Annotated in this window: 317 protein-coding genes, 4 tRNA genes and 1 pseudogene (1 of these 322 running past the window's edge); 150 read left to right on the top strand and 172 right to left on the bottom strand. The window is 57.2% G+C overall.

Annotation, left to right across the window (positions count from 1 at the left end; translation table 11 throughout):
• Positions 1 to 11: 11 nt before the first annotated feature.
• From CPY64_RS18910 to CPY64_RS18890, 5 genes are all read left to right on the top strand, one after another.
• Complete coding sequence (locus CPY64_RS18910) at positions 12 to 632, top strand: TRAP transporter small permease subunit (RefSeq protein WP_042484576.1); 621 nt, start codon at positions 12 to 14, stop codon at positions 630 to 632.
• Positions 629 to 1912, top strand: a complete 1284-nt coding sequence (locus CPY64_RS18905; protein WP_042484579.1) for a TRAP transporter large permease — start codon at positions 629 to 631, stop codon at positions 1910 to 1912. Before CPY64_RS18910 ends, CPY64_RS18905 begins: the two co-directional genes overlap by 4 nt.
• Before the next feature lie 33 nt (positions 1913 to 1945).
• Positions 1946 to 2629, top strand: a complete 684-nt coding sequence (locus CPY64_RS18900) for a DUF2848 domain-containing protein (RefSeq protein ID WP_042484582.1) — start codon at positions 1946 to 1948, stop codon at positions 2627 to 2629.
• A 42-nt stretch (positions 2630 to 2671) separates the two neighbouring features.
• Positions 2672 to 4027, top strand: a complete 1356-nt coding sequence (locus CPY64_RS18895; protein ID WP_042484585.1) for an amidase — start codon at positions 2672 to 2674, stop codon at positions 4025 to 4027.
• Between the two features lie 70 nt (positions 4028 to 4097).
• Positions 4098 to 5033, top strand: a complete 936-nt coding sequence (locus CPY64_RS18890) for a DMT family transporter (protein WP_042484588.1) — start codon at positions 4098 to 4100, stop codon at positions 5031 to 5033.
• 16 nt (positions 5034 to 5049) lie between these two features.
• Here the strand turns inward: CPY64_RS18890 and fmt are convergent, their stop codons facing one another.
• Together fmt and def are read right to left on the bottom strand one after the other, a co-directional pair.
• Positions 5050 to 5991, bottom strand: coding sequence for a methionyl-tRNA formyltransferase (gene fmt / locus CPY64_RS18885; protein ID WP_042484591.1), 942 nt, complete (start codon positions 5989 to 5991; stop codon positions 5050 to 5052).
• A gap of 5 nt (positions 5992 to 5996) precedes the next feature.
• Complete coding sequence (def, locus tag CPY64_RS18880; RefSeq protein ID WP_009460127.1) at positions 5997 to 6515, bottom strand: peptide deformylase; 519 nt, start codon at positions 6513 to 6515, stop codon at positions 5997 to 5999.
• A gap of 167 nt (positions 6516 to 6682) precedes the next feature.
• Between def and dprA the strand changes: the two genes are divergently transcribed.
• The 3 genes from dprA to CPY64_RS18865 all read left to right on the top strand — a co-directional run bounded on the left by dprA (position 6683) and on the right by CPY64_RS18865 (position 9404).
• Positions 6683 to 7849, top strand: a complete 1167-nt coding sequence (gene dprA / locus CPY64_RS18875) for a DNA-processing protein DprA (RefSeq protein ID WP_042484592.1) — start codon at positions 6683 to 6685, stop codon at positions 7847 to 7849.
• A 167-nt stretch (positions 7850 to 8016) separates the two neighbouring features.
• A complete protein-coding gene (locus tag CPY64_RS18870) occupies positions 8017 to 8937 on the top strand; it encodes a hydroxymethylglutaryl-CoA lyase (protein ID WP_042484594.1) in 921 nt (306 codons plus the stop codon).
• Positions 8937 to 9404: a hypothetical protein gene (locus CPY64_RS18865; RefSeq protein ID WP_026483793.1), complete on the top strand. Its 468-nt coding sequence runs from the start codon at positions 8937 to 8939 to the stop codon at positions 9402 to 9404. The genes CPY64_RS18870 and CPY64_RS18865 overlap by 1 nt, the downstream gene beginning before the upstream one ends.
• A gap of 217 nt (positions 9405 to 9621) precedes the next feature.
• Here the strand turns inward: CPY64_RS18865 and CPY64_RS18860 are convergent, their stop codons facing one another.
• From CPY64_RS18860 to CPY64_RS18825, 8 genes are all read right to left on the bottom strand, one after another.
• The gene (locus CPY64_RS18860; RefSeq protein WP_042484596.1) at positions 9622 to 10638 is read right to left on the bottom strand and encodes an amino acid ABC transporter substrate-binding protein; all 1017 of its coding nucleotides are present in this window, start codon (positions 10636 to 10638) and stop codon (positions 9622 to 9624) included.
• Positions 10639 to 10727: 89 nt separating this feature from the next.
• A complete protein-coding gene (locus tag CPY64_RS18855) occupies positions 10728 to 12008 on the bottom strand; it encodes a phenylacetate--CoA ligase family protein (protein ID WP_042484598.1) in 1281 nt (426 codons plus the stop codon).
• A gap of 161 nt (positions 12009 to 12169) precedes the next feature.
• Positions 12170 to 13003 carry an ABC transporter ATP-binding protein gene (locus CPY64_RS18850; protein ID WP_042484600.1) on the bottom strand — a complete coding sequence of 278 codons (834 nt, stop codon included), beginning with the start codon at positions 13001 to 13003 and terminating at the stop codon, positions 12170 to 12172.
• A gap of 50 nt (positions 13004 to 13053) precedes the next feature.
• On the bottom strand, positions 13054 to 14322 hold the full coding sequence (locus tag CPY64_RS18845; RefSeq protein WP_371317302.1) for an ABC transporter substrate-binding protein: 1269 nt from the start codon (positions 14320 to 14322) through the stop codon (positions 13054 to 13056).
• A gap of 137 nt (positions 14323 to 14459) precedes the next feature.
• A complete protein-coding gene (locus CPY64_RS18840) occupies positions 14460 to 15524 on the bottom strand; it encodes a branched-chain amino acid ABC transporter permease (RefSeq protein ID WP_042484607.1) in 1065 nt (354 codons plus the stop codon).
• Positions 15525 to 15536: 12 nt separating this feature from the next.
• Positions 15537 to 16466, bottom strand: coding sequence for a branched-chain amino acid ABC transporter permease (locus CPY64_RS18835; protein ID WP_009460134.1), 930 nt, complete (start codon positions 16464 to 16466; stop codon positions 15537 to 15539).
• Between the two features lie 11 nt (positions 16467 to 16477).
• Entirely contained in the window at positions 16478 to 17263 is a 786-nt protein-coding gene (locus CPY64_RS18830; RefSeq protein ID WP_009460135.1) for an ABC transporter ATP-binding protein, read from the bottom strand.
• 14 nt (positions 17264 to 17277) lie between these two features.
• Entirely contained in the window at positions 17278 to 19245 is a 1968-nt protein-coding gene (locus CPY64_RS18825; protein ID WP_042484610.1) for an AMP-dependent synthetase/ligase, read from the bottom strand.
• Between the two features lie 175 nt (positions 19246 to 19420).
• On the opposite strand from CPY64_RS18825, the gene CPY64_RS18820 reads away from it, so the two are divergent.
• The gene (locus CPY64_RS18820; protein ID WP_042484612.1) at positions 19421 to 20107 is read left to right on the top strand and encodes a Crp/Fnr family transcriptional regulator; all 687 of its coding nucleotides are present in this window, start codon (positions 19421 to 19423) and stop codon (positions 20105 to 20107) included.
• Positions 20108 to 20136: 29 nt separating this feature from the next.
• On the opposite strand, the gene CPY64_RS18815 is transcribed toward CPY64_RS18820, so the two are convergent.
• Positions 20137 to 21105 (bottom strand): Bug family tripartite tricarboxylate transporter substrate binding protein, encoded by a 969-nt coding sequence (locus CPY64_RS18815; RefSeq protein WP_042484614.1) that lies wholly within the window; start codon positions 21103 to 21105, stop codon positions 20137 to 20139.
• Between the two features lie 134 nt (positions 21106 to 21239).
• Complete coding sequence (locus CPY64_RS18810) at positions 21240 to 21944, bottom strand: YggS family pyridoxal phosphate-dependent enzyme (protein WP_042485222.1); 705 nt, start codon at positions 21942 to 21944, stop codon at positions 21240 to 21242.
• 193 nt (positions 21945 to 22137) lie between these two features.
• On the opposite strand from CPY64_RS18810, the gene CPY64_RS18805 reads away from it, so the two are divergent.
• The 6 genes from CPY64_RS18805 to CPY64_RS18780 all read left to right on the top strand — a co-directional run bounded on the left by CPY64_RS18805 (position 22138) and on the right by CPY64_RS18780 (position 27729).
• A complete protein-coding gene (locus tag CPY64_RS18805) occupies positions 22138 to 23427 on the top strand; it encodes a Glu/Leu/Phe/Val family dehydrogenase (protein ID WP_026483801.1) in 1290 nt (429 codons plus the stop codon).
• A 158-nt stretch (positions 23428 to 23585) separates the two neighbouring features.
• On the top strand, positions 23586 to 24365 hold the full coding sequence (locus CPY64_RS18800; protein WP_042484618.1) for an ABC transporter ATP-binding protein: 780 nt from the start codon (positions 23586 to 23588) through the stop codon (positions 24363 to 24365).
• An 89-nt stretch (positions 24366 to 24454) separates the two neighbouring features.
• Complete coding sequence (locus CPY64_RS18795; RefSeq protein ID WP_042484623.1) at positions 24455 to 25264, top strand: transporter substrate-binding domain-containing protein; 810 nt, start codon at positions 24455 to 24457, stop codon at positions 25262 to 25264.
• A gap of 18 nt (positions 25265 to 25282) precedes the next feature.
• Positions 25283 to 25996 (top strand): ABC transporter permease, encoded by a 714-nt coding sequence (locus tag CPY64_RS18790; protein WP_009460152.1) that lies wholly within the window; start codon positions 25283 to 25285, stop codon positions 25994 to 25996.
• A complete protein-coding gene (locus CPY64_RS18785) occupies positions 25993 to 26676 on the top strand; it encodes an ABC transporter permease (protein WP_080723747.1) in 684 nt (227 codons plus the stop codon). Before CPY64_RS18790 ends, CPY64_RS18785 begins: the two co-directional genes overlap by 4 nt.
• Before the next feature lie 63 nt (positions 26677 to 26739).
• On the top strand, positions 26740 to 27729 hold the full coding sequence (locus tag CPY64_RS18780) for an asparaginase (protein WP_042484627.1): 990 nt from the start codon (positions 26740 to 26742) through the stop codon (positions 27727 to 27729).
• A gap of 7 nt (positions 27730 to 27736) precedes the next feature.
• Here CPY64_RS18780 and CPY64_RS18775 read toward each other — a convergent pair whose 3' ends face one another.
• The 5 genes from CPY64_RS18775 to CPY64_RS18755 all read right to left on the bottom strand — a co-directional run bounded on the left by CPY64_RS18775 (position 27737) and on the right by CPY64_RS18755 (position 33994).
• Positions 27737 to 28663, bottom strand: a complete 927-nt coding sequence (locus tag CPY64_RS18775; RefSeq protein WP_042485228.1) for a pseudouridine synthase — start codon at positions 28661 to 28663, stop codon at positions 27737 to 27739.
• A gap of 109 nt (positions 28664 to 28772) precedes the next feature.
• Positions 28773 to 31391, bottom strand: a complete 2619-nt coding sequence (locus CPY64_RS18770) for a TRAP transporter permease (RefSeq protein ID WP_096917433.1) — start codon at positions 31389 to 31391, stop codon at positions 28773 to 28775.
• A 216-nt stretch (positions 31392 to 31607) separates the two neighbouring features.
• Positions 31608 to 32606 (bottom strand): TAXI family TRAP transporter solute-binding subunit, encoded by a 999-nt coding sequence (locus CPY64_RS18765; RefSeq protein ID WP_096917411.1) that lies wholly within the window; start codon positions 32604 to 32606, stop codon positions 31608 to 31610.
• A 56-nt stretch (positions 32607 to 32662) separates the two neighbouring features.
• Positions 32663 to 33559: a MurR/RpiR family transcriptional regulator gene (locus tag CPY64_RS18760; RefSeq protein ID WP_042484636.1), complete on the bottom strand. Its 897-nt coding sequence runs from the start codon at positions 33557 to 33559 to the stop codon at positions 32663 to 32665.
• Between the two features lie 156 nt (positions 33560 to 33715).
• Positions 33716 to 33994 carry an acylphosphatase gene (locus CPY64_RS18755; protein ID WP_042484640.1) on the bottom strand — a complete coding sequence of 93 codons (279 nt, stop codon included), beginning with the start codon at positions 33992 to 33994 and terminating at the stop codon, positions 33716 to 33718.
• 229 nt (positions 33995 to 34223) lie between these two features.
• Here CPY64_RS18755 and CPY64_RS18750 point away from each other — a divergent pair, with 229 nt between their 5' ends.
• The 3 genes from CPY64_RS18750 (at position 34224) to CPY64_RS18740 (ending at position 37461) form a co-directional block, all read left to right on the top strand.
• The gene (locus CPY64_RS18750) at positions 34224 to 36737 is read left to right on the top strand and encodes an EAL domain-containing protein (RefSeq protein ID WP_042484643.1); all 2514 of its coding nucleotides are present in this window, start codon (positions 34224 to 34226) and stop codon (positions 36735 to 36737) included.
• Positions 36738 to 36870: 133 nt separating this feature from the next.
• Entirely contained in the window at positions 36871 to 37167 is a 297-nt protein-coding gene (locus tag CPY64_RS18745) for a type II toxin-antitoxin system RelE/ParE family toxin (protein ID WP_035268575.1), read from the top strand.
• A 9-nt stretch (positions 37168 to 37176) separates the two neighbouring features.
• Positions 37177 to 37461 carry a HigA family addiction module antitoxin gene (locus CPY64_RS18740; RefSeq protein WP_026483809.1) on the top strand — a complete coding sequence of 95 codons (285 nt, stop codon included), beginning with the start codon at positions 37177 to 37179 and terminating at the stop codon, positions 37459 to 37461.
• Between the two features lie 110 nt (positions 37462 to 37571).
• On the opposite strand, the gene CPY64_RS18735 is transcribed toward CPY64_RS18740, so the two are convergent.
• Positions 37572 to 38939 (bottom strand): DNA recombination protein RmuC, encoded by a 1368-nt coding sequence (locus CPY64_RS18735; protein WP_042484649.1) that lies wholly within the window; start codon positions 38937 to 38939, stop codon positions 37572 to 37574.
• A 278-nt stretch (positions 38940 to 39217) separates the two neighbouring features.
• Here CPY64_RS18735 and CPY64_RS18730 point away from each other — a divergent pair, with 278 nt between their 5' ends.
• Positions 39218 to 40228 (top strand): acyltransferase, encoded by a 1011-nt coding sequence (locus CPY64_RS18730; protein WP_042484652.1) that lies wholly within the window; start codon positions 39218 to 39220, stop codon positions 40226 to 40228.
• A 198-nt stretch (positions 40229 to 40426) separates the two neighbouring features.
• On the opposite strand, the gene CPY64_RS18725 is transcribed toward CPY64_RS18730, so the two are convergent.
• Both CPY64_RS18725 and CPY64_RS18720 read right to left on the bottom strand, forming a co-directional pair.
• Positions 40427 to 41674: a D-amino acid dehydrogenase gene (locus CPY64_RS18725; RefSeq protein WP_042484654.1), complete on the bottom strand. Its 1248-nt coding sequence runs from the start codon at positions 41672 to 41674 to the stop codon at positions 40427 to 40429.
• Positions 41675 to 41780: 106 nt separating this feature from the next.
• Entirely contained in the window at positions 41781 to 42665 is an 885-nt protein-coding gene (locus CPY64_RS18720; protein ID WP_042484657.1) for a LysR family transcriptional regulator, read from the bottom strand.
• A 147-nt stretch (positions 42666 to 42812) separates the two neighbouring features.
• Between CPY64_RS18720 and CPY64_RS18715 the strand changes: the two genes are divergently transcribed.
• Complete coding sequence (locus CPY64_RS18715; RefSeq protein ID WP_042484660.1) at positions 42813 to 43481, top strand: GntR family transcriptional regulator; 669 nt, start codon at positions 42813 to 42815, stop codon at positions 43479 to 43481.
• 231 nt (positions 43482 to 43712) lie between these two features.
• On the opposite strand, the gene CPY64_RS18710 is transcribed toward CPY64_RS18715, so the two are convergent.
• Positions 43713 to 44669, bottom strand: coding sequence for a Bug family tripartite tricarboxylate transporter substrate binding protein (locus CPY64_RS18710; protein ID WP_026483815.1), 957 nt, complete (start codon positions 44667 to 44669; stop codon positions 43713 to 43715).
• A gap of 357 nt (positions 44670 to 45026) precedes the next feature.
• On the opposite strand from CPY64_RS18710, the gene CPY64_RS18705 reads away from it, so the two are divergent.
• From CPY64_RS18705 to CPY64_RS18695, 3 genes are read left to right on the top strand one after another with little or no spacing between them, the layout of a single operon-like run.
• Entirely contained in the window at positions 45027 to 46643 is a 1617-nt protein-coding gene (locus CPY64_RS18705) for an ATP-dependent acyl-CoA ligase (RefSeq protein WP_042484661.1), read from the top strand.
• A 21-nt stretch (positions 46644 to 46664) separates the two neighbouring features.
• A complete protein-coding gene (locus tag CPY64_RS18700) occupies positions 46665 to 47825 on the top strand; it encodes a thiolase family protein (RefSeq protein WP_042484664.1) in 1161 nt (386 codons plus the stop codon).
• A complete protein-coding gene (locus tag CPY64_RS18695) occupies positions 47825 to 48127 on the top strand; it encodes a PhlB family protein (protein WP_042484666.1) in 303 nt (100 codons plus the stop codon). The genes CPY64_RS18700 and CPY64_RS18695 overlap by 1 nt, the downstream gene beginning before the upstream one ends.
• Before the next feature lie 897 nt (positions 48128 to 49024).
• Here CPY64_RS18695 and CPY64_RS18690 read toward each other — a convergent pair.
• From CPY64_RS18690 to dctP, 3 genes are all read right to left on the bottom strand, one after another.
• On the bottom strand, positions 49025 to 50347 hold the full coding sequence (locus tag CPY64_RS18690) for a TRAP transporter large permease (protein ID WP_042484669.1): 1323 nt from the start codon (positions 50345 to 50347) through the stop codon (positions 49025 to 49027).
• A gap of 2 nt (positions 50348 to 50349) precedes the next feature.
• A complete protein-coding gene (locus tag CPY64_RS18685; RefSeq protein WP_042484672.1) occupies positions 50350 to 50874 on the bottom strand; it encodes a TRAP transporter small permease in 525 nt (174 codons plus the stop codon).
• Positions 50875 to 51003: 129 nt separating this feature from the next.
• Positions 51004 to 51978, bottom strand: coding sequence for a TRAP transporter substrate-binding protein DctP (dctP, locus tag CPY64_RS18680; protein ID WP_042484674.1), 975 nt, complete (start codon positions 51976 to 51978; stop codon positions 51004 to 51006).
• A gap of 206 nt (positions 51979 to 52184) precedes the next feature.
• Here dctP and CPY64_RS18675 point away from each other — a divergent pair, with 206 nt between their 5' ends.
• A complete protein-coding gene (locus CPY64_RS18675) occupies positions 52185 to 52865 on the top strand; it encodes an HAD family hydrolase (RefSeq protein ID WP_042484677.1) in 681 nt (226 codons plus the stop codon).
• Positions 52866 to 53062: 197 nt separating this feature from the next.
• Here the strand turns inward: CPY64_RS18675 and CPY64_RS18670 are convergent, their stop codons facing one another.
• The 13 genes from CPY64_RS18670 to CPY64_RS18610 all read right to left on the bottom strand — a co-directional run bounded on the left by CPY64_RS18670 (position 53063) and on the right by CPY64_RS18610 (position 63935).
• Positions 53063 to 53404 (bottom strand): hypothetical protein, encoded by a 342-nt coding sequence (locus CPY64_RS18670; protein ID WP_042484679.1) that lies wholly within the window; start codon positions 53402 to 53404, stop codon positions 53063 to 53065.
• Positions 53405 to 53408: 4 nt separating this feature from the next.
• A complete protein-coding gene (locus CPY64_RS18665) occupies positions 53409 to 54044 on the bottom strand; it encodes an ABC-type transport auxiliary lipoprotein family protein (RefSeq protein WP_042484683.1) in 636 nt (211 codons plus the stop codon).
• Positions 54041 to 54958, bottom strand: coding sequence for an MlaD family protein (locus CPY64_RS18660; RefSeq protein ID WP_042484687.1), 918 nt, complete (start codon positions 54956 to 54958; stop codon positions 54041 to 54043). The genes CPY64_RS18665 and CPY64_RS18660 overlap by 4 nt, the downstream gene beginning before the upstream one ends.
• Positions 54958 to 55755, bottom strand: coding sequence for an ABC transporter ATP-binding protein (locus tag CPY64_RS18655; protein ID WP_042484690.1), 798 nt, complete (start codon positions 55753 to 55755; stop codon positions 54958 to 54960). Before CPY64_RS18655 ends, CPY64_RS18660 begins: the two co-directional genes overlap by 1 nt.
• Positions 55749 to 56885: an ABC transporter permease gene (locus tag CPY64_RS18650; protein WP_042484692.1), complete on the bottom strand. Its 1137-nt coding sequence runs from the start codon at positions 56883 to 56885 to the stop codon at positions 55749 to 55751. The genes CPY64_RS18655 and CPY64_RS18650 overlap by 7 nt, the downstream gene beginning before the upstream one ends.
• Before the next feature lie 64 nt (positions 56886 to 56949).
• Entirely contained in the window at positions 56950 to 57774 is an 825-nt protein-coding gene (locus CPY64_RS18645; RefSeq protein ID WP_226791432.1) for an NHL repeat-containing protein, read from the bottom strand.
• A gap of 12 nt (positions 57775 to 57786) precedes the next feature.
• Positions 57787 to 59082, bottom strand: a complete 1296-nt coding sequence (locus CPY64_RS18640) for a TRAP transporter large permease (RefSeq protein ID WP_042484695.1) — start codon at positions 59080 to 59082, stop codon at positions 57787 to 57789.
• Entirely contained in the window at positions 59075 to 59566 is a 492-nt protein-coding gene (locus CPY64_RS18635) for a TRAP transporter small permease (protein ID WP_042484698.1), read from the bottom strand. The genes CPY64_RS18640 and CPY64_RS18635 overlap by 8 nt, the downstream gene beginning before the upstream one ends.
• Before the next feature lie 15 nt (positions 59567 to 59581).
• The gene (locus CPY64_RS18630) at positions 59582 to 60550 is read right to left on the bottom strand and encodes a TRAP transporter substrate-binding protein (RefSeq protein ID WP_035274876.1); all 969 of its coding nucleotides are present in this window, start codon (positions 60548 to 60550) and stop codon (positions 59582 to 59584) included.
• A gap of 37 nt (positions 60551 to 60587) precedes the next feature.
• Positions 60588 to 61262 (bottom strand): DUF4286 family protein, encoded by a 675-nt coding sequence (locus CPY64_RS18625; protein ID WP_042485238.1) that lies wholly within the window; start codon positions 61260 to 61262, stop codon positions 60588 to 60590.
• 196 nt (positions 61263 to 61458) lie between these two features.
• A complete protein-coding gene (locus CPY64_RS18620) occupies positions 61459 to 62397 on the bottom strand; it encodes a LysR family transcriptional regulator (RefSeq protein ID WP_042484701.1) in 939 nt (312 codons plus the stop codon).
• Positions 62394 to 62993, bottom strand: coding sequence for an RNA 2',3'-cyclic phosphodiesterase (gene thpR, locus CPY64_RS18615; protein WP_042484704.1), 600 nt, complete (start codon positions 62991 to 62993; stop codon positions 62394 to 62396). Before thpR ends, CPY64_RS18620 begins: the two co-directional genes overlap by 4 nt.
• Before the next feature lie 45 nt (positions 62994 to 63038).
• Positions 63039 to 63935 (bottom strand): LysR family transcriptional regulator, encoded by an 897-nt coding sequence (locus tag CPY64_RS18610; RefSeq protein ID WP_042484709.1) that lies wholly within the window; start codon positions 63933 to 63935, stop codon positions 63039 to 63041.
• A 142-nt stretch (positions 63936 to 64077) separates the two neighbouring features.
• Between CPY64_RS18610 and CPY64_RS18605 the strand changes: the two genes are divergently transcribed.
• The 3 genes from CPY64_RS18605 to CPY64_RS18595 all read left to right on the top strand — a co-directional run bounded on the left by CPY64_RS18605 (position 64078) and on the right by CPY64_RS18595 (position 66636).
• Entirely contained in the window at positions 64078 to 65646 is a 1569-nt protein-coding gene (locus tag CPY64_RS18605) for an amidase (protein ID WP_080723750.1), read from the top strand.
• 187 nt (positions 65647 to 65833) lie between these two features.
• Positions 65834 to 66082, top strand: a complete 249-nt coding sequence (locus tag CPY64_RS18600) for a GlsB/YeaQ/YmgE family stress response membrane protein (RefSeq protein ID WP_042484712.1) — start codon at positions 65834 to 65836, stop codon at positions 66080 to 66082.
• A 110-nt stretch (positions 66083 to 66192) separates the two neighbouring features.
• The gene (locus CPY64_RS18595) at positions 66193 to 66636 is read left to right on the top strand and encodes a DUF488 domain-containing protein (protein WP_042484715.1); all 444 of its coding nucleotides are present in this window, start codon (positions 66193 to 66195) and stop codon (positions 66634 to 66636) included.
• Between the two features lie 11 nt (positions 66637 to 66647).
• Here the strand turns inward: CPY64_RS18595 and CPY64_RS18590 are convergent, their stop codons facing one another.
• From CPY64_RS18590 to CPY64_RS18570, 5 genes are read right to left on the bottom strand one after another with little or no spacing between them, the layout of a single operon-like run.
• Positions 66648 to 68096, bottom strand: a complete 1449-nt coding sequence (locus CPY64_RS18590; protein WP_042484718.1) for a DUF3482 domain-containing protein — start codon at positions 68094 to 68096, stop codon at positions 66648 to 66650.
• Positions 68093 to 69502, bottom strand: coding sequence for a DUF2868 domain-containing protein (locus CPY64_RS18585; protein WP_042485244.1), 1410 nt, complete (start codon positions 69500 to 69502; stop codon positions 68093 to 68095). Before CPY64_RS18585 ends, CPY64_RS18590 begins: the two co-directional genes overlap by 4 nt.
• 15 nt (positions 69503 to 69517) lie before the next feature.
• Positions 69518 to 70015 (bottom strand): TPM domain-containing protein, encoded by a 498-nt coding sequence (locus tag CPY64_RS18580; protein ID WP_042484721.1) that lies wholly within the window; start codon positions 70013 to 70015, stop codon positions 69518 to 69520.
• Between the two features lie 17 nt (positions 70016 to 70032).
• Positions 70033 to 70992, bottom strand: a complete 960-nt coding sequence (locus tag CPY64_RS18575) for a TPM domain-containing protein (protein ID WP_080723751.1) — start codon at positions 70990 to 70992, stop codon at positions 70033 to 70035.
• A 20-nt stretch (positions 70993 to 71012) separates the two neighbouring features.
• Positions 71013 to 71633, bottom strand: coding sequence for a LemA family protein (locus CPY64_RS18570; protein WP_042484724.1), 621 nt, complete (start codon positions 71631 to 71633; stop codon positions 71013 to 71015).
• A gap of 425 nt (positions 71634 to 72058) precedes the next feature.
• Here CPY64_RS18570 and CPY64_RS18565 point away from each other — a divergent pair, with 425 nt between their 5' ends.
• From CPY64_RS18565 to CPY64_RS18550, 4 genes are all read left to right on the top strand, one after another.
• Positions 72059 to 73522 carry a DEAD/DEAH box helicase gene (locus CPY64_RS18565; RefSeq protein WP_009460248.1) on the top strand — a complete coding sequence of 488 codons (1464 nt, stop codon included), beginning with the start codon at positions 72059 to 72061 and terminating at the stop codon, positions 73520 to 73522.
• A 64-nt stretch (positions 73523 to 73586) separates the two neighbouring features.
• Positions 73587 to 74210, top strand: a complete 624-nt coding sequence (locus CPY64_RS18560) for a LysE family transporter (RefSeq protein WP_042484727.1) — start codon at positions 73587 to 73589, stop codon at positions 74208 to 74210.
• Between the two features lie 97 nt (positions 74211 to 74307).
• A complete protein-coding gene (locus tag CPY64_RS18555) occupies positions 74308 to 75921 on the top strand; it encodes a peptide chain release factor 3 (protein ID WP_042484729.1) in 1614 nt (537 codons plus the stop codon).
• 108 nt (positions 75922 to 76029) lie between these two features.
• On the top strand, positions 76030 to 76653 hold the full coding sequence (locus CPY64_RS18550) for a hypothetical protein (protein WP_042484731.1): 624 nt from the start codon (positions 76030 to 76032) through the stop codon (positions 76651 to 76653).
• 134 nt (positions 76654 to 76787) lie between these two features.
• On the opposite strand, the gene bfr is transcribed toward CPY64_RS18550, so the two are convergent.
• The 3 genes from bfr to CPY64_RS18535 all read right to left on the bottom strand — a co-directional run bounded on the left by bfr (position 76788) and on the right by CPY64_RS18535 (position 78823).
• Positions 76788 to 77267, bottom strand: coding sequence for a bacterioferritin (bfr, locus tag CPY64_RS18545; protein ID WP_035268652.1), 480 nt, complete (start codon positions 77265 to 77267; stop codon positions 76788 to 76790).
• Positions 77268 to 77537: 270 nt separating this feature from the next.
• Complete coding sequence (locus CPY64_RS18540) at positions 77538 to 77807, bottom strand: (2Fe-2S)-binding protein (RefSeq protein WP_009460253.1); 270 nt, start codon at positions 77805 to 77807, stop codon at positions 77538 to 77540.
• Between the two features lie 131 nt (positions 77808 to 77938).
• Positions 77939 to 78823, bottom strand: coding sequence for a LysR family transcriptional regulator (locus CPY64_RS18535; protein WP_042484735.1), 885 nt, complete (start codon positions 78821 to 78823; stop codon positions 77939 to 77941).
• Between the two features lie 170 nt (positions 78824 to 78993).
• On the opposite strand from CPY64_RS18535, the gene CPY64_RS18530 reads away from it, so the two are divergent.
• From CPY64_RS18530 to CPY64_RS18490, 9 genes are all read left to right on the top strand, one after another.
• Positions 78994 to 79614 carry an isochorismatase family protein gene (locus CPY64_RS18530; RefSeq protein WP_042484737.1) on the top strand — a complete coding sequence of 207 codons (621 nt, stop codon included), beginning with the start codon at positions 78994 to 78996 and terminating at the stop codon, positions 79612 to 79614.
• A 34-nt stretch (positions 79615 to 79648) separates the two neighbouring features.
• Entirely contained in the window at positions 79649 to 80650 is a 1002-nt protein-coding gene (locus tag CPY64_RS18525; protein ID WP_042484740.1) for a TRAP transporter substrate-binding protein, read from the top strand.
• A gap of 58 nt (positions 80651 to 80708) precedes the next feature.
• Positions 80709 to 81227: a TRAP transporter small permease gene (locus CPY64_RS18520; protein WP_042484744.1), complete on the top strand. Its 519-nt coding sequence runs from the start codon at positions 80709 to 80711 to the stop codon at positions 81225 to 81227.
• A gap of 1 nt (position 81228) precedes the next feature.
• Positions 81229 to 82527, top strand: a complete 1299-nt coding sequence (locus CPY64_RS18515) for a TRAP transporter large permease (RefSeq protein ID WP_052362935.1) — start codon at positions 81229 to 81231, stop codon at positions 82525 to 82527.
• Positions 82528 to 82656: 129 nt separating this feature from the next.
• Positions 82657 to 83868, top strand: coding sequence for a CaiB/BaiF CoA transferase family protein (locus CPY64_RS18510; protein ID WP_042484746.1), 1212 nt, complete (start codon positions 82657 to 82659; stop codon positions 83866 to 83868).
• On the top strand, positions 83865 to 84770 hold the full coding sequence (locus CPY64_RS18505) for a hydroxymethylglutaryl-CoA lyase (protein ID WP_042484749.1): 906 nt from the start codon (positions 83865 to 83867) through the stop codon (positions 84768 to 84770). The genes CPY64_RS18510 and CPY64_RS18505 overlap by 4 nt, the downstream gene beginning before the upstream one ends.
• Positions 84767 to 86179, top strand: a complete 1413-nt coding sequence (gene leuC, locus CPY64_RS18500) for a 3-isopropylmalate dehydratase large subunit (RefSeq protein ID WP_042484752.1) — start codon at positions 84767 to 84769, stop codon at positions 86177 to 86179. Before CPY64_RS18505 ends, leuC begins: the two co-directional genes overlap by 4 nt.
• Positions 86176 to 86814, top strand: a complete 639-nt coding sequence (leuD, locus tag CPY64_RS18495; RefSeq protein WP_042484754.1) for a 3-isopropylmalate dehydratase small subunit — start codon at positions 86176 to 86178, stop codon at positions 86812 to 86814. The genes leuC and leuD overlap by 4 nt, the downstream gene beginning before the upstream one ends.
• A 541-nt stretch (positions 86815 to 87355) precedes the next feature.
• Positions 87356 to 89482 carry a TonB-dependent receptor gene (locus tag CPY64_RS18490; protein WP_052362936.1) on the top strand — a complete coding sequence of 709 codons (2127 nt, stop codon included), beginning with the start codon at positions 87356 to 87358 and terminating at the stop codon, positions 89480 to 89482.
• A 186-nt stretch (positions 89483 to 89668) separates the two neighbouring features.
• On the opposite strand, the gene rpoN is transcribed toward CPY64_RS18490, so the two are convergent.
• The gene (gene rpoN / locus CPY64_RS18485; protein WP_042485253.1) at positions 89669 to 91054 is read right to left on the bottom strand and encodes an RNA polymerase factor sigma-54; all 1386 of its coding nucleotides are present in this window, start codon (positions 91052 to 91054) and stop codon (positions 89669 to 89671) included.
• Positions 91055 to 91070: 16 nt separating this feature from the next.
• Here rpoN and CPY64_RS18480 point away from each other — a divergent pair, with 16 nt between their 5' ends.
• The 4 genes from CPY64_RS18480 to CPY64_RS18470 all read left to right on the top strand — a co-directional run bounded on the left by CPY64_RS18480 (position 91071) and on the right by CPY64_RS18470 (position 95338).
• Positions 91071 to 91625 carry a hypothetical protein gene (locus CPY64_RS18480; protein ID WP_042484759.1) on the top strand — a complete coding sequence of 185 codons (555 nt, stop codon included), beginning with the start codon at positions 91071 to 91073 and terminating at the stop codon, positions 91623 to 91625.
• 39 nt (positions 91626 to 91664) lie between these two features.
• Entirely contained in the window at positions 91665 to 91817 is a 153-nt protein-coding gene (locus CPY64_RS19075; RefSeq protein WP_155274657.1) for a hypothetical protein, read from the top strand.
• Between the two features lie 138 nt (positions 91818 to 91955).
• Entirely contained in the window at positions 91956 to 93650 is a 1695-nt protein-coding gene (leuA, locus tag CPY64_RS18475; protein WP_042485260.1) for a 2-isopropylmalate synthase, read from the top strand.
• A 330-nt stretch (positions 93651 to 93980) separates the two neighbouring features.
• Positions 93981 to 95338, top strand: a protein-coding gene (locus CPY64_RS18470; protein WP_371317310.1) for an IS3 family transposase whose coding sequence is annotated in 2 segments (ribosomal slippage) — positions 93981 to 94460 and positions 94463 to 95338 — 1356 coding nt in all. Because the reading frame shifts where the segments join, the coding sequence is not laid out codon by codon here.
• A 66-nt stretch (positions 95339 to 95404) separates the two neighbouring features.
• Here CPY64_RS18470 and CPY64_RS18465 read toward each other — a convergent pair.
• Both CPY64_RS18465 and CPY64_RS18460 read right to left on the bottom strand, forming a co-directional pair.
• Positions 95405 to 95725, bottom strand: a complete 321-nt coding sequence (locus tag CPY64_RS18465) for a hypothetical protein (RefSeq protein ID WP_042484764.1) — start codon at positions 95723 to 95725, stop codon at positions 95405 to 95407.
• A gap of 86 nt (positions 95726 to 95811) precedes the next feature.
• Positions 95812 to 96159, bottom strand: a complete 348-nt coding sequence (locus CPY64_RS18460; protein WP_026483854.1) for a DUF1840 domain-containing protein — start codon at positions 96157 to 96159, stop codon at positions 95812 to 95814.
• 97 nt (positions 96160 to 96256) lie between these two features.
• Between CPY64_RS18460 and CPY64_RS18455 the strand changes: the two genes are divergently transcribed.
• The 4 genes from CPY64_RS18455 (at position 96257) to CPY64_RS18440 (ending at position 103320) form a co-directional block, all read left to right on the top strand.
• Entirely contained in the window at positions 96257 to 100024 is a 3768-nt protein-coding gene (locus CPY64_RS18455; RefSeq protein WP_042484766.1) for a phospholipase effector Tle1 domain-containing protein, read from the top strand.
• A 121-nt stretch (positions 100025 to 100145) separates the two neighbouring features.
• Positions 100146 to 101831: an arginine--tRNA ligase gene (gene argS, locus CPY64_RS18450; RefSeq protein WP_042485263.1), complete on the top strand. Its 1686-nt coding sequence runs from the start codon at positions 100146 to 100148 to the stop codon at positions 101829 to 101831.
• Between the two features lie 14 nt (positions 101832 to 101845).
• Positions 101846 to 102589: an SPOR domain-containing protein gene (locus CPY64_RS18445; RefSeq protein ID WP_042484769.1), complete on the top strand. Its 744-nt coding sequence runs from the start codon at positions 101846 to 101848 to the stop codon at positions 102587 to 102589.
• 89 nt (positions 102590 to 102678) lie between these two features.
• The gene (locus CPY64_RS18440; protein ID WP_026483858.1) at positions 102679 to 103320 is read left to right on the top strand and encodes a thiol:disulfide interchange protein DsbA/DsbL; all 642 of its coding nucleotides are present in this window, start codon (positions 102679 to 102681) and stop codon (positions 103318 to 103320) included.
• Between the two features lie 226 nt (positions 103321 to 103546).
• Here CPY64_RS18440 and metC read toward each other — a convergent pair whose 3' ends face one another.
• Both metC and CPY64_RS18430 read right to left on the bottom strand, forming a co-directional pair.
• A complete protein-coding gene (gene metC, locus CPY64_RS18435) occupies positions 103547 to 104743 on the bottom strand; it encodes a cystathionine beta-lyase (protein ID WP_042484772.1) in 1197 nt (398 codons plus the stop codon).
• Between the two features lie 112 nt (positions 104744 to 104855).
• Positions 104856 to 105932, bottom strand: a complete 1077-nt coding sequence (locus CPY64_RS18430; protein WP_042484775.1) for an MBL fold metallo-hydrolase — start codon at positions 105930 to 105932, stop codon at positions 104856 to 104858.
• Between the two features lie 381 nt (positions 105933 to 106313).
• Here CPY64_RS18430 and CPY64_RS18420 point away from each other — a divergent pair, with 381 nt between their 5' ends.
• From CPY64_RS18420 to CPY64_RS18385, 8 genes are all read left to right on the top strand, one after another.
• Positions 106314 to 106706, top strand: a complete 393-nt coding sequence (locus CPY64_RS18420; protein WP_009463587.1) for a MerR family transcriptional regulator — start codon at positions 106314 to 106316, stop codon at positions 106704 to 106706.
• Positions 106707 to 106787: 81 nt separating this feature from the next.
• Entirely contained in the window at positions 106788 to 107966 is a 1179-nt protein-coding gene (locus CPY64_RS18415; RefSeq protein WP_042484781.1) for an isovaleryl-CoA dehydrogenase, read from the top strand.
• A gap of 69 nt (positions 107967 to 108035) precedes the next feature.
• Complete coding sequence (gene aceK / locus CPY64_RS18410; RefSeq protein WP_042485266.1) at positions 108036 to 109847, top strand: bifunctional isocitrate dehydrogenase kinase/phosphatase; 1812 nt, start codon at positions 108036 to 108038, stop codon at positions 109845 to 109847.
• Positions 109840 to 111021, top strand: coding sequence for an acetyl-CoA C-acyltransferase (locus CPY64_RS18405; protein WP_042484783.1), 1182 nt, complete (start codon positions 109840 to 109842; stop codon positions 111019 to 111021). The genes aceK and CPY64_RS18405 overlap by 8 nt, the downstream gene beginning before the upstream one ends.
• A 72-nt stretch (positions 111022 to 111093) precedes the next feature.
• Complete coding sequence (locus CPY64_RS18400) at positions 111094 to 112701, top strand: carboxyl transferase domain-containing protein (protein ID WP_042484787.1); 1608 nt, start codon at positions 111094 to 111096, stop codon at positions 112699 to 112701.
• Between the two features lie 14 nt (positions 112702 to 112715).
• A complete protein-coding gene (locus tag CPY64_RS18395) occupies positions 112716 to 114728 on the top strand; it encodes an acetyl/propionyl/methylcrotonyl-CoA carboxylase subunit alpha (protein WP_042484790.1) in 2013 nt (670 codons plus the stop codon).
• A gap of 110 nt (positions 114729 to 114838) precedes the next feature.
• Complete coding sequence (gene gluQRS / locus CPY64_RS18390; protein WP_042484794.1) at positions 114839 to 115747, top strand: tRNA glutamyl-Q(34) synthetase GluQRS; 909 nt, start codon at positions 114839 to 114841, stop codon at positions 115745 to 115747.
• Positions 115748 to 116063: 316 nt separating this feature from the next.
• The gene (locus CPY64_RS18385) at positions 116064 to 116522 is read left to right on the top strand and encodes a Smg family protein (RefSeq protein ID WP_042484796.1); all 459 of its coding nucleotides are present in this window, start codon (positions 116064 to 116066) and stop codon (positions 116520 to 116522) included.
• A 249-nt stretch (positions 116523 to 116771) separates the two neighbouring features.
• On the opposite strand, the gene CPY64_RS18380 is transcribed toward CPY64_RS18385, so the two are convergent.
• Positions 116772 to 119279, bottom strand: a complete 2508-nt coding sequence (locus CPY64_RS18380; protein WP_042484799.1) for a GDYXXLXY domain-containing protein — start codon at positions 119277 to 119279, stop codon at positions 116772 to 116774.
• A gap of 113 nt (positions 119280 to 119392) precedes the next feature.
• Between CPY64_RS18380 and CPY64_RS18375 the strand changes: the two genes are divergently transcribed.
• Positions 119393 to 121984, top strand: coding sequence for a DNA topoisomerase III (locus CPY64_RS18375; RefSeq protein ID WP_042484801.1), 2592 nt, complete (start codon positions 119393 to 119395; stop codon positions 121982 to 121984).
• Between the two features lie 941 nt (positions 121985 to 122925).
• Here the strand turns inward: CPY64_RS18375 and CPY64_RS18370 are convergent.
• The 5 genes from CPY64_RS18370 to ilvB all read right to left on the bottom strand — a co-directional run bounded on the left by CPY64_RS18370 (position 122926) and on the right by ilvB (position 128105).
• Positions 122926 to 123360 (bottom strand): CopD family copper resistance protein, encoded by a 435-nt coding sequence (locus CPY64_RS18370; RefSeq protein ID WP_009463604.1) that lies wholly within the window; start codon positions 123358 to 123360, stop codon positions 122926 to 122928.
• A gap of 29 nt (positions 123361 to 123389) precedes the next feature.
• Positions 123390 to 124643 carry a TRAP transporter large permease gene (locus tag CPY64_RS18365; protein WP_247604818.1) on the bottom strand — a complete coding sequence of 418 codons (1254 nt, stop codon included), beginning with the start codon at positions 124641 to 124643 and terminating at the stop codon, positions 123390 to 123392.
• 106 nt (positions 124644 to 124749) lie between these two features.
• Positions 124750 to 125247, bottom strand: coding sequence for a TRAP transporter small permease (locus CPY64_RS18360; protein WP_042484807.1), 498 nt, complete (start codon positions 125245 to 125247; stop codon positions 124750 to 124752).
• A 12-nt stretch (positions 125248 to 125259) separates the two neighbouring features.
• A complete protein-coding gene (locus CPY64_RS18355) occupies positions 125260 to 126225 on the bottom strand; it encodes a TRAP transporter substrate-binding protein (protein ID WP_026483872.1) in 966 nt (321 codons plus the stop codon).
• Positions 126226 to 126335: 110 nt separating this feature from the next.
• Entirely contained in the window at positions 126336 to 128105 is a 1770-nt protein-coding gene (gene ilvB / locus CPY64_RS18350; RefSeq protein WP_042484810.1) for a biosynthetic-type acetolactate synthase large subunit, read from the bottom strand.
• Between the two features lie 56 nt (positions 128106 to 128161).
• Between ilvB and CPY64_RS18345 the strand changes: the two genes are divergently transcribed.
• From CPY64_RS18345 to CPY64_RS18330, 4 genes are all read left to right on the top strand, one after another.
• A complete protein-coding gene (locus CPY64_RS18345; protein WP_042484812.1) occupies positions 128162 to 128962 on the top strand; it encodes an SET domain-containing protein in 801 nt (266 codons plus the stop codon).
• Between the two features lie 329 nt (positions 128963 to 129291).
• Positions 129292 to 129813 carry a TRAP transporter small permease gene (locus tag CPY64_RS18340; RefSeq protein ID WP_042484816.1) on the top strand — a complete coding sequence of 174 codons (522 nt, stop codon included), beginning with the start codon at positions 129292 to 129294 and terminating at the stop codon, positions 129811 to 129813.
• A complete protein-coding gene (locus CPY64_RS18335) occupies positions 129810 to 131111 on the top strand; it encodes a TRAP transporter large permease (protein WP_035269297.1) in 1302 nt (433 codons plus the stop codon). The genes CPY64_RS18340 and CPY64_RS18335 overlap by 4 nt, the downstream gene beginning before the upstream one ends.
• A 45-nt stretch (positions 131112 to 131156) precedes the next feature.
• Entirely contained in the window at positions 131157 to 132182 is a 1026-nt protein-coding gene (locus CPY64_RS18330; RefSeq protein WP_042484822.1) for a DctP family TRAP transporter solute-binding subunit, read from the top strand.
• Positions 132183 to 132401: 219 nt separating this feature from the next.
• On the opposite strand, the gene CPY64_RS18325 is transcribed toward CPY64_RS18330, so the two are convergent.
• On the bottom strand, positions 132402 to 132860 hold the full coding sequence (locus tag CPY64_RS18325; RefSeq protein WP_042484825.1) for a PaaI family thioesterase: 459 nt from the start codon (positions 132858 to 132860) through the stop codon (positions 132402 to 132404).
• Between the two features lie 147 nt (positions 132861 to 133007).
• On the bottom strand, positions 133008 to 134510 hold the full coding sequence (locus tag CPY64_RS18320) for an AMP nucleosidase (protein WP_042484828.1): 1503 nt from the start codon (positions 134508 to 134510) through the stop codon (positions 133008 to 133010).
• A gap of 1023 nt (positions 134511 to 135533) precedes the next feature.
• Here CPY64_RS18320 and CPY64_RS18315 point away from each other — a divergent pair.
• The 4 genes from CPY64_RS18315 (at position 135534) to modD (ending at position 140245) form a co-directional block, all read left to right on the top strand.
• Positions 135534 to 137699 (top strand): malate synthase G, encoded by a 2166-nt coding sequence (locus CPY64_RS18315; protein WP_042484830.1) that lies wholly within the window; start codon positions 135534 to 135536, stop codon positions 137697 to 137699.
• Between the two features lie 271 nt (positions 137700 to 137970).
• The gene (modA, locus tag CPY64_RS18310) at positions 137971 to 138681 is read left to right on the top strand and encodes a molybdate ABC transporter substrate-binding protein (RefSeq protein WP_052362937.1); all 711 of its coding nucleotides are present in this window, start codon (positions 137971 to 137973) and stop codon (positions 138679 to 138681) included.
• A complete protein-coding gene (gene modB, locus CPY64_RS18305) occupies positions 138681 to 139346 on the top strand; it encodes a molybdate ABC transporter permease subunit (RefSeq protein ID WP_171902913.1) in 666 nt (221 codons plus the stop codon). The genes modA and modB overlap by 1 nt, the downstream gene beginning before the upstream one ends.
• Entirely contained in the window at positions 139343 to 140245 is a 903-nt protein-coding gene (gene modD / locus CPY64_RS18300) for a ModD protein (RefSeq protein WP_042484833.1), read from the top strand. Before modB ends, modD begins: the two co-directional genes overlap by 4 nt.
• Before the next feature lie 247 nt (positions 140246 to 140492).
• Here modD and CPY64_RS18295 read toward each other — a convergent pair whose 3' ends face one another.
• A complete protein-coding gene (locus CPY64_RS18295) occupies positions 140493 to 141386 on the bottom strand; it encodes a LysR family transcriptional regulator (protein ID WP_042484835.1) in 894 nt (297 codons plus the stop codon).
• An 89-nt stretch (positions 141387 to 141475) separates the two neighbouring features.
• Between CPY64_RS18295 and CPY64_RS18290 the strand changes: the two genes are divergently transcribed.
• The 3 genes from CPY64_RS18290 to CPY64_RS18280 all read left to right on the top strand — a co-directional run bounded on the left by CPY64_RS18290 (position 141476) and on the right by CPY64_RS18280 (position 144102).
• A complete protein-coding gene (locus tag CPY64_RS18290) occupies positions 141476 to 142222 on the top strand; it encodes a sulfite exporter TauE/SafE family protein (RefSeq protein ID WP_042485277.1) in 747 nt (248 codons plus the stop codon).
• 161 nt (positions 142223 to 142383) lie between these two features.
• Positions 142384 to 142869 carry a PaaI family thioesterase gene (locus tag CPY64_RS18285; protein WP_042484838.1) on the top strand — a complete coding sequence of 162 codons (486 nt, stop codon included), beginning with the start codon at positions 142384 to 142386 and terminating at the stop codon, positions 142867 to 142869.
• A 225-nt stretch (positions 142870 to 143094) separates the two neighbouring features.
• Positions 143095 to 144102 (top strand): AraC family transcriptional regulator, encoded by a 1008-nt coding sequence (locus CPY64_RS18280; protein WP_042484841.1) that lies wholly within the window; start codon positions 143095 to 143097, stop codon positions 144100 to 144102.
• Here CPY64_RS18280 and CPY64_RS18275 read toward each other — a convergent pair.
• Complete coding sequence (locus CPY64_RS18275; RefSeq protein WP_026483888.1) at positions 144099 to 144611, bottom strand: 2,4'-dihydroxyacetophenone dioxygenase family protein; 513 nt, start codon at positions 144609 to 144611, stop codon at positions 144099 to 144101. The two genes, CPY64_RS18280 and CPY64_RS18275, sit on opposite strands and share 4 nt — an antisense overlap.
• A gap of 444 nt (positions 144612 to 145055) precedes the next feature.
• On the opposite strand from CPY64_RS18275, the gene msuE reads away from it, so the two are divergent.
• The 6 genes and pseudogenes from msuE to CPY64_RS18245 all read left to right on the top strand — a co-directional run bounded on the left by msuE (position 145056) and on the right by CPY64_RS18245 (position 148927).
• Entirely contained in the window at positions 145056 to 145643 is a 588-nt protein-coding gene (gene msuE, locus CPY64_RS18270; protein ID WP_042484843.1) for an FMN reductase, read from the top strand.
• Positions 145640 to 146800, top strand: coding sequence for an FMNH2-dependent alkanesulfonate monooxygenase (ssuD, locus tag CPY64_RS18265; protein ID WP_042484846.1), 1161 nt, complete (start codon positions 145640 to 145642; stop codon positions 146798 to 146800). The genes msuE and ssuD overlap by 4 nt, the downstream gene beginning before the upstream one ends.
• Positions 146797 to 147651 carry an amidohydrolase family protein gene (locus CPY64_RS18260; protein WP_042484851.1) on the top strand — a complete coding sequence of 285 codons (855 nt, stop codon included), beginning with the start codon at positions 146797 to 146799 and terminating at the stop codon, positions 147649 to 147651. The genes ssuD and CPY64_RS18260 overlap by 4 nt, the downstream gene beginning before the upstream one ends.
• An 84-nt stretch (positions 147652 to 147735) precedes the next feature.
• Positions 147736 to 148026: a nucleotidyltransferase family protein gene (locus CPY64_RS18255; RefSeq protein WP_042485281.1), complete on the top strand. Its 291-nt coding sequence runs from the start codon at positions 147736 to 147738 to the stop codon at positions 148024 to 148026.
• Positions 148023 to 148376 (top strand): annotated as a pseudogene (locus CPY64_RS18250) (HepT-like ribonuclease domain-containing protein). Before CPY64_RS18255 ends, CPY64_RS18250 begins: the two are co-directional and overlap by 4 nt.
• Positions 148370 to 148927 (top strand): recombinase family protein, encoded by a 558-nt coding sequence (locus tag CPY64_RS18245; protein WP_042484854.1) that lies wholly within the window; start codon positions 148370 to 148372, stop codon positions 148925 to 148927. Before CPY64_RS18250 ends, CPY64_RS18245 begins: the two are co-directional and overlap by 7 nt.
• A gap of 123 nt (positions 148928 to 149050) precedes the next feature.
• Here CPY64_RS18245 and CPY64_RS18240 read toward each other — a convergent pair whose 3' ends face one another.
• From CPY64_RS18240 to CPY64_RS18195, 10 genes are all read right to left on the bottom strand, one after another.
• Positions 149051 to 150349 (bottom strand): acyl-CoA dehydrogenase family protein, encoded by a 1299-nt coding sequence (locus CPY64_RS18240; RefSeq protein WP_080723754.1) that lies wholly within the window; start codon positions 150347 to 150349, stop codon positions 149051 to 149053.
• A 12-nt stretch (positions 150350 to 150361) separates the two neighbouring features.
• On the bottom strand, positions 150362 to 151207 hold the full coding sequence (locus CPY64_RS18235) for a MetQ/NlpA family ABC transporter substrate-binding protein (RefSeq protein WP_052362938.1): 846 nt from the start codon (positions 151205 to 151207) through the stop codon (positions 150362 to 150364).
• A 74-nt stretch (positions 151208 to 151281) separates the two neighbouring features.
• On the bottom strand, positions 151282 to 152709 hold the full coding sequence (locus CPY64_RS18230) for an LLM class flavin-dependent oxidoreductase (RefSeq protein ID WP_042484857.1): 1428 nt from the start codon (positions 152707 to 152709) through the stop codon (positions 151282 to 151284).
• Between the two features lie 16 nt (positions 152710 to 152725).
• The gene (locus CPY64_RS18225; RefSeq protein WP_069833394.1) at positions 152726 to 153550 is read right to left on the bottom strand and encodes a MetQ/NlpA family ABC transporter substrate-binding protein; all 825 of its coding nucleotides are present in this window, start codon (positions 153548 to 153550) and stop codon (positions 152726 to 152728) included.
• A gap of 167 nt (positions 153551 to 153717) precedes the next feature.
• Positions 153718 to 154917: an SfnB family sulfur acquisition oxidoreductase gene (locus CPY64_RS18220; RefSeq protein WP_096917407.1), complete on the bottom strand. Its 1200-nt coding sequence runs from the start codon at positions 154915 to 154917 to the stop codon at positions 153718 to 153720.
• Between the two features lie 4 nt (positions 154918 to 154921).
• The gene (locus tag CPY64_RS18215) at positions 154922 to 156187 is read right to left on the bottom strand and encodes an SfnB family sulfur acquisition oxidoreductase (protein WP_042484860.1); all 1266 of its coding nucleotides are present in this window, start codon (positions 156185 to 156187) and stop codon (positions 154922 to 154924) included.
• Between the two features lie 155 nt (positions 156188 to 156342).
• The gene (locus CPY64_RS18210; RefSeq protein ID WP_026483900.1) at positions 156343 to 157005 is read right to left on the bottom strand and encodes a methionine ABC transporter permease; all 663 of its coding nucleotides are present in this window, start codon (positions 157003 to 157005) and stop codon (positions 156343 to 156345) included.
• Entirely contained in the window at positions 156977 to 158182 is a 1206-nt protein-coding gene (locus tag CPY64_RS18205; protein WP_042484863.1) for a methionine ABC transporter ATP-binding protein, read from the bottom strand. The genes CPY64_RS18210 and CPY64_RS18205 overlap by 29 nt, the downstream gene beginning before the upstream one ends.
• A 1-nt stretch (position 158183) precedes the next feature.
• On the bottom strand, positions 158184 to 159026 hold the full coding sequence (locus CPY64_RS18200; RefSeq protein ID WP_042484866.1) for a MetQ/NlpA family ABC transporter substrate-binding protein: 843 nt from the start codon (positions 159024 to 159026) through the stop codon (positions 158184 to 158186).
• Positions 159026 to 159853, bottom strand: coding sequence for a MetQ/NlpA family ABC transporter substrate-binding protein (locus CPY64_RS18195; RefSeq protein ID WP_042484869.1), 828 nt, complete (start codon positions 159851 to 159853; stop codon positions 159026 to 159028). The genes CPY64_RS18200 and CPY64_RS18195 overlap by 1 nt, the downstream gene beginning before the upstream one ends.
• Before the next feature lie 336 nt (positions 159854 to 160189).
• Between CPY64_RS18195 and CPY64_RS18190 the strand changes: the two genes are divergently transcribed.
• Both CPY64_RS18190 and CPY64_RS18185 read left to right on the top strand, forming a co-directional pair.
• Positions 160190 to 160453, top strand: a complete 264-nt coding sequence (locus tag CPY64_RS18190) for a type II toxin-antitoxin system RelE family toxin (RefSeq protein WP_035269329.1) — start codon at positions 160190 to 160192, stop codon at positions 160451 to 160453.
• Positions 160437 to 160763: a helix-turn-helix domain-containing protein gene (locus CPY64_RS18185; RefSeq protein WP_042484873.1), complete on the top strand. Its 327-nt coding sequence runs from the start codon at positions 160437 to 160439 to the stop codon at positions 160761 to 160763. Before CPY64_RS18190 ends, CPY64_RS18185 begins: the two co-directional genes overlap by 17 nt.
• A gap of 106 nt (positions 160764 to 160869) precedes the next feature.
• On the opposite strand, the gene CPY64_RS18180 is transcribed toward CPY64_RS18185, so the two are convergent.
• From CPY64_RS18180 to dinB, 6 genes are all read right to left on the bottom strand, one after another.
• Entirely contained in the window at positions 160870 to 162060 is a 1191-nt protein-coding gene (locus CPY64_RS18180) for an acetylornithine transaminase (protein WP_009461207.1), read from the bottom strand.
• A gap of 273 nt (positions 162061 to 162333) precedes the next feature.
• Positions 162334 to 163395, bottom strand: a complete 1062-nt coding sequence (locus tag CPY64_RS18175) for a serine hydrolase domain-containing protein (RefSeq protein WP_052362939.1) — start codon at positions 163393 to 163395, stop codon at positions 162334 to 162336.
• Complete coding sequence (locus tag CPY64_RS18170; protein WP_042484879.1) at positions 163395 to 165929, bottom strand: TonB-dependent siderophore receptor; 2535 nt, start codon at positions 165927 to 165929, stop codon at positions 163395 to 163397. Before CPY64_RS18170 ends, CPY64_RS18175 begins: the two co-directional genes overlap by 1 nt.
• A gap of 78 nt (positions 165930 to 166007) precedes the next feature.
• Positions 166008 to 166988, bottom strand: coding sequence for a FecR domain-containing protein (locus CPY64_RS18165; RefSeq protein ID WP_042484882.1), 981 nt, complete (start codon positions 166986 to 166988; stop codon positions 166008 to 166010).
• Positions 166985 to 167536 carry a sigma-70 family RNA polymerase sigma factor gene (locus tag CPY64_RS18160; RefSeq protein WP_307188527.1) on the bottom strand — a complete coding sequence of 184 codons (552 nt, stop codon included), beginning with the start codon at positions 167534 to 167536 and terminating at the stop codon, positions 166985 to 166987. Before CPY64_RS18160 ends, CPY64_RS18165 begins: the two co-directional genes overlap by 4 nt.
• A 74-nt stretch (positions 167537 to 167610) precedes the next feature.
• Entirely contained in the window at positions 167611 to 168780 is a 1170-nt protein-coding gene (gene dinB, locus CPY64_RS18155) for a DNA polymerase IV (RefSeq protein WP_226791429.1), read from the bottom strand.
• Between the two features lie 213 nt (positions 168781 to 168993).
• Here dinB and CPY64_RS18150 point away from each other — a divergent pair, with 213 nt between their 5' ends.
• From CPY64_RS18150 to CPY64_RS18115, 8 genes are all read left to right on the top strand, one after another.
• The gene (locus tag CPY64_RS18150; protein WP_042484884.1) at positions 168994 to 170565 is read left to right on the top strand and encodes an ABC transporter substrate-binding protein; all 1572 of its coding nucleotides are present in this window, start codon (positions 168994 to 168996) and stop codon (positions 170563 to 170565) included.
• Between the two features lie 155 nt (positions 170566 to 170720).
• Positions 170721 to 171707, top strand: coding sequence for an ABC transporter permease (locus CPY64_RS18145; RefSeq protein WP_009461210.1), 987 nt, complete (start codon positions 170721 to 170723; stop codon positions 171705 to 171707).
• 1 nt (position 171708) lies between these two features.
• Positions 171709 to 172623 carry an ABC transporter permease gene (locus CPY64_RS18140; RefSeq protein ID WP_009461211.1) on the top strand — a complete coding sequence of 305 codons (915 nt, stop codon included), beginning with the start codon at positions 171709 to 171711 and terminating at the stop codon, positions 172621 to 172623.
• Between the two features lie 3 nt (positions 172624 to 172626).
• Positions 172627 to 173601: an ABC transporter ATP-binding protein gene (locus CPY64_RS18135; RefSeq protein WP_042484888.1), complete on the top strand. Its 975-nt coding sequence runs from the start codon at positions 172627 to 172629 to the stop codon at positions 173599 to 173601.
• Positions 173598 to 174602: an ABC transporter ATP-binding protein gene (locus CPY64_RS18130; RefSeq protein ID WP_042484890.1), complete on the top strand. Its 1005-nt coding sequence runs from the start codon at positions 173598 to 173600 to the stop codon at positions 174600 to 174602. The genes CPY64_RS18135 and CPY64_RS18130 overlap by 4 nt, the downstream gene beginning before the upstream one ends.
• Positions 174603 to 174743: 141 nt before the next feature.
• Positions 174744 to 175304 (top strand): sigma-70 family RNA polymerase sigma factor, encoded by a 561-nt coding sequence (locus tag CPY64_RS18125; protein WP_042484893.1) that lies wholly within the window; start codon positions 174744 to 174746, stop codon positions 175302 to 175304.
• A gap of 18 nt (positions 175305 to 175322) precedes the next feature.
• Positions 175323 to 176336: a FecR domain-containing protein gene (locus CPY64_RS18120; RefSeq protein WP_042484896.1), complete on the top strand. Its 1014-nt coding sequence runs from the start codon at positions 175323 to 175325 to the stop codon at positions 176334 to 176336.
• Between the two features lie 249 nt (positions 176337 to 176585).
• Positions 176586 to 179123 (top strand): TonB-dependent siderophore receptor, encoded by a 2538-nt coding sequence (locus CPY64_RS18115; protein WP_052362940.1) that lies wholly within the window; start codon positions 176586 to 176588, stop codon positions 179121 to 179123.
• A 240-nt stretch (positions 179124 to 179363) separates the two neighbouring features.
• Here CPY64_RS18115 and panD read toward each other — a convergent pair whose 3' ends face one another.
• The gene (gene panD, locus CPY64_RS18110; RefSeq protein ID WP_009461218.1) at positions 179364 to 179924 is read right to left on the bottom strand and encodes an aspartate 1-decarboxylase; all 561 of its coding nucleotides are present in this window, start codon (positions 179922 to 179924) and stop codon (positions 179364 to 179366) included.
• A gap of 261 nt (positions 179925 to 180185) precedes the next feature.
• On the opposite strand from panD, the gene CPY64_RS18100 reads away from it, so the two are divergent.
• Positions 180186 to 180965 (top strand): ABC transporter ATP-binding protein, encoded by a 780-nt coding sequence (locus CPY64_RS18100; protein WP_009461219.1) that lies wholly within the window; start codon positions 180186 to 180188, stop codon positions 180963 to 180965.
• Between the two features lie 222 nt (positions 180966 to 181187).
• Here CPY64_RS18100 and CPY64_RS18095 read toward each other — a convergent pair whose 3' ends face one another.
• Positions 181188 to 181805: a flavin reductase family protein gene (locus CPY64_RS18095; protein WP_026483916.1), complete on the bottom strand. Its 618-nt coding sequence runs from the start codon at positions 181803 to 181805 to the stop codon at positions 181188 to 181190.
• Between the two features lie 161 nt (positions 181806 to 181966).
• Here CPY64_RS18095 and CPY64_RS18090 point away from each other — a divergent pair, with 161 nt between their 5' ends.
• Positions 181967 to 182944, top strand: a complete 978-nt coding sequence (locus CPY64_RS18090) for an AraC family transcriptional regulator (RefSeq protein WP_042484904.1) — start codon at positions 181967 to 181969, stop codon at positions 182942 to 182944.
• A gap of 22 nt (positions 182945 to 182966) precedes the next feature.
• Here CPY64_RS18090 and CPY64_RS18085 read toward each other — a convergent pair whose 3' ends face one another.
• Genes CPY64_RS18085 through CPY64_RS18065 form a run of 5 tightly spaced genes read right to left on the bottom strand, consistent with a single transcriptional unit; the run spans position 182967 to position 188191 of the window.
• On the bottom strand, positions 182967 to 184559 hold the full coding sequence (locus tag CPY64_RS18085; RefSeq protein WP_042484907.1) for a phytoene desaturase family protein: 1593 nt from the start codon (positions 184557 to 184559) through the stop codon (positions 182967 to 182969).
• Position 184560: 1 nt separating this feature from the next.
• On the bottom strand, positions 184561 to 185172 hold the full coding sequence (locus tag CPY64_RS18080) for a flavin reductase family protein (RefSeq protein WP_042484910.1): 612 nt from the start codon (positions 185170 to 185172) through the stop codon (positions 184561 to 184563).
• Between the two features lie 25 nt (positions 185173 to 185197).
• Entirely contained in the window at positions 185198 to 186442 is a 1245-nt protein-coding gene (locus CPY64_RS18075; protein ID WP_042484914.1) for a styrene monooxygenase/indole monooxygenase family protein, read from the bottom strand.
• A 56-nt stretch (positions 186443 to 186498) separates the two neighbouring features.
• Positions 186499 to 187281, bottom strand: a complete 783-nt coding sequence (locus CPY64_RS18070; protein WP_026483921.1) for an SDR family oxidoreductase — start codon at positions 187279 to 187281, stop codon at positions 186499 to 186501.
• Positions 187282 to 187303: 22 nt separating this feature from the next.
• Complete coding sequence (locus CPY64_RS18065) at positions 187304 to 188191, bottom strand: SphA family protein (protein WP_080723759.1); 888 nt, start codon at positions 188189 to 188191, stop codon at positions 187304 to 187306.
• 329 nt (positions 188192 to 188520) lie between these two features.
• Between CPY64_RS18065 and CPY64_RS18060 the strand changes: the two genes are divergently transcribed.
• The gene (locus tag CPY64_RS18060; protein ID WP_042484921.1) at positions 188521 to 189909 is read left to right on the top strand and encodes a DUF6056 family protein; all 1389 of its coding nucleotides are present in this window, start codon (positions 188521 to 188523) and stop codon (positions 189907 to 189909) included.
• Between the two features lie 418 nt (positions 189910 to 190327).
• On the opposite strand, the gene CPY64_RS18055 is transcribed toward CPY64_RS18060, so the two are convergent.
• From CPY64_RS18055 to CPY64_RS17965, 19 genes are all read right to left on the bottom strand, one after another.
• The gene (locus CPY64_RS18055; RefSeq protein ID WP_035269350.1) at positions 190328 to 191365 is read right to left on the bottom strand and encodes a TRAP transporter substrate-binding protein; all 1038 of its coding nucleotides are present in this window, start codon (positions 191363 to 191365) and stop codon (positions 190328 to 190330) included.
• Positions 191366 to 191506: 141 nt separating this feature from the next.
• A complete protein-coding gene (locus tag CPY64_RS18050) occupies positions 191507 to 192796 on the bottom strand; it encodes a TRAP transporter large permease (RefSeq protein ID WP_026483924.1) in 1290 nt (429 codons plus the stop codon).
• Between the two features lie 15 nt (positions 192797 to 192811).
• Entirely contained in the window at positions 192812 to 193315 is a 504-nt protein-coding gene (locus CPY64_RS18045) for a TRAP transporter small permease (RefSeq protein WP_042484925.1), read from the bottom strand.
• Between the two features lie 770 nt (positions 193316 to 194085).
• Positions 194086 to 194817: an SDR family NAD(P)-dependent oxidoreductase gene (locus CPY64_RS18040; protein ID WP_042484928.1), complete on the bottom strand. Its 732-nt coding sequence runs from the start codon at positions 194815 to 194817 to the stop codon at positions 194086 to 194088.
• Between the two features lie 21 nt (positions 194818 to 194838).
• A complete protein-coding gene (locus tag CPY64_RS18035) occupies positions 194839 to 195240 on the bottom strand; it encodes a Zn-ribbon domain-containing OB-fold protein (RefSeq protein ID WP_042484932.1) in 402 nt (133 codons plus the stop codon).
• Positions 195240 to 196421: a thiolase family protein gene (locus CPY64_RS18030; protein WP_042484935.1), complete on the bottom strand. Its 1182-nt coding sequence runs from the start codon at positions 196419 to 196421 to the stop codon at positions 195240 to 195242. The genes CPY64_RS18035 and CPY64_RS18030 overlap by 1 nt, the downstream gene beginning before the upstream one ends.
• Positions 196422 to 196425: 4 nt before the next feature.
• Positions 196426 to 198057: an AMP-binding protein gene (locus CPY64_RS18025; protein ID WP_042484938.1), complete on the bottom strand. Its 1632-nt coding sequence runs from the start codon at positions 198055 to 198057 to the stop codon at positions 196426 to 196428.
• 19 nt (positions 198058 to 198076) lie between these two features.
• Complete coding sequence (locus CPY64_RS18020; protein ID WP_009463815.1) at positions 198077 to 198559, bottom strand: aromatic-ring-hydroxylating dioxygenase subunit beta; 483 nt, start codon at positions 198557 to 198559, stop codon at positions 198077 to 198079.
• A 2-nt stretch (positions 198560 to 198561) separates the two neighbouring features.
• A complete protein-coding gene (locus tag CPY64_RS18015; RefSeq protein WP_042484941.1) occupies positions 198562 to 199896 on the bottom strand; it encodes an aromatic ring-hydroxylating dioxygenase subunit alpha in 1335 nt (444 codons plus the stop codon).
• Positions 199897 to 199919: 23 nt separating this feature from the next.
• Positions 199920 to 200888 (bottom strand): PDR/VanB family oxidoreductase, encoded by a 969-nt coding sequence (locus tag CPY64_RS18010; RefSeq protein WP_042484944.1) that lies wholly within the window; start codon positions 200886 to 200888, stop codon positions 199920 to 199922.
• A 330-nt stretch (positions 200889 to 201218) separates the two neighbouring features.
• Positions 201219 to 202007: a cyclase family protein gene (locus CPY64_RS18005; protein ID WP_009463818.1), complete on the bottom strand. Its 789-nt coding sequence runs from the start codon at positions 202005 to 202007 to the stop codon at positions 201219 to 201221.
• A 245-nt stretch (positions 202008 to 202252) separates the two neighbouring features.
• Positions 202253 to 203281 carry a carbon-nitrogen hydrolase family protein gene (locus tag CPY64_RS18000; protein ID WP_042484948.1) on the bottom strand — a complete coding sequence of 343 codons (1029 nt, stop codon included), beginning with the start codon at positions 203279 to 203281 and terminating at the stop codon, positions 202253 to 202255.
• A gap of 15 nt (positions 203282 to 203296) precedes the next feature.
• Positions 203297 to 204220, bottom strand: coding sequence for a fumarylacetoacetate hydrolase family protein (locus CPY64_RS17995; protein ID WP_009463820.1), 924 nt, complete (start codon positions 204218 to 204220; stop codon positions 203297 to 203299).
• 94 nt (positions 204221 to 204314) lie between these two features.
• On the bottom strand, positions 204315 to 205439 hold the full coding sequence (locus CPY64_RS17990; RefSeq protein WP_042484950.1) for a cupin domain-containing protein: 1125 nt from the start codon (positions 205437 to 205439) through the stop codon (positions 204315 to 204317).
• Positions 205440 to 205460: 21 nt separating this feature from the next.
• Positions 205461 to 207797, bottom strand: a complete 2337-nt coding sequence (locus CPY64_RS17985; RefSeq protein ID WP_042484953.1) for a bifunctional salicylyl-CoA 5-hydroxylase/oxidoreductase — start codon at positions 207795 to 207797, stop codon at positions 205461 to 205463.
• Between the two features lie 130 nt (positions 207798 to 207927).
• Positions 207928 to 208371, bottom strand: a complete 444-nt coding sequence (locus tag CPY64_RS17980) for an acyl-CoA thioesterase (RefSeq protein WP_042484955.1) — start codon at positions 208369 to 208371, stop codon at positions 207928 to 207930.
• A 95-nt stretch (positions 208372 to 208466) separates the two neighbouring features.
• Entirely contained in the window at positions 208467 to 208982 is a 516-nt protein-coding gene (locus CPY64_RS17975; protein WP_052362948.1) for a MarR family winged helix-turn-helix transcriptional regulator, read from the bottom strand.
• A gap of 233 nt (positions 208983 to 209215) precedes the next feature.
• Positions 209216 to 210721: an indolepyruvate oxidoreductase subunit beta family protein gene (locus CPY64_RS17970; RefSeq protein ID WP_042484958.1), complete on the bottom strand. Its 1506-nt coding sequence runs from the start codon at positions 210719 to 210721 to the stop codon at positions 209216 to 209218.
• A 23-nt stretch (positions 210722 to 210744) separates the two neighbouring features.
• Positions 210745 to 212955, bottom strand: coding sequence for a thiamine pyrophosphate-dependent enzyme (locus CPY64_RS17965; RefSeq protein WP_042484961.1), 2211 nt, complete (start codon positions 212953 to 212955; stop codon positions 210745 to 210747).
• Positions 212956 to 213154: 199 nt separating this feature from the next.
• Between CPY64_RS17965 and CPY64_RS17960 the strand changes: the two genes are divergently transcribed.
• Both CPY64_RS17960 and CPY64_RS17955 read left to right on the top strand, forming a co-directional pair.
• Entirely contained in the window at positions 213155 to 213613 is a 459-nt protein-coding gene (locus CPY64_RS17960) for a MarR family winged helix-turn-helix transcriptional regulator (protein WP_009463827.1), read from the top strand.
• A gap of 208 nt (positions 213614 to 213821) precedes the next feature.
• Entirely contained in the window at positions 213822 to 214805 is a 984-nt protein-coding gene (locus CPY64_RS17955; RefSeq protein ID WP_052362941.1) for an Abi family protein, read from the top strand.
• Between the two features lie 111 nt (positions 214806 to 214916).
• Here the strand turns inward: CPY64_RS17955 and CPY64_RS17950 are convergent, their stop codons facing one another.
• Positions 214917 to 215900, bottom strand: a complete 984-nt coding sequence (locus CPY64_RS17950) for a Bug family tripartite tricarboxylate transporter substrate binding protein (protein WP_042484964.1) — start codon at positions 215898 to 215900, stop codon at positions 214917 to 214919.
• A 63-nt stretch (positions 215901 to 215963) separates the two neighbouring features.
• Entirely contained in the window at positions 215964 to 217559 is a 1596-nt protein-coding gene (locus tag CPY64_RS17945; RefSeq protein WP_042484968.1) for a sulfatase-like hydrolase/transferase, read from the bottom strand.
• Between the two features lie 254 nt (positions 217560 to 217813).
• On the opposite strand from CPY64_RS17945, the gene CPY64_RS17940 reads away from it, so the two are divergent.
• Positions 217814 to 218554 carry an IclR family transcriptional regulator gene (locus CPY64_RS17940; protein ID WP_042484971.1) on the top strand — a complete coding sequence of 247 codons (741 nt, stop codon included), beginning with the start codon at positions 217814 to 217816 and terminating at the stop codon, positions 218552 to 218554.
• A gap of 218 nt (positions 218555 to 218772) precedes the next feature.
• Here the strand turns inward: CPY64_RS17940 and CPY64_RS17935 are convergent, their stop codons facing one another.
• On the bottom strand, positions 218773 to 219768 hold the full coding sequence (locus CPY64_RS17935) for a 5'-nucleotidase (protein WP_042484974.1): 996 nt from the start codon (positions 219766 to 219768) through the stop codon (positions 218773 to 218775).
• Positions 219769 to 219892: 124 nt separating this feature from the next.
• Here CPY64_RS17935 and CPY64_RS17930 point away from each other — a divergent pair, with 124 nt between their 5' ends.
• The 3 genes from CPY64_RS17930 to CPY64_RS17920 all read left to right on the top strand — a co-directional run bounded on the left by CPY64_RS17930 (position 219893) and on the right by CPY64_RS17920 (position 223398).
• Positions 219893 to 220594, top strand: a complete 702-nt coding sequence (locus tag CPY64_RS17930; protein WP_042484976.1) for a glutathione S-transferase family protein — start codon at positions 219893 to 219895, stop codon at positions 220592 to 220594.
• Positions 220595 to 220678: 84 nt separating this feature from the next.
• Positions 220679 to 222199: an MFS transporter gene (locus tag CPY64_RS17925; protein WP_109442045.1), complete on the top strand. Its 1521-nt coding sequence runs from the start codon at positions 220679 to 220681 to the stop codon at positions 222197 to 222199.
• Positions 222200 to 222420: 221 nt separating this feature from the next.
• Entirely contained in the window at positions 222421 to 223398 is a 978-nt protein-coding gene (locus tag CPY64_RS17920) for a tripartite tricarboxylate transporter substrate binding protein BugD (RefSeq protein ID WP_042484978.1), read from the top strand.
• A gap of 203 nt (positions 223399 to 223601) precedes the next feature.
• On the opposite strand, the gene CPY64_RS17915 is transcribed toward CPY64_RS17920, so the two are convergent.
• The 6 genes from CPY64_RS17915 to CPY64_RS17890 form a co-directional block, all read right to left on the bottom strand.
• Complete coding sequence (locus CPY64_RS17915) at positions 223602 to 224810, bottom strand: CobW family GTP-binding protein (protein ID WP_054513287.1); 1209 nt, start codon at positions 224808 to 224810, stop codon at positions 223602 to 223604.
• A gap of 68 nt (positions 224811 to 224878) precedes the next feature.
• Entirely contained in the window at positions 224879 to 225757 is an 879-nt protein-coding gene (locus CPY64_RS17910) for a phosphonopyruvate hydrolase (protein ID WP_080723756.1), read from the bottom strand.
• Positions 225758 to 225776: 19 nt separating this feature from the next.
• Positions 225777 to 227003 (bottom strand): pyridoxal phosphate-dependent aminotransferase, encoded by a 1227-nt coding sequence (locus tag CPY64_RS17905; protein ID WP_042484983.1) that lies wholly within the window; start codon positions 227001 to 227003, stop codon positions 225777 to 225779.
• Complete coding sequence (locus tag CPY64_RS17900) at positions 227000 to 228658, bottom strand: ABC transporter permease (RefSeq protein WP_042484986.1); 1659 nt, start codon at positions 228656 to 228658, stop codon at positions 227000 to 227002. The genes CPY64_RS17905 and CPY64_RS17900 overlap by 4 nt, the downstream gene beginning before the upstream one ends.
• Positions 228655 to 229719 carry an ABC transporter ATP-binding protein gene (locus tag CPY64_RS17895; RefSeq protein WP_042484989.1) on the bottom strand — a complete coding sequence of 355 codons (1065 nt, stop codon included), beginning with the start codon at positions 229717 to 229719 and terminating at the stop codon, positions 228655 to 228657. The genes CPY64_RS17900 and CPY64_RS17895 overlap by 4 nt, the downstream gene beginning before the upstream one ends.
• Positions 229720 to 229730: 11 nt before the next feature.
• Positions 229731 to 230714: an ABC transporter substrate-binding protein gene (locus CPY64_RS17890; RefSeq protein WP_042484992.1), complete on the bottom strand. Its 984-nt coding sequence runs from the start codon at positions 230712 to 230714 to the stop codon at positions 229731 to 229733.
• Positions 230715 to 230834: 120 nt separating this feature from the next.
• Here CPY64_RS17890 and CPY64_RS17885 point away from each other — a divergent pair, with 120 nt between their 5' ends.
• Positions 230835 to 231716 (top strand): LysR family transcriptional regulator, encoded by an 882-nt coding sequence (locus tag CPY64_RS17885; RefSeq protein ID WP_042484994.1) that lies wholly within the window; start codon positions 230835 to 230837, stop codon positions 231714 to 231716.
• 28 nt (positions 231717 to 231744) lie between these two features.
• Here the strand turns inward: CPY64_RS17885 and CPY64_RS17880 are convergent, their stop codons facing one another.
• Positions 231745 to 232671, bottom strand: a complete 927-nt coding sequence (locus CPY64_RS17880; RefSeq protein ID WP_042484996.1) for a DMT family transporter — start codon at positions 232669 to 232671, stop codon at positions 231745 to 231747.
• 206 nt (positions 232672 to 232877) lie between these two features.
• Between CPY64_RS17880 and CPY64_RS17875 the strand changes: the two genes are divergently transcribed.
• Genes CPY64_RS17875 through CPY64_RS17865 form a run of 3 tightly spaced genes read left to right on the top strand, consistent with a single transcriptional unit; the run spans position 232878 to position 235397 of the window.
• A complete protein-coding gene (locus tag CPY64_RS17875) occupies positions 232878 to 233606 on the top strand; it encodes a GntR family transcriptional regulator (protein WP_009461474.1) in 729 nt (242 codons plus the stop codon).
• Positions 233607 to 233655: 49 nt separating this feature from the next.
• Complete coding sequence (locus CPY64_RS17870; protein ID WP_042484999.1) at positions 233656 to 234624, top strand: Bug family tripartite tricarboxylate transporter substrate binding protein; 969 nt, start codon at positions 233656 to 233658, stop codon at positions 234622 to 234624.
• A gap of 17 nt (positions 234625 to 234641) precedes the next feature.
• Positions 234642 to 235397, top strand: coding sequence for an arylmalonate decarboxylase (locus CPY64_RS17865; RefSeq protein WP_042485002.1), 756 nt, complete (start codon positions 234642 to 234644; stop codon positions 235395 to 235397).
• A gap of 74 nt (positions 235398 to 235471) precedes the next feature.
• Here CPY64_RS17865 and CPY64_RS17860 read toward each other — a convergent pair whose 3' ends face one another.
• The 11 genes from CPY64_RS17860 to CPY64_RS17810 form a co-directional block, all read right to left on the bottom strand.
• Positions 235472 to 236302: an enoyl-CoA hydratase/isomerase family protein gene (locus CPY64_RS17860; protein ID WP_042485005.1), complete on the bottom strand. Its 831-nt coding sequence runs from the start codon at positions 236300 to 236302 to the stop codon at positions 235472 to 235474.
• A 27-nt stretch (positions 236303 to 236329) separates the two neighbouring features.
• A complete protein-coding gene (locus CPY64_RS17855) occupies positions 236330 to 237097 on the bottom strand; it encodes a GntR family transcriptional regulator (protein WP_026483954.1) in 768 nt (255 codons plus the stop codon).
• Between the two features lie 12 nt (positions 237098 to 237109).
• The gene (locus tag CPY64_RS17850; RefSeq protein ID WP_042485007.1) at positions 237110 to 237910 is read right to left on the bottom strand and encodes an alpha/beta fold hydrolase; all 801 of its coding nucleotides are present in this window, start codon (positions 237908 to 237910) and stop codon (positions 237110 to 237112) included.
• A 2-nt stretch (positions 237911 to 237912) separates the two neighbouring features.
• Positions 237913 to 238284 carry a hypothetical protein gene (locus CPY64_RS17845; RefSeq protein ID WP_026483956.1) on the bottom strand — a complete coding sequence of 124 codons (372 nt, stop codon included), beginning with the start codon at positions 238282 to 238284 and terminating at the stop codon, positions 237913 to 237915.
• Positions 238284 to 239801: a class I adenylate-forming enzyme family protein gene (locus CPY64_RS17840; RefSeq protein WP_042485011.1), complete on the bottom strand. Its 1518-nt coding sequence runs from the start codon at positions 239799 to 239801 to the stop codon at positions 238284 to 238286. The genes CPY64_RS17845 and CPY64_RS17840 overlap by 1 nt, the downstream gene beginning before the upstream one ends.
• On the bottom strand, positions 239794 to 241401 hold the full coding sequence (locus CPY64_RS17835) for an ATP-binding cassette domain-containing protein (RefSeq protein ID WP_042485013.1): 1608 nt from the start codon (positions 241399 to 241401) through the stop codon (positions 239794 to 239796). The genes CPY64_RS17840 and CPY64_RS17835 overlap by 8 nt, the downstream gene beginning before the upstream one ends.
• Positions 241398 to 242378 carry a branched-chain amino acid ABC transporter permease gene (locus tag CPY64_RS17830; RefSeq protein ID WP_042485016.1) on the bottom strand — a complete coding sequence of 327 codons (981 nt, stop codon included), beginning with the start codon at positions 242376 to 242378 and terminating at the stop codon, positions 241398 to 241400. Before CPY64_RS17830 ends, CPY64_RS17835 begins: the two co-directional genes overlap by 4 nt.
• Entirely contained in the window at positions 242375 to 243220 is an 846-nt protein-coding gene (locus tag CPY64_RS17825) for a branched-chain amino acid ABC transporter permease (protein ID WP_021447158.1), read from the bottom strand. Before CPY64_RS17825 ends, CPY64_RS17830 begins: the two co-directional genes overlap by 4 nt.
• Before the next feature lie 79 nt (positions 243221 to 243299).
• On the bottom strand, positions 243300 to 244457 hold the full coding sequence (locus CPY64_RS17820) for an ABC transporter substrate-binding protein (protein ID WP_042485019.1): 1158 nt from the start codon (positions 244455 to 244457) through the stop codon (positions 243300 to 243302).
• Positions 244458 to 244785: 328 nt separating this feature from the next.
• Entirely contained in the window at positions 244786 to 245868 is a 1083-nt protein-coding gene (locus CPY64_RS17815; RefSeq protein ID WP_026483962.1) for a TRAP transporter substrate-binding protein, read from the bottom strand.
• Between the two features lie 74 nt (positions 245869 to 245942).
• Positions 245943 to 246782 carry a class II aldolase/adducin family protein gene (locus CPY64_RS17810; RefSeq protein WP_042485022.1) on the bottom strand — a complete coding sequence of 280 codons (840 nt, stop codon included), beginning with the start codon at positions 246780 to 246782 and terminating at the stop codon, positions 245943 to 245945.
• Between the two features lie 169 nt (positions 246783 to 246951).
• On the opposite strand from CPY64_RS17810, the gene CPY64_RS17805 reads away from it, so the two are divergent.
• The 7 genes from CPY64_RS17805 (at position 246952) to CPY64_RS17775 (ending at position 254869) form a co-directional block, all read left to right on the top strand.
• Entirely contained in the window at positions 246952 to 247857 is a 906-nt protein-coding gene (locus tag CPY64_RS17805; RefSeq protein WP_042485026.1) for a LysR substrate-binding domain-containing protein, read from the top strand.
• A gap of 74 nt (positions 247858 to 247931) precedes the next feature.
• A complete protein-coding gene (gene ilvC, locus CPY64_RS17800; protein WP_226349122.1) occupies positions 247932 to 248993 on the top strand; it encodes a ketol-acid reductoisomerase in 1062 nt (353 codons plus the stop codon).
• A 34-nt stretch (positions 248994 to 249027) separates the two neighbouring features.
• The gene (locus tag CPY64_RS17795; RefSeq protein WP_042485031.1) at positions 249028 to 250533 is read left to right on the top strand and encodes a Rieske 2Fe-2S domain-containing protein; all 1506 of its coding nucleotides are present in this window, start codon (positions 249028 to 249030) and stop codon (positions 250531 to 250533) included.
• Positions 250534 to 250584: 51 nt separating this feature from the next.
• Positions 250585 to 251595, top strand: coding sequence for a PDR/VanB family oxidoreductase (locus CPY64_RS17790; RefSeq protein WP_042485034.1), 1011 nt, complete (start codon positions 250585 to 250587; stop codon positions 251593 to 251595).
• 169 nt (positions 251596 to 251764) lie between these two features.
• Positions 251765 to 252358: a TRAP transporter small permease subunit gene (locus CPY64_RS17785; protein WP_042485037.1), complete on the top strand. Its 594-nt coding sequence runs from the start codon at positions 251765 to 251767 to the stop codon at positions 252356 to 252358.
• Positions 252355 to 254124, top strand: a complete 1770-nt coding sequence (locus tag CPY64_RS17780) for a TRAP transporter large permease (protein ID WP_042485041.1) — start codon at positions 252355 to 252357, stop codon at positions 254122 to 254124. The genes CPY64_RS17785 and CPY64_RS17780 overlap by 4 nt, the downstream gene beginning before the upstream one ends.
• Positions 254125 to 254194: 70 nt before the next feature.
• The gene (locus tag CPY64_RS17775) at positions 254195 to 254869 is read left to right on the top strand and encodes a GntR family transcriptional regulator (RefSeq protein WP_042485044.1); all 675 of its coding nucleotides are present in this window, start codon (positions 254195 to 254197) and stop codon (positions 254867 to 254869) included.
• 70 nt (positions 254870 to 254939) lie between these two features.
• Here CPY64_RS17775 and CPY64_RS17770 read toward each other — a convergent pair whose 3' ends face one another.
• From CPY64_RS17770 to CPY64_RS17760, 3 genes are read right to left on the bottom strand one after another with little or no spacing between them, the layout of a single operon-like run.
• Entirely contained in the window at positions 254940 to 255965 is a 1026-nt protein-coding gene (locus tag CPY64_RS17770; protein ID WP_042485047.1) for a CaiB/BaiF CoA transferase family protein, read from the bottom strand.
• Positions 255962 to 256963 (bottom strand): YhdH/YhfP family quinone oxidoreductase, encoded by a 1002-nt coding sequence (locus tag CPY64_RS17765; RefSeq protein ID WP_042485049.1) that lies wholly within the window; start codon positions 256961 to 256963, stop codon positions 255962 to 255964. Before CPY64_RS17765 ends, CPY64_RS17770 begins: the two co-directional genes overlap by 4 nt.
• Positions 256964 to 256977: 14 nt before the next feature.
• Positions 256978 to 258189, bottom strand: coding sequence for a CaiB/BaiF CoA transferase family protein (locus CPY64_RS17760; protein ID WP_042485052.1), 1212 nt, complete (start codon positions 258187 to 258189; stop codon positions 256978 to 256980).
• A 158-nt stretch (positions 258190 to 258347) separates the two neighbouring features.
• On the opposite strand from CPY64_RS17760, the gene CPY64_RS17755 reads away from it, so the two are divergent.
• From CPY64_RS17755 to CPY64_RS17735, 5 genes are read left to right on the top strand one after another with little or no spacing between them, the layout of a single operon-like run.
• A complete protein-coding gene (locus tag CPY64_RS17755) occupies positions 258348 to 259157 on the top strand; it encodes an IclR family transcriptional regulator (RefSeq protein WP_042485057.1) in 810 nt (269 codons plus the stop codon).
• A gap of 24 nt (positions 259158 to 259181) precedes the next feature.
• Positions 259182 to 260330, top strand: coding sequence for an acyl-CoA dehydrogenase family protein (locus CPY64_RS17750; RefSeq protein ID WP_035269439.1), 1149 nt, complete (start codon positions 259182 to 259184; stop codon positions 260328 to 260330).
• Positions 260331 to 260371: 41 nt separating this feature from the next.
• Positions 260372 to 261337: a tripartite tricarboxylate transporter substrate binding protein gene (locus tag CPY64_RS17745; protein WP_042485060.1), complete on the top strand. Its 966-nt coding sequence runs from the start codon at positions 260372 to 260374 to the stop codon at positions 261335 to 261337.
• 1 nt (position 261338) lies between these two features.
• Entirely contained in the window at positions 261339 to 262448 is a 1110-nt protein-coding gene (locus tag CPY64_RS17740) for a nitronate monooxygenase (RefSeq protein ID WP_042485064.1), read from the top strand.
• Positions 262448 to 263266, top strand: coding sequence for an enoyl-CoA hydratase/isomerase family protein (locus CPY64_RS17735; protein ID WP_042485067.1), 819 nt, complete (start codon positions 262448 to 262450; stop codon positions 263264 to 263266). Before CPY64_RS17740 ends, CPY64_RS17735 begins: the two co-directional genes overlap by 1 nt.
• A gap of 9 nt (positions 263267 to 263275) precedes the next feature.
• Here CPY64_RS17735 and CPY64_RS17730 read toward each other — a convergent pair whose 3' ends face one another.
• From CPY64_RS17730 to CPY64_RS17715, 4 genes are read right to left on the bottom strand one after another with little or no spacing between them, the layout of a single operon-like run.
• Positions 263276 to 264712, bottom strand: coding sequence for an NAD(P)/FAD-dependent oxidoreductase (locus tag CPY64_RS17730; protein ID WP_042485070.1), 1437 nt, complete (start codon positions 264710 to 264712; stop codon positions 263276 to 263278).
• Positions 264705 to 264995 (bottom strand): (2Fe-2S)-binding protein, encoded by a 291-nt coding sequence (locus tag CPY64_RS17725; RefSeq protein WP_042485073.1) that lies wholly within the window; start codon positions 264993 to 264995, stop codon positions 264705 to 264707. Before CPY64_RS17725 ends, CPY64_RS17730 begins: the two co-directional genes overlap by 8 nt.
• Positions 264988 to 266217 carry an NAD(P)/FAD-dependent oxidoreductase gene (locus CPY64_RS17720; RefSeq protein ID WP_080723757.1) on the bottom strand — a complete coding sequence of 410 codons (1230 nt, stop codon included), beginning with the start codon at positions 266215 to 266217 and terminating at the stop codon, positions 264988 to 264990. The genes CPY64_RS17725 and CPY64_RS17720 overlap by 8 nt, the downstream gene beginning before the upstream one ends.
• Before the next feature lie 43 nt (positions 266218 to 266260).
• The gene (locus CPY64_RS17715) at positions 266261 to 266797 is read right to left on the bottom strand and encodes a helix-turn-helix domain-containing protein (RefSeq protein ID WP_026483973.1); all 537 of its coding nucleotides are present in this window, start codon (positions 266795 to 266797) and stop codon (positions 266261 to 266263) included.
• Between the two features lie 361 nt (positions 266798 to 267158).
• On the opposite strand from CPY64_RS17715, the gene CPY64_RS19225 reads away from it, so the two are divergent.
• The 3 genes from CPY64_RS19225 (at position 267159) to CPY64_RS17695 (ending at position 270390) form a co-directional block, all read left to right on the top strand.
• Positions 267159 to 268073, top strand: a complete 915-nt coding sequence (locus CPY64_RS19225) for a Rid family hydrolase (protein ID WP_226791426.1) — start codon at positions 267159 to 267161, stop codon at positions 268071 to 268073.
• Between the two features lie 43 nt (positions 268074 to 268116).
• Entirely contained in the window at positions 268117 to 269040 is a 924-nt protein-coding gene (locus CPY64_RS17700; RefSeq protein ID WP_042485077.1) for a dihydrodipicolinate synthase family protein, read from the top strand.
• A 165-nt stretch (positions 269041 to 269205) separates the two neighbouring features.
• Positions 269206 to 270390: a porin gene (locus CPY64_RS17695; protein WP_123794695.1), complete on the top strand. Its 1185-nt coding sequence runs from the start codon at positions 269206 to 269208 to the stop codon at positions 270388 to 270390.
• A gap of 250 nt (positions 270391 to 270640) precedes the next feature.
• Here the strand turns inward: CPY64_RS17695 and CPY64_RS17690 are convergent, their stop codons facing one another.
• From CPY64_RS17690 to CPY64_RS17660, 7 genes are all read right to left on the bottom strand, one after another.
• Positions 270641 to 271096 (bottom strand): GFA family protein, encoded by a 456-nt coding sequence (locus CPY64_RS17690; RefSeq protein ID WP_042485080.1) that lies wholly within the window; start codon positions 271094 to 271096, stop codon positions 270641 to 270643.
• A gap of 67 nt (positions 271097 to 271163) precedes the next feature.
• The gene (locus CPY64_RS17685; protein WP_042485083.1) at positions 271164 to 271454 is read right to left on the bottom strand and encodes a helix-turn-helix domain-containing transcriptional regulator; all 291 of its coding nucleotides are present in this window, start codon (positions 271452 to 271454) and stop codon (positions 271164 to 271166) included.
• The gene (locus CPY64_RS17680; protein ID WP_455768288.1) at positions 271435 to 271728 is read right to left on the bottom strand and encodes a type II toxin-antitoxin system RelE/ParE family toxin; all 294 of its coding nucleotides are present in this window, start codon (positions 271726 to 271728) and stop codon (positions 271435 to 271437) included. Before CPY64_RS17680 ends, CPY64_RS17685 begins: the two co-directional genes overlap by 20 nt.
• Before the next feature lie 338 nt (positions 271729 to 272066).
• Positions 272067 to 272897: an alpha/beta hydrolase gene (locus tag CPY64_RS17675; protein WP_042485088.1), complete on the bottom strand. Its 831-nt coding sequence runs from the start codon at positions 272895 to 272897 to the stop codon at positions 272067 to 272069.
• A 7-nt stretch (positions 272898 to 272904) separates the two neighbouring features.
• Positions 272905 to 273939: a TRAP transporter substrate-binding protein gene (locus tag CPY64_RS17670; protein ID WP_051316312.1), complete on the bottom strand. Its 1035-nt coding sequence runs from the start codon at positions 273937 to 273939 to the stop codon at positions 272905 to 272907.
• 39 nt (positions 273940 to 273978) lie between these two features.
• On the bottom strand, positions 273979 to 275268 hold the full coding sequence (locus tag CPY64_RS17665) for a TRAP transporter large permease (RefSeq protein ID WP_042485092.1): 1290 nt from the start codon (positions 275266 to 275268) through the stop codon (positions 273979 to 273981).
• On the bottom strand, positions 275268 to 275750 hold the full coding sequence (locus CPY64_RS17660; protein ID WP_042485095.1) for a TRAP transporter small permease: 483 nt from the start codon (positions 275748 to 275750) through the stop codon (positions 275268 to 275270). Before CPY64_RS17660 ends, CPY64_RS17665 begins: the two co-directional genes overlap by 1 nt.
• A gap of 478 nt (positions 275751 to 276228) precedes the next feature.
• Here CPY64_RS17660 and CPY64_RS17655 point away from each other — a divergent pair, with 478 nt between their 5' ends.
• Positions 276229 to 276696, top strand: a complete 468-nt coding sequence (locus CPY64_RS17655) for a GNAT family N-acetyltransferase (protein WP_042485098.1) — start codon at positions 276229 to 276231, stop codon at positions 276694 to 276696.
• Positions 276697 to 276866: 170 nt separating this feature from the next.
• On the opposite strand, the gene CPY64_RS17650 is transcribed toward CPY64_RS17655, so the two are convergent.
• The 4 genes from CPY64_RS17650 to dnaA form a co-directional block, all read right to left on the bottom strand.
• Positions 276867 to 277568, bottom strand: a complete 702-nt coding sequence (locus CPY64_RS17650; RefSeq protein ID WP_042485099.1) for a pseudouridine synthase — start codon at positions 277566 to 277568, stop codon at positions 276867 to 276869.
• A 244-nt stretch (positions 277569 to 277812) separates the two neighbouring features.
• Positions 277813 to 280266 carry a DNA topoisomerase (ATP-hydrolyzing) subunit B gene (gene gyrB / locus CPY64_RS17645; protein WP_042485102.1) on the bottom strand — a complete coding sequence of 818 codons (2454 nt, stop codon included), beginning with the start codon at positions 280264 to 280266 and terminating at the stop codon, positions 277813 to 277815.
• A 76-nt stretch (positions 280267 to 280342) separates the two neighbouring features.
• Positions 280343 to 281452, bottom strand: a complete 1110-nt coding sequence (gene dnaN, locus CPY64_RS17640) for a DNA polymerase III subunit beta (protein WP_009461439.1) — start codon at positions 281450 to 281452, stop codon at positions 280343 to 280345.
• 2 nt (positions 281453 to 281454) lie between these two features.
• Positions 281455 to 282852 carry a chromosomal replication initiator protein DnaA gene (dnaA, locus tag CPY64_RS17635; protein ID WP_009461437.1) on the bottom strand — a complete coding sequence of 466 codons (1398 nt, stop codon included), beginning with the start codon at positions 282850 to 282852 and terminating at the stop codon, positions 281455 to 281457.
• 224 nt (positions 282853 to 283076) lie between these two features.
• On the opposite strand from dnaA, the gene rpmH reads away from it, so the two are divergent.
• The 6 genes from rpmH to CPY64_RS17605 all read left to right on the top strand — a co-directional run bounded on the left by rpmH (position 283077) and on the right by CPY64_RS17605 (position 287948).
• Positions 283077 to 283211: a 50S ribosomal protein L34 gene (gene rpmH / locus CPY64_RS17630; RefSeq protein WP_003800771.1), complete on the top strand. Its 135-nt coding sequence runs from the start codon at positions 283077 to 283079 to the stop codon at positions 283209 to 283211.
• Positions 283212 to 283280: 69 nt separating this feature from the next.
• Positions 283281 to 283646 (top strand): ribonuclease P protein component, encoded by a 366-nt coding sequence (locus tag CPY64_RS17625; protein ID WP_042485108.1) that lies wholly within the window; start codon positions 283281 to 283283, stop codon positions 283644 to 283646.
• Positions 283643 to 283885 (top strand): membrane protein insertion efficiency factor YidD, encoded by a 243-nt coding sequence (gene yidD / locus CPY64_RS17620; RefSeq protein WP_035269485.1) that lies wholly within the window; start codon positions 283643 to 283645, stop codon positions 283883 to 283885. The genes CPY64_RS17625 and yidD overlap by 4 nt, the downstream gene beginning before the upstream one ends.
• A gap of 107 nt (positions 283886 to 283992) precedes the next feature.
• Positions 283993 to 285660, top strand: a complete 1668-nt coding sequence (yidC, locus tag CPY64_RS17615; RefSeq protein WP_042485111.1) for a membrane protein insertase YidC — start codon at positions 283993 to 283995, stop codon at positions 285658 to 285660.
• 351 nt (positions 285661 to 286011) lie between these two features.
• Complete coding sequence (locus tag CPY64_RS17610) at positions 286012 to 287454, top strand: catalase (RefSeq protein ID WP_042485114.1); 1443 nt, start codon at positions 286012 to 286014, stop codon at positions 287452 to 287454.
• A 104-nt stretch (positions 287455 to 287558) separates the two neighbouring features.
• Positions 287559 to 287948 carry a VOC family protein gene (locus CPY64_RS17605; protein ID WP_042485117.1) on the top strand — a complete coding sequence of 130 codons (390 nt, stop codon included), beginning with the start codon at positions 287559 to 287561 and terminating at the stop codon, positions 287946 to 287948.
• A 112-nt stretch (positions 287949 to 288060) separates the two neighbouring features.
• Here the strand turns inward: CPY64_RS17605 and CPY64_RS17600 are convergent, their stop codons facing one another.
• The 15 genes from CPY64_RS17600 to argE all read right to left on the bottom strand — a co-directional run bounded on the left by CPY64_RS17600 (position 288061) and on the right by argE (position 302838).
• Complete coding sequence (locus CPY64_RS17600; RefSeq protein WP_035269502.1) at positions 288061 to 288768, bottom strand: TetR/AcrR family transcriptional regulator; 708 nt, start codon at positions 288766 to 288768, stop codon at positions 288061 to 288063.
• Between the two features lie 36 nt (positions 288769 to 288804).
• On the bottom strand, positions 288805 to 289680 hold the full coding sequence (locus CPY64_RS17595) for an oxygenase MpaB family protein (protein ID WP_042485325.1): 876 nt from the start codon (positions 289678 to 289680) through the stop codon (positions 288805 to 288807).
• Positions 289681 to 289703: 23 nt separating this feature from the next.
• Complete coding sequence (locus tag CPY64_RS17590; protein WP_042485328.1) at positions 289704 to 290912, bottom strand: FAD-dependent monooxygenase; 1209 nt, start codon at positions 290910 to 290912, stop codon at positions 289704 to 289706.
• Between the two features lie 93 nt (positions 290913 to 291005).
• Positions 291006 to 291623 (bottom strand): isochorismatase family protein, encoded by a 618-nt coding sequence (locus CPY64_RS17585; protein WP_042485120.1) that lies wholly within the window; start codon positions 291621 to 291623, stop codon positions 291006 to 291008.
• Positions 291620 to 292660, bottom strand: a complete 1041-nt coding sequence (locus tag CPY64_RS17580) for a 2,5-dihydroxypyridine 5,6-dioxygenase NicX family protein (RefSeq protein ID WP_042485123.1) — start codon at positions 292658 to 292660, stop codon at positions 291620 to 291622. Before CPY64_RS17580 ends, CPY64_RS17585 begins: the two co-directional genes overlap by 4 nt.
• A gap of 19 nt (positions 292661 to 292679) precedes the next feature.
• On the bottom strand, positions 292680 to 293507 hold the full coding sequence (locus tag CPY64_RS17575; protein WP_042485331.1) for an alpha/beta fold hydrolase: 828 nt from the start codon (positions 293505 to 293507) through the stop codon (positions 292680 to 292682).
• Between the two features lie 8 nt (positions 293508 to 293515).
• Positions 293516 to 294244 carry an ABC transporter ATP-binding protein gene (locus CPY64_RS17570; RefSeq protein ID WP_042485127.1) on the bottom strand — a complete coding sequence of 243 codons (729 nt, stop codon included), beginning with the start codon at positions 294242 to 294244 and terminating at the stop codon, positions 293516 to 293518.
• Entirely contained in the window at positions 294241 to 294999 is a 759-nt protein-coding gene (locus tag CPY64_RS17565) for an ABC transporter ATP-binding protein (RefSeq protein ID WP_042485129.1), read from the bottom strand. The genes CPY64_RS17570 and CPY64_RS17565 overlap by 4 nt, the downstream gene beginning before the upstream one ends.
• On the bottom strand, positions 294992 to 295951 hold the full coding sequence (locus CPY64_RS17560) for a branched-chain amino acid ABC transporter permease (RefSeq protein WP_042485132.1): 960 nt from the start codon (positions 295949 to 295951) through the stop codon (positions 294992 to 294994). Before CPY64_RS17560 ends, CPY64_RS17565 begins: the two co-directional genes overlap by 8 nt.
• Complete coding sequence (locus CPY64_RS17555) at positions 295952 to 296827, bottom strand: branched-chain amino acid ABC transporter permease (RefSeq protein ID WP_042485136.1); 876 nt, start codon at positions 296825 to 296827, stop codon at positions 295952 to 295954. It abuts the gene before it with no gap.
• A gap of 44 nt (positions 296828 to 296871) precedes the next feature.
• A complete protein-coding gene (locus CPY64_RS17550) occupies positions 296872 to 298002 on the bottom strand; it encodes an ABC transporter substrate-binding protein (protein ID WP_226791423.1) in 1131 nt (376 codons plus the stop codon).
• A 625-nt stretch (positions 298003 to 298627) separates the two neighbouring features.
• Positions 298628 to 299599 (bottom strand): tripartite tricarboxylate transporter substrate-binding protein, encoded by a 972-nt coding sequence (locus tag CPY64_RS17540; RefSeq protein WP_042485145.1) that lies wholly within the window; start codon positions 299597 to 299599, stop codon positions 298628 to 298630.
• A 30-nt stretch (positions 299600 to 299629) separates the two neighbouring features.
• Positions 299630 to 300634 (bottom strand): ornithine cyclodeaminase family protein, encoded by a 1005-nt coding sequence (locus CPY64_RS17535; RefSeq protein WP_042485147.1) that lies wholly within the window; start codon positions 300632 to 300634, stop codon positions 299630 to 299632.
• A 2-nt stretch (positions 300635 to 300636) separates the two neighbouring features.
• Positions 300637 to 301611, bottom strand: coding sequence for a threonine ammonia-lyase (locus CPY64_RS17530; RefSeq protein WP_042485150.1), 975 nt, complete (start codon positions 301609 to 301611; stop codon positions 300637 to 300639).
• A gap of 30 nt (positions 301612 to 301641) precedes the next feature.
• On the bottom strand, positions 301642 to 302838 hold the full coding sequence (argE, locus tag CPY64_RS17525) for an acetylornithine deacetylase (RefSeq protein WP_042485153.1): 1197 nt from the start codon (positions 302836 to 302838) through the stop codon (positions 301642 to 301644).
• A gap of 109 nt (positions 302839 to 302947) precedes the next feature.
• On the opposite strand from argE, the gene CPY64_RS17520 reads away from it, so the two are divergent.
• From CPY64_RS17520 to CPY64_RS17500, 4 genes are all read left to right on the top strand, one after another.
• Positions 302948 to 303550 (top strand): helix-turn-helix domain-containing protein, encoded by a 603-nt coding sequence (locus CPY64_RS17520; RefSeq protein WP_226791421.1) that lies wholly within the window; start codon positions 302948 to 302950, stop codon positions 303548 to 303550.
• 300 nt (positions 303551 to 303850) lie between these two features.
• Positions 303851 to 305224: a tRNA uridine-5-carboxymethylaminomethyl(34) synthesis GTPase MnmE gene (gene mnmE / locus CPY64_RS17510; protein WP_042485159.1), complete on the top strand. Its 1374-nt coding sequence runs from the start codon at positions 303851 to 303853 to the stop codon at positions 305222 to 305224.
• Positions 305225 to 305325: 101 nt separating this feature from the next.
• Positions 305326 to 306201: a DNA damage-inducible protein D gene (gene dinD, locus CPY64_RS17505; protein WP_042485163.1), complete on the top strand. Its 876-nt coding sequence runs from the start codon at positions 305326 to 305328 to the stop codon at positions 306199 to 306201.
• 190 nt (positions 306202 to 306391) lie between these two features.
• Positions 306392 to 306781, top strand: a complete 390-nt coding sequence (locus CPY64_RS17500) for a DUF6180 family protein (protein ID WP_042485165.1) — start codon at positions 306392 to 306394, stop codon at positions 306779 to 306781.
• A 125-nt stretch (positions 306782 to 306906) separates the two neighbouring features.
• Here the strand turns inward: CPY64_RS17500 and CPY64_RS17495 are convergent, their stop codons facing one another.
• Positions 306907 to 307362, bottom strand: a complete 456-nt coding sequence (locus CPY64_RS17495) for a hypothetical protein (RefSeq protein ID WP_052362946.1) — start codon at positions 307360 to 307362, stop codon at positions 306907 to 306909.
• 250 nt (positions 307363 to 307612) lie between these two features.
• Between CPY64_RS17495 and CPY64_RS17490 the strand changes: the two genes are divergently transcribed.
• Positions 307613 to 310915 (top strand): autotransporter outer membrane beta-barrel domain-containing protein, encoded by a 3303-nt coding sequence (locus CPY64_RS17490; RefSeq protein ID WP_042485168.1) that lies wholly within the window; start codon positions 307613 to 307615, stop codon positions 310913 to 310915.
• Positions 310916 to 310942: 27 nt separating this feature from the next.
• Here CPY64_RS17490 and CPY64_RS17485 read toward each other — a convergent pair whose 3' ends face one another.
• The 4 genes from CPY64_RS17485 to CPY64_RS17470 form a co-directional block, all read right to left on the bottom strand.
• Positions 310943 to 311695, bottom strand: a complete 753-nt coding sequence (locus CPY64_RS17485; RefSeq protein ID WP_042485171.1) for a DUF4880 domain-containing protein — start codon at positions 311693 to 311695, stop codon at positions 310943 to 310945.
• Positions 311696 to 311975: 280 nt separating this feature from the next.
• Positions 311976 to 313001, bottom strand: coding sequence for a hypothetical protein (locus CPY64_RS17480; protein ID WP_042485173.1), 1026 nt, complete (start codon positions 312999 to 313001; stop codon positions 311976 to 311978).
• A gap of 163 nt (positions 313002 to 313164) precedes the next feature.
• The gene (locus tag CPY64_RS17475) at positions 313165 to 313953 is read right to left on the bottom strand and encodes a PhzF family phenazine biosynthesis protein (RefSeq protein WP_042485176.1); all 789 of its coding nucleotides are present in this window, start codon (positions 313951 to 313953) and stop codon (positions 313165 to 313167) included.
• A gap of 269 nt (positions 313954 to 314222) precedes the next feature.
• On the bottom strand, positions 314223 to 314576 hold the full coding sequence (locus CPY64_RS17470; RefSeq protein ID WP_021447165.1) for a MarR family transcriptional regulator: 354 nt from the start codon (positions 314574 to 314576) through the stop codon (positions 314223 to 314225).
• A 228-nt stretch (positions 314577 to 314804) separates the two neighbouring features.
• Here CPY64_RS17470 and CPY64_RS17465 point away from each other — a divergent pair, with 228 nt between their 5' ends.
• Together CPY64_RS17465 and CPY64_RS17460 are read left to right on the top strand one after the other, a co-directional pair.
• The gene (locus CPY64_RS17465) at positions 314805 to 315773 is read left to right on the top strand and encodes an IS5 family transposase (protein ID WP_054513305.1); all 969 of its coding nucleotides are present in this window, start codon (positions 314805 to 314807) and stop codon (positions 315771 to 315773) included.
• Between the two features lie 549 nt (positions 315774 to 316322).
• Positions 316323 to 317240, top strand: a complete 918-nt coding sequence (locus tag CPY64_RS17460; protein WP_042485180.1) for a pyridoxal-phosphate dependent enzyme — start codon at positions 316323 to 316325, stop codon at positions 317238 to 317240.
• Between the two features lie 215 nt (positions 317241 to 317455).
• Here CPY64_RS17460 and CPY64_RS17455 read toward each other — a convergent pair whose 3' ends face one another.
• The 4 genes from CPY64_RS17455 to CPY64_RS19070 all read right to left on the bottom strand — a co-directional run bounded on the left by CPY64_RS17455 (position 317456) and on the right by CPY64_RS19070 (position 321483).
• On the bottom strand, positions 317456 to 318439 hold the full coding sequence (locus tag CPY64_RS17455; protein WP_198501050.1) for an Lnb N-terminal periplasmic domain-containing protein: 984 nt from the start codon (positions 318437 to 318439) through the stop codon (positions 317456 to 317458).
• 124 nt (positions 318440 to 318563) lie between these two features.
• Entirely contained in the window at positions 318564 to 319412 is an 849-nt protein-coding gene (gene asd / locus CPY64_RS17450; protein ID WP_042485187.1) for an archaetidylserine decarboxylase, read from the bottom strand.
• A 219-nt stretch (positions 319413 to 319631) separates the two neighbouring features.
• Positions 319632 to 320999 carry a diguanylate cyclase gene (locus CPY64_RS17445; protein ID WP_042485190.1) on the bottom strand — a complete coding sequence of 456 codons (1368 nt, stop codon included), beginning with the start codon at positions 320997 to 320999 and terminating at the stop codon, positions 319632 to 319634.
• A gap of 256 nt (positions 321000 to 321255) precedes the next feature.
• A complete protein-coding gene (locus CPY64_RS19070; RefSeq protein WP_123794692.1) occupies positions 321256 to 321483 on the bottom strand; it encodes a hypothetical protein in 228 nt (75 codons plus the stop codon).
• Between the two features lie 1001 nt (positions 321484 to 322484).
• Here CPY64_RS19070 and CPY64_RS17440 point away from each other — a divergent pair.
• Positions 322485 to 323543: a metallophosphoesterase gene (locus tag CPY64_RS17440; RefSeq protein WP_042485193.1), complete on the top strand. Its 1059-nt coding sequence runs from the start codon at positions 322485 to 322487 to the stop codon at positions 323541 to 323543.
• A gap of 1168 nt (positions 323544 to 324711) precedes the next feature.
• Here CPY64_RS17440 and CPY64_RS17435 read toward each other — a convergent pair.
• A complete protein-coding gene (locus CPY64_RS17435; protein ID WP_042485195.1) occupies positions 324712 to 325884 on the bottom strand; it encodes a methionine aminotransferase in 1173 nt (390 codons plus the stop codon).
• A gap of 875 nt (positions 325885 to 326759) precedes the next feature.
• Between CPY64_RS17435 and mnmG the strand changes: the two genes are divergently transcribed.
• From mnmG to rpoC, 17 genes are all read left to right on the top strand, one after another.
• Positions 326760 to 328676: a tRNA uridine-5-carboxymethylaminomethyl(34) synthesis enzyme MnmG gene (mnmG, locus tag CPY64_RS17430; protein ID WP_042485197.1), complete on the top strand. Its 1917-nt coding sequence runs from the start codon at positions 326760 to 326762 to the stop codon at positions 328674 to 328676.
• Positions 328673 to 329344, top strand: coding sequence for a 16S rRNA (guanine(527)-N(7))-methyltransferase RsmG (gene rsmG, locus CPY64_RS17425; protein ID WP_042485200.1), 672 nt, complete (start codon positions 328673 to 328675; stop codon positions 329342 to 329344). Before mnmG ends, rsmG begins: the two co-directional genes overlap by 4 nt.
• A 2-nt stretch (positions 329345 to 329346) precedes the next feature.
• Entirely contained in the window at positions 329347 to 330162 is an 816-nt protein-coding gene (locus CPY64_RS17420; protein ID WP_042485203.1) for a ParA family protein, read from the top strand.
• A gap of 29 nt (positions 330163 to 330191) precedes the next feature.
• Complete coding sequence (locus CPY64_RS17415; protein ID WP_042485206.1) at positions 330192 to 331130, top strand: ParB/RepB/Spo0J family partition protein; 939 nt, start codon at positions 330192 to 330194, stop codon at positions 331128 to 331130.
• A gap of 597 nt (positions 331131 to 331727) precedes the next feature.
• Positions 331728 to 331814, top strand: a tRNA-Tyr gene (locus CPY64_RS17405).
• Between the two features lie 56 nt (positions 331815 to 331870).
• Positions 331871 to 331944, top strand: a tRNA-Gly gene (locus CPY64_RS17400).
• A 38-nt stretch (positions 331945 to 331982) separates the two neighbouring features.
• Positions 331983 to 332057, top strand: a tRNA-Thr gene (locus tag CPY64_RS17395).
• Between the two features lie 43 nt (positions 332058 to 332100).
• Positions 332101 to 333291, top strand: coding sequence for an elongation factor Tu (gene tuf / locus CPY64_RS17390; protein WP_054513288.1), 1191 nt, complete (start codon positions 332101 to 332103; stop codon positions 333289 to 333291).
• A 95-nt stretch (positions 333292 to 333386) separates the two neighbouring features.
• Positions 333387 to 333462, top strand: a tRNA-Trp gene (locus CPY64_RS17385).
• A 45-nt stretch (positions 333463 to 333507) separates the two neighbouring features.
• Positions 333508 to 333888, top strand: a complete 381-nt coding sequence (gene secE / locus CPY64_RS17380; protein ID WP_009464327.1) for a preprotein translocase subunit SecE — start codon at positions 333508 to 333510, stop codon at positions 333886 to 333888.
• 9 nt (positions 333889 to 333897) lie between these two features.
• Positions 333898 to 334431: a transcription termination/antitermination protein NusG gene (nusG, locus tag CPY64_RS17375; protein ID WP_009464325.1), complete on the top strand. Its 534-nt coding sequence runs from the start codon at positions 333898 to 333900 to the stop codon at positions 334429 to 334431.
• A 67-nt stretch (positions 334432 to 334498) separates the two neighbouring features.
• Positions 334499 to 334933 carry a 50S ribosomal protein L11 gene (gene rplK, locus CPY64_RS17370; protein WP_009464323.1) on the top strand — a complete coding sequence of 145 codons (435 nt, stop codon included), beginning with the start codon at positions 334499 to 334501 and terminating at the stop codon, positions 334931 to 334933.
• 3 nt (positions 334934 to 334936) lie between these two features.
• Positions 334937 to 335632: a 50S ribosomal protein L1 gene (rplA, locus tag CPY64_RS17365; protein ID WP_042489519.1), complete on the top strand. Its 696-nt coding sequence runs from the start codon at positions 334937 to 334939 to the stop codon at positions 335630 to 335632.
• Between the two features lie 234 nt (positions 335633 to 335866).
• Positions 335867 to 336391: a 50S ribosomal protein L10 gene (gene rplJ, locus CPY64_RS17355; protein ID WP_042489513.1), complete on the top strand. Its 525-nt coding sequence runs from the start codon at positions 335867 to 335869 to the stop codon at positions 336389 to 336391.
• 79 nt (positions 336392 to 336470) lie between these two features.
• Positions 336471 to 336848, top strand: a complete 378-nt coding sequence (rplL, locus tag CPY64_RS17350) for a 50S ribosomal protein L7/L12 (RefSeq protein WP_003800851.1) — start codon at positions 336471 to 336473, stop codon at positions 336846 to 336848.
• Between the two features lie 162 nt (positions 336849 to 337010).
• Positions 337011 to 341123, top strand: coding sequence for a DNA-directed RNA polymerase subunit beta (gene rpoB, locus CPY64_RS17345; RefSeq protein ID WP_042489510.1), 4113 nt, complete (start codon positions 337011 to 337013; stop codon positions 341121 to 341123).
• Entirely contained in the window at positions 341123 to 345385 is a 4263-nt protein-coding gene (gene rpoC, locus CPY64_RS17340) for a DNA-directed RNA polymerase subunit beta' (protein ID WP_042489507.1), read from the top strand. Before rpoB ends, rpoC begins: the two co-directional genes overlap by 1 nt.
• A 157-nt stretch (positions 345386 to 345542) precedes the next feature.
• On the opposite strand, the gene azu is transcribed toward rpoC, so the two are convergent.
• The 6 genes from azu to CPY64_RS17310 all read right to left on the bottom strand — a co-directional run bounded on the left by azu (position 345543) and on the right by CPY64_RS17310 (position 351550).
• Positions 345543 to 345989, bottom strand: a complete 447-nt coding sequence (gene azu, locus CPY64_RS17335; RefSeq protein ID WP_042489505.1) for an azurin — start codon at positions 345987 to 345989, stop codon at positions 345543 to 345545.
• A 246-nt stretch (positions 345990 to 346235) separates the two neighbouring features.
• Entirely contained in the window at positions 346236 to 346874 is a 639-nt protein-coding gene (locus CPY64_RS17330) for a LysE family translocator (protein ID WP_042489502.1), read from the bottom strand.
• A 99-nt stretch (positions 346875 to 346973) separates the two neighbouring features.
• On the bottom strand, positions 346974 to 347777 hold the full coding sequence (locus CPY64_RS17325) for a helix-turn-helix transcriptional regulator (RefSeq protein WP_042489499.1): 804 nt from the start codon (positions 347775 to 347777) through the stop codon (positions 346974 to 346976).
• Complete coding sequence (locus CPY64_RS17320; protein ID WP_226791418.1) at positions 347758 to 349725, bottom strand: CHASE2 and HATPase_c domain-containing protein; 1968 nt, start codon at positions 349723 to 349725, stop codon at positions 347758 to 347760. Before CPY64_RS17320 ends, CPY64_RS17325 begins: the two co-directional genes overlap by 20 nt.
• 16 nt (positions 349726 to 349741) lie before the next feature.
• Positions 349742 to 350836, bottom strand: a complete 1095-nt coding sequence (locus CPY64_RS17315; RefSeq protein WP_042489496.1) for a FecR family protein — start codon at positions 350834 to 350836, stop codon at positions 349742 to 349744.
• Between the two features lie 9 nt (positions 350837 to 350845).
• Positions 350846 to 351550 carry a response regulator transcription factor gene (locus tag CPY64_RS17310; RefSeq protein ID WP_042489493.1) on the bottom strand — a complete coding sequence of 235 codons (705 nt, stop codon included), beginning with the start codon at positions 351548 to 351550 and terminating at the stop codon, positions 350846 to 350848.
• A gap of 420 nt (positions 351551 to 351970) precedes the next feature.
• On the opposite strand from CPY64_RS17310, the gene rpsL reads away from it, so the two are divergent.
• The 6 genes from rpsL to CPY64_RS19330 form a co-directional block, all read left to right on the top strand.
• A complete protein-coding gene (gene rpsL / locus CPY64_RS17305; protein ID WP_042489490.1) occupies positions 351971 to 352342 on the top strand; it encodes a 30S ribosomal protein S12 in 372 nt (123 codons plus the stop codon).
• Between the two features lie 139 nt (positions 352343 to 352481).
• Positions 352482 to 352952, top strand: a complete 471-nt coding sequence (gene rpsG, locus CPY64_RS17300; RefSeq protein ID WP_035269562.1) for a 30S ribosomal protein S7 — start codon at positions 352482 to 352484, stop codon at positions 352950 to 352952.
• A 17-nt stretch (positions 352953 to 352969) separates the two neighbouring features.
• Positions 352970 to 355072 (top strand): elongation factor G, encoded by a 2103-nt coding sequence (gene fusA / locus CPY64_RS17295; RefSeq protein ID WP_035269563.1) that lies wholly within the window; start codon positions 352970 to 352972, stop codon positions 355070 to 355072.
• Between the two features lie 78 nt (positions 355073 to 355150).
• Positions 355151 to 356341: an elongation factor Tu gene (gene tuf, locus CPY64_RS17290; protein ID WP_054513288.1), complete on the top strand. Its 1191-nt coding sequence runs from the start codon at positions 355151 to 355153 to the stop codon at positions 356339 to 356341.
• 146 nt (positions 356342 to 356487) lie between these two features.
• A complete protein-coding gene (gene rpsJ / locus CPY64_RS17285) occupies positions 356488 to 356799 on the top strand; it encodes a 30S ribosomal protein S10 (protein WP_003803053.1) in 312 nt (103 codons plus the stop codon).
• 284 nt (positions 356800 to 357083) lie between these two features.
• A protein-coding gene (locus CPY64_RS19330) for a glycine betaine ABC transporter substrate-binding protein (protein ID WP_042489249.1) crosses the window boundary here: on the top strand, positions 357084 to 357208 show its start. 1810 nt of this gene lie beyond the right edge of the window; the window shows 125 of its 1935 coding nt (coding positions 1-125); it begins with the start codon at positions 357084 to 357086; its stop codon lies off the right edge, out of view.

Below are 357208 nucleotides of genomic sequence, written 5' to 3'. Positions count from 1 at the left end.
GGTTAGACGCCATGGAAAATACCGAAAAATTCGCCATGCTCAACCGCCTGCTGGCTGGCGCTACCAATCTGTCGCGCTATGCCATCTGGTTTGCTGGCAGCCTGACCTTGATCAGCGCTCTCTACATCACGGCCGATGTGCTGTTCCGTAAATTCAGCGGACGCTCGCTAGGCGGCTCCGATGAGTTGTCTGGCTATGCCTTTGCCATCAGCATCTCCTGGGCCTTGTCCTTTGCCACCTTGCAACGCGCCAATATCCGTATCGACGCCATCTACCAGCATCTGCCCGTGCGCCTTGCCGCCCTGCTGGACTGGATTGCCCTGGTCGCACTTTCGGTCTTTATTGTGTATCTGACCCTGTATGCCACCAGTGTGGCCGACATGTCCTGGACCAACCAGTCCACGGCGAACACAGCAATGGGCACTCCCCTGTGGATTCCCCAGTTTCTGTGGGTCGCAGGCCTGATCTGGCTGTGTGTCGTCCTGGCACTGATGCTGCTGCGCTCCAGCCTGGCCCTGATCACGGGCGACCTGAACGCCATCCAGAACCTGTGCGGCATTCGTAGCACCCAGGAAGAAGCTCTTGAAGAAGCCGAGGCCGGCCAACGCATGGTCCACGGAGACACCAAATGATTAGTACTGCACTGACTCTCCTGCTCGTTCTGATCGGACTGAGCATTCCCGTGGGCGCTGCCCTGGGCGTTCTGGGCCTGATTCTGGACCCGCTGTATTCCATGCTGCCGCTGACCGGCGCATTGGGTGAAATTTCCTGGGGCACCAGCAACGAATTCCTGCTGGTCGCTATCCCCCTGTTCATCATGCTGGGCGAAATCCTGCTGCGCTCGGGCATGGCTGAACGCATGTACAACGCCATGAGCCTGTGGCTGTCCTGGCTGCCCGGCGGCCTGATGCACGCCAATATCGGTGCCAGCGCCCTGTTTGCCGCTACATCCGGCTCCAGCGTGGCCACCGCTGCCACCGTCGGTACCGTAGCCCTGCCGCAGATCAAGAAGCAAGGCTATAACGAGCCCCTGTTCCTGGGCAGTCTGGCCGCTGGCGGTACCTTGGGCATTCTGATTCCACCGTCGATCAACCTGGTGATCTACGGCGTGCTGACCAACACCTCCGTGCCCAAGCTGTATCTGGCCGGCATTATCCCTGGTCTGGGCATGGCCTTGCTGTTCATGCTGACGATTGCTGCCGCATGTATGGTCAAGCCCAAATGGGGCGGTGCCAAGATCCAGGCATCCTGGAGCCAGCGTTTTGCCAGTCTGGTGCACCTGGTTCCACCATTGGGTATTTTCTTGCTGGTGGTCGGTTCGATTTACGCCGGGATTGCCACCCCGACCGAAGCGGCTGCCCTGGGTGTGGTCGGTGCGCTGCTGCTGGCCGCTTTCTCGGGCCGCATGAACTGGAAGATGATCAAGGAAGTACTAGAAGGCACCATGAAAGCCACCGCCATGATCATGCTGATCGTGATCGGTTCGGCCTTCCTGAACTTCGTGATGTCTGCTACCGGCCTGACCAATGCGCTGACCGACGCCATCACTGGCTTGGGTGTCTCGCCCATGGTCATGCTGATGATCATCGTGGTGTTCTACCTGGTGCTGGGCTGCTTCATGGAAACCCTGTCCATGATGATCACCACCATCCCTATCGTGGCCCCCATCATGATTGCCCTGGGCTTTGACCCGGTGTGGCTGGGTATTGCCATCATTATTCTGGTGGAAGTGGCGCTGATCACTCCTCCTGTTGGTCTGAACCTGTTTGTGGTCCAAAGCCTGCGCAAGAGCGGCAGCATGAACGACGTCATGATTGGCAGCCTGCCCTTTGTGATCATGTTGCTGGCCATGGTGGGCCTGTTGGCTATCTTCCCGGATCTGGCTTTGTGGCTGCCACGCCTGTTCGGTTAATCCCCATCTGTCTTTGAGTAAACGAGTACTGCTATGCGTTTGACTTTTGAACTGGCCCAGGCCACCCACACTGAAATCATCGAAGCTGATCTGCAGCATTGCATCGTGGCCGGCTGGGCTGGCCGCGACCTGGCTGCCATCGAGCACCACATTGAAGAGCTGGCCGAACTGGGCGTACCCCGCCCAAGCTCCGTGCCGTTGTACTACCGCATCGCCGCCAACCAGATGATCCAGGATGCCAACATCCAGGTTGTCGGTGCGGGCTCGTCCGGCGAGACCGAAGTGTTTGTGTTCAACCATCAGGGTCGCCTGCTGGTGAGCCTGGCCTCGGACCACACGGACCGCGTGCTGGAAGCCCACAGCGTGGCCCTGTCCAAGCAGATCTGCGCCAAGCCCGTTGCCCGCGAAGCCTGGTTGTTCAGCGACGTGGCCGAGTACTGGGACGAACTGATCATCCGCGCCTACATTCAGGAAGACGGCAAGGAAGTCCTGTACCAGGACGGTCCTTTGTCCACCCTGAAAAACCCGTTGGAACTGATCGAAGGCTATTTCCATTCCACCACCATGCCTGAAGGCTTTGGCATGACCTGCGGTACGGTCGGCGCCATCGGTGGCATTCGTCCTGCAACCCAGTTCACCATGGAACTGTATGACCCCCGCCGCGAACGCAGCATCCGTCATACCTACGTGACCGAAATCCTGCCTGAAGTAGCCTAAACTGGCCCAGCCCGCCCCACCCATTTATTTTGCGAGTGACCCATGCTAGCGACTATTACCGAACTGCAACGTGCTCTTGATCGTGGCGAAACCACCTCGGTCGAACTGACTCAGCAAGCCCTGGACCGTATCCAGGACGAAAGCCGTGACGGCGCTGCCACGTTCATCGAAGTGTTTGCTGAACAGGCTCTGGCAGCCGCCAAGGCCTCCGACATTTTGCGCGCCGCTGGTTTGAGCCGCTCGCTGGTGGAAGGTCTGCCCATGTCGGTCAAGAACTTGCATGACATCGCAGGCTACATCACCCTGGGTGGGTCGGCTGTACTGAAAGATGCGGAACCGGCCGAACAGAACGCCACCATTGTGGAGCGCTTGCTGCGCGCCGGTGCCATTCTGATCGGCTCCACCAATATGACCGAGTTTGCTTTCTCTGGTCTGGGCATCAACCCTCACTACGGCACGCCTCGTTCCGTCTGGGACCGTGACAATGCCCGTATCCCCGGCGGTTCGTCCTCCGGCGCCGGTGTCGCGGTTGCCCAGGGCATGTCGGTGTTCTCCATTGGTACTGATACGGGCGGCTCCATCCGTATTCCTTCGGCCTTTAACGGCCTGACCGGCTTCAAACCTACCGCCGAACGCGTTCCCAGCGAAGGCACCATGCCTTTGTCGCGCAGCCTGGACTCCAATGGCCCCCTGGCCGCCTCGGTGGAGTGCTGCGCCATTGTGGACTCCATCCTGACCGACCAGCCTTACGTGCCCGTGGCAACACCTGCCCTGGATACCTTGCGTCTGGCCGTGCCCAAGACCTTTGTGTTTGACGGCATTGATGAAACCGTGCGCGCCGCCTTTGACCGTGCCATCGCCCTGCTGCGTGAGCAAGGCGCTGTGGTTGAAGAAATCAATCTGCCCGAATTTGACCAGCTGCCACAGATCAACCGCAAAGGCGGCTTTGTCTGCGCCGAAGCCTGGTCCGTGCACCGCGACACCCTGCAAAGCAAGGGCGAGCAATACGACCCACGCGTGGCCTCCCGCATTCTGCGCGGCAAGGACATCGACTGCGCCGACTACATCGAACTGCAAGACACCCGTCAGGCCTGGATCAGCGCCGTGGAAAGCCGTCTGGAGCGCTACGACGCCGTTCTGATGCCTACCGTGCCCGTTGTCGCGCCCCGCATTGCCGATCTGAAAGAATCGGACGACGTCTACTTCGCCACTAACGGTCTGGTCCTGCGCAATCCCACCCTGATCAACTTCCTGGACGGCTGCGCCCTGTCCTTGCCTTGCCACGCCGCTGATGAGGCTCCTGTGGGCCTGATGGTGGCGGCTCCCGCCTACCACGACGAACACCTGCTGGCAGTAGGTTCAGCAATCGAACGGGTATTGCCCCTGCGCAAACGCTAATCCGGTAAGATTTACGTTCGTTCCAGGACGGCCATCCGGCCGTCCTTGTGCTTTTCGTCAGGAGCCTGTCATGAGCACACCCCAATCCTCCTCCTTGCCTCAGACCATGACACCCACGGTCTTTCCCTTGGCGGGGGTGCTCATTCTGATTCTGTCTTCCTGGGCCCTGTCGGGTCTGGATGCCAGCGGCAAATGGATCATGGGCTTCGGTGTGCCCCTGCTGGTGATGTGCTGGTTTCGCTATGTCGTCCACCTGGGACTGGTGCTGGCGCTGGTATTGCCGGTCAAGGGCCGCAAGATCCTGCGCAGCTCCCGCCCCAAAGCACAAATTCTGCGTGGCACAGTGATGATGCTGTCCACCTTCTCATTTTTCAACGCCTTGAGCTATCTACCTCAAGCCGAAGCCACCTCCATCAACTTTCTGGCCCCTTTGCTGGTGCTGTCAGTCGCCCCCTGGATTCTGAAAGAACCGCCGCGCATCAGTCGCTGGGTGGCTGCCGGAGTCGGCTTTCTGGGCGTGCTGATCATCATCCGGCCTACTGCTGGCTTGCACCCAATAGGGGTGCTGTTTGGTTTGATGACCGCCTGTCTGTTCGCCACGCAATTTATCGCAACACGTCGCGTGGCCGTGGACAACTCGCTGACCACCCTGATCTGGAGCGGTGCAGTCGGCAGTATCTGCCTGACCATTGCCCTGCCCTTTTTGCTGCCCGCCGCCCTGCCCGCCCTGAAAGAGCTGAGCTTTTTCCAATGGTTGATTCTGATCTCGACTGGACTATGGGGCTGTCTGGGCCATCTGCTGCAAATCCAGGCCTATCAACGCGCCTCGGCGTCTTTGCTGGCCCCGTTCGTGTATCTGCAAATTGTGGCCGCAGCCGCACTGGGGTGGCTGATCTGGGGTCAGTTCCCGGATATCTTTACCTGGATCGGGATTGCCGTGGTGTGTACCAGCGGCATTGTGATTGGGACTCTGGAGTGGCGGCGCCAGAGCAGAGCTGGCGCCTGAGTCCAGGTGGCAAGGCTTAGCGAGACTGCCAGCCCTGCACAAAGACGGCGACGGGCTGACGCTTGGAACCGGCTTTTTGCAGCTCCAGCAAACGCAACACACCTTCCCCGCAAGCCACGTCAATGCCTTGGGCACTGACGTTCAGAACCTCACCAGGTTCTGCTGAATGCTTTTGCTCTAGCGCCTGAGCGCGCCAAACCTTCACGGGCTGCTCCAAACCGGGCAGGGACAGGGTGGAGCCAGGCACTGGGTCAAACGCGCGAATACGGCGCTCCAGTTCCTTGGCCGGTTGGCCTAAATCCAGCACCGATTCGGCCTTGGACAGTTTCTCGGCGTAGGTCACACCTTCTTCTGGCTGGGGAGTCGCCTCCAAGGTGCCATCACGCACTTGCTGCAAGGCTTCCAGTAAGGCCTGTGCACCTAGCTGCGCCAAATCGTCATGCAGGGTTGCGGCACTGTGATCATCACGAATCGTCAGCTCGCTGCGCACCAGCATATCGCCGGTATCCAGGCCTTCATCCATCTGCATGATGGTAATGCCCGTGGCCGCATCACCCGCCTGAATTGCACGCTGAATCGGTGCCGCACCGCGCCAACGAGGCAAGAGGCTGGCATGAATATTGAAGCAACCATAGCGCGGCAGCTCCAAAGTCCACTTGGGCAAAATCAGGCCGTAGGCTGCCACCACCATCAGGTCCGGCTGTAAATCCAGCAAGGTCTGGCGGGCCTGGGCTGCTTCCTCGGGATACTTGCCATCCAGACGCAAGCTATGCGGCTGCAGCACCGGGATATTAGCGTTCACAGCGGCTTGCTTGACCGGGCTGGGACTGAGCTTCATGCCACGGCCAGCTGGACGGTCTGGTTGCGTCATGACCAAAGGAACATCAAAGCCCTGCGCTAACAGGGCTTCCAGGGCGATACGGGCAAAATCCGGGGTGCCGGCAAAAACAATACGCATGGCGACTATTGCCCTGCCTTCAGTGCTTCACGCTGCTGCTTGCGCAGACGGCTGCGGATACGCTCACGCTTGAGCACGGACAGGTATTCCACAAACACCTTGCCATCCAGGTGATCCAGCTCGTGCTGAACACACACGGCCAGCAGGCCATCGGCTTCTTTCTCGTACCACTCGCCTTTTTCATTCTGAGCCTTGAAGCGAATATTGGCGGCGCGCTCGACCTTGTCGTAGGTATCGGGCACAGACAGACAGCCTTCTTCGTACACCTTCAGCTCTTCGCTTTTCCAGGTGATTTCCGGGTTGATCAGCACCAGCAATTCATTGCCGCTTTCCGACACGTCAATGACCACCACGCGCTCGTGCACGTCAACCTGCGTCGCGGCCAGGCCTACGCCAGGCGCGTCATACATGGTCTCGGCCATATCCTTGACCAGTTTGCGAATACGGTCGTCGACCTCCTGCACAGGTTTGGCAACCGTGTGCAGACGTGGGTCAGGAAATTTAAGGATGGGAAGCAAAGCCATTGTGATGTCCGAAGAAAAAGCGATAAGTCGATATAATAAAACAAGTTTCAGGGCGGCACCCGATTGCCCCGGCACCACACGAAGCCCTAGCAAAAAAACGGTCTTCACCCTGGATAAAACAGTCCAGGCCAAACAGAACAATTATCGGTTTCGTGCCACACTACCTTATGCCTCATTATTTTAGCTCGGGTGAAACCTCGGATGAAATCTCGGAAGAATTGCGTGCCTGGTTGCGCCTGTCGCTAGAGCCGGAGCTTGCGCCCGCCCAGGCCCGGCAATTGCTGGCTGCCTGCGGGCTGCCGCCGCAGATCTATCAAAGCTCGGTTCAAACCCTGTCGCGCCATATCCCAACCGAACTGGCTGTACAGCTAAGCCAGGAACCGCTGGACGAGTTGCAAGCACAGGTTGAACAAGCGGTGGAATGGCTCAAGCAGCCCAATCACCATGTCGTTACGCTGGCCGACCCCACCTATCCCGCCTCCTTGCTGGACCTGCACGACGCACCGCTGCTGCTCTATGCCAATGGCGATCTGGGTGTCTTGCAGCGCAAAGGACTGGCTATCGTAGGGGCACGCAATGCCACCCAATCCGGCCAGGAAACCGCAACGGATTTTGCCGCTACCCTGGCATCCAGGGGCTGGTGCATCATCAGTGGTCTGGCCAGCGGCATCGACCAGGCCGCACACAAAGGAGCCTTGAAAGCCGGTCCACCATCCGCAGGCACTATTGCCGTGATGGGAACGGGGCTGGATCTGGTCTACCCGGCGGCACACCGCGATCTGGCTCATCAGATCAGCGCTCACGGTCTATTGCTTAGCGAGTTTCCTTTGGGCACCCGCGCCATGCCCCACCACTTCCCACGCCGCAACCGCATTGTGGCGGCTCTGGCCAAAGGCGTACTGGTGGTAGAAGCCGCAAAACAAAGCGGATCCCTGATCACGGCCCGGCTGGCCGGAGAGCTAGGCCGAGAGGTTTTTGCCATTCCAGGTTCCATTCATTCCCCTTTGGCACGCGGCTGCCATGCCTTGATACGTCAGGGTGCCAAGCTGGTGGAAAGCGCCCAGGACATTCTGGATGAACTGGGCAATGTGCAAGGCGACTTTAATCTGGATGCAGCTCCCCAATCTGGCGCAAAGCCCAACCCCTATGAGGCCTTGCCCGAGGAATTACGCCCTATTCTGGAGCGTATCGACTTTGCGCCACTCAGCCCCGAACAGCTGATGCGGCGTACAGGGCTGCTCGCGACCGAGTTGCCTGCTGTCCTGGCCGAACTGGAGCTGGCCGGCTGCATAGAGCCTCTGGCAGACGGGCGATTCCAACGCATCAAGCCCTAGGAGCCGGCAGGACCACACTGCAGCATGGTCTGCTCATTTACATCGAAACCCCGGTCACGTCGCCTGCTTATAGGGCTGTTCCTAGGGGGCCAGCCCTGGCCTTCAAGAGGTATCATGACGAATACGTAAAGGCCTCCAGGCCCAGCCCCTTACCTTCAGGAAACTTCATGTCATACCCCTCGCGCGTCAAGATTGTGGAGGTCGGCCCTCGGGACGGCCTGCAGAACGAAAAAGAATTCATCCCTACCGACATCAAGGTCGAGCTGGTCAACCGCTTGTCCCACGCCGGTTTTGTGAACGTGGAAGCCGCTTCCTTTGTATCGCCCAAATGGGTGCCACAAATGGCAGACGGCGCGGAAGTGATGGCTTCCATTGACCGTCGCCCCGGCACGATCTATTCAGTTCTGACACCCAATATGCGTGGTTTTGAAGGCGCCCTGGCTGCCAAGGCCGACGAAGTGGTGATCTTCGCCGCTGCCAGCGAAGCATTTTCGCAGCGCAATATCAATTGCAGCATTGAAGAATCGCTGGAGCGCTTTGCCCCCGTTGCCCAGGCCGCCAAAGAAGCCGGCATGCGCCTGCGCGGCTCCATCAGTTGCTCGTTCGGCTGTCCCTATGAAGGTGCTGTGGCGCCGTCCAATGTGCTGAAAGTAGGCAAACGCCTGATCGAGCTGGGCTGTGACGAGATCGACGTGGCCGACACCATCGGTGTGGGCACGGCCCGTCAGGTCTACGAAGTCATGCGCATGGTGACCGAGCACATTGACCCCATTCATGTGTCCGGCCACTTCCACGACACCTATGGCCAGGCCATCGCCAATATTGTGGCTTCCATGCAGGCTGGCATTCATATTTTCCACAGTTCCGTGGCCGGTCTGGGCGGCTGCCCCTACGCCAAGGGCGCCACCGGCAACGTCGCCACCGAAGACGTGCTGTTCCTGATGCAGGGCCTGGATATTGAAACCGGCATTGATCTGAACGCCGTGGTGGACACGGGCCAATGGATTTCGGCTCACCTGAAGCGCAAATCGGCCAGCAATGCCGGTAACGCCCTGGCCGCCCGCAAGCAAGGGGCCGCCGCGTGCTGATGAGCCAAGCTCCCTCGAAAGAGGAAATTGATGCCATGTTGAAGGACCTGGGCACGCTTCCCATTCAAGGCCGTTCCTGGCCCAAATGGGTAGCGGCCAGCGCCTGGATTGTGCTGGCCCTGATCGGCGTGCGTTTCGCGCTGGTGGCCAGCTCCCCGCAAGGCGCCGCCATCAGCCCCGTTCTGGCGGGCTGTCTGGTCCTGCTGTTTACCGGCCTGATTCTGATTGCCTGGCACATGTGGCACGGCGTCACCACGATTGACCAGAATGGCATACGCCAGAACTGGATCATGAAGCGGGAAGTGCAATGGCAAGATATTCACTTTGCCAAATTCGTGCCGCTATTCAACTCCAAGCGCCTGATCTGCTTTACCCGGCGTGGTCGCCCTGTGATTTTTCAAGGTGCCACGCAGGACCTGCAAGTGGCCTTTGCCAAAATTTCGTTAGTGTTGCGGCGCAAGAGCTAAGTCTCCCATCTGAGAACCGTGCACTGCAGTTAGGCATACTATGCATTGCAGTGTTCCCATCTAAAGCGATACCTACACCAACGGTGCAGGGGAGCCCACATCGCCAGGGGACAACAAGCAATAAGTACATCAACGTCATAGCCCTCAGATCGATCAGTCAATAAAAAAGCAGCTCTCTTTGAGAGCTGCTTTTTGCATATCGCGAATCCCGAAAGGATTAACGAATAGGCAGACCGTAGATCAAGCCACCGTCGATCCACAAAGCGTTCAAACCACGTTCGATTTGCAGCGGGCTACCTTTACCCACGTTGCGCTCGAAGGACTCGCCGTAGTTACCGACCTGCTTGATGATGTTGTAAGCCCATTTTTCGTCCAGACCCAAGTTTTTACCGGCACCGGGAGTCACACCCAGCAGACGCTGGATGTTGGGGTTGTTGCTCTTGAGCTTCTCGTCCACATTGGCCGCTGTCACATCCAGTTCTTCAGCATTGAAGCTGGCCTGGATGGACCATTTCACAATGTTCAGCCAGGCATCATCGCCCTGACGGACGAATGGGCCCAGTGGCTCTTTGGAAATGATTTCAGGCAGCACCAGGTAGTCGTCCGGATTTTCCATTTTGGAGATACGAATCGAAGCCAGGCCCGATGCATCAGTAGAGAACACGTCACAGCGGCCAGCCACGAAGGCGTTGACCACTTCGTTGAACTGTTCGATCACCACAGGCTTGTACTCAACCTTGTTGGCGCGAGCCCAGTCAGCCATGGTGTTTTCGTTGGACGTGCCTGTCTGCATGCAAACCGTGGCGCCGTTCAATTCCTTGGCGCTGGAAACGCCCAGTTTCTTGGACACCAGGAAGCCCTGGCCGTCGTAGAAGTTGATACCTGCATGGATAGCGCCGACCGCGGTATCGCGCTGCTGGGTCACGGTGGTGTTACGGGCCAACAGGTCAATTTCGCCCGACTGCAGGGCCGTAAAGCGCTGCTGCGAGTTCAAGGGTACGGCCTTGAATTTGCTGGCGTCGCCCAGAGTGGCAGCGGCGACCGAACGACATACGTCGATATCCAGACCGGTCCAGTTACCCTTGTCATCAGGGGCAGAAAAACCGGCAAAGCCGGTGGTCACGCCACACAGCACGTGGCCGCGCTGTTTGACATTGTCCAGGGTGGCGGCCTGGGCAGCAGGCATGCTGGCCATCAAGGCCAGGACTACAGCAGAAACTGGCACAAAGCGCATCGGGCTCTCCTCAAAGATATAGGTATTGACTATTTTCCAGCATAGTACCGCAGCCCGACTGCTACTTGTGTGCATATCTACATGGCTAATTAATCGTAGCTGCGTTGGTCCTCGATGACTTTACCATCCCGAGGCAAGGCGCCTGGCTCCACAAATTCCACCTGTGCACGCAGTTTGGTGATTTCACGAATCGAGTCGGCCAATACGCTTTCCAGACCCTCAGGCCTGGAGGCAACTTCCACCTGAAACACCATCTGATCCTGGCCGCTGGCACCACGCACCACCAGACGAGCCTGGCCCAGCTCCTTGTGACGCAGACGAATCTGCTCCACCTGCCCCGGATGCACAAACATGCCGCGCACCTTGGTCGTCTGGTCAGCACGCCCCATCCAGCCGCGTATACGCTGGTTGGTACGACCACAAGGAGACTGGCCGGGCATGACAGCAGACAAGTCGCCTGTGCCAAACCGCACCAGCGGATAGTCGGGGTTAAAAGAGGTCACGACCACCTCGCCCACTTCGCCCGGCGCAACCGGCTGGCCTGTGCCGGGACGCACAATTTCCAGAATCAGGTTTTCATTGAGCACCAAGCCTTCGCGGGCCTGGGTTTCATAGGCAATCATGCCCAGATCGGCACTGCCATAGGCCTGGTAGCCTGCTACGCCGTGCTCGCTGAACCACTTTTGCAAAGAAGGCGGGTAGGCTTCGCCGGAGAACAAGGCCTTGCTCAGCCCTGGCAGCGCAATCTGCATGGACTGGGCTTTTTCCATGATGATCTTCAAAAAACTGGGGGTGCCGGTATAACCATGCGGGCGCAAATCGGCCATGGCCTGTACTTGCTGCTCGGTTTGACCCACACCGCCCGGAAACACCGTGCAATCCAGGGCATGTGCGGCGGTTTCCATCATGGAGCCAGCCGGGGTGAAATGGTAGGAGAAGCAGTTGAAAATCAGTTCTTCGCGGCGGAAACCGGCCGCGTACAGCGCACGTGCAAAACCCCAATAGTCCGGGCGACGGCTTTCAGGCTCGTACATGGGACCGGGCGAGGCAAACACTTTGCGGGTCGCACCCCAGGCAATGGAGGAAAAGCCCCCGAATACGGACTGCGCGTAATCAGCCGATGGCCCGCCCGAGCGAGCCTGTTCGCGCGCTTCCAGCTGGGCTTTCAGCAGCTCGCTTTTACGAAACACCGGGATGGCCAGCAGATCCTCGCGGCTGCGCACGGCGGCCAGATCCACCGAACCCAGTTGCTTGGCAATCGCGGGGGCCCCTTTCGCGGCCGCTTGCAAGACCTGCGGTAAACGGGACATCAAATCGGCTTCGCGCTCCTCCGGCTCCAGGGTTTCGCGCTCGTCGTAATATTCGCTCATCTCTCCTCCAGTGGGATGAATTGGCATTCAAACACTCCCGCGCCCAGCCGACGTTCTGTCCGCAGACAGACAGGTGTCGATACCAAGCTCTGCTACCACACCCCGTGTAGCCAGAAGCTGTCCAAAACTAAAAATGTCAAAGGGGGTCAGGGGTGGCGGAGTTACGCCAACCAGCGCTTGCGCCGTCGATAAAATTTATTGTCGCGAAAGCTCTTGCGCTCGCCCCCGGACACACCCAGATAGAACTCCTTGACGTCTTCGTTCTCGGCCAAGGCCTTGGAGGGTCCATCCATCATGACGCGGCCGTTTTCCAGGATGTAGCCGTAGTCGGCATACTTCAGGGCCACGTTGGTGTTTTGCTCGGCCAACAAGAAGCTGACGCGCTCGCGCTGATTCAGGTCACGCACGATCTCGAAAATTTCTTCCACCACCTGCGGTGCCAGGCCCATGGAGGGTTCATCCAGCAAGATCATGCCCGGGTCGGCCATCAAGGCACGGCCAATGGCACACATTTGCTGCTCCCCGCCCGAGGTATAGCCGGCCTGACTGGTACGGCGCTGCTTCAGACGCGGAAAATACTGGTACACCTTGTCCAGCTCGGCGCTTAAATCGCCGCGTGACAAGGTACGGGTATAAGCCCCGGTCAGCAGATTCTCTTCAATGCTCAAGTGCGCAAAACAGTGGCGCCCTTCCATCACCTGCACCACGCCGCGCTTAACCAGATCAGCCGGAGTCAGTTGGTCAATACGTTCGCCACGCAGATGGATCTGGCCTTTGGTCACATCGCCGCGCTCGGCACGCAGCAAGTTCGATACGGCCCGCAAGGTCGTGGTTTTACCGGCACCGTTGGCGCCCAGCAAGGCAACAATCCGCCCTTCCGGCACGCGCAAGGACACACCCTTGAGCACCAGAATGACGTGGTTGTAAATCACTTCGATGCCATTGACGTCCAGCAAGATGGGCGTCTCATCCACTTGGCCTACGGTCTCACTCATAATCTTCCCCACGCAATGCAGTGCCCAGGGCGAACCCTGGGCGCCTGGGTTTAGCCTTCGCAGGTGCGAGGCGTAATTTTCTTCTCGGCGGCGTATTTGGCCGACATTTCCTTGACTAAAGGATCAACGTATTTCTTGTCGGACTGATACCAGTCGGACACGACTTCAAACTTGCTGCCGTCCCACTGCACGATACGGGCCCAGTCATCGCCCATGTGGTTGTTGCAGGAGGTTTTGACGGGACGCATGATGCCTTCAAAGCCCAGCTCTTTCAGACGAGCTTCGTCCAGGTTCAGGTTCTCGAAACCCCAGCGCACTTGCTCGGGGGTCATGTGCTGACCTTTACCGAACTTCTCTTGTGCGGTGCGAATCGCTTCAACCTGCATCATGGAAATCATCATGCCGCGGGTGTGAGCCAGCGTGCCGACGTACTTGTCACCGTTTTCAGCGCCTTTGCCTTTGGCGTGCATCTCGCGCACAGCGTCATGCACTGGACCGTCCTCGGCACTGTTGTGAATGGTGATGCCCTTGTAGCCCTTGGCGGTCTGACCCAGATCGACCACATCGCTCTCGGACGCTGCCCACCAGATACCGTAGATCTTGTCGCGTGGGTAACCCACAGCCTGAGCTTCACGAATAGCGGTGGGCGTCATGATCCCGGCGCTCCACAGCAGGACGAAGTCAGGACGGTTCTTGCGCACTTGCAGCCAGGTGGATTTTTGTTCCACGCCAGGAGCGGTTACCGGGTACAGATCCAGCTTGAAGCCTTGCTCTTTGGCACGTGCCTGCAACAGGGCGATAGGCTCTTTACCGTAAGGCGAGTCGTGGTAGACCAGAGCAATGCGTTGATCTTTCAGCTTGTCCTCGCCCACTTGCTTGGCGATGTCCTGGATCATGACGTCAGCCGCCGTCCAGTAGGTGCCCAGCAGCGGGAAGTTCCACTCGAACACCGCACCGTTAGCCGAGTGCGACAGGCCGTAGCCCATGGTTTCAATGGTCACGCCATCGACAAAGGCCTTGTCGGTCAGCGCGAACGTAATGCCTGTGGACTGGGTATCAAAACCCGAAGCGCCGCCGTTCTTGCCTTTCATGCGCTCGTAGCACTCGACGCCGCGGTCTGTGGCATACGCGGTTTCACACTCCTCGTACACCAGCTTGACACCATTGACACCGCCGTCACGTTCATTGACCAAAGCCAGATAGTCCAGCTTGCCGTCCGCCCATGGGATACCCAGTGGGGCAAAGGAGCCGGTGCGGTAGGTCAGCAGGGGAATGTACTGTTCCTCGGCTGCCACAGCGGCTGTACTCATGGTCAACATTGCAGCGCAAGCACTCAAACCGAGCACAGCGCGTTTCAGTCGTGTTGTCATCTCCTGGTCCTCCGATAAGTACCATTTGTCTAAGTACCCCGTCCCGATTGGCGGGGCTGTTGTTGTAATGAACTGCCTACCTGCTATTAATGGGGGAAGGGCCACAAACGCAGCTTTTCCTTACCAATACTCCAGAGTCGAGCCAAACCGTGCGGCTCCACAATCAAGAAAAATACGATCAGGGCACCGAATACCATATGTTCAATGTGCGAGGCGGTATCCACCCCGATGGACACGCCAAACCAGTGCGGCACGTTGGTCAGGAACACGGGCAGCAAGACCATGAAAGCAGCGCCAAAGAAGCTGCCCACAATCGAGCCCAGACCACCGATGATGACGATGAACAGCAACTGCAAGGAGCGGTTCAGGTCAAAAGCCAGCGGTTCCCAGGAGCCCAGGTGCACAAAGGCCCACAAGGCACCGGCCACACCGATGATGAAGGAGCTGACGGCAAAGGCCGTGAGCTTGGCGTAAACCGGGCGAATACCAATCACCTCAGCGGCCACGTCCATGTCACGAATCGCCATCCATTGACGGCCAATTGCGCCACGCACCAGGTTTTTGGCCAACAAGGCAAACACCACCACAAAGATCAGTACGAACAAGTACTTCTGCATGGGAGTTTGAACTGGCAAGCCAAAGGCGCTCAAGGCAGGCACCGACACGTTGCCCGAGGGCGAGTAGTTCGTGAAGAAGGCAATACGCAGGAAAGCCCAATCCACAAAGAACTGCGCGGCCAGGGTCGTGACAGCCAGGTACAAGCCACGGATACGCAAGCTGGGGATACCGAAGGCCACGCCTACCAAGGTGGCAAACACACCGCCCAGCAGGATCTGAAACACCAGCGGTAATTCAGGGATGCGGACACCAAAGTTCCAGGCGGCATAAGCGCCCACGGCCATGAAGGCACCCGAACCGATGGAAATCTGGCCGCAATAGCCCACCAGAATGTTCAGGCCAATCGCTGCCAGGGACAGGATCAGAAAGGGGATCAGAATGGCTTGCAGGAAGTAGTTGGATGCCATGGCTGGCACCAGCAAGAATGCCACCAGCAACAAGCCCAACACCACATAGCGATCCTGGCGGATGGGAAAAATCTGCTGGTCAGCCCGATAGCTGCTTTTGAACTGACCATTTTCGCGGTAAATCATATCGACTCCACCTCAGACGCGATCAATAATCTTCTCGCCGAACAGACCTTGTGGTCGGAACAGCAGGAACACCAGGGCCAGCACATAAGCAAACCAGATCTCGATGCCGCCACCTACATAAGGGCCCAGGTACACCTCGGACACCTTCTCGCCCACACCGATAATCAGGCCGCCCACAATGGCACCAGGCACCGAGGTCAAACCACCCAGAATCACGACCGGCAAGGCGCGCAGCGCTGCGGTCGACAAGGTGAACTGCACCCCATATTTGGAGCCCCAAATAATCCCGGCGACCAGGGCTACCAAACCGGCCACGGTCCAGACCACGACCCAGATACGGTTCAAGGGAATACCAATGGATTGCGCTGCCTGGTGATCGTCCGCCACCGCCCGCAGTGCACGGCCCACGCTGGTGTATTGGAAGAAGATGGCCAGGGCCACCACCAGCAAGGCCGCCACCACGGCCGAGCTCAGGTCTTCCAGGCTAACCAGCACGCCGCCTTCAAACATGGACTCCAGAATGAAGGCCGGATCTTTGGGCATGCCCACATCAATGGAGTACACGGAGCTGCCAAATACAATCTGGCCCAAGCCATCGAGCAGGTAACTGATACCGATGGTGGCCATCAGCAAGGTCGTACCTTCCTGGTTGACCAGATAACGCAATACCCAGCGTTCAATGACGACAGCCAGCACAAACATCAAAATGGCCGAGACAATAAACGCCAGCACATTGCCCAGGATGCCCGGCTCCATGCCCAGCAACTGCGGAATCCACTGGGATAGACGGGCCATGGCCAATGCAGCCACCAGCACCATTGCGCCCTGTGCAAAGTTAAAGACACCCGATGCTTTGAAGATCAGCACAAAGCCCAGCGCGACCAGGGCGTACAACATCCCGCTCATCAGCCCGCCCAGCAAGGTTTCAAGAAAAAATGCCATGTCCGTTCCCCTCAATGGCCAGCGCCAAGATAGGCGCGAATGACGTCCGGGTTTTGTCGTACTTCGTCCGGTACTCCGTCACCAATTTTCTTGCCATAGTCCAGGACCACCACGCGGTCCGAAATATCCATGACCACGCCCATATCGTGTTCAATCAAAACAATCGTGGTGCCGTACTCTTCGTTCACATCCAGAATGAAACGGCACATATCCTGCTTTTCTTCGATGTTCATGCCCGCCATGGGCTCATCAAGCAGCAGAATGCTCGGTTGCATCGCCAGCGCCCGACCCAGGTCAACCCGCTTTTGCAGGCCGTAAGGCAGGCGTCCTACCGGCGTTTTGCGGTAGGCCTGGATCTCCAGGAAGTCGATGATGCCTTCCACGTATTCACGGTTACGAATCTCTTCACGCTCGGCACCACCCAGTCGGAAAGCCTGGGCAAACACCCCGCTTTTCATGTGCAGATTGCGGCCGGTCATGATGTTGTCCAGCACACTCATGCCCTTGAACAGAGCCAGGTTCTGGAAAGTACGGGCAATGCCCTGCTCGGCGGTGTGACGCGAGTTCATGCGGGCATAACTCTGGTCACGCAAGACAATCTCGCCTTGTTGTGGTGCATACACGCCGTTGATGACGTTCAGCATGGAGCTTTTGCCTGCGCCGTTCGGGCCAATGATGGAGCGGATCTCGTGTTCACGAATGTTGAACGAGATGTCGGTCAGTGCCTTCACACCACCAAAGGACAGCGAAATATTCTTCAAATCCAGTACCACTGGGCCAATGCGACGGCCCGGCATTTGCGCCTCACTCATCATGCGCTCCTTGCTGCTGCGTCAGTCATGCGCTCAATGTGCAGGTCTGCTGAAATGCGCCCGCTGCGCCCATCCTCAAACTTCACTTCTGTCTCCACAAACTGCCTGTCCAAACCGTTGAACAGGGCGTCGACCAGAACCTTGTACTTTTGCGCGATAAAGCCGCGACGTACCTTGCGGGTACGGGTCAATTCATCGTCATCCGGGTCCAGCTCTTTATGCAGAATCAGGAAGGCGCTGATACGCGAGCCAGCCAGCTTGGGATCGTTGGCCAGATCAGCATTGACCTGCGCCACGCAATCGCGAATCAAGGCATAGACCTCGGGTTTGCCGGCCAGATCGGTATAACCGGCATAAGGCAGGTTGCGACGCTCGGCCCAGTTGCCCACGGCTTCCAGATCAATATTGATAAAGGCACATACCTCTTCCTGACCATCGCCAAAAGCCACGGCTTCCTTGATGAAGGGGAAGAACTTGAGCTTGTTCTCGATGTACTTGGGTGCAAACAAGGAGCCATCGGCCAGTTTGCCCACGTCCTTGGCACGGTCGATGATCTTTAGCTGACCATCGGTGTCCAGATAACCGGCATCGCCCGTGTGATACCAGCCGTCCTCGGTAAAGGACTCGGCGGTGGACTCGGGATTGCGGTAGTACTCCTTGAACAAACCGGGGCTGCGCACCTGAATTTCACCGTTATCGGCCACGCGGATTTCCACGCCTTTCACAGGTGGGCCCACGGTGTCGGCACGCACATGGCCGTCTTCCTGCACGCAAACGAAGACCGAGGTTTCAGTCGCGCCGTACAACTGCTTCAGGTTGATGCCAATGGAGCGGTAAAAATCGAACAGGTCGGGGCCAATAGCTTCGCCGGCGGTATAAGCCACACGCACGCGGCTCATGCCCAGGGCATTACGCAAGGGGCCGTAAATCAGGATATTGCCCAGGCCATAGCACAGGCGATCCCACATCCCCACGCCAGGGCGCTTGTCCAGAATCTGCACACCCACACGATGGGCCAGGGACATGAAACGCTTGTATAAGGCGCGCTTCAGGGCACCGGCATCTTCCATGCGGATAGTCACTTGCGTGAGCAAGCCTTCCAGCACGCGGGGAGGCGCAAAATAATAGGTTGGGCCAATATCGTGCAGGTCGATGGAGACGGTTTCGGGCGACTCGGGGTGATTCACCGTAAAGCCTGTGACCAGGAACTGCGTGTAGGAAAACATGTTCTGCCCGATCCAGGCGGGAGGCAGGTAAGCCAGCACTTCCTCGGCATCGGTCAGCGATTCCAGTTCCTGAATGGCCAGGCCACGATCCACCAGCGCGCCGTGGGTCAAGACCACGCCCTTGGGCTTGCCAGTGGTACCGGAGGTGTAGAACATGGCGGCAGCATGGTCAGGCGTGATGGCCTTCCAGATACGACGCACACAGTCCGGATCACGCGCCAACTGCAAGCGCCCCTGCTCCATGACCTGTTCGATGTATTGCAGCTGTTCTTGCTGATAATTGCGCAGACCGCGTGGGTCGTCATAGATCAGCGCATCCAGATCGGGGCACTGATCCCAGACTTCCAGCAACTTGTCGACCTGCTCCTGGTCCTCGACCACGGCCACGCGTATGCTGGCATCCAGCAATACATGCAGCATCTCTTGGGCCACTGCATCCTGATACAGCGGCACGGGCACGGCGCCCAGCATCTGGGCCGCCATCATGGCCAGGTACAAGCGCGGGCGGTTTTCACCGATCACCGCAACGTGCTGACCGTCCTTGACACCCAGCCCGGCCAGGCCCGCAGCCAGTTGCTCGGCCTGTTCAGCCAGCTCCTGCCACGTCCAGGTCTGCCAGATTCCCAGGTCTTTTTCGCGCATGGCAACTTTGTTGCCGCGCACCTGGGCATGGTGTTCTATCCAGGCTGGGAAGGTGCCGGGTAACCCCGCTACCTGCTCTTTATCCATCCGCACAACCATGTCTCCTCCGAATTTTCCCGGCTTGTTATGGTCCAGGAGGCTGCTTATGATTGCGGCAGAAGGCTGATGTTCTGCCTTCAAGCTATTTGCAGCCTGTTAATAATCAAGTTATCGGCTGCCCGTCCCGAAGATTGTCACGGACATGACATTCGACCTTTATCGAGGGTTAATCCTCATGCATGTTGTAGATGCTTTATCGGAGCGAGCCGCCTGGTTTCGCTTGTTGACACCCGAGCTGCAAGAGCGTGTCCGCCGCGACACACTGATCACCGCATACGAGGCCGGTGCCATCGTCGAACGCAAGGGAGAACGTGCCACTGCCTGGATTGGTGTGCTCTCGGGTTTGCTCAAAGTGTCGGTGGGAAATTCCGAAGGGAAGATTGCCTCCATGACAGGGGTACCTGCCGGTGGCTGGATAGGCGAAGGCTCCTTGCTGAAAAACGAAGAACGCAAATACGATGTGGTCGCCTTGCGCGACTGCCAGGTGGCCCGCTTGCCCGCCCACAGTTTTAACGATTTGCTGGACCAGAGCATTGCTTTCAACCGCTACCTCCTGCATCAGCTCAATGAACGTGTGGCGCAATTTATCGGCAAGGCGGAATACAACAGCCTGTCTACCCCCGATGCCCGCGTGGCACGTTGTCTGGCAGAGCTGTTCAACCCGCTGCTCTACCCCGGAAAAGGTCTGCGCCTGGACATTACCCAGGAAGAAATCGGCTACCTGGCACGTGTGTCGCGCCAGCGTGCCAACCAGGCCCTGCGCCAACTGGAAAACGAAGGGCTGTTGCTGATCAAATACGGTGGTGTCCAGGTACTGGACCTGGACGGCCTGAAACGTTACGGCGATGAGTATGCCGCCTGATTATGCGGCCACTGTGGACCGCATGAACGTCAATCCATACGGATGCCCGCACGCTCGATAACCGTGGCCCATTCAGCGCGTTCACGCTGGGCGTAGGCCTGGAATTCGTCGGGCGTCATGGGCATGGGTTCTACCCCCATGTCGCGGATACGCTGGTCCAGTTCAGGCGTTTTCAGGGCCTGCATCAAGTCCTGGCTCAAGCGCTGACGGGCAGCTTCGTCCATCTTGGGTGGGCCCACCAAACCTTGCCAGGCATAGGCGTAGAAGTCGGCAATACCGGCCTCGGCCATGGTTGGCACATCCGGCAAAAGACTGCTGCGCTCGGGCGTGGCAACGGCTAAGACCCGCAATTTGCCTGCCTTGATATTGGACAGTGCGGCGGCGGAATCCACAAAGGACATATCCACCTGTCCACCCAGCAAATCCTGAATGGCGGGCGCGGCACCCTTGTAGGGCACGTGCACAATCCTGGTGTCCGTGCGCTGCTTGAACATCTCCAGCGCCAGATGGTGGGGCGAGCCACTACCGGCCGATGAGGACGTCAGTTTTTCAGGCTGTTTACGAGCCGCTTCCAGCAAATCGGCCACCGTCTTGTAGGGAGACTCCTGTGGCACCGCCAACATCAAGGGGAAACGGGCCAGACCCCCCACATAGGTGAAGGCTGCCGGGTCGTATTGCAGCTTGCTGTACAAGGAGGAATTGAATGCCAGGGTGCCCGAATCGGCGGTTCCCACCGTGTAGCCATCCGGTTTGGCATTACTGACATACGTGGCGCCAATAATGGTGGCAGCACCTGGCTTGTTTTCCACAATCAAGGTCTGGCCCAGGCTGCTTTCCAGCTGCTTGGCCACTAAACGGGCAATCACGTCTGAACCACCGCCTGCGGGATAAGGCACTACCCAGGTGACGGCAGACTGGGGCCAGTCTGCTGCCATCGCCGTTCCTGTCAGGCTGGCGCTTAGCAACAGCACACCGGCTCCAAAGTTCTTCCAATGCATGATGTCTCCTCCATGCGTGTAGACAGCGCTTTTGGCGCTGTTTTTTTTAAGTATTAAGCATCCCGTGCGGGATGCGCAGAGACATTATGCGCGGACAGCCCTGTGCAGGGCATTAGTAACGATGCTGATATCGATTAGCGGTATTCGCGTGCGCCAAACAGGGCCGAGCCGACCCGAACTTCGGTGGAGCCTTCCTGAATCGCCAGCTCGAAATCCCCGCTCATGCCCATGGACAGGCCTTGCAACTGTTCATGGCCCAGCTCCACCAGACGATCGCGCCACTGGCGCAAAGTCGCAAAGCAGGCACGTACCGCCTGAGGGTCTTCGCTATTGACGGCCATGGTCATCAGACCCCGCACTTTCAGGGTATCCAGCGAACGCAGGGACTGCATGAAAGCCGGCAACTCCTCGGGTGCCAGCCCAAACTTGCTGGGCTCAGGCGAAGTCTTGACCTGGATCAGCACATCCAGGCTGCGCTGCTCGGTTTGCAGGTGCCGATCCAGGGCCTGGGCCAGCGACAAACGGTCCAAAGACTGTACTTCGCTGGCCAAGCGTGCAATATCTTTGGCCTTATTGCTCTGCAGATGGCCTATCATCACCCACTGCACCGCGCGATCGGCCAGCTCGGCCTGCTTGTCCCGAATCTCCTGAACCTTGTTCTCACCCATTCGCGACAGGCCCAAATCCAGAGCTTGCGCCAGCACGGGCACAGGAAAGGTTTTGCTTACCGGTAAAAGAGCCACCGCATCCGCAGGGCGGCCGGCCTGCAAGCAAGCCTGTTCGATACGTTGGCGCAATTGCGCCAAGCGACCAGAAAGGGAAGAGTCAGAAGAAGCCATCAATGCACCAGCACCCAGATAAAACCATCGCAAACGCTGCAAACACAACAGCGGCCATTTCCGATAGCATAACTGTTGCACACGGCCACCGCTAAGCCAATCCACAGCGTGTTTGCCAGGTTCTGCGTCTGTGCGCATTTTGCGTCTTCACTGTGTACTCGTATCCCGTTTCCCCAACCTTATCGAGGAGCTCATGACAGATCGTCCCACCCATGCTTTGCCGTCATACCTGAACGCCGACGACGTCGGCCCGTGGGGTATTTATCTCGAACAAGTGGAGCGAGTCACTCCGTATCTGGGCAAATTGTCCCGATGGGTTGAAACACTCAAGCGCCCCAAGCGCACGCTGATTGTCGACGTACCCATTGAACTGGATAACGGCACCGTGGCCCACTTTGAGGGCTATCGCGTTCAGCACAATACTTCCCGTGGCCCAGGCAAGGGCGGCGTGCGCTACCACCAGGACGTCACCCTGTCCGAGGTGATGGCCCTGGCTGCCTGGATGTCGATCAAATCGGCTGCCGTGAACCTGCCCTTTGGCGGTGCCAAGGGCGGTATTCGTATTGACCCGCGCAACCATTCCCAGGCCGAACTGGAGCGCATCACCCGCCGCTACACCAGCGAGATTGGTGTGATCATCGGCCCCAACAAGGACATTCCTGCACCGGATGTGAACACCAACGCCCAGACCATGGCCTGGATGATGGACACCTACTCCATGAACGTGGGCGGGACCAGCACCGGCGTAGTCACCGGCAAGCCGGTGTCCCTGGGCGGTAGTCTTGGCCGTGTGGAAGCCACTGGCCGCGGCGTGTATACCGTGGGTTGTGAAGCGGCCCGCGACGCCGGTATCGACCTGAATGGCGCCCGCGTCATTGTGCAAGGCTTCGGTAACGTGGGTGGTACCGCCGCCCGCCTGTTCCAGGAGGCCGGCGCCAAGGTGCTGGCCGTACAGGATCACACCGGCACGGTGTACAACCCCAACGGTCTGGACGTGCTGGCCTTGCTGAACCACATGGAGCAGCACAAAGGTCTGGCCGGGGCACCCAATGCCGAGGCCATTTCCAACGAAGACTTCTGGCATATTGAAACCGATCTACTGATCCCGGCCGCGCTGGAAGGCCAGATCAACAAGAACAATGCCGACCGCATCCGCGCCCGCATTGTGATCGAAGGCGCCAATGGCCCCACCACCCCCGAAGCCGACGACATCCTGAACGACAAGGGCGTGACCATTGTTCCGGACGTGGTGGCCAACGCCGGTGGCGTGACCGTGTCCTACTTCGAGTGGGTCCAGGATTTCTCCAGCTTTTTCTGGACCGAGGACGAAATCAACAACCGTCTGGAAATGATGATGCGCTCGGCCTACACCACGGTGGCGGCGGTTGCCAAAGAGCACAACGTCACCTTGCGTACGGCTGCCTTTATTGTGGGTTGCGCCCGCATTCTGGAATCTCGTCAGGTACGCGGCCTGTATCCCTAAGCTCGTAAGGCGGCGTACTCGGTTTATGCCGCTTTTTATGAGCAAAATACAGCGCTTGTGCAAAAAAAACAGGGGGAAAGCGGTAGAATCGGGCATCCAGGATATGACACCCGTATGAAACCCTTACCCCCTTTCTCTTTGACCGCAAGGACGTTGCTGTGAATACCAATGACCTGAACGCGGCGGTCCAGGTACGCGACATCCACAAACGCTTTGGCACCAACGAGGTGCTCAAGGGCATTTCCCTGCAAGCTCACAAGGGCGATGTGCTCTCCATTATTGGAGCCTCCGGCTCGGGCAAAAGTACCCTGCTGCGCTGCATTAACCACCTGGTCGTCCCCGATCAGGGCGAAATCCAGATCGGTAATGACATTTTGCGCAGCCATCGCAATCGCAAGGGCATTTGCCAGACGGACAACCCGCGCCTGCTGGAACAAGTCCGCGCCCGCTTGGGAATGGTGTTTCAGAACTTCAATCTGTGGTCGCACCGCACGGTACTGCAAAACGTCACCGAAGGCCCCATCCACGTCAAAGGCCGCCCGGCCCGTGAAGCGGCTGAATACGCCCGCGAACTGCTGGGCAAGGTAGGCCTGAGCAATAAATGCGATGCTTACCCGGCCGAGCTGTCCGGCGGCCAGCAGCAGCGCGTGGCCATTGCCCGTGCCCTGGCCATGGACCCGGATGTCCTGCTGTTTGACGAACCGACTTCGGCGCTGGACCCGGAAATGGTGGGCGAAGTGCTGCGTGTGATTCGCCAGCTGGCCCAGGAAGGCCGCACCATGATCCTGGTCACCCACGAAATGAATTTTGCGCGTGACGTGTCTTCCGAGACCATTTTCATGCACAACGGCCTGATTGAAGAACGTGGCCACCCCAAAGACCTGTTCGATAGGCCACAATCCGAACGTCTACAGCAGTTTCTACAACCAATGCAGTAAGATCATCGCTTCGTGAATACGACACAGGCTGGAAAACCAGCAGGGCCAATACGGCCCTCACCAGCCTTTCCACAAAGGAGAGCCAGACCATGAGTTTCCTCAGCAAGACCCTGATCTGTGCCAGCCTGGCCCTGTTGGGCTCCCAGGCTGCAATGGCAGACACCCTGAAAATCGGTACCGAAGGTGGTTACCCACCATGGAGCATGGTGGACGCAGCCGGTAAGGTCACCGGCTTTGACGCCGACGTGGGCGCTGCCCTGTGCAAAGAGCTGAACAGCGACTGCAAATTCATCGTGCAAGCCTTTGACAGCCTGATCCCTTCGCTGGATGCTAAGCGCTTTGACCTGATCATCTCGGGCATGTCCTACACCCCCGAGCGTGCCAAACGCGTGAACTTCAGTATTCCTTACGCTGTTGAGGACGCCATTTTCGTTCTGCCCAAGAACAGCGATCTGGTTGGCGCGGACAACGAACAAGCTATTTTTGATGGCCTGGCTGGCAAAACCATTGGCGTTCAAGGTGGCACCACTCACGGCGCTTTCCTGGCCAAGAAAGCCCCCAAGACCACCATCAAGAACTACGAAACTCTGGACCAGATGCAAATCGATCTGGACGCCGGTCGTCTGAACGGCACCTTTGCCGATCTGACCTCCCAGTCCAAGTTCCTGCATAAAGTCGGCGAGGACAACTTTGCCCTGTCCAAGCTGGTCATCAAAGGCTCTTCCGACCCTGAAACTCTGGGTTATGGCATTGCCGTCGGTATTCACAAAGACAATGCAGAACTGAAAGCCAAGGTTGACGCTGCCCTGTGCAAGCTGATCGACGATGGCACCGTCAAGACCGCCAGCGAAAAGTGGTTTGACATCGACATCGCCAACTACGAGATCTGCAAGAAATAAGTCGAGAAGTACCACTTGATGCTAGAGACCATTTTTAATGTGCTGCGCGAAGGCTGGGGCTGGATGTTCCTTCGCGGAGCAGCAATGACCTTGCTGATCTCCGTTTTGGGCATGGCCCTTGGCGTAGTCATTGGGATTACAGGAGCCAGCATCAAGACCAACGGGCCACGCTGGCTGCGTGGCCCCGTTAGCCTGTACACCACGGTTGTTCGCAGTATCCCCGAGCTGCTCATCATCTACCTGCTGTTCTTTGGCTCGGTCCAGGTCGTCTCCGACCTGGCCGATTTCATGCGCATGGAAGATGTGATGACGCGCTGGTTCCCCGCGCTGGTTGGCATTCTGGCCATCGGCCTGATTGCAGGCTCTTACAGCGTGGAAGTGTTTCGCGGTGCCTTGCAAGCCATTCCCGAAGGCCAGATCGAGGCCGCTAAAGCCATTGGCATGTCCCCCTGGCAGCGCCTGCGCCGCATTATCCTGCCGCAAATGTTCTGGTACGCCCTGCCCGGCGCCAATAACGTCTGGCAAACCGCATTGAAAGACACGGCCCTGATCTCCCTGGTGGGTCTGGTCGAGATCATGCGTGCGGCTACCCTGGGTGCCGCCAACACGCGCGAACCCATGGCCATGTACCTGATTGCGGGCGTGCTTTATTTTCTGATTGGTGCCTGTAGTCAGGCCCTGTTTTTGCTGGCCGAACGCTACACCGGCAAAGGCATGAGAGCCCAGGCATGATTGATCTGGAATTATTCAATACGACCGTCGAAACCCTGTTCAAAGGGTTTGGCATGAGCGTGTATATCGGCCTGTGGGGCATTGTGCTGTCGCTGCTCATCGGCCTGTCACTGGCCCTGATGCGCCAGTCTCATAGTCGCATTTTGCGCAGCTTCGCCTTTAGCTACAGCACCGTATTTCGCGGTACCCCGCTGCTGGTGCAGTTGTTCCTGCTGTACTACGGCGTCGGCACCCTGGGCTTTGTCAAAGAGTCACCCGCTCTGTGGTGGCTATTTAGCGATGGCATGCGCTGTGCGATTCTGGCCATTGGCCTCAATAGTGGCGCCTACGTCAGTGAAGTTTTCCGGGGTGGTTTTCAGGCTGTGCCGGTTGGCCAGATCGAAGCGGCCAAATCCATCGGCATGTCCGCCTGGATGCGCTTTCGTCGCGTGGCGTTTCCTTTGGCGATTCGTCAGGCCTTGCCCGCGTACAGTAATGAAATTGTGCTGGCTATTAAAGGCACCAGCCTGGCCTCGACCATTGCCGTCATGGACCTGACCGGCCATGCCAAACGCTTGATGAACCAGAACTACGCCATCATCGAGACCTTTGTTATTGCAGGTCTGTTGTACCTGCTGATCAACTTTACCCTGCTGTCGGTGGTGCACCTGATCGAGCGCTGGTTGAAAGTTCGCCGCTAAACCGGCCTTATCCCAGACTCTCCGCACCCCCTGACGCAACAACTGGACGCGGAGCACTCTCACATGCCAATACGCCCCAAACTGGCTCTGGTGGGCACCGGCGGCACGATTGCCGCCACCACCCAGTCCAATACTGGCCTGACCGATTACGACATCACCCAGGGCGTGCACACGCTGCTGCAAGCCGTGCCCGGCATTAATGAACTAGCCGATCTGGAATGCCATCAGGTGTTCAATGTGGACAGCCGGGCCATGGGCTCGCTGATGTTGCTGGAGCTGTCCCACAAGCTCAATGAACTGCTGGCTCGGCCGGACATCAACGGCGCAGTAGTGACACACGGCACCGATACGCTGGAAGAAAGCGCTTTTTTCCTGCATCTGACCCTGAAAACCGACAAGCCCGTAGTCATGGTAGCTGCCATGCGCCCGGCCTCGGCCCTGAGCGCAGACGGTCCGCTGAATCTGTATCAAGCCGTGCAAGTAGCCTGCTCTTCGCTAGCACAGGATCAGGGCGTGCTGGTGCTGCTCAACGACCAGATACACAGCGCCCGTTTCCTGAGCAAGCAACACACCACCCTGACCAGCGCCTTCGGCTCACCCGATGCCGGTCCACTGGGTCTGGTTGCAGGCGGCCAGCCGCGTTTCATGATGCGCTGCCTGCTGCCCCACACGCACAGCAGCCTGTTCGATGTGCGCTCCTTGCACAGCTTGCCTAAAGTTCAGATCTTTTACGATCACCCGGATACGCTGGCGGAACTGTATCGCCACGCAGCACAAAGCGGTGTGCAAGGCATTGTGGTGGCGGCAACCGGCAACGGCAGCCTGACCCCCGGAGCGCTGGAAGGCGTCAGCCGGGCGCACCGACTGGGAGTGGTCTGCGTGCGGGCCTCTCGTATCCATGCAGGGCCAGTGACCGACAGCGCTTACGATGAAGACCATCACACCATCGCCGCGCATTATCTGCCCGCGCAAAAAGCCCGAATCTTGTTGATGCTGTGTCTGGCCAGCAAGCTGGAACACGAGGAAATCGAGGGTATTTTCCGCGATTACTAAGGCAACCCTAGGCAAGCTCCAGCTGACGCTGACTGCTAAAGCGCCGTGGCTGACCCGTTAAAGGGTCTACAAAAGCAATATGCCGTGCCAGTAACTGCAAGGGCTGGCTGAAGTCGTCCGCTTCGCGCTCCGGCAGCAGTTCGGGATAAAACACATCATTGATGATAGGCGCCCCCAGACTGCTCAGATGCACCCGCAGCTGGTGTTTGCGGCCACTATGAGGGCGCAAGCGATACAGTGCCAAATGCTGCCCTTGCCCATTGTGCCACTGGCGCTCACACAGAATTTCAGTACTGCTGTTTGGCTCGCCCGCGACCTCTTCCATCACGAAACGGCCCGGCACTTCCTTCATGCAGCTGCTGTACACCAGCCCATTTGCCAGTTTGTCCTGAAACGGTGCGACGGCTTCATATTCCTTCTCGATCCCGCCCTGCTGAAACAAGGACTGGTAGGCCCCGCGAGCCGCTGGGTCACGGCAGAACAGCAAGATACCCGCCGTTTCCCTGTCCAGCCTATGGATGGGGCTGATGCCATCCTCTGCAAAGTCCCGGCGCAGACGAGTCAGCGCAGTTTCATACAAGTAGCGCCCGCCCGGCGTTGTCGCCAGAAAATGCGGCTTGTCCACCGCAATCAGACGATCATCCGCGTACAGAACAGGCATCTCGAAAGGCACGACCGCTTCGTTCTCCACCATGCGGAAATACCACAGCCAACGATCAGGCTGATAGCTGGAGCCTGGCTGCTGCGGCACGCCGTTCTGATCCAGAATATCGCCCCGCGCCAGGCGCTCTCGCAATACGTCCGGGTCCATATGTGGAAAGCGCTCCAGGAGGAAAGCGTCCAGCGATGTCCAGGGGCCGCGCGGGCACCATACTTTGCTGGGACTGACCCCATTACGCGAGGGTACGGGTGGAGCGTTACTGATCGGTGTCATGACAAAAGCCAAACAGAAAACGGCCCGCTGGCGCAGCGGGCCTGAAATCCAGGGCCATCAGTGTACTACCAGCCGCCACAGGGGCGGCTGGCTCTTGCCATCATTGCAATCAGGTTTGGGCCGTACCGTGCGGCGGCAAAGCGCGCCGCATGCGCACACCCTGCCTTGTCCACAACCAGATCAAGATCAGGAAGGCAGGAACAAACACCCAGAACTCGGAAGGACGATCGGGGTGCGGCACCTTCACCTGCTGGATATCCCAGCCCTGCTCCCATCCGGCCCTGCGCGCCGAGCTGCCAAAGGCAACCGACGCCACTTGCGCCGTGTCCCCAAAAGCCATGACCGTCAGACCTGCCAAGGACAGGCGCTTGCTGGCCGCGGCCAGACCCGTAGCCTGATCCCCTTCCGGCAAGGCAGGCAGGGACACGGCAACTGTTTTCTGCAAATCCTTGCCTTCCAGGTTCATCCCGGCCAGTTGCACCACCAGATTGCCCCCGTCGGGGGTGCTCTGCACCACCTGCATCAACTCGGAGGCAGGACGACTTTGGTATTTCTCGCTGACATGGTCCATGAACCAGTCCGGACGGAACAGCATGAACGTGACCAGCAACAGCAGGATCGTCTCCAGCCAGCTGGTTTTGATACGCAACCAGCCCATTGTTGCTGCCGCAAATGCCAAAGAGGCCACGGTTGCGCCCACCACGACCAGGACCAACTCCCAGGCACTGTGTATGCCGATCAACAAGAGCATGGGGTTGAAGATGAACATGAAGGGCAGCACCGCCGTACGCATCGCATAAGTGACGCCCTGCACCCCGGTCTTGATCGGGTCCTCACCTGAAATGGCAGCGGCCGCAAAGGTCGCCAGCCCCACCGGCGGCGTAATATCCGCCATGATCCCGTAATAGAACACGAACATATGGACGGCAATCAGCGGGATCACCATTCCGCTTTGCGCCCCCAGCTCCACCACGACGGGAGCCATCAGCGTCGCCATCAGAATGTAGTTGGCGGTGGTGGGCATGCCCAAACCCAAAACCAGACACACAGCAGCCGTAAAGAACAGCATCACCAGCACATTGCCCATGGAGACCAGCTCCACAAAGGCCGTCATGCGCAGGCCCAGACCGGTCAGGGTAATGGCTCCCACAATCAGGCCAGCGGTCCCGCAGGCAATCCCGATGCCCACCATATTGCGGGCACCTTCCTGCAGTCCTGTCCATACCTCGCTGACACCCTGGCGCAGCGGCTGAGCCGTTGCCTGCTTGCGAAACCAGGCGATGATGGGGCGCTGCGTGGCCATCTGAAACAACATGGCCACTACCGCCCAGAAAGCCGACAGACCGGCGGACATGACCTCGACGGTCAGGCACCAGACCAAAATGCCGATTGGAATCAGGAAATACAAACCGGCACGGACGGTAGGCCACGGCTCGGGGCGCACCGGCGTGTTCACATTAATGTCGGTGGGCAGATCTTCGTGGTCCGCGGCCACTTTCAGCAAAAACACATACAGCACCAGCAGCAAAAGCAGCAAAATCCAGATCGCTGCCTCACCGGCTACGGCCTGCACGCCGACACCTATCCAGTAGACCAGCCCCATCACAATCAAGGTGCCGGCCGTGCCCATGCCCCACCCTGCCAGTTTCTGCGTAAAGGTCTTGGGCTTGCCAGAGGCCATCATGGGTTGAATACCCAGCTTCAGCGCTTCCAGGTGCACGATATAAAACAGTGCGATGTATGAAATGACTGCAGGCAGCAGGGCATGACGAATGATGTCGGTGTAAGGGATGCCGACGTATTCAATCATCAAAAAGGCAGCCGCCCCCATGACAGGCGGCATGATCTGACCATTGACGGACGAGGCTGTTTCAATCGCCCCGGCCCGAATACCGCCGTAGCCCGCTTTTTTCATCAGGGGAATGGTGAAAATACCGCCCGTCACCACATTGGCAACGGAAGAAGCCGACACAATCCCGTTCACGGCCGAGGAGACCACAGCCACTTTGGCTGGCCCACCCCGCAAATGTCCCAGCAAGGCAAACGAGACCTGCATCATGTAATTGCCCGCCCCACAGCGATCCAGCAAGGAGCCAAGCAGTACAAAAATAAAGATGTACGAGACCGAAACGCCCAGCGCAACCCCGTACACGCCCTCCGTGGTCAGCCACATATGCGAGACCAGGCGCTGCAAGGAGGCGCCCCGGTGAGACAAGGCATCAGGCAGCCAGGGCCCCAGAAAAATATAGGCAATAAACACAATCGCCAGCACCGCCATGGGCGCGCCCAACGAGCGCCGCGTCGCCTCCAGCAGCAACACCAGGCCCATACTGGCCACCACCACATCCATCGTGGTGGGGATACCGGGGCGCGTCGCCAGCTCTTTATAGAAAAAGAACAAATACGAGCCGCAAAAGGCCGCAATCAGAGCCAAGAGCCAGTCATGAATCGGAATTCTGTCCCGTGCGGACTGCTTGCGGGCAGGGAAAGCCAGATAAGCCAGGAACATGGCGATGCCCAAATGCAGGGCTCGCGCTTCAGTGTCATTGAAAATGCCCAGATTCAGGGCAAACGGCAGCGGAGAGGCATACCAAAGCTGAAACAAGGACCAGCCTATTGCAGCCAAAAACAAAACCATACCTGCGGCACCTGCCACAGAACGGCCACCACGATCGACATCGGCAACCAGTTTTTCCAGTTCAGCCGTTTCATCCTGTGTCAGGGCCATGTCCGGCCCCGCTTTTTTATGTTCTTGTTGTGTCATTTACATTCGTCTCCAGGAAAACCTGGCATAGAGCACCGGCACCGCCGACACCGCCGGCAAAGCACCCGATCTACCTGGGCTGATTCGCCCAGGTCCTCCAGACCAGAGGCAAGGCCACAGCTATGGCCATGGCACTTGCGGCCAGGCTGGCACAGCCAACCTGGTGTCAATCAGACTGTCTTACAGCAGCCCTTTTTCCTTGAAGTACTTTTCAGCCCCTTTGTGCAAAGGAGCAGACAGGCCGTTTTTGACCATGTCCTCTTTCTTCAGATTCGCCAATGCAGGATGCAGACGCTTGAAGTCATCAAAGTTGTCGAACACTGCCTTGACGACGTTGTAGACGGACTCTTCGGGCACATCCTCGGACGTCACAAAGGTCGCCAGAACGCCATAGGTCTGAACGTCGTCAGGATTATTGGGGTACAGGCCGCCGGGAATCGCAACCTTGGCGTAGTAGGGATAAGTCTCGACCAGCTTGTCCACCGCAGGACCGGTCAGAGGCACCAGCTTGGCACCGCAAGAGGTGGTGGGATCCTGAATATTGGCCGAGGGATGGCCTACGCCATAGATAAAGCCGTCAATCTTGCCATCACACAGTGCCGGGCCGTGCTCGTCCGGGCGCAGCTCCGAGGCCAGCGAGAAAAAGCTGTTATCCAGCCCCATGGCCTGCAGCAACTGATCCATAGAGGCGCGCGTGCCCGAACCCGGATTGCCTACGTTAAAACGCTTGCCCTTGAAGTCGTCAAACTTGCTGACATTGGCCTCTTTGCGAGACAGCACCGTAAAGGGCTCCGGATGAATGGAGAATACCGAGCGTAGCTTCTTGTAAGCCCCGCCATCCTTGAATTGGCCTTCACCGTTGTACGCGTTGTAGCCCACATCAGACTGCACCACGCCCAGGTCCAGCTCGCCCGCCTTGATGGTGTTGACGTTAAAGACCGAACCGCCCGTGGATTCCACCGAGCAACGCACACCGTCAGTACCCCGATCCTTATTGACCAGACGGCAAATCGCGCCACCCGCCGCGTAATACACCCCGGTCACACCACCCGTCCCGATACTGACAAACTTCTGCTGGGCGCTGGCAGGCAAGGGGCTGAGCAACATGGCGCACATGGCCGCTGTTGCACTCAGCGCCCATACCGTTTTCTTGCCTGTTTTTTTGCTAATGTGTTCCATCTTTGTGTCTCCCATGGGGGTCTCCCCTGTTTGTATAGCCGGTAAGACCGGTTTCTTTACGTAGACGGAGCGGAACCAACCGCTTCGTCCTGTTGCCAATAAACTCCCTGACTTCGAAATGAAGACTCCAGCTGCGCCAGGCGCTGCACCACCGTCTTGCCACCCAAGGTGGCAATTCGTGCCAACAAATGCTCGGCAACCGTGACGGTGCCCACTAGAGAATGAAAAAAACTGGCCGCTGGTTGCTCGCTGGTCTGCGCATCAAACAACAAGACATGCTCGGCTCCCTGCGCCACCGGAGAGAGCACGCTGTCCGTTATGGCGACCACGGTAATGCCACGCTGCACCGCCTGCTGCACACTATTGACCACGGCTTTCACATACGGGGTCTGGCTGATCACAAGCAGCACCCCCCCGCTGTCCAGACCCGCTTCCAGTTCCAGAAACAAGTCCACCGCCCGGTTCAGCAAGACGCCATTACCGCGTATCAATTGATACGCATAATGCATCTGGAACGCACAGGCAAAGCTCACTCCCAAACCCATGAAACCCACTTTGGAAGCACCCAGAATCGCCTGGGCACAAGCGTCCAGAACGCTGACCGAATTGAGCCGCAGGACAGACTCCAGGGCCATCTCCTGTTGCTCCCCCAAGTACCGTGTTTGTTGCTCTGAAGCCCGGTTGCCTTGCAAATTCTGGGCCCGCGCTGCCATCGTGCCGCCATTGCGATGCAAAGCCTGCTGAAACGGCTCACGAAAGCAGTCATAGCTTTCATAGCCCGCCGCCTTGGCCAGACGCAGCATGGTTGCCGGAGCAACGGACAACTCCTGCGCCTGTTTGCGCATGGACCACAGGCTGACTTCAACCGGGTGGCGCTCCACCCATTGAGCAGCGCGACGCAACTCGGGCGTCAGGCCAGGCAAGATACGCTGCAAACGCAACAAGGGCTCCATTTGTCGTCCTACTCAGACCTCAACACAATAAAACGCATGTTAATCTGGAGAACGTCAAAAAAAACAAATGTTTTCCTAGGGTTTGCCCGCAAATAACTATAATTATTTCTTTTTGGGGGCAGGCCCACTCAGTGCTGACACCGCCGTTCGCGCTTGTTAGCGAATCTCAAAAAAATCGTACCGCTTATCGGTATAAGAGCGCTGTATATCCACGTGTTCAACCACCGCCTGTTCCGGGCCGATATACAGCCAGCTCACCATACGATCTATGGCATCGGCACTGCCTTGCAACAGCAGCTCAACCGAACCATCACCGGCATTGCTGACCCAGCCTTTGACGCCATACAAATGAGCATGGCGCAAGGCACTGGCTCGAAACCCGACGCCCTGCACCCGCCCCTTAACACACACCTCTACCGTTTCACAATCCGCCATTAACCTGCTCCTGCTATTTATCCCCGAAATACGGCACCCATCCGCCCCACATCTCGATATTCAGTTAAATTAGTCACATCATTGTTGCATGACCGCACCCGCCCCTGATTACCTGCTTTGCGCAGCTATTACCCTATGAATTTGCCCCGCCTTTTTACTCTATCGCTGCGCAGGGCAATATACATGCTAGGCATGCTGGTCGCTCTGGGGTTTGTGTCGCCCCCCGTCCATGCCGCCCCCCCACTCCCAGCAACACGTCGTACGTGTGGGAATCTACGAAAACCCGCCCAAACTCCTCTTGGACAGCCAGGCACGCCCCGGCGGCATTATGGGCGAGCTGCTGCTGGAAATTGCCAAGCGCGAAGGCTGGACACTGGAAGCCGTGCAATGCGAATGGCAACAATGTCTCAATGCCCTGCAAAATGACCTGCTCGATATCGTGCCAGGCCTGGCCTACTCTCCCGAACGAGCCGCCTTATACAGCTACCACAGCCGAGCCGTGCTGGAGGACTGGTCACAGATATTTACGGGCAAAAGCACCCACATTGGCGCGCTAAATGACCTCAATGGCAAACGCATTGCCGTCATGAGCGGAACCCTGCAGTTAACCCAGCTCTACAATATTTTGCAAAAACTGGAGCTGGGTTCCAAGCTGGTCATTACCGACTCCCAGTACAACGCACTGAAACTGGTCCAGAGCAAACAGGCCGACGCCGCCGTAGTCGGCCATTTATATGGGGTGCGTCATGCCGGCGAACATGGCCTGAAAACCGCCCCCATCCGGCTGGAGCCTACCAATACTTACTTTGTCACAGCCAAGGACCGCCACCTGGATTTGCTGGCCGCCATTGATGCGAACATCAAGCAATGGCAAGACAATAACGACCCGTTCTATACAGAAACACTGAATCAGTGGGGCCTGCGCCTGATCGAAAAACCGACCAAGCCCTGGATTATCCCCGCCTTGCTGACGCTGGGCGTCTTGCTGACCATTGCTCTGCTGACCGTCACCCTGATGCGCATCGGCCTGCGTCGTCAGCGCAAGAAGCTGGTCCGTACCGAGCACCATCTGCATACCGTGCTGGATGCGATTGATGCCTACGTCTACATCAAGGACGACCAGTTTCGTTATCAATATGCCAACCGCAAGCTGTGCGAGGACCTGAACTACACCACGGTCAGCATTGTGGGCAAAACCGATCAGGACCTGTACGCCAACAAGCAGACCATTAACGAGTTCCGTCATAACGACGAGCAGGTGCTGTATAGCGGGGAGCGCCTGGCGGTAGAGGAAGTGGTGCGCGACCGGAAAGGCGATATACGCGCGACGTTCTTCTCCATCAAAATGCCGGTCAAAGACCCCGAGACCCGACAAACCAATCTGTACTGTATTTCCACCAATATCTCGGCCTTGAAGGCCACCCAGTCGGAGAACTACCGACTGGCCTTCTACGACCCACTGACCGAGCTACCCAACCGCCGTTTGTTGCTGCAGCGCCTGGAGCGTCATCTGCAGACCATCGAGCCGTACAAACGGCCGGGTGCCTTGTATTTCCTGGATCTGGATCGTTTCAAGCACATCAATGATGCGCGCGGCCACGCCATTGGCGATGCCTTGCTGCGCAAAGTGGCGCGCCGCCTGTCCTTGATGATTGATCCCCAGGACATCGTGGCCCGTCTGGGCGGGGACGAATTCGTCATCCTGAAAATGCTGCATCCCGGCACTGTGCGTGACTGCTACAAGGAGGCCCTGGAGTTTGCCGAACTGGTACGCACCCGCCTGGAGGAGCCCTACAGCATCGAAGGCCACTCCTATCTGAGCAGCAGCAGTATTGGCCTGGCGCTGATTACCGACAGCACCCTGACCTCTGAGGACCTCATGCGTCAGGCCGACACCGCCATGTATCGCTCCAAGGAGAATGGCCGCAACCAGATCACCTTGTACGAACCTGGCATGCAAGAGGCGCTTGAAGAACACCTGAGCCTGCAGCACGACCTGCGATTTGCCATTGGTTCGGATCAGTTGCGCCTGTTTGTCCAGTCCCAGTACGACAAGCAAAACCGCATCTGCGGGGCCGAAGTGCTGCTGCGCTGGCTGCACCCGACACGCGGCATGCTGACACCCAACCTGTTCATTCCGCTGGCCGAAAGCACGGACTTAATCACCCCCTTGGGCGACTGGATCATGGCCTCCGTCTGTGATCTGCTGCTGCAGACCCAGGAATGCAGCTTCCCCATTTCCATCAACGTCAGCCCGATTCAATTCCGTCGCCCTGACTTTGCCCGCCGTACACGCCAGATCCTGGAGACCAGCGGCGCACCGGCCCATCGCCTGATCTTTGAAATCACCGAAGGCGTGCTGATGGAAGACTTTTCCTCCGCCAACACCATGATGCGCGAGCTGAAAGATCTGGGCATCCGTTTTTCCATGGACGACTTTGGCACTGGCTATTCCAACCTGGCCGCCATCCGCCGCCTACCGCTATACGAGCTGAAAATGGACCGCAGCCTGATCCTGGGAGTCCCCATGGAGCAAGAAGCCAACGCCATTGTGCGCACCGTGCTGGCGATGGCACGGCAACTAGGACTGCACGTCGTGGCCGAGGGCGTGGAAAACGAGCAGCAAAAAGAATTTCTGCTGCGTCGCGGCTGCCATGCACTGCAAGGCTATCTGTTCAGCGCACCGCAATTGGTGGAGCAGTGGCTGGAGCTTATTGAGCAGGATGATGGCGCTCAACCATAAAAGCCATCGACCGCACTAAACCAGCCTCAACGCCCCTCAGCCAGTTCAAAAACTCAACCCAGGCGAAACAGCAAATAGGCCAAGAATAACGTCAATATTTGCATATCGTATAGCGATCATATACACTATACAAATGATTAAGAGCTTCCGACACAAGGGTCTTCAGGCTTACTTTGAAACCGGCTCCAAATCCGGCATTCAAGCCAAGCATGCTGTTCGCCTTCAGATTCAGTTAACGGCCCTGCACTCTGCTACTCAAGCGGAAGATATGAACGCCCCCGGATGGAAGCTCCACAAGTTATCTGGCAAAAACCCCAAAGGCCAATCTGTACAAGATCACTACACAATATCGGTTAGCGGAAACTGGCGTCTAACCTTTTACTTTGAAGGCGAAGACGCTGTTTTGGTGGACTACCAGGACTATCACTAGGAAAACATTATGCGTATGCACAACCCATCCCACCCCGGCCCGGTCTTGCGGGAATACTTGGGCGAACTCAGTGTCACTGAGGCGGCATCCCGCCTTGGCGTAACGCGTGCAGCCTTATCGCGCATTCTCAATGGTTCTGCCGGTATTTCGGCAGACATGGCCTTACGCCTGCGCGACGCCCTTGGAACCAGTGCTGAAATGTGGATCAACATGCAGTCCCACTACGATCTTTGGCAGGCAGAGCAAAAGCCAAGGCCCAAAGTCGTGTCCTTTCATGGACCTGCTCATGCCTGAGCGACGACGCGCGGAATAAACAATAAATCGATGTGAGCTGCACGGCGTACTCGGACGCCATGTGCTTTTTCGGCCTGCAATCTACCCTATATCCTCAAGCCTGCTCCAGATTAGGTATCTGGCTCTTTGTCCTGAACTGGCTCCACCTCTTCCGGCAAGACCCAATCCAAGCGCTCGTGCTCTATATCGGTATGCAAGGGCTCAATGCCGGGCTGGGTACGTTTAGCCCTGGCCGATAGCTCGGCAAAGCGGCTGACTTTCCCGTACAAACCTTGCTGGCCTGCCAACGCGGTCACCGTGTTGTTGTAGTGCTTGCCCGCCTGCCCCAAGGTTTCACCCAGCTTTTTCAGGCGCTCGGCCAGGATGGATACCTGGTTGTAGATATCACCTGCGCGCTGGCTTAGTTCGTGGGCCTGCTCGTTGCTGCGCACCATCATCCAGATATTGGCTACGGTGCGCAAAATAGGCAGCAAGGTCGTGTGTGAAACCATCAGGACGTTCTTACCCAGGCCGTAGTCAAACAGGCCATGATGCTGCTGCAAAGCCTGCATATAGGCCGCTTCAATGGGCACGTACATGAACACGAAGCCGGGGCTGTTCAAGCCTGCCAAGGCGCTGTAATCCTTGGAGGCCAGATCATCAATATGATTGCGTAGCGCTTGCACATGCGCTTGCAGGCTTTGTTGACGTTCCTCGTCAGTCTCAGCGCGGATAGCACGGTCGTAATCCACCAGGGACACTTTGCAATCGAGCACCAGATGCTTGTCCTGCGGCAGGTGCACGACGAAGTCGGGGTATCGCAAGCGGCCTTGCTCGTCGCGGGCCTGCCATTGTGTATCGAAGTGGACGCCTCGCACCAAACCGGCCACTTCCAGCGTTTTTTCCAGCTGCGTTTCACCCCAGTTGCCAGTAGTCTTTTTATCGCCCTTCAGAGCCACCGCCAGTGAGTGAGCCTCAGCACTCATGCGCAAGCCCATTTCCTGCATACGTTGCAGTTCCAGATTCAAGGCGGTCTGGCCTTTGACGGACTCATCGTGTACTTGATTCACGCGCAATTGAAATCCAGCCAATTGCTCCCGGAACGGCCGCAGCATTTCATCCAAAGTGCGCTGACTGTCCTGACGCAAGGTCTGTCCTTTGGCCTCCAAAATCTGCTGGGCCAAAGACTCGAACTGCAAACGCATCTGCTCGCGGCTATGCGCCAGGTCCTCTTGTATGGCCTGATTGCGCATTTCCTGAGCCTGCAACTGGGCATCGCGGCGTATCAGTTCCTTGTCCAGCTCCACTGTCCGGTCCTGCGCATCCTGAGTCTGCTCCTGTGCATGGGCCAAGTCTTGTTCCAGACGTGCGCAGCGATCCGCCAAGGCCTGCTCGACAGGCGCACTCATGCGCGCCCGCAGCCACAGCCCGATCAGCAAACCCAGCGCCAAGGCGACCAGGGCAATCAACACATCCAAGCCCCTCACATCCAGCTCCATCCACCGTACTCCTGCCCAGCGCCGCCCGCGCAGGAATGCCCTGGCTGGTCTGTCTGGCTAAGCCTGCTATTTAACCGTATAACGCTGGTAATTTATACACCCTTTTTCAGTCTTCTTCGAAAGAGAGCGGGATGTTTTCATCCAGCCTGCATCCACAGAAAACCTGCAGCCATGCAGTCACATCCAGATAAAACTGGACGCTAAATCCCGTATTTGGGGGACAAATCAGAAACGTCTGCTCGTTAGGATGGGGAGGTCTCTGATTTTTATGTCCTGTCATGAACTGGATCAGCAATGCACGGATCGTGGCGATTTTCTCCGTCGTCTGCCTGCATATCGCCGCCTACGCCGTCCTGAATGCCGAGTTGGGTACTGCCAACTGGTGGAGTGGCAATCTTTACGACGCCGCCACACGCTGGTGTGTGCCGGTCTTCGTCATGGTCAGCGGTGCGCTCTTGCTGGAGCCTCGTCCCCAGGAAGGCATGAAGCTGTTCTATCGCAAGCGAGCATCGCGCGTCTTGCTGCCGCTGCTGTTCTGGACCGCCTTCTATCTGGGCTGGACGGCCTTCAAGCAGCACTGGTGGACGCCCGACGCTGATCCCTATCCCTATCTGGAGCGGCTGCTGCAGGGTCGACCTTATTTCCATCTCTGGTTTCTGTACATGATTGTGTTCCTGTACCTGTTCACGCCCTTTTTGCGTCGCATGGTCCAGAACACCAACTTGAAGCAGCTGGCCGCGCTGACCGGAGCGGCCTTTGTACTCTCTGCCCTCAGCACCCTCAGCAATCCGGACTTGAACACTCACTCTGCGCCCTTCTTTACCTGGTTCCTGTCCTATCTGCCCTATTTCCTGCTCGGTTACCTGCTGCGCAAAGTGCCGGTGAATGTGCCTCGCTGGCTGACTATTACGGTGCTGCTGGGCAGTATCGTGGCAACGGCCTGGGGCTTTTATGCACTGGCTATCACGCACGATAGGCAAACGGGTGCGTACTTTTACGATTACCTGAGCATCACCGTCATCCCCATGTCCATCGCGCTGATTCTGCTGCTGCGTGACTGGGATCAGCCCTTGATCAACTCGCGTATCAGTGCCCATCTGGCGGAGCTGACCTTGGGGGTGTATTTGATCCACCCCTGGCTGATCGACCTGATGTACCGCTACCTGTTCACGGCACTGGATTTCAATGCGCTGTGGTCGATTCCGGTGCTGGCGGTAGCCATTTATGGGCTATCCCTGTTGCTGACGGCGGGCTTCAAAGCGACGCCGGTTTTGCGGGCAACCGTCTAAAAACAAATACGTAAAAAAAAATGGGCAAGCTTCCAAGGGAAAACTTGCCCATCTCCATCTACTGGTGCGCAATCATCGCTACTGATTACTAGCGGCCAATTACCCCGCACCCAACATCCAATACCACGCCCTGCTACCGTAAACCCATGACCGGCCACGGACAATTGATTGCCACGTACCCATCATCCGCTTCAAGGTCTAAGGACGAAATGGAGCATCATCAATAGGCGCAGCCTCGCCCGTCAGGTGAGCCGCCAGAATCGCTGCGCTACCGCAAGCCAAGGTAAAGCCCAATGCGCCGTGGCCTGCATTCACCCACAAGCGACCTGCCAGCTTGCTGGCCCCCACAACCGGCTTGCCCGACGGCGTGGCAGGGCGCAAACCGGCCCAGGTCTGTGCCTGTTCCAGTGGCAGGCCAGGAAACAGATCCTTCACCTGCTGCTTCAAGGTCGCCATACGGGCAGCGGGAATATCCAGGCCATCAAAACCAATATCTACCATCGCGGCCATACGCAGCACTTCACCCAGACGGGCGTACACAATGCGCTGTTCATAATCGGTCACGCTGATAGCTGGCACAGCTTGATTCAAGCCTTCCAGCGGCAGGCTCAAGCTATAACCCTTCAAGGGGTAGATCAGGGGACGGCCACCCAGCTGACGCAGTAAAGGCACCGTACCCATACCGCTGGCCACAACAAACTGATCCGCCTGAATCTCGCCTTCAGCGGTTTGCACCGCACGGACATCGCGCCCTTCCATTACAAAACGCTGCACCGACGTGTTCAGTTTCAGCTGATAGTCGCTGTCGTTTTGCATGCGCTCGTGCAAGGCCACGGAAAACAGATAAGCGTCGCCCGCTTCTTCGCTAGGTGTATAAATCGCACCCTGCAAGCGCGAGCCCAACGCCTGCAAAGAAGGCTCCAGCTCCAGCACTTGGGCTGCTTCCAGCACTTGTTGTGACGATCCCATATCCGCCTGCAATTGCGCCTGTTCACGCGCATGCTGGAACGGGCCGGGACTGCGGAACACAATCAATTTGCCATTGTTTTGATGGGCAAACTCCAGATTGAAGCGCTCTTGCCAGTCGTGCAGGATATCGCGGCTCAGATAGGACAAGGTCAGCATCTGCGCGGTGGTACGACGCACCACATCACCTCGGCAGGCTTTCAGAAAATGCAGCAGCCAGCGCCATTGCTGCGGGCTCAACGCAGGCTTGAAGCGCAGTGGCGAGTCTTTATTCAATAACCAGCGTGGCAAATCCTTGAACACGCCCGGATCGGCCAGGGGGGCCACATAGCTGTAGCTTAACTGTCCGCCGTTGGCAAAGCTGGTCTGTCCGGCCACTTGCGAGCCAGCTTCCAGTACCGTGACCTTCACCCCTTTCTGGCGCAACATGAACGCGGTGCTCATGCCAATGACACCCGCGCCGATAATACATACATGCATGGAAATACCCCCAATAACTGGCCTCTATTGTCTTGGGGGCCGCTGTAGAGCGCCAATGAATAGTTGGCGCATTCCATAACCCTGGGTTATGGAATCAACTTTCTGCTCAGTCCGGGAAACGGCATTCCAGCAGAGCCTGCCGGATGTGATCCAGCACACGCTCACGCGAGCCAGAACCCGCATCATCATGAGCCGTCAAAATGCTGACCGGAATCGGCAAAGGCTCGGGCAAGCGGTGTATGGCAAGGCCTCGGCCTTGCATGGCTCGGGCTGTGACCAGATCCACCAGGGCCTCGCCCACCTGTTGTAAAACCAGGCCACAAGCCACGTAATGAGTCTGCACGCGCATGAAGGGCGCAACATCGGGGACATAGCTTTGCAGCAGATCTTCCACCATCGCACCGACAGGATCGTCAGCGTCCAAAGCGATGAAAGCACGCTCGGCCATCTCCTCCCAATGACGCAAAGGCGCAACGCCCGGTAAGGTGACATGTACCAATTCGGTATGGGCCAGCACCTGCTGTTGGACACCGGAAGACTCGCCCTGATCAAAGCTCATCACCATATCCAGGTCGCGCGTTTCCAGAGCTTGCAAGAGCTCCCCGCTGTGATGGGTGCGCAGCTCGAAACTCATGGCCGGATGAGCCTGACGACAACGGCTCAAGGCCACCGGCAATAGCTCCAGACCAAACGCCGGGCTGCTGCCAATACGCCACAGTCCCTCATGGTGAGAGCGCAGATTGCGCGCCAGTCGGCTGACGTCATCCAGGTTCTGATGCAGACGCGCAACGTAGGGAGCCAGAATGCTGGCCTCACGCGTGGGGATCAGGCGGCCACGCACACGGTCAAACAAGCGAAAGCCCAGCTGCATTTCTGCGGTTGCCAGCATTTTGCTGGCCGCAGGCTGAGAGATATGCAGCAACTGCGCCGCCTGCGTCAAAGAGCCGCCACGGCAAATCGCATCAAAAATTTCTACATGCCGCCACCGCATCGACTGGCCCTCCTGCTACGTGCTGGTCTGAAAACGACTTATTATCCTGCAACTTGGCCTGACATAAAACGCGTCAGCCCCCTGGGCTTACTTGGTATCCTATAGCCCTTTGAGTCTTTTGCCGTGCGCCAGGCGCCGGGCGAGCTTATGGCTGCCAATCCTTATAAAAAACGCGAACCCAATATCCGTGAACAAGTCTACGGCATGCTGCGCCAGGACATTGCCTTGGGCAAAATCGGCTTTGATGTGCGGCTGGTGGATAACGAAATTGCCGCCAGCCTGAATGTCTCGCGCATGCCGGTGCGTGAAGCCTTGCTGCAACTGAAAAACGAAGGGGTGCTGGAAGGGACGTCGCGCGGCTTTGTGCTGCGGGTCTACACCGCTCAGGATATTGAAGATATTTTCTCGGTGCGCCTGCTACTGGAGCCACCAGCCGCCAAGTTGGCTTGCATGAATCAAAGCAGAGTGGGCATGCTGGCCATGGAACAGGCCCTGAGCCGCATTGAAGCCACGCATCAGCAGGGCGACCCTATCGACAATATTCAGGCCAACTGGGCGTTCCGCAGCGCCTGGATCAGCATGGTGCCCAACAAGCAACTGGTCGATACGATGGCGCGTCTGCATGATCAGGCTGATCAGGCCCGGATTGCCTGCCTGCAAGACCCTCAATTCCGTCTGGGAACCATGCAGCGAGCCAAGGCGATTTGTCAGGCCTTCAGCGAGCGTCAGGAAGAACAGGCGGCTCATCTGATTATGGAAAATCTGATCATTTGCTGCTCGGCGTATTGCCTCAAACAGGCGGAGCTGCTGGCTTAACGGCTTGGCGTCAGCAGGAAGCTGCAAGGCAGGAGGTGATTGCCGCCGCCGATGCTTCCTGCTCAATCACCGGCAATATAAAGCCCCGGCTGTAACCCATAGACAAGGTTTAGCCCTTCAGCCCAAGCAACTGTCTTGTGTGTTGAAGACAGTGTCCCCTCATGATTCCGGACAGCCCACGCACAACAAAAAAAGGCGCCATAGCGCCTTTTTTCTTCAAGCCATCACGTCTTAGTCCAGCGTGATTTCCAGGGCCTTGATGGTTGGTCCCATGGCTTGAGCATCGTGCTCGATCAGGTCAGCAAACTCTTTGGGAGTGGAAGGCTCTATCTGGATACCGAAGTCCACGAATTTCTTGACCACTGCATCCTCTTTCAGGACAGCCGTCAGTTGCTCGGTCAGGCGGGCCACGTCTTCATCAGGCGTACCAGCTTTGGCCGAAATACCCCACCAGATGGTGAATGCCACATTGGGGATACCGGCTTCGGCAATGGTAGGCACATCTGGACGCAGAGGGCTGCGCTCCGTTGTCGCTGCGGCAATCGCACGCAGGCGGCCATCTTCCAGGAAACCACGGCTGCCCGTCAGCACGTCAAAAATAAAGTCGATCTGGCCGCTGACGGCATCAATCAACGCTGGGCCTGCGCCCTTGTAAGGCACGTGCACCAGACGAGCGCCGGTTTCTTTACGCAGCATCTCGCCCAAAAGGTGAGTGCCGGTACCCATACCGGGCGAACCGTATGTCAGTTCCTGCTTCTGTCCTGCAGCCACCAGATCCTGAACGGTCTTGAAGGGGCTGTCTTTATTGACCAGCAGGAACACAGGTGCCTTGGCAGCCAGCGTCATGGGGATCAGGTCGGTAGCCACGTCATAATTCAGACGCTGGTACAGGTGGCGGTTCAGAGAGTAAGCACCGCTATCGGCCAGGAACAGCACCGTACCCAAAGAACTGGGGTTGGCGTTTTTCACTACGTTCATGGCAACCTGGGCACCCGCACCAGGGCGGTTTTCCACGATGACTTTCTGATCAAAACGTGTGCCCATTTCCTGGGAAATCACACGCGCCAACTGGTCAGCCGCACCGCCCGGTGGGTAAGGCACAACCAGCGTCACATTCTTGTTTTGAGCATGGGCCTGTGCACCCAACATCAGCGCACAACACGTTGCCAACTTAAGCCATACCTTCATTGTTCTATCCCCGTTGCCCATGTGGGCTTATTCAAAGTCATTGTGAAGCACATTTGCTCAAACACGTGAGCCTGGCCTGCTTTTTGCTGATCGACTGTCGTCCATAAACCTGATCAACCGTCTTGCTGGCCGTACTGCCCTGGCCTGCAAAACGCCTCCTTTTTCTGTCCTTGCTCCGCCCCTGATTTGCGCGAAATACCACTGCCTGGTGAGCCCTGCTACTTCGGGTTTTTCCGGTGAAAGACAGGAATTTTAAAATAATATATTGCAGTATACTGTTTGCAGGATATTAGTAATTTCACCCATGCATATCGGCTTGCCGCCTTGATCGCGCGTTGGCCGGGAGACAGATAGATCATGCACGCCCATTCCATTCCAGCTTCTGAATTGCCGCTGTTTTCAATACCTGCCACGCAGCGCACGGTACCCGCTCTGTTGCGCCTGCGCGCAGAGCGCATGGGTGATGCTCCGCTGTTTTCAGACCGCAACACTCACTACACCGGCCAGCAAACGGTGCAGGCCGCCGCCGCCAGTGCCAGCCGCCTGAGCCGTGCCGGTATCAAGCGGGGCGATCGTGTTGCCCTGCTGTGTACCAACCGTCACGAATTTCTGGATATGGTTCTGGGTTGTGGTTGGCTGGGCGCAATTGTGGTGCCTATCAATACCGCTTCGCGGGGGGCGCAGTTGCAGCACATCTTGTGCAATAGCCAGGCCAGTCTGCTGGTGGTGGAAACGAATCTGACACCACTGCTGGCCGATGTGGACCTTGGTGCCACTGCTGTTCAGCAAGCCTGGCTGATTCAAGGCCAGGAAGCCGCACAAACGCTGTCTGTAGCCACCTGTGATCTGCCTCCTTTGGGCGATTACTGCGAGCCTGCTGATATAGGCCCCGGCGATACGCTGGCCATTCTGTACACCTCCGGCACCTCGGGCCCTTCCAAAGGGGTGCAGTGCCCTCACGCCCAGTTCTACTGGTGGGGTATTTACACCGCCAGCAAGCTGGGCATGAAGCCTGATGACGTGCTGTACACCTGCCTGCCCATGTTCCACACCAATGCTTTGAACACATTTTTCCAGGCCCTGGTCAGCGACGCCTGCATGGTGGTGGACAAGCGTTTCTCGGCCAGCCGTTTCTTCGACAATCTGTACGAAACCGGCGCGACGATTACCTATCTGTTGGGCGCGATGGTGCCTATCTTGCTGTCCAAACCAGAGACGGCAGCAGAGAAGCTGCACAAGACCCGCATTGCCCTGGGCCCTGGTGTTCCCGAGCAGTTTCATAGCCAGTTTCTGGAGCGCTGCCACATGTATCTGCTGGATGGCTTTGGCTCTACCGAAACCAACTATGTGATGGGCCGTGGCATTCAGGAACAGCGCAATGGCTATATGGGCCGCGTCTCTGAAGGCTTTGAGGCGCTGGTCGTGGATGAAAACGACAACCCGCTGCCAGACGGTGAAGTGGGTGAGCTGTTGCTGCGCGCCGATGAACCCTATGCCTTCGCGCTGGGTTACTACGGTCAGCCTGACAAGACGGTGGAGACCTGGAAAAACCTGTGGTTCCACACGGGTGACCGCGTGGTGCGTGATGCCGATGGCTATTACCGCTTTGTGGACCGTCTGAAAGACATGATTCGTCGTCGTGGTGAGAACATTTCCTCCTACGAAGTCGAACAGGCTTTGGCCAGCCATCCTGCTGTCCATACGGTTGCTGTCTATGCTGCCAAGTCCGAGCTGGCCGAGGATGAAGTCATGGCCATGATTGTGCTGCGCCCGGATTGCACGGTCAGCTGCGAGGAGCTGCTGCAGCATTGCGAGCGCCGTCTGCCCTACTTTGCGGTGCCTCGCTTTATTGAGTTTGCCCAAGTCTTGCCCACCACGGAAAATGGCAAGATTCAAAAGTTTGCCCTGCGTGATCGCGGCGTTGGCCCCGACACCTGGGATAGAGAAAAAGCAGGCTATCAGGTTCGCCGCTGATCGCTGCCACAGGAATTCGATATGACGCCTAGTTTCGATCTGGACACAGTGCGCCTGCTGGGCGCGACCGAGGTCACCTACACCCGGCGTGGTCAGTTGGGCACGTCCGAGCTGCTGGCCCAGGCTTTCAAGCAGTCTCTTGCTGCAGCAAGTCTGAAGGCCAGCGATATTGATGGTCTGGGGGTAGCCTCCTTTACCCATGCACCGGATCGGGCTATTGATCTGGCCTGGAAGCTGGGCTTGAAGGTGGGCTGGATTATGGATGACAGCAATGGCGGTGCCAGCGGTCTAAATATTCTGCAGCACGCTATTCGTGCGGTACAGGCGGGTGATGCCCGCTGTATTGCAATTGTGGCCGGGGATCATTTTCAGGCCAAGGATTTCCAGCAACTGGTCGAGAACTATAACCAGACGACTTACGATCATTTGCGGCCTTTGGGCGCGGGCAGTCCGAATCATCGCTTTGCCATGCTGACCGCGAATCAAATGCGCAAGCTGGGTTTGGAGCGAGCGGATTATGCGGCCTTGGTGATGCGCCAGCGCATGTGGGCCGGCATGAATCCAGGTGCCGTGTATCGCAGTCCCATGAGTCTGGATGATTATCTGAATGCGCCTGAAGTGGCGGATCCTTTAACGCGGCTGGATTGTGTGCCGGTGGTGGATGGGGCCAATGCCTTGATTGTGATGCGCGCGGATCATCCGGCGGCGCAGAATCAGCCTGAAATTACGGTGAAGGCGTTACGCAGTTTTCATAATATTGATGATCAGCAAGGCGACGGCTTGAGCACGGGTCTGGCGGCTTTGGCTCCAAGCTTGTGGGCGGATTCGGGCTTGAGTCCGGCACAGATGGATGTAGTCAGTATTTATGACGATTACCCGGTCATGGTGCTGGCGCAGTTGCAGGATTTGGGCTTTTTTGAGGCGGATGGGGCGAAGCAATTTATCCATGAGTCTATTGCGACGGGTCGTCTGGCCTTGAATACGTCTGGCGGGCAGTTGTCGGCCGGGCAGGCCGGGGCGGCGTGCAGCTTGCATGGTTTGGTCGAGGTGATGCGTCAGTTAAGCGCTCAGGCCGGGGAGCGTCAGGTGGCGCAGGCCCGTTATGGCTTGGTCACGGGTTACGGCATGGTGGAGTATCGCTATGGCATGTGTTCGACGGCTCTTGTTTTGGAGGCCTTGTGATGAGTCCTGCTGTCTTTCGTTGTGTGCAGTGTGATCATCGAGTGTTTCCGGCGCGGTTCTTGTGTCCGAAGTGTCATGGGGATGAGTTTCTGGCTGAGGGGTGCGCGTCTGGTGTGGTGACGGAACTGACGCGTAGTGTCTCTTCTGGCGAGGAGACTGGGGTGTATATGCTGGCTACGGTTGCCAGCGATGCGGGGCCGGTGTTGATTGCTCGTGTGCTGGATGAGGCTGTCCAGCGGGGGGATAAGGTTGCGTTGGTTCTGCGGGATGGGGGGATTTATGCGGATCTTGTGCGAGGGTAAAGGCACTTTTTCTGCGACTTTTTTTAATAGCTTTCATTTTTTTAAGGGTTGGGTTTCGACATCCAGCGCATGGAGACTGGGCTGACTCAAGGTTTGGAGTCAGCCACTGCTCGACGCGATGAAGAAGGTGACTATAAGACGCTGATTGAGGGGCTGTCCGGGTGTCGGGGCTGGCAACTTGCCGGCGCTGCGCGCCGGTGCCCTAGTCAGATAATCGCTACGGGCGCACCTTGAACTCGTCCGGTGGTTTGTCCCCCGGACAAACCACAAGCGTCGGACTCAAACAGCAAGGTGCTTGCACCCCTGCGCAATTATCTGCCTGCGGCAAGTCACCTGATCCGCCCCAACACCCGGACAGCCCCTCAATCAGCTCACAGCATCTTTTATCGGACGATTGTTGACCGGGGTTTGAATGCTCCGACTTAGTGTTCTTAACGGGATCGCTGATCGTAGTAAAGGTTGGTCGTGGAGCTGCTGGATGAAAGGGATTGTGTAGCAAGAGGAGAGGGGGCAGTCACTGTACTAAGCCCGTATTGGCCAATGCCGGAGTGCGCTTTACTACACACAATTTAAAGACGTGGGGCTTATGCGCTTAAGCCTCAATAGCTGACTTGAGCACGGTCGATACACACACAACCTGCGTTCTACTCGCCTCTAAAATCGATCTCAGCGACGAGCAGAAAGATCGTTAAAGTTCTTGTACGCCGCTCCCACAGCAATCACTTTGTGGCCGCATAAATATGCGGCAAAAAACAGTCAACGCTATCGAGCATAAAGAAACCTCAGTTTGGCATCTGCCAAACTGAGGTTTTTTTTGTTTGAAAGTCTTGTCCAGACTCCGGCTTTCTTCGCGGGACAACATGCTTGTTGTCCCACTTTCAGGCTGCCTGCTCTGTCTTAGCCGATCAGTCCTGGCAGGCCCACGGCAATCCAGGGAACGAACAAGACCAGGGCCAGGATGCCGATTTCTATGACCAGGAAGGGCACGGCGGCGCTGTAGATGTGGGGCAAGCGGATAGATGGCGGGGCCACGCTTTGCATCACGATCAGCAGCAGGCCGAACGGTGGGGTCAGCAAGCCGATTTCCAGTGCGATCAGGATCATGACACCCAGCCAGACGGTATCCACACCTGCGGCCAGAGCCAGGGGCATGAAGAAAGGCAAGGCAATCATCATCATGGAGATTTGATCCAGCACCATGCCCATGACCAGTAGCACCAGCAGCATGCAGATCACCAGCACGAAGGGTGACAGGTCGTAGTCTTTGATCATGCCCAGGAAGCCTGCGCTGGCTCCGGAGAAGCTCAGCAATTGGGCGAAGGTGGTGGAGGCGGCCAGGATGAACAGGATCACGACCGACACTTTGGCGGTTTCGATCAGGCTCTTCCACAGTGCTTTCAGGGTCAGAGCACGGTAGGCGATGGTTGCCAGTACCGAGGCCACGACGCCGATCGCTGCCGATTCGGTAGGCGATGCCCAGCCGGCCAACATTGAGCCGACGACGGCAATGAAGATGCCCAGCAGGGGGACGACGTTGAACACGAAAGGTTTCCACAAGGCCCAGCCTTTCAGGCGGGTGGCGGGATCGTCGTCACTCATGGGGGCATCTTGCGGACGCAGGCGGCTGCGCACGACCACGTAGGCCAGAAAGCCTGCTGCCATCAACATGCCGGGCAGGATGCCGCCGATCAGCAGTCGTTCGATGGAGATACCGGCCAGGCTACCCAGCATGACGGCCAGGGCCGAAGGCGGGATCAGCATGGCGATACCGCCCACCGCCATGATGGGACCCATGGCCATGGTGGGGTGATAGCCGCGACGCAACATTTCCGGCAGCATCACGCCGCCCATCATGGCGGTGTTGGCAATGGACGAACCCGACAAAGTCGCAAAGGTCGTTCCACCCAGGATACTGACGATGGACAGCTTGCCCGGCACGCGCGAGATCATGCGTTCGATGGAGTCGATGGCTTTGAAGGCCAGCCCGGTGTGGAACAGCACCTCACCCATCAGGACGAATAAGGGGATGGGGGTTAAGGAAAAACTGCCAATGGAAGCGGTGGTGTTACGCGCCCATTGAGCCAAACCTGCCGCCTCGCCCAGAAACAGCCAGGCACCCAGCAAGTTCACGGACAAGAAGGCAAAAACCACCGGCGTACCGATAGCCATCAAGAGAAAAAGTGATCCCAGCAGCAGGATCAATGCCATGTACCATTCCATGCTCAGGCTCCTTGCTTAACGGGACGGGAAATCAGGCGGCGCAGGAATTCCAGTGCCAGCATGGATGCACCAAACAGCAAAGGCAGATTCAGCCACCACTCCGGGAACACCAGGGCTTTGAATACCATGGCCCCTTGCTCATGAGCATCCAGGGCGACGACGGCACACTGCCAGGCCAGCACGGCACTGACAAGCAGGCCCAGAAGGTTGGAAACCAGATCCAGCAGGCGCTGAACAGGAAGGGGCAGGTTGTTGAACAACACGTCGATACGGATATGACCGCCCAGGTACAGCACCCAGGGTGCTGCCACGAAGGTGGCAATGATCAACATGTATTCGGTTACTTCCACGCTGGTGGACAGCGCGTCGTAACCCAGGTTGCGCAGCACCACGTCGGCACAAACCAGCAGGCTCATCAGCCCGAAAGTCAGCGCCGCAACGGCTCCGCAAGCATGCATTAACAGGGCGTAAGGACGCCCCCAGGTCGTGTTGGAAGGCAAGCCTTCCGGGGCTGTTGCAGCAGACATCGCGTCTTCTCCGCAGATCAAGGTCACTGAAAGGGCGGGCAGATTGCCGCCCGTATGGCACCATCAAAAAGTGGACACTGTCCCAAGGGCACAATGTCCACTGTCAAACTACGTAATCAGCAATCTTGTTTAAGGCTGATAACCACCAAACAGTTCACGCAGTTGCGCGGCGTATTTGGGGCTGGATTTGTCGATACCGGCCCAGCCTGCTTCGTAAGCTTTGGTACGCAAGGCACGAGCCACTTCCGGCTCCAGAACCAGAGCTTGCACACCGGCTTGTTCGGTAGCGGCTTTTTCATCAATTGCCATCTGGTGTTCAGTCACGTTCTGCGACTCCATCCACTCGATCTGCTTGCGCATGAAGGCTTTCTGGTCTTCGTCCAGTTTTTCCCAGCTCTTCTGGTTCATGAAAAAGCCCACTTCCACGTTGTAGAAGCCTGGTTCGACACGGTATTTGGTCTTTTCATGCCAACCCATTTCCATTACGCCCACGGAAGGCCAGCCATAGCCGTCCACTACACCACGCTCCAGCGCGGTGTAGACCTCGCCCGGTGGAATCTGCAGCGGCGTTGCGCCAATTTCGCGGAAGAAGGACAGGTACACGGGCACGCCGCGCAACTTGAAACCCGACAGGTCTGCCGAGGTCACAGGCTTGTTGGTGTAGATGTGGTACTGCAAACCATCTGTCGTGCGAGCCAGCCAGGTGATGTTGGCTTTCTCGCGGTGAATCTTGTCCATCAGTTCGTAGCCGCCGTTCTGACGCAGCTCGCTCATGGGCTTTTCTGTCAAGGTCAACGCCAGTGCTTCAGGCACCAGATTGGCGTGGAATACGGCGGTGGTATTGGCGAAATCAATCACGCCGGAACGCAGTGCGTTACCTACTTCGAAAGGAGGAATGGCCTCTGGCCCGCCAATGACGTTGATCTGTACCAGACCCTTGCCTTCTGTGTTGACCTTGTCAACGAATTGCTTGAAGCGCTTGGTAAAGAAAGTGTCCATCGTAAAGACAGATACCGCTTTCAGCGTTACTTCCGCTGCCTGTGCGCCAGCCATTCCCAATGCCAGCAAGGCCGCAGCCACCACCCGAGTTGTTTTATGCACCATGACGGAACTTCCGCAGAAAGGTTTATTATGAGATTTTAGTTTAGATATAAATATATCAATAATCAATTATTTATAAGTCGGGGTTTTCACTAGGAGCCCTGCGGTGCCATACGGTGCGGCGCCTTCATGTCACCTCAATCCTGCAGGCGGGCAGCCTGCTGTATCATCACAGACTTCAAGTTTTGTTGGCTTAAAAGGTATTACCCATGACATTTTCCGCTGTGCTGTTTGATTGTGACGGTGTGCTGGTAGACAGCGAACCAATCACGGTTCGTGTACTGCGGGACATGTTGCAAGAGGAAGGCTGGGTGATGACTTACGAGCAGTGCTATGACTGGTTCATTGGCAAGGCCCTGCCCGACGAACTGCCCACCGTGCGCAAGATGACGGGCAAAGATCTGGATATGGAATGGGTGATGGCCTTTCGCATGCGTCGCAACCATGCGCTGACCAATGAAGTGATGGCCATTCCCGGTATCCAGGACACGCTGGATGCCATCTTGCGCGACAAGCCCGGCATGATTGCCTGCGCGTCCGGCGCAGACCGCGCCAAGCTGGTGCTGCAACTGGGCCAAACCGGCCTGCTGGACTACTTTGGCACCCATATCTATAGCGGCGCCGAGACGCCCCGCAACAAGCCATACCCGGATGTCTATCTGGCCGCTGCTCAAGGGCTGGGCGTTGACCCCAAACACTGTCTGGTGGTGGAGGACAGCGTGACTGGTGCCACGGCAGGTCTGGCCGCCGGTGCAACCGTGCTGGGCTACTGCCCGGTTCCTGACAAGGAAGATGAGTTGCGCAGCCTGGGCGTACGTGACACCTTCCGCCGCATGGACGAGCTACCCGCTTTGATCGCCAAGTTGGAGCAGGAACGGGTACAAGGCTGATTCATAGCCAGGCAATAGAAAAGGCGCTGTGTTTTGAGCAGTTCCAAAAGGTGGGATCTCCCTCTTTTGAAGAAACTGCCTAAAACACAGCGCCTTTTTTGCCGCCAGACCGTCCCAAAGCTCGGCCTCCCGACAAAAAGCTCTCCCTCGGGGGGCAGCAAGCCTAAGGCTTCGCGTATGGCCTTTTTGTCTTTGGCTTAGTCTTCCAGATGGAAGGTGTGCAAAATTCTATGCAGCACAGGGGCAATAATCAGACCGAAAGTCGCGGCCAGTACCAGACTGATATACGCGCCATAAATGGCAAAGAACACCTTGCCAGCCCATGTTTCAGGCAAGGCCATCGGCCCCAGCCCACCGACCATCATGGCCGCATTCAAGGCCGCATCGTGCCAGTGCACATTCTCTTCAAACCACATATGGCCCAATGCACCCAGCATCAGGGAAAAGGCCACGAAAACAATACCAATAAGGGCATGCGCCAATAAGCGCTTGGTAAATTGCCACCCCGAAATCAAGGGCTGATCGCGTGACTCATACATGTCATTAAGGTGCAGGGGCCTGAACAGTTAAAGAAGCCAACCATTGGCTAACTTGCAAGGACAAGGCATCCGTAGCCAGCCCAAATGCCTCCACCACCTGTGGCACGGCTGTGCCAACAACATCCTGTTGAGCGACAAAACGACGGGTCTGAATCAACTGGCCCGAGCGCTGATCGCGTACTAACGCATCAAACTGAATCCGTACCCGTGGGGCACCCTGAATATACTCGACCTGGAAGGCCCCCAGCGTACCGCCTACCTCTACATCAGCAATGACGGACTCGGTATCCAGCACCACCGCCCGGAACTGCGCCGAGTCACGCAAGGCATCGGCCAGACGATTACGCAACAAGGCGGGTACATCGTCACCCCAGCGTACGCCCTTATAAGCACTCAGTTCGTTGCCCTGGGGCAGGACCGTGATGCGTGAACTGGCCAGCAACCGTTCGGCGTGAGGCCGGTTCACCTGCATAATCAGATTCTTGTGCGAAGCGGGTGCTTGCTGGGCCTTCAGGCTAGTGGCCGGAAGCTGATAATAAGTCAGGGATTCCGCCTGAGGCAGAACCGAGCAGGCGGTGGACAAAACGGCCAGACCAACTAGGGATACCTGCAAGAAACGACGCACAACCGTGGGCATCATGGTGTGAACTCCTGTAATTTGTCGCGACCCAAGAGGTAGCCGGCTGGATTATCTTCCAGACGAGAGGTGACGGCACGGAAACCAGCCAGTACCTGACGCAATTCACGCAAGGCGGGTTCGATCTCGGTCAGACCCTGAGCACCCCGGCCAATGGCTGCCGAATTTTGCTCCAGCAGCTTGTTCAGGCTTTGTGTCGCACGGCTGAAATCCTCCATGGATTTCTGGATGGCATTCATGGCCTGCGTACCCTGGCGGTCTACCAGACCTTGTGTGGAAGACAGCAAAGTGGTGGCTTGCTGGCTGGCCTGGGACAGCTCTTTCACCAACGAGGGCACGCCTTCGCTGGCGGTCGAGAGCTGACCCATCAAGACTTCCAGTTTTTGCAGGCTGGCCGACAGGGATTGGGAGTTCTCGGACGACAAGAAGGTATTGGCGTTATCCAGCAGCTTGGAAATTTGCGTCATCAACTCCTCACCCCCAGCCATCAACTGAGCCAGTGGGGAGGGCGAGGCCACAATCATGGGCAGGCCATCGCCGGTGGCTTCCAGCAAGGGGCTGTTGGGTGTCCCACCACTAAGTTCGATCACGGACTGTCCGGTAATGCCAGCCAGTGCCAAGCGAGCCTGGGTGTCTTCGTGAATAGGGATGGAAGCCTGAATTGACACTTGCGCACGCACACGCTGCAAGTCGTTCGGGTCCAGGCGCAGCTGGCGCACTTCACCGACGCGCAAGCCGTTGTATTGCACGGCACTGCCCCGAGACAGACCCCGCACACCTTCCAGAAAGACAATATCGTAATCGCGGGTCTCGGCATCTTGCCCGGCCTTGGCCAGCCAAAGCGAGAACAGGACAGCAGCCACAGCCACTACCAAGGTAAAGACCCCGATCAATACATGATGGGCACGCGGTTCCATTAACTATGCTCCTGACGACGGTTTTGGGCCTGTTCGGCGGCCCGTCCCCGTGGACCGTGGAAGTACTCCCGGATCCAGTCGTTATCAACTTGCTCTACCCGCGCCAATGTGTCGTTGACCAGCACGCGCTTTTCCGCCAGCACGGCCACTCGGTCACAAATGGTGTAGAGCGTATCCAGATCGTGTGTAACCAGAAACACGGTCAATCCCAGCGCATCGCGCAAGGTCAAAATAAGCTGGTCGAAATCACCCGCGCCCACCGGGTCCAAACCGGCAGTAGGTTCGTCCAGAAACAGGATTTCCGGGTCCAGCGCCAGAGCACGTGCCAGGGCGGCACGCTTGATCATGCCACCAGACAGCTCGGCCGGATATTTGGTGGCCGCATTGGCCGGCAAGCCCGCCAGGGACATTTTCATAGCGGCAATATGCTCAGCGTCGGAGCGGGACAGACCAATATGTTCGATCAAGGGCATGGCAATGTTCTCCACCACCGTCAGCGAGGAGAACAAGGCGCCTTGCTGGAACAGCACGCCCAAGCGGCGCTCCAGCCGCGAACGATCTTCGGGCGACAGGGTGCCAATTTCCTGATCAAAAATGCGTACCGTGCCGCCAGTAGGCGGGCGCAATCCCAGAATGGAGCGCAGCAGCACGGACTTGCCCGTACCGGAGCCGCCCACCACACCGACGATCTCGCCAGGGTACACATCCATATCCAGATGCTCGTGCACAACGTGATCGCCAAAGCGATTGTCCAGGTCACGTACTTGAATAATGGGACGAGCGGCGGTGTCTACCATCCCATCTCCATGAAGAACAGCGCGGCCAGCGCATCAATCAGGATCACGATAAAGATGGACTGCACCACCGCCGAGGTCGTGTGCTCCCCCACGGACTGCGCGCTGCCGGTGACTTTAAAACCTTCCTGGCAACCAATCACGGCGATCAAAAAGGCAAAGATCGGAGCCTTGGCCATGCCCAGCACAAAGTGCCGCAAATCAATATCCTGATTGAAAATATTGATGAACATGGTGGGTGAAATATCCAGAATCAGGGCGCAGACCAGCCCGCCACCGAAAATCCCCGCCACCATGCCCACAAAGGTCAAGATAGGCATGGCCAGCAGCATCGCCAATACACGCGGAATGACCAGAATCAGCATGGGATTCAAGCCCTGGGCGCGTAAAGCGTCGATTTCCTCGTTCGCTTTCATGGAGCCGATCTGCGCGGTAAAGGCACTGGCGGTGCGGCCTGCCATCAGGATAGCGGTCAAGAGCACCGCAAATTCACGCAAAAAGGAAAAGCCGACCAGGTTCACGGTGTAGATGGTGGCACCAAAGTCCGCCAACACCGTCGCCCCCAGAAACGCGATCACCGCGCCCACCAGGAAAGTCAGCAAGGCCACGATAGGCACGGCGTTAAAGGCCGTTTCTTCCAGTTGCGCCACAATCGAGGTGACGCGCCACTGGCTGGGCCGCAGCATATTCAGAATCAGGGTTTCCAGCGTCAGGCCGATAAAGCCGAGCAGCTCACGCACATTGCGCGAGATGTGGACCATGGACAGGCCCACGCGCTCGAACAAATCCGTAATGCCCCAGCGCGCCGCGACCAACTGCTCATGGTCCATGCGGCTCATCGCCTTGGCAACGGTTTGCAATAATTGATGACGCTCTTTGGACAAGCCTTGCGCACTGTCCAAGGCCGCCTGCACACGCTCGGCACCCAGCCATTCGCACAGGACTTGGGCACCTGTGGTGTCCAGGGACTTCAGTTCGCTGAAATCCAAAGACCAACGGCCCTGCTTGTCACTGAGCGAGCGCAAACTGCTTTGCAGCGCTTCGTAGTGACGCAAGGACCAATCGCCTAGCAATTGCAGCTGGCCGGAGGAATCTGTACGAACATACAGAGGCACGGACGTATTCATGCGCATAGTCTAATGGATTTGCTCTGAGAGCTTCCATAGCGCCGACTACTTTTTCATGCTTTGTGGACAATTAAGCAGGCTGTAAGCAGGTCAAACAATCCGGCAACATTTCCGCTATATAAATACGCCCGTCCAAACCGGCGGACAGGCCGTGTCCGTACACGCCTTGTACCCGGCAACGTCCCACCAGGGTGCCTGAATCCGGATCGAATAAAGACAGGCTGGCTGTTTGGTCGCTAACCAGCACCGAACCATCTGTTTGCACGGCCACGGCCATGGGTTTGTGCATGGGGCGCAGCTCGCCCAGATAACGGCCTTGCGCATCCAGATGCTGGACTCGGTTGTTTTCCCGGTCCGCCACCCAGACCGAGCCGTCGGCGGCACAGGCCAACATATGGGGCGTGCTGAACTGCAAGGGGCCGGAGCCCGGCACCCCCAATGCCGCCAACCATTGGCGTTGCGGATCAAAGCGATGGACCACGGTATTGCCATAGCCATCAGTGACCCACAAACCACCAGCGGCGCACTCGACCGCATGGGTAGGATGGTTGAACGGTTCTTGCCAACGTGGCTGCTCGGGTTTGCCCAAACGCCATTGCTCATGGCCCTGGGCATCCAGCGCCAGAACCTGATGTCCGTCCAGATCCGTGACCAGCACCCCGCCTTGCGGGCTGGCGCTGATATGGTGCGGGCACAGGACATCCTCCAGGGACCAGCGGGCTGACACCTGCCCATCCGGGGCCAGCACCAGCACGCAGGCCGGGCGACGCAACAAGGCGGCGATGCGCCCATCAGCCAGCACCGCCACACTGGTGATGCTGCTGATATCTGCCTGAGTCCAGGCGCGCTCTACCTTGTAGCGCTGCGAGCCCAAAGTTACATAGGCAATTGCCATCTCCAGCCTCCCTTACATGGCGTTAGGCAAGACCATGACGATTTGCGGGAATATCGTCACCAGGACTGTCGCCAGAACCAGCAACAGAAAAAACGGGAACGCCATACGTACCAGCTCAAACAGGTTGCGCCCGGTAATGCCCTGAATCACGAACAAGTTAAAACCAATAGGCGGAGTGATCTGGGCCATTTCCACTGTCAGAATCAGGTAGACACCGAACCAGATCGGATCAATGCCAGCGGCAATCACGGCAGGCAGCAAGACCGAAGTAGTCAGGACCACAATCGAGATACCGTCCAGGAACGCACCCAGAATGATGAAGAACACCGTCAGCACTGCAATCAGCGCGTACTGACTCAGGCCCAGGGAGCCGATCCAGGCTGCCAGATTTGCCGGCAGGCCGGTAAAGCTCATGGCACTGGTCAGGTAAGCGGCACCGATCAGAATGAAGGAGATCATGCACGAGGTGCGTGCCGCGCCCAACAAGCTGGCGGTAAAGGTTTTCCAGTTCAGTGAACGACCCACACCCGCAATCACCAGGGAACCTATCACTCCCAGCACAGCAGCTTCAGTGGCTGTGGCGATGCCTCCGTAAATCGACCCGATCACCGCCACAATCAACAAGACCACGGGCAGCAGCAAACGCAGACGTCGAACCTTCTCGCCCAGGCTTAATTGCTCGGTTGCCGGAGGCACACGATCCGGATGGCGAATGGACCAGAAAGCGATATAGGCCGAGAACAGGCACATCAACAAAATGCCGGGCAGCACACCTGCCACGAACAAGCGGATGATGGATACCTGTGCGGCGACCGCATACACAATCATCACAATGGAAGGCGGGATCAGCAGGCCCAAGGTGCCGGCACCAGCCAAAGAACCAATACTGATGCTGTCGTCATAACCCCGCGCCTTCAGTTCAGGCAGGGAAATACGGCCAATCGTGGCTGCCGTGGCCGCCGACGAACCGCTGACCGCGGCAAAAATGCCGCAACCCAAGGTATTGACGTGTACCAGACGACCCGGCAAACGCTGCACCCACGGCCCCAGGCCGCTGAACATGTCTTCGGCCAGCCGCGTTCGATACAGAATCTCCCCCATCCAGATAAACAGGGGCAAAGCCGTCAAGGCCCAACTGGCCGAGGAGTCCCAGGCTTTGGTCGCAAAAATAATGCCTGCAGGCGCGTCGGCATACAGAAAAATAGACAGGATACCGCAAGCGATCAGAACCAGCGCCACCCACACGCCACTGGCCAGCAAGGCAAGCAGAACAACAAACAGCACAATTGCCTGAGATAAATCAGCCATGTTCAGTCGCCTCCAATTCTTGACCCTGAACCACACGCAGCAAACGCCGCAACAACATCAAGGTCAGCAAGCCCAAGCCAATGGGCATCCCGATCTGGGGGATCCACAGCGGCACCGCCACCATGCCCTGCGCTACTTCCTTGTAAATGAAGGACTCATACACAAAATGGGCGGTTTCCCAGGTACACCAGGCGGCCAGCGCGACCCCGATCAGCGTGGCCAACAACTCGTAAGGGCGTCGCAGACGCTCCGGGATCACCTGCAGTAACAAGGACACACGGATATGGTCGCCATGCAGCATGGCGTAGGGCAGCGCCAGAAAAATCGACGCTGCCATAAACCAGCCTGCAAAGTCATCCGAAGCGGGGATTTGCATGGAAAACAGGCGCGCCACAATCTGCGCTGTCACCACCACCCCGATCAAACATAGAAAGAGTGCGGCCAGTGCGCCGCATACTCTGGCCATACGCTCCAGCACAATCATGGACGCACTCCTTGTTTAGGGCTGACGGTAGGTATCAAGCAGCTTCTGGCCGTCGGCACCGGCCTTTTTCAGCCACTCTTCGGTCATGGTCTGGCCAATGGCATGAAGCTCGCCAGCCAGCTTCTCGCTTAACTGGCCGACGACCATGCCCTTGTCAGCCATGGTCTGGGTCAGCTTGGAAGTCTGCTCGCGCGACATGGCCCAGCCACGTTGTTCCGCACGTTCACCCGCCTCCAGAACCGCTTTCTGGACGTTCTCCGGCAGTCGCTGGAAAGCACGTTTGTTGATGATCACAAAGCTTTGTGGAATGAACACCTGGGCGTCGTAGTAGTACTTCACATAATCCCAGGCCTGCGAATCCACACCCGTGGCGGGCGAGGTCAGCATGGCATCAATAATGCCGGTGGAAAACGCTTGCGGCACTTCGGGTGTTTGCACGGTGGTGGGCACGGCCCCCATCAAGGACACCAAACGGCTGGTAGCTGGGCTGTAGGCACGGAAACGGACTCCGGCCAGATCAGACAACTGTTCCACCGGCTTTTTGGTGTAGATGCCTTGCGGTGGCCAGGGCGAGCCATAGACCAGCACAATACCCTGCTTATCCAAACGCTCGGCCAGGAAGGGGCGAGTAGCTTTCCACAGTTTTTCCGACTGATCGAAGGAGGAGGCCAGGAACGGCACACTATCGACCTCGAACAAAGGATCTTCGTTGCCAATGGCCGCCACCAGCATTTCACCAGCCTGCACCACACCTTGCTGTACACCACGCTTGACCTCGGGGCGCTTGAGCAGCACCGAGTTCGATTGCACGTTGATATTCAGTTCCCCGTTGGTGGCCGCCTTGATGTCCGCCGCAAACTCACGCGCGTTTTGCGTCAGGAAGTTGTTATCAGGCTGCTCCGTGCTCATGTTCCAGTTGGTCGCCGCCTGCGCGGTGCCAGCCAGAGCCAGAACGCAAGCCATGGAAAGTAGTTTTTTGATCATGATGTTGCTTCTCCCAAGAATTGAGGTGATGGCCGCCTTATGAGCGGCCCGCATTCAGATCCCGTGACTGCAGATCCCACAGCAAAGAAAACTCGGATACATCGTTGGTCGCCACTCCCAGATCCTGCTGCAAGCGGGCAGCCAGGGTACGAGCAGCATTCAAGGTGGTCAGATCAGCCACCAGGTAGGGGTCCAGGCTGCGTTGTTGCACATCCTCGGACGGTAAAGGGGTCGACAACTCGGGATCGGGAGTCAGCACGCGCAAGGCCAGCAGGCCATCGGTCTGTTCCAGGTAGGCGGCGCATTGACGCGCCAGGGCTTCCCGTTGGGCCAGCTCAGGCAGACGCACCAGCAAGACCACGGCACCCGTACCGGCACCGCCCAGCAAAGACACCGCCATCACGCGGCGCTGGGTATTGCTCATGCGGGCAAAGTTGGTATTGGACCAGTCCGTTTGCTGCTCAAAAGCCTTTTTGTATTCCGCGGTGCCAAAGACGCGCAGGGACTCGGTACGGTACAAGGCCAGGTACTTGCGCCCGGCACCTTGGCGCACATAACGGCGCGACCATTGAAAGCCGGGTATGGCCGCACGTTCAGCCATGTGCTCGCGCTCATACCATTGATTGAAATCCTGCTCATGCTCAGGGGCGATATCCGTCCAGATGAACAGTTCCCCCGGCGCATCACGATCAGTACGAAAAGTAGCAGACACGAAAGCCTCCTGAATCAAAGTCATTGCACACTCTTTATGGGAGTGTCCAACGGCTTCTGGGCGGATTCCAAACGGTTTATTTCAGCCTGGGGCAATAGGAAAAAGCGATCAGTTCAAGCGAGTGGCGCGGTATATAGATTATCAAGCAAGCCCACGCTCAGTACACATGCGCAGGCAAGGGGAAAACCCTCAAACGCTAAATCGCGAAGACACGCGTGTCTGGCGGAGGTAAAGCCAGCCCAGGATGCTCGGCCGCAAAATGGTGCATGCGCTCCAAAGCCACTCCAATCACCGCCTGGGCGGTCTGCGTTAAAGGATCGGGCCGCCAACTGGCGACCAGGCGCAAGTCGGGCAAGGCATGCTCACACACAATTTCCTGGTACAGGCCGCTATCCAGCTGACGGCTGACTGCCGCCAGAGGCAAAGTTGCAATGCAAGGTTGAGCTTCGATCAATTGCGTGCTGGCGGCAATTGAAGAAACGTAGTGAATCCGGGCCTGATCGACAGGCAAGGGTTCAAGCAGTTGCACCAGGGCCAGATGCGGCTGGGAGCCCCGCGGGAAGGTCACCAAAGGCCAGCGCTGCACCAGTTCCTGCAAGCCGCTACGTACCGGCATGGATTCATCAGCCATGCACACCCAGCCCATGCGCATGGAGCCCATAGGCAGGTTGCGTATGCCGTCTCCCATGATGGGGTCGGTCTGCAAGGCCACATCAATGGTGCCGCGCTTGAGCAGATCGTGCAGGCGCAAGGTGGACTCGGCAGTCAGCTCAATTTCCAGCTCGGGGTAGAGCGCATGCAGCTGACGAATCAAATCCTTGAACCAGGTATGCACAATGGACTCCACCACGCCCAGGCGCACCCGGCCACTCAAGCGGCTGGAGCCTGCCAGGGCTTCACGCAAATCGTGCTCCATGCCCAGCATCTGCTCGGCGTACTGCATCAGTTTGCGGCCTGCCGGCGTCAGGCGCAGATCGCGGTGGCCGCGCTCAAACAGGGTTTTCTGAAACTCGCTTTCCAGGGCAGCAATCCGTCCTGAAACAGCAGCCTGCGTCAGATGCTGCTTGTTCGCTGCCGCACGGAAACTGCCCAGACGGGCAATCCAGATAAAGGTTTCTAAAAAACGGATATTCATGCACCTGTCCTTTCAGGCTTCATCATGGCGGCCAGATGATATTGGCTACGCTGCTCACCGGGGACGGAAACGATCAGGCCCACGCCATCACCTACAAACGGCTGCCCAGGCAAAGGATGGCAATGGGGTTGATCGGCAGTGATCCGTGCATGGCGCAGCAAGGACACATGCGGGCGAAAACGACGCGGTGGCTGCGTCCAGCCCAGGGCCGTCAGCTTGGCCCAAATCTCGTCATGCCACTGCTGCAAGGCCGCCAGTGCTTGGGTTTGCGACTCGTCCGGCCCGGCCCACACCACTTGAGGCTTCTCGAACACATCCCGTATCGTCAGGTCCAGCGTGATCGGCGGCACTGCCCAGTGCGCCATCTGCGTCGCCAAGGTCCGCAAGTCAGACACGCGGCTGCCATCCAGAAACGCCAGGGTTAAGTGAAAGTGATCAGGCTGCATCATCCGACCGCCATACATCGCCTGTGCGTGCTGCGCCTGCTCCGCCAGCCAGGCGCGGGTTTGTGCGTCTGGCCACCAGCCGATGAACGCACGAAAAGAGTGTTCGGCACCTGACTGTTGCAGGTCCAGAATGGGCAAGGGAATCGTCATCGGCACACCCTCAAACAAGGCAGATCAGAAAGCGTAGCGTGCAGCCTAGGCCCTGCACAGGCGACGCGCCAGATCGTAAACAATATCCAGAGCCGGCAATTGCGTGCGGCCCGACAAGCGCACCAGGGCATAGTGCCCGGACAAGGACGAAGAAAAAAGGCCCAGCGGCACCAGATCACCGGCCTCAATATCGCGCCGTACTGCCGCCAGCACACTCATCAAGACCATATCGCTGTCCAGCACCACGTCGCGCTGAATGCTGAAGCTATCACAACAAAAGCGTACAAAGCTGTCGGGATGACCTTGCGCACCAAACTCGGCAATCAGGCGGTCGGTCAAATCATCACTGATCACGGAGCAGGCCACGGGATACTGGCTGATCGCCGCAAAATCCAGCGACTCCTGCTGCAAGAGCGGGTGGCCCTGACGAACCAGCATATCGCCTTGCATGGCGGGCAGATACTCAATATCCAGACCACGCACGTCAGTCACCGCGCTGACGTCCAGCACCACCATATCGTAGCGTTCGCGGCGCAGGCCCTGGATCAGCTCCAGCGTGCGGCCAATCACGGCGTCCACGCGCAAGCGCGGATATTCGTCCAGCAGCGCCACCATGCACGGATGCAGCAAGACCGCTGCGGGGGTAGAGCTTAACCCTAAGCGCAGGCTGCCTGCGTCTTCGCCCTGAAGCAGGGCCAGCTCGCGCTGCAAGGCACGGCCTTCCTGCAACACCCGGTGGGCACGCTCCAGCAGAACCCGACCATAAGGCGTCAAAAAAATGCGCTGACTGCTGCGATCGAACAGCGGCACGCCCAGTTCCTGCTCCAGAGCCTGGATGCTACGGCTCAAGGCGGACTGGCTTAAATGGACGGCTTGCGCGGCCCGATGAAAGGTACCGTGTTCGCAAACGGCCACAAAGTGCCGCAGCTTGCGAAAGTCCATGCTTGTCCCCTTGCTGACGCTTGAACCGGCTTATGCACAGACCGCATCAACTTGATGATTTTTTGGCGTTTGAGCCGCGCATTGTACCTGCATAGAATGGCCTAGCCACTTGGATGGCCTTACAAAAAAACGGGAGACAAACATGACCGATACCTCGGCACCCCTGGACGCGCGCCGCCGCTTTTTGAAAACCACCGGACTGCTATCGCTGGCGGGCATGGCCCCTTCCTTGGGACGCCAGGCCTTTGCGAAAACGGCCCCCGGTCCGGGCACGGCCCAGGACATCATCATGGCTGATGCGCTGACTCTGTCGGGCTGGATTGCCCAACGCCAGGTCTCCTGCCACGAAGTGATGGTGGCCTATCTGGACCATATCGACCGTGTGAACCCCAAGGTCAACGCCATCGTCTCCCTGCAAGAGCGCAGCGGATTGCTGGCCCAGGCAGACAAGCGCGATCAGCAACTGAAGGCGGGCCAGTACATGGGCTGGATGCACGGTATGCCTCAAGCCCCAAAAGATCTGGCGGCAACGGTCGATATCGTCACCACCAGCGGCTCGCCGATTTTCAAGGACTATCTGCCCAAACAAGACGCCATCGTTGTGGAACGGGTGCGGCAATCTGGCGCCATTCTGATCGGTAAAACCAATACCCCGGAATTTGGCCTGGGATCGCACACCTACAACGCCGTTTTTGGCACTACCGGCAACGCTTACCAGCCCGATCTGTGTGCTGGCGGCAGCAGCGGCGGGGCCGCCGTCGCCCTGGCTACCCGCATGCTGCCCGTGGCTGACGGTAGCGACATGATGGGCTCCCTGCGCAACCCCGGTGCTTTCAACAACGTCTACGGCTTTCGCCCCTCCCAAGGCCGCGTGCCCTATGGCCCGACCTCTGAAGTGTTCTTTCAGCAAATGGGCTACGAAGGCCCCATGGGCCGTACCGTGTCCGACCTGGCCATGCTGCTGTCCACCCAGGCCGGATTCGATGCCCGCAGCCCGCTTAGCATCAGCCAGGACCCACAACAATTCGCCGGCAAACTGCAACGCGACTTCAAGGGGACCCGCATCGGCTGGCTGGGCGACTACAACGGTTACCTGCCTATGGAAGCCGGCATCATGGACCTGTGCCAAAGCGCCTTGAAGAGCTTTGAGACCATAGGCTGCACCGTCGAAGCGGCCCAGCCCGACTATTCCATGGAACAGCTGTGGCAAACCTGGCTGACACTGCGCCACTTCACCGTCGCCGGAAGCGCACAGGGCCTGTACGCCAAACCCGAGCTACGCGAAAAGATGAAGCCCGAAGCCATCTGGGAAGTGGCTGGCGGGCTGAACCTGAGCGGTGCCCAGGTCTACCAGGCCTCCATCAATCGCAGCAAATGGTACGAAGCCCTGCGCAAGCTGTTCCAGACCTACGACTATCTGGTGCTGCCCACCGCCCAGGTTTTCCCCTTTGCGGGCACCACTCACTGGCCTGGCGAAATCGCCGGGCGCAAAATGGACACCTACCACCGCTGGATGGAAATCGTCATTGGCGGCTCCCTGGCAGGCCTGCCCGTTATGAACGTGCCGGCAGGCTTTAATGCGGCCGGGCTGCCCATGGGCTTGCAGATCATGGGTCCTGCCCAGGCCGATATGGCGGTGCTGCAACTGTCCTACGCGTATGAGCAGGCCACGCAGTGGGTGCAAAAACGCAAACCCGCCTTGCTGGGCTAGACCGATCCCGGGGACCGGGATCTATCACACGACATAGAAAAGCGAATGACAAGGCCATCCATTTACAAAACCTGACGTTTTTAACTGTTTCAAAAACGCAAAACGATAGACGCCTAAAAACTCCATACCTAAGATAGGCAGAGCGGTCCGAATCCCAGACCGGCAAACACAGAACAGGAGTAGCACGATGGGTATTATCTCCATGATTATTGTGGGCTTTATCGTAGGTTTGCTGGCACGAGCCATCATGCCTGGCGATCAAAAAATGGGATGGATAATGACCACCATCCTGGGTATTGTGGGTGCCTTTGTCGCAGGCTATCTGGGGCAAGCCATGGGCTGGTACGTGCCCGGTGAAGGCGCAGGCTGGATTGGCTCCATCGTGGGGGCCATCATCGTTCTCTTTGTCTACGGCCTGGTCAGCAAAAAAGCGTAAAACGCCGTATAAATACAAAACAGCAGCCTTGCAGCTAATGTGATTGGCAATCCGCAGCATCCCCTCGGCCACACACTACTGGAAGGCTGCCATACCGCAGCCTGCCCGTCATGCCCTACACGATCACCTTAAGTCGTATATACGACGCCATCCATGAGCCTGCCGGCAAAACGGCCCGTGTACTCACAGACCGCCTTTGGCCACGCGGCCTGAGCAAAGATGAACTGGGCGACATCCAGTGGCTGCACGACGCCAGCCCCGCAACCGAGTTGCGCAAAGCTTTTCATAATGGTGACATCTCCCCCGAGCAATTCCAGCACCGTTATCAAGAACAACTGAAGCACGACCCCGACGCCTTGTTTCCCCTGATGAAGCTGGCTCGCAAAGGTGCACTGCAATTGCTGACCGCCACCCACGACCCGCAAACCTCGTACCTGACGGTGCTCAAACAGGCTGTGATCCAGGCTTTGGTCGAAGAGGACCGCCTGCACGACGGCAATGAACCCAGCTCGCCGGTTTGTTACGCGCACTTAATGAAAGAAGAAAAGAAATAAGCCGGGACTGGCTATCCTTGCGGCTGCCCGACAGTATTCGCGCCAGGCGCATTACGCGCCCCCAGCAAACGTTGCGCCAAACTCTGCACACACGCCTCACGCCGCGAATCCGGCGCATAGTCTGAGCGCAAAGTAGACCAGGTCGGATGAATCCGTGCCTGCGCCAGTTCCTCCGGCAGGCCTTGCGCCCGCCAAACATTCAATTCCCGCTGCAAGGCCTGATCGAAATTCTCGGCATCAATCTCGCCCAGGCGAATCGGCGTCTGTGCGGCATGACCGCGCCGCTCCAAAGCCGCAATCAAGCTTAGCTGCCGCACGGCCAGCAAGCGCAAGACGGCATCATCCACGCTAAGCTCAGTCTCGCCCCGCAACTTGCCCATCAGACGCTGGCCCCACTTGTCCGCGCCTTGCCACAAACCACCTGCCAAGGCGCCCAGAACCGTCCCGGTTCCCAGGCTCAGACCGCCCGTCATCACATCCAGCGTCGCGCCGGCCATGGCACCGGCAGCCACGCCCTTGCCCAACTGCACGCCAAACTCCTTCAAGGCCTGGGGGTCAAACAAGTCCATGCCCCAACGACCACCGTCAAAATGCAGCAAATCCGCCACCACATCCTGACGGCCAAAGCTGTAGCGCTTGAGCAAAGCCTGTACACTCTTGGCCTCGCGCGCCAAGACCGGCTCCTTTAATTGCTGCGCGGCCAGTTCCATGGACTCCTTGTCCGAGGGTGTGCTGACCCGCCAGGCCGCCACATCCACGAGCAGCTCGGCCAATAGACGCAAGGCGTCCCGACGCCGCCATACCGCCTGCTGCGTCAAATCCACTTTCAACTGCTGCAACACTCCGGCCTGCGTCTCCAGCAGCACGGCAAGCTTGTCGTACAACAAAGCCTCGCCATCCAAAGCCGGTGCCACGGTATCGAACTCCGCCAAGGCATGCAGCCCCAAGCGTGCCAGAGCACTGCGCCACTCCTGCACCCGTGCCTGTGGGCTACGCACGAAATTGAGCACAGGCAGCAAAGGTCGTCCGCTATAGGCCAGCAGGGTCAGCTCGTCCTTATGTTTGCTCAAGACAGGATCACGCGCATCCACCACATACAGGCCTGCATCGCAGGATTGCAGCTTGCGCAGCACACGCGCCTCTTGCTCGAAACGACCCTGTGCCGCCGGGGATTCCAGAAAACGACGTATCCGCTCCGGTCCATCAATACGTTCGCCGGGCTGGCTTAGCTGATCCATGAAGTCCCGCAAGGCCATGCTGTCTTCCAGACCAGGGGTGTCGAACAGCTCCACCAGGGCCTCGCCGTCCACCGTCAGCCGGGCTCCTTCCACATGCCGTGTGGTGCCGGGACTATTGCTGACCTGCCCAAACTCCGTATCCCGCGTCAGGGTACGCAGCAAAGAAGTCTTGCCCGTATTGGTGTGACCCACCACCGCCAAGGTCAAAGCCGCCGCACTCATGATGGCTCCTTCAAAGACAAGTCATCAGGCCATTGATCGTGAATCTGCCCTGGCGCAAAACCTGCCGCCACCAAGCGTTCATGCCAGCTGCGCCGGCGTGTCTGGTCCGGGTCGGCCAAGGCTTCATCCAGCAACACCACATCAGACTGCTGGGCCAATTGTGCCCATTCAACCAGCGTTGCCACCACACCGCGATCCGGCGTCTGGGCAGCATCACACACCATCAACAAATGACGGGGGCTTGCGGACTGCAAGCGTCCCAGAATATCCAGCCGCTCGGCCCGGGAGTCCACCCGGCCCAGATCCTGCATCTGCGCCTGCATGAAAGCAGGGGGCCAGCTCTGTTCTGGCGGCAACTCCAGCCCCACCACGCACAGCGCATTGGCTGCCAAAGGCGTGCTGGGCTGGCTTTGAATACGAGCCACTCTGTCGGGCGACGCCAATTCATCCACACCTGTCGGTTCGCTAACGGGCATCAAACGCGGACGCAGCTCTGCCAAGCCAGGCAGGCTGTCATCCAGACTTAAACGAGCGGTATGTTTACGCCATTGCCACAGGCTCCAGGCCAAAGCCAGCACACGCGGCAGCAAACCGTAGGTCACCACCGCGCCCAATAACCAGCTGGACCACAAGGCCTGAGCCTGGGCGTCCAGCACTTGCAGACCATCGCTGCTGCGTATGGTCAGGGTATCGGGCAGGGCAAAGCCCAATAAGGACGGCAGGGCGCCCAGGCCTTCAACCAGCCAGACAAAGGTATCTGGCGTCAAAAGCGTGGTTTCCCAATTGAAGTGATAGCGGCGCGAAGCCAGCAGTAACAGCAGGGTGCTCAGGGCCGACAAGAAGGCCAGCATCCACAAGCTATGGCTGATCAGACCGGCCAGCCAGGATTGACTGCCCCGGCGCGCCAGCACGGCGGCAAACGCCTGGGGAACCAGACTGGCATCGCCTTTGACGAAGCGGCGACTTAGCCACCACCAGGCATCCCCCGCCCAACTGCCTGTGCCTGCACCTTTGCCCGACCAGACCAGGCTGAACAGCCAGAAAATAAAGGTCAGGGCGTGCAGACCCAGTAAAGCACCCAAAGCCGTCACTACATTCACGGCTCGACTGCCATCGCCCAGCGCACCAGCGGCGGTCCCGGCACCGGCCAGCAAGGCCAGCACGGCCATGGCGATCAACAGCAGGCGGGCAATACGCCACCAACGCGTCCAGGCTTGTTCCAGCCCGTCGCGCCGTGCCAACGCCAAGGCCCGTGCCGATACGCGTTGTGCAAATGAACCGCCCGCAGCCCGCGCGCGGCGCGATTCAGACAGATCCTCAACAGGCCCCCACAGGGTTTCGCGCAAACGTATGGCTTCCACCAGAGTTTGCTGCTGCCAGGAGCCGACGGATTCAGACGGTTTCATGGCACTGGCCATCTCTTAGAGCAATACCGGTTCGTCAGGCAAGGCATTTGCCGGCGTTGCGCCTGGCGCCTGGGATGGCGCTCCTTGCTGCAAGACCGCTTCAATCGCACTGACAGCCGCCAGCAGGCCAGACAGGTACTCGCGCGCGGCCAGGTCTTTTTCCAGTTGCTGACAGATCTGTGCCCATTGCGCCGGATCGGCCTTGATGCCCCGATCCGCAATGATATGGATACGGCGCTGGCCCAGGGCCAGGTACAGCAGAACGCCAGAGTTCAAGGGCGTATCCCACACGCGCAAACGGCCGAAAACCTCCAGCGCACGCTGGGCGCTGTCGGCCTCATGAGCGGGTAAAACCGCTTCAATCGCCACGACCAGCTCGCCACTATGATTTTCTTCACCCTTGCGAATCTGCTCGGCCAGATGGCCCAGCATTTCGGCATTGAAATATCGACGGCGCAGCCATTGGCCGTGTACCGATGCCCAGCCCGAGAGTTCTTTCCAATTCACATTCATATCGCTCTCCTGTGGCCTTACCAACTACCGGAAGCGCCACCGCCTCCGCTACCGCCACCACCACCGCCGCTGCCTCCGCCAAAACCGCCGAAGCCTCCGCCGCTGCTGCCGCCATTCCCGCCAAACCCGCCGGAGGAATAACCGCCCAGGCCACCAATGACGCCACCACGGCGTGAGGCGCGCCCGGAGCTGGACTTGCCGCCTGCCCCGAAGAGTCGACCAATCATGCTCAATCCTGCACCGACAACAGCGGCCAGCAGGGCCAAGCCAATGCTGCCCGATACCACCAGCGTGAACACCCCGGCGGCAAAGGCAGCAAACAACGGCGAAGCAAAAAATACAATTGCGCCTACAGCCAGCAAAGGCTCCCAGAACACGCCTTCTTCACCCGATGAGGTGACAGGTGCATTTTTAGGAGGAGGGGGAAGCTCTTCGCCGTTGACCAGACCCACCAGACTATCGGCCGCGGCCTGGATACCGGCGTAGAAATTGCCTTCGATAAAGCGAGGCGTCATCTGTTCGCGGATGATGCGGCCCGCCTGCAAGTCCGTCACCGCGCCTTCCAGGCCATAGCCGGTCTGAATACGCATACGGCGATCATCCTTGGCCACCAGCAGCAAGATGCCATCGTCCACTTTCTTGCGGCCAATTTCCCACTGATCAAAAACACGCAGGGCGTACTGTTCGATGGTTTCTTCGCCCGTGGTGGGCACCATCAGGATCACGACTTGTGCGCCCTTTTCCTGCTCCACGGCTTTGAGCTGCTGGTTCAGGGCGTCTTTCTGATCCGGGCTAAGCGTACCCGTGGTATCCGTCACCCACCCCGCAATAGCGGGAACAGGTTCAGGTTTGGCCTGCGCTTGTGCCCAGGGCCAGCACAAAAACAGCAGTGCCATCAACAAGCCACAGGCCCACGCCAGCCTGCCAGAACGTGCAGACCCAGGCCCAGCAGTCAGTGCAAGATCGTGCACGTTCATGGTGCCACCTCCAGAATTAATCAAGACCCGGCAGGAGCGGGAGTCGCAGGGATATCAAACTTGACCTCGGGGTCACGCGTGATTTCGCTTTGACGATCCACGCCGTAGTTTTCCTTGACCTTGTAGCCAAACAGTTTGGCGGTAATCAGGGTAGGGAACTGACGGATGAACAGGTTGTATTCCTGCACAGTCTGCACATAACGGCCGCGCTCGGTGGCGATCCGGTTTTCCGTGCCTTCCAGCTGCGTCATCAAGTCGCGGAACAGGCCGTCGCTTTTCAGTTGCGGGTAGTTTTCCGACACGGCGATCAGACGAGACAGCGCCGAGGACAACTGGTTCTGGGCTTCCTGAAAGCGTGCCATCACTTCGGGGTTGTCCAGATCATCCACTTTCATCTGAATGGTGCCGACCTTGGCGCGCGCCTCGGTTACCTGCGTGAGCACGGCGCGTTCGTTAACCATATAGGCATTGACCGAGCTGACCAGCTTGGGCACCAGTTCGGCGCGGCGCTCGTATTGATTCAAGGTTTGCGACCAAGCGGCCTTGACCTGCTCGTCCAGGCGCTGGATCTCGTTATACCCACAACCAGACAGCAAAACCGCCACGCTGCTGATAAAGACCCATCGTATCCATGATGTCATGATTTTTTCCTGCAAAAATAAGCAGATAAACAACAAAAACGGGTTTGGACCCATTCGCTCGGGCACGTGCCAAACCGAGCCCGGCGGTGCGTGCACGCCAAGCGTAAACCGCGTACAGCAGCATAACAAGTACGTCTATGGCGGCGCTTAACAATTTCTGTCAAATCCGGCGGGACAATCCGCCTGACCGTTTACGTCTGAAGCAGGTTGTTTTAACGCTACCGCTCAAAATGATACAAGATGGTCAATGAGGATTTTTACTAATTTCACGCTATAATGGCAGATTGCGCAGCGCACCAATCACTGCGCCTCTTGCAGCAGGCGGCGTTCTTGCCCCTGCCGTGGCATTGTCGCCATAACAAAACACCTTAGCCTGGATTGGTAGGGCCCCAAAGAGGGCTTTTGGGCTAGTCACTGGAAAATTCTTGGACTCTCAAATCACTTTTGCCTCTCTTGAGCTGGCAGAACCTCTGTTGCGTGCTGTAACCGACGCAGGCTATACCCACCCCACCCCTATTCAAGCCCAGGCCATCCCCAAGGTCATTGAAGGTGGCGACCTGTTGGCTGCCGCTCAAACCGGCACTGGCAAGACCGCAGGCTTTACCCTGCCTATCTTGCACCGTCTGCTGAACAACCCTCAGCAAAACCGCAAACCAGGCCGCCCACGCGCGCTGATCCTGGCCCCTACCCGTGAACTGGCCGCCCAGGTTGAAGAATCGGTACGTTTGTACAGCCAGCACACCCGTCTGCGCTCGATGGTCATGTTTGGTGGCGTGAACATCAACCCCCAGTTCCATGCACTGCGCAAGCCCCTGGACATTCTGGTCGCCACTCCTGGCCGTTTGCTGGACCACGTGCGTCAACGCACGGTGGACCTGACCGGCGTGGAAATCCTGGTCCTGGACGAAGCCGACCGCATGCTGGACATGGGCTTTATCCGCGACATCCGCAAGATCATCAGCCTGATGCCGGTTGATCGTCAGACTCTGCTGTTCTCGGCAACTTTCTCGGACGAAATCCGTGAACTGGCCCGTGGTTCGCTGAACAACCCTGACGAAGTGGCCGTTGCTGCCCGCAACACCACCAACGAACTGATTACCCAGCAAGTGATTCTGGCTGACCAGGCACACAAGCGTGACCTGCTGAGCCACATCATCCGCGAAAGCGGCTGGAACCAGGTTCTGGTGTTCTGCCGCACCAAGCACGGCGCCAACCGCTTGGCCGAAAAACTGTCCAAGGACGGTATGGCCGCCGAAGCCCTGCATGGCAACAAGAGCCAGGCGGCTCGTACCCGTGCGCTGGCCGGTTTCAAGAACGGCAAGGTTGTGGTGCTGGTTGCTACCGACATTGCCGCTCGCGGTCTGGACATCGATCAACTGCCTTACGTGGTCAACTTCGAACTGCCTAACGTGCCTGAAGACTACGTTCACCGTATTGGCCGTACTGGCCGTGCCGGTAGCGAAGGCGTGGCCCTGTCGCTGGTGGATCGCAGCGAAATGCGTTTGCTCAAGCAGATCGAGCGCATGACCCGCAATCCTATCGAGCGCATCGTGGTGGAAGGCTGGACGCCTCCTTCGCGCGCTGCTCTGGCTGAAGAAGCCAAGGAAGACACCTACGCAGAGCGCCGCTTCAACAGCGCCCCTGGCGCTCGTGCTCCTGGCGCCCGTCGCCCCAACGGTGGTGGCCAAGGTCGCTCCGCTGAAGGCCGTGGTGGCAATGGCGAGAGCCGTCCACGCCGTCCTGGCAACGACAACCGCCCACGTCGCAGCGCCGCTCCTGGCGGTGCAGGTGGTGGCGCAGCCCGTGCTGGCCAAGGTCGCCCCGGTGGCCGTCAGGACAGCCGCGGCCCGAACCGCAGCAACCGCAGTTCTGCCCAAGCCAAAGCCTAAACCCTGAAAAGGGGCTGTGCCTGCCAAAGGCGGGCACAGCGCCCGCCTTTGAACCGAGCACACCATGGCACTGAGCACCTGGCTCGCCTTTTTTGCGGCTTCCTGGGTTATTTCGTTTTCACCTGGCCCAGGTGCAATTTCCTCCATGTCCTCCGGCCTGAAATACGGCTTCAAGCGTGGCTACTGGATGGCAATTGGCCTGAATATCGGGATCATGATCCAGATATTCATCATCAGCCTGGGGCTGGGACAAGTCCTGGCGCGCTCGGAACTGGCGTTCACCACGCTCAAATGGCTGGGTGCAGCCTACCTGATTTATCTGGGCTGGAAGCAATTGCGCACCGACGCCATGCCGGTGCAGGTCACAGGTCAGGAACCCAGCGACTTTCGCATTCGCGATTTATTGATTCGTGGTTGCCTGATCAATATCACCAACCCCAAGGGTCTGGTGTTTCTGCTGGCCATCATGCCCCAGTTTCTGGACTTGAGCCGGCCCATGCCGCTGCAATACCTGCTGATCGCCATGACCCTGTGCTTTACGGATCTGGTGGCCATGGGTTGCTACACATCGCTGGCCGCCCGCATGTTGCATTTGCTCCGTCAGGCCAGCCATGTACGGCTGCTGAACCGCGTGTTCGGTTCGCTATTTATTCTGGCAGGGACGGTATTGGCCAGCGTGTCGCGTTAGCCTTGTGCACGCATCAGCTTGCCCCCAAGCCCTGCTTTACGGATAATTCGCTCACTGTTTTCCACGCGCCAGACTGGCGCTGCCACAAGGATTTTCAATGTCGTCCGGTGACATACGCTCTGAAGTCAAGAAACGCCGCACCTTTGCCATCATTTCTCACCCTGACGCGGGTAAGACCACACTGACTGAAAAACTGCTGCTGTTCGCGGGTGCGATTCAGATTGCAGGTAGCGTCAAGGCCCGTAAAGCCAGCCGCCATGCGTCTTCGGACTGGATGGAAATTGAAAAGCAACGTGGAATTTCGGTGGCCTCCTCGGTCATGCAGATGGAATACCGCGACTGCGTCATCAACCTGCTCGACACCCCCGGCCACCAGGACTTCTCGGAAGATACCTACCGTGTGCTGACCGCCGTGGACGCCGCCCTGATGGTGATTGACGCGGCCAACGGTGTGGAACCGCAAACCATCCGCCTTTTGCAAGTGTGCCGGGCCCGCAATACGCCCATCATCACTTTCGTGAACAAACTGGACCGCGAGGTTCAAGAGCCGCTGGATGTACTGTCGGAAATTGAATCGCACCTGGGTATGGAAGTGGTGCCGTTTTCCTGGCCCATCGGGATGGCGCGTCGCTTTGGCGGTGTGTTCAATCTGCGCGCCAACCATATGCGTGTGTTCAAACCTGGTCAGGAACGTCATGGCGAGGATGAAATCATCCCCGGCCTGGACAATCCCGTGATTGCCGAACGCTTTGGCGAGCCCTTTGAAAAGGCGCAGGAAGAAATCGAACTGCTCAATGCTGCAGCGCCCGAATTCGACCTGGACCTGTTCCTGCAAGGCAAACAAACCCCCGTTTTCTTTGGCTCGGCCATCAATAACTTCGGTGTGCAGGAAGTGCTGGACGCACTGGTTGACCTGGCGCCTGCTCCTGGCCCACGCGCCGCCTTGCAGCGCGAAGTGCAGCCCGACGAGCCCAAGTTCAGTGGTGTGGTGTTCAAGGTGCAAGCCAATATGGACCCTGCTCACCGCGACCGTGTGGCCTTTGTGCGCGTCAGCTCCGGCCATTTCAAGCGCGGGATGAAACTGAAAGTGTCGCGTACCGGCAAGGAAATTCGCCCCAATAACGTGGTGTCCTTCCTGTCGCAACGTCGTGAACTGCTGGACGATGCCTTTGCTGGCGACATTATCGGTGTGCCCAACCACGGCATCCTGCAATTGGGCGACGTGCTGACTGAGGGCGAAAACCTGCAGTTTACCGGCTTGCCTTTCTTTGCCCCTGAACTGTTCCAGTCCATTGAGGTCAAAGATCCTTTGCGCACCAAACAATTGCGTACCGGCCTGACCCAGCTGGGTGAAGAGGGCGCCATTCAGGTGTTCCGACCCCATATGGCAGGCGGCATGATGCTCCTGGGTGCGGTTGGCCAGCTGCAGTTTGAGGTAGTGGCCCATCGTCTGAAAACCGAATACGGTGTGGAAGCACGCCTGTCGTCCAGCCGCTTCAATATGGCTCGCTGGGTAACGGCCAAAGACCCCAAGGACATGAAGAAGTTTATCGAGACCAACGCGGGCAATATTGCCTATGACGTGGTCGAGGCCATTGCCTTTTTAGCAACGTCGCCTGCGCAACTGCGCGTGGCTCAGGAGCTGAATCCGGGCATTGAATTCCACGCATTACGTGAACACGGTGGACACGTTTTCGGGGATGCCGTCTAATTCTGTCACAAGAGCAGGGCCGACATTTCGCTACAATGACGGCTCTTTTCTTTTAATAACGCGCATCCGGCCCACCGGATTGCCCCTGATTCAACCGAGACATCGCTTATGCCCTGGCGTTTTATCATTGCTGTCTTGCTGCTGGCCGCAGGTGCTTCAGTGTGGGGCGGCCTGGAACTGGGGAACTGGCTTATCGCGCACGGCCCTGAAAAGTCCATGGCGGTCACCACCCCTGACCCCTCAGATTTGCCTACGCTCGATGCCGATGGCAAGCCTTTTACCGCACAACCGCCACAGCCTTTGCCGAATGGCCGCCTGGGTGTGCCCCAGGCCCCAACGCCTATCGCCTGGGAAATCGACACTTCTACGTTGACGGAAGAAAAGCCGCCAATTGCCCTGGCTACCACGTCCATTTCGCTGGAGCAGGCTATTCAAATTGCCATGACCGAGCAGAACCGAGAATTGCAAGGAATTGCACGCGTGAACCTGGGTGGCTCTGAACCTATTCAGCCCGTCGAAGTTGGTACTCCGCCGCCACCGCCTCCTCAGGATATTCAGGTCGCCGGATCCAATGGCGGCGCTTGGCAGGCTCAACTGCAGCAAGAACTCAATGCCTGTAGCAACAAAGGCTTTTTCGATCGACCCAGCTGCTCCTGGGAAGCACGCAACAAGTACTGCGGCCCCAATAATGCCTGGGGCAAAGTGGCTGGCTGCCCAAGCAAGTCCTTCTAAGAGGACGACCTGGCCTTCGGCCCTCACACTCTAGTGAGCGCTGGCCCGCCTTCCCTGCAAGACAACGGACAGGCACAATAAAAAAGCACCCGCTAAAACGGGTGCTTTTTTTGTCGCCTGAGCAAACAGAATGCTTACTCGTCGTGGTCGCCCATCTGCGATTGCAGGTAGTTTTGCAGACCCACTTTCTCGATCAGTTCCAGTTGAGTACCCAGCCAGTCGATGTGCTCTTCGGTGTCGTCCAGAATCTTCAAGAACAAATCACGCGACACGTAGTCACGTGTGGACTCACAGTATTCAATGGCCTCTACCACGGTCTGACGGGCAGCCTGTTCCAGCTTCAAGTCACAGCCCAACAGTTCAGGCACGTTCTCACCGATCATGATCTTGTGCATGTCCTGCAGGTTAGGCAGGCCGTCCAGCATGAAGATACGTTCGATCAGCATATCGGCGTGCTTCATCTCGCCGATGGACTCGTCATACTCATGTTTGCCCAGCTTGTTAAAGCCCCAATGGTTCAACATGCGAGCGTGCAAGAAGTATTGATTGATTGCTGTTAGTTCGTTCTTTAGCTGCTTGTTCAGATGCTGAATTACCACTTTATCGCCAAACATGCTGTTCTCCTGTAAATCTGACGGCGCTCCCCCCAAGGAGCCGCCGAGCCCCCACAAATGCTGCTCGCACCAGAGATCACACACAGGCGCGATGCAGGCAAAAACACAGTGGGGGATGAATGTGACAGGCTACCATGCACGCATGGGCAATGGCTTAAAAAACGAAAAAGCACCCATAAAGCGTTGCGCTTTTGGGTTAGTAGCAGGACCAATAACAATCATTCCCACTAGCAATAGCGGGAATGGGAAATCCTGATCAAAAACACGCGCTTAGGCGCGACAAACAAGACGGCCAAACTCAGGAGCAGGGATCAGGCTGTCATTGGCAGCGTAATCCACTCGGGCAGTTTCCAGGCTAGCAATCATGGTTTGATTGGCATAGCGTCCACCCGGCAGATAATCCTGAGCCGTCTCCGCGCAGCAGCCACAGCAGGACGCCACCCCAAGCTGACCTTGAAGGTCTGCCAGGCTGGAAGCGCCGCCACGTACTGCTTCTTGTACTTGACGCTCGGTGATCGCGTTACATATGCAGATAAACATGAGAACTATTATTATCAAGAAACCTGAAAATATCAAGAGTCATTCTCATTAAGAATTACGTTACACCGATATAAGGTCGAAAACGGCTTGCAGCCTGCCTTTGCAGGCTTTGCCGGGAAACGACAGGCGCATCAATTTTGCAACAGGTGGTCCATCAACAGGCGGGCGGCGGGCGACAAGCTATAGCGGCTGCGCACACACAGCGCCACGCGACGCGATGTCCAGGGCTCCTTGATCACACACATCGCCAGGCCCAGGCTTTGCACATAGGACTGGGCCACAGAGCGCGGCAGCACACCAATTCCCAGGCCCGCTTCAATCATGCGGCATTGAGCGTCGTAGCTGGTAACCTGCACACGGCAACGCCAGGTACGTTCCAGCTCGCTGGCGGCACGTAACAACAAAAGATTGGGGTGACTGCCGGTGTGCATGCCCACATAGTCAAAATCCAGGGTATCGGCAAAGGGCAGTTCCTTCCGTCCCGCCAAAGGGTGATACGCAGGCACCAGCAGAACCAGCTCGTCCTGACGATAGTCGTAATACTCCACCTCGGCACTGCCTACGCCTCGGATCAGCACACCCAGATCAGCATTATTGTCAGCCACCGCCTGAGCCACTCCGGCGCTGATCCGCTCTTCCAGCGACACGCGCACTTTGGGATGACGCGCCATAAAAGAACTTAAGGCCTGCGGTAAAAACTGCGTGATGGACGACAGGTTCGCCGCTATCCGCACATTGCCGGTCGCCCCTCCGGCGAAGTCGCGCATCAAGGCACCCATGGCGTCCATATCATCGAGCAAACGCTGAGCCATGGCAGCCAGCGATTTGCCTGCTGCCGTTGGATACACACCTTTATTGCTGCGCTCGATCAGGGCTGCGCCCAATTGCTGTTCCAGATCGCTAAGGCGCTTGCTGACTGCCGCAGGCGCAATGTGAAACTGCTCGGCCGCCCCCGAGATGGTGCCGCGTTCCAGCACCAACAAAAATAGCCGCAAAGATTTGGGATCGATGTTCATAAGCCAGTATTCCATCCTAGGAGAGGCGGGTCGACAAGCACTCTGCCATCATCAATTGCGATAGCACCATCGCAATTTGACGCTGTACTCACGTCATTAGCGATGACAGACTACGCAAATAATACGGAACCTGATTATTTAAGTCAGGAAAAATAGCAAGGGGAGAACAAATGCGCGATAGCGATAATCTGAAAGGGGGGTTTGACGGCACCCTGCCCATGGGGCAACAGCCGGCTTTGGTCGTTATCGACTTTCAACGTGGCTTTACCGAACCAGGTTTGACACCGCTGGCCTCGAACTGCGACAGCCAGATCGAACAAACCAATGCCTTGATCCGCGCCATGCGTGGCAAGGGTCGCGTTATTTTCACCATCATCGGCTACGAGGCTCATCTGGCCGATGCCAATCTGTGGCTGACCAAGGCCTCGTCCTTGCGCTGCCTGCTGCGCGGTTCGTCTGCCTGCGAGCTGGACCCACGGCTGGACTACGATTCTGAACAAGACATCATCCTGTACAAGACCCAGGCGTCTGCCTTTTACGGCACGCCACTGCCTGCCTTGCTGGCCCATCAAGGCTGCGACATGCTGATTGTGGCCGGCGCCACCACCAGCGGCTGCGTCCGTGCCAGCGTGGTGGACAGCCTGCAGTCGGGATTTGCCCCGTTCGTGGCTAAAGATGCGGTGGCTGACCGCTCGGCAGCCCAACACCGCAGCAATCTGATCGATATGGCCAGCAAGTACGGCGAAGTCCTGCCCTCGGCCGACTTGATCGCTCATCTACACACGCTTTAACAGCACACAAAAAAAGAAACCACAGGAGACATCCATGAAAAAAGCCCTGACAGCGGCGCTGACCGCCTGCACCCTGGCGCTGGGCATCTCGCCTGCGCACGCCCAAGAAGTCGAGCTGACCTTTTCAACCTACTTGCCACCGGCTTACGAATACGCCTGGAAACCCATTGAGAACTTCGTCCAGACCGTAGAAAAAGAAAGCCAGGGCCGTATCAAGATCAATGTCTTCCACTCTGGCCAGCTGTTTGACGGCTACGAGGAACTGCCAGCCCTGTCCCGTGGTGACGTGGACATCGTCAACATGACGAGCACCTACCCTAGCGGTACCGTGCCGGCGCTGAACATCTTTACCCTGCCATTTCTGTTTGACAGCACGGCTCACCTGAAACGTGCTCTGGACCAGGGACTGTTCAAGTTGGGGGCCGAACAGGAACTGCGTGACACGCACGATGCCGTTGTGCTGGGCCTGGCGCCTTGGGACCCGTACGAGTTCTACAGCCGCAAGGCACCGATCAACTCGGCCGCTGACATCAAGGGCAAGGTCTGGGCCTCCACCAGTTCCATGGATGCGCGCGCCCTGCAACTGCTGGGTGGCTCACCAACCGGCATGCCCTCTTCCGAGCTGTACCTGGCCTTTGACCGTGGCGTGATCGACGCCACTCCACGTCCCTTGCTGACCGGCATTGGCCGCAACCTGTATGAAGTGGCCAAGTACCTGTCCATCGCCAACTTCGGTATCGATGTATCCGTGCTGACCATCAACCGCAAGAAATGGGAATCCCTGCCACCCGATCTGCAAGAGATCATCAGCAAGGCCGCCCACCAGCGCGACGAAGAACAGTTTGAACGCGTGAACGCCTTTGTAGGCCAGGCGCTGCAACGCTACGAGCAAGCCGGTGTGACCATCAATCGTGTTGAACCCGCTCAACTGGCCGAAATGCGTCAGCAAACCCAAGCCGCCATTGATGAATGGAGCAAGCAGGTTGAGAACGGTCCCGCCTATCTGGAACTGATCGAAAAAACCCGCCAGCCCTGATCACGCGTGAATGCGCGCCGGCCCCCGAGCCGGCGTGTATCCCTCGTGTGGAGACACCATGAATCCACTTATTCATTTTCTGGGCGCATTTGCGCGCGGCAGTAACCGTGTTGCCATTCTGGTAGCCGAAGTTGCCCTGGCCGCCCTGATGATTGCCTGCACCTACGGCGTCATTGCACGCTACGTCTTTAACAGCCCCAGCATCTACATCACCGAAGTGTGTGTGTACTTGCTGCTGGTCTGCTCCTGGCTGTCCATAGGCTGGGTCCACCTGGAAAATCGCCACGTCAGCGTGGAAGCATTCCATATGCGCTTCTCGCCACGCGGCCAGCGCCTGGCCACCTGCAATTCGCAACTGTGCATCTTGTTCTTTTGCCTGGTGCTGTTGTGGGCCGGTATTTCCGTGGTGGAAACCGCGCTTGCCCGCAACTATCGCTCGGCTTCCATGCTGCGTTTCCCCTTGTGGATTGCCTACGGCATGATCCCGCTGGGCGGCACCTTGCTGGGCCTGGCTACCCTGCGCCAACTGTTCATCCCGAACAGTGTGGAATCCAACGACAGCATCAAGGAGTTCTGACATGGATTCCATGCTCATTTTCAGCCTGATGATGGCCTGCTTTGCCATCCTGATGGTTATCGGTACCCCCATTTTTGCCGCACTGGGTGTTGCCAGTATTTCCGGCATTCTGATGAAATCCGGCCTGGGCGGCCTGGATGTCATTCCCGCCACCTTGCACCGCGGCATGGCCAGCTATTCCCTGATCGCCATCCCGCTGTTCATTCTGATGGGTGAAGTCATTGCCCGCACCAGTATTGGCGGCAAGCTCTATCAGCTGTTCTATTTATGGTTGAACCGCCTGCCCGGTGGTTTGGCTGTGGCCAGTGTAGGCAGCTCGGCCGTTTTCGGTGCCATGAGCGGCGTCAGCGTAGCGGGTGCCGCCACGATTGGTCGCTTTGCCATTCCTGAAATGCTCAAGCGCGGCTACTCGCCCAGTCTGTCTGGCGGCACGATTGCCGCGGCCGGTGCTTTGGCCCTGCTGATTCCTCCCAGCATTGGCTTTGTGCTGTATGGCGAAATGGCGGATCAGTCCATCGGCAAGCTGTTTATAGGTGCCTTGCTGCCCGCCCTGATGGTTACCGTCATGATGGTGATTTATGTGGCCCTGGTTGCGATATTCAAGCCAGAGTCCGCACCACGCAATTCGGAAGTCGTTACCTGGGCACAGAAATTGGCCGCCCTGAAAGACATCTGGGCCGCTTCCTTGCTGATTTTGCTGGTGCTGGGCACGATCTATCTGGGCATTGCTACTCCAACAGAAGCTGCCGGTATTGGTGCTGCAGGTGCGTTCCTCATTGCCATTGCCTACAAGGAAATGAACTGGCGCACGGCCTTGCAGATTCTGCGCTCCACCGCCGTCACCAGTGGCATGATCTTGCTGATTCTGGCCGCAGCGCTGCTGTTTGGCTACATCATGACCCGCTTGATGATTCCGCAAAAGCTGGTGGCCCTGATTACGGCATCGTCTCAGCCAGCCTGGGTCATTCTTCTGTTCGTGCTGCTGTTTCTGATTGTCGTGGGCATGTTCCTGGATATTGTTTCCCTTATCCTGATCACGACTCCCGTTTTACTGCCAGTCATTGTCGCACTGGGCTACGATCCATTATGGTTTGGCATTGTGATGATTATTGCCTGCGAAATGGCCGTAATTACACCGCCGGTGGGATTGAATCTCTATGTGATCAAGGGTATTGCTCCGCAAATATCGCTACAGCAGATTACACGGGGGGCTCTGCCATTTGTAGCATTGGAGATTTTGGCAATTGTCATTTTGACCATCTTCCCCGAAATTATTCTTTGGCTACCCCGAACGCTTTAAAAAACAAAACCCGCTTCATGCGGGTTTTTATTTATTTTCCACCCACGTTTTTTACGATGGCAGCATAATATTTGATTGCTTTTCCACTTCCTTTTTCTATTCCAGAATCCATAGCTGGAGGAAACAGAAATGGATAAGAACAGCTTTACCGCCCCCCCGCTCAAAGGCATCAAAGTCCTGGAGCTGGGATCACTGATTGCCGGCCCCTATGCCGGTAGCCTGCTGGCTCAATTTGGGGCCGATGTCATCAAGATCGAACCGCCCGGCAAGGGCGACCCGCTGCGCCGCTGGCGGCAGCTGCACAAGGACACTTCCCTGTGGTGGCGCGTGCAAAGCCGCAACAAGCGCTCCATTGCGCTGGATCTGCGCCAGCCCGATGGCCAGGAAATTGCTCGTGAGCTGGCCCTGCAAAGCGATATCGTCATTGAAAATTTCCGCCCCGGCGTGCTGGAACGCTGGGGCCTGGGCTGGGAAACGCTGCACGCCCTGAACCCGCGCCTGATCATGGTGCGCGTCTCCGGCTACGGGCAGGACGGCCCCTATCACCGTCGCCCCGGCTTTGCGGCCATCGCGGAATGTATGGGTGGCCTGCGTTACGGCACCGGCTATCCGGATCGCCCTCCTGTACGAGCCGGTGTCAGCCTGGGCGATACGCTGGCTTCGCTGTACGGCACCATAGGCGCGCTGCTGGCCATGCATCATCTACGCCAGGAAGGCGGACAGGGCCAAATGATTGATGTGGCCCTGTACGAATCTGTCTTCGCCATCATGGAAAGCCTGATTCCGGACTATCAACTGAACGGTCATCAACGTGAACGCACTGGCGCCAGCTTGCCCGGTATCGCCCCTTCCAACACCTATCCCACCGGCGACGGCAAATGGGTGGTGATTGCGGCTAATAGCGATGCCATTTTCATTCGTCTGATGCAGGCCATGAGCCGGCCCGATCTGGCCAACGATCCGCGCCTGTCCGACAACGCCGGACGCGTGGAACACAGCGCCATGCTGGACCAGACCATTGGCGACTGGACCGGCGCGCGGAGCCTGGAAGACGTGCTGACAGCATTGGACAAGGCCGAAGTCCCCAGCGGCAGCATCTACACCGCCGCCGACATTCTGGATGACCCGCACTATCAGGCGCGCGGCATGCTGGAGAAACACACACTGGAAGACGGCCAGGAACTGACCATACCCGGCATCGTGCCCAAGTTAAGCCGCAGCCCTGGTGCCACCCAATGGTTGGGGCCGGAGTTGGGCGAACACACAGACAGCATCCTGCAAGAACTGGGCATGAGCCCGGAGCGCTGCCAAGCCCTGCGCGAACAAGGAATCGTGGAATGAGTACCGTATTGATCACCGACGTCACCTTGCGTGACGGCCTGCAAATCGTGCCACGCTGGGTGCCTACGCCAGACAAGCTGCGTATCGCGCAGGCGCTGCCTCAATGCGGCGTGCGCAAGATCGAGCTCACGTCCTTTACGTCGCCCAAAGCCATCCCATCCCTGGCGGATGCCGATGAGCTGGCCAGCCTGACCACACGCGACCCTCAGGTTTGCTACACCGCACTGGTCCCCAATCTGCGCGGTGCGCAGCGCGCTTTGGCAGCCCATATGAACGAGCTGAACTTTGTATTTTCAGCCTCTGAAGCGCATAACCAGGCCAATCTGCGCATGAATATTGCACAATCACTGGCCCAGCTGGAGCAGGTGCTGGAAGCGGCGGGCAAAACGCCAGTGAACGTGTCTCTGTCCACCGCGTTTGGTTGCCCCTTTACCGGCGCCGTCGCCCCCGCACACGTGATTGCCTTGATGCAAGAAGTGCAGCGCATGGGAGCCAGCTCCGTCAGCCTGTGCGATACCACCGGCATGGGTTCGCCCGTGGATGTAGAACGCCTGACCCAGGCTGCCTTGAGTTTGTATGGCGAGCAGGGCGTCACTGGCCATTTCCATGACACCCGCGGGCTGGCGCTGGCCAATGCCTGGGCTGCGTATCGCGAAGGCGGGCGTCGGTTCGACGCAGCGCTGGCCGGTTTGGGCGGCTGCCCTTACGCCCCCGGTGCCAGCGGCAATGCCAGCCTGGAAGATCTGGCCCATATGTTCCAGATCAGCGGCGTGGAAACAGGCTTGAATCTGGAAGCGCTCCAGCCTTTGGCTGAAGAAATCGCGGCCCTGACGCAAGAGCCTATTCAAAGTCGCCTGCACAAAGCCGGGCCAGCCTACGCCTTGAAGGTGTGCCAACCATGAGCACGGCCCGCACCCTTTTTCAAAAGCTCTGGGATACACATCGCGTCGCGGCGGTAGACGATGAGCATGATCTGATCTACATAGACCGCCAGTTGTTGTACGAAGTCACCAGTCCGCAAGCTTTCGAAAGTTTGCGTCTGGCTGGACGCCATGTGCGTCGTCCGGAAACCGCGCTGACCACGGTGGACCACAACGTGCCCACTCGCCGCCGCAATCAGCGTCTGGAAGATCCTTTGGCCCAGGCGCAGATCGACCAGATGGAGATCAATAGCCGGGAGTTTGGCCTGCGCTATTTTGGGCTGGATGACGAGCGCCAGGGCATCATCCACGTGATCGGACCGGAACAGGGCATGACCTTGCCCGGTTCCAGCATCGTGGCGGGAGATTCCCATACCAGCACGCATGGCGCGTTTGCGGCCCTGGCCTTTGGCATTGGCACCTCCGAGGTGGAACATGTTCTGGCCACGCAATGTCTGGCCGCGAAACGCATGCGCAGCCTGCAAGTAGATGTACAAGGCGAATTACCAGCCACCAGCACCGCCAAGGACCTGATCCTGCACATCATTGCCCGCCTGGGCGCGGATGGCGGACGGGACTGTGCCATCGAATTTACCGGCCCCGCCATCCGTGCCTTATCCATGGAAGGGCGCATGACCTTGTGCAATATGGCGATCGAAGCGGGGGCCCGTATTGCTCTGGTCTCTGTGGACGACAAGACCCTGGACTATGTGCGCGGTCGCCCCTTGGCACCGAAAGGAGAGGCCTGGGACAAGGCAGAGCAGTACTGGCGCACGCTGATCAGCGATGAGGGCTGCCAATACGATCAACACTTGCAGATCGACGCCACGCAGGTCGCCCCCACGGTTACCTGGGGAACCTCCCCCGATATGGCGGCGGCCATCGACCAGCTTGTGCCTGATCCATTAGCGGCCGCCACGGCCAAACAAGCTGACGCCCAACGCGCCTTGAACTATATGGCTTTGCAGGCCGGCCAGCCGCTGGCAGGCATCACCATAGACCGGGTATTTATTGGCTCCTGTACCAACGCCCGCATTGAGGACCTGCGCAGCGCCGCAGCCATGGTCAAAGGCAAACGTGTGGCCAGCACGGTACTGCAGGCCCTAGTCGTCCCCGGCTCGGGTCTGGTACGTCGTCAGGCCGAGCAGGAAGGCTTGGACCAGATTTTCACGCAAGCCGGTTTTGAATGGCGCGAGCCGGGCTGCTCCATGTGCCTGGGCATGAACGAAGACCGCCTGAATCCGGGCGAGCGCTGCGCCTCCACCTCCAACCGCAATTTTGAAGGCAGGCAGGGCGCCTTGGGACGCACACACCTGATGAGCCCCGCCATGGCGGCTGCCGCCGCAATTGCAGGCCATCTTGTCGATATCCGCCACTGGGACGCTGCATGAACACACCTTTTACTTCCGTGCGCTCGCGCCTGATTGCGCTGGACCGCGCCAATGTGGATACCGACGCGATCTTGCCCAAGCAGTACATGACTTCCTTGTCACGCACCGGCTTTGGGCAATATGCCTTCGACAACTGGCGGTACGCGGATATTGGCTACCCCGGCAAGCCACTGGCCGAGCGTGAGCCAATCCACAGTTTCTGCCTGCATCAGCCGCATGCACAAGGCGCCCGCATTCTGCTGGGACGCGAGAATTTTGGCTGCGGGTCCAGCCGTGAACACGCGGTCTGGGCGCTGAAGGACTTAGGCATTGCGGTGCTGATCGCCCCTTCTTTTGCTGACATTTTCCGCAATAACTGCTTTAAAAACGGCATGTTGCCGATACAGCTGGCTGCGGAACAGATTGATGGCTTATTCACCACTGCCGCGCAAAATCCGTGGGATGAATGGACGGTCGATCTGGAAGCCTGCATGTTGATCGGTCCCGACCAGCACATCCATTTCCAGGTGGAGCCTGAACGCCGCCACCGCCTGCTGCTGGCGCTGGACGACATCAGCGTGACAGAGCAGAAAATGGATCAGATCCAGGCTTACGAGCAACAACGCAGGAAACAGGAACCCTGGTTATTTAGCTAAGGACGATAGATAAAGGGGGCAGTCGCGGAAGGGGAGTTCCGCCGCTGCTTACCTGCCTCCCGCCCTGGCAGTCGCAGTCGCAGTCGCAGTCGCAGTCGCAGTCGCAGTCGCAGTCGCAGTCGCAGTCGCAGTCGCAGTCGCAGTCGCAGTCGCAGTCGACAAGTATCGAAACACAGCTCAAGCCTGTTCAGGCCACAAATAGAACAATTTCTTGAGCCGCTGCTTTATTAGCCGGCAGCCATCACCGCTCCTTTGCCTACCCCTTACCAAGCAAACATCGCCTGTTTTGCCAAAACGGCTCCATGGGACGCACTCCCACCGTGGAGTCAGACGCGCTTCGAATTTGCTCAAAAATCCCCTGAAACCCTGATTCCGGCGCGGTTTCGGAGCGAAATCGACTGCATCACCTCCTTATACCCCTAAGTTTTTTAGGGTCGTTTTTATATCACAAAGGCACCTAACTGCTTGAACCACCTACAAGCAAATGCTACAAATAAAACATTAATGAGAATCATTTTTATTTATATTTAACTTAAGATCCATGCGCATTTCTCATCTTGTTGGCCTGAGCCTGCTCAGTGCAGGTAGCAGTTGGGCACAATCTTCTGATGCTCCCCCGGTTACGTCTTTGTCCACCATTGAAGTCAAAGCCAGCGAATACATTGACCTGCCTCCCGCCTATGAAGGTAATCATGTCGCTACCGGCGGCAATCTGGGTTTGCTGGGCAACCGGGATGTCATGAACACTCCCTTTAGCACCATCAACTACACCAGCGACTACATCGAAGACCTGCAAGGTCAGGAACTGCGCATTCTGATCAGCAAGAACGACCCTTCCGTACAGACCCCCGGTGCAGGTGGAACGGGCGGCAAAGACACCATGTATATACGGGGTTTCCGTGCCGGTGACGTGTCTCTAAATGGTTTGCAAGGTTTGACCAGTGGCCGCCGCGTGATGGCCATCGCAGAGCGTTTAGAAATTCTCAAAGGCCCCTCTGCCGTTCTGAACGGCATGAATGCCAGCAACGATGTGGGTGGCTCGATCAACCTGGTGACCAAGCGTGCCACGGACGATCCCATCACCAACGTCACCATGTCCTATATCCAGCCTTCCCAATTCGGGACGCATCTGGATCTGGGCCGTCGTTTCGGGGAATCCAATGAGCTGGGCCTGCGTTTGAACGGCGTGTTCAAGGACGGCGAGGGCGTAGTGGACCACCGTACCAATCGCGACAAGCTGATCTCTTTGGGCGCTGACTATCGTCTGGGTTCCGTCAAACTGTCTGCCGACCTGTACCACCTGGAAGAATACCTTTCGGGCCTGAACCGAGGTGTGCGCCTGGCCAAGGGCCTGGACAAAAACCCCTTGCCCACACCCCCCAAAGGCAATGTCTTGCTGGGAGTCCCTTGGGCTGCCGGCCTGACACGTGAAACCACAGCGCTGGTACGGGCGGACTGGGCTGCCAGCGACAAGCTGGCCGTCTACGGTTCGGCGGGTTACAGCAAGTCCGAGATGAGCAACTACAACACCAAGGGCAGCACCTTGCTGAACGAGCAAGGAGACCTGAAACTGGCTGCGACTCGTCGCAACAATACTGGCTACAACCTGGCCGCCAATAGTGGCTTGTTCTACAACTTCGACACCGGCGCCGTGCACCACACCATCAGCGCCGGAGTGGACTGGAACCGCAAGAGCTCGCGCAGCGACAACACGTCCATCAAAGGCTGGTCCGAGACCATCAATATCTACGACCCGGACTACCCGGCTCGCCCTTATGTCCCCATGAATGGGCTAAGTGCGCCTAACGTCAGCTATCTGTACAGTGCCGCGCTGGCCGATACCCTGTCCTTTGCAGACGGCAAATATCAGTTGACACTGGGCCTGCGCCAGCAATGGGTCAGCACCAAGGATAAAAGCGGCAAGAGCGACAACTACAGCAAGAACGCGCTAACCCCCACCATTGCCGGTGTCTGGCAATTGCGTGACGACTGGATGCTGTACGCCAACTACGCCGAGGGTCTGACCCAGGGCATGATTGTGGGCGACGACTACGCCAACGAAGGCCAGATCTTCGCACCCCAGAAAACACGTCAATACGAAATCGGAATGAAGTACGACAGCGGGGATTACGCGCTGACGGCAGCCCTGTTCGACATCACCCAACCCAACAGCTACGAAAGCAATGAGCGTTTCAACGGCAAACCCAACCTGAGCTACGACGGTCGCCAGCGCAACCGGGGTGTGGAAGTGCAGGTGTTCGGTCAGATTGCCGAGAACTGGCGTCTGACCGGCGGCATCGCCTACCTGGACCCCAAGATTCGCAAGGCCAGCAACCCGACCAATGAAGGACGTATGGCCGTAGGCCTGTCCCGTTGGGTCGCCAAGGCCGGGATTGAATGGGATACGCCTTTTGTTCAGGGCCTGACCTTGAATGCCAACCTGCACACCCAGTCCAAGCAATATGCCGACGCCAGCAACAGCTACTACATGCCAGGCGTGACCACCTATGACCTGGGCATGCGCTACAAGACGCGCTTTGCCGGCAAGGAGGTGACCTTGCGCGCCAGCCTGGAAAACGTGGGCAATAAAGCGTATTGGGTCGTGCCTTTGAGCAATGGCCAAGGCTCACCACGTACCTTCCTGGCTTCGGCCACCATGAAATTCTAAGCAGACCAGCGACACCTCTGTCATCCAGTTCTCCGTCTGGCTGGCAGAGTCTAACTCCGCTTTTGCAGGGCCTGTTCATGCGTGTATGCAGGCCCTGTTTTTTTTATTGTTTTAAAGCTCTGGCCAGTCAGGACGGTGAGCCGCCGGACCCACCAAGCATCGTTGAGCTGCTATGACATGTAGTTCCTAAACCCCGGCCGCCGCCCGCATCTTGCGTTGTGAAGCCGGTGCCAAGCCTTCCGCCTCCCGGTACTTCGCCACCGTACGGCGCGCCAAGGTCAGGCCCTGGGCCTGCAGGAGATCGGTAATCTGCTGATCCGACAAAGGTTTGGTCGGCGACTCGTCACGAATCATTTGCGCGATCTGCGCCCGTACCGAAGCCGCCGACATATCGGCCTTCCCATCGGCACTGGCCAAGGCTACGGTAAAGAACTGCTTAAGCTCCATCACCCCATGCGGCGTCTGCATGTACTTTTGCCGCGTGGCGCGGGAAATCGTGGACTCGTGCAAGTCCAGCTCGGCCGCCAGATCGGCCAATTGCATGGGTTTCAGCGCCGACACACCCTGCGTAAAGAAGTCCTGCTGCATCTGCACAATGGCTTGGGCCACCCGCAAAATCGTCACGAAACGGCTGTTAACGCTGCGCAGCAAGCCAGTGGCTTTTTGACGTTCTGCCAGCAAGGCAGGGTGCGCTTCAATTTCATAATCATGCAGGTTGACCAGTTGCAGGCGCGGCACAGCCAAGGGATTCAAGGCCGCCTGCCAGCTATCCTTGCCACGGATCAACAACACGTCCGGCACTACATAGGCGGAGACGTTCTGTGTCCAGGCCCGCCCCGGTTTGGGGTCCAGTTTCAAGACCAGATGATGGGCCCGCTCCACCAGTTCAGCCGGATAATGGCCCGCACAGCGCTGACGCAGCTGACTGGGCGAGGCCAGTATGCCGACATGCTCGCGCACCAGATAACGGGCGCAATCAAGCAAGGCAGGTTCCAGGTGCTGGGCCTGTTGCATCAGCTGCAAGCCCAGGCACTCGGCCAGGTCCCGCGCACCGACACCGGCCGGGTCCAGAGACTGCACCTGTGCCAGGGCGCAGCGCAAATCACTTTCATCAATATCCAGCTCGTCGGGCAGGCACGCCAGCACCTCTTCCAGAGAGACAGGCAGGTAGCCGTTATCGTCCAGTTCATCGATCAGTAATTGGGCCAAAGCACGGTCACGGTCGCTCAAACGCAACAGTCCTAGCTGCTCGCTTAAATAAGCCGCCAGGTCCTGGGCAATGGCCGATTCAGGAGTCCAGTCAGGGTCGTCCGAATCTCCCTGATGCTTGGGAAACTCCAGGCTCGCCCACGAGGATTCCGCCTCGCCCGAAACGGCTTCGGGCAATGGCTCGGCGGCGACATCCGTCTGCACGTCCAGACGTTCCAGCAAGGGGTTATCCAGCAAAGCCTGAGCCAATTCCTGCTCCAGCTCGGCCCCCGATAGCTGCAACACTTTAATAGACTGTTGCAATTGCGGCGTCAAAACCAGCGTTTGCTGCTGGCGTAAATCTAGTGACTGACGCGTAAGCATAGGTACAATCGTTTCCATGAAAACTGACAACGCCCAGACACCCACCGCCAACGATAGTCAGGCTCTGCGCAGCACACTGTTCAAGCTGTGCGCCACGGCCACTATTATCTGCACCGTAGTCACTATCGTAGTAGCCATTATCTGGTGGGACCTGCTCAACCGTCTTATCAGCTTTGGGCGTGGCCTGGATTACTCCGGCCTGCAGGCCTTGAGCATTCAAAACCTGGCGCTGATCAAACAATACAACCCGTTTTTCTGGTGGACGGTAGTGGGCGTCATAACCCTCATTATTGCCTATCTTTTGTATGGCTTCGTACAAGGGGTCATGCGACGCAACCAGCAACGCATTATCGACGAGTCCACGGTGGCTCAACTGGCCCGATCGCTCAGTCGTCCGGCCCGTGAAGTAATTCTGTGGTGCTGGCCCGACCAGCGCAGCCCGTTGACTGTGGGCGATTTACAACGAGCCCATAGCGAGCTGCGCGCCGGACGCTTTGGCAAAATGGAACTGGCCGAGCAACAAAGCCGCCTGCTGCGAGCCGACTACGAACGCCACGAACCACAAGCGTAAAGCTTGCCTTCCTGTTTTTTTTGTGTTTGACTAACGGTCATGACTCACGTACGCCAATCCTCCTACGCCTGCCAAGGTTTCAGCCCCGCCGCTGAAGCAGCCTTGTCGCGTTCCGTGCGTGAAGGCCGTTCTTCGGCCCCTGCCTCCAGCCTATCCCAGCTGCTACTACTAGCGTCCGGTTGCCGGGCCTAGTGTCCTGTGGCAGTTCGGCAGCCAATACTCAGCCACATCTACGTCATTTGTGCCGCCACCGGCCTACGTAAATGCTGCAATCGCTGGTGACGGCAAGAAGTAATCAACACTTTTTGTCCGACAGGTATCCCCATGGCAATGCTGAAAAACCCCTCTCAAAAGTATCGTCCTTTTGTCGCCTTTGATCGCGACTTCGCTGAACGCACCTGGCCTTCCAAGCGCATTACCAAAGCGCCCATCTGGATGAGCACAGACTTGCGTGACGGCAACCAGTCCCTGATCGAGCCCATGAACGTGGCTCGCAAACTGCGCTTTTTCGAGCAACTCGTCAAAATCGGTTTCAAGGAAATCGAGGTCGGTTTCCCTTCCGCATCGCAGACCGACTTCGATTTCGTTCGCAAGCTGATCGACGAAAACCGCATTCCTGAAGACGTCACCATCATCGTCCTGACGCAGTCGCGTGAAGACCTGATCAAGCGCACGGCCGAAGCTGCTGCCGGTGCCAAGCGCGCCATCATTCACCTGTACAACGCATGTGCACCGGCCTTTCGCAAGATTGTCTTTAACTTGAGCAAGGACGAGATCAAGGAAATTGCCCTGACCGGTACACGCCTGGTCAAGAACGAAGTGGCCAAGTACCCGCAAACCCAATGGGGCTACGAGTATTCGCCCGAAGTATTCAGCACCACCGAGCCGGAATTTGCGCTGGACGTGTGTAACGCGGTGGTGAAAGCCTGGGCACCTGCCGCCGACGAGCGCGTCATCCTGAACTTGCCCGCGACCATTGAGGCCACCACGCCCAATATGTACGCCGACCAGATCGAGTGGATGCACAACAATCTGGAACAGCGCAGCAACGTAACCCTGAGCGTGCACCCGCACAACGACCGTGGCACTGCGGTAGCGGCTGCTGAACTGGCTGTGATGGCTGGCGCAGACCGTATCGAAGGCTGCTTGTTCGGTAGCGGCGAGCGCACCGGCAACGTCTGCCTGGTGACTTTGGCCCTGAACTTGTACACCCAGGGCGTGGACCCTGAACTGGACTTCTCGGACATCGACGAAGTGCGTCGCACCGCCGAGTACTGCAACCAGTTGCCCGTGCATCCCCGTCACCCTTACGCTGGCGACCTGGTCTTTACCGCCTTCTCCGGCTCTCACCAGGACGCCATCAAGAAAGGCCTGGCTCAGCAAAAATCCGACGAACTGTGGGAAGTCCCTTACTTGCCTATCGACCCGGCCGACCTGGGCCGCAGCTACGATGCGGTTATCCGCGTCAACAGCCAGTCGGGCAAGGGCGGGGTGTCCTACTTGCTGGAACAAGAGCACGGCCTGGTCTTGCCACGCCGCATGCAAATCGAATTCAGCCGCGCCATTCAGCGCGTGACCGATTCTTCCGGCAAGGAAGTGACGCCTGCAGACGTATACGGTATTTTCGAATCCGAGTACCTGAACTGCAAAAAGCACTACAAGCTGCTCAAGCACAACATCATCAGCCAGCCTCACGCCGACAGCGGCCAGCAATTCACGATTGAAGTGGATGTGGAGCACGACGGCCAGGTTCGCACCTTGAAGGGCTCGGGCGAAGGCGCGATCTCTGCCTTTGTGAATGCCCTGGATCTGTCCATCAAGATCATGGACTACAACGAGCACGCCATTGGTTCCGGTGCTGAAACCCGCGCTGCCGCTTACGTGGAAATGCGTATCGGTGACAGCCCATCGGGCTTTGGTGTGGGCATCCACGCTGACATCGTGACTTCTTCCTTCCTGGCGATCTTGAGCGCGGTCAACCGCCACACCATCGCTCAGCAAGAAGCTGAAACCACAACGGCTTAATACCGTCTTCATACCGCGACTTGGGTGGTGATCCCACCCAAGCGCCCGCCCGGCTCACCCTAGCCGCGCCTGACCCGCTTTCGCAGCCCGGCTTATCGTCGTTCTGCCTGCAACCCGCCCACAAGGCGGGTTTTTCGTAGGCGCAACATAGCGGCTCGTATCAAAAAGCGGTAAACCCTTGAGGGCTGAACCTCCGTATTGTGTAACCGGGTACAGGTCTGACCGACAGCCCTGCAAGCCCTAAGCATTCAAAAAGACCTAAAAAAAACCGGCCCCACATGAACTGCACCCCAAAAGTTGGACACAGGTCCAACCTTTGGGGTGTTTTACATGACGAAATATGAAGAAGGGCTCAAGCGAGAGGCCGTGCAAGCGTATCTGGCCGGTTCATTGGGGTTTAAATCTGTGTCGGCCCAGTATGGAGTCGATGCGGGAATGCTTGAGCATTGGGTAGCCTACTACCGCGAGCATGGCGATGCTGGCTTACGCAAGAAGTTCAGTCATTACGACGCGGCCTTCAAGTGGTCCGTGTTGACTCGGATGCAGCGAGAAGCGTTGAGTTACCGGCAAACCGCTGTTTTATATGATATTCGTGGTGGCGCAGGTGTCATCGCTGGCTGGCAGCGCGCGTATGATGAGGGTGGACTAGTGGCCTTAGAACCCAAACGTCGAGGACGCCTGAAAATGAAACCTGTTGCCGAATCTCCCTCGTTGCCTTCTGACACCGACGACCCGCGTACGCGCGAAGACTTGCTCAAAGAGCTTGAGTACCTGCGCGCGGAGGTGGCTTACTTAAAAAAATTGAGGGCCTTGCGTCAGGAAAAAGCCCAGGCCGCGCAGAAAAAGCGCGGGTCGTGCTCGAACTGAGGCAAGGCCACGCATTGACTGTACTGCTGAAGGTGACCGGGCTGTCACGCAGCACGTTCTACTACCAGTTGAACGCACAGGCAGGCGAGCGGCATGTCGCCCTGAAGGCGCACATCCGCGCTCTGTACGCACAGCACAAGGGGCGCTACGGCTATCGCCGGATCACCGCCGCCCTGCGCCAGGCCGGTGAGCACGTCAATCACAAGGCCGTACAGCGCCTGATGCAGGCACTCGGATTGAAGTCCTTGGTGCGTGCGAAGAAATACCGTTCATACCGAGGCGAGCAGGGCCGCGCGGCGCCGAACTTGCTGGCGCGCCAGTTCGAGGCCGGCAGGCCTCATCAGAAGTGGGTCACCGACGTGACCGAGTTCAAGGTGCGTGGTGAAAAGCTGTACCTCTCGCCCGTAATGGACCTGTACAACGGCGAGATCGTAGCTTATGAAACTAGCCGCCGGCCTGTGTTCCAACTCGTGGGCAGTATGCTTAAAAAGGCGCTGGCCCGGCTCACACCCACGGATCGCCCCCTGCTGCACTCCGATCAGGGCTGGCAGTATCAGCAGCCCCATTACCAACGTATGCTGACGGACCGATCACTGACCCAGAGCATGTCACGCAAGGGGAACTGCCTGGATAACGCTGCTATGGAGAGCTTCTTCGGCACGCTCAAGGCTGAGTTCTTCCACCTGAACCACTTCGAGAGCATCGAGCAGTTACAGGCGGGCATCGAGCAATATATCTATTACTACAACCACGACCGCATCAAGCTCAAGCTAAAAGGCCTGAGCCCGGTGCAATACCGAACTCAGGCCTTCGGGCTTTAGCTTCTGACTGTCCAACTTACGGGGGGCAGTTCACACAGAGCCGGTTTTCTATTGCCTTGAACCTGATCAATACGTGACAGCCAGGCCTGGCAAATCCACGGTGACCTGCATGGAGCCCACCGCTTGCAAGCAATGGCGTGCAAACTCCTGGGCGCGCTCATCGTCTTGCGACAGCATCGTGTAACCCAGGGCATCGGCCACGCCCATAATCTTGTCCAGCAACAGCACTTTGCCGCTGGCTCGCAGGGGTTCACAGCCCAGCTCTTGCCAGGTGCGATCAAACCAGTCACGCGATTGCTTGCCGCTGTCCGGATCAATGGTTTGTATAGGAGTGACCAGCTCTATGTGCTGGCGAGGACTAAAGATCACAAGCACCATAGCGCTCATAGACGATCTCCGAAAAAAAATAGATCAACTTTGGAGCTTAAGCAAAGAAGGCCTGCCAAATTGTCGGCAGGCCGACATTCCAGGGACTACCAGGAGCTATCTGCCGGTTCCCACATCACCGGCACGCCGGTGTTATTCGCCTGGCGCAACATATCCAGCAACGGGTAGGCGCGTTGGCTGAAGCTCACGGCCTGCGACATCGGGTGTTCCTTTTCATCGTCTTCGTCCTCGTGGGGCGAATGCTTGTTTTCCCGGTCTTGCCCGATTGCTCGTTCAATATTGCCAATGGCTTCGGACAACTGCTCTGCCGTGAACACGCCACGCTCGGGCAAACCATCGGGATAAGAGCGCCCTGCGGCCCGGAGAATAGGCATGGCATGTTCAGAGAACATCAGAACATCGGCGGCGGCTTTGCTTTTAAAGACGACTAGCATACGGTTTCTCCTTATGGATCTTTGTGTTTCCTATTCGGCTTTCAGGATACACACCCCTGCAAGATAGCAGGATTTTCCCTGTCTTGGAGAGTCCTTCATGCCTTCCGCGCTCCTGTCCTGGCTAATCTTGCTCCTGATCACCTTGCCGTCCCTGGCCTGGTCACAAAGCTCGCTTGAGTGCCCCTTGCCCCCCTCGTCCACCCGCTGCGCACCAGCTGCCGCTTTGGGAGAACAGGCCGAGCCCGCGCCAGATATGGGTTTGCTCAATCCAGTGGATTTGCTCAGCGGGCAGAAATACCAAAGCGATACGGACCTGCCACTAAGCCAGGCCTGGCCCTTGCTGCAATTGCAGCGTCACTGGAATGGGCAGGGGCGCAATCCTACACCAACACTTGGGCACACTGGCTGGGCCTTGAATTACGACCTGCAGTTGCGGCAGCAAGGCCATGCCTTGTTCATGCCGGATGGGCGGCAGACTCGCTTGTACCCGCCGGCACAGGTGCAAGGTACGGGCTGGTTCTGGCAGGGGCCGAATGGTTTGATTCTGCGTTTTGACGAGCAGGGCTGGTTGACCCATGTGCGTGTTTCGACCCAGCAATGGCTGGATATAGAACGCTTTCCGGGCACGCATCCGCAGGCGTATGCGGTTAAAACTGTGCGCAATCATTTAGGCCAAACGCTGGTGTTTGATTGGCAAAGCCAAGCGCAGGAGCAGGTGTCGCCACAGGGGCAGAAACAAGGACATGGGCCAGGGCAAAACCAAACTCCAGTTCAGACTCCAAGACAAGTTCAACCCCAAACCAAAACCAGATCCCTAGCCAATGCCACAACGGCGATAAGGGCTGCAGAAGCAGAAGAGGCAGCGACAGCGGCGGCAACCACAACCGCGCCGACAGACACAGACACAGACACAGACACAGACACAGACACAGACACAGACACAGACATCAATATTAAAACCCCGGCCGGGCCGTTTCGCTTGCTTCTGAAACAGCACGATCAGCAAATCTGGCTGGCCAGCGTCAGCCGTCCGGATGGCATGCAACGCCTCTATCATCCAGCTCCTGCGCCTTGGTCACATCATTTAGGTGGCACCAGCCTGCAAGCGCCTGGGCAAACGGCTCAGCCCATGCAGCAATGGGAGTACGACGCCCAAGGCCGAGTCAGCCGTTTGATCTCCCACGCCTTCAATCAGGACTGGACGGCACGCTATGAGCCGGGCCTAAGCGAATGGTCCATAGGCACAGAGCGGCATCGCTTCCACTACCGAGACTATCAAGGCCAGCAGCGGCTACAAAAACTGGAAAGCCGCCTATGTGACACTTGCCCCGTCCAAAGCACGGAATGGCAGTACGACCCGCAAGGGCGCTGGTTGCAGGCCGGGCCATGGACAGCGCAACGCCGTGCCAATGGGACACTCTCTGGGCTGGAGCAACGGCAGGGCGGCTGGGGGCCATTACGTTTCGAGCTGGATGAAAAAGGGCGCTTGCAAAACTGGGCAACAAGCCAGCATGGAGGCGAAACACGGCGCTGGAACCCGAATGGCAAACTGAGGCGCCTCGAATACGCCGAAGGAGGTTCGCTCCACATTCGATACGATCAACGGGGGCGTTTGAGCAGTCTTGAACATCAACAAGGCCATGAAACCGAGCGCAGTGAACTGGACTGGCTTGGACCTGGTGCGCTGCGCATTCGTCATCCCATGGAAACGCAATGGTTGAAGTTGCGGGCAGGCCTATTACAAGAGCGCCGTCTGGAACGTAGCCATAGCCCCGGTCAAAGCTGGACCGAGCGCTTTGAGTACGACGAGCAACGCAGGCTGACGCAGCACACCCTGCCGGAGGGCGGACAACTACGCTATCGCTGGGACGCGCACGGACGCTTGCAGTCTCTGGAATGGATCACGCAAACCGGGCAACGCCAGACCGTGATTCACGCACAAGAGGTGGGCTATGCCTGGGGCAATGGCCTTCAATTGATCAGCCATGCAAACAGCGCCGGACAGGCCGTGGATTTGATGCTTTTGCAGCCCGATGGCAAACCCGTCTGGACACAAGCCCGCCGTCTGGATGCTCAAGGCAAAGTGCTGGAGGATCGCCATGAGTACCCGCTGCTACAAGAAACACGCCATTGGTTTTTGCACTACGACACTAAACAGCGGCTGATCGCTTTCCGTCAGGGCAAGACCGAATCAGCACAGTGGCTGGCCTGGAACGACAGCGGCGCACTTGTTGCACGCCATCCAAAGCCAGCTGCTTCCATTCAGCGCTCCTCCACCGGCACGACGAAAGCCGTCGGTAACTTGAATCTGGACTACGGTCCGAACCGACGCTTGCAGCGTGTGCAAACAGCACACACCACCTTGGTCGAGTACCGGCACGATGCCTTTGGCCAACGTATCTGGCGCAAGCAAGGCGATCAGGAGCGAGCCTTTTTCTTTCACGGCCAGCAATTAATAGCTGAACTGGATTTACCCGCTGGTCCCGGCCAGCTCATCTCCCGACGCTATCTGTATGCCGGGCTGACACCAATAGGCATGATTGTTTATCAGCCAGACGGGCAAGGGCAGTTGTACTACCTGCATAGTGATTTGATGGGCGCTGTGCGACTGATTAGCGACCAGCAAACCAAGCCGGTCTGGGCTGCCGACCTGAACCCTTTTGGACAGGCCGAACCCTTGCTTGAAACCTTGGAGTTCAATCTACGTCTACCAGGGCAGTATGCCGAATCCGCGACCGGCTGGCACGACAATCTGCTGCGTACCTATCTGCCCGAGCACGGCCACTATCTAGAGCCGGACCCTCTGGGGCCATGGCCACAAACCCAGGCCGTGGGCTACGCCCAACAACAGCCTTTGCGTCATATTGACCCCACCGGCCTGCTCCTGTTTGCCTTTGATGGCACACGACAGGCTCCCATTACCAATAGCAATGTGTGGAAACTGTCGCAGTTGTATCAGGATGGAGCGGTGCATTACGCCAAAGGGCCGGGCGATCCCGTGACCCTGAACTGGGATGCACTGACCGCTTGGCGAGCAGGGCGGATTCTGGAATCGCAATGGAACAACTTCCTGAATCGCATGCAGGAGCAAGGCCCGGCCCCGAGCGCGGTACCTGTGGATTTGCTGGGTTTTTCTCGAGGAGCAGCACTGGCACGAGACTTTTCCAATCGGATACTGGACCACGTACAGCAGGGCTGGTTTGTATTGAATGATCCACAGCGCGGCGCCATTCGTGCCTGCATCACGCCCCGCTTTTTAGGGCTGTTCGATACCGTGGCCCAATTCGGACTGGGAGGCGGCAGCAACTCCCAATATCGCTTGGGCGTGTCCGACGCCTGGAGCTGGGTTGCGCATGCCGTCGCCATGCATGAACACCGTGCCTACTTTCCCTTAAGCGCCCTGACAGAGGCCATGAACACGGTGGAAATGCCTTTTATCGGCGCGCACAGCCAGATTGGCGGCGGCGTGCTGCCTGATGAAAACGAAGAAACCATCAGCGATCTGGATAAGGTGGCGCTGGCCTGGATGCACTGGCAAGCCAGGGCGACGGGTCTGGCGCTGGCGGAACTGGGGCACATAGACCTGAGCGTGCTCCACCCTGTTTTGCTGGACATGCGCCTGCCTGGGCTGCGACTGACTCAAGGCAGTTTGCGGGGAGTAGACTCTCACGGGCAGGGTCAAAACCTGATGTATCAAGACCTGCACCCGCGTCTGGGCCAAGCCACTCAACAATCCATGGAGACAGTGATCAAGCGGCATAACAGCTGGCGTATCCGACCCGGTAATCAGGTGGGTTGGGTAGACATGGACGCTTACGATACGTGGTTACATAACCACCTGGGATGGGAGCGCCAGGCTTCTTGAAAAGAATTTGGCGTCAAATCACGCTATCATGTGGGGCTATCCGGCGGGCCAATGTCGCGCCTTCCATCTGGGGCGTGGTCAACACGCCGCAGTTGTCTTTCTACCAATCCAGACCTTTCCTATGCTTGCTGAGCAACAATCTCAATTAATCGCCTGCCTACAGGCTGCCGTCCGTGCCATCTTGCCCCAGGCTGAACCCAACATCACGCTGGAGCGCCCCAAAGTGGCTGCGCACGGTGATGCCGCCTGCAATATTGCCATGCAACTGGCCAAACCAGCCGGTCGCAACCCGCGCGAGCTGGCTCAGCAAATCGTCGATACCCTGTTGGCCGATCCGAATGCCGCCGCTTTGCTGGCAGGCGCGGAAATTGCCGGCCCGGGCTTTATCAACTTCCGTCTGTCCACCGCCACGCACCAGGCCGTCCTGAAGACGATTGCCGAACAGGGCGATCACTTCGGTCACGTTGCTCCTACCCAGGAAAAGCTGATGGTGGAGTTCGTGTCGGCCAACCCGACCGGCCCCTTGCACGTAGGCCACGCTCGCCAGGCCGCGCTGGGCGACTCCCTGTGCCGCGTGTTCAGCTCGCAAGGCTACGACGTTACCCGCGAGTTCTACTACAACGACGCTGGTAACCAGATCGACAACCTGACCACCAGCGTACATGCCCGTGCCCGTGGCATCGAGCCCGACAGCGAGCAATTCCCCGCTGACGGCTACAAGGGCGACTACATTCTGGATATCGCCCGCGACTACCAGGCCGGTGCAACCGTTCAGGCTGCCGATGGCGCCTCCGTCACCGCCAGTGGTGATCTGGACAATCTGGAAGACATCCGCCGCTTTGCCGTGGCCTACCTGCGCCGCGAACAGGATCTGGACTTGCAAGCCTTCGGCCTGAAGTTCGACAATTTCTACCTGGAAAGCTCGCTGTACACCTCCGGCAAGGTTGAAAAAACCGTGCAGGCCCTGATTGACGCCGGTCACACCTACGAGCTGGACGGCGCACTGTGGCTGCGCACCACCGAACTGGGCACAGGCGATGACAAAGACCGCGTGATGCGCAAATCCGAAGGCGGCTACACCTACTTCGTGCCGGACGTGGCCTACCACGTGGCCAAGTGGGAACGCGGTTTCCACCACGCCATCAATATTCAGGGCTCCGACCACCACGGCACCATCGCCCGCGTACGCGCTGGCCTGCAAGGTCTGGGTCTGGGTATCCCCAAGGAATTCCCGGCCTACATCCTGCACAAGATGGTCAAAGTCATGCGCAATGGCCAGGAAGTGAAAATTTCCAAGCGCGCAGGCAGCTACGTCACCTTGCGTGACCTGATCGAATGGGTAGGCCAGGACGCCGTGCGCTTCTTCCTGATCCAGCGTCGTGCCGACTCCGAATTCGTATTCGATATCGATCTGGCCCTGTCCAAGAGCGAAGAAAACCCGGTTTATTACATCCAGTACGCTCATGCCCGTATCAACTCCGTGTTGAATCAGTCGGCAGAACTGCTGGATCAAGTGCCTCAGGCCGACATCACGCCTTTGACCGCCCCCACCGAAATCGCCCTGCTGCAACGCCTGTCTGAATACCCCAATGTGCTGGCCCAATCCGCGCGCGAACTGGCCCCTCACCACATTGCCTTCTGGCTGCGCGACTGCGCTGCGGACTTCCACTCCTGGTACAACGCCGAGCGCGTGTCGGTAGATGACACGGCCTTGCGTCTGGCCCGTCTGCGTCTGGCACAGGCCTGCGCCCAAGTCATTCGCAATGGTCTGAACCTGCTGGGTGTGTCCGCACCCGAACGTATGTAAACCCATAGGCAGATATGGCAAGAGCACGTAAAAAATCCAGTAGTTCCGGCGGTACCTATACCGGCATTCTGATTGGCCTGATTCTGGGTCTGGGCGCGGCGGTTGCCGTTGCCCTGTTCGTCACCAAGGTGCCCATGCCCTTTGTGGACAAGGCCAGCCGAGACAAACCTACTGTTGCCTTGCCTGAAGGGCGAGACTTGCTGGACCCGAACCGGGACCTGTATGGCCGCTCCAGTGGACAAACTCCTCCGCCAGGCGACACCATTCCCGGTTTGACCTTGCCCCCCGTGAACTTGCCCAGCATCCCGTCCAAGCCTGCTGCACCGGACGCCCTGGGTGACCTGATCGCCACCTTGCCAGCCATGGGTACGGAACCGACGCGTCAGCCAGAAACGCGCAATACTGCTCCTGCGGTAACGCCTCCGGCCACAGCACCTGCCGCTCCCAACACCCCGGCACCGGCCACCAGCAAACCAGCCACACCGGCTCCTGCTGCGCCCCCGGCAGCGACCAAGCCAGCCACCACCTCTACCCCCTACTACCTGCAAGCAGGTGCCTTCCGCAACAATGCAGACGCTGAAGCCATGAAAGCGCGCTTGTTGATGTTGGGCTTTGATGCCTCGGTGCAAAGTGCTCAGGTCAATGGCGGTACCGTGAACCGGGTACGCATGGGCCCCTTCAAGGGCATAGACGAAATGAACCGGGCACGCAGCCGTCTGGCCGAAGAAAAAATTGATACTTCGGTGGTACGACCCTAAGCAATTTGTGCCCAAGGCAGCCCCAAGGTGAACTTTTCCGCCATTGCACAGGTCATAAACCTCATCTTCCCCATTAAGGAAATTGATTCATGAAGCTGAACGCATTGTTTGTACGATCCCTGGTCGGTGCCAGTCTGTTGGCTGGGGCGACCTTGTTGCCCGCCACCAGCGCGCTGGCTCAACAAGCCGACCAAGGCTACGTTACCCTGCCTGCGGCTCAGCCCTCGGACAGCGTCGGTAAAACCGAAGTGCTGGAGTTCTTCTCCTACAGCTGCCCACACTGCGCCATTCTGGAACCCAAGGTTGAAGCCTGGTCCAAGACTCTGCCCGACAATGTCGTGCTGCGCCGTGTGCCTGTTGCCTTCAATGCCGGCATGACCGATCTGCAAAAGCTGTACTACACCCTGGAAGCCATGGACCGTCTGGACCTGCATCCCAAGGTGTTTGAAGCCATTCACCAGAAGCGTGAGCGCATTTTTGATGCCAAGACCATCACGGCCTGGGCAGCCCAGCAAGGCGTGGACAAGGCCCGCTTCGAGCAGACCTTCAACTCCTTTGGCGTACAGACCAAGGCCAATAAAGCCAACGAACTGTCCAACACCTACCAGATCCAGGGCACACCCAGCCTGGCCGTGGGCGGCAAGTTCGTGACTTCACCTGCACTGGCCAATGGCTACGACGAAAGCATCACCAAGGCTCAAGAGCTGGTGAAAATGGTCACCAATCGCTAATCAGCGATCTGGCTGAGCCATACAGCCAAGGGCCCTCAAGACTGGATCCGTTCCGGTTTTGAGGGCCCTTGGCGTTTCTATATCTGTGATTTATTAGCTGCCGGTAACTCGTCAGTAATTCGATAACAGCGGCTTACAAGAAGGTACGGGATTCCAACGTCATTGCAATTCTGCGCCATTTATTAAAGCCAGGGTGCGTCCCTGACTAGAGCAGTCAGTTAAGAGCCTAAGCCTGCGCCGCCTTTTCAAAAGCCTGTGTCAGGTCGGCACACAAGTCCTTGGTGGACTCCAGGCCGATATGCAGGCGCACCAGACTGTCCTGGCTGTCCTGCCAGTAACTATGGCCACTTAGAAATGCCGTATCCACCAACTGCACCAGGCTTTCAAAGCCCCCCCAGGAAAAGCCGATACCAAACAGCGTCAGGGCATCGACAAACGCACGGGCTTGCGCATTGTTCAATCGTAGCTGCACCGACAACATGCCGTTAGAGCCGGTGCAGTCGCGTTGCCACAAAGCATGGCCTGGATCTTGCGGCCATGCCGGGTGATAGATGCGGGTGACTTCGGGACGGCTATCCAGAAACTGACACACAGCCAGGGCATTGGCGGCGCTTTCACGCATACGAATAGGCAGGGTACGTACACCGCGCAAGGCCAACCAGGCATCGTCGGCGCTGATGGAAAAACCCAGCGCATAGTGGTTGTCGTGCAGGCGTTTGTTGATTGCTGGATCTGCGGACATGACTGCACCCAACATCAAGTCGGAGTGGCCTGCCACATACTTGGTCCCAGCCACGATAGACACGTCAAAACCCAATTCCAAGGGACGGTAGATATAGCCCGAGCCCCAGGTGTTATCGGTGACCAGCAGCAAGTCATGCTTGCGGCCAAACTCCGCCAAGGCGGGCATATCCAGCATCTGCATCAGCAAGGAACCGGGTGATTCCACGTACACCATGCGGGTATTGTCCTGCAAATGACGGGCCATTTCCTCCGGGGTCGGCGCGCAGAACGTGGCCTGTATACCCATGCGACGCAATACGGTCTTTTCCAGATAACGCACCGGGCCATAAGCACTGTCGGCAATCAGCACGTGATCGCCCGAATCCAGCAAGGCCAGCAAACCTAAGGTAATCGCTGCCATGCCCGACGGTGCCAGCAAAGCCTGAGTGGCAGACTCCAACTGACAGAACACCTGCTCCAGCGCGGCATGGGTATCCATACCCGAGCGCCCATAGGTGACCGAACGTTTTTCAGGATCGGCCTTGTCAGCCTGAGCACGGTCCAAGGCATCCAGATTGCGAAAGCGCACCGTACTGGTGCGCATGATGGGCACAGCCACCGGCGCCGCATCCGTATGCGGATCGAACGGGGCCAGACCAGTATGTTGCAGGGCGGTGTCCAGGGCGAGATCAGAGCTCATAGTGTCGGCAGGCAGTAGCAAGAAAAGCTCTACGCTACCACAGGCCAGCAGGCCCGGTCGCCTATGCCGACAGTTGCTATATTGCCCCTCTTATTAAGAGGCGCCCCGGTATTCAGATACGCTGGAAGCGGTAAACCCCGTCCTCGCCCATTTCGCGACGCAAACGATCGTCGAAATACAAGGCGTGCAGGTGGGCAATAGCCTCGCCCATGGCGAAAGTCATCTGGTGCGAGTCCAGCTTGCGGTGGAACAGCACGGGCAAAATGTCCGCAGCGGTACAGGGCTGGGCACAGGCTTCCAGGACTTCTTCCAGACGCTCGGCGTGGTGCTCCTGCTGCTGACGAATGCGCTCGTGCATGCCCCGGAAAGGCTTGCCATGCGAAGGCAGCACCAGGGTGTCCGGGGCCAGATCCTGATAGGACAGCAGGGAGTTCAGATACAAGGGCAGCGGATTGGCAAAAGGCTCGGTATCGAACACGCTGATATTGGTGGAGATACGCGGCAAGAGCATGTCCCCGGAGATCAGCACCTTCAGTTCTTCACAGTACAGAGACATATGCTCGGGGGCATGGCCGTAACCCACAATCAAGCGCCAGGGGCGACCGGCAATCACCACACGCTGACCATCCATCAAACGCACAAAGCGCTCGGGCACCGACGGCACCATGGATGGGTAGTAATCGCCGCGGCTGCGAATCTGCTCACGGGCTTTCTCATCCTGCAGGCCATGACGGACAAAATGCGCTTCTGCCGCCACACCATTCGGGCCACCGGCTTCCGCACCAGTCTGGCGTCCACCCGTACCGGACCACAGCTTGGCGGTCGCGTAATCCGTCATGCTGATCCACAGCGGCGCATTCCAGCGCTGGCACAACCAGTCCGCCAAACCAACATGATCCGGGTGCATATGCGTGACGATCACACGCAGCACGGGCAAGCCTTGCAGCTCATTCTGAAAAACCTGTTCCCACAGCTCGCGCACTTCGGGGCGAGCCACGCCACAGTCCACAATCGTCCAGCCCTCGCGGCCATCGATTTGGTCGCGCAATAGCCACAGATTGATGTGATCCAGCGCAAAGGGCAAAGGCATACGCAGCCAACGCAACCCCGGCGCGACTTCCAGGCTGCCGCCTGCAGGGGGCAGGGTATCTGCCCAGGGATAATTCAATTTTTGTTCGTTAGGATTCATGCTCGCTCCAATGAATGGCTCTTGTAGGGCGTAAGGGCAGACCATACTAAAAGGCTAGGGCCTGTTAACCGTAAAAGGAGCCTCACATGAGTATGCAAACACAAGCATGGCAAGGCGCGAAGCAGAGCCGTGGCGGGTCCACGGCGAGCATTCGCAACGCAGGCAGGCTTGTGTTTGCATACTCACCCTTTGGGCTGGCTGGTAATCAAGCAGCATACGTCGTTGCCCACGCCTTGCGTGGAACCACCACGCTGCGGCTTGCGCGCCTAGTCTGCTGCTTGATTACCAGCCAGTGTGAGGCTCCTTTTACGGTTAACAGGCCCTAGTTCCCACCCCGGCTCTATGGCATGATAGTTTACGTTTACGTAAATCACACTAAAAATGACAACGACAACCTGGACAATATCGGATCTGGCGCATGAGTTTGGCATCACGCCCCGCACCCTGCGCTTCTATGAAGATCAAGGAATCTTGAGCCCGCTGCGCCAAGGCACTCAGCGCATTTATCAGCCCCGTGATCGCGCCCGCCTGAAGCTGGCCCTGCGCGGCAAAAGGCTGGGGCTGCAGTTATCGGAGATTCTGCGGCTGATCAATATGTATGAATCCCCGATGGACACGGCCTCCCAGCTTAAGCACTATCAGGAGGTATTGAACGAGCATCGCCTGCGCCTGGAGCGCCAGCGGCAGGACCTGGACCAGACCTTGCAGGAAATCCAGGATCAGCTCGATATCTGTCACACCATGAGCGAACAATTGAAACTGGAATCCCGATAAGGGAAAACCCATATATATTACGTTTACGTAAACGTAATATAAATACAATTCCACAACCCATTTATTTCCACGGAGTGTCTCATGAGCCTGCCCGGCCTGAATTTCGATCTTGGCTCCGACCTGGACATGCTGCGCGACGCTGTCGCCGACTTCTCCCAGGCCGAAATTGCCCCTTTAGCGGCTCAACTGGATCACGATGACCAGTTCCCCATGCACTTGTGGAAGAAGTTCGGTGAGATGGGTTTGTTGGGCATGACCGTCAGTGAAGAATACGGTGGTGCAAACCTGGGCTATCTGGCCCACATGATCGCAATGGAAGAAATCTCCCGTGCCAGCGCCTCGGTGGCCCTGTCCTACGGCGCGCATTCCAACCTCTGTGTGAACCAGATCAACCGCAACGGTACGGAAGCCCAGAAGCAGAAATACCTGCCCAAGCTGATCAGCGGCGAGCATATTGGTGCCCTTGCCATGAGTGAGCCCGGTGCCGGTTCGGACGTGGTCAGCATGAAGCTGCGCGCCGAAAAGAAGGGCGATCGCTACGTGCTCAATGGCTCCAAAATGTGGATTACCAACGGCCCGGACGCTAACACCCTGGTGGTATACGCCAAGACGGACCCGCAAGCCGGTGCACGCGGCATTACCGCCTTCCTGATCGAAAAAGATTTTGCCGGTTTCTCCGTTGCCCAAAAGCTGGACAAGCTGGGCATGCGCGGCAGCCACACGGGCGAACTGGTGTTCCAGGACTGTGAGGTGCCAGAAGAAAACGTGCTGGGCCAACTGAACGGTGGCGTCAAAGTGCTGATGTCCGGCCTGGACTACGAACGCGCCGTGCTGGCCGGTGGCCCGCTGGGCATCATGCAGGCGGTGATGGATGTGGTGATTCCCTACATCCACGACCGCAAGCAGTTCGGCCAGGCCATTGGCGAATTCCAGCTGATTCAAGGCAAGGTGGCCGATATGTACACCACCCTGCAAGCCAGCCGCGCCCTGTGCTATGCCGTGGGCAAGAACCTGGATCGTCTGGGTGCAGGCCACGTGCGTTCCGTGCGTAAAGACTGCGCTGCCGCGATCCTGTACAGCGCTGAAAAAGCCACCTGGATGGCCGGCGAAGGCATCCAGATTCTGGGCGGCAACGGCTACATCAACGAATTCCCCACAGGCCGCCTGTGGCGCGATGCCAAGCTGTACGAGATCGGCGCGGGCACCAGTGAAATCCGCCGCATGCTGATCGGCCGCGAACTGTTCGCTGAAACCGCCTAAAAAGGCAGAGGCATGTCCAACCCTGATTTTGGCGAAACCACCATCATTACCCCGGTTCAAAAACCGGGGATGACGGCTATCCAGGTGGCCCAGGCCATGCTGGATGGTTTCAATCGCCACTATGCGCTGTTTCGCTACAGCGCCCAGCGCGCCAAGTCTTTGTACGAATCAGGCGACTGGCATGGTATTCAGCAGCTCTCGCGCGAACGTATCGAGTACTACGCCACACGGGTGCGCGAATGCGCAGCCATGCTTAGCCAGAACCTGCGCCTGCATCAGCCCACGCCGTCCGATCCGGCTCATCTGGACGAGGCCCAGCAGCAGTTGTGGTTGCAGGCCAAGGCGGAGTTTGTACGCCTGCTCTCGGGTCACCGTCAGCCAGAATGTGCGGAGACTTTTTTCAACTCCGTCTCCTGCCGCGTGCTGCATCGGCACTACTTCCGCAACGAATTCATTTTCGTGCGCCCAGCCGTTGCCACGGATTATCTGGACGGCGCGCTGCCTTCGTATCGGGTCTATTACCCCACCGAAGAAGGTCTGGAAGCCAGTCTGACCAGTATGCTGGCCGACTTCGGTCTGGCCGCCCCCTTTGCCGACCTGCCGCGCGATGTGCGCACGCTGGCTCGCATGGCCGTGCGCCAACTGTGCCGCCGCCTGCCACGTGGCTATGGCTCGCGCATTGGCTCGGATTGTCAGATTCAGGTGCTGAACTCCCTGTTCTTTCGCAACAAGGGTGCCTATGTAGTGGGTCGCCTGATCAATCAGGGTGAAGTGCTGCCGTTTTCGATCGCTATTTTGCATCGCCCCTCGGGACACTTGTATATAGATGCCTTGCTGCACACCACGGACGACCTGTCCACGCTGTTCAGCTTTACCCGCGCCTATTTCCTGGTCGATATGGAAGCACCGTCGGCCTATGTGGACTTCCTGTCCAGCCTGCTGCCCCGCAAGCCCAAGGCCGAGCTGTACACCGCCATCGGCCTGCAAAAGCAGGGCAAGACCCTGTTCTATCGCGACTTTCTGCATCACCTGTCGCACTCGCACGATCACTTTGATCTGGCACCCGGTATTGCCGGTATGGTGATGACGGTATTCACCCTGCCGTCCTACCCCTATGTGTTCAAGCTGATCCGTGACCGCATTCAAAAGCAGGGCATGGACCACGCCACGGTGCGCAGCAAATACCAGCTGGTCAAAAAACATGATCGTGTCGGGCGCATGGCCGACACCTGGGATTACGCCCAGGTTGCCTTGCCCAAGGCACGTTTTTCGCAAGCCTTGCTGGAAGAGCTGCGCCGCGAAGTGCCCAGCCTGCTGGAAGAGTCCGAGGACACCATCTTGCTGCGCCACGTCTACATTGAACGGCGCATGACACCGCTGAACCTGTATCTGAACAAGGCCAGCGACCCCGCCCTGAATGCCGCCGTGGAGCAATACGGCAAGGCCATCCGGGAACTGGCCGCCGCCGACATTTTCCCGGGCGACATGCTGTTCAAGAACTTTGGTGTGACCCGTCTGGGCCGCGTCGTCTTCTATGACTACGACGAAATCCAGCACATGCGCGAGATGAACTTCCGCGCCATTCCGCCCGCACCGAACGAAGAAGCCGAGATGGCCAGCGAACCCTGGTACCCCATCGGCCCGAACGATGTATTTCCCGAAGAATTCGGCTACTTTCTATTGACCGACCCTCGTATTCGCAAAGCCTTCATGGCCCACCATGCAGAACTGCTGGAGCCTGAATGGTGGACTCAGTGCCGCTTGCGAGTGACACAGGGTCGGATCGAAAATATTTTTCCGTATAACAAAGATCGGCAGCTGCACGAGTTTGCCAAGCGCGCGCCGGTCTCCTCTTTGCAACCAGGAGTCTTTCATGACTAATTCCGTTGTCATCGTCTCGATCGCCCGCACCCCTATGGGCGGCATGATGGGTAGCCTGTCCGATCTGGCCGCCCACGAACTGGGCGCCGTCGCCATCAAGGCGGCCATGGAGCGCTCGGGCATTCAGGCCGACAAGGTCGACGAAGTGATCATGGGTAACGTGCTGCAAGCCGGTCAGGGCCAGGCCCCTGCACGCCAGGCTGCCTTGGGCGCCGGTCTGCCCCAGGGCGTGGCTTGCACCACCATTCACAAGGTGTGCGGTTCCGGACTGAAAGCGGCCATGTTTGCCCACGACCTGCTCAAGGCAGGCAGCGTGGACGTGGTGGTGGCAGGCGGTCAGGAAAGCATGAGCAATGCCCCTTACCTGCTGCTCAAGGGCCGTGAAGGCTACCGCTACGGTCACTCCACCGTGTATGACCACATGGCCATGGACGGCCTGGAAGACGCGTACAGCCGTGGCACCGCCATGGGTGTGTTTGCCGAAGATTGCGCCAGCAAATACGAATTCAGCCGCGAAGAGCAGGACGCCTACGCGCTGGAATCGCTGCGCCGCGCTCGCCAAGCCAGCGATGACGGCAGCTTTGAATGGGAAATTGCGCCAGTCACCATCGCTGGTCGCAAGGGTGATGTCGTTGTGGCCAAGGATGAAGCCCCCACCAAAGCCATGCCCGAGAAGATCCCCACGCTGCGTCCCGCTTTCAAGAAAGACGGCACGATTACCGCTGCCAACGCCTCGTCCATTTCGGACGGTGCCGCCGCCATGGTGATCACCACCGAAGAGAAAGCCAAGGAACTGGATGCAACTCCGCTGGCCCGCATTGTGGCTCACACCCAGCACGCTCAGGAACCCGCCTGGTTCACGACCGCGCCTGTGGCCGCTATCCAGAAGCTGCTGGATAAAACCGGCTGGAGCGTGGCCGACGTTGATCTGTTCGAGATCAATGAAGCCTTTGCCGTGGTCACCATGGCCGCCATGAAAGAGCTGAACATCCCGCACGACAAGGTCAATATCCATGGTGGCGCAACTGCCCTGGGTCACCCCATCGGTGCATCGGGTGCTCGCCTTCTGGCAACCTTGATCGGCGCACTGCGCAAGACCGGCGGCAAGCGCGGTATTGCCTCGCTGTGCATTGGCGGTGGCGAAGCTGTCGCCCTGGCCGTCGAGCTGGTTTAAAGCAAGCTCATCAGCCGGGCTGCGGCCCGGCTGATTTTATGGGCTTTTCTCTGTTCTCTTTCCAGGCACGCCATGTCAGTTATTGAATCCCGCATCAATCCGCGTTCCCAAGACTTTCAGGACAACGCCTCGATCATGCAGGCCCTGATCCTTGATCTGCGCCAAAAGCTACAGAAAACCGCCTTGGGTGGGTCCGAATCCTCCCGGCAACGTCATGTGGGTCGCGGCAAGCTGCTGCCCCGCGAGCGCGTCGAACGTCTGCTTGATCCCGGTACTCCCTTTCTGGAGCTCTCGCCTCTGGCTGCCCAGGACGTCTATAACAACGAGTCTCCCGGTGCCGGCATCATCACGGGCATTGGCCGCATTGCGGGCATTGAATGCGTGGTGGTCTGCAACGACGCGACGGTCAAGGGCGGTACCTACTATCCGCTGACGGTGAAGAAGCATTTGCGTGCTCAGGAAATTGCCCAACAGAACAATCTGCCTTGCGTGTACCTGGTGGACTCGGGCGGGGCCAATCTGCCCAATCAGGAAGACGTATTCCCGGACCGGGACCACTTTGGCCGCATCTTCTACAACCAGGCCAATATGTCGGCCCAGGGGATTGCACAGATCGCCGTGGTGATGGGTTCGTGTACCGCTGGCGGTGCCTACGTTCCGGCCATGAGCGATGAGTCCATCATCGTGCGCGATCAGGGCACCATCTTCCTGGGTGGCCCGCCACTGGTGAAAGCCGCGACAGGTGAAGAAGTCAGCGCAGAAGACCTGGGCGGTGGCGATGTGCACACCCGTCTGTCCGGCGTGGCTGACCATCTGGCCGAGAACGATCTGCATGCGCTGGAACTGGCACGCCGCTGCGTCGGCCGCCTGAACCGCGAGAAAAAACTGCCCTGGCCGCTGAAAGAAGTCCGCGAGCCACGTTACGACCCGCAAGAGCTGAACGGCATCATCCCTGCCGACACCCGCAAGCCCTACGATGTGCGCGAAGTGATCGCCCGCATTGTGGATGATTCGGATTTTGACGAATTCAAGGCCCGCTTTGGCACCACGCTGGTAACCGGCTTTGCCCATATCCACGGCATGCCCGTGGGCATCATCGCCAATAACGGCATTCTGTTCTCGGAAGCGGCACAGAAGGGCGCGCACTTCATTGAACTGTGCTGCCAGCGCAAGACGCCTCTGGTGTTCCTGCAAAACATCACCGGCTTCATGGTGGGCCGCAAGTACGAAAATGAAGGGATTGCCCGTCATGGCGCCAAGCTGGTCACTGCCGTGTCTACCGCGGCCGTGCCCAAGTTCACCGTGATTCTGGGCGGCTCCTTTGGTGCCGGTAACTACGGCATGTGTGGCCGTGCCTTCAGCCCGCGCCTGCTGTTTCTCTGGCCCAATGCCCGCATCTCGGTCATGGGTGGTGAGCAGGCGGCCAGCGTGCTGGCTACCGTGCGCCGTGATGGCCTGGAAGCTCGTGGCCAAAGCTGGAGCGCCGAGGAAGAAGAAGCCTTCAAGGCCCCCATCCGCGAACAATACGAACATGAAGGCCACCCCTACTACGCCACTGCGCGTCTGTGGGATGACGGCATCATCCAGCCTTCGGATACCCGGCGCGTTCTGGCCCTGGGCCTGTCCGCCGCCTTGAACGCCCCTATTGAAGACACCCGCTTTGGCGTGTTCCGCATGTAAGACAAGGAGACACTGTGTTTCAGACCCTGCTGATAGCCAATCGCGGTGAAATTGCCTGCCGGGTGGCCGCCACTGCCCGCAGCCTGGGGCTGCGTACCGTTGCGGTTTACTCCGACGCGGACGCCGACGCCCAGCACGTACGTGCTTGTGATCAAGCCGTGCGCATCGGTGGCCCCGAGCCACGCGACAGTTACTTGAAGATCGACGCCATTCTGGAAGCCGCCCGTGCCACTGGCGCGAATGCCATCCACCCTGGCTACGGCTTTCTGTCCGAGAACGAGCACTTTGCTCGCGCTTGTGAAGAAGCCGGCATTATTTTTGTGGGCCCGCCCGCTCAAGCCATTGCGGCCATGGGCAGCAAGTCCGCCGCCAAATCCTTGATGGAAAAAGCCGGTGTGCCTCTGGTGCCCGGTTACCACGGCGACAACCAGGACCCGGATTTTCTGCACCAGCAAGCTGACAACATCGGCTACCCCGTGCTGATCAAAGCCAGTGCTGGCGGTGGCGGCAAAGGCATGCGCATTGTGGAAGAGTCCGGTGCGTTCCTGGAAGCCTTGCGCTCTTGCCAGCGCGAAGCCGCCAGCAGCTTTAGCGACGACCGCGTGCTGATCGAGCGCTACATTACCAAGCCACGCCATATCGAAATCCAGGTCTTTGGTGACCAGCACGGTGGGTACGTGTACCTGTTCGAGCGCGATTGTTCGGTCCAGCGCCGTCACCAGAAAGTGATTGAAGAAGCTCCCGCCCCCGGCATGACGCCCGAACGTCGCCAGGCCATGGGCGAAGCCGCCATTGCAGCGGCCCGCGCCGTGAACTATGTGGGCGCTGGCACGGTGGAGTTTATTGCCGAGCAGGACGGGCGTTTCTACTTCATGGAAATGAACACCCGCCTGCAAGTGGAGCACCCCGTCACCGAACTGATTACCGGCCACGATCTGGTGGAATGGCAATTGCGTGTGGCCGACGGCCAGCCTTTGCCTGCCAAACAGGACGAGCTGAGCATCAATGGCCACGCCATTGAAGTCCGTATCTACGCCGAAAACCCCGATAAGGACTTCCTGCCCTCCATCGGTACGCTGCGCAGCTTGCAGTACCCCGCCCATGCGTCCTTTACCTCCGGGGATGTGCGTATCGACAGCGGTGTGCGTGAAGGCAGCGTGATCAGCCCCTTCTACGACCCCATGATCGCCAAGGTCATCACCCATGGTGCTGATCGTGAACAGGCCCGTCGTCGCCTGATTCGCACGCTGGCTGACACTCAGGTGGCCGGTGTACACACCAACAAGACCTTCCTGCAACGTCTGCTGGGCGATGAGGCCTTTGCCCAAGCCGATCTGGATACAGGTCTGATCCCACGTCGTCACGATGCGCTGTTCCCCAGCAATCAGGACGTTCCAGCTTCTGTGCTGGCCTTCGCCGCCTGCACTGTGCTGATTCACCAGGGTATGAGCGGGCAAGCCCCCAACTCCGACCCGTGGGCGGTACATGACGCCTGGCGTTTGAGCGGGGACTACGATCAGAAAGTGGCCTTGCAACTGGGTGAAGAAGCCCACGAAGTGCTGCTGCAACGTCGTGACAACCAGTGGCAGATCACGCTGGGCGAAACCCAACACGCGCTGCGCTGGCAAGCCGAGGCAAGGGCTGGTCTGGCCAACACCCTGACCTTGCGTCTGTGGCTAGATCAGGTCGAATACCGCGCCCAGGTGCTGCAAGATGGCGACCATCTGCAAGTTGCCCAGGCTGGTTCGGACTGGACCTTGGCCGTGGTCGACACCCTGGCCAGTGCTGGCACCAACAGCCAGGAAGCCCACGGAGGCCGCCTGACCGCTCCCATGCCGGGCAAGATCATTGCCTTGAATGTGGGCGCAGGTGACAGCGTCAAACAGGGCGATGTGCTGCTGGTCATGGAAGCCATGAAAATGGAACACTCCATTCAGGCACCGGCAGACGGCACCGTGGCCGAGCTGTTCTTTGCGGTGGGCGATCAAGTGCCCGAAGGCGCAGAACTGGTCACCATGGAGAGCTAAAACCACTCCCTTCCAGCCCGTGTAAAACGCATTGCCGGGCTGGAAAAATAGGCGTAAAGTCGCACAAACAAGAGCCCCCACCCAGGGGCTCTTGCCGTTAAGAACGACTCATGACCGCCCAGCCTCTTACCCCCTACTGTGGTCGCTTTGCGCCTAGTCCCAGTGGTCCCTTGCACGAGGGTTCGCTGGTTGCTGCCATGGCCAGCTACCTGGATGCACGCGCCCAGAACGGGCGCTGGTTACTGCGCATTGAAGATATAGACACACCACGCGTTGTCACAGGGGCCGACCAGATCATCATGCAGCAGTTGCAAGGTCTGGGTATGCGCTGGGATGGCGAGGTGATTTGGCAAAGTCAGCGGCTGGCACGCTACCAGGACGTGTTTGAGGGCCTGCGCGAGCGGGATCTGGTCTACGGCTGCGCCTGCACCCGTCAGGAAATTCTGGCGGCTTCCATGCCAGTCGCCCCGGATTCGCACGAATATCCCTATGCAGGCACCTGCCGCCACGGCATCCCGGCAGACCGCACCATCCGAGCATGGCGGCTGCGTGTCCCGGAAGGGGTGGAACACTTCACCGATCGCTGGGCCGGGCCGCAGCAACAGGACGTAGCCAAGGAAGTAGGGGACTACATTCTTAAGCGCGCCGACAAGCTCTGGGCCTACCAGTTTGTTGTGGTCATTGATGATGCGGACAGCCAGATCACTGACGTTGTACGCGGCGCGGATTTGCTCAGCTCCACGGCCCGCCAGCGCGTCCTGCAAAAAGTCCTGGGCCTGCCTGTTCCGCGCACGTTGCACGTGCCGCTGGCCTGCGATGAGCAAGGCCGCAAGCTCTCCAAACAGAACCATGCCCCGGCCTTTGACCTGGAGCATCCTATGGAGACGCTGCAACGCGTCTGGGCCTTTCTGGGTTTTGCTCCCGTGGCTGCGAACACCTTGGACGGGTTCTGGAGCCAGGCCATCAGTGCGTGGGCGCAGCGCTTCCCGCTGCCTGCGGAGCCAAGCCCGAACAACTGAGCCACGAGCCGAGGCTGAATGCGGATGCGGATGCGGATGCGGATGCGGATGCGGATGCGGATGCCAGCTAGGGTTTCAAATAAACGACAGTTTCTACCCCAACAATCGATTTATGTTTCAATCATAAAGACGCCCTGCCGCCAAGGGCGTCTGCCAGAGCAAAACCCGGCGAAAAGCCGCCCGGATGCACAAGGCAAGACTCATCCTTCCCCTGAACACCCCATTTGCCCCCTACCGCAAATCAGCGTAAAGTTTGGTCACTGGTTACCGAAATCACGCAGTTTTTTTAATCACTTAGGACGGCAACCTTATACCCATGTTTGATATCCTGGTTTATCTATTCGAGACGTATTACAACCCCCAGTCCTGTCCCAAGGCGGAGGTTCTGGCCCACAAATTGGCCGCTATTGGCTTTGAAGACGAGGACATCAACGACGCACTGGGCTGGTTACATGCACTGGGCGAGACCTCGCAACAGTGTCAGCCTACGGCTCAACTCAGTCCCAACAGTCAGCGTATTTTTTCTGAGCACGAACAGAATGTGCTGGGCGCTGACGCGATGGGTTTCATCACCTTTTTGCAAAATTCCGGCGCTCTTACCGCCCACCTGCGCGAAATTCTGATTGAAAGCGCCATGACGGTGGACGAAAGCCCGGTCTCGTTGGACAAAATAAAAATTGTCGCCCTGATGGTTTTGTGGAGCCACGAAGCCGAAATTGATCACCTGATCTTTGAAGAGCTGCTCAGCGACGACTCCACCCGTCAGTCCCACTAAGCTGATACACAGGAACCTATTTTTTGTTCAGGAAACGGCCCCGATAAAGAGGGTCCTTCAACACAAAAAACCAAGGCCCGAATCCGACACTTCATCGGATTCGGGCCTTTTTGATTGGGCTTGCTGCTGACTGGCTCTGGCTTGGTCACCTCTATAGAAACAAGTCCCAGATACGAAAAAGCCGGATTGTCTTTATTAGATAGAGGCAATCCGGCTACAGGCTATTGAGCGCAACTGATCAGGTCAGGCTCACTTGATTTCCTTTCTGTCCTCGTCCAGCATCGCGCGCAGCAGGCTTTGTCCACCCTCGACCACCGCAAACTCACCATAACGGGCGGCATCGAAGCGATCTGCCGAGCCTTCAGCGAAGAACCAGGCATCTGTTCCAGGCGTCCAGTTACTGCGATGACGACGCATGCGCAAGCGCATCACATCGGAAGGCTCAGCCACAGGACCTTCTTCGGTCCACAGACGCTCCTGGCCGTCCTGCTCCAGATAAACCCCCTTGAGCTGCGCCACCTTGTTCGCATCCAGCTGCACAGCCACAACCACCCACTGCTGAGCGTCCATCTTGGCAAGCACGTCCTTGGGCAAGCCCCAGGACAGGGCAGACAGATTCTGCGACAGGGCAAAGTTCAAGGACATATAGTCGCCCTGCATCAACGAACGGGGATCCACCGGAGCCAGCTCCAACAACACCGTCTGACCATCGCTCAAGATACGTTCCTTTTGCACGATAGCCACGTTGGCCACGCCCAGCACCAGCACCGTCCCCAACAGAACGCTGGCAACCATACCTTTTGGTGCCTGCTGCGGCGCGGCTACCGCCCCTGTCTTCTTACGACTCAACTGACCCAAATAGGCAAAGACCAGACATCCCACCCCGGTTGCCAGCAACAGTTCAGCCTTATCCAACAAGCTGATATTCAGGATGTAGTACAGACGCCAGAGGCAGAACAGGCCCATTGCCACGGCCACGGCCAACAAACTGAGATAGCGCCAGGCATAAGCCACCAGAATCCAGCTCAAGGCCAGGGCCACCGGCGGATAGGGTGTCCAGACCGCGCACAAGGCAGCCATCCCCAGCAAGCCAATGCCATAGACCAGGGGCTGGTCACGCCAGCCGCGCCAATAAAACGCCAGTATCGCCAAAGGAGCCATCGCCAGCAGAAAGCCAGCTACGGTCAGGTAAGGCCGCGACTCGTCCCAAAAAGGCATGGAATAAAACAGCGTGCCCGCCGAAACAAGATGAATCTGGGAAGCAAGCAGCAAGGACCAGAACAAGGGCAGCCAGAAATGCGGCTTGCGCTCACCACGCAAATAAAGATGTCCTAACAACAAGGCAGCAAAGAACATGAATGCCGCGGGCATTTCCAGCACCCAATAAGGCATCATGGTCCAGCGATCAAACAGGCGCTCGATCATCAGAAACTCGATCGCGGCCAGTGCCCAAATCACCAGCAACATGCGCAATACGAACTGTCCTTTGGCCAGCCTGTACAGCAAGGTGCTGATCACAACGGCTATCATGGCGCTGACTTCATGTGGCCAGGGGTAGCGCATGTCCACAACCGGCACGCTTAGCAAGAGCACCGCGCAAGCCACCCAGCCACCGACCAGATCCCGGCTGGAGACCGTATGGGCCTTGGCAAACAGCACGGGGGACACCAGAGCCATGATGCCACCCAGTACACCCAGCGCTTCCAGACTCAAGTCCAGAGAAACAGCCAGGTACAGCAGAATAATCAGCGGTAACAGCAGGTATAGGAACAGCTTGATCACGCGCAGATACCAGGGGTGATGCTCGTCACTGTCCTGAGCGTCAGCTTGAACACTAGCCTGTGCGTTGGCCAGGTTCTCTGCTGTTGAGGCAGCCGGACTGGCTGCCATGGCTGCGTTCACCGATGCTTGAGTTGCGGCCGCTTCGCTACCATGAGTCCGTCGCCACTGGACGACCTGTTGCTGCAGGAAGCGCAGCAAGCCCAGGCCCAGGCCCACAATCACCACCACGATCAGCAGAAACGCATCGGCTGCATACTCGATAATCAGCATGCTCAAGGAACCATACGCGCCGAACGAGGCCAAGGACATGATCAGCAAATCCGGGCGGCGGTAGTGATAAATACCGTACAGCACCAGGAACAGAACCAGTCCCAGCAGGAAGTTGCCTTCCATGACCTGGGCACCGATGAAAAAGCCCACCGCAATCGCTGCGACCCGCGGCACGATGCGCCACGGGTCATGACGCGCACGCCAGATGGTTTCGGCTGCCAGCAACAACAGCGCATTGACTGCCAGAGCCAGCAAGGTCTGCGTGGTGTAGCTGCGCCCAAACCAGCCTAAGCGGGCAACATCTATCCATAAGTACAAGGCGGTATTGATCAGTACCAGCCACAGCACCGACAGAAAGACACTGCGCACTGTGAATACCCAAGGTATGATCAGCACAGTCCACAATGCGAAAAGCTGCCAAGGGTCTGCGCCAGTCTGATAAGTCTGGCCAATCAGCGCCAGCAAACCGCCCGTGGCCACGGCGGCCAGGCCGGTCAACGCAGCAGGCACTCCCAGATCATGCCCCCAGCCGCCGGAACGTCGGCGAAACAGCAAGGCCAGCCCTGCAGAAACCAGCACGGCGCCTTGAGCCAGGGCAAATTTGGCTACGTGCCCCCAGTTTTCCCAATTGGCCGCAATCCAGGTCACCAGACCACTGGCGAGCAGCAAAACGGCCAACCCCCAGGCCAGTTTTGTCAGAAACACTCGCCAGTCAGTTGGCCATACGTTAGTCTTGTCAGGTCTCATAACTTGCATAGAGGGATAAGCACCTCGTATCATTTCGCGCATTGCAGCGCAGTTGCTGTCACTGGAATCATATGGATAAAACACTAATCATTGCCGAGAAACCTTCAGTCGCCGTAGATATCTCGCGGGCATTGGGCGGTTTCACTCGAGAAGGTGATTATTTTGAAAGCGATCGCTATGTGCTGGCCTCCAGCATCGGCCATCTGCTGGGCCTGGTGGCCCCTAATGATCCGGTCCGCGGCAAGTGGAGCTTCACACATCTACCTGTTATTCCCCCTCAGTTTGAGCTCAACCCGACGGACAAGAAATCGACTGAGCGCTTGAAACTGCTGGTCAAGCTGATCAAACGAAAAGATGTCACCGCTGTTATTAATGCCTGTGACGCGGGGCGCGAGGGTGAGCTGATTTTTCGCTACATTATGCAGTACGCCGGGGCGAAAAAGCCGGTGCAAAGGCTTTGGTTACGTTCGATGACACAATCGGCTATCCGTGAAGCATTTGAAAACCTGCGTGACGATGAAGACATGAAACCGCTGGAAGCGGCGGCCCGTTCGCGCGCTGAAGCGGACTGGCTGGTAGGCATTAATGGCACCCGTGCCATGACGGCCTTCAACAGCAAGGATGGCGGCTTTTTCAAGACTCCCGTGGGCCGTGTGCAAACCCCCACGCTGGCTATCGTGAACGAGCGCGAGAACCGCATTCGCCAGTTCGTGTCGCGCGATTACTGGGAAGTACACGCGGACTTTATTGCTGCTGCTGGCCTGTACACCGGCCGCTGGTTTGACCCCAAATTCACCAAAGACGAGCACGACCCCGAGAAGAAAGACTCGCGTCTGTGGTCCCTGACCGCTGCCCAAACCATTGTGGCCGCCTGCCGCGAGCAGCCCGGTGTGGTCACCGAGGAATCCAAGCCCAGCACGCAGATGTCGCCCGCCTTGTTTGATTTGACCTCGCTGCAACGCGAAGCCAACTCGCGCTTCGGCTTCTCCGCCAAGACCACCTTGTCCTTGGCGCAGACGCTGTACGAACGCCACAAGGCGCTGACTTACCCGCGTACCGATTCGCGCTATCTGCCCGAAGACTATATAAGTACGGTGCAAGAGACCATGCGTGCGCTGGCTGACAGCGGTACGCCTGCCAGCGCTTCGGTACAGCCGTTTGCGCAGGAAGTGGTTGAGCAGAAATGGGTCAAGCCCAACCGTCGGATTTTCGACAATAAAAAGGTTTCGGATCACTTTGCCATCATCCCCACCTTGCAGGTGCCTCGGGAGCTGAGCGATGCCGAGCACAAGATTTACGAGCTGATCAGCCGTCGCTTCCTGGCCGTGTTCTTCCCAGCCGCGGAGTTCCGCGTCACCACGCGTATCACGCAGGTATCCGGTCACCACTTCAAGACCGAAGGCAAAGTGCTGGTCAAACCGGGCTGGCTGGCTATTTATGGCCGCGATGCTCAAGGTGAAGATGCGTCCCTGGTGCCCGTTGCCGATGGCGAGAAGGTTCGCACCGAAGATGTGAATACCAAAGCGCTGGCCACCAAGCCGCCCGCACGCTTTACGGAAGCGACCTTGTTGTCGGCCATGGAAAGCGCTGGCAAGCTGGTTGACGATGAAGCCCTGCGCGAAGCCATGTCCGAGCGTGGTCTGGGTACGCCAGCCACTCGCGCTGCCATTATTGAAGGTCTGCTGAACGAAGCCTATCTGCGTCGTGAAGGCCGAGAACTGGTTCCTAGCGCCAAGGCACGTCAGCTGATGACTTTATTGTCCGGTCTGGGCGTTAGCGAACTGACTTCGCCCGAACTGACTGGCGAGTGGGAGCACCAGCTCAAGCAGATCGAGCAACGTCAGCTGGACCGCGACGTGTTCATGCGTGAAATCGCGCAGATGACGCAAGTTATCGTCAAGCGCGCTAAAGAATACGAGCGCGACACGGTTCCGGGCGATTACGCGACTTTGCAGACTCCATGCCCTAAATGTGGTGGCGTGGTCAAAGAGAATTACCGTCGTTATGCCTGCACGGCTTGCGATTTCTCTATCGGCAAGCACCCCGGTGGTCGCACCTTTGAACTGCCTGAAGTTGAAGAGTTGTTGGCCAAGAAAGAATTGGGTCCGCTGCCTGGATTCATCAGCAAGATGGGTCGCCCCTTTGCTGCCCTCTTGCGCATCACCGACGAGTACAAGCTGGAGTTCGACTTCGGCCAAAACGACGACGATGACGATGAAGCCCTGGATTTCAGCGGCCAGACCCCGGTCGGCCCCTGCCCCAAGTGCCAGTCTTCCGTCTTTGAGCACGGCTTGCGTTACTTGTGCGAGAAGTCCGTGGGCCCCTCCAAGAGCTGCGACTTCCGTAGCGGCAAGGTGATCTTGCAGCAGGAAATTACCCGCGAGCAGATGGCCAAGCTGTTGGGTGAAGGCAAGACAGACCTGCTGGATGGTTTCGTGTCCTCGCGTACCAACCGCAAGTTCAAGGCCTTCCTGGTGCGTCAGGCAGACGGCAAGATCGGCTTTGAGTTCGAGCCGCGTCCAGAGAAGCCTGGTCGCAAAACAGCCGCCAAGAAAACGGCGACTAAAGCAGCGGCTAAAAAGACAGCAGTGAAGAAAACAGCAGCCAAGAAGACGGCTGCAAAGAAAACAGCTGCTAAAAAGACTGCCAGCAAGGCGGAGTAAAGCTCGGCTTGTTTGAAAAAATGGCCTCCCTTTTTTGGGGGGGCTTTTTTTTTGGGCAATCGTTTTAGAGCTTGCAGGCTGGGGAAGAGAATCTCTGTGAAGACGCCGTTCAGGGACCGGGTTTGGGTCTCGGGGCTGAGCACTTGCCGGTGCTGCGCACCGGTTCCCTTGTCGAGTACAGGCTCCGGGCGCACCCTGAACTCGCCCGGTGGTTTGTCCCCCGGACAAACCACAAACGCCGGGCTCAAACAACAGGGCGCTTGCATCCCGGATCCCGCACTCGCCTGCGGCAAGTACTCTGAACCGCCCCGAGACCCAAACCCGGTCCCTGAACGGCTCACAATAGTTCTTTGCCCATAGGCTGCAAGACTTCTTACCCGTATGACCTCAGTTCCACCACGGTATTTATGACACCGCTGAGCAGCGGCATAAGGAAACGACCGAAACATAAACTGCTAAGCAAGCATAAACATCGAACAGCAAACAACAACAACAACAACAACAACACATAGTGCATAGCACACGACACACTGCACACAGCCACCACAACCACAACCAATGCAAACTCAACCGAAACAGAGTTGCAAGGCCGAGGTATTAAAACGGTGTGAAGGCGCGAGTCCGTGGGGCTCGGGGGGTGGGCGGATCAGAGTACTTGCCGCGGGCAGGAGATAGCGCAGGGGTCCAAGCATCCTGCTGTTTGAGCACGACGCTTATGGTTTGTCCGGTGGACAAACCATCGTGCGAGTTCAGGATGCGCCCTGCGCTATCTCCTGACAAGGGCACCGGTGCGCAGCACCGGCAAGTGCTCAGCCCACCCCCCGAGCCCCACGGACTCGCGCCTGGCTTTTAATAAGCTCCCCTACGCCAAGCTGCATCCGAGCACTATTCCACAGCCAAACCCTTTCTAAACATCAATGCCACAGCATGAAAACCCACGACTAAAGCGGCAAATAAAACAAAGCCTTAGCCAGCACCACAATCAGCAGTACGTGTGCAAAAACACTCAGGTGAATAATCCGTGAGCGCCGCGCTGTCATGGTTTTGCGTCGGCTCATCACCATGACGGACAGGAAGTGTCCAAACACACTCAAGGCCAAGGTGATTTTCACACCCAGAATCCAGGCCCTGGCCCCGCCGACCTCAAACAAGGCCCGATGCTGCCAGGCCAGACTCAAGCCCGCACCGTAGAGCAATAACAAAACCCAAGGCATGATGCGACGCGCGCGGCGCCCCAGGGCATATTCGAACTCCCGCATCGATGGGCGGGAAACCTGACGCGCCAAAGGCGACAACATCAGCACCTCGAAAAACACGGTGCCGATGAAGAAAATTGCAGCCAGAAGGTGAACCAACAACAGGAGAAAGTAGCTCATGAACAGCGCTCAGGAAAGCAGACAATTCATCAACGGTACACCAGGTCTCGCGCCCACAAACTGACTTCTGGCACATAGCTGATCAGCATCAAGCAGGCCAGGATGACAACGACAAAAGGCAGCAGGGGACGTATCAGTTTTTCCAAAGAAATTCCGGCTACTGAACACGCCGCAAACAGGTTCACCCCAAAGGGCGGAGTCACCATTCCCAGCGCCAAATTGACCACCATGATGATGCCAAAATGCGCCGGATCAATCCCAAACTGCACCGCTACCGGCAGCAAGAGCGGAGCCAGCACCACAATCGAGGCGGAAGTCTCGACGAACATGCCCACCACAAACAAGGCCGCGTTCACGCCCAGCAAGAACATCATCGGGCTGCTGAACAGTTCCCCCAGCCAGATCCCCATGGCAGCCGGAATGCCGGTGCGATTAAGCAAGAAGCCAAACACCCCCGCATTGGCAATGATGAACATGATCACCGCCGTGGACACCACGGAACGATGCAGTACTTTGGACAAATCGCCCCATTTAACACTGCGGTAAATAAACATGCTGACGATCAAGGCATAGACTACCGCCACAGCCGAAGCCTCGGTAGGCGTAAAAATACCCCCGTAAATTCCGCCAAGAATAATCACCGGCATCAGCAAGGCCAGCCACGCCTGACGAAAGGCCGTCCAAACGCTCAGACGGCCCACACCATCCTGCAAACCCAAACCATGACGACGTGCGTACAACCACACATAAATCATCAAAGCGCCGCCGATCAACAAGCCAGGACCAATACCCGCAACAAACAGCTCGCCCACCGACGTGTCTGTGGATACAGCGAACAGAATCATGGGAATGGACGGCGGGATAATCACCCCCAGCTCCGCCGCTGAAGCCTGCAAGGACGCCGCGAACGGTGCCGGGTAGCCATGCCGGACCATGGCAGGAATCAGAATCGCCCCCACCGCAAAGGTTGTTGCCACACTCGAGCCAGCCACAGCCGCAAAAATCATGCAGGTCAGCACACAGCTGCACGCCAGACCACCCTGCACACCACCGACCAGGCTTTTGGCAAACTCCACCATACGGTTGGACATGCCGCCCGATTCCATCAAGTTACCCGCCAGGATGAAGAAAGGCACCGCCACCAGAGGGTATTTGTCCAGGGCTGCGTACAGTTGCTGGGCGATGACCAGAAACGTCATGCGCCCCTCCCACGCTACCCCCGCCATATTGGCCAGCCCCACGGCAATGGCCACGGGCACCGTCAATACAAAGAACAGCAGCATGGACACAAGCATGATCTGGGGCACGATACGGTCTCCGGTCTAAACAGATGCCAGCCAGGCATCCAGAGTGCGGCGGTGCTTTACAGGCACGGAATCAGGTCTTGAATTAGAGCTGCGTGTTATCCACCACAGCGGGTGCCGGTTTTTCCAGCCAACGGGCCAGCAATCCTAGAATGGCCAGCACAGCGCCAATCGGGATCGCAATATACACCCAGGAAATGGACCACTCCAGGCTGGGCATGGTCTGAAACCGTACCCGCCAGGTCATTTGAATGCCGACCCAGGTCAGCAGGCCGAAAAAGGTCAGACAAGCAAGCAGCACGGCCACATCCAGCCAATGCTGTGCCCGCTGCCCGACCCAAAGTCGCAGCACATCCACGCTCAGCATGGCGCCCTGACGCAGGGCCAGACACAGACCCAGCATGACCGTCCAGATCAAGGCAGCACGCGACCAGGCCTCGCTCCAGTCAGCGGGCGACTGAAGTACAAAACGGGCGATAACTTGATAGAACGCAGCTGCCACTGCCGAGAGCAGCAGCAACTGCGTTACCCAGGACACCAGACGAAACAGGCCCTTGTCCAGCACAGACAGCAGCGCTTTCATGATGAACGCCGTTTACTGAGTCTGACGAATGGCCTCGACCAGCTCCTGGCCGAACTGTTTGTAGTACTGGGGATAGACGGGCTCTACCGCTTTGGCAAATGCCGCGTGGTCAACCGTATTGACCTGCATGCCTTCCGCCTTGACGGCATCTACGCCAGTTTTCTCGATGTCGTCCACGTAGTCACGCATGGCCTGGGCAGCCGTTACGCCGGCATCTTTCATCAACTGCTTGTCCTGATCGGACAGGCCGTCATATACCGCCGGAGACATCAGCACCAAGGCCGGGCCGTACACGTGTGCAGTCAGCGACAGATACTTTTGCAGCTGCGGCAGCTTGGCCGACACAATCACGGACAAGGGGTTTTCCTGGCCGTCGATAGTGCCTTGTTGCAAGGCCGTCGCCACTTCCGGCCAGGCCATAGGCGTCGCCAGAATGCCGATTTCACGGAAGGCCGCAATATGGATGGGGTTTTCTGTGGTGCGTATCTTCAAACCCTTGGCATCCGCCGGGGTAGTGACAGGACGCACATTATTGGTCAGGTGACGGAAACCTTGCTCACCCCAGGCCAGCGCCACAATCCCGCGCTTGGGAAATTCAGCCAGCATGTCCTGGCCGATCTTGCCATCCAACACATGACGGGCATGTTGCAGATCACGGAACAGGAAAGGGATATCGAATACGCCGGTCTTGGGCACAAAGTTCAGGGTTGCGCCGGTAGAGACAATGGCCAGATCAATTGTGCCCAGTTGCAGGCCTTCAATGACTTCACGCTCGCCACCCAGGGCGCTGTTGGGGAAGGCCTCGATGGTGTAATTGCCATCCTTTTCCAAGGCACTGGCAAAGGCCTTTGCACCCGCACCATAGTGAGAGCTGGTGGACAAGGCGTAGGCCAACTTCAAGGACGTTTGAGCCGTAGCCGCTCCCGCAGCCAGGCCTAAACCCAGCATCAAACCCGCGGCCAAAAGACGGTTCTTCATGTGACGGTACATCATGCATGCCCCTCCTGTCTGAATGGATCAGTGTATTTAATGCGCAGTGCTCGGGCTGGGACATAGGGGTTTTTACGCCTGTGTCCCAGCCGGGCACCTTATTCTTCTACGTACCAGTTATCTTCGGACAGCATGACCTGTTGATGGCCATAGCCCGCTGGCATCATGGGGAAACAGTTTTCCAGCGCCAGCACTTCCACGTTCAGGAAGAAGGGGCCGTCATGAGCCAAGCAGCGCTCCAGCGCCGCATCCAGCTGATCGGGGTGCTCCACGCGTTCGGCTTCCCAGCCAAAGGCGCGCGACAAGGCCACAAAATCCGGCATGGCTTCGTTATAGCTGTGGCTGTAGCGGCCATCGTGAATCAGCTCTTGCCACTGCCGCACCATCCCCATGTGACGGTTATTGCACAGAATCACCTTGATCGGCGTGCGATGCTGCACGGCGCTGGCCAGTTCCTGAATATTCATCAGCACCGAAGCGTCACCACTGACGCACACTACCAGCTTGTCCGGATGCGCAATCTGCGCCCCAAAAGCGGCCGGCACGCCGTAACCCATGGTGCCGGCTCCACCCGAGGTCAGCCAACGGCGAGGGCGATCAAACTTGATGTATTGCGCCGCCCACATCTGGTGCTGGCCTACATCGGTAGACACGATGGCATCACGGCCTTCCAGGTGCGCATCCAGGCGTTCCAGCAGATGCTGCGGCAAAATTGCATCGCTGCGCGGAGTGACCTTCAAGCACTCTTGCGCACGCCACACGCCAATACGCTGCCACCAGTCATTCAAGCGACCTTCAGGCAATTCGTGGTGCGACAGCTCTTTGCGCAGGGCGCGCAGCAGGGGATAGCAATCGCCCACCAGAGCCACATCGGCACGCACCACCTTGTCGATGGAGCCGGGGTCGATATCAATATGAATCTTGCTGGCATGCGGGCAGAAATCAGACAGACGGCCGGTAATGCGGTCGTCGAAACGAGCACCTACACAGATAATCAGATCCGCATGGTGCATGGCCAGATTGGCTTCCAGCGTGCCGTGCATGCCCAACATGCCCACAAACTGCTCATCCCGTGCGGGGTAAGCGCCCAAGCCCATCAAGGTCAGCGTACAAGGTGCGCCGGTTTCCTGAACCAGGCTGGTGAAGGCATGGCTGGCATCGGCACCGGAGTTGATCAGGCCACCACCACCGTAAAAAACGGGGCGACGAGCGTGCGCAATCATGGCAGCCGCGCGTTTGATCGCCGCTTCCTGCGCAGGGGCCGGAGCGGCAGGAGCCAAGAGGCTGTCGGCCTCTTCCTGGACTGGAGCCTCGCTGCTGGCAGCGGGCAGGGTGGCGATCTGAATATCTTTGGGGAAGTCCAGCAGCACCGGGCCAGGGCGGCCCTGGGTACACAGGCGCAAGGCCTTGGCCGTCAGGGAGGCCACGTCTTCAATGCGACGAACCTGGGCATTCCACTTGGTCACAGGGCGGGAAATGCCAATCGCATCACACTCCTGGAACGCAGCGGTACCAATTGCGGTGGTCGCTACTTGACCACTAATACACAGGACAGGAATAGAATCACACAAGGCATCGAGCAAACCGGAGGTGGTATTGGCCATACCAGGGCCCGATGTCACCAGCACCACGCCAGGTTTGCCGGTGCTGCGTGCATAGCCTTCGGCCGCATGTACGGCTGCTTGCTCGTGACGGACCAGAATATGACGAATTCGCGGTTGTGCATGAAGAGCATCATAGAGCGGTAACACCGCTCCGCCAGGATAACCAAAAATGGTATCTACACCCTGAGCGATCAAGGTTTCGAGCAAGATTTGCGCGCCGTTGTGGGCGGTCGTTTCAAGTGACATGGTTGCGTAGCCCTGCATGTTTTGTAAGATAGAGATCGCCGTCCAGTTTATCCCCTTTTACAGGCTGATTCCCCATGGTCACTCAACGCCAACCCTGGCACGTCGTCAAACCGTCCAAACTGCACGGCAATGGCGTCTTTGCGCTACGCGATATTCCTGCCGGAACTCGCATCCTGCAATACGCAGGCAAGCGGCTGACACCCGAACAAGCCGATGCCCTGTTCCCGGTCAATCCGGACGAGCCTTTTCACACGTTTTTCTTTGCCTTGAGCAACGGCAAAATTGTGGACGGTGGTCAGGGCGGCAATGACTCGCGCTGGATCAACCACTCTTGCGCCCCCAACTGTGAGGGTCACGAGAACGTGGACGGATCACGCGTGTTTATTGTGGCCATGCGCGATATTCCCGCCGGGGAAGAGCTTTTGTACGACTACTCGCTGGTCATCGACGATGAAATTACCGAGGAGCTCAAGCAGAACTATCGCTGTCTGTGTGGCGCTGCCCAATGCCGTGGCACCATGATTGCCCTGCAATCGGATCGCTCCCAGGCTGTGGCAGACGAGCTGCGTGAAGTGGCTGCCGAGCTGGATGCAGAAATGGAGCAAGCCCGTACAACGCCGGTTTCATCCAAACAAAAAACCGCTGATCTGAAAGCCGCTGCCAATAAGCAGGCAGAAAAGGGCGAGTCCGATCAGGATAAAGACGCGGACACGGACGACGATAACGAGTCTGCACGCTCCAAAGACAAAAAAGACAAGAAAGGCAAAAAGAAGAAAAAAGACAAAGCCAAAAACAAAGATAAAAATAAAGACAAAAAAGCGTCCAAAAAGGACAAAGAAGGCAAAAAAGGGAAAAAGGACCGTAAAAAAGAGTAAGCTGTCCCCCAGCTTGCATTAGCCCAGGCTGCCCCACCGGCAGCCTGCACCCTTGCTAATCACCCGCACAGCAAGCCCGGCAACACCCCAGTCGGGCCTCTCAGAGCGCCACACACAGGCCCATCTGTCGTGCCGGGCCAGGTTTTACACCTCATCAGCTAGGCGAAGCACCACCCCCCTATTGCGTGTGCCCTCGCCCCCAAATCCCTATCGTCTCTCCCCAGGCCAAACAAGGCCCAAGGGTGCGTTTGCACCGGGGGAAATTACTCACTGCCAGCCCCGTCTTTGACCGCTAGCATGTAGCTTTATTGCCAAATCTGACAGATCTCATGGATTCAAGTTCTACAGATACACCTGATAATCACGCCGCCTCGCCCGCCGAATCCGGCCTGCGTATTCCCTTGCAAATAGAAGACTGGGCTTCGGTCCTGATCATGGCGGCCCTGGCATTAATTACTTTTGCCAACGTGTTTGTGCGCTATCTGACCGATAGCTCCTTTGCCTGGACCGAGGAAATCTCCATCTTCCTGCTGGTGGTCCTGACCATGAATGCCGGTGCCAGCGCCTGTGTGCGCCACTTGCACATTCGTATTGAAGTCTTTGCCGATGCGGGCACACAGCGTCGTCAACGCCGCCTGGCCCTGTTTGGCATTGGCATGAGCCTGCTGTTCTTTGTCGGCATGGCCATTCTGTCCGGCCGCATGGCCCTGGACGAGTTCGAGTGGGGTGATACCTCGCCGTCCATTGGTGTCCCGACCTGGTGGTACAGCATGTGGCTGCCCATCCTGTCTACTACTCTGAGCCTGCGTTTGCTGGGCATGTGGGTGCGTCGTTGGCAGGCCAAATCATGATTGCAACGTTGCTGTTCGTCATCTTCATTGGTTTGATGCTGGTGGGCGTGCCCGTTGGCGTATCCCTGGGTATAGGCGGTGCCTTTGCCATTTTGATGTCCAACCTGGATACGCACTGGTTTGGCCTGATGGCCGTGCCGCAAAGCTTTTACGCCGGTCTGGCCAAATACCCTTTGCTGGCCATTCCCATGTTTGTGCTGGTGGGCTCCATTTTTGACCGCTCGGGCGTGGCCAGCCGTCTGGTGAACTTTGCCGTAGCGCTGGTTGGCCGTGGTCCTGGCATGTTGCCCGTCGTTGCCATTGGCGTGGCCATGTTCCTGGGCGGTATTTCCGGCTCCGGCCCGGCCTGCGCCGCCGCCGTGGGCGCGGTCATGATCGGCGCCATGAAACGCGCGGGCTATCCCGGTCCTTTTGCGGCCAGTATTGTGGGCGCGGGTGCTGCCACCGACATTCTGATTCCCCCCTCCATCGCCTTCATTATTTACTCGGTGCTGGTGCCCGAGGCCTCCGTACCTGCGCTGTTTGCGGCCGGTATGTTCCCCGGCATTCTGGCGGGTATTGGCCTGATTATTCCGGCCATCTGGCTGTCGCGTCGTCACAAGCTGGGATTGGCCGAAGCCGAACTGCCACGTCCACCCTTCTGGCGCAGCCTGCGAGAAGCCGCCTGGGGCCTGATTGCGCCGGTGATCATTCTGGGCGGTATGCGCCTGGGTCTGTTCACCCCCACCGAAGCGGCGGTTGTGGCCGTGTTCTACGGCCTGTTCGTGGGCATGGTCATCCATCGCACCATCAAGTTCCGCGATCTGTTTTTGATCCTGCGGGAAGCCGCCGAATTATCAGCCGTCATCATGATGGTCGTGGCGCTGGCCGGTATTTTTGCCTGGGCTCTGTCCACCCTGAGCATTATTGACCCTGTCACCAATGCCATCATCAATTCCGGTCTGGGCGAGTACGGCATTTTGGCGCTGATGATTGTCATGCTGATTGTGCTGGGCATGTTCCTGGATGGCATTTCGATCTTCCTGATCTTTGTGCCGCTGTTCATGCCTATTGCCTACAACTTTGGCTGGCATCCCGTCTGGTTCGGTGTCTTGCTGACCTTGAACGTGGCCCTGGGCCAGTTCACCCCGCCAGTCGCCGTAAACCTGATGGTGGCCTGCCGTATCGCGGGCGTCCCTATGGAAAGCACCCTGCGCTGGGTAGGCTGGCTACTGCTGGGTATGGGCTCGACCATGCTGCTGGTGATCGCAGAACCCGAAATTGCCCTGTGGCTGCCACGCTACCTGGGCTTTAACTAAAACCACAAGACTGCAACACAACTCATAGAAAGGGAGACCTGACCCATGAAATTACGTCACATTCTGGCCGCTCTGGCATGCACAGCCGCCACATTGGCCGTGGTTCCGGCAGCGCAAGCCGCCTACAAATCCGAGTACAAGCTGTCCATCGTGGTGGGCACCACCTTCCCCTGGGGCCAAGGCGCCGTGATCTGGTCTGACCTGGTGCGCGAGCGCACCGATGGCCGCATCAATATCAAGATCTACCCTGGCACCTCGCTGGTGCAAGGCGACCAGACGCGCGAGTTCACCGCCATTCGCCAGGGCATGATTGATATGGCCGTGGGCTCGACCATCAACTGGTCCCCCCAGATCAAGCAGCTGAACCTGTTCTCCCTGCCATTCCTGCAACCTGACGCCAAAGCCACTGACGCCCTGATCAATGGCGAAGTCGGCAAGGACCTGTTTGGCTACATCGAGAAAGCCGGTGTAGTGCCTCTGGCCTGGGGTGAAAACGGTTTCCGTCAGCTCAGCAACTCCAAGCACGAAGTGACCAAGCCTGAAGACATGAAGGGCCTGAAACTGCGTGTGGTGGGTTCACCTTTGTACATGGACACCTTCAGCGCCCTGGGTGCCAACCCCACGCAAATGAGCTGGGCGGATGCACAACCCGCACTGGCTAATAAGGCCGTAGACGGCCAGGAAAACCCCCTGTCCATTTACGCCGGTGCCAAGCTGTACGACGTGCAGCAGCAATACCTGACCCTGTGGAACTACGTGTCTGATCCACTGGTGTTTGTGGTGAACCGTGACGTGTGGAAATCCTGGAGCGAGGAAGACCAGAAGATCGTGCGTGAAGCCGCTATTGAAGCCGGCAAACGTGAAATCGTGATTGCCCGCACCGGCATCACCGCTGAAGATCCTGCCTTGCTCAAAGAGATCGAAGGACACGGCGTGAAGGTCACTACGCTAACTCCTGAGCAGCATGCTGCCTTTGCCAAGGCAACCGAAGGCGTGGTCGAGAAGTGGACCAAGACCATCGGCGAAGACCTGGTGAAGAAAGCACGCGACGCGATTGCTGCGAGCCGCTAATTAGCCTGGGATTGAAAGACGAAAAGCCGGGCCTGAATGGGCCCGGTTTTTTCTTGTCTGGCTATCGCTCCCACCCAAAAAGCCCCATGAAAACACCAGCCTAGGAGCTCCGTGTGGGGGTACTTTCGAGCACTGGGTTACCCTCGAAGAAACAAGCGCTATACATCCGCGACACAAGCTAAGGACATTCTTTACAGTCTACTGGCCTCACAAACCTGCTTATTCCTTGAAGCGGATCGCCAGCATTTCTCCCGTTGCACAGACCTCGCCATTCGCGCTTAGCGACAGGTCTACCCAGACCTTGCGCCCATCCAGCTCACGCAACTTACCCTGCACCGTCAGCTCCGTCCCCATCGGGGTAGGACGCCGAAACTCCACTTTCAGGGAGGCAGTCACACAACGGATCGGCTCCTCGCTGGTGCCCATCTCGATACTCAAATCCCGATAGATGAAAGCTGCCGCGGAAGCGGTGCCATGGCAGTCCAGCAAAGAAGCAATCAAACCGCCGTACACATGATTAGGCACACCCCCGCTGTAAATTGGCTTGGGTGTGTAGCGGGCCACGGTATCGTCACCGTCCCAATAGCTCTTTAGCTGATGCCCGTCGGGATTATGTTTGCCGCAGCCGTAGCAATGGCTGAAGTTGTCTGCATAAAAATCTTGAAACGCTTTATCCATATGGATCCCTGCTGCCCTCAAAGAAACCAAGAGGCTGTGCTCCACTTGGTAGCACGGCCTATTTCTTAAGCCGCCAAAGGTGGTTTGCCAGTGCTACGAGCCCACCACTCACCCAGGCGCGTAGGCACTAACAAGGCCTGCAATATCTTATTGAAACGCCGTTTCCAGAAAGCTGCGCAGCTTGCGCGAGTGCAGCCTTTCTTTGGGCATCTCGCGCAGCAACTCCAGCGCCCGGATACCAATGTGCAGATGCTGGCCAACCTGTCGTGCATAGAACTCACTGGCCATGCCCGGCAGTTTCAGCTCGCCATGCAAGGGCTTGTCCGACACGCACAGCAAGGTGCCATACGGCACACGGAAGCGGAAACCATTGGCGGCAATCGTGGCGGACTCCATATCCAGCGCAATCGCCCGCGACTGGGACAAGCGGCGCACCGGTTCGTGGTGGTCACGCAGCTCCCAGTTACGGTTATCAATGGATGCCACCGTGCCGGTACGCATGATGCGTTTCAGCTCCCAGCCGGACAGCCCGGCCACCTCGGCCACGGCCTGCTCCAAAGCGACCTGAATTTCTGCCAGAGGAGGGATGGGCACCCAGGTGGGCAGATCCTCGTCCAGCACGTGGTCCTGACGTACATAGCCATGGGCCAGCACGTAATCGCCCAAACGCTGGGTGGTGCGCAAACCGGCGCAGTGGCCCAGCATCAGCCAGGCGGCAGGGCGCAAGACGGCCACGTGATCGGTAATGGTCTTGGCATTGGATGGTCCCACACCGATATTGATCAGCGTGATGCCAGAATGATCGGCACGGCGCAAATGGTAAGAGGGCATCTGTGGCGCACGAGCCAGGGGCGAGCCTGTTGTTGAAGCATTCGCACCTGCGGGGGTGATGATATTGCCCGGCTCCACCAGATCGATATAGCCCTGGTCGTCAGCCTGCAGCACTTCACGCGCCCACTGGCAGAACTCGTCCACATAGAACTGGTAATTGGTGAACAGCACAAAGTTCTGGAAGTACTCGGGCCGGGTGGCGCTGTAGTGCTGCAAACGATGCAAGGAATAGTCGATACGCGGCGCGGTGAAAGGAGCCAGCGGCAACGGTTCGTTATGCACACGCTCCCACGTGCCGTTGACAATGGCATCGTCCATATAGGCCAGATCGGGCACATCGAAGTGATCGCGCAAGGTGTCACCGGGCGACTCGGGTACGGTCGTCACGGTAGACTGCACGCCGTTGTTCAAGGCGAAATGCAGCGGGATGGGCACGGAAGACTCACCCACTTCCACCTGCACACCATGATTGCGCAGCAGCAGTTCCAACTGCTCCAGCAAGTAATCGTGATACAGGCCAGGGGCGGTGATGGTGGTCATGTACACACCAGGTTCAACCACGTGCCCGTAAGACAGACGGCTATCCACTTCCTGATAGGTATCGACACGCAAGCGCACCGCAGGATAGCAGGCTCTGAAACGCTGCCCGCGTGGAAAGCCAGTTTCCAGACACTGGGCAAAGGAATCACGCAAAAAAGCGGTATTGCGATCGTAGATATGGCGCAACTGCTCCAAAGCCTGGCCTGCGTCCTGATAGCCCTTGAACGGAACCAATTCAGGCGTGGACGTGATACGAGAAAAACCGCTGGGATCAGACATAACAAGTATTCCAAGGGGAAACAAAGACAAGCAGATCTGCAAGCATCATAAGCTGTTTATTGTCTGGCCTCCTACACGGCTCCATGACAAATTCAGCGCTGTCTCACACAGCTTCCAACTTGCCTGCACCTTATGACATCACCGCTATACCGTTGACGGAACTCAGCCGGCTTGCCCACTCGACCCGATTCAATGCAGCCATAATCTGACTCTGGTCCCCCAGCAACTAATAAGCAGGTGCGCCCCCCTTGCCATGACAGTCATGCAGGCCATGTTCAAGACCAGGTCAGGACTGCCTGGACAAGCAGGTGAGCATTTCCGTCCACCGCAAATGTCGTTACTGGTTTTTGACTGAACCACAAGCCCCACTGTCCACACAGTGGACATGACTATCTGTGGTTTTGAGACGAAATTTACTCACGGACCTTATTTGAATCAGTGCCTTTACCCCGGTTTTGGGCAAATTCCACTTTTCTCCAATACGGCCAACAGCCCCCTTGCGCGACCCTGCATCCCAAAGCCCTGTTTTTATGCTAATGGCGCTGAACAAGCGGCTTGGCGGGCATATCAAGTATTTCAAGCAGGGCCTGGTGAGGCAGCTTATGATGGCAAGTGGAAGTCAGGCACGTCTTCTACCTCATATATAAGACTTGCCCAAAACCAGTAAATACATTAAGTATGTAGTCTTAATACTTTTAGTATTAAATCCAGCTTGCGTCAGTCCTTCATAATTTAAGTTATCCAACCTGGCAGTGTGCTCGGCATGCGTGTGAGACATAGCTCGTCATCGCGCAAATTAGCTTGTATTTAGGCTAATTTACAATGGGTTAGCGTATTTTAATGATTTTCGCTTCAAGCAATCTGCTCGCCCTCTGATGTCATTTGTGTCCTGGCGCCGCGTGGGTCTATCCACCCGCGATTTCAGCAAGTTCTGAATGTGCTCTTGACCAGGTAATTGCAGTTAGCACGGCCGTTTGGCCTGCCGCTGTACCGAATCACTTTTAACTATCAGCAAGGGTACACATGACCACTCGAATCTCCTGCCAGCGATTGCAAGTCGCCGAGGTGCTTCATCAGTTCATCGAACAAGAAGCCCTGCCCGGCACAGGTATCTCCTCCGAAGCCTTCTGGGCTGGTTTCGACAAGCTGGTCCATGATCTGGCTCCTAAAAACCGCGCCTTGCTGGCCGAACGCGACCGCTTGCAAGTCGAACTGGACAAGTGGCACACGGCCAACCCAGGCCCCATCACCGATATGCCTGCCTACAAGAGCTTCCTGAGCTCCATCGGCTATCTGAAAGAAGCGCCTGCCAACGTCAAGGTCAACACGGCCAACGTCGACACCGAAATCACCGAACAAGGTGGTCCTCAGCTGGTTGTGCCCATCATGAACGCACGTTACGCGCTGAACGCCGTAAACGCACGCTGGGGCAGCCTGTACGACGCGCTGTACGGCACCAACGCCATCCCTGACACTGACGGTGCTCAGCGTGGCGGTGGCTACAACGCCGTGCGCGGTGCCAAGGTTATCGCCTTTGGCCGTCAGTTCCTGAACGACACCATTCCTCTGGCTCAAGGCAGCCACGATCAGGCTACCTCCTACACCATCGCTGACGGCGCTTTGCGCGTCACCCTGGAAAACGGCGGCACCACCGGTCTGAAAGACGCCTCGACCCTGCTGGGTTACCGCGGTCAGCCCGATGCGCCTGAAGCCATCGTGTTCCTGCACAACGGCCTGCACTTTGAACTGCAGATCGACCCCAACAGCCCCATCGGCAAGACCGACCCGGCTGGCGTGAAAGACATCGTTCTGGAAGCCGCACTGACCACCATCATGGACTGCGAAGACTCCGTGGCTGCCGTGGACGCCGACGACAAGGTCCTGGCATACCGCAACTGGCTGGGTCTGGTGACCGGTTCGCTGACCGAAGAAATCAAGAAAGACGGCAAGGTCTTTACGCGCCGCCTGGCTGACGATCGCCAGTACACCGACTTGAAGGGCGCTACCCAGACTCTGGCTGGCCGCTCCCTGATGTTCGTGCGTAACGTCGGTCACCTGATGAGCAACCCTGCCATCATTGACGGCGAAGGTCGCGAAATCCCTGAAGGCATTCTGGACGCCGTGATCACCACCCTGATCGGCATGCGCGATCTGGAACTGAAGAAAAACTCGCGCAGCGGCTCGCTGTACATCGTCAAACCCAAAATGCACGGTCCTGACGAAGTGGCTTTTGCCAGCGAAATTTTTGACCGCGTGGAAAGCCTGCTGGGTCTGGCTCCCAACACCGTCAAGCTGGGCATCATGGACGAAGAGCGCCGCACCAGCGTGAACCTGAAGGCAGCCATTGCCCAGGCCACCGAGCGCGTTGTGTTCATCAACACGGGCTTTCTGGACCGTACTGGCGACGAAATCCACACTTGCATGCAAGCTGGCGCCGTAGTGCGCAAGGCCGACATGAAACAAGCTGACTGGCAACCTGCCTACGAGCGCAACAACGTTCAGATCGGCCTGCAATGCGGTCTGCGTGGTCGTGCCCAGATCGGTAAAGGCATGTGGGCCATGCCTGACCTGATGGCTGAAATGCTGGAGCAAAAGATTGGTCACGTAAAGGCCGGTGGCAACACCGCCTGGGTGCCATCGCCTACCGCTGCCACGCTGCACGCCTTGCACTACCACCAAGTCAATGTGGTCGACGTTCAGAAGGGTCTGGAAGGCGACACCAACGACTACCTGGACAGCATCCTGACCATTCCTGTGGCCACTGACACCAGCTGGTCCGCCAAGGAAATCCAGGAAGAACTGGACAACAACGCTCAGGGCATCCTGGGTTACGTGGTTCGCTGGATTGACCAGGGCGTGGGCTGCTCCAAAGTGCCTGACATCCACGACGTAGGCCTGATGGAAGACCGCGCTACCCTGCGTATCTCCAGCCAGCACATCGCCAACTGGCTGCTGCACGGCATCGTCACCCACGAACAAGTGGTTGAAACCCTGCAGCGCATGGCTGCTGTGGTGGATCAGCAAAACGCGGGCGACCCAGCCTACCAGAACATGGCCGGCAACTTTGAAGGCTCCTTTGCCTTCCGCGCCGCTCAGGATCTGGTTCTGAAGGGTCTGGAACAGCCTAACGGCTACACCGAGCCCTTGCTGCACCAATGGCGTCTGGCATTCAAAGCCGCTCAAGCCTAAAGCACACGATGTCGCCCGGAGCCTGACTCCGGGTGGCGAGTGCCCCCAAAATCCCCATCTTGCTGGTTCAGGATGGGGATTTTTTTCGTCTCCTAGTTCCTGATTTGCGGCAAAGAGGAAGTTGAATCGTCGCTCGGCACAAGCAGCCTTTCCAAGTCTTCAAGCAGGTTTGAGTCTCGGGGCTCCGGCTTCGGAGCGTAGCGAACATCCCTGTCTGCCTCTTCTCGTTATAAACTCGAACTCATAACGTATTTGACCGACAGGAAACCCCATGAAATCTTTGCTGTTTTCCGCCGCTTGCCTGCTGGCGATCACCACCACGGCCCACGCTTCCGACCTGCTGATTGCCACCGGCGCAGGCTATCGCAAGCCCGTCACGGAACTGATGGAAGCCTTCAATAAAGAAACAGGCCTGACGGTAGAGAGCAGCTTTGGCAATATGCAGCAGGTCCGCGCCCAGAGCGAGCAAAATCCAGATATTGCCGCCATTATTGGCGACCGCTTTTTTCTGGAGCCTATGGGCATTGCCCAGCAGTTCGTGAACATCAGCCAGGGTGCCCTGATGCTGGCCGTGCCCATGGGCAAGACCATTGATTCCATCCAGGATTTGCAGCAACCCAGCTACGCCCGCATCGCGATTGGCGATGCCAGGAAAACGGTTTACGGCCGCGCCGCCACTACCTGCATGGAACGTGAAAAAATCCAGGCCGATGGTCGCACCATTGAAGTCGCCATGCTGCCGCAAGTATCGACTTACTTGCTGAACGGCGAAGTGGACGCCGGTTTCATCAACCGCAGCGAAGCGCTGGCCCACAAGGACAAGCTGGGCACCATCCTGCCCATGCCGGCCCAATGTCACGATCCGATTGATCTGAGCCTGGCCGTGCTCAAGGACCGCCCTGCAAGCCCTGCCTTGCAATCCTGGACCCAGTTCCTGGGCACGGACAAGGCCAAGTCCATTCTTGAGCGCCACGGCCTGTAATGTCTGTCTGGATGAGCTGCTCCAGCAGCTCGCTGGGCCTGAGTGTCTATGTGCTGGCCGCCACCTTGGTGGCCCAATTGGTTCTGGGGGTCGCACTGGCGTGGGTACTGGCCAGAAAACGCTTTCCGGGCCACGGATTACTCGATTCGCTGGTGAGTCTGCCGCTGGTTTTTCCACCGATTGTCATCGGTTATTTGCTGCTGCTTGCCTTGGGCAGACAGGGCTGGCTGGCCAGTGCCACCGGCTGGTCACCCAATATTGTCTTTCAGCCTGCGGCCTTGTTGATTGCCGCATTTATCGCCGGGCTGCCTTTGATGGTCAAACCCGTGCAAAACAGCATGAACAGCCTGTCGCCAAGGCTGCGTGAAGCAGCGGCTACGCTGGGCCACGGCACCTGGTCCTACTTCTTCCGGGTAGAACTGCCCTTGCTGCGGCCCGCCCTGGCCACGGGCCTGATTCTGTCGGGCGGCAGGGCGCTGGGCGAAGTCGGGATCTCGCTGATGCTGGGTGGCAATATTGCGGGCCGTACCGAAACCTTGTCTTTATCAATCTACAACGCCGTCCTGGACGGCGACACAGACTGTGCCAATGCGCTGTCCTGGTTGCTGGGGCTGACGGCATTAGCCTGCTTTTGGGCGCTGCGGCGCTACGGGAATCAAAAATGACGGTTTTTTTTGAACAAAGCCAAATCGACCAATGGATTGGCGAGGATGCGTCCTACCTGGATCTGACCAGCCACATGCTGGGCCTGCACAACCAACACACCACGCTGCGTTACGTCGTGCGTGATCATATCCGCGTAGCAGGCACCGAAGAAGTGGCCGAGATTGTGCGCTCTTGCGGCGGCCAGACCCAGCACTACACCCCCAGCGGCGTGGCGGCCATGCCCGGTCAGACCATCTTGCTGGCCCAAGGCCCCGCCAAAGCCTTGCTGCGCGCCTGGAAGGTGGGCCAGAACCTGCTGGAGTTTGCCTGCGGTATCGCCACCCTGACGCATCAAGTCGTGCAGGCCGTGCAAACGGTGAATGCCTCGGTGGCGGTGCTGACCACCCGCAAACATGCCCCTGGCGTGCGCAAACTGGCCTTGAAAGCCACGCTATCCGGTGGTGCCATGCCGCATCGGCTGGGCTTGGGTGAAACCATCTTGATCTTCCCCCAGCACCGCGCACTGATGGGTGGCTGGGAAGAAGTAAGCCGTGCAATTGCCCGCCACAAATACGCTTTGTGCGAGAAGAAAATCGTAATCGAAGCAGCAGATTTGGATGAAGCCTATAGCGCGGCCCAGGCTGGCGCAGATGTGGTGCAGTTCGACAAAGTCCCGCCTGAAACCTTGGCGCAAATCGTACCTGCGCTACGCAAAGCGCATCCCAACATCACCATTCTGGCGGCGGGAGGGATTCATGCAGGCAATGCAGCCGCCTACGCCGCAACAGGCGTGAATGCCTTGGTGACCAGCAGCCTGCACTACGCGAAACCGGCCGATATTGGAGTGAAGATCAACTTGGCAGAGCCAGCAGAATCGCAAGAGCCGCTTGTTGCCAGCAAACTGGAAGGGCTGGAATAAGGTCACCGGCCGCTCACTATTTGTCAGCCTGACCCACTAGGGTGTTAAGCGAAAACAAAGAAGGTGAGCTCCGGCATTAGAGCCAGTCATCAAACGACAGAGTTGCAAAGCACCACCAATAGAAAAACAGATCGCTGAATCCGACAAAAAATGCGGAAATCAGCATGAACCTTACGCCTGGCATCTGCCCCCTGGCGGCTTGGAAAGCATGCAGCTCCGTGAACACGTTTTCACAAAAAACGTGGGCTCAGACAGTCTCCTTAGACCCCAAATGCTGCAACAAGCGCTGCATGGGTTTGGATAGGGCGCCCCAGTCCTGATAACACAGGCACAAGGAGCGCTTGGCCCAGGCGTCACTCAAAGGCCGCGCCACAAAGCCATGGCGACGCCTGTAGCGGCTGGCCACGCCTTGCGGCACAATCCCCAGGCCCACACCGTGGGCCACCATCTGGCACAGCCCTTCGAAGGTTTTCATACGGATGCGCTGCACCCAAGCATGGCCCGCTGCGCGAGCATGTTCGTCCAGATGGTCTTGCAGGGCATTACCCGGCATCAGGCCCACGAAGGGCTTATGCAAAACATCCTGCAAGCTCAATTTGCTGTGTGCCGCCAAGGGGTGAGCCGCAGCCATAATCAGCACCAGATGATCCTTGGCCACCGGCTCCAGCACCAGCCCCGGTGCCTGCACTGCATCCGACACCACACCGGCCTGGGCCAAACCGGCGGCAACCGTACGCACAATATCTGCGCTGGTACGCTCTTTCAGCTCGATATGCAGATTGGGTCGCTGTGCCAGCCAGGGTGCCAGGCGGGATGGCAGAAAGTCGGTTAAGGCCGCCGTATTCGCATACAGGTGCAAAGTCCCCCGCGCTCCAACAGCGAAATCCTGCAACTCGCCTTTCAGCAGATCATGCTGACGCAGCATCAAACGGGCATGGTGGGCCAGCGCCTCGCCTGCCTCTGTGGTGACGACTCCCCGTGGCAGGCGCTCCAGCAAAGCAACGCCGGCATCGTCCTCGATACGGCGCAAACGCTCGCTGGCCGAAGCCAGAGCCAGATTCGCACGTACCGCTCCCTGTGTGATGCTGCCTGCATCCACAATGCTCAAGAACAAATGCAGATCGGCCAGACCCAGTCGCATCACCACTCCTGAAAACCCTTCGGATAAACCGAAGGATAGCGCCTTAAATCCACATTGTGTGCACCTGCCTGCCACGCTTCAATACAGGCATGCACGAATCTCTCTCTTTCCTTCTTCTACTCAGTGCCATCTTCCTGATAGCGGGCATGGTCAAAGGCATTACCGGCATGGGACTGCCCACGGTCGCCATGAGCTTGCTGGGTCTGGTGATGTCGCCCGCCTCGGCCGCCGCCTTGCTGGTACTGCCTTCTTTCATCACCAATGTCTGGCAATGCTTTGCCGGGCCGTCCATGCTGGCTTTGCTGCGCAGACTCTGGTCCATGATGCTGACCATTGTGCTGGGCACGCTCTGGGGCTCAACGCTGCTGGCCAATACCTCGCCGCAGCTATCGGGCATGGCCTTGGGTATCGCGCTGCTGGTGTATGCAGGCTATGCGCTTACCGCCCCCGCCCTGACCGTGTCGCCCCGCTTCGAACCCTGGCTTTCGCCCTTGATTGGCCTGGTAACCGGCGTCGTGACCGGTATTACCGGCGTTTTTGTGATGCCAGCCGTCCCTTATCTGCAAGCCCTGAATCTGGACAAAGACGAGCTGGTACAAGCCTTGGGGCTGTCCTTCACAATCTCCACCATCGCGCTGGCTGGCGGTCTGTTCATGCACGATGTGTTCAAGCTGAACCAGCTGGGCATGTCTACCTTGGTGATTGTTCCGGCTTTGCTGGGTATGTGGCTGGGACAAAAGATCCGCGTGCGCATCAGCCCGCGCCGCTTCAAGCAATGCTTGCTGCTGTTTCTGGCGGTCCTGGGCCTGCAACTGATTATTCGACCTTTTATTTAAGGCTGACCGCAGCATGACCCTCTCCGTTTACGACGTAAATCCGCCGGGGCAAGCGCTTTTACGCTAAGCCACGAGACTTGCACACTATGGATTGATCCGCCAAGAGCCCCCTCAAGGCCAGTACCACTTTCTCAAATCGCCTAGTAGCTACTGGAGCCACCATGCCAAGCTCATCTCGCCACTTACCCGTACTGGAATATCTGCAACGCCAACTGGATGGCACGCTAACGGAGGGTGAGCACACGCATATGCGTTACCCCACCGCAATCTCCCGGCTGCTGAACTTTCGTATTACCGCTATAGATGAAGCCAGCGCCACGCTGGAGCTGGATGCAGACGCTGCCTTGCATGGCAACCAGCAGGGCACTGTACATGGCGGCCTTTTGTGCGAACTGGCCGATGCCGCTATCGGCACGGCCCATTCCACCTTGATGCAGGAAGGCGAAAGCTTTACCAGCATTGATCTGAAAGCCACCTTTCTGCGGCCAGTCTGGCAAGAACGGCTGCAAGCCCGTGCCTGGGCCACGCATCGCGGGCGCAGCATCAGCCATTACCGCTGTGAAATCCAGCGCGAAGACGGCAAGATGATTGCGACAGTGGAAAGCGCTGTCATGACCTTGAAAGGGGATCGGGCACAGGGGCGATAAAACTCCTGCTGCCGACTTCTTCAAGCCTCAAGCACGGCACCAAAAAACAGACGGCTTCTTTTAAACTTAAATAAAATAGAAGACCGTCTATCTATCTGTAAATAAAGAATATTCCAAAACCATCAAACCCCGATCAGGGATAGCCCCCATGCCCGCCCAGCCGCGCAACTTCTACACTAGGCACTGGTCACGCGCATCCTTATGCTCTGGAACAAGGGGTTCCCAATGTCGGCAGAAAATGGCTTGGATCTGTCGGTGTTGTACCGTCATCCAGTCTTTCATTCCCACAGCGCCGAGCTGTCTCATCAGCCACTGAGTCGGGCCATTTCCCGGCATGCCCTGCATTGGGGTCGCGGGCGCATCAACACCAGCCTGTACCGCCGAGATATTGATCAGATCAGCCTGATGCGGCTGGGCTACGGTGCCGAAGTGGAAATCCAGGCCGATGCCTTCGGAGACTTCTGTCTGGTGCAAATGCCCTTGCAAGGCACGGCCGAATTCATCAGCGATGGCCATCACAAATTAACAGCCTATCCCGGCGATATTGCGGTGGTATCCCCTCGCCACCATGTGCGCACCTTGTGGCAAGCCGGTTGCGAACAGCTGATCGTGAAGATCCCCTACAGCTTGTTTGATGGCGTGGGCCATCAGACGCTGACACAAGAAGGCTTGACCCGAGGCTGTGTCTACAAGCTGGACCCCTGTATGGGCCCGCAATGGGCCAACCTCATCCAGCACCTGCTTCTGCTCCCAGCGCAACATAGCGACCGTTCGGCCAGTTGGACGCAGCATATTGAAAGCAGCCTGGCTTTATTCCTATTATGTCATCCCGCCGACGAACAGGCTGTGCAGGCTCTGGTGGATGAATCCATGGGAGCCGCAGCCCGGGCAGGGCAAATGCGTCTGCTCCAGGCCAGGAGCTATGTGCTGGCGCATTTGCACAGCAACATCTCACTGGATGATCTGGCTCAGGCAGCGGGTGTGAGTCCCCGCTTCCTGCATCTGCTGTGCCGTCGTCACTACAAGCAGTCCCCCATGAGCTGGGTACGCAATCTGCGTCTGGACGCCGCCCATCAGGTGCTGCAAAGCCGACCCCGCCCCAATGTCACCGAGGTGGCACTGGCGCATGGCTTTGGGCATTTGGGGCGGTTTTCTGCCTACTATCAGCAACGCTTCAAGGAACTGCCCCATCAAACGGGGCAGACACGGCACACAAGCCTCAAACAGTCTTAAATGAACATGGACTGGTTGATGGGCAGATTGTGCTTCTTACAGTAGCTGGTGTAGTGGTCGATCATCCAGAACACATCAATGATTTCCAGGATATTGTCGTTCTCGTCCAGGAACTCGATGGGCGTGCCCAGGTGGAACAGGGTTTCCATGCCTTCATCGGATACCAGGGTGTGAGTGCGGCCGGGGCTTTCATGGATGTAATGGCCAGCGCGAGCCACCCAATCGTATTCCTCGTAACGCAGGCTGCCGGACAGGATGTAGCCGGTCACCACAGCGCGGTGACGGTGACGACCCAGGGAGCCACCCTTGTCGGCACGCATGATGTGCACCGAAGTGTTGTTGCGAATATCAAAGCTCAGGTGACGCAGCCAGATATTGGGGCCGAAAGGAATCCAGGGGGAGGTTTCTTCAGACGTATCGAAGTGGCCTTCAACCAGAGCGTATTCATCGCGTACCTTGTCGATGCGCTTTTCGATCTCGATGTAGGGTGGGGTGCTGTTTTGGGTCATGACTTGTCTCTCTCATAGAAATAAAAACCGCTGCGTGTATGACACAGTCGGATGCCAATCCCCCCGGATTGGCTTGTTTTCATTCTATGGATCCATTTGGCACCGAACTATCCAGCTCTGGCACAACACAGCGGCGCATTATCCAGTTCTGGCACTCCTGTTCCGATCAGCTTTTTTGCCCCCGAAAAACATGGGCGGCAGACTCTTCGCTTTACTCCTGACACTCTTCATATTCATGCCATTTGGCAGCTCATTTTTTCACATTCAACAATACTGATTTTCATAAGCAAATCAAAAGAGTAAGGACACTTATCGGCCATAAACACATGAGCGAATTGTCTTTCGTGACGACAGCGATCAGGCATGTAATACAAGGCATTGACTCGCACAGGTGCCCCCGTTTTCTGGCGGCATCTTGTCCTGATTTCACTGCAAGGAATTGCCATGAGCCGCCCTCTGAAAACCGTTATTGTGAATGGAAGCCTGCACCGTCCCTCCCGCACCCAAGTACTGCTGGACACGCTGCGCGACACACTGAACGATCAACTGGCACTGGACGTGCAAAACATCGAGCTGGTCAGCCTGCTGCCCGAACTGGGCGCGGCCCTGTCCACCGACGCCTTGCCCTCCCATGCGCATCAGGCCATCCAGGCCATTGAGCAGGCCGACTTTCTGATCGTGGGCTCGCCCATCTTTCGCGCAGGCATTCCGGGCCTGCTCAAGCACCTGTTCGATCTGGTCGACATGAATGCCCTGAACGGCACGCCTGTGCTGTTGGCTGCCACTGGTGGCAGCCAACGCCATGCTCTAGTCATTGAACATCAACTGCGTCCCCTGTTCAGCTTCTTCCAGTCTCTGACCTTGCCCATCGGAGTCTATGCCACGCCCGAAGAGATTCAGGATGGCGAAGTCACTAGTTCCGCCCTGCAACAGCACATCCAACGCACCGTTGATCTGGCAGTGCCTGTGCTGCACAGCATTCAAGCGCGCTTGCCGCTGCAAAACACCGTTCTGGAGGCCCAGGCAGCATGAGCCAAATCACCTCCACCACGCCCGATATTTTCTGGTTCCTGCCCACTTCGGGCGACACCCGCTATCTGGGCAAATCCGACTTTGGCCGCGCGCCCACCAACGAGTATCTGCGCAGCATTGCCGTCACCAGCGAGAACCTGGATTATGACGGCTTGCTGATTCCTACCGGCGCCTCTTGCCTGGACCCCTGGGTGGTGGCGGCCAGCCTGGTTCCTGTTACCCAGCGCATCAAGCTGCTGGTGGCACTACGTACCTCTTTGGGCGCGCCAGTCTCCAGCGCACGTCAGGCAGCGTCCTTGGACCAGGCCCTGCATGGCCGTTTGCTGCTGAATGTAGTGCCTGGCGGCGATGCCACCGAACTGGCGGCCGAAGGCGTATTTCTGGACCATGACTCCCGCTACGAATACGCCAATGAGTATCTGACGATCTGGCGTCAATTGCTCTCTGGCGACACCGTGAATTTTCAGGGCAAGCATTTCAAGGTGGAGAATGGCCGCAACTACTTCCCGCCTGTGCAGAAACCCTATCCGCCCTTGTACTTTGGCGGCTCCTCGGATGCCGCACACGAGCTGGCTGCCGAGCATGTCGATGCCTACCTGACCTGGGGCGAACCACCGGCTGCGGTGGGCAAGAAATTTGAGGACATCCGCCGCCGTGCCGCCGCCCGTGGCCGCAAATTAAGGCTGGGTGTACGCCTGCACGTGATCGTGCGCGAAACCAATGAGGAAGCCTGGGCCGAGGCGGATCGCCTGATCAGCAAATTGACGGACGAGGACATTGCCAAGGCGCAGGCCAATTACGCCAGCATGGACTCGGTAGGCCAGAAACGCATGGCCGCCTTGCACGGTGGCCGTCGCGATCAGCTGGAAGTCTCGCCCAATCTGTGGGCAGGCGTAGGACTGGTACGCGGCGGAGCAGGCACCGCCTTGGTAGGCGATGCCCAGACCGTGGCCCAGCGCTTGCAGGAATACATAGACCTGGGCGCGGACTCCTTCGTGCTCTCGGGCTATCCGCATCTGGAAGAATCCATCCGCTTTGCCGAGCTGGTATTTCCACTTCTGGGCAAACGCGCCGTCACCGTCAGTGATCGCGCCCAGACCGGCGGCGCCTTTGACGCACGCGGTGTTCAAAACCAGCAACTTTCTTCTGCATCATGAGCCAAAAAATAATCGATCTACGCTGCCGACCTGCCTTTCTGCACAAATTCTTCGGATCCGAACCTGGCTCGCCAGAACATGCTACCGCGCGTTGGCTGAACCGCCGCGTAGGCACTCGTGGCAGCGATACCCACTTTGAAAAGTCGCTGAGTCAGGAAGGCTTTCTTGAAGAAGTGCGCCAGGCTGGGCTGAGCAAAGCGGTCGTCGTAGGCCGCCACACGCCATCGCAACATTTGCCCAACGACACCATTCACCAGATCGTGCATGGACACGAAGAATTGCTGGGCATTGCCGGTATAGATCCGGCCCTGCAAGGCGAGCAAAAGGCCCTGGCCGAGGCGGAACGCGCCATCAAGGAGCTGGGTTTGTCGGGCATTGATATCGAGCCGGGTTTTGGTGTGCCGGCACGTCACCCCGATGATCCGATTTACTGGCCCGTTTACGAGCTGGCGCGACACCTGAAAGTGCCCGTCTTTTTGATGAGTGGTCCCACCACGCCAGACCCGCGCTACAACGACCCGGCCGGGCTGGCCAAAGTGGCCAAAGCCTTCCCGGATCTGCCTTTGGTGGTCTATCACGGCTATTGGCCCAATGTGCAGCAGGCCATAGGTCTGGCCTTTCTGCACGAGAACGTACATCTGGTGCCGGATATGTACATTTTCCAGCCAGGTCATGAGGGCTATGTGCAGGCAGCCAACAGCTTTCTGTCCGAGCAATTGCTGTTTGGCTCGTCCTACACCTTCCGCCCGATTCGCCAGAGTATTGAGGACTTCCAGCAGCTAGGTTTCAAGGATGCAATTCTGGACAAGCTGTTTTATGGCAATGCGGCCAGGCTGTTTCAACTCTCATAATAATTTCGATCTGAGAAACCAGGTCTTGAAATCCCATTCTCAATAACTTACCATTTTGATGAGTTTTGATAACAAGGGATGACCATGCGACCATCTGTTGTGCTCGACATGAACCGAGATGCAGTGCGTGAAGCCGTAAGTCGCTTTCGCACGGCGAATCCACGCGTCTTCGGTTCAATCCTACATGGCACCGACCAGGATGGCAGCGACATTGATTTGCTGGTTGACGCACTGCCTGGTGCGACGCTATTCGACCTGGGAGGCCTGCAAGACGAGCTGGAATCGCTGCTTGGTATTCACGTCGATTTGCTGACGCCCGGCGACCTGCCACCTAAATTCCGGGCCAAAGTGCTTGCAGAGGCGCAACCGGTATGAGCAAGTACCGTCTTCCGGATTACCTTGAGCACATGCAGCAAGCCGCAACCGATGCATGCGGTTTCATAGAAGGCCTGACCAGAGAAGATTTTCTTGGGGACAAACGAACCCAGCAGGCCGTCATCATTGGCGAGGCGGCCACGAAGGTAATGGATGGCTATATCGAGTTCGCTCAGACTCACGGACAAGTGCCATGGCGTAATATGCGCGGTATGCGCAACCGCATTGCCCACGGCTACTTCGACGTCAACCTCGATGTGGTGTGAGACACCGTGCAGACAGCACTACCAGAATTGCTCCAACAGTTACTTGCCGTTCGTCAGGATGCAGACGGCGACACGCCATGCTGATCGGCTATGCGCGCGTCTCGACGCAAGATCAGAACCTTGAATTGCAATGCGAAGCTTTGATTCAGGCCGGGTGCCAGAAGGTCTTTGAAGACAAGGTAAGTAGTACGCGAGCAAATAGTCCAGACTTGGCCAAGGCGCTCGAAATGCTGCGCGAGGGCGACACATTGGTTGTCTGGAAGCTCGACCGATTGGGCCACTCAGTCAAACAACTGGTCGATCTGGTGAGCGAACTGCGCACACAAGGTATCCAGTTCAGAAGCCTCACCGACTCCATCGACACCAGCACGCCGTCTGGTCGGTCCTTCTTCCACGTCATGGCCAGCCTGGCCGAGATGGAGCGCGAACTGACAGTCGAACGTACCCATACCGGGCTGGAAGTCGCCAAGCAGCTTGGCCGCAAGGGTGGTCGCAAACCCAAGATGAACGACAACAAAATCAAGTCAGCCAAGAAGCTGCTGGCCAGCGGTGTACCACTCAAGGACGTGGCCAAGAACCTGGACGTATCCGTTCCTACGCTTTATCGCTGGGTGCCAGCCTCATCACGCGCTTAGCGTACTATTTTGTCGTTGATTTACCCTGAGAGGCTGCGCGCTCACAGCTGACAACATAAAGGGCACGATTAATTCGTGCCCTTTATGTTTCCAAGAGGCGGCCCCGCTTCTGGTCGCATCAGCTCAACTCCCCTTGGTCCCCACATGCCAGTAGTACACAGGCTCGGCCTCGTTCAGCAAAATATCCCCCACCGAACGAGCCTTGTAGATTACCGGATTGTGCGAGGCCAAGGCTCGCGCATTACGCCAATGTCTATCCAGACGACGTGACTCCTCCAAGGCCGTAGAGCCACCCACATCAAACAGGCGCGTGGCCGCCCGCAAGACGGGCTCCACCACGGCTACTTGCGCCTGTGCAGTGCGTAACTCCAGAGCGTCCAAAGTTTCGCGGGGAACCTCCACGCCCGCCAGCCGCTGATCCGCAATGTTTTGCAGATGAGCCGCCACATCACGTACCGCCAGCTGGGCGATATAGGCCGTGCTGGCCAGTTCTCCCACAATATGCTGCACCAAGGGGTCGTCCTTGGGCAGCGCCGCACTGCCATGGCTAAAGACACGCTTGCGCGCCTGCACATAAGCCACTGCATCACGCTGCAAGGCTTGGGCAATACCCGCCAGGGTCGCCAAATGCACCAGCTGAAAGTAGGCCACCAAAGGCGTGGGTTCCTGACGTGGGAAACGGATGATGGCGCTCTCGGGCACGAGCACATCTGTCAGTACCGTTGTGCCGGAACCCGTCAACCTTTGTCCAAAGCCATGCCAGTCATCCAGACGCTCCACACCCTCCTGGTCGGTGGCAACCACGGCATGTACCGTTTCATCTTCCTGCCCCGTCCCTGTACTGCGGGCCACCACGGTGACCCAATCCGCGTACAAGGTGCCAGTGCTGTAGAACTTGCGGCCATTCAAACGCCATTGCCCGGCCTGCTCAGGATCGGGTTCCAGCGTGGTTTGCAACTGTCCGACAGCGCCCAAGCCAGTCTCGGTTGTGGCATTGCCAAAGATCGCTCCTTGGCCTGCCAGCGGCAGCCACTGCGCTTGCGTGGCCTCATCCCGATCAATCAGCAAGCGGTCGATGAAACCAAAATGAGGCCGCAGAATTTGGGCGACATTTGAATCCGCCGCAGCCAGCTCCTGAAACAGCTCAAAGAACACCGGGATGGAGACACCACTGCCACCCCATTGAGGCGGCACACGCAGAGCCGTAAAACCGCTATCTTTCAGCCACAGAATGGGCGCATAGGCCAAGGTACGGGTGTGCTCGCGCTCCGCAGCGGTATCGGCAATGCGCTGAAAGAGGGCGCTGAAACGGGTACGCAAAGCAGCCAGGTCGGACGCTCGTACACTTGTGGGCGCTGCCTTTTCTGGCAAAGGCCGGTGTGCTGCAACATCAGAGGCAAAAACAGCAGTGTCAGTAATCATGATGTTCAGCCCTCAAGGAGCCTGCGTAATGGAGGCATGGCCCGCCGACTTCCACGGCAAGGAATACAGCTTCTTGTCCCCCGCAAAAGACGCGTCGATCTGCGCGGCTACGGCAGGAGAGTTTTGATAAAGATCCACAAACTGGCGTATGCGCGGATCCTCTCTATGGCTGCTTCTAGCCACAAAGCGAATCGCGTAGTACAGATCATCCACCGTGGAATACTGCAAAGCCTTGCTGGCCAGCTCGGCCTGCCCGGCATTCACAAAATGGGCCGGATAACCCTGGACCAGGGGCAGGTCATCGGCTGCCCGCACCAATTGCGGCCCTTCGACTTCCACGATGCGCAGCTTTCTGGGGTTGGCCGTCACATCATGAGTCGAGGCACGTGCCGCCACACCGTCTTTCAACTGAATCAGGCCCGCCGCTTGCAAGAGCAGCAAGCCACGCGCCTGATTCACCGGGTCATTGGCCACCCCAACAGAAGCGCCTTCGGGTAGCGCGTCCAAGGACTGATACTGCTTGGAATACAAGCCAATATTGGGCAGCAAACCGTAAGCCACACTTTCAATGGCATAGCCACCTTCTTTGACAGCATTGTCCAAAAAAGCCTGATGCTGGAAGTAATTCAGATCCAGGTCCCCCGATGCCAGAGCCGTATTGGGTGTGGTCCAGTCGGTGAACTCGATGACTTCTACCTCCAACCCAATTTGCCTGGCCTCCTTGGCCGCCACGGCGACAGAGTCGGCCAAAGAACCGGGGGTGACACCAATTTTCAACGCAGCAGCAGACACTTGGCCCGCAAGGCCCAAGGCTGCCAAGGCAAACACAGCACGAATAGAAAAACGGGCAAACAACATGGTCCTGGCCTTATAAAAGTGCTCGTAAGAAAAGGGGATTCAAGGCAGCGGATACAGGCTCTTTCCTGCTCGAATCAGCTTGCCTGCAAGGCAGAGGTGGGCGCCTCATCCGATCCTGCTTCCGGGGTCGAGCCGGACTCCAAATGCCGCCACTGTGCGGCAGGGTGAGTGGCAGATACCCGATCACCTTGCCCAAACAGTTGCTGGCGCAGGGTTCCACCTTCATAAGCGGTGCGATAGCGGCCCCGATCTTGCAGTTCGGGCACGATATGGCTGGCGAAGTCCTCCCAGGTTTCGGGCACGACGATGCGGGTCAGGTTGAAGCCGTCGATCTCGCCTTCATCAATCCAGGTACTTAGCGCATCCGCCACTTGCTGCGGGTCCCCCACAATGGTTTTGTAGCGGCTACCCAGCGTGAATTGCTCCAACAGCTTGCGGCGCGTCGTCCAGCCTTGTTTCTGGGCCGCTGCCGCTGCGGACTGAATCGCGTTGCTGGGGCCAAAGCGGATGGGTTCGTCCAGGTCATACTGGGCAAAATCCACGCCCGTGCTGGCCGCAAAGTGCGCCAACCCGCCTTCGGAACTGGCATGGGCAAGATAGTCGGCATACTTCTCTTTAGCCTCGGCTTCCGTGGCACCCGTGACGACCGCCACGCCCGCATAAATCTTCAGATCCTGCGCTTGCCGCCCTGCATTGATCGCGGCCTGACGCAACTTGCGGGACGAGTCCCTGGCCGCTTCCGGGTCCCGCGCACCGATGAAAACGCCTTCGGCATGCTGCCCGGCAAACTGCAGCCCTCGCGCCGAGGTGCCAGCCTGGAACAGCAGAGGTGTGCGCTGGGGCGAGGGCGCGCTCATATGAATCGCATTGCTGCGATAAAACGGCCCTTCGTGATGCACGGTATGCACTTTCTCGGGCAGCGCATGGATGCGACGCTGCTTGTCGGCAATCAGCGCGCCATCTTCCCAACTGCCTTCCCACAGCTTGTAGGCCAATTGCAGAAAGTCCTCGGCCCGGTCATAGCGGCTGTCATGCGCATCCAGACCATCTTGCCCCAAGCCCCGCGCCCCGCTATCCACATAGCCAGTCACGATGTTCCAGCCTATGCGGCCATTGCTTAGCTGATCCAGCGTGCTGACATCCCGTGCGAAGGTGTAGGGGTGATGCGCCGCCACCGATGCCGTCAGACCAAAGCCAATATGCTGCGTGACCGCCGCCATGGCCGAAACCAGCAGCCAGGGATTGTTCACGGGCAGTTGAATGCCTTCACGCAGCGTCAAGTCCACACCTTGCTGGTAGACGTCGTAATAGCCAACCACATCCGCCAAAAAAATGCCGTCGAACAAGCCTTTTTCCAGAGTTTTGGCCAGATCCGTCCAGTACTTCAGGGTGTGGTATTGCGTGGATTGATCACGCGGATGCGTCCACAAACCATGGTGGATATGGCCCACGCAATTCATATTGAAGGCGTTGATATGGATGTGTTTCTTGGGCTGCGTCATGGGGCATTCTCCTTGCTTAGTGCGGCAACCAGGTCAGGCGATACAGCTTTTTCTCGCCCTGGTAGAACTGATCGATTGCCTCGCGCACAGCGGGCGATGTTTTGTAGACCTCCAGGAACTGGGCAATGCGCGGATCTTCCGTCCTGTCGCTACGGGCCACAAACTGAATCGCCCAGGAATCGTCCTCGTAACTGGTCAAGGACAAGGCCTTGGTGGCATCGAAAGCGTTGGAAGCCAGGATGAAATACGGAAAGCCCTGGGCCAGATCCACGTCCTGCGTGGCTCGTGCCAATTGCGGGCCTTCCACTTCCACAAACTTCAAGTTTTGGGGGTTGGAAACAATGTCATCCGGAGTGCCCAGCAAGCCGGTTTCAGGGCGCAGCGTGATCAAGCCCGCATGCTGCAACAGGCGCAGCCCACGGCCTACGTTGACGGCGTCACTGGCAATTGCCACTTTTGCGCCATCGGGCAAATCAGCCAAGGTGGCGTGCTTGAGGGAATACAGGCCCAGGTAAGACAAAATGCCCGGCTGCACACTGACCAGTTTGAAGCCCTTGTCGCGCACGGCATTGGCCAGGTAATTGCTGTTCTGGTAGTAGTTCAGATCAATATCGCCCGCATCCAGCGCCACATTCGGTGTGGCCCAATCGGTAAATTCGATCACCTGCACATCCACTCCCTGCTTCTTGGCCTCCTGCGCAGCAACGGCCACCGAGTCCGCAAAAATGCCGGGCACAACACCGATTTTCAAAGGAGCTGCGGTCGCTGTGCTACTCAGCAAAGTGGCGGTAGAAACGAGGCTTAGTGCCATCAGTTTTTTCAAAATTTTCGAGATAGTCATCAATCAAAATCCAGATAAAAGAGAAAGGCTCGTGGCCTAAAAAAAACAGGCCATATCGAAGTGCATGTATGCCTTGCTAAAACATATTTATTGGCTCGCCTTGAGCCATGTGGAGCATCTGTTCTGCATCCTTGCAGCCGTGCCAAAACACGGTTTTTCAGGTGGCATCACAAAGCACCATGACGCGGCGGACGCACGCCATTCAGGGCGTAGTTGCCAATGGCGTGATACTTCCAGCGCACCGGGTCATGCAGGGTATGGACGCGAGCATTGCGCCAGTAACGATCCAGACCATGCTGGGCTTGCGTAGAGCTGGTCCCCCCCAGCTCAAACAGCTTGCTGCCTGCCAACACACTGGCGCTAGTAGCCAGGGCTTTGGCCTGTGCGACGGCAATGGAGGCCTGAGCCACGCTGTCCTCATCCGGTGCTTGCTGGGCGGCGTCCACAAAACGGGCAGCGCGGGCCAGCAGCGCTTGCGCGGCACGCAGGCGAACATGCACATTGCCCACTTCCTGCAATAGCAACGGGTCCTGTGCGGCGCTGTCCACACCAGCGGCAATCCAGGGGCGGCTGTGCTCGCGTATGAAGGGCAAGGTGGCCTCGAAAGCCCCTTGGCCTATGCCCAAATCCAGTGCAGCGTGGATGATCTGGGCGTAGGGGCCAATGGTGGTCGGACGCTCGAAGGAATCCGTGAACGGCACAACCCATTGCGGCTGCACAGGAACACGCGTGAACTCCACCGAACCACTGCCTGTGACACGTTGGCCAAAGCCGTCCCAATCGTCTGTCAGCGTGACGCCTGCAGCCCCGCGCGGTACAAAAACCAGATACAGGCGGCCATCATCAGGCGAGGTCGTCAGCGTGGGAATCCAGTGTGCAAACAGCGAGCCCGTGCAATAGAACTTGCGGCCGTCTACAAACCAGCCATCCGGCTCTTTCAGCAATTGCGTGCGACGTACAAAGTCCTTCTTGCCGATCTCCGCCAATGCATTGCCAAAGCGTTTGCCTTGCAGCACCTGATCGTAGAAAAAGGCTTTTTGCTCGTGCGTCGCCCCCACGCGCAACACTTCCAGCGCGTAATAGTGGTTTTGCGGGATATGGCCAAAGTTGCCATCAGCCTGGGCGATGCGCTGCACGACACGGGTAAGCACATCGGTGGAAACGCCCGCTCCCCCGTATTCTTTGGGGACCGTAATGCCCCACAAACCGCTTTGACTGAATTGCTCCACCTCGCGATGCGGCAAAGTACGGTCGCGGTCACGTTCCAGCGCATCCTGGGCAATGAATTGTGCAAACTGCTCGGCTGCTTGCAGCGCTTCGGCTTCGGACTGGATGATATGTACAGATGTAGAAAGCGGTGTAGTCATGGCCTCAATTCCATTGGTGATAAGACGGCGAGGCGCCATTGAGCAGGTAATTGCCCAGCAAGTGATATTTCCAGCGTACCGGGTCATGCAAGGTGTGCACACGGGCATTGCGCCAGTGGCGGTCCAGGTTATGAGCTGCACGGGTCGACGACGAGCCAGCCAAGGCAAAGAGCTGTTCACTGGCGTTCAGGGCGGCTTCCGTCGTCAGGATCTTGGCCTCGGCAACAGCCACGGAAGCGCGGGCACTGCTGTCCGCATCCACGGGCCTGGCGGCCAATTCATCCAGCAAACGTGCTGCCTCCAGCAAGACTTCCTGAGCAGCATCCACCTCAATCTGCAAGGCACCCACTTCCTGAATGATGTGAGGGTCCTGCGTGGCACTGGCCACACCCGAATCGGTCCAGGGGCGCGCACGATTGCGGACAAATTCCAGCGCATCCTGCAAGGCACCCTGGGCGATACCGGCATCAATACTGGCTTGAATCAGTTGAGAAATCGGGCCTGACAGGGACGGTTTATCCACAAAACGCCAGCTTTCCAGCACATGGTCTTCCTCGACCAGAACCTGATCGAACACCACGCTGCCACTGGCGGTGGTGCGTTGCCCAAAGGCATTCCAGTCATCAATCACCTGCACACCAGGCGCATCGCGGCGTACCCAGACTTGCACGCCACGGCCTTGCTGATCCGCGGCTCGGAAAGGAATCCAATGCGCGAACAAGGCGCCGGTTGAATAAAAGCGTGTACCGCTGACACGCAAGCGGCCATCCGCTGCCCGCGCAAGATGGGCAGTGATGTCGGTAATTACCGCTGCCTTGCCCTTTTTCTCCGGCCCGCCATTGCCTAAACGTGCGCCTTGCAGCACCGCCTTGAACCAACGCTGCTTTTGAGATTCGGTGCCGATGTCTTTCAGGTTCTGGATCAGCGCGAAATGGTTTTGCGGGATCTGACCCAGGGAAGGATCAGCCGCGCTGATGATGGCAAACACCTGCACCAGCGTTTCGTTGGAAGCTTCCAGACCGCCATAGGCTTTGGGGATAGTGATGGTACCCAGGCCACTGGCGGTATAGCGCTCTATCTCGTCCCAGGGAAGCTGGCGCAGGCGGTCGCGCTCGGCAGCGGTTTGAGCAAATTCAGTGGCCAATTGCCGAGCAATGGCGAGGGCTTCGGCCTCGCTGCCAATCACATGAGGCTGTTGGGGGGGCAAGGGCAGACGCTGCTTTGCAGATGCTTCGGGCAAAGCTCCGCCCTGAGTAATCCGATCATTCATACGGCACTCTTTTCAATGACTAAAAACGGTAGGGATAGACGCAGCTTCCAGCACCTGCGTCCCGGCTCAAGACAGAGCGTCCGAGCAAACAAAGAACATCACATTCCTTGCCAAGGCGACGCCACTACGTGCGCCAGCCCTTGGCCGCACTCGGATCAACGTGCGCGCAGCCACTGCACGTAGCGGTCGCCGGCAAACTGCACCACAGTCACTAAAGCAATCAACACGGCAATCACGATCAGCATCACCTGCGTATCAAAACGCTGATAGCCGTAGCGGATCGCCAAATCACCCAGGCCACCGGCACCGACCGCACCGGCCATGGCCGAGGAGCTGATCAAGGCCACGATGGTGATGGTGAAGCCACCCACAATGCCGGGCAGTGCCTCGGGCAAGTAGACGTGGCGCACGATGTCCCACTTCTTGCAGCCCATGGCTTGAGCCGCTTCAATCAGGCCCGAGTCCACCTCGCGCAGGCTGACCTCGGCAATCCGTGCGAAGAACGGCGTGGCGCTGATTGCCAGGGGCACAATAGCCGCCCACACTCCAATCGTGGTGCCTGCCAGCAAACGCGTGAAGGGGATCAAGGCGACCAGCAGAACAATGAAGGGCGTGGCCCGAAAACCATTCACCACGCTACCCACCGCCCGGTTGATCCTGGGCGACTCCCAAAAGCCATGAGGGGCCGTCACAATCAAGAGCACCGCCAGCGGAATACCAGCCAGAAAGGCGATGCCCCCCGACACGCCCACCATCATCAGCGTGTCCAGAAACGCCTGCCAATAACGTTCAGCGGGGATACTCAGATTCCACAACATATCCAATGTCCTCAATGTGATGCGCGATGGCCGCCGGGCCTTGCGTCAGGGATTTCAAATCGGGCAGGCTTACATGCCCCTCAATGGCGACCAGCAAACGCCCATGCGCATGGCCCTGGATGCGGTCCACGCCGCCATGCACCAGCTGCGGCTGGCCGGGCAGGCTGCGGGCAATGCGCAGCAAATCCGGCTCCCAGCCACCTTCGCCGCTGTAGCTCAATTGCAGGATGCGGCTATAGGTCCCGGTTTCAGGAGGCTGCTGCACCAGACGCGCTTGCAAGTCCTCCGGCAAGGTGTGCTGCAAGGGCGCCAGCAGCGCCTTGGTGGCGTCATGCTGCGGTTTGCCAAATACACGCCAGACCTCGCCCAGCTCGGCAATGCGGCCTTTTTCCAGCACCAGCACGCGGTCGGCAATTTCACGGATCACGCTCATCTCGTGCGTAATCAGCACGACGGTGATGCCCAGACGGCGGTTAATGTCCTTGAGCAGACTCAGGATGGACTGCGTAGTCTCCGGGTCCAGTGCCGAAGTGGCCTCATCGCACAGCAAAATCTCCGGGCCAGTTGCCAAGGCGCGAGCAATGCCCACACGCTGCTTTTGCCCACCCGACAAACGACTGGGATAGGTATCGGCCTTGTCTTGCAAGCCGACCAGTTGCAGCAGTTCCTGAACGCGCGGGGCAATGTCCTGCGCCGACACACCGGCTACCTTCAAGGGCAAGGCCACGTTCTCGTACACCGTCTTGGCAGACAGCAAATTGAAGTGCTGAAAAATCATGCCAATGCGGCGACGCAGCTGCACCAGCTCCGACTCATTCAGACGGGCAATGTCCACGCCATCTACCAATACCTGGCCGCTGCTTGGGCGCTCCAGCCGGTTGATGGTGCGCAGCAAACTGGATTTACCCGCGCCACTGCGACCAATAATGCCGAAGATGCTGCCCGGCTCTATGTCCAGATCAATGTCCTGCAAGGCAGGCACAGCGCCTGCCGAGGACTGATAGATTTTGGACAGATTACGAAAGGCCACGCTGCCTGCCTTGACGACGCTGGGTTGCTGTTCCAGTTCCGCTTTGACAGACGCACTGGCCTTGTGAACCTCGCGCTGTCCTGCGGCCTGTTCGGCGGTATCGCGCAACTCGTCCAAATTACGCCGTAGTGCTGATGTGTATGCCATATCACTTGCTCGCTGTGCTGCTGCCTTGCCAGGGCAAGGTGTACAGATGGGGGTTGTGATCAAAGCGGTCTGCAATCGTGTTGCGTACCGCTTGCGACTGCTGGAACAGCTCCACGAACTGTTTCAGAGCAGGGTCGTTGACGCGGTCTTTGCGCGTGACAAAACCCATTGCATAAAAGGTGTCGGCAATGCCGGAATAGACCAGGGCCTTGCCCGCATCCGCCTTGCGGCCAGCGCTGACGAAATAGCTGGGCCAGACGACGGCCAGATCCACATCCGGCAGGGAATGAATCAACTGCGGGCCTTCAATTTCCACCAGCTTGAGCTGCTTGGGGTTGTCCACCACATCATTGACCGTAGCCCCGGTATCCAGACCATGGCGCAAGGTAATCAGGCCCGCTTTTTGCAGCAGCAACAGGCCACGGCCCTGATTGACCGGATCATTCGGCAAGGACACGGTTGCGCCCTTGGGAACCTGGTCCAGAGACTGATACTTGTTCGAGTACAGGCCAATGTTTTGCAGCAAGCCCAGACCAATCAATTCCAGGTCGTAACCACGCTCTTTGATGGCATTGTTCAGAAAGGCTTCGTGCTGGAAGAAATTCACATCAATATCGCGGTTATTGACGGCCTCGTTGGGTAGCGTCCAATCCGTAAATTCCACCAGCTGAATATCCAGTCCCTGCTTCTTGCCTTCCGGGATCAGCGCTTGCACCGCATCCGAGGTTGCACCGGGAATGGAGCCCACTTTAATCACGGCAGCAGAGCTGCTGAACGGCAGGGCAGCGGCAAACAGAATGCCCAGCGTCCAACGCTGCACGCGAGAGGAGAAAATCGCCGTCATTATTTCGCCCCTCCTTGGGTATTCAGCCAGGCCAGGGTGTAGAGACGTTCGTCGTTATTGAATGCTGCACGCGACACGTCACGTACAGACTGCGAGTTTTGATAGATGGAAATGAACTTTTGAATGACAGGATCGTTGGTGCGGTCCGCTTTCACCACGAACTGAATCGCAAACTGCGCATCTTCAATACCGGAGTAGGCCAGACCACTGGAAGGATCAAAGGCTTTGGCCGCCACGATGAAATGCGGATAGCCCTGGGCAATATCCACATCACCCGTAATACGCACCAGCTGCGGGCCTTCCACTTCCACAAAGCTGAGCTTTTTGGGGTTCTCGACAATGTCATCCAGGCTGCCCAGATAACCGACCTCTGGCTTGAGCTTGATCAGCCCGACTTTTTGCAGCAACAGCAGACCACGGCCCTGGTTCACGGGATCGTTGGCAATGCCTACCTTGCCGCCCTGGGGGACTTGGTCCACCGCCTGATGCTTGAGTGAATACACTCCCACATTGGCCAAAATACCCGTGCCCGCGCTGGCCAGCTTGTAGCCGTTTTTCTCGATGGCGTTTTTCAGGAAAGGCTGGTGCTGGAAGTAATTGATATCAATATCGCCGTTATCCACAGCCACATTGGGCGTGGTCCAGTCAGTGAACTCAATCACCTCGACATTGATGCCTTGGGCCTTGGCATCCTGGGCTGCGGCATTGATGGAATCGGCATAGGCGCCCGGCACCACGCCAATGCGTAAGGAGTCGGCGGCAATGGCCGGAGAAACAGCCAGCACAAGGGCACTAGCTACGATGAGTTTGGACAGATGCTGGAGCATGGTAAACAGTGCCTCACGAGGTGGGCCTGCACTTGCAGGCAAATCTTGGAAGCTTCTATTACATCGACTCCGTTCCCCTGGCACCACAACAGAACAATCATTTACTTATGCTGGCTAACAGCTGGATGAAATTACCTCAAGTTATTGATATTTATATTATTTTTTAAAATAAACTAAATACTGACAACGTTGGTATTTGTGATATTTCGTGCGCGTTTCAAGTTAGCCGTGGGAGTGCAAGAACAGGAGTCAAAAATGGTTTTTTTGCCGTCCTCCGCGCAATTTTTCCAAACTTATATCAAGTAACTTAACTTATAATTAACTTATATTTTGTCCATGAACTCGATATTCTGGACACCCAAAGCCGCCAAACAACTGCGCAAGATCGACAGGCAACACCAAGGCGCTATCCGCGACGGTGTCGGCAACTTGGCTGACATGCCCAATTGCTCCGGATCGCAGAACATCAAAGCGCTGACGAATCACCAGTATGGCTATCGCCTGCGCATCGGAAACTATCGCGTCCTGTTTGATTGGGACGTAGAGATAAGAATTATCGACATCCAGGAAGTGAGAAAGCGCGATGAACGCACGTACTAATATTCAGATCATCAATGGCCCGGACGGCAATCCCGCTTTTGTCGTGATTCCCTACGAAGACTACATCGCCAGCCAGACCCAGGACGGCGGGCTGATCCCCCACGCCGTCGTCAGCAGCACGATCGACGGTGCAACACCGGTTCGGGCATGGCGTGAACACCTTGGGCTGACACAGGCAGAGCTGGCCGCTCGTCTGGGTATCAGCCAATCTGCCTATGCTCAGCAAGAGAGCAGCGAGCGGCTACGCAAAAGCAGCCTGGAGCGCATTGCCGCCGCGCTTGGGATTACACCTGAGCAACTCGACTTCTAAGCCAGGAACGGCGGTTTGCAAGCCCACCAGACCCGCAGGGCTACAAAAATCCAAAGACCAAAAAAAATCCGCCCGAAGGCGGATTTCTTTACAGCACGCTGGCAGCTTAGCCGCGAACCTTGACCAGAATTTCGTCCAGCCAGGCCAGCATCAGGTCGATTTCGTCGGCCGTGATGTTCAGGGCTGGCATGAAACGCAGCAGGTTAGGACGTGGCGAGTTCAGCAGCATGCCTTCTGGAGCGCGGTCGCGGGCAGCAGCCACGATTTCCGGGCCGTCGTCCTGATCCAGGATCAGGGCACGCAGCAGGCCTTCGCCACGCTCACCGTTCATGCCCCACTTGGCGCTGATGGCCAGCAGGCCTTCGGACAGTTGCTTGGCGCGGGCGTTGACCGACTCCAGGAAGCCAGGAGCAGCCAGTTCGTCGAACACGGCTACGCCAGCAGCGGTCATCAGGGGGTTACCGTTGTAGGTACCGCCCTGGTCGCCTGGCTGGAAGCAGGACACTTCTTCGCGGGCACACAATGCCGACAGAGGCACGCCGCCACCAATGCCTTTACCCAGGGTCATGATGTCAGGACGGATGCCCGAGTGTTCGTAGGCAAACATGGTGCCAGTACGGCCCATGCCGGTTTGCACTTCGTCCACGATCAGCAGCAACTTGTGCTCGTCAGCCAGAGCGCGCAGGCCCTTCATGAATTCCACGGTAGCGGGAATAACACCGGCCTCGCCCTGTACGGGTTCGAGCATGATGCCCACGGTTTGATCGTCGATCAGCGCGCGCACGGATTCCAGATCGTTCAGCTTGGCTTTAGGAAAACCGTCGACCTGAGGAGCAAACATGCGATCCCAGCCGGGCTTGCCGGACAGGGACATGGTGGCCAGGGTACGGCCATGGAAAGAATGCTCAAAAGAAATGATCTTGTAAGCGTTGTTCTTGTTGATCTGACCCCATTTGCGCGCCAGCTTGATGGCGCCTTCGTTGGCTTCGCCACCACTGTTGGCAAAGAACACGCGATCAAAGCAGGAATGTTCCACGATGCGTTTGGCCAGCTCGATAGAGGGCTCGTTGTAGAACGCAGGCGAGGGGTTGATCAATTTGGACGCTTGTTCGGTGATCGCCTTGATCACGTTGGCAGGGCTGTGGCCCAGCGCGTTCACGGCCCAGCCCTGGACGGTGTCCAGGTATCGCTTGCCGTTGTGATCTTGCAACCAGGAACCTTCTCCTCGCACAAAGACCAACTCCGGACGCTGGGTAATTTCCATTAATGCACGTACACCGGCCCGATCGAATTCCATAACGGCAAACCTTGATGAAAATGAAAGAAGAAAAAATAAACCAGCCCGGCGGCTGGACAATTAATTCTAACGCAGCACGCCCCCAGCAGGACGCTTATGCCTGGGACAATGGCCATCTGGCCGTGGATTGTCCCTTTTCTGGTACAAGTTGATGCGAAAACAGCGCGGCTCCTGGCTTATCAAGAGGAGCAGCGCTGTTTTGCTTGAAGCCTGAAGGCTTGTTTTCAGGCGCTACGCTGCCGTATCAAACAGGGCTCCGGTCAAGTCGTACCATCAAGGTCGATACACAATGGGCTCCAGTTGCCCGATACCGGTCTGCAACAGCCGCTCGGCCATGGCACGCACATCCCAATGAATCGCGTTACACATCACCGCCGCCCCCTGGCGCCGCTCCGGTGAGTAAGCCATGAAGCTGTGATAGCCCGCCCAGCCACCGCCATGCCCCCAGGCGGCATAGTCTTCACCCAACTGCACGGTTTCCAGCCCGAACTGGTAATTATCTTTGGGTTCGGTAGGGGCCGATTGCGTCAGCAGACTACGCACCCCCATCAGCGGCTGCCCCTCCGGGCTCTGCAAGACCGTGTCCAGCTCCAGGTGCTGCAACCAGCGCCACATATCTGCCGCGCTGCTGTGCACCTGACCATCGCCCGTCTGCTCCCAACTGGATTCACTATTTTGTACCTGCCCGTCCTTGACCCGATAGCCTCGAGCCAGTTGCGGTAAAGCAGATGGGTAACGATCCACAATCGCGGTTTCGTCCATGCCCAAAGGTTCAAAAATATAGCGCTGGGAAAACCGGGTCAGGGGCTGGCCGCTGACCCGTTCCACCAGTTGGGCCAGCAGAAAATACCCGGTATTGCTGTATTCAAACCGCTCTCCGGGTGTAAAGCGCAGCACTGGATACGCGGCCAAAACCTCCAGCGTTTCGGCCACCGTGACCGTCTCGTGCTCTCGGCCTGCCTGGTACAAGGGCTCGATGTAATCCGGCAAACCGCCGGTATGACGCAGAACTTGTCGCAGGGTGGGTTTGCCCAGTTCTCCAGGCAGCTCTGGCCAGAAACGAGCCAACGGTTCATCCAAAGCCAGTTTCCCGTCCTGAACCAGCATCAGCACAGCCAGAGCGGTGAACTGCTTGGACAAAGAGGCCAGATTAAAGCGCGTGTGTTCGTCTATGTACTGACGTTTGTCCAGATCCGCCCACCCCCAGCTTCCCGTGCGCTCCCCTTGCTCCGGGTTCAGCAAGGTCCAGGCGCAACCCGGTTTCAGCAAGGGGCTGGCCTGGGCATTGACACTCATACCCAGACCCAGCAGGGCTAGCCCTATCAGTCTTCTCATCAGAATCGTCCTGAAAAAGTTAAAGACACCTGTCGACCCAGGCCCCAGCCGCAAGTCCACAAGGAACCGCAGCCGTTAACGTACTGTTTGTCGGCAATATTGGTCACATTCAAAGAAAGCTCGCTGTTCTTCAGCTCTGGCGAGATCCAGCCCAACTGCGTCGCCATCCGGAAATCCGCCACGGTATGGGCCGGAATGCGCAGGCTGGCGTAGCCACCACCGGCCACATCAATGTCCCCGCCGTGGGACGAGCCCACATGCCGAATTCCCAGTCCCATGACCGTGCCAGCCAGCGCTGTGCGTCCGGTAAAGGTGTAGTCCACCCACAAGGCGGCTTGATGGCGCGGTGTATACAAGGCCGGTTTGCCCTGTTCTTCGGGGATCTCGCTGCTGAGCACTTTGGTGTTCAGGTAGGAATAACTGCCGATCAGCGACCAATTGGGCGACAAGCGACCCGTCAATGCCAACTCCAGACCGCGCGAGCGCAGTTCTCCGGTTTGCACCTGATCCGGGAAGCCATGAATCGGGTCGTCCGTCAGCCTGTTGGTCTGGCGCAAATCAAACACGGCGGCGCTGGCCATCCAGTTCGCACCATCGGGCTGATACTTGACGCCGACTTCGGTCTGTTTGCCTTTCATGGGCCTGAAGGCCACGCCCTCTGCCGTCACACCCGCAACGGGCTCAAACGAGGTGGCATAGCTGATATACGGAGCCCAACCCGACTCGAAGCGATACAAGGCCCCCAGACGACCCGTGGTGGCCTTGTCGCTCTGGCCCAGATCATCTTCTCCGGCCCGGCGACGGCTGGTGCCACTGACGGAGGACCAGTCCTGACGCAGGCCAGCGACCAAGCGCCAATTACCCCAGGACACCTGATCCTGCAGATACACGCCAGTCTGATGCCGCCGGTTGCTGACTTCGCTCAGGGTCGTAAAAGGCCCGATCGTCGCGCCATACTCCGGCTCATACAAATCCAGCAAACCACCGCTGCCTTCCGGTCCTACCGAGGCTGTCTGACGGCGGGCATCAAAGGTACCCCGGTAATAGTCCAGGCCCAGCAGCACGGTATGCTCGGCCTCCCCCAGGTTCCAGCGCCATTCGGACTGCGTGTCCACACCCAAAGAGCGCGATGTTCCTGTGCCACGGTTGGCATAGCGCTCCAGCGTGCGCCAATCCCAACCGCCTTCGCTGGGGTCGTCGAAGGAATACATATCGCTGGTCACCGACTCCATCACCGACTTGATGCGTTGCACGCGCAGGTTCTGGCGCAGTGTCCAGTTGTCGTTGATGTCGTAGACCGCCGCCCAGCCAGCCATATCCTGATCGCGGTCATAGCGATCAAAATGTGGCTCGCCGATAAAGCGCGACAGGGGTATTTTGCCGTTGGGGTTGTCAAACAAGGTGCCATAGGCGGGCAACCACATATAGTCGCTGCCGCCTCGATCGCGCTGCACCGAACCCATCAGCACGATTTCACCGTTCTCGCCCAGCGGCAAGGTCACGGAAGGAGCCAGTAACTGACGTTTGCGCTTGACGTGATCGGTACGGCTTTCGGTATCGGAGTTCAGTGCCAGCAAGCGCCAGGCACTGACACCGTCCTGGCCCAATGCGCCTCCCAGATCCACGCTGCCACGTAGCTGGCGCGGCGCCCCCAGGGTCAGTTCGATATTGCGTTGGTCTGTTTGAGTAGGGCGCTTGCTGACCATATTGACCATGCCGCCTGGCACCACCTGGCCATAAACCACCGAGGCCGGCCCTTTCAGGACCTCAATGCGCTCCAGCATGAAAGGGTCAATCTGCGGCAAGGTCCAGTTATTGCCGGCACCACTGCCACCGGCCAGTTTTACACCGTCCAGCCACGCCACGGAATCTGCATTGAAGCCACGCAAGGACATGGTGTCAAAACGCGAATCCACCCCGTCAAACTCCACCGCCACGCCCGGCACATAGCGCAAGGCTTCACCCACGGTGCGCGTGGCCAGAGACTCGATCTGCTGCTGCGTCACGACGGCGACCGAGGCCGGGGTGTCCATGATGGCCACATCGCTCTTGGTCGCCGTTGCGCTGCGCGTGGCCAGCAGGCCATTGGCAGGGCCGGTTGCGCTTTCGCGTTGAGCCTGCACGCGTACCGCTTCCAGTTCCTCGTGGCTGCGCGTGTTCAATCCGGGTACCGCACGCAAACGATAGCCGCGACCATCCGCCACGGCGCCCAGACCGCTGCCTTGCAAAATCTGCCGTAACCCCTGTTCCGGTGTGTAAGCGCCTTTCAGGCCCAAACTGGTCTTGCCTGCTGTCAGAGAGGCATCAATTGCCAGTAAAAATCCGCCACGCGCTGCAAACTGATTCAGGACCTGATCCAGGGTGCCCGCGGCAATGTCATAGCTCATTTGCTGACTGCTCATGCTTTGAGCGTGAACGCTGGACACCGACAAGGCTCCCGCCAGGCTTGCCGCCAGCAGGCACGGCCCCAGGGCCGAACGGGCAATAGTGAAACGTCCGAAGCGGGCCGCAGGACGCGTGGATTTAATCAACATGGCTTCTCTCTTCAGGGATGAGCAGCCCGGAACAAAAACCGGGCCTTTGCATGTATCCCGAACGAGAATCAAAAAGTGCTACGCCAACGCCGAGACCATGACCCAATACGGTGTAATCATCCGTACCTGCACGGGCAAGGCTTGCGACACTGAGTGCAAAATCGCGTCCGTATCCTGCAAGGGGTAGACGCCCGAAATCATCAGCCCGGCTACTGCCGGGTCACAGCGCAGTACTCCAGGCCGATATCGGGCGACTTCTGCCAGAAAATCCCCCAAGCGCCAGCGTTCTGCAACCAGCAAACCACGTTGCCAGGCGCTGGCCTGCTCATCGGCCGGCTCAGGCTTATAGCTTTGCTGCCTGCTGAACAAGGCCTGCTGTCCGGCCTGCAAGCGTGTCACTTGCCCAGCATGGCTGGGGCGCAGTTCTACCGCCCCCTCATAAACCTGGACCGAGACACGCGCCATGGCAGGCCAATGTCGCACCAGGAAACGCGTACCCAGAGCCTGAACTTCCCCTTCAGGAGTTTGCACCACAAAAGGCCGATGCCGGATTTGCGGGTCGGACGCCGTGCTGATCAAGACTTCGCCACCCAGCAGGACGACACTGCGTTGCGTTTCGCTGTATTGCACGTTCAAGGAACTGGCCGTATTCAGGGCCAGCACGGTGCCATCGGGCAAAGTCAGTTCTTTACGTTGGCCTGATGCGGTGCGGTAGTCTGCATTCCAGGCCGCCCATTGGGGTGTGCGACTCACGCCGTAACTGCCCAGCCCGCCACACGCCAGCAACAAGACACTGCGCAAAATGGCACGTCGCCGCTGTATCGCCTGGGCAGACAAGCTGGCTTGCAAGACCTGGGACGCCACCTCCTGCGGCGCAAGCTGCATTTGCTGACCAAACTGCTGAATACGGGTCCAGGCTTGCTCGTGCAAGGGGTCGGCCGCCAGCCAGATCTGGAAGTCCCGCTGCTCGTGCTCTTGCACTTCACCGGACCAGAAGACGACTTGCCACTCCAGGGCCTGGGCATCGATAGGATTCAGGGCGGGACGGGGTGTGCTCACGGCAGGGCGCTCGCGTCCAGATCAGCCATCACGGCAAAGCAGGCCTGCGTGGCCTGCAGCATATATTTGCGCACTGTCGCCACGGCAATCCCCTGACGCTGGGCGATGGCCGAGTATGTCAAACCCTCGTAACGCGACAGCAAGAACACGTGCTGAACACGGCCGGGCAGCCCGTCCAAGGCAGCGCAAATACGCAGCAACACTTCCAGGGTCAGGGCACGTTCTTCGGGAGAGATCGCCGTCGGTTCCGGCATATGCGCCAAGGCATCCAGATACGCCTGCTCAATTTGCTGACGGCGGTAGCGATCAATCACCAGGCCCTTGGCGATCTGCATCAGGTGAGGGCGAGCCTGCTCCGGGCCGGGGATGCGGCCCGAGCTCATGACACGCACATAAGCGTCATGCACCAGATCGGCCGCATGGTGAGAGCAGCCCAAACGTCGCCGTAACCAATCATGCAGCCAGCCACGGTGCTGGCAATACAACACGTGCATGTGTTGCTGCATCTGAGCGACGGTCATCACTTCGGTGGTGGAGCGCTCGTTCACGGGCGACTATCCTGAGATTCAAATAAGAATGAGTCTCATTATATTGGTATGCTGCTAGTCTGCCTAGTTTTGAATCAGAACAAACCGTCCAGATCCAGTTGCCGGGGCTGCTCCTGCGGCATTTCACTGATAGGCAGCAGGGCACTGGCTTTCACGCCCAGCAAGCGCAAGCGCCTGTCCAGTACGGCGCGTTTCAGATTCTGGCGGGCAGCAGCCAGAATGGCATCCGCCGCCAGCACCGGCGCGGGCAGAGACAGGTCGCGCGTCACGGTTTTGAAGTCCTCGAACTTCAGCTTGATCCCTATGGTTTGGGCGCACATGGCGGATTTGCGTAAATCCTGTTCCAGCTTTTCACACAAGGACTCCAGCACAGCAGACAGGCGGGAGCGATCCATGCGCACGTGCAGATCACGCTCGAAGGTGGTTTCACGGCTGATGGATTTGGGCGTGCGGTCGGTGGACAAGGGGCGCTCGTCCTGGCCTTGGGCCACGGCCATCAGCCATTGCGCGTAGCGCAGGCCAAAATGTTCCTGCAGTTTTTCTGCAGGTGTAGCGGCCAGTTCCCCAATCTTCTCTATGCCCATTTCCGTCAGCTTCACGACCGACTTGGGACCAATGCCATTGATCTTGCCCACGGCCAGCGGCCAGATGCGGGTAGGCACATCGTCCATGGTCAACACGCAGGCCCCATTGGGCTTGTTCAGCTCCGAAGCAATTTTGGAGAGCAGCTTGTTGGGCGTAATGCCTACCGAACAGGTCAGGCCGGTGGCCTGGTTCACGGCTTGTCGAATCTGCTCGGCCAGTTCGTGGCTGTCTTCGGTTTTATGGCTAAGGTCTACATAGATCTCGTCGATACCCCGATCCTCGATATGGTCCGAGACCGTGGCCACGGCCTGTTTAAACAAGCGCGAATAATGACGGTAGGCTTGAAAATCGGCAGGCAGCAAGATGGCATCGGGAGCCAGTTGAGCCGCCTTCATTAAACCCATGGCCGAGAACACGCCCAACTGACGGGCTTCATAAGTCGAGGTCGTGGCCACCCCGCGCCCCACGTAATCGGCCAGACGGGCATGTTGCCAACTGCCATCGGGCAATTGACGCGGGGTATCGGCACTGCGCCCGCCAATCACCACGGGGCGGCCGCGCAAATGCGGGTAGCGCAGCAGCTCTACCGAGGCATAAAACGCATCCATATCCACATGAGCGATACGCCGCTCCAGGGGGTTTTCTTCTTGTGCCGCCACCGTGATCAGCCTGTTAACTGTATATATGTACACCATTATAGCGACAAGTCGGCTTTGAACCGGGAGCCACTGAATAAGCGCCGGGATGATATAAATCACTAAACATCATTAAGCTGACAGCAGGCTGAAACTACGTATTGAATCGGCAGCAAGCGCCCGGTTACTATGCAGCCTCTCTATCAGCGACACCAAGCACCCCAACAGGAGGTTTTCATGAAAAAAACAGTATTGGCTGCTGCGCTGGCAGCTCTGGTCGCCCTGCCCTTGGTGGGCCACAGCAAAACGCTTACTTGGTCCAGCCAGGGCGACTTCATGACCCTGGATCCACACGCACAGAACGAAAACCTCACGATCACAGGCAGCATGTATGTCTATGAGGCGCTGGTGGACTACGACAAGGATTTCCAGATTGTGCCCAGCCTGGCCACGGCCTGGGAACAGCGTGAACCTACTGTCTGGCGCTTTACGCTGCGCGAAGGAGTGAAATTCCACGACGGCGCTCCCTTTACCGCCGATGACGTGGTGTTCTCCATTGAGCGCGCCATGGCCCCGACCTCCAACTTCAAGGCCCACGTGAACGGCATCGTCAAGGCAGAAAAAATTGACGACAAGACGGTGGACATCATTACGTCCGCCCCCAACCCGGTCCTGCTGCGCCAGCTGACCAGCGTGTTCATGATGAACAAGGCCTGGTCGGAAAAGAACAATGTCACCCAGCCCCAGGACTTCAACAAGAACGAAGAAACCTTCTCGGCTCGCAACACCAACGGCACCGGCCCTTACAAGCTGAAGTCACGTGAAGTGGACGTGCGCACCGTCTTTGTGGAAAACGAAGAATGGTGGAACAAGGGCAACAAGGTGGGTAACGTCACCGAAGTGATCTACGTACCTATCAAGCAGAACGCCACCCGTACCGCTGCCTTGCTGTCTGGCGAAGTGGACCTGGTTCTGGACCCGCCTGCTCAGGATTTGCAGCGTCTGCGCCAGCAAACCAAGATTGTGGAAGGCAACGAGTACCGCACCATCTACCTGGGTCTGGACCAGAAGAATCCAGAGCTGAAATACAGCAGCATCAAGGGCAAGAACCCCTTTGCTGACCAGCGTGTGCGTGAAGCCCTGTACGTGGCCATCGACATTGAAGCCATCAAGAAAGCCGTGATGCGCGGTTCCTCCGCCCCCACCGGCACCATGGTGGCCCCTCAGGTTCACGGCTACACCAAGGAACTGGCCCAGCGCCTGCCTTACAGCCAGGATCGCGCCAAGGAACTGCTGAAAGAAGCCGGTTACGACAATTCCCTGACCTTCACCCTGGATTGCCCGAACGATCGCTACATCAACGATGAAGCCATCTGCCAGGCCATCGTGGGCATGTGGGCCAAGGTCGGCGTGAAAGCCAACCTGAACGCCATGCCACGCGCCACCTACTTCCCCAAAGTACAAAGCTTTGACTCCAGCGCCTACATGTTTGGCTGGGGCGTGCCCACCTTTGATGCGCTGTACACCCTGCAAAGCCTGATGCACAGCAAGGGCGAGGGCGCGGACGGCTCCTTTAACTTTGGTGGCTACGAAAACGCCGAAGTGGACGCCTTGATCGACCAGATCAAGACCGAAACCGACACCGCCAAGCGCGATGCGGCCATCCACAAGGTTCTGGAAATTCATGCCAAGGAAGTGGGTCATATCCCCCTGCATGACCAGATCATTCCTTGGGCCATGGCCAAGAAGGTCAACGTGATACATCGTACGGACAACCGCATGCTGGCACAGTGGACAACCATCGACTAAGTTGTTTTCCCACCCCAGCCCCGCCTTCGTGCGGGGCTGGCTCCCATTACGCTGTAGTCATCCGTTTCTACACCAGCCCCCTTGCCGGGCCCCTTCTACACATTAAGGACGACACTGGTCGCGAGTGATCCTCGCGCTCTACCAGGAGACCGCCTATGCTGGTATTTATTATTCGCCGTCTGATCCAGGCTGTTCTGGTGATGCTGACGGTCAGCCTTCTGGCCTTTGTGCTGTTCCGCTACATTGGTGACCCGGTCACCATCATGCTGGGACAGGACGCCACCGAACAAGATCGCGTGGAACTGCGTGCCAGCCTGGGGCTGGACCAACCCGCCCCCGTACAATTCGGGCGCTTTGTATCCCAGGCTGTACAAGGCGAATTTGGCCTGTCCCTGCGGCAAGCCCAACCTGTTTCCACCCTGCTCAAAGATCGCCTGCCTGCCACCGTCGAGCTATCCGTGGTGGCCGCCATATTGGCCTTGCTGATAGGCCTGCCGCTAGGGGTGTACACCGCCTTGAAGCGCAATGGCTTCATGGCGCAAAGCATTCTGGCCTTTTCCCTGCTGGGAATATCCTTGCCCACCTTCCTGATCGGTATCTTGCTGATCCTGATCTTCTCCGTGCAATTGGGCTGGCTGCCCAGCTATGGCCGGGGAGAAGTCCTGAAGTTTGGCTGGTGGAGCACCGGCCTGCTTAGCTGGGACGGGATCAAGCATTTGATCTTGCCCGCCATCACGCTCTGTTTGTTCCAGCTCACGCTGATCCTGCGTCTGGTGCGCTCCGAGATGCTGGAAGTCCTGCGCGCCGACTACATCAAATTTGCTCGTGCCCGTGGCTTGTCGCAACGCGCTATCCACTTTGGCCACGCCCTGAAAAACACCATGGTGCCGGTTATCACCATCACGGGTCTGCAACTGGGCGGCATCATCGCCTTTGCCATCGTGACGGAAACCGTTTTCCAATGGCCGGGCATGGGTCTGCTGTTTATCCAGGCCGTGCAATTTGCCGACATCCCCGTGATGGCGGCCTACCTCTGTCTGATTGCCCTGGTATTTGTTGTGATCAACCTGCTGGTAGACCTGCTGTACTTCCTGGTCGATCCACGTCTGCGCACCCAATTGTCGGGCGCCAAGGGGCACTAATATGTTCGCTAAATTGAAAACCGCCTGGGATAGCGATCTGGTCTGGTCCTGGCGTCATTCCCCCGTGGCCATTGCCGCCACCATCATGGCCTTGCTGCTGTTTATCGGCGCGCTGGGTGCCCGCTGGGTGGCGCCTTATGATCCGTTCGATCTGACCTCCATCGACCTGATGGATGCCTTGCTGGCCCCGGCCTGGTCGGAAAACGGGTCGCCCCAATACTGGTTGGGAACAGACAGCCAGGGGCGTGATCTGTATTCGGCCCTGTTGTACGGGACACGCACCTCTTTGCTGATTGGTCTGGCCTCTGTGGCCTTGTCCATGGTGGTCGGCATTGTGCTGGGCCTGCTGGCCGGTTACTCCGGTGGCCGTGTGGATGCCTTCATCATGCGTGTGGCCGATGTGCAGCTGTCCTTCCCGGCCATCCTGATTGCCTTGCTGATCGACGGGGTAGCCCGTGCCGTGTTCCCCTTGAACATGCACGATGTAGTCGCCTTCCCAGTGCTGATCGGGGCGATTGCGCTGGCCGGTTGGCCGCAATATGCCCGTACCGTGCGCGGCTCCACGCTGGTGGAGAAAAACCGGGAATATGTACAGGCTGCCCGCGTCATTGGCGTGTCCTCGCCACGCATCATGTTCAGCCATGTACTGCCCAATGTGATGGGCCCCGTGCTGGTGCTGGCCACCGTGCATCTGGCCACCGCCATCATTACCGAAGCCACGCTGTCCTTTTTGGGCGTCGGCGTTCCGGCCACCTCGCCTTCTCTGGGCACCTTGATCCGGATCGGTAACGACTTCCTGTTCTCGGGCGAATGGTGGATCACGATTTTCCCTGGCCTGATGCTGGTGCTGCTGGTGCTGTCGGTCAATCTCCTGGGCGACTGGTTGCGTGACGCCCTGAACCCCAAATTGAGCTAAGCCATGACTGCACTCTTAACTGTCCAAGACCTGTGTGTCGAATTCCCGACCCGGCGTGGTGTGCTCCAAGCCCTGGATCATGTGTCCTTTTCCATCGCCCCCGGTGAAGTGCTGGGTGTGGTGGGCGAGTCGGGCGCCGGCAAGTCCCTGACGGGTTCCTCCATTATTGGTTTGCTCGATGCCCCCGGTCGCATCAGCGGCGGCCAGATCCTGCTGGAAGGCGAGCGCATCGACAATCTGAACCAGGACCAGATGCGCAAGATTCGTGGCCGCAAGATTGGCGCGATCTTCCAGGACCCGCTGACCTCGCTGAACCCGCTCTACACCGTGGGCCATCAGTTGGCTGAAACCATCGTGACGCACCTGCCCCTGTCCTGGAAACAGGCACGGGAACGCGCCATCGAGTTGCTGGAAGCCACCGGCATTCCCGCCGCGCGCGAGCGTATCGACCACTATCCACATCAGTTCTCGGGCGGCATGCGCCAACGGGTGGTGATTGCGCTGGCCCTGGCGGCCGAGCCCAAGCTGATCGTGGCGGATGAACCCACCACCGCGCTGGACGTGTCCATTCAGGCGCAGATTATCGACCTGCTGAAAAAACTCTGTCGCTCGCAAGGCACCTCGGTCATGCTGATTACCCACGATATGGGGGTGATTGCCGAAACCGCCGACCGCGTGGCGGTGATGTACGCCGGTCGCATCATCGAAATCGGCCCGGTACAGGACGTGATCCAGAAACCCAGCCACCCCTATACCCGTGGTTTGATGCGTTCCATCCCCAATCTGCACGCGGGGCTGAAGCGTCTGGAACAAATCCCCGGCAGCATGCCGCGCCTGAACGCCATCCCGCCCGGCTGTGCCTTCAATCCGCGTTGTGATCGTCGTTTTGATCGCTGCCTGGTCGAACGCCCCGAGCTGATGCCTGTTCCCCCACAAACACAGGCGGCCTGTTGGCTGCATGCACAGGAGTCCGCATGAGCGCCCCTAAACAAGCCCTGGTCCAGGTCAAGGACGCTGCCTGTTGGTTTGATGTGTCCCCGCCCTTGCTGGAGCGTCTGGTCTACCGCAAACCCAAAGTAAACCTGCGTGCGGTCGATGGCGTCAGCTTCACCTTGAACAAGGGTGAAACCCTGGCGCTGGTGGGTGAGTCCGGCTGTGGCAAATCCACCGTGGCCCGTTTGCTGACCGGCCTGTATTCGCTGACACGTGGCGAGATTCTGTTTGATGGCCAGTCCCTGCAAACCATGGACAAGGCCAGCCAGAAGGCCATGCGCAAACGCCGTCAGATGATTTTCCAGGACCCCTATGCCAGCCTGAATCCTCGCTGGCGCGTGGGCCGCATCATTGCCGAACCACTGGTCACTCACACGGACATGAGCAGCGCCCAGCAAGAGGCCAAAGTGGCCGAGCTGCTGACGCAAGTAGGGCTGAACCCCAGCGACGCCCAGCGCTACCCGCACCAGTTCTCCGGCGGCCAGCGCCAGCGTATTTCCATTGCCCGTGCTCTGGCCCTGCAACCTGAATTCATCGTCTGTGACGAGCCGACCTCGGCGCTGGACGTGTCGGTGCAGGCCCAGGTCCTGAACCTGATGAAGGATTTGCAGCGCGAGCTGGGGCTGACCTATCTGTTCATCTCGCACAATCTGGCCGTGGTGCATCACGTGGCCGACCGAGTTGGCGTCATGTATTTGGGTCGAATTGTGGAAATTGCGCCACGCGATGATCTATTTGCACAGCCTCGCCATCCCTACACCCGGATGCTGCTGGGAGCCATTCCCGACATGAGCGGGGCGGGCAAAAGTCGCATTCCGGTAGCGGGGGAAGTGCCCAACCCGCTGAACCCGCCATCAGGCTGTACCTTCCATCCACGCTGCCCGCTGGCCAATGATCGCTGCCGCCGCGAAGCCCCGGCTTTGCTGCAAACCGGGCAGCACGAAGTGGCTTGCCATGCCGTAGAAGAAGGGCGCGATCAGGCCTGATCGCTTGCGATGCCAACAGTAAAACCGCCCACGGCAACTTGCCGAATGGGCGGTTTTTTCTGATAATTGAGAATTATTCTCAGTTCTCATTGCCCGAATCTCTACCGTTTTCTGGTCGAGCAGGCACCACTGGAACGCATCATGCACAATGCCGCCTTCTCACCCGACACGGAATCGCTGTACCGGAATTACCATGGCTGGTTGCATAGCTGGCTGCGACGAAGGCTAGGCAATTCCTTTGACGCAGCCGATCTGGCCCAAGACGTTTTTGTCCGATTGCTGCAAAAACCCCGTCAATTCGGCAGCGAGCCCGAAGCACGTGTGTATTTGCGACTCATGGCCAACGGCATGTGCGTGGACTTGTGGCGACGCCGCCAAATTGAACAAGCCTGGCTGGAAGAGCTGGCTAACCGCCCGGCCGCTCTGGTTCCGTCTGCCGAACACCAGGCCCTGGTGCTGGAAGCCCTGCACGAAATAGACAGCATGTTGCGCACCCTGCCTGCCAAAGTGGGTAATGCCTTTTTCATGGCGATGGCCGACGGCATGAGCAACCGGGAAATTGCAGAGGCGCTAGGCGTGTCCACACGCATGGTGCACCGATACCTTAGCCAGGCCATGCTGTGCTGCCTGAAACTGGAAGCCCGCCATACCGCCGCTGACATGCCCGTGCATCAGGCGTCCAGCCTGCCCGAGCCACGCTGATTGCCTGTACGCCCCCCTATGAGCACTTCCGAACTGCATCCCGACGATATGCTGGAGCCCTCGTTTGACGCGCTGGAACAGGCCGCCGAATGGTTTGCCCTGTTGCGCTCGGATGAGGCCTCGGCCCAGGACCAGCAACGCTGGCAAGGCTGGCTGGCCGCTCAGGCCGAGCATCGCAAGGCCTGGCAGTACGTGGAACGCATCAGTGGCCGCTTTGAACCGATACAAAGCAGCGACAGCCGTCAGGCTGCCGTCCAAAGCTATTGCATGGCCAATCGGCGCATGGGGCGACGCCGCCAATTGTTGCTGGGCCTGGGCACGCTGGCAGGCAGCGGATTGGGCAGTTGGCTGGCCTGGCAGCATACATCCTTGCCCGGCACAGTAATGGCCTGGTCAGCCGAGCATCGCACTGCCCGTGGCGAAGTTCGCCAGCTCAGCTTGCCAGACGGCTCCAGTGTCTGGCTCAGTTCCGACACCGCACTGAACCATGATTACCGAGGCGATCAACGCCTGCTCTCACTGGTCCAGGGTGAAATTCTGATCGATACCGCGGCCGATCCTGGGCGGCCCTTTCTGGTCAAGACGCGCCAGGGTCTGCTGCGTGCCTTGGGCACCCGCTTTACCGTGCGACTGGACGGTCAGGAGACTTTTCTGGCGGTGTACCAAGGGGCGGTGCAAGTGGACACGGTCAGCAATGGCAAGCAGCGCATTGTCTATGCCGGTCAGCAGACGCAGCTCTCGCGTGCCCAAATTGCGGACACCGTTCCGGTGCTTCCCGAACGACAAAGCTGGACCAAAGGCATCCTCGTCACCGACAACACACCCTTGATTGAGGTCGTGCGTGAATTGCAACGCTATCGCGGTGGCCACCTTAGCGTCTCACCCGAGGCTGCCCAGCTTCCTGTGATTGGCAGCTATCCCTCCACCGACCCGGACCGGGCCTTGAAAATGCTGGAAGGAGTGCTCCCCATTCGCATCAAACGGACCCTGCCCTGGTGGGTCAGCATTGAACTTGCCGAGCACCGGCCTTGATTCAAGCGCACGTTCACAACATGGACAGCCGTGCATGACAAGCCAGTTTACGGGCCTAATCAATCGGCCCAAAACCTGAAACCGGCTATTTCCACTTTTTCGAGTTCCGCTTTTCCTTGGCGTGTTCGATATACCTAAAGAGGGCATCGTTTTACTCCGTCTTCTGGCCTCAGAACAGACACTGGCCAGGACACACGCAAACCGGCTCGCTCTCGCCGACTACACCGCTTCCAAGGAGCAGAATTCATCATGTCCGGCTATTCCCAGCCTGTCGCCCGTCGGGCGGCCTCTTCTGGTGCCATGCACTTTTTCCGACCTGGCTTCAAACTACACCCCTTGGCTTGCGTACTGCAGCTCGCCCTGGCCAGTGGCGCATTAAGCCTGGCAAGCTGGCATCCTCAAGCCCACGCTCAAACCATCAACCGTGCGTCAGCCCAACAACAAAGCTACCGCATTCCTGCGGGCCCCTTGAGCACAGCGCTGGCTCGCTTTGCAAGCGCGTCCGGCGTGCTGGTAGCCGGCGCCGGTGAGCTGGCCAAGGATCGAAACAGCCCTGGCGTCTCCGGCACCTTATCGCCCCAGGCCGCGCTGGATGCACTGTTGGCCGGTACTGGCCTGACTGCTGTGGCCAGCTCGGATGGCAGCTACCATCTGCGCCAGGTCCCAGAGGCGCCTGCCGGTGACGTCACCCAGCTGAGCACCGTAACCGTACGTGGACAACTCGATCCCAGGACCGAAGGCACAGGCAGCTACACCAACGCATCGGCAAGCTCGGCCACGCGCATGAACCTGTCCGCACGTGAAACCCCACAATCGGTCAGCGTGATCACGCGCCAACGGCTTGACGACCAGGGTTTGCTCACGCTTAACGACGCACTCAAGCAGGCCACCGGCGTGAAGGTGCAGGAAGGCGAAGTGCTGGGCACAACCTATCAGATCCGCGGCTTCTCGCTGGACACGGCCCAGCTTGACGGCGTGCCTGTTTCACTAGGTGCAGGCGGCTCGGAAGCGGCCGCCGACATGGCCATCTACGACCGTGTGGAGGTGGTACGCGGCGCGGCGGGTCTGTTGCAGGGGGCCGGCAACCCGGGCGGCACGCTCAATCTGGTGCGCAAGCAACCCACCCGCGAATTTGCCGCCAGCGGCAGCGCAATGGTGGGATCGTGGAACAGCTATCGTGTGGAAGCCGACGTCTCCAGCCCGCTCAACCACAGCGGTGATCTGCGCGGACGGGTGGTGGCCGTGCACGACGACCGCGACTCCTTCGTGGATCACGTCAAGGAACGCAAGGAAGTGCTGTATGGCGTCTTGCAATACGACTTTACTCCCTCGATCACAGCCACCGTGGGGGTGGATCATCAACGCACCAAGGGTACGCCCAACGGCACTGGCGTCGTCTTCTTTGACGACGGCGGCGATCTCGAACTGCCACGCAGCACTTACCTGGGCGCCGACTGGAACCACCGCGCCACCCGCAGCACCACCGTGTTCGGCGATCTGACCTGGGAGATGGACAACGGCTGGCAGACCAAGCTGTCGGCCAACCGCCAGCACTACGACGTAGACACGGTGTTTCTGTCCGCCTCGGGCGCGGGCGTAGACCGCAACACCCATCTGGGCCCACTCCTGAACTACGCCAAAGCCAGCAGCCTGAACCGCACCCAGACCAGCGTGGATCTATACGCCTCGGGCCCATTCTCCTTGCTGGGCCGCAAGCATGAGCTGGTGGTGGGTGCAAACATGCGCCGCAACCCTACCGAAACCGATCAGGTGCCTTTGCGTGAATACGCCAGCATCCGGCCCGATGTCTTTAACTGGGACCCCACCTCGCTGCCCCCGCCCAATATTGGGCCCTATGAATCGCGCACTGCCACCACCACCAAGCAGTCGGGTATCTATACCGCTGCTCGTCTAAGCCTTGCCGATCCACTCACGTTGATCGTGGGTGGTCGTTGGAGCTGGTGGGACTACAGCAGCGACAGCACCAATCTGCTCACGGGCGCCAACACGGCCTCCTCGAGCTACAAGGTCAGTGGCGAGTTCACACCGTACGCCGGTCTGATATTCGATCTGAACGACAACTACTCGCTGTACGCCAGCTATACCGACGTATTCCGTCCGCAAAACGCCATCGACCGCAATGGCTCCTTGCTCAAGCCCATCGTGGGCGCCAACTACGAGGCGGGTATCAAGGGTGAATTCCAGGACGACCGCGTGCAGGCTTCGCTGGCGGCCTTCCGTATCGAAGAAACCAACCGCGCCCAGACCGATCTGGACGGCCCCAAACCGTGCCCCTATACCACCAGCGACTACTGCTCGATTGCCGCAGGCAAAGTGCGCAGCGAAGGGATTGAGGCGGAGTTGACAGGTGAACTGGCCCCAGGCTGGAATCTGACGGCTGGCTATACCTACAACACCACCAAGTACGTGAAGGATGCGGCCAACCAAGGCAAGCCCTTCAACACGCGCACGCCAGAACATATGTTCAAGCTCTTTACCTCTTACCGCCTGCCCGGCTCGTTGCGCCAGTGGACGGTGGGTGGCGGCTTCACGTGGCAGACCAAGTTCCTGTACGAGAACACGGCTGGCACGATCCGTATCGAGCAGAATCCTTACGCTGTGGCCGATCTGATGGTGCGCTACGACTTCACGCCCAAGGTTTCAGCCACCTTGAACGTGAACAACGTGTTCGACAAGCGCTACTACCGTTACATTGCCCACGAACGTGCCTACAACTACTACGGCGATCCACGTAACGTCATGCTGACGCTGCGCGCCCAGTATTGAGGCTGAACGTGAACAAGGTGCTCAAGCGCTCTGATTGCAGTGCTCTGAGTACCTTGTAGTCTGACGGCACCCTGTGCACCATGGCGCTGCGCTCAATGCCATATTCAGGCCTGTGTACCAGATGTAATTCGGCCACAAACTGACTGAATAAAAAAAAGCTGTGTTTGCCGCCTGAGGCAGTGAACACAGCGTTTTTTAATACAACCATCATCGGGCCTGTTGCGGCCCGGTGAAGAACAATCAGTTCTGGTTCGCAGGCGCGAAATCGGCCAGGTGGCAGGACAGGATATCGGCAATGGCGCGATCATCCAGACCACGGGAGCGCAGGTCGGCGGACAGGGCGTCCACGTCAACACGGGCCAATGGACGCTCGGCACCACGAGGGCGGTCGTCGCGCACCACGCGGAAGTCATAATCGCGCTGGGCGGTCTTGGCCACTTCGTAGTGCATGACTTCATCCACTTCGTTTTCAGGCGTGAAGGTCAGCACGGTAGGGCGCAGGGAATACAGGTCTTCGGAATTCATCACGTATTCGGTTGCGCAAATGATGACGGTGTCGCCCTTTTGACAGGTACGAGCGGCCGCACCGTTCAGAACCACGCAACGCGAACCGGGTTCACCGAAGATTACGTAGGTAGAAATACGGGCACCACTGTCCTTATTCCAGATTTCCACAAACTCCATGGGTAAAATGCCCGCTTGTTCGCAGATTTCCGGATCCAGGGTGATCGACCCGTGATAGTTCAAGTCGGCACCGGTCACCTTGATACCATGCAGCTTGGCACGGACCACTTTTTTCATGACAACACTCTCTAGAAACAGGTCCCCTAAAACGGACACCTAAGCTTGGCTAAAACGCGGCTTGCGCTGCGCCCTTAGCCCGATCAGGGCTGCGGGAAAGACTGCATCATAAACCCAGAAATGCGCGCAAATCCGTTTAGACCCACAGATTTGTACGGGAAAACCACAGGCTCAATGATTTGCCTGGCGGCCAGTCTGTGCTGTAATCCCCTCTGCCGCGTCGCGCCGGTCTTTTTTATTTTCAATACGATACCGTTTTCCATGCCCAACCTGCTCATCGAGAATATTCACAAACGCTATGGCTCCCTGGAGGTCCTCAAGGGAGTCTCTCTCAGCGCGGAGCCGGGCGATGTCATCAGCCTGATCGGTTCCAGTGGTTCGGGAAAAAGTACGTTTCTGCGTTGCATCAACTTTCTGGAAACGCCTAATTCCGGCCGTATCGTCATCAAGGGCGAGGAACTGAAAACCCGTCTGGACCCCAAAACGGATGAACTGGTTGCGGTAGATAAACAACAGCTCAAGCGCCTGCGTACCAGCCTGGCCATGGTGTTCCAGCACTTCAATCTGTGGTCCCACATGACGGTGCTGGAAAACATTACCGCCACGCCCATTCATGTACAGGGCATGGACAAGGCGCAGGCCATTGCCAAAGCGGAGCTGTATCTGGACAAGGTGGGCCTGTCGCGCGATCTGGCCAAACAATACCCGGCCTTCTTGTCGGGCGGCCAGCAGCAACGTGTGGCCATTGCCCGTGCGCTGGCTCTGGAACCGGAAGTCATGCTGTTTGACGAACCTACTTCTGCTCTGGACCCGGAGCGCGTGGGCGAAGTTCTGCGTGTTATGCAGAATTTGGCCGAAGAAGGGCGCACGATGGTGGTGGTTACGCACGAAATGAGCTTTGCACGGAACGTCTCCAGCAAGGTGGTGTACCTGCATGAAGGCCAGATCGAAGAAGAAGGCCCGCCAGAAGAAGTGCTGGTGTCGCCACGTAGCCCTCGTCTGGCGCAATTCCTGGCAGCGGGCGGTTCGTCCAAGGGCTAAGATGCCCGCCTACGGCGCGCAATACGGATTGACGGGTCTGTGACTGGCTATCTACCCTTGGGTCGGTCGGATCGACCAGTCACCGAGTAATCTCAAAACAGCCCAAAACTCCGGCCACACCCTGAGCAGGTATCAAGCAAACGGCGCCTTTCGGCGCCGTTATGCATTGGCAGTCATCCCAATGAAGCCGCCAACCAGCAGCTTCTGACGACAGCCCTGCTATCAGGACTTGGGACGTGGCATATCAAACAAGGCCAGGTCCGTAATTTCAAAGTAATCGCCTGGGCCACCGCCACGCAGAATCGGACGTGGAATTGCGGTGCGGTAAATGCCGTCCACGATGCTGTTGGGCGACACATGCACACCCACCACTTCGCCCAGCACCATCCAGGTGTTCAGGTCCTTGCCTTCCGAGTCTTTCAACTGGAAGTGAGTCGTGACCTTGCACTCCAGCGAGGCATGGCTCTCGCCCACGCGGGGGGCATCAATCAGGCGGGAATCCACAGGCGTCAGGCCCGCGACTTCAAACTCGCGCACATCTTGCTCCAGACTGGTCATGTTCATGGGCTCGGCCAGATCACGCGTTGCCAGGTTCCAGGTAAAGACGCCGGTTTCAATTGCGTTGCGCACGCTGTCTTTGTAGCCCACGCTGGAAAAAGCGATGACAGGCGGGCGGTAGTTGAACACGTTGCAGAAACTGTACGGGGCCAGGTTCAGCACGCCTTCCGTGCTTTTGGTACCGATCCAGCCAATTACACGAGGGCCCACAATAGAACTGATCGGGTCGTGGCGCAGTCCATGGCCTTGTGTGGGTTCGTAGAAGTGAAAGTCTTTCTGCACGGTTCTCTCTGTTAATAAACAAAACAAACTAAACAGGACTGCGGGAAATCCCGGTGGCCCACTGATATACTTTACAACTAAAATAAAGCCGCTGTAAACCGTTGAAACTCAAGGTTTTACGTATCCTTCCTGCCTTTCAGAACCATCTAGGCACATGAAACATGGAAAATAAGCCCGATCACTGGGCACGTGTAGCTTCTGCTGACCTGGAACACGTGCGCAAATCTGTCAGCGACATGTTCAAGTCGCACCAGCTCAAGCAGCTACGTGCCGACCAGACCCTGCAAACCCGGCTGCGACACGCCCAGTTTGGTCAGGTCGCCTTGAGCCGCCTGGGCTATGGCGCCGACGTACATATCCAACCTGATCACCTGGCCGGTTTTTACCTGGTCCAGATGCCTCAATATGGCACCGCCAAGATTCGCTGCGGTGGCCAAACCGTGGACTCCAGCCCCTACGCCGCCACGATCCTCAATCCCAACGAGGACGTGGATATGGTCTGGCACGCCAATAATGAGCAATTAATGCTCAAGATAGACCGCAATCTGGTGGAACAGGCTGCCCGTGGCATGGGTCTGGACGTAGGCCCGCAAGGTTTGCTGTTTCCGGTACGCCTGGAGGCGCATACCCAGCCTTCCTGGCAAATCATGCTGCGCTATGTGCTGGACTGTGCACGCAACTACGAAGACATCCGGCGCTCGCCGTTGATTATCAACCAGCTGGAGCAATTGGCGGTGACAACCTTGCTGGATCTGCACCCACCGGCTCAGATTCAGGCCCTGAACCCCGCCCGCATCTTGCCGCGCCACTTGAAGAAAGTAGCCAGCCACTTGCATGAGCAGGCCCATTTGCCCGTCACGGTGGACGAGCTCAGCTCTATCGCAGGCGTCAGCTCGCGCACCTTGCAGCAAGCCTTCAAGGAGCACTATGGCGTCAGCCCCATGCAGTACCTGCGCCAGGTGCGCCTGGACCGTCTGCGCCACGAACTGATCCATTCCAACGAACCTCATCTGACGCTGGCCGATCTGGCCATGCGCTGGGGCTTTGCACACCAGGGCCGTTTCAGCGCCGAATATCGCAGCCGCTTTGGCGAAACGCCTGGCGAGACCCTGCAACGAGTGCGCGGCGGTCAGCACTAAGCTGACCGCCTCACCCGTCCTCTCACCCCTTCAAGATACGCTGGGCGGCCAGATAGCCGGATTGACCACCCAGGCCAGGGCCCGGATGCACCGACGCACCAATTTGATGCAGATTACGCCAGGGCGTCGTGCCACTGCGCGCATTCTTGTGTCCTGCAAAAGGACGCATGAAAAAGAACTGATCCGGTGAGCACACCCCGCTATACGGATCGCCCCCCACCAGATTCATGTTCAAGGCTTCCAGATCCGCCGGGCTGACGCTACGACGCCCGATAATCTTGGCGGCCAAGCCAGGCATGACGGTTTCCAGACGGGCCTGCACGCGGTCGGCCATGGCCTCGCGCACGGCTTCGTTCCAGCGACCATCGGCCGGCACAGGAATCTCGCCCGCCTCATCGCCTTTGATGTGGCGCGGCAGTTCCTGCATTTGTACCCATAAAATCCAGTGTCCCTCCGGTGCGCGAGTCACATCCACTGCCACCGGCTGGCCCACGGCCAGGGTCGGTTTGGCAGGCAGATAGCCATTGCTGGCCGTCACCACCGAAGAGCACACCTGCTCCATGCTTTCCGTCACGTGCACCATAGGGACATGGCGCAGTTCCGGGTCAACCCAGTCGGGCGGGGAATTCAAGGCAAAGTGAATCTGCATGCCACCGCGACCATAGTGATAATCCTGGGCGGACTTCAACAGCTCGGGTTCTACTTCCGGCAACAAGTCGCCGTAAAGCTGACCGGGCGTCACATTGCAGACCACCGCACGGCGGGCCAGATAGCGCTGCGTACCCACACACACGCCGGTGGCTTTATTGCCTTCCACCAGCACGCGATCCACATGGGAATTGGTCAGTACCGTCCCACCTGCTTCTTCAATAATGCGGGTAAAGGCTTTCACAATCTGGTAACTGCCGCCTTTGACCACCGGCATGCCGCCACTGACGACGGCGCTGAAAGTCAGCTTGCCGATCAGGGCCGAGCTGGCCTCGTCCGGGCCCAAACCGCTATGCAGCACCCAGGGAGCAATCATGGCGCGGGCCAGATCGCTGCGCAGATCACGCATGGCCCAGCGCCGGAAGCTTTCCAAGGCCTGCGAGCCAAAAGACATCAAGCCGTCCAGCCCCCGTTCGCGCCAGGCACCAAAAGCCAGTTTGGCCATGGGCCAGCGGTAGGGCTCACCACCCAGCAGGCCAAATACCAGACCGGCATCCGGGCCAAACATGCGTGCCGCCATGGCGCCCAAGGCATCGCCTTCACCGGGCATCAGGTCATTGAAACGACGCACCGTGTCGTCCATATCCTGACGCAAGGCCAGCGACGGGCCACCGGGAATGGCCAGACCCGTGCTGTACTCGCCTTTGGCAAACTCCAGACCAGCTTTGGCCAAGGGTTCGGCCAGAGCGGCATACGACGCGCCGCCCATGAACAGGGGATACCAGCTGGACAGAACATCATGGGTAAAACCGGGGAACAGCTCCTGGGTACGGATACAGCCCCCGGCAACCGCATTGCGCTCCAGCACTGTCACCGACAAGCCCCGTTGGGCCAACAAGGCGGCGCAAGTCAGGGAGTTCATCCCACTGCCGACAATGACTACATCAGCGCTGTGCGCGTCACTCATTTCAACGGTCTCCGCTAGGCGTGGTCAGGTTGGCGAAACGGCCACGGTGAAACACCGCAGGTTCGTGTTCGGTCAGGGTGGTGTGACGCACCACACGGCCAATAAACAAGGTGTGGTCGCCGCCTTCGTGCTGACGGTAGTTTTCGCACACAAAGGTCGCCACGCAATCGTCCAGCAGTGGCACGCCTTCTTCACCATCCACATGCGAGACCAGCGAGAACTTGTCCTTGACCTGGGAATTGGCAAACCCCAGGGCCACGGGCACTTGCTCCTGGCTAATCACATTGATGGCAAAGTGGCTGCATTTTTCAAAGATCTCCAGGCTGGGCGAATGATTCACCAGGCTCCACATCACCAGAGGCGGCTCCAGCGACAGGGAGGTAAAGGAGTTGATGGTCAGACCCACCGCCCGGCCATCGGGACAACGAGTCGTGACAATGGCCACACCCGTTGGAAAATGGCCCAGTGCCTGGCGAAACGCACGGCTATCGACCACATTCAGATTGGACGGTGTGGGTTTGGCGTCAGCGGCTGCCAACGCTTGGGCAGACACGGCCTGCCGCTGGGCAGCGGTTTGGGACGAGGAGTCTTGCAGCGTTGCGGTGGGGGTCATGATACGTCTCCTTGAATACTATCTATCAGGCAGCCACAGATTGGCTGCGAGTCTTCTCGATCAATGCCTGGGCGGCACTCAGATCTTCCCAGGCCGGGAACAGAACCGGCGGGTGGTTAAAGCTGTTGGCCAGGAAATGCGCCAGAGCAGGCGATTGCTGAGCCGAGGTCAACAAGGCAAAAGAAGAATCGGTTGGCGGCTTCAACATGGAGTTGGTCCAGCGCACCACCAGATTGGCGTAATCCCAGTAACGCTCGAACGTTTCCTGCATCCAGTTACGGTCAAACGCGCCTTCGCCACGCTGCAAGATGCTGTCCAGATACACTTGGGCGGCTTTGGCGGCATTGTTGGAACCCTGGCCGGTAATGGGGTCGTTCACGACCACGGCATCGCCCAGACCCAGCACCATGCGGCCCGAAGGCAGTGTCAGTACCGGTTTGCGCACCGTGGGAGGGAAAGCGCCGGACAGATAACCCTGGGCGTCAGTCAGTTCCACATTGCGGGCACGGTCGGCTTCCCAAGGCAGGAATTCGCGCAGGAAGGACACGCTTTGTTCCAGGTGCGCTTCAGGCGTCTTGGCATCGCGGAAGCGATCCAATGGGCCACCGGGCACGCCTTCAAACACCATGATGTCGCAAGGACCGGACAGGGTCAGCGATGGGAACACAAAGTATTCGCCCACACCGGGGATGAAGTTGAAGGACACGCGCGAGTATTCAGGTGTAGGTTCCAGACCGTGCACGTAGGTCAGGGCCAGAGCGCGCTGTGGCTTGTCGTACATGGAACGCTGATCATCACGCTCAAACAGTTTGACCACTTCGCCTTTACCGGCAGCCAGCATGGTCAGATCGTATTCCTGGGTGATGCGCTCCAGTTCAGCCACGCCCACATCTTCCATGATCAATTTCCCGCCGCGCTGCTCGAACAGTTCCAGCCAGTAAGGCATTTTTACGCGCTGGTCGGTGGCTTGGGCTTCGCGGTCCAGACGGCCACTCCAGTCCACGGCCTTGGTGTCAGGCTGATCGGGGTTGGGCAGGGCAAAGCCGATACCTTGTACGGGTGGGCATTCGTCGTCCCAGAAGTTCAGACCCAGGCGACGCTCTACATCCAGCGCCTCGGCAAACATGCACTGGCTGGACATGACACGGCCACCACGAACATCGTCAGGGCTGCGGTTGGTGAAAACGGCTACGTCGTAGCCTTGGGCCAAGAGGCCGAATGCAACGGGCATGCCAGCTTGGCCAGCGCCCACAATAGCAACTTTACGCATGATTTTTTCCTTCTGAGGGAGCTAAGGACGCCACCCCAGCGGCGTCCCGATTTTTCTTATTCAGCCAATTTGGGAATGGCCGGTACACCTTGCTCGGGACCCATGGCCGAGTAGCCGCCATCCACGGCGTAATCGGCACCGGTCACGAAACTGGCGGAATCCGAGAGCAGGAAGGAGACGACTTCGCCCACTTCCTGGGGATCGCCCACGCGGCCCAGCATGTGAAATGCCGAGGCCACGCGATCGGTTTTGGCACGATCACCACCTGTCAGCTCGTCCATCACCCGCGACCAGATCCAGCCGGGCGAGACCGAGTTCACGCGGATACCGTCTGGAGCAAAGTCCAGCGCCATGCTGCGCGTCAGTTGCAACAAGGCGGCCTTGGAGACCGGGTACAACCAGCGCCCGGTTTGTGCGATCGACGATGAAATGGACGTGAAGTTGACGATGGAGCCGCCACGCGGCAACAAGGGACGCACGGCCTTGGCTGCTTGCACAGCGCTGACCAGGTTGATGTCCAAGGCCTTGAGCCAGTCTTCACGGCTGGAGGCCATACCCTCATCCAGATAGGAACAGGCCAGATTGACCAGGCCATCCACACGGCCAAAGTGCGCCTTGACCTGCTCGATGGCCGCATTCAGGCTTTGATCGCTGGTGATGTCCACTTCCCAGAATTTGGCTTTGGCGGCATCATTGCCTACGGCTTTCTGACCACCTGCGGCATCAATATCAAACACGGCCACACGTGCGCCATAGCCCATCAGCACCTCGACCACGCCTGCGCCAACGCGCGTTGCGCCGCCGGTAACGATGACTACCTTGTCTTTCAGTCCTTTCATCTCGCTCTCCTGCCGCGGGCCCTTAGAACGGAACCGCTACTTTTACAAAAAATTGTTTTCCTTCAGGACGGCCACGCACGCCCAGATCCTGCTGGTACTTGGCCGTAATCAGCAGACCTTTATCGTTGGCGTAACGCAGGCTCGGGCCAATCGCGAAGGAACGTGCCTTGCTGTCACCGGCTGCCGGGCCACGGTCGCTTTCAATCTGTTGATAGGCGTAACCACCCACCCCCAGCACCAGGCCATTACCAAAGCCCCAACCCACGGCGTAGTCGGCGTGAATGGCCTTACCCGTGCGGGTTTCGGTATCACTGTTGCGGAAGTTGAAGTCCACCATCATCTTCAAATCCAGGTTGATGCCGCTGGGCTGCACGTAGCTAAATGCTGCAGCAGGCTGGATGGCCCAGTAGTTACGGCCCAGATTGGCACTGTCGGTCACCTTGTAGCGGCCGGTAGGGGCCACAAAGTCCACACCCAGCACGTAGTGCATTTTTTCGCTGGGGTGAAAGCCCAGGGCGGGACCGAACACCACATCGCCCAGACCACTGCGGCGCTGCGACTGACCGGCGGCTTGTGCCTTGACGGTCAGCAGCGGGGCCAGAGCGTGGAACGCCAATTGGCCGCCAAACACCTGCTGATCCGTCACCCAGACCAGACGCGGAGCCACCATGGCCACATCGACCTTGAAGTCAGGAATAGGCAACTTGTCGCCGTTCTTGTCACGCACCGAGTCATAGCGCATGGCACCGCCGTACATCAGCAAATGCACACCGGGTGGTGGCAGGGCGCCACTCATGAAATTTTCCAAACCGTCGGGATAAATAGGCAGGCCATTACCTTCAATGGCACAGGCCGGACCGGCGCCCAATGCGCCTGCTCCCAGTACAACGGCTGCTATTTTTTTATTGATGTCCCCCACGTCCTTCTCCTTTTGTTTTTTAGGTATGACGATGGAGCCAATGGTAGAAGTGCCGTTTGTGCCGGTATATCCACTTTGCGCAGCGCCTAGCCAATAAGCGCAAGAAGCCGCAAAAGCAGGGAAAACCCCGATTTGATTTAGATTTAAAGGATGACGAGCTGTAAGGCCGTTAAACGCTGTGTTGAACGCGAATCTGGGATACTTCCTTGCCTTTCAGCCCGGTAAATAACAGATATCACCGTGGCACTAACATCCAGGGCGCCCAGCGATGTGTAATACCGTCGTCGTGGATCTGCCCACCAACCCGCCGCTTCATTTCGATGAGCTCAACCCTCTCTTTTGCTGAATCTCGATTCAGCCAGCCCTTGCTCGGCCGCCGTTCTGGCGCCTGGGCTTTTATTCTTTTTGCAGTGCTGGCTGTGATGGCCACGTGGACCATTTACTGGCTCACCCCCATGATTTCGGACGACTTCAACTACGCCAACAAGGGGATTGCCTGGGCATCCATTAAGGCCCACTACCTGAACTGGAGTGGTCGGCTCGTATCAGACACGATTTCCAGCGCCATGCTCAACCTGGCCCCCGGCTGGCTGAAAGCCACGCTGAATACAACGGCCCTGTTTGGCCTGATTTGGATATTAGCCACCTTAGGAGCGCGTCTGGCGGGACAGGCTTTGCGCCCATCTTTACTCCTGCTGGTATTCACGCTGTACTGGCTGGTTAATCCCGATCTGGGACAAACCACATTCTGGCTGGTGGGTGCGGCAAATTATCTGTGGCCTAACCTGTTCAACTTCGGTTTTGTACTGGCCTTTGTCTGGTATTTGCAAAAAGGCAGACCCTCCGTCGGCACGGGCCTGGCGCTCTGCATTCTGGCCGTGCTGGCCGGTTGCTCCAATGAGAACACCGGCATTATCAGCTGGTGTTTGCTGGCGTATCTGGGTCTACGGCACGTTCAGCGCACGGGTTCGCTGAGCAAATGGCATCTGCTTTGGTTGCTGTGCATGGGGCTGGGGGTAGCCATATTGGTCTTGGCACCGGGCAATCAGGTACGCGCAGAGGCCTTTGCTCGTTGGTACGACCAGCCTTTGTTGTGGCGCATTTGGGAGCATTTCAGTCGCCGTTTCCCGGACGCGATATTGCGTTATTGGGGCGTAATCCTGGTGATGCTGATTTGGCGTTTTACCGCAGGGCCTGCCTCCTCCGAGTCAACACGCCGGGCGATAAGGCTGCTCATTGGAGCCTCGCTCCTGGCCAATGCCATTCTGGTTCTGGCACCCAATATTCCCAAGCGAGCCTTGAATGGCGGCTTGATGTATCTGCTGGTGGCCCTGTCTATTTATGGACATGATTTATTGGCGCAAGGGCAGCGCGCCATACCCATGCAACGCAGCCTATTGATGACCCTGGGTACTTGCGGCACGCTATGGCTGGTGTCCAGCGGACTGATGTTGCGCAGTTATCACGGCACCTGGGAGCAGGATCAGGTGCGGCGCGCGATCTTGTCCGATGCCCACAAGCATCAGCGTCATCACGTAAGGCTACCCAAGTATTTCTTTCTACCCACTTTGCGCTCGCGAGATCGCTTCGATATGCACTTCAACCCCAAGGCCATGGCCCGATACTATGGGAGCAAAGCGGTGATCACCGAATATGCCGTCCATCAGTACTATGACCTGGAGACAGGGGCGCCCCCACCCGCCCCCTGAAGCTGTAAAACTTGCGCACTTGCTCCGCTGCAAGCCGCTTCCGGCCCCGACGGGTCTGGCAGTGCGAATCAGACTGCTTGCCGCAGGCGAGAGAGAGAGCGTAGGGATACAAGCATCCTGCTGTTTGAGCCGGACGCTTGTACTTGGTCCGGGGGACCAAGTACCCGGCGAGTTCAGGATGCGCCCGTAGCTCTCTCTCGACCAGGGTACCGGTGCGCAGCACCGGCAAGCGGTCAGCCCAGCCAGACCCGTCGGGGCCGGAAGCGGCGTTTTACAGGGAGAAGCGTCGACCAGGACTACAGCAGCAACCCGGCTTCCTATCCGCTGCGCTAACGACGTAAGCCCCCAAAAAACAAAAAAAACCCCGCTCTCCCAAAGGAAAGCGGGGCCAAGACTGTAGTGTGTCTCTTGCTGCTGATTACTTGGCAGCGCTCAGCTCTTTGATCTGCTCGCGGAAGTAGGCCAGCGCAGCTTTACCGTCGATGCCCTTCTTGTCAGCGGCCTTGATCCAGTCTTCTTCAACAAAGGCCAGACGCTCTTTCAGCTGATCAGCCGCTGCACCTTCAATGCGCAGGGTCTTCAAGCCAGCTGCAGTGTGCTTTTCAATGGCCTGTTGCTCAGCCACTTGCCACTTGGAACCGAAGTCATTGGCAATCCATTCGCCGCTGATTTTTTCGATAGCAGCGCGGTCGGCTTCAGACAGACTCTTCCACTTGCGCTCGTTCATGAACATGTACTGGCTGGATTTGCCAAAGCCACCTTCCACGGACACCGCGGTCTTGACCAGCTTGTCCAGTTTCCAGTTATCCAATTGGTCGTACTGGAAGTACATACCGTCAATCACGCCACGCGACAGCATTTCGTAGCTGTCTGATGCAGGCGCGTTCACCGTCACGATACCCAACGCTTTACCGATGGCATCAAACAAGGGGCTAGGCGAGCGCAGCTTCTTGCCTTTCAGATCGTCAATGCTTTGCACATTGTCCTGGCTGGTAAAGATCACAGTGGCAGGGCTGGTCCACATACCCAGCAGTTTCACGCCCCTGTGCTCGTTGGCGCCCATCATGAATTTTTCGTAAGTGCGCCAGTAGGCAACCGAGTTCACGCCGCCATCATCCGTGGTGAAAGGCAGTTCAGCAAATTCGATCAGCGGGAAGCGGTTAGCCGTGTAGCTGTGTACCGACATACCCATATCAGCAATACCGTTACGCACCAGATCCAGGTGAGCCTGCGGCTTGCCCAGCGCGTTGATGAACTCCACCTTCACGCGGCCTTCGGTAGCTTTTTCCACTTCCTGAGCCCAGGGTTCAAACATATTGGTCACAATAAAGTGGCCTGGCGGCATCCATTGGGAAAAACGCAGGGTGGTGACTTCAGCCGCAACCGAAGGCATGGTCGGTGCCAGGGCTGCAGCAGCCAGACCCAGGCTCAAGGCCAATTTTTTGAAAACACGCATCTCGACTCCTCGTAAATTATTTTGCTGCCGGGCCACTACAGCCCGGCGTCTTGGCCACTTGATGGGATGGTAAACAGATCCTGAACCTGCTTGCCCAGCGGCTTTACTGCTGCCCGGATCACACGCGCATCCGGGCCGGGTTTACATACTGTTCGGAACGACCAGAACAATCCAGGGAACAAACACCAGCAAGAGCAAACGCAGGATGTCCATCATTACAAAGGGAGTCACACCCCGAATAATGGTGCCCAAAGGCACATCGGGCATCACGTTTTTGATCATGAAAATGTTCAGACCCAGCGGCGGGGTGATCAGGCTGATTTCAGCGGCCACCACCACGATGATGCCGAACCACACCAGATCAAAGCCCAGGGAGGCCACAATCGGGTAGAAGATAGGCACAGTCAGCATGACCATGGACATGGTTTCCAGGAAGCAACCCAGAACCAGGTAAATGGCGCAGATAATCAGAATCACCACAATGGGCGAGACATCAATACCCTGGATGAAGCCCAGCAACTGATTGGGCAAACCAGCCACGGTCAGGAAGTTGGTAAAGACCAGTGCACCAATCACCAGCGCAAACATGATGGCCGTGGTTTGAGCAGCTTCAATCAGCACCGTCAGGTACATGCGAGGCTGCCAGCCACGACGCTTCAAGGTCAGCAGGAAAGTCGCTGCCGCACCAATACCGGCCGCTTCTGTCGGGGTGAACACACCACCGTAAATACCGCCCATGATGACGATAAACAGCACGGTAATGGCCATCACGCCTTTGGTGGCCTCAAAGCGCTCGCGCCAGCTGGCTTTCTCGCCAGGACGGCCCAGATTCGGGTTGATCGCGGTAATGATCATCACCGTGATCAGGTACATCAGCATGGCAATCATGCCGGGCAGGAAGCCGGCGGCAAACAGCTTGCCAATGTCGGTTTCGGTCAAGATCCCGTAGACCACCATCATCACGCTGGGCGGAATCAGAATGCCCAGGGTGCCGCCTGCCGCAATACTGCCGGTAGCCAGACGATCGTCATAGTTGTACTTGCGCATATTGGGCATGGCCACACGACCCATGGCCGCTGTGGTGGCCATACTGGAGCCACAGAGTGCACTAAAGGCACCACAGGCAACAATCGTGGCCATCGCCAGACCACCACGCAGGTGACCAATAAAGGCGTGGGCAGCTTTGTACAGGTCCTTGGACAAGCCCGAGGCATTGACCAGATTACCCATCAAAATGAACAGCGGCAGCACGGTAAAGCTGTAGCTCATGGCTGTGTCGTAGCTGGTCTGTGCCGCCATGGTCAAGGCCGCTTCCATGCCCGTAAAGAAGGCAAAACCCAGCGTCCCAACCAGCAACATGCCCCAGGCAATGGGCAAACCCAGAAATAAGCTACCCAGAAGGACAGCCAGTCCGATAATAGAAATCAACATGAAAAAACTCCGTCTTTATCGGCGGGGAGAGCTAAAAATCTTGAACAGGGAAGCCACGGTGGCAATGCCTGTCATGGTGGCGATGATGTAGGCAAAAGGGGCAATCGGCACTTGCAAGGCATTGCTCATATCGCCGTAGTCGGCCAGCTCGTTGGCGTGACTCCACAGATACACAGTCAGCACGGCCAGCATGACGGTAGAGACCACATTGATCACAAATTGCTGGATACGACGCGCCACTGGGCCGAGCCAGGCGTCAATCAGACTGACGGTCAGGTGCTGCTGGTGCCAGGTGACACGCGGCAAGGCCGCAAAAATCAGCACGCCCAGCAAGAGTTCGCTGGCTTCATAGGCGCCCAGCAACGGGGCGTGGAAAACATACCGGCCTATCACGTCCACGGTAGTGATCCCTGTCATCAGGATCAAGATGACCACACAGGCAGTATCCAGAATTGTCTCTACAACTCGTACTACTCCACGTGAACGCACCAGCTCCATTCCTGGCAGATCGTCGTTCATTACAGCTCCACTCTTTTTGGCCGGCGAAGGCCCGTTTTTTGGGTCATCATGCACCTCGGAAAACCGATGTGCATTGTTATATTTCTGTTCTAAATAGTTTATAGATGAACAAATCCAGGTAAATAGAAAGAAACCCTTAATTCCATCCAAAATCATGGAATCGTGGTTTCTATCTCACATAGCAAGAAATACGGTCACAAACCAGCTCGCTTGTCCTGTGCAAGAGCTGATAAAAACTGCCGGAACAGGCGTGAGTCCTGGCTTGGCGCAATGTCGAGCAGGCGAACATTGGCTTCAAGCAGGGCAATAAAGAATCAGCCGACTAGCAATCAGGCAGCATCCAGACCGATAGCCAAACCCTGAGATCCGGGTGTTTCATGTGACAAAAAGAGAGCCGAAAATGAACAGGCCTCTCAAGTGTTGGACATACTTCCATGCGATGCGAGCAAGCCTGAAACAGCAACTTTTGACACCAAAAACCGGGGATAAAAAGCCAAAATCGGCCTCTGCGACAAAGAAAAAAACTTAGGCAGCAAAAAATCCCGGCACCGCTGACCAGCCGCCACCAATCAAGACGGTCCCTTCAGCCGTTTGTTTAAACGACACTCGCCGCCCGACATGCTGGAACAGATAGTCCATCAAGGGGGTTGTGCCATCCAAAAGCAAAAACCCCCTTGGAAAACCAAGGGGGTTTTATATGTCGCCAAGCATATGGACTAGTTCCCGAACGCACTCAAAGCGCGATCACGGGCAGTCCCGTTGCCCGTCGATCAGATCGTCAGCGTACCCACGCTGGCACCACCGCAGACATACAGGGTCTGACCCGTGATGAAGCTGTTTTCAGGGTCCGAGAAGAACAGGGTGGCGCGGCTGATGTCATCCGCACGGCCCAGGCGCTTCACGGGAATCGCAGCAGCCAGCTTGGCTTCGCGCTCGCTACCGGCTTCAACCACGTCGTAGAACATATTGGTGGTGATGGGGCCGGGGGCAATCACGTTGACGGTAATGCCCTGGTCAGCCAGTTCCAGCGCCCAGGTGCGGGCCATGCCCAACATGCCAGCCTTGGTAGCGGCATAGGCAGTACGGGTTTGCAGACCCAGCGCACCACGCGAGGACATCAGCACAATGCGGCCAAAGTGGCGCTCGCGCATGCCAGGAACCACTGCCTGAGTAATCTGCAAAGCCGCGCCCAGGTGAATCTGGGTCAGGCCCTGCAAGTCTTCCAGCTTGACCTCGTCCAGCAAGGCGGGCCAGATCACGCCCGCGTTGTGGATGAAGTGGGTCACTTCAAAACGTTCGGCAATGTCTTTGGCGGCTTTCTCGGTTGCCACGGCATCCAGCAAGTCCACCTGCACGCAATGCAGACGCTCGTGCGTCCAGGGCAATACATTGCGCGCCATGCTGATCACGGTGTAACCCTGATCCAGCATCTTGCGGCAAATGTCTTCACCAATACCGGTGCTGCCGCCCGTCACAATGGCGGTGTATTGAGCTTGTGTCATCTTGATTGTCTCCAGGCAAATTCAAGGCGCAGGGCGCGCCACCAGCACGGCTACGCCACCGGCATCCAGTTCCAGACGCAGGCGCACTTTCTCATCGGCCTGCCCGCCTTCGGGCAAGTGGGCGATGGCAAAAGGGCCGCAATCCAGTTGAACGGTGCCGATACGCCAGGGCAGTCGTGCCTGAAAATAGGGTTCGTTGCTGTGATGCAGGGTCGTGGTGGCACGCAACACGCCTGTGTCCGCCACCGGCTTCCAGTTCAGCGTGGTGTGCAGGCAATGGCCGCAGACGTCCCTGGCGGGATACTGCACCGTGCCGCAGGACGGGCACACTTGCAGGGCGAATTCACCGCGCCGGGCGGCCTCGGTCAGACCGGCTGCCGTAGCGCTGCGTGCGCCGGGTGGCAGAAGTTGGGTATCGCTCATTACTGTCCCCGTTCCAGCAAGGCCGCAGCAGTACAAATGCCGCGGTCGTAATTAATCATGCCAAAGCCGGACACCAGGCCGATGCGGGCATTGGCCACCTGCGTATCGCCTGCGGTATCCGTCAATTGGCGCAGCGCCTGAACCAGACCCAGATAACCACCGGCAGCGCCCGCCTGGCCTACCGACAACTGGCCGCCGCTGGTATTGAAGGGAAAGCTGCCGTCTACGGTAAAGGTGTTCTTGCGGATGAATTCCGGGCCTTCGCCCTTGGCGCAGAATCCCAGGTCTTCAAACTGCAGGACGTTGATGACAGGGTAGTCATCGTAGGTTTCCATGAAATCCACGTCTGCCGGGGTGAGGCCCCCGTGCTCGTAGAACGCATCCTTGTCCATGGCCCAGCCACCACGATGCTGTACCGCATCTTCAGGGAAGGCGTTGTGACGCTCGATGGTGGAACGAATACGCACATAAGGCAGACCCAGTGCTTCGGCCTGTTCACGACGCATCACCAGATACCCTTCGGCTCCAGCGCAAGGCATCACGCAATCGAACAGATGGATGGGGTCGGCAATGACGCGCGCCTCCATGTACTGCTCCAGCGTCAGCGGCTTTTTCATCAGGGCGTGCGGATTGCGCAGCGCGTTATCACGCTGAGCGACGCACAGCTTGCCGAAGTCTTCACGCGTGGCACCGTAGTGACGCATGTAGTAGTCCGTCAGCAGCGCAAAGCTGGCGTTGGGGCCACCGGCACCGTAAGGGTAGACGGCATCCTGCGAGAAACGCGAGAAGCCCGACACCGTGTTCTTGAAGGACTCACGGTGATTGGTATCGCCCGCGATACACGCCACGATGGACGCATCGCCACACTGCACGGCACGAGCCGCACGGCGCATCGCCACCACACCGCTGGCTCCACCCATAGGGATGTGATCCAGCCAGCGCGGGCTCATTTGAAAATGCTGCATCACACCGACGGCACTATCCGAACCCAGCGTGAAGCTGGATACACACACGCCATCGACGTCGGCTTTTTTCAGGCCGGACTGGGCCAGCAACTGGCCCAATGCCGCACCCAGCCACCAATGCGCGGTCTGCTCGGAATGGCGCTCGTAGGGAATGGTCACCGGAGCGACCAGCACCACATCGTCATAGCCCTGGCGGGCTGCTTGCGGCAGGGCCATGGGCTCAGGCCTCCTGACGTTTTTTCAGGTGATTGGTATTCACGCAGGCCGGGTTTTCCAAAGCGGCCAGAGCCACTGTTTTCAGCTCACCGCGCTGAATCTTGTTGGTCGAGGTCAGCGGCAGGGCATCCACAAACAACACGTAGCCGGGCACCTTGAAATAGGCCAGCTGGGTCAGGCCCCACTGCACCATTTCCTGGGCAGCCTGTTCGCGCTGTTCCTGGGTTTCGATAGGATTGTGCGGCACCACCAGCGCCATCACTTCGTCGCCACGGATGGCGTCGGGCACGGCGGCCACGGCAATGGAGCGCACCAGCGGGTGCTGCTGCATGATGTTTTCCACTTCCACGGCAGCGATGTTCTCGCCACTGCGACGGATCACGTTCTTTTTACGGTCCACAAAGTGCAGGTAGCCTTGTTCGTCACGGCAAACGATGTCGCCCGTGTGGAACCAGCCGCCTTCCCAGGCTTCATCAGTCGCCGCCGGGTCTTTCCAGTAACCGGAGAAAAAGCCGTAGCGTGGGTTGTCACCGGCCGAGCGCACCAGCAGCTCGCCGTTTTCACCGGCCTGAGCAGGTTCGCCATCGTCTTTACGCAGCAGCACTTCCACGACAGGCATTTCCTTACCGAAGCAGGAGGTGCCGATAAAGCGGGGCTCGTGATTGGCGATGATGCTGGCACCGGCGCCCGTTTCCGTCATGGCCCAGGCTTCCAGCAACGGGAAACCAAAGCGTTCTTCAAAAATAGGATGCAGACCACGGTCCACACCAGCGCCAAAACCAAAGCGCACATTGTGTTGACGGTCTTTTTCGCTGGCCTCGGCCTTCATCAGGATGGCTGGCATCACACCCAGATAATGCACCACGGTTGCGCCGGACTCGCGCACCGAATCCCACCAGCTACGTGGGTGGAAACGGTCCAGGGAGATCAGGCAGCCGCCGGTCTTGATCATGGCCATGGTCGAGCAGGCCATCGCATTCATGTGGAACAGGGGCAGCGGAGTCAGCATGCGCTCTTTGCCATGCTCCAGCGAAGCCAGACCACCAATGTCGCGATACCACTCGCCAGCATAATGGAAGTACTGGTTAGCCAGCATGCAGCCCTTGGGGCGGCCTGTGGTACCGGAGGTGTACAGCAAGGCACATTCGCTGTTTTCATCAGGAATGTCACAGGAACGGGAGGCGGCGCGCTCCACCATCGGAGGCACATCGCCATCGGCCATGATGGCAAAAGGCTGACCAGCACGCTGAGCCGCTTCCACCAGATCCTGGTGACGGCTGGGCAGAGCAATGGCCATGATCATTTCCGAATGGCCGATCAGGTATTCCAGCTCGGCAGCGCGCAAGTCAGGATTGATTGGCACAATCGACACGCCCAGGCTGTTCAGTGCGAACCAGTGCAGGAAGAACACAGGGCGGTTCTCCAGCAGGATGCCGACGCGGTGACCGTGGCCATAGCCAGCGGCGGCGTAACCGGCGCGCAAGGCGTCGATACGCTCCAGCGCCTGACCATAAGTCAGCTCGCCCGCTTCAATACCGTAGATCTCGGCGGTCTCAGGCAGGGTACATACAAAGGGCTTGTCGCCCCATTTCTGGGCGGTGTCTCGAAAAGCCTGGTAGACCGTGGTGTTGGCCATCAAAAATTCTCCTGTCCTGTCACATAAACAACTGGATATTGCCGAAAGGCGCGTCGCAATTGAGCAGATCCACCCGTTTCAGACGGATCTTCAAAGCGTCGTCCTGGCGCACCAGGGTGTAGGTATTCCAACCCACATAGATATCTTGGTTGTCGCCACGCGTTTCCGTGTAGTGGAAGGCGCAACGCACGGTGTATTCGCCTTTTTCCTCATCCATGCTTTCCACAGTGGGTTGCTGGAGCAGGTGATGGCTGCGGCTCTTGGGCTGCTGGGAGAAAGTGCGACGGCCTGCCAGACGCTCCACACGGATACGCAGCAAGAGCTTGTCCTCGTGCATCAGGGACGCATGCAAACGGGCGTCCTGCTGATCGTGCACCAGCGGCATCCAGTAGTAGCCATCCTCGGTGAACAGGTCGAGCCATTGCTCGTAGCGCTGTTCATCCAGCAGGCGGGCTTCCGCATACACAAAATCGATAAGGGCCTGACGGCTGATTTCGCTCATGGTTATTCCTCTTCTTTCTTGGCCTGCTGCTCGGGCAGCATGAACTTCAACCAGGCGCGGAACTGGGCGCGCATCTGCATTTCGCTGGTGCCGTTGATCACCACATTCTTTTGCTGGTCTTCATCTTTTTCCACCAGACGGGCCAGGTTCATCCAGTCGCGACCACGCGACTGCAAACCGTGCTGGGCACGCTCGTACATTTCCAGATCATCGTGACCGACCATGGAGGTCGGTGCGTTGATCAGACGGTTGTACATCAGGGTGCGTTCCAGGAAGGTGTCAGGGGCACCCACCAGGCGGAAGGTCCAGGATTCCACCAGGGTCTTGTCAGCGGCCAGCGGCTTGAACAAACGCAGGGTCTGGATCGGGCCCTTGACCATGATGTTGGGGAAGTAACAGGTGTTGTGACGCGTGTCGCCCAAAATGGCTTTGGCGCGCTCTTCACCATAAGCTTCGACCATCTGATCCCAGTAGCCGGGAATTTCGGAGTAATCAGCGTGGATGGAATTGCTCACGCCGGTATGGCCGTGACCGTTTTCCCACACGCGAATGCCCATGCCTTCGTAGAACTCGTAAGGCGACATGAAAGGAGCAAACAGCTCGACCGCCATGGGCTTGGGCGTACCTGGAGGGGCGGCTTCCCAGGCTTTAACCGCCGTACCCGCCGAGGACTCGTGCGCCACCATGGGGTGACAGGTATCGGTCTGGTTATCGACCAGCATTTTCCAGTTGCACTGGTGCATGTAGCGCATCACGCCGCCGGCCACTTCCAGGCGGCCTTCGGGGGAGCGATCCACCATATTGTCGATGGTGCTCAGGGACTCGCCAAAGAAGTCCTCAAAGCTTACGCCTTCGTCGGCCAGGCGGCAGAACACGAAATCGCGGTACACCTTGACGTTCTGTACCGCGGCCATGCCCTTGCTGCCTTCGGTGCATTCAAAGCCGGTGTTCTCGTAGCCTTTCTTCAAGGGGATGGACAGCAGGGAGCCGTCCGTCTTGAAGGTCCAGGCGTGGTAGGGGCAACGGAAGAACTTGCCCGTGTTGCCACAGGTCTCGCCCGCCACTTGCACACCTTTGTGCGGGCAACGGTTGTAGAGCACGCGGATGCTCTCATCGGTATGGCGCACCATGATGACGGACTCAGTACCGACCGTCGTGGTGTAGAAGTCGCCTTTATTGGGCACCTGGCTGGCATGGCCAACGTAGACCCAGGTATTGACGAACAACTGCTCCATCTCCAGTTCAAACAGCTCCTGGTTGATGTACAAATCCTTGTGGACCTCGGCCTCGCGTACCAATTCGCGGATGGCCTGGGGATTATCACGATACTTTTCCATCATGTTCTCCGTCGCCCTTGGGCTTATAGATCCAGCACCAGACGCGGGGTCTTGGCACGGGAAATACAGATCTGGATGACCTTGTTGCTGGCTTTTTCCGAGTCGCTCAGGAAGTAGTCGCGGTGGTCAACCTCGCCTTCGATCACATCACAGGTACAGACGCCGCACTCGCCGCGCTTGCAGTCGATCATGGGGTCCAGGCCCTGCTCTTCCATCACGTCCACAATGGTCTTGTCGGCGGGAATTTGCAGGGTCACGCCGGTCTGGCGCAATTCCACTTCAAAAGGCTGGTCACCTTCCTGGGGAGCCGCCGTCACGAACAGCTCGAAGTGCACATGGTCGCCAGGCCAGCCGCGTTGCTTGCAGGCTTCGATCACGGCATCAATCATGCCTTTGGGGCCGCAGACGTAAATGTGCTGGTCTTTGGACAGACCATCGAGCAGGGTATTCAGGCAGAAACGGCCTTCGCTGTCGTCCGCGTAGTGACGCAGGGCCGGGCCGGACAGGGCGCTCAGTTCGTCCAGAAAGGCCAGCTGTTCCACGCTGCGACCGGCATAATGCAGCTGGTAAGGGCGGCCCTGGTGATGCAGGGCAGCGGCCATGCTGGCAATGGGGGTGATACCGATACCACCGGCAATCAGCACGGTTTCGGTTTCACCTTCAGCGGCAGCATGCAAGGGGAAGTCATTCTTGGGGCCAGCCACACGCAGCGTATCGCCTACTTTCAGGCTGTGCATGAAGCGCGAACCACCCGAGCTGTTGTCTTCCAGGCGCACGCCCAGACGGTAACAGGTCGGACCCTGTGCCGTGTCGGCGTCCAGCGAAATCAGGGAATAGCAGCGGTGATCGTTCAGATCAGGAATCTGTACCTGCAGGTGCGAACCCGGCGCAAACGCGGGCAGGGAACCGGCCTGGGCAGGCTCCAGCGTAAAACTGCGAATCAGCGGGGATGCGTTCTGGATGTCCCGGATGACGAGTTCAAAAGTATCCATCATGTGCCTACCATTGAGCATGACTACATCAATTACCCAGCCAAAAAGGCCAAGCCGTGGCATGATGTAGCGCCGCAGGGGGCAATGGGACGGTATCGCGTAACCTGAAAAAGGCTGCGTAAGGCTCGTCTACTGTCTCCGCTAAAACCGGCTGCCTGACACCAAGACTGGCTGTATGGCTGGATCTCTATTCATTCTTTTGTGAATTTATTTTATTGATGAATAGTTTACGGATAAATATATACTGCCGAATATAATGGAAAACCACTAGGTGAGAAAACAGCAGAACCGCATGGTACACAGTTCTGCCACTTCCCCACCGTTTTCTACTTACTGAGCAACCAGTGCGACCACGCGCAATGGGCTGCCGGAACCGCCTTCAATCTTCAAAGGGGCCGACATGATCAGTGCACCTTGAGGGGGCAGCTGATCCAGGTTGCACAAGCACTGCAGACCGTAGCGGTTGGCACCGTGCATCAGGGTGTGGCAAGGGTAGCCAATAGGCCAGGAGTAGGATTGGCCAGCATCGGTGTTGATGGTTTCAACGCCAAAACCGTGAACCTTGCGCTCGTGAATCATCCACTCTACCGCTTCCTGAGCTGGGCCAGGCGTGTGAGCACCGTCTTCACGCATGTTCAGGAATGCCTCGGCGTCGTTCACGCGCTTGGACCAGTCGGTGCGAAACAGCACCCAGGCGCCTTCAGGGATACGGCCATGCTTGGCTTCCCAGTTCAACAGGAACTCGGAGGTCAGGATGAAGTCTTCGTTCTGGGCCACTTCAGCGGAAGCATCAACCACCACGGCAGGGCGCAGGAAGTTGTCCACTGGAATAGTGTCGACCGTGTTGTCTGGATGGTCCTTGCCGGAGATCCAGTGCGCAGGCGCGTCAAAGTGGGTACCGGTGTGTTCGCCACAGGTGAAGTTGTTCCAGTACCAGCCTGGGCCGTTTTCGTCGTATTGGCTGATGCGCTCAATCGAGAAACCGGCAGTCTGGCCAAATTGGGGGGGCAGTTGCAAGGCGGGGAAGCTGGGAGACAGGGTTTGGGTCAGATCCACGAAACGGACCTGCTTGCTGTCGATCGCCTGGATAAAGGCTGCCAATGGGTTCTTGTCGCTCATTTCATCTCCTACTTGGGTCTTATGTCGTCGTTATCGTTGCCTGCCCTGCATGGCGCAGGATAGGGACCAGCCGTTAAAACAGCCCGCTCCTTCAGGCCCGGCACCGCCTTCTTTACAAAGGCAGCTTGCATCTTGGACCGCTGCGGCAAGGCCACGGCGGTTTTTTTGAGCAGGTCGCTTGAGCAAAGAGACCCGTCAAAAAACGGTCCCGATCCACTGGGGGAAAGGGACCGTCTTGAACCCTCTTACACTTCCTTGTCGTCCAGAACGGAGAACTCGGCAGGATTCAGGTCTGGCTGGGACGCTGCGTCGCCTTCGTAAAAGCGGGCAGGCGTCAAAGCCTTGCGGTTCACACGCAGGTCAAACACGTCAAAACGGTTGTAGTGACCGGTGATGTCGTGCATTTGACGCGGCTGGATGCAGCGCGACAGATCGATGTCGGCGTAGGCAATGCCTTCCTTGTCGATCAGTGCTTCGCCCTGAACGCGGCCATCGGGGCCAATAATGCCCGAGAACGCGCTGTTGGGACGAGCCAGCAGATCACGTGCTTCAGGATGGCTGGCCGACATGGCTTCGATGATTTCCTCGGAAACCGTCGAGCAAGCCACCACCGTAAACACCTTGCCTTCAAAGCAGTGAGCAGCGGCACGCAAGCGAATCGCTTCAGCCATGTCGTAGTCTTTTGGTGCCACGGGCAAGGCGATGTAGCTGGCAACGTGGACCAGTTCACCTTGCGACAACAGGCTGAAACGAGCCAGCGTGTTGGTGTTTTCACCGCAAGCCAAGGCACCCAGAGGGCCGATGGTGGTGTCATGCACACGCATCGAGGACGCATCACCGTTGGCCCAGGTCAGCTTTTCAGCCCAGGTGGGAACCAGTTTGCGGTGACGGCCCAGAATGCGACCGTCCGCGCCGATGGTGACCAGCGTGTTGTAAATGGTGCCGATGCCAACGGGACTGCGCTCGTTCACACCCAACACCACGTTGACCTTGCGCTGACGACAAACTTGCGCAACCTTCTGGATCTCGGGACCGGGCACTTCGATGGCCGATTTGCACAGGCGCTCGAACCACGGGCTGCCGTCGATCGGGTTCATCACCCAGCTCCAGTAGGGGTAACCGGAGACGAACACCTCGGGAAAGGCGATCAGCTCGGCACCGTTGTCGGCTGCTTCATTGATCAGACGACATACTTTTTCGATGGTCGCATTCGTGTCCAGGAACACAGGCGCTGCCTGAACGGCGGCGGCCTTGAACTGACGCAATTCCAGCATCATGCTCTCCTTTACTTAGTTTTGGGGGGTCACGTCCACGATGGGGTGACGCAATTCACCGATGCCTTCAACCACAGCGTGCACCACGTCACCAGGCCACATCCACTCTTGAGGATCACGGCCAGCGCCCACGCCTTCCGGGGTACCGGTAGCGATGATGTCACCGGGTTCCAGCGTGATACCGGCGCTGATGTCAGCGATCAGGTCGTTCACGTTGAACAGCATGTGCTTGGTGTTGGAGCTTTGCTTGGTCACACCGTTCAGAGTCAGGCTCAGGTTCAGGTTGTGAGGGTCGGTCAGCTCGTCAGCAGTCACGATAACGGGACCGAAAGGAGCGTAGGTGTCCTGGCCTTTGGAGTAGATCCACTGACCGGCACGACGGCAGTCACGGGCGCTCACGTCGATCATGACGGAGTAACCGAACACGTACTTCAGGGCGTCTTCTTTGGCCACGCGCTGAGCACGGGTGCCCATGATCACGGCCAGTTCAACTTCCCAGTCCATTTGCTGAGTGATGTTCTTGTTGTGCTCGATGGCATCGCCAGGGCCAACCACGGTGGTTGGTGGCTTGGAGAAAATCACGGGCTGTTTGGGCAGCTCTTTGGAGGTGTCCAGAGTGCGGCTGGATTCGGCCACGTGTTCCACGTAGTTCAGGCCGATACCAAAGATGTTCTTGCGTGGGCGTGGGATAGGAGCCAACAGCTTGACGTTGGCCAGGGGCAGTGCCACACCAAAAGGCATATCGTCGGCGTAGGTTTCCAGCAAGCGAGCCGTGGAGGTCACAGCGGCTGGGCCCAGGTCGATGAAATCGAGCATATTGTCAGGCAGCATGTGGCCAGTGGCGTCGCCCAGGTAACCCAGGTCAACCACCAGATCGCCCACAATGGCACCCAGGCGGCCAGCGGCAGCAACTTCACTACGGTACGTTACAAGACGCATTTCTATCTCCAGATTGGGCCATCTATGCGGATGGCTTAAGTAAATCAGGTCAGCCTGCCGTGGCAGGCTGTTCATATAGCTTAATTAAGTAGTCTTACAGCAAGACTTGATGGCCACCGTTCTCGGCCAGCGCTTCTTCGCGGTACAGATTCAGGGCACGCATCACGGGCAGGTCGTGGAACGAGAACAGGCAAGCGTCCTCGGACGAAGAACCGTTCGCGTGCTCGTGGAACATCCAGGATGGTACGCAGAAAATGTCGCGTTCGCGCCAGTCAAAGCGTTTGCCATTGATGATCGAATAGCCTTCACCCTTGGCGCATTGGTAAATGATGCTGCCGGTGTGACGGTGGGCCTTGGTGTGCTCGCCAGGGCGCAGCATTTGCATGCTGGCACCGATGGTGGCCATGACAGGACCGCCGGTCAGCGGGTTGATGTAGTCCATGATGACGCCATCAAAGGGGCTGCCGTCCGTAACCTTGGCGTAGGCCGACAAGGCTTCGTAGGTAGGCTCCCACTCGTACTTGAGCAGGGGCGAGTACGGTTTTTGCCAGTCGTGCAAGGTAGGCTTCAGGCCACGACCGCCCCAGATACCCACCGCGTCGTTGACGGGGTGCGTAATGGCCTGGGACAGGTCAGGGTGAACGGCGTAGAAACCGGCTTCCAGCGCGTTGACCAGTGGAATGTCCAGACCGTCTTGCCAGATACAAGGCAGGCCGTCGGCTTCCACGCCGTGCTCGTGCCAGCAGCCGTTAGGCGTCAGCACGAAGTCGTTGGCGCCCAAGGTCATCTTGTGGCCGTCCACGATGGTGTAGGCACCACGGCCTTCCATGATGAAACGCAGGGCCGAGGAGGAGTGCGCATGTGCGGAAGCCGCTTCGCCCGGTTTCATGACCTGCAAACCGGAGTACAGCCAGCCCACCGCCGCCGAGACTTCCTGGCGACCGGGGTTGTTCAGGTAAATCACACGACGACCGGCCTTTTCAGGGCTGACCAAATCCACCGAACGCAACACGTAGTCGCGCAGGTCGCGGTAGCGCCACACCACAGGCACGGATTCGGACTTGGGCTCCCAGGGCTCAATCTTGTTCGCCACGGTCCACAGGGCACCGGCTTCAAACTGAGTCAAATCCTGGTAGTACTTCACCAATTCGGGCGTGTCCTCAACATCTGCACGACCGAGCACGCTTTCGCGGTGGGTGTCAAAACGTTCTTCCGACATGATGCTGTCTCCTTTCGTGTTTTATGACTTGGCAGGGCCGTCCTGGGCCACTGGCGCACGTTTGATTTGACGCTGCAACCAGTCCTTGCCCCATTCGTACTGAACGGGCCAGGCCAGGTCGGTGTAACCCAGCTCCGCTGCCTGACGTTGTGGCCAGTTCGCGTCGGCCAGGAAGCCACGCGACAGGGCGCACAGGTCAGCACGGCCTGCAGCAATAATGCTGTTGGCGTGATCCGCTTCCATGATCGAGCCCACCGCCATGGTGGCGATACCGGCTTCGTTACGGATACGGTCGGAGAATGGCGTCTGGTACATGCGGCCGTAAATTGGCTGCTGCTCCAGCACCACTTCACCCGAGGACACGTCGATCAGATCGGCACCGGCTTGCTTGAACAGGCGGGCAATTTCCACACCGTCGTCCGCCGTGTTGCCACCTTCGGCCCAGTCTGTTGCCGAGATACGCACCATGATGGGCTTGTTCTCCGGCCAGACGGCGCGGATAGCGGCAAACACTTCCAGCGGGTAAGCCATGCGATTTTCCAGACTACCACCAAATTCATCACTACGCTGATTAGTCAGCGGCGAAATGAAGCTGGACAAGAGGTAACCGTGGGCGGCTTGCAATTCGATGCAGTCAAAACCGGCCTGGTCAGCGCGCTTGGTGGCAGCCACGAATGCATCACGAATTTCGTCCATCTGGGCACGGGTGATCTCGGCAGGCACGGCAGTGACGCCAGCCTGGTAAGGCAGGGCGGAAGCCGACACCAAAGGCCAGTTGCCTTCAGTCAATGGCTGATTGGCTTTTTCCCAGCCCAGTTGCGTCGAACCGCGACGGCCAGCATGGCCCAGCTGCACACCAATCTTGGCACCCTGTTCGTGGGCAAATGCCACCACAGGTTTCCAGGCATTGGCCTGCTCGTCGTTCCACAGACCGGTACAACCGGGGGTGACACGGCCTTCAGGCGTCACGGCAGTCATTTCAGCCATGATCAGGCCAGCACCACCCATGGCGCGGCTGCCGTAATGCACCTGGTGCGTAGCACCGGGCATTCCCTCCTTGGCGCTGTACATCAGCGTGGGCGAGAGCACGACACGGTTCTTCAACTGCATATCGCGCAGCTTGAAGGGCGTGAACATGGGCGATGGGGCCTTTTCACCGTCGGCCAGCTTCAAGCCGGCTTCGGTCGCCATCCAGCGCTCGTATTTTTCCAGCCAGGCGGCGTCACGCATGCGCATGTTCTCGTGCGAGATGCGCTGCGAACGGGTCAGCATGGAGTAGGTGAACTGCTCGGGCTTCATATTGGCGTAACGGGCCACGTTCTCGAACCATTCGGTCGAGTTGCGGGCAGCGTTCTGAATGCGCAATACGTCCACGCTACGAGCGGCTTCGTAATCTTTCAGGGCCTCTTCCATGGACTCGTGGTCCATGTGCTGGGCCAGCGTGATGGCATCTTCCAGAGCCAGCTTGGTGCCGGAACCGATGGAAAAGTGAGCGGTGTGAGCGGCGTCGCCCATCAGCACCACAGGAACCTTCTTGCCGGTGCCGTAATCTTGCCAGTGCACCCACTTGTTGCAGATAACGCGTGGGAAGCGGATCCAGATGGCCGAACCGCGCAGGTGGGTGGCATTGCTGATCAGCTTGTTGCCATCCAGATGGTCGGCAAACAGCTTCTCGCAGTAGGCAATGGCCTCTTCCTGCGACATTTCGCCAATACCGGCTTTCTGCCAGGTCTCTTCAGGCGTTTCCACGATGAACGTGGACAGGCCATCCTGGAAGCGGTAGGCGTGAGCCTGGAACCAGCCGTGCTCAGTTTCAACAAAAATGAAGTTAAAGGCGTCGAACACTTTTTCCGTACCCAGCCACACAAAGCGGCAGTTACGGGTGTCGATATCAGGCTGGAACACGTCTTCGTAGCGGGTACGAATGGCGCTGTTGATGCCGTCAGAAGCAATCAGGATATCGGCGTTGTACTTGCGGGCCAGTTCAGCTTCGTCCGTGACCACGGTCTCAAACACCAGCTTGACGCCCACTTCTTCACAGCGGGCTTGCAGGATGTTCAGCAATTTCTTGCGACCAATCCCGATAAAGCCATGGCCGCTGGAGCGCACGGCGCTACCTTTGAAATGGCACTCAATGTCGTCCCAGTGGTTGAACGCGTCACCGATGGTCTGCGCGGACACGGGGTCAGCTTCACGCAGGTTTTCCATGGTGGCGTCCGAGAACACCACACCCCAGCCAAAGGTGTCGTACGGTCGGTTGCGCTCGACTACAAAAACCTCGTTCTGAGGGTTTTGCAATTTCATCAGCAAACCGAAATACAAGCCGGCTGGGCCTCCGCCAATACATACGATATTCATGATATGTCCGTATGGTCTGAATACATGCTTCTGAGCATAGTATATTTATTAATAAATATTATACAAGTCAACTATTTAAATCAAAAAAAATGGCTAACCTGCACACTGCCTGCTACTACTTCAAACTAGATCAAGCCTGGCTGCTTTCTGCCTGGGCAATCACGTACTCTTGCATGGGGTTACGCAGGAAGTCGGGGATAGGAATACCCAGGTGCGTCTCCAACGAAGTGGTCACCACAGTCTGACGCACTTGCATGCGCAGCACGCCGTCCTTACCGATGCAGCGCAACAGCAGCTTCAAGGAGCTATTGCCAATGCGTTCCACACCCAGGCTCATCACCACATCATCACCCATACGGCTGATGGACTTGAACTCGGCCTCAATGTGCACCGAAGGCATGCCCACCCGTTTGCTGGCGATCATGTTGTGAAAACCCTCGGGGGTCATGGAGTCGATCCATGCTTCCATCAGGTCGTTAAACATCACAAAGTACTGCGGATAAAAAACGATACCCGCTGGATCGCATTCCGAAAAACGGATGCGATGTTCTTGTTCGTACAGCTTGGAAACCATGTTGTAGACACCTTTTTAGCAAGTGTTTTGTGCGCCTGTTCGTGACGCTATCCGCATCCTGCCTGGTTCACAGGCCTGGCAGGATGCACCTTATGCTAGCTGGCCGCGCTTTGCAGATGAACCCGTAGCAGGCCCAGGTGCTGATGGATGTGCACGACTTCCTCGGTACCCAGCCCTTCAAACATTTCTGCAATCCAGTCGCTGTGGGCCTGGGCCATCGCCTCGAAACTGCTTTTGCCCTTGGGGGTGAGACGCAACACCCAGGCACGTCGGTCAGTGGGGCTGCTCTGGCGAGACACCATGCCCTCGCGGGCCAGCTCGTCAGTCAGTCCGGTAATATTGCCGCCGGTCACCATCAGATAGCGCGACAACTCGCCCATCTTCAGACCCTGCGGGTAGCGGTACAACTGGGCCATATAGTCAAAACGGGCCAGCGAAATATCAAAATTCTGGCGCAGGCGGCGACGGATTTCGTCCTCGATCTGCTTGGTGCAGGTCAGCATGCGCAACCACAATTTCAGGCTGGCCGGGTCCTTGGGACCGACGCGGCCTTCAAATCCGGCATCGGCCGGCTCTACCAGGAATTCAAGTGCTGCTTCGCTTTGATTCATATTGTTTTTCCCCCAAACTTTGGCTAATTTCAGTTTGACCAACAGCGGGATATTCTTGCTTGAACAAGTGGCCAAGTAGACACGGGATCGTTGGCTTTCAGGGCCTTCTTCGCAGTGCCAATCCGAATTTATATTCTACTATGAATATTTTAGAAATAAAGTATTTGGGGGTATAAAAACGCGTCCTCAAGGGTTTTCACCGAGGCCGCCCGAAAGCGGCCCGGTGTGGCCCCTTACACCAGTGCGTACTGGCGCAGGGCAGCCTCCAGCTTCACGCCATGCTCGTCGGCCAAAGCCGCATCGCGCAGGGCGCCCAAAATAGCAGGCGACAAGGTGCTAGGGTTGCGCTCCAGAGCCGACATCACGGTCTGGTAGTTACGCAAGCCACGAGCATGGGTATCGCCATAGCCTTTGACCAGACGCTGACACTGGGCAATTTCCAGTGCCAGAGCCGGGTGGGCATCGGCAGCCTGTTCGATCTGCTTCAACCAGCCTTCAATGCGCTGCTGCTCGGCCTGGTAACGCAGCGTGCGACGACGCCAGCGCTTGAAGCCCGAGAGCAAGTACAGGGGAATGAAGCCGCGCACCGAGCTGGTTTGAATCACGCGACCGGATTTGGTCTGGGATTTCACCAGCTTGTTGCCCCAGGTAGGACGCATCAACCAACGGCCAACGCTGGCAAACGGCAGGATCTCACTGATTTCTTCCACGCGGGGGTGCATGTATTCGTTGATCGCCACGATCTGGCCGTCGGCAGCGCGCACTTCTTTATGCACACGGTCAAAACGGCTGGAGCGGGTCTTCAGTTCGGCCACGCGAATGGCGTCCTCGTAGGACATCCACAAGGCCAGATAACGGCCGGTTTCACGGATCAGGGCCACATCGTCAGGACGGGCAAACTGGCTGATCTTTTTCAGGCGGTCCAGGTACAGATTGGCGTAGGCCACGTCCTGAAAATCCAGCACACGGCGCACACCTTCCACCACGATAGGCTGGGCCTGCTCGGGCACTTCGGCACGGACGCGCTCAATCAGCTTGGCCACTGCAGGGTCGCGGGGGGCCAGCGTCGCCATATCAACCGGCTTGTTTTCCGAATCGGCCTTGCCAGCATCGCCTTCAGCGACACGGGCGTAGGCGGCACCAAAAGCCTTCAGACTGGGTTTGACGCCCACGCCACCGCGTTCGATGGTCTGCTCGAACTGCGAGCGGCTAAAAGGCAGCACGCCGGTGCTGGCCAATGCGCCAAACAGCACGGCGGAAATCACGCTGCCCGAATCCTCGGCCGCTTTTTCCATATTGAAGTACACAAAGCGCTTGGCAGCCTGGGTTGCGTGCGCAATCAGGGCATTGTCGTCCACACGGCCATCACCCATGGCCGATTTTTCGGCAATGGAATAGACACGGTGAGTCGAAGCGATCAGCGTGGTGCGGTCCTCTGTCACCAGGCCACGTTGTACGGCGCGACCGGCTTCCATCAGCTCGGAAGCCAGCACCACGTCCACGTCACCGGGCATGGGCATCAGGGCCAGCACAGGCTTTTTGCCATCCACGGCGGCCGAGTGCGGGAACAGTTCCACGTAGTAAATCGTGGCGCCGGTACGCTGGGCCACGCCAGGCACCGAGGTGGTCTGTGCAAAGTAGCCGTTTTGTTCGCCCAGGTTGACGATCCAGTCGGCCAACACGCCGCCGCCTTCGCCACCCATGGCCAAAATAGCAATCTTGATTGGTTTGATCTGCATGATAAAAATCTCTACGGGTGTGCTTAGAAGGCCAGACGATCACGACGAGCAGCGTCACGACGCTGCAACCAGCCGATAAAGCCACGGCGGGTTTTTTCGCGGAACTTGTCCCAGCCAGTCGGGTTGCTGACCACTTGTGCACGGTAGAAAGACGGGCACAGAATCGCGGCGTGGGAAACCTCGCCACACAGACCGCAACCCACACAACTGTTCATCACGTTCGCCACCGGGTCCTGACGCAGGGCGTCCGGATTGGGGCGAATCGACAACGACGGGCAACCGGACAAGCGGATGCAGGAGTGATCGCCGGTACACGTGTCCGGGTCCACACCAAAGCGCTCGCGCACCACACGTTCGCCCGCAGCCACGGCTTTACGCACCTGGCCTTTCTCGCGACGCTGACGGTTCAACATACATTCGCTTTGCGCCACCAGCACCTTGGGACCTTTTTCCTTGGTCGTCAGGGCTTCACGCAGGGTTGCCGTCATGGTCTTCAAGTCATAGGTGCGACGTATCATGCGCAGCCATTCCACACCCACACCACGCGCCGCTTTCTCGATCAGGTGACCGGTACTGCGCGTTTCGTTCTTAGCCTTGGAGGACAGAATGTCCTGACCGCCCGTAGCCGCGGTGTAGCTGTTGTCGATCACGATGGTCAGGTTGTCACTGCGGTTGAACACGGCGTTGGCAATACCGCTGGTCAAACCGTTGTGCCAGAAACCACCGTCACCCATCACCGAAATCGCACGCTTGTCCGAATCCACGTTCAAGGCGGCCGAACCAGCGCCACCCAGGCCATAACCCATGGTGGTGTTACCCAGGTTGAAGGGCGGCAGAATGGAAAACAGGTGACAGCCAATGTCGGCCGACACGTGGTGTTCGCCCAATTCGCGCTCCACCAGCTTCAGTGCGGTAAAGATAGGACGCTCGGGACAGCCGGTACAAAACCCTGGCGGACGGGCATGGACGTTCTCATCCAGGCTGCCCAAGGGTTTCACTTCAGCGGCTTCCACTTCCACCAGGCTGGCTTGTTCTGCTTTAGGACGCTCCACGGTCTCGACTTTCATCGGGATCACGCGTGGTTTGCGGGCTGGCAGGGGCTCGATGCGCTCGTATTTTTCCATGAAGGCACGCAGGCCTTTCAACATGGTGGCGGTGTTGTATTCACCGGCCAGAGGCAGCAGATCCTTGCCGTGCAGGCTTACGTCCACATTGTGACGACGCACGATATCGGAGATGTTCTGTTCCACAAAGTTGGGCTGACCTTCTTCCAGCACCAGCACCGCACGCTTGCCTTCACAGAAGCGAACAATTTCAGATTCGATCAGCGGGTAAGCCACGTTCATCACGTACATGGGCACTTTGGATTCGCCAAACACGTCGGCCATATCCAGGTGCTCCAGAGCACGGATCACGGTGTTGTAGCCACCGCCCTGAACGATCAAGCCTACGTCATCGGTGCCATCAGCAAAGAATTCATTCAACTGACGCTCTTCGATGAACTTGACGGCGTTCGGCCAGCGCTGTTCGATCTTTTCTTTTTCATGCAGGAAGCTGGCGGGCGGCAACACGATACGGTTGATATCGCGTGTGGGCTGCTCCATGGCTTCTTTGATGGTGAACTTGGCGCGGCGGTTGTCCGAGGCCACAAACTGACCATGCACGTGACAGGCGCGAATACGCAGTTGCAGCATCACGGGGGTGTTGGACGCTTCGGACAGATCAAAGCCGTCTTTAACCGCTTGCACAATACAGGGCAGGTTAGGACGCGGGTCCAGCATCCACATCTGGGATTTCATGGCAAAAGCGTGGCTACGCTCCTGCATGATGGACGAGCCTTCGCCGTAGTCTTCGCCCACAATGATCAGCGCACCGCCCTTGACCCCACCGGAGGCCAGGTTGGCCAGCGCGTCCGAGGCCACGTTGGTGCCCACGGTTGCTTTAAAGGTGATGGCGCCACGCAGCGGGTAGTTGACCGACGCGGCCAGTGTTGCCGCCGCCGTTGCCTCGCTGGCACTGTTTTCAAAACGGATACCGTTCTCTTGCAAGATGTCCTGGGCATCGGCCAGCACGTCCATCAAGTGCGAGATAGGCGCACCCTGGTAACCGGCCACGTAGGACACGCCCGATTCCAGCAGGGCCTTGGTCACCGCCAGAATGCCTTCGCCACTGAATACGTCTCCATCACCCAGGCGCAGCTTTTTGACTTCTTCGACAAACGATCGCTCAGCCATTTTTCTTTCCTTACTTACCGCTCATTGTGAACATGGTATTTATTTTCATCTGAATATGTTTATATCTCAACATATCCATCCTCATGGTTTTCCCTAGTAAAGTCAGCAAATTATTTGCGACACGCAAACGGACAGCTTGGTTATAGTGAGCCCTGTTGCCGCCTTGCGGCACCCATTAGCCTGTAATGACAATAAGCACATGAGCCCCACCGAACACGACACCGTCTTTGTCGAAAACTACCTGCCCGCCTTGTTGGCCCAGGCCAGCCAGCTGATCTCTGCCGAATTCCACGAAGTGGTGCTGAGCAACGGTTTGTCCATTTCCGAGTGGCGTGTCCTGTCCACCCTGTCGGGTGCGGGCGAAGTCAGTATTGGCCATCTGGCTCGTATTGCCACCACCAAACAACCCACCGTCACCCGCCTGCTGGACAGGCTGGAAAAACAGGGCTTGCTGCGTCGCGTGGCCCACGATGTGGACCGCCGCATTACGCTGGTACGCATTACCGAGGAAGGCCAAACCCTGATCTCGGGGCTGATTGCCAAGGCTCGCCTGCACGAACAGGAAGTGGTGCAGCGCCTGCAGCCACTGGATGTCGGCGCCCTCAAGACCACCTTGCGGCGGCTGATTTCCGAGCAGCACGACTACAACGATCAGTAAAACGCAGCCCGCCCGGCCACACTATCGGTTCTAACCCTGCGTAGACGGTATGTAACAAATAATGGCCTTCATTCCTGTGATTAACTCATTGAAAAAGGCCAGGGCACATTTATGTCCACATCTTGAGTCCTCTACCGAAAGCGGCTAGAATCAATCTCAACACGGCCCGCCCCTCTGCGTCGAAAGATGTACGGGTGGGTTTTCTTTTATGTCGGTCATGTCCACCTATAACAAGCCCTACCTCACTTTCGAGCAGCAACTCGCTCTCCTAAAGGAGCGCGGCTTGGGCGTCACCGACGAAAAAGCAGCGCTGATCTGTTTACAGCGCATCGGCTATTACCGACTCAGTGCCTATTGGTATCCGCTCCGGCAGACCACACTCTCAAAGGCCGCTGACTCACCGCGAATTACCGTGCAGCGTACTGATGCGTTCCGAGCAGGCAGTACCTTCGAGCAGGTATTAGCGCTTTATGTCTTCGACAAACGTCTTCGTCTTCTGGTGCTTGACGCAATTGAGCGTCTTGAGATCGCTTTTCGGGTAGATGTATCCTATAGACTGGGCGAGCTAGACCCCTTTGCCCACATGGATCCAAATCTGCTGCACGGAAACTTTGCCAAGAAAGTCCACCCAGCAACAGGTCGGACCGCCCACCAGAACTGGCTAGACAAACATCAACAAATGGTGGCACGTTCACGAGAAGATTTCGTGCGGCACTATAAGCAAAAATATGGCGAGCCATTTCCTCTCTGGGTGAGCGTGGAACTGTGGGAGTTCGGCATGCTATCCACTTTCTACCAAGGGATGAAGACCGTCGACAGGGATGCAATCGCTGAGCGCTACGGCCTACCCAACGGCCAGCTTCTGCAAAGCTGGCTACGCGCACTAAATTTCGTACGTAATGTAGCGGCACACCACAGTCGTCTCTGGAACAAGAACTTGGTGGACCAGCCGAAGCTCCCACGCCCAGGAGCGATGCCAGCCTTTAACCCCATAATCAGTCAACCGGCCATCGAGTCACGCCTGTTCGTAATGCTCTGCATCCTGCTACACCTGATGCGCAGGGTAAGCCCAAACTCAAGCTGGCCTGCACGCCTGCGCCAACTACTCGATGACTTCCCTACAGTGCCAGGTTTATCACTGACAGACATGGGCTTTATCCCTGGTTGGGAAGGTCATCCTCTCTGGCATTAGCAAAACAGGCTTCTTTACCCAGACCCCTTGTACTCTCATACAAGCCATAAAGCAGCACACCCGCTTGTGATAACTTGCCAAGAGGGTGTGCCTGCCTACTAGTTCACCACCCTATTCAGGCTGAATGCCCAGGGTAGGGATCAGCTCGGAATAGACCTTGGAGTCATTCTGCACGCGCTCCAGCGTCTGGGCCGGGGTGGTGAAGAACTGGGCCAGGCCACGGTTCTTGAAGGCAGCCTGCATTTCGGGGGTCTTCAGAGCAGCATCCACCTTTTCCTGAATCTCTTTCACGGTGTCATCCGGTGTGGTGCCGGGTGCAAACAGGGCAAAAGTCGTTGTTGGAATGCTATTGGCGTGGCCGCCTGCTTCCTGCACCGTTGGTACGTCAGGCAGCAGCTCGGTACGCTTGTCTGCGCCTACCGCCAGCACTCGCACCTTGCCGCCATCAACGTGCTGTGAAGCCAGAATGCCGCCAACCAGCATGGCATCGGTCTCACCGCCCAGAATCGCGTTCGTGGCCGGGGCCATGCCCTTGTAAGGGATGTAGGTGAAGTTCACGCCTTCTTCACGAGCCAGCAGACCCATGCCCAGGTGCGTAACGTGTCCGCGACCACCTGTGCCCACATTGGTGTCGCCATTGGCTTTCTTGGCCTGGGCGATGAATTCTTTGTAGTCCTTGGCCGGGAAATCATTACGCACCAGCAGATACAGGTTCACGCCAGCGACTGTGGTGACCGGCTTCAGATCCTTTTCCCATTTGTAGGGCAGGTTGCTGTAGAGCAGTGGGTTGGTCGATACCGCCAGACTATCAACCATCAACAGAGCCGAGCCGTCCCCCTTGGCTTTGGCAATATTGTCGGTGCCGATAATGGCATTGGCGCCCGGACGGTTCTCGATCACAAAGACCTTGCCGGTGGCCTTGTTCAGATGTACACCCAGATCGCGAGCCAGAATGTCAGGTTCGGTGCCGGGTGGGTAAGGGACCACAATACGAACCTGATCCGTAGTCGGCCAGGCGGCCTGAGCCATCATCGGGGCCAAGGCACCCACGCCGGCCAACAACAGGGCCAGCGTCGTATTTTTAAGCTGCTTCATTTGTCCACTCCTTATCGTTATTGATTGCGGCCCGCCACCAACTGGTAGCCCCCCGCAGCGCATCTACCATCGTCCAATCAAGATATTCATCATGCGCTCGTGCGCATTGGTACGATCCTCTACCGCGGCCCAACTCTCGCTGGCACGCCCTTTCAGGGTGTCATGCCAGTCCAGCAGGCCTTCTTTCATACGCCGACAAACCGCTGCATACGCCGGATCTGCGCCCAGGTCGTGCAGCTCGTCAGGGTCTTGCTTCAAATCGAACAGTTGTGGCCGGTAACCCTGCCAATGCATGTATTTATACTCGCCATCACGCAACATCAGGCCACGGCATTCATCCACCCCACGGCCCAGAATCTGGCGGGCTTCCCGATAAGCGTAATCCAGGCTGGCCACGGTGTACTCACGCGCCCACTCGGACTGGCCATGCAAAAGCGGAATCAGGGAACGACCTTCCACCCGGTGTTCCTGAGCAGGCAGGTGCAGGGCATCCAGAATCGTGGGCGTGACATCCACGCACTCGACAAAGGCATCGCTGCTTTGGCCGCGTGTGGCGTTCGCTGCGGCGCGTGGATCAACCACGATCAGCGGGACGCGAATGGCGTTTTCAAAGAAATACTCTTTCTCGCCCAACCAGTGATCGCCCAGCAAATCGCCATGATCGGAACTGAAAATAATCAGAGTGTCTTTCAGACGGTCTTGCTGGTCCAGCATATCCAGCAAGCGGCCGACTTCATCATCAATCTGCTGAACCAGGCCCATATAGACAGGCTTGATCGTGCGCCAGACCTCGTCCTGAGCAAAGGACTGAGACTCTTCGTGCTGCTGATAGGCCGCGTGCACCGGGTGTGCATTCTGGCGCTCATGCTCCGCACGCAAGGGCGTACAGGCGTCTTCCGCCCCAAAGCGGTCGTGGTAGGGCGCTGGCGCTTTATAAGGCCAGTGCGGTTTGATGAAAGACAGGTGCAAGGCCCAGGGCTCTTCACCTTTAGCCGTGATGAAATCCATGGCCCGCTGGGTGAAGTAGGCGGTTTCCGAGTCCTGCGCCTGCACTCGTGCAGGCAGGCTGGCATTACGCATGTACCAGCCAGAGGCGAACTGGCCCTGGGCGTCCTGGCTGCCGATCACATAATCTTCCCAGGGACGCTCGCTGTCATAACCCTGGGCCTGCAAATACTGGCGGTACTCGCTATCCGGGCCCATTTCAAAGTGACCGTCGTAGCGCTCAATGGCGGTAAAGCCGCCTTGCCAGAAACGCTCGGCCGCCTCGGGCTGAATCTGAAAACGCCGTGCCTTGGCGCCAGCCGGGTCCGGCACATGGTGCGTCTTACCCAGCAGATGGCAGTCTCGCCCGGACTGGGCCAGATAGTCGCCCAGATACAGCTCATCGATAGGGTGAGGAACGCGATTCCAGGTGACCCGGTGCGACAAGGGATAGCGGCCGGTGTAATACGAGGCCCGCGAAGGACCACAGACCGCAGAGTTCACATAGGCGCGATCAAAGCGCACGCCCATGGCGGCCAGACGATCCAGATTGGGGGTCTTTAATGCGCCCCCAGGGGCATAACAGGACAGGTGGTCTGCACGTAGCTGGTCACACATGATGAACAGCACATTCTTGATCTCTGAAGACACCTGGCTGGGCTGAGCCTGATCCATGTCCGCCTCGATAAAAACTGGGGCCGGGCAAATCCCTCACCCGACATCACAAAAGGAGTAGGCCATGTGTAAGCAAATGCATAACAGACCCGCTTATGTTCAAGATTATTACCGCAGTCTGAGAAAATTTTTCGAATAATGTGATAGTTTAGGTATAAACCAGTAGGCCGAAGTGATGCCTGCTGTTGCTCCCCACTGACAGGCCAGAGCGTGGTTAGAATAGAGAACCAACAACTCCGTTTTTACGAGGGCACATGAATAGTCTAAGACGCATGCTGCAAATTCTGGACTTGTACGGTGCACACACGCCGGTTCTGGATGTGGAGACCATCTGCACCCGCCTGAGCTACCCTCCCGCCACCACCTATCGCTATCTGAAAGAGCTATGCAATAGCGGCCTGTTGATCCGCAGCCCAGAAGGCTACGCTCCCGGGCCCCGGTTTATAGAAATGGATTTGCTGATCCGCGAATTTGATCCGCTGGTCAGCCGCTGCCGCCCCCTGTTGCGCTCGCTGGTCGAGCAAACCGGGCTGGACGTCCTGATCGGCCAGCAATACGGCGAACGCATTTTGACCACCCATCAGGAAACCGGGCCGGAGCGTTTCGAGCTGCTGTTTGGCCGAGGGCGCACCATGGATATGTTCCGCAGTTCCACGGCACGTATCGTCACGGCTTACCTGCCCACCCGCCATCTTCGCCGTCTGTACGAGAAGAATCAGAACATTGATTACGTACAGCGCCTGGGCAAGGAATGGCCGGCCTTCTCCGCCCACATGCAGGAGCTGCGCCGCGCGGGCTATTGCATTACCAAGGAGCAGATCAATCCGGGCATAGCCGGTATTTCCGCGCCTGTTTTTGACGATGCCAAACGTATCTTCGGCAGCCTGACCTTGCTGGGGTCGCTGGAACGCTTTGAGGCCATCAACCCCGAGGCGCTGGCCAGCCTGATCCAACCCGCTGCACGCGCCGTTAGCCGTGCTCTGGCCCAAGTCTGAGGACTTGACGCCCACAAGAACCAAGCCGCGCCTGATCCAGCATCAGTTCGCGGCTTTGTCTTTGCTGCAACCGCAGTTGTCAGAGCACAAGGAGTACAGAGCGGGGCTAAAACAGGACAAGCCTGGTCATCAATGAGGGGGCTTGATCTGTTGCACAATCGCTTGAGAACGACACCTAGCGCACGACAATTCCGGCACTGGATTTGATTAGCAAGCAGCTACGGTTTCGACTTGGGTTTTATCTGTTTCCGCCCTTTCTTCTTTTCCGGCTCCGCCACTTTCACCGGCAGGTGGTTCACCACTCCAAACGGAATATGCACGGAAGGCAAAGTCTGCGCGGTGGGAATCAGGTGCGTGGTCTGGTCGTCAAAGAAGATATGGGGCTGCAAGACCTCCAGCACCCGCCGCTTTTCGATGCCGCCCAGAAAGAAGGCCTCGTTCACTTCAATACCCCAACTGCGGATGGTATTGATGACACGTTCGTGAGCCGGCGCATTGCGCGCCGTCACAATCGCAATCCGCAGGCGCGGCACATAGCTGGCATCCTGCTCCTGTCGCCGTTGCTCCACTTCCTGAATATGCGCCAATTTCAGCAAAAACGCCTGTAACAGGCCGGGATTATGCGGTTTTTGCACCAAACGCACTTCATGTTCAAAAAAGGCCGGCAAGCCGCCTTCCTGCTGATACACGCGCTCTGACTCGTCGTCCGCAATCACCCCGTCAAAGTCGAACGCCACGCGAATGGGCTGGTCGTCATAAGCATCCTCGTACGAAGAATTCAGAACCTGGCCTGCGGGATAGCCTTGCTGTACCGCCCGATGCACATCCTCCTGATTAGCCGACAGGAACAGGCTGATGGATAGCGGCTGAATATAAGGGCTGGGGTCACCCCCTTGCAGAAACACCGCCCGCGTAATGTCCAGGTCGTGGTGGCGAATGGAATTCATCACCCGTAACCCTGTATTGGGATCGTTACGGGACAGCAGCACCACCTCGACCAAGGGATCGTCAGGGGACAGATCATTCAGGGCCAGCAAGCGCCGGATAAAGGAAAAGGCCACGCCCGGCTTCAAGGGATCGTGCTCGCGAGCCAGCTGGTAATCGCGATAAGCCGCCTCGCCTTGCTCCAGAAAGACCTGATGAGACTGGCTCAGGTCAAACAGGGCGCTGGAAGCCAGCCCGATCACCAGTCGTTTTTCCAGGTCATACGCCATGCACCGCTCCCCAAATCCGCAAAAAAAACAGCATACCAAAACGACAAGCCTGCGCTGGTACTACCCAAGCAGAACAAAGCCTACTAAAGTGCAAACACTATCACCTTCGTGACACCGTGCCACCATGCAAGCCTCCAAACGCTATACCCTTGTTCTGGGCAATCCCCATTATTCGTCCTGGTCCCTGCGCCCCTGGCTATTAATGAGCCACCTGGGCATGGACTTTGACGTGAGATGGTTCAATTTTGGCCCTCCCTTCAGCACCCTGGCTTTTCACGAAATGGCCCCTGCAGGCCAAGTGCCTGTCCTTCATGCCAACGGACAAATCATTTGGGACAGCCTGGCCATTGCCGAATACCTGGCCGAACAGCATCCCGGCGTCTGGCCGATCGACCCCATAGCCCGCGCCTGGGCTCGCAGTGCCAGTGCGGAAATGCACGCCAACTTTTCCTCGCTACGCAATCTGTGCCCCTTCGCCGTCGCCCTGCGCGCCCAGCATCATCAGCAGGACATGCGCCTGCAAGGTGAGCTGGAACGCCTGCAAACAATCTGGCAAGAGGGTCTGAGCCGGTTTGGCGGCCCCTTCCTGGCCGGGGAGCGCTTCAGCGCGGTCGATGCCTTTTACGCCCCCGTGGTGTTTCGCCTGCAAACCTACGGACTGAAGCTGGACGAAGCCTGTCAGAACTACATGAATCGCTTGCTGGAATTGCCCGCCATGCAACACTGGCACCAGATGGCCTGCCAGGACACCTGGCGCGATCCCGATCACGAAGCTGAAATTTTGCGTGTGGCTGATATACATCTGGATTTGCGCCAGCCAGCCTAGTGTCAGCTATTTGCCATGTAAGTACAGACACGAAAGAGTATCCTTGTTGGTCCCGAATGATTTCGCTGTCAAGGATTGCGTCGCATGGGCGATACGTACTTTCGCACTACAAACTACCATTTCACTGATCTGGACCCGCAGGCGCAGGACGCGTATGCAGGCTCGCTGGCTGAGCAAGCCCGAGCCAACGCGGCCTGTTTACGCTTCGATGTATTGCGCAAGGACCAGCCTCCAGGACACTGGGTGCTGCACGAAAGCTGGCGAGACGCCCAAAGCTGCAAGGATTTTCACGCCAGCGCCCCCGCCCAGACCCTGCAAAAAGCACGGGTCGAACAACACCTGAACCACCCGAGCCCACAAGCGGGCACCGACAAGCCCGCAGTAGCACGGCCCGCCTGCAAGAAGAGCAAGTGGGACCCGTACGTGTGGATCAGTATCGCCATGTGTATCGGGGTGATGGGCACGGCCCTGGCCAGCCCGCTGTATCCGCTGTATCAGGACCGTTGGGATCTGAACGCCAGCCATATCACCCAGCTGTATGTGGCCTATATGGCCGCCGGCTTGACGGGCCTGCTGTTCCTGGGCCGCTTGAGCGACATGAAAGGCTTTATGCCCGTACTGCGTACCGGCCTGATTCTGGTGACCAGCGGCGTGACCCTGTCCGCCTTCGCCTGGGATGTGGGCAGCTTTCTGTTTAGCCGCATCATGATCGGGATGGCCTCCAGCATGATTGTGACCTCGGCCTCCATCGGCCTGGGGCAATTCAACCGGGGCGGGGATGTACAACGAGCCGCAGCCACCACCTCGCTGATGCTGGCCTTCGGTTTTGGCCTGGGTCCGGTCGTAGGCGGCCTGATCGCACAATGGGTACCGAACCCGCTGTTCTCCAGCTACATCCCGTCCATGGCGCTGGGCGTGCTGGCCATCTACGCCCTGTTTCAGATCAGGCCCATTGCCAGCAAACAGCCTGTGCCACAAAAAACCAACTGGCGCACCTGGATGCCGCGCCTGACGCTACCCGCCACGCATCTGCGCCGTCCCTACCTGATTGGCTGTCTGTCCGCCTGCTGCGCCTTTGCCATGTTCAGTCTGTTTGCGTCTCTGGCCCCCAGCTTCATGGCGCAAATGGTGCCTTGGCACGGCCCGGCCACCAGTGGCTTTTCCATCGGGATCATTCTGTTCCTGTCCTCGGGCTTTCAGCTACTGATCCGCCGCTGGCCGGCCAAACGCAGCGTCATTGTGGGACTGCTGTCCTTCACCCTGGCCTGTATCGCCTTGCTGATCAATCTGTGGGCCAGCTCCTCGCTGCTATTCATTCTATGCGTGCTGCTGACCGCCTTTGGCCACGGCCTGTGCATGTACGGCGGCATGTCCATCGTGCAGCGTGTCTCACCCCCGCATCAGCGTGCCGGCCTGACGTCCACCTACCTGATTACCGGCTATCTGGGCGCCATTCTGCCTATCTTGGGCCTGGGCTGGCTGGCCGACCACTTGGGTCTGGACCAGGGTCTGATGATCTTTTGCAGCCTGATCGCCACTGCCGCGCTAACGGTTGCCGTCATTGCCTACCTGACGCCGGTCCTGCAAAAACCAGCCTCTACCTGAACAAGCATCGGGGCAAGCCACCGCCTGTGCGCGTGGCTTGCTGCCCATGCTGACCCCGTATATTCCCCTAGTCCATTTAGGCCCCTTACTAGGGTTAGACCTGAAAAAGAAACGCGCCTACCCTCAGTAGAATAAAGCCACTCCTGCAGCGCTTCGCAACACAGAGCGACCGGACCCAAGTATCTCCCAAAAGAATAAGCAATCCTTATCAAGGAGGCATTATGGCTGTTGCATTAAACAAGCTGTTTGTCAGTCTGAGCGCGGCCTTGGCCTGCTCGGTCACCGCACAGGCAGCGGGTTATCCGGACCACCCCATCAATATGGTGGTGCCTTTTGCGGCGGGCGGCCCCACGGACAACGTGGCACGCGCTCTGGCCGAAGCCATGCGCCCGGTCCTGGGTGAAACCATTGTGGTTGAAAACAAAGGCGGGGCAGGCGGCTCCATTGGTACCGCCCAGGTCGCCCGCGCCAAACCGGACGGCTACAACATCCTGCTGATGCACATCGGCTTTTCCACCGCCCCTTCGCTGTACAAGAAACCCGGCTACGACGCCATCAATGGCATGTCCCCCATCGGTCTGGTGGTGGACGTTCCCATGACCATCATTGCCCGCGAGGACTTCCCGCCCAACAACATCCAGGAGCTGGTGCAGTACCTGAAAGACAACCAGGACAAGGTTTCCCTGGCCAACGCCGGGATTGGTGCAGCCAGCCACTTGTGCGGCACCATGCTGACCGAAGCACTGGGTATCGAGCTGCTGACGGTCCCCTATAAAGGCACCGCCCCCGCCATCGCGGACTTGATGGGCAAGCAAGTGGACGTCATGTGTGACCAGACCACCAACACCACCCAGCAAATCAAATCCGGCAAGGTGAAGGTCTATGCGGTGACCAGCCGCGAGCGCGTCCCGACCCTCCCGGACGTGCCCACCATGCAGGAGTCCGGTTTCAAGGACTTTGAAGTGGGTATCTGGCACGGTATGTGGGCCCCTAAAGATACGCCTCAGCCGGTTGTGGATACCCTGGTGAAAGCGCTGCAAGCTGGCATGGCTGACAAGGACTTCCAAAGCCGTATGGCCACTCTGGGAGCCACGGTCATGGACAAGGAAGCCAACCCGGCCGCCTTGCAGGCCAAGGTGGAGCAACAAGTGCCCCAGTGGGCCGCCCTGTTCAAGAAAGTGGGCGTAGAGCCCCAATAAAACCTGTTAGCCCAAAGGCTTTTGAAAAGGACGCTTAGGCGTCCTTTTTTTCGGCTTGGGGAACTGGCTACCGTAATGGTGAGTCGCCTGCTCGGAGGACGAAGAGACAATGCTTTATCAAGCTCCCGGCTACTCAAGAGCCCGATCAAGAAAGGCTCAGACTCAAGAAAATCCGGCCAAGAGAGGCCCGGACTCATCGAGTCTTAATCCGTCTTGCGAACCGCCGCATCCAAAGCCTGCAATCGCGCCCAAAGCTCCTGAAAACCCACATCCTGTGTAATCAAGACCATACGTCCTTGCTGATCCGGCCACGGCCATTGCGGCACAGCCTGCCAAGGATAAGACTGATGCTGCACAGCATGAATCACCTGTGGCTGGGCCATGCCTTGTACGGGCAGAACAGCCTTCAGGCGCAAGAGACGCGGGCCTGCCCATTGGCACAGATCCGATAGCCAGAATTGCAGCTTGTCGGCAGGCACAGGCTGAGGAAACAGGGCGCTTAACGAGTAGATGGAGTCTCCATGGCGGGAGACATCTGGCGTGCTGACCGCAGACGTTTCTGGACTCTTTCCATGAGAGTGAGCGAACCCAGGACTGTCGCTGTCGCCAGCCATGGTGCCCGTGCCGTGACTTTGGCTATGGCTATGGCTATGGCTATGGCTATGGCTATGTACATGATCGTGATCGTGATCGTGATCGTGATCGTGATCGTGATCGTGATCGCCAGTATCTTGCCCCAATGCCTCGAACGCTTCCAGGCTCCAGGCCCGACCTTGTCCGGCTTGCTCGCCCAAGCCCAACAAACTGGGCGCAACGGTCTGCGCTGCCGACAAAATCTGCTGCTGCGCCAAAGGATTCAAACTGCGCACGTATTCACGCAGTGCCGTTTCCGCCCCTGCATCCACCCGGTCGCGCTTGCTGAACAGCAGCAGGTCTGCCACGGCTACCTGCCGTCGCGCTTCGACATGGTGGGCCAGCGTTTCCAACCCATGCTCCAAATCCACCACCGTCACCACACCCGCCAGGCTGTACTTGCCCGCCAACTGTGGATCGCTTAACAAGGTATGCAAGATAGGGGCAGGGTTGGCGAGCCCGGTAGTCTCAATCAGCACCCGTCGAAACTGCCGCTGACCGGCCCGCGAAAACCGCCAGGTAATGTCACGCAAGGTCTGCACCAGATCACGCCGTATGGTGCAGCACAGACAACCGCTACCCATGGCCTCGATCACGTTTTCCTGACTGTGAGCCACCAGATGATGATCCAGCGCCGTCTGCCCAAACTCATTGATGATGACCAGGGTGTCGGCCATCTGCGCTTCTTGCAAAGCACGATTGATCAGAGTCGTTTTCCCGCTACCCAGAAAACCGGTCAACAGTGTGACCGGGATAGGGCCTTGTGCAGATTTGGGCATCGTATTCATCCGGCTAAGGGCCCGCCGTCGGGCCACCCGCCATTATACGAAGCCCAATACTGTCCCTCCTAGAGTAGAAACCGGGCCTCAATCTGACGCATATGGGCATCACCTTGCAAACCAATAATGGTTTTGACGGAAGGCAGATTGGCATCCACATTCTGAATGCCACCATCCTGGCGAATCTGGGCAAATACAGCTTGCATGGCCCCTACGGCCGCACGAATCGCATGATTGCCGTAAATCACCACGCCCACCTTGCCCAGTTGCGCAATGTCCGCCTCGGTCAGTTGAGGATAGGCCGTTGGCACCAGCACCAGCGGCACCTTGCCGGTCCAGGCCTGCACAAAGGACAGAATCTGGTCTGGCGTGGCTTGTTTGGAGTGAATCAAAATGGCATCTGCACCCGCCTGCTCGTAAGCCAGCCCTCGCTTCAGGGCTTCTTCCTGCCCCAGGCCAGCAATCAGGGCCTCGACCCGCGCAATGATCAGAAAGTCAGGGTCACGGCGTGCCGCGCACGCCGCTTCAATCTTGCCCTGGAACTCCTCAATGCGTACCAGTTCCTGACGCCCATCCGCCCGCAGGCTGGTGTCTTTAGGGAAGGTTTTATCCTCCATCACAATGGCACTGGCGCCCGCTGCTTCGTACAGCGGAATGACGTAGCTGACATTCACCGCATTGCCAAAGCCGGTATCAATATCGGCAATCAAAGGTATGTCTACGGTCGAGGCGATCGCCCGCATCATCTCTAGGTGGGTTCCCATCGACAGGATATTGGCGTCAGGCACGGCATAACTGGCTGACAACTCAAAACCGCTACCCCAAATTGCCCCGAAACCGGCATCCTGCGCCAGGCGAGCAGACAGGGGATTATGTGCGGCCATTGCCGTCATCAAACGCCCTTGGGAGAACGCTTCTTTCAACACCTGGTTTTTTTTGCTATTCACACTATTTCTCCGTAAGGAATCAGCTCAGTCGCGCAATGGCCTGGGCAATGCGGCTCATCGCCTCCTCCAGCTCCTGATCGCTGGAGGCATAAGACACCCGAAAGTGGCCCGGCAGTTCAAACGCCGAACCGGGCACCACGGCCACCCCCGCACTACGCAGGAAATACATGCACAGGTCCTTGTCGGTACTGATCAACTGGCCTGACGGGTCCCGCAGGCCCAATACGCCTTGGCAGCTGGGGAAAACGTAAAACGCCCCCATGGGCAGATCGCATTCAATGCCTGGCATGGCATTGAGCGCGGCTACCACCTTGTCACGGCGACGGCGGAACGCTTCCACAAACTCGGGCAGAAAATCCATGGGGCCATCCAGTGCGGCCACGGCCGCTGCCTGGCTGATGGAGCTGGTATGGGACGTCGCTTGCGACTGCACCAGATTCATGGCCTTGATCAGAGGCAGCGGACCGGCGGCGAACCCCACCCGCCAGCCAGTCATTGCATAGGCCTTGGAGACACCATTGATGGTCAAGGTGCGCGCCGCCATGTATGAAGACAAGGCAGCAGGCGTTGCGAAGGGTTCATCGCTATAGCGAATTTTTTCGTATACATCATCGGCCATCACCCAAACATGCGGGTGACGCAACAGCACTTGCTCCAGCGCTTCCAGTTCCTGCCGTGAATACACGGCACCACTGGGATTGGAGGGAGAATTGAGCATCAGCCATTTGGTACGGGGGGTGATGGCACGTTCAAGCTGGTCGGCTTGCAGCTTGAAACCGGCTTGGGCACTGCAACGCACAATGACCGGCTGGCCACCTGCCAACAAGACCATTTCAGGGTAAGACACCCAGGCAGGGGTAGGGATGATGACCTCATCCCCGTCCTGCACGGTGGCCTGCAAGGCGTTATACAAGGCTTGCTTGGCCCCGCAACCCACCTGGATCTGATCCGGGCTGAAATGCAGGCCATTGTCACGCTCGAACTTGCGCACCACAGCTTCACGCAAGGCCAGGGTGCCGGCTACTTCGGTATAGCGGGACTCATTGCGATCAATCGCTTCTTTGGCCGCCTGACGCACATGCTCGGGGGTTGCAAAGTCCGGCTCGCCCTGACTGAGGGTAATCACAGACTGTCCCTGTTGCCTCATTTGATTGGCCAGACGCGTCATCTCTTTGGTGGCCGATGCCTTGGCTCCCAACACGCGCTGGGCCAGCGCGATCTCTTCCTGACATTGCACAAAGCTCATTGTGTCCATCCTACTTTTACTTTGAAAACGAAACGGGTCAGCAGCAGCGGCAGGAATATCGCCATCAACAGCACCAGGCTATACGCACTGGCCTGCGCCAAACGCCCACTGTCCACCAATTGAAAAACCTCGATAGGCAGGGTGCTCATCCCGCCAAAATACAGAACCACCGTGGCGGATAACTCCGACAAGGTCGTGATCCACATCAGCACCGTGGCCGCAATGACGGCAGGCCATACCACCGGCAGAACGACCTTTGCAAAGGTGGGCATCGGGGCCACGCCCAAACTGATGGAGGCCTCCTCGATAGAATTGCGCAAGTTATGCAAAGGCCCCATGGCCGCCCGCACACTGGTGGGCACCCGGCGTAAAAAGTAGGCCAGCGCCATAATCACCCAACTGCCCGTCAGCACCAGCCAGCCGCTGTTAAACACATTGATCAAGGCAATGCCCAGCACCGTGCCAGCAATCGTCAAGGGCAGCATGACCAGCACATCCAGGCCCGCACTCAAGCCGGACGGCCGTTTCACAATCAGATAGGCCGCCACGATGGAGAACACGGCACCAGCGCTGGTTGCCGCAGCACCCAGCAGCAAGGAGTTGTACAAAGGTCCAGGTGCCTGCACCAGGGCTTGCTGCATATGGCTCAAGGTAAAGCCGCCATACTTCAGCACCGGCCCGATAGAGGGCGTAAATGCGGTGACAATCACCACCATCACGGGTAGCACTGACAGCACAATCAGGATCGATACCAAAGTGGCACACACAGCGGCCTGCCAGGCACGCAGGGGCACGCGCTCCGGAGCTCGTCCAGACTCCATCTGATAGGTTCGTCGGGCCACCACCCACTTTTGAATCAGCAGCAAGGCCAGGCCCAAAAACACCAGCAAAGAAGCCATGGTGGTCTGCATTTGCGGATTACCGCCCATCTCGCTGACAAACTCGTTATAAGTCTTGACCGCCAGCACGGGGGTGCGGGCTCCCAGAATGGCTGGGACACCAAAATCCCCGATGACGTGCATGAAAACCAGCACCGCAGCACCGCATAAAGCCGGCACCATCAAAGGGAAGGTCACTGTGCGCAAAGTGCGAACCGGGGAACTTCCCAGACTCAGGCCCGCCTCTTCCAGGTTGCGATCCATGGACTTCAAACCAACCAGTACGGCGACATAGGCGTACACGTAGTTGTTCAAGGTCATCACAAAAACCAGACCCCACCAGGAATACAAGGACGGCAGCTCCAGACCCAAGGGCGCCAGCAAGCTATTGAGCACACCTTGCTTACCCAGCACCACGATCCAGGCCGCCGCCACCACCACATCTGGAATGACCAGGGTCAGCAGGGGCAAGACACCCAGGCAGGCGGCCAAGGGGAAGGAAAAGCGAGCGGCGGCCAGGGCCAAACCAGCGCCCAGCACCAGACTGAGCAGGGTAACCGCGCCTCCTAGCCACAAGGTGTTGAACAGGCTCTCCCGGTAAGCGGGCTCAGAGAAGAACTGCACGTAGCCGTGCAAGCCAAACTGACCTTCCTTGTTGAACAGGGAACTGGTCAGCATGGACAAGACCGGCCACAGCAAAAAGTAGCCCAGCAAGGCCACCGCCCCCAGCGCCAGCATCAACCAGGCTGGATCACGTCGCAAAGAACCCAGCATCATGTCCGCTCCACCAAAAGAGCCGACTCGGGAACGCGCAATACCACCGCATCGCCCCGTTCCCAGCTCTGGCTGACGCCGGTATTCCAGACCACCGCCTTCAGAAAACCGAATTCGGTGCGCAACTGATATGCCGTACTGGGGCCCCGGTAATCCACGCTCTCAATTCGCGCGGCAATGTCCCCCTCTTCAAGCGGACGCAAGGCATCCACACTCAGGGTTTCAGGCCGCACAGCCAACATCGTCTGCTCAGAAAAACGCCCGGCAGACTGGATACGCACAATGCAGCCTGCCGTCCGGAAGCGGCGGCAGCCGTCTGCGGCTTGACCGAGCTCCTCCTGAAGCTCGATCAGATTGGCCCCTCCTACAAAATCAGCCACAAAGCTGTTGTCAGGGCAGCGATAAATCTGCTCGGGTGTCCCGACCTGACGGACGCAGCCCCGATCCATGACGGCAATGTAATCAGACACGCTCAGCGCTTCTTCCTGATCATGCGTCACAAACACAGTAGTAATGCCGGCTTCCTGCTGCAAGTCCCGCAGCATCTCGCGCAGATCGGTGCGCAGCTTGGCGTCCAGGGCAGACAAGGGCTCATCCAGCAAGAGCAGATCGGGCTTGATCACCAAAGCGCGTGCCATGGCTACTCGCTGTCGCTGCCCACCGGACAAGGCAGACGGCAGGGCATCTGCCTTGTCCTTCAAGCCCACGCGCGCCAGCATTTCCAACGCGGGGACGCGAGCCTGGGAGCGAGACTGGCCACGCGCCAGCAAACCGTAGCTGACGTTATCCAGCACGCTGCGATCCGGAAACAGCGCGTAATCCTGAAACACCATGCCCACATTGCGTTTGTGCACAGGCACTCGCGTCATGTCTGTTTGGCCGAACAGCACCTTGCCATGATCAGGGCGCACAAAACCGGCCAGCATGCGCAGCAAGGTCGTCTTGCCACAACCCGATGGCCCCAGCAGGGTAAACAAGGAGCCATTGGGGATGTCCAGATCCAAACCGTGAAACAAAGTCTGTGAGCCGTAGCTTTGCTCAATACCTGATAGATGTATCTGCATACCAGTCCCGCCTAGCGCTGGGAAACCAGTGCACGCCAACGTGCCAGGAAGGCTTCACGATCCGCCCCCATACGATCATCATCCAGCGCATGCACACGGATCTGATCCATGGCAGGCAAGCTTGTCAGCGTATTGACGGCAATATCGCTGCGCAAAGGGCGGCGGAACGCGCTTTTGAACACCTCTTCCTGCGCAGGGCGGGAGGCAAGGAAGTCATACAGCTTGCGAGCGGATTCGGGGTTACGCCCGCCCTTGATCAAGGCCATGCCTTCCGGCGACAAGAAAGTGCCCTCTTCGGGGTAGACCAAGTCAATCGTATCCAGACCACCGGCCACATATTGATAGGCGGCATATTCCATCGTTACCGCAACCGCGAACTCGCCATTGGCAACGCCCTCGTAGGCACCGGAGGTGGTTCCGACCACCACTGCATTGCGCACAAGCTTTTCAAACACCTCCTGGCCCATCAAATCCTGCAGACCGTACAAGGCAACATAAGAAGAACTGCTGCGCTCCGGATCTGGAATCACGATCTTGCCCTTCCAGGCCGGATCAGCCAGATCCGCCCAGCTGGCAGGCGCCTTGAGCTTGCCCAACTGACGCTCGTTGAGCATCAATACCGTGACATGGGTATTGGTACCCAGCCAGCGTTGCCCGGCTCCCTGATACTGAGCACCTACTGCACTGGCCTCGGGCGACGAATAGGGCGCCAGGTAGTCGGCATACTGCGACAAGGTGGAAAACCCGCCGGACCAGAACAAATCGCCCAGGGGTTGCTCTGCTTCTGCCTTGATACGCTGCATCAGGGCACCGGAACCCGCCCGCACCACGGACACCGATATCTCGGGGTGGACCTGACGGAATTGCTCAATCACCGTGTTCACCACATCGATGTTATTGGAGGAGTACAACACCACTTCATCCGCCTTGGCAGCCCCCGTACCCAGGCAGGAAAGCATGAGCAAAGCGGATAGATAAGGGAAACGGTTTTGCATGATTATTTCCTGTAATTTCAATAAAATTGCATGAAAATCATGGTATTTATCTTAGATGACGGTTCTGTTACACCCTACACCTACCCCCTGTTCAGCGTGGCCCTATCATGAGTTTTAATCATGTTTGAGAATGTTCCTCTGGTCCCCCTGCGCGTATTTGTCGCGGTGGGCCGACAAGGCAATTTCACCCGTGCAGCCCAAAGCCTGGGGATCACCCAAAGCGCAGTCAGCCGGCATATCGCCACCCTGGAAAAAGTCAGCAAGCAGGCCCTGTTCATTCGACGCGGCCCCTATATTGAGCTGACGGCAGCCGGCTTGCAGCTGTATGACACGGTCAAAGATGCCATGGCCACCCTGGAGATGGCCATTCAGCAAATTACCCATCAGCAGGATCAGCACGAACGGCTGAGAGTCCGCACCTCCATGCCCAGCTTTTCAATGACGGTGCTGGTGCCCATGCTTGGCCAGTTCACCGCCCAGCACAATAGGCAGATTGATCTGATCACCAATCTGTCGCCACCCCGTCCTAATGAAGAGTTTGATGTGTTGATCAGCCGTGACTTGAGCCTGCCCGACAGCGAAAGCTGGGAGCTCATACGCGAAGAGCTGGTATGCGTGGCAGCACCCGCCTTGATCCAGCAACATAGCGGGCAGGCCTGGGAGCACTGGCCTATGGTGACCGCACGCTCACGACCAGACATGTTGGGTTTATGGGCTTTGGATCAGGGTATTGAGCCTTCGCGGCTGCTGATGAGCGCCACCTACGATCACCTGTTTTTCGCGATTGCCGGGGCCATTGCCGGCTCCGGATTTCTGGTTGTGCCGCGTTTACTGGTGATGGACCATCTACGCGATGGCGTCCTGCGGGAAGTCGGCCCTGGCCAAGTGGCCACAGGCGCGACCTACATGGCCTATGTCAACGCACAATCACCCCAGCAAAGTGAGGCCCGCCAGTTTTGCCGATGGTTGAAAAGCAGCTTGCGACAACGCATTGCGCCTTGAGGCCATTCGCGTCATCTCGCTGATTCAGTCAAGCTCTGCGACGCCGCAGCTGACTGATCCAGCTATAGGCGCTGACCAGGGTAATGCCCATCAACACCAGTAAAGCGCCCATCACAAAACGGGGTTCTATGGCCTCGCCCAGCAGGAAAGCGCCGAATAAAACACCGAACAAAGGGGTTGCGAATGAAAACACCCCCAGGCGCGACGCCTGATAATTACGCAGCAACCAGAACCAGACCAGAAAGCTCAGGAAAGCCACCACCACGGACTGGAAGACCAGGCTGGCACCCAGCAAACCGGACCAATGTATCTCGGTTTGCCCGGTCAGGCCCGCGGCCACCATCAGAATCACAAAAGCGCTGAATAGCTGATACAGCAAGGCTTCCGAAGGCGGCACAGCAGACAGGCGCGTGCTGCGGATCAGTACGGTGGTAAAGCCCCACAAGGCCCCGGCTGCCAAGGCCATCAAGTCCCCGATCAACATGCGTCCCAGATCAGCCCCGTCCATGCTGGCTGGGCCCAAAAAGGTAATGACAATACCCGCCACTGCCAGCCCGATCCCCACCCATTGCAGGCGGGCCAAACGCTCTGAAGGCAAGAGAATATGCAGACCCAAGGCCGCAAACACGGGTGCTGTGTAGAGAAACACCACGACATGAGCTGCCGAGGTAAAGCGCAGGCTCTCACCCAGCAGCAAATATTCCAGCGCAAACAACAAACCGGCCATCAGCCCCGGCCGCCAGGCCCCTTCCGTAAAGGCCAGCTTGTGTGTGCGTACCAGAACCAGCAAAGCGACCAGCACACAGGCAACGCCCGAGCGCAAACCAATCTGGAAAATCGGCGCCATGTCATGCGCCGTCGCCTTGAGCAAGATCTGCTGAAAGCTCCAGATCAGGCACAAAACCAGCATGGCACTGCTGGCCAGCGCATCCAGCGGTTTACGTTCTTCGCTCATGGTTTTTTTATCCGAAAAATAGCGTGCTTTTCCCTATGACCGAACAGGGGCAGAGGGGGTGCAAAAAATGATTATCCGTGAAATTTCCCTGAATCAAAACGGGGCAAAACTTTCTTTACCCTCGGATAAGCCTTAATTGATATATCAAAAAGCCCTCCCTAGAATCATTTAAGCCTAAAAAACAGGAAAGGGCTTGGGAGACAGACATGACGCTTAGCAATACCGACCGGGTACGAATCGAACTGGAGCACCGCATTGCCAGCGGTGATCTGCCGCCGGGCAGCGCCATTGATGAATCCTTGCTGTGCACGTTTTTCCGGGTATCACGCACCCCGGTGCGCGAAGCCTTGCTGCAACTGGCGGCCACCGGGCAAGTGCGCATCGCCCCGCGCGCCGGGATTTTTGTCACTCAGCACACCATTGAAGAACTGGAAGAAATGCTGGAAACCCTGGCCTTGCTGGAAGGTGCCTGTACGCAACTGGCAGCCTACCGCATCAGCAATGCCCAGATTCGCGAACTGGAGCGTTTGCAAAAGCGCGGTGCCAAGGCCCTGCAGGACAAAAGCCTGGCTGACTACGCCACGTACAACGCCGAATTGCACGCCCTGATTCACAGCATTGCCGGCAATACCTTCATGGTGCAGCAAATTGAACATCTGCGCCGTCTGACCAACCCTTACCGCCACCGCCATCTGGATCAGGAAAACCGCATGGAGCAGTCCTGGCATGAACATCAGGCACTGACCCAGGCCCTGGCCCAACGTGACGGCCCCAGCGCCATGCAGGCAGCGGCCAGCCATGTGCTGTCCGGGGCCGAATCCCTGCGTCGTGTCGCCCAAGCCCATCCCGAGAAATGGGAGTTCGACAAGCGCGAGCGCTATAGCTGGCTGAACGCCCAGCTCAACCCTTTAGCCGGGTTTTATATGCGGCACTGAATTAATAATTAGCTAAAAAAACTACCACTCATACCGAGGAGACTTTCTCATGTTTGCAAGCCGTTTCACACGGCGTGCGCTGGCTGCGCTCGCCCTGACATTAAGCCCTGTGGCCGCTTTACACGCTGCTGAACCCATTCGCCTGGTCGTGGGTTTTGCCCCCGGCGGCGGGGTCGACACCCTGGCCCGCGTCACCGCCCAGGCGCTAAGCAAGGAGCTGGACCGCACCGTGATTGTGGAAAACAAATCCGGCGCAGGCGGCACCATTTCGGCCGACTACGTGTCCAAATCCCAGGCCGATGGCAACACGCTGCTGTTTGCCGATACCTCCTTGCTGGTCGCCCCGTATATTTACCCGGCGCTGCGCTACGACCTGCAACGTGACTTCACCCCTATCGGCATGGTGGGCCAGTCTGATCTGGCTCTGGCCGTTCCGGGTGACAGCCCTGTCAAAACCGTGGCCGAATTGATCGAAGCCATTCGCAAGGCACCTCCTCAAACAGAAACCTTCGCCTCGGTGGGCGTAGGCTCGGTGCACCATCTGGGCGGTGAACTGTTCGCCTTGCAGACCAAAACCGAACTGGTGCACGTCCCCTATCGCGGCGGTGCACCGGCCAGCCAGGCTCTGGCTGCGGGTGAAGTGTCCATGTCCTTTGCCAGCCTGGCTTCCTCGATTGGCCTGGCCAACTCCGGCCGCATCCGCTTGCTGGCCACCTTGTCCGAGCGCCGCTTCCCCGGCATGCCCGATCTGCCCAGCGTTTCGGAAACCATTCCCGGCTACAGCGTGACACCGTCGCTGTTCATGCTGGCCCCCAAGAACGTAGACCCCGCCCTGGTCGCCACCGTCAGCAAGGCGCTAGAAAACAGCATGCAGCAACAGCAGGTACAGGATGCCTTCCTGGCTCAAGGCTCGGTAGCCGGCTACCAAGATGCCCAGGCCACCGATAAATGGCTGGGTGAAGAAACAGAACGCTGGGCCCAGGTCATCAAGACCGCCCAACTCGACTTTAAACAATGAAACAAGCAGCTACTGTTATGACGACTGACAACTCTGACACCAAGCGCCCCGTACTGGGCCTGATCGTGCCACCGGCCGCCGGTCTGGTGCCTCCGGAAGGCCCGGAGATGTACCCGGAAATTGACTTCATCGCCCAAGGTCTGGCGCTAAGTTCGGTAGACAAGGAAGGCTATGACCAGGTCATTGACCAGGTAGTCGACGCCGCTCAAAAGTTGGCCGCCCGGGGTGCCCAGGCCGTGTCCCTGATGGGGACGTCGCTGAGCTTTTACCGGGGCTCGGATTTTAATGAAGAGCTGGTGGCGCGTCTGCGTGAATCCACCGGCCTGCCGTGCTCCACCATGAGCCATGCCATCTTGCGCGGTCTGCGTGTCAGCGGCATAGAACGGGTGGCAGTCGCGTCTTCCTATATTGATGACGTGAACCAGCGACTGGTCCACTTCCTGGGCCAGAACCAGATTCAGGCCGTGTGTGCTTATGGTCTAGGAGTGAATGACGTCACGGCCATGTCCAAGATCAGCACGCAGGAGCTGGTCGATCTGTGCCTGAAAACCTGGGACATCGCCCAGGAGCAGGCTCCCGGTCAGGCACAAGGTTTGCTGCTGTCTTGCGGTGGCCTGGTGTCGCTGGAAGCCGTGCGTCAGGTCGAGGACAAACTGGGCGTCACCGTCGTGTCCAGTTCCCCCGCCGGTTTCTGGGATCTGGTGGCAACGGCGGGGCTGGATTTATTTCCACAGGGGATGGGGCGACTGGCACAAGAGCGTCAAACCGCTTGATACCACGGTATAGATAGCCCCTTGTCCGCGAACACGGCAAGGGGCACGCAAAACGCTATTTGCTGACACTAATGCTACGCCTTCGGCTTGCTGCCTCCCGAGGGGGAGCTTTTTGTCTTGGGGCGGCCCGGCGACAAAAAACCCGCACGCGCCTGGGCTCCCTCTACGCTGTCACGACACACCAGCGCCTGATCGGCATCCATATAAATGCCCAGACGGTTCAAGGCATTGGCAACCTGATTCACCGACTCCTTGGTCATACGAATAATCGCCGCAGGCGATTCCGACGCCCGCTTGGCCAAAGACTGTGCCACGGCCACGGCCTGACCGGGTTCGCAGACTTCATCCAGCAGGCCCCAGTCCAGCGCCTGTTCAGCACCGAAGCGTTCGGCCAACAAGATGGCACGTTTGGTGCGAGCGGCACCCAGCATGTTCACCATGCGTGGAATAGCGCCCCAGCCCATGTTCAAGCCCACCTTGGCTTCAGGCAGATACAAGAAAGACGTCTGCGAGGCCACACGCCAGTCGCAAGCCAGTGCCAAGGCAACCGAGCCACCTACGGCGGCGCCTTCAATCGCGGCAATGGTCAGCTGTGGCAATTCTTCCCATAAACGGCACAAACGCGCACCACGCTGGGCCACATCGCGACGCTCCAGCAAACCAGCCTGCTCGTCGTTCCACTTTTGCGGGTCTTTCAGATCAATCCCGGCCGAGAAAATGTCCTTGGCCCCAGTCAGTACCACGGTGTGAATCTCCAGCGACAAGGCCAGATCCTGCGCCACCTGCGTCAGGGCCAGCAAGGTGTCCTGATCAATAGCATTACGGTTCACGCCACGATCAAAGCGCACCAGCGCATGGTCGCCCGTCACCTTGACCGTCACACTGCGGCCATATTTGCGTTTCATGAATGTCTCCCCAAAGGTTCGGAAAAATCAGCTCTGTGAGCGGTGGCTGCCATCACTGCGCGACAGGCGCGTGACGTAGCGGAATTCATAAGGTGGGTAAAAGCTGACCGCCACTTCCATGACCTTGCCCGCCAGATTGCGGAAGGTACGGATAATCAGCAGCGCCGGGTCGGAGTCCTCGTAGCCCAGAAAGCGGGCAACATGCGGGGGAAAGCGCGAGGCGGAGATTTCCATCTCGATGGTTTCCACCACTTCGCCACAGTGCTCCTCCAACAGCGGATACACACCACCGGGCTGGGTGGAAATCAGGTCAGCCACCGCCTGGTATTCCTTGCGCAGATAAATATCTGTCCAGGAAATGCCGCGCTTGCTGCCCGGCACACTGCGGTAGGTTTCCACCTTCACCCAATCTGCCGGCTCACCGTCCAGCGCGGTTTCAGGCGGCTGCTTGTCCACATAGACCGCCTTTTTATGCACGTGCAGATCGGTAAATTCCAGATAGCGCTGCAACTGGTCCGTGGTATCCAGCGCCAGACCAAACTGCGGCTTGGGATGCTGACGTATTACGGTGGTACCTGCACGGCGACGCCGCTCGATCAAACCCAGATCGGTCAGCTTGCGTATGGCTTCACGCGCCGTGTGCCGACCGACCCCGTACATCTCGCATAGCTCCATCTCGGTGGGCAGCTTGGAACCGACGGGGTAATGGCCCGAACGGATCAGCTCCAACAAGCGATCGCTCATGTTCTGATACAGGGTTGGCTTGGCGCTGGACTGGGATTCGGTGTTTGCCATACGGTTTTCAGCTTAAAGAGACAGGCGGCGCATCGCAGCCAGGGTGTCGCGGGTGAACTGCTCAGGACATTCACTTTGGGGGAAATGCCCGATGCCCGGCCATTCTATATATTCCACCGGAACTTTGCCTTCTCGCAGCAAGCGTTCGACCTCTCTGGCGGACTCTGGCGGCACGGACCAGTCCTCGCTGCCTTCCACAATCACCACCGGGCAACGAATATCCTCCAGAATCTGCTCCATGCGAAAACCGCCAAAGGCACAGATATCCGCAAAGGCTACCGTCGGAATGCAACGTCGGGCGTCCGTTACCACTTCCAACGCACGGGCCGGGTCGGACAGGGTGCCCATCAAGGTACGAAAGGTCACTTCAAACCAGTCGCCCGGATTGATGCGCGCCATCTCCAGAATGCGCGGGTTATAGCCGGAAGATTTCACTACGTTCACCGAAGCGCCATCAACCAGCACCAGGCCACGAATACGCTCGGGCGCCATGGCAGCGGCCTGGGCAACCACGCCCCCGCCCATGGAGTGCCCCATCAGGACCGGATTCTGGATACCCGCTGCGTCCAGAAATTGCAGCAGATACTGGGCGTTTTGCGAGGTGACGGTATGGGGACCGCCCACCGGCATGCCGCTCTTGCCGTGACCGGGCAAATCCAGGGCATACACCGTGTAAAAAGGCGCAAAGTGGTCCAGCACATATTGCCAGGACAGGCTGTCCTGACTGGCGCCGTGCACCATCACCAAGGCCGGACCGGAACCGGCCAGATCGTAATAGGCGCGGATACCGTCCGCAGTTGTCACATAAGGCATGCTCAAACCTCCAGCTCACCCGTCAGGCGGGTCAAAGCGTACAACAACATCCAGTTCTGCACACAGGCGCGCAAATCGCCTCCCACCACCAGTCGGTGTTGACGCACCAAGCGGTTAAATGGAAAGCCCTGGGCCAGATCTGCAAAGGCGGCACTATCGCCTTCCAGCCAGAATGGCACCTCGCGCGGGCCTGTGCCCGCCTGCACATCCTGTTCTGACACGGCCAGCCAAATATGCTCGCCGGTGTCGGTATTGCGCAGCGCCACGCACACATCGGCCAGCACACTGTGCTGCCGTACAAAATCATCGGCGCGGGCGCGCTTGGCCCAGGCAGCCAGCACGGCAGGGTCAAACAGAGATAAAGAAGTCAGCATCAGACATACCTTTGTCGAAGAAGGAACTTCTGCACTTTGCCCGAGGAGGACTGGGGCAGGGAATCCACAATAAAGATGCGTTTGGGTACTTTAAAGCCGGACAGTTTTTCCCGGCAAAACTCGCGCAAGACTTCCACATCCGGCTCACGGCCATTGGCAGGCACAATCGCAGCAACCAGCTCTTCGCCCCAATACTCGTGGGGCAGACCAAAGGCGGCGGCCTCGCGTACATCGGTATGACTGGCCAGACAGTTTTCCACTTCCAGCGCGGCCACGTTTTCGCCACCTGTCTTGATCATATCTTTGCTGCGGCCCATGAAATAGGCAAAGCCTTCATCGTCCACCCGAATCAAATCACCCGTGTGCAGCCAGCCATCGGCATCCAGCACCTGGGCGGTCAGCTCGGGCTGCCGCCAATAGCCTTTGAACACAGTCGGGCCACGCACCTGCATTTCGCCCGGCCCGCGCTGATCAGGCAGCACCTTGCCATCGGCATCAACCAGTCGATACTGCACATGCCGCCACAGGTAACCGATGGAACCGGGGTGCTCCAGAATCTCCTGCGTGTAGCGATTCTTGATGGTGGTGACACAGCTTTCTGTCATGCCAAAGCCCCAGCTGAATTCAGCATTGGGAAACACGGTTCGGATCAAGTCCTGACGCCACTGGCCCAAAGGCGCAGCCGCAGTTTGTACAAACTGGGCACCGGGCAGGGACAGCGCTTTGAACTCTGGGTGATCGGTCAAGCCCACCCACATGGCGGACAACAAAAACACATGCGTAGGCTGGTACAGACGCAGCGCGTCCATGACCGCATCGGCCTCGAAACGCGGCACCACATGCAAGCTGCCACCGGCATACAGAATGGGGCCATTCACCACCCCGAAACCGCCAATGTGAAACAAGGGCGTCGCCAGCAAGGAGCGGCTGTTGGCATCAATGCCCAGCTCCATGATGTAGTTCACCGCATTGGCCGACAGATTGCCATGTGTCAGCATGGCCCCCTTGGGGGCTGAGGTCGTACCCGAGGTATACATGATGATGGCCACATCCTCATCCCCCACACGTCCAAAACGATGCTGCACCGGATCATCCGCACGGTGATCGGGCAAGGACTCAGGCAGGTGTTCCAGCCACTGCACGGCGCTGTTCAAGCCGCCTTCAGACTCGATCTGCTCGCGCAAGGGACGGTAGGCCGGGTCCACAATGCACACGGTAGGCTGGGCATCGTCCAGCAAGTAACGCAGTTCGGCGGCGCCGTAACGGGTGTTCACCGGCACCAGAGAAAAACCGCCTACGGCCGTGGCATGCAGCAAGGCCAGATAGTCAATGGAATTGGGCGTCATGATGGCCACCCGATCCCCCGGCTGTACGCCCAAACCTTTCAAATAGGCCGACAAGGCCCGCGCACGGGCGCAGAACTGAGCAAAGGACAGGGCCTGGCGCTCGTCCGAGACCGCTACCTTGTCGGGGTAGCGTTCGGCATTAAACATGGCGACCTGGTAAATATTAGGCATGATGCGAAGCCTCTGCGGCGTGGCCCAGATAGGCCGCTGCAATCTGTGGGTTATTCATGATTTCCTTACTGTCGCCTGCCAGGCTCAAACGCCCGGTTTCCAGCACCACAGCATGCTTGGACAACTTCAAGGCCAGCCTGGCGTTTTGCTCCACCAGCACAATCGTGGTGCCGTCCTGGCTGATCTGGCGAATTGCGCGCGCCACTTCCAAAGTGACCGCCGGGGCCAGCCCCAAAGAGGGTTCATCCAGCAAGAGCAGACGAGGCCGGGACATCAGGGCACGGCCAATCGCGCACATTTGCTGCTCGCCACCCGAGAGATGACGTCCCTGGCTTTGCTCGCGCTCCAGCAGGCGCGGAAAGTAGCCATAAATACGCTCCAGATCCACCGTAATGTCGACCTGATCGCGACGCAGATACGCCCCCATCAAGAGGTTTTCGCGCACCGTCAGTTCGGGGAACAGGCGACGACCTTCAGGCGACAGCGCGATGCCCAGATTCACGCGGCGTTCAGCGTTCAGGTTCTGGATAGGCTGGCCTTCCAGCAGGATTTCTCCCCCGGCAACCGGCACCAGACCGCTAATGGCTTTCATCAGGGTCGATTTACCCGCGCCATTGGCCCCGATCACGGCGCACACACTGGCTTCTTCCACCGCAAAACTGACCTTGTCCAAGGCCCGTACTGCGCCATAGGACACGCTCAAGTCCTTGATTTCCAGCATGGGCGCAGGCTTGCTGACCTTGGCAGCTCCCTGACCAGCTGTAGAGACCGAAGCCGAGTGTCCCGTCCCGTTTTGCGCAGCGCGGGCTTCCACTGCTGGCTCCAGCCCAGGTTCCTTGTCCAGATCCGCACCCAGATAGGCTTCAATCACCCGCGGGTCCTGACGCACTTGCGCGGTCGGGCCTTCGGCCAGCAAACGACCATTAACCAGCACCACCAGCTTTTGGCACAGGCGCATCACCAGGCCCATATCGTGCTCGACCACCACCACATCAATGCCACTGGCGTGAATGCGTTCGATCAGATCGGCCATGGCCACGGTTTCCACCGGGTTCAGGCCAGCAGCGGGCTCATCCATTAAAAGAAGGCGGGGCATGGCTGTCAGGGCCATGCCCACACCCAAAATCTTCTGCAAACCGTAGGCCAGCGAATCGGCCTGCTCATCGGCTACAGACTCCAGGCCAATCAAGGCCAAGGCTTGTTCAGCCTGTCGCGCGGCCTCTTCGCGGCCACGACGCACACCCCAAGGGTTGAACAGCGACCAGGGCGAAGGAAACTGACGGAACAGAGCCGCGCGATACAGGTTTTCAAATACCGTGTGGCCTGCAAATACATGCGTCATCTGGAAGGTACGCACCAGACCCTGGCGCGCCAAGGACGCGGCCGGGCGACCCGTAATCGCGGCACCATCCATGGTGACAGCACCCGCGCTGGGCTTGGTCGTACCGGCAATCAGATTGAACAGCGTGGTTTTACCGGCGCCGTTGGGACCAATCACGCCAGTAATCTGGCCGGGGGCCGTGCTGAAGGACACCTCGTCCACCGCGCGAATCCCACCAAAATGTCGGCTAAGACCCTGAACATTCAATTGCACGCTCATGCTGCCTCCTTGCGCGCGCCGCGCCACTTACGCCACAGACCCGCCAAACCTTGCGGCATGAACAAGAGCAGCAAAATCAAAGTCAGGCCATAGATCAGGCGCTGATACTGCTGCAAGTCGCGCAGCAATTCGGGCAGGGGGATCAGGATTGCGGCCCCCACCACGGCACCAGCCAGGGCACCCACACCACCCAGCACATTCATGATGACGGCATTTACCGCTGTCCAGAAACCGAAGGAATCAGGCGAGATATAGCCTTGGTAATGGGCATACAAGCTGCCTGTCCAGCCGGCAATCAGGGCGCTAAGGACAAACACACTGACCCGAAAGCGCAGCACATTCAAACCACCGGAACGCACCAGTTGCTCGTTCTGATGCAAAGAGTCCGCCACCATGCCCCATTCGCGGCGGTACAAGGCCCGCAGCACGAAATACACCACCAAGGCAAAGCTGACCGTCACCAGATAAACGCCGTAACGCCCTTCAGGAATCGGCAAGCTGGCTTGCAGGGACGGAATCTGCCCAAAGCCGTTATTGCCGCCAAACAGTTCGTGGAACTCGATAAAGCACAGCACCACGGCTTCGCCCAGGGCGAAGGTCAAGAGCGCGAAATGCACGCCCTTGATACGCATAAAAACAGGGCCGGTGATCACAGCTAATGCTGCCGTCAGTACCCCGGCGCCCAAAAACGCGGCTGGAAAGGACCAGTCATAATCTCGACTCAAAATGGCCGAGGCATACGCCCCCAGCCCGAACAAGGCACCATGCGCCAGCGAGAGCTGGCCGATGCGCAAAACCAGATTCATGCTCATGGCCAGGCAGGCGTACAGCGACACCATGATGGCCAGATGCAGGGCAAAGCGAGGCTGTCCGGCCCACACGGGCCAGCCCAGCAGCACCGCGACCACGACGGCATGCCAGACCCATTGCAGGGCGCCATCGCGCGGATAGAACGAAGCAGTTTTGATCGCGCTCATGACGATTTCCCCATCAAACCGCTGGGTTTGACCAGCAACACGGCCATCACGATCAGGAAGGACAACATGGTGGCCACGGTCGCGTTATAGAAGGTCGACGCCACGGCCTCGGTGACACTCAGAATCAGGGCGGCAACCACTGCACCGGGCAAGCTGCCCAGACCACCCAGAACCACAATAATGAAGGCTTTCACCACCACGGCTTCGCCCATATAGGGGTGCACGGTGTAGACCGGCGCCATCAGGGCACCCGACAAACCGGCCAGGCCGCAGCTCAAGGCAAAGGTGAAGGCCATGATCTTCCAGGAACTGACGCCTTGCAGACGTGCCACTTCCCGGTCCTGCGCCACCGCACGTATCGTCATGCCGATACGGGTACGCTCGATCAGAAAATAGAAGGCCGCCAGCGCCAGCACACTCATGCCTACGATCAGCAATTGATCCTTGGCGAAAAAGGCTTGGCCAATTTGCCAGGCACCTTCCACCGGACGGCGTACCGATTGCTCGTCCACCGAGAACAGCAGCGAGATCCCGGCCTGCAAGGTAATCGCCAAGGCCAGGGACATGATCATGCCGCCCATCTCGTCGCCCACAAAGCGACGGAACAGGCCGCGTTCAGCCAATAAACCCAGGAATCCCACCAGCACGGCAGCGGCCGCGATAGAGGGCAGGTAGGGCCAGCCAAACTGACCATAAAAAACATACATGGCGTAAGCGCCCAGCATGTAGAACTCGCCGTGAGCGAAGTTCACCACCCGCAAGATGCCAAACACCAGCGTGAAACCCAGAGCTACCAGGGCGTACACGAAAGTGGACATCAGGGCGATGATGGCGATTTGCATTGCGATCTGCATAATTGCTAACCGTATCAAGGTGCACCCCACCGCCGTGGCGGAGTGCGTACAGAAACAAAACCGGTAATTAGCGGGCGTCGAACTTGTTGATGACCTTGGCCTTGCCGCTCTCGATCACACCCAGGTAGGCCGGGGTGGCGATCTGGTGGTTCACGCCATAGACATCCTTGCCGCCCCACACAATCGCGCCTTGAATACCGTCAAAGCTGCTATTGGCTTCAATGCGGGCACGCACGGCATCGGTATCGTCCACGGTGCCAGCTTCGTTAATGGCCTTGAACAGCAGGCGGGTGGCATCGTAGAAGTAGAAAACGAAGTCATCCATGCTGTTGCTGTGGACCTTGGCGTAAGCCTGGCTCAGCTTCTGGTAGGGTTCGCTGGACGGATCGGCAGACAAATACACCAAGGTCCCTTCCGCATTGTCCGCACCGGCAGACTTCACGGTTTCAGCCACGTTATTGCCGCCAAACTTGGTGAACTGGCCTTTGAAGCCCATTTCACGTGCCTGACGTATCACAATACCGGCCGGGCCGGGTGGCACCGTATCCAGTTCGATGAAGTCCACGTTCTTGGCCAGAATGCTGGTCAGCAAGGTGCGGAAATCGTTTTGCGAGCGCTCGAAGAACTTGGTTTCAGCCACGTCGTAACCGGCGTCCTTGTATGCAGCGGTCTGGATCTTTTGCGTACTCCAGCCGGTTGCATCGTTAGGCGACAGGATCGCCAGACGCTTCAGCTCGGGGCGTTCCTGCTTCAACCAGCCGATCAGCTGACGGTTGTATTCGTACTGCGTAGGCAGCACGCGGAACATGTATTGCGTATTCGCATCCAGCACTTCGGTCGAGTAGCTGTTGGACAGCATGATGACCTTGTTGCGCTCGGTAATCGGCTTCATGGCCATGACCGAAGCCGAGCCAATCGGGCCGATGATGTATTTCACTTCATCCTGATCGATCAGACGGTTGGTGGCGGTTACTGCATCCGCTGCCTTGTAGTGGTCGTCGTAGGTCAGCACTTCAACCTTGTACTTCTTGTCGCCCACTTCCAGGCCGCCGGCCTGATTGATTTCATCCACGGCGATTTTCACGCCACCATCAATAGCCAGCCCCCAGGGCGCGCCTGGACCTGTCATGCCTCCTACCACACCCAGCTTGAGCGTTTGAGCCTGCGCGCCCAGCGCGGCCACCATCCCTGCTGCTGCCAGTACACTCCGTATCCCGTTTTTCATGGGCCTGCTCCTATTAATTGACCGGACATAATTGTTGTTTGATACGAACAATATAATAAGGAGCCGATACTTGTCTATGGAAATATGGATTGATAATGACCTTATAACCAGCACCTACAGGGGGATACGCACCAATTTAAGGGAAAACACCGACGTGGGTTGTCGGTTTATTTGTACGGACTTTAGTCTATATATTTATATGGAAAAGTCATGGCCTGGGCATGTATTTCGCTAGATAGCCGGGTTGAAACTACCTGCTGGCAGACATAAAAAGGCCGCTTTCCCTGACAGAAAGCGGCCTTGAGGTCCTGCTACTCCTACCAGTCATTCATAAAGACACGGACTGCATGTATTGATCAAAGCGCGCTTCCGCGAAGCGGAACCACAGCAGCTCGTCCTTTTGGAACGCCCGATAATCCGCATAAATCGTTCGCCATTGCGGATTGCTTGCATTCAGTTCGGCATACAGTTCCTCACTCGCCTTGAATGAGGCATCCAGCACTTCCTTGGAGAAAGGCAAGACCTTGGCTCCCTGACCAACCAGTTCCTTCAAGGCACCTGGGTTACGGGCATCGTATTTCGCCTGCATATCCAGATGCGCATACGTGCTGGCTGCCGAGACAATATCTTTGTAGTGCTGCGACAAACCGTCATACGCTTTCTTGTTGACCAGCAGATCCAGCCCTACTGAACCTTCCCACCATCCTGGGTAATAGTAATAGGGCGCGACTTTGTGAAAGCCCAGTCGCAAGTCGTCATAGGGTCCCACCCACTCGGCGGCATCAATAACGCCTTTTTCCAGTGCCTGGTACACCTCGCCACCGGCGATATTTTGTGGAATGCCACCCAGCTTCTCGATGACTTTACCGGGCAAACCACCAATCCGGATCTTCAGGCCCCGTATATCCTCCGGGGTATTGATCTGCTTGCGAAACCAGCCGCCCATCTGCACACCGCTGTTGCCACAGGGGAAGTTGACGATGTTGTAGTTGGCATAAAAGTCGCGCGTCAGCTTCAAGCCATTGCCGTGGTACATCCAGGCCGTCAGCTGGCGAGAGTTCATGCCAAATGGAATGGCACAGCTCAAGGCAAACGCTTCATTCTTGCCAAAGAAATAGTAGGGCGCCGTGTGAGCCGCTTCCACCGAGTTCTGTTCCAGCGCATCGACCACACCCATGGCCGGCATCAGTTCCCCGCCCGCATGCACGGAGATATTGAACTTGCCATCGCTTAGCTCGCGCACTTTCTGCGCAAAGACTTCCCCACCGCCATAAATCGTATCCAGGTGCTTGGGGAAGCTGGATGCCAGTCGCCAGCGCAAATTCTCTTGCGCCTTGACGACCGCAGGGGCCATGCCACTGGCCACAATGCCGGCCAGGCCGGTCAGTTTCAGCATTGCTCGTCGTTCCACGCTTGTGTCTCCTCGTTTTATTTATGCAAAGTCAGCAGCTTGCCCCCAACGGATCAAGCTGCCTGCGGGACGGATCAATCAAACATATCGGGCTGGGTGCGCAACAGGTTTTCCCAAATCGGCTGAAAGTGCAGCCAGCCAATGTATTCGCTCCCTACGTGCTCACGGCTGTAACGGGCGCGCTCGGGGGTCACCAATGTGGGCGTCATGCCGGTTGCAGCAATCATCAATTGCTGCTGGCAGCAGCGTTCCAGCGCAATGAACCAGAAAGCGGCGGCTTCAATGCTGTGGCGGCTGGCCGTCAGCAAGCCATGGTTCTGGTGGATGGCCGCCTTGACGCCAGCAAAGGCATTAGCCACTTTGTGACCAGCCTTGGTTTCCACCGCCACCTGACCGGCTTCTTCGCGAATGACGACATGGTCTTCAAAAAAAGCGGCAGCATCCTGCGTAATGGGCAGAATTTCCTGACCCAGCGAGGCAAAGGCAGTGCCATAGACGGTATGCGCATGACACATGGCCACAATGTCAGGATGAGCCTCGTGCACGGCGGCATGCAGTACGAAACCTGCGCGGTTCAGGGCGTAATCCCCTTCCACCACCTTGCCTTCATGGTCAGCCAGGATCAGGTTCGAAACCTTCACGTCAGCAAAGTGCACGGCCATGGGATTGGTCCAGTACAGGCTGGGATGCTCGGGATCGCGAATGGTCAGATGGCCTGCAAAGCCATAGTCCAGACCATGCAGGGCAAAGGCACGGCAGGCGGCCACCAGGCGCTGCTTCAAATGCGTGCGCGCCTCTTCAAAAGAATCAAACTGGGGCTCTTCCGGGTAGATCAGGCCTTGCTGTTCGGGCTGATAAATCGACTTTCGGCCCGTCATGGCCAAAATTTCATTGATATCGGGTTTAGCGTTCATGGGAAGGTCTCCTTCGGGTTCGGCAAGATGTTGCGTTGCCCGCACGCCAGCCCATCCAGCGCAGCGTACGGGTGAAACGTAAAACCATGGTAGAGGTCGAAAACCATGAATGACAAACGAAGCTTTTTCAGCTATTGATTAAAAATATTCACCTGTTTAAGGCACCCTCATGCGAGCCATCCCTAATTTCGCCTGGCTACGAGCCTTTGAATCGGCCGCCCGGCTGGAGAGTTTCAGCCTGGCAGCCGATGAGCTGCACCTGACTCCTTCCGCGATCAGCCATCAGGTCAAAAGCCTGGAGACTCATCTGGGACGCAGCCTGTTCGTCCGTCACAACCGGCGTGTCAGCTTGAACAGCCAAGGCCAGGAGTTCTATCGGGAACTGACTCCCTTGCTGGACAAGCTGGCCCGGCTTTGCGAGGACACACAGGGCGAGAGCGGGGGTACGCACGCCTTGACCGTGCATTGCGCTCCCAGCCTGGCGGTGAAATGGCTGGGGCCCCGTCTACATGCTTTCATGCGGGATCATCCCGGACTGGCTATCCATTTGCGCACGGATGCCACGCCGCCCGATCTGCACCAGGCCACCGACATTGACTGCGTGATCAGCTATGGACACGCCCCCAGCCACGATCCCCGGCTGGTGGTGGAGTCGCTGCATCCTGAACCCCTATTGCCTTTATGCTCACCCAAACTCTATGCCAGCCTGGCTCTGCATCAGCCCTGGTACCTGCATTTGCCCTTGATCGATTCCACCATCAGTCCGGTCAGCTGGGCCGACTGGTTTGGCAGCAATGGCATGGCCGCTTCCCCCGGTCCACGTCTGTCCTTTGACCGCGGAGCCATGGCAGTTGCAGCAGCGGTGGATCAGTTGGGTGTCTGCCTGGAAACACAGCGCTTTGCCGAACGCGAACTGGACAATCGGGAACTGATCGTCTTGCCCGCCCCCAATGGTCGCAGCCTGCAACGCGAGATGCATTTTCTCTACTACCGCAACCACCGCGACACGCTCAAACGCGTTGAACACCTGCGTGAATGGCTGCTTCGCGAGGCCAGCCTGACCCCGATGCGCTAAGCAAAATTTCTGTTCTAGGGATTTCCCCCGACCTGCCAATTTTTCCTTGACACCTCGAATATCTCCCCACAATACTGAACTCTGTATACAGAACACAGAACTCACAAAAAGGAGGCAGTATGAAGGTGTTTTATGACAAGGACGGCGATCTGGCCCTGGTGCAGCAACGCCGGGTTGCCATCATCGGCTACGGCTCTCAAGGCCATGCTCACGCATTGAATCTGCGTGATTCTGGCGTGGAAGTGGTCGTGGGTTTGCGCCCCAACAGTGCCTCGCGTCAAAAGGCTGCCATTGCCCGTCTGGCTGTGGCAGACATCGCGTCTGCCGTGCAACAAGCCGACATCGTGATGATGCTGCTGCCTGACGAGGACATTGCCCGCGTCTACGAGCAGGAAGTCGCTCCCCATATCCGCCCCGGCGCCACACTGGGCTTTGCCCACGGTTTCAACATCCATTACGGTCAGATCCAGCCCCGCGACGATCTGGACATCATCATGGTCGCCCCCAAGGCACCCGGCCACACGGTGCGCTCCACCTATGTGGAAGGCGGCGGGGTTCCCCACCTGATCGCCATTCATGCCGACCGTTCCGGTCAGGCTCGTGACTTGGCCTTGTCCTACGCCATCGCCAATGGCGGCGGACGCTCCGGCGTCATCGAAACCGATTTTCGTGAAGAAACCGAAACGGATTTGTTTGGCGAGCAGGCGGTGCTCTGTGGCGGCATGGTGGATCTGGTCAAGTGTGGATTCGAAACCTTGGTCGAGGCGGGCTATGCCGAAGAAATGGCCTATTTCGAATGCCTGCATGAACTCAAGCTGATTGTGGACCTTCTGTACGAGGGTGGCATCGCCAACCTGAACTACAGCATCTCCAACAATGCCGAGTTTGGCGAATACCAGGCCGGTCCACGCATCGTGACCGAAGACACACGCCAGGCCATGAAAGCCTTGCTGCGCGACATCCAGGACGGCACCTATGCCAAGAATTTCATCCTGGAAAGCCGTGCCGGCCAACCTTCCTTGAATGCCCATCGACGCCTGAACCAACGCCACCGCCTTGAAATCGTCGGCGAGCAGCTGCGCGCCATGATGCCCTGGATCAGCGCCCAGGCGCTGGTCGACCGAAAAGTAGCCTGACCCTTTCCACCATTGATCTGTACACGAGGACGACATGACCGAAAAGAAACTGATTCCCTACGGCGGCTATTACACCAACCGCATTCCTGATCACGACCCTGAGTTGACCGAAGTCGGCCCAGGCACGCCCATGGGCGAGTACATGCGCCGTTTCTGGCATCCCGTCTGCATGGCCGCGGAACTGACTGACACCCCGCGTTTTCTGAAAATCATGGGGGAAGAGCTGGTCGCCTTTCGCGACAAAAGCGGCCAGATCGGCCTGCTGCACGCCCACTGCGCCCACCGTGGCGCCTCCCTGGAATACGGTGCCATCCAGGAAAAGGGCATTATGTGCTGCTATCACGGCATGGTGTTCGACGTAGACGGAACCTGTCTGCATGTCCCTTACCCCAAAGGCGAAGAGGCCGAGGGCGAAAAATACGCCTGCTCCATCCGTCAGGGAGCTTACAAGGCCTTCGAGCGCCATGGCCTGATTTTTGCCTATATGGGCCCGCCCGATGCCGAACCTCCTTTCCCCGAATGGGAGGAAAACTTCACCGTCATGCCCGGCGATGAACTGGTGGCTTTCAGCAACTTCCAGCACTGCAACTGGCTGCAAGTGCAAGACAATGCTGCTGACAACTTCCACCCCACTGCCTTGCACGCTGCCAAGAACGTGGTAGGCGGCAACTACCAGGGCACCACCTTTGACGAAGTAGGCGCGGCCTCCATGGAAGTGGCGCCCGACATGCAGTTCATCCCTGTACACAATGGCCGCAGCCTGGCCTGCGCGGGTGCGCGTCGTGCCAGCAAGGACAATCTGTTTATCCGTGTTCAGCACCAGGTCCTGCCCAATCTGAGCCTGCATGCCTACACCTCCGAAGACGGTGCCCAGCAAAAGTTTTTCAGCCGCTTTCACATCGTGCGCTGGACCGTTCCCGTGGACGACCAGAACAGCAAGATGATTGGCTGGCGCGTCATGGGTCCTGGCATTGATACACGCGGAGTGGGTAACAAGGAGATGGTGGGCTACGAGACCATCGACTTTCTGGAAGGGCAGGTTGCCATGCGCCGTCCCGAGCGCTTTGGACAATACAAGCTGGAAGATCTGCCACCCATCCCGTCCGACCATCGTGCCCGCCACAACTACAAGGAATGCCAACAGGCACCAGGCGATTACGAGGCCATCATCAGCCAACGCCCGATTGCCGTCCATGCTCTGGAGAACCCGACCAAGTTCGACGCCGGGCTGTACATGTTCCGCAAGATGTTGCGCGATGCCTTGCGTGGCTCCAACCCTGCCGCGACCCCGGAAGGCTTTGCCCAATGGCTGAAAGATTGTGGTGGCGCCCCCAACAGCTATTGCTCGGGCAATGTCCTGGCGATTCCCGAGTCCGAGGATTTGGCCCAGGAAGTCGCACGCCGCCGACATGCCACGCGCGAAATCGTGCGCATCCTGACCTCGGCCGACAATCTGAAAGGCTCGGAGCGCGAGGCTTTCGTCAAACAGAGCATGCAGGAACTTCAACAATCGCTCAGCGCTGTTGCGGCTGAATCCTGATCGCCTGTCGCACCCGCTCCAAAGGGGCGGGTGCCCCATATGGAGAGCGCCATGAACACCATTGCAGAACCCGCCACTCCCGTCCAGGCGGCTACCAACCCGGACGGGCTGCTGTCTCTGCGGATCCGGCAAATCCGCTACGAAGCACAAGGCATCAATTCTTATGAACTCAGCTGTCCTCAGGGTGGCGAGTTACCCGCCTTCGAGGCCGGTGCCCATATAGACGTACATATTCAACCCGGCCTGATCCGCCAATACTCGCTGTGCAACCCGCCTCATGAGCGTCATCGTTACGTCATTGCTGTCCTGCGCGATGCCAATGGACGAGGCGGTTCACGCACCTTGCACGACGCCTTGCAGGTCCAGCAGCAAGTCACCGTCAGCACGCCCCGAAATCATTTCCGACTGGACCCGAACGCACGCCGCTCCATCTTGCTGGCCGGGGGGATAGGCATCACCCCCATCAAGGCGATGGCCCACTTTCTGGAATCACAGGGCCAGCCCTTTGAATTGCACTACTGTACTCGCAGCCACGACACGGCCGCCTTTGGCTCCGAACTGCTCACATGGCAAGAGCAAGGCCGCCTGCATCTGCATCTGGACAACGGCAATCCCGCACAAGGTCTGAACCTGCAGGACTTGCTTGCCAATGCAGCTGAAGGCACCCACGTGTATTACTGCGGCCCGGCCGGCTTCATGCAAGCCTGTGCCCAAGCCAGCTCGCACTGGCCTGTCGGTTCCGTGCATTGCGAACACTTCAAGGCACCTGAACCTGCCCCTAATGCCAATACCCTGCCTCCCGGTGCCTTCGTGGCGCAAATTGCCAGTACCGGCCAGTGCATTGAGGTTGCTCCCGAGCAATCCCTGAGCGATGCCTTGACGCAAGCCGGTGTGCCTATTGCCACCTCCTGCGTATCGGGCCTGTGTGGCACATGCCGCGTCAACTACCTGCAAGGGGAGGTTGATCACCAGGACTACATCCTCAGTCCCGACGAGCAAAGCCATTGCCTGACCGCCTGCGTTTCACGCGCACGCTCGGGCGTACTGGTTCTGGACCTGTAAGGCCATCTCCTGGTCCTGGCTCCCGCCAGGGCACACCCCATTTACTTCGGGCACGCTCATGGCCCAAGGAGTCACCACAGCACCTGCTACAACGCGGCTGGCACACGGCCGCCATCAAACACTCCCCGGCAGCACAACGACGAACACAACAATATTCGCGGAGACAAAAATGACTGCATTGAAAACCATGGTGGGGGGAATAGACCACCTGAACCGCTGTATCGGATTCATCATCAAATGGCTATTGCTGGCCACCACCATTCTGAGCGCCAGCAACGCCATCACTCGCAAGGCCTTTGACCTGAGCTCCAACGGCATGCTGGAAGCTCAGTGGTACCTGTATGCGGCTGTCTTTCTCTTGGGAGGAGGCTACGCATTTCTGCATAACAGCCATGTTCGTATCGACTTTGTTTCCACCCGCCTGAAGGCGCGGGGACGCAACCTGGTCGACATCGCCGGGATTGTTGTCGTCCTGATCCCGTTCTGTATTTTTGTCATCAACCTGAGCTGGGGATTTTTCACCGCCGCCTGGCATTCGGGTGAAATGTCCGGCAATGCCGGCGGGCTGGTGCGCTGGCCCGCCTATCTGCTGATTCCTGCCGGCTTTAGCCTGCTGTTGCTCCAGGGCTTGGCCGAGCTAGTCAAACGTATCCTGTTCCTGACAGGCAAAGGGCCGGACTGCATTGCTGAAGATAATGCCCAGGACACGCCTATTCATGTGCCCGCCCAAGCGCTATCGACCGCACAGGAGGGCGCACGATGATTGCCACCTTTATCACGGACTACTTCGTCCCCATCATGTTCCTGAGCCTGATCGTGCTCTTGCTGACCGGCTTTCCTGTGGCCTTCGGGCTGGCCGCCACCGGCCTGGTGTTTGGCGTACTAGGCATTGCACTGGACCTGTTTCCGACCAATCTGTTCCAGGTTTTACCGCTGCGCATCTTTGGCATCATGCAAAACGAAACCATGCTGGCCATCCCCTTTTTCACGCTAATGGGCATCATCCTGGAACGGTCGGGCATGGCAGAAGACCTGCTTGAAACCATGGGCCAGCTCTTTGGTGCTGTCCGTGGTGGCCTGGCCGTTTCGGTTGTCCTGGTAGGGGCCCTTCTGGCCGCCTCCACCGGCGTCACATCGGCGGTAGTGATCTCCATGGGCCTGATCTCCTTGCCCGTCATGCTGCGCTACGGCTACAAACCGGAAATTGCTACGGGCGTCATCACCGCCTCAGGTGCTCTGGTACAGGCGTTGCCGCCGTCTCTGGTCCTGATTGTGATGGCCGATCAATTGGGCCGCTCAGTCGGAGACATGTACGCAGCAGCACTGGGCCCTGGTCTCTTGCTGCTGGTGATCTACATTACGTTCGTCATTGTTCTGGCCTTGTTCCGCCCCTCCTGGATGCCAGCACTGCCAGAACAGGCCAGAAGTCAGGTGACAGCCACTGGTGCAAGCGGACGACGGTCGCTGGGCATGTTGGTCCTGCTATGCGCCTTCATCGGGTTTACCTGGGCAGGCCTGCACAACGAAGTGATGGCCCAGGTCTTTTCCCAGCCGGCTCAGGCCCCCACGGATCAAGTGGCCATCACCGCCCTGGTTGTCGCCTCCATGAGTGCGCTGCTGTTTGCGACGGTAAATCGCGTGACAGGCTGGGGACTGCTCTCGCAGCTGGCTGAACGCTTTGTCTTTGCCCTGATCCCCCCAGTCATCCTGATCTTTCTGGTACTGGGCACCATCTTCCTGGGAATTGCCACCCCAACAGAGGGCGGGGCCATGGGTGCAATTGGCGCGCTGATACTGGCCTTGATACGCAAACGCCTGAACTGGTCCTTGCTCAATCAAGCTCTGGAAAATACCGCCAAGCTGGCCATTTTCGTGATGTTCATCCTGATCGGCTCCACCGTCTTCAGCTTCACATTCAGTGCCGCAGACGGCCACCTGTGGGTAGAGCACCTGTTTGATGCCATTCCCGGCGGCGAACTGGGTTTTGTCATTGCCGTCAGCGCCATCATCTTTGTGCTGGGCATGTTTCTGGACTTTTTTGAAATTGCATTCATTGTGGTGCCCTTACTGGCACCCGTCGCCAACAGCCTGGGCATTGATCTGATCTGGTTCGGTATCGTGATTGCTCTGGTCCTGCAAACCTCCTTTCTGACACCCCCGTTCGGTTTTGCCTTGTTGTATTTGCGCAGCGTGGCACCCCGGTCCGACTATGTGGATTCGGTTAGCCAGCAAACTATTCCAAGGGTTCGTACCCAGCAGATCTGGAAGGGCTCAGCCTACTTCGTCGTACTACAATTGCTGGTGGTAGGAATCGTCATCGCCTATCCGCAACTGGTAACGGGAGGCTTGCACAAGACAGTCAGCCTGAGCGATGAAGAAATCCTGCTCCAGCTGAACCGTCCCGCCCCCATGCTCAGCCCAGGAGCAATACAGGCAGACGACCCGCTAAGCAACCCGTTCGAGGTACAAGCGACGTCAGACCAGGACCCCATGGCGGCGCTCTTGCAATCCATGCGGACCACGCCCTGATGTAAACCCAGGGCCGCAGTCAGGCTGCGGCCTTAACTTGTTTTTTGTTTGTAGCGGAGTTCCAGACCTCATGCATGCCAAGCTTTCCGGTAAGTTGCAGGCCCGTCCACACTATGTAGACGAGGTCTACCGCATCCTGCTCGATGCCATCAGCGACGGCTCCCTGGCCCCCGGCTCGCGAATCACTCAGGAAGACATTGCCGAGCAGCTCAAAGTGTCACGTTCGCCCGTGCTGCAAGCCATCCAGCTCCTGAAAAAAGATGGATTGCTGCAAGACGCCGAAGGGCGGGGCGTCATGGTGGCCCCGCTGGATCTGGAACATATCGGGCATCTGTACCAGGTGCGGGGTGCCTTGGAAGCGTTGGCAACCAAGCTGGCGGCACGTCAAAGTGCCGTACTGGACCCGGACCTGATCCGTCTGGGCCGCAAGGTTGCTCGTGGTCATGACGTACGCGCCATGATCGAAGCCGACGAAGCCTTTCACAAAGCAATTTACGAAGCGTCGGGCAACCCCATGATCGCCGAGAGTGCACAGGTTCATTGGGTACACCTGCGGCGTGTCATGGGGGCGGTACTGCAATCGGCAGAACAGCGTCTGTCCATCTGGGACGAACATGAAGAACTGGCTGCGGCCATTGCGTCGGGCGACGAAGCGGGCGCCCTTGCCATCTGCGAACGGCATATGCACAACGCCAGCGACAAGCTGCTGACCCGCCTGCAGGAGATATTGGAACAACCGGTCTGAATCCAGGCAAAGCCACAAAAAACGCCCCTTGTTCAGGGGCTTTTTTTTTACGACAACTATTTCTGGTCTGTCAGCAGGAAAACCGGGGAGCCGCAGCCGGCTGGACCACCCCATCCGAACGTACAAAACTGCCACGCTCGACAAAGTGAGGATGTGTCACGGTTTCCGCCAAGGAAAGTACCGGTGTCACGCACGCTTCTGTCCCGGCAAACACCGCTTCCCAATGAGCCCTGGGATATCGCCCGAAAATCTCGGCAAATCGTTCTTTCATTACGGGCCAGGCGCTCTGATCATGTTGCTGGGGAAGGCTGTCCGAATCCAGACCAAGACCGTCAAGCAAGGCCTTGTAAAAACGCGGCTCAATCGCACCCACCGCCACTGCTTTATGATCAGCCGTCTGGTAAGTCGAATAGAAGGGTGCTCCTCCATCAAGCAGATTGCTGGCACGCTGATCCTGCCATTGCCCTGCCTGCCAACGACCCAAAATCGGGGCTAACATCAACAAGGCCCCATCCACCATGGCGGCATCCACAAGCTGCCCTTTGCCGGTACTACGAGCCTGCATTAAAGCGGCCAGAACGCCGACCAGCAGCAACATGCCGCCCGCACCAAAATCCCCGATCAGGTTCAAGGGTACCGCCGGCGCACCGTCTGCCGGGCCGATAGCATGCAACACACCACTCAAGGCCAGATAGTTGATGTCATGGCCCACCGTGCTGGCCAAAGGCCCGGACTGGCCCCAGCCCGTAATCCGGCCATACACCAGTGCCGGATTGTGTTGCCAGCAATCCTGCGGACCCAGTCCAAGACGTTCCATCACTCCGGGGCGCATTCCCTCTATCAACACATCGGCCTCTGCGGCCAGTTCCAGCACCCTGGCGCGTCCGGCAGCAGACTTCAAATCCACTGTTTCCCGCTGTTTGCCTCGTGTCGTGACTTCAAAACGAGGATCACGCACGATCCCCATATCAGCTGGTTCTGGCCTGGCAATACGAACCACGGTAGCCCCCAGGTCCGCCAGAATCATCCCTGCCCAAGGCACCGGCCCAATAGCCTCCATCTCCAGAACCCGTACCCCTGCCAGCACCTGATTCATAGGACGTCTCCGTAGGCGACCAGACTGCGACCATGTGCGGCACCCTCCAATTGGCGTTGCACCAGATCAGGGACATCCGCCAATTCGACGACATGCACATACGGTTCCAATAGGGCAAAGTCGGGACGCCATTCTGTCGCCAATCGATTCCAGACACGGTAGCGTTGCTCCCACGGCGCATTGGCCAGCACCCCAAAGATCTGCACACGCCGCACGAAGAAAGGCAACACACTGCCTTCAAACGTATTGCCTGCCGCATTACCCACCGAGGCAATCTGACCAGAGTCGCTCATCGACCGAAGCAGCCAGGACAGCACCGCCCCACCCACATTGTCGATGGCCGCCGCAAACCGGGCGGTCTCCAAAGGACGATTGGACTGTGTGATCGCGGTATCCAGCACCTCGCTGGCACCCAGTTGCTGCAAAGCGGGGGCCAACTCAGTACGCCGTGTCAAAGCCACGACCTCGTAGCCCGCCTGCGCCAATAGAGCAATGGTCAACATGCCTACCGCGCCATTCGCCCCTGATACCGCCACAGGGCCCGATTGTGGCGTCAACCCCTGAGCCTCGAACCTGTCCAGGGCCAAACCCACCGTAAACCCCGGTACGCCCAAAACAGCCGCTTCCCGCAAGGACAGCCCTGACGGGATTTTCTGCACATGGTCACCCGACACATGCAATTGCTGTGCAAAGCCGCCGTCCTGGGAAATGCCCATATCAAATCCATGGGCCATAACCGGATCGCCCACGGCAAAGGAGGAATTGGCCGACTCAATAATCTGGCCAACCGCCTCTATGCCACCCACACGCGGGAAGTCCCGAATGATGCGTGCCAGCCCTTGAATAGCCAGACAATCCTTGTAATTCACACCGGCATAGGCCGTGCGTATCCGGACCTCTCCTGGCGACAGGCTGACTGGAGAGCGCCACTCCAAGGCGTTACTGACCGTCTCGCCGTTCTGTCGCGTTACTAAGGCCTGAAAGTCCTTGCCATGCATCGCCTACTCCTTTTTTAAATGACGCCTTGTGCACGCAGTTCGGCCAAGGCCCCGGTATCCAAGCCCAAGGAGGCATAAATCTCGGCGTTATGTTCCCCCACCGCTGGCCCGGTGTGAGGCACGGGCATCGCACGGCCTACCACTCTGGGCACAACACAAGGCGCGGGCAGGCTGCCGTACTCCGGATCGGCCAAACGAATGATCATCTGCCGCGACTGAAAATGCGCATCAGCCTTGATGTCCTCAATATCGTAAACCTTGCTGAACGGCACCTGGAACTGGTCCAGCAGGGCACTGACCCGGTCAAAACTCAGCCCGGTGAAGCGGCGTTCCAACTCGCTATCGAGCGCCTGCATATGCTGGACACGATGAGGCAAAGTATCAAAGCGCGGGTCCTCTATCCATTCGGGGTGCCCGAGCGCCTGACAAAGCCGCTCATACACCGCCTGCGATGAAGCGACCACAGTGAAATACACCCCGTCCTGGCTGCAGTACATATTGGACGGAGCCGTATAGGTCGTACGGTTGCCCACGGCATGCCGGACCTGGCCCAACTGTTCATGCTCGACCGCCAAAGGGTCAAACAGACGGAAAAGGGCCTCTGTAGCGGCCAGATCCACCTCCACACCCCTGGCTTGCGGATCGGCGCGCAAGCGCGCAATTTCCGCAGCAATGGCAAAGGCACAGAACACACCAGCGATCGAATCCCCAAAGGGGAAATTGCCATGCAACGGCGGGCCATCGGGCATACCCGTCAAATTGGTAAAGCCGCTCATCGCTTCAAATACCCGCGCAAAGCCGGCCCGCTGGCGATAAGGCCCCGTCTGCCCAAAGCCCGTCAGACGCACCACGATCAGACGTGGATTGATGCGATGCAAAGTCTCGATATCCAAACCCCAGCGATCCAGGCTGCCGGTACGAAAGTTCTCGACCAGCACATCAAAACCCGCAATCAGCTCCAGGAAAATTTCCCTGCCGCGTGGCTTGCGTACATCCAGGGTGATGCCCTTCTTGCCGCGATTGGCCACCTTCCACCACAAGGGCTGCCCATCCTTGACCGGCTGCATGTGACGCAAGGCATCACTGCCATTGGGAAGCTCCAGCTTGACCACCTGCGCCCCATGATCCGCACACAGTGTCGCCCCGCTGGGAGCCGCAAGAACTGTGGCCATATCAAGAATACGCACCCCAGCAAGCGAGCCGGTATGGGAGTCATTTTGGTTCATGGTTGTCCGGATCAAAAAGTGATGAAGAGCACCATTTATGACCCAGCCTATCCACTCGGGCAATATAGGATTTCGCACAGCGAAACAGTCTGTCCGAATCGTTGACTCCACCTTTTGGAGAACGAATCATAAGTCCACCTGTTCGGAGAATCTGCCACGTGAACACCATTACTTTGCCCGGTTTGGTCAACCCGCATGACCTCTCGTCCGACCGCCAGTTCGCCATGAATCTGGCGCGCGGCATGGAGGTATTGCGCTGCTTCACCGTACACACTCCATGGCTGGGCAATCGCGAGATTGCCGAACGAACGGGCCTGCCCAAACCAACCATTTCCCGCCTGACCTACACCCTGACCCTGCTCGGTTATCTGGATCGGGACCCGCAGCGCCAGAAGTACCGGCTAGGGCCGGGCGTGCTCTCGCTGGGCCATCCGCTACTGGCCAGCATGCAGATCCGCCAGTCGGCCAAACCCATCATGGAAGCCCTGGCACGCAGCACGAGCTGCACGGTCAACCTGGGTATTCGGGACCGGGGCAATGTGATCTACATCGACTCGGTGCGTGCGGATACGGCCAACCATCATCTACCCGACATAGGCACTTCACGCCCGCTGCTGCCCAGCGCTATTGGACGCGCCTTGATCCTGGCTCATCCCATGGCCGAACGCACCGCCATTCTGAACTACCTGCGCATTCACGATCCACACGCCTTCGAGAGCCACCAGAAGCTATGGACCGACGACGAGCAACGCTACAAACGTGAAGGCTATTGCCTGTCCAAAGGTGACTGGCATGTCGATATCCATGCCATCGCATTGCCGGTGCGCCGCATACCCGGTGAATCACCCGTCGCCATGAACTGCACCATTGCTGCCCATCAGGCGCGCAAAGGCTATCTGACACAAGACGTATTGCCACAGCTGAAGTCGGCCGTACTGCAACTGGAACTGGCCCAGGGCCTGCACTGACACCCCCTTTTTTCGGAGAAATCCATGATACGTGATGCCGCCCGACTCGATGCCTTGCTACATGAAGTGCGCGAGTTCCTCCACGCTGAATGCCTGCCATTGGAAGCCCTGGTGGACAAGAACGACCAGATCCCCGAAAGCGTGGTGCAGGGCATGCGAGAGCTTGGGCTGTTTGGCCACAGCATTCCCCAAGCCTACGGCGGCGCCGGTCTGACAACCGAAGAGTTGGCCTTGGTCAATATCGAAGTCTCCCAGGTATCTGCCGCTTTTCGGGCCCGCTTTGGGGGCAATACCGGCATCGCGTCCGAGTCGTTGGTCGTGGATGGAACTGAAGACCAAAAGAGGCGCTATCTGCCCCTATTAGCCTCCGGAGAAGTAACCGGCTGCTTTGCGCTGACAGAGCCCGATGCAGGCTCGGACGCCACCGCTCAAAAAACGGTCGCAGTACGGGACGGGGACTACTTCGAAATCACCGGAAAAAAGTGCTTTATCACCAATGCGCCCATTGCCGATTTGTTCACTGTGTTTGCCCGCACCGACCCCGACTCCACAGGCTCTCGCGGCATCTCCGCTTTCCTGATCGAACGCGGCACTCCAGGGCTGCACACGCCCCCGGCCTACAGCAAGATGGGTCAGCATGGCTCGCCCGTGGGTGAGGTCGTGCTGGACAAGGTACGTGTCCATAAAGACGCGATTATCGGCGGCCTGGAAGGGCAGGGTTTTCGCACCGCCATGAAAGCGTTGAACAAGCAGCGCATCAATCTGGCGGGCCTGTGCGTGGGCCCCGCATTGCGATTGGTTGACGAAATGGTGCGCCATGCCCGCACCCGTCAGCAATTCGGTCAGGACATCGCCCAGTTCCAGCTGGTGCAGCAAATGATTGCCCAAAGCAATACCGAAGCCTATGCCGCAAGAGCGCTGGTCCTGGAGACTGCCCGCAAACGGGACGCTGGCCAGGACATCACCCTGGAAGCATCCATGTGCAAATTGTTCGCCTCTGAGATGTGCGGTCGCGTCGCCGACCGGGCCGTGCAGCTTTTTGGTGGCAGCGGCTATATCGCCGACAACGTTGCTGAACGCTTTTATCGAGACGTACGTGTATTCCGTCTTTATGAAGGCACCAGCCAGATTCATATCGCCAACATCGCCAAGCAGACCCTGGCACGGGCCTGAACACCGCGCCAGACCCACACCATAATAAATCCGGAGACAATATGCGATTCCTGCACCTGCCCCTTGCCTGCCTGCTCACGGCAGCCCCATTGGCCGCCGCCCACGCTGCCTACCCCGACAAACCCATCAAAATCGTCGTCCCGTTTTCGGCCGGCGGTATTGTGGATTCCGTAGCCCGCCTGGTGGGGGAAAAACTAACCAAGCAGCACGGACAAACGGTAATCGTGGAAAACCGCACCGGCGCGGGAGGCGCTATCGGTACGGACTACGCGGCGCGCGCCCCAGCTGATGGCTATACCTTGCTGCTGGTCAGCCCCAGCCATGCCGTCACCACCAGCTTGCAACCCCGTGTCACCTGGGACCCGGTAGAGAGTTTTCGCGCTATTGCTGGCTTTGGGATTGTCCCCAATGTGATTGTGGTGCACCCCAGTGTGCCGGCACAGAACATGGCACAGCTGATCGAGCTGGCCAAAAAGAAAGATCCACCACTGACATACTCGACTGCAGGTATAGGCACATCCAACCACCTGTCTGGCGAATTGCTGGCTCAAGAAGCCCAGATTCCCCTGACGCACATCCCCTACAAAGGGCAAAGCGATGCCTTGAACGATCTGCTGGGTGGGCGCGTGGACCTGATGCCTTTGACGGCAGCCCTGGCCATGCAACATGTCAAAGCGGGCAAGCTGCGCGCCTTGGCTGTGACCACCAGCGAGCGCGCCAAAGCCTTGCCCGACCTGCCCACCGTGGCGGAATCCGCCAATTTGCCCAACTACTCCATCGGGACGTGGTTTGGCCTGGTCGCTCCGAAAGCAACACCAGACGAGATTGTGAATCAACTCTACAGCGATATGCAGGCCATTCTGGCCATGCCCGACGTACAGGAGAAATTCAATATGCTGGGTATGGAGCTGAACCCGCAATCGCCCCAGGAGTTCGACGAGTTTGTTGCCGCTGAACAGAGCAAATGGGCCCAGGTCATCAAGCAAGCCAATATCGAGAACAATTGATATGAGTCTGCTGCGTACTCCCCTGTGTGACACCCTGAATATTGCTCACCCCATCTTCGGGTTTTCTCATGAACCCGATGTGGTGGTGGCAATTGCCCAGGCAGGGGGTTTCCCTGTTTTAGGCCTGGGGCGGGATGCACCGGACGACATTCCGGCCATCATCACCAAGGTCGAACAGGCTCTGAACGGGCTGCCCTATGGCATCGACTTGATGCTGCCGAGTAAGGTCCCCGCCCAGGCAGACCCCGAAAGCATGCGTGCCAGCCTGCCCAATGAGCATCTGGAATTTGTGGAGTCCCTGCGTCAGCGCTTCAAGATAGAAGCACCCACACAGCCCAGCTTCTTTACCAGCCATGTGCGCTCAGAGGCTTTTTTTGAGGCGCAGATCCAGGCCGTGCTGAACTCCAAGGCCAGCGCTGTCGCCACCGCCATTGGCATACGGCCCGAATTGATTCAGGCAACCCGCGCGCGAGGCAAAGTGACGATGTCCCTGGTCGGTTCAGTACGCCACGCCCACAAGGCCATGGCACTGGGTGTGGATGTACTGGTAGCCCAAGGCTATGACGCGGGCGGACACACCGGACCGATCGGCACCATGGCGCTGCTGCCACAGATTATTGCCGTCGCAGGCAGCACACCCGTTCTGGCTGCGGGGGGCATCGCTACCGGCGCACAAATTCTGGGCTGCATAGGGATGGGAGCACAAGGAGGCTGGCTGGGCACCCTCTGGATGGCCGCCAAGGAAAATCACACGCCACCGGCCCTGCTGAAACGCTTGATCCAGGGAGACAGCGAAGACACCGTCATCTCTCGTGCGCACAGCGGCAAACCATGTCGTGTCATCCGTAGCGAGTGGATTGACGCCTGGGCCACAGCGGACGCACCCACTCCTTTGAATATGCCCTTGCAACAGGTTCTGACAGGCGATGTATTTGCCTCCATTCATCAGCACAACAATCAGGATCTGATTTACGAGGCTGCAGGCCAAAGCATTTTCGGTATTCAGGAATTGACAACTATTGCCGAGCAAATGACGGGCCTGGTCAAAGGCATGGACACCGCCTGGGCTCGCTTGCAAAGCATGGCTCAGTACACGCCCAAGGAGCCCTGATGTCTGCCCACCTTGAAGTCTCCAGCCTGCATATTGAGGAAGGTATCGCCATCTTCACGCATCAACATCCTGCCTCCCGCAATGCCATGTCCGAGTCACTGCGCAAGGACTACATGCGGATGCTGGAGCAGGTTCGAGCCAACCCGCAGATACGGGTCTTGATCCTGCAAGGCTCCGAAGGTGCCTTTTGTTCGGGCGGCAATATTCACGAGATGGCACAACGGCATGCCGATCCACAAGCCAGCTCCCCCATGGCCACACGCCAGCGGCTGGATCACAGCAGCTCCTGGCTACGCCAATTGCTGGAACTGGATGCACTGCTGATAGCGTCTGTAGACGGGGCTGCAGCCGGTGCGGGATTCAGCCTGGCCTTGCACGCGGATTTCATTCTGTGCAGTGCACGCAGTCGCTTTCGCATGTCTTTCCCCCGCGTTGGGGCCGTCGCAGATTTTGGCGCGCACTATCTGCTCCCGCGCATGGTGGGCCTGTCAGTCGCCCGCGACCTGCTGCTGACAGGCCGCAGCCTGACGGCAGCCCAGGCAAGGCGGTTGGGCTTGGTCCATGCCGTCCATCCTTCCGAACACTTGCCCACGGCTACGCTTGCATTCGCTCGCCGCCTGCTGGAAGGTCCACCCGAAGCCCTGGCACTGAGCAAACGTCTTCTCAACCTAAGCTTCGACATGAACTATGGAGCACTGTCCAACCTGGAGGCCCTGTCTCAGGCCGTATCCATGAATACCCGCTACCACCAGGACTGCGTACAGCAATTTCAGGCCGGCCAAACACTGGCTTATGACTGGGATCGGCAAGAAAAATAAGCAGGCCGCTTATTTCATATTCGCCAACACCGCGACCGGCACAGGCTTCACAGGCGCTTGAGCCTTGTAAATTCCCACTTGATCCATACCCCTGCCCAAACGACTGGCCAGCATCTGCGCCACGGTGTGTTGGCAATAGCGTCCCTGGCACATCCCCATTCCGGTACGGCAGGCCAGTTTGATGCTGTTAATGTCCGCCACATAAGGATGGGCATCCAGAAACTGATTCACCTCCTGTGCCGTGACTTCCTCGCAGCGGCACACCACCGTATCCGGAGTGATTGCCTGGGTCAGTGCCTCCAGCTTGGGGGCCGACAAGGCAATAACAGTGTCGGTAAAACGACGATTACGACCCAGGCGCAGTTGCAGGTCGGCAATGGTTTTTTCTATCTCTGTCACGGCAGCTGGCTGCTGCAACTCCAGCACACATTGCCACGCGGCTAGTTCACCTTGCAGATGAGCATTGAATGCCCCTGCAATGCCCGTCTGCTCTCCAGCAACCAGCACGCCTGACTGGGTACTGCGCAGCCTGTCATCATGCTGCACCAGCCAGCCGCCAGCGGCACTGTCCCACCGAACAGCGCAGCCAGCCTGACGCGCCAATTCCGTACTGGCGAGCAGGCCATAACCCACGACCACCGTATCTGCCTCTACACGTCTTTGTGTGCCCGCCATGGCGTGCCAGTTTTGACCGACGTTACATAGCGTGGCAGCCTGAACGGACTCGTCCCCATGAGCACGCTCTATACCCGTAGCAAAGCGCAAAGGCACGCCATGACGACGCAGTTTCAACAAGATCGTCAGCAGTTGTTTAACCAGCCTGGACTGTCCTGGCAGGGCACGCGTAGCGCGCAGCATTTCCTTCATGGACGGCAAGCTGCGGGCAATGGCAACTTCGGCAATCTGTGCACCGGCATCCAGCAACAACTCAGCAACCAGAAGCAGCAAGGGATGGCCGCCCACCAGCAGGAAACGCTGTCCCGGCATCAGGCTTTGACTCTTGATCATGGTTTGCACTCCACCGGCGCTCAGCACGCCCGGCAAGGTCCAACCCGGAAAGGCCACGGGCAAGTCATAGGCCCCGGTCGCAATCAACACCCGGCGAGCTTTCAGCACGGAAGCACCCTGTGGGCCAGCAGTGCCGATCTGACGCACATGTTCATTCTGCGGGTCGTCAAAAATCCCCCACACCAGGGTACTGAAATGCCACTGCACGGCCGTGGTGCCACGCGCCCATTCAAACAAGCGGTGTGAAAAAGGATAGGTGTGCATGGAGTCCGGATCCGCCGCTGCAAACTCCTCGGGTGCCTGCCTGAACACCTGCCCACCAAAGCGCGGTTGCTCGTCCACCACGGTCACGCTTAAACCCTGTGAGCTGGCAATACGGGCCGCAGACAGTCCTGCCGGACCTGCCCCCACAATCAATAAATCCAGAATGTCAGACATGGTCGGCTACCTCGATCTGCATGCCGCTACGCACCGTGGTCATGCAACTGCGCTGCCCCTGCATACCGTCAATGGTCACAATGCAGTCAAAGCACACGCCCATATTGCACACCGGACGACGGGGCGCGCCACTAGCGGTACGGCGAAAGGCACCGACACCGGCCGCCAGCAAGACTGTCGCCACGGTTTCACCAAGATAACAGGCTGTCTCATGACCATTGATAGTCACCACGGCAGGCTCGAAGCGCTGGCGTTTGTGCAGCAAGCGTTGTGCGTCAGGCAAAGGTCAAACTCCTAAAACGATCAGGGTCGTAGGCAGAAATATCCAGGCTGGGAGGCTGGCCCAGCATCTGCGCCACCAGCAAATGGGCGTAGGTCAAACCCAGGGTGAAGGCGGCTCCGCCGGTAGCAATGAACAAACCAGGACGGTGCGGCACCTGACCCAGCAAAGGCAGTTGGTCCGCCACCAGAGAGGTCACCCCGGTCCAGGAGCGCAAGACAGGCAAGGAGGCCAATTGAGGAACCACGCTGCAGGCGGTATGCACGCTGCGTTGCAAAGAATCCAGGTTCAGGCTGGGTTTGCGTTCCAGATCCGCGATCCCATTACGGTGATGCAGTGTGGAAGGCCAGCCGCCGCCAATCAGCACCGTACCTTCTGCGGTTTGCTTCAAGGACAGGCGTCGCCCTACGTGCTGGAACAGGTAATCCATGAAGGGGGCGGTGCGCGCAGTGGCCGTCATGGTCAGGGCAATCGGGCTGACGGGTAACTGCGAACCGGTCATTTGCGCAATACGCCCGGACCAGACACCGGCAGCAATCAGAACCTGCTTGCTGCGGCATTGCTCGCCACTGAGCACTTGGGCATGCCAGTCAGAACCCACACGCTTCAAGTCCACAACCTGGCATTGGCTGACGATCTGTGCCCCCAGAGCACGTGCGGCGGCGGCCAGGGCCAGACTGGCGCGACGCGGGTCGGCTTTGCCTTCATCAGCACAAAAAGCCCCCATCAGCACGGAGTCCGACAAATAGGGCGCTTTGACTTGTAAAGCGGCCCGGTCCAGCAGCTCGACCTGCAGACCAGCCTGGTTTTCCAGACGGCTTTTTTGTTCCAGAACCTGGGCTTGCTGAGCCGTTTCTGCCAGCATGAAGCCGCCTTTCTGGCGCACACCCACCGACACACCCAACTGATCTTCCAAAGCCCGCCAGCGGGCAATGGCGTCCACATGCAAGGGCATGGCTTGCAAGGCGCGTTTGCTGGCCTCCAGGCCCGCCTCGATCATGCGGTATTCCATCTGGAAATGCAGGCTGCCCGCGTTCTGGCTGGATGCCTGCAGGCCCAGCTCACCTTGTTCGATCAAGGTCACGGGCACACCCGCCAGGCTCAGGTAATAGGCAGCGGCGCAGCCCAGCAGCCCGCCGCCAATGATCAGGACATCCGTCCGGGTGGGCAGGGTGCCAGGGGCACAGGCAGGTAGGGGGGAAAGAGAATCAGGCTTGGGGCTCATAGTGTAGTGATGCGGTACACCGTTCGCCCCGGATCAAGACAAATCAGGGGACGGGCGGGGTAATCGACATGATGATTTCCGCTTCCTCCGTTCCCCGGTTCAGGTAACGGTGGCTTTGGCGTGCATCAAAGCTGATGTTCTCACCAGCTTTGACGTCAAAACTTACCTTATCAATCTCTGCAGTAATGACACCCCGGACTACATAGACACTTTCCAGGGACGGGTGCGACATATCGTCCATGGACTGTTGACCGACTTCGTAAACAGCCCGGAACACTTCCATCTCGCCATTGCCCCGGGTGAGCCGTTCATAGACGACGCCCCCACGCGGGCCACGCAGCAACATGCGTTCACCCGGGCGGCTGATCCATACCGACGGCCCCTTGCTGGTATCCATGAACAAGGAAGACATGGATTCCCCAAAGATCCCGCTGAGCTTGCGCAGGGTCGTCAAACTGGGTGTGGTGACACCGCGTTCTACCTGACTGAGCAGCGTGGGCGAGAGCTTGACCATCTGCCCCAACTCCCGCAGGGACAGACCCTTGGCCACGCGCAGCTCATGAAGTCGTTTGCCTATCATTCTGAAGTCCTATGTTCGTGTAGTTATGTGTAGCCGAACTTCACGAATTATAGGGTAAGAGAGGCAGCCTAATGGTGTGCAAATGCATGTTCTGAAACTGCACAAACCGTGCAGTTTCAGTGCTGAATTCTTCCAGACTTTACACGTGTGCACAAGTACTTTACACGTAACATCGATATGGACGTCACAAACATAAATCACAAGCCATTGTTTATAAACAATAATTTACCTAGGGAAAATACGTAGCCCAGTTTTTCAACAAAAAACTACAGGCCTAAAGTATTATTTATACCGTAAATTATGTGCAGTTTTATTGCACAATCTTGTATACAGCCCCTGTACGGGCACAAACGGAGACTTCATGACATCGCCTGTTTTGCCATTGGCTATTGAACAAATTGATCACGCCGCCTGGACCGTACCCGATCTGGATGCGGCCATTGCTTTTTATGAACGCCTGTTTGGTGCCCGCCAGCTCTACCGTCTGGGGCCCATCAACAGTGCCGATCTGCCCCGTTCTGCTCAAGGCAAAGACTGGACCCACGCTCACCTGGACGTCCCCGATGCCAAGCTGGAACTGGCCTTTATGGTCCTGCCCAATGGCTTTCATATCGAGCTGTTTTCCTACGCACAACCTGCCAGCGACACCCAAAAGGCCCTGAAGTCCAATCATGTGGGTGCACATCACCTGGGTTTTCTGGTGGCCGATCTGGATCAGGCGGTTGCACAACTTGAACAGCACGGCTGCACAGTGCTGGATCGAATCGCCTTCGATTCGGGCCCCACTGCGGGAGCCCAGTTTCAATACTTCACCGACCCCTGGGGCAATATTTTTGAGCTGGTACAGCGCAGTGCGCCACTGAACGCCCCCCAGGGCCGTGAGTGCGTGAATCCGGCATCGCTCTACAACAGCACCAACTTCGGTTTTTCGCACGCGGTCGTGCAGGACAACAGCCGCACCGTGCATCTGGCCGGACAAGTCGCCTGGAATGGTGAAGGGCAGTTAGTGGGCGCAGGCGATCGCATCGCACAAACCCGCCAGGCTTTGCAGAACCTGAAAACCGTCCTGAAAGAAGCCGGTGCCAGCCCGCGCGATGTCGTGCGTTTGCGCACCTATCTGGTCGGCCACACACCTGAAGAGCTGGGCCCGATCTGCGCACTGATCAACGAGTTTTACGAGGGGGCCGAACCGGCTGCCAACACCTTGCTGGGAGTCGCCAATCTGGCGCTGCCAGACATGCTGGTCGAGATCGAAGCCACGGCACGTCTGCCCTGAGCCAGAGGCCTCCTCTTTTCTTCAACCCATACAAGTGACACACATGAGCAAGAAACACCGGGTGAACTGGAAGGGCTACATCCCGACCACCATCACCCCTTTTGATGAAGCACGACAGCTGGATGTACCGGCACTGCACAGCATGCTGGAATGGCTGCATGCCGAGGGCATGCACGGTCTGTTTGTAGGCGGCACCACCAGTGAATGGACCAGCCTGTCCAACCAGGAACGGGTAGAGCTGTTCCGCGCCAGTGCCGACGCCATGCGCGGCAAGCTGCCGTTGCTGGCGGGCTGTACCGGCTACACACCCGCCGAAGTGGTCGCTCTTGCTCAAGAGGCTCAGGCACTGGGCTATGAAGGGGTCGTGATTGCACCGCCCCCGTATGTACGCCCCAACGACAAGGAAATCCTGGCCTTTTACCAGCAGATTGCCAAAGAAATCACCTTGCCTATCGTGATTTACAACTGGCCTGCCGGGACCGGAATCGATTTGTCGGTGGATTTGCTGGAGCAACTGAGCGATATCGATGGTGTCGTCGGCATCAAGCAATCCAGCCCCAGCATTGAACAGTTCATCAAGACGCTGTTCCGCCTGAAAGACAAGGTCCGTGTGTACGGCTTTCGCATGGACGAGCACGGCCTGTCCCTGCTGCAAAGTGTGGATGGCGACGGCACGATTGGCGCAGGCGGCGTGTTGGGCCGTTATCAGCCTGATTTTTACAACCACATCTGGCGCGGCGATATAGACGCTGCCCGCGCCTGCGGCCAGAAAGACATACAGATTCTGCAACGCTGGTACACCCCCGAGCTGATCGGCCGCTACGGCTCTTCGCCCTCGGTGCTGAAAGTTGCATTCAAGATGCGCGGCGTACCCGTGCAGCCCTATGTACGCCGCCCCATTCTGGAGGTCGAGGACACCGAGATAGACGTCATACGCCAAACTTTGGTCGATCTTGAACTGATCTAAGACCCCTGCCGCGAGTACCGCCGGTACTCGCCCCACACCCCCTTCGCTGGTACACGGCGCAGGCACTTTGCCCTGCCTGCTTTGTTGCGCCTGTTTCTTGCTGCATCACTTGCGGTAGGGGGATTGCTGCACGCTTTTTTTATCTACCACGAAGGAGAAGAGGAATTGAAAACAAGAAATAAAACCGCGGTCAGTACGGCCCTGTTTTTACTGATGGCCAGCTCGGCAGCCCACGCATCCATCACCCTGTACGGGATTCTGGACACGGGTGTTGGCTACGACATGAACAAAGGCAATAGCAGCTACAGCCGGGACCGAACCGATGCTACCGAGTTCAAGACCTCGCGTCTGGGCCCCAACAGCGGGGTGCACTTTGGCAGCCGCTGGGGTATCCGTGGCACGGAAGATCTGGGCAACGGGCTGCAAGCCAAGTTTGTGCTGGAAAGCGGCTTTGATGTGCCTACCGGCCAATCCATTCAGGGTGGTCGCCTGTTCGGCCGTCAGGCCACACTGGGTCTGGCAGGCGAGGACTGGGGCCAGGTGGATTTCGGCCTGAAGAACAATATGCCTACCGAATACTTCAGCATGGCTCACCCCTTGGGTGGCGGTGGCGGGATTGTGGGCTTTGGATCGACCTTCAGCGTGGCCAACACGGTGCGTTACGACAACCAGATCCAATACCAATCGCCCACGCTGAACGGCTTTCAGTTCGGTATTGGCTATTCCTTCAACATCAACGGCAAGCAGCACTGGGATAGCGAGCGCCCGGACGGCACCAACAGCAAGGACAGCAATATCCGTGCAGTGACCACCGGCCTGCGCTACAACAACGGCCCCTTGAGTGCCGCTCTGGTGTACGACCAACTGCACATCAATAAACAGTCTGCCAGCGGCGCACGTCCTGCTGCCGACTCCACCCGTGTCAGCGCCTGGGCGGGTGCGGCCAGCTACGACTTTGATGTGGTCAAAGTTTTCGCCGGTATCGGTCAAACCCGTGACGGTCTGTTTGCTACCCAGGTCTTTGGCCTGAGCAACGTCACCAACCCCTTGCCATCCTTTGCTGCGGTACCGGGCCTGCGGATCAACTCCTACTCCTTTGGGGTGACCACACCCCTGGCCGGTGGACGCTTCTCGCTGGGCTGGAACATGGCTGATCCACGCAGCTTGCCAGAGAGCATTACCGGCCCCAATGCGCAAACCAAACGTCAGCACGTGTACTCGGTGGGTTACCAGTACGACCTGTCCAAACGCACCATGGTGTACGTATACGGCGGCTATGCGCAGAACCTGACCTTCCTGCCAGACGCACGCGCCACACAGCTGTACGTGGCCTTCAACCACAAGTTCTAAAGCGGGACGCCCCTTCGGGGGCCACACCCTGACTCGCTGTACTGTTTTTCCGTAGATACGCGATTCTGTTCCGCGATATCTGTTTTTATACGCCCCTCTGCGCTAGTCGTAAGGGGCGTTTTTTTAACCACCGGGCCGTTCCCAAGGCGTAGCACCCCATGTAAAAACGTTCCTCGGCGGGTGGCTACAAGCCGAAGGTGCAGCCTGAAGGTATTTCTTATTGATCGCAGCACAAAGCAGGCAGGCAACGTCAGTCGTCCTGCGCCTCCGGATTAGCCTTATAGCGCAGCCAGCCGGCAATCACACTGCCACCACCCGATCGATCCTTGGGATGACTGCGGCCTTCATTAACCGGCACTTCCTCAAAATCGAAGGGGCTCATGCCTTCAATACAGGCCACATTCACACCATACTGCTCCGGGTTGGAGCGGCGCTGATGGAAGGTATAAATCCCGCAATGCGAACAGAAATAATGCCGGGCCTGCCCGGTGTTGAATTGATAAAGCGTCAAGGCATCCTGCCCTTGCTCCACCTGAATATCTGCCAGGTTAGCCGACACCGCCACCGCCCCGCGCATGCGGCAATACGAGCAATTGCAACGGCGTGCGGAACGCAGACCATCGGTCAGCTTCACATTGAAACGAACGGCTCCGCAATGGCAGGCCGCTCTGTACACAGGGCGAGTATCAGGGGTGTTTTCAGTCATAAGTGGCTTTGAATCACAAGGAGGCCAAGGTGGGAAATGTCATGCTAAATCATGATCCGCCAGAAGCCTACAAAGGCTGCACCGCAAGACGCAGGCCCATTGCCTTCAAAATGGCCGTCAGGCTGCTCAAGGCCGGATTCCCCTTGGGGGACAAGGTCCTGTAAAGCTGCGTCGGATTTAACTGCGCCTGCTCAGCAACTGCCTGCACACCACCAAAAGCCTGTGCCAATTGACGCAACACGATCAGGAGTTCGGCCTGATCCCCGTCCTCCAAAATCTGATTGATAGTCTCTAATGCCAAGGCCGGATCACTGCGATACAGATCGGCCATAGCCTCATCATGTGACCTGCTTCTCATGGTCTTTTCTCTCCTGCCTGTCCTGCCAATAAATAAGCGCCCGATCAATATCCGCCTGCTGCGTTCGTTTGCTGCCACCACACAGCAACAGCACAATCCGCTGTCCGGCTTGAGCGTAATAGACACGCAGCCCTGGCCCTACATCCAGGCGAAGCTCCCAAACACCGTCTCGACAAAACCTGTGATCGCCAAAATTGCCATGTTCCATCCGGTTCGCACGTCGGATCAAGGCCACCTGAGTTTTCCGATCACGTAAACGGCCAAGCCACTTCATGTACACATCCTCCTGCGTACCAGCCGTTAAGTAATGTTTAATACGATATTGAGTCATTTTCGTTTATAGACGAATACAAAGCAATAGTAGAAGAAGGCAAAAACTTGGGCACTTGTACAAAGGCCATGATGCCCTCTGCACACTACCCATATCCGAAACATCAGTATCTTCGCCAAGTACTTGGCATGTCACGGCTCAGCGTGACATGAATGTCACCCCTAGGCTGGAACACAGTCCTGAACAACAAGACCCAACTCGAGACTGCTAAGAAGCAGGTACAAAAAAACCGGGCCAAAGGCCCGGTAAAAGTGGTTTGCCTAACGAAAGACAGAGATAACTCAATTCCTTGCCAGCGCAACCAGACGCGCTGACAGTACGGATTCTTTATCAGCCAAGGCCGCGATCACGTTGTAGTGATTTGTTCCCGGCAGGCTGCGGTACACCGCATCCACTCCTTGCCTGGACCAGGCCTTGGCCAGTTCCTGGCTTTGACGATGAAACTCCGAGGTTTCATCCCCCCCTACCCAGGCCTCGAAAGGCTGGCCATGTGCAGGGGCAGGCCAAAACAAGGGGCTGGAGGCTCGGGCGGTTTGAGCATTGAGCTGCAAGGCATCATTAATGCCGATATGCGTCAGCGGTTCCAGGTCATACAGGCCGGACAAGCCCAGGCCCGCCTGCAATATATCGCCAGGCAAATCCGGCGCAAAACCAGGCCAGTCGGTGGCCAGCAGACAGGCTGCCAGATGCCCTCCTGCCGAGTGGCCTGCCACCACGATCGGGCGCTTGAAACGTCGCCAGACCGTCGCACAAGCCAGGCGCAGTTCATCAATAATCTGCGCCACGCTCGCCTGCGGGCACAAGGTATAGGTGGGCAATACCGTAATCAGGCCGTTATCCACGCTGCCTTGTGCCAGATGGCTGAAACGACGCTGGTCCATGGATTGCCAATAACCACCATGAATGAACATCAGCACCGCCACATCCGAGCGCTCCACAACCGGAAAGTGAATGTCCATGACATTACGCGTTTCCGGGCCGTAAGGCTGATTGGCTTCATGACGCGAACCAGCCCGAAACTGCTCGGCCAACCCCGACCACGAGGCCACAATCTCCTTGTGATCGGGCACATGCCAACTGGCGTTGTACTCACTTTCCAGATGCTGTGTCATGACGGGTTTAGTCCTTGGGAACGCCCAGTTCGGCCGCTACGCGATCCAGCTCGGCACGGTAGAAGTTCAGCGCTTCCTGAGCCTCCACACCCTTGGCTTCGCTCAACCATTGCTGCTCAATCACCGCCAGCTTGGTCTTCATGGCTTCCAGCTGCTCGCCTTCAATGCGGTGCACCTTGATGCCTTCAGCGCTCAAGCGATCAAAAGCCGCCATATTGTTCTTTTGCCAGATACCCGAGAAACGTTTGACCAGAGCTTCACCCGACAAGGCATCAATCGCGGCACGGTCGGCCTCGCTAATACGCTGCCAGCTGCGCTCGTTAACCACCATGAACTGGCTGGAAGCGGAGAAACCACCGGGCAGGACGAACAGGTTCGGCATAAAGCGCGCCAGATTGAAGTCGATCACTGTGGTGTAGTTCTGGAACATGCCATCAATAATGCCGCGCGAAATCTGGTCATAGGCTTCGGTCAGCGTTGAGGAAATCGACACCAGCCCCAACAGCTTGGCGATACGCTCCACCAGCACACCGGGAATACGGATCTTGGTGCCATCCAGCTTGTCCAGGCTGTCTACCTTGGCAGCGGTCCACAACTGGTACGAACCAGGAACCCACGCGCCCAGTAACTTGGTACCGGCGTGCTCGTTCTTGCCCATGAAGTACTTCTGGTAGGTGCGCCAGTAGGCCAGCGAATTCACCTGAGCGTTCTCGGCCGTCATGGGCAGCTCCACCATTTCCGTCAGCTTGAAACGCTCCGGGGTATAGGAGTGCACACCAATCGTCATGTCCGCCACGCCATTGCGCACCAGGTCGTAGTGCGAAGCAGGGGTGCCCAGGGGCGGCAGAACCTGAATCTTCACCCGTCCTTCCGTGGCCTGTTCCACATCCTTGGCCCAGGGATTCAACATCTCGGTCACCATGGGATGGGTGGGTGGCAACCAGTTGGAAAAACGCAGCGTGACGTTTTGTGCCTGCACGCTGGTGCTGGCTGCCAGGGCGACTGCCGCTACCCCCACCCATTTGCTAACTTGCTTAATCATGCTTATTCCTTCGAGAAAATCAGATTCAAAAAAAATGGCTTACATCAATGAGGGCAGAAACAAAGCAATGCCAGGAATGCCAATCAAGAGCGCCAGGCGCAGCAGATCAGCCAAAACAAAATAGATAACGCCTCGGTAAATGGTGCCCAGCGACATGGACGGCACCACGGAATTGAGCACGAAGACGTTCATCCCCAAGGGCGGTGTAATCAGGCCCACTTCGATCAAGGTCACCACCAGAATGCCGAACCAGATCGGGTCCAGGCCCAGGTTCGTGATCAATGGGAAGACAATGGGCAAAGTCAGCAGAAGCATGGACATGCCTTCCAGCATGCAGCCCAGGACCAGGTACAACACCACGATGCCCAACACGATGCCCCAGCCCGGCAAGTCCCATTGCTGGACTGCATCGGACAACATGGCGGTAAAGCCGGCCACGTTCACAAAGGTGGTGAAGATTTGTGCGCCCACCATAATCACGAAGATGGCGGCACTGGTCATGGCGGTTTCACGCAAGGCACCCATCAAGCTCTGCCAGGAGAACTTGCGACGCCAGATCATGATGAGCAGGGCACCGACCGCACCAATACCGGCCGCTTCAGTCGGCGTGAACAAGTTGCCGTAAATCCCGCCGATGACCAGCAGGAACAACAGTAAAACGGCACCGACACTTTTCAGGCCGCGAATACGCTCCAGCCAGGAACTGCGCTCTCCCGCCGTTGCCAGACCGGGAGTCATGCGAGTGGCCACCATCACCGCAGCGATATACAACACCATGCCCAAAATACCGGGCAATACGGCTGCAATAAACAGCTTGCCAATATCCGTGCTGGTCAGCACGCCATAGACAATCAGGGGCACACTGGGCGGGATCATGGCACCCAGAGTTCCGGCTGATGCAATAGCGCCACCTGCCAGGGAATCGGCATAGCCGTAGCGCTTCATGGAGGGGTACGCAACCCGGGCCATGGTGGCCGTCGTCGCAAAGCTGGAACCGCATACGGCCGAGAACATGCCGCCCGACAGCACTGTGGCAATGGCCAGACCGCCACGACGATGACCGACAAAGCGATAGGCCAGATCGAACAGGTCTTTGGAGACATCCGCCCGTGTTACCAGATTGCCCATCAGGATGAACAGTGGGATGACCGACAAGTTGTAGTTATGAACCAGGCGATACGAGGTTTCTGCGGCCATATAGGCGGCCGGGCCCCAATCGACTACGTAAGCAAAGCCACCAATACCAACCAGAGCCATCGCCACGGCGATGGGTACTTCCAGAACCATGAGCACGATCAGGATGATCATGCCAGTGACAACGACAGTCATTATTTTTCCTCAGCGAGCTCGTCGCCGTCGGCACTGAACAGTGCGGCCAGCGTGGACAGGGCGCACATCACCGCTGCAAAGTAAGCAAAAGGCGCCAATGGCAGGTCTGCAAATACCGCGCGCGAATTGGTCTGCGCAAACTGTGTACCCAAGGCCCACAGGTGATAAGCCAGAAAGGCCATCAGCACACCTGTCGCCACACGACTGCACCAGCGCAACAGACCTTGCATCAGCACGTTCTTGCCCACCAGAGAGCGCAGCAAGGACACTTTGACGTGCTTGCCACTCAAGGTGACAAAGGGCAGGGCGGCAAACACCATCACCCCGACCAGCACCTCGGTTAATTCAAAAGCGCCAGACAGCGGCCGCACAAAGCTGCGCATCATGACATCGGCAAAGGCCACCGCCATCAAGGCCAGAATGGCCAATGCGGACAGCCCGAACATCCAACTACAAACATGACGCAAGAAACGGGTCTGCATCAATCTCCTCCCCTCTATAGGCATTGCGTATAAATTTCAGCGCCTCGTGTAAATTTCGTGCATTAAATGTACACAAAATTTTCCCAAAAACAATGTGATATTACTTTAAACCTCTAGTTTTTTGAAAAAAATAAGCTTGGGGTTTTCCATTAAATATTTATAAAAAACCTGAATTCACAAGGGTTTCAGAGCCTCATTATGAAACCCGGGAAAAGAGCTTGCAGGAAAAAGACGGTCGTAAAGTACGTGCACAAATACTTTACAAAAACAGGGATAAATGTACAGAAGCGGCTTTCAGGAGGAAAGGGTGTACAGAGAACGAAGCTGGACCCAAGCTTCAGGCTTGCATGAAAGCGGATTACCCCTTGTTATTGAAGGGATATTCTGAACAGAAGATTTGCCTCCTCCCCGTGCCCGGCCTACCATCAAGACGCTTCTGTTTTCGCTTCCACTTTATTACTGACCAAGAGCCCGAACCATGCCCACCCTACGTCCCGCCCAACTTGCTGACATTGGCACGATTGGAGATATGTACGCCGAGCTATTTGCCCACATGCATCATTTGCAGCCGCACTACTACCTGGAAGCACGGCAGGACGAAGGCTTTATCCGGTCCATGATCGAGTCGGACCAGGCAGCCTTGTTTGTGGCCGAGAAGGACGATCAGGCGCTGGGTTTCATTATTGTTCAGCAGCAAAAGACCCCGCCGTACAACTGCATCACGCCGCATGACTTTGCCTATGTGATTGATCTTGTCGTGACAGAATCGGCACGAGGCATGGGACTGGGCAAGCTGCTGATGCAGACCGCCCAGGAGTGGGCACACGTGCGTGGACTGGACTACATCGAGCTGGGGGTCTTGAGCAATAATCGGGGCGCTATCGCTCTGTATGAGCAGCTGGGCTATGAACACAACACCAGCATCATGCGCAAGGCGCTTAAATAAGGCAGGACACCGCGCCACCAGACCCTTTGATGATTGATGCAGGTACAAAAAAGCGCTCAAACACATTCTGTTTGAGCGCTTTTTTTGACTGGTTTCCCAATGTCAGGACATCAAAGCCTTGGCCTTGATACACCTTTGACTTATCAAAGCCAGAACCAAGGACCGGGGGCTTAGCCTTCTTCTACAAACTGCTGCACCTCGGCCGGCGTTAAGTAGCGCGACTCTCCCGGCTCCAGACTGTCATCCAGGGAAAGCGAGCCAATGCGCTCACGATGCAGGGTCTGAACCAGATTCCCCAAGGAGGCAAACATACGCTTCACCTGATGGTATTTCCCTTCCTGAATGGTCAGCCTTGCGGTGCGTTCATCAATGCGTTCCAGCACAGCTGGCAGCGTTGGCTTGTCCTCGCCATTCAACAAGATACCGGCCTTGAACAGTTCTTCTGCATTGTCAGGCAAAGGCTCTGCCAAGGTCGCCACGTAGACCTTATCGCATTGATGGCGGGGCGAGATAATACGATGCGTCCACTGGCCATCATCCGTAATCAAAATCAGGCCGGTAGTATCCACATCCAAGCGACCGACGGTGTGCAAGCGCTCGCGCTTTTCTACATCGATCAGCATCATCACGGACGGGTAAGCACTATTTTTAAGGCTGCACTCGTAACCAGCGGGCTTATTGAGCATGATGTAACGCAAACCAACCAGGGCAAGCGGCTCGTCGTCCCAGCACACCACATCGCCCTCTTGCACAACGTGGGTGCCCTTAGTCACCACCTCGCCATTAACCGTGATTTCCCCGCTTTTTAGCACCTTACGTGCGTCTGAGCGACTCAGATCCGTACTCTCACCAAGAAACTTGTCCAGTCGCATTCCATTTCCAAACAAATAAGTTATTGAATAATTTACAACGTCTCTACGATCGGTCAGGGGGCCTTACGGCCGACGCCTGATCCTTAGGATTCAAGGCCCCTCCGTCATCACCAAAAAAATGAGCCCCAGCAGGAACGCCGGAGCCCATTTTATTCATCCGCATCGCTGCGAGGTTTTTCACGAATTCCTGAGATCGGTTTTCATCAAACCGAGAAGCTTTCAGAAACTGTGAGCACCGACAGCCTTAAATATCCAGGTTCCCCGCCTGCAAGGCATGGGATTCGATAAAGGCACGACGTGGCTCAACGTGATCACCCATCAGCGTGGTGAAGATCTGATCCGCATCGATGGCATCAGCGATCTGCACACGCAGCAAACGACGTACGGTGGGGTCCATGGTGGTTTCCCACAGCTGGCTGGGGTTCATCTCACCCAGACCTTTGTAGCGCTGCTTGCTAAGCCCGCGTTCGGCTTCGGTCAACAGCCATTGCATGACTTCACGGAAATCATCCACGGCGGTTTCACGACGCTTCTCGCCTTCACCACGAGCCACCATGGCGCCATCACCGATCAGACCGGCAAAGGTCTCGCCAGCGCGGGCCAGAGTTTGGTGATCGCCACCACGCACGAAGTTGCGGTCAAACACCGTGACACGGATGTTGCCATGGTGCAGACGCTGCACCACCACACGCCAGGATTCGCTCCCTTCATCAAAGGCAGCAAAGACTTTAACGACGGTGGGGGCAGCTTCGTCGAACAGCGCCTTCTCCAAATCCTGAGCAGTTTGTTCGGCTGCTTCCTGCGTGTCCAAGTTCAACTTCACGCCTTCAGCCAACGCTGACAGGGCATCACCGTCCATATGACGCGACAGACGCTCAATCACGGCCTTGGCCTTCACGTAGCGATGGGCGTAGTCGGACAGGGCTTCGCCTGTGATAGGAGCTGCACCTTCGGATGGTGTCAGCACTGCATCGCGCAGTGCCAGCTTCAACATGAATTCCGCTTCCTCGGCCTCGTCCTTCAGGTACATCTCTTCACGCCCAACCTTAACCTTGAACAAAGGCGGCTGCGCGATGTACACATAGCCACGCTCAATCAGTTCGGGCATCTGACGGTACAGCAGTGTCAGCAGCAAGGTACGAATATGAGCACCGTCCACGTCCGCGTCAGTCATGATGATGATGCGGTGGTAGCGCAGTTTGTCGATATCAAAGTCGGGGCCGATGCTGGTACCCAGGGCAGTGATCAGGGTAGTGATCTGCTCGCTGGAAATCAGACGATCGAAACGGGCTTTTTCTACGTTCAGCACCTTGCCGCGCAACGGCAGGATGGCCTGGAATTTACGGTCTCGGCCTTGCTTGGCCGAGCCGCCTGCGGAGTCACCCTCCACAATGTACAGTTCGCACAGGGCTGGGTCTTTTTCCTGGCAGTCGGCCAGCTTGCCGGGCAGGCCAGCGCCTTCCAGCACGCTCTTGCGACGTGTCATTTCGCGGGCTTTACGGGCCGCTTCACGGGCACGGGCTGCTTCCACGATCTTGCCGCACAAGGCCTTGGCGTCGTTGGGGTTCTCCAGCAACCAGGTCTCCAGGGTGCGGGCCACGGCTTCTTCCACGGCGGGACGCACTTCGCTGGACACCAGCTTGTCTTTGGTCTGGCTGCTGAACTTGGGCTCGGGCACCTTCACCGACAGCACGCAGACCAGGCCTTCGCGCATATCGTCACCGGAGGTATCGACCTTGGCTTTCTTGGCCAGTTCGTTGTCGGCAATGTACTTGTTCAGCACGCGGGTCATGGCCGCACGCAGACCGGTCAGGTGGGAACCACCGTCGCGCTGGGGAATATTGTTGGTGAAACACAGCACGGTTTCAGCGTAGCTGTCATTCCACTGCATGGCCACTTCAACCGATACCGGCGTGCCGCCAGCATTGGACTCGGTAGCCACGCTGAACACGTTAGGATGCAACGGGGTCTTGTTGCGGTTGATGAAGTCCACAAAGCCTTTGACACCGCCCAGAAAGGCAAAGTCTTCTTCCTTGCCCTGGATCTCGTCAACCAGGCGGATCTTCACGCCATTGTTCAGGAAGGACAGCTCGCGCAGACGCTTGGCCAGAATTTCGTGGTGGTATTCGATGTTGCTGAAAATTTCCACGTCAGCCAGGTAGCGCACGCAAGTACCCGTGCGGCCTTCAGCCAGACCAGTCACGGCCAGGGGCGCAGTGCGCTCACCACGGCGGAACTCGACCTGGTGTTCGTTGCCGTTGCGCCAGATGGTCAGCAACAGCCATTCGGACAGGGCGTTCACACAAGACACACCCACACCGTGCAAACCGCCAGACACCTTGTAGGAGTTCTGGTCGAATTTACCGCCAGCGTGCAGTTCGGTCATGACGATTTCAGCGGCGCTGCGCTGGTGTTCGTCGTCCTTGTGGATATCGGTTGGAATACCGCGGCCGTTATCACACACCGAAATGCTGTTGTCGGAGTGGATGGTGACGACGATATCGTCGCAATGACCGGCCAGCGCCTCATCAATCGCGTTATCCACCACCTCGAAAACCATGTGGTGCAGGCCGGTGCCATCGGAGGTGTCCCCGATGTACATGCCTGGACGCTTGCGCACGGCCTCCAGGCCTTTGAGCATTTTGATGGAATCAGCGCCGTAATCGGCTGGCTGGGTGGTCGTGGTTTGATCGGTCATAGCATAAAACCTTGTAATAGCCTGTCTGCTTCAAGCGGGTATGGCCCGGCGGGCCATACCGGTCAAACATGCTGCATTAAATGCGCATCGGCATGACCACGTACTTGAAGTCTTCTTGCTCGGGCAGCGTCATCAACACAGAGGCGTTGGCATCGGGCTGCACAGACCAGCGGACTGTTTCGTCCTTGATGCTGGCCAACACATCGAGCAGGTAGCTGACGTTAAAGCCAACGTCCAGACTTTCGTGTTCATAATCAATATCCAGCTCTTCGACGGCTTCTTCCTGTTCAGCGTTGGAAGCAGAAATCTTCAGCTGGTTTTGCGACAGTTGCAGTCGCACGCCACGCAGTTTGTCGGTGGTCAGAATGGCAGCACGCTGCAGGCTGCCTTGCAGCACTTCACGGCTGACATCAAAGTGGCGGGTGTAGTTGGAAGGAATCACACGCGCAAAGTCGGGGAATTTGCCTTCAACCAGTTTGGAGACCAGCTCCACATCGCCAAAACGGAAACGGATCTGACGGCTGGACACGTCAATATTGACCAGATCGTCGGTATCGCCCAGCAGACGCTGCATTTCCAGCACGGTCTTGCGGGGCACGATGATGTCGTGACGTTCCTGCACGCCATCAATTGCAGTGGCATTATGAGCCAGACGGTGTCCGTCCGTGGTAACCGTACGTACCAGACCAGGCTCGAACACCAGCAACATACCGTTCAGGTAGTAGCGGATGTCCTGCTGGGCCATGGCAAAGTGCACCGTATTGAACAGGTGCTTCAAGGTACGCTGAGGCATGCTCAAGGACACGTCCCATTGCTCGGGCAGGTTCAGCACTGGAAAATCAGCGGCTTCCAGCGTCTGCAACTGAAAGCGACTCTTGCCGGACTGGATGGTCAGCTTGCCGCTGTCCAGGCCCAGGCGCACATCGCCAAAGTCGGGCAGGGCTTTCAGAATGTCCAGCAGCTTGCGGGCCGCCACGGTGGTGGCTGCATTGTCCTCACCCACGCCAAAGTCGGCATTGGTGGTGATCTGCACTTCCAGGTCAGTTGCCAGGAAAGAGACATCAGAGCCGTTTTTACGCAGCAGGATGTTGGCCAGAATCGGCAAAGTATGGCGGCGCTCCACAATGCCAACTACTGTGGATAAGGGCTTTAGCAATGCGTCGCGGGTAGCTTGAACGAGTTGCATGGTCATCCTTTGAGAGTTTGTTCCAGTACGTGTAATGCGTGATTCAGTTCGGCTTGCTTGGTGCGTGCATCCGAGATTTTGCGCACCGCGTGCAGCACCGTAGTGTGGTCCCTGCCACCGAAAAGATCGCCAATTTCCGGCAAACTCTTTTGGGTCAGTTCCTTGGCCAGATACATGGCCACCTGGCGCGGCATGGCGATATTGGCGGGGCGGCGCTTGGAGTACATATCCGCGACCTTGATTTTATAAAAATCGGCCACGGTTTTCTGAATATTTTCCACTGTGATCTGCCCATTGGAGACCGACAGCAAATCCTTCAGTGCGTCCTTGCACACTTCCACCGTCAGGACGTCGCGGCCATGGAAACGCGCATAGGCCGAAACCTTGCGCAGCGCCCCTTCCAGCTCGCGCACGTTGCTGCGCAGATGTTTGGCAATAAAGAAGGCCACTTCTTCGGGCATGGCAATGCCTTCAGCCTGGGCTTTGCGCAGCAAGATCGCCACGCGCATTTCCAGCTCGGGCGGCTCAATCGCCACGGTCAGGCCGGAGTCAAAGCGCGAGATCAGGCGGCTATCAATATTGGCCAGCTCTTTGGGATACGTATCCGAGGTGATGATGATCTGCTTGCGCTGGGCCACCATCGCTTCAAAGGCGTAGAAAAACTCTTCCTGCGTACGGTTCTTGCCGGCGAAAAACTGAATATCGTCAATCAGCAGCAAGTCCAGCGAATGGTAGTAGCGCTTGAACTCGTCAAACGCCTTGCGCTGGTACGCCTTGACCACGTCCGACACGTATTGGTCGGCATGGACATAGCGGACCCGCACACCATTGCCATTGGCGACCAGCGCATTGCCGATCGCGTGAATCAGGTGGGTCTTGCCCAAACCCACACCGCCATACAGAAAGAGCGGGTTATAGGAGACACCGGGGTTCTCGGCCACCTGCAAGGCCGCTGCGCGTGCCAGCTGGTTGGCTTTACCCGTCACGAAATTGTCGAAGGTCAGTTCGGCATTCAGGCGCGAACGATCCTGTACCGCATCCACCACCGCCGTCATGGCCGGGTTGGCAACGGGCGGGGCCAGGTTTTCACCGGCGGGGCTGCCTGCAGGCGCAGGAGCAGCACGATCGGCCAGGGCGCGACGCGGCGCCGCGCTGGCCGAAGGCAGCTCGAACTGAACCGTAACGGGACATTCGTAGAAATCCGAAGCCAGTTCCTCGATACGAGTGGCGAAATTCTTGCGGACCCAATCCAGTTTGAAACGATTAGGAGCAGAAACGCGCAACACCCCGGCTTCACTATCGAAGTCCAGGGGAACCAGTGGACGTATCCACGCACTTATTTGTTGGGGGGGAAGCTCCTGCTCCAATTTCTGAACGCAGGACTGCCAGAACTCATTCATCGGTCATCACTTCTGTAAACCTCGATTCTACCCTGAGCTGTGCCAAGTTATCCACAGGCTAACAAATTTAGTTGCGCAATATCGGGCTAAATAATTGACACAACAGAAAGAATTTGCTGAAATGACGGGCTTAACACGATTTTCTGTTGCCAGATCCCAAGCCTTTGTGCTGTCGGGGTGGAGCTTTTCTGCGATTTCTGGCGGCTCATTTTTTTGGATACACCATGAAACGCACCTACCAACCCTCCGTTACCCGTCGCAAGCGCACCCACGGTTTTCGCGTTCGCATGAAAACTCGCGGTGGCCGCGCTGTTTTGAACGCACGTCGCGCCAAAGGTCGCAAACGTCTGGCTGTATAAGCCATGTCGGGATGCGGGGCCCAGGGTGATGGATCTATTATCTAAAGCCCGACTCCCACGATACGCATCATGCGTGCCTCCTTTCCAGCTACGGCTCGCTTACATAGCCCCACCGAATACGCGCAGTCATTAAAAGGACAGCGTGTAGGTCGCGGGGCTTTGTTCGTGGTCACTCGCTCTCGTGGCGAGGACCCACACCAGACCGAAGGAGCCCGTTTGGGACTGATCGTCCCCAAGCGCTTTGCCAACCGCGCCGTCACCCGCAACACCATCAAACGTATCTTGCGTGAAACCTTCCGCCACAAACGCGAAGGCTTGCCCAATGCCGCCTATGTCTTTAGGCTGCACAGCAAGGTGCCCCTGGTGTCGCTGACTGTCTTGAAGCAACTGGTTCGCGATGAAGCCACCACCTTGTTGTCCAGGGTACGGCCATGATGCGCAAACTGGCTTCGGCGCCGATCCGCTTTTACCAGTTTTTTCTGAGTCCCTGGATCGGCAGAAACTGCCGCTTTACCCCCAGCTGCTCCAACTATGCCTTGCAGGCCATTGACATTCATGGCCCGCTCAAAGGCTTATGGCTAGGGGGTGTACGCATCTGCCGCTGCAATCCCTGGTGCAAGGGAGGGCATGATCCTGTGCCCGCTCGCACGCCCGAAGACCGCAACACTTTCTAAAACCGTCCTGGTCTGCGCCTTGTTTTTCAAGGCAACCCCCTGTTTGCCGACCAGCTACGTTAAACTGCTAAGCTTTTGCTCAGCTTTATAAATGTGATACAGGCGCTATGGATATCCGACGCACCATCCTATGGATGATCTTCTCCTTTGCACTGCTGCTGCTGTGGAACAACTGGCAGGAATATAACGGCAAGCCATCGCTGTTCGCTTCCACCCCAGCCACCACACAAGCACCAGCAGCCTCCGACGAACCTGCCGCAAATGGTGGTGTTCCCGCTGCTCAAGAGCCGACTGCGTCTGCTGCCTTGCCCTCGAGCAACAGCGCGGTGTCCGCCACAGCGCAAACCATCGACATCACCACAGACGTCTACAAGCTGGGCTTTAGCACCGAAGGTGCCCAGCTGATCAAGGCCGAGCTGTTGAAGTACGGTTCGCCCGAGAACCCCGAGCAGCCCATGGTGCTGCTGGATAACTCGCCCGCCTCCACCTACCTGGCTCAGTCCGGTATTGTAGGTGCCGCCGGCCAGAACCTGCCCAACCACCTGACCCCGTTCACCCTGGTCTCCAGCCAGCGCAGCATGACGGGCGATACGCTGGACGTCGTGTTTGAAGCCACTTCGGACGACGTGAAGGTCACCAAGACCTACACGCTGCACAAGGGCCGCTACGACATCCAGGTTCGCCACGACATCCAGAACAATACCGGCTCGGCCATTGACCCGCGCCTGTACCTGCAACTGACTCGCGACGGCAACAACCCACCCGACTCTTCCCGCCTGTACAGCACCTTTACCGGTCCTGTGGTCTATTCCAGCGGCGACAAGTTCCAGAAGATCACCTTCTCGGACATCGACAAGAACAAGGCCGCCTACGCTCGCAGCGTGGATAACGGCTGGATCGGCATGGTGCAGCATTACTTTGCAACCGCCTGGGTTCCTGCCCAGGACCTGCAACGCACCAATGAGATCCTGAAGCTGGGCAACAATCTGTACGCCGTGCGCACGCTGGAACCGGTCGGTTCGATCGCCGCTGGCCAGAGCAAGGCTGTGGACGCTGCCCTGTGGGTAGGCCCGCAAGACCAGAAAGCCATGTCGCAACTGGCTACCGGTCTGGATCTGGTGGTGGACTACGGCTGGCTGACCATCATCTCCAAGCCCTTGTTCAAGCTGCTGACCTGGCTGCATTCCCTGCTGGGTAACTGGGGCTGGGCCATTGTGGCGCTGACCGTGCTGATCAAGCTGGTGTTTTTCCCGCTGTCGGCTGCCAGCTACCGCTCCATGGCCAAGATGAAGCAATTTGCTCCACGCATGCAAGCCCTGCGCGAGAAGTTCGGCGACGACAAGGCCAAGCTGAACGCCGCCATGATGGAGATGTACCGCACCGAGAAGATCAACCCGCTGGGTGGTTGTTTGCCCATGCTGGTTCAGATCCCTGTGTTCATTGCGCTGTACTGGGTGCTGCTGGGCAGCGTCGAGATGCGCGGTGCACCCTGGATTCTGTGGATTCACGACTTGGCCGCACGCGACCCATGGATGATTCTGCCCGCCATCATGATGGGTACCATGTTCCTGCAGATCAAGCTGAACCCAACGCCACCTGATCCAATGCAAGCCAAAGTCATGATGCTGATGCCTCTGGTCTTTGGTGGCATGATGTTCTTCTTCCCCGCCGGTCTGGTTCTGTACTGGTGCGTGAACAACATCCTGTCCATTGCCCAGCAGCGCTACATCATGGTGCAGATCGAAAAGAACAGCGCGAAAGCAGCCAACAGCTAATTCGCTCTGACACAAAAAACCCCGCTACGTTTAGCGGGGTTTTTTTATGCCTGTTATCTACCCGATTGCACTAAACGCTACTGCCCGCCAATAATGCCTTGTCCCCCAGCGCTTAAAGACTATGTGCACACATTTATTAGCTTTTCCTCTCTGTCCCGATCGTAGAAATTTCATTTTCTGTGTTTCTACTTACCGCTATGATCGGGATGAAAACCCCTTTCAATAGCAAAAAGCTATTCGTTCGCTAAAATCATTTGATTTAACTATTTCGACCAAGGCAAGTAGACTGATCTCAACTTCTTAAAACGACCCGCCCCACTCGGTTCGGGTCAGCTTCAACGGAGAATCACAATGAGCAACAAAACCCTGACGACCGCCGCTGGCCGCCCAGTTGAGGAGAACCAGAACTCCATGACGGCAGGCCCTCGTGGTCCCGTCCTGATGCAGGATTATTGGCTGCTGGAGAAGCTGGCTCACTTTGACCGTGAACGCATCCCCGAGCGCGTGGTGCACGCCAAGGGTTCGGGCGCTTTCGGTACCTTTACCGTCACGCACGACATCACGCAGTACAGCATGGCCAAGGTCTTCAAGCCAGGCAGCCAGACCCCCGTTTTCTTACGTTTTTCCACCGTAGCTGGTGAAGCAGGAGCCGCCGATGCAGAACGCGACGTTCGAGGATTTGCCCTCAAATTCTATACAGAAGACGGAAACTGGGACCTCGTGGGCAATAACACTCCTGTCTTCTTTATACGGGATCCACTGAAGTTCCCCGACTTCATCCACACACAGAAACGCGACCCGCGCAGCCACCTGCGCAACATGAGCGCTGCCTGGGATTTCTGGTCCCTGTCGCCCGAATCCTTGCACCAGGTCACCATCCTGATGAGCGACCGCGGCTTGCCCTGTAACCTGCGCCAGCAGCACGGCTTTGGTTCGCACACCTATAGCCTGATCAACGACAAGGGCCAGCGCCACTGGGTGAAGTTCCACTTCAAATCCCAGCAAGGCATTGCCAACTACACCAACGAAGAAGCCGCCAAAGTCGTAGGCCAGGACCGCGAGAGCTCGCAGCGCGATCTGTACGAAAACATTGAAAAGGGCAACTTCCCACGCTGGGCGCTGCGCATTCAGATCATGACCGAAGAGCAGGCGCGCACCTACCACATCAACCCCTTTGACGTGACCAAGGTCTGGCCACATGGCGACTTCCCGCTGATCGATGTGGGCATGCTGGAACTGAACGAGAACCCCACCAACTACTTCGCCCAAGTGGAGCAAGCCGCCTTTACACCAGCCAACCTGGTGCCTGGTATTGGCCACTCGCCCGACCGCATGCTGCAAGGCCGTATCTTTTCCTACGGCGACACCCAGCGCTACCGTCTGGGCGTGAACCACGGCCTGCTGCCGGTGAACGCACCACGTTGTCCGTTCCACAGCTACCATCGCGATGGCGCCATGCGTACTGGCGACAATAACGGCGGCACGATCAACTACGAGCCCAACAGCCAGGGTGAATGGCAACAGGCTCCCCGCAGCGAACCACCTCTGGCGCTGGACGGCCAGCCGGCAAATCACTGGGATCACCGCGTAGACGATGATTACTACTCGCAGCCCGGCAATCTGTTCCGCCTGTTCAACGACGAGGAAAAGCAACGTCTGTTCAGCAATATTGCCGACGCCATGGCGGGTGTTCCCAAGGAAATCATCGAACGTCAGCTGGGCCACTTCACCAAGGCAGACCCTGCCTACGGTGCAGGTGTTAAAGCAGAACTGACAAAACGCGGTCAGCTTTAAACCCTGACCGGGCTGTTTAAGCCATCAAAGAATCGGCTCCCCATCTACAATCGGAGAGCCGATTTTTTTTGCACTGGCCCTGCGTTTTCCTATCGAGCCCCACCATGAAATTTGGCTACACCATCATCTACGTTCCCGACGTCGGCCAGGCACTGGATTATTTCAACCGCGCGTTTGGCCTGACCACCAAAATGCTGCATGAAACCGGCTTGTACGGTGAGCTGGAAACCGGTCAAACCACCTTGGCCTTTGCAGCGGAAATGCTGGCCTACATGAACTACCCCAAAGGGCATTTGTCCGCTCACGCCTCAGACTTGCCCCTGGCCATTGAAATCGCCCTGGTCTGCGACGATGTGCCCGCAGCTCATGCCAAGGCGTTGGCGGAAGGCGGCACGGAACTGGCACCACCACAGAACAAGCCATGGGGGCAGATGGTGTCTTATGTGCAGACGCCAGAGCGTGTTGTGGTGGAGTTGTGTACGCCGGTTAAATAAATGAAAACGCCAGCAACATTTGCTGGCGTCGGCCCTGATGGCGAGACAGGAAAAGTGTCATTTTAAAGTAGGGAGTTCGACAGGGTCCCTGGTCGGCATGCAGGCGCCGGGTTCAAGCCTTGCCAGGCAAAACAACGGGTGCAGCCAGCAAACCAGCGGAGACAAAGGCAATGATCTGCTCAAGAATCTCGTCGGTATTGTTGGGGTCACAGATACCTGGCGCCAGCTCTTCCAGCCGGTGGGTATCGGAGAAGGCATACATATAGGCCCCAATCATCAGGACCACACGCCAGTACACGTCCTTGGCCTGCAGCTCGGGCAGTATTTCTTCCAGAATCTGCACATACGCACGGGTTGAGCCGTCGTAGGCTTCATTACGCAGCTTGTAGGAAATCTCGGCCGGCTCGGTGTGCAAACGTGCTTGCAGTCGCAAGAAGCGTCGCCCTCCGGGTGTCTCGCGCAAGGCGATCGTGGGTGCCAGAAAAGCGCGCACCACATCATCGACCAGGACCTTGCCCTCTTGATCGCGCAAGGCATGCAAGCGCCGTAGACGCTCATCGGAAATGGTTTTGCCTCGGCGGATGAACACGGCCTCAAACAGGCCGTACTTGGAACCAAAGTAGTAGTTGATCAAGGCTTGGGTCACAGCCGCCTTTTGGGCAATGACGCGCAATGTGGTCCCGGCATAGCCAGTCTCGGAAAACTCTTCCTCGGCGGCGTCCAGAATTCGCTCTGACGTGTTGTCACCTACCCCTTCCGGGCGTCCAGGCTTATCTCGCTTGACCCAGGAGCTATCCGACGACAAAGTTACACGGCCCATATTTGCCTCAAAATTTGATTCATTCTTATCTACCAGCTAAGCCAGATTGGCGACGCGACGCCGCGCCCGATGCACGGAACCGTTACGTGTGGCCCAACGCAAGACGCCAGCAACGCTGTTCACCACCTTGCGACGCCACCACATGGATATAGCGCTGGGGCGATGCTCAAAACAACGTTGAGCCCACTCTGGCAACATATCCAATGCCGCTAACAGGAACACCCTGGCAACCCAAGCCTTGGGCCCCTTAAACAGGGTATGTGAAGACATTAAAATTGTAGCCACTTCCCGGGTTCGCGCATCAACCCGTAATTGCGGACCGGCCTGGGCAAACAGCGCCCTCAAGCTTGCCGCATCCATGACCAGGCCATCCGCCCCCAGCAACACGGCAACTTTCGAGTATTGTGCAACATAGCGATCCTGCTGCTCTGGCGCCAGTCTGGCATTACGCCAGCGCATATGGGATTGCAGAAAACAGTAGGCCTGCGTGTGATGCACCCAACGCAGCAACTCCGGGTCATTGGCATCGTAAGGCGTGCCATCCGGCAAATACCCGTGAACGTGCTCGTGCACCCGCCGTACCTGATCAATGCAACGCTCAGCCTGCTCCGTACCCGCATAACTGACTGCCGAGATGAACTGCGCCGTTCGACTCAAGCGCCCCTGCATATCCTGACGAAAGCGGGAATGATCCCAGACCCCCGCCAATACCTTCGGGTCCAGCATCTGCAAACACAGTGCAGAAATCCCCCCCAACATCATGGAAGTGAAGTCTGCATGCACTTCCCACACAGCCGACTGTGGGCCAAACAAGCCGGGGTCGCCCGCGGGCGTCGTAAAGTCTACCGGGCTGCCGTGCAGACCGGTAATGATGTGAATCTGGTTCTCCACATACTGACGTATCGACAACAAGACGCTTCCCCCGGCCCTAGCCATTAAACCTGTAATGCTTTCGGCTGAAAGTCAGTAGCATTATATGAATAAACCCAGTCCGTCTTGATGCCGCCCGCATGCGGGTTTTTCTTCTGCTGCTCACGGTATTCGGCATCACGCTTGGCCTTGGCTTCGCTATCGGACAGGTGATAGGTGCGGCCGCGCTCACGCGCTTCCAATTGCACACGGCTGGTACGTGGCAAGCGTTCTGCTTCATAAAGCGACAAGGCGGTGTCCAGATCATCTGGCAAAGCGGCTAGCGCAACCGCCAACACGTAGGCGTCCTCGATAGCCATTGCCGCGCCCTGAGACAGGAAGGGCAGCATCGGATGCGCCGCATCGCCCAGCAAAGTCACACGGCCTGCCGACCATTTGGTCATAGGGTCACGATCAAACAATCCCCAGCGATAGACATCCGTCACGCGCTCGAACAGCTTGACGATATTGGGGTGCCAATCCTTGAAGTCCTGCAGCATTTCCTGCTGGGTGCTGCGCGCATTCCAGGACTCTTCCACCCAGCTGGCTGTTTCATTCACCGCCACAATATTGACGGCCTTGCCGCCGTTCACGTAATAGGTCACCACGTGGCTTTTAGGACCCAGCCAGAAGGAAGACTCAGGTGCGACGAAATCAGGCATTTCATCAAAGGGCACAACGGCCCGGTAGCACATATTGCCGGTGAACTTGGGTTCCTCCTCCCCGAAGATGGAACGACGTACTTCCGAACGTACACCATCAGCCCCCACAATCAGATCAGCCTCAAAGCTAGATCCGTCAGCAAAATGTGCCACCGCCTTGCCACCTTGCTGCGACACCCCGGTGCACTGCGTGTTGAAGGTGACCGTTGTTGTATCCAGAAGCTCGGTCAGCAAATGATGCAGGTCCGCGCGATGCACGTGAAAGAACTCTGCCCCATACAGCTTCGGGCAGTCGCTCTTTAAAGGGATACGGAAGCTTTCCTCTCCACTGGACCAATCACGCCCCACCAAAGCCTCGGGCAAGAAACCCACCTTGGCCAGCGCATCGTGGGCACCTAAAGCGTTGAGCACCTTGACGGCATTCGGAGTCATTTGAATCCCGGCACCCACCTCTCCAAAGGCGGCTGCACGCTCAAACAAATGGACTTCGATGCCGCGTTGCTCCAGGGCTGCTGCCAAAGTCACGCCACCAATACCACCGCCTATCACACCTACTTTCAACGTTTTTTTCATGCTGTACATCCTCGGTGTTTGGGCCCTGAGAAGCCCAAACCTCCCCAATTAATTAAACAAATAAATAATAAATATGCAAAAAAACTGATAAGCCTAGATCACCAGCAAAGGACGCAAGTCTGCATACGGACGAACCTCGCCGTACTTCTGTTGAATATCAAACAGGCTCGCGTCGTGCGGCTCCTTGGCTCGGTCCCCCACGCAATCTGCCAGGACAAAAGGGCGCAAGCCGCAGGACATGGCATCCACGACGGAAGCACGTACGCACCCGCTGGTCGTTGCGCCAGCAATCAGCAAGGTCTGCACCGCCCGCCCTGCAAACCAGGCAGCCAAGGCAGTACCAAAGAAGGCCGATGGAACCGTTTTACGCACGACCAGTTCACCCGGTGCTGGCTTCAAGGCATCGACAATGGCACTAGCTGGATTGTGCTCTCGCAGCTGCACCAAACCGGGGACTTTCAGGCCGAATACATTACGGTCGGCACTGTCATCGGCAAAGACGATGCGGCTGTGCGCCACCGGCCAGTTCTGTGCCCGCGCATCCGCCAGAACCATGCGCGTTTGCTCAATGGCTTCCAGAATATTTCCACCACCAAATGCTTGAGGGTCGGCAAAACCGTTAACGAAATCCACAATTAACAGCCCGACATTGCCTTCAAGCTCCAGCCCTTGCCCAAATCCCTGTCGCTCGTAAACACTCTGGCTGCTCATGCCAACTCCTCCACAAGCTTGCCCTCCCGAACGGTCTCGCGACCATCTACGGTCACGGTGCAAGCACGCAGCGGAATATCGATGTGGCAAGCCGTCGTGCGGTCGCCCCCGACCTCATTATTGGGGCCAAAAGAGAACAAGAAATTGCCCGCATAGGCACGGGCATCCATGCCCAAGGTTTGCTCTTTGTCGTAAAGGCCAAGCGTGGACCAGTGAGCACGGGGCTGCAAACCCCAGCCTATGTGGGACATGGCGTAAGCCTCAGGATCATTGAATGAGGCCATGTATTCACGCAGCAGCTCGGCATCCAACCCACCTTCAATCGAGGTCACTACACCGTTCTCGACTGTCATGGTGATCGGGTCAGCCGCATAGGACTTCATGGGCAACAAGATGTCGCCACGATCAATCACGATGCGGCCATGAGCCTGACCTTCGTTTGGCCAAGTCAGGATAAAACCGCTGGGCCAGTGATCCCAGCGCCCCGGCTCATCCACAAAGCCGTATTCCTTTACTACCGGGTACTGCCCCAAAGGCATGACCAGATCCGTACCTGCCCTGGACGTGGCCCGCATTTCACGAGCGCCCTGTAGCACCTGTGCCGAACGCTCCACACGTTCCTTATCCTGCAAGGATGGCACCATACGCACCAGCACCTCGGGCGGTTCGGCTGCCAAGAGAATTTTGGTGCCCGACTTCAAAATCTCATGCTGTTCGGGAGAGAACAGCAAGGTCATCAGATCCAGCACCAAATCACTCGCCTTGAGGGCGGCAATCGCTGCTGGATTACCCGTCAGCGGAGTCGTGCCCAAGTAAGCCAGAAGGTCGCGGCTCAATGCTTTTTCTGCGTTTACAGGCAGCAAGTCCACCTGCATCTGGGTTGCCCCCAAAGATGCCACGGCCAGTTTGGCGGTAGCCAAGGTTTGAGGATGAGTATGCAAACTGGTCAGAATGGTGACCATCTGCCCCGGCTTCACTCCAGAAAGACTCAGCACCTCATTCCAGGCCTGAACCATTTGATGATCAGATACAGCCATCTTCCACTCCTGTTTCTTGTTAAAAGGTAAGGCCCAGAAAGGTGCCCAATGCGCGATAAAAGCCTTCCTCGTCGTCCCAGGGGATCATGTGCCCAGCGTCTGGTACACGTAAGATCTGCAAGTCAGGCTTCAAGGACTGCGCCTCTTTACTATCCTCATCGCGAATGACATCCCCCTTGCCCGCCACCATCAGGGCCACCTTCCAGTCATTGAGCTGGCTAAAGTCCGGGAACGCATCGTCGGTGTGGAACCACTCGTAGCTGTCCGTCACCGCGCGCACATCGCAGGTGTGCAGCCACTGGGCGCGCAGCGCCAGTTGCTCGGGAGTCCAGGTCGGGCAAAACTGCCGCATCTGCTCGGCGCTCATACCTTGTTGAGCCTGTGCAATGGAATCGGTGTACCAGGCGATATTCGCCGGATAGGGGCGTCGCCCTGGGCCGGACACTGGCGGATCCACCAGCACCATGGCGGCCCCCTTGGCCAAGCCTCGGCTGGCCGCACGCAACAGAATGCGCGCCCCCATGGAGTGCCCCACATAAATGGGCGACTCCAGTGCCAGCTCCCGAACGAACTCGCACAGATCATCCGCGCAAGCATTCACGCCGTAATCCAGATCTGTGCCTGCTTGAGAAAGACCACGACCACGTACATCAAGCACATACACATCAAAATGCAGGGCCAGACGCTCTGCCACAAAGCCCCAGGTGGGAGCAGGGCTGGTGATACCCGGCACCAGCACCAAGGCAGGTCCGGGACCGGCATAACGCAAGTAGTGCTGCCGTATGCCATTGGCGTGAACATGGGCGCCGTAACTAAGGCGCGATGGGAGTTCAGTCGTCTTGTTCATGCTCATCATCAGCCTCCCAGGTAAGCACTCAATAGTTCAGGATCTTTCAGCATGCTGGCGCTGTCTTTCTCTGCAATAACACGCCCTGTCTCCAACACATAGGCTCGACTGGCTACGTTCAGCGCGTTATGCACGTTCTGTTCCACTACCAGAATGGACACGCCATGCTCACTGATGTCCCGCACCACCTGGAAGACCTCCAAAGCCATCTTGGGGCTGAGCCCCAAGGAGGGCTCGTCCAGAATCAACAGCTCCGGTTCTGACATCAATGCCCGAGCAATCGCCAGCATCTGCTGCTCCCCGCCGCTAAGCGTGCCTGCCAGTTGCCTGTATCGCTCTTTCAGGCGCGGGAAGCGATGAAAAGCAATGCCTTTACGCCGCTCCACTTCAGTCTTGGACTTGATCAGGTAAGCGCCCAGATCCAGATTGTCTTCAACGGTCATTTCAGGCCACACATGCCGTTCTTCAGGGCAGTGAGCCAAGCCCAGCTTCAGAATATGCTCAGGGCTGCGACCACTGATCACTTGTCCTTTCCAGGTGATCTGGCCGGAAGTAGGGCGAATCAGGCCGGAGATTGCCCGGAGCGTGGTGGATTTTCCGGCGCCATTGGCTCCCAGAATGGCCACAACTTCACCAGGCTGTACATGCAAGCTGACGCCATGCAGGGCCGTCAAATTGCCATAACCCGCCACCACATCCTGCAAAGCCAATAGAGGTTCAATGTCCTGTCTACTCATGCCGCTTTCCCCATATAGGCTTCCAACACTTGCTCATTGGCCTGAATTTCTGCCGGTGTTCCCGTTGCCAGTTTTTTGCCAAAGTTCATGACCACGATCTGGTCAGATACACGCATAATCAGACCCATGTTGTGCTCTACCAGCAAAATGGACTCCACCCACTGCCCAGGCAGCTGTTTGAGCAGGTCGGCCAAGCCTTCTGCTTCATGTGTATTAAGTCCGGCGGCTGGCTCATCCAGCATCAACAATCTGGGTTTAGCACCAAGAGCAACGCCCACCTCCAGCAGTCGCAACTCGCCACAAGACAAGGAGCTGGCCAGGACATCAGCACGCTTGGCCAAGCCAATCTGATCGAGAATACGACGGGCCGAGACGATGATTTCCTGTTCGGTTTTTGCCTGCTCTTTGCTAGGCCAGAAAGTGCGCCACAAGGGTGCCCGATCAGCCAAATAATGGGCATGGACCAAATTGTCGAAAACACTCAGAGCCCGCAGCACATTAGTCTTTTGAAAAGTGCGAATGACGCCCTGCTGTGCCATGCGATACGGCTTGCTGGCCGTGACCTCTTTGCCATCCCATAACACCCGCCCACGAGTAGGCTGATAAAAGCCGGTGATAAGGTTGAAGCACGTTGTTTTGCCAGCCCCATTGGGCCCGATCAAGCTGACGATTTGCCCGGCAGGAACGGTGAAATCAATATCCTGAACCGCATGAATACCGCCAAAGGATTTGCTGAGACCGCACACTTCAAGCATGACGCGTCCTCCCAAATAAATGATGAAAACGCTGCTGCACAAATCCCATGATTCCATCCGGTGCAAACAGCACCGAAGCCATGACGATCAGTCCAAATAAGGACAGACGCAACTCCTTGAATTCGCGCAAATACTCTTCCAGCAAGGCCACCACAATGGCCCCTGCAATAGGCCCCAGCAAGGTGCCTTTACCGCCCAGCAAAACGATAATGATCATGGTCGCGGTAAACGGAAAACCGAAAACTTCCGGCCCTACAAAACTGATGTAGCTGGCGTAGTAAGCCCCGGCAATCCCGGCCAGAAAGGCCGCCACCACAAAGACAAACTGCGAGTAGCGAAAAGGATCAATACCGACCGATTGCGCCACGTAGTTGTTCTCTCGCAGAGTGACGGCAGCACGGCCCGCACTGGAATGCACCAGGCGGTAGCAGATGTAGAAAGTGATGGCGGCCAGCACAATGCCCATCACCACAAAACCCCGCTTGCCGGCCAGCCAAGGTGAGATATCCAGCAGGGCGGGATGAGCCACACCCGAGATACCCATCGGACCATTGGTCAGCTCCACCCAGTTATTGGCCAGCAGACGCAAGACCTCGGCAAAGGCCAGCGTCACGATGACAAAGAAGGGCCCATTCAAACGCAAAGTCACACGCCCAATCACGTAGCCGGCTGCCGCAGCAATCAAGGCCGCCGCTGCAATCGTGATCGTGACGGGCCAACCCACTGCAGGTGAACTCAAAATCGCGACCGAGTACGCCCCCAGGCCGAAAAATGCCACGTGCCCCAGCGGGAACTCCCCCACATAGCCAATAATCAAATTGAGGCTGCTGGCCAGCACGCTATACATCAGCACCAACACCAGGATATGCAGCAAATAATCGTTCTGCACAAAACAAGCGAGCAACGCCGACAAGACCAGGAAGCCCACCATAAAGTGACGTTCTATTTTCATTTACGCGCGCTCCGCTCGAACCGAAAACAAGCCATAGGGGCGGAAGAACAGAATCAAGATAACCAGGGCAAAGCCCACCATGTCCGCCGTCCCCGTTTGCACATAACCTCCCCACAGCGCTTCTGCCACGCCCAGGATCAAGCCACCCAGAATGGCACCACCGAAATTGCCCATCCCGCCCAGAATGACCACCACAAAGGCCTTCAAACTGATCAGGCCACCGATCGAAGCCTGCGCGACATAAATGGAGCTGAGCAACATGCCCGAGGTTGCCGCCAGAACCACACCCAAGGCGAAAGTGGAGGCGTAAATCGTGGCGGTATTGATACCGACCAGACTGGCCGCCGTCGAATCCTGGAACGTGGCCCGCATGGCTTTACCCAAGCGGGTTTTCTGGATCAGAAGGCGTGCGCCGACGATGGCCGCAATAGACATCCCGATCGCAAAAACGCGCACCTCGGTGATGAATATCGGTCCCAAAAACAGGGGAGTATTAGGCACCGGCGCCACCACTTTCAGAGGTGCCGTACCCACGATCATCAGAGCGGTATTCGTCAGGAAAATCGACAAACCGATAGTCAGCAAAATGCCAGGCTCCGGGCCCTTGTCCCGGATACGGGCAATCAGGAAGCGATCCATCAGCCAACCAAACACCGCGACGATCACCATGACCAGCGCCAGGCCCACAAAGAAGTTCAGCTCCAGTTGCTGGGTCACCAACCATCCCAGCAGGCCACCGATCATGTAGAACTCGCCATGGGCAAAGTTCACCAATCGCATCAAGCCAAAAATCAGGGTCAGACCCAGGGCCGACAACGCGTAGAACGTCCCGTTCACCAGTCCATTGGCAATGAACTGCAGCAATAAATCAAACACAATGCCCCCTCATCAAACGATAAAATCCGCAGCTCATCGTGCTCTTAGTCCGCCGTTACCTTTGCCTGAGCAACAATTTCCGGCTGCCCGCCTTGAAGCTTCACCAGCACGGCATCAAAGCCGTAGCCCTGGCGTTTTTCGTTGAATTTGAAGTTGCCATTGGGGCCGTTGTAATCAGTGGCCGGCAGCGCCAGACGAATCTTGTCCGGATCGGCTTCCCCTGCGCGTTCGATCGCGTCCATGATGATGTTCATCGCGTTATAGCCAGCCACCGAATACTTGCCGGGCAGCTCGCCATACTCTTTCTGATAGGACTGCACGAACTCCAGATTTTCGGGACGCTGCAAAGTGTGGGCATAAGGAACGGCAGCATGAATGCCTTCTGATGCAGAGCCGGCCAGATTCACGAAGTCCGCCGTCGCCCAACTGCCCACGCCGAAAATCAGACTCTCCAGACCCACTTCCTTCATCTGTTTGACCAGAATCGAGCCGTCCTGAGTTTCGGCTGCCACAAAGACACCATCCGGTTTAGCGGCCCGTACCCGCGTCAACAAGGTGTAGAAATCCGTGGTGCCATGGTCGAAATACAGCTTTTGCACGGTTTCACCGCCCAGGGCTTCGATCTGGCTGGAGAACTCCTCCATGCCCCCCCGACCCCAGTCATCATTCACCCCGATGTAGGCGATTTTTTTCAGCTTGAGCTGCTCGACCAGAATCGTTGCGAAGGCATGGGCCAGCAAACCATCGGTTTCTGCGGTTCGGAAAAACCACTCATTGCCACGCTCGGTCAAATCACTTTTTGACGACACGCCCGAGAGCAGGGGCACTTTGTACTTTTGCGCCACGCTCATAGCCGCAATGGTGGCGGAGCTGCAAAAGGCGCCGGAAATAATTGGCACCTTGTCTTTCTGAATCAGTTTTTCAGCCGCGTTCACGGTTTTGGAGGGCTGGCATTCTCCATCCTCAATAGCCAGTTCAACCTGTTTGCCCAGGACCCCGCCACGAGCATTTCGCTCTTTGACAGCCAACTTGGAGCCATTCACATCAGCCTCCCCGTTGTAGGCCACCGACCCGGTCAAAGGCTGAATCACACCAATTTTGATGGTTTGCGCTTGCACGGCCCCCGCAGCACCCAGCGTCATGAGCAACCCCATCGTCAATATCGTCTTGCGCACCTTGTATCTCCTTCCTTGGTTTTTAATTAACTGATTGATTATTTCTAATTTGAAATATTATTAACTGACTAGCCAATAAATAAAATATAGGGAATTCCCTACAGACTTAAAATAATTTTTTATTGTTATCTATCAGTCACTTAATTGATTTTCAGTAGTTTTCACGGATGATTGGGCCCAGTCGAAACCTGTTTGCCAGCCCAATCTTGGTGGCAACATTCAAGTGCTCTTTGAAGGTATAGACCAGAGGTATTTCAGCTACCCACAGGCTGCCTACGAACCGAAAATTCGATGTCTCAGCACATAGATAACCAGCTCCCTTTTCGGGCTACGAGGCCTCTTTCTGATAAGGAAATGCCACCCAAAAGCTGGCCTCACACCAGACACAACCAACAGACTCTGAAAGTGCCGGTTCCCTTTTTGAAATCGCCATAAAAAAGCGGACCTGATTTGGCATCAGGCCCGCATTCCAGCTTTTCTGCGCTAACAAGTTTTGCCCTGTTAGCTGCGACTGGCCGTTGCTCTCCATGTTCCATAAGAACCGGGTCGAAACGCTAGTCTGCACTCATCGGGCTTGATGAAGATCGCCCATCACAAGCAGGCGCCTGCACCAACGCCCTGGGTTTCACTGCTGCAAATACCCCGATTCCTTGATGATGGGTCCCCAGGTATCCAGATCATCCTGAACAATGCGGGACAGTTCCTGAGCATCGCCTGACTCGGGTCGAAAGCCAATCGGCACAATCGCGCTTTCAATGCGTGGCAGCTTGGCCACTTCATTGAAGGCATCCTGGAACTGTTTGACCATCTCCGGCTCCATGCCCAGTGGGGCAAAAATCCCCATCCAGCCCGAAGCCTTCAGATCGCCGTAACCCATCTCTACAAAGGTAGGCACGTCCTTGAGGATAGGCAGACGCTCTTCACCCGTAATTCCCAGAACTCGCACCGAGCCAGCAGCAACGTGTTCGGTAATCATGCCCACAGCATCCACGCCGGCAGGGATATGGTCTCCCAGCAGGTCGTTGATCAAGGGTGCGCCCCCTTTGTAAGGCACGGGGGACATCTGGATATCGTTCTTCTTGGCGATGCTGTAGCCCATGAACTGGGGAGCGCTGCCAGGAGCAGGAATGCCATAGTGGCCGTACTTTTCCGGTTCCTTGCGCACCAGTTCCACGTACTCCTGCAAGGTATTGGCAGGCGTGGTTTTACCCACCACAAAGATATGTTCGAACTTGGCAATCACCGCCACCGGCGCAAAATCCTTCATGGGATCGTAGCTGACCGTTTTCACCGTCAGGGGCAGGGTGGTCATCATGTGATTATTGGCGACCAGCAGCACCGAGCCATCGGTAGGCGAGCGCAAAAAACCTTGAGCGGCAACCTGCCCACCCGCGCCTGCACGGTTATCCACCACCACATTCACACCCAGTTTTTCGCGCAATTGCTCGGCATACACCCGCGCGACGGCATCTGCTGTTCCACCAGCCGGATAGCCCACGACCAAACGTATGGTGTCCGGCAATTTGCTGGCAACAGACATGCCCGTTGCCAATGCCAACGCCGTTCCCAGCAAAACCTGCGCCCATTTCTTTTTCATTACTTGTCTCCCTACCTCTTGATGACGCTATTAAAGTTCTACTACTCGTCCATTCCCTTGCGCGGCATGACGGCTTAACAAGGCGGCCGCCGTCAGTACATCCTCGAATGCCAGTCCCAAGGATTTAAAAATCGTGATTTCTTCGTTGTTGATGCGGCCTGCGGCTTGTCCCTCCAGGACGGCACCCAACTCATTCAGCTCGGTATCCGCCGACAAGTAACCCTGCTTGCACGCATTCAAGAACTCGCCCGACTCGTTACGAGTCGATTGCGCACGGTCCACAAACAAGCGGCCTGCCGTCATGGTGGGTCCATCCAGTTCGCTACTGGCAGGTGTGCTGGAGCCCATGGAGGTAATGTGCGTGCCAGGGCGCAGCCATTCGCGCTGCAAGACAGGTGTGGCAGAGCTGGTGGCCGTCAGTACCATATCCGACTGGGACACGGCTTCTTGGGCCGAGACTCCGGCTATCAAGGGGCAATCCAGATACGCCTGAGCTTCCTCAATAAAATGCTGAGCCGACGGTGCAGAGCGAGTAATCACAAATACGTTGCTCAAGCGACGCACTTGCGCCACGGCACGCAACTGCCACAAGGCCTGATGCCCGCCGCCAAACAAGGTCAGCACGCTGGCATCCGGGCGCGCCAGCATGTCGGTGGCCAGGCCACTGACCGCTGCGGTACGCAAGGCCGTCACGCTGCTGGCGTCCAGAATGGCACGAGTCTCGCCAGTCAAGCCGCTCATCAAGAGCACGCAGCCTTGATGGGGGTCTTTACCCAGGCGCACATTGTCTGGAAACAGGGTGCCCATCTTGGCACCGTACAAAGGCTCGGGATAAATCTCCGGCATATCGATGCAGGCAGGCATCATGCCCAGAAAGCCGCTGGACAAATGGCTGCGCACAATCGTGCGCAAGGGCTGGTCAATACGCCCTTGCTGCATGGCGATAAAACCCTGGCGCATCAGATCAATCGCCGCCCCCATATCCAGCCCTTCATACACTTCCTGGGCTTTTGCTACATAAACGCTTAGCTGCATGATTAGCCTTGCGCCAGTGGCGTGGTGATATGGCGGATAAAGGTGTCGGTATCCGTGTTGGAGCCGCAGAACAGCACGCCCACTCGTTGCCCGGCCAGATGTTTGCGTAAGGGGAACATCAAGGCGGCTGTCGCCACCGCACAAGCCGGTTCAGTGGCCATCTTGAATTCGTTGAACAGGAAGTGCATGCCAGCGCGGATCTGGTCGTCGTTGACCGTCACCAGAGTGTCGATATTGTCCTGACACACGCGGAAGCTGAACTCATCGGTATGCGGAGCCATCAGACTGTCTGCGATGGACTGCATGGCGCCGATTTTTTGCGGCTCGCCAGCCTGGCGGCTTAGCGCCATGACGTTCGCGCCTACGGGCTCGATGCCATAGACCACGCAATCAGGCTGCCACAGCTTGACGGCTGCCGAGACACCCGCGGCCAAGCCACCGCCTCCGATCGGCACCAGCACCGCATCCAGCTTGCCCGCTTGCTGCAACCACTCGTAGCCCAGCGTGGCGGTTCCCAGCACGGTGGGGTAGGTACTGAACGGATGAATAAAGGTTTTCTGTTCGTCCTTTTCAATCTGGCGCACCAGTTCAAAAGCCTGCTCGCCGTTGTCGGCAAAGACGATCTCGGCCCCATATTCGCGGCACAAGGCTACGCGAGCCGGGCTGGCTGTCTTGATCATCACGGTCTTGGCTTTCACCCCCATTTGATGGGCGGCGTAGGCCACAGCGACAGCGTGATTACCTGCGGAAACGCAGGTCACCCCTTGCTGGCGAGCCTCTTCGGACAAGCTCAGCAAGTTAGTAAAAGCACCGCGTGCCTTGAAGGTACCCGAGGCCTGCAAATGCTCGAACTTGAAATTGACGGCGCTGTCCAGACGCCCGGTCTGATAATCGAACACGGGCGTCTGGCGCACATAGGGACACAGACGCTCATGCGCCTGCACCACGTTTTCCTTGGTAACTTTTTCTGTTGTCATGGGTTTGCGTTGAAACCTGTTTGTCTGTTTTTAAGAGGCCACGGCCTGGCTGCGAATCAGGGCGCGCAAGAACTGCTCGCACTGTTCCACCTGGTCCAGTTCCACGTATTCATCGGGGCGGTGGGCCTGCTCGATATTGCCGGGGCCACAAATAATCGAAGGGATACCGGCTTGCTGGAACAGACCTGCTTCGGTGCCGTAGGCCACTTTGCGTACCGTGTCGTCCCGCGTCAATTCGCGCACCAGCTTGGTGATGGCGGCTTGCTCTTCGGGATTCAGACCGGGGGCGCTGGCCAGCTTTTCCAGTTCCACCAAAGCATCGGGATGCTCGCGACGCATGGCAGGCAGGACTTTCAGATCGATGAATTCACGGATTTCCTGCAAGATCGGCTCGGGGTCCACACCGGGCAGATTGCGGTATTCAAACTCGAATTCGCACAGATCAGGCACCGTATTCAAGGCGATACCGCCCCGAATCATGCTGGTCTGCAAGGTGGTGAAGGGCACGTCGAAATCGTGGTCGTAGGGGCCCATGCTCTTGTAGTCGTCGGCCAGATCACGGATGGCGGTAATGATGCGTGCCGCATGTTCAATCGCGTTCACACCCTTGGGGGTCAGCGAAGAGTGAGCGGCATGACCATGTACGCGGCAGCGATAAGCGTTAATGCCTTTATGCGCCACGATGGTGCGCATACTGGTGGGTTCACCCACCACGCAGCCTTCGGGTTTCACGCCACGGCGAACCAGATCATCAATCATGACGGGCGCGCCGACACAACCGACTTCTTCGTCGTAGGAGTAGGCCAGGTGGATGGGTTTGGCCAGCTTGGTCGCCAGCATTTCAGGAACCAATTGCAGCGTCACACCGACAAAGCCTTTCATGTCGCAAGTGCCGCGGCCATACAGACGATCGTCGCGGATTTCGGCCTTGAAGGGGTCACTGCTCCAGTTCTGGCCGTCGACGGGCACCACATCGGTATGGCCCGACAGAACAATGCCACCAGTACGTGTGCCATCAGCTGCCGGAATCGTGGCGAACAGATTGGCCTTGCGGCCGCTGGCATCATGCGTCAGCACGGTTTCCAGCCCTTGCTGCTGCAAATAGGCCTGCACGTCATGAATCAGTTCCAGGTTAGATTCCCGGCTTGTCGTATCATAAGCAATCAGTTTTTGTATCCATTCCACCGAGGTAGAGGGATAAGCAGTAGGATCAAACAACGCAGTCATGCCTTCTTTCTCCCAGCGTAAAGCGTGTAGTTCTATACAATAGGACAGAGTTTTCTTATAAGAAAATTAATATTATTCATAAGAAGATGGTTTATTACTTCTTTAGGTTATGACAAAAGACTTAGCCAACACCGCCCCCAACTTATTGAGCAAAACAGCCATGGGGGCGCGCATACGTGATGAACGCAAACGACAGGGCCTGACCCTGCTCATGTTGGCACGCTTATCCAATGTGTCTTTGTCCACTCTATCCAAAGCAGAGCGCGGCCTGATTGGCCTGAGCTATGAGAAATTCCTGGCCGTCAGCCGGGCCTTGAAAATGGATTTGTCCGACCTGTTCAAGACGCCACGCGATCAGAACGAGTCCGGCATGGATATTCTGGTGGGACGGGCCTCGCGCACCGTGACTTACCATGCTCATCGTTATGAGTACGGCATGCTGGCATCGGAATGGATCAACAAGAAAATGACGCCCATGCACGGCCGTGTATTGGCCGGTAGACCGCGCGATGCCAGCGACTTCAGCCAGCACGAAGGCGAAGAGTTCATTTTTGTGATTGAAGGGCAGTTGACCATGCAGTTCCAGGACGGCCGCCGCCATGTGCTGCAAGCGCGCGACAGCATCTACTTCAAAAGCAATCTGGGCCACCTGTACCTGTGCGAACACGGGGAGAGCGTGGAGATTCTGGTGGTTTGTGTGAACAACCACTAGGCTCAAGAGGCGTAGACAGCTGGCTTTTGTCGCTTTGGTGACATACCAAAGCGCTTGTTTATTTGCTTTCGCCCCGCTTAGATAGCCCACATGTCTGCCTGATTGCCTGATTGCCTGATTGCCTGATTGCCTGATTGCCTGATTGCCTGATTGCCTGATTGCCTGATTCTCAAGAGCCTAGGCCACAGGTATATAAACACAAGCGTTTCAGATACCAACAAGGGCGAGTGTGCCAAGCCCGAACCATCCACCAGCTCCATTACAATACGGCTCTGTTCCGCCTCTTTGATCGATCTGCCCATGTCCAGTTCTTCCCCTATTGTGGCTATTGCCACCGCCCCCGGCCGGGGTGGTATTGGTGTCATCCGCGTGTCTGGCAAAGAGCTTGATACTCTGATCCAGACCCTGTTTGGCCGTACGCTGCAAGCGCGTCATGCGCACTTTTTGCCCTTCAAGGATGCACAAGGTGAGGCAATCGACGAGGGCATTGCACTGTTCTTTAAAGGCCCGCACTCCTATACCGGCGAAGACGTGCTGGAGCTGCAAGGCCACGGCGGCCCGGCTGTTCTGCGCCGCCTGCTGGATCGCTGCCTGGAAGCAGGTAAAGATCAGGGCCTGCGCCTGGCCGAGCCGGGAGAATTCACCCAGCGCGCTTTCCTGAACGACAGACTGGACCTGGCCCAGGCCGAGGCCGTGGCCGACTTGATTGACGCTTCCTCGGAAGCCGCGGCCCGCAGTGCCGTCGCCTCCCTGTCCGGCGTGTTTTCCAACAACGTCAACGCCCTGGCCGACCGCATCATTCACCTGCGCATGCTGGTAGAAGCTACGCTGGATTTCCCCGAAGAAGAAATCGACTTCCTGGAAAAATACCAGGCAGCGGCCACCCTGCAAGGCATACAGGACGAGCTGGAACGCATCCTGCAGCATTCGCGTCAGGGGGCGATCCTGCGCGAGGGCCTGCACGTTGTACTGGCAGGCCAGCCCAATGTGGGTAAATCCAGCCTGCTCAACGCCCTGGCTGGTGAAGATGTGGCCATCGTGACCGATATTGCCGGCACCACCCGCGACCGCGTCATGCAGCTGATCCACATTGATGGCATTCCGCTGCATATCGTGGATACCGCCGGCTTGCGTGAAACCGAGGACACCGTAGAGCGCATCGGTATCGCCCGTACCTGGGACGAAATCGCCAAGGCGAACGTGATCGTGCACCTGCTCGATGCACGCAACCCACAAGACGAGTTGGACAGTGCCATTACCACTCGCCTGCCATCACACGTACCCGTGCTGCGCGTCTATAACAAGATAGACTTGCTGACAGCAGAGCAACAGGCCGCCTTGCCCGCACAAGAGAGTGGCGCCACCGTGCTGCCAATTTCTGCACGTAAGGATATCGGTCTGGACACGCTGCGCCGCACCTTGCTGGATATCGCAGGCTGGAACCCCGGCAGCGAATCCCCCTGGCTGGCACGAGAACGACACCTGCGGGCCCTGGAGCGCGCGGAGTACCACCTGGGCCTGGCTGCGGAACACGCCACACACAGCGATCAGGTGCTGGATCTGTTTGCAGAAGAACTGCGCCTGGCGCATCTGGATCTGTGCTCGATTACCGGCGAGTTCAGCAGCGATGATTTGCTGGGGGAGATTTTCTCCAGTTTTTGTATTGGGAAGTGATGCAGGCCTGAACATCTTCGGTGTCTCATCGCACTCGCCCAAAAACCTGGCAAGGCTTTTAGCGACGTAATGGCAAGTGCCACACAACCCGGAGACACCGAATGCAATCCCAAGACATCAAACAGCTGACAAGCCAGTTCGACGACTTGAGCCACACCATCCCAGAGGAAGGCGTGGAGTTCTGGTTCGCTCGCGACTTGATGGAGCCCTTGGGCTATGTGCGCTGGGAGAACTTCAAGACAGCGATAGATAGGGCGGTAGAGTCTTGTAAAACAACAGGTTACGACGAGGCTGATCATTTTCGTGGCGTCACGAAAATGATCGAAATCGGCAAAGGCGGACAGCGCTCAGTTGAAGACATCATGCTCACCCGCTATGCCTGCTACCTCATCGCCCAGAACGGCGACCCACGCAAGCGGGCCATTGCCTTTGCTCAAAGCTACTTCGCCATTCAAACCCGCAAGCAGGAGTTGATTGAAGACCGCATGCGTCTGCAGGCCAGGTTGGATGCCCGCGAACGCCTTCGCGAGTCCGAAAGGACGCTATCGCAAAACCTCTATGAACATGGGGTAGACGACAAAGGCTTTGGCCGCATCCGATCCAAAGGGGATGCGGCACTATTTGGTGGGCACACCACCCAGATGATGAAAGACCGCTACGGTATTACTCAAACCCGCCCCTTGGCTTACTTTCTGCCTACACTAACCATTGCCGCCAAGAACCTTGCCACGGAGATGACAAACCACAACGTCACGCAAGAGCAACTGCATGGTGAAATGTTGATCACCCGTGAGCATGAACAAAACAACCGCAGCGTGCGCGATATGCTGGGTCAGCGCGGTATCCGGCCTGAGCAGCTCCCTGCCGAGGAAGATATTAAAAAGCTGGAACGTCGCGTCAAAACAGAAGAAAAGAAACTGCTGAAACAAACAGGGAAACTTCCAACCCACAAGCAGAAAAGCCAGGAGCCACACTAGCAGCTAAAGGAAAAAAGCCTGAAACCTTCTTCAGGCCGACGTCCGGATACATGCCCTATCCCGGCTATTGCTAACAGGCCCCCACCTCAGTAAAAACCCGAAATTCATCCCTGAATTAAACCCTATCAAAGCCCGCCCTTAGCGTTCAGGACTATGCTGGACATTCCATCGTCTCTTGCGGGAGGGCATCATGCACACACTCAACAAGTGGGTTCTGATGGCAGCTTTGCTTCATGGCGCGTGGGCAGCACAGGCTCAGGAACTGCGGCCTCTGGAACTGGAGGCAGAACAGCGTTCCATCTCCCGCCTCAGCGTGGCCCAGTGCCTGGATACGGTCCAGCAAACAGCCGCGGGGGAGGGCTATCAACAGCGCAATGACTCAAGGGCCAACGATCAGTTAGGGGTTTATATTGGCACAGCCCCCATGGGAGCCGGCTCGCTGGTGGTGTATTGCCTTGATTTGAACCCCTCGACTGCCTACATCATTCACACCAAGGCACCCGTCACAGCCGATTTGATGTCTCCACATCAGCTCAACTACAAAATTACGCAGGCTTTGACGGTAGCCAACCAGCCCTGAGCATCAGTGAAGGCAGCCCCTGGCTGCCCAGAGTCAAAAAAGGGCGCAGTCAATGGTTCACACAGGCTGACGCCCGAACAAACCACCCGCGCCCCAAGGGCTCCCGAAGCCAGTCGAACGGCTTCTTACTTCATCAACAAATCTGCCACTTCCATACGGCTATCTCCATCCAGCTCAATGTCGTCCATGACCTTGTTCAACATGGCGTGGGCACTGGACAGAGCACCGTTCAAACTGGTCAGCTCGCCTTGCACGCGCTCCAGCTCCTGTTTCTTTTCCGCTTCACTACCTTTATCGCTGGCCTGGATACGCTGCAACTCCATCAATTTTTGCTGAATTTGCTCTTTCAGGTCGCGGATACGTTTAAGTATGTCCTTGACGCCGTCAGGCAAGGAGCTGTCATCGATGTCCTTGTCGCGACCTTTTTTTTGAGCTTGCTGACTGGTCAAGGAAAGATCTTTTCCCATGGGAGACAGGTGCACCTTGATACGTCCCGATGCGTCTATGGAACCAGACTCTTCCTGCTCGGGCACCACAGGGGGCGTCATGGCCGACGCGTTTAACGCTTCGGTCACAGGCATAGTTTGTCTATGTATTAAACCCTGTCCACTGATCTCTATGGTCATACTTTCCTCTCTTGTACACATCATCCCCTAGAGGGTTACGGCTGAAACCCGGTAGTTCTTTACCGTGATGTGTGCACCAAGTGTTGCGCCTTTTACTCAGCTGTTCGGCACAGCTCAGAAATAAGTAGCAAGAAAAGACACTTTTATTTACTTTTATACGAAAAGTGCCCCCCCCTAACCATCGTCTTCTCTTTATCTGAATCCCATGGACTTCAAAATCAAAGCACTACTAGGCCACACCCTGTTGGCCCTGAGCTGGGCCAGCAGCGCTTATGCCTACGAGACAGAATTCATTCTGAACCAACACGGTCAACAAGCCTTTGAGTTGAGAATCTATGGGCCTGATGATGGCGGTTACGATACGTCGGATCAATCCACTCCACGCGTTTCCCCCTGGAATATTGACGAGAATGGTCGGCTGAAAATTCGTGCCGCACTGGAGCGTTGGGCCGAAATCCTGAATCTGCCGGCGGGCTACACACCGGCTGTGATCAACCTGGGCACCATGAATGACGAGAACGCCAATGCCTACGGTGCATCACTCCAGAGCCCTGATCACCCCAACTTCACCATCTCGGCCTTGCAAGCACGCTTGCAGGGAATCTTCAAGGGCAATCCGACTAATCCCGATGCCGTCATCAGCGTCGGCAAGCTTGATCTGGATACGGCTCCGGTCAACCCAAGCCAACTGCCCTTGACGGGCAAGGCTGACTACAACGCAGTGATTTTCCACGAGCTGGCCCATGCTTTGGGCATCAGCAATACCGTCACAGACAACCTGCCTGAAAACAGCTTTGATCCACCCGATCCCTTCTTCCTGGATGACCTTAGCCCCTGGGCCTTGGGCTTGCGCGATGACCAGGGTCGAGCCCCCAGCCCCGGGCAGAAAATCCTGTGCTCGGTCTGCACCAATCCATATGATCCTGCCGCTTTTGACCTGCGCCAGGACAAGGGCTATTTCACCGGCGATCACGTACAGGAAGTTCTGAATGGCGCTATGCCGGGCATTCCCGTCAGCATCCTGAACTTCCACGACCAGCCCCAGGATGGAGTGGACCGCAACTACATGAGCCACACCGAGCTGCGCAACAGCTTGATGAGCCATCAGACCTATCGCAATTACGTGAATCTGATGGAGGCCGAAATTGCCGCCTTGCAGGATATCGGGCTGAGCATTGATCGCCGCAACTTCTTTGGCTATTCGGTCTATGGGGACAACGTCACCCTGAACAATACCAATGGCTACTTTGCACGCAATGAAGACGGCACGGCCTACCTGCCTGGTCAATACAACATGGCCACACAAGGCTTGGGCCTGCACATTTATGGCGAACGCAACCTCATTCGCCAGGCGGCGGATCTGCTGACAGCCGGGCCAGGGGGGGCAGGTGTACGTGTGGACGGTAGCGAAAACACGCTCATCATTCCCGAGGCGACGCGTATTCATGCCCACGGCTGGTATGGTCGTGGCCTGCAGTTCAGCTATGGCCGCCATCACAATATTGTCCAGCAAGGCGAAGTCCGCGCAGATGGCCAGGATGGCGTCGGGGCCTTGTTTGATTTCGGCCAGAACGCCATGGGCAGCGACGATGAATATCACGGCTCCTGGATGCTCATGGCTAAAGGCCAGCTACGCGCTGTACCGGAAATATTGCAAGGTGCCTTGGTCAGCAATTACGATTTGTCCGGCATCTTGTCGGGTCAGAAGGCGGCCATCCATATCGCGGACAATGCCTGGGTACAGAACATCAATATTCTGCAGGGCGCACAAATCACAGGTGACATTACCTCGGATTACAACCGTCGCGACGCTGACCAGCAACTGCTGCTGACCCGCATCAGCTTTGGTCAAAAAGCCGATGAAAATGGCCGTGCTACCAATGCGGCTGACCCCGACTTCCAGATGCGTTATGACGGCAATATCAAAGGCCAAAACAATCTGGCTGTCGTCATTGCCGGGGGCGCCACTTCCTTGAATGGCCAGCATGAGCTGTACGGCTTGCGCGTGGATCAGGGCGCGACCCTGTATGGCAATAGCGAATTCACCCTCAACCCTGAATACAATTTCACCAATAACGGCACACTCAGCCCCGGGAACTCCTACGGGAACATGACGATCAAGGGCAATTTTGTCCAAGGTGCCGATGGCCGCATTCTAGTGGAGGCCTCGACCACCCAGAATGATCATGTTGATGTGCAGGGCCTGGCTCAGCTCGATGGCGAGTTGACCGTGGATCTGCAGCCAGACTGGTATCAAAACGGCTGGATATTGAATCAGGACAAGGTGTTCACCGCCAGCCAGACACAAGGGCAGTTTGCTGCGCTCAATGCCACGCTGACATCCCCCACCCTGAATGTAGAAAGTACAGGCAATGGCTGGACTGTCAGCCGTAATCAGAATGCGTATGCCCAGTACGCAGCATCGCCCAATGCCGCCGCTGTTGGTACCAGCCTGGCACAGGCTTCCGCAGGTAATCAGTCCCTGGCGGCCGTGTATCAAGCCATGGACTTCTCGCGTGCAGATGGCAGCGATATCGGTCTGGCCCTGGATCAGCTAAGTGCTGGTTCCTACGCCGCCCAAACCGCCGCCTCCTTGCGTCGCGAGCAACTGGTATCCGAACAACTGCGCCAAATCGACGGTATCAACAAGAGCGGCTGGCAAAGCTTCATCCAGACCTATGGCGGCCGCTATCACTGGCAGCTGGGCAGCAACGATGTTGATCACCGCAGCGAAACCTATGGAGTGATGCTGGGAGCGGAACACCGTGCTGAAGGCAGTGACTGGAGCCTGGGCGTGCACGGCAATGCCAACGAGCAGCGCGTCAATGTCGACGCTCCGTTCCAGGCCAAGAGCAAGCTGACTGGTTTGGGCCTGGGTGTTCATGCCCGCTATCGTGCTTACAGCCAGGAAGGCTGGACCGGTCTGGCTCAAATACGTGTAGGTATTGAGCAGGGGAAGATGAACCGCAATATCAGCTTCGCGGACTATCAGGCGCGCCCTGCGTCGGATTGGACTGGCCATACCGTCTCGCTGGGGGTACAGACTGGCTACAACTGGGCACTGGGTGAAAACGGCAGCATCGGACCGGTCCTGGCTCTGGATTACCTCCATTACCGTCGCCCAGGGCTGGAAGAAAGTGGCGATGCCGCCAGCCGTCTGCGCCTGGACTCCAGCCGTCAAAACGCCTTGCAGGCCTCTGTGGGCCTGGCCCTGCGTCAGAACTGGGATTTAAGCCAGAATCGCCAACTGCAAACATCCTTCTCAGTGGCTTGGGAGCAGGCTTTGCTAAGCCGCAATCAGACTCAGAAAGCGGCTTTTGCCAGTGCCCAATCGGTAGGTTTTGAGGGACGTTATGCGCGAGTGGATCGCCATGCCTTGTCGCTGGGAACCAGCATCAGCTTGCAGCAATCCGAGCGTCTGCGTTTAGGGCTGTCGGCCAGTACCCGTTTATTGGGGGATAGCCGTGCCGATATAAACGGTACATTGTTCCTGAACTGGATGTTCTAACCATCCTGAAATGCAAGAGGCCGACTGTTAGTCGGCCTCATTGGGAGATGCAGGAGCGGGTTGAACCCGTTTCATGCCAGACCATCGATCCACATCAATATACTGACCGGGAATCAAAACCCGAATCTGTCGGCGCCACCATGTTCCACTGGAGACTTCGACCGAACCAGTATCCACGGCAAACTTCATATGATCGCTGTCCAGAAAGGCCGAGAACTGCCCTTTGTTGCTACGTGCCTGTGCAAAGCTGGTAAAGACCGTCACGCTCTTTTGTGTGGGGTCAGCCAGCAGTAAAGTGACCTGGCCGCGTAACAGCTGCAAATTCAGCCTGTCCTCGTACTCGCGGATTTCAAGAGCCGAATCGGGGCCCAGTCGCACCACAGCGCCATCCACAAAGCGCTGCTCCAGCATTTGTGCACCAGATACCAGATGCTCTTGCCGCAGCACCCGCTCCGGCCAGGAGAAAAACACGGTCAGGGCCAGAGCCAAAACAAACAAGCCAGCCAGCAAACCCCGGTGATAAGGCTTGAGCAAGGCGGCCTTTTCCCCCGAGCTGGCCAATAAACGGCGAATTTCATGCTCGGGCGCATCCAGGCTGGCGTCACAAAAATAACAAATGTATCGATATGAACGTTCATTTTCAGGATTGTCACGACGCCAATCCTCAAATTCCCGTAATTCGGCCGCAGTCGCCTCGCCGGAATTCAAGCGAGTAAACCAATACGCAGCCTGTGCGTGAGCCTGCGTATGCTCCAGCAGCTCCCCTTGATATGTCGTCATAGCGGCATCTAACCTTGTTCAGTCACGCCAGCAATAGGGAGGTCTCGAATGGCGGCATGTTTCTGCCGCTCAGCACCAAAACCTCAGGAAAGGAAACCAGTAGCCACCCACTCTCTAGCTGCCTGCTTTTGAAAACGATGCGTTTTTATTTTATACAATCGCTTCAAATGCTTACATTAACTCAAATTGAGCCAATCAAAACAAATTCGCCTTATTTAATTACACTCACTACAAAAAAAATGCAGATTACAGGTAAAAAAAGCCTGGGGCGGGCCGTTAACTAGTGAAATCTGTCCAAAATCTGGCCACCAGGCAACTCGTGAAATTGTTCTTTACCTTGATCCGAACCCTCACCGGCCGGTAATACCATTTTCAATAAAAGAGGCCACTGCGGGTAGAAACGATAGTTGGGTGTGGATACCCAAGTACCAGCTGGATAGGTAAATCCACCGAATTGAATTTCCTGGGCCAACCGCGCTTGAGAGAGATAAAGAAGATCTTTATTTTTATCGACTGAGAAATAGGCACGCTCCAAAGGCAAATTCCAGGCATGAACCTGTAAACCCTCTGCCTCAACGCGCAGCATCCAGCGATCCTGATCCCGCTCTCCATTGGTGTACAAGGTCCCGTCGGGTCGGGACTGAACCAAGGTTCCAGCAGGCAAATCCAGAATGAAGTCCGGAGCAGAACTCATATTGGAAGCCGCCGCATAGGGACTCCAGCCTGTAATCCGGTTCCCTTTACTCAAAAAGCAGCTGACAAAGCGAAAGCCGGTATCCACCGTAGAATCCTGTTCCATTTCAAGCACTTGACTGCCATCACACTGCCAACCCTCCAGCGTTGTATCGCCTGCCAGATGCAGTTTCCAGCTGGAGTTTTGCAGATCGGGCCGGGGGCGCTCGAAGGACAGCACAGGAGCATTGCCCACCATCACCGCCTCTGGAAAACGGGCCCATGACACGCTGTCCGGGTCACCCCAGACGTTCAGCTCCAACTCTGTTCCAGTGGGCATATCAACACCGGCAAAGCGGCCTGGTTCTTTTAAAACATGCTGTCGGCTAGCCAGCTCCCGTCGCTGTTTTTTTTCAAACTGGTAGCTCTCCCATTGAAAAACGCTGTAATAAGCTGCCAATACCAACAAGGGAAGCAAAAACAGTATTCTTGGCCAGGGTTTTTTCTTGAAGTTTGCCCGGCGCTGTGGTTGCACTAAAAGCAAAACAGCCCAGACCAGCACAATAAACAGTGCAAGTGGCCCAAGCGTAATGATCAGCAAGAAAATCAAAGAAAATGGAGCGACAGGAATCATAAGAGATCAAAAAATCATAAAAAGTCGCAATAAAGAAAGCCGAAAAATACATGGCTAGTCTTGCTGACTACCGTGCTGACAGGGCAGAACGATAAAAAAGCGAAGATGTGTTACCAATACAGGCACCGCGCCGCTGTGCCTGTTTAAACCATTCAGTACTGCCTTAAGCGACCTGTATAAAGCCTTCCATATACATGACGGCCTGACCCTTCAGAAAGACGCGATCGCCATCCAAGGTGCAGTCCAGCACGCCCCCACGCTCGGAAGCCTGATAGGCCAGCAACTGGTTTTTTCCCAAAAGAGGCGCCCAATAAGGCAACAAGGCACAGTGAGCCGAACCCGTCACGGGATCTTCTTCAATGCCATGACCGGGCGCAAAAAAGCGACTGACAATATCAAACTGGCCCGAGCCCGCCGCAGTCACAATACATCCTTCATAACCGACCGCCATCATGGCTGCCGTATCTATCTGCAGCTGTCGCACCTGCTCCTCTGTTTCCACCACAGCCAAATGGGTAAAGTCATTACGCCACAGTTGCGTAATCTTGGTCCCCAAGGCTTTTTCCAACCTGGGATCATCATCCACACGAGTAAGCGGGCGTGCAGGAAAATCCATGACATAGCCTGCCTCGTCACGGCGCACCGTCAAGGCACCACTCAACGTGTGAAACACCACCTGGCTATCTTGTGGCCGCATATGCTGCAGCACGACAGCAGCGCTGGCCAAGGTAGCGTGACCACACAAGGGCACCTCTACCGTGGGGGTGAACCAACGCAAGCGAAAGTCCGGGCCTTGCGGCACCAGAAAGGCAGTTTCAGCCAGATTGTTCTCCCGCGCGATCGACTGCATCAGGGCATCGTCAGGAAACTCGGACAACAACACGACAGCGGCAGGATTGCCCGCAAACAAGGTGTCGGTAAAGGCATCAACCTGATAGATAGGTAAGCGCATTCTGCCTCCAGGCATGGAATTCAAGGTGAGTCCTCAGTATAGAAAAATAGACTCTTTGAAGGCAGGTAAATCTATGGAATAGGGGCCTGTTTTAATACAGCCAGCCCATTTCGTTTTTTTAAGCGCCGAGCACGCGCACGCTTTCGACAAACGCTTGTTTGCATTCCATTATCGGGACCCGAGCGCGTCCAGCTTATTAGCGCAAGCGCCAAAGCTTATTTTTCCAGTCCTGCCATTACACACAACGACGCAGCGCGTCATTTGTGCAGTCAGACATTGGCCGCTTCTAAAAGACAGGCAGAAAGTCGATCAAAATGCAGCAGGGCAGCTTGGCTCAAGTCGACTTGCTTGCGGCGTGTGTCCTCCGTGTCACTGAGGACGATCCAGCCTTTCTCACGCATGGACTTGAGTCGGGTGTGTATGGTCGCGGGCGATCCCAGCCGCTCTACGGCCATGACATCGCGTACCGACAAACGCAAACAGTCTTTCGATGCCTTGGCAACCAGCACCAGGATGCGCTCTTCAAGCGGGTCCAGGCAGGGCAGGCAAGGCAGGGTATGCAGCGAATCGGCGAGCTGCAAAAAACGCATATAAATATCAGCAGGTCTGGTGGCAGTTTTCATAACAAAATCTTTATTCCTTTAAGAGCCGCTACAACAGCGTCTTTTCTAGAAATAAGTTCTGGTTATTATTGTTTTTATTCCGATCAGGCAAAGCAAAAAACAACCCTGCTTTATGGCCCGAGTGATTGGAATGAGTTTTGGCGCTTATCATGCACCTAAGGAATCTCTGAACAATTCCCCCGCGCAACGGTAAACTTCGTCTGTCACACCCTCACGAGTCTGTTCATCATGAGCCAACTGAGTTTTTCTGAAGCGGAATTTGCCGGTAAGCGCAAGCAGACACGCCGTGAGAAGTTCTTGAACGAGATGGATCGCACGGTGCCGTGGGATTACCTGGCCGGTGAGATTGCCAAGCACTACCCGCAAGAAGGCAAGGTGGGTCGCCAGCCGTATCCCATTGAGGCGATGCTGCGGATTCACTTCATGCAGCAATGGTTCAACCTGAGCGACCCGGCGATGGAAGAGGCGTTGTACGACAGTTTTTCGATGCGCCAGTTCGCCAAGCTGCCCGGTGGTCGTGCGCCGGACGAGACGACGATTCTGAACTTTCGTCACCTGCTTGAGAAGCACAACATTGCCGAAGAAATGTTCGAAGGCGTGAACCTGCTGCTGCAAGACTATGGGCTGATGGTGCGCCGGGGAACGATTGTGGACGCGACGATCATCGATGCGCCCAGCTCGACGAAGAACGCCCAGGGCGCGCGGGACCCCGAGATGCACCAGACCAAGAAAGGCAATAACTATTTCTTCGGCATGAAGGCGCACATTGGGGTCGATCTGCATACGGGCCTGGTGCATTCGATGGTAGGTACCGCGGCCAACGTGGCGGATGTGACGCAGGTCGATGGGCTGCTGCACGGTGAGGAAGAACTGGTCTTGGGTGATGCGGGCTATCAAGGTGTGGGCAAGCGCGAAGAGCACCAGGGGCGCGATGTGCAGTGGCATATTGCGTTGCGCCCGAGCCTGCGCAAGAGATTGAGCAAGACGGTGCAATCGTTGCAAGACGCCTATGAATACACCAAGGCCAGCCTGCGGGCCAAGGTGGAGCATCCGTTTCGGGTGATCAAACGGCAGTTCGGCTACACGAAGGTGAGGTATAGGGGGCTGGCGAAAAACACCGCGCAGTTGCTGACGCTGTTCACGTTGAGCAATCTGTGGATGGCGCGACGACATTTGATGGCAGAGGTGCGCCCATAGGACATCAAAAGGCCCGGAAAAGGGCTATTCTGAGCGAAAACACAACGGAAAATCGGGATTTTGGACGTTTTTTTCTGATTTTCTGAAATCAGGCGACAACCAGTGGGGAATTTGGGTCGGCTGGCTGATTGATCAGACCGTCCCTAAAATTAAACGCTTAAGACCGGGCCTGAATTCCCTGCGGAAAGGGGTCTTGAGTCGGGCGATTTGTCTGGAATTTTATCAGATAAGCCCTTGATTTAGCTTGAACACTACGCTCCGGAAGAAGCGAAATTGTAAGTAGGTGCAGACAAACAGGTAGATAGTAAGTTGCCTCACATTAAACGCTAATTAAGAAACTTGGCGCCAGGAACCAGCGCAGTTACAAAACCGGGGGCTTTGATATACACATCCTTTACAAACAATTTTCTGTCTGCATGCTCTGACAGACACAAAACACCGCCCAAGAACTTTAGCCACACGAGTTTCAGACCGATAAAATGTGGGGAACAGGGCTCTGAGCGTCCCATGCGCCCCCTCAGATCACTATAAAATCTGGAACGATAAGAAATGATTCTTCACCTTGAGACACCACTTATTTATTCACACGCCTTGAGCGATCCACTTGGTAAACAAGTTTGGTTGAAAATGGATGCGCTTCAGCCTAGCGGTTCATTCAAAATTCGCGGAATTGGCCACTTGTGCCAGCACCATGCCCAGCAAGGAAAGAAGCGCTTCATCATTTCTTCAGGCGGCAATGCGGGAATTGCCGTTGCCTATGCGGGACGCCGCCTGACCATACCTACTGTTGTTGTCGTTCCCGAAAGCACCAGCGAACACGCCAGACGCTTGATTCAACGGGAGAAAGCCGAGCTTCACGTGGTGGGCAAGAACTGGCAGGAAGCGCATGAATATGCACTGACCCTGGTGCAAGAAGACGATGCCCTGATTCATCCCTTTGACGATCCTTTGCTGTGGGAAGGCCACGCCAGCCTGATTGCTGAAGTCGCCCAAATGGGCGTGCAACCCGATGCCGTCTTGCTGGCGGTAGGGGGAGGTGGCTTGCTAAGCGGTGTCGCGCAAGGCCTGCGAGAACAGGGTTGGGACAAGACCACCATTATTGCTGTGGAAACCGAGGGCACGGCCAGCCTGGGCGAGTCGGTGCGACAACGTCAGCACATCACACTAGACGAAGTAAGCGGGGTCGCCACCTCGCTGGGGGCACCACGGGTTTGTGACCAGGCCTATGCCATCAGCCAATCCCATCCCACCACCTGCATTCAGGTCAGTGATGCCCAGGCCGTCAGCGCGTGCTTGCGTTTTCTGACCGACCACCGCGTTCTGGTCGAACCCGCATGCGGCGCGGCTTTGTCGACCTTGTACCTGGACCACGAGGCACTGGCACCTTATAAAAACATTCTGGTTGTTGTGTGTGGTGGTAACACCATGACACTGGAACAGTTGGTGCAGTGGCGGGCCACACCTTGAGCCTGCCTTGGCAGAACTCGGACATTAAAAAAAAGGACTGTTTTTATACAAACTCCATTCTTGTAAGCACGAAAAATAGTCTAAAAAAAAACCCATCATATTATTTTCACATGATGGGTTTTTTTGTTTATTTCTCATTCTGAAAACGATCTAATTATCAGAACATAAAAAGCAAAACATATGTTTCACGTGGAACAAAAGCACCTAAAACAGCCTTAAAAAGGCTTTACCAGAGGCAAATTCTGTCGAATCAGGGCTGAAAAATCCTGCCCTTCCTGCTGCGACAAGGCCCTGGGATTGATATAGCCCAGCCGCTTCAGTTCCTGGAAGCTATGGCCTGGGGCCAAAGCATTCAGACCATACACATACTCAGCCAAATAGCCCGAGGCCAGCACGCGCCAGTCCCAAGGCACACCATCCACAATCCTGGAGACCATGTCGTAAACAATAGTGGTGCAGTTAGCCGTCAAAGTGTTGTAGAAGCGGGGAGTGGTCTGCAACTGCTGGCCTTGCTCCACATAAGACAAGAACAGGGCCTGCATGGCGGGTTTGTCTAAATCCACGCTGTACATGTACACGTCCTCACCACGAGCATTGCTGCGGGTGCGCACAATGTCCTGTTCGGTCGCCGCAATCAGGCTTAATTCAAAGTCCTTGAAGAAGCCACCGATGGCAGAAAAAGCCTCATGCTTTTCCTTGCGGATCTCTACTGAGAACACCACATGGCGACCGTCCTCAAAGCCAAAGGACACCAAGGTATGCGCGATGACCGGGCCCATCCAGTACGACAGGAACATATCTACCGATTTGATCGTCTGCAAATCGTAGTCCTGCTTTATCCAGCGCTCGTCAAAATCGGTTTCACTGCGCCAATTAAAGTCGCGCACATTGTGCAGGGTCACAATCGAGCCATTTACCTCGCCATAGCTCATTCTGGCCACATCAGGCGCCCATTCCCGGTCATTGCTGGGCGCAATACTGCTCCACCAGCCCACCAGCACCAGAAAGCCCAGCGCCTGAGGTACAAAGAGCCAGTTCTTGCCCTTGCTCAGGGCATACAGGCTCAATATCGCCACCGCTATCCAGCCGGCCAGTGCCAGCCAGCGTCCCAGACCTGCCGACAGCTGAAATTGCAGTGCCAGCGTCCCCCAGGCCGCTACTGCCAAGACCAATAACAGGACCAAAATCTTGATCACCATCGTCCCCCACCTTTTCATACTCACTCCACAAACATCTTGAATACAGATTGCTTTTAACCGCTGAACGGCCAAAAAAAAACCTGTGTCCACTTGAACACAGGTTTTATTCACAGGGAAACAGGGTTTAGCCCTGATAGCCCATCGCCTGACCTTGGCGGATCACGCCTTGCGGCTGCCAGCTTGGATCGAAGCGATACGCGCTTTCTTTGGGAAACAGCATCACCACGGTAGACCCCAGCAGGAATCGGCCCATTTCCTGTCCCTTTTCCAGGACGATATTCTGACCTTCGTAATTCCATTCGCGAATCTTGCCATCGCGCGCGGCATTCACCACACCATGCCAGACGGTGACCATACTGCCCACTACCGTCGCCCCCACCAACACCAGGACGAAAGGGCCTTGCTCGGAATCAAAAAAGCAGACCACACGTTCGTTACGGGCAAACAGGCCGGGAACACCACGCGCTGTCGTGGGATTGACCGAGAATAAATCGCCCGGCACATGAATCATGCGCTTGAGCACACCCGCGCAGGGCATGTGCACCCGGTGATAGTCGCTAGGACTTAAGTACAGGGTCGCAAACAGCCCATCCTGATAGCGGGCAGCCTCCTGGGCATCGCCTCCCACCAAAGCCGTCGTGGAGTAGCTGTGGCCTTTTGCCTGGAACACCTCCGCGCCCTGAATCAAACCCAGCTGACTGATCGCACCATCAACAGGGCTGACCAGTGCCGTATCCGCGATAGGGCGGGCGCCCGGACGCAAGGCACGGCCAAAGAACTCGTTAAAGGTGGTGTAGCTGGCTGGATCGGAGTTTTCCGCCTCGCTCATGTCGACCTGGTAGCGGTCGATAAAGCGTTTGATAGCCCAGGTCGTACGCCCACCCATGGGCTTGGAGGCCAAGCCGCCTAGAAACTCGGTCAGAGCCTGTTTAGGGAGCAGGTACTGGGGAAGAACAGCCAAACGGGGATGCATAAAATCAGCTCGCAAACAAATCCTGCTTCAGCCTGAGGCCAAAGCGTCTATGCCATTCAATGTAATTGTGTCTGGCGCACCACATCAGGCCGGGGCCATCATTTCAAAGGCCACGCACAGTCCAGAATCAGACGCCAAACACTGGCAGGAACAAAACAATACGCACTTGTAGCACAGGTTGCCGCCATACGACATAAAAGGGCGGATCAGCCTGTCCGGTCAAACGTACACGACCCGGTCACGGCCTTCTTCTTTCGCCTGATACAAGGCGCGGTCAACCCGGCGCAGTGTACGTTCGTAATCGGGGTGGCCATCATACAAGGCCACGCCAATACTGGCCGTGATGTTCATGCTTTCTCCATCCACAACCCTGAAGGTTTCTGCATGAATGCGAAGACGCAAGTTACGGGCGGCACGCATCGCTCCATCCGCATCCACATCAACCAGTACCAGCAGGAACTCCTCCCCCCCAAGGCGGAAGACATAATCACCGGCACGAGCGCTATTGCTAAGCAGCTCGGCAAACTGGCGCAGGATACGATCGCCCGCGTCATGCCCATAGGTGTCATTGACACGTTTGAAAAAGTCTATATCCACGGCCAGCAGGGCAAAACGCGACCCGCGCTGCTGGGCATAGCCCACTTCCCGGCTAAGCACGACAGGCAGGTATTTGCGGCTTAGCAGACGGGTCAACACGTCCCGGCCAGACTCCAGCTCGTTTTGCTGCTCAAACAAGCGATCCAGATGCAAGCCAATCGCGCGGGTTCGATCCCGCAGCTCGTGCAAGCGCAGAATCTGCCCTTTCGCGTCCCCTTGCTCAAAAGCTGGCATCAGCTCGGTATCAATCACGTTCATCAGATCCAGGATCTCACGGCTCTCTACCGTGCCCTGGAAGGCATGGGCGCCCTTATGCTTGAACCAGATACCGAAGTCCGAGTCCCCAATCCGCGGGGCTGGCGTCACACCATTGTTAACGGCCATTGCAAACATGAAGAGGTTTTCCCAATCCAGCAGCGCGGCACGCTGCCGGCCACGTTCGGCCGCCACGTTCTGCACAATGGCAAACAGGCGATAAGACTCTTCAGCACGGGATTTACGCTCGCGCGAATTGGCGTAGGCATGGCTCATCAGCTCCATCGCCAGATCAATAAAGTTCTGAATATAGCGATAGCACTCCCAGGCCTGCTCGGAGCTGATAGTCGAAGACTCAAATAAAAAACGGGCATAACGCCCCTTGAGCAAGCGTGCACCACGCAGCACCAGATGAACTGGCACCCCGACCCGAGCGTGGACCTCGCCAACCTGATTTTGCAGCTTGACCTGATCCTGCATATCACTGTGTTCATCCACCGAAAACAGCTGAACCAACCAACTGCGCAAGGAACGATGCAAACGCTTGTGTACCTGTTCATGCGACAGATACACCTGCGCGGCAGGGTGCTTGAGCATATGCGTATAAAAATGGGTTGCAAGCTCGTCCTGGTTATCTTGAGTGATAGTCAGCACATGAGCACGGACCGCCAGGGGCACTTTCTGGAGCAAGCCGTGCCAGTCCTGAGCGGCTTCTTCGATATTCGGTTGAGACATGAAGTACGGGGTGAGTAGCGAGACGATGCTTAAGGATTAAACGGCCTTGGCGGCAATTGTTACATGAGGGGAGATTTCGCGCTATTTCTTATAGCGATACAGGCCGCGGGCTAGCAGGAGAATACCCCTGCTGCTCACAAGGAAAAAACATACCCCTTAAAGATAAATGGATGATTCCACCGACCAGCGCAGCAGCACGCTGTCCTTGCACGCAAGCAAACGCCCGTTCCGCCTTACTTTGACGGCGATCTGCAATTCAAACCCAAGGCTTTGTCGGCCCAAACGCCCTGAAAGTTCCACGGTGAGCAAATTGTCCTGTCAAAGCAGATAGCTGACCAAACAAACTACCCGTTATCGCCAAAAAGCCACGCTCGGCATCCGGACTGAGTACAGCCCGATCAAGCATGCCCAGGCTGAAGAAGCTGAAGCAGGCCAGGAAAGAAGCTGGGTTTATATCCAATACTGAGAAAACATCCAGATCCATATGCCCGTAGCTGGCCGCATCACATCACGCCAGGTCGGGTCGGGTCGGGTCGGGTCGGGTCGGGTCGGGTCGGCAGATAGGTTCCACCGTTAAACCTGATCATTCAATGTTTATTGCTCTGCCCCAAGCCATTCTTTTATTAAAGAAGAGCGAACTTTATCTACAAAGCCCGGAAAGGAATCAATTGATAATCAAAGAAAAAACTGGAGGACAGAGATGAAAAAATTCAACCTATTGATTAATTGCTGCTTTTTTTAGAAAAACATTAATCAAAAAAACCTGTCTATATAAAAGTAAGATAAATAAAAAAGAAAGCAATCCAGCCAGATTTTAAAAATAATAAACAGGGTTGCTATTTTTTTTATTTTTCGAAGATAACAATAAAGATTGCAACCAAAAAAAAAACACTGAATTACAAAAACAGATTTTTGTTTGAACCAAAGAAGACTAATAACAGTCGTGATAGCCCGACTTATCCACAGGTCTGAATAAAAAAGAAATCCACAATTTTATTAACAAAATAGATTAAACCAAAAATGGAAATATGAAACCCAGGAAAATATGCGGTTAATAAGAAAGTGAATAATTTGTGGATATTATAAAGGCTTAATTCGCACTCCAACATGGCGTTGGTGCAAACATCGACATCAGCTCATCCAGACGCACCAGGCAGGCAGAATTCGGCCAGAAAATCGGTCAAGGACTGGGCAAAAAAGCTATATTTAAGGCAGCTACTGGCTTTGGCCCCCTGTGGATAAGCTCCAAGAGGGCCTGTTGTGGACGTGTTGTGGATGAAAGGGGGATAAGTTGCCTGTCTTTCAAGACCTCAAATTTTGTCCAGTTTCGGTCCACCGACTCCCTCGGGGTGATACACAGGCAAAAGTGGTCTATAAGATGTTGAAATTAAAGAAAAATTCTCAGCTATGCCACTTATCCACAGACACCCATTATCCATTACCAGTTATATATATAGTTATTATTAAATAAAGATCTCTTCACCCATGCCCAACTTTCTTGTACAGCCTTTACCTGCTGGTTCTTTAGACATCATCGGTGATGTACATGGAGAGCTTCAGGCCTTGCAACAACTGATCCAAAACTTGGGTTATCAGGAAGATGGCTCTCACCCGGAGCAACGTAGCCTGATATTCGTTGGAGATTATTGTGATCGCGGTCCAAACAGCCCTGCTGTAATTGAGTACCTTAAGTCCTTGATAAATAATAATAAAGCAAAAGGAATATTAGGTAATCATGAAATCAATCTACTGATAGACGATGCAAAAGATGGTTCAGGCTGGTATTTTGATCAGCGATATCAGTCAGATTTAAAGAATTACTCGCCATTTAAGTGCGCAAAACCTCAAAATAGAGACGAAATCCGAAAGTTTTTAAGCTCACTACCCATTGCATTGGAAAGAAGTGACCTCAGAATTGTGCATGCCGCCTGGAATAATCCAGCTATTGATGCAATTCGATCGGTAAAAAGCGAAGATTTTCTTGATTTTTTCTTTGAATGCGAGCGTAAAGCTGATAATTATGCAGAAGAAAAAGGAATTCTGAATAAATATCTGGCTGCAAAACAGGAATGGAAAGAAAAAATTGAAGATCCAAAGGCCTTGATGCCGTTATTGCAGGCCTACATTGACTACGATTTGGTCAAAAATGACTTCAACCCCATCCGTTTGCTGACTTCCGGAACCGAAGGCCCCGCGGATCGCCCATTTTTTGCTGGCAACCGTTGGCGTTTTTCCGACCGTACCCCTTGGTGGAACAGCTACCAGGACGATATTCCGGTCGTTTTTGGCCACTACTGGCGTCAGCTCTTTCCTCAACCAACAGCGAAAATGTCTAAATACTCCTTATTATTCAAGGATATAGATCCATTTTCCTGGCACGGCGCAAAGAAAAACACGTTTTGCGTGGACTTTTCTGTTGGGGCTCGTTGGCGCGATCGTCGCAAGGACCAGGCGCCTGAAGACTCGGCTTTTCACCTGGCTGCTTTGCGTTGGCCAGAGAAAATCATCATGACGGACACCGGTTTTACGCAGCCAACCCGCTAAATCCGCTTTTCTTCCTGCTGTTACAATTTTCTTTTCTGTGGATAAGCTCTAGGAAGGGCATTGTGAACAGGGTGTGGATACATAAGGCATAAGTAGGTACTTCTTTGTGGAGTCTAAAAGTTGTACCTAAACCATCCACCGGTAAGCGTTAGATCTATCCCCGGAAAAAAAACCGCTAAGCTCTTGTTTTATCATTGCTAAAGACACTTGTTCGACTTATCAACAGGCCTCCATCCAATAATTCTAATAAAAGATTTAAGTGCTTGTTATATAAGATAAGTTCAACTCCCTGAAGACCAGGGACCTGCTCTTTGCAAGCCAAAAGTTCTCGACTAAGATGCAGTCCATGAACAAAAATCACGATCTCGCTCAACGCTGGCTTATGCGACTTTTGCATACAGAAATTTGAGCCGCAAAGGCTGAAAATAAATTTTCAGAACCGTGCACGATCAACTTTGCTGTCACGCCTCTGAGTTTTCTTTCAACATGAGAAAAACTCAAGCAAAGGCTTTGATTGGCAAAAGAGGGGAGTTCTATCTGGACGACGTGTTTGGCCAAGAATTTGCTATGGCTGCAGGGATTGCTGAGCCTGAAACTTGTACTAGGTCAATCTTGTTTGAATTTTTGACTTATCCACATTTTGTGGGTAAAGCGTGTACTTGTGCTCGCACAGGGCTTGTTCAGCCTGGAGCAGCTGGGTGAACTGTGTATTTTCACAGCTTAGCTAGGTTTGAAGAACGTGTAATTTTGAAATAAGTCCTTGTTTTATATCTATATTTTTTGTGGTTTTAACTTTGAGGCTGATTTTTTTGCTGGCTGCCGGTACTGAAACAGAGAAGCTGTAACGCTGGCTGGTTCTTTCTTTTATCAAAGGAAAAGAAGCGATAACTGGGCAAAAAATCAGGTTTACCCCCAAAGTTATCAACAGGACAGTATGGGGACGACAAATCGCCTGTTTTACGTTTGGCGTCTTGCGGGTTACAAGGCGTGGGTTTTGTGGTTCGCGGTTGGCGTTTTGAGGCCCAGGTAATGCGCGTTGTTTCGCATGGCTGTTATAGGGTTTCTGTAGCAGATATAGGCAAGATTACGACGACTGTACTTGTCCACAAAAATCAGGGTATAAAAAAACCGCCTGACGGCGGTTTGATGAAGGCAGAAAGCAAGGTGTTTAGACTTTTTTCAAGCGTTCAATGGCCTGATCCAGGGTGTTGGGCTGCTTGGCAAAGCAAAAACGCAGCAAACGATGGTTAGCCTGCTCAGAATTGGGATTCAGGTAGAAGGCAGAGACGGGGATCGCGCCTACGCCGTAGTTCTGGTTCAAGTGCTTGGCGAAATCCAGTTCGGATAGCTCTGAAATGTTTTCATAGCTGGCCAGCAGGAAGAAAGTCCCTTCACTGGGCATAGGTGTAAAACGTGTGTTTTGTAGACCTTGGTGCAAATGATCGCGCTTTTCCTGATAGAAAGCGGGTAGGCTCTCCCAGGTAGCAGGGTCTTGCATATAGGTGGCTAGACCGGCCTGTAAGGGGCTGGGAACGGTAAAGACGGTGTATTGGTGGACCTTGCGGATTTCCGTGCTGAGACTGGCAGGAGCGCAGCAATAGCCTACTTTCCAACCTGTAGCGTGGAAGGTCTTGCCAAAGGAAGAAACGATGACTGCTCGTTCTGCCAGGCTAGGCCGGGTAGCCAGACTGAGATGCTCTTTCTGATCAAAGGTCAGGTGTTCATAGACCTCATCGGACAAGATGATCAAGGAAGGATGCTTTTCTACAATCTGCTCCAAAGCATCCAGATCCTGGGGCTGCAAGATGGTACAAGTCGGATTGTGAGGGAAGTTGATTACCAGCATACGGGTCTTGCTGGTGATGGCTTGCTCTACACGGTCCCAGTCGACGCGGTAGTAGGGCACAGCTTCGCTAGGCGCTGTCATGGGGACGGCAACAGGTATACCTCCGGCCAGCTCGATGGCGGGGATATACAGGTCGTAGAAGGGCTCGATCACGACGACTTCATCACCTGCATGCACAAAGGCTTGGAAACTGGCCATCAAGGCCTCAGTGGCGCCACTGGTAACGGTAATTTCCGTATCAACCTTGTAAAGGCGGCCATAACGAGCCTGCGTTTTGCTGGCAATAGCGGCTCGCAGGGCAGGGTATCCCGCCATGGCAGGATACTGGTTGATGCCATCCAGCATGGCCTGGTGTACTGCCTCAATCAAAGCCGGATCCGGATTGAAGTCTGGAAAGCCCTGGCCCAGGTTAATGGCTTTGTGCTCCAGGGCCAGCTGGCTCATGGTGGTAAAGATGGTGGTGCCCACAGAAGGGAGCTTGGATGTGATCTGCATGGGTCTACTGATATGAATAATAAAAATGCACCCGCGCTTCAAAGTTGAGCAAACGGTTGGGTGGCGAAGTATCAGACAAATTCTTGTCGAAAATACCATAGATTCCACACGGATCTGTTGATCGTGGAACCGATCGCTCAGGACGGTTTCTTACATTGATATAGCTGCTGCCTATATAGGATTAGAGCGCCGCTTTTCCTGCTGTCCGTTTTTCTTCTCCAGCTACTTCGCTACGGATGCCTGTTGGAGCTGCGGGAATTTTTCAACCGAACCTGTGTCCTAAACTCGGGCTCTTGATAAGACTCCAGGTTTCAAGTTGCTGCTGATTTTTCAAAGTATCTGTCGTCACAGGCAAGTTCTGCCCTGTCTGAGCGCGCTCTCTTTTTGCGCATAGGATATTTTTACCTGCAGTCAAAGTAGCCAGATTGAAAAATCGAAGCCTTATATTTTCTTCAGGTCAGCGGAAATTTCCTTATCGCCAGACTGTTGAGCGGTATTCCTGTTCATCAGGCTGTATTTCTTTTTATTGCTCTGTTATCCACAATTTTGTTTCCTGCTTAAGTCGATTTTATCCACCTGGGGCAGGGTACCCGCTTAGATAGCTGCTTTTAAGAGATTTAAGGTTGATAAGCGCGCCTTTTATGGCTTCCCTCCCTGGCGTATCATGGGCAGGAAAAATCTTCGAAGGCGTGGTCTGCTCCCTGGATAGTTGCCTGGGGATAAAAAACGGCCTGTTTCTCCACAAAGTTATCCACAGTGGTATTTACGCAAAAAACTGTGTTCCACGTGGAACAGATATTGGTTCCATGTGTTTCACGTGGAACAACCATCGCTGGTAATCGTATAATTGGTTTTTACTTTTTAGCTGTTCTGTCATGATTTATCCCGAAGAGTTTGACGTTATTGTCATAGGCGGCGGACATGCTGGTACCGAAGCGGCTTTAGCGGCAGCTCGAACCGGCGTGTCTACCTTATTGCTAACCCATAATATGGATACCTTGGGGCAGATGTCCTGCAACCCTTCTATTGGGGGGATTGGCAAGGGGCATTTGGTCAAGGAAGTGGATGCGCTGGGCGGGGCAATGGCTTTGGCTACCGACCACGCTGGTATTCAATTCCGTACCCTGAATAGCTCCAAAGGGCCAGCCGTGCGCGCCACTCGTGCTCAGGCTGACCGTTCTTTGTACCGCAAGGCTATTCGTGAGGTTCTGCAGAATCAACCCAACTTGATGGTGTTCCAGCAATCAGTCGAAGACTTGATTGTGGAAGGTGATCGGGTAGTGGGTGCGGTCACCAAGATTGGTTTGGAGTTCAAAGCCAAATCTGTGGTTTTGACTGCTGGTACTTTTTTGAATGGTTTGGTTCATGTAGGCCTGAATAATTATTCGGCAGGTCGGGCAGGGGATCCACCCTCCATAAGCCTGGCGCATCGCTTGCGGGAACTGCAATTGCCCCAAGGGCGATTGAAGACAGGAACCCCTCCGCGTATTGATGCCAATACTATCGATTTTTCCCGTCTGGAGGTTCAGCCCGGCGATAGTGATCCCATTCCGGTGTTCTCTTATATGGGCGATGTTTCCATGCATCCCCAACAGATGCCGTGCTGGATTACGCATACCAATGAGCGTACTCACGATATTATTCGCTCCGGTCTGGATCGCTCGCCCATGTATAGCGACCAGGGCACCATCGAGGGTATCGGCCCGCGTTACTGCCCGTCTATTGAAGACAAGATTCATCGCTTTGCAGACAAGAGCAGTCACCAGGTGTTTTTGGAGCCAGAAGGCTTGAGCACGACCGAGATCTACCCGAACGGTGTCTCGACCAGCTTGCCTTTCGATATCCAATTGGCTATGGTGCGCAGCCTGCCAGGTTTGGAGAATGCTCGTATCATGCGTCCGGGCTACGCGATTGAGTACGATTATTTCGATCCTCGATCCCTGTATCCCACGCTGGAAACTAAACAGATTCGTGGCTTGTTCTTTGCCGGCCAGATTAATGGCACGACGGGTTACGAAGAGGCTGCTGCTCAGGGCCTGTTAGCAGGGGTGAATGCTGCCCGTTTGGCCCAAGAGAAAGAGCAGTGGTATCCACGCCGTAACGAGGCTTACCTGGGTGTGCTGGTAGACGATTTGATTACCCGTGGGGTGACTGAGCCTTATCGCATGTTTACCTCTCGCGCTGAGTATCGTTTGAGCCTGCGGGAAGACAATGCAGACCAGCGACTAACTGAAATCGGTCGTGAGCTGGGCCTGGTGGACGATGCCCGTTGGGATCATTTCAATCGCAAACGCGATGCGGTCGCACGTGAAATCGAGCGTTTGAAGGGTACCTGGGTGAACCCCCGTAACTTGCCTGCTGAACAGGCAAACGCACTGTTAGGTAAAAATATCGAACGGGAGTATTCCTTCTTCGATTTGCTCAAGCGCCCCGAAGTGGATTATGCAAAGCTGATGGCCGTGCTGAATGATCAAGGCACGCCGGTAGCAGGTCCCGGTCTGGAAGATCCGGTGCATATTGAGCAGGTGGAAATTCAGGTGAAGTATGCCGGCTATGTGGCGCGTCAGCAGGACGAGGTGACTCGTCAGGCAGCGCTGGAAGAGCAGGCCATTCCAGAGGATCTGGACTACGACGATATCAAAGGATTGTCGATTGAAGTGCGTCAACGTTTGAAGGCTGCCAAGCCTTTAACCATTGGCCAGGCCGGACGTGTTCAGGGTGTGACACCTGCGGCGGTTTCTTTATTGTTGGTACACCTGAAGCGCAAGCAAAAAAACAAACAAACGGCATGAGCGATATTTTTTCAAAACGCCTGAATCAGGCCCTGCTGGATTTGGGCCTGGATCAGGACCCCGCCTTGGTGCGCAAGCTACTGGACTACATTAATCAGTTGCAGCGCTGGAACCGTACCTATAATCTGACCGCCCTGCGTGACCCAGATCAAATGCTGGTGCAACATATTTTTGATAGCCTGTCGATTGTCCGCCCGTTCCAGAACTATCTGGCCAGCAGCAATCACTCGGCGCAAGAATCGGTTCGGATTGTGGATGTAGGGTCAGGGGCTGGTTTGCCGGGTGTTGTTTTGGCAGCATCATGTTCCACGTGGAACATTACTTGCATTGATGCTGTTGAGAAAAAAATGGCATTTGTTCAACAAATGGTTGGGGCTTTGGCCTTGCCCAATTTGTCGGCAATGCATGTGCGTGTAGAGCAGCAGGAACCCATGCAGGCAGATATTGTGGTTTCCCGAGCTTTTTCTTCGCTGCTTGATTTCGTAAATTTGGCAGGCAGGCATGTTCGCCCAGGTGGGCGCATTGCAGCTATGAAGGGTAAAGAACCTGATTTGGAAATAGCCGCATTGCAATCTGAAAGTAACTGGCAGGTCGAACGAATAGAATCATTAACCGTACCGGAGCTAGAGGCACAGCGTTGTCTAGTGTGGTTGGTGCAGCAAGGATAATCATGAGTAAAAACGACGAAAAATCTCCCCGTGCCTATGTGTTTTGTATCGCGAACCAAAAGGGCGGGGTAGGCAAGACGACCACTGCAATCAATTTGGCCGCTGCGCTTGCGGTACTGAAGAAAAAAGTTTTGTTGATTGACCTGGATCCCCAAGGCAATGCCACCATGGGTAGCGGCATCGATAAAAACAGTCTGTCTGGTAATTTGTACCAAGTGCTGATTGGTGATGAAAGTATTTCTAACGTAAAGATACATTCAGAAACAGGTGGCTATGACGTCTTGCCTTCCAATAGGGAGCTGTCGGGCGCCGAGATAGACCTGATCCAGATGCAAGAGCGCGAGCAACAACTTAAACAGGCACTGGCACAGGTACTGGATGATTATGATTTCGTGCTGATCGACTGCCCACCTACCTTGTCGCTGCTAACGCTCAATGGCCTGGCCAGCGCGCACGGGGTCATCATCCCCATGCAGTGCGAGTACTTTGCACTGGAAGGGCTGTCAGATCTGGTCAATACGGTTAAGCGGGTCTATCGCAATATCAACCCGGATTTGCAGTTGATTGGTTTGCTGCGAGTGATGTTTGATGGTCGTGTTACCTTGCAGCAGCAAGTCTCCAATCAGATCGAGACACACTTTGGCGATAAGGTGTTCAAGACGGTAGTGCCACGTAATGTGCGTTTGGCTGAAGCGCCAAGCCACGGTATGCCAGGTATTGTCTACGATAAGAACTCCCGGGGGGCCAGGGCCTATATGGACTTTGGCAAAGAGCTGATCAAGCGCTTGAAGAAAGAATCCCGCAGCGATAAGGCGTAAGGCACACAAGAATCAATAGGAATGTAAGCATGGCTACACGAAAACCAAAAGGTCTAGGTCGAGGCTTGGATGCCTTGCTCGGCGCAGACGCAAGCGCTATCGCAACCATAGGGAAAAAGGGCGAAGCGGCGGTGAGCGATGGCCCACCTTCCAACCTGCCCGTCAAACTGCTGAAGGCCGGGGTGTATCAGCCGCGTACTCGCATGGACGAGGGCGCCTTGAACGAGCTGGCCGAATCCATACGCGCACAAGGTGTGATGCAACCTATTTTGGTGCGTCCTCTGTCGGGCAAAGATAAGGGCAAGTACGAGATCATCGCGGGTGAACGCCGTTTCCGTGCGTCGCAAATTGCCGGTCTGGAAGAAGTACCCGTCCTGGTACGCGAAGTTGGCGACGAGAACGCTGCCATCATGGCGTTGATCGAGAACATTCAGCGCGAAGATCTGAATCCGCTGGAAGAGGCGCAAGGTGTGAAACGTCTGCTGGACGAGTTCGGCCTGACCCACGAGCAGGCTGCTCAGGCGATTGGCCGCTCGCGCTCGACCACCAGCAACCTGCTGCGTCTGATTAACCTGGCAGAGCCTGTGCAGATCATGCTGCTGGCCGGCGACATCGATATGGGTCACGCTCGTGCCTTGCTCGCCGTGGATGCTGCCCGTCAGATCATGCTGGCCAACGAGGTGATTGCCCGCCGTCTGTCGGTACGTGAAACCGAGAAGCTGGTTGCCCGTGCCCTGCACGAGGATGACGAGCCTGCCAGCAAGCAAGCCCAGAGCAAGGCCAGCCGCAATGGTGATGTACAGCGCTTTGAAAAAGTGCTGTCTGACCATCTGGGTACCAAAGTGACTTTGAAGGTTGGTGCCAAGGACAAGGGGCAGCTGCAGATCGCTTTCCATGGCTGGGAACATCTGAATGCCTTGCTGGAAAAGCAGGGCTTGTCGTCCTTGCTGGAACAAACGGACGATTGAGCCAGGTCCGCGCCACGCAGAAAGCAATGCGATTGCAGTAGAAAAAGCCGACCAGAGGTCGGCTTTTTCTTTGCTATGAGCCGTGTTTTGCTAATGGTCTGCATCTTCTTGCAAAAAAGAAGCAGCAGGAAGGAGGAGAACTAGAAAAACTTCTGGAATGATGAACCCCCTTTACTAAAGCTGCTCGGCAATCCTCCTTTTTTGGGGGCAGTTCATGACGACATGATTTTTAGATTGAGTGCTTGTGCTCAAGCCGGTAGAAAACAGCAGGATGAGAGCCTTAAGGAGGCGAGGGAGAGAGTAGGGAAGAAGCCTGAAAGCCGGATTAAAACGGAAAACCTGATTATGTATCTTTTGCTTACAAAAATAAGCACCGAAAACAGGAAAAAATCTATGTGTTTACCCGCATTTCATCCTGTTTCCCTGGTTTTGAATGTATTCATAAACGGTACCCGGGGGGCCCAAAAACAGTGACAAATCCAGTAAGAAAAGCGCCCAAAATCAGGTTTTTTTAAAAAATTCATCGAATTATTCAGTTTTCTTCCCAAAAGGCTTGACGACTTCATAAAACATGTCCATAATTCGATTTTCGCTTCGGGTGGGATGTCCGAGTGGTTAAAGGAGGCAGACTGTAAATCTGTTGGCCCTGCGCCTACGTTGGTTCGAATCCAACTCCCACCACCAGCACTTTTCTAGAGTCAGCCAGCAAGGCGACTTTAGGAGAGGGTGAAGAAAAGTCTGCGGGTGTAGCTCAATGGTAGAGCAGAAGCCTTCCAAGCTTAAGACGAGGGTTCGATCCCCTTCACCCGCTCCAGGTTAAAAATCTTTGGCCACTCTGGGCTGAAGTTGAATGCCCATGTGGCTCAGTGGTAGAGCACTCCCTTGGTAAGGGAGAGGTCACGCGTTCGATCCGCGTCATGGGCACCACATCTCTCTTCTCTATATCGTTCTATCCCTTCAGGAGTCTGCCATGGCTAAAGGCAAGTTTGAACGGACTAAACCGCACGTCAACGTCGGTACTATCGGTCACGTTGACCACGGTAAAACCACTCTGACCGCTGCAATCTGCACGGTTCTGTCCAAGGCATACGGCGGCGAAGCACGCGATTACTCGCAGATCGACAACGCCCCTGAAGAAAAAGCACGTGGTATCACCATCAGCACCTCGCACGTTGAGTACGAGACGCCTAACCGTCACTACGCACACGTTGACTGCCCCGGCCACGCTGACTACGTCAAGAACATGATTACCGGTGCTGCCCAGATGGACGGCGCTATCTTGGTTTGCTCGGCCGCTGACGGCCCAATGCCTCAGACTCGCGAGCACATCCTGCTGAGCCGTCAGGTTGGCGTTCCTTACATCATCGTGTTCCTGAACAAGGCCGACATGGTTGATGACGAAGAGCTGATCGAACTGGTTGAAATGGAAGTTCGCGAGCTGTTGTCCAAGTACGACTTCCCTGGCGACGACACCCCGATCATCAAGGGTTCGGCCAAACTGGCTCTGGAAGGCGACGAAGGCCCACTGGGCAGCCAAGCCGTTCTGGCTCTGGCCGAAGCGCTGGACAACTACATTCCTACGCCTGAGCGTGCCGTTGACGGTACGTTCCTGATGCCTGTTGAAGACGTGTTCTCGATCTCCGGCCGTGGTACGGTTGTGACCGGTCGTATTGAGCGCGGCATCATCAAGGTCGGCGAAGAAATCGAAATCGTGGGTATCAAAGACACGGTCAAGACCATTTGTACCGGCGTTGAAATGTTCCGCAAACTGCTGGACCAGGGCGAAGCTGGCGATAACGTCGGTCTGCTGCTGCGTGGTACCAAGCGTGAAGACGTGGAACGTGGTCAAGTTCTGGCCAAGCCAGGCTCGATCAAGCCACACACTGACTTCGACGCCGAGGTGTACATTCTGTCCAAAGAAGAAGGTGGTCGTCACACTCCTTTCTTCAAGGGCTACCGTCCTCAGTTCTACTTCCGTACAACTGACGTGACCGGCACCATCGAGCTGCCAGAAGACAAGGAAATGGTTCTGCCAGGCGACAACATTTCGATGAAAGTGTCCCTGATCGCTCCTATCGCCATGGAAGAAGGTCTGCGCTTCGCTATTCGCGAAGGCGGCCGTACCGTTGGCGCTGGCGTGGTTGCAAAAATCATCAAGTAAAAAAAGAGTAGTAATTTTGGGCGAAAGAGGTTAATATCCTCTTTTGCCTAAAAGCCAAACGTAGCTAAGTAGCGCGCTACGGTTTGTCAAGGTATAGGGGTATAGCTCAATTGGCAGAGCGTCGGTCTCCAAAACCGAAGGTTGAGGGTTCGATTCCTTCTGCCCCTGCCACCACAGTCACTCGCCACCACCTCGCGTGGCGTCACTCGTCGGAATATGTCGAATACCAACGTAGAAACCGTTAACCGAGGTTCCGAGCGCATCAAGCTGGGCCTAGCGGTCCTAGTCGTCGCCGCCGGTATTGTTGGCTATTCCGTTCTGGATGGCCAAAATTCACTGGTTCGCGCTGGGGTATTTGTTGCCAGCTTAATCGTCGCCGTATTGATCATCTGGTTTAGCGATACAGGCCGCCGCCTGGTCGCTTTTTCTCGTGATGCCTACACGGAAGTACGTCGCGTCCACTGGCCATCCCGTAAAGAGGCAACGCAAATGACGGGTATCGTCTTTGTGTTTGTTGCCGTTATGGCCATCTTGTTGTGGCTGATTGACAAAGGGCTCGGCTGGATCATTTATGGCCTGTTGCTGGGCTGGAAATAAAGGGCACACATGAGCAAACGCTGGTATGTGGTTCACGTTTATTCCGGCATGGAAAAAAGCGTGCACAAAGCTCTGGTGGAGCGCATTGAACGCGCTGATCTCCAAGAAGCGTTTGGTCGCATTCTGGTTCCATCGGAAGAAGTCGTTGAAGTAAAGAACGGCAAGAAATCAATTACAGAGCGACGTATTTACCCCGGTTACGTCCTGGTCGAGATGGCCTTGACCGACGAAACCTGGCACTTGGTAAAAAGTACGCCGCGAGTCACCGGCTTTTTGGGCGGTTCCGGTAACCGTCCCGCTCCCATCTCCGAGCGCGAAGTGGAAAAAATCCTGTCGCAAATGGAAGAGGGTGTTGAGAAGCCACGGCACAAAGTGCTGTTCGAGGTTGGCGAACTGGTACGCGTCAAGGACGGTCCGTTTGCAGACTTTAACGGTAACGTCGAAGAAGTTAACTACGAGAAAAACAAGGTTCGTGTCACCGTTACTATTTTCGGTCGCGCCACCCCCGTTGAACTCGATTTCGATCAAGTCGAAAAGACCTGATTAATTACAACCCCCGGGAAGCCTGTCGCACTCTGCGTCAGGCGTCATCACCCGCAAGGAGCTAAGCATGGCGAAGAAAATCGTCGGCTTTATCAAGCTGCAAGTCCCAGCTGGTAAGGCAAACCCATCCCCTCCAATCGGTCCAGCGCTGGGTCAGCGCGGTCTGAACATCATGGAATTCTGCAAGGCGTTCAACGCCCAGACACAGGGTCTGGAACCCGGTCTGCCAATTCCTGTGGTGATCACCGCTTTTGCTGACAAGAGCTTCACGTTCATCATGAAGACTCCTCCAGCAACCATCCTGATCAAAAAGGCTGCTGGTATCAAATCCGGTTCTGCACGTCCTAACGTGGATAAAGTCGGTACGCTGACCCGCGCTCAGGCTGAAGAAATCGCCAAGACCAAACAACCCGACCTGACCGCCGCCGATCTGGACGCCGCTGTGCGTACCATCGCTGGTAGCGCTCGCAGCATGGGCATCAACGTTGAAGGGGTGGTGTAAGTCATGGCTAAAGTAAGCAAACGCGCAGCCGCTATTGCTGCCAAGATCGACCGCAACAAGTTCTACCCTGTGGCCGAAGCTCTGGCCCTGGTGAAAGACACTGCCACTGCCAAGTTCGACGAATCCATCGATATCGCTGTTCAGCTGGGCATCGATCCCCGTAAGTCCGACCAACTGGTCCGTGGCTCGGTGGTTCTGCCTGCTGGTACCGGTAAATCCGTGCGTGTTGCCGTTTTCGCCCAAGGCGAAAAAGCCGACGCCGCTCGTGAAGCTGGTGCTGACATCGTTGGTCTGGACGATCTGGCTGAGCAAATCAAAGCCGGTCAAATGGACTTTGACGTTGTGATCGCTTCGCCCGACACCATGCGTGTTGTTGGTACCCTGGGTCAGGTTCTGGGTCCTCGTGGCCTGATGCCAAACCCCAAGGTCGGCACTGTGACTCCTGACGTTGCCACGGCTGTTAAAAACGCCAAGGCTGGTCAAGTTCAATACCGTACCGACAAGGCCGGTATCATTCACAGCACCATTGGCCGCGCTTCGTTCAACGTTGAACAGCTGCAAACCAACCTGGTCGCCCTGGTTGACGCCTTGAACAAGGCTCGTCCAGCTGCTGCCAAGGGTGTTTACCTGCGCAAGGTTGCCGTGTCCTCCACCATGGGTGGCGGTGCACGTGTTGAAATTGCATCTCTGACTGTTTAATCAACAGTTAGAAAAAAAGAACTTTGGGCTGCGATCCTGTTTACAGGATCACTGCTGTCAAAGACCGTTGGAGCAGTTGGGCTGACTTGTCATCCAGGTGCTTAATCGGGGCAGAATGCCCCATCCAACGTAGACGGCGCCCGTGGAAGAATTCGTTATAGAACTCGTCCAGGTGCGCCGCATTCGGTTGATGTTGGGAAGCCTTCCCGACATCGTTTGAAGGAGTGTTCAACCGTGAGTCTCAATCGTGAAGAGAAAGCGGTAGTCATCGAAGAAGTCACTGCCGAACTGGCAAAGGCCCAATCGATCATTATCGCCGAGTACCGTGGTCTGGACGTCGCTTCTGCTACCGTATTGCGCAAAAAAGCGCGTGAGTCTGGCGTCTACCTGCGTGTTATGAAAAACACGCTGGTTCGTCGTTCGTTGGCAGGTACCTCGTTTGACGGTATCTCCAGCCAGCTCGTGGGTCCTCTGATGTACGCCATCAGTGAAGATCCCGTGGCTGCGGCGAAAGTCGTTGCAGATTTTGCCAAGACCAATGACAAATTGGTCATCATGGGCGGTGCGCTGCCCAATAGCGTTCTGAATGCTGATGGTGTTAAGGCTCTGGCCACAATGCCCTCGCGCGACGAACTGCTGGCGAAACTGCTGGGCACCATGCAAGCACCTATCGCTACTTTTGTGCGTACGCTTAACGAAGTTCCCACCAAGTTTGTTCGCGGCCTGGCGGCTGTGCGCGATCAGAAAGAAGCTGCGTAAGCAGTTTTCCTTCAGGAAACTTCGTCGTTGCGAACGACTACCAAACCTGGCATTTACCTAATATCTGGAGTTCTTAAAAATGGCTACTAAAGCTGAAATCCTTGACGCCATCGGCGCAATGTCCGTGCTCGAACTGTCCGAGCTGATCAAAGAAATGGAAGAAAAATTCGGTGTGTCGGCTGCTGCCGCCGCTGTTGCTGTTGCAGCTCCTGCTGCCGGTGGCGCTGCTGCTGCCGCTGAAGAGCAAACCGAATTCACCGTGTTCCTGGCTGACGTTGGCGCAAACAAAGTTAGCGTCATTAAAGTCGTGCGCGAAATCACCGGTCTGGGCCTGAAAGAAGCCAAAGACCTGGTTGACGGTGCTCCTAAGGCTGTTAAAGAAGGCTTGTCCAAAGCTGATGCTGAAGACGCTCAGAAGAAGCTGGAAGAAGCTGGCGCCAAGATCGAGCTCAAGTAAGAGTATCGATAGATGCCCGGGAATGCGTTTCAAGCCTTCCCGGGCTTTTGCGTTTCCAGAAAACCCATGATTTTTAATTAGTATTGTAGAAAGTCGGGTTTTTTAGAGTCGTAAACCAGGGCCGTGGTTGACGGTCCGTGTAACCCTTGAGTCGGAGTGCTCATGCCTTATTCGTACACCGAAAAAAAGCGCATACGCAAGAGCTTCGCCAAACGTGAAGACGTACAGCAGGTTCCTTACCTGTTGGCTACCCAGCTGCATTCTTTCAGAACCTTCTTGCAGAAGGACACGCTGCCTTCTCAGCGTAAGGTTGAAGGCTTGCAGGAAGCTTTCAGTTCCATATTTCCAATAGTAAGCCATAACCAAATGGCGCGGCTAGAGTTCGTGAGCTATACGCTCGGCGAGCCGGTGTTCGACGTCAAAGAGTGTCAACTTCGTGGTTTGACCTATGCCTCCCCCTTGCGGGCGAAGGTTCGTCTGGTCCTCATGGACCGCGAGGTGAGCAAGCCTACCGTCAAGGAAGTAAAAGAGCAAGAAGTCTACATGGGCGAAATGCCCCTGATGACTGATAACGGCTCTTTTGTGATCAACGGTACCGAACGAGTCATCGTGTCCCAGCTGCACCGTTCCCCCGGCGTGTTCTTCGAACACGACCGCGGTAAAACGCACAGCTCGGGCAAGTTGCTGTTCTCGGCGCGCGTGATTCCTTACCGTGGTTCCTGGCTGGACTTCGAGTTCGATCCCAAGGACATTCTGTTCTTCCGTATCGACCGTCGTCGCAAGATGCCCGTCACTATCTTGCTGAAGGCCATCGGCCTGACGCCAGAGCAGATCCTGGCCCACTTCTTCGAGTTCGACCACATCGAACTGCACCAGGAAGGTGGCAAGCTGCAATTCGTTCCAGAACACTGGAAGGGCGAGGTTGCCCGTTTCGACATTACCGACCGCGACGGTCGCGTACTGGTTGAAAAGGACAAGCGTATCAATGCCAAGCATTTGCGCGACCTGCAAGCAGCCAAGATCGAATACATTTCCATCCCGGAAGATTTCCTTCTGGGTCGTGTGCTGGCCAAGAACATCATCAACGCCGAAACCGGCGAAGTGATTGCCAACGCCAACGACGAAATCACCGAATCCATTCTGGCCGAAATGCGCGCAGCCAATGTGCGTGATTTCGAGACCCTGTACATCAATGAACTGGACCAGGGCGGTTTTATCTCCCTGACCCTGCGCACCGATGAAACAGCGGATTCCAATGCTGCCCGTATCGCGATCTATCGCATGATGCGTCCCGGCGAGCCACCAACCGAAGAAGCGGTTGAGGCCCTGTTCAACCGTCTGTTCTACAGCGAAGAGTCCTACGACCTGTCGCGTGTGGGGCGCATGAAGGTCAACAGCCGTCTGGGCCGTGGTGACAGCATCGAAGGCCCCATGACCCTGACCGACGAAGACATTCTGGACACCATTCAGGTGCTGGTGAGTCTGCGTAACGGCCGCGGTCAGATCGACGATATCGATCACCTGGGTAACCGTCGTGTTCGTTGCGTGGGCGAATTGGCCGAAAACCAGTTCCGCGCCGGACTGGTGCGTGTGGAACGTGCCGTCAAGGAACGTCTGGGCCAAGCCGAGACCGAAAACCTGATGCCGCACGATCTGATCAACTCCAAGCCCATCTCTGCGGCTGTCAAGGAGTTCTTCGGTTCCAGCCAGCTGTCGCAGTTTATGGACCAAACCAACCCGCTGTCCGAGATCACGCACAAGCGTCGTGTTTCGGCTCTGGGCCCTGGTGGTCTGACTCGTGAACGTGCGGGCTTTGAGGTGCGCGACGTGCACCCAACCCACTACGGTCGCGTGTGCCCGATTGAAACGCCTGAAGGTCCAAACATTGGTCTGATCAACTCCATGGCGCTGTACGCTCGTCTGAACGAGTACGGTTTCCTGGAAACGCCTTACCGCAAGATTGTTGACGGCAAGGTCAGTGAACAGATCGATTACCTGTCGGCGATTGAAGAAAGCAATTACGTCATCGCTCAGGCTAACGCCGAGCTGACTGAAGACGGTGCCTTTGCTGACGATCTGGTTGCCTGCCGTGAAGCGGGCGAAACCATGATGACTGCGCCAGAGAACATCCATTACATGGACGTGGCTCCTTCGCAGATCGTGTCTGTGGCTGCTTCGCTGATTCCGTTCCTGGAACACGATGACGCCAACCGAGCACTGATGGGCGCCAACATGCAGCGTCAGGCAGTTCCTTGCCTGCGCCCTGAGAAGCCTTTGGTCGGTACCGGTATCGAACGTACTGTTGCTGTTGACTCGGGTACAACCGTACAAGCCCGTCGTGGCGGTGTGGTGGTAGACGTTGACGCACAGCGCGTGGTTATTCGCGTGCACGATGACGAGAACGTGGCTGGCGAGGTCGGTGTAGATATCTACAACATGACCAAGTACACCCGTTCCAACCAGAACACCAACATCAACCAGCGTCCTATCGTCAAGCGTGGCGATATCGTGGCTCGTGGTGACGTGCTGGCTGACGGCGCATCGACTGACCTGGGCGAATTGGCTCTGGGTCAGAACATGCTGATCGCCTTTATGCCTTGGAACGGCTACAACTTCGAGGACTCGATTCTGATCTCCGAGAAGGTCGTGGCTGATGATCGCTACACTTCGGTTCACATCGAAGAGCTGACGGTTGTTGCCCGTGACACGAAGCTGGGACCTGAGGATATCACCCGCGATATCAGCAACCTGTCCGAAATTCAGCTGAACCGTCTGGACGATTCCGGCATTGTGTACATCGGCGCCGAAGTACGTGCCGACGACGTGCTGGTCGGTAAAGTGACACCCAAGGGTGAAACTCAGCTGACTCCGGAAGAAAAGCTGCTGCGCGCCATTTTTGGTGAAAAAGCCTCTGACGTTAAAGACACCTCCTTGCGCGTGCCTTCGGGCATGGTCGGTACGGTGATTGACGTTCAAGTCTTTACCCGTGAAGGTATCGAGCGTGACAAGCGTGCCCAGTCCATCATTGATGATGAACTGCGTCGCTACCGCCAGGACCTGAACGACCAGCTGCAAATCGTTGAAGACGACGCCTTTGACCGTGCCTTGAAGTTCCTGGTCGGCAAAACCGTCAACGGTGGTCCACGCAAGCTGCCCAAGGGCACCGAGCTGACCGCTGACTACCTGAACGATCTGGATCGCTGGCAGTGGTTCGACATCCGTCTGGCTGATGAGCAACACGCACTGGTGCTGGAGCACACCAAGGAATCCTTGGAGCAAAAGCGTCACCAGTTCGATCTGGCTTTTGAAGAAAAGCGCAAGAAGCTCACCCAAGGCGACGAGCTGCCTCCTGGCGTGCTGAAGATGGTCAAGGTTTACCTGGCTGTTAAGCGTCGTCTGCAGCCTGGTGACAAGATGGCCGGCCGTCACGGTAACAAGGGTGTGGTTTCCCGCATCGTTCCCGTGGAAGACATGCCGCACATGGCTGACGGTACCCCTGTGGACATCGTTCTGAACCCGCTGGGCGTGCCTTCGCGTATGAACGTGGGTCAGGTTCTGGAAGTTCACCTGGGTTGGGCTGCCAAGGGTATTGGCCACCGCATCAACGACATGATGCAAGAAGAAAAGAACGTGCAGGTTTCCGAACTGCGCGCGTTCCTGGACAAGGTCTATAACACTGCCGGCAAGAAGACTCGCATCAACGAGTTGACTGACGACGAAGTGATGAACATGGCCACCAACTTGCAGAAAGGTCTGCCATTGGCAACGCCAGTGTTCGACGGTGCAACCGAGCAGGAAATCGACCAGATGTTGCGTCTGGCCTATCCTGACGACATCGCCGAGAACCTGCAGCTGGCACCACACCGCACCCAGGTTCGCCTGTTTGACGGTCGTACCGGCGAAGCCTTTGAGCGTATGGTCACCGTAGGCTACATGCACTACCTGAAGCTGCATCACCTGGTCGATGACAAGATGCACGCTCGTTCCACCGGCCCATACTCGCTGGTTACTCAGCAGCCGCTGGGTGGTAAGGCGCAGTTCGGTGGTCAGCGTTTCGGGGAGATGGAAGTCTGGGCGCTGGAAGCGTATGGCGCCGCCTACACCCTGCAGGAAATGCTCACGGTTAAATCCGACGACATCGCTGGCCGTACCAAGGTCTACGAGAACATTGTCAAGGGTGACCACGTGATCGACGCCGGTATGCCGGAGTCCTTTAACGTTCTGGTCAAGGAAATCCGTTCCTTGTCCCTGGACATGGATTTGGAGCGTAAATAATGAAAGCGCTACTCGATCTCTTTAAACAAGTCACTCAGGACGAGCAGTTCGATGCCATCAAGATCGGCATCGCCTCGCCCGAGAAGATCCGGTCCTGGTCTTTCGGAGAAGTCCGCAAGCCAGAGACCATCAACTATCGCACGTTCAAACCCGAGCGCGATGGCCTGTTTTGCGCCAAGATTTTTGGTCCCATCAAGGACTACGAATGTCTGTGCGGCAAGTACAAGCGCCTGAAACATCGTGGCGTCATCTGCGAGAAGTGTGGCGTTGAAGTCACCGTCTCCAAGGTGCGTCGCGAGCGCATGGGTCACATTGAACTGGCCTGCCCGGTTGCTCACATCTGGTTCCTGAAGAGCCTGCCATCCCGTTTGGGCATGGTGCTGGACATGACCCTGCGTGACATCGAGCGCGTGCTGTACTTTGAAGCCTGGTGCGTGATCGAACCTGGTATGACTCCGCTCAAGCGCGGTCAGATCATGTCCGACGACGATTTCCTGGCCAAGACCGAAGAATACGGTGACGACTTCCACGCCCTGATGGGCGCGGAAGCCGTGCGCGAACTGCTGCGCACGATTGACATCGATCGCGAAGTCGAGCGCCTGCGTGCCGAACTGAAAGCCACAGGCTCGGATGCCAAGATCAAGAAGATCTCCAAGCGTCTGAAAGTACTGGAAGGCTTCCAGAAATCCGGCATCAAGCCAGACTGGATGATCATGGAAGTGCTGCCCGTGCTGCCACCGGACCTGCGTCCGCTGGTACCACTGGACGGCGGCCGCTTTGCGACTTCCGACCTGAACGATCTGTACCGCCGCGTTATCAACCGTAATAACCGTTTGAAGCGTCTGCTGGAACTGAAGGCTCCGGACATCATCCTGCGCAACGAAAAACGTATGCTGCAAGAGTCCGTGGACTCCTTGCTGGATAACGGTCGTCGCGGCAAGGCCATGACTGGCGCCAACAAGCGTCAACTGAAGTCCCTGGCCGACATGATCAAGGGCAAGAGCGGTCGTTTCCGTCAGAACCTGCTGGGCAAGCGCGTGGACTACTCCGGTCGTTCCGTGATTGTGGTGGGTCCTCAGCTGAAACTGCACCAGTGCGGTCTGCCCAAGCTGATGGCGCTGGAACTGTTCAAGCCTTTCATCTTCAACCGTCTGGAATTGATGGGTCTGGCTACGACCATCAAGGCAGCCAAGAAGTTGGTGGAAAGCCAGGAACCGGTGGTGTGGGACATCCTCGAAGAGGTGATCCGCGAGCATCCGGTCATGCTGAACCGTGCGCCTACGCTGCACCGTTTGGGTATTCAGGCTTTTGAACCGGTCCTGATCGAAGGTAAAGCGATTCAGCTGCACCCCCTGGTGTGTGCCGCCTTTAACGCTGACTTCGACGGTGACCAGATGGCCGTTCACGTGCCGCTGTCGCTGGAAGCCCAGCTGGAAGCGCGCACCCTGATGCTGGCCTCCAACAACGTGCTGTTCCCCGCCAACGGCGAACCATCCATCGTTCCTTCCCAGGATATCGTGTTGGGTCTGTACTATGCGACCCGCGAACTGGTCAATGGCAAGGGCGAAGGCTTGTTCATGGCCGATGTGGCTGAAGTCCAGCGTGCCTACGACAACAAGGAAGTCGAGCTGCAAACTCGTCTGACCGTCCGTATCGAAGAATTCGAGAAGGGCGAAGACGGTGAGTGGGTCAAGACCATCAAGCGTTACGAAACGACTGCTGGCCGTGCCTTGCTGTCCGAAATTCTGCCCAAGGGCATGCCATTCACCGCACTGAACCGTGCGCTGAAGAAGAAAGAAATTTCGCGTCTGATCAACCAGTCCTTCCGTCGCTGCGGCCTGCGTGCCACCGTGATTTTTGCGGACAAATTGATGCAGTCCGGTTTCCGTCTGGCAACACGTGGTGGTATTTCCATCGCGATGAACGACATGGTTGTGCCTGCCGTCAAGGAAAGCATCCTGGCTCAGGCAAGCAATGAAGTTAAAGAAATCGACAAGCAGTACTCGTCCGGTCTGGTGACCGCTCAGGAACGCTACAACAACGTGGTGGACATCTGGGGCAAGGCGGGTGACCGAGTCGGCAAGGCCATGATGGAGCAACTGGCTTCCGAGCCAGTGACCAACCGTTTTGGTGAAGAAGTACGTCAAGAGTCCTTCAACTCCATCTACATGATGGCGGACTCCGGTGCTCGTGGTTCGGCTGCACAGATTCGTCAGCTGGCCGGTATGCGTGGTCTGATGGCCAAGCCTGATGGCTCCATTATTGAAACGCCTATTACCGCGAACTTCCGTGAAGGTCTGAACGTACTGCAGTACTTTATTTCGACTCACGGTGCTCGTAAGGGTCTGGCTGATACGGCCTTGAAGACGGCTAACTCCGGTTACCTGACTCGTCGTCTGGTCGACGTGACGCAAGATCTGGTCATTACCGAAGACGATTGCGGTACCAAGGGCGGCTACACCATGAAAGCCATCCTGGATGGTGGTGAGGTTATCGAGCCCCTGCGCGATCTGATTCTGGGCCGTGTGGCCTCGACCGACATCGTCAACCCTGACAATCAGGAACTGGTTATCCCCGCCGGCACCTTGCTGAACGAGGACCTGGTCGACCTGATCGACAATCTGGGTATTGATGAAGTCAAGATCCGTACTCCGCTGACTTGCGAAACCCGTCACGGCTTGTGCGCAAGCTGCTACGGTCGCGATCTGGGTCGTGGTGTGCTGGTTAACCGTGGTGAAGCCATCGGTGTTATCGCTGCTCAGTCCATCGGTGAACCGGGTACCCAGCTGACCATGCGTACGTTCCACATTGGTGGTGCGGCTTCGCGTGCAGCGCTGGCCAGCTCGGTGGAAACCAAGACGGCTGGTACGGTCGGTTTTGAAATTGGTCTGCGCTATGTGACCAACGCCAAGGGCGAGCGTGTTGCGATCTCCCGTTCCGGTGAAATCGTCATTTTTGACGACAACCGCCGCGAGCGCGAACGTCACAAAGTGCCTTACGGCGCCACCATCACGGTGGGCGATGGCGATGCGATCAAGGCTGGCCAACGTCTGGCAAGCTGGGATCCGCTGACCCGTCCTATCGTGTCCGAGTACACCGGTACCGTTCGCTTCGAGAACATCGAAGAAGGCGTGACCGTGGCTCGTCAGGTGGACGAAGTGACCGGTCTGTCGACTCTGGTTGTGATCACTCCCAAGACACGTGGTGGCAAGATCACCATGCGTCCTCAGATCAAGCTGCTGAACGAGCAAGGTCAGGAGATCAAGATCGCGGGTACCGATCACATGGTCAATATCTCCTTCCCGGTAGGCGCGCTGATTACCGTTCGCGACGGCCAGCAAGTGTCCGTGGGTGAGATTCTGGCGCGTATTCCTCAGGAATCGCAAAAGACTCGGGATATTACCGGGGGTCTGCCACGTGTGGCCGAACTGTTCGAAGCTCGTTCGCCCAAGGACGCCGGTCTGCTGGCCGAAGTTACGGGTACGGTTTCCTTCGGTAAAGACACCAAGGGCAAACAGCGTCTGGTCATTACCGACCTGGACGGCGTCAGCCACGAGTTCCTGATTCCGAAGGAAAAACAGGTTCTGGCTCACGACGGTCAGGTGGTGAACAAGGGCGAGATGATTGTGGACGGCCCAGCCGATCCGCACGACATCCTGCGCTTGAAGGGTATCGAGAAGCTGGCCAACTACATTGTTAACGAAGTGCAGGACGTTTACCGTCTGCAAGGTGTGAAGATCAACGACAAGCACATTGAAGTGATTGTTCGTCAGATGCTGCGCCGCGTGAACATTGTGGATGCTGGTGATACCAACTTCATCACGGGTGAACAGGTTGAACGCTCCGAACTGCTGAACGAGAACGATCGCGTCCTGGCTGAAAACGGTATTCCAGCTACGTACGAAAACGTGCTGCTGGGTATTACCAAGGCCTCGCTGTCGACCGACTCCTTCATCTCGGCGGCTTCCTTCCAGGAAACCACCCGCGTGTTGACCGAAGCGGCCATCATGGGCAAAACCGACGATCTGCGTGGTCTGAAAGAAAACGTGATTGTGGGTCGTCTGATTCCTGCTGGTACCGGTATGGCCTTCCATTCCGCCCGCAAGGAAAAAGAAGCCTTTGAAGTGGCAGAGCGCAAAGCAGCCCGTGAACTGGAGAACCCGTTCGCATCGGCTCCTGAGCCTTCGGAAGATCCGGTCTTTGTGTCCGGTGCCTCCGAGCCCGAGCAGCAACCTGAAGCCCCAGAAGGCGATCAGGAATAAGCAAGATAGTCTGGTTTCCCCATCCTGGTTATCCAGGGTGGGTCCCCACCTTCAGGTAGGCGGACAAAACCAGATATTCCAGGCTTAAAAAAATCCCCACATGGCTATGCCACGTGGGGATTTTTTATGGCCGTCTGGCGGCTACAAGCGGATGTGCTTAGCTACCCAGCTTGATTTCGCCAGTCATAATGCTCCAGTGACCAGGGAAGGAGCAAAAGAAAGCGTAGTCTTCGCCTTCTTTCAGCTTGGAGACGTCAAACGTTACGGAGGTGCTTTCACCGCCGCCGACCACGTCAGTGTGGGCGATCACGCGCTCGTCACCGGCTTTAACGTAGTTGTTGTCCAGGCCGGCTTTCATTCCATCGGTAGCAACAGCGCTTTCATCGGATTTCTTCGAGATAACGACGTTGTGGCCCATGGCTGCTTTAGGCAGCTTGCCGGTGTGTTTCAGGTTGATCGTGAATTCCTTGCATGTCTTGTCAACAACGATGCTCTTGGTGTTGAACTGCATGGAGTCATTGCCTTCGATGGTAATGTCGCAAGCAGCAAAAGCAGGCACGCTGGCCAATCCAAGAACGGCTGTGAAAGCAAGTTTGGCAAACATTCTAGTAACTCCTCGAAAACTGACAAAAAAAGGAACGGGACACGGGGGTGTTGTTCCGGTCTTACAGCATAGACTGTAGCGCACTAAAGGTGCTTAACAAAACGTAGACCCGGACTATTTTACCGGCTTATGTTGCCCCGTCCGACCCCGCAAATGATTTGTTTTCTCATCGTTTGATATGGCTCTAACAGCCTCACTCTATCGCCTCTAGGGAGCTTGACGCCAGCGCAGAGCAGGTGTCGCTTTTCAGGGCGCCTCAGTCAGATGTTGGGCCACATTGAATAGCGCGGCGGTGGCAATCAGGCAGAGCAGCAGCCCACAGAGCTGTTCTATTCGCGGCAAGTGCTTTTGTATCCTCTGTTGCCAGCGAGGATGCCCGATCAGAACGGTAATGAACAAATCCCAGAGCAATACAATAAAAAACATCCACAGACCCAGCAGTATGTGCAGAACCGGACCTGCACGGCTGCTTGCCAGTACCGAGGCCAGGCTGGCGTAAAACAGGGCGTTTTTAGGGTTCAGCAGGCCGGAGAGCAAACCCATCAGAACATGATGCCACCAGCCGCCTGTAGAAGCGCCAGAGGCACTGATTCGTTGCTGGGCGTCGTGACGGGCCGCTTGCAGAAATTTCACGCCCAGGTACAGCAGATACAGGCCTCCAGCACCCTGAAGCAGCAAAAAGAGAGGGCTGCCGGTACTCATCCGTGTAAAACCCGTCAGCGCCAGGCTGATATATAGGCCGTTGGCCATGGCGACGCCTGCGCAAGCTCCGCTTGCTACCCAGCGGCCATGGGCCAAGGTGCTGCGTGCAATCAGGAAGAAATCGGGGCCGGGGGAAAGCAGGGCCAGGAAATGGGTGCTGGCGATCAGCAAGAACAGGGTCACGGCGGTCAATCCTGGAGAAAACCGCAGTGTGACGAGAAGGATAGGGCCCGTATTGAATGAAAGTGCACGCCCAAGGAGGGGCTGGGCGCTGGATGGTGTCTAGCCTCGGTATCGCCCTGGCGTGACGCCGGTGTAGTGCTTGAATACGCGTTGAAAATGGCTTTGATCCGCAAAGCCCAGACGATAGGCAATATCAGCCAGCTCATCACCTTGGAGCAAGGCATCACGGGCCAGGTTGACGCGCTGATTCAATTGCCAGCGCTGTGGCGTCAGACCAGTATGGCGGCGAAAGGCACGAATCAGCTGGTAGCGGCTAAAACCGGTTTCCTGAGCCAGTTCGTGCAGTGGGATAGTGGCTAACTGGCCTTTAACCCAGCGATCCAGGGTTTTCTGCAAAACGGGGCTAGGCGGGGGAGCGGGTGCCAAGGGCTGGGATTGGGCTGAGCCATGGTGAAGCAAAAAGTCGATCAGCGCTGCTTCTTTGCTCAGTACTGGAGCGGCTGAAAACAAGAGGGTGTTCAACTCACAGTAGGCTGCATAAAGCTCCGGTTCGTGACTAACACGGATAGGCTCCTGGGCCCCAAGCCTGAATCCCGTGCTTTCCTGCCAAAGCTGCTCCAGCCATGATGCATCCAGATGCAGCATCTGATAGCTCCAGGATTGATCCGGCAGAGGGTTGCAGGCGTGGCTACGGTGCGCGGGAACAAAGACCAGCGAGCCAGGTGCAAGCTGGACCGGGCCGCCGGGCGCGCCCGTAAAGACGCTGCCACCGCTATCAACGGCACCGATGGAGAAGGTCGGGTGACTGTGCTTCTGGTAGCAGATACGACTGTCGCAAGCGCGGCGGCTCTCGACATAGGGCAGGGCCTTGTCCCGCCAGAACTCAGCCTTCATCGGAAACATCAATGGTGCTCAGGGAAACGATAAAGGTACAGCCCTGTTCGTTGGTGCTGTCCAGGGCAATGTCGCCACCATGCTTGTTGATGACGGTTTTCACAAAAGCCAGACCCAGCCCGCTACCTGAAGGTGCACCGGCGGTGTTCTCATGGGCACGGTGATAGGGTTCGAAAATAGTTGCCTGATTTTCGATTGGAATACCCCAGCCCTGATCCTTGACGAATATCCGCACTGTTTTTTTATCCAGAACCAGCTCTATATCAATCTGGTTGCCATCCGGCCCATATTTGATAGCGTTCTGAATCAGGTTGGTAAAGGCACGGCGCAGCATGGGAGCGTTGCCGTTTACCCAGACCAGTTCCGAGTCATGCAGGTTCAGGCTGATGGAGCGTTTTCTGGCACTGGCCCAGGCATCGTCCATACAGTCTGCCAGCAGATCGGGCAGAGCCAGCGGGCTTAGCACCATCTCCATCGCTTCGGCTCGTGCCAGGCTGATGAAGTTATCGACCAGCTCCAGCGTTTGTTCGGCATAGTTTTCCATCTTGTGCAGGAACTGGTCGGGCGGCAGCTTGCTGTCATCCTGACGTTGCAGGCTGGCCAGAGCCAGGATGGAGTTCTGGGGGGCCCGCATATCGTGCGAGATAAAGCGCAGTGTTTCTTCACGCTTGGTTTGGGCCTGGCGCAGCAGATTGATGGATTTGTGCAGTTGGGTCAGACGATGAGGCAGGTTACGTGCACTCAAACCAGACAGCCGCTCGTTCAGCGCCGTTCTGACATCGGGGTATTCCAGCTGCAGCTTGTTCAGTTCTTCCGTGACCTGATTCAGGGCGGCTTCTTGACTGCGCCAATGCCAGAGCGGGTAGGCTAGCAGGACGGTAATCAGGCTGGCCAGGGGCGGAATCCACAGGTTGAAGCCATGCATGGCGATCCAGTTCACCAGCAAGATCGCAAAGACCAGCCCGATCAGGCTCAGCAAGGTGGCGCGTGGCGACAGATAGATCAGAACCTGACACGCCAGCAGGACTGGCAAGCAACTGGCCAGCGCAATAAACCAGGCTGGCGGTGTGCGCACCCATTGATTGCTGCGTACGGCCTGTAGGGTGTTGGCCAGAATCTCCACACCCGACATGCTGCTCATGCCAGCTTTGGATAATGGGGTTGGAAAGGTATCTCCCAGCCCACTGCCCCAGGCGCCGACCAGGACGTATTTGTCCTTGAAGAAAGAGGCCGGGATGTCCCCATTCAGTACATTGAAGTAAGGAACGGTCTGAAAGTGTCCACTGCGCCCCAGAAAAGGAATGTGCGGAATGTCAGTCTTGCTGGAGTCCAGGGCCTGCAAGGCCAGATCCATATCCCCGCCCGTCATTAACATTGCAATCGTAAAGTGCGGCAGCACGCGTTCCAAGGGAGTGACACGTTGCAGCGCGACACGGCGAACCACACCATCCGGGTCGGGTTCGATATTGATATATCCCGATGCTTTGGCCGCCTGGCTGAGCATGGGAATGGCGGTATGGACGATGTAGCGCTGCGGGTCATATACCAGCGGCAGGACTACACGCCCATGTTGCTGAATGGCTTGCGTTAGAGCGAGATCATCATCGGGATAGGCGGGATTGGGTTCCTGAAAGACCAGGTCTATGCCAACCGCACGGGCCTGTTCAAGACGGCCCAACAGCTGCGCGTGGTTGATACGCCGCCAGGGCCAGAAACCCAGATTGGCAATGCTGTAGTCGTCAATCGCGACGATGACAATGTCCGGGGGGGCGGCCTGTGGAATTGCCGCCGCCATGGTGAAGTCGTAAATCAGGTTGTTCAGCTTGCCCAGAGCGAAATCGTCACGCAGGGAACTGAACAACAAGGTCAGCAGCATCAGCAAGCCCGAGACCAGATGCCACTCTTTCCGAATCCGGTCGGAGAGTAGCTTGCTGTTTCTGGGGGCTGGGCTGCTCATGCCGTACGCCGTTTAGCTACTCGAATTGAGAGAGCAGGATTGGGTCGCCAAAATTGCTGACCACGGCCTGGCCATCCGAGCTGGTCAGGCTGGCTGCGCCTTCAAAGCTTTCGATCGTGTCCGGACCCATCAGACCGTGGCGGTCAATGGCACGTACGGTGACGTAGTAGGTGCCGGGGCGCGAGGCACCGAACTGAATGTCCGTATCGGTCGTGATGTCGCGCGACAGCAGCTTGGCGCCTTGCGGATCGGTGGAGGTCTGAACCAGATAGGCCTGGGCACCGGGTACAGCCTGAATCGTGCTGTTCCATTGACCGCCGCGACGCTCGGGGGTGGAGATTTGCGGGGCGGGCAACAAGGGCGCCAGTGCCATGATGTTGCCGTCTGTGCCCACCGCAGCCCCTTGATTCTGCTTCAGGGCAGTGGGGGTGCTGCGTTGCTGGGTGCCCAGTTCTGCGCGGCCTTCCAGCACTTCGCTGTGAGCCATGCCTTGCTGGGTGCGCACACGCAATTCGGTGCCCCGCACGCCGGTAATGCTGACAGGGGTACGGACTTCAAAGCGGCCCACGCCGGTTTTCTCCGGGGACACACGCGATTCCACGTCGCCATCATCCAGAGCGATGATCGAGTCGGTCAGGCCCGTGCCTTCAAAGGCACGCATGCGGGTCACGCTCAAGGAAGCCTGGGCGGGCACGCTCAGTTGGCTGCCGTCCTGCAGTTCCAGTGTCAGATAGCCGTTGCTGCCCGTGCGTATCAGGTCGCCTTCCTGCAAATGCGTGGTGCCTGCGCCCAGCGCTTGTCCGTTTACCAGAATCTGGCCGGTTTGGTGCGTGATGCGGGCGGGGGCGGCCACTTCCGGGATCATGCGAAACGGAATGTGCAGCTCTTTGCCAATGGGCAGGCGATAAGGGTCAGCCACCGCATTCAAGCGCTGGATTTCGGACCAGTTACGGCTCTGGCGTGTGTAAGTCTGGGAAATATCCAGCAAGGTGTCACCGGCCAGCACTTTGTAGATGAAGTTCTCGCCACGGGCGCCGGAAGGTTGGGCTGACACGACGCCACCCCAAATCAGGCCGCAAACAAGGGGGGCGGCGATACGCAAAGTAATCATAGAAGTCGGCTAGCTAGGGTCGGTCAAAAGTTCAAGGCGATAGCCCAGGGCGTAAGATGCCGTCAGGCGCACCCCGTTTTCGGGTCGCAACTGGAGTTTACGGCGTATGTTGGACAGGTGAGTGTCCAGCGTACGGGAGGTGGCCGGAATTTCCCGGTTCCAGACCGCGGAGCTTAAAACATCACGCGAGAACAGGCGGCCGGGGTTGCGAAACAGCAAAAGGGCCAGTTCAAATTCTTTGGGCGCCAGGGTGACGGGTTCCCCGTCCAGCACAATATGGCCTTGTTCAGGAAAGATATCGTAGCCCGCAAACGAAAAGCGGCTGTCCTGAGTGGCCGAGGTGCTCAGATCCATACGCCGGACAGCAGCATTGACGCGCGCAACCAGCTCTCCCTTGCGTACGGGCTTATTAATATAGTCGTCGGCTCCGGCCTGCAAACCCGTGACCAGATCCTCTTCCTGGGTACGGCTGGTCAGGAATATGACGGGCAGGGCATGGCCCAGTGTGGTGCGAACCCAACGCAACACATCCAGGCCGCTGACATCCGGCAGTTCCCAGTCCAGTAGCAATAAACCGAAATTATGTGGCTTGGCCAGTGCGGCCAGCAGGTCCTTTCCTTGATGAAAGGAGCGACACTCATAGCCAGCCTCGGTCAAGATCCGGGCAATCAGTTCAGCCTGGACGAGGTCGTCTTCCAGGGAAGCGATGATCATGGGTATTGTCCTTGTCGCAGAAGTGCAATAGCCCTGCAGTATAACGATATGTAGATAGCGAGTGACCAAGTGCTTCCATGCGTGTGCGGTGACAACGGGAAAGTGCTGGATCGGTGTCCAAATCGTTGACCTATAAGGGTTTACTGTGGTAAATTTTAGAGCTTACTTTAAGGATCCTTTGCCGGTACACCTTGCAGTAATTTGATGGCAGCCCTGAATTTAGGGGCTGCGGGCACTTTTTTAGTGCTTGAAATCAAGCCCAAGCCATGTGCAAGACCGCTCTTTTTCGTGTTTTATGGGGAGTGGTATTGCGCAATGCCGCTTCCGGTACAGGGTTTCAAAACCCGCCAACTGGACGGCGTTTTTCAAAACACATACGTCAACCAGTACGTAAAGTACGTTATAGGATACGTAAAGGTCATGCCAACCATTAGCCAGCTCGTGCGTAAACCGCGCGAAGTCAGCCGCGTTAGCAGCAAGAGCCCAGCGCTCGAGAACTGCCCACAGCGCCGCGGTGTTTGCACCCGTGTATACACCACGACCCCCAAAAAGCCTAACTCCGCTCTGCGTAAAGTCGCCAAAGTGCGTCTGACCAACGGCTTCGAAGTTATTTCTTACATCGGTGGTGAAGGCCACAACCTGCAAGAGCACTCGGTCGTTCTCGTCCGTGGTGGTCGTGTTAAAGATTTGCCAGGTGTGCGTTACCACATCGTTCGCGGTGCTCTTGACCTGCAAGGCGTCAAGGACCGTAAACAGTCCCGCTCCAAGTACGGCGCCAAGCGTCCCAAGTAATCCATGTATCCATCGATCAGTTCACTGATCTGGATCCGTGCAACCGTGGCCTGAGTGCCATGGTAGGTAAGTGGTCATTTGTCATGAATGACCGAGACCGCGAAAAGCGGTTCAACTGAATAGTCACAAGGAAATTAAAATGCCTCGCCGTCGCGAAGTACCCAAACGTGAAATCCTACCTGACCCAAAATTTGGCAGCGTTGAGCTGGCCAAATTCATGAACGTGGTCATGCTGTCCGGCAAGAAAGCTGTTGCCGAACGTATTGTTTATGGCGCGCTGGAACAAATTGCGCAGAAAACCGGCAAAGATCCGCTCGAAGTGTTTAATGCTGCCATCAATAATGTAAAACCTGTTGTTGAAGTCAAGAGCCGCCGTGTTGGTGGTGCTAACTACCAGGTTCCTGTCGAAGTGCGCCCTGTCCGTCGTCTGGCTCTGGCCATGCGCTGGATGCGCGAAGCCGCTAAAAAGCGCGGTGAAAAATCGATGGACTTGCGCCTGGCCGGCGAATTGTCCGATGCGGCCGAAGGCCGTGGCGGTGCAATGAAAAAGCGTGAAGACACGCACAAGATGGCCGATGCTAACAAAGCATTCAGCCATTTCCGTTGGTAATCTGAGGACATATAACCATGGCCCGCAAAACCCCCATTCAGCGCTACCGCAATATCGGTATCTCGGCTCACATCGACGCCGGGAAAACGACCACTACCGAGCGCATCCTGTTCTACACCGGTGTGAACCACAAGCTGGGCGAAACCCACGAAGGTTCGGCCACCATGGACTGGATGGAGCAAGAGCAAGAGCGCGGGATCACCATTACCTCGGCTGCTACCACTGCTTTCTGGCGTGGTATGGCGGGCAATTACCCAGAACACCGTATCAACATCATTGATACCCCCGGTCACGTTGACTTCACTATTGAAGTTGAGCGTTCCATGCGCGTGCTGGACGGCGCTTGCATGGTTTACTGCGCGGTGGGTGGTGTTCAGCCTCAGTCGGAAACCGTATGGCGTCAAGCCAACAAGTATGGCGTGCCTCGTCTGGCCTTCATCAACAAGATGGACCGTACTGGCGCTAACTTCTTCAAGGTTTACGACCAGCTCAAGCTGCGTCTGAAAGCCCACCCCGTGCCTGTCGTTATCCCGATCGGCGCTGAAGAAGAGTTCCAAGGCGTGGTTGACCTGATCAAGATGAAAGCAATCATCTGGGATCAAGCCAGCAACGGCGTGAAATTTGAATACACCGACATTCCTGCCGAGCTGCAAGCTTCGGCCGAAGAATGGCGCGAAAAAATGGTCGAGTCGGCTGCTGAAGCCAGCGAAGACCTGATGAACAAGTACCTGGAAAACGGTGATCTCTCCGAAGAGGACATCAACCTGGGTCTGCGTACACGTACCATTGCCTGCGAAATTCAGCCAATGCTGTGCGGTACCGCGTTCAAGAACAAGGGTGTACAGCGCATGCTGGACGCCGTGATCGACTACCTGCCATCGCCAGTGGATATTCCACCTGTCGAAGGTACGGACGATGACGGTGAAGTCATTCATCGTAAAGCCAACGACGAAGAGCCTATGTCCGCTCTGGCGTTCAAGCTGATGACTGACCCCTTTGTTGGTCAATTGACTTTCGTGCGCGTTTACTCGGGCGTTCTGCGTTCGGGCGACACGGTCTACAACCCTATCAAGGGCAAGAAAGAGCGTATCGGCCGTATCTTGCAGATGCACGCAAACAACCGTGCCGAACTGAAAGAACTGGTTGCTGGTGACATCGCTTCCGTGGTGGGGCTGAAAGACGTGACCACAGGTGAAACCCTGTGTGACGCTGGTCAGCACATCATTCTGGAACGCATGGAGTTCCCCGAGCCCGTGATTTCGCAGGCTGTGGAACCAAAGACCAAGTCCGACCAGGAAAAAATGGGCGTGGCCTTGTCCCGTCTGGCTCAGGAAGATCCTTCTTTCCGCGTCAGCAGCGACGAAGAGTCCGGCCAAACCATTATTTCCGGTATGGGCGAGCTGCACCTGGAAGTTCTGGTAGACCGCATGCGCCGTGAATTCGGCGTGGAAGCCAACGTGGGTAAACCACAAGTGGCTTACCGCGAAACCATCCGCAAGACTTGCGACGAAATCGAAGGTAAATTCGTCAAGCAGTCCGGTGGTCGTGGTCAGTACGGTCACGTTGTCCTCAAGCTGGAGCCCCTGGAAGCAGGCGGCGGCTTTGAGTTCGTTGACGCCATCAAGGGCGGTGTGGTTCCTCGCGAATTCATTCCTGCCGTTGAGAAAGGTATCCGCGAAACTCTGTCCGCAGGTGTGGTCGCTGGCTACCCAGTGGTTGACGTCAAGGCTACGCTGTTCTTCGGTTCGTACCACGATGTGGACTCGAACGAAAACGCCTTCCGTATGGCCGCTTCGATGGCCTTCAAGGATGGTATGCGCAAGGCTGCCCCAGTTCTGCTGGAGCCGACCATGGCTGTAGAAGTTGAAACCCCTGAGGAATACGCCGGTACAGTGATGGGTGACTTGTCCTCCCGTCGCGGTATGGTTCAGGGTATGGACGATATGGTTGGTGGTGGCAAGGTCATCAAGGCCGAGGTTCCTCTGGCCGAGATGTTCGGTTACTCGACCAGCCTGCGTTCGCAAACACAAGGTCGCGCTACGTACACCATGGAATTCAAGCAATATGCTGAAGCTCCAAAGAACGTGGCTGACGAAGTGATCAGCGCTCGCGGTAAGTAATAGCAATATCAGCCCGCCCTATGGCGGGCTGCTCAACAATTTTTTTTGTTTTCCTGTAAAACATAATTGGGATAAATCATGGCAAAAGGTAAGTTTGAACGGACTAAACCGCACGTCAACGTCGGTACTATCGGTCACGTTGACCACGGTAAAACCACTCTGACCGCTGCAATCTGCACGGTTCTGTCCAAGGCATACGGCGGCGAAGCACGCGATTACTCGCAGATCGACAACGCCCCTGAAGAAAAAGCACGTGGTATCACCATCAGCACCTCGCACGTTGAGTACGAGACGCCTAACCGTCACTACGCACACGTTGACTGCCCCGGCCACGCTGACTACGTCAAGAACATGATTACCGGTGCTGCCCAGATGGACGGCGCTATCTTGGTTTGCTCGGCCGCTGACGGCCCAATGCCCCAGACTCGCGAGCACATCCTGCTGAGCCGTCAGGTTGGCGTTCCTTACATCATCGTGTTCCTGAACAAGGCCGACATGGTTGATGACGAAGAGCTGATCGAACTGGTTGAAATGGAAGTTCGCGAGCTGTTGTCCAAGTACGACTTCCCTGGCGACGACACCCCGATCATCAAGGGTTCGGCCAAACTGGCTCTGGAAGGCGACGAAGGCCCACTGGGCAGCCAAGCCGTTCTGGCTCTGGCCGAAGCGCTGGACAACTACATTCCTACGCCTGAGCGTGCCGTTGACGGTACGTTCCTGATGCCTGTTGAAGACGTGTTCTCGATCTCCGGCCGTGGTACGGTTGTGACCGGTCGTATTGAGCGCGGCATCATCAAGGTCGGCGAAGAAATCGAAATCGTGGGTATCAAAGACACGGTCAAGACCATTTGTACCGGCGTTGAAATGTTCCGCAAACTGCTGGACCAGGGCGAAGCTGGCGATAACGTCGGTCTGCTGCTGCGTGGTACCAAGCGTGAAGACGTGGAACGTGGTCAAGTTCTGGCCAAGCCAGGCTCGATCAAGCCACACACTGACTTCGACGCCGAGGTGTACATTCTGTCCAAAGAAGAAGGTGGTCGTCACACTCCTTTCTTCAAGGGCTACCGTCCTCAGTTCTACTTCCGTACAACTGACGTGACCGGCACCATCGAGCTGCCAGAAGACAAGGAAATGGTTCTGCCAGGCGACAACATTTCGATGAAAGTGTCCCTGATCGCTCCTATCGCCATGGAAGAAGGTCTGCGCTTCGCTATTCGCGAAGGCGGCCGTACCGTTGGCGCTGGCGTGGTTGCAAAAATCATCAAGTAATAAGCCTTGATCGCGGTGTGAAGGTGCAAACCTTCCCGCCGCGTCTTTGCTACCCCCAAAAGGGGTGCTTTTTAGTCAGAGTTTCTTCGAGCAATTGATAAGCTCAGTCAAAAAGCCCCCACTTATATCGTTCTTTAGGATTACCCATGAAAAACCAGAAAATCCGCATCCGTCTGAAGGCTTACGATTACAAGTTGATCGATCAGTCTGCTGCTGAGATCGTAGAAACCGCCAAGCGCACCGGCGCTGTTGTTCGTGGTCCAGTACCACTGCCAACACGTATCCGTCGCTACGACATTCTGCGTTCGCCGCACGTCAACAAGACATCGCGCGATCAGTTTGAAATGCGTACCCACCAGCGCTTGATGGACATTGTCGATCCTACCGACAAGACCGTCGACGCTCTGATGCGTCTGGATTTGCCAGCCGGTGTTGACGTCGAAATCGCTCTGCAGTAATTCTGCCTAGCTGTTCGAGTTACATCGAAAGAAACGCCATGCAAATGCATGGCGTTTTTTTTCGCCTGCAAGCCGGCCTTCAGATTCTGAAGATTCGCATGCTACCCAAGGGGCGACTATTGCCCGCTTTCCTGGGCGAGAAAAGCCTGGCTCTCTGTCCCTTCGCAACTTTTCTATTCCGGCATTGCTACTGGATAAAGCGGATTTCGGTTAGTTTTTTACGACCGGACACACTTTGACCTGGAAACAAATGCGACGATGGGCGGGGTTGAAGGAGGACAAGAATGATAAATCGGAGACGAAAGCCGTTCCTGGCCCTGTGGTATTTCCTGGGGTTGTGGCTATGCCTGTGGGGGGCTAATGCATCGGCACAAGCATGTGCTGACAATAAACCGGTGCGTCTGGCCGA

The organism is Alcaligenes faecalis, from assembly GCF_002443155.1.
Classification (GTDB): domain Bacteria; phylum Pseudomonadota; class Gammaproteobacteria; order Burkholderiales; family Burkholderiaceae_B; genus Alcaligenes; species Alcaligenes faecalis.
Note: the sequence above shows the minus strand (reverse complement) of the source record. Positions and strands in the feature narration are given on the sequence as shown.

Bases quoted from the DNA above. Each gene is read 5' to 3' on its own strand.
- CPY64_RS18910 (WP_042484576.1), top strand. From the start codon at position 12: ATGGAAAATACCGAAAAATTCGCCATGCTCAACCGCCTGCTGGCTGGC.
- CPY64_RS18905 (WP_042484579.1), top strand. From the start codon at position 629: ATGATTAGTACTGCACTGACTCTCCTGCTCGTTCTGATCGGACTGAGC.
- CPY64_RS18900 (WP_042484582.1), top strand. From the start codon at position 1,946: ATGCGTTTGACTTTTGAACTGGCCCAGGCCACCCACACTGAAATCATC.
- CPY64_RS18895 (WP_042484585.1), top strand. From the start codon at position 2,672: ATGCTAGCGACTATTACCGAACTGCAACGTGCTCTTGATCGTGGCGAA.
- CPY64_RS18890 (WP_042484588.1), top strand. From the start codon at position 4,098: ATGAGCACACCCCAATCCTCCTCCTTGCCTCAGACCATGACACCCACG.
- fmt (WP_042484591.1), bottom strand. From the start codon at position 5,991: ATGCGTATTGTTTTTGCCGGCACCCCGGATTTTGCCCGTATCGCCCTG.
- def (WP_009460127.1), bottom strand. From the start codon at position 6,515: ATGGCTTTGCTTCCCATCCTTAAATTTCCTGACCCACGTCTGCACACG.
- dprA (WP_042484592.1), top strand. From the start codon at position 6,683: ATGCCTCATTATTTTAGCTCGGGTGAAACCTCGGATGAAATCTCGGAA.
- CPY64_RS18870 (WP_042484594.1), top strand. From the start codon at position 8,017: ATGTCATACCCCTCGCGCGTCAAGATTGTGGAGGTCGGCCCTCGGGAC.
- CPY64_RS18865 (WP_026483793.1), top strand. From the start codon at position 8,937: ATGAGCCAAGCTCCCTCGAAAGAGGAAATTGATGCCATGTTGAAGGAC.
- CPY64_RS18860 (WP_042484596.1), bottom strand. From the start codon at position 10,638: ATGCGCTTTGTGCCAGTTTCTGCTGTAGTCCTGGCCTTGATGGCCAGC.
- CPY64_RS18855 (WP_042484598.1), bottom strand. From the start codon at position 12,008: ATGAGCGAATATTACGACGAGCGCGAAACCCTGGAGCCGGAGGAGCGC.
- CPY64_RS18850 (WP_042484600.1), bottom strand. From the start codon at position 13,003: ATGAGTGAGACCGTAGGCCAAGTGGATGAGACGCCCATCTTGCTGGAC.
- CPY64_RS18845 (WP_371317302.1), bottom strand. From the start codon at position 14,322: ATGTTGACCATGAGTACAGCCGCTGTGGCAGCCGAGGAACAGTACATT.
- CPY64_RS18840 (WP_042484607.1), bottom strand. From the start codon at position 15,524: ATGATTTACCGCGAAAATGGTCAGTTCAAAAGCAGCTATCGGGCTGAC.
- CPY64_RS18835 (WP_009460134.1), bottom strand. From the start codon at position 16,466: ATGGCATTTTTTCTTGAAACCTTGCTGGGCGGGCTGATGAGCGGGATG.
- CPY64_RS18830 (WP_009460135.1), bottom strand. From the start codon at position 17,263: ATGCCGGGCCGTCGCATTGGCCCAGTGGTACTGGATTTGAAGAATATT.
- CPY64_RS18825 (WP_042484610.1), bottom strand. From the start codon at position 19,245: ATGGTTGTGCGGATGGATAAAGAGCAGGTAGCGGGGTTACCCGGCACC.
- CPY64_RS18820 (WP_042484612.1), top strand. From the start codon at position 19,421: ATGCATGTTGTAGATGCTTTATCGGAGCGAGCCGCCTGGTTTCGCTTG.
- CPY64_RS18815 (WP_042484614.1), bottom strand. From the start codon at position 21,105: ATGCATTGGAAGAACTTTGGAGCCGGTGTGCTGTTGCTAAGCGCCAGC.
- CPY64_RS18810 (WP_042485222.1), bottom strand. From the start codon at position 21,944: ATGGCTTCTTCTGACTCTTCCCTTTCTGGTCGCTTGGCGCAATTGCGC.
- CPY64_RS18805 (WP_026483801.1), top strand. From the start codon at position 22,138: ATGACAGATCGTCCCACCCATGCTTTGCCGTCATACCTGAACGCCGAC.
- CPY64_RS18795 (WP_042484623.1), top strand. From the start codon at position 24,455: ATGAGTTTCCTCAGCAAGACCCTGATCTGTGCCAGCCTGGCCCTGTTG.
- CPY64_RS18790 (WP_009460152.1), top strand. From the start codon at position 25,283: ATGCTAGAGACCATTTTTAATGTGCTGCGCGAAGGCTGGGGCTGGATG.
- CPY64_RS18785 (WP_080723747.1), top strand. From the start codon at position 25,993: ATGATTGATCTGGAATTATTCAATACGACCGTCGAAACCCTGTTCAAA.
- CPY64_RS18780 (WP_042484627.1), top strand. From the start codon at position 26,740: ATGCCAATACGCCCCAAACTGGCTCTGGTGGGCACCGGCGGCACGATT.
- CPY64_RS18775 (WP_042485228.1), bottom strand. From the start codon at position 28,663: ATGACACCGATCAGTAACGCTCCACCCGTACCCTCGCGTAATGGGGTC.
- CPY64_RS18770 (WP_096917433.1), bottom strand. From the start codon at position 31,391: ATGGCCCTGACACAGGATGAAACGGCTGAACTGGAAAAACTGGTTGCC.
- CPY64_RS18765 (WP_096917411.1), bottom strand. From the start codon at position 32,606: ATGGAACACATTAGCAAAAAAACAGGCAAGAAAACGGTATGGGCGCTG.
- CPY64_RS18760 (WP_042484636.1), bottom strand. From the start codon at position 33,559: ATGGAGCCCTTGTTGCGTTTGCAGCGTATCTTGCCTGGCCTGACGCCC.
- CPY64_RS18755 (WP_042484640.1), bottom strand. From the start codon at position 33,994: ATGGCGGATTGTGAAACGGTAGAGGTGTGTGTTAAGGGGCGGGTGCAG.
- CPY64_RS18750 (WP_042484643.1), top strand. From the start codon at position 34,224: ATGCCGCCCCCCCACTCCCAGCAACACGTCGTACGTGTGGGAATCTAC.
- CPY64_RS18745 (WP_035268575.1), top strand. From the start codon at position 36,871: ATGATTAAGAGCTTCCGACACAAGGGTCTTCAGGCTTACTTTGAAACC.
- CPY64_RS18740 (WP_026483809.1), top strand. From the start codon at position 37,177: ATGCGTATGCACAACCCATCCCACCCCGGCCCGGTCTTGCGGGAATAC.
- CPY64_RS18735 (WP_042484649.1), bottom strand. From the start codon at position 38,939: ATGGAGCTGGATGTGAGGGGCTTGGATGTGTTGATTGCCCTGGTCGCC.
- CPY64_RS18730 (WP_042484652.1), top strand. From the start codon at position 39,218: ATGAACTGGATCAGCAATGCACGGATCGTGGCGATTTTCTCCGTCGTC.
- CPY64_RS18725 (WP_042484654.1), bottom strand. From the start codon at position 41,674: ATGCATGTATGTATTATCGGCGCGGGTGTCATTGGCATGAGCACCGCG.
- CPY64_RS18720 (WP_042484657.1), bottom strand. From the start codon at position 42,665: ATGCGGTGGCGGCATGTAGAAATTTTTGATGCGATTTGCCGTGGCGGC.
- CPY64_RS18715 (WP_042484660.1), top strand. From the start codon at position 42,813: ATGGCTGCCAATCCTTATAAAAAACGCGAACCCAATATCCGTGAACAA.
- CPY64_RS18710 (WP_026483815.1), bottom strand. From the start codon at position 44,669: ATGAAGGTATGGCTTAAGTTGGCAACGTGTTGTGCGCTGATGTTGGGT.
- CPY64_RS18705 (WP_042484661.1), top strand. From the start codon at position 45,027: ATGCACGCCCATTCCATTCCAGCTTCTGAATTGCCGCTGTTTTCAATA.
- CPY64_RS18700 (WP_042484664.1), top strand. From the start codon at position 46,665: ATGACGCCTAGTTTCGATCTGGACACAGTGCGCCTGCTGGGCGCGACC.
- CPY64_RS18695 (WP_042484666.1), top strand. From the start codon at position 47,825: ATGAGTCCTGCTGTCTTTCGTTGTGTGCAGTGTGATCATCGAGTGTTT.
- CPY64_RS18690 (WP_042484669.1), bottom strand. From the start codon at position 50,347: ATGGAATGGTACATGGCATTGATCCTGCTGCTGGGATCACTTTTTCTC.
- CPY64_RS18685 (WP_042484672.1), bottom strand. From the start codon at position 50,874: ATGTCTGCTGCAACAGCCCCGGAAGGCTTGCCTTCCAACACGACCTGG.
- dctP (WP_042484674.1), bottom strand. From the start codon at position 51,978: ATGGTGCATAAAACAACTCGGGTGGTGGCTGCGGCCTTGCTGGCATTG.
- CPY64_RS18675 (WP_042484677.1), top strand. From the start codon at position 52,185: ATGACATTTTCCGCTGTGCTGTTTGATTGTGACGGTGTGCTGGTAGAC.
- CPY64_RS18670 (WP_042484679.1), bottom strand. From the start codon at position 53,404: ATGTATGAGTCACGCGATCAGCCCTTGATTTCGGGGTGGCAATTTACC.
- CPY64_RS18665 (WP_042484683.1), bottom strand. From the start codon at position 54,044: ATGATGCCCACGGTTGTGCGTCGTTTCTTGCAGGTATCCCTAGTTGGT.
- CPY64_RS18660 (WP_042484687.1), bottom strand. From the start codon at position 54,958: ATGGAACCGCGTGCCCATCATGTATTGATCGGGGTCTTTACCTTGGTA.
- CPY64_RS18655 (WP_042484690.1), bottom strand. From the start codon at position 55,755: ATGGTAGACACCGCCGCTCGTCCCATTATTCAAGTACGTGACCTGGAC.
- CPY64_RS18650 (WP_042484692.1), bottom strand. From the start codon at position 56,885: ATGCGCATGAATACGTCCGTGCCTCTGTATGTTCGTACAGATTCCTCC.
- CPY64_RS18645 (WP_226791432.1), bottom strand. From the start codon at position 57,774: ATGGCAATTGCCTATGTAACTTTGGGCTCGCAGCGCTACAAGGTAGAG.
- CPY64_RS18640 (WP_042484695.1), bottom strand. From the start codon at position 59,082: ATGGCTGATTTATCTCAGGCAATTGTGCTGTTTGTTGTTCTGCTTGCC.
- CPY64_RS18635 (WP_042484698.1), bottom strand. From the start codon at position 59,566: ATGATTGTGCTGGAGCGTATGGCCAGAGTATGCGGCGCACTGGCCGCA.
- CPY64_RS18630 (WP_035274876.1), bottom strand. From the start codon at position 60,550: ATGATCAAAAAACTACTTTCCATGGCTTGCGTTCTGGCTCTGGCTGGC.
- CPY64_RS18620 (WP_042484701.1), bottom strand. From the start codon at position 62,397: ATGAATATCCGTTTTTTAGAAACCTTTATCTGGATTGCCCGTCTGGGC.
- thpR (WP_042484704.1), bottom strand. From the start codon at position 62,993: ATGACGATTCCCTTGCCCATTCTGGACCTGCAACAGTCAGGTGCCGAA.
- CPY64_RS18610 (WP_042484709.1), bottom strand. From the start codon at position 63,935: ATGGACTTTCGCAAGCTGCGGCACTTTGTGGCCGTTTGCGAACACGGT.
- CPY64_RS18605 (WP_080723750.1), top strand. From the start codon at position 64,078: ATGACCGATACCTCGGCACCCCTGGACGCGCGCCGCCGCTTTTTGAAA.
- CPY64_RS18600 (WP_042484712.1), top strand. From the start codon at position 65,834: ATGGGTATTATCTCCATGATTATTGTGGGCTTTATCGTAGGTTTGCTG.
- CPY64_RS18595 (WP_042484715.1), top strand. From the start codon at position 66,193: ATGCCCTACACGATCACCTTAAGTCGTATATACGACGCCATCCATGAG.
- CPY64_RS18590 (WP_042484718.1), bottom strand. From the start codon at position 68,096: ATGAGTGCGGCGGCTTTGACCTTGGCGGTGGTGGGTCACACCAATACG.
- CPY64_RS18585 (WP_042485244.1), bottom strand. From the start codon at position 69,502: ATGAAACCGTCTGAATCCGTCGGCTCCTGGCAGCAGCAAACTCTGGTG.
- CPY64_RS18580 (WP_042484721.1), bottom strand. From the start codon at position 70,015: ATGAATGTGAATTGGAAAGAACTCTCGGGCTGGGCATCGGTACACGGC.
- CPY64_RS18575 (WP_080723751.1), bottom strand. From the start codon at position 70,992: ATGAACGTGCACGATCTTGCACTGACTGCTGGGCCTGGGTCTGCACGT.
- CPY64_RS18570 (WP_042484724.1), bottom strand. From the start codon at position 71,633: ATGACATCATGGATACGATGGGTCTTTATCAGCAGCGTGGCGGTTTTG.
- CPY64_RS18560 (WP_042484727.1), top strand. From the start codon at position 73,587: ATGGCACTGAGCACCTGGCTCGCCTTTTTTGCGGCTTCCTGGGTTATT.
- CPY64_RS18555 (WP_042484729.1), top strand. From the start codon at position 74,308: ATGTCGTCCGGTGACATACGCTCTGAAGTCAAGAAACGCCGCACCTTT.
- CPY64_RS18550 (WP_042484731.1), top strand. From the start codon at position 76,030: ATGCCCTGGCGTTTTATCATTGCTGTCTTGCTGCTGGCCGCAGGTGCT.
- bfr (WP_035268652.1), bottom strand. From the start codon at position 77,267: ATGTTTGGCGATAAAGTGGTAATTCAGCATCTGAACAAGCAGCTAAAG.
- CPY64_RS18540 (WP_009460253.1), bottom strand. From the start codon at position 77,807: ATGTTTATCTGCATATGTAACGCGATCACCGAGCGTCAAGTACAAGAA.
- CPY64_RS18535 (WP_042484735.1), bottom strand. From the start codon at position 78,823: ATGAACATCGATCCCAAATCTTTGCGGCTATTTTTGTTGGTGCTGGAA.
- CPY64_RS18530 (WP_042484737.1), top strand. From the start codon at position 78,994: ATGCGCGATAGCGATAATCTGAAAGGGGGGTTTGACGGCACCCTGCCC.
- CPY64_RS18525 (WP_042484740.1), top strand. From the start codon at position 79,649: ATGAAAAAAGCCCTGACAGCGGCGCTGACCGCCTGCACCCTGGCGCTG.
- CPY64_RS18520 (WP_042484744.1), top strand. From the start codon at position 80,709: ATGAATCCACTTATTCATTTTCTGGGCGCATTTGCGCGCGGCAGTAAC.
- CPY64_RS18515 (WP_052362935.1), top strand. From the start codon at position 81,229: ATGGATTCCATGCTCATTTTCAGCCTGATGATGGCCTGCTTTGCCATC.
- CPY64_RS18510 (WP_042484746.1), top strand. From the start codon at position 82,657: ATGGATAAGAACAGCTTTACCGCCCCCCCGCTCAAAGGCATCAAAGTC.
- CPY64_RS18505 (WP_042484749.1), top strand. From the start codon at position 83,865: ATGAGTACCGTATTGATCACCGACGTCACCTTGCGTGACGGCCTGCAA.
- leuC (WP_042484752.1), top strand. From the start codon at position 84,767: ATGAGCACGGCCCGCACCCTTTTTCAAAAGCTCTGGGATACACATCGC.
- leuD (WP_042484754.1), top strand. From the start codon at position 86,176: ATGAACACACCTTTTACTTCCGTGCGCTCGCGCCTGATTGCGCTGGAC.
- CPY64_RS18490 (WP_052362936.1), top strand. From the start codon at position 87,356: ATGCGCATTTCTCATCTTGTTGGCCTGAGCCTGCTCAGTGCAGGTAGC.
- rpoN (WP_042485253.1), bottom strand. From the start codon at position 91,054: ATGCTTACGCGTCAGTCACTAGATTTACGCCAGCAGCAAACGCTGGTT.
- CPY64_RS18480 (WP_042484759.1), top strand. From the start codon at position 91,071: ATGAAAACTGACAACGCCCAGACACCCACCGCCAACGATAGTCAGGCT.
- CPY64_RS19075 (WP_155274657.1), top strand. From the start codon at position 91,665: ATGACTCACGTACGCCAATCCTCCTACGCCTGCCAAGGTTTCAGCCCC.
- leuA (WP_042485260.1), top strand. From the start codon at position 91,956: ATGCTGAAAAACCCCTCTCAAAAGTATCGTCCTTTTGTCGCCTTTGAT.
- CPY64_RS18465 (WP_042484764.1), bottom strand. From the start codon at position 95,725: ATGAGCGCTATGGTGCTTGTGATCTTTAGTCCTCGCCAGCACATAGAG.
- CPY64_RS18460 (WP_026483854.1), bottom strand. From the start codon at position 96,159: ATGCTAGTCGTCTTTAAAAGCAAAGCCGCCGCCGATGTTCTGATGTTC.
- CPY64_RS18455 (WP_042484766.1), top strand. From the start codon at position 96,257: ATGCCTTCCGCGCTCCTGTCCTGGCTAATCTTGCTCCTGATCACCTTG.
- argS (WP_042485263.1), top strand. From the start codon at position 100,146: ATGCTTGCTGAGCAACAATCTCAATTAATCGCCTGCCTACAGGCTGCC.
- CPY64_RS18445 (WP_042484769.1), top strand. From the start codon at position 101,846: ATGGCAAGAGCACGTAAAAAATCCAGTAGTTCCGGCGGTACCTATACC.
- CPY64_RS18440 (WP_026483858.1), top strand. From the start codon at position 102,679: ATGAAGCTGAACGCATTGTTTGTACGATCCCTGGTCGGTGCCAGTCTG.
- metC (WP_042484772.1), bottom strand. From the start codon at position 104,743: ATGAGCTCTGATCTCGCCCTGGACACCGCCCTGCAACATACTGGTCTG.
- CPY64_RS18430 (WP_042484775.1), bottom strand. From the start codon at position 105,932: ATGAATCCTAACGAACAAAAATTGAATTATCCCTGGGCAGATACCCTG.
- CPY64_RS18420 (WP_009463587.1), top strand. From the start codon at position 106,314: ATGACAACGACAACCTGGACAATATCGGATCTGGCGCATGAGTTTGGC.
- CPY64_RS18415 (WP_042484781.1), top strand. From the start codon at position 106,788: ATGAGCCTGCCCGGCCTGAATTTCGATCTTGGCTCCGACCTGGACATG.
- aceK (WP_042485266.1), top strand. From the start codon at position 108,036: ATGACGGCTATCCAGGTGGCCCAGGCCATGCTGGATGGTTTCAATCGC.
- CPY64_RS18405 (WP_042484783.1), top strand. From the start codon at position 109,840: ATGACTAATTCCGTTGTCATCGTCTCGATCGCCCGCACCCCTATGGGC.
- CPY64_RS18400 (WP_042484787.1), top strand. From the start codon at position 111,094: ATGTCAGTTATTGAATCCCGCATCAATCCGCGTTCCCAAGACTTTCAG.
- gluQRS (WP_042484794.1), top strand. From the start codon at position 114,839: ATGACCGCCCAGCCTCTTACCCCCTACTGTGGTCGCTTTGCGCCTAGT.
- CPY64_RS18385 (WP_042484796.1), top strand. From the start codon at position 116,064: ATGTTTGATATCCTGGTTTATCTATTCGAGACGTATTACAACCCCCAG.
- CPY64_RS18375 (WP_042484801.1), top strand. From the start codon at position 119,393: ATGGATAAAACACTAATCATTGCCGAGAAACCTTCAGTCGCCGTAGAT.
- CPY64_RS18370 (WP_009463604.1), bottom strand. From the start codon at position 123,360: ATGAGCTACTTTCTCCTGTTGTTGGTTCACCTTCTGGCTGCAATTTTC.
- CPY64_RS18365 (WP_247604818.1), bottom strand. From the start codon at position 124,643: ATGCTGCTGTTCTTTGTATTGACGGTGCCCGTGGCCATTGCCGTGGGG.
- CPY64_RS18360 (WP_042484807.1), bottom strand. From the start codon at position 125,247: ATGAAAGCGCTGCTGTCTGTGCTGGACAAGGGCCTGTTTCGTCTGGTG.
- CPY64_RS18355 (WP_026483872.1), bottom strand. From the start codon at position 126,225: ATGAAGAACCGTCTTTTGGCCGCGGGTTTGATGCTGGGTTTAGGCCTG.
- ilvB (WP_042484810.1), bottom strand. From the start codon at position 128,105: ATGCAGGGCTACGCAACCATGTCACTTGAAACGACCGCCCACAACGGC.
- CPY64_RS18345 (WP_042484812.1), top strand. From the start codon at position 128,162: ATGGTCACTCAACGCCAACCCTGGCACGTCGTCAAACCGTCCAAACTG.
- CPY64_RS18340 (WP_042484816.1), top strand. From the start codon at position 129,292: ATGGATTCAAGTTCTACAGATACACCTGATAATCACGCCGCCTCGCCC.
- CPY64_RS18335 (WP_035269297.1), top strand. From the start codon at position 129,810: ATGATTGCAACGTTGCTGTTCGTCATCTTCATTGGTTTGATGCTGGTG.
- CPY64_RS18330 (WP_042484822.1), top strand. From the start codon at position 131,157: ATGAAATTACGTCACATTCTGGCCGCTCTGGCATGCACAGCCGCCACA.
- CPY64_RS18325 (WP_042484825.1), bottom strand. From the start codon at position 132,860: ATGGATAAAGCGTTTCAAGATTTTTATGCAGACAACTTCAGCCATTGC.
- CPY64_RS18320 (WP_042484828.1), bottom strand. From the start codon at position 134,510: ATGTCTGATCCCAGCGGTTTTTCTCGTATCACGTCCACGCCTGAATTG.
- CPY64_RS18315 (WP_042484830.1), top strand. From the start codon at position 135,534: ATGACCACTCGAATCTCCTGCCAGCGATTGCAAGTCGCCGAGGTGCTT.
- modA (WP_052362937.1), top strand. From the start codon at position 137,971: ATGAAATCTTTGCTGTTTTCCGCCGCTTGCCTGCTGGCGATCACCACC.
- modB (WP_171902913.1), top strand. From the start codon at position 138,681: ATGTCTGTCTGGATGAGCTGCTCCAGCAGCTCGCTGGGCCTGAGTGTC.
- modD (WP_042484833.1), top strand. From the start codon at position 139,343: ATGACGGTTTTTTTTGAACAAAGCCAAATCGACCAATGGATTGGCGAG.
- CPY64_RS18295 (WP_042484835.1), bottom strand. From the start codon at position 141,386: ATGCGACTGGGTCTGGCCGATCTGCATTTGTTCTTGAGCATTGTGGAT.
- CPY64_RS18290 (WP_042485277.1), top strand. From the start codon at position 141,476: ATGCACGAATCTCTCTCTTTCCTTCTTCTACTCAGTGCCATCTTCCTG.
- CPY64_RS18285 (WP_042484838.1), top strand. From the start codon at position 142,384: ATGCCAAGCTCATCTCGCCACTTACCCGTACTGGAATATCTGCAACGC.
- CPY64_RS18280 (WP_042484841.1), top strand. From the start codon at position 143,095: ATGTCGGCAGAAAATGGCTTGGATCTGTCGGTGTTGTACCGTCATCCA.
- CPY64_RS18275 (WP_026483888.1), bottom strand. From the start codon at position 144,611: ATGACCCAAAACAGCACCCCACCCTACATCGAGATCGAAAAGCGCATC.
- msuE (WP_042484843.1), top strand. From the start codon at position 145,056: ATGAGCCGCCCTCTGAAAACCGTTATTGTGAATGGAAGCCTGCACCGT.
- ssuD (WP_042484846.1), top strand. From the start codon at position 145,640: ATGAGCCAAATCACCTCCACCACGCCCGATATTTTCTGGTTCCTGCCC.
- CPY64_RS18260 (WP_042484851.1), top strand. From the start codon at position 146,797: ATGAGCCAAAAAATAATCGATCTACGCTGCCGACCTGCCTTTCTGCAC.
- CPY64_RS18255 (WP_042485281.1), top strand. From the start codon at position 147,736: ATGCGACCATCTGTTGTGCTCGACATGAACCGAGATGCAGTGCGTGAA.
- CPY64_RS18245 (WP_042484854.1), top strand. From the start codon at position 148,370: ATGCTGATCGGCTATGCGCGCGTCTCGACGCAAGATCAGAACCTTGAA.
- CPY64_RS18240 (WP_080723754.1), bottom strand. From the start codon at position 150,349: ATGATTACTGACACTGCTGTTTTTGCCTCTGATGTTGCAGCACACCGG.
- CPY64_RS18235 (WP_052362938.1), bottom strand. From the start codon at position 151,207: ATGTTGTTTGCCCGTTTTTCTATTCGTGCTGTGTTTGCCTTGGCAGCC.
- CPY64_RS18230 (WP_042484857.1), bottom strand. From the start codon at position 152,709: ATGACGCAGCCCAAGAAACACATCCATATCAACGCCTTCAATATGAAT.
- CPY64_RS18225 (WP_069833394.1), bottom strand. From the start codon at position 153,550: ATGACTATCTCGAAAATTTTGAAAAAACTGATGGCACTAAGCCTCGTT.
- CPY64_RS18220 (WP_096917407.1), bottom strand. From the start codon at position 154,917: ATGACTACACCGCTTTCTACATCTGTACATATCATCCAGTCCGAAGCC.
- CPY64_RS18215 (WP_042484860.1), bottom strand. From the start codon at position 156,187: ATGAATGATCGGATTACTCAGGGCGGAGCTTTGCCCGAAGCATCTGCA.
- CPY64_RS18210 (WP_026483900.1), bottom strand. From the start codon at position 157,005: ATGTTGTGGAATCTGAGTATCCCCGCTGAACGTTATTGGCAGGCGTTT.
- CPY64_RS18205 (WP_042484863.1), bottom strand. From the start codon at position 158,182: ATGGCATACACATCAGCACTACGGCGTAATTTGGACGAGTTGCGCGAT.
- CPY64_RS18200 (WP_042484866.1), bottom strand. From the start codon at position 159,026: ATGACGGCGATTTTCTCCTCTCGCGTGCAGCGTTGGACGCTGGGCATT.
- CPY64_RS18195 (WP_042484869.1), bottom strand. From the start codon at position 159,853: ATGCTCCAGCATCTGTCCAAACTCATCGTAGCTAGTGCCCTTGTGCTG.
- CPY64_RS18190 (WP_035269329.1), top strand. From the start codon at position 160,190: ATGAACTCGATATTCTGGACACCCAAAGCCGCCAAACAACTGCGCAAG.
- CPY64_RS18185 (WP_042484873.1), top strand. From the start codon at position 160,437: ATGAACGCACGTACTAATATTCAGATCATCAATGGCCCGGACGGCAAT.
- CPY64_RS18180 (WP_009461207.1), bottom strand. From the start codon at position 162,060: ATGGAATTCGATCGGGCCGGTGTACGTGCATTAATGGAAATTACCCAG.
- CPY64_RS18175 (WP_052362939.1), bottom strand. From the start codon at position 163,395: ATGAGAAGACTGATAGGGCTAGCCCTGCTGGGTCTGGGTATGAGTGTC.
- CPY64_RS18170 (WP_042484879.1), bottom strand. From the start codon at position 165,929: ATGTTGATTAAATCCACGCGTCCTGCGGCCCGCTTCGGACGTTTCACT.
- CPY64_RS18150 (WP_042484884.1), top strand. From the start codon at position 168,994: ATGAAAAAAACAGTATTGGCTGCTGCGCTGGCAGCTCTGGTCGCCCTG.
- CPY64_RS18145 (WP_009461210.1), top strand. From the start codon at position 170,721: ATGCTGGTATTTATTATTCGCCGTCTGATCCAGGCTGTTCTGGTGATG.
- CPY64_RS18140 (WP_009461211.1), top strand. From the start codon at position 171,709: ATGTTCGCTAAATTGAAAACCGCCTGGGATAGCGATCTGGTCTGGTCC.
- CPY64_RS18135 (WP_042484888.1), top strand. From the start codon at position 172,627: ATGACTGCACTCTTAACTGTCCAAGACCTGTGTGTCGAATTCCCGACC.
- CPY64_RS18130 (WP_042484890.1), top strand. From the start codon at position 173,598: ATGAGCGCCCCTAAACAAGCCCTGGTCCAGGTCAAGGACGCTGCCTGT.
- CPY64_RS18125 (WP_042484893.1), top strand. From the start codon at position 174,744: ATGCACAATGCCGCCTTCTCACCCGACACGGAATCGCTGTACCGGAAT.
- CPY64_RS18120 (WP_042484896.1), top strand. From the start codon at position 175,323: ATGAGCACTTCCGAACTGCATCCCGACGATATGCTGGAGCCCTCGTTT.
- CPY64_RS18115 (WP_052362940.1), top strand. From the start codon at position 176,586: ATGTCCGGCTATTCCCAGCCTGTCGCCCGTCGGGCGGCCTCTTCTGGT.
- panD (WP_009461218.1), bottom strand. From the start codon at position 179,924: ATGAAAAAAGTGGTCCGTGCCAAGCTGCATGGTATCAAGGTGACCGGT.
- CPY64_RS18100 (WP_009461219.1), top strand. From the start codon at position 180,186: ATGCCCAACCTGCTCATCGAGAATATTCACAAACGCTATGGCTCCCTG.
- CPY64_RS18090 (WP_042484904.1), top strand. From the start codon at position 181,967: ATGGAAAATAAGCCCGATCACTGGGCACGTGTAGCTTCTGCTGACCTG.
- CPY64_RS18085 (WP_042484907.1), bottom strand. From the start codon at position 184,559: ATGAGTGACGCGCACAGCGCTGATGTAGTCATTGTCGGCAGTGGGATG.
- CPY64_RS18080 (WP_042484910.1), bottom strand. From the start codon at position 185,172: ATGACCCCCACCGCAACGCTGCAAGACTCCTCGTCCCAAACCGCTGCC.
- CPY64_RS18075 (WP_042484914.1), bottom strand. From the start codon at position 186,442: ATGCGTAAAGTTGCTATTGTGGGCGCTGGCCAAGCTGGCATGCCCGTT.
- CPY64_RS18070 (WP_026483921.1), bottom strand. From the start codon at position 187,281: ATGAAAGGACTGAAAGACAAGGTAGTCATCGTTACCGGCGGCGCAACG.
- CPY64_RS18060 (WP_042484921.1), top strand. From the start codon at position 188,521: ATGAGCTCAACCCTCTCTTTTGCTGAATCTCGATTCAGCCAGCCCTTG.
- CPY64_RS18055 (WP_035269350.1), bottom strand. From the start codon at position 191,365: ATGCGTGTTTTCAAAAAATTGGCCTTGAGCCTGGGTCTGGCTGCTGCA.
- CPY64_RS18050 (WP_026483924.1), bottom strand. From the start codon at position 192,796: ATGTTGATTTCTATTATCGGACTGGCTGTCCTTCTGGGTAGCTTATTT.
- CPY64_RS18045 (WP_042484925.1), bottom strand. From the start codon at position 193,315: ATGAACGACGATCTGCCAGGAATGGAGCTGGTGCGTTCACGTGGAGTA.
- CPY64_RS18040 (WP_042484928.1), bottom strand. From the start codon at position 194,817: ATGACACAAGCTCAATACACCGCCATTGTGACGGGCGGCAGCACCGGT.
- CPY64_RS18035 (WP_042484932.1), bottom strand. From the start codon at position 195,240: ATGAGCGATACCCAACTTCTGCCACCCGGCGCACGCAGCGCTACGGCA.
- CPY64_RS18030 (WP_042484935.1), bottom strand. From the start codon at position 196,421: ATGGCCCTGCCGCAAGCAGCCCGCCAGGGCTATGACGATGTGGTGCTG.
- CPY64_RS18025 (WP_042484938.1), bottom strand. From the start codon at position 198,057: ATGGCCAACACCACGGTCTACCAGGCTTTTCGAGACACCGCCCAGAAA.
- CPY64_RS18020 (WP_009463815.1), bottom strand. From the start codon at position 198,559: ATGAGCGAAATCAGCCGTCAGGCCCTTATCGATTTTGTGTATGCGGAA.
- CPY64_RS18015 (WP_042484941.1), bottom strand. From the start codon at position 199,896: ATGGAAAAGTATCGTGATAATCCCCAGGCCATCCGCGAATTGGTACGC.
- CPY64_RS18010 (WP_042484944.1), bottom strand. From the start codon at position 200,888: ATGGATACTTTTGAACTCGTCATCCGGGACATCCAGAACGCATCCCCG.
- CPY64_RS18005 (WP_009463818.1), bottom strand. From the start codon at position 202,007: ATGAGCGACAAGAACCCATTGGCAGCCTTTATCCAGGCGATCGACAGC.
- CPY64_RS18000 (WP_042484948.1), bottom strand. From the start codon at position 203,281: ATGCTGGAATTGCGTCAGTTCAAGGCCGCCGCCGTTCAGGCAGCGCCT.
- CPY64_RS17995 (WP_009463820.1), bottom strand. From the start codon at position 204,220: ATGCGTCTTGTAACGTACCGTAGTGAAGTTGCTGCCGCTGGCCGCCTG.
- CPY64_RS17990 (WP_042484950.1), bottom strand. From the start codon at position 205,439: ATGTCGGAAGAACGTTTTGACACCCACCGCGAAAGCGTGCTCGGTCGT.
- CPY64_RS17985 (WP_042484953.1), bottom strand. From the start codon at position 207,797: ATGAATATCGTATGTATTGGCGGAGGCCCAGCCGGCTTGTATTTCGGT.
- CPY64_RS17980 (WP_042484955.1), bottom strand. From the start codon at position 208,371: ATGGTTTCCAAGCTGTACGAACAAGAACATCGCATCCGTTTTTCGGAA.
- CPY64_RS17975 (WP_052362948.1), bottom strand. From the start codon at position 208,982: ATGAATCAAAGCGAAGCAGCACTTGAATTCCTGGTAGAGCCGGCCGAT.
- CPY64_RS17970 (WP_042484958.1), bottom strand. From the start codon at position 210,721: ATGCAGATCAAACCAATCAAGATTGCTATTTTGGCCATGGGTGGCGAA.
- CPY64_RS17965 (WP_042484961.1), bottom strand. From the start codon at position 212,955: ATGGCTGAGCGATCGTTTGTCGAAGAAGTCAAAAAGCTGCGCCTGGGT.
- CPY64_RS17960 (WP_009463827.1), top strand. From the start codon at position 213,155: ATGAGCCCCACCGAACACGACACCGTCTTTGTCGAAAACTACCTGCCC.
- CPY64_RS17955 (WP_052362941.1), top strand. From the start codon at position 213,822: ATGTCGGTCATGTCCACCTATAACAAGCCCTACCTCACTTTCGAGCAG.
- CPY64_RS17950 (WP_042484964.1), bottom strand. From the start codon at position 215,900: ATGAAGCAGCTTAAAAATACGACGCTGGCCCTGTTGTTGGCCGGCGTG.
- CPY64_RS17945 (WP_042484968.1), bottom strand. From the start codon at position 217,559: ATGGATCAGGCTCAGCCCAGCCAGGTGTCTTCAGAGATCAAGAATGTG.
- CPY64_RS17940 (WP_042484971.1), top strand. From the start codon at position 217,814: ATGAATAGTCTAAGACGCATGCTGCAAATTCTGGACTTGTACGGTGCA.
- CPY64_RS17935 (WP_042484974.1), bottom strand. From the start codon at position 219,768: ATGGCGTATGACCTGGAAAAACGACTGGTGATCGGGCTGGCTTCCAGC.
- CPY64_RS17930 (WP_042484976.1), top strand. From the start codon at position 219,893: ATGCAAGCCTCCAAACGCTATACCCTTGTTCTGGGCAATCCCCATTAT.
- CPY64_RS17925 (WP_109442045.1), top strand. From the start codon at position 220,679: ATGGGCGATACGTACTTTCGCACTACAAACTACCATTTCACTGATCTG.
- CPY64_RS17920 (WP_042484978.1), top strand. From the start codon at position 222,421: ATGGCTGTTGCATTAAACAAGCTGTTTGTCAGTCTGAGCGCGGCCTTG.
- CPY64_RS17915 (WP_054513287.1), bottom strand. From the start codon at position 224,810: ATGCCCAAATCTGCACAAGGCCCTATCCCGGTCACACTGTTGACCGGT.
- CPY64_RS17905 (WP_042484983.1), bottom strand. From the start codon at position 227,003: ATGAGCTTTGTGCAATGTCAGGAAGAGATCGCGCTGGCCCAGCGCGTG.
- CPY64_RS17900 (WP_042484986.1), bottom strand. From the start codon at position 228,658: ATGATGCTGGGTTCTTTGCGACGTGATCCAGCCTGGTTGATGCTGGCG.
- CPY64_RS17895 (WP_042484989.1), bottom strand. From the start codon at position 229,719: ATGCAGATACATCTATCAGGTATTGAGCAAAGCTACGGCTCACAGACT.
- CPY64_RS17890 (WP_042484992.1), bottom strand. From the start codon at position 230,714: ATGCAAAACCGTTTCCCTTATCTATCCGCTTTGCTCATGCTTTCCTGC.
- CPY64_RS17885 (WP_042484994.1), top strand. From the start codon at position 230,835: ATGTTTGAGAATGTTCCTCTGGTCCCCCTGCGCGTATTTGTCGCGGTG.
- CPY64_RS17880 (WP_042484996.1), bottom strand. From the start codon at position 232,671: ATGAGCGAAGAACGTAAACCGCTGGATGCGCTGGCCAGCAGTGCCATG.
- CPY64_RS17875 (WP_009461474.1), top strand. From the start codon at position 232,878: ATGACGCTTAGCAATACCGACCGGGTACGAATCGAACTGGAGCACCGC.
- CPY64_RS17870 (WP_042484999.1), top strand. From the start codon at position 233,656: ATGTTTGCAAGCCGTTTCACACGGCGTGCGCTGGCTGCGCTCGCCCTG.
- CPY64_RS17865 (WP_042485002.1), top strand. From the start codon at position 234,642: ATGACGACTGACAACTCTGACACCAAGCGCCCCGTACTGGGCCTGATC.
- CPY64_RS17860 (WP_042485005.1), bottom strand. From the start codon at position 236,302: ATGAAACGCAAATATGGCCGCAGTGTGACGGTCAAGGTGACGGGCGAC.
- CPY64_RS17855 (WP_026483954.1), bottom strand. From the start codon at position 237,097: ATGGCAAACACCGAATCCCAGTCCAGCGCCAAGCCAACCCTGTATCAG.
- CPY64_RS17850 (WP_042485007.1), bottom strand. From the start codon at position 237,910: ATGCCTTATGTGACAACTGCGGACGGTATCCGCGCCTATTACGATCTG.
- CPY64_RS17845 (WP_026483956.1), bottom strand. From the start codon at position 238,284: ATGCTGACTTCTTTATCTCTGTTTGACCCTGCCGTGCTGGCTGCCTGG.
- CPY64_RS17840 (WP_042485011.1), bottom strand. From the start codon at position 239,801: ATGCCTAATATTTACCAGGTCGCCATGTTTAATGCCGAACGCTACCCC.
- CPY64_RS17835 (WP_042485013.1), bottom strand. From the start codon at position 241,401: ATGAGCGTGCAATTGAATGTTCAGGGTCTTAGCCGACATTTTGGTGGG.
- CPY64_RS17830 (WP_042485016.1), bottom strand. From the start codon at position 242,378: ATGAGCGCGATCAAAACTGCTTCGTTCTATCCGCGCGATGGCGCCCTG.
- CPY64_RS17825 (WP_021447158.1), bottom strand. From the start codon at position 243,220: ATGCAAATCGCCATCATCGCCCTGATGTCCACTTTCGTGTACGCCCTG.
- CPY64_RS17820 (WP_042485019.1), bottom strand. From the start codon at position 244,457: ATGAAAAACGGGATACGGAGTGTACTGGCAGCAGCAGGGATGGTGGCC.
- CPY64_RS17810 (WP_042485022.1), bottom strand. From the start codon at position 246,782: ATGAACGCTAAACCCGATATCAATGAAATTTTGGCCATGACGGGCCGA.
- CPY64_RS17805 (WP_042485026.1), top strand. From the start codon at position 246,952: ATGCGAGCCATCCCTAATTTCGCCTGGCTACGAGCCTTTGAATCGGCC.
- CPY64_RS17795 (WP_042485031.1), top strand. From the start codon at position 249,028: ATGACCGAAAAGAAACTGATTCCCTACGGCGGCTATTACACCAACCGC.
- CPY64_RS17790 (WP_042485034.1), top strand. From the start codon at position 250,585: ATGAACACCATTGCAGAACCCGCCACTCCCGTCCAGGCGGCTACCAAC.
- CPY64_RS17785 (WP_042485037.1), top strand. From the start codon at position 251,765: ATGACTGCATTGAAAACCATGGTGGGGGGAATAGACCACCTGAACCGC.
- CPY64_RS17780 (WP_042485041.1), top strand. From the start codon at position 252,355: ATGATTGCCACCTTTATCACGGACTACTTCGTCCCCATCATGTTCCTG.
- CPY64_RS17775 (WP_042485044.1), top strand. From the start codon at position 254,195: ATGCATGCCAAGCTTTCCGGTAAGTTGCAGGCCCGTCCACACTATGTA.
- CPY64_RS17770 (WP_042485047.1), bottom strand. From the start codon at position 255,965: ATGAATCAGGTGCTGGCAGGGGTACGGGTTCTGGAGATGGAGGCTATT.
- CPY64_RS17765 (WP_042485049.1), bottom strand. From the start codon at position 256,963: ATGCATGGCAAGGACTTTCAGGCCTTAGTAACGCGACAGAACGGCGAG.
- CPY64_RS17760 (WP_042485052.1), bottom strand. From the start codon at position 258,189: ATGAACCAAAATGACTCCCATACCGGCTCGCTTGCTGGGGTGCGTATT.
- CPY64_RS17750 (WP_035269439.1), top strand. From the start codon at position 259,182: ATGATACGTGATGCCGCCCGACTCGATGCCTTGCTACATGAAGTGCGC.
- CPY64_RS17745 (WP_042485060.1), top strand. From the start codon at position 260,372: ATGCGATTCCTGCACCTGCCCCTTGCCTGCCTGCTCACGGCAGCCCCA.
- CPY64_RS17740 (WP_042485064.1), top strand. From the start codon at position 261,339: ATGAGTCTGCTGCGTACTCCCCTGTGTGACACCCTGAATATTGCTCAC.
- CPY64_RS17735 (WP_042485067.1), top strand. From the start codon at position 262,448: ATGTCTGCCCACCTTGAAGTCTCCAGCCTGCATATTGAGGAAGGTATC.
- CPY64_RS17730 (WP_042485070.1), bottom strand. From the start codon at position 264,712: ATGTCTGACATTCTGGATTTATTGATTGTGGGGGCAGGTCCGGCAGGA.
- CPY64_RS17720 (WP_080723757.1), bottom strand. From the start codon at position 266,217: ATGAGCCCCAAGCCTGATTCTCTTTCCCCCCTACCTGCCTGTGCCCCT.
- CPY64_RS17715 (WP_026483973.1), bottom strand. From the start codon at position 266,797: ATGATAGGCAAACGACTTCATGAGCTGCGCGTGGCCAAGGGTCTGTCC.
- CPY64_RS19225 (WP_226791426.1), top strand. From the start codon at position 267,159: ATGACATCGCCTGTTTTGCCATTGGCTATTGAACAAATTGATCACGCC.
- CPY64_RS17700 (WP_042485077.1), top strand. From the start codon at position 268,117: ATGAGCAAGAAACACCGGGTGAACTGGAAGGGCTACATCCCGACCACC.
- CPY64_RS17690 (WP_042485080.1), bottom strand. From the start codon at position 271,096: ATGACTGAAAACACCCCTGATACTCGCCCTGTGTACAGAGCGGCCTGC.
- CPY64_RS17685 (WP_042485083.1), bottom strand. From the start codon at position 271,454: ATGAGAAGCAGGTCACATGATGAGGCTATGGCCGATCTGTATCGCAGT.
- CPY64_RS17680 (WP_455768288.1), bottom strand. From the start codon at position 271,728: ATGAAGTGGCTTGGCCGTTTACGTGATCGGAAAACTCAGGTGGCCTTG.
- CPY64_RS17675 (WP_042485088.1), bottom strand. From the start codon at position 272,897: ATGACACAGCATCTGGAAAGTGAGTACAACGCCAGTTGGCATGTGCCC.
- CPY64_RS17670 (WP_051316312.1), bottom strand. From the start codon at position 273,939: ATGATTAAGCAAGTTAGCAAATGGGTGGGGGTAGCGGCAGTCGCCCTG.
- CPY64_RS17665 (WP_042485092.1), bottom strand. From the start codon at position 275,268: ATGACTGTCGTTGTCACTGGCATGATCATCCTGATCGTGCTCATGGTT.
- CPY64_RS17660 (WP_042485095.1), bottom strand. From the start codon at position 275,750: ATGCAGACCCGTTTCTTGCGTCATGTTTGTAGTTGGATGTTCGGGCTG.
- CPY64_RS17655 (WP_042485098.1), top strand. From the start codon at position 276,229: ATGCCCACCCTACGTCCCGCCCAACTTGCTGACATTGGCACGATTGGA.
- CPY64_RS17650 (WP_042485099.1), bottom strand. From the start codon at position 277,568: ATGCGACTGGACAAGTTTCTTGGTGAGAGTACGGATCTGAGTCGCTCA.
- gyrB (WP_042485102.1), bottom strand. From the start codon at position 280,266: ATGACCGATCAAACCACGACCACCCAGCCAGCCGATTACGGCGCTGAT.
- dnaN (WP_009461439.1), bottom strand. From the start codon at position 281,452: ATGCAACTCGTTCAAGCTACCCGCGACGCATTGCTAAAGCCCTTATCC.
- dnaA (WP_009461437.1), bottom strand. From the start codon at position 282,852: ATGAATGAGTTCTGGCAGTCCTGCGTTCAGAAATTGGAGCAGGAGCTT.
- rpmH (WP_003800771.1), top strand. From the start codon at position 283,077: ATGAAACGCACCTACCAACCCTCCGTTACCCGTCGCAAGCGCACCCAC.
- CPY64_RS17625 (WP_042485108.1), top strand. From the start codon at position 283,281: ATGCGTGCCTCCTTTCCAGCTACGGCTCGCTTACATAGCCCCACCGAA.
- yidD (WP_035269485.1), top strand. From the start codon at position 283,643: ATGATGCGCAAACTGGCTTCGGCGCCGATCCGCTTTTACCAGTTTTTT.
- yidC (WP_042485111.1), top strand. From the start codon at position 283,993: ATGGATATCCGACGCACCATCCTATGGATGATCTTCTCCTTTGCACTG.
- CPY64_RS17610 (WP_042485114.1), top strand. From the start codon at position 286,012: ATGAGCAACAAAACCCTGACGACCGCCGCTGGCCGCCCAGTTGAGGAG.
- CPY64_RS17605 (WP_042485117.1), top strand. From the start codon at position 287,559: ATGAAATTTGGCTACACCATCATCTACGTTCCCGACGTCGGCCAGGCA.
- CPY64_RS17600 (WP_035269502.1), bottom strand. From the start codon at position 288,768: ATGGGCCGTGTAACTTTGTCGTCGGATAGCTCCTGGGTCAAGCGAGAT.
- CPY64_RS17590 (WP_042485328.1), bottom strand. From the start codon at position 290,912: ATGAAAAAAACGTTGAAAGTAGGTGTGATAGGCGGTGGTATTGGTGGC.
- CPY64_RS17585 (WP_042485120.1), bottom strand. From the start codon at position 291,623: ATGAGCAGCCAGAGTGTTTACGAGCGACAGGGATTTGGGCAAGGGCTG.
- CPY64_RS17580 (WP_042485123.1), bottom strand. From the start codon at position 292,660: ATGGCTGTATCTGATCATCAAATGGTTCAGGCCTGGAATGAGGTGCTG.
- CPY64_RS17575 (WP_042485331.1), bottom strand. From the start codon at position 293,507: ATGAACAAGACGACTGAACTCCCATCGCGCCTTAGTTACGGCGCCCAT.
- CPY64_RS17570 (WP_042485127.1), bottom strand. From the start codon at position 294,244: ATGAGTAGACAGGACATTGAACCTCTATTGGCTTTGCAGGATGTGGTG.
- CPY64_RS17565 (WP_042485129.1), bottom strand. From the start codon at position 294,999: ATGCTTGAAGTGTGCGGTCTCAGCAAATCCTTTGGCGGTATTCATGCG.
- CPY64_RS17560 (WP_042485132.1), bottom strand. From the start codon at position 295,951: ATGAAAATAGAACGTCACTTTATGGTGGGCTTCCTGGTCTTGTCGGCG.
- CPY64_RS17540 (WP_042485145.1), bottom strand. From the start codon at position 299,599: ATGAAAAAGAAATGGGCGCAGGTTTTGCTGGGAACGGCGTTGGCATTG.
- CPY64_RS17535 (WP_042485147.1), bottom strand. From the start codon at position 300,634: ATGCAGCTAAGCGTTTATGTAGCAAAAGCCCAGGAAGTGTATGAAGGG.
- CPY64_RS17530 (WP_042485150.1), bottom strand. From the start codon at position 301,611: ATGACAACAGAAAAAGTTACCAAGGAAAACGTGGTGCAGGCGCATGAG.
- argE (WP_042485153.1), bottom strand. From the start codon at position 302,838: ATGACTGCGTTGTTTGATCCTACTGCTTATCCCTCTACCTCGGTGGAA.
- CPY64_RS17520 (WP_226791421.1), top strand. From the start codon at position 302,948: ATGACAAAAGACTTAGCCAACACCGCCCCCAACTTATTGAGCAAAACA.
- mnmE (WP_042485159.1), top strand. From the start codon at position 303,851: ATGTCCAGTTCTTCCCCTATTGTGGCTATTGCCACCGCCCCCGGCCGG.
- dinD (WP_042485163.1), top strand. From the start codon at position 305,326: ATGCAATCCCAAGACATCAAACAGCTGACAAGCCAGTTCGACGACTTG.
- CPY64_RS17500 (WP_042485165.1), top strand. From the start codon at position 306,392: ATGCACACACTCAACAAGTGGGTTCTGATGGCAGCTTTGCTTCATGGC.
- CPY64_RS17495 (WP_052362946.1), bottom strand. From the start codon at position 307,362: ATGCCTGTGACCGAAGCGTTAAACGCGTCGGCCATGACGCCCCCTGTG.
- CPY64_RS17490 (WP_042485168.1), top strand. From the start codon at position 307,613: ATGGACTTCAAAATCAAAGCACTACTAGGCCACACCCTGTTGGCCCTG.
- CPY64_RS17485 (WP_042485171.1), bottom strand. From the start codon at position 311,695: ATGACGACATATCAAGGGGAGCTGCTGGAGCATACGCAGGCTCACGCA.
- CPY64_RS17480 (WP_042485173.1), bottom strand. From the start codon at position 313,001: ATGATTCCTGTCGCTCCATTTTCTTTGATTTTCTTGCTGATCATTACG.
- CPY64_RS17475 (WP_042485176.1), bottom strand. From the start codon at position 313,953: ATGCGCTTACCTATCTATCAGGTTGATGCCTTTACCGACACCTTGTTT.
- CPY64_RS17470 (WP_021447165.1), bottom strand. From the start codon at position 314,576: ATGAAAACTGCCACCAGACCTGCTGATATTTATATGCGTTTTTTGCAG.
- CPY64_RS17465 (WP_054513305.1), top strand. From the start codon at position 314,805: ATGAGCCAACTGAGTTTTTCTGAAGCGGAATTTGCCGGTAAGCGCAAG.
- CPY64_RS17460 (WP_042485180.1), top strand. From the start codon at position 316,323: ATGATTCTTCACCTTGAGACACCACTTATTTATTCACACGCCTTGAGC.
- CPY64_RS17455 (WP_198501050.1), bottom strand. From the start codon at position 318,439: ATGGTGATCAAGATTTTGGTCCTGTTATTGGTCTTGGCAGTAGCGGCC.
- asd (WP_042485187.1), bottom strand. From the start codon at position 319,412: ATGCATCCCCGTTTGGCTGTTCTTCCCCAGTACCTGCTCCCTAAACAG.
- CPY64_RS17445 (WP_042485190.1), bottom strand. From the start codon at position 320,999: ATGTCTCAACCGAATATCGAAGAAGCCGCTCAGGACTGGCACGGCTTG.
- CPY64_RS19070 (WP_123794692.1), bottom strand. From the start codon at position 321,483: ATGGATCTGGATGTTTTCTCAGTATTGGATATAAACCCAGCTTCTTTC.
- CPY64_RS17440 (WP_042485193.1), top strand. From the start codon at position 322,485: ATGCCCAACTTTCTTGTACAGCCTTTACCTGCTGGTTCTTTAGACATC.
- CPY64_RS17435 (WP_042485195.1), bottom strand. From the start codon at position 325,884: ATGCAGATCACATCCAAGCTCCCTTCTGTGGGCACCACCATCTTTACC.
- mnmG (WP_042485197.1), top strand. From the start codon at position 326,760: ATGATTTATCCCGAAGAGTTTGACGTTATTGTCATAGGCGGCGGACAT.
- rsmG (WP_042485200.1), top strand. From the start codon at position 328,673: ATGAGCGATATTTTTTCAAAACGCCTGAATCAGGCCCTGCTGGATTTG.
- CPY64_RS17420 (WP_042485203.1), top strand. From the start codon at position 329,347: ATGAGTAAAAACGACGAAAAATCTCCCCGTGCCTATGTGTTTTGTATC.
- CPY64_RS17415 (WP_042485206.1), top strand. From the start codon at position 330,192: ATGGCTACACGAAAACCAAAAGGTCTAGGTCGAGGCTTGGATGCCTTG.
- tuf (WP_054513288.1), top strand. From the start codon at position 332,101: ATGGCTAAAGGCAAGTTTGAACGGACTAAACCGCACGTCAACGTCGGT.
- secE (WP_009464327.1), top strand. From the start codon at position 333,508: ATGTCGAATACCAACGTAGAAACCGTTAACCGAGGTTCCGAGCGCATC.
- nusG (WP_009464325.1), top strand. From the start codon at position 333,898: ATGAGCAAACGCTGGTATGTGGTTCACGTTTATTCCGGCATGGAAAAA.
- rplK (WP_009464323.1), top strand. From the start codon at position 334,499: ATGGCGAAGAAAATCGTCGGCTTTATCAAGCTGCAAGTCCCAGCTGGT.
- rplA (WP_042489519.1), top strand. From the start codon at position 334,937: ATGGCTAAAGTAAGCAAACGCGCAGCCGCTATTGCTGCCAAGATCGAC.
- rplL (WP_003800851.1), top strand. From the start codon at position 336,471: ATGGCTACTAAAGCTGAAATCCTTGACGCCATCGGCGCAATGTCCGTG.
- rpoB (WP_042489510.1), top strand. From the start codon at position 337,011: ATGCCTTATTCGTACACCGAAAAAAAGCGCATACGCAAGAGCTTCGCC.
- rpoC (WP_042489507.1), top strand. From the start codon at position 341,123: ATGAAAGCGCTACTCGATCTCTTTAAACAAGTCACTCAGGACGAGCAG.
- azu (WP_042489505.1), bottom strand. From the start codon at position 345,989: ATGTTTGCCAAACTTGCTTTCACAGCCGTTCTTGGATTGGCCAGCGTG.
- CPY64_RS17325 (WP_042489499.1), bottom strand. From the start codon at position 347,777: ATGTTTCCGATGAAGGCTGAGTTCTGGCGGGACAAGGCCCTGCCCTAT.
- CPY64_RS17320 (WP_226791418.1), bottom strand. From the start codon at position 349,725: ATGAGCAGCCCAGCCCCCAGAAACAGCAAGCTACTCTCCGACCGGATT.
- CPY64_RS17315 (WP_042489496.1), bottom strand. From the start codon at position 350,836: ATGATTACTTTGCGTATCGCCGCCCCCCTTGTTTGCGGCCTGATTTGG.
- CPY64_RS17310 (WP_042489493.1), bottom strand. From the start codon at position 351,550: ATGATCATCGCTTCCCTGGAAGACGACCTCGTCCAGGCTGAACTGATT.
- rpsL (WP_042489490.1), top strand. From the start codon at position 351,971: ATGCCAACCATTAGCCAGCTCGTGCGTAAACCGCGCGAAGTCAGCCGC.
- rpsG (WP_035269562.1), top strand. From the start codon at position 352,482: ATGCCTCGCCGTCGCGAAGTACCCAAACGTGAAATCCTACCTGACCCA.
- fusA (WP_035269563.1), top strand. From the start codon at position 352,970: ATGGCCCGCAAAACCCCCATTCAGCGCTACCGCAATATCGGTATCTCG.
- tuf (WP_054513288.1), top strand. From the start codon at position 355,151: ATGGCAAAAGGTAAGTTTGAACGGACTAAACCGCACGTCAACGTCGGT.
- rpsJ (WP_003803053.1), top strand. From the start codon at position 356,488: ATGAAAAACCAGAAAATCCGCATCCGTCTGAAGGCTTACGATTACAAG.